Source organism: Flavobacterium sp. FlaQc-30, assembly GCF_044005885.1.
Classification (GTDB): Bacteria; Bacteroidota; Bacteroidia; order Flavobacteriales; family Flavobacteriaceae; genus Flavobacterium.
In genome coordinates this window covers 230,686-692,058 of the sequence record NZ_JBIPCO010000001.1, presented here as the reverse complement: position 1 = coordinate 692,058, position 461,373 = coordinate 230,686, and the positions used below count along the sequence as shown (strand labels likewise).

Here is a 461,373-nt window from a genome sequence, read left to right as displayed (position 1 = left end):
TACTTACATCGTAAACGTATTATCAAAAACAAATTACAACTATAAACTGACCATAAAATCAATTTTTAAAATTCAGGTTTAGAATTAACTCTAAAACTAAAAATGAAAATTTTTAAATTTTAGAAAAACTCCAATTCGATTCTTAAAACGCCAATTTTTGAAATTCTAAAATTTCATACTTGAGCTTTTGATAAAAATAGCAACTTTATAAACAATTGTATGTTAACAACCCGTTAAACTAAGAAAAATTAGGCTAAAAATTAAAATAAAGATCATAAAACAACAAAAAAATAAAAGTTAATTCTTGATATTAAAGAAGTAAAAACGGCTCTTAAAACCAATATATGAAGGTCATTTTTACTTAAATTTACCTATTAAAATTATAAAATCCATAAATAAAATATATAATAATTAAAATCATTTAAAAATAAAAATAACATAATTAAAATTGATATTTAAAAAACAGCAATTTAGAAATTGACAAAACTAAAAAAAGACAAATTATAATTTTCCTTAAAAAAGGCAATCTTCAATTTCAAAAATAATTTCTACTCAAAAAGACGCAAAAAAACATAAAACAAAATCAAAAATTAAAATAAAGACTTCTGTTTTACTATTTTTTAAAATAGGATAATTTACATGGAAGAATTTTAAAAATTGCTTAAAATTAATATATGAAAGTCATTTTTAATTTATAAAACTTATAAAATATCAATTATTAATAGAAAAAATAAATAATAAAAAAAGCGCTCATAAAAAGCGCTTTTTGATAGATTATAATGATATTATTTTTTTACCATCTCGGCAAGAATTTCGATTTCTTTTTCCGATGCATTTTTTGGAGGATTTGAATGCATTTTTGAAATTTGGTCTTCAAACTGATTTCTTAAATTTTCGTTTTCAATTTTTTCTAAATTTAAAAGAGCTCTATATCTAACATAAGTTGATTCACTTCTTAAAGACATAGTATATAATTTTTTAATATCCTCTTCTTCAAAATCCGAAGATTTCCAGTTTGAATATTTCAAAATAAATAGAGCAAACAACAATGAAGCCTTATTATTGTTGATATTCTTTTTTAATGAATTCTGTAAAAGTGAAAAACTTGAAATAGCGGCTATGTTCTCGCCTATTGCATCTCGAATTGCCAAACGTTCAGCTAAATTTTCTAATTTAAAATATTTATTAATATCTTTTAAAGAATTATTAATGCTGTTTTCTTCTTTTTTACCTTTTTCTTCCCAAGCATCTTTCAATCCTACAGTCTTGTTAAACACTAATTTTGAAGCAGTTGAATCTTTATCAACAGTAAAATATCCTAAACGTTGAAACTGAAATTTGTCTTCGTTTTTAGCTGTTGCTAAACTTGGTTCAACAAATCCAGTTACAATTTCTAATGAATTTGGATTCACAAATTCTAAGAAATTTTTCTCTTTATAACTGTCTGGAGCTTCATCTGTAAACAAACGATCGTACAAACGAACTTCTGCTTCAACCGCATGAGGGATAGAAACCCAATGTAGTGTTCCAGACACTTTTCTCTGGCTTGCTTCTGTTCCGCTTCCGCTTAAAGAATCAGTATCATAAGTAACATGAATTTCTGTAATATTACCTTCTGAATCTTTTATAACAGATTCTCCTTTAATAATATATGCATTTTTAAGACGTACTTCTTTTCCTAAAGTCAAACGGAAATATTTAGCTGGAGCTTCTTCTAAAAAGTCTTCTCTTTCAATGTATAATTCACGAGAAAAAGGTACTTTTCTAAATCCTGCATTCTCATCTTCCTGATTATTTTCAGCTTCTAACAACTCCTCTTTTCCTTCAGGATAATTTGTAATTACCACTTTTACCGGATCTAAAACTGCCATTACACGAGGTGCAATTTTGTTCAAATCTTCACGAATACAGAATTCTAAAACGGATACATTTATTAAATTATCACGTTTTGCAATACCAATTGTATTGGCAAAATTACGTAAAGATGCAGCTGTGTAACCTCTTCTTCTTAATCCAGAAATTGTTGACATTCTTGGATCATCCCAACCGTTAACATGCTTTTCTTTAACTAGTTGCTGTAATTTTCTTTTACTAACAACAGTATGTGATAAGTTACGTCTTGCAAATTCTCTTTGCTTCGGACGTAGTTTATTTTCGTCTAAAATTTGATCTAAAAACCAATCGTATAATTCACGGTGAGGCAAAAATTCAAGCGTACAAAATGAATGTGAGATTTCTTCTAAATAATCACTTTGTCCGTGCGCCCAATCGTACATTGGATAAATTTTCCAGGAATCTCCTGTTCTATGATGATGTTTGTGTAAAATTCTATACATAATAGGATCACGCATCAACATATTAGTCGATTTCATGTCAATTTTTGCACGAAGAATATGTGTACCAGCCTCAAATTCACCGTTTTTCATTCTTTCGAATAAATCTAAATTTTCTTCAACAGAACGATTTCTGTACGGACTATCTGTTCCAACTGTAGACGGAGTTCCTTTTTGAATCGCCATATCTTCAGAAGACTGACTATCAACATAGGCTTTATCTTTTTTAATTAATAAAACTGCCCAATCATATAATTGTTGAAAATAGTCAGAAGCATAACGTTCTTCAGCCCATTTGTAGCCCAGCCATTCAACATCTTTTTTTATAGCATCAACAAATTCCTGTTCTTCTTTTTCAGGGTTTGTATCGTCAAAACGTAAATTTACAGGAGACTGATAATCAATTCCTAAACCAAAATTTAATGCAATTGAACTAGCGTGTCCAATGTGTAAATAACCGTTTGGTTCTGGTGGAAAACGAAAATGAAGTTTACTTTGTGAAAGACCTGATTTTAAATCTTCCTCTATGATTTGTTCAATAAAATTGAGTGATTTCTCTTCTGATGCCATTATTTTATACTAATTTTAGCAAAGATAAAAAAAAGGTTTCAGGTTTCAGGTTTAAAGTTATTTAAGTGGCGCAAAACCTGAAACTTTAAACGTGAAACAATAAAAAAATGGGAGTTATAAAACTGAAAAATATCCGTACTTTTTCTTACCACGGATGTTTAATTGAAGAAGGAAAAATAGGATCAGATTATATTGTTGATCTAAAAATTAAGGCAAATTTACAGCAATCGGCGCAAAGTGATCATCTTGCTGACACAGTTGATTATGTTCATTTGAATAAAATTGTTGCTGAAGAAATGGCAATTCGTTCTCATTTATTAGAACATGTAGCTAAAAGAATCATAATTCGTGTATTGGCAGAAATTGAATCAGTAGAAAAAACGACTGTTTGGGTTTCAAAAGTAAATCCTCCTATTGGTGGTGATGTTGAAACAGTTACCATAAAAATGACTGAAAAAAGAAAGTAATTCTTTCTGTATAAAATCTAATTTTTTAAAATAGTTTACATTAAACTTTTGAAATTTAAAGATTTTAGTTACTTTTGCCATCCGTTCAAGTAATGGCGTCGTGGCCGAGCGGCTAGGCTGGGCTCTGCAAAAGCTCCTACTCCGGTTCGAATCCGGACGATGCCTCAAAAAGAGATACAGAAATGTATCTCTTTTTTTTTTATGCCTAAACTTTACACAATATTGTCATTTCGAGGAACGAGAAATCACAATAGGGATTCTACAAAGATTGGCAACATATTGTACAGAATTTCTAGTGTGATTTCTCCTTACGTCGAAATGACAAACTAGACTTAAAAACTTCTAAACGAACATTATAAACATAAAAAAAGCCTCTGAAATTCAGAGGCTTAATTTTATAATTTTGGGTTATTAACAAACTACTTTTCAATATTCTCAAAAGCATTTTTAACCATTTCTTTTTCTTTTGGAAACCATCCCTGAATCATTAAAACAAAACCAAAAACCATCAAAACTACACTAATTCCTTTTTTAATTTTTAGAATATTAGTGGGTGTCATTTTAGATTTTAATTGTTTGGCTAATAGAATTTTAACACAGTCAACTAACAAATAAGTAATAATTACAGAGGCAAAAAAAGTAAACATTCTTGAATTTTGCATTTCTAATTTTGGTCCTACAGAAATAATAACTGCAAGCCAAAAACCAAGAACTCCAATGTTAATAACGTTCAGTAAAAATCCTTTTACAAACAAACTTCCGTAGTTTCTTTTTAAGATATCTCGATCAATTTCTTCATCATTAATTTTCTCTTCTTTCTTCAGTTTTACAAAAGAAATAATACCATAGGAAAGCATAATTATGCCTCCAAAAATAAAAAGTGCGGGCTTGTCTTTTAAACTTGAAATCAGTCTGTAACTTCCTAAATAAGCAATGGCAATAAAAAATATATCACCTAATACTACTCCAAAATCAAATACAATTGCAGCTCTAAATCCTTTTGTAATGCTGGTTTCTAATAAAACAAAAAATACCGGACCTACCATAAAGCTTAGAACAAGTCCCCATGGCAGTCCAGCCAGAATATCATTTATCATCAAAAATTATTTTACTTCTTCAATTTTACCACCAAAAACCGTTTTTTGGTTAATTTGTTTTGGTTTTCCATAAATGTAAATAGAGCCTCCTGCGCTCACTTTTGCATCGACAAGGGTTGATGCATTAACATCTGCTTTTCCGCCCGCAGAAACGCTTACTTTAGTCTGAGAAGTGGCTAATTTACTTGCCAGCAAATAACCGCCTGCTCCAAGACTTGCATCTTGATTGGAAGCTTTACCTGTCAATGTTATTGAACCTCCTGAAACTGAACTTACATTAAGTTTATCAACATCTAAATCAACATTTATTTTTCCGCCTTCTTGAGCACTAACTTTAAAAACAGTTGCTTTTATAGGATCTTTACTTGAAACATAAGCTCCTTCATTTACATCAATAAGCTCTATGCTTCTGTAATACAAAGTAATATCAAGATCATCACCAGATAATAGTTTAGGAAAAGGCATTCTTAATTTTAATAAACCTTTCTTGTTAACAACTTCAACTTCTCCTTCTCTTGCTCCTTTAATGACAATTTTGTTTTCAGAAGATTGAACTAATTTAACACTTAATTTATCAAAAACTTTAACAGAATCGAAATCTCCCAGTTCTTTAGTAACTTGACCAAAAGACATTTGTACAAATAAAATTGCTGCTCCAATAATTAGCTTTCTCATACTTTTATTTTTTTAATTAATATTTATTCAGCTCTTCGTAAAAAATGAAAATCAAGTTGTTTTTTAACTAAATCGGCATTTTTTACTTTAACATAAATTTCGTCTCCTAATTGTAAAATGCTGTTTGAAGTAGCTCCAACTAAAGCATATTGTTTTTCATCAAAAGTATAGTAATCATCTTTTATTTCTCTGATTCTCACCATTCCTTCGCATTTGTTAGAAACGATTTCAACATAAATTCCCCATTCAGTAACACCAGAAATAACTCCAAGGAATTCTTCGTCTTGATGATCCTGCATGTATTTAACCTGCATGTATTTAATACTGTCACGTTCAGCATTTGTAGCTAAACCTTCCATATTTGAACAATGTAAACATTTAGTTTCATAAGTTTCTTCATCTACAGAAGCTCCTCCATCCAAATAATACTGGAGCAAACGGTGTACCATAACGTCAGGATAACGACGAATTGGCGATGTAAAATGGCTGTAATAATCAAATGCTAAACCATAATGACCAATATTATCTGTTGAATATTTGGCTTTACTCATACTTCTAATCGCAAGAGTATCAATTAAGTTTTGTTCTTTTTTACCATTTACTTCTTCCATCAAAGCATTCAATGATTTCGAAATATCGCCTTTGTTACGGAAATCTATTTTATAACCAAACTTAGCAATTACACCTTGCATTGCAATTAATTTGTCTTCGTTTGGCTCATCGTGAATCCTGTAAACAAACGTTTTCTTTTGTTTTCCAATGTATTCAGCTACTTTTCTATTGGCTAAAAGCATAAATTCTTCAATCAAATGATTGGCATCTTTTGAAACTTTAAAGTAAACTCCTTCTGGTTCTCCTTCTGCATCAAGATTAAATTTAACTTCAACTTTATCAAAAGAAATAGCACCATTCTGCATTCTTTTCTTTCTCAAAATCTTTGCTAATTCATCTAATTTTAAAGTTGCTTCTACAATTTCATCTGAAACGACATAAGAATCTCCAGTTATAGAAATATCAACCGGAATAGTATTATCTTTTGTTTCAATGATATATTGCGCTTCTTCATAAGCAAAGCGCTGATCTGAATAAATTACAGTTCTACCAAACCATTGGTTAATAACTTGTGCATTTGGAGAAATTTCAAAAACAGCAGAGAATGTATATTTTTCTTCATTCGGACGAAGTGAACAAGCAAAATTAGACAAAACTTCAGGAAGCATTGGCACTACTCTATCTACTAAATAAACCGAGGTTGCGCGTTGATAAGCTTCATCATCTAAGATTGTTCCTTCTTCTAAATAATACGAAACATCGGCAATGTGAATACCAATTTCATAATTTCCGTTTTCTAACTTTTTGAAAGACAACGCATCATCAAAATCTTTTGCATCTTTTGGATCTATCGTATACGTAAGTGTATCACGCATATCACGACGTTTTGCAATTTCAGATTCCTGAATTGAGGTATCTAGTTTTTGTGCATACACCTCTACTTCTACCGGAAAATCTGCTGGTAAACCGTATTCAGCTAAAATAGCATGAATCTCTGTATTATGTTCTCCAGGTTTTCCTAAAACTCTGATTACAGATCCAAACGGACTATCGGCTCTTTTAGGCCAATCTTCTATTTTTACTAAAACTACATCTCCATTTTCAGCTTCACCTATTTTATCCTTTGGAATAAAAATATCAGTATACATTTTAGGATTTGCAGTCGAAACAAAAGCAAAATTGGGCTGAATATCAATAACTCCAACAAACTCTGTTTTATCTCTTTCTAAAACTTCAATTACTTCACCTTCAGGTCTTTTTCCTTTTCTTCTATTATAAACGTAGACTTTAACTTTGTCTTTATCTAAAGCACGATTTAGATTATTGGTCGGGATAAAAACATCTTCTGCAAAATCAGGACAAATAAAATAAGCCGTTTTTCTGCTGGTCATATCAATTGTTCCTTCGTAATAATCCTGACTGATTGCTTTTATTAAATACTTACCAGGTTCAGATTCTATAATCTTTTTTGAAGCAGCTAGAATTTTCAAATCCTTTATAATTTGATTTCTGCTTTTAGTATCATCAAGTTCGAGCTTTGCTCCTATTTGCTTATAATTGAATGGTTTATTAGGGCTTTGCGATAAAATTTTTATTATTTTTCCAGAGAAATCCTTCTCATTTTTTATCGGCTTTCTAATTTTCTTACTCATATATCTTTTCTTATAAGGCTTAAAATTACAAATAAGATATTAGATAACACTTTTTAAAAATTAGAATTATTAAAAATATAACTTTTCGTACATTTACAAAAAGACCTAAAATGGAAAGCTTTCAAACCATCGCTATATTTAATTATCAGCACGAAACCGTAGTTCTCAAACACTTACTGGAACAAGAAGAAATTCCATATTTTTTTGAAAACGAAATGACACTTTCTGTTGTCCCAATGTACTCGACTGCACTTGGCGGAATCAAACTCAAAGTTCATCCAAACGATTTCGAACAAGTTCAAGAAATTCTAGACAACTTAAACAATCCACTTAAAATCGTTTAAACAGTTTCTTTTTTTTCAAACTAAATTCATTTTTTTTCTTTTTAAACTTTTTTAGTTTTCAACATATATTAAATACAACAAAAAAGATTTTTAAAAATTTAAAAAAATTTGGTTGTTATTATAGTGTGTTAATATGTCGAATAAATTTATTTTTAAAAGTATTGAAATGAAGTTTCTCTTAGTTATTCTGAGTTATCAACATAGTTATTTTAAGCTAAAAGTTTAATTTTTAAGACTTTTTGTATTTTAATTAACAACGGTTGACAACCGAAAATGAATTCATTTTGTAGATAAGTTCATATGTTGATATTTGTTGAAAATGGTATTTTTGATATTGATAACTTTTCCAAAAATTCCCGAAACTTTTCTTGCATTTTAAATTCCAGTTTTGGATTAAGCATTTTTTTGACACGACCAAAAAAAACTTCTAATTTTCTTTTCCAACTTATTAACAAATAATGTTAACTTAAAGTTAATTGAATATCAACGAATTACGAATTGCTATTAACACTTTAAAATTTTAACAAAAAAGCTGTTTATTCTTTATTGATAATGAGATACTTATAGAGTTATTAAAAATGTTAATAAGTGATAAGGTTTTGAGAGTAAGATAGTTGTAAAATAAGGGTTTCAAGGTATGAATTTCAAAAATGGAGCTTACAATTATGATTACTGTTTTTTAAAGTTAATAAGTATAAAATTTGTGAAAATTAGGGAAATTCGTGGCAAACATTTATTAATTGAGTAAATTTGCACAACACAACTTAATAGTATTAAAAATGAAAATTTCGATAGGAAACGACCACGCAGGACCAGAGTATAAAAAAGCAATTGTTGAAATGCTTAAAGCAAAAGGATATGAAGTAACTAATTATGGAACTGATTCTGAGGATTCTGTAGATTATCCTGATTTTGGGCATCCTGTTGCAAATGATGTTTCTGAAGGAAAAGCAGATTTTGGAATTGTTATTTGCGGAAGCGGTAACGGAATTGCAATGACTGTTAATAAACACCCGAAAGTAAGAGCTGGTTTATGCTGGACTAAAGAAATAGCTTATTTAACACGTTTACACAACGATGCTAATATTGTGAGTATTCCAGCAAGATTTACTTCTATTCCGCAAGCTGTAGAAATTGTTGAAACGTTTTTAGCAACTGCTTTTGAAGGTGGAAGACATCAAAATAGAGTAAATAAGATTGCTTGTTCTTAAAACAAAAAAAAAGGTGCTCCGCACTAATATATAATAAACACACCGGATAGATTTTTAAAATTTATCCGGTTTTTTATGTTTTTAAATTACTGTAAATCAATTTTATATGTGTATTTTTTGAGGTTATCAACATTGTTAATATCTATATTTTATTATTTACTATTAGGTAAATCAAAACGGCTTGAAGAATAAAAATGATTGAGAATTTTACAATAAATGACATTTTACTCGTTTTATGTCTAAAGATTAACATTGCTGTTAATAAACCAATTGTTCCGCCAATTGCTTCGAATAAAAAAAGTGTATTTTCGGGAACTCTTTGTTTGTTTTTTCGAGCTTGATATTTATCATATCCAGCGAGAATAAAAACAATGATATTTATAAATAATAATGATATAAAAAAAACTTTCATAGGCATAGTATCATTGACAAAGATATTATTTTGGTACAATATTAAAAATCAAAATAATATAAGTTAAAAATATAAAATCGTAAAAAATGAGTCCAGTACAATTATTTGAACAAAAAAAGATAAGAAGTCATTATGATGCCGAAAATGAAATTTGGTATTTTTCGGTAATTGACGTGATTGAAGTTTTGACTGGGACAGATCGACCTAGAAAATATTGGGGAGATTTAAAAACGAAGCTTTTAAAAGAAGGAAGCCAACTGTCCGATTTTATCGGACAGTTGAAAATGGAAGCTGCGGATGGTAAATTAAGAATTACAGATGTAGCTGACTCAGAACAACTTTTACGTTTAATTCAATCTATTCCTTCTCCAAAAGCAGAACCTTTTAAACAATGGCTCGCGAAAGTTGGTTATGAAAGAATTCAGGAATTATCAGATCCATCTCAAAGTTTAGACCGTGCTCGTGAAAATTGGCAAAATATGGGACGAAGTGAAAAATGGATTCAACAGCGAATGACTGGGCAGGAAACTCGTAATAAATTGACAGATTATTGGAAAGAATCTGGTGTAGAGAAAAAAGATGAATTTGCATTGTTAACAAATATTATTCACCAAGAATGGACTGGGATATCGGTTAAAAAACATAAAGAAGTAAAAGGATTAAAGTCTCAAAATTTGAGAGATCATATGTCTGAAGCAGAGTTAATTTTTACTGCTCTGGCAGAACTTTCTACACGTCAAATCGCAGAAAGTGATGAAGCAAAAGGACTTATAGAAAATGCAAAAGCTAGTAAAAAAGGGGGAGCAATTGCAAAAAATGCCCGAATAGCTTTGGAAGACAAAACGGGTAAAAGTGTAGTTACAGGAGAAAACTTTCTTCCTCCAAGAAAAAAGAGTCTAGAATAAATTTTTAAATATCATATAACAAAAGCCGTTGTAAAATTTGCAAAACACTTGCATCTTTGTGGTTCAAATAAAATAACAATGACTAATATTCAATTCATTGCCAAGTCTGTACAAACAGCAGCAATTAATATTCAAAATACCGTTAAATTATTAGAGGAAGATTGTACGATTCCGTTTATTTCTCGATATAGAAAAGATACAACCGGAAATCTTGACGAAGTTGTAATTGAGCAGATTGCAAAACTTCAAAAAGAATATGAAACGCTTACAAAACGTAAAGAAGCTGTTCTAAAATCAATTGAAGAACAAAAAGCGCTTACACCAGAATTAAAACAAAAAATAGAACAGAGTTTTGATCTGCAGGAAATAGAAGATTTTTATCTTCCATACAAAAAGAAGAAAAAAACAAAAGCTGATGTTGCGCGTGAGTTTGGTTTAGAGCCATTGGCAAAAATAATAATGTCTGAAAATGATGTTGATGTAGATTTTATTTCGACGCAATACATCAATGAAAATGTTGTTAATGAAGAAGCTGCTATGCAAGGCGCACGAGATATCGTTGCAGAATGGATTAACGAAAATATTTACGTTCGTAAACAGCTTCGTAGATTATATCAACGAAAAGCAACTATTGGAACTAAAGTTGTAAAAAAGAAAGCCGAAGAAGAAGGCGCACAAAAATTCAGTCAGTATTTTGATTGGGAAGAACCTTTAACTAAAACACCTTCGCATAGATTATTAGCTATGCTTCGTGCTGAAAATGAAGGTTTTGTTAAAATGAAAATTGATGTTGATATCGATGATGCTTACGATGTTATTGATGAAATTATCATTAAAAAGCAAAACAGTACAACAGCTCATTTGCAATTAGCAATTGAGGACAGTTATAAACGTTTACTAAATCCAGCAATAGGAAATGAAACGTTGCAGGAAGCAAAAGCAAAAGCTGATGCAAATTCAATTCAAGTTTTTGCTAACAATTTAGGACAGCTTTTATTGGCTCCGCCTTTAGGCGAAAAACGAATTCTGGCAATCGATCCTGGTTTTAGAAGTGGTTGTAAAGTAGTTTGTTTGGATGAAAAAGGTGATTTGTTATATAATGAAACCATTTATCCGCACGCGCCTCAAAATGAGGAAACAATGGCAATCAAGAAAATCCGTTCAATGGTAAACGCCTATCAAATAGATGCGATTTCTATTGGTAACGGAACTGCTTCAAGAGAAACGGAATTTTTTATCAAAAAAATCGCGTTTGATAAACCATTGCAGGTTTTTATAGTTTCGGAGGCAGGAGCTTCAGTATATTCAGCATCAAAAATTGCGAGAGAAGAATTTCCTAATTATGATGTAACGGTTCGTGGTTCGGTTTCTATTGGGCGTCGACTTTCAGATCCTTTGGCAGAATTGGTTAAAATTGATCCGAAGGCAATTGGAGTAGGACAATACCAGCACGATGTTGATCAAACGAAATTAAAAGAAGAATTAGATAATACAGTAATTAGATGTGTAAACTCTGTTGGTATTAATATTAATACAGCAAGTAAGCACTTATTAAGTTATGTGAGTGGAATAGGAGAGAAGCTGGCAGAAAACATTGTACAATATCGATCAGAAAATGGTCCTTTTGAAGACAGAAAACAACTGAAAAAAGTGCCACGTTTGGGTGATAAAGCATATCAGCAAGGTGCGGCATTTATTCGAATTTCCAATGCTAAAAATCCATTAGATAATTCTGCGGTACATCCAGAAGCTTATCCAGTTGTTGAAAAGATGGCAAAAGATTTGAAACTTTCGGTAAATGATTTAATTGCAAACAAAGAGAAAACAGCGCTTATTAAGGCCGAAAACTATATTACTCCTGAAATTGGTTTACTTACACTGAAAGACATCATAAAAGAGCTTGAAAAGCCAGGATTAGACCCAAGAAAGTCGGCAAAGGTTTTTGAATTTGATGCGAATGTAAAATCGATTAAAGATTTAAAAACGGGAATGATTTTACCGGGAATTGTGAACAATATTACCAACTTTGGCTGTTTTGTAGATATCGGAATCAAAGAAAGCGGTTTGGTTCATATATCACAATTGAAAGCTGGTTTTGTAAGCGATGTAAACGAAGTTGTAAAATTACATCAGCATGTTGATGTAAAAGTTACTGAGGTCGATGAAGATAGAAAGAGAATTCAGTTGACGATGATTTTATAAAACTCTAAATTGAAATAAAAAAAAATCCCAAGCTACAATTTGTAACTTGGGATTTTTTAATAAGGTTGTAAATGCTTATTTAGTTTCTTCCTCTTCTTTTTTAGCAGGAGGCGTAGTTTGATCGTCTTTAGCAGCGTTCTTAAATTCTTTAATTCCGCTTCCTAAACCTTTCATTAATTCTGGAATTTTTTTACCTCCAAAAAGTAATATCACAATACCTACTATAACAAGGATTTCTGTAAGACCTAATCTTCCCATGATTGTATAATTAATGCCGAAGCAAATTGATTTTCAAATTCTACCGCAAAGGTATATAGAATATACGAACAACAAGGGTTTTTGGTTTAAAATATTTATTACGTACTGCGTTAAATATTTTATAAAATATTAAAATTGCTGTGTTTGCTCATTTTTGTCAGACACCAGCAATATGATTAATTACTATATTTGCTTGTATAATTAACCAAATGACTAAGAAAAAATTCAATTTTAGAAAAAATTTGTTCATCAAAAACCGCTTGGTAATCTTGAATGAAGAAACTTTTGAAGAAATTTTTTCATTTAAACTCAACTTAATGAACGTTTTTGTAACGTTTACTTTAGGCGGTATATTTTTAATATTAGTAACCACTTTTATTATTGCTTTTACACCTTTACGAGAATTTATTCCCGGATATTCTTCATCACAATTAAAAAGAAATGCAACGGAACTTGCTATAAAATCAGATTCATTAGAGAGAGCTTTAAGGAAAAATGAAGCTTACATAAAAGGGATTCAAAAAGTGTTGAAAGGAGAATTAGAATATGCAAAATTCAATAAAGATTCTATATTAGCAGATGTTGATGAACCTTCTGATGTAAATATGAAAACAACCGAAGAAGAAATTAAGCTTAGAGAAGAAGTTGCAAAAATGGAGAAGGAGTCTGTTAATTCTAAAGCTGTTAAAAATAAAAAAGAAAAGAAGTAATACCATTAAAAAATGTCTATTAAATCAGTAGCAGCAAAATTATTTGCCAGCAAAATATATCATAAGACACAGGCTTGGGCCAATAAACCGATAGAAACTCAAAATGAAATATTTAAGAGTTTAATCAGTGATGCAAAAGAAACTGTGTTTGGAAAAGACCATCATTTTAAAAAGATAAAAACAGTTGATGATTTTCAAAAGAATGTTCCTGTTCGAGATTACGAAGATTTAAAATTGTATATCGATAGAGTAAAAGAGGGGGAAGAGAATATTCTTTGGAAAGGAAAACCAATTTATTTTGCAAAAACCTCTGGAACAACCTCTGGCGCAAAATACATTCCGCTTACAAAAGAGTCAATGCCATCTCATATAAAAGCCTCTCGAAATGCGATTTTGCATTATATCTATGAAACGGGAAATGCTGATTTTGTTGATGGAAAAATGATTTTCCTGCAGGGAAGTCCAATTTTGGTTGAAAAATACGGAATTAAATTTGGAAGATTATCAGGAATTGGAGCGCACTTTGTACCAAAATATCTGCAGAAAAATAGAATGCCGTCTTGGGAAACCAATTGTATTGAAGATTGGGATACTAAAGTAAATGCAATTGTAGAGGAAACAATCAATCAAGATATGACCATAATTTCGGGAATTCCGTCTTGGGTACAAATGTATTTTGAGCGTTTAGAAGAAAAAAGCGGTGGTAAGAAAATAGGAGAGTTATTCAAAAATTTCAATTTATTTATTTACGGCGGAGTTAATTATGAGCCTTATCGTGCTAAGTTCGAAAACATGATTGGCCGCAAAGTAGACAGTATCGAATTGTTTCCAGCTTCTGAAGGATTCTTTGCTTATCAAGATTCTCAAAAACAAAAAGGAATGCTTTTGCTTTTGAATTCGGGAATTTTCTACGAGTTTATTAAAGCCGATGAATTCTTTACCGAAAAGCCAAAAAGTTATACAATTGGCGAAGTAGAAATGGGGATTAATTATGCCTTAATAGTTTCTACAAATGCCGGACTTTGGCGCTATAATATTGGCGATACCGTTCAGTTTACCTCTTTGTTTCCGCATAGAGTTATTGTTTCAGGACGTATCAAACATTATATTTCTGCTTTTGGAGAACACGTTATTGCCAATGAAGTCGAAAATGCGATGAAGGAAGCAACTGCAGGAACAAATATTGTAATAAACGAATTTACCGTAGCTCCTCAAATTACGCCATCAAGTGGATTACCGTATCATGAATGGTTTATCGAATTTGAAAATGAACCAGACAATATGGAAACTTTTGCGGAAGCAATTGACGATTCTATGCGAAAACAAAACATTTACTATGATGATTTAATTACTGGAAATGTGTTGCAAAAAGTAGTTATTACCAAAGTGTCGAAAAATGGATTTCAGGAATACATGAAATCGCAGGGGAAATTGGGCGGACAAAATAAAATTCCGAGACTGTCTAATGATAGAAAGATTGCGGATAATTTGAAGTAAGTAAATAATAGTTGTTCTATGAAAAAAAGATTAAATTTAGTAATTCTAATTTCATTTTTTGGATTTGGCAATGCTATTGGACAAATAAAAAAGCATTTTAAGGATGCGCCAAACACTACTGTTTTTACCACCACATTTGTTCTTAAAGAAAAGAAAACTATTACTTATGTTACACATGATGCTGAAGATGGTGCCTGGCAATTTTTTAGTAATGATAAGTTTGAGAGTTTTGAGAAAGTTGCGCAAATTGTTAGTTTGGAACAAATCATAAAAATTGATAAAACTTTATTAGAATTGGCTGATTTGCCTTTAGGATACATAGCTACAAGAAAAAGTCTGAAAGATAAATGGAAAATTGAAAAAGCCGAATAATAATAAGATATTAACTTTAATGGTATTTATAATTACTAATTTCGTTTAATTGAAATACCAAAATAATCTTCTTAATTGAAGATTATTTAAAATAAAAATAGCATGAAAGAAACTAAACATATATCAAGATCAAGAGCTCAGGAATCATCTGCAGCGATAGAAAAAATGTACATTACAATGCGTCACTTATTCAACCGTGGTTTTTATAAACCAATGGGAGTTTCTGGTGATAGTTTAAGAGAATCATTATTGGCTTTACGCCCAGAAATTTATGGGAATATTGCTGAAGAAAAAGTAGAATTAAATGGGCTTTTGTACGTTATAGAACGTTTACCAATAGGAATCGAACAATGCAGATTCATCAATTTAACTTCAGATGAAGGTTATTCTAAATCGCATTTTCAACCCATTGTTCCTCCAAAAAGAAGAAGAAACTGTTATAGAATCGACGAGGAACAAATGAATGTTGAAATCACGCGTGGACGTTCTGATATTTATGATATTCTTACGCATTTGACTTTTATTTTTATCGAATCGCATAAAATTAAAAATAGAGTTCTATTAGACGACGGCGGAGAAGTTTCTCGTGATTGGCTTAAATTGGAGCAAGCTGTAATGCAGACTAAAAAGCTGGTGCAGATTGAAAAAGAAAAAGCGATTTCGCACGTTGCAAACATTTTAGGACGAACTTTTGAAGAGGTTTTAGATATTTATGACGCTTTTGGTTCTGAAAATGCGCCTGATCGTTTCCTGCACGTTATTTACTGGTTAGGAAAATTAGCAATCGAAGAAATTGTTGAAAACAATAAACGAACAATTACTTTCAGTCCTGTTTTACGCGAACGTTTAGGACACCATATTCACGGAGAAATTTGGGCAACAAATATCAAAGAAGTACTAAAAGCAAATGATCTTTTAAAAAGACCAATTCACGTAATTAGTGCAAACATGCACAGTGTAATGAATTCTATTTTTGCGACGCCTTTGTTGAAAACAAAATTTAAAGGAAAAACAGATTTCTTTATTTATGAAGAATTAAGCAACTCAGGCTCAAAAGAAATTAGAGGTCATGTTGAAGAATTAGCTTTGAAAAACGGAATGATTTCACTTCCTGATACTTCGGGAACTAATATTGACGTTCAAATTTTTGATACGGCAAAAATCGACTGGTCAAAAACAGCGTTTTCTGAAGCGAAAATCGACGACGAAAAGCCGGTAATTATTGTAATGGATTATGCTTTTGGCGAGCAGGCTTATGAAACTATCGACGAACTTTTAAAACCATTTAAAAAAGAAACATTACTAAATGTAAAATCAGTTTCTATAATGGGTAAAGCCGGAATTCTTGAAGGCGGAAAAGGCGATATTATGATTCCTACAGCACATATAAATGAAGGAACGGCTGATAATTATTTCTTCGAAAATGAATTAACGGGTGCTATGTTTGAAGGAAACGATATTGCTGTTTTTGAAGGTGCAATGGTTACTGTTTTAGGAACATCTTTGCAAAACAGAGATTTGTTGAAATTTTTCCACGAATCGACTTGGGGTGTAATTGGTCTTGAAATGGAAGGATCTTATTACCAAAAAGCGATACAATCAGCTTCAAAAATTAGAAAAAGTGTACCGCACGATATAAAAGTTCGTTATGCTTATTACGCTTCAGATAATCCATTAGAAACGGGAAGTACTTTAGCTTCTGGCGGACTTGGAACAACAGGGGTAAAACCAACTTATTTAATTACTATTAAAATTTTAGAACAAATTTTCAACGTAAAATAAAAAACGTAAATGAGTACAAAAGTACCCCAAAACAATTCAGATCAGGAAATTGATATTTTTGATTTATCGAAAACAATCAGGAATTTTTTTGATAGAATAAGTGCTTCTATATTTAAATCGATTCAGTTTTTTGTTCGAAACTGGATAATTGTATTGATTTTGGTTGTTCTTGGATTTGGTTTGGGGTGGTTTTTGGATTCAAATAAAAAAACGTTTCAAAATCAGGTTATAGTAACACCTAATTTTGGCAGCGTTGATTACTTATATTCCAAAATAGACTTAATCGAGTCTAAAATTGTTTCTGGAGATACTGTTTTCTTAAAAAAGGTTGTTGGAATTTCGAATCCAAAAGCACTTAAAAAAATTGAAATTAAACCAATCGCCGACGTTTATAAATTTATTGAAGACAAAGAGCAAAACTTTGAACTCATAAAACTAATGGCTGAGGTTGGTGAAGTAAAAAAAGTTTTAGAAGATAATATAACGAGCAAAAATTACACTTTTCATACTATTTCGTTTGTATCAAATAAAGAAACATATGACAAAGAGATAGTCGCACCATTGATGCAGTATTTAAACAGCTCAGAATATTTTAATGCACTTCAAAAAATAGGATACAAAAATCTAGAGCAGCAAATTGCTAAAAATGATACTATCATTGCTCAAATTGACGATGTTTTAAATGGTTTTTCGAGCACGGTTAAAAATGGACCAAAAAACGATAAATTGGTTTATTACAATGAGAATACACAGCTTAATGATCTAATTAAAACGAAGCAAACTTTAATAGTTGATCAAGGAAGAAACAGATTAAAGTTGGTGAACTACGATAAAGCAATAAAAGAAATTAATACTACATTAAATATAAATATTGTAAAGCTTACAAATGGCAATTTTAAAATTCTGCTTCCCGCAGTCTTTATCCTTCTTTTTATTTTTATTCACTTGTTCAAGAAGTTTTACAACAGTCAGCTTTTAAAATCTCAAATTAAATAAAGATGCATTGAAAACGAACAAAATCTTTCAAAGAATTTCGCAAAATGCATTTTTAAAACAAAGTCTTAGTACTTTGTTTTTGAGGATTTTTGGAGTTGTATTACTTTTTGGATTCACCATATTTCTAACCAAATTTTGCAGTCCTAAATTAGTTGGGCAGTATGATTTTGCACGTTCTTTCCTTTTAGCCATCGGAAGCATATGTTTATTAGGTTTCGATCAATCAATTTTATATTTCAAAGGAAGATTGACGGACACGGGAGGACTTGAACAATTGAAAAAAATATACTTTAAAATGGTTGGAATGCTGTTGGCAACTTCAATTGCAGCAATTGTTATTGTTGCCTTAATTAGTAAGGAACTAATAAACAATTACTTTTCCGATAATGAGGTATATTCTATTTTATTAAAAGGCACTGTAACGTTGTTTTTTTATGGAACTTCGACTTTAAATACAGAGATTTTTAGAGCCTTAGATAAATTGTATACGGCTGAATTGTTTAGAAATATTGTCAAATATGTTCCTTTAATTGCAGGCTCTATACTTTTATTTTATTGGAATAAAGAAACCTATTTGGTAGATGTTTTTTTGATTGGATTTGTTTTACTTTCAATCATCAGCTCAGTGTATGTTTATATTTATTTTAGAGAACTTACAGTTACAGAAGGTAACGATACTTTTTCGCATAAAGAAGTATTCTTAAAATCGTACCCAATTGCTATCAGCGGAATGGCAATGTTTCTTTTAATGAGTTTTGATATTATGTTTTTAAAAAAATATCGAAATGACGAAACAGTCGCTTTTTATTCTGTTGGTTTTAAAGTAATGACCATCGTTTCGGTAATAATTTTAACCATTAACATTACTGTTTCAGCAAAAATTGCAGAGTTTTTTGCGAAAGATAATAAAGCAGAATTAAAAAGAATTTTGCGAAATAGTGTTCGTTTAATCTTCGGAATCACATTTCCGGTAATAGTTATAATCAGCCTGTGTTCTGAGCATGTATTGTCTTTTTTTGGGCATCAATATGTTGTTGCAAAAGAAGCTTTCTTAATTTTAATAATTGGTCAAGGAGTCTGTTCTGCATTTGGGTCTGCACCAGTTTATTTGAATATGACGGGAAGGCAGCATATTTTTCAGATTGTTTTAATTGCGGCAGTAGTTATCAACTTTCTATTAAACCGATTTTTAATTCCAGAGTATGGAATGGTTGGTGGAGCGATTGCATTTGTTTCAAGCTCTATTTTCTGGAATAGTGTTGTAGCTATAATTATTTATCGAAAAGATAAAATAGTGATTTTTTTACATTAAGAAATGACAATTTTTATATGAAAATACAAAAAAGCAAAGCAGCATTTTTACTCATCGCTACAGCCAATCTAGCAGTTGCAGCAGTTGCTTTTTTTATTTTGCCTCCTAAGTTTTTTTATGATGCAGCAATTATTGCATACGATAAAGGAAATGAAATAGGATATATTGGGAGTTATCCAGTTTCAATTTTGCTGTATAAAATTTCAGGACTTCGTTACTTACCTTTTCCAATCATTGCTTTAATTCAGTTTCCTGTTTTAATGTACGTTTTGTACAAAATTGGTATTCCAGATCGTTTTGAAAAGCTCAATGTCAAGAACATTCTGGTTTATATGGCATTTTTAATGATTGCCATTTTTGTATCAATGCCGTCAAAAGAGTTTATAACCTTTTTGTATCTCTCTCCAATCGTTTTTATGTGCTTAAATGAGCAATTTTCGTTGAAAAGAACAATTATATACACAGTACTTTTATTGTTGGTTTTCGGCGTATTTTTTCGTCCCTATTATCTTTTAATTCCAGTTATTGGCGGCGGGATGTATTTAGTAAGTTTAGTGAGTTTTAAAAGTAAAACGATAACAACGCTGTTTTATGGATTGTTAATAGCCGTTTTTTTATCTTTTAGTCATGGTGTTTTAAAAGGGAAATACCTTTCAGAAATAAGCCGAGAAGTAGTAAACAATGAGCGTATAGGTTCTGCCGATGCCAATTCTATTATTATTTCTCCCATTAAAACAGATACTTGGTACGGAGAAGCTGTTGGGATATTTTACGGATTTTTTACAGTCAATATTCCAATAAACGGTCTAAAACACCTTTTATCACCACAAATAATTATATTTATAATCTGGCAGTTATTACTGTTTTACATCTTATTAGTTCGGTTTGCAAAATGTTTGGCAGATAGAAAAAAATATTCAAAAGAACTGTTAGTACTGCTTATTATCTTTTCTTTTTTTATTGTACAAGGAGTTTTCGAGCCCGATTTAGGTACCGCTGTACGACATAAAATGGGTGTTTTTCCATTAATTTACTTTGCATTATACTATGAATCTTTCAGAAAAAAACTTCAATAAAATATTTCATGTTTTTTTATGTCTGATTGCAATTGCAATGATATTCAGAAAACCATGTTCACTGCTTATTATTCTATTTAGTGTTTTTAGTCTGATCTATGTAAAAAAACTAAAATTCAGTAAAACAGCTTTGATTTTGGCTGCTTGTATTGCTTCACCGCTTTTGTTAGAATTATTGTTTTTTTGGAATAATGATTCTTTATCCAAAGGATTAAAAGCGGTTGAAAAGAGTACCTCGCTGCTATTATTTCCAATTTTTATAATTGGTCATTATCAGCGTGTAAGATTTTTAAAATTAGCCGAGATCTATAGTATTGCAACAACAATGATGATGCTGTTTTTTTTAACTAGATTTTATGTGGTTTATCCTGACTTGGTCAATAAATATTTAAGCAGAATCGATCTTTGGGAAATGGGTTATAAGTTTGCAGACAGCATTGGTATTCATGCACCGGCTTTAAATATGCATTTGGCTTTTGTTTCTATTTGTGCATTCTATTTTGTGTTTTACAGTTTTCAGAATAAAGAAAAAAGTACTTTTAAAACACTTCGAATCATTGTTTTTTTACTCTCGTTTTTCTTTGTCCTTTTAGTAAATACCAGAATGTCGCTGCTTAATGCTTTGATTGGTTTTTTGGTTGTTTTCATTTTCGAAATAAAATCAAGATTCAGCATAAAAAAAATGATTCTAACAGCAATAACCGTTTTACTTGTATTAGGCAGTATTTTGTTCGTTTTCATACAGAAAAACCCTTATATGAAAGAGAAATACTCTACTATAACTTTTGCTTATATGGATAAAGTGGGAAAATTAGATGAAATTGATCATCCAGAAATTTATGCCTTCAATTCATTAGCAACAAGACTTTCAATTTGGAAATCAGCTTGGGAATTATCCGTTAAAAACCTTCCTTTTGGAGTAGGAGCTTCAGATGGAAAACCTGAATTAAATAAATACTTTAAAGCAACCAATCAGCAGTTTTTAGCTAAATATGAATTTCCAACCCATAACCAGTTTTTAGATTTTTTACTGAAATTTGGAATACTTGGTCCCTTAGTCGCAGCGTTTTATATTTTTGGTATTGGATATTTAGGATTTGATTTGAAAAACGCCATAATAATTTCATTTTTCATCCTGTTTTTTACTTCAAATTTAACCGATGATTTTTTGCTTAGATTTGATGGTATCGCCTTCAGCGGATTTTGGTTTTCTGTGTTTTCAAGTTATTGGCTGCAGCAAAAAGCTATTCTTGGTACAAATCAAAAAGTTGTTTAAAGTTTTTACTTTTATCAAAAAGATCTTTGCATCGAATTAATGCATTTTCTCCAAAAACAGTTCTTGTTTCTGGATCTTTTAAAACGTTAAAATAATTTTCTAATTCATTCATTTCGTCAAAAAGAAATCCAGTTTCATTAGGAACAACAATGTCTTTATTGCCAATAATATAGGTTGCAATTACAGGTTTTTGTAATGCCATTGCTTCTAGCACAGCAATGGGCAGACCTTCCCAAAGAGAAGTCTGCAGATAAATATCAATAGAATTTAATGTTTTAAAAACAGTGTTTTTATCTAAAATCCAGCCCGTGATTTGAATATTTGGTGCTGTAATCAAATGGTTTAGTTCTCCGTCACCAATCCAGATAAAATTAAAATCAGGAAATTGTAAAGCAATCTCATTAAACAATTTAGGATTTCTAGCCGCAGTTATTCTGCCCAATATACCAATGGTTAGTTTTGTGTTTTGATGAGGTAAAAAGTATTTACGAATTTCATTTATAGCAACACCGTTTCTAATAAGTTTTGAAGGACCAATATTTTTAGCAATTTCAAATTCAGTATCACCGCAGGCAACAATTGTTCCTCCAAATAGGTACTGAAAGTTTTTTTCTATAACAGAATAAAACCTTTTTGTACGATTTGAAATGTCAGTTCTTAAAAAAGCATAGCCATGTGGAGAATAAAAAAGTTTTGTTTTTTTGAATAAGAAAAAAGAAGAAAGTCGTCCTAAAACCCCCGCTTTTGAGGAATGAAGATGAATAATATCAGGATTAATTTTTTTAAGTTCTTGAGTAAGTTTGACTATAGATTTTAAGTCTTTAGCAAGAGAAATTTCCCGAACCATATCGAGGTGTATTAAGTTAATACCTTTAGAGAACTCAGCGTTAACTTTTTGAGTACTAACACCATTTCTATTACTGCTGTAAATAATAGTAGTTTCAATGTTTTCGCTTATTTTTTCATCACCAAAGTAAGCTGACAAATCTTTAAAATAAGTATAAACGCCGCCTTCTAGTGCCTCAACAATATGTACAACTTTCAAAACATTTAGAATTTAGAATCGTAAAAATAGAATAAACCTATTTAATATTGGTGTAAAAAATCCAAATCTCTTTTTTAGTAAAAATTTCAGTCAATTTAAAAGGCCGGATATTTTATTACATTTGTGCATATTTGCAGCCATTATCAAAAACAAAAGGTTCAATAAAATCATTATGAAAAGAATACTTATTACCGGAGCAGCGGGTTTTTTAGGATCACATTTGTGCGATCGATTTATCAAAGAAGGCTATTTTGTTATAGGAATGGATAATTTGATTACTGGAGATCTTAAAAACATTGAGCATTTATTCAAATTAGAACATTTTGAATTTTACCATCACGACATTACAAAATTTGTTCATATACCAGGCGATTTAGATTATATTTTACATTTTGCATCGCCGGCAAGTCCAATAGATTATTTAAAAATTCCAATCCAGACCTTAAAAGTGGGTTCTTTAGGGACACATAATTTATTAGGATTGGCGAGAGTTAAAAAAGCTAGAATATTAATCGCTTCAACATCTGAAGTATATGGGGATCCTTTAGTACATCCGCAAACAGAAGAATATTATGGCAACGTAAATACAATTGGACCAAGAGGAGTTTATGACGAAGCCAAACGTTTTCAGGAATCAATAACAATGGCATATCATACTTTTCACGGTGTTGAAACCAGAATTGTACGTATTTTTAATACTTATGGTCCAAGAATGCGATTGAATGACGGGCGTGTAATTCCTGCTTTTATTGGTCAGGCTTTGCGTGGAGAAGATTTAACGATTTTTGGAGATGGTATGCAGACTCGTTCATTTTGTTATGTTGACGATCAAGTAGAAGGTATTTTTAGATTGCTGCATTCTGATTATGTATATCCCGTAAACATTGGAAATCCAGATGAGATTACAATAAAAGATTTTGCAGAAGAAATTATAAAACTTACCGGAACAAATCAAAAAGTAGTTTATCATCCATTACCTATAAACGATCCATTACAGCGTCAGCCAGACACAACTAAAGCTAAAGAATTGCTGGGTTGGGAAGCAAAAGTGAGCCGTTCTGAAGGAATGAAAATTACGTATGATTATTTTAGATCACTTTCTAAAGAAGAACTTTCTAAAGAAGAACACAAGGATTTCTCAGGTTATATAAGATAAACGGTAAACGGAATCATTTTCGAATACAGTAAATTTTGATAAAAAAAGGATATAGGAATTATTTATGATGGCATTTCACACAGGAAGATATTCAAAATATATTAGGCCAATAAGTATTTTAATCGACCTGACAATGATCTCTGTACTCAGTTTTTTCATTTTTTTTAATGAACTGAGCCCATCAAATATTTGGATTTTAATATTTTATCAAATTACTGCTTGGGGAATAGTTGCCTTTTCTGTTAAATTTTATGATGTATATCGTTTTACAACTCCAGTTGCTATTACATCAAAAATAATCAAACAAGGAATTTTATTTCTCTTGACTGTTATTGCATTTTTTCCATTTTCTAGACAAGCCATTTTTAACGAATCAAAGATTTTTTTGTTTATAATTCTGGTTTTGGTAGTGGTAACCGTTTTTAAATTTGCTTGGTTTTTTTATTTAAAAGAATATAGAATAATAACTGGCAACAATTATAGGAATGCTGTTATTATTGGATTTACGCCAGAAGCCATTAGTCTTAAAAATCTTTTTGAAACCAGAAAGGACTATGGATATAGATTTTTGGGATATTTTTCAGATATAAATGCAGATCAGAATATTACTGGAAAATTAGATGCATTAAAGCCATTTGTCATCGAAAATGAAGTCGATGAAATTTACTGTTCTTTAAACGAAGTATCAAATAACAGTTTGAAAGATCTAATTGATTTTGCAGATGAAAATAATAAAACGATAAAGTTTATTCCTGATACAAAGGATATTTTTTCAAAAAATTTAAAGATAGATTACTATGATTTTTTTCCAGTACTGTCATTAAAACAAACGATACTTAATGAGCCTGTAGTAAAATTCATAAAGCGTCTGTTTGATGTTTTATTTTCTCTCATAGTAATCGTTTTTTTATTGTCATGGCTGATTCCATTATTAGCTATTTTAATCAAATTAGAATCAAAAGGACCTGTTTTTTTCAAGCAAGGCAGACCAGGAATAGATGAGAACGAATTTGTATGTTACAAATTACGTTCTATGCACATTAATAAAACAACTGAAAAAGAAGCTTCAAAAGACGATCCTCGTGTAACAAGAATGGGGCGTTTTATGAGAAAAACAAGCATAGACGAATTGCCGCAATTTATAAATGTTCTATTCGGCGATATGTCCGTAGTTGGACCCAGACCTCATTTATGGTCTCAGAATAAAGAATACAGCAGCAAAGTAAAAAAATACATGATTCGCCATTGTGTAAAGCCCGGAATTACTGGTTTAGCACAAGTAAGTGGTTTTAGAGGCGAAATAACGATAGAAAGAGATATGATAAATCGAATAAAGTTTGATGTTTTTTATATTGAAAACTGGTCTTTAATTTTAGATTTAAAAATAATCCTTCAAACTGTTATTAATATTTTTAAAGGCGATCAAAAGGCATATTAATGAATGATTTAGTTTCTATTTTAATGCCAACGTTTAATGCTGAAAAATTCATTAAAGCCGCTATCGAATCAGTTCAAAAGCAAACTTACGAGAACTGGGAAATGATTTTGGTTGATGATGCCTCTACAGATGAAACCGTAAAAATAATTGATGATTTTGCCCAAAAAGACAGCCGAATCAAATTATTCCAACTAGAAACAAATTCAGGAAACGGTTTTGCAAGAAACAAAGCCTTAGAAAAAGCTTCAGGAAAATATATTGCATTTTTAGATGCCGATGATTTATGGCTTTCAACTAAATTAGAAAAGCAAATCCAGTTTTTAAAAGCAAATAATCTACCATTTACATTTAGCTTTTACGATTGTATTGATAACAACGGAAACAATTTAAACAGAAGAGTTCAAACTCCAATACCATTGACTTATAAACAACTGTTTTTTTGCAATTACGTTGGGAATTTAACCGCTATTTACGACGCAGATTTTTTTGGAAAAATCAAACTAGAATCCTCTCAAAAAAGACAGGATTGGCGATTGTGGCTTACCATTTTAAAACAAATAAAAACGGCAGAAGCTGTTCCAGAATCTTTAGCGTTTTATAGAATTAGAAAGGATTCTATTTCTTCATCGAAATTCAAATTGATTAAACACAACTTTGGTGTTTACAGGGAATTTCATGGGTGTAATTTCGTTTTTTCTGTTTTGTTGATGATGAGGTTTTTGTTTACTCAGTTGATAATCAAACCAAAATATATAAGGAAGATTTAAAATTCAACTTGAAGCCACAAATTGCGACTTCAAGTTTCAAGGTCACAAATTGTGACCTTGAAGAATTTCGTTTAGAATTGGAGGTCACAATTTGTGACCTCCAATTTTTTTTCAAGTCTTGTTGCACAAGTTAATCGCAAACTTGAGGTCACAAGTTGTGACATCAAGTTTCTAAGGTCACAATTTGTGACCTTAAAGAGTTATTTTTTATAGCCAATCTTTACTCTTTCAGATTCATTTTCTTTCTTTTCAGTCAATTCATCCAGATAAGAAAATACCAACTCAATATTTTTATCATGATTTTCTAACTTCTTCTGGATCTGTAGAATATCAACCTTAATTTCTGTTGTATCCAAAAGCATTTGTCTCACTTTTGTGAAAATCCTCATAATTTGAATATTGGTTTGGATGGCTTTGTCACTTTTTAAAATACTTGAGAGCATTAGAATACCATGTTCAGTAAAAGCAAAAGGAGAGATTCTCGTTCCTCCCCAACTTGAGGTCACAATTTGTGACCTCAAGTTATTAAATTCATTTTGCGATAACTGAAACATAAAATCTTCTGGAAATCTTGAAATATTTCGTTTAACAGATTGTTTTAGAACTTTTGTTTCTACTCCATATAGTGAAGCTAAATCGCTATCCAACATCACTTTTTGACCGCGGATAAAATATATTTTATTAGAAATTGTTTCTTCAGAAAGTAAAGAATGATCTTCCATAAGTTTTTAATTAGAAAAACAAATGTAAGATTTTATTTATACTTATAAATAGGATTTGAATTGTTTTAGTTTTCCACGATTGGTTCTTTCTAAAACAGTTTTTCTTGTAAAAGTGAAGTTTAAATTAGGTTCTAAATACAAATCAATGGCTTCTTGTATTTTTTGAATTTGTTCTGAAATCAATTCTTTTTCAGCAACATATTCAATTTCAAAAGTATCTAATTTTGTTTGTTTAATGATAAATTCTTTTACGTTTCCATCGTCTTCAATAATGCTTTTGGTTACGTAATAAAAGGTCAAACCGGGCGATTTTTTTCCGCTTGGAAGAATTGCAATATCATTTGTTCTGCCAATAAGTTTTTTAAGAATTGGTTTTTGTGGAGTGCTTTTTTCATCTAAAATCCCAATATCGCCAATTTCATATCTGATAAAAGGATTGGCTTTATTGAATAAAGAAGTGATCACAATTTTTCCTTCTTCCCCGTAAGGGAGAACATTATTATTTTCGTCTAAAATTTCTACAAAAAGTGTTTCGGCATTAATTTGCCATTCGCCTTGCGGACTTTCAGAAGCAATTAAATCCAGTTCAGAAGTGCCATATTCATTGATAATCGGAATTCCGAATTGTTTTTCTAAAAGGATTTTATCTGTCTCAAAAAGCATTTCTGAAGTAACAAAACAAGCTTTTAATGTTGGACAAATCTCTTTTAAAGTAATATTTTTCTGTTCTAGAAATTTAGCAAACAGAACAATTGAACTTGTATAGCCGTTGATGTAATCGAACTTTTTAGATTTGAATTTCTTCAAAAATTTCTCTAGAACATCATCTGATAAATCAAACACCGGGAATCGAACCCGGCGACTCAAAAAATCTTTGAAACGTTCTTTTTGATAGCCAATAAAATCCATCGGAATTCCATAAAAACGTGCTTGATACGAATGATTAAAATCAATGCTAAACCATCCAAAACGCATAATATTTGATGCCCAAGTTAAAGCGTGTGAGTATTTATCTTTGGCAAAAATTAAAGGAGTTCCGCTTGATCCTGATGTTTTGTTGAGGTAAATGTTTTTTTTAGAATAGCCTTTTGAAAGTCTTTCTTGCAGCGGCTTTTGAAGATCCTGTTTATTTAAAATCGGTAAATCTTCCCAATTTTTAAAAGTTTTATCTCCAACTAATGCCGCATAAAAAGAGTTGTTTTTTAAGTGAAAATCAACAATTTCTTTCTTTTTGTTTTCAAGAAATGAAGCAAATTCTTCTTCAGAAAAACAAACAATTTTGTCCAATTCGGCTTTGGTTTTCTTTATCGGAAAACCATTTAACTGAAGAGAAAGATCAAAAAGGCGAATCATTTTTCTTATAATTTTAGTCAAAAGTAATATTTAGCAATTATGAACAGTGAAGAATCAATAAGTTTTTAAGATTTAATTATTTTTTACGTGCAAAAGCAATTATTTTTGCACCACAACTAAATACAACTATACCATGACAATTTTATTATTGGGATCAGGCGGAAGAGAGCATGCTTTTGCGTGGAAAATGATTCAGAGTCCGCTTTGCGAAAAACTTTTTGTTGCACCAGGAAATGCAGGAACAGCTGCAATTGCTACAAATGTTGCAATGTCTCCAACCGATTTTGATGCTATTAAAACATTTGTACTTCAAGAAAAAGTAAGTATGGTTGTTGTAGGTCCAGAAGATCCTTTAGTAAAAGGAATTTATGATTATTTTAAAAACGACGAAAGTTTAAAACATATTCCAGTAATTGGACCATCAAAATTAGGAGCACAGTTAGAAGGAAGTAAAGAATTTGCAAAAGAATTCTTGATGAAACATAACATTCCAACTGCGGCTTACGATAGTTTTACTGCCGAAACGGTTGAAAATGGATGTGCATTCTTAGAAACTTTACAACCTCCGTACGTTCTAAAAGCAGACGGTTTAGCAGCAGGAAAAGGAGTTTTGATTATTCAAGATCTTGAAGAGGCTAAAACGGAATTAAGAAATATGCTTGTTCATTCAAAATTTGGAGCAGCAAGTTCAAAAGTTGTTATCGAAGAATTTTTGGACGGAATTGAATTAAGCTGTTTTGTTTTGACTGACGGTAAAAGCTATAAAATTCTTCCAACGGCAAAAGATTACAAACGAATTGGCGAAGGCGATACAGGACTAAATACAGGCGGAATGGGAGCAGTTTCTCCAGTTCCTTATGTTGATGCTGTTTTAATGGAAAAAATTGAAACTCGTATCGTAAAACCTACTATTGAAGGTTTCCAAAAAGACGGAATCGAATACAAAGGTTTTGTGTTCATTGGTTTAATCAATGTAAAAAACGAACCAATCGTTATTGAATACAACGTAAGAATGGGAGATCCAGAAACTGAAGTTGTGGTTCCGAGATTAAAATCTGATTTGGTTGAATTATTCCAATCTGTTGCTGATCAAAAATTAAACGAATTTACTTTAGAGGTTGATCCAAGAAGTGCTACTACAATTATGGTGGTTTCTGGAGGATATCCTGAAGATTTTGAAAAAGGGAAAGTAATTAGTGGTTTAGAAAATATTACAGATTCTATAGTTTTTCACGCGGGAACAAAATTAGATAACGAAAATGTCGTTACTAATGGAGGACGTGTTTTGACTGTAACATCATATGGAGATGATTTCCAGCAGGCCATAAAAAAATCTTACCAAAACATAGATAAACTAAGCTTTGATAAGATGTATTTTAGAAAAGATATTGGCTTCGATTTGATTTAAAAATAAATTAACCGGCCCTTTTTAATTAAAGGGTTTGGTTTTTATTTTAAAAATGAATGAGCTGTTGTATCTTGGTTTTCTGTTCCGGCATCATCAAAAATGCGTAATTGCTTAATCCAATAAACGATTGCACATGCACAGATGATCATGAAAATCCAGTTAATTGTGTTTGCACCAAACCAAGTAATTAGTTCTAAATGACGTAAAAAGTCAAGTGGAGCAAACAAAATGTTAACGAATAAGTATTGAATTCCTTCGAAAAAAGCTGTCATAATTTATAAAATTATATGTTATTATTGTTTTTAACGCATTGAATTAAAATTCAAAAAAGAATCTTTTTCAACTTGTTGGTTTTTCCTTTTAAACAAGTATTATATTTACAGTCACAAAAGTATAAAATATCCTTATGATAACAAGTGTTTTTAAAAAATCTACGCCATTAAATTATTCATTGGTTGTAATTTTGATACTGGTTTTCTTTTTTATGTTTCAAATTCGAGAAACGTCTTGGATAAATTCATATTTTACGATATTCCAAAAATTGAGTTTATTGTGCTTTATTTTGGCTTCTTTTTTCATGATTAATTTCATTGTTAAAAAGAATGGGCTCAGTAAAGACAATGGGTACGCGATATTTTTCTATCTATTATTTATATTGTTTTTCCCTACTATATTTAATAATCCAGATGTAATTTATGCTAATTTTTTCATCTTATTAGCATTACGAAGATTGATTTCGCTTCAATCTCTTAAAGCATCAAAAGAAAAAATATTCGATGCTTCTTTTTGGATTTTTGTAGCTTCTTTATTTCAATTTTGGTGTGTCTTATTCCTAATTTTGGTTTTTATATCAATAGTTTTTCACGTTTCGAGAGATTATAGAAACTGGGTTTTACCTTTTATTGCACTTTTGGCAGTAGCCTTAGTGTTTACAATGATCTCCTTAATGTTCAATATTGATGCGGTAGATTTTTTTCAAAAACGTGCAGTAATCGATTTTAGAATAGATTATTTCAAGAACAATTATGAAAATGGTGCACTTTCAATATATGTTGCGGTTGCTTTATTCTTTGTTATTTCAATGATTACAACATTGTCAAACAGACCTCAAATTGTTCATGCCTCTTACAAAAAAGTAGTAGCATGTTTCTTTATTGCTGCTCTCGTTTTTATTGTATCGCCAGACAAAAGCAATGATTTATTGCTGTTTAGCATCGCACCGCTAACCATTATGGCAGCAAGTCATATAGAGTATGTACAGCAAAAGCTTAATAATGAAATTGTATTTTATGTACTGATTTTGTGTAGTTTATTTACCTTTTTCTCCCAATTATAATTTACTTCCAAAAGCAAGATCACCAGCATCACCAAGTCCAGGAATAATATAGTTTTTCTCATTTAGTTTTTCGTCTAACGAAGCAACCCATAAATGACAATTTTCAGGAAGGTTTTTTTCTAGATAAGCAATTCCTTCTGGAGCAGCAATAACTACGACAATGTGAATTTCTTCTGGAGTTGCATTTTCAACTAATTTTTCATGAACAGCAACTATTGACTGACCAGTTGCCAGCATTGGATCAAGCAGTAAAACGGTTTTATTATTGATATTTGAAACCGCTTGATATTCAACTCTAATTTCAAATTCATGATCATTATTAGGATGATATCTGCAGGCGGAAACAAAACTGTTTTCGGCATTATCAAAATAATTTAAAAAGCCTGTATGCAGTGGTAATCCAGCTCTTAAAATCGAACATAAAACCAAATCGGCAGCTATTTCTGTTGTGTTTTTTATGCCAAGCGGTGTTTGAATTTCTACATTTTTATAAGTTAGAATTTTACTTAATTCGTACGCCATAATTTCGCCTATTCGTTCTATATTTCGTCGAAAACGCATACTGTCATTTTGAACATTTATATTTCGGATTTGACCTAAAAAATGATTTAAAATGCTGTTATTTTCAGATATATAATGAATTTTCATAGTTAAATTTTAAAATTATAAATTTGGTAAAAATACGAGAACAAAAAATTACTCGTTATTATTCGCACCATAAAAGTATAAAAAGTATCTTTGTAACTCTAACAAATAAAGACATGTTTTCAAAATTAGCATATTCTGTTTTCGAACAAAGCATCAAGGATTATCATCAGTTTGATAATGTAGATCAGCCTATAAATAATCCATATCCAAAGGATAAATTCGAACATTTATTATATCTAAAAAACTGGATTGACACTGTTCAATGGCATTTTGAAGATATTATTCGTGATCCGCAAATTGATCCAGTGGCGGCACTTACTTTAAAAAGAAGAATTGATGCATCTAATCAGGAACGTACTGATATGGTCGAATATATTGATAGTTATTTTTTGCAAAAATACAGCAATGTAAAAGTAAAAGACGGTGCAAAAATAAACTCTGAAAGTCCAGCATGGGCATTTGACAGATTATCGATTTTGGCATTAAAAATTTATCATATGCATGAAGAAGCTACTCGCGCAGAAGCTACACAAGAACATAGAGATAAATGTCAGGAAAAATTAAATGTTCTATTAGAGCAAAGATCAGATTTGTCAACTGCAATTGATGATTTATTGACTGACATCGAAAATGGTGATAAATTCATGAAAGTATACAAACAAATGAAAATGTATAATGATGATGAATTGAATCCTGTTTTATACCAAAATAAAAAATAATTGGCAAAATTGTCCAATAAAATTAAGCATATAGCCGTCATGAGACTATCCGCAATGGGAGATGTCGCCATGACGGTTCCTGTTTTACGCGCTTTTGTAAAACAATATCCAGAGGTAAAATTGACGGTTATTTCGCGTCCTTTTTTTAAACCTTTTTTTTACGGAATTCCTAATTTAAACTTTTTTGCTTTTGATGAAAAAGAAAGACATAAAGGTTTTCTGGGACTTGTACGTTTATTTAAAGATGTAAGTAAATTGAAAGTCGATGCTTTTGCAGATCTTCATAACGTTTTAAGATCTAAGGTTGTAGGCTCGCTTTTCGCTTTAAGCGGAAAAAAAAGAGCAACAGTTGATAAAGGCCGTGAAGGAAAAAAAGAATTGACTAGAGCCGAAAATAAGATCTTTGCACCGTTACCAACAATGTTTGAAAGACACACAAAAGTGTTTGAAGAACTTGGTTTTTCTTTAGATTTATCTAATCCTCAATTTCCAGAAAAGGCAATTTTAAGCGAAGACATTTTAGAAATTATCGGGAACGAGAATCAAAAATTAATTGGTATCGCACCTTTTGCACAATACGATTCTAAGGTTTATCCGTTAGATTTAATGAAAGAAGTTGTGGCAAAATTAGCCGAGAATTCATCCTATAAAATTTTGCTTTTCGGAGGAGGAAAAAAAGAAATCGATATTTTAGATTCAATAGCGCAACCTTTTGAAAATGTAATTAATATGGCTGGAAAAATTAAATTTCAGCAAGAATTACAGTTAATCAGCAATCTTGACGTAATGCTTTCTATGGATTCTGGAAATGCACATATTGCCGCTATGCTGGGCGTAAAAGTAATAACACTTTGGGGAGCAACGCACCCGTATGCAGGATTTTTGCCTTTTAATCAAAGTCTTGAAAATGCTCTAACTGCTGATAGAAATCAATACCCGCAACTGCCAACTTCGGTTTATGGAAATAAAACAGTTGAAGGTTATCAAGATGCGATGAGAAGTATTTCTCCTAATGAAATTGTTGAAAAAATACAGTTAAGCGTATAATCCATTCAAATCATGAAGAAAATATCCAATTGTTTTCTTTTTGTTTCTATTGGCTACAATTACAACAAAATGATTTTCTTTTTCTGTAGACAGTAAAATGTGTTCAAAGTTCTCAGTTGAATTTCTATAGACTTTATGTACCAATTGAGACTCTTTGATTTTATGCGAAAGTACTTTAGCCGTTTTTAATTTACTAACGTAAGGCCAGATGTTAAAAATATTTTGGTCAGATACTTTAATTTCAGTCATTTTCCCAATCATTGTTGAGTTGTACTTTTCTGAGGTAAGTAATTTAGGCCCTTTTTTATTTCGTTGTTTTTTGATTATAAAGTAAATACAAAAAAGAGCTGTTACTACAAAAATTGCGATAAATGATAAACGAAGGAAGTGATGTATTGTCATGATATTTAATGTTTAAATGCGTTGACAAATTGGGTTTAGCGCTGTAAATCTAAACACGACCATGCTAGATTACGAGTGCTTTAATCTTACCTCTAATTTAATAAAAAATCAGCAATATTTTAGTGAAAAATTGGTTTTATTGTAATTTCCTATAACCAGATTTTTTCATCCCGACATCTGCTGTAAATATAATTTTTAAGATTTGAGATAGTTTCCTGATAATTTGGTGCTTCATAGCCAAATCGTTCGTGTTCCATTTGTTCTTTTTCAATACTATTGCATCCTTTTATAACTTCTTTGATCATGTCGAGCATCGCAAGTTCTTTATTATCTGTTTTTTGAAATTTGAGTTCTACAATTTCGTCTTGTAATTCTGAACAATAATCTACAAGCTGAATAACTTCTGGTTCTTCCAAAAGCGACGGATTATTTCTAAATATTTCTCGAATTGATTTCATAACAATTTAAATTCCAGTTTTTAAACTCCAAAACTAATTTTAAACAAAGATGCAAATAAAAAAAAATCCAAATCCCAATTGTAAAGTTGGAATTTGGATTTTTATATTTTAGAATTTAATGTAGACTATACGTCGTCGTAATCAACGTAAATAGTTTCAGATGTTGGATGTGCCTGACAAGTTAAAATTAAACCTTCTGCAATTTCACTATCTGTTAAAATAGAATTTTTTGTCATTTCAGCAGAACCTGCAGTTACACGTCCTAAACAGCTGCTGCAAATACCGCCTTGACAAGAATAAGGAGCATCAACACCTTGTTTTAAAGCCGCATCAAGAATAGTTTGTTTTTGAGACATCTCAAAAGTAACTTCTTCATCATCAACTAAAACAGTAATTTTTGTATGTCCTTCTAATGAAGTTTTGATTTCATTTTCTTTTGTAGAAGCAGTAAAAAGCTCAAACTTAATAGCAGATTCTTTTACGTTTTTCTCTTTTAAAACGTTAGAAACAGTGTTGATCATTTCTTCAGGTCCACACAAGAAAAATTTATCAAATTCTAATTCTTTGTGTTTATTGTTTAAAACAAAATTCACTGCCGATTTATCTATTCGGCCGAATAATGCATTTTCAACTTTTGCCTGGCTGTAAACATAATGCACAAAAAAGCGACCTACGTATTGCAATTGTAAATCATGTAATTCCTGATGAAAAATAGTTTCTTCAGGAGTTTTGTTTCCGTAAACTAATACAAATGAGCTTTTTGGTTCGCTTTTTAAAACTGATTTTAAAATAGATAAAACAGGTGTTATACCGCTTCCTGCCGCAAAAGCCACATAGTTTTTTTGTCTTTCAGCATCAGGTTCAAAGGTAAATTTACCCTCTGGATGACCAACTTCAAGAACATCTCCTGCTTTAAGCTTTGTATTTGCAAATTGTGAGAATAAACCATTTTTAACCGCTTTTACTGCAATTCGTAATTCACCGCTTTCTGGTGCAGAACAAATTGAGTAAGCACGACGAATTTCTTGATTATCAAGTGTTAACTTTAAATTTATGTATTGTCCAGCTATAAATTTATAATCTGGTTTAAGTTCTTCAGGAACATTAAAAAGAACAGCAACAGCGTCGGCAGTTTCGCGTTTTACCTCTTTAATTATTAGTTTTAAGAATGAAGGCATGATTAATTTTTTTTGCAAAAGTAGCAAAGACTAAGTAATTGACACTTACTAAAAATTTTTTTTTAACTTTTTTTGTAACGTTTTCCTACATTTGATCTCTTACTACCAAAATCAAAACCAATTTACAATGATTAAAAAGTTTATTTACCTTGAATGGAAAGCCTTTGCCAGATCTGCATCATTTGGCAAAAATTTGGCAATGAAGATTTTACTGGGGTTTTTAATGATATATTTTTCATTAATTTTTATAGGAGCGGGTGTTGGAGTATTTTATGCTCTTAAAAAAAGGAATCTCGATCCGTTGCAAACCGTCAATAAATTTTTAATTTATTATTTTTTGTTCGATTTAGTTGTTCGATTATTAGTACAGTCTATTCCAGTTTTAAATATTAAACCTTTGCTGGTTTTACCTTTTAAAAAATCAGTTATTGTTCATTTCTCTCTAGGCAAAACAATGCTGTCATTTTTCAATTGGGTTCATGCTCTGTTTTTTATTCCGTTTTCGGTAGTACTGATTTTAAATGGATATGATCTAATCGAAATTATTTTTTGGCATTTAGCCATACTATCTTTAGTATACATCAATAATTTTCTAAGTATTATTTTAAGCAACATCGATAAATTGTTTGTTGTTTTTATTGGAATAATTTTAGTTTTGGCAGGTGCTCAGTATTATAAATTATTTGATATTACGACGTTTACAACACCTGTTTTTCAAGGATTTTATGATATTGACGGACTATTTTTAATCCCGGTTTGGGTATTAGCAGGTCTATATCTTTTTACTTTTAAATATTTCAAGAAGAATTTATATCTAGATGCTGGACTTTCAGTAAAACAGGATATTGCCACAACTGAGAATCTTTCGTGGTTGAATCAATTTGGAACAGTTGGAACATTTCTAAAGAATGATATTAAACTTATTAAAAGAAACAAAAGATCAAAAACAACGATTTTTTTGAGTGTCGTTTTCTTGTTTTACGGATTACTCTTTTTTGGAAACACAAGTCAGCCGCAAGTAATGCAAATTTTTGGCGGAATATTTGTTTCGGGCGGATTTTTATTTGTTTTTGGTCAGTTTGTACCAAGTTGGGATAGTTCTTATTACCAATTGATGATGACACAAAATATTCCGTATCGCGGATATATTACTTCAAAATGGTGGCTGATTGTTATTGCTACTTTTGTTTCAACCGTTTTGGCTTCATTTTATCTTTTTTACGGATGGGAAGTTTATTTAACCATTGTTGTTGGTGCCATTTATAATATTGGTGTAAACTCACATTTAGTGCTTTTAGGAGGAGCATTTACAAAAACACCTATTGATTTAAGTAGTGCTGGCGGGGCTTTTGGAGACAAAAAAGCATTTAATGTAAGTGCTATGCTGCTTTCGCTGCCAAAAGTATTTTTGCCATTACTGCTGTATTGGCTTGGGCTTCATTTTGCTGATAAAACGGTTGCATTAGCTTTGGTTGCCACGGCAGGAGTTTTAGGTTTAGTCTTTAAAGAGAAAGTATTTTCAGTAATTGAAAAGAGATATAAAATAGAAAAGTATAGTACGATAAGTGCTTACAAACAAAAGAATTAACGTAATTAGAAAATGTGCCAATTTGATAATTCGGTAATTTTTATCTGATTGACAATCAAAGAAAAAATAGATTTTTTAATCTAAAATCAACAATCTAAAATCTACAATTAAAATGATACAAGCAAATCAACTTTCAAAAAAATACAACGGAACTACAGTTTTAAATATTAATAATCTTGAAATCCCAAAAGGACAAAGTTTTGGATTAGTAGGGAACAACGGAGCAGGTAAAACAACTTTTTTTAGTCTGCTTTTAGATTTGGTTCAGCCGTCAACAGGATCTATAAAAAGTAATGATATTCAAGTAAATACAAGTGAAAATTGGAAATCATTTACAGGCTCATTTCTCGATGAAAGTTTTTTAATTGGATATTTAACTCCAGAGGAATATTTTTATTTTATTGGTGATTTACGTCGTCAGAATAAAGCTGATGTTGATGCTTTGTTAGCAGAACATGAGGAATTTTTTAACGGAGAAATATTAAATAATAAAAAGTACCTGCGTGATTTATCTAAAGGAAATCAAAAAAAGGTTGGTATTATAGCGACTTTAATTGGTAATCCTGAAGTTGTTATTTTAGATGAGCCTTTTGCAAATTTAGATCCAACTACAGTAAGCCGATTAAAGAAAATTATCAGAGAACTGGCAGATAATCCAAATGTAACTGTTTTGGTTTCAAGTCACGATTTGCAGCATACAGTAGAGGTTTGCGATCGTATTGTGGCGCTTAACAAAGGCGAAATTGTAAAGGATATTCAAACATCAAAAGAAACCCTTCAAGAGCTTGAATCGTTTTTTGCTGTATAAGTTTCTATATTTCAAAAAGAAGCGTATTTTTACAAGTCTTTATACTAAAAATGCTTTTTGGTAGTTTATGCTTTAAAATCAGTTCTATTGAAAAAGAATACTCTTAAATATAGTTTTTTTCTTGTTTTTTTATTCCTTTTGATAGCTTGTTCTACCAAAAATAACAGCTTTGTATCGAGGAATTCACATGCTTTAAGTACAAAATATAACATTTTGTATAATGGTGGAATAGGCCTCGATAAAGGTTTACAATCGATATACGCAAATAATCAGGATAATTTTTGGAAAATACTTCCAATAGAAAAAATGCAGTTTGATGAAAACTTTTCTGATGAAGAAAAAGCAAAAAATCCTGATTTTGAATTAGCAGAAACAAAAGCTACAAAAGCAATTCAGAAGCATTCAATGAATATTGGAGGCCGAGAAAGAAACTCTCAAATAGATGAAGCCTATTTAATGCTTGGAAAAGCCAGATATTACGATCAGCGTTTTATACCGGCTTTAGAAGCATTCAATTATATTTTATACAAATATCCAAACAGCAGTAATATCTATACCGCAAAAATCTGGCGTGAAAAAACCAATATGCGTTTGGGTAATGATGCAATTGTTGTAAAAAATATCAATCTGTTATTAAAAAATACAGATTTAAATAAACAGACTTTTTCAGATGCTAATGCGCTTTTGGCGGAAGCATTTTTAAATTTAGAACAAAGAGACAGCGCAGTAACAAAGCTTAAAATTGCTGAGAAATTTACCAAAATAAATGAAGATCGTGCCAGATATCGTTTTATTTTAGGGCAGATGTATCAAGAGGCTGGCAAAAAAGATAGTGCTATTTATTTTTACGATGGTGTGATTGATATGAATCGTAAAGCCGATCGAAAATATATGATGCATGCTTATGCAAAAAAAGCACAGATGTACGATTACGCAAGCGGTAACGACACTATTTTCTTAAAAACCTACAATAAACTAGTTGCAGATCGTGAAAACAGACCTTATTATGATGTTTTGTTTTATGAAATGGCGGTTTATTATGATAAAAAGAAAGACACTGAAAATGCACTAAAATTTTATAATAAATCATTAGGCAGAAAATCCAAAGATCCATATTTAATGGCATCGGCATATCGAAACATTGGAAATATGTATTTTAAAAATACAGATTATTCAATGGCTGCTAAATATTATGACAGTACATTAACGAAGTTAAATCCAAAAAGCAGAGAGTTTGCTTTTATTGAAAAAAACAGAAAAAACCTTGACAACGTTATTAAGTACGAAGCAATTGCTAAAACTAATGACAGTATAATTAAGGTATACAAACTGCCAGGCGCCGAGAGAACAATTTACTTTGAAAATTATATTACTGAATTAAAAAAGAAAGATGAAGCAAAACGAATTTTAGAAGAAAGAGAGAAAGAGAAGCTGGCAAATATTGATCGAAATACAAATGCATCAAATGCGCCAACAGCGATTAATCCTAATTCATTAGGGAAACCTGTTGATTTTGACGGCGGATTAAAACCTCAAGCAGGAAGTGATGTCGCAAGTACTTTTTATTTCTATAATCCAACCACAGTTGCCTATGGAAAATTGCAGTTTAAGAAATTGTGGGGTAATAGAACAATGGGAGGAAATTGGAGATTGGCAGCCATAAAATCTGCAAATAATGCCGCAATGAATGACACGATAAATAATCTGGAAGATGCAAATGCATTAAAAGATACTGTTGTTGTCGAAAAGTATACTACTGCTTTTTATGAAAATAAGCTTCCTAAATCACAAGCGGCTATTGATAGTATTAGTAAAGACCGCAATTTTGCGTACTACCAATTAGGACTTATATATAAAGAAAAGTTTAATGAATATGCTTTAGCAAGTGATAAACTGGAACAATTATTAAAAAATAATCCAGAAGAAAAATTGATATTGCCGGCAATGTACAATTTGTATAAAATTTATCAAATTACAGATCCAGCAAAAGCACAAGCGATAAAAGCAAACATTATAGCAACATATCCGAACTCGCGATATGCTCAAATTTTAAACAATGTAAAAACAGACGACCTTTCATCACCAGATAAAGAATATCAAAAATGGTTTAAACTCTATCAAGAGGAACAATTTAATCTTGTTTTAGATAATATTGATAATTTAATTAATCAGTATTCAGGAGATGAAATAGTTTCTAAATATGAATTGCTAAAAGCAAATACATTAGGAAAGGTTAACGGATTGGAAGCTTATAAAAAAGGTTTAGAAACAGTTGCAGATAATTATCCAAATAGTGAAGAGGGTAAAAATGCGAGAGAGATTCTAGAAAAACAAGTTCCAGTTTTAGAGCGTCTTAACTTTACAACAGAAGACAATAAAAATTGGAAAATAATCTATCCAATTGCAAGTAATGACAGTAAAACAGCAAAGCATATCGAAGATGTGATTAAAAGCTTTTTAGCTGTTGAAAATTATCAGCGTCTGACAACTTCAGTAGATAAATACAATAAGACTGAAAGTTTTGTTGTTATTCATGGAGTAAAATCTGAGGCTTATGCTAAAGATGTGGCGGGCGTTTTGAGAGACGATAAAAGATTTAAAATCGCTCAACCTGCAGTAATTATATCGAGCGATAATTACAAAGTGGTTCAAATCAAGAAAAATCTCGATGTTTATCTGACCCCAAAAACCCCATAATAATGTTTGATAAAGTAAAAAAAAACGGAACAGAACTTCTAGGAAAAACAAATAGAATTGTTGAAGGAACCTCTATAATAGGAGATATTGTTTCAAAAGCTGATTTTAGGCTTGACGGCGAATTGATTGGAAATTTTACATCCGAAGGAAAATTAGTCATTGGAGCAAGCGGTGTTGTAAAAGGAGAGATCATTTGTAACAACGCAGATATTGAAGGCGAATTTCGTGGAAAAATTAAAGTTCTTGAAATTCTTAATATTAAAGAATCGGCACAAATTCACGGCGAAGTTGCCGTTGGAAAACTTTCTATAGAACCTGGGGCTGAATTTACAGCAACTTGTACCATGATAACTAACAATAAGGAAGTAACTCTAAAAAATGGATAAGGATCCGAATAATAAACAAAATAACAAATGGATTGCACTTATAAATATCCCCTTTCAAATGGGGATAATTATTTTTTTATTTAGTTACTTTGGCATCTGGTTAGACGAAAAGTATTCTAACGGAGGATCGCTTTGGACAATTGTTCTTTCTTTATTCTCTGTTTTTTTAGCACTTTATAATGTCATCAGACAAGTTAAAAATTTAAACAAGTAATGAATAGAACTGTAGATTTCCTAAAGTATTTTATCCCTTTTTCAATTGTGTTGTTTGCTGCTCAGTATTTTATAATGCAGTCTTTATCTGAGAAGTACAATTTTTTCTATGCTGCTTGGAGTATTTATTTGTTCAATATTTTGGCCACTTTTTTAGTCTATCTTTTACTTATTTATATCAATAAAAACTTCTCCACTTATACAGGTTTTACGTTTCTTGGCGCTAGTTTTTTTAGAATGATGGCGGCCGTTGTTTTCCTAATTCCTTTTATAAAGTCAGGCGTTGCAAATCCTATAGTAGATGTAAGCGCGTTTTTTATCCCTTATTTTTTGTTTTTACTTTTTGAGACAGTCTTTACAATTAGGCTTATAAACAAGGGTTAATAGTCTCATTATTAAATATATCGCATTTTGAAACGGAAATTTTAAAAATTATATCGATATATTTTCAGTTTTAAATTAAAAATGTACCTTTGCAAAAAATTTTTGAAACCTAAAATTAGATACAGTTTTAATAATGATAATTTCCAATAAACCAGTTCAGTACTTATTAGTTACCTTATTAGCACTTACTTCGTCGATAAATTTCGCATCAACGCCTGTTGACAGTGTTTCTGCAACACACGAAAATGTCGAATTAGCAGAAGGAAGTCATGCAGAGACAAACGGCCACGGAGAAACTGTTGCTCATAAAGTTGAAGAAGAGTTTAACGCTAGTGAATTAATCAATGCGCATACTGGAGATGCTCACGATTTTCATATTGCTGACTGGGATGGTCATCCAATCTCTTTTAGCCTTCCAGTTATTTTATGGACTGCAAATGGTTTAGAGATTTTTTCATCTGCAAAATTTCACCACGACAATTCAGGAGAACATGTAGTTGATATCAATGGTCAAAAATTTGTTCGTTATAAGGAAATAATTTTTTACGCTGACAAATTTGAAGGATTGTCACAAGATGTAAAAGATAACGGAGCTTTTGCTTTTGATGCAAGACCTTTAGATTTCTCTATTACAAAAAATGTTTTCTCAATGTTAATGTCGGCAATTATTTTGTTTGTTATGTTTTTTGCGGTTGCAAGATCATACAAGAAAAACGACAAAGCACCAACAGGATTGGCTGGATTTTTAGAGCCGCTTGTAACTTTTGTTAGAGACGAAATTGCTATTCCTAATATAGGAACAAAAAAGTATGCTAAATACATGCCGTATCTTTTAACTATCTTTTTCTTTATCTGGATTAATAACCTTATCGGTTTAATTCCATTCTTCCCATTCAGTTCAAACTTAACAGGAAATATTTACTTTACATTTGTAATGGCATTTATCACTTTTGTAGTTACAACTTTAAGCGGAAACAAAAATTATTGGGGACATATTTTTAATACACCAGGAGTTCCTGTGTGGTTAGCTCCAATTATGATTCCTGTAGAAATCATCGGAATGCTTACTAAGCCATTCGCGTTAATGATTCGTTTGTTTGCAAACATTACTGCAGGGCATATTATTATCTTGAGTTTAGTTTCTTTAATCTTCATATTTAAATCAGTTGCAATTGGACCAGTTTCTGGAGCATTTGTACTATTCATGAGTGTATTAGAGATGTTAGTTGCTGCATTACAAGCATATGTATTTACATTGCTTTCAGCATTATTTATTGGTCAGGCTGTTGAAGAGCACGATCACCATTAATCAGAGTTTTTTTAATTATTAACTATATAAATTTATTATTATGATATTAGCTGGAATCGGAGCTGGATTAGCTGTAATTGGTGCAGGTATTGGTATTGGAAAAATTGGTGGTTCTGCAATGGACGCTATTGCTCGTCAGCCAGAAGCTGCTGGAAAAATCCAGACTGCTATGATTATTGCTGCTGCACTTATTGAAGGGGTTGCTCTTTTCGCAGTAGTTGTTGCGTTAATCGCAAAATAATTAAAACTTAAAACTTCCTGCAGCGGTTGGCTTCAGGAAGTTTTTTTAAAAAAAACGACAAACAATTTTTAAACATATAATGTTATGCAATTAACTTCACCGGAAAGTTTAATTTTTTGGACAACAATTATCTTTATTGTTTTCTTTATTCTTTTAGCAAAATTTGCTTGGAAACCAATTTTAGGAGCTGTAAAAAGCCGTGAGGAATCTATCAACAATGCGTTAGCTTCAGCAGAAGCTGCTCGCAGAGAAATGGAAAACTTAACTGCAGATAATGAGCGTATTTTAAAAGAAGCTCGTGCAGAACGTGATGCTATGTTGAAAGAAGCACGTGAAATGAGAGAGCAAATTATTGCTGATTCTAAAAACGATGCACAAGAGCAAGGTCAAAAATTAATTGAGCAAGCTAAAGCGGCTATCGAAAGTGAAAAAAATGCTGCAATGGCAGAATTGAAATCACAAGTTTCAAGTCTATCTTTAAGCATCGCTGAAAAATTATTGAAAGAAGAATTATCTAACAAAGAATCTCAAACTAAATTAGTAGAGAAAATGTTAGGTGACGTAAAGTTAAACTAAGATTATGGCAAGTACAAGAGCAGCAATTCGTTATGCAAAAGCAATTCTAGACTTAGCAAACTCTAAAGGTGTTGCCGAAGCTGTAAATAACGATATGAAATCAATTGCATCAGCGATTGAAAATAATTCAGAATTAAGCGCATTTATTCAAAACCAAACTACAAAAGTTGAAGTTAAAGAAAGTGCTCTTTTAGAGGTTTTTGCAAATGTAAATGGTGTAACTAAAGGTTTATTTCATTTATTATTCGAAAACAAAAGATTTGAAATTCTAGATGCAATTGCAGTAGAATACAATAAATTATTTGACGAAAGCAATGGAGTTGAAACTGCAAAAGTTACAACTGCAATTCCAATGGATGCTGCATTAGAAGCGAAAGTTTTAGCTAAAATTGCAACTTTGTCAGATAAGAAAATTACAATTGAAAATATAGTAGATCCTTCAATTATTGGTGGATTTATTTTAAGAATAGGTGATAATCAATACAATGCATCTGTTGCAAACAGATTGCAAGTATTAAAAAGAGAGTTAAGTAATTAGTTTTATTACACATAAAAGTGTCTAAATTATAAATTAAGATGGCGGAAATCAAACCTGCTGAAATTTCAGCAATATTAAGAAAGCAAGTAGAAGGTTTTGAATCTGGTGCTACGCTGGAGGAAGTAGGAACAGTACTTCAAGTTGGAGATGGTATTGCTCGTGTTTACGGGCTGTCTAATGTTCAATATGGTGAGTTAGTAGAATTTGATAACGGTATGGAAGGTATCGTATTGAATCTTGAAGAAGACAATGTTGGTGTGGTACTTTTAGGACCATCAACAGGAATTAAAGAAGGATCTACTGCAAAAAGAACTCAACGTATTGCTTCTCTTAAAGTAGGTGAGCAAATGGTAGGACGTGTAGTGAACACTCTTGGTTTTCCAATTGACGGAAAAGGACCAATTGGTGGAACATTATATGAAATGCCTTTAGAAAGAAAAGCACCTGGTGTTGTATTTCGTCAGCCAGTAACTGAGCCATTACAAACTGGAGTAAAAGCAGTAGATGCTATGATCCCAGTAGGTCGTGGACAACGTGAGCTTGTAATTGGTGACCGTCAAACAGGTAAATCAACTGTTTGTATCGATACAATCTTAAATCAAAAAGAATTTTACGATGCAGGAAAACCTGTATTCTGTATATATGTTGCAATTGGGCAAAAAGCTTCAACTGTAGCAGGAATCGCAAAAATGTTAGAAGAAAAAGGCGCAATGGCTTATACAGTTATCGTTGCTGCTAATGCTTCTGATCCAGCTCCAATGCAAGTTTATGCTCCTTTCGCAGGTGCTGCAATTGGTGAGTATTTTAGAGATTCAGGTCGTCCAGCACTTATCGTGTATGATGATTTATCTAAGCAAGCTGTTGCTTACCGTGAGGTTTCTCTTTTGTTAAGAAGACCACCGGGACGTGAGGCTTACCCTGGAGACGTTTTCTACTTACACTCTCGTTTATTAGAGCGTGCTTGTAAAGTAATCGCTGATGATGGTATTGCTAAAAGCATGAATGATTTACCAGATTCTATCAAGTCTATCGTAAAAGGTGGTGGTTCATTGACTGCATTGCCAATTATCGAAACTCAGGCTGGTGACGTTTCTGCATATATTCCAACAAACGTAATTTCGATTACAGATGGTCAGATTTTCCTTGATGGAGATTTGTTCAACTCTGGAGTTCGTCCTGCAATTAACGTAGGTATCTCTGTATCTCGTGTTGGAGGTAATGCTCAGATTAAATCAATGAAAAAAGTTTCTGGAACTTTAAAATTAGACCAGGCTCAATTCCGTGAATTAGAAGCTTTCGCTAAATTTGGTTCTGACTTAGATTCAGTTACATTAAACGTAATTGAAAAAGGAAAAAGAAACGTTGAAATCTTGAAACAAGGTCTTAACGATCCTTATACAGTAGAAAATCAAGTAGCTATTATTTACGCTGGTTCTAAAAACTTATTAAGAAACGTTCCTGTAAATAAAGTAAAAGAATTTGAAGCAGATTTCTTAGCTTACTTAAACAGTAAACATAAAGATACGCTTAACGCGTTGAAAGCTGGAAAATTAGATGACAACATTACTGATGTTATCGAAAAAGCAGCAAAAGAAATTTCAGCAAAATATAACTAATTAGATAATTGGTAAATTAGATAATTAGAGAATGTTTTCACATTAATCTAATTATCTAATTTTCAAATTGTCACATTTTCTAATTAATAGATGGCAAATTTAAAGGAAATCCGTAATAGAATTACTTCCGTTTCATCGACGATGCAGATTACATCGGCAATGAAAATGGTTTCTGCTGCAAAGCTTAAGAAGGCACAAGATGCAATCACTGCAATGCGTCCTTATGCCGAGAAGTTAACGGAGTTACTGCAAAATCTTTCGGCTACACTTGAAGGTGAAGTTGGAGGAGATTACACAACACAACGTGAAGTAAAAAAAGTATTGCTTGTAGCTATAACTTCAAATAGAGGTTTATGTGGTGCATTCAATTCAAATATTATTAAAGAAGTTAAAAATCGTACTGATTTTTACGCTGGAAAACAAGTTGATGTTTTTGCTATTGGTAAAAAAGGAAACGATGTTTTAAGCAAAACTCATAAAGTTCACGGTCATCATAACGCAATTTTTGATCATTTAACTTTTGAAAATGTTGCTGGAATTGCTGATAATTTGACTGAAAAATTCGTTTCTGGAGAATATGACAGAATCGAGTTAATCTACAATCAGTTTAAAAATGCTGCGACTCAAATCGTTCAAACAGAACAATTTTTGCCTTTAGCACCTTTAAAATCTGATGTATCAGTTTCTGCTGGAGATTATATTTTCGAACCTTCAAAAGAAGAAATTGTTTTGACTTTGATTCCTAAGTCTTTAAAAACACAATTATACAAAGGTATTCGCGATTCATTTGCTTCAGAACACGGAGCACGTATGACAGCTATGCACAAAGCAACTGACAACGCAACAGAATTAAGAAACCAGTTAAAATTAACGTACAACAAAGCACGTCAAGCTGCGATTACAAACGAAATCTTAGAGATCGTTGGTGGAGCAGAAGCTTTGAACGGATAATTTAATAATGAAATACTAAAAGAGCCGACAATTACTTGTCGGCTCTTTTTTTGTATAATAGTTTTGTATTTTCTAGTTAACTTATAAAATGGTGATTCTCAATTTACCCTAAAAATTGAGAACCATTACCATTTTATAAAATTATTGAACAGATTTATCACCTCTGTCTGCTTTGTCTTTTATGGGAACAAACTAGCTTTATTAGTCCCAATGCTTTGCTTTTTTAGGGTTGCGTTGTAGCTTTTCTCATTCCCTGTACAACAAAGTTATCAAGAAGACTCCTAGAAAAATTACAAAATTTTTTCTCTTTATTATAGATTTAACATGTTTGCTTTTTATCTTCTTATACAGAGAGCAAAAAAAATAAGTATTTTTGAAGTCTATTTTTATATTATGAATTTACAAATACGTGAGCTTACTTCGATAGAAGAGATGTTGGACCAAATCGACACAATGAGATTTTTATACCCAATGATTACGGTAGAAAAGTATAAATCGTTTCTCCTTGAAATGGTGCCTCATAATTATATTCAAATTGGTGTTTTTCAAGATGAAACTTGTGTAGGACTTACGGGCTGTTGGTCTGCCACTAAATTATGGACAGGGAAATATCTTGAGATTGACAATTTTGTTGTAAATCCAGAATACCGCTCTAAAGGAATTGGTAAATTATTAACTGATTTTATTGAACAAAAGGCAAAAGCATTAGGTTGCAGTAGTATAGTTCTGGATGCTTTTACGGGAAATTTTGGCGCTCATCGTTTTTATTATAATCAAGGATACAATCCAAAAGGGTTTCATTTTGTAAAAATCTTAGACGAAAGTAAAATAACGAAATAAAATAATAGTTAAGCTTTTATTGAACCTTCAAAAGCATTATTAAACCAAAGAATTGGTTATTTTTGTTTCACGAACTTTATTACAAACTATTTTGGGATTATATAAAAATCTATTCAAACAAACTGCGATTTATGGACTGGCAACGGTTTTACCCCGAATGCTTAGTTTTTTACTGGTCAGATTATATACAGGTATTTTGCCAACAGCTGAATATGGTGAGGTTTCGATTGTTTTGTCTTGGATGGTTTTCTTTAATGTAGTACTTTCCTACGGAATGGAAACGGCTTTTTTTAGATTTTACAGCGCAGAAGAAGACAAGAAAAATGTAATTGCGACATCTACAATATCAATATTTTGGTCGTCAATAATCTTTTTATTTGCTGCTTTAATATTTAGAAATACCTTGGCAGCTTGGGCAGAAGTTGATGTACAGTATATAACGTATTCTGTTTGGATTTTAGTTTTAGATGCTTTGGTTTTAGTACCATTTTCTAAGTTAAGAGCCAATCAGCGTCCGATGATGTATGCGGCTATTAAAATTGGAAATGTTATCATTAACTTATTGCTGAATATTTTCTTTTTGATTTATTTACCTAAACTGGCGGCTTCAAATCCTAATTCAGTTTGGGATAACTTATATGTAGAAAATTTCCAGATTGCTTATATTTTCATTGCCAATCTGCTGGCAAGTTTAGCCACGTTTGTTGTGCTTTCACCAAATTATATGTCGCTTGGTCGAAAATTTGATCCTGTGCTTTGGAAAAAAATGATGAAATACGGTCTTCCAATTTTGGTTGCCGGTTTAGCATTTGCCGTTAACGAGCATTTTGATAAAATTTTGTTGGGTTATTTATTACCTGAGAATTTAGCAAAATCTGAAGTTGGAGCTTATTCTGCGTGTTATAAATTAGGCTTGTTTATGGTTTTGTTTGCAACAGCTTTTAGATTAGGAATCGAACCGTTCTTTTTTAGCCATGCAAAAAACGCCAATGCCCCTCAAACATATGCAGTTATTACAAAATACTTTGTGATTTTAGGCTCATTGATTTTATTAGGCGTAATTGTTTTTGCTGATGTCTTAAAGTATCTTTTGTTAGATAATAAATCCTATTGGGAAGCTATGAAAGTGGTGCCCTTAATTATTTTGGCAAACTTCTTTTTAGGAATCTACAACAATTTATCAGTCTGGTATAAACTTACAGATAAAACAAAAATTGGAGCTTATATTTCGATAGTTGGCGCAATAGTAACATTAGTTTTAAACTATTTTTTAATTCCAAAATACAGTTATTACGGATCAGCAATTGCTACTATTTCAGCATACGGAAGCATGATGTTAATTTCCTATGTTTTAGGAAATAAATATTACCCGATACCATACGATATGAATAAGATATCTGCTTACTTAGGAATTTCGATTGTGTTCTCGGCAATTTCTTTCTATGGCTTTAGAGAAAATTATTTCGTTGGCATCCCGTTGCTTTTAGGCTTTATGTACTTTGTTTATCATAATGAAAAAGAGACTATTAAAGGAATCATGAAAAAGTAGAAATTACTTTTTTAATTATTTAAAATATAAAATGAAAATACAAATTATCAATAAATCACAGCACGATTTACCTAACTATGAAACTATTGCTTCTGCAGGAATGGATTTGCGTGCTAATTTAACTGAATCAATTACGCTAAAACCTTTAGAAAGAACAATTGTAAAAACAGGACTTTTTATCGAATTACCAATTGGCTGCGAAGCACAGGTAAGACCAAGAAGCGGACTGGCTGCTAAAAAAGGAATTACAGTTTTAAATTCTCCAGGTACGGTTGATGCAGATTATAGAGGAGAAATAGGGGTAATTTTAGTAAATTTATCAAATGAAGAATTTGTAATCGAAAACGGAGAACGAATTGCACAATTAATTATTGCGAAACACGAAAGAGCTGAATGGATCGAAGTCGAAGAACTTTCTGAAACTTCAAGAGGTGAAGGCGGTTTTGGCAGTACAGGAGTAAAATAGTTTTTAGTTTTACATTATAGAATCTAGAAGCACATTAATTTCTAGCACTTTTAAAGTGAAATGAAAAATCTTACTAAAGAATATTCACGGGCTTTATCATAAAAAAAATTAAACCAAATCAATGAAGATTTAAATCTTCACGAAACAAATAAAAACAAAAAATGAAAATAATAGTTCCAATGGCTGGCCGCGGATCGAGACTTAGGCCACATACTTTAACCGTTCCAAAACCATTAATTCCAGTTGCAGGAAAATCAATCGTGCATCGTTTGGTCGAGGATATTGCCAAAATTTTAAAAGAGCCTATCGAAGAAGTCGCTTTTATATTAGGAGATCCTGCTTTTTTTGGAGATGATCTTGTAGCAAGTTTAGAAGATTTGGCAAAAGGGTTAGGAGCAAAAGCATCTATTTATCGTCAAGATTTGCCTTTGGGAACAGGTCACGCTATTATGTGTGCAAAAGAATCTCTTTCTGGTCCTGCAGTTATCGCTTATGCGGATACTTTAATTAGAGCTGATTTTGAATTAGATCCTGAGGCAGATGCTGTAATTTGGGTAAAACAAGTAGAACAGCCAGAAGCATTTGGTGTAGTAAAGTTAAACGCAAATAATGAAATTATAGAATTGGTTGAAAAACCAAAAGAGTTTGTAAGTGACTTAGCGGTTATTGGAATTTACTATTTCAAAGAAGTTAGTGATTTGAAAAATGAATTACAAGGCGTTTTAGATAATAACATTCAAAACGGAGGAGAATATCAAATCAACGACGGTATCAAAGCAATGATGGCCAACGGAAAAGTTTTTAAAACAGGAAGCGTTGACGAATGGATGGATTGCGGAAACAAAGATGTAACCGTTGAAACAAATACCAGAATGTTGGGATTTTTACATAATGATGGTGAACATTTAGTTGACTATGATGTAAAACTAGAAAACTCAACCATCATTCCACCTTGTTATATTGGTGAAAATGTAGTGCTTAAAAACACGACGGTTGGTCCGAACGTTTCAATTGGCAAAGGATGTCACATAACGGATAGTGCAATTAAGAACAGTTTAGTACAGACTTATTCTCAAATAAAAAATGCAAATTTAGACAATGCAATGATTGGAAATCATGTAAGTTATGATGGTAAATTTACCAGCATCAGCATTGGAGATTATTCTGTTTTAGAATAAAAATAAGTTTCAAAAGGTTCTTTTTGGTTTAAAAATGAAAATATAAAAAGAATGAAAAAAGGCGTTTTAATAATTTTATTTATCGTTTTGCTTGGCAATTCAAATGTGGTTTTGGCTCAAACTGAACCAGAAGATATTGCTATGGCAACAGATGATTATCAAGATGCTTTTTATGAATCTTTAAAACAAAAAGGAATTGAAAATTATGATAAAGCAATAGCATCATTAGACAAATGTATCAAACTAAAACCCAATGATGCTGTTGCCTATTTTGAATTAGGGAAAAATTATCTGGCTCTCAAAGATTATAAAAATGCACAGGATGCATTTGAAAAAGCCACACAATTAAACCCAAAAAATAAATGGTATTGGTTAGGAATTTACGATGTAAGTTATGAAACCAAAAATTATCCGCTTGCAATCGAAACGATTCAGAAAATTATGGTTTTTGATGAAGAGTATAAAGACGATTTAATATCGTTGTATATGATCACAAACCAATTTGATAAAGCTTTGACTGCTATTAATGAAATGAACGATAAGTTTGGAAAATCTGAAGATCGTGAAAGATACAAAATACAGATTTTATCGCAGGGAAAATATCAGGATGCTGCTATTACCAATTTAATAGATCAGATTAAGAAAAATCCAAAAGAAGAATCCAATTACGTTAATTTGATTTTTTTATATTCAAAAGCAGAGGAAACAGATAAGGCATTAGATATAGCAAAACAATTATCAAAAGAAATTCCAGATTCAGAATGGGCGCAGGTAAGCTTATTCAAAGTATATCTAGATGCCAATCAGGCAGATAAAGCGATAAAGGCGATGAATATAGTTTTGTCAAGTTCAAAAATTGACTCAAAAATTAAACATCGTACCTTAAATGAATTTTTGATTTATGTTACTAAAAATCCTCAGTATGCACCTGATTTAGAAAAGGCAATTGCATATTTTGATAACGATAAAGAAATTGATGTAGCAAAAGAAATTGGCAAATTTTATCATGGAAAAGGACAATTTGAAAACGCAATTAAGTATTACGAGAAAGATCTAAGAACAAACTCAGAGACAGATCGTGAAACTAATCTGCTTTTACTTGATGCTTATACACAGGCAAAACAATTTGAGCCAATGACAAAAAGAGCGATGAATATGATAGAAGTTTATCCGAGTCAGCCTCAATTTTACTATTATGCAGGACTAGGAAATAATCAGCTGAAACAATTTAAAAACGCAAAAACCGTTTTAGAAATGGGACTTGATTATGTTGTTGATGATAAAAAGCTCGAAGCAAATTTTAATATTCAACTTGGTGAGGCTTACAATGGATTGGGAGATGCTAAGAAAAAAGAGGAATACTTTTTGAAAGCAAATGAGTTATTAAAACAAAAATAATAAGGAGAATAAAATGAAAAAATATATTGTATTAGTATTGATGTCCGTTTTTGTGATTTCATGTAAATCAAAACAGGCAGCAGTACAAAACAACACTGTAGTCGAAACGATTACAAAAAAAGATAAAAAAGCAATAGAGAAGCATTACGAAAACAAACTAGATTTTTCGACTCTCTATATAAAAGCTGCTGCGAAGTATGTAGATGATAAACAAAGTCAAAACGTAACTGCCGAAATAAAAATTGAAAAAGACAAACAGATTTTAGTAAGCGTTCGGTTTTTAGGAATTACAATGGCGAAAGCCTTGATTACCCCAACCGCAGTAAGTTATTACGAAAAAATAAACAGTACTTATTATGAAGGTGATTTTAGCAGTTTGAGTAAATGGCTTGGAACGGAATTAGATTATAACAAAGTACAGAATTTGTTAATTGGAGAAGCTTTTGATGATTTAAGAAAAGGCGAGTATACACAGACAATTGTAGAAAATCTTTTTCGCTTAGAAGATGAAAAGGATGAAAATATAAAAAAGGCATTCTATCTAGATCCTGAGAAATATTTGCTTCAGAAAGAAGAAATCACACAAGCATCTGAAAACAGAAAGTTAGAAATTAATTATTCTGACAGTAAAACTTTTGCCCAAGGAACAATTCCAACAACACTTACAATTAATGCTGTGCAGCCAAAAGGAACAACCAACATTAATTTAAATTATAACAATATTTCGTTTAACGAGGAACTTTCTTTTCCGTATAGCGTACCGAGCGGTTATAAAAAAGTTTTAATTAAGTAAATTTGCAAAAAGAAAAAAGAAACATGCCAAAATTTCTCCTCAGCCTAATTTTTATTTGTGCCACAACTTTTATGTGGGCGCAAGATTCACAGCAAGAAAAACTTGAACAGCGTAAAGCGCAGATTCAGCAAGAAATTAGAGATAATGAAAAAATGCTGCAATCAGTAAAGAAAAAAGAAAAATCGGCTGTAAATGTGTTTTTAATTCAGGCGAATAAAATCAAATTAAAAGAGAAATTAATCAATACTACCGCAAAGCAGGAAAAACTGTTAAGTAATGATATGTATATTAATCAAGTTAAGGTTAATAAATTAAAAAAGGAGCTGGAAGTTTTAAAAGCAGATTATGCTAAGATGATTTTAAAATCGTACAAAAGCCGTTCTGAGCAAAGTAGAGCAATGTTTATTTTGTCTTCAGAAAGTTTTTTACAAGCTTATAAAAGAGCACAATATTTAAAACAATATACTAATTTTAGAAAAAATCAAGGTTTAGAAATCGAGTCTAAAACCGCACAATTAGTTGATTTTAATGCAAGGTTAGACGGGCAGAGACAGGTTAAGAAAAAAATTATTGCTGAGAACGAAAAGGAAAAACAAAGTTTAGAAGTTGAGAAAAAAGAACAGCAAAAATTAGTTAACTCAATTAAAAAAGACAAGAATAAAATTATTGCTGATACAAGAGCGAAACAGCAAGAATCGAGAAGAATCGACGCTAAAATTAAAGAACTTATTCGTGAACAAATTAGATTAGCGAATCAAAGAGCCGAGGAAGAGAGACGTAGAAGAATCGCAGAAGGTAAAGCCAGTGAAGCAGAGAAAGCAGAGGCAGCAGCACCTAAAAGTTATTCATCAGATAGAATTGCATTAACGCCGGAAGGTAAAATTTTGGCTGCCGATTTTAAAGCAAACAGAGGAAAATTACCTTGGCCGGTAGAGAAAGGATTTATATCTCTTGGTTACGGAGATCAACCGCATCCATTGTATCCATCATTGACTGTTCATAATTCAGGAGTAGAGATTACTACTGAACAAGGAGCAAGCGCACGTGCGGTGTTTGAAGGAGTGGTATCCAAAGTGATTGCCTTATCTCCTGTAAACAGAGCCGTTTTTATTCAGCATGGAGATTTCTTTACCGTATATCAAAATTTAAGTTCCGTGTCTGTTGAACAAGGTGATAAAGTAAAAGTGAAACAAGTTATTGGAAAAGTTAGAACTAGTGGAGACACAGGAAAAACAATTATTAAATTCCTGATTCTTCAAAATACATCAAATAACAATCCAGAAGGATGGCTGCAAAATAGGTAGTTTAGCAGTACTATAAAAGGAGCTGATTAAATATTAGCTAAAAGAAAACCTTTTCATTGGCGTAATACCAGTGAAAAGGTTTTTTTATTTGCTTACATTATCAGGGTTTTCAATTAAAACAGTGTTTAAACCAGATTGTATAGCGGAATTTTGAATAAGAAATTCGGTTTTTACAGTTTTGAATCACTTAATCATATTGTTCTAAAAAATATTTAATAACATCAGTCGTAGTTACAATTCCTTTCAGTTCTCCATTGTCTACAACAGGCAGAGCATGAAAATCTTCTTTAGCAAAAACTTCCGCTAGATCTTTAATAATGGTATCAGAAGGAAGAGTTTTTGGTTTCGAAGTCATAACCTGCGAAATGCTGAGCATATCCAAGATCGCTTCATCTACACCTTCTTGTCCATCAAACAAAGCACCAAAAGTCAATCGATTAACATCAGTTCGGCTTATAATACCAACTACCACTTTGCCATTAACAACAGGAATATGTCTAATCGAATTCGATTTTAGTTTTTCTACTACTTTTCTTAAATCGTCATTTTGATTTACAGTCACTACGCTTTTAGTCATAATGTGACTAATTGGTTCTCTTTTTTTCATAATAGATAAGTGTTAAATTCATATCAAATATGTAAAATAATTCTGACAATATTTGTGATATTTATCAGCTTTTAAATCAAAACAAATGATTACCTATAATAGTTAAAATTTGAGGATATTGTGAAAATGAATACTAGAAGTGACCGTTTTTTGAGAAATAGATTTGTAAATTCATTCTTAAGTTAATTCGAAATTGCATCGATTGAAATTAAAAATAGTATTTTTGCACTATGGAAACAAATAGACAGAAAAAAATAGGCAGTGTAATCCAGAAAGATCTGGTTGATATTTTGCAAGGTGAAGTGAGAAAAAACGGAATTAGCAACTTAGTAATTTCAGTATCCAAAGTTAGTGTTACTTCAGATTTATCTGTGGCGACAGTATATTTAAGTATTTTTCCACAAGAAAAAGCCAAAGAAACTTTAGAAGGAATAAAATCAAATACTACCCTAATCAAGCATGATTTATCACAACGCGTTCGTTTGCAATTACGCCGTGTGCCAAATCTAGTTTTCTTTATTGATGACTCTTTAGACTATATTGAAAAAATAGACAATGCTTTGGCAAACAGAGAAAATCCAATTGAAAACCGTGATCTACTAGAAAAAAGAAGAAAATCATAAATTGAATTTCCCCCTTTACATAGCCAAACGATATATTTTCAGCCGAAGTAAAAATAACGCTATCAATATTATCAATCGTATTGCCAGCATGGGAATTGTTGTTGGCACAATGGCTTTGTTTGTGGTATTGTCCGTTTTTAGCGGATTAAAAGTTTTTAGTCTTTCGTTTACAAACGAAATAGATCCCGACTTGAAAATGACAAGTACTTTAGGAAAATCATTTTTTATTTCTAAAGAACAAGAAAATCAACTCAAAAAAATTGAAGGAGTTGCCTCTTATACCAAAATTATCGAAGAACGTGTTTTGTTCTTATTCAAAGATAAACAGCATGTTACCTATTTAAAAGGTGTAGACAGTATTTATCCTGTAGTAAACGATATCAAGAAAAAATTATTTAATGGGCAATGGCTTAGAAGAGATTCTTATCAGGTAGTAATTGGATATAGAATGGCGCAGGATTTCTCGATGGGAATTCTTGATTTTGAAAATCCGTTGCAGATATTTGCACCAAAACCAGGAAAAGGAGCAATCGAAAATCCAAATGAAGCCTTTACAAAAACAGATGTATTGCCTGTTGGAGTTTACTCAATCAGTGAAGATTTAGATTCGAAATATGTATTTGCAGATTTAGGTCTTACTCAGGAATTATTGATGTATAAACCCAATCAGATTTCAGGAATTGAGTTTAAACTGAAACCAAATGCAGATGAAAATGCCATTACAAATCAATTAAAAAAGATCTTCGATAATAAAGTCACCTTAAAAAACAGAGCACAGCTTAACGAGTCTTTATACAGAATGCTCAATACGGAGAATATCGTAGTTTATTTGATTTTTACTCTCGTAATTGTGGTAGCACTTTTTAATTTAGTCGGCGCTTTAATTATGATGATTTTAGAGAAAAAAGGAAATCTAAAAACCCTTTTTAATCTTGGAACAGAAATCAACAGTCTTCGAAAAATATTTTTACTTCAGGGAACGCTGCTAAGTATTTTTGGCGGATTATTGGGTCTCGCTTTAGGTATTATTCTAGTAGTGCTGCAGCAAAAATATGAGCTTATTATGCTTACCGCAACTTTGGCATATCCAGTAGTATTTACAGTAGAAAATGTGCTTATTGTTTTAGGTACAATTGTTTCTCTTGGTTTTGTCGCTTCATTAATTGCCAGCAGCCGAGTAAGCAAAAAGTTGTTGGATTAATATATTTCTCTAAAAAATATTACTTACATTTATTGCTTTAAAAATTTACAGCATATGATTGTTTCTGCCTAATCCTAATTTTATTTTTTTAGAATAATTAGGATACTTACGTTTTACTTTCTTAGTTCAGATTATTACATCTGGGCAAATTTTATCATTTATCCTAAATATCATGACAGAAACAGTTATAAAGAAAAGTTTATTTTCTAAAATTTTCACCACCCTAAAACAAGCCTTACAAGGCGACGAATTCTTTGATTATACCTCTGGAAGCATTAAAAAAGCCGTAATTCTATTAGCCATACCAATGGTTTTAGAAATGATGATGGAATCGGTTTTTGCTTTAGTCGATTTGTATTTTGTTGGTCACTTAGAACACAGCAGTTTTGCAATTCAAACAGTGGGATTAACAGAGTCTGTTTTAACAATTATATATTCTCTAGACATCGGATTAAGTATGGCAGCAACCGCAGTTGTAGCAAGACGTATTGGAGAAAAAGATCCTGTTGCTGCAGCAAAAGCCGGAATGCAGGCTATAATTATTGCATTTGTACTAAGTGTTTTTATGAGCATTTTTGGAATCATCTATGCCAAAGATATTCTTTTATTCATGGGAGCTTCTGTTGAAGCCGCTGAACATGGGTTTAGATACACTCAAATTATGATTGGCTCAAGTTTATGTATTACATTTTTATTCTTGATAAACGGAATTTTTCGCGGTGCTGGTAATGCGGCAATCGCAATGAAAAGCCTTTGGATTGCTAATATTTGTAATATTATTTTATGCCCAATTTTAATTAATGGTTTCGGGTCAATTCCTGCTTTCGGATTAGTTGGTGCGGCGATTGCCACGACTTTAGGAAGAAGCATTGGGGTTTTGTATCAAATTTATCATTTGTTCTATGGAAATGGAGTTTTAAAAATTAAAATCTCTTATTTAATTCCAGATTTCAAGCAGATAAAAGCTTTAGTCAAAATTGCTGCTCCAGGAGTTTTGCAATTTGTAATCGCTTCATGCAGTTGGATTTTCTTGGCACAATTAGTAGCTACAACAGGAGGCGATCATGGTTCTGCAGGTTATCAAACGGCATTGCGAATTATGATGTTTTTTATTCTGCCTGCTTGGGGGTTAAGTAATGCAGCGGCAACTTTGGTCGGACAGAATTTAGGAGCCAAACAAATTGAACGCGCCGAAAAATCAGTTTTTACAACTGCAAAATACAATTTGGTTTTTATGGCTTCTATTACAATTATAACATTAGTTTTTGGACAGTATATTATTTCATTTTTTACCAATGACGAAATAGTAAAAACGGTTGCAGTCGAAGCTTTGCAGATCATGTGTATTGGTTTTGTCTTTTATGGAATTGGAATGGTTTTAATAAATACCTTTAATGGAGCAGGAGATACGTGGACACCAACAGGAATTAATTTCTTCGGATTTTGGCTGTTTCAAATACCATTAGCCTATATACTTGCCAAACATTTTAATATGGGACCAACAGGAGTTTTCATCGCAATTCCAGTTGCTGAAACTGCAATAACATTAGCCGGAATCTTTTTCTATAAAAGAGGAAAGTGGAAAAGAGTTCAGGTTTAAAATTTATTTGTATACTTTTTCTTAAAAAAAGACGTTAAAAATTTAGTAACCAAAAACTATATTATGAAAAATAGAATTAAATTTTCAGCGCTTTTAGGAATTTTAGGATTAGCAGTTATTTTTTCATTTAAACCACTAGAGGAGAAAAAAACAATTGTAATTGATGCCGGTCATGGCGGAAAAGATCTTGGTGCCGACATGTATGGATTTCAAGAGAAATTAATTACGGAAACAATTGCAAAAAAAATTAAAACGTTAAATAAGGATAGTAACCTTGAAATTGTTTTACTTCGAGATAGTGATCGTGAGATGGAATTGAGCGAAAGAGTTTCGATTATCAATAATTTAAAACCAGACTTAGTTGTTTCTCTTCATGTTAGTAAAAGTATGAATATGAGTGTAAACGGAGTAGATGTCTATGTTCCATCAAATGAGACGTTTCATGAAAAATCAAAAGAAAGGGCAGTTATTGTAATTGATAAAATGACTGAAGCTGGAAATCTCAAAAAAAGAAGAGTTTCTGAAGCACCTTTTTATATACTAAAAAATGCTAGCTGTCCTGTAATGACATTACAAATTGGATTTTTATCGAATGAAAAAGATCGCGATTATATTACCAGTGAAAAAGGACAGACAGAAATTGCCCTAAACATTTTAGAAGCTGTAAAGTAAAAATGACTATACATTCAAAAAAAGACCTTCAATATTGAAGGTCTTTTTTATATATCAGATCTTTATCAGAGGTGAAAACTTTGGCAAAGATTATATTTTAAACAAACTCATATCCTGCATAAACCTGCTCAATTTCTTTCATAATTGCGAATAAATCTTCAGGCGCATCAGTCGTAACCAGTTTTTGTTTGAATTCTTTAAAAGAATGAATTCCTTTGAAGTAGTTCGTATAATGACGACGCATTTCTACAATTCCTAAACGTTCGCCTTTCCAATCCATAGACCATTGTAAATGATTTCGAGCGGCTTCAACACGATCAATAACCGTTGGAGCAGGTAAATGTTCGCCCGTTTTAAAATAGTGTTTAATTTCATTAAAAATCCACGGATAACCAATTGCAGCACGGCCAATCATGATACCATCAATTCCGTATTCGTTTTTATATTTTAAAGCCTTTTCAGGATTATCGATATCACCGTTTCCAAAAATAGGCATCGTAATTCTTGGGTTGTTTTTTACACGCGCAATATGCGACCAATCAGAGTGACCTTTGTACATTTGAGCACGAGTTCTGGCATGAATCGTTAAAGCTTGAACACCTATATCCTGAAGCCTTTCTGCAACTTCATCAATATTAATCGAGTTTTCATCCCAGCCCAAACGCGTTTTTACCGTTACAGGTAAATCTGTACTTCTAATAACCGCTTTTGTCAAACGAACCATCAAATCAACATCCTTCAAAACGCCGGCTCCAGCACCTTTACAAACTACTTTTTTTACAGGACAGCCAAAATTAATATCGACTAAATCAGGTTTTACCGTAGAAACAATTTTAGACGAAAGTGCCATTGCTTCCTCATCACCACCAAAAATCTGAATTCCAACAGGACGTTCGTAATCAAAAATATCCAACTTCATTCTACTTTTGATTGCATCACGAATCAATCCTTCTGATGAAATAAATTCCGAGTACATCATGTCAGCGCCGTGCGTTTTGCATAATCTGCGAAACGGCGGATCACTCACATCTTCCATCGGAGCAAGCAGTAAAGGAAATTCGGGTAATTCTATGTTGCCAATCTTGACCATCTTCATAATTTTTTGCAAAATTACAACTTTTAGTTCAATTTGTACCAAATTGAGATTCAAAGGTTCAGAGAAGCAAAGGTTCAAAGGTTTTTTTATCAGGCAATTAGATAAACCTTTGTCCCTCTGAACCTTTGCAACTTTGCACCTTTACTAAGTTCTATAATCAAAAAACCGAATAGGTTTACGGCTCATTGGGTTAAAAACCAAAGGGTTTAAAGTTTCTTTTGAGGCGAATTCTATTTTTGGAGTTACTCTTAATTTGGCTCTAAAATGATCTTTTATTTCCTGCAAAAATTCTGGAGTTTGATTTTTTACAGCAATCTTTATCACGATTTCATCCGTGCCTAAATCGTTTGTCGAAATTTCAATAATATGATTTTCGATATTATCAAAACCACTTAAAACATCGTTCATTGCCGGCGGATAAAGTGTTGTACCTTTGTATTTGATCATTTGTTTTTTTCGTCCTAAAACTGGACCAACACGCAAAGTGTGTCGCCCGCAGGCGCAAGGTTCATTATGAAGCTGTACAATATCGCCCGTTTTAAAACGCAGTAAAGGCATCGCTTCAATACCTAAAGTAGTAAAAGTGAGTTCACCCGTTTCGCCATTTTTTACTGGCAGATTATTTTCGTCCAAAACTTCAACAATGATTAATTCTGGATGATGATGACCGCCTTTTCCGTGTTCACATTCTGTAAAAGCCGTACTCATTTCAGTAGAAGCATAAGTCGAAAATAACTTAATATTCCATTTATCCGTGATTTTTTTAGACAAAGTATTCATCGAAAAATCTTGATCTCTCAGCGATTCTCCAATACAAATAGCGCCTTTTACACTCGAATTATTATAATCGATTCCGTGAATTTCGGCATATTCAATTAACTTCAATAAAAACGAAGGAACCGTTATTAAATAACTCGGATTGTATTTTAAAATCGAATCCCATTGCATTTCAGGAATTCCGGCACCAACACGAATAACGCCTACTTTTAGTTTTCGTAGTCCCAGAAAATAAGCCAAACCAGCCATAAATTTTCTATCGATTGTAGTCATCAACTGTACAACATCGCCTTCAGCAATTCCTGCGCAGGCAAAAGAAATAGCTTCATTATAAGCCAATCGATCTAAATCAGAATCGGTTAAACCAAAAGTTACAGGATCTCCTAAAGTACCAGAAGTAGAGGCGTAGTCGATAATTTTGTTTTGCGGTACACATACAAAATCATCATTGTATTGTTGTAAATCTTCTTTTGTAGTAACAGGCAAAAATTGTAAATCTTCGAGCGTTTTAATTTTTGAAATATCAATATTCTGTCCAGCAAAAAGTCTTTTGTAAAAAGGAGAATTTTGACTGATGTATTCTAAAAGTTCGGTAAGTTTTTTTTCTTGAAAAATTTTAATTTCTTCTAAAGAATCTTTTTCTATTGCTGGAATCATTGTAGTTTTCTTTTGATCTTTTTTAAATATTTTTCAATTTTTTCTTTTTCGGGTGCAGTGGTGATTTCTTTCGTCAAAGCTTTTTCAAAATTAAGCTTTGCCTGATTAAAATCTTTTATTTGGTAAAAGTACAATCCTGGCTTATAATATACAACCCAATAATCAGGGTTTAAGGATTGGTAATTTTGAATAAATGCAGCCGAAATACTTTCTTTTTTTTCAAGCAGAGCATCTATTTTATGATCTTCAATTCTAAATTTTTTATAATTCTCGTAAGCTGTAGTTTCTAGAAAAGGATCTTTGGCAATATTTAAATTTTCTAGTTGAAACGAAACCAAAGTATCTGTTTTTCGATTATTAAAAACAGTATCTAAATTGTAGCAGACAAATTCGCCTAATTGATATGGATTAGCAGAGACCCAGACTAATTTTTCTTTAGGTTTAAAAATAATTCCGTGATGTGCCATAAGCTGATTTAGTGCTTTTTCAGATCCATAACCAAGCGGAATATCTTTTAAACCGTTTTTATTTCGAAGAATTTCAGAAGCAATTTTAGGATTTACTTTTGGATTTTCAGATAAAAGTTCCTGCATTCTTTCAAATCGATATTCAGAATGGCTGTTAGCGATTTGAGCTTGATTTCTTTTATCATATTTAAAAGCGTCACCTTGAAAATGATTTGAGCAAATTAATTCATTGTTGTTTGAAACGTCGTAAACATCCATTTTTTTGGGAGAAACTTCGATTAAAACTGCTTTATTATCATTTGCACTTCCTACCATTATAGATTCAGAAACAAATACTTTTCTTTTTTTGGCAATCGCAACGGCTTCGTCTATAGTTGCGGCGTGCTGTAAAATTTCTCGAGTAAGAATCGAAATTGGTGTTTTGGCAATTAACGGAATTTTCGATTTTGATGCATTAATTGTAATCGTTAAACCTTCTTGGTTCATTCCAGAAACCGCACCAATCATTCCCGGCCAAGTAATCATCATAAATTTATGACCTTCTTTCGGATTTATGAATGCCACGATTTTATTTTCGGCGAAAGCATCATTTACATAAAAATCAAAATTTCGTCCAAGAATTAAACTCCCGTCTTCCGATTTTTCATTCCAAGCAGCAAAAGAAGAACAGCCGACTAAAGCTAAATCTTGAAGAGCATGGCCAATATCGTGTGCAGCGTGTAAATATAAGCCGCGTTGATATTTGGATGCGATATTGTCAAACTCATGCGAAGTATATTCTGAAACACCAAAAATTTCTGTTTGATATTCTTCAGGAACATTCAAATATAATTTTCGATTGTACCATTTTAAAAAATGACGAAGCATTTTCTGTTCAAAATTGGACGGAATTAAATCGGTTATTTTAGAGAAAAAAATCTGTTGTTGTTTTTTTAAAAGTGAATCTGTCAAGGCGCCGGTGTTTAAACCAATTTCAAGCGGATCGCCTTCAGCATACAATTCCCAAAGACCTTGTTTGTTTTTTAAAAGAGAATTTTTTCCTGAAGTAAAAACAGAATCAGAGATTTTTTTGACAATAGGTTTTTGTGCATTATATCCCGAAATTTCGGGTTGATGGTGCATTGATTTTGATGTTCCGCAAGAAACAAGCGATAGTAGAAAACCGATAAATAAAAAAAATGAGATTCGGTTTTTCATGATTCTTTATTCAGATTCTTTGTTAATTTTGGTAACCAAATATTCTTTACCAATAATTTCAGAGCAGGTAGAAACGGCACCAATTGTTACACCCAACACTCCGTGCATGTTTATACTTTGACCCGTAAGATACAAATTATCCAATTTGGTTTTTGCAGGGATTAATGTTTTCATCGGATTATTAGAATCTTTAACATATCCATACATATTTCCATTGTAACCGCCAATATAATCGCGATATGAAAGCGGTGTAGAAGAGTGAATCGATTTGATACAATCTTTAATTCCTGGAAATTTCAGTTCAATTTCATCTAAAAATTTAGCCGTTTTTCTCGCTTTAAATTCCTCATAACTTTCCCCTCGATCACTTTTTTCCGCAGTTGTGTTAAAAGTATCAATCCAAGGAATCATATCTTCATATTTCATGTACGTAATAAACGTCATTCCGTCAGCCCAGATTTCATCTTTTTTTGAAGCATTCATCGAAGCCATAAAACCTTTTGGCCACGAATCATCATCATAATCATGCGCAGTCCAGACCTCACTGCTTTTTTTGAAATGATAGAAATTATGATTGATATACTTAAAAGTTTCAGGTTTAAAAACCAAATACAAACTAAAAGCCGAAATGACACCTTCAAGACTTTGAACTCTATTAACAAACGCTTTTCTAAAGTTTTCTTCGCCAGCCATTTTCAAAGTTGTTTTAGGTTCAATATTTGAAATAAACATGGAGCCGAAAACTTTTGTTCCGTCTTTTAATTCTACAAATTCAACTTTATTGTTTTCGACATGAAATTGAGTCACTTCTTTGTATTTATAAAATTCGCCGCCGTATTTTTTAAGCTGTTTTAAAAGTTGTTTTGTAATTTGGCTTCCGCCGTTAATGCATCGCCACGAACTTTGAATGTATGAATTTACCGAAAGGGCATGAACGTAAAAAGGTGATTTATCCGGAATTCCGGCATATAAAAAATTAGAGCCGGCAAGAACCGCTTTTAACTTTTCATTCTGCGTGCATTCGTCAATCGTTTCTTTTGCGTTTAGCGCAAGTATTTCATTTTCATATTTTCCTTCCCAATTTAAATTGTAAAGCGGAAAAGCGTCGCAGATCGACTTTAGTTTTTCGCAGTATTTATCAATATTGGCTTTTTCTTCAGGAAAAAAGGCAGTCAGCTGTTTGGTGAAATTATCGTATCCCTGCGCATGTGGATATTCGTTTGGATCATCTTCAAAAGAAATCATATCGTAACAATTATCATCTAATTTTTTCAAATTTAGATGCTTCATAATACCGATATAATTAAAATATTTATAGAGATTTTCGCCTTTATCTAAGCCTCCGATATAATGAATTCCCGTATCAAAAATGGTTTTATCACGAACAAAAGTCTGCAGATTTCCGCCGTATTGATTGTTCTTTTCAAGCACACAAACGCTGTAGCCTTCTTTAGCCAAAATTATAGACGAAACCAATCCGCCTAAACCGCTGCCAACAATTACTACATCGTAATGCTCCTTCATTCTATTTTTTCTTTACTACGGTTATATCATTTTCTTCAGCAGTAATTTCAAAACCAGCTGCAATCAATTTTGTTTTTAAATCTGGGCAGTTAATTAAAATTATTGCCGTGCTTAAAATGATTTTTTCAAAAGCAGCAACATAGCTTTCATCAGAAATTAAAAGAATTTCATGTTGATTTTCAAATGCTGATTCTAATGGATCTGAATAAAATATTTTTCTTTTTTTAAGGAAATAATTCGTTTTTGCAACAGCCAATTTTTCTTCATCATTTATAAATGAAAACACCTTACGCTGTGGTTCCTGCAAAGTCAATAAAACATCAAGCTGCCCATAATCATTTGCAAGATGGAGTATTTTAGCTTTAGAATCAATGTATTTATTTAAGTTGTAATAGGTTTCTAAATTTTGACTTAGATCTTTTTTTACACTATTGCCTATTTCAAGTTCTTTATAATCATAGCTGTTAACGAGCATTGATTTAAAATAAGCAGGACCTTCGAGCTGCTGGCGAATTTTGCGATATTCAGCCTTAAAGAAAGAACTGATTTGTTTTGTACGTTCGGCATAATTATTTCCAAAAGAATTATTTTCGGGAGTAATTCGCTCTAAAATTGAAAGGGTAAGCGTACTGCGATGAATTACAAAATCACCTTTTGGAATCGCTTCTGAGGCTCCATGAATTACAACTGGAATAATATCTAAATTAAATTCTTGAGCAAGAAAGAAAGCGCCTTTATGAAATCTTTTTACGACATTGTTTTCAGAACGGGTTCCTTCTGGAAATACCATTAAGGAATAACCTTCTTCAACTTTTTTTCTTAAATGTTCTACACCGCCTTCAAGACCTTCAGAAACGGGATAAAAACCTGCTTTTCTAACTGTTCCGCCAAATATAGGAGAGTTGTAAACCCAGTCGCTTACCAGAAAAATAATTTTTGGACTCAGCATTCCCATTGCAAGAATATCTATAAACGAAGAATGATTTGCAATTATAACAGCTGGCTTATCAAAAGTTTCATTAAAATTATTGATGACTTTTTTGTGGATAAATGGGTTTGAATACAATACAGATTTCATGAATTTTGAAATCACATATCTAAAAGCTTTCATTTTTGTTTTTTTGCTCAGCGGTAAAATCGGCATTATCGTAAAACTGAAAATAGACATTAAAATGCCGCCCATACCATAATAGAAAAACGAAATTACACCATGAATAAAAGTGCGTAATTGAAAAGGAGGATTTCCGTTTTTGGGTCTATTTGACAAAAATAATTTGAACAGTATAGGATAAAAAATAAATGTAATAATTAAAGCTGCAAAAACTCCAATTAAAGAAACGGAAGAAATAGATCGTAATGCTGGATGTTTTGCAAAAATCATCGCACCAATTCCTAAAATAGTGGTAATTACCGCCAGAATAATTGAAGTTCTGTAAATGGCAATTTCATTTTTTCCTGACGAATATTCTTTTTGTAAAGCGCTTGTCATGAAAATACTAAAATCAACACCATGACCAAAAATTAAGGTGCAGACAATCATGCTGAAAATATTCATTTGAATACCAAAAATGCCCATAATTCCAGCCGTAACAATTCCAGTTAAAGCAATTGGAATACAGCTGATAATCACTAATTCGACTCTTCGGAAGAAGAAAAATAAAATCAAAATTACGGCAACAAAAGAATAATTTACAAGCGAATTAAAATCAGTTTTTAAAGTACTGAAAAAGGTTTCATTCATTTGCTGACGATCAATCGCAATGATGTTGTCTTTGGCAGAAGTTGATTTTACAAAAACATCACGTTGTTTTGGGGTAACTTTTACTAAAGTTGAAATCGTATAAAAACCATTTTTTTCGGTTACAAATTCTTTCAGCTGCAATGCTTGAACTTTTAAATAATCTGAAATAGAAATTGGTTTAAAATCAAAGTCTAAATGATCAAAAAAGATCGAGTATGTTGTTGGTTTAAAGCCAAGTTTTGAACCTTCGGAAATCAATTGTGACTTCAAATTTTCTTTTTTCTCAGCGTTCCAAAATGAATTCCATTTTTCAATTTTCTCTTTTTGCGCTTCTTGCGAAAGCACAATACCGCCAATTGAACTAAAATTCAATATTTTGTCTTGTTCTTTTGCTGCAGATAAATCTCCAAAAAGCTTGTTGTTGTTCTGCAATACTTCCTCCATACTTCCTCCATACGAGGCAACATAAATGGTTTTGGAAGTTAAACTTGTGCTTTCTTCCAATTGTTTTTCGGCCGCTTTAATGTCTTTTGGAACAAAATTTAACTGCGATAAATCGTTATTGAAGCCAACATTATTATAAGTAAAACAACAAACGATTGTAATTATAACACACAGACCAATCAGGATTTTATTATTATGAAAGGAGAAATGCGCGAGTTTATCAATCGCATTTTTTTTATGTTCAAAATTGTCTTGTTTTGGATTATACAAATGCGGAATAATCAAAAGCGAGAAAATTCCAGTTGCCATAACGATAACAGCAGCAAAAATTCCGAGATCATTTAAGGCATCCGATTTTACAAAAAGCAAACATAAAAAGGCAACGGCAGTTGTTGAACTGCTCATAATAACAGGCATCGTAATGTCTTTGTACAAGGTTTTTATATCGCTATTGTGTTTGTAATGCGTAAGAATGTGAAGCGAATAATCGATCGTAATTCCCAACAAGATCGATCCAATTCCTAGAGAAATCGCTGAAATTTGTTCTTTTACAAAATATAAAAAGGCAACAGCAAATAAAGCTCCAAAAACGGTTGGAAGAAAAATAATAAGCGGAATTAATATTTTTCTATAAAATAATATCAGAATCAACATTAAGGTAAACATCGCAATTGATGTTGTTAAAACAATATCGCTTTTAATTTGTTTTGCATTGGCAGCCGCAATTAAAGCCGAACCAAAATAACTCACAGAAGTTTTTCCTTTAAATTGCTGATTTAAGTTTTCTTGAATTGATTTAAGTTTTTCGGCAAAAATGGAGTTTTTTTCCGTTTCGCTTGATGAAATATCTGAGGTTATAAAAAGAAGTAATTTCTTTTTATCCTTTGTCATTACAAAACCATTATCGAGTGTAAAATCGTCGCCAATATTTAATTGCTGTAATTTTTTTAAAGCGATGAAAGAAATTCCAAGCGGATCCTGCAGAATAAAATCTTTGGTAATAAATCCAGATGGCGAAATTATTGATTTGTAATTTCCATCAACAGTTGCCGCAATACTGTCTTTTTGCAGTTTGTTTTGAATAGCAGTATAATCGTTGTCATCTAGAAAAAGAGGCAGATTATTGTAAACAAAATCAATGGTTTCCTGAATGTTTTCTTCGTCTATTTTCCCTTGAATTCCAGTAATGTATGGTTTGCAGGATTTAGAAACGCTGTCTGAAAAAACAGCAGCCATTTCTTTTAAATCGTCTTGAGAACCGTTTTTTTCGAGTTTAAAAATAACGGTTGTTTTATCGGCAAAATTTAATTGTTTTAAAACTTTTGCGGTCGCATCGGCTTTGTCGTTTGCTGGAATAAGCTTGCTGATGTCCTCTTCAAACTTAATTTGTGAAGCAAAAAAGCCAAATACTAAAAGCATCAAAACGGCCAAAAGAACCGATAAAGATTTTCGTCGGTTTACAAATAAATGAATGGCGTAGAAGTATTGATGCATAGTTATTTATTATTGTTTTTTTACCACAGATTACATGGATTAAAATGATTTTTTTTCGCCACAAATTTCACGAATTAACACAAATCAATTCGTGAAAATTTGTGAAATTCGTGGCAAACTGACACAGATACTAAAATCATTTTAATCCATGTAATCTGTGGCAAACCTTACTTAATATTCGTTTTGTTCTTAGAACTAAAAGCGCTTAAAAGCAGATAACTTATAAAGCCAGCTGATAGCGCCGAAACGGATGCTAAAATAAGACTTCCTACGATATATTGTGTAGCATTTTTTTGAATATCATCAAACGTGACAGAACTATCTAAAACCAAAGCATTATCTCCTGCTACAAAAAAGCTTCCCATTTTTAAGGAACCATATATGACAAACGGAATGAAAGGCGGGAAACTTACATTTGAAGCTAGATAGGCAATGACTTTGTTTAGCCTGAATAATGCAGCGAAAGTAAAAAGCAACACGGTTTGAAAACCCCAAAATGGTGAGATACCAATAAAAACACCTAAAGCAATTGAGGCTGATTTTATGAAATTAGAATCGTTGCTTTCTAAAATATCTTCAAGAAAGAATTTTTTAAAACCTTTTTTTTTTGCTCTCCTAAAAAAATCTCTCGGTTTAATGTACAAAAGAGCGTTGATGACCAAAACGGTATTTAAAATACTGATTCGGGTAAAATCTCTAAATGGACGAAAATGCGAAACGCGTTCTGCAGGATCATACAAAACTTGTATAGGAATATTTTTAACTACAATTCCTTTCCAAGCGGAGCGAACAATTACTTCAATTTCAAACTCAAATTTATTGGTGTAAAATTGCTTCGGAATTAATTTTAACGGATACAATCTAAAACCTGATTGTGTATCTTCAAGAACAATTCCAGTTTCAAACTTAAACCAGAAATTCGAAAATTTATTTCCAAAACTACTTTTCTTAGGAACATTTTCCTGCGTCATGTTTCGGCTTCCAATTAAAAGCGAATTGGGTTCCTTTTGAATTTCTTCGATAAAAACAGGAATATCAGAAGCAAAATGCTGTCCGTCTGAATCAATCGTAATGGCGTATTCAAAATTTTGTTCGATTGCTTTTCTAAAACCATTACGCAGCGCTCTGCCTTTTCCTAGATTTTTAGGATGATGAATTTGAGTCAGGTGATGATATTGTTTTAGAATTTCGTTTGTTTGGTCAGTCGAACCATCATTAACAATAATGACATTTGAAGTGAAATCTAAAATAGAATCCAGCACTTTTTTCAATGTTTTTTGATTATTGTAAGTGGGTACAATAACACAAAAAGAAGTTGAACTGAGCAGGTCTTGCTGAGATAATATAGGTTTCATTGGGAGTTGTTCTTGAGCTTATTTTACAAACTGCTTCTCCTTGTCAGAGAAACTTTTAGATTGTAAAACAAAGTCTTTTAGATATAGTTTTAAAGCAGTATTTTGCTCTGCATAATGAGCGGTAATAAAAGCTTTATCTTCTTTAATATTTTTTTTGTAGCCGGTAATTCCAGGAACATCTTCCTGAATACTTAAGCGAATCATTCTGATTTCGATATTGTTTGGATCACTTTTTATGGTCGCTTCCAACAATTTGGCACCTTCCTTGAAACGATCCATTTTGTCTCTTAGTTTTTTCTCGAATTTTGAATCTAATAAAATAGACGCCGCTTTGTAAGCCACCAAAATTTTATCATCGTCATTAGAAACTCCAGAAAGTTTCTGTGTAAATTCTTTTGCATTAGTTTCTGATTTTGCAACATCAGAATACATTTTTCGGATAGAAGCCAGATCAGGAGTTCCAACAAAATTGATCCAAAGAAGTAATGATATAAGTAATTTCATAATTATAATTTTTTATACGCATTGCTTAATTTCAGCGCAACGGTATCATTAAAATAAGTGGTGTTTTTCACCTTTACCAAATCATCTTCTGTGACTGTTATATCAAGTTCTAAGCGTAACTCAGGATTTGTCTCAGGATTTATTAATGCCATGAATTTTACATTTGTCAAGGTTTGAATCATCAACGAACTTTTGGTAATAGACTCTGTAAGTTCTTTAATAATTTGAATCATGCAAACGCCTGGCATTATTGGGTTTCCAGGAAAATGACCTTTAAAAACCTCATGATTGGCATTAACTAATATACGAATATTATATTTAGCATCGCCCGTTTTCTCTTCTGAAAGTACTTTATAGAAGTCTTTTAAAACCATAATTTTATTTTTTATTTCACCTCAAAAGAGTACGAAACACCTATTTGAAAATTTACATTAGTATTATAATCACCAAAAAGATAGTGACTATTTGAATTGTTATAATAGTAATCGCTGTCTAAAACGTCTAAAAGTCCTTTTTTAAATCGGAATTCAAAAGCAAGACCTGATGGCATTTTGTAAGCAAGACCTGTTACAAACGAAAGATCATTATATGTTTTTCTAAAAGCTAAATTATCATTTAAAAGAACATCTAAAGCCGGTCCAAATTGTATTTGAAAACCTTGTCCAAATGTAAATTTGTTAATCATAGCAATAGACAAATAACTCATTTGTAAATCCTGATAAACGATTCTTTCTGTTTGTGTATTGGGATCAATAAAATTTCGTGCAACATTATTAGATCCTTGTCTGATGTAATTTATTTCGGGCTGCAGCGCATAACGTTTCGTTAGATTTATTTCTCCAAAACCGCCTGCATAAAAATCAGGTCTGTAATCTGCATGCATTTCTGAAATCGTCGAAAGACTCAAACCTGCTCGTAAACCGGGTTTAAAAGTTGCTTGAGCTTGTATGTTTACAACTGCGAAAAAAAGAAATAGGGCAGCCGCTAGTTTACTTTTATACATTTATTTTACTTTAAAAGTGTAACTAATACCAATTTGAAAAACTTGATTTAAGATAACATCATTATAGTAATAATCGTTATTATCGTAATCAATTCCGTCGTAACCATAAATATCAATTAATCCTTGTTTAATTCTGGCTTCAAATGTTAATCCATTTGGTAATGTATAGCCAACACCGCCAACAATGGCAAGGTCAAAACCTTCGGGATTGCTGTTGATATAATTATCAGAAACTTTTAAATCTAAAGACGGACCGCCCAAAATGTGGAAGCCTTTACCGCCAATGTTAAATTTTGCAACCGCACCAAGTGTTAAATAATTTAGTTCATACTTTTCAGAATAATAACGACCATTTTCAAAGTATCTTCCTTCATCACCTTGTCTAGAATACGTTATTTCAGGCTGTAACGAAAAATATTTATTAAATTTAATGTTCACTAATCCACCAACATAAAAATCTGTTTTAGATTGATTATCATCAATATTGGTTAATGTTGACACATTTAAACCACCTCGTAGCCCCGGACTAACTTTTACTTGTGCTTGAGATAATTGAATTCCGATGCATAAAACGAATGCAATTAAGGTTATTTTTTTCATCATTAGATTAGTTTAGTTTTAGGATTAGTTTAAATTTTTTATTCTGATTTAAAATAATTAAGCTCAATTTTCAATTTAATATTCTGATGAATTATCTGAATATTTTCGGCAAAAATATTGTTTTCTGAATTGAAATACAGCGTAAATTTTTCTTTTGTTTTAGAGGCGTGAACTATCTTTTCTAGTTTTTGATCTTTTTTAGAAACAAAAATGTAATTGTCTCGTTTTTCATCTGCCGATTTATAGATATTATCAGATTCATTTTCAAATTGCTCTTGAATCAAATATTGTTTTTTCAAAAGCAGACGAAAATCTTCTTTCAAAGTATTGATTAATATTTTTCGATCTAATTCAGAAACAATAGAATTGACTTTAAAATCGGTTTCAGAAATTTCGAAATCCATTAATTTATTTCCAAATTCTGTTGTAAAAACAATTCGGTGTGTGGTATCGTTTATTTTTTTGGCAATAAAAATTCCTGATAACTCATTTCCGTAAACGCTTATGTTGGTTTTATAAACATAATCTGTTTTTGAATCTGAAAAATACGGAACTTCATAAGACGTTTTGTCTAGTTTTTTGGGTGCATAGTTTTTTGTGACTGAGCCGCACGAAACTAAAACAATTGCCAGAAAGCAATTAATTAGTAAAAACTGAATCGTCGATTTTTGCATTGATTACTTTATTTTTAAGTACAATTCTAGTATAATCTTCAGATGATTCTAATAATTTTACCTGAACAACAGTTGCTTCTTCTTTGTCAAAAGTGAGCTCGATTTGTTTGATGTATTTTTTCAGCGCAGCATCTTTCGGAACAAATTTTGCCAGATTCTGCCCTTTCAATTTAAAGTACGAAATCGCAAATTCTTTGTCATCAAACATATTACCGCTTACACTTCCCACAATTAATTTATTAATTCGTGCAAAGATTTTGCTGTTGCCAATATCAACTGCACTTTTCTTTCCTTCGTCATTAATCAGGATTTTTCCGTTTTTGAAAGTAATACTGTAGTTGTATGGTTTTTTATACTGCCATTGAAGCAAAGCCGGCTCTTTAAAAACCATTTTTCCCGAAGTTTCAATGTCTTTTGACAAAAAATCTAAATGCTTGTATTGAACAAAATCGGTACTTAAAGTTTTGATTTTTTTGGCTACGACATTTACATCTTCTTTAAATTGTGTAATTTCTGCAGCAGACATTTTTTGCTCTTGAGCAAACAAACCGCCTGAAATAAAAAGAATTAGTAGAGCTATTTTAGTTTTCATATTTTTTAAGATTGTGCTTAATAATTTTGCCACGAATTGCACCAATTTTCACGAATTTTTAATTTAATAAAATCCGTTTAAATCCGCGTCTTCGCGATAGCGAATCTGTTTCATCCGCGTTCAATTTCATAAGCTTTAAGATTCAGTAATTCTTCAATCGAAACTACTTCATAATTATTCTGCTGTAAAAATTGCAAAAACTGTTCCAATACCAAAACAGAATGTGAACCAGTATCGTGCAAAAGTACAATTCCGCCGGGAGAAACCCGTTTTATAATTCGATTCAGAATCAATTCTACATTTGTTGTTCCTCCATCAAACGAACGAATATTCCAGCCAATTGTTTTATGTCCCGTAATTTTTAAGGCTCTTCGAATCGATGGTGTCGTAACTCCGTAGGGCGGACGAAAGAAGTTTATTTTTTTTGAGGTATATTTTTCGAGAAGCGAATCTGTTTTTTCGATTTCCTCTAGTATTTGTTTGGCATTATAAAAATCAAAAAATTTGGAATGAGAGTAAGAGTGATTTCCAACCAAATGACCTTCGATAATAATTTGTTTTACGATTTCAGGATGCGTTTCTACATTTTTACCAATGCAGAAAAAAGTCGCTTTGGCATTGTATTTTTTTAAAAGCGCTAAAACTTCCAAAGTAAATTCACTTGGTCCGTCATCAAAAGTGAGCGCAATTTTTTTCTCTGTTTCTAATGGATTATTGCAGAAAGCTTTTACATGATAATTAGATGAAATTCTCGAAGAACCAAAAGCATTGATTCCGATCCAAAGAAAAATTAGAGCCAAAAAACACCATATATTTATTGCCGTATAGAGATTCAAAAGAAGCAGTAAAAGCAATAAAAAGATAAAAAATATCGAGATGTTTTTATGCGTTATCATTTTGAAAGTAACGTAAAACTATGATTTTTTCCGCTTAATTGATTGTATAATAAAATGGTTTTGTAAGCGGGTTTTGTAACCGAATTTACTTTTATAATTTCTGGAATTTCTTGCGTTTTCAAAATTTTAGAAGCCATCCAAAAAGCAAATGCAGAAGCTGTATCGTATTCGCCGCTCAAATGTTTGTAATACAAAATAGGCGTTTTTGCGAAAGCATTTTCAGCCAGATTGCTGTAATAATTTTCAAAATCGACATTTCCGTCAAAACCTAAAACCAAAGCGTCAATAGCGTCAATTTCTAAATTATTAGATTTTAAAAAAGATTTAATTTCTGTTTCGATTTCGTTTTCTTCCAATGTGTTTACAATAGCAACATCCAGAAGTTCAGCGTAAGTAGTCTCTTTTCTTTCATTTTCCAAAACAAAAAAGCTGGCTCCTTCGCCATAAACGGCACCGCTGGTTGCAGCATTTAAAACATCATAAGGAGCAGAATTATCTGCTTTAATACGTCCGTTTAATTTGAAAAGGGAAGTAGTATATTCTCCGTTTTCATCAACACCGCCTACTAAAATCGAATTGGCTTCGTCTTCTTCGATCTGCATTTTGGCATCCAAAAGTGCCGATTCAAAAGAAACCGCACCATTTACATACGTAAAATTATAACCTTTACATTGCTGTAAAAGCGCAATCTGTGCACCAACAGTATTATGAGTAGATTGAATAAAAGAAGTTGGAGTTAGAAACTCTTCTTTATTATCTAAAATGCTTTTTAAGAATTTTTCAGAATCTTCGATGCAGCCCAAACCAGTTCCGGTTATGATTGCGTCAACATTTTCAACATTAGCATCTTTCATTGCCAAAGCCGAAGCTACGATTCCGTTTTTTACACCTTTTGCCATTCTGCGGCTTGCAGCTGGCGAAATATATTCTTTGTATGCCGGCGAAACAATTGCCAATACATTTTCGTCATGATTTACAACAGCTTCTTCTAAAAAAACAGTATCAAATGTTTTTTGAGTCGAAATACAGCCTACTCCATTTATATATGTTTTTTTCATTTTAGCTTTTTGAAAATATAAGAGTTGAACAATTTCCTCCAAACCCAAAAGAGTTAGATAAAACGTGTTCGATATTTTTATTTTTTAAAGTAGTCTGCGGCGTCAAATCGAATTCCTCCATTTGGGTTTCAAAATTCAAATTCGGATAAACGACATTATTCTGAATAGCCAAAACACTGTAAACAGCTTCAATTGCCGCTGCAGCCGCTAAAGTGTGACCTGTAAATGGTTTTGTTGAACTAAAATCGGGAACATTTTCCTCTTCATAAATTCGGCGTAAAGCTCTTCCTTCGGATAAATCGTTATTTGGAGTAGCAGTTCCGTGAACGTTGATATAATCTATTTCAGAAGGTTTTAAACCCGAAACTTCAAATGCTTTTTTCATTGCTAGAAAAGCGCCGTCTCCGTTTTCTGAAGAAGCCGTTTGGTGAAAAGCGTCATTTGCATTTCCGTAGCCCGAAACTCTTGCCATTACTTTTTTATTTTGTTTAGCAACAATTTCATCCGATTCTAAAACCAAAAAAGCAGCAGCTTCTCCAAGATTTAGCCCTTTCCTGTTATTGTCAAAAGGTTTGTTGTAATCGTCAGATAAAATCATCAGAGTTTTAAATCCGTTGATGGTGAATTTTGCCAAAGCATCAGCACCGCCAACAATTACACGATCTAACTTTCCAGTTTTAATCAATCGTGCACCAAGCATAATTGAATTGGCTGCAGAGGAACAAGCGGTACTTATGGTTGTAACCATTCCTTTTAAACCCAGTTCTTCAGCAATTTTTTCAGCAACATCACCGCCGTCGTGACAGGTAATATATTTAACCAATTCAGGTTTTTCGAAATAATCGTAATAATGTGTCTCTGTCATGTCCATTCCGCCTACACTAGTAGCTGAAATAAGTCCAGTTCTAAATTCATTTATAGCGGTGATTCCAGCATTTTCAACAGCTTGTTTTGCCGCCAAAGTACCAATCATAGCAGTTCTCGAAAAATTATTATAGCTGTTTAATCCCAGTTCGTTTATAAGCTCATCGTTGGTTTTTTTGATTTCACCTACTTTAATAACATCTGCATGAACTGTAGAAATATTTGAGATACGAGAAATCCCGATTTTATTTTCGATTAACGAATGATAATTTTCTTCAACCGAATTTCCGATCGAAGAGATAATTCCCATTCCTGTTATTGCAACACCTTTCATTTTAGACTGACTTAGATTTTTAGACTTGCTTAGATTATTAGAATTTAGACTTGCTTAGATTTTTGGATTTCTAGATAGAGACAGTTTTTTGTCTAAGAAGTCTAAAAATCTAAGTCAGTCTAAAGAAGTCTTATTTAGTTCTGTTAGCGCTGATATAAGCCGCCATAGTTTCGATAGACTGGAAAATTGTTTTTCCTTCTTTCGGATCTACTAATTTAATTCCGTAATCTTTATCTAAAATCACGATCAATTCAAGTGCATCAATTGAGTCCAAACCTAAACCATCTCCAAACAAAGGATCGTTATCAGCAATATCTTCTACTGCGATATCTTCAAGGTTTAGAGTAGTAATAATTTTGTTTTTCAATTCTTCTTTTAATGCTTCCATGATTATTTATTGTATAATGTATTGATAGTTTCGTTTGTATATTTTTCGCTTTCTTCTTTGCTTATAGTGCAGAGAAAAGCTTTGTAATTGTCGTTAAAATATTCTACCCAGCCGCATAAAACTACATCTGCTTTATTCGTATTCAAAAGAATATCCGAATAATTCGACATGAATTCTGTGTTAAAGGCATCAAATATAAAGAAAGAATTCTCACTTTTCAGCTGATGACGGATACTTATTTCGCCCAGACAAATATTTGGCAGTGTATAAACAAAAACCGCTGGACTCGGATAATAGTTTTCTTTGTCTGAAATAGATTCTTGATATTTTACATCCGTATCCAAACTTGACGATTTATTGGCTAAAACCAAAGCAATATTATTTTCCTGCTCGGTTGAGGTAATCGGACTCAAAAGCAATTCTGATCCTAAAAAAGCCAGTTTACTCAAAGCATCCATTTTGAAAAACTTTGGATATTGCATTTCAAAATTACGATACGCTTGTTTGGAGAAATCAGCAAAATCTGTTGGTTCAGTTTTAAATACAGAAGTTCCGTTCAAAACAATTTCGTTGTTTTGGATTGTGATATAGGATTGTATGTAGGTTTTGTTTTGAGTCATTATTATAATTTAAACACGAATTTCACGAATTGGCACAAATTATTTTAGGCTTAAAAATTACACTATTTAATTCGTGAAAATTAGTGTAATTGGTGTTTTATCTTTTCAAAAACCACAGCCGTATTACAACCTCCAAATCCAGAAGCTGTTTTCAAGAAATATTGAATATCAGCTTCTTCATTTTTTTCAATCACATTGATAGCTTCGCTAACCCCAATTTCATCAAAACCTTTTGATTCAAAAAGCATATTTTTATTAGCAGATTCTATTGCAATTACCGTTTCCAATAATCCCGAAGCGCCTAATGTATGACCATAAAATCCTTTTAAACTATTTATAGGAACATTTTGCAAACCTAAACGATTTAAAGCAATAGCTTCCATTTCGTCGTTAAACGGAGTTGCAGTTCCGTGTGCTGAAATATAATCTAATTTGTCGGTTTCAATTTTAGCTTCTTTTAAAGCATTCTGAATACTTCTGAACAAACCTTCACCGGTTCTCGACGGTCCAGAAATATGATTGGCATCGTTTATCGAACTGTCGCCAATTATTTTTATTTTAGCTTTTTTGGCTTCCACCGAAACTAAAACGGCTGCTGTTGCTTCGCCTAAACTTACTCCAGTTCTGTTTTTTGAATACGGTTTGCAAGGCAGATCGCTCATCGCTTGAAAAGCATTAAAACCAGATAAAACAAATTCTGAAACTTCGTCTCCTGCTACAATAAAAATATTGTCGTAAAGTTCAGACTGAATCATTCTTTTGGCAACTGAAACTGCCAGAATTCCAGAAACACAGGCGTTTGAAACCACAATTGGCTGTGTCGTAAATCCGAAGAAATCTGCAACGTTTTTCGCTAAAACATCTAAATGTGCATTATTGAAACTGTCGCTAGTATTGTCTTTTAAAGCCGTAACATTTCCTTTTGTTGTTGAAAGTATAAAGGCAGTTTTTGAATTGAATTCGATTTCTGCGTTTTTGATAATCGGCTCTAAAGCCAAAATCATTATTTTCTCTAAACGAGAATATTTAGTTTCAGTGCTGAATTTTGCAAAAGCACTGTTTATTTTTTCATCAGAAATAATTGAAGCATAAAACGGATTTGGCATTAAAGAAATATCATTGTGAAGTTGAATTCCAGAATCGCCGCGAAGAATCGCCTCAACATTTGATTCGACATCAAAACCTAAAGGTGTGATACAGTTGGTTTCTGTAATGTATATTTCTTTTAACATTTTATGATTTTCAATTTTTAAACTTTCACGCAGATTAATATTGATTTAAGCAGATTTAAAAAGATTTTTTTAATTTGTGCTAATTCGTGAAATTCGTGGCTAAAACTTTACTTTAATAACCCAACTTTCCTTTTCCATTCTTCATAAAAAGGAGGATTTGTCAGCATTAAATTACCTGCTGCATCTAAAAAAACCTGAACGGTTTCGCCAGTGCAGGCTATTTCACCTTTATCATCAATAATTTTAAAACGGTAAATCATTTTAGCGGCTGGCGTGTCTACAACCGTTGTTTCAATTGTTACAACATCGCCGTAGCGCAAAGACAATTTATGTTCGCATTTTGATTTTACAATTGGCGTTGTATAACCCGTTTTTGCAATATCTAAATAAGTTAGTCCGTGTTCGCGACCAAACGCTTCGCGTCCATCTTCAAAATACGTGATATAATTGCCGTGCCAAACGATTCCAAGCGGATCAGTTTCGTTAAAACGAATTCTGATTTCGTGAGAAACGGTTAAATCTGTGGCTTCGTTAAACTGTTCTTTTCTTTTTGTCATAAAATAAGGCAATGGATGTTGTGATAATAAAGAACAAAAATAACAAACTTATTTTTGGAATGATTTCCAGGAATGAAACGCTGCGCAATAAAACATCATAAAAAGCTTCTAATCCCCAATTCATAGGTGATGATTTGGCAATGATCTGCATGATTTTTGGCATAGCAAAAACAGGAACCCAAACTCCGCCAATTGCAGCGAGAATAATAACGCTTGTTGCGCCAAAGGGAGCCGATTGTTCTTGTGTACTGGCAACGGTTCCTAATAAAATTCCGAATCCAATGGCGGCGAAACCTGAAAATAAGGCAACGACACTCATTAATGCTAAATGGCCTTCGATGTTTAAAGAAGGCAATCCGATGGATGGAAATAAAAATACGGCAACAGCAACCATCATATAAAACTGAATCATACAGATGATCGAGTAGGTAATGGTTTTTCCGATTATTACAACCAAATTGGAAACGGGATTGGTTCTTAATCGAACGAAAGTTCCCTGCGATTTTTCTTTTACAATATTAATGGATAACGGAATTACAATAAAAAATATGGCGAAAAGTGTCCACGCTGGAACATTATGCTGTACAGAATTTGGACGAACTTCTTTGTTGTTAATTCTTGGAATTATTTCTTTGAAAGAAATGAAACTTTTTTGCTCAAAGTCGGCATTTCCTCCTAATTGATTCTGAAAAGTGGTGTAAATAGATTTGGTTTCGATTTGCGAAATCATTTTGTCGATCGAACTCATGACCGCGTTTTTGAAACTCATTTGAACCGCTGGATCAAAATACAGTTTTACTTCCTTTTCTTTTATTATTCGTTTAGGTTCGTCGGCTGAAGTACTATCAGTCATGCCTAAACTGCTGACAATTTTTTCTACATTTTGATCTACTTTGGCTTGTAAATCAGAACTTAAATCTTTTGGAATTACAATAGCCAGTTGAAATTTTCCTTTGTAAACATTTTCTCGGGCAATATCTTCGGTAATCGCTTTATTATCGATTTGTGTAACAACGCTGAATAAATCGCTTTTTTCTAAATTGTCAAAAACGGTTTTTGATACAGAACCTTTATCATTATCGACTAAAAGAATCGGAATTTTAGAATCGCTGACTTTTTTAAAAGTACTGTCCTGAATTAATGTAACGGTAATGACCAAAACCAATGGCATTATAAATAGAATAATCAACCCGCCTAAATCTCGTTTAAGGAGTAAAAATTCTTTTACGACTGACATCCAAATTTTATATATCATCTCTCAAGTCTTTACCGGTTAATGAAATAAAAACGTCTTCGAGATTTCGGGCATCTTTTGTCGATTCAATTAAAATTGAAGGTGTGTTTTGCGCATAAATTTGACCTTGGTCTAAAATAGCAATGTTGCTGCAGAAATCTTCGGCTTCAGCCAAATGATGCGAGGTATAAATAATAGTTGTTCCGTTTTGGTTCAACACTTTTAGATATTCTATAATGGCATTTTTAGAATGAACATCAACCCCAACAGTTGGTTCGTCTAGAAATAAAACTTTTGGTTTATGCAGAATTCCTGCAATTAAATTGACACGGCGTTTCATTCCGCCAGAGAAAGTTTCAACTCGTTTATCGGCAAATTTTAATAAACCCAAAAGATCTAAAGTTTCAATTACTTTATCTTTTAAATCAGCACCTTTTAAACCGTACATACTTCCAAAGTAATGAAGATTTTCTCTTGCGGTAAGAGTAGGATATAAGGCATATTCCTGAGGAACAACGCCTATAATTTTTTTAATTTTTGAGGAATGATTGGCATAGTTTAAACCATCAATTATAAAATGTCCCGAAGTTGGTTTTACCAATCCGCATAGCATTGAAATTAAGGTTGTTTTTCCGGCGCCGTTTGGACCTAGTAAACCAAAAATTTCACCTTCATTTATAGCCAGCGAAACGTTGTTCAAAGAATACTGGTCGGCATCTTTGTACTTTTTCGAAAGAGATTCTATTTTAATTATAGATTGCAAAATATTTTAGCTGATGGCTTTTTTTAATTTTTTGAAAAAGATTTCTTCTCTATTGGCAATATCTAGAAGCTCGTCGGCAATAGTATTGTAAGCGTCTTCTTTGGCACTTCTGTTTTTATAAATTCGTGAAGCTTCAACGGCAAAATCTCGCCATGAATCACCAATTTTTGTCATTTCTTTAGAAAGTTCTTTAAGTTCTTCATTGTTTAAAATAACAGAAGCTTCTTGTAAAAATGCGGCATAAATAAAACGGAAACCTCCGCCGCCGGTTCCAATTTCTTCCTGCATACGAACCATTTGTGCCAAATAGTGATTGGCTTTTTTGGTACCGTGTTTTACAGGCCATTTTCTAATTTGCTTAGATACAAATTTGATTCCGCGAACGCCCACAATTGGCATTGGCGCAAGCATATCTCTGCAAGTGTTTTTTATTCCTTTAATGATGGCGCTTTTTAAATCGACTTTACTTGGAATTTGAATTGGATAATACATTTGTCCGCGTGGTGCAAAAGCTCCTTTTGCAAAACGTACTTTATCTAATTCATCGTGCGTTAAAGTGGTCACAGTTTCCATAACAGGATCGCTGATTAAATAGTCTTTATCGGTTTTTCCGTAAACGACTAAATTGTGCGCGTTGAAATGAAAACGGTATTCGTCAGGGAAATAACTTAAATTATAAACGCCGACTTGTAATCCGGTTGGAATATTATTTTTTAAATTTTCATCAAGCGCTTTGTTTGCGTTTACTGTTGATGAAAATTTTTGTCTTTTTATTTTAAGATTTAAACGGGTTGCTACTTTATTAAAAATTTGTCCCGGTAAAGTTCTATAGCTGATTGCTGGTGCGTAATTGACTTTTATAAAAGGTAAATACACAAAAAAAAGTCCTGAACCGATACCAAAAACCATTGGTTCGCTTATGTTGAGTCCGTTGTTTTTTAACAGATTCGATGCTACTCCATTTTCACAGTGAGCAGATTGGTGATGTGTAAAAGTGACTTGCATTAATCTGTTTTAAAGTTTTTTAATTCGGATACTGAAATACTAAAAGCATCAGCATATTTTTTCAAAATAGAATCGCTTAATTTGGCAAAAACCGCAGGTTTAAAATGTCTTTTTACACGCCATTTCCACATTCCCACGTAGCTTGACAAAATGGTAAGATCCATTTTATTGAGTTCCATATAATAAGAAATCGGACTTACTTCGCCAGTTTTAACTTGTTGTTTTGCTTCGGCAATACGTTCGTTTATTTCTTCGATAGAATTTGATAATGCAATTGTTTTGGGTTCCCATCCTGTACTTAAGGTTGTGGTATAATCGCCGTTTTCATCAGTCGCGTATAAAAGCTCTTTAACATTGTTTTTGGTTAAGTTACTTTTATCTTGTGGTACATTTTCTTTTTCCATGACATTTATCGTTTCTATTGGGATTTATTCTGGAACCGAAATTGTTTTTTGAATGAATAAATTAATTTCGCATTCTAAGAGCAGTTGTTCGCCGAGTAAACTTTTGCAGCTCATTGTGCATAAAGTATAATCGTCGCCGGCAAATTTCGAAATTAAATTTGCTCTGGTAATTATAGTGCTGCCTGCTTTTGGCAGTAAATGAATTTTTGCATTTTTTAAAGCGCTGATAAATCCAATTACATTTACGTTTTCATTTTCTGTTCCGTCCTCTTCAAAAAAATATTTTTTCCCTACAATTGCAGAGCAGGTTTGTGCTGTATTTTCGATTAAACCGGCTTCAGTAAAAATAGTATTGGCAACAAAAATATTGTCTTCTTTTATCAAAAAAGTGGTTTCTACAAAGTTGGCATCTATATCCAAAATTAAATCTACCATAAGCATTGGTGCTCGGTGCGGCAGATAATTTTGTATGTCAACTCCAGTATTCAATTTTTATATTATTTGGCTAAAACGGTTTTCATTTGCCCGTTTGCAATTTCTTCATTATTTAATTTGGTAACAATATTCACTAAAGTGATACCTGCAAATTCTTGTAAAATGGTAACTTCAGATTGAATAGAATCGTTAATCTGTGGCAGTTTTTTAATTTCAATTTCTTTAATGGAACCAATATATCCAGTCGGCGCAGTTTCGTTTCTTAAAAAAAACTGATAACCAGTATGCAAGGCAACAGATTGCGCCATGTGCTCAATTAAACCCGCTTCTAGAAAAATATTGTTTTCGGTAAAAATGTTATTGTTCTGAATTGTTAAACCCGAAATCAAAGAAGTTTCGGTATAAGAATACATAGCATCAACCATTACAAAAGGAAACTTTTGAGGCAATAAATTTTCGACCGTTTCTTTTTCTAAAAGTGCTGTTGTTTCCATTAGCAAACTGTTAAATAAGCGTAGGCAAAAGAGAATCTTCCGCTTTCTGGAACTGATAAAAGAATTTTGTCTCCTTTTTTCAAGTTTCCTGAATTCATTAATTCTTCTAAAGCTAAATATATGGAGGCCGAACCTACGTTACCCACTCTAGAAAGATTCATGAACCATTTATCATCATTCATTCCGATACCTCTTTCGTTTAATCCTTTTTTTAATCCTTCAACAAAAAAGTTAGAAGAAACGTGAGGAATAAAATAAGTAATATCGTCAGATTTAATATTGTTTTTATCCATGGCATCTTTCATGCTTTCTGCGCCTTTAGAAAGGATAAATTCGTCCAGTAATTTTACATCTTGTTTGATGGCAAAAACAGATTCGTTCAACCATTGTTCTGGTGCGTAATCGCTCCATGATTTGATTTCGCCGTTTTCTAGTTTATCACCTCCTGCATACATGCATGTTTCTAGTTCGTAAGCATACGAAAAAGCTTCCATCCATTCTATTTTTAGAGAAATCGGACCTCTTGGTTTATTTTCTAATAAAAAAGCGCCGGCACCGTCAGACAGCATCCATCTTAAAAAGTCTTTTTTGAAAGCAATAATGGGCTGCTCTTCCAGACTTTTTAAATTTTCGGCTTCGTGATTGTATTTTTGGGCATTCAGCCAGGTCGAAACTTTTTCTGATCCTGTGCAGATTGCATTTTTTGAATTTCCAGATTTTATAGAAAGAAAACCAAATTTTAATGAATTCATTCCGGCACAGCAAACTCCTGTTGAAGAGTTTAGTTCTACCGATTTGTTTTTTAAGAGACCATGAACCATCGCAGCGTGCGAAGGCAGGAATATATCAGGAGTTGAGGTTCCGCACGAAAGTACTTCTAGATCCTGAGAGGTAAAGTTTTCGTCGAACAACGGTAAAATAGCATTTCGTGTTAATTCGGCATTACTGTGTGTACTTTTTCCTGTTTTATCAACAGCGTAATAACGGCTTGTAATTTTGTTGTTGCGCAAAATAATACGTCTTGCTTTTGAGGCAGTATCGTTGATAAGGCCTAAATAGGCTTCCATTTCATCATTCGAAACAGCGTCGTTTGGCAAATATTTTGCAGCTTTAGTGATATATACTTCAAACATAATCTAATTTAGTATGCTAAACTCCTTGATAATATTGAGTTTCTCTTTTTATGGTTTTTAACTTAAATGGGTAGGAAATAAGGTGCAATATATACACTATTGGCGAGATTAACCAAATCGCAAGGAATAAATAAACATTAAATACTTTTAGAAGCAGTTTTCGGTTTTTTTGATTTTTATAAATGAGGTTTGACCATTTATTAAAAATTTTATTGGCGGTTTTGTCTACGGTCACTAAATAGGGACTGATTTTTACGGCGCCATTTGCGACTAATTTTGGTTGTAGATCATTCAAACTGTTCGTTTTTAGATCTGTAAGTATTATTTCTCCAAACTTTGGAGATTCCTGAATGTCTTTTTCTGAAACTCCTGGAAGCGGAAAAATACCTAAGTACTTTTTCTTAACGCCAGAGAACATCCATTCTACGATTGTAATAACGCTGATTAGGTTTCCAACACGATCTACTAGAGCAACGTTTCCTACTAATTGTGCATTGGCTTCTTTAAGCAGGGTTTTGATTTTTTCCTGCGCCATTATCCACATATTTCGTGAACCGCTGATGGTGATTACGGGTGTATTGTTTAGAATTTTTTTTGCTTCGCCGCTTTTCAAAAAAGAGTTAATAGGAATGGAAGGCGATAAATACCAAACTTGATAGTTTAAAAGCACCAAGTCGAATTTCGTATTTAAAATATCTTCTGGAACTGGTTTTAGAGCGGTTGGAATCTGTAAAAATGATTCTGGAAAGGCATCAAAGAATGAATCCTTATTCCAAGGAAAAGGAAAAGGTTTTTCTAATTGTATTTGGTAAAAAGTTACATCTATTTCCTCTGAATCTAAAAATGGTTTTGCAATGTTTTGTGCAATGCTTTCTAATTGTCCGGATTGAGTATAATAAATAACGAGAACTTTTTTCATTTGGGTTGATTGGCTATGGTTGCGAACAAAAATAGGCAAATTTATTTAAACGAATTTTCTTGTTTAATGTTTCGTTTTATAAGTTTTTTTGGATGTGGATTTATGACGGGGTTTTAATCTCGCAGAACACTTTAAAGCACAGTTTGTCATTTCGACGAAGGAGAAATCTTCGTAAGTAGCTCCGTTCTTATAAGCCAATCTTTTTAGAGCTTCTAGTGGAGATTTGCTTCGCCTGTTCACTTTCGCTCGAGTCTCCTTCGTCGAAATGACAAAAATGAGAAAAAACCTGCGTTATTTTTTACCAATTATGGTAAATCATTCCAAAAATCGAAATAATTAAACCATTGAAGCGGATATTTTTTTAAGATATTTTCTACGCTGGTTACATACTCTTTCAAGAGTGCTTTTTCGTCACGATGTTTAACTGTGGCTTCTCTTGCGTATAAATGATAATGCAGATTTGGTTCTTTCATAACATAAACAAATACAACGGGAACTTTTAATCTCGAAGCGATTAAAAAAGGTCCTGCTGGAAAGCTGGCTTCTTTGCCTAAAATGTTTTCTGGAAGTGATTTTGTTCCTTCAAAGTAGCGATCTCCGGTAAAACAGACTAATTCATTATTGGCTAAAGCAGCATTAATCTCAAAAATATGAGACAAATCGTCTTTGATGATGATGAATTTTACTGTTGGTTTTTGGGTAACGCTGGCTAGATAGTTTTTAATAGCAGAATGTTCTAAGTCTGTTGTGACTAAATTGATTTGAAAATTAAGATCGATGTCACCTAGAAAATGCTCTGCGATTTCAAAATTTCCAACATGAGCGCTAATTAAAACACCGCCTTTTTTTTCGGCTAAAAGTTTTTTCAGCGTTTCGATTCCGTCAAATTCATAGGTGAATTTGTTTCGCATTCCTGCCGAAATGGAAATTTTATCAATGATGGTCTGTCCAAAAGTATAGTAACTTTTGAAAACCATTTTTTTTGATTGGAAATAGGAATAGTTGAGTCTTTCTTTAAAGTAATAAAAAATAGCACGATTGCTTTTTCTTAAAAACAGAAAGTAATAAGAGGCAACAAAATAAAGCAGGACATAAGCAGACTTTATACCCGCTTTTTGTATTAAAAAAACGAATATTCTATAGCCTAAAACAGTTCCTTTTGATTTGCCATCCCATTGACTCATTAAGCTGTTTTGGCTTTTAATTTGGTTTCAATAAGGTCGTAGAAACTTTGAAAATCAGAAATTCCAACAAAATCTGCCTCCACTAGTTTTACACCAAAGTTAGATTCTATCGAAACTACTAAATCAACATAATCCAGACTGTCTAACCCAAGTGTATCTTTTAAATTAGCATTTGGTTCAATGTCGTCATTGTCAACTTCAAATTCATCAACTAAAAAACCATTAATTCTTGCTATAATCTCTTCTTTATTCATTGTTTAATTTAAACTTTTTAACCACCAACGCTGAGTTGGTTCCTCCGAAACCGAAAGAATTGGACAAAAATATGTCAAATTTTTTGTTTAACGTAGTTTTAACTAAATTTAATTTAGAAGCATCTTCATCAGGGTTGTCTAAATTGATGTTTGGCGCAATAAAATCGTGCTGCATCATTATGATAGAATAAATGACTTCACTTGCTCCAGCCATCCAGCATTCGTGACCTGTCATTGATTTTGTAGAACTTACATATGGGTTTTTCTCACCAAAAACTTCAAAGATAGCTTTAGCTTCATTTGCATCTCCAACGGGAGTTGAAGTTGCGTGCGCATTGATATACTCAATATCTGATGCTTTTAGTTTTGCGTCGTCAAGAGCTCTTTGCATTGCTGTGGCAGGTCCTTCGACATTTGGAGTTGAAATATGTCCGCCGTTTGATGAAAAACCGTAACCCGAAACTTCGGCAATAATGTTTGCGCCGCGTGCAATTGCAGATTCGTAACTTTCTAGAATTAAAGTTGCGCCGCCTCCGCTTGGAATTAATCCGTCGCGATCTTTGTCGAAAGGTCTTGAAGCTTTTTCGGGATCATTTTCTCTATTCGAAAAAACGCCTAATCCATCAAAACTGCTCATGGCATATTTATTAATTTCTTGTGCGCCGCCGGTAATAATAATATCTTGAAAACCGCTTTTTATTAAAAAATAAGCAAGTCCGATAGAATGTGAACCGCTCGCACAAGCTGCACTAACAGTTAAATTAATGCCTCGCAGTTTAAAAATCGTTGAAAGATTCATTGTAACAGTAGAATTCATCGATTTAAAAATAGCTCCAGAACCAATTAAAGCGGTATCTTTTTTCTCTCGAACAATATCTGTCGCATCAATAACAGCTTTAGAAACGCTGTCATTTCCGTACATAATTCCAACCTCGCGATTCTCAAAAAAAGCATCGTCAATATTAGCATTTTTCAATGCTTCGATAGTCGCCATATAAGCATATTCGGTTTCTTCACCAATGCTCATACGTTGTCTGCGTGTCAATAAATTTTTTAAATCAGCTTTCGGAACCATTCCTGTTAAGGCTGATTGAAAACCAAACTCTTTTCGGTCAGAATCAAATTGAATACCTGATTTTCCGTTATATAATGATTCCTTCACTTCATCTAAAGAAGTTCCGATACAAGAATAAATTCCCATTCCAGTAATTACAACTCTCTTATTCATCGTCTTTCAAAGTAATTTTTTAAGAATATATCCCTCCGTTTATATTGATAATTTCGCCGGTAATATAACTTGATTTTTTTGAAATCAAAAAGCTTACCAAATCTGCTACTTCTTCAGCCTCGCCAAAACGATTTACAGGAATTAGTTTTAATAATTCTTTCTCGTCCAGTTCGCTCGTCATGTCAGTTCTAATGAATCCCGGCGCAACAGCATTTACGGTAATGTTACGTTTTGCTACTTCTTGTGCCAATGCTTTTGTGGCAGCAACAATTGCACCTTTTGCTGCAGAATAATTGGTTTGTCCTGCTGTTCCTTTTACACCAGAAACCGAAACCATATTTACGATTCGGCCATATTTATTACGCAGCATTTTTTGAATGAAAAACTGCGTTACATTAAAAAATCCGTTTAAACTTGTGTTTACAACACCGTTCCAGTCTTCGGGAGTCATCCACATAAAAAGACCATCTTTTGTAATTCCGGCGTTGTTTACAATAGCCTCTACAATAGCTTCAGGATTAGTTTCCTGCCATTTTGTTAAAACATCTTGTACTTGTTCAAAATTAGCAACATCAAAACCTAAGATTTCTCCTGTTGCTCCTAATTTTTGTATTTCCTGAAGTGTTGCTTCAGCAGCAGTTTTGTTTGAATGGTAATTGATCAGAATATGATAATTAGATTCAACAGCTAATTTTTTACAAATAGCACTTCCAATTCCTCTAGAACCGCCTGTTACTAATACACATTTCATAAGTGAAATTTATTTCTTTTTCTTAGCTGCTGGTTTCGGTGTCGATTTAGCAGCAGGTTTTGTTGTTTTTGTTTCTTGTTTTGGAGCTTCAGCGGGAGCTGCAACTGGCTGAGGTTTTTCTGCAGATTTTGAAAATAGTTCAGCATTTTCAAACCATTGATTGCTTAATACTGTTCCGTCTGGTTTAAGAAAACCCCATTTTCCTTCGTTTTTTACTCTTGCAACGCCATCTATAAAACCTTTATCTTGTTGGGTAAACATGGCAATAATTGCATTTGCAGTAATGCCATATTGGGTTGGAATAATCAGTTTTCCAGATTCATTAATAAATCCCCAATTGCTTTCTTTAACTGGAGCTAAACCATTTGCACTAAAAACTTCGGCATCGTTATAAGTTGGCTCAATTACAAATTCTGCTTTTGGATTAATGTATCCCCATTTTTTTCCAACTAAAACGGGTGCTAAATTTTTAGAAAAAGCTTTTCCTTTATCATATATCGGTAAAATGGTCCAGTTTCCTTTTAAGTCAATGTATCCAATTTTTCCATTCTTTTTAGCAAACGTCAAATCTTGTGTTTCAAAATCCCAAATTTTTTCGGCTCCATCAACTGGAATAAATTTACCAGCGCTTACAAGTCCAAAAGTTTTGTCTTTTCTAGCCCAAGTTGTGTTTTTAAAATAGTTTCCAATTTCGGCGTAAGCCGGCTCAACTACTTCTTTTCCTTCAGCATTTATAATTCCCCAGTTTTTATTCAGTTCCACTCTTGCAAAACCATTTTCAAAAGGTTTGATCTGATCGTATTTTGGTTCTAAAACAATTGCCATTTTATTGTTGATCAGTCCAACTTTATTGTTTTGTCTGAAAAAAGCAACACCATTATTAAAATCGAATAATTTATCTGATGCAGGATTTTTTTGAATTTCCCCTTTTTTATCAATATAAACCCATTGCTTATCTTTTTGCACTATAGCAATTCCGTCGTTAAAATCTTTAGCATCTTTAAAATCAGCCGGAATTACCCATTCTCCTTTTGCATCAATAAAACCCCATTTTCCGCCATTTTCTACTGCGGCCAAACCTTCAGAGAAACTTTTAGCAGATTTGTACTGCGGTTCAATTTTAAAAGATCCGTCTTTAGAGATATATCCAATTTTTGAATTCTTTTTAACTAATGCCAATTCTTGACTATTAACAACTTGAATAAATACGAGCAACAAAAAAATAAATGGTTTTTTCATGATTTTAAGATTCAATATTAATACTGTAAAACAAGTTTTAATTGTTGATCAAATGATCTTTTACTTTTTGAACGAAAGGATACATCACCTGATCTTCTTTAAAAGTAGGAATTATGTTTCGAATTTCATCGTACCATTTTTTAGAAACCGATGAGATTTTATCTTTTTGTTCTAAATAATCAATTGCCTGAACAATGGTAATCATTTCGATAGCCAAAACTTCAAAAGCATTTTCGATCACTTTTGAGGTAATAACAGCTGAGTTGGTTCCCATACTTACAATATCCTGATTATCGTTGTTGTTCGGAATACTGTGCACGTACATTGGGTTGGATAACATTTGACTTTCGGCAGTTGTTGAGGTTGCAGTAAACTGTACACCCTGCATTCCGAAATTAAATCCTAATGTTCCTAAATTTACAAATGGAGGCAGCAATTCGTTGATTTTTGAATTCAATAAATAATTCAATTGACGTTCTGCGAGCATCGTTAATTTTGTAATAACGATTTTCAATTTGTCCATTTCAAGCGAAATATAATCTCCGTGGAAATTTCCTCCGTGGTAAACGTGTTTATTTTTTACGTCGATAATTGGGTTATCGTTTGCCGAGTTAAATTCGTCTTCTAGAATTGAAGCAACGTTATTTATGGTTTCTAAAACCGGCCCAAGAATTTGAGGAACGCATCTTAATGAATAGTATTCCTGTACTTTTTCTTTGAAGATTTCTTCGGTATTTTCACCAGAATATAAATGGTCTTCTCTTTTGCGAATTAAAGTACTGTCTGAAAGATTTTGACGCATTTTCGCCGCCACTTCCTGTTGTCCTTTATGACGTTTTGTTTGGTTTAATTCTTCTGAGAAATGATCGTCATAAGCCTGAACTAGTTCGTTGATCGCGCATGAAGATTTTAATGACCAATCTAATAATTTTTTAGCGTGATATACATTTACAACACCAATTCCGGTCATAACCGAAGTTCCGTTGATTAATGCTAAACCTTCTCTAATTTCTACTTGAATTGGTTTTAAGCCTTCAATTTCAAAAACTTCTGGAGTTGGTCTTCTTTCGCCTTTGTAAAAAACTTCGCCTTCACCAATTAAAACTAAAGCTAAATGTGATAATTGTACTAAGTCACCGCTGGCACCAACACCGCCGTGTTCGAAGATTAATGGCGTAATATCTCTATTAATAAGTTCAGACATTAGGTTGATTACTGACGGATGAACGCCTGAGTTTCCTAATGAAAGTGTATTTAATCGTGCTAGAATTGCTGCTTTTGCACAAATTGGACTTAAAGGTTTTCCGGTTCCAGATGAGTGGCTTCGGATTAAATTATATTGAAGCTGAATTTGATCAGATTCTTTAATTCTATATTGCGCCATTGGACCAAAGCCAGTATTTACGCCGTAAATTACTTTGTTTCCAGAAAATTCTTTTAGGAAATTAAAGCTTTCATTTACTCGGTTTAGAACGACATCGCTGATTGCAACTTTATTATTTCCAAATATAATAGATTCGAATTCTGCTAAACTTAAATATTCATTAATTGTATTCATTAAATCGGTTTTGATTGTGCTAATTTAATTTTATTAATCAAAATAAATGTAGTTATTTTGATGATGGCAAATGTAAGGTAATAATTGATAATATTTTTATTATGACAAAGGAGTTTGTAGATGTTTTAGTGATAGGCGCCGGACCCTCTGGATGCGTATCGGCATCGTATCTTCATAAAAACAATGTTAAGGTAAAAGTTGTTGAAAAACAAAGGTTTCCGAGACTTGTTGTTGGCGAAAGCTTAATTCCTAGAGTAATGGATCATTTTGCTGAGGCAGAATTGCTTGACGCTCTTAATGCAATGAATTTTGAAAAGAAGCTGGGAGCTCGTTTTATAAGAGGTGAAGAAATTTGTGTTTTTGATTTCAGTAAGAAATTTGGAGAAGGCTGGGATTGGACCTGGCAGGTTCCGCGTGCTGATTTTGATAATACAATGGCTCAGGAAGTCATTCGTAAAGGTGTTGATCTGGAATTTGAAACAGAGGTTTTGGAAGTTTCTTTTGAAGGGAAAAATTCTAAAACTATTGTAAAAGATAAGGATGGGAATTTAAAAGAAATTCACGCGAAGTTTATTATCGACTCAAGCGGTTATGGACGTGTTTTACCAAGACTTTTAGATTTGGATACGCCTTCAAAATTAGATCCGCATTCCTCAATATTTACACACGTAAAAGATATTAATAGAGAAGAAGGGGAAGAAGGAACTCAAATTTCATTTGATATTCTAGAAACTCAAGTTTGGTTATGGGTAATTCCGTTTTCTAACGGAAACACGAGTTTAGGAGTTGTTGGCCCAACAGATTTTATCAATTCTCTTTCTGAGAATAAAGATAATGCCGAGGCTTTGAAAAATGCTATTCAGCTATCGGACTTTTATATTAAAAGATTTCAAGGAACTGAATTTTTGTTTGAGCCTGTAAAATTGGAGAATTATTCTAGAGCTGTAAAAAGAATGTACGGCGATGGTTTTGCTTTAACGGGAAACAGTTCAGAATTTTTAGATCCTGTTTTCTCATCAGGTGTAGCTTTTGCAACTGAATCTGGAATGCTGGCGGCAAAATTATATTTGAAAGAAGCACAAGGAACTCCTGTTGATTGGGAAGTTGAGTTTACGCAATATATGAAACGAGGAATTGCAGTTTTCACAACATATGTACAAGAATGGTACACCGGAAATTTGCAGACTTTATTTTTCCATCAGCCGGAAAATCCTGAAGTAAAAGAAAAAATATGCGCTGTTTTGGCGGGTTATGTTTGGAATGAAGAAAATTCGTTTGTCAAGAAACACGATCACGTAATTGCAAATATGGCATATTTACTAAATATGCAAAAAGAACAAAGCTCGGAATAATCTGGTTTTTTCTATTGTTGCACTGTAATAAAAAAGAGGATTCTAAATTTAGAATCCTCTTTTTTATTAAATAGTATTTGTAAAATTTTGTTACCAGAACTTCACATATAATGCTACAATAATCAATAAAGTAATTACGATTAACACAGTAGTTTGTGGTTTAACTTTAAACATTTCAGAATCAATTTCAAATGCTTTAGGGTTTACTTTAGGCCCAGCAAAACTGATTGCAATCATTGCCAGCATTGTAAAGAAGAATGATAATCCCATACAAATATGGAACGGAATTTCGAATGCGCCTTTTCCATTAGAATAAGCAGTATATAATAAGGTTTCATTTCCGAAAAGCATTGGAGCATATTCATTGAATAAAACAGATAATACAAATCCTAAAATTACACCCACAATTGCTGCAGTTCCAGTTGTTCTTTTCCAGAACATTCCAAGGAAGAACATCGCAAAAACTCCAGGGCTGATGAATCCTGTGTATTTTTGAATATAAGTAAATCCGCCAACACCGCCAATTCCTAATATGTCATTCCATGTAAATAATACAGCTAAAAGCATAGCCGCAAAAACAGCATATCTTCCGATATTTACTTGGTGTCTGTCACTCGCATTTTTTTGAATGTATTTTTTATGAACGTCTAAAGTATAGATTGTCGAAATACTATTTACTTTACCAGCTAATGATGCTACGATAGCAGCAGTTAATGCAGCAACAGATAATCCTTTTAAACCTGTTGGGAGGAAAGTTAACATTGCCGAGTAAGCTCCGTCTTTTCCGCCAATCAATTGTGGTAAGCCGCCATTTTGATATAAAACGTAAGCAGCAATTCCAGGTAACATAACGATTAAAGGCATTAATAACTTTAAGAATCCTGCAAACAAAATACCATTACGTGCAGTTTGTAAATCGGCACCTAAAGCTCTTTGCGTGATATATTGGTTACATCCCCAATAGTTAAGGTTGATAATCCAGATACCTGCTAAGTAAGACATTAAACCAGGGAAAGTTAAATATTTATCAATTTCAAGTTGAGATGAAGCAGCAGTAGGTCTTTCAATTATCATTTTGAAATGTTCAGGTGCTTTTTCCATTAATAGATTGAAACCTGCAAGAGCATCTTTTCCAAAACCAAAATGATCAGATACTACAGTCAAAGCAATATAAGTTGTAACTAAACCTCCAATGATTAAAACCGCTACCTGAATTACATCGGTATAAGCAACAACTTTCATTCCTCCTAAAGAGATAATTAATGCAAAAACAGCTAAGCCTATCATAATGGCATGAAGATATTCTCCGCCAGCAAGACCATTAATGGCAACTGCTCCTAAATATAAAATAGAAGTAAGGTTTACAAATACATATAAAAACAACCAGAAAACTGCCATGATTAAAGCCGTCGATTCATTGTAACGTGTTTTTAAGAACTGAGGCATCGTGTAAATCTTATTCTTAAGATATACAGGAATAAACCAAACTGCAACAATAATCAAGGCAATAGCAGCAATCCATTCATAAGCAGCAACCGCAATTCCTAAGAAGAAACCTTCACCGCTCATTCCGATAAATTGTTCAGCCGAAATGTTTGATGCAATTAATGAAGCTCCAATTGCCCACCAAGTAAGTGTTCCTTCGGCAAGGAAATAAGCCTTGGCATCGTGTTCGTTTTTTTCGCGTTTGCGATAAATCGTATATCCATAGATAGATACTACGAGAAAATAGATAATAAATACTGCATAATCTGCAAGAGCGAGGTTCTGGTTCATTGATAATGGTATATTAGATAATTAGTATAGCGATTGTTTTTTGTGGTTTAATTTGTTTAAAAAATGAAAAATGTGTTTTTATTCTGTTATTTTTTTACAAAAAAAAGAACGGAAGCCAAATTTAAAATAAAAAGTTATATATCTACCATTGTAAATGTATTATTTACATTTATAAATAAATTATTATGTTAAATTTTCGATCCAATACTTATTTTATAAGAAAAATTCAGCCAATTTTTATTTATAATGAACGTCTGATTGTTGTCTTAAAATTTCAGCACTTTTTTCTGGTGTAATATCTCTTTGCGATTCTCCCATCATTTCATAGCCGACCATGAATTTTTTTACAGTTGCTGAGCGAAGCAGCGGTGGATAAAAATGCATGTGAAAATGCCATTCTGGATGATCAAAATTATCTGTTGGCGCTTGATGAATTCCTGAAGAATAAGGAAATGATGTGCTGAATAAATTATCGTATTTAATGGTAAGCTGCTTTAAAATTTTGGCATAAGCGGTAACTTCTTCGGCATTAAAATCGGTGATTTTGCTAATTGGATTTTTGCTCACAATCATAGTTTCATAAGGCCAGATTGCCCAAAACGGAACTAATGCAACAAAATGGTCGTTTTCGATTACAATTCGACTGTCAACTCTCAATTCAGCCTTCACATAATCTTCAAGCAGTGTTCTTTGATTTTTGTCGTAATACGCTTTTAAGCTTTTGTGCGTTTTTTCAACCTGAGTAGGCAATGATGACTGCGCCCAGATCTGCCCATGCGGATGCGGGTTGCTGCATCCCATAACGCTTCCTTTATTTTCAAAAATCTGAACGTGGTTAATGTATTTAATACTTCCTAGATCAGCATATTCTTTTTGCCAAGTTTTAATAATGTTTTCAATATCGGCAACTTCCATTTCAGGAAGCGTCAAGTCGTGTCTTGGTGAAAAACAAACCACTCTCGAAATTCCTTGTTCAGGTTCTGCCTTAAAAAAGGTATGCTTAATATCTTCTTCAAAAATGATCTCATCTTGTTTTAAAGCAGCAAAATCATTGTCGAATACAAAACTGTTTTTGTATGCAGGATTACTTACGCCGTTTGCACGAACATTTCCCGGACACAAATAACAAGTTGGGTCGTGTTTAGGAAGTTTCTCAGTCGAAATGGTTTCGTTTTGACCCTGCCAAGGACGTTTCGCTCGATGAGGTGAAACTAAAACCCATTCATTGAGTAAAGGATTAAAACGTCTGTGAGGATCTTCGTTAATGTCAAAATTTTTCATTTTTTCGGTGTGGTATTTAAAGTAATGTTGTTCCGTTTGAGATTTTTACGTCGTAAAATTTTAATTCAATCCCAAATGTATTTAAATAAAGATTTGAAAACTTACTTTTTACCTCATTTTCATGACCTTTTTTAATTAAATTAATGGTGCACCCGCCAAAACCGCCGCCCATTAAGCGAGAACCAATGATAGTATTGTCTGCTTTTGCAGTATCAACAAGCATATCCAATTCGGCACAGCTTACTTCGTATTCCTGAGATAAACCATAATGTGTTTCAAAGAGCAATTGTCCTAATTCTTCTATATTTCCTTTGTCCAGCGCTTCGCAGGCTTTTATAACACGATTAATTTCTTTTACCACATAATGAACTCTTTTAAAAACAGTTTCATCCATTTTGTCTTGAATACTTAAAAGTTGTTCCTCAGTACAATTTCTAAAACTTTTTACCTCAGGAAAATGACTTTTAATTATTGATAATCCCTGCTCACATTCTATTCTGCGGGTATTGTACTCAGATGTAAAAAGAGAATGTTTAACATTACTGTCAAATAAAACCAAAGAATAATCTTTAAAATCAGCATTATGATAATGATAGTCTAATGTATTGCAGTCTAATTGAATAACTTTGTTTTCAAGACCAAGCACACTCGAAAATTGATCCATTATACCGCAGTTAATTCCCACCCAGTGTTCAGCCTTTTGTCCTAATAATGCTATATCTACTTTTTCAATTTTTAAATCGAAAAGCTGTTGAATTCCGAAAATCATTCCACATTCTAAAGCGGCAGATGATGATAATCCCGAACCAACAGGAATATTACTGCTGAAAACACAATTGAAACCTTCAAAGGAAAAGCCATTATCCTGCAATTGTTTAATAACGCCTCGAATATAATTTGTCCAGACAATATCGCTTAATTTTACTTCCTGAGTTAAATCAATTTCAAATTGCTCGTTTAAGTCGATGGCAATTATTTTTGATTTTTTAGAATTGTTTTTTTCCAAAGCAAAGCAAATTACTTTGTCAATTGCTGCAGGTAAAACATAACCATCATTATAGTCAATATGTTCGCCAATAATGTTGATTCTTCCTGGAGAAAGTACTATTTTTTCTGGTTTAGTCCCAAAAGATTTTTCGAAAAAAGCAGTAGTGTTTTGTATTAAAATGTCATTCATTATACTGTAATTAGTTTACCGTTTTTAGTTTAAAATTTCAAATTTATAAACGGTTTCTTGATTATATGTTTCACCTTTTCTTAAAACTGAATTAGGAAAATGCGCTTGGTTGGGAGCATCTGGAAAATTTTGAGTTTCAAAGCAAATCCCGCTCGTTTTATGATAAGCAGTTTCGTTTTTTCCTTTTAAAATGTCAAAACAATTACCGCCTACATATATATGTACACTTGGCTGATCCGTATAAACGTTCATTTTTAAATTGTTTTTTGAACTAAATAAAGATGCTGAGGGATTATTGGTTTTATTGACAACAAAAGAGTTGTCAATCGAAGCCGGGCATTTTTTTTCAGTTCTAAAATCAAATTCATGGTTGCTGAGATCAATAAATTTTCCAGTTGGGATATTCTCTTGATTAGTTTCCAGCATTTTTTCGGCATCAATAAAAACTTTTTGATCCAGAACACTGCCATCGTGACCATCAAGATTAAAATAACTATGATGCGTTAAATTTATAATAGTATCTTCTGTTGAAATTGCTTTATAAGTTAATTTCAGCTCATTATCTTCTGTCAACGTGTAAGTTAAGTCAACTTGTAATTCTCCAGGATAATTTTCATTAAGATCTTCACTTAAAAGACTAAATGTTATCGACGGATTTTCATTAGAAGTTTGATTGGTAACATTCCATATTTTTTTTCCAAAACCAATATTTCCGCCGTGTAAAGAGTTTCCGTTATTGTTTTTTGTTAATTGGTATGTTTTTCCATTTAAAGAAAAAAGTCCATTGTGAATTCGCCCCGCATAACGCCCAACCGTTGTTCCAAAATAAGGAGCGCTTGGTAAATTATAAGATTCTAAATAAGACTTTGGAGAGTCAAATCCCAAAACAACATCAACAATTTTACCTTCAGAAATTGGAATCTGAATGGAACTAATAGTTGCACCGTAATTTAAAGCCTGAACCCTCATTCCGTTTTTATTCGATAATTCGAAAGAACGAATTTTTTCAATATCTGATTCGAAATCAGAAAAATCGGCATTAGAAGTTGCGTTACTATGTGATTTGTTCATTGTTTTCATTAAAATTTTAGAAAAATGAAAGTCAAAAATAAAAACATTCTTTATTTTTGCATACCGGTACCTACCAGTTTTTGTATAAATTTTAAAAGACCTTTATTTTATATGAACATAATTTCGATTCAAAACAACATTGGTCTGCCAAAATATAAGCAGATTATTCTTTCAATAGAAAAAGCAATTGAAGACGAAAAACTGGTTAAAGGAGACAGATTGCCCTCTGTAAATAAAGTTTGTCTGGCATTTTCATTATCCCGAGATACCGTTTTGTTAGGATACGAAGAACTCAAAAAAAGAGGTATTATTTATGCTATTCCCGGAAAAGGATACTACGTTAAGAGTGTAGAAATCACGATTAAGCAGAAGATTTTTTTGTTATTTGATGAATTGAATATTTTCAAAGAAGATATTTATAACTCCTTTTTAAACAATATTGGGAAAAATGTTCAGGTCGATATTTACTTTCATCATTTTAATAATGTTGTTTTTCAGAAACTGATTAATGACAGTGTTGGGAATTATACGAAATACATTTTAATGCCAACAAATTTAAAAGATATAGTTGACTCTATAAAAACCCTACCAGTGGGTGATGTTATTATACTGGATCAGACAAACGCTGACTTAAAATCGTATCCTGCAATTTATCAGAATCATCAAAAGGATATTTTTGAAGGATTAGAGAAGGGAAAAGAACGTTTGGCTAAATATCAGAAATTGATTTTGATTTTTCCAGGTTTCCGAGAGCCAATAGGAATGAAAATGGGTTTTGAAGATTTTTGTGCGGCACATAATTTTGAATCTGAAATTATTGCCGAATTTACAAATAGAAAGATAAATGCAGGAGATTTGTACATTATACCAAATGATCGTGATTTGGTTCGGGTAATAGAAAGCGCGAGAGATCAAAATTTAAAACTCGGAACAGATTTTGGAATTATTTCTTATAATGAAACTCCTTTGAAAAAAGTGGTAGCCAGCGGAATTACTACAATTTCTACTCATTTTGAAGTGATGGGAAAAATTTTGGCAGAAATGGTTTTAAAGGGAAAAAAGGAACAAATCGAAAACAAGTCCTCCTTAATAATGCGAAATTCTTTGTAGTAATTTAGTAAAGAATTTAACATGCAGTTATTCATACTATAGTTAAATCCTTATTTGATTAAAAACTCTCTTATTTATTAATAAAAAAAATAAAGATGATATTTTTTGTTTTTGAAGAATTATTTTGCTTACATTTGCAAATGTAAATTTTACACTTATTAATGTTTTAGCAGTTAGTGTTCATAATAACAGCTAAATACAAAGGTTAAAAGATAATAATTTTGTTTATTTTTTTTAATAGTAGTTTTATTGAAGAAAAAACCCTGAAAATTGTGGAATTTCAGGGTTTTGTTTTTTTATAAATTCAGTACGAAATCATTTAGTAACTTCTCTTCGTATTTTTCTTTATTAAAAGTGTACAAATACGATCCTTTTCTGGACGACTGCATGTCTTTTTCTTCAAGTTTATTTAAAATCTCAAGAGAGTTTATTTTACTAATGAAATTTCTTTTGTCTAACTCCTTACTTAAGATAGCTTCATATAATTCTAAAAGCTGACGCATGGTGAATTTTTCCGGCAGTAATTCAAATCCAATTGGTTTTATCGAAGTTTTATATCGCAGTCTTTTTATTGCATTTTGAACCATTTCATTATGGTCAAAAATTAAATTTGGCGCATCATTTATAGGGAACCATTCAGCATGATAATTTTTAATAAGTTCAGCATTGTGGTTTTCGATATTAATCAAGGCAAAATAAGAGACAGAAATGGTTCTTTCGACAGGATCACGATCAATTTCGCTGTAAGCATACAGCTGTTCCATATAAATATCGTTTAAACCAGTATACGTATTTAATATTCTAATAGCTGCATTATCTAAAACTTCATCACGCTTTAAAAATCCTCCAATCAAGGACCATTTTCCTTTTTCAGGTTCAAAATCTCTTTTGATTAAAAGTATTTTTAGACCTTCACTGTCGAATCCAAAAATAATACAATCTACCGCTAGTAAAACCTTATCAGCAGAGCTATAACTGTTTAGCATATATAATAATTTATTGGTAAAGATATAAACTTCCTAAATTGTTTCATAACTTATTAATGTAACATTTACACTTATGTGAAAATAGTAATAAAATTATGAAGAGGCAATACTTTATTTCGGCATCAGTAAATAGAACAGAATTTTTCTATTTATTATTCTTTTTATTACCAAAATCAGGATCAAAGGTAAAAACATTTTTAAAAGAGAATTCGTATCAAGATGGATATTTTATTTTTAAAAATTCAAACGGTCAAAAAAAGCTGCAAACTCCCTGTATTTATTAGTTTTTTGTCGAATTTATAATTTTTAAACTTTTTACGAAAGCTGAATTAAAGTTAAAAAGCCGTTTGTATAAGATAGTTTTTAAAATCATAATTACGAAATCTATTTTTTGCAACCAGTTGTTTTAGAGTTTTAATTTGTTTTTAAGACTTTTTTTTATTTAAATTTACAAATGTTAAAGAAACACTTATTTGAAATTTGAAGTAAAAAAAAATTAAAACTACAATCATTTTGATTGTAAACAAATAAGAAATAGAAATCAGTTTTTCTGTCTTTTTAAGTTTTGGTTTTAGAATAAAAGTAAGTTAAAAAAGAAAAAAATCAGATAAAATAGAGTTAGTAAAGCAGGTTGTGCTTTGCAGTTTTAGGTTGTAAGATGAGATAATCGCAATAGAATAAATGTTATTTAAACGTTTATTTTGTCTTTTTCTTCTAAAGAGCTGTTTTAGTGCAATATCTGTAAAAAAAGACTGTATCTTTTTTATTAAGTGTTTTTTGTACACTTATAAATATTTATAAGTATATTTGTCACCATTAAAAATTAATTTCGAATGAAAAATTACGTAATAGGATTAGACTATGGAACAGATTCTGTTCGAGCGGTGCTTATAGATGCCGAAAATGGGCAGGAATTAGCATCGAATGTTTCTCATTACAAAAGATGGAAGAATAAGCAATATTGTGACGCGGCTATAAATCAATTTCGTCAGCATCCTTTAGATCACATCGAAGGATTAGAAATTACGATTCAAACGGTTATAAAAGAAAGTAAAGTTGATCCTTCGTTAGTGAAAGGGATTTGTATAGATACGACTGGATCGTCTCCAGTTCCAGTAACAAAAGATGGAATTCCGTTAGCATTGACAAAAGGTTTTGAAGAAAACCCAAATGCGATGATGGTTTTATGGAAAGATCATACTTCGATAAATGAAGCAAACGAAATTAACGAACTGGCAGTAAGCTGGGGCGGAGAAGATGTTACAAAATATGTCGGCGGAATTTATTCATCAGAGTGGTTTTGGGCAAAAATTCTTCACATTGCAAGAAAAGATGAAGCAGTTAGAAATGCAGCACATACTTGGATGGAACACTGCGATTTAATGACGTATTTATTAATTGAAGATAAAGACTTAAAAACTTTTAAAAGAAGCCGTTGCGCCGCAGGACACAAAGCAATGTGGCACACAGACTGGAACGGACTTCCGCCAGTTGAATTCTTAGAAAAATTACATCCTTATTTAGCACAGCTTCGTGGTAATTTATATAATGAAACTTATACATCTGATTTATCAGCAGGAAATTTGAGCAAAGAATGGGCAGATCGTTTAGGGCTTTCGACTGATACAGTTGTGGCCGTTGGAACCTTCGATGCACATTCTGGAGCTGTTGGAGCAAAAATTGGAGAGAATACTTTAGTTCGTGTTATGGGAACTTCAACTTGCGATATTCTGGTTGGTTCATATGACGAAGTAGGAACAAAAACCGTTCGCGGAATCTGTGGACAAGTAGATGGATCTGTAATTCCGGGCTTTATTGGTCTTGAAGCAGGGCAATCTGCTTTTGGAGATTTATTGGCTTGGTACAAAGAACTATTAATGTGGCCGACGGAACATTTATTAGGTGCTACGTCACTTTTAAATGATGCTCAAAAAGAACAATTAAGAGAAGAATTCAGCGATAAATTAATTGTTGAATTAACGAAAGAAGCAGAGAAAATTCCAGTTTCAGAAAGTCTTCCAATTGCCTTAGACTGGATCAACGGAAGAAGAACTCCAGATGCTAATCAGGAATTAAAAAGCGCCATTTCAAACCTTTCTTTAGGAACAAAAGCACCCCATATTTTCAAAGCTTTAGTAAACGCAATTTGTTTTGGAGCGAAGAAAATTGTAGATCGTTTTGAAGAAGAAGGTGTGAAAATCGACAGCGTAATAGGAATTGGCGGTGTTGCTCGTAAATCTCCTTTTATTATGCAGACTTTGGCAAATGTTTTAAACAAGCCAATTAAAATCGCAGCTTCAGATCAAACTCCAGCTTTGGGTGCAGCAATTTACGCAGCCGTTGCAGCAGGAATTTATCCAAACGTAATCGAAGCAAGTCAAAAAATTGGAAGTGATTTTGACGGAGAATATTTCCCTCAATTAGATAAAGTGGCAGCGTATAACAAATTACTTATTGCTTACGATCAATTAAGTGCTTTTGAAGATCCATCTATTAAAATTAAAGAAAATGAGTTCTCAATATAAAGATTTAAAACAAGAATGTTACGAGGCCAATATGCAGTTAAATGCATTGAATTTGGTGGTGTACACTTTTGGAAATGTAAGTGCCGTTGATAGAGAAAATGGTGTTTTTGCTATTAAACCAAGCGGTGTTCCCTACGAAGATTTAAAACCAGAAGATATTGTAATTGTCGATTTTGATAACAATATTATCGAAGGAACCATGCGTCCGTCATCAGATACAAAAACGCATGCTTATTTGTATAAAAATTGGCCGAATATTGGAGGCGTTGCGCATACACATGCGACGTACTCGGTTGCTTGGGCGCAATCGCAACAAGATATTCCAATTTTCGGAACTACGCACGCCGATCATTTAACGGCTGATATTCCGTGTGCTCCGCCAATGGCAGATTCTCTTATTGAAGGAAATTACGAACACAATACCGGAATTCAGATTTTGGATTGTTTCAAAGAAAAAAATCTTTCATACGAAGAAGTAGAAATGGTTTTGATTGGAAATCACGGTCCATTTGCGTGGGGAAAAAATGCAGCAAAAGCGGTTTATAACAGTAAAGTTCTAGAAGTAGTTGCCGAAATGGCGTACCTGACTTTACAAATAAATCCAAACGCACCAAGATTAAAAGATTCATTAATAAAGAAACATTACAACCGCAAACACGGAAAAGATTCGTATTACGGACAATAAATAATTTTAGATTTTAGAATGCAGATTTTAGAACCTGCAAACGATTAAACAATTCAACAAATAAACGATTAAACAGCATGATAGATATATCTCAAAAAGAAGTATGGTTTGTAGTAGGAAGCCAAGAATTATACGGTGAAGAAACACTTAGAAAAGTAGCAGAACATTCTCAGATAATCGCAAAAGGATTAGATGCTTCATCTTCAATTCCAGTAAAAGTGGTTTATAAAGATGTGGTGAAATCACCTTCGCAGATTTTAGATGTTTGTTTGGCTGCAAATTCTGAGAAAAACTGTATTGGAATTATTGCTTGGATGCACACTTTTTCGCCAGCAAAAATGTGGATTGGCGGTTTGAGTATTTTGAAAAAACCATTATGTCATTTACATACACAATACAATGCTGAAATTCCGTGGGGATCTATCGACATGGATTTTATGAACCTGAATCAATCGGCTCACGGAGATCGTGAATTCGGTTTCATTATGTCTAGATTACGTAAAAAGCGTAAAGTTGTAGTTGGACATTGGGAAGATGAAAGAGTTCATAAAAAAATAGGAATTTGGTCAAGAGTTGTTCTTGGATGGGACGAACTTCAGAACTTAAAAGTAGCTCGTATTGGAGACAATATGCGTGAAGTTGCCGTTACAGACGGTGATAAAGTAGAAGCTCAGATTCGTTTCGGAATGTCGGTAAACGGATACGATTCTTCAGATGTGACAAAACATATCGAAAAAATAACAGACAAAGAATTAGCTGATTTATTAGCGGTTTACGAAGAATCATATACTTTGACCGATTCTTTAAAAGAGGGTGGAGCGCAAAGAAGTTCTTTGGTTGAAGCGGCAAAAATTGAATTAGGTTTGAGAGCTTTCCTTGAAGAAGGAGGTTTCGGTGCTTTCACGGATACATTTGAAAATCTTGGAGCTTGGAAACAATTACCAGGAATTGCAACACAAAGATTAATGGCTGATGGTTATGGTTTTGGTGGTGAAGGAGACTGGAAAACGGCTGCAATGGTTAGAGCTTTAAAAGTGATGAATATTGGTTTGGAAGGCGGGACTTCTTTCATGGAAGATTATACATACCATTTTACTCCACAAAAATCATATGTTTTAGGATCGCATATGTTGGAAATTTGTCCATCTATTGCTGATGGAAAACCTTCTTGCGAAGTGCATCCTTTAGGAATTGGCGGTAAAGAAGATCCAGCTCGTTTGGTATTTAATTCGCCAGCTGGAGATGCAATTAATGTTTCTTTGGTAGATATGGGAACTCGTTTCCGTTTAATTGTAAACGAAGTTGAAGCGGTTAAACCATTGGCTGAATTGCCAAAATTACCAGTTGCTAGAGTTTTATGGGATTGTAAACCAAACCTTGATATTGCAGCAACAGCTTGGATTTTAGCAGGTGGAGCTCATCACACCGTTTACAGCCAATCGATAACAACTGAATATATGGAAGATTTTGCAGATATTGCAGGAATCGAATTATTGGTTATTGATGAAAAAACAACTGTTAGAGAGTTTAAAGATAAGATTAATGCGAATGAAGCTTATTTTCATTCGTTTCAGCATGGACTTTAATTAAAGGTGCAAAGGTTCAAAGGGGCAAAGGTTCAGAGGTTTTAATTTTGTCGCTTTTGATTTTTTCATATCTTACATTTCACTTTTTACAATTAAAAATATTATTTATGAATGTATTAAAACGTTGTGTTTTTGGAATAGGTCTGTTAAGTCTGGCTTTAATTTCAGTTCAATGCAAAAGCGATAAAAAAATGGATGCTACAGTTTTAGATCAAAAAGCAGCAGTAACGATTGAAAAATCGGCTTACGGAACAACTGCAAAAGGAGAAAAAATCGACAGTTATAAGTTGAAAAACCAAAACGGAATGGAAGTAGATATTATCACTTTTGGTGGTATTATTACTGATTTGAAAGTTCCCAATAAAGAAGGTGTTTCTGAAAATGTTGTAATTGGATTTAATTCTTTGGCACAATACGAAAAAGAAAATCCGTTTTTTGGAGCTTTAATAGGAAGATATGGAAACCGCATTGCGAAAGGAAAATTTTCTTTGGATGGAAAAGAGTATCAATTGGCTATAAATAATGCGCCAAATGCTTTGCACGGTGGGCCGAATGGTTTTTTTAAAGTAGTTTGGAAAGCAGATGAGGTTAAATCTGGTGAAACAGCTTCTTTAAAATTATCATATTTAAGTAAAGATATGGAAGAAGGTTATCCAGGAAATTTACAAGTTTTTGTGACTTATACATTGACAAATGATAATCAATTAGAAGTTTTGTATGAAGCAACGACAGACAAGAAAACGGTTGTAAACTTAACACAGCATTCGTATTTCAATTTATCTGGAGATTTTTCTAAAACAATCTTAGATCACGAATTGACTTTAAATGCGGATAAAATTGTTCCGGTTGATGCGACTTTAATTCCAACAGGAAAATTAGAGGATGTTGCGAATACACCTTTTGATTTTAGAACACCAAAATTGGTTGGTAAAGACATCGAAGCTAAAAACGAACAATTAGAAAGAGGAAAAGGTTACGATCATTGCTGGGTATTGAACAATCCTGAAAAAGGAAAAACAATCATTGCAAAAGTATATCACGCAGCAAGCGGAAGAGTTTTAGAAATGACTACTGATGAACCTGGAATTCAGTTTTACTCAGGAAATTTCCTTGACGGAACTTTGCCAACACTCGACGGAAAAACATACGGACACAGAACGGGATTATGTTTGGAAACAGAGCATTATCCAGATTCTCCAAATCAGAAAAATTTCCCAACAACGGTTTTAAACCCGGGAGAAAATTATAAAACTAAAACTACTTTTAAATTTTCAGTAAAGAAATAGTTTTGGAATTTGTTAATTAGTTCAGTTCTCTAAAAACCTCGAAAGTATTGCTTTCGAGGTTTTTTTATGAAAGTACCAGTAGAAACAAAGAATTTGCTCATTTTTGTCATTTCGACGAAGGAGAAATCTCCGCGAGTAACTCGCCAAAGATTTGAGAATTCCTTTGTGGAGCTTCTTGTGAAGATTTCTCCTTCGTCGAAATGACAAGATTGTGGATGAAACTTTGCGACTTCGCTTCAGATAACTATTGGGATTTCGAGACTAATTGATCCGAAAAAGAAAAAACTTAATTTAGCAATAAAAAGAAAAATGAAACATCTATTCAATGCAGAATTAAATTGGACTTCAAAAAAAGAAGAAAATCCAACTTCAAAAACTTACAGCAAAAGTCATCAAATAAAAATTGAAGGCAAGCCAGTTTTGGATGTTTCGGCAGCAAAAGCATTCAAAGGAGATCCCGCATTATATAATCCAGAAGATTTATTGTTAAGCAGTTTAGTTTCCTGCCACATGATGTCCTATTTATATGTATGTTCTCAAAGCGGAATAGATGTTCTCGAATATGCAGATAATGCCGAAGCAACGCTTGAAGTTTCTACAGATGGAAGAGGACGTTTTGTTGAGGTTAGATTAAAACCAAAAGTAAAAATTTCAAATCCAAACCAAATAGAATTGGCTTTAGAATTACATTTTAAAGCAAACCAATTGTGTTTTATAGCAAATTCGTGCAACTTCCCTGTTTTGCATGATGCGAGTTGTGAGGTTTGAATCATATAAGTGATGTAAGTTCGTTTAAAAACAGAGCTTAAACGTGAAGTAATATTTTCTTATATGACTTATATGGTTTAAAAAATGCCATAAAAAAACCTCTTCATTGCTGAAGAGGTTTTACGTACCCGGAGCCGGAGTCGAACCGGCACGGTTTCCCACAGGTGTTTGAGACCAGCGCGTCTACCAATTCCGCCATCCGGGCTTAGCAGACGAAAAAACAACTAATAAATCAATTGTTTTAACGCAATAGAATGAAGTCATAAATGGCGTCATTCCTTTAACACGGTGCAAATGTAAAAAATAAATTTAAACCAACTACTAAAAATACTTAAATTTTTCCTTTCAGTGTCCAATAAATTTTATAAATTTGCACCTCGTTAAAACGACGCACACACAACTAACTACACCCGAGGCATTTATGCAGGTTTTGCTTTACCTAAAATGATAAAGTCGAATTGTGCAGAGCGCAGCGGAGCAAAAACAACAAATTATAATGTCGCACCTAGAACCAGAAGCTAAAATTTTTGCTTGTTCACAAAGTGTTTATCTTGCAGAAAAAATTGCAGAACAATACGGAATTCCGTTAGGAAAAGTAACGATGTCAACGTACAGTGATGGAGAATTTCAGCCGTCTTACGAAGAGTCAATTAGAGGATTACGCGTTTTTATCGTGTGCTCAACATTTCCAACTGCTGATAATTTGATGGAATTGTTATTAATGATTGATGCTGCAAAACGCGCATCAGCAAGACACATTACAGCTGTTATGCCTTATTTTGGTTGGGCAAGACAAGATAGAAAAGATAAACCAAGAGTTCCAATTGGAGCTAAGTTAGTAGCTAATTTATTAGATGCTGCAGGAGCGACAAGAGTAATGACAATGGATTTGCATGCAGATCAAATCCAAGGATTTTTTGAAAAACCAGTAGATCATTTATTCGCATCTACTATCTTTTTACCATACGTAGAAAGTTTAAAATTAGAAAACCTAACAATTGCATCTCCAGATATGGGAGGTTCAAAAAGAGCATATGCTTACTCTAAGTTTTTAGAATCAGATGTAGTAATCTGTTACAAACAAAGAAAAGCTGCCAACGTTATCGACACTATGGAATTGATTGGTGAGGTAAAAGGTCGTAACGTAATATTAGTAGACGACATGATTGATACAGGAGGAACTTTAGCAAAAGCTGCAGACCTAATGATCGAAAAAGGAGCGCTAAGTGTTAGAGCAATTTGTACACACGCTATATTATCTGGCAGTGCGTATGAGAAAATTGAAAATTCAAAATTGACAGAATTAATCGTTACAGATTCAATTCCGTTAAAGAAAGAATCAAAGAAAATAAAAGTAGTGAGTTGTGCACCGCTTTTTGCAGAAGTTATGCACATGGTGCACCACAACAATTCCATTAGTGGAAAATTTATAATGTAGAAGCAGTAGGCTGTAGGCTATAAGCCGTAAGCAATGTTACTCATTTTAAAAAGCCTAAAGCCTATGGCCTAAAGCTTACAGCAAATTAGAATATTTATTTAATAACTATATTTTTTTACAATGAAATCGATTACAATTAAAGGATCAGAAAGAGAAAGCGTGGGCAAAGTGTCAACTAAAGCCTTACGTAATGCTGGACAGGTTCCTTGCGTTTTATACGGAGGAAATCAGGCAGTACACTTCTCAGCAGACGTTACAGCATTCAAAAACTTGGTTTACACTCCAAACGCTCACACAGTTGTGATCGAACTTGGAAAAGGAAAATCATTCAATGCAATTTTACAAGACATTCAGGTTCACCCTGTATCTGACAAAATTTTACACATTGACTTCTTTCAATTATTTGATGAGAAAGAAATCACTATGGAAGTTCCAGTAAAAATTGTTGGTACATCTAAAGGTGTTCTTGCAGGTGGTGTTTTACGTTTAAACCAACGTAAATTAAAAGTTAAAGCTTTACCAGCAAATCTTCCTGATTTTGTTGAAGCTGACATCACTCCACTTGAAATGGGTAACAAATTATATGTTACTAAAGTTGGTGCTCCAGAATACAAAATTATGCACCCAGACAACACAGTTGTTGCTCAAGTAAGAATTTCTCGTGCTGCTATGAAAGCTGCTCAAGAAGCTGCAAAAGCTGCAAAAGCTCCTGCAAAAGGAAAGAAAAAATAATTTTTTCAAATCAATACAAAAAGCCTCAATCTTGCGATTGGGGCTTTTTTTTTTAGCTTCTAAGTTTCTAAGATGCTGAGGTACTAAGGTTCTAAGTTTTTTAATATGAGAGAGCTTCGACTTCGCTCAGGATGACATAAGAGTAGCACAAAATAAAATCAGTGTAAGCCTGTTTCATCTGAGTACCATTCTTAGTGACCTTTACGGTTAAATAACCACCAACAGGCAATTATCTAATTGTCACATTCACAAATTATATAATTATCCAATTGCCACATTCTCTAATTAATCTTATTTTTGCATCATGATAAAATGGATAACAAAACTGTTTTCATCAACACAAAAAGAAGAGAACACAGAAGATAATATGAAACCGGAGGTTCACGAACACCAAAAAAACAATATAAAAAGCGTGAGTAAAAAATATTTAATTGTAGGTTTAGGAAATATCGGAGCCGAATACGTAAACACAAGACATAATATTGGATTTAAAGTATTGGACTTTTTAGCTAAAAAAGAAGGTCTTTCATTTGAAACTGTTAAACTTGGAGCGTTGGCAGAATACAAATTTAAAGGAAGAACATTTTTGCTTCTTAAGCCAAATACATACATGAATTTGAGCGGAAAAGCAGTAAAATATTGGATGGATAAAGAAAATATTCCGTTAGAAAATATTTTGGTCATTACTGATGATTTAAATCTGTCATTTGGAACGATTCGAATTAAACCAAAAGGAAGTGACGGAGGTCATAACGGGCTAAAAAACATCAATCTTGTTTTGAATACGCAGCAATATACCCGTTTTAGATTTGGAATCAGCGATCAGTTTAAAAAAGGACAGCAGGTTGATTATGTTTTGGGAGAATGGGATGAAGAAGAAAAAGCAAAATTGACAGAACGTTTAGAGGTTGCATCAGAAATTATAAAATCTTTTGGTACAGCCGGTCTTGAAAACACGATGACAACCTTTAATGGAAAATAAAGATTATCAGATGTTTGACTTGAATAAAATTCAATTTATCAATTAATTAAATTGAATTATAACGAAATACTATTTTCAATTCCAAAGTTAAATGTCTAAATTTGGAATAAATTATTTATAAACCATAAAAATCATAATACCATGGCTTTTGAATTACCACAATTACCTTATGCATATGATGCATTAGAACCACATATTGATGCACGTACAATGGAAATTCACCATTCAAAACATCATAATGCATACACTACAAATCTTAATGCTGCTATCGCAGGAACAGATTTAGAAGGAAAAACAATCGAAAATATCTTAATTAACCTAGATAAAACTAACGCAGCAGTTCGTAACAATGGTGGAGGTTTTTACAACCACAATTTATTCTGGACAGTAATGGCTCCAAATGGAGGCGGATTACCAACAGGTGATTTATTAGCTGCTATCGAAGCTTCTTTTGGAACTTTTGAAGAGTTTAAAGCAAAGTTTGCTAAAGCTGGTGCAACACAATTTGGTTCAGGATGGGCTTGGTTATGTGTACACAAAGGAGGTAAATTAGACGTTTGCGGAACTCCAAACCAAGACAATCCATTAATGCCAGAAGTTGGTTGCGGTGGAACTCCAATTTTAGGAATGGACGTTTGGGAGCACGCTTACTACTTAAACTACCAAAACAGAAGACCAGATTATATTGAGGCTTTCTTCAGTGTAATCAACTGGACAGAAGTTGCTAGAAGATTTGCTTTAGATAAATAAGAAGATAAAGTAAAGAATAAAGAGAAAAGACGGATGACTTAATAGTTATCCGTCTTTTTTTTATCTCTATATTTTTATCTATAATCATTGTTCTATTTTCTAAAAAAATAAAAATAAAAAAGGCGGAATCTCTTCCACCTTTTTTGCCCCAAATCTACCATAAACTTAACCTACTAATGTTATGGTTCAGTAAATGTATGGCAGTTATTATTGTGAAAAAAACTTTCTAGTTGAATGGTAAATATATCCGATAAAAAGATGTAATTACCTGTTTTTTAGGGTTTTAAATATATTTAAATAAAAAAGGCGGAATCTCTTCCGCCTTTTTTGCCCCAAATCTACCATAAACTTAACCTACTAATGTTATGGTTTAGTAAATGTATGGCAGTTATTATTGTGAAAAAAACTTTTTAGTTGAATGGCAAATATATTCGACAAAATGGAATAAAATGCGCAAGGTGAGATATTTGAGTTTACTCCAATAAAAAAGGTGGAATTGCTTCCACCCTTTTTGCCCCAAATCTACCATAAACTTAACCTACTAATGTTATGGTAGTTCAAAAGTATTATAGCTTTTCATTTTTACCAAACAAACAGGATAAACGGCAAAAAAAACCGATGAAATGCACAAATTAACCTTTTGTTAGTATTTTATTAATAAGCTCTTGCATCTTTTCCTTCATAGAAATTCATGAAAGCTCTGTTTACAACTCGATTTCCTCCAGGAGTTGGATAATCTCCTGTAAAGTACCAGTCACCCAGGTTTTTAGGACATGCAATGTGTAAATCTTCTACTTTTTGGAAAATAATTTTAACTTCGGCGTTAATCTCTGGCGAGCTTAACATTTCGGCAATTTTATCTGAAACTTCTTCAGGAGTAAATTGATCGTAAATTGCAGTTACATAATTAACAACATCTTTGTCTTCAAAGTTCTCCTGTGCTTTACATTTAGCATAAACTTCGTCTACGATATGGTATAAGTTTCTTTCTTTTAGTAAAGTCAATGCGGCTCTAAAAGCAACAAGACCTTCTAGTTTTGCCATATCGATTCCGTAACAATCAGGATAACGAATTTGTGGTGCCGATGAAACGATAACTATTCTTTTTGGTTTCAAACGATCCATCATTTTTATGATGCTCATTTTTAAAGTTGTACCACGAACAATACTATCATCAATAATAACCAAATTGTCTTCTGGTTTGATTACACCGTAAGTAACATCATAAACGTGAGCAACTAAATCGTCACGGCTGCTGTCTTCGGTAATAAAGGTTCTAAGTTTAGCATCTTTGATAGCAACTTTTTCCGTACGGATTTTTACTGCTAATAGTTCTTGCAATGTTTCAGCCGTAAGAGTATTTCTGTTTGCTAAAATATAATTGTTTTTTCTCTGATTTAAGAAATCCTGTGCAGCTTCGACTAAACCATAAAATGATGTTTCGGCTGTATTTGGAATATAGGAGAAAACAGTATTGTCTGTATCGCTGTCAATAGCTTTAAGAACGGCTGGCAAAATTAGTTTTCCTAAGTTTTTACGTTCTTGGTAAATTTCAGCATCACTTCCTCTTGAGAAATAAATTCTTTCAAAAGAACACGCTTTTTTAACGGTTGGTTCCAAGATTTGGTTCATGGTAACTTTTCCGTCTTTTTTAATAATTAAAGCATTTCCTGGATCGATTTCTTGTACACTTTCAAAAGGAACATTAAATACAGTTTGAATAACTGGTCGCTCAGAAGCTACAACGACAACTTCATCATCTTGATAGAAGTATGCAGGGCGAACTCCAGCTGGATCTCTAAAAACAAATGCATCACCATGACCTAACAAACCTGCCATTGCATAACCGCCATCTAAGTTTTTAGCTGAACGGGTTAAAATTTTTGCAATATCTAATCTTTCAGCAATTACCGGTGAAGCTTCTCTTTTTGAGTAACCTTCGGCTTTACAATCTTGGTACAATTGCATTACTTCTTTATCTAAAAAGTGACCAATTTTTTCCATTACCGTAACAGTATCCGCCATTTCTTTTGGATGTTGTCCAAGTTCAACTAGATTTTCAAAAAGTTCCTTAACATTTGTCATGTTGAAGTTACCTGCTAAAATCAAATTACGGTGCATCCAGTTACTTTGGCGTAAAAATGGGTGAACACTTTCGATGCTGTTTTTTCCAAAAGTTCCGTAACGAACGTGTCCTAAAAACAATTCGCCAACATATGGAATTTGTGATTTTATTTTATCAACATCGTCACCAATTTCTGGATTCGCTTTTAATTCTTCGCTGATTCTCTCATTGATTTGCTTAAAAACATCTTGTATTGGCTGCGAATGATTTGAACGAACTCTGCTTATGTAGCGTTGTCCAGGCTCAACATCAAGTTTAATGCTTGCAAATCCAGCTCCGTCTTGACCACGGTTGTGCTGTTTTTCCATCATTAAATACATTTTCTGAATTCCGTAAAATGCAGTTCCGTATTTTTCTTTATAATATTCAAGCGGTTTAAGAAGTCTAACTAAGGCTATACCACATTCGTGTTTTAAAGCGTCGCTCATTGTTTTTGTATTTTGTGTTGTTGTAAGTTGTGTGTATTAACGTAATAAAAAAAGCCCCGTTTTATCGAGGCTCTTAGGCATTATATTTCTATGTCAAACTGAGTTAACGACTTAAATTGTTGTAATCGAATCGCTACTTCGGCTTTGCTTAATGTTTCCATCCTTTCAGTTCCAAATTTCTCTACACAAAATGAAGCTAAATTCGAACCGTAAATAATTGCATTTTTCAAGTTGTTAAACGAAATGTTTTCGCTTTGTGCAATGAATCCTGAAAATCCTCCTGCAAAAGTGTCTCCTGCTCCAGTTGGGTCAAAAACATCTTCTAAAGGTAAAGCTGGTGCAAAGAATACTTCTCTGTTGTGGAATAAAAGTGCGCCGTGTTCTCCTTTTTTGATCACCACGTATTTTGGTCCCATATCTTGGATTTTAGCCGCTGCTTTTACTAATGAATATTCACCAGAAAGTTGTCTTGCTTCTTCGTCATTGATTGTAATAACATCTACACGTTTAATAACGTCTAATAATTCTGGAAGAGCGCAATCCATCCAAAAGTTCATAGTATCTAAAACTACTAATTTTGGTTTTTTCTCCATTTGGTCTAAAACACTGCTTTGTACTAACGGATGTAAGTTTCCTAACATCACAACATCAGCATCTTTATAGTCTTGAGGAACTTTTGGCTGAAAATCAGCTAAAACGTTCAACTCCGTTACAAGAGTGTCTCTAGAATTTAAATCGTTGTGATACAATCCGCTCCAGAAAAAGGTTTTACCGCCTTTTACAATTTCGATACCAGAGATATCGATATTTTTTGAAGTTAAAAGATCTAAATGTTCTTGAGGAAAATCGTCGCCAACTACAGAAACTATGGCCGATTGCAAGTTAAAAAAGGATGCTGATAAACCAATGTACGTTGCAGCACCACCTAATATTTTATCTGTTTTTCCGAAAGGAGTTTCAATCGCGTCGAAAGCAACTGTTCCAACAATCAATAATTTATTCATTTTATGAATTTCGAATTAGGGTGCAAAGATACTTCATAAGTTGCAATATTGCAATGGTTTAAGTTCTCAAAATTTTCATAAAAAAATGATAGCGATTTAGAACTTAAAACTATTGGGAATGAGTAAATTATCTAAGGTTCTTTTGAGTGCTCAAAATATCATTTTCAGAATTAAATTGCAATATATATTTTGGAAAAAACGCTGCATATTTTTATTAGATTTGTTTAAACCTCAAATCTCATTTATGAAGAGAATTATAACCTTATCACTGTTGTTTTTTCTTTTGATTTCCTGCGAAAGAAAAGAGCCTAATTTTTCTGAAGAAATGATTGAAAAAATTGCTGGTGAATATGATAAAGATGATAAAATCATTGTAATTAAATTATATTCTCTTTTGGATTTATATATCAAAACAAATGAGAATGAGATTTTTACAACTAATGCAAATTATTTGTTTGAATGTTATAAACGTCATTATTCAAAAAAGTATAAAACTTTTAAAATTTTCTTGGAAGTAATCTTAGATAAAGATTATGTATTTGATAAATCAAATCAAATAATAACACTTTCTCCTTATTATAAATTAAGTCCAAAAATCGAAAAAGAATATTCTACTTTAGGATTTGATAATTTTTTTAGAAAATACTCAAAACAATCATTTAGAAAAGATGAGCTTGAACTTAATACATCTAATCTAAAAACGAATGAATATTTTACAGTTAAATATCTGCTATATATAAACAAATACGATGTAAGTTCCGATTGTCTTGCAGGAAGGGATTATATCAGAAAAAGAGAAGATTCTTTTAAATAAAACTACAACTGATATTTCTTCTCAAAATAATTTTTTAGAAAGTTTGGAATATGTTCTAGTAACTGTCAGCGATAGTGATTTTAGTTATGATTCTTTAATTTATCTAAACTTTTAATCCAATTGATGGCATCTTTCATAGGCTCTTGATTGTCTGAAAATGCTGTGTTGTGGCCTAAGTTTGGAAATAACTTATATTCATAAGGTTTTCCTTTGGATTTTAACACGTTAAGATATTCGATGGATAGTTTCACGGGAACCTGAATGTCTTTGCCTCCGAAAATCCAGAATCCCGGAATTGATAGTTTAGAAAGAACATCGTTAGGATTTGTGTCAACAAACTCATATTTGTCAGGGTCATTGAATACGTGTTTTCTTGCTTCTTCTTCAGAGTGTGTATCCCAAAATTTGTTGTCTCCATTTGTGTAAAATTGGAATCTCAATTGTTCTTTAACGGTTATAAGCGCTCCGCTGAATATGGTCATAAATTTGACTTTCTTGTTTTTCTCTGCGGCCAATGGAATTATCCATCCAGCTTGACTGCCTCCTATTAAACCTATTGCTATTTGATCATTTTGTAAATGCTTGGACAAAGTATTTACAGCGGCACTTGCATCTAAAGACAAAAGATTTAGATTATAGAAATCAACATTGTTAGTCCCAACTTCAGGTCCGGCATATATGCCAGCTGATTCTCCGACGCCGCGTTTATCATATGTTAAAACTGCAATTCCATTGTTGGCTAGATTTGCTGCAAAGTCTATCATTCTTTTTTCTTGCCCTGATCCATGAACAATCACAACGGCAGCCTGTATATTGTTAGGTGTAAAAACAGTTCCCGCAAGTGAAATTCCTTCACTAACAAATTTTATTTCCTTAGTAGTAAAGTTTGGCGGAACTGCTGCTGTGTAATTAGTAACAAATACTAACAACAATAGTAAGATATAATGGGAGTGTGCGTTTGTTGCTCTTAGAAGGGGTTTAAAAAATGACGTTTTATTTTTCATCTTTAAATCTATAGTTGATATTTCTTGTCAAAATAATTTTTTAAAATCCCAACTTGAATTAAAACCATAAAAGGAACTATCAAAACAGCATACAATGTGGTTTTAGAAAGATGAATTCCTGAGAATGCATTTCCAATTTTGTCCGTATATAATTTTCCAATTTCTAGATTATTTTCTGAAACTGAAAAAAGAGATATGTAAATAATCAAAGCAACTATTGCAGCTCCAATGAAAAACCAAACAGGTTTAGAAATTAAGGGTTGGTATGTTTTGATTTTTTTCTCTTCTAATAAATGAACTTCAGCCATTATTTTAGAAGTAAAATCGAATGATGGTGACTGCAGTTTTTCTTCAGCCATCATTTTATCAATAAGTTGTTCTATATTTTTATCGCTCTCTCTCATAACATTCTATTATTTCAGGTTCTAGCTGTTGTCTCAAAATTACGGCTAATTTTTGTCTGCTTCTAAATAGTTTTACTTTCGCATTATTTGCCGATATATTCATGATTTTTCCAATTTCTTCTAAATTTTGATCGTCAAAATAAAATAAAGTCAGAAGAAAATTTTCATCATTGGGTAATAAGTTTAAACATTTCTGAATCGTATGCTTTCGTTCTTTTTCTTCTAAAAGACTTAACGCATTATCCATTGTTTTGATTAAATGCGAAGAAAAATCATCAATCGAAATGTTTAGATCTTCTTTTTTGTTTTTCTTCAATCTGTCCAAACAAGTATTATAGGCAATCTTGTAAATCCAGGTCGAAAATTTAGAATCACCTTTAAATTTATTTAAAGAACTAAAAACCTTAATAAAGGTATCTTGTGCAACTTCTTCCGCTTCTTCTCGATTTTTTACCATTTTGAGCGCCAATGTAAAGATCATATCTTTATAACGATCAACAAGTATGGCAAAAGCTTTTGTCTCGCCATGCAAAATTTTATCGATATAATGTTGATCATTTAGTGTGCTCATATTATATAGGACGACAGTTTGTTTATTTAGGTTACAACATTTTAAAAATAAATTTTAAATATGAAAAGGAAATTCCAATTGCGGTGTTGAACTTTGTCAATCTTTAAAACTTTGACAAAGTTTGTCTTGTGAAAAATATATTCAAAATTAACTGATTATCAGTGATTTTCGGGATTTTGAATTTAATTTTTGAAAGTTTTTACAAAAACGTGTAACCTCAATTTAAAAAGCCTCGTCATATGGGTATATCAATCAATTAAAAACACAAAACATCATGGACGAAAAAATTTTAATTCCAATTAGTCTTTTCTTAATGATCTTCGGGATCGTTTATTTAATCTTTTCAACAAGAAATAGAGAGCGTTTGGCTCTTATAGAAAAAGGGGTAGATGCCAGTATCTTTTTGCAGGGAAAAGGAAGCGGTGTTCCGGTTTGGAAAATTTTTGTGGTAAATTTTGCTTTCTTATTAATAGGCAGCGGTGTTGGAATTTTTCTTGCGTTACTTATAACTACTTATACATCTCTTCAGGACGGAGCAGTTTATCCTTCAATTATTTTTATAATGGCAGGAATTGGGCTTTTGACAGGATTTAAAACAGCAAAAGATTTAGATAAAGAATAAGCAGGAAATTAAGTTAGTAAAAAAAGCATCAATATAATTGATGCTTTTTTTTTTATTCCTTAGAACCTATGGTTTCGTAATAAACATCTACAGAGAGTTTGGGCTGCATTGATGCCATAACAGCCAGTTGATCACAGCGCTCATTTTGAGGATGATTGTTGTGTCCTTTAATCCATTTAAAATCGACTTGGTGTTTTCTGTAAGCAATCAAAAAGCGTTTCCATAAATCAGGATTTTTTCTGCCGGCAAATTTCTTTTTTTCCCAGCCTAAAACCCATTTCTTTTCAACAGAATCTACTACATATTTAGAATCTGAAATTACAAGAACTTTCATGTTTGGTTTTTTTAGTTTTTCAAGGCCTACAATTACTGCTAAAAGCTCCATTCTGTTATTAGTCGTAAGACGAAAACCCTCATAAAACTCTTTTTTGTGCGGTGTTCCTACCAATTCCATCACTACGCCATAACCGCCGTTTCCAGGATTTCCTTTGGCAGCACCATCAGTGTATATATGTACTTCGTGTTGGGTCATTTTAATTTTTGATTAACCATATAAGTACTATAAGTTCATTTAAAAATACGGTCTTATATTTCTTTGTGAATATGACGATAGTTATTTAAGCGTCAGACTTATATATTCTTATATGACTTATATAGTTTAAATATTAGAGTTTGAATCTTCTAGGATAGTCTGAATTATTTCCGGAAAGTGTTTTTGTTCCAATTCGTGAATCTTTTCGGCTACTGTTTCTGGGGTATCCTCTTCAGTTAATGCAACATTTGCTTGAAAAATAATAGCTCCTTCGTCGTAGTTTTCATTTACATAATGAATAGAAATTCCAGTTTCCTTTTCTTTATTATTTACTATTGCTCTATGTATGTGCATTCCATACATTCCTTTACCTCCATAATTTGGTAAAAGTGCAGGGTGAATATTTATTATCTTATTTGGATAGTGCTCAATTATGTTTTCTGGGAATTTCAATAAAAAGCCAGCAAGAATTATCAAATCCGGGTCGATTTTTTGTATTTTTTGTAATACATTTCGTTCTAAAAGTTCGTTTTTTGAGAAGATTTCGACTGGAATTTGATGATTTTTTGCTCTTTCAATAACTTTTGCAGAGGCATTATTGGTAAAAACCGAAACAACTTTTGCAATTTCAGTATTTGCAAAATGTTTTATAATATTTTCTGCATTAGTTCCTGATCCTGAGGCAAAAACGATAATTTTTTTCATAATAGTGCTTATTTTGAGAATGCAAAAAACGGAATAAAAAACGAAAATAAATAGCTTTAAAAGACCTTTCTTGAAATTAATTTTATAAATTAGTGTCACATTTATAAACTAAATAGTTGTTTTAAAATAAAGTTTTTTATTTTTGCCAACAAATTAAATTCTAAAATTAAAGATTATGTCAGACATTGCATCAAGAGTAAAAGCGATTATCGTAGACAAATTAGGTGTTGACGAAAACGAAGTTGTAACAGAAGCAAGCTTCACTAATGATTTGGGAGCTGACTCATTAGACACTGTTGAGCTTATTATGGAATTCGAAAAAGAATTTGATATTCAAATTCCAGACGATCAAGCAGAAAACATTGCTACTGTAGGTCAAGCTATTTCTTATATCGAAGAAGCTAAAAAATAATAATACCGCACCCGAATTCTAAAAATTCCAAACTTGAATTTTCAAATTCCCAAACTTGGGATTTGTTTTTAAAAACTTGGAATTTTTAGAATCGGGTGTTATTATTTTTTTAAAATTTAAATTTCGATTGATTTTCAATCAAAAAGATATATTTATATTGTAATGCCCATGGCTCTTAAGTAACAAAACTGTTAAGAAAGCGTGGGTTTTATTTGTTTAAAGTACAAAATACATATTTATGGCATTAAGGCGAGTTGTTGTAACAGGATTAGGTGCACTTACTCCTATCGGGAATAATATCCAGGAATATTGGAATGCACTTGTGAATGGGGTTAGCGGAGCGGCTCCTATAACATATTATGATACAGAAAAGCATAAAACGAAATTTGCCTGTGAAGTAAAAAACTTCAATATTGAAGATTTTATGGATCGTAAAGAATCTCGAAGATTAGATAAATTTGCTCAATATGCTGTTGCTGCTAGTGACGAGGCTATTAAAGATGCCGGACTTACTGATGATAATATCGACAAACAAAGAGTTGGTGTTATTTGGGGTGCAGGAATTGGCGGTTTAGAGACTTTTCAAGATGAAGTAATTTATTATGCTAAAGGTGACGGAACTCCAAAATTCAATCCGTTTTTTATTCCAAAAATGATTGCCGATATCGCTCCTGCGCATATTTCGATGCGTAATGGGTATATGGGGCCAAATTATACTACTGTTTCTGCATGTGCATCTTCTGCAAATGCATTAATCGATGCTTTTAATTACATTCGTTTAGGAATGTGTGATGTTATTGTATCAGGTGGTTCTGAAGCTGCTGTTACCATTGCTGGTATGGGTGGTTTTAGCTCAATGCACGCTTTGTCTACAAGAAACGAAAGTCCAGAAACAGCTTCAAGACCTTTTGACGCTACTAGAGATGGTTTTGTTTTAGGAGAAGGAGCAGGAGCGTTAGTTCTTGAAGATTACGAACATGCAAAAGCCAGAGGCGCAAAAATTTATTGCGAAATTGGCGGAGGCGGAATGTCATCTGACGCTTATCACTTAACTGCACCGCATCCGGAAGGAATTGGAGTTATTGCAGTTATGAAAAATACTTTAAGAGATGCAGGAATGAATCCAGAAGATGTTGATCATATCAATACTCACGGAACTTCTACTCCATTAGGAGATGTTGCTGAATTAAAAGCGATTAGCGCTGTATTTGGTGAGCATGCAAAAAACATCAATATCAACTCAACGAAATCAATGACAGGACATTTACTTGGTGCTGCTGGAGCTATCGAAGCAATCGCTTCAATTTTAGCAATGCAACATGGTATTGTTCCTCCAACAATTAATCATACTGTGGTTGATGAAAACATTGATCCATCATTGAATCTTACTTTAAACAAACCTCAAAAAAGAGAAGTGAACGTTGCTATGAGTAACACTTTTGGTTTTGGCGGACACAATGCTTGTGTATTGTTTAAAAAATTAGCTGACTAATTTTCGTATATGAATATTATCAAAAAAATATTTTCTAAATCCCGTTCTCTAGAAGACGGGATTTTTTTTGACACTATTCAAAAAATAGTTGGTTTTCAGCCTGTTACAATCGATTTTTATAAGAAAGCGTTTACGCACAGATCTTCAAATAAATTAGACGAATCAGGAAATCCGATTAATTATGAACGTTTAGAATTTCTTGGAGATGCTATGTTAAGTGCCGTAATTGCAGCACATTTATTTAATAAAGCACCAAATGGAGATGAAGGATATTTGACAAAAATGCGTTCGAAAATCGTGAGCAGAGAACACTTGAATGAATTAGGTAAAGATCTGAATTTAGTACAATTTGTTGAAAGTAAAGTGCCTGTACAGCATTTTGGAGAGAACATTCACGGAAACATTTTTGAATCACTTGTCGGTGCTATATATTTGGATAAAGGATATTCGTATTGTGAAAGATTTATTCAAAAAAGAGTAATTACTCCTTATGTTGATATTGCTCGATTAGAAGGAAAAGTAATTAGTTATAAAAGCTTAGTTATTGAATGGTGTCAAAAAGAAAAGAGAATTTTTCACTACGACATTTTTGAAGATAATGGTATTGACGGACAACGCTTGTTTGGTGTCAAATTAAGCATTGATGATAAAGTAATCGCAAGAGCGCGAGCAACTTCAAAAAAGAAAGCAGAAGAGAAAGCTTCCCAAAGAGCTTATTTTGCATTTCAAGAAAAAATTGACAAGAAATGATTACAAAGTCGCTGTAGTTTTCTTAAAGCTAAATCGTTTTCGTTTATAAATTAACAAAAACAAGCGACTCATAAGTATAGATGCTCCGATAGAAGTAGTATATTTACAACTTGATTTTTCATGACATGGCTATTCATAGATTGGATTTAGACGAATTTGACGAAATTGATTATTATTTAATGGCTATTCATACTTCATTAGAAGATTATAGATTGGCTTATTTTATCAATAAAAACCTTCCGATTAACTTAAGTAAGAGCAAAAACGAGATCCATGCTCAAACTAAAGAAGGCGAGGCAAATTTTTCGAGATTTTATTATTATGATTCTGAAAAGGCTGTTTCATGGAATTTGATTCAGAATAAAAATGAGATCATTTCTGTGAGTACAAATGATTTCCAGAATTTGTTTTCTAATGAAACAAGTGAGGTTTCTACGACAATTCATTTACTTCCTGAATTCAAGAAAGTAGATTTTTTCCTGAAAATTGAAAACAGCGAGGAGGCTGTCGATTTTTCAGAAATTCAACAACATTTAAACTCAATAGAAAGTATTGCAGCAGTTTATGCTGTGGATACCAATAAAATAAAATCAAAAAACAATCTAATTTTTTAAAAAAAATGTTAACAAATAAGAAAACCAAAATTGTTGCTACACTTGGGCCTGCATGTAGTACAAGAGAGATTATCAAGGATATGATCGATGCAGGGGTTAATGTGTTTAGAATCAATTTTTCGCATGCTGATTACGAAGGAGTAAAAGAGAAAATTAATATTATTAGAGGACTTAACGAAGAGTTTGGTTATACTACAGCAATCCTTGGAGATTTGCAAGGGCCAAAACTTAGAGTTGGGGTTATGGAAGAAGGAACTGTTGTAAATGATGGTGATGAAATTACTTTTACAACGGCAGAAGATATTGTAGGAAATGCTCAAAAAGCATTCATGAAATATCAAAATTTTCCAAATGATGTAAATGTTGGTGAGCGTATTTTGCTTGACGATGGTAAACTTATTTTTGAAATTGTTTCTACAGATAAAAAAACAGAAGTAGTTGCTAAAGTAATTCAAGGTGGAGAATTAAAATCTAAAAAAGGGGTTAATCTTCCAAACACAAAAATTTCTTTACCAGCTTTAACTGAAAAAGATATCGCCGATGCGATTTTTGCAATTGAGCAAAAGGTAGATTGGATCGCACTTTCATTCGTGAAAACACCACGCGATTTACAAGATTTACAAGAATTAATCGCTAAACATTCAGACGTTAAAATTCCAATTATTGCTAAAATTGAAATGCCGGAAGCTCTTGAGAACATGGATAAAATTGTAGCATATTGCGATGGTTTAATGGTTGCACGTGGAGATTTAGGAGTTGAACTTCCTGCTCACGAAGTACCATTGGTTCAAAAAGATTTGATCCGCAGAGCTAAAACAGCTAGAATTCCTGTTATCGTTGCAACACAAATGATGGAAACAATGATTACAAGTTTAACACCAACAAGAGCAGAAGTAAATGACGTTGCTAACTCAGTAATGGATGGTGCAGATGCTGTAATGTTGTCTGGAGAAACCGCAACAGGGAATTATCCAGTTCAGGTAATTCAAAGAATGACTCAAATTTGTGAGGCAGTAGAAAATTCAGAACTTATTCACGTTCCACAAAATACACCTCAAATCAAAACAAAACGTTTCGTTACTAAAACAGTTTGTCATCAAGCGGCTTTATTAGCAAATGAAATTGAGGCAAAAGCAATTTGTACTTTAACAAATAGTGGTTATACAGCTTTCCAAATTTCGGCTTGGAGACCTTCAACTGCTCACATTTTAGTATTTACTTCAAACAGAAGAATCTTAACACAATTGAATTTATTGTGGGGAGTTAAATCATTCTTTTATGATAATGAAGAAAGCACAGATGATACTGTTACAGATGTAAATCAAATCGCTGTTGAAAAGGGATATGCTTCAAAAGGGGATTATTTGATTAATCTTGCTGCTATGCCAATTAAAGATAAAGGAATGGTAAACACCATGAGAGTTTCTGAAATCGAATAGTTTTTAAAATATACTATATATAATTAAGCCATCATTTTGATGGCTTTTTTTTGGATAAAATTTTCTGATTCGAAGTTTTTTCTTTCATATTAATGTTGCAAAATCGACTACTTAAGCCAAAATTAGTTGCTTTTTTGGCAAAATCGACTTAGAATTTATAGTATTTCAAAGTTATTTAATCTAAAAAAGCATGAAATTTAGACTCTTTTTTTTAGACTGATTTAAAAAAACAACATTCTAACAGCTTCATTATGCACTTTTTTAGAAGTTGCAATCTATAATTTGAAACAAATAGTAGCAGATTAAAACAGTTTTGATGTTGCAAGTTATAAAATGAAACGAAGTAAAACCGTACAAACACAAACATCTCGTGTTTTATTGCATAAATTTGAAATGCTTAATAAAAAGTTAAAAAATTATTGTTGCAAATTCCCCCACTCGCAATAATTTAAAAAACTTGACTTAACTAGTAAACATATTTTTTTCTGATTAATTTTTATAAATAATTTTTGTACGAATTTATTTAATCTTCTTGACAAGCATAATTATTAACGAATTCAATTACCATGAAACAAATCAAGTTTAAAAGTCAATTTAAAAATGCAATGACATTGTTTGCATTTACATGCTTTGCAGCAGCTCAGATGAGTGCGCAAAGCAGTAAAAAGCCCAATATTTTAGTACTTTGGGGTGATGATATTGGGACTACCAATATTAGCGCCTATAGTGACGGATTGATGGGATATACTACGCCAAATATTGATCGTTTGGCAAATGAAGGAATACGTTTCTTGCATTATTACGGAGAACAAAGCTGTACTGCAGGACGTGCTGCTTTTTTAACAGGACAACACGGTCTTAGAACGGGACTTACAAAAGTAGGTTTTCCAGGTGCACCTATGGGTATGAGCCAGTTAGATCCATCAGTTGGAGGAATAATGAAACAGTTAGGATATGTAACAGGACAATTTGGGAAAAATCACGTAGGAGATCGTAATGAAAGTTTACCAACAGTAAATGGTTTCGATGAATTCTTTGGAAATCTGTATCACTTAAATGCTGAAGAAGAGCCAGAATTGCCTGATTATCCTAAAGATCCAGAATATTTGAAAAAATATGGTCCAAGAGGAGTTTTAAAATGTACAGCAACAAATGTTGATGATGCGACTACAGATCCTCGTTTTGGAAGAGTTGGAAAACAAAGAATTGAAGATACAGGACCTCTTACTAAAAAGAGAATGGAAACTGTTGACGATGAAACTTCTGCAGCAGCAATCGATTTTATTAAAAGACAAAATGCAGCAGGAAAGCCATTTTTCTGCTGGTTCAATGCTACTCGTATGCACCTTCGTACACACGTAAGAGCTGAACACAGAGGAAGATACACTCATGGAGATAGTGAATATATTGACGGTATGATCGAGCATGATGAAACTATCGGAAGTATTTTGAAAGCATTAGATGATTTAGGGATTGCAGATAATACTATTGTAGTGTATTCAACAGACAACGGTCCTCATATGAACACATGGCCTGACGGAGCTATGACACCATTCCGTTCAGAAAAAAACACCAACTGGGAGGGAGCTTTCCGTGTACCATGTATTGTTCGCTGGCCAGGACACATTAAACCAGGTACAGTAACAACTGAGTTAATGAGCCATAACGACTGGATACCAACTTTTGCGTCAATAGCAGGAGAGCCAGATATCGTTAATAAACTTTTAAAAGGATATAGCGCAAACGGAAAAAACTATAAAGTACATTTAGATGGTTTTGATCAAAGTAAATTCTTAGAAGGTAAAACACCAAAAAGTGCAAGAGACAAATTCTTTTATACCGATGATGATGGTTTATTAGTAGGTTTGAGAGAAGGAGATTATAAATATGTTTTTGCAGAGCAGCGTTTAGGAGGTACAATGGGAGTTTGGGCAGAGCCTTTTACAAAGCTTAGATTGCAAAAGATATTCAACTTATATCAAGACCCTTTTGAAAGAGCAGATATAACGTCGAATACATTTTGGGATTGGCAAATGAATCATGTGCAGTTAATGTATGGCGCAATACAAGATGTAGTTGTATTCGCAGAAACGTTTAAAGAATATCCTCCAAGATCAATTCCGCCAAGTTTCTCTGCATATACGATTATGGAAGAGGCAATGAAAGATATTAAGGCTCAAAAATACATCGAGAAAAACGTTCTTCCTAAAGTAAAAGAAGAAGCGGAGACTACATCCAAAAAGAAGAAATAAAGTAATAATCTTAAGTAAAGCCTGAGTTATTCTAATAATTTGGGCTTTGCTATTTAATGACTCACATTATGTATAGGAAATTATATCTCGCAGCTCTATTTTTATTTTTGTTTGTTTCTTGTAAAAATAAATCAGAAGAAAATACAACTGCAAATCCAAAAGAGAGTACTGATACTATTGCAACTAGCGGTGATCCATTGCCAAGTTGGAACGACGGAACTTTGAAAAAAGACATTATTGCGTATGTTGAAAAAGTAACTAAAGAAGGAAGCCCAGACTTTATTCCGATAGAAAGTAGAATTGCCACATTTGATAACGACGGAACACTTTGGGCTGAAAAACCATATGTTCAGGAATTATTCGCTTTTTATCGTGTGAAAAAAATGGTTGAAGCTAATCCAGCTTTAGCACAAAAACAGCCTTTTAAGGCCGTAGTAGAAAAAGATAAAACTTTCTTCGAAAAGGGAGGGGATAAGGCTCTTATTGAGTTAGTTGCTGCAACTCATACAGGCATGACCGAAGATGAGTTTGAAGCATCAACAAAAGAGTTTTTTGCTGGTGCCCAATATCCTGGTAAAAATGTTCCGCTAAAACAAATCAGATACCAGCCTCAATTGGAGCTTTTGAATTATTTGCGTGCAAATGGTTTCAAAACTTTCATTGTAACTGGTGGAACGGTTGAAGTTGTGAGAGCAATATCTCAGGATTTTTATGGAATTCCAAAAGATCAAGTAGTTGGAACTTCTTTCAAATATAAATTTGATGATGCTAAAAATGCAGTTTTACGAGAACCAGCTTTAGATCATTTTAATGATAAAGAAGGAAAACCTGTCGGGATACAATTGCACATTGGTCAACGACCTGTTTTTGCCTGCGGAAATGAAGGTGGAGCTGGCGATCTTGCCATGCTTAGATATTCTTCAGGAAATAAATACCCATCTTTTCAATTAATTGTAAATCATAATGATTCTATTAGAGAATACAATTATCAGGAAAAAGATAATTTGTCATTAAATACCGCTGCAAAATACAAGTATCATGTAATAAGCATGAAAGACGATTGGAAAAAAGTTTTTGCAGACAAATAAAATTGGTTTTGGTTGGTTTTTAAAGCGATACAGCTTTTTAATTTAAAAGCTGTATGCTTTGAATGATTAAAAATCTTTTTAAAAGAATACCACTATGAAATCTATAATCTCAAATAACACGACTAAAATAGTATTCGGTGCTATTTTTTTTCTTTCAACTTTAGCAGTATTTTCACAAGAAGAATCAAAAGCCGGATCAAGTGCTCAAGAACTTGCCGATAAAATGGCAAATCCTGTTGCGAGTTTAATTAGTGTTCCGCTGCAAAATAATCTTACTTATGGGATTGGTCCTTATAATGGATCAAAATATCAAATCAATATACAGCCTGTTGTTCCTTTTAAATTAAGTGAGAATCTTAATTTAATTACCCGTTATATTCTTCCTGTTGTAGATCAGCAAGATGTTACGGGAGAAAACACGCATGAATTCGGTTTAAGCGATGCAACAGTCACAGCCTTTTTTGCTCCTAAAACTAAAGGAATTATCTTAGGAGTTGGTCCTGCTTTTTTAGTACCAACCGCCACCGAAAAATTTCTAGGAACAGAAAAATTCGGAATTGGACCGAGCGTTTTAGTAATGCATCAAGGAAAGGGACTTTCTATAGGTTTTTTAGCCAATCAAATTTGGTCTGTAGCAGGAAATGCGGATAGAGCAGATTTCAATCAGTTTTACACACAAATATTTCTAACACATAGTTATAAAAGTGGTGCCAGTTTAGGTTTTACTTCAGAAATTACGCAAAATTGGCAAGGAAATACAACTCTTATTACAGTAAGTCCAAATGTTGGTGCGATTACCAAATTAGGAGGTCAGACCATGCAATTTGCTGTTATGCCTTTAATACCAATTGTCGGCCATTCGGCGATAAGACCAGATTGGGGACTTAGAGCAGTGGTAGCATTTATATTTCCGGGATCTTAAATTTTTTGGTTTTTATTTTTGATTCCTATTTGAATTGAATTTTTATTTATTGTGAGATGTAATAATAAAACTTTGGGATAATCAATACAGATGTGCTTGTATTGAAGTAAAATTTAAATTGTTTTTATGACCGAAAAAGCAGAAGATAACAACGAGAATTTATTTGATCCTTTGGCATCAAAAGCAGAACGCTACGATAAGGGAACGGCGATCAGAAAAGATGTGTCTCGTTCTTCTCATCAAGAATGGTCAGCTTCCGAAGATCGAGAAGATCCTATTGCAATTTTAATAAAAACCAGTATTGGTCGAATTGAAGATTTGTTGCCTATTCGATATCGAAGAATGATTGAATCTCCTTTTGCATTTTATAGAGGTGCGGCCGCAATTATGGCAGCAGATTTAGTTAATACTCCAAGTACAGGAATACATTTACAGCTTTGCGGCGATTGTCATTTAATGAATTTTGGCGGTTTTGCAACTCCAGAACGTAAGTTGGTTTTTGATATTAATGATTTTGATGAAACTTTTCCAGGACCTTGGGAATGGGATGTAAAAAGACTCGCGGCAAGTTTTGCTATAGCCGGAAAATGGAGAAAGTTCTCAAATAAAACCAGTAAAGAATTTGCCTGGCATGTTGCAGACAGTTATAAAAGACACATGCTCGAATACAGTAAATTATCGGCACTTCAAATTTGGTATGCCGATATTGATTTGGCAGAACTTATTGAATTAGGAAAAGATGAAGAACTAAAAGAGTTTCAGCAAAAACGAATAAAAAAAGCAGCTGAATCTACAGCGCATGAAAAAGAGTTTGCAAAAATGACTTATCTAGATGGGGTTAGAGCAAAAATAAAAGATGATCCGCCATTAATTTATCATCCGTCAGGAACAGATCAAAACTATACTTTAAGAGAAGCTAAATTAATTCATAAACGATATGTAGAATCGCTTCCTGAAGATAAACAGATTTTATTAAGCCGATATACAATACATGACTTTGCTATAAAAGTGGTAGGTGTGGGAAGTGTTGGAACACTTTGCGGAATCAGTTTATTAATGTCCGCAACTGGTGAACCTATTTTTTTACAGTTTAAAGAAGCCAGACAAAGTGTTTTGGAGCCCAATGTAAAAATTAAAGGAAAATACAAGCATCAAGGAGAACGAATTGTAATGGGACAAAAGTTAATGCAGTCGGCTTCGGATATGTTTTTAGGATGGACAAATGATGATAGAGGCAGGTTTTTTTATATCCGTCAGCTTCGAGATGCTAAAATAAAACCTGTTATCGAAATAATGAAAGCAGAAAACATGGCTGATTATGCAAAAGCCTGCGGATGGGCGCTTGCAAGAGCTCATGCGAGATCAGGAGATCCGTCAATATTGTCGGGATATATAGGAAACAACGACGAATTTGCGAATGCGATTTCAAAATTTTCGATTGCATATGCCCATCAAAACGAATTGGATTATAATAAATTGGTTGAAGCAGTAAAAGAAGGAAGATTGCCTATTTCGGCAGAAATATAATTTTCGTTAATTAAATAATTGTAAGTATGAGTAAAAAAATTATGTTTTTAATCGGTTTTGCTATTATAACAATTACAACGCAAAGCCAGACAACAAGAATTGATTCTGCGGCAGTTTATATTTTACATAGAACCACAGAATCATTGCAATACATAAAATCATGCAGTTTTAGGTCGATAATGACTTATGATATTTCTAACGAAAGTCTGGGATTAATTAAGCATTCGATAAATGAAAAAGTTTCGATCAAATTTCCAGATAAAATGAAAATTACTTCAACTGGAGATAAAGGAAACAGAAGTTTATGGTATAATGGCAAGAGTTTATATTATTATTCTTTTGATAATAATACTTATGCAACTGCAGCAGCACCAAAATCTGTTATAGAAACGATTGATGAAACCAGCAAAAAATTTGGAATTGAATTTCCTGCTGCCGATTTTTTCTACGAAACATTCTTAGAAGACCTTAAAGCAGAAAAAGGAAATCTAATTTATTTAGGCAAAACTATTATTGATGACAAAGAGTGTTTTCATATTGCAGGTACAGATAAAAACAAAAGCTTTCAATTCTGGATTGGAAGCGATGATTTTTTCCTGCCTGTAAAAATGGTAATAGTTTATATTAATGACAAAGACAAGCCTCAATACGAAGCGGTATATAAGGATTGGGTTGTAAATCCAGATTTTCCTGATTATATGTTTGAGTTTGCAGTTCCGCCAAAGGCAGTAAAAGTTCCCCTTAAGGAAAGAGAGACGAAAAAATAATCATCTAAAATTCTATCATTATGAAATTAGATTTACTAAAACATATAAAAGTATTTGTTGCTGTTGTAGTATTTGTAATAATGCTGATTGTTCCAGAATCTGCAAATGCACAGCGATTTGGTCATTTTACACCTCACGCAGTGATGCCTAGACCCATGCCGATACATCCGCCATCACCACGGCCAATTCCTCCCACACCAAGGCCAATACCTCCAGGGCCGCGTCCAATTCCGCCCGGACCACGACCAATACCTCCGCATCCTTATCCTAGACCATTGCCTCCGCCGCCGTTTCACCCTTATCCGGTGCCATATCCTTACATCTATCATCCGTTTGTTCCTTACTATTGGGGGCCAACATGGTATCCGATTGGTTTTTTTGCAGCCACATTAACAACAGCGGCAATTGTGATTTCGGTTGAGGATAATCAATACAATTATGATGATGGAGTTTATTATGTAAAAGATTCAGGCGGTTACAAAGTCGTTCCAGCACCGTTGGGAGCAACTATTTCTGAATTGCCGAAAGGTTATGTAACTATTAATGTGTCGGGTGTTGACTATTATTACTATGGAGGAACTTATTATACTAAAGACACCTCAAAATATAAAGTAGTAAATGCGCCGGTAGGAGCTATAGTTTCACATTTGCCGGAAGGATCTGAAGAGAAAACAATAGACGGGCAAAAATATATGATTTATAATAATGTTTACTATCAGCCAATTTCAAAAGACGGCCAAGATAGTTATGTAGTCGTACAAGGTAAATAGAAAAGGTTCAATTGCTAATTTAAGTTGTATTAGAAAATGAATGTTTGGCAAAAATAAGTAAGAATATTTTGCAAACAATTATGTTAAATTAAATAAAATAATTTATCTTTGAGAGTGTAAAAATAAGCTGTTTACGAAAAGTTAACATTGGTAACATACAGTTTAAGAGTTATATAGACGTTCATTCTCAGGTTTTTCGGAATTTTAATAATTTGAAGTTAAACTAATTTAATCATTAATTTAAATACCACACTATGAATATTAAAAGAACAAATCTTCGCATAATCCCAATGATAGTATTGGGCTTACTTTATAGCTGCTCCCCAACAGTAAAAGTTACAACCGATTATGATCACGCTGCAAATTTTAGTGAATATAAAACTTTTGCAGTTTATGATTTAAAAACACAACAAGGTCAAGTAAACCAACTAAATATTGACCGAGTTACGAAAGCAATTCGTGCTGAAATGATCTCAAAAGGATTTACTGAAAGTTCAAATCCTGACTTAAAAGTAAATGCTGTTTCAATCTTAAAAAATAAAACCTCAGTTTCTGCTAACACAGATTTTTATGGATATGGCGGAATGTATCGTCCATACGGATATTGGGGAGGCGGTGCAATGATGGGCGGCGCAAACACAACATTTAATAGTTATGATTATGTTGACGGCTCATTAGTCATTGATATAGTTTCTACAAAAACAGACAAACTGGTTTGGCAAGGTATAGGAAATGCCGAAATAGATAATAAACCAGATAATCCAGAAGAATTTATTAATAGTTCTATTAAAAAAATATTAGCAGGATTTCCTCCCGGCTTAGCAAAAAAATAGCTTTGAAATTTATTTTTTATAACAGCTGTACTTTTCGTTTAGGACAAGTACAGCTGTTATGAAAATGTAAACCGTAACCCTTTTTTAAGTATTTAGATACTCAAGAAAAAAGGAAGATATTCATTATATTAAGCTTAAAGCGTATGGCCGATATAGTACTTTCAATTTTCTTTTTTATAGCAGCAATTGTTGGTTTTGCGACCTCTTTTATGGTTCTGTTTTCAAAGAAAAACTACTCAAAAAGTTTTTTCTTAGGATTGTTTTTGTTTAGCCTGACTGTTGTCAGTATTTACAACTTTTATTTATCGGCAAATATTTTTAAAGCCTTTCCAGATTTATTTATGATTACGAAATCATTTATTTTTCTGGCTGCTCCCAGTGCATTTTTATACGTTAGAAGTATATTGTTTCCAGAAATCGTTTTTAAAAAATTTGACTGGCTGCATTTTGTGCCATTTGTTGTTTACTTTTTGCTGACAGTTTTAGTATGGATAGGAAATTATAGTGATAGTAATTTTATTGTTTATGTTTCTGCCAAAGTCAACAGTCCTTTCTCAACCCTGAGTTTAGGCACTTGGTTGATGTATGCTTTTTGTCAGACCATGATGATTTTAAATTATGATTTAGAAAAATTTAAAGGCAATCATCTACATAAAATAAAGACCTTAAAATGGATCAGAATCTATAATTTGATGATCTTGTTTTTATTCTCGACTCTTTTTGTGCATTTCTTTTTGATTAACAAGGCAGGTACTGTCGATTTTTCCTGCTGTGTTTTAATTTCATTGGTTCTTATTTTTACTGTTGGGTGGCTTTATTTTACACCTCATATTTTTTATGATAAAAGTACAGTTGATACTCTTGATTTTGTTGAGGACGGCCTAATTACTGTTGCATCTCGAGAAGTAAAAAACACATTGCCTATTGTAAAAGAGTTAACACCAGAAAAAAAACAAATCTATATAACTAAATTAGAAAGCATATTTGATGCAAAAAAACTCTTTTTGAAAAAGGATCTAGTGATTCGTGATGTAGCTGATGAAACAGGAATTTCAGTTAACAATCTTTCTAATTTAATTAATTCAGAATTTAATCTTCATTTTCAAGACTACATTAATTTAAAAAGAATTGAGTTTTTTAAAGAAAAAATCAATGACTCTGACTGGAAAGGTTTGTCATTAGAAGGAATGGCATGGGCTTCAGGATTTAAATCCCGAACAACTTGTTTTAGAGCTTTTATTAAACATACTGGAAAATCTCCTTCAGAATATTTTAGAGTTATTAGAATTAGCCCTGAAAAGTCACCTTCCTATTTTTTAAAACAGTCTCCAAACTAAAAAGAATTATCTGCCTAGATTGAATTTGAAGTAGTACTAAATTTAAATTAAGAGATTATGACAACGAAATTTAATAGTTACAGACAAATAAAATCGACACTGACATTACTTCTTTTATTTATTTGTTTTTTAGGACATTCGCAATTAAAAGGCGGGCACATACTGGGATCATCAGGATTACAATCTGGAACTCAGGCGCCAGCCAATAATTTGAGTTTATATGTGCCTGGGTATTTTTATGAAGCAGGTTCTTTACGGAATTCTGATGGAGATAAATCAATTGCAAATCCAGATATCAATATGTTTATTACAGGTGTCGGAGCTAATTATGTAAGTGATTTCAAAATTTTAGGAGCTAATTACGGAGCAACAATCTTATTAGCTTTCGCGTCAAACACTATTCAAGGCAGTTATGTCGATTCAAAAAGCCCTTTTGCTTTTACAGATATGCTTGTGCAGCCAATTCAATTAGGCTGGCATAATAAAAGAGCAGATTTTGTTTTTAGTTATCAATTATATCTTCCAACAGGAAAATATGAACTTGGAGCGAGTGATAATAGCGGACTTGGAATGTTTATGAATGAACTTTCGGCAGGAACAACTTTGTTTTTTAATGATAAAAAAACGTTTCATTTTTCAGCTTTAGCGGCTTACGAAATGAATGGTAAAAAGAAAGACACTAATATAAAAACGGGAGATATTTTAAGTATTGAAGGCGGTTTAGGCAAAACATTTTATATGATGAATGCAGAAAAAACTGCTCCCAAAGGAATACTTAATGCGGGATTAATTTATTATTTACAGTATAAAGTATCACATGACGAAATTCCGGCGGGAACTTTGGTGCTTGAACCAAGCAAAGACAGAGTTGGAGCAATAGGTGCCGAGGTGAATTATTTTCATATTGGCTGTAAAACAACAGCGGGGTTACGATGGGTTTCAGAGATTGGTGCCGTAAACAGATTTCAAGGAAATACCTTTTTTCTAACATTGGCTCATGTCTTCAGCTTTGCAAAAGAATAGTTTAAGAAACTAATTGCAGGTTAAATGGTTGATGCTTATTTATAAAATAAATCTTAAATTAATTTAAATGAAAAAAAACTATTCAGATCCCGCGATAAAAAACAGAGTTTTTTTTCAGAAATTAATTTTCATTTTTGCGATATGTCTTTTTTCGTGTCATACAATTATGGGACAAAAACAGCATATAAGTGTAAAAGATTCTCTAGATGGAGCTTTTGATTTAAGCGATTATATAATTTACGCACATGGTTTTATTGTAGTACCAACTGTTATTACCGAACCCGCTTTGGGAGGAATAGGAGGAGCATTAGTGCCAATTTTTCTTAAAAAACGCCCTCCGGTAATTGATGAAAATGGTAAAAAGAGATTTATAAATCCTGATATAACAGGAGGTATTGGTATGTATACTGGAAATAAAAGCTGGATGGCAGGAGCTTTTCGTTCAGCAACTTTAGTTAAACCTAGAATATTATACCGTGTTATGGCAGGTTACGGCGATATGAATTTATCATTTTATGAAAACAATCTGCCAAACGGAAGCGATCAGGAATTTAAACTCAATTTCAGATCCACTATTTTTTATACACAATGGCTAAAGCAGTTTAGAAACGCGAAATGGAGTGCTGGTCCGCAGTATCTTTTTTTAAACTCTAAAATAAATTTACCAGACATAAATATTCCCCCGCCATTTGTTCAGCCCGGAGATATTAAAAGCACAGTAAGTCAGCTTGGAGCAGCCATTCAGTTTGATGGACGTGATAATATATTTACACCAGATAAAGGGATAAGACTACAGTCAGACTTTTTTTGGTCAGATGATGCAATAGGCAGTGATTATGATGCTTGGCGCGTTAATTTATCGGCAATTGGTTATTATCCTTTAACTAAAAAATTAATTGGCGGGCTTAGGATAGAAGGAGAGCAAGCGTTTGGAAGTCCGCCTTTTTATCTTCGTCCTGGTATTAATTTAAGAGGAATTCCTGCCGCTCGATACCAAGGCAAAACCAGCATTGTAACCGAAGGAGAATTACGATGGGATTTGTACCGAAGATGGAGTTTAATGGGATTTGGCGGCGTAGCCAGCGCTTTTAATGATTGGGATAAAGCTTTTGCTAAACCAGTAGTGTATAGTTACGGAACAGGATTTAGATATTTGATAGCCAGAAAGTTTAAGCTTAGAATGGGAGTTGATGTTGCAAGAGGTCCAGAAGATTGGGCCTATTATATTGTTTTTGGCAGTAATTGGTTAAGATAAAAATATATGTAAGAAGTTACTTTTTAAAAATTTAAGACAAAAGCCTCTGTAGACATCTCTATAGAGGCTTTTTGTAATAAATACTTTGATAATAAGAGATATTAAGAAAAAATTAACAGTTGTGTTTCGCACAAATACTTTAATATTTAATTGTTTTGTAACAAAAATATAATACAGGCTACTAATTAGTCAACTATTTAAATCATTGATTATGTATAAAATTACGATGAAATCAGTTTTCGTTGCATCAGCATTTTTGGTTGGTGTGAGCAGCTGTTTTGCACAAGACATTTTGGTAAATTCATTAAAGCTGAATGCAAGTGATAAAAGTAAAGAGAACTTTAAATTCACTGAAGTAATTAACTTAGGTACAACTTCTGTAAAATCTCAAGGATCATCTGGAACTTGCTGGAGTTATTCAACAAACTCATTCTTAGAATCAGAAATGATTCGTTTAGGAAAACAACCAGTAGAGTTGTCACAAATTTTTTCTGCAAGAAATGTTTATGTAGAAAAAGGAGTGAATTATGTTCGTATGCATGGAGCGATTTCTTTAGGTGATGGTGGTGCTTTGCACGATGTAATCAATATGTACAAAAAATACGGAACTGTTCCTAGAGAAGTTTATACAGGATTAAACTACGGTACAGACAAAAATAAATTTGGTGAAATGGGAGCTTTAATCGAAGCAGTTCTTGCAGCGGTAGTTAAAAACCCAAATGGTGAATTAACACCAAACTGGCAAAAAGCGTATGCAGCTGTTATTGATTCTTATTTAGGAAAAGTGCCAGATAATTTTAATTATAAAGGAAAAAATTACACACCACAATCTTTCGCTAAAGAAGTAGTTGGAATTAATCCAGATGAGTATATCGAAATGTCATCATTTACAACATCTCCATATTACCAAAAAACTACTATGATGGTGCCAGACAACTGGTCATTAGATCAGGTTTACAACGTAAAAGTAAACGATATGACAGATGTAATTGATAATGCTTTGAAAAAAGGATATACAGTTGCATGGGCGACAGATGTGAGCGAAAAAAGCTTCAGCTGGAAAAATGGTGTAGCATACGTTGCAACAAAGAAATTTGATGAAATGACGGCCGAAGAAAAAGCAGATATGTTTAATGGACCAAAAGCAGAACCGGAAATCACTCCAGAAATGCGTCAAACAGCATTTGATAACTACACAACTACAGACGACCACGGAATGCATATTATTGGTCTTGCAAAAGATCAAACAGGAAAAGAATATTATATCGTAAAAAATTCTTGGGGAGAAACAAATGATTATAAAGGTTTCTTATTTGTAACTAAGAATTTCGTAAAATATAAAACTACTGCCTTAATGGTAAATAAAGGAGGAATCCCAACTGACATTGCTAAGAAGTTAGGAGTGTAAGTTTAATTCAAATTTTTAGAAAAATAAGAAAGCGCTGTAATAGAATTTGCGGCGCTTTTTTTGTACTATTTTGTTGCTGCTTTTGGGCGTAATTCTGCATTTGAACGTTTTTTGACGTAGTTTGTAGTTATAATAAAGTAAAAAGTTTGTAATGCGGTACCTTTATATAGTATTACGACCCTTTTAATCAAAATCAATTCATCATGAAAACAAATACAGTGCTTTTTAGAGTAATTGTATGCGTTTTTTCTTTTAGTTGTTACGCTCAGTCTATAGAGCAGACTATTGCTCATGCTGGAACTGGAAAAACGCAGTCAAAAGTTGATAGCAAATCAAATGAAGATCTTGTTATTGATTCTTATTTGGTTGTCGAAGTAATAAATATGCCGTTTGGAAAAAGAACAACTAAATATGAAGTCTCGAAGCTTGATATGGTATATACAAACGATCTAGGACCAAATAATACAAGGACTGTTACTCCAATATACAAAAAGGCAAAAGTTAGAAAAACAGAGATGATTTTGCCTTCGAAAGCTATTGTTGATACAATGTCGCAAAAAATTAAACCAATAAAAGTGGAGGTAATTACGCCAGCGTACACAGAGAACTCGGCAAACATAAATATTTTAAACACTTATGCCCATGTTTTAGATAAAGGATACAAATCTGTAGATATGCTTAAAAAAGTGGCTGATAAGTTTTATTTTGAAGATAATTACGAAGAAGCAGCCAAGTACTATTCTAAGCTCATTGATCTTGAGGCAAATTTAGAGGCAGTATTTTATTTTAGATATGCCCAGTCTTTAAAAGCAATAAGTGAAATAGAAAAAGCTGAAGAAATGATGAAGTTGTTTGAAAGCAAAAACGGAAACAGTGAACTAGCTAAAAAATAAAGCATAAAGTATTAAAGCAAAAAAAAGACGATCAATTTGATCGTCTTTTTTTTAAGCTCCCCCTCTTGGGCTCGAACCAAGGACCCTCTGATTAACAGTCAGATGCTCTAACCAACTGAGCTAAGGAGGAATCACCTTAAAGGTAAATTTGTTTGCTAAAAAAAGTTGCTCCCCCTCTTGGGCTCGAACCAAGGACCCTCTGATTAACAGTCAGATGCTCTAACCAACTGAGCTAAGGAGGAAGTTGTTGCTCTTTTTAGCGAGTGCAAATATAATCGATTTTTTAGTTTCTCAAAAATATTTTAACTCTTTTTCTCAATTTTTTTTTCTACTTCATAATTGCCTTGTAAATATCGTTTCCGTTTGCGAACAAAAGCAACGCTATAAGTAGTACGAAGCCAACCATTTGGGCGTTTTCAAGGAATTTATCACTCGGTTTTTTACCACTAATCATTTCGTATAATAAAAACATCACATGACCGCCATCAAGTGCCGGAATTGGCAATAAATTCATTACTCCAAGCATAATTGACAATAAAGCTGTGATTGACCAGAACGTTTCCCAGCTCCAAGAACTTGGAAAAATGTTATAAATAGCCGCAAAACCACCTACTTGTTTGTATGCTTTTGTTTCAGGATTAAAAATCATCTTCAATTGTTTTCCGTAACTTACTAACTGATCCTTTCCTTTTTGTAGACCAACTGGAATAGATTCGAAGAAACCGTATTCTTTTTTACTGATTTTATAATAGCCTAATTTCTCTAATGATTTCATGTCCAAACCACCAGGAAAAATACCTAATTTACTATCATTACCAACTTTTAATGTAATTGGAGTTTCTTTTAGATCACGTAAAATTACAGCGGGAATTTGTTTTCCTTTATTAGCTTCTAAAATTGCTTTTGCCTCGTCAAAATATTTAATTTTTTGACCATCAAGAGAAACAATTATATCTTTTGGTTTTAAATTTTGATTTGGAGAATCGTCAGTTAGTTTTCCAACTGCAAAAGGCGTACGGATCTCAACAAGAAGTCCTTTTTCTGTTTTAGAAAGCTGGTCAATGAAATCGGTAGGCATTGTAAGCGTTTGTTGTTTTCCGTCTCTTTCAATTAAAACATGTTTTGCCATGATGATATTTATGTTCATGTCTTTGTCGAAATTCTCAACTGTTTTTCCATCAATCGAAATAATTTTGTCACCGGTCTTAAAACCGGTTTTAATCATAGCAGGGTTTTCAATTAGAATACCATCTTTTAGATCTGTATTTGCAATATACTTGTCTCCATAAGCGAAAGCCATTCCTATATAGATAATAAATGCCAGGATAAAGTTTACGGTAACACCGCCAAGCATAATAATCAAACGCTGCCAAGCCGGTTTAGAACGAAATTCCCAAGGTTGTGGAGGTAAAGCCATTTGTTCCTTGTCCATACTTTCGTCGATCATACCAGAGATTTTTACGTAACCTCCAAGCGGTAACCATCCGATTCCGTATTCAGTTTCGCCAATTTTCTTTTTTAAAAGCGAATATTTAACATCAAAAAATAAGTAAAATTTTTCGACTCTTGTTTTAAACAATTTTGCAGGGATAAAATGCCCTAATTCATGAAGAATAATAAGTAAAGATAAACTCAATAGAAATTGAGAGAGTTTGATAACTATATCCATTTTTTATTTTTAGTTCGTATTTAACGCACAAAAGTAGCGTTTTCTATTTTAATTTAAGACCGCAAGATAACGTTTAAGGTTTTAAATGTTTGTTAATAAATGTTCTTCTTTTAAATCAAGGAGAATTTATTTGATGTCTTTATAATTAGTATCTCATTTGATAACAATGTTACAAATGTCTTATTGTGATACTTAAAAAACTTATTGAGGTTAGATATTATATTTTTTCAACATATATTCATTTTTCTTAAGAATTGAGTTGATTGATATTGTATGATAAAAAAGATTTCAGATTCTTATAAAACAGTTTATTTAATATTTTTTTATACGATGCATTATGAATTTTATTAAACAAATTGAAAGGATTAAAAAGATACATAAACTAATTAGTTCCGAGAAAACGGGTACTCCAAGTGTTTTTGCCAGAAAATTAAGTTTAAGCAGAAGTCAGCTGTACAATGAGCTAGATGTAATAAAAGAACTGGATGCTCCTATAAGGTATTGTAAAAAACGACAGAGTTTTTATTATGAAACTCCTTTTGAGTTATTATTAAACTACTCGCTTAAAATCATTACGAATGATGAATCAAGAGAAATTTTTGGAGGGACAAACTTCCGTCCAATTTTATTAGACGGAACTATGATAAGTTTGCTATAACAAAGTAATTCTCGAGAAAATGATTTTGTTAAAATTATTAATTAACCTTTTAAAATTTAAAGTTATGAATTTAGAAGAATTGAATTTGGTAGAGTTAAATGCTTTTGAAATGCAAGAAATTGAAGCTGGAGGTTGGCCAAGTATCGGTTGGTGGATGGATGTTGCTTTTGGTTATGGAGGAGGAAGTTCTGGAAGTAGAAGCTTTCGCGAACATTTATTAAATCCACCTGCTATGCTTATTTAAAAATTAAGGAGAGTCTTGATAAATCAGGACTCTTTTCTTTAAAATTTATATTAAAAATAAGACTGTTTATAGGAATATATGCAATTAGAAAAGCAGAAGTTGAATTGAATTTGGTTGAGCTTAGTACTACTTATGAAGTGCAAGAAGTTGAGGGTGAGAGTTGGCCAGTCTTGTGTAGGAGTTTCATGGATTTTTGAGAAAGGTAAGGCATATGGAAAATATTTGGCAAGTTCGTAATAATAAAGTAAATAATATTGAAGCAATTGAATTAAAAGAATTAGTTCGAATTGAGGCAGGATTTGGACCGCTTTGTTATGCAACTGTTGGAATATGGTTATTAGGAGTTGCCTATGGTTATTTTACTAATATATAGTAATTAGATGAAGACTAAAACAAGAACTTACCTCATATTATTATATGCATTAATACTTTGTAATTTAATAGATTGGGACTGAATTAAAACAGTTCCAATCTATTCAAAAAGGTTAAGTTATTAATTTTAAAATTATTATTAAATGAATATTTTAAGTAAGGATTTTTTTGAGAAAGAGCCTAAATTGAAATTGGTTTTTGCTATAATACTGGCGACTGCTATTCTTTTTTTTGTTGGATATACAATAGGAAAGGGATTTTATTATTATACTCATTAATAAAAAATCTGTTAATTTTTGTATCGATTTTAAGCACAAGCAAAATAGATCCTTCTGTTTTCGGAAAAATTTTAGTGTCAGATGTAGAAGGAAGAATTTTTATGACTAAATTATTGTGTCTAAATGGAATGTTACTTTGTAGAAGGTTTTATCGTATTAGATGCACTTGCGCTAGGATATCATTTACTTTAGTGTTTCTGCTATAAACTTGGGACAGCTTGTGTTAAATATGATGTAAAACATAATTTATTAACATTCTAGTTTATGAAAGAAAAAGCAATTATTAAAGCATGTTTCTTGGCATTATTTGTTGCAGTCTTCTGTTATTATTTAGGTACTGAGTGTGCTAAAAAAGATTTAAAATATATTACTGGTAAATAGAATATTAATGTTTTAACAAACACTAAGCTGTATATTGAACATAGCTAAGTGTTTATAATTTTGGAAAAATGGAAAAATTATCATCAGAAAGATTCGCAGTTTTTTTTGTATCGATTTTAATTGCAAGCAATATGGGGTTTTATATTTTAGGAAAAACCATGGCGCAAGAGAATGGAAAAGGAGAATTAGTATCAACACCATTATTAATAGTAATTGCCTTAAGTGTGGTTGTAAGCATTTTTTCAATTTTTAGAAAAAAATAATTTTAATGTAAGTTGTTTATGAAAAAAATCTTTCTTTTTCTTTCGGCACTTGTATATTTTTCTATTATAATAATAATGAGAAAATATCCTGAAAATCATGTTTTATCATTTTTATCTGGTGTATTTGCAGCAACAGGTGTTACTTTTTTTGTGTATGTGATTACTAAAAAAAGTATTTCAAGAAGTAAATAATAATAATTTTTTTTAGAATATTCTCTTTCCAAAAACATAAGAAAGAGAATATTCTTTTTATTTAAAAATGAATTTTAGCTCAGACCCAATAAATACGCTTGAAAACCTTATCGCAAAAAACAAAATAAAAAGTTTTTCAATTTACTTTATTATTCTTTTGGCAATCCTTATTTTTTTAGGATTACTACCATTAATAAAAGTTGATATTAGCAGTCAAAGTCGTGGAATAATCCGCAGTAAAACAGAAAATGTTCCCGTTACAACAATTGTTAGTGGAAAAGTTAATTGGATAGTTTTAAAGAATAATAATTTTGTAAAAAAGGGTGATACACTTTTAAAAATATCTAAAGAAAATCTTGAAAGTGATAAAAGAACTCAGGATACATTATTTAATTCTACTTCTTCCTTGCTAGTAGATATTTCAAATCTTTTACAAAATAAAACTTCGCAATTGCAGACCTCTACAGCACGTGAAGATTTATTCAAATTTCAATCGGGAAAAAATGAGTTGCAAAGTAAAATTTCGCAAGCGCAAATAAATTATGATCGCAATAAAATTCTTTATGATAAGGATATTATTGCTAAGGCAGATTTTGAAAAACTTGAATATGAGTTACGCTTAACTAAACAAGCGTTGCAAAGTTTTATAAGTCAACAAAAATCGACATGGGAAAATCAAAAAAGAGATTTAGAAGATCGTTTGAAGAATCTTAACGGTACAATTTCTAAAATAAATGTAGAATCCAATAATTATGTTGTTCTGGCTCCAATTTCTGGAACTATAGAAAACTTTTCAGGAATTCAAAAAGGCTCTTTTATAAATGCTTCGCAATCTATTGCCAGCATCTCTTCGCCAGATCATCTTATTGTTGAGAGTAATGTTTCTCCAAATGATATTGGTTTGATAAAGAAAAACCAAAAAGTAAAATTTCAGTTAGATGCTTTCAATTATAATCAATGGGGATTGCTAGAAGGAAAAGTTATCGATATTGATCATAATATTACGATGCAGGGTGATCAGGCATTTTTTAAAGTCCGTTGCGCTCTGGATTCACAAACTTTACAATTAAAATCAGGTTATAAAACCGATGTTTCAAAAGGCATGACCTTAACTACAAGATATGTAATTACACGCAGAAGTTTATTCGAATTGTTGTTTGATAAAATTGACGATTGGTTAAACCCAAAACAAATATCAAAAACAAAATAAATGGCTTCAATAAAAATAAAACAACATGACATTAAAGATTGTGGTGCAGCTTGTCTGGCATCTATTGGAAACCATTTTAAAGTTAATCTGCCTATAGCAAGAATACGTCAATACGCCAACACAGATAAACGCGGCACAAATGTGCTGGGGATAATTGAGGCAGCAGAGAAAATGCGTTTTACGGCAAAAGGAGTGAAAGGGGGTTTAGATTCATTAGATAAAATTCCGCTTCCTGCGATTGCTCATATTATTACAAAAGAACAACTGCATCATTATGTAGTCATTTATAAAGTAGAAAAGTCTAAAATCACGGTTATGGATCCGGGTTTTGGCAAAATAGAAGTTTATAGTTTTGAAGAGTTTCAGAAAATATGGTCAGGCGTATTAATTCTGTTTGCTCCAAATGATGATTTTAAAGCAGTAAATGAAAAAACTTCGTCTATAAAACGGTTTTGGAATTTAATTCAGCCGCATAAAACTATTTTAATTCAGGCTTTAGTTGGAGCCATAGTATTTACAGTTTTAGGGTTGGCAATGTCTATTTATATTCAAAAAATTACAGATTACGTATTGGTTGACGGCAATAGAAAATTACTTAATTTACTAAGTATTTCTATGATCGTAATTATCCTGCTGCAAGCTTATATTGGTTCAAAGAAAAGCATTTTTGTAATGAAAACGGGACAGTTAATTGATGCCAGATTAATCTTGGGTTATTATAAACATTTACTGCATTTGCCTCAGCGATTTTTTGATACTATGCAAATAGGAGAAATCACATCTCGAATAAATGATGCTGTAAAAATTCGATCCTTTATAAATGAAACTGCAATTGAAATGATTGTAAATGTTTTTATTGTCATTTTTTCATTTGCATTGATGTTTACGTATTATTGGAAATTAGCTTTGGTCATTATTCTTGTCATTCCATTTTATGCTATAATTTATTTTTTCCTAAATAAATTCAACAAAAAAGTCGAGCGAAACATTATGGAAAACGCTGCTGAATTGCAAACTCAGTTAGTCGAAAGTATTACACATGTTCGAACTGTAAAGGAATTTGGAATAGAAGGATTTTCCAATCTAAAAACTGAAAATAAATTTGTAAAACTTTTGTTTACAACATATAAATCAGGTTTGAATGTTGTTTTTGCTACAAGTTCAACACAATTTTTGGCTTCTGCATTTACAATAGTTTTAATGTGGATAGGTTCTGGTTATGTAATTGACAGGGCTATTACTCCGGGGGAATTATTTTCATTTTATGCTTTAATAGGATATTTTACTTCGCCAGTTGCTTCATTAATTGGGATGAATAAAACGGCACAAAATGCATTAATTGCAGCAGACAGGCTTTTTGAAATTATGGACTTGGAAAGGGAGGAAACCGAAAATAAAATAGAACTGCAAAAGGAGAGTTTGGGCGATATAAAATTCGAAAACGTTTCTTTTCGTTATGGTTCCCGTGCAGAGGTTTTTAAAAATTTCAATGCAGTATTCAAAAAGAATGAAACAACCGCTATAGTTGGCGAAAGCGGCAGTGGTAAAACAACATTAATTTCATTACTTCAAAATCTTTATCCGATAAAAGAAGGGAAAATCTACATTGGAAGTTTTGATACACAATTTATTCATTATCAAAGTTTACGAAAAATGGTTGGCGTTATTCCGCAACAACTGAATTTATTTTCGGGAAATATTATTGAAAATATTGCTTTAGGAGATTCTTTTCCAAATGTTCAAAGGATTTTAGAATTATCGAAACAATTAGGCATTACCGATTTTGTTGAAAAACTGCCAAATGGTTTTGAAACACAAATTGGTGAAAATGGAGCAATGCTTTCTGGAGGACAAAAACAACGAATTGCAATTGCTAGAGCATTGTATAAAAATCCAGAAATTTTATTAATGGATGAAGCAACATCATCATTAGACACTAACTCAGAAAAAATTGTAAAAGATACAATTGACAGCTTCAAAGAACAAGGGAAAACTATAATTGTTATCGCACATCGTTTGAGTACAATTGCAAATGCTGATACAATACTAGTAATGAAAGAAGGGACTATAGTTGAATCTGGAAATCATTTAGATTTATTGAATCAAAAATCAGAGTATTATAATCTGTGGAGAAAACAGAATCTGCTTTAAATGTTTGTTAATAAACAAACATTTCAATTTCTCATTTTAACAAGATGCCGTAACTTTACGTTTTATGATGCTGTCATTTTAATTGGTAGCACAAAACCATTAAAAGTTACAAATATGGCATCACAATTATTTTCTCCTTTAACTATTAAAAGTATAACCTTAAAAAACAGAATTGCGATTTCGCCAATGTGTCAGTATTCTGCTGTTGATGGGTTTGCAAACGATTGGCATTTGGTTCATTTAGGAAGTCGTGCCAGCGGAGGCGCCGGATTAATTATTCAGGAAGCCACAGCAGTTTCGCCAGAAGCTAGAATTTCTCCTGCCGATCTTGGAATTTGGAAAGAGGAACATATTGGCAAACTAAAACAAATTACAGAATTTATTACTTCTCAAAATTCGGTTCCAGGAATTCAATTGGCGCATGCAGGACGAAAAGCAAGTGTTTCGGCTCCGTGGCTTGGCAATAAAAAATTAAATTTCGATCAAGACGGATGGCAGACTGTTGCACCAAGCGCTATTCCGTATCATGATAATGAACCATTTCTTCCAGAAGCTTTAGACCAAAACGGAATTCAAAAAATAATTACTGATTTTAAGACAGCAACAAAAAGAGTAGTTGAAGCTGGATATAAAGTTTTAGAAATTCATGTAGCACACGGATATTTACTGCATCAGTTTTTATCGCCTTTAACAAATGTTAGAACTGATGAATATGGCGGGAGTTTTGAAAATAGAATCCGTTTTACGCTTGAAATTTTAGAAGCTGTTCAAACTGAATGGCCAAAAGATTTTCCTTTAATCGTTAGAATTTCGGCAACAGATTGGGCAGATGGAGGTTGGAATGTTGAAGAGTCTATAAAACTTTCAAAAATTTTAAAAGAAAAAGGAGTGGATTTAATTGATGTTTCATCAGGAGGATTGGTTTCACATCAAAAAATTCCAGTTGGTCCAGGTTATCAAGTTCATTTTGCTGAAAAAGTTAAAAAAGAAGCAAGCATCCTTACAGGTGCTGTAGGCTTAATTACTGAAGCAAAACAAGCCGAAGAAATCCTTAATAAAGATCAAGCCGATTTAATTTTGTTTGCCAGAGCATCATTAAGAAATCCTAATTTGCCTTTAGATTTCGCTGCAGCATTAAACGACGATATTCATTGGCCAAAACAATACGAACGAGCTAAACTATAAATTTATTTAGCCACAGATTACATAGATTGAAAGGATTTTTTTGAGTTTTTTCGCCACAAATTTCACGAATTTGCACAAATCGGTGCGTTTAAAAGCTTAAAATAATTCGTGTAAATTCGCGAAATTAGTGGCAAAAGAAAAACCTTTTTAATCACATTAATCTATGGCAAAAAAACTAAAGCAACATGCAAAAAATTAAAACAGCACTATTATCATACGGAATGTCAGGGAAGGTTTTTCACGCTCCATTTTTAGATATTCACCCCGGTTTTGAATTATTGGGATCTTGGGAAAGAAGTAAAAAACTCATTCAGGCAGATTATCCTGAAGTAAAAAGTTATCCTTCAATCGAGGATTTGTTAGCAGATGATGTCGATTTGGTAATTGTAAACACACCCGTTGGAACTCATTACGAGTATGCAAAAAAAGTGCTTTTAGCGGGCAAACACGCAGTCGTAGAAAAAGCATTTACGACAACTGTAGCCGAAGCCGAAGAACTTGCTGCACTTGCAAAAGAAAAAGGATTAAAACTAGCCGTTTTTCAAAACAGAAGATGGGACAGCGATTTTAAAACCGTTCAAAAAGTAATCCATGATGGTGTTTTAGGAGATTTGGTAGAAGCCGAAATTCATTTCGATAGATACAATCCTTTATTAAGCCCAAAAGCGCATAAAGAAACTGCCAATGATGGTGCTGGAGTTCTAAAAGATTTAGGCCCTCATATTATAGATCAAGCTGTTTGTTTATTTGGTTCTCCAAAGTCGGTTTTTGGAGATATTAGAATTACAAGAGAGAATTCTTTAGTAGACGACTGGATTGATTTATTATTGATTTATGAAGATTTTAGAGTGCGTTTAAAAGCAGGATTTTTTGTTAGAGAAGCTAATCCAGCATATACAATTCATGGAAAAAAAGGGAGTTTTTTAAAACCTCGCGGCGATGTTCAGGAAGATGAATTAAAAATTGGCAAGAAGCCGAATTTAGAAACATGGGGAACTGAATCTGAAGATTTACAAGGAATACTTCATACTGAAATTAACGGAAAAGCAATTCGAGAAAAAGTATCCACTCTTCAAGGAAATTATTTCTCTTTTTTCGATGGTGTTTTTAATTCAATATCAAATGATACAATAGAGCCTGTTACAGCACAAGACGGTGTAAAAGTAATGCAGATTATCGAAGCAGCAATTGCAAGTAATGCCGAGAGAAAAGCGATTAACTTATAAGATTTGATGCATTCAATATGGTTCTTTGAGTTTAGTAAAAATGAATGTTTTTATGTGTTAAAAACAATTTATGGCTTCAACTTATAAAACTACAACGTTATAACTTGTAGAACTAGTAGGGTTTGGCGGTCAATAAAATCTCTTTTTGTACTTTTATACTGTCAAACCTAAAAAAGTATCCATTTTGATAAATTTCAATCCATTACAATTATTCCAGACAAAAGGAAAAATCAAGAAAGTTTTTAGAGAAGCAAAAGCTTCTTACCTGAACCGAATTCGTTTTGCTGTTGGAATGTTTTATTTTGGAATGGGATTAAGTTTTGCAACTTGGGCAAGCAGAATTCCAGATATTAAAACCGCTTTGCACTTAACCGAAGGCGATTTGGGATCTATTCTTTTTGCCTTACCAATGGGACAGTTAATAATCATGCCGTTCTCTGGTAAAATGGTTACTAAATTTGGAAGCCACCGTGTTTTGGTATTCTCTTTAATTATGTATGTTTTATGTTTGGCTAATTTAGGGCTGGCGACATCAGCGCTGCAATTGTCGTTAGGTTTATTTTTGTTTGGACTATTCGGAAACTTGGCAAATATTGCTGTTAATACTCAAGGTGTTTATACCGAAGTTCTTTTTAAAAAAACAATCATGTCGTCGTTTCATGGTATGTGGAGTTTTGCGGGATTTACCGGAGCATTAGTAGGTTTAGGAATGTTAGCCTTAAATTTAACACCTTTACATCATTTTCTTATTGTGGGAGTCGTAGTACTTTTAATGGTCGCTTTCAATTTTAAATTTTTGGTAAAAGCCAAAGAAAAAATTAAACATACTGCCGAAAAGAAAAAGCTGTTTACAAAACCAGACAGCGCATTAATTTGGCTTGGCGTAATTGGATTTTGCAGTATGGCAAGTGAAGGAGTAATGTTTGATTGGAGTGGTGTTTACTTTAAAGATATAGTAAAAGCGCCCGGACCATTAGTTATTTTAGGATATACTTCATTTATGATTATGATGGCAGGAGGAAGATTTTTAGGCGACGGATTAATCAATAAATTTGGTCGTGAACGTGTAATGCAAATTAGCGGAATCTTAATTTCTGCGGGACTTTTTACAGCAGTTTTCCTTCCTTATATTATTCCGTGTACAATTGCCTTTATGGCAGTTGGTTTAGGTGTAGCAACTATTGTTCCCACAGTTTATAGTATGGCTGGAAAAAATCCTACGGTTCCGCCTGGCGAAGCATTAACAATTGTTTCGAGCGTTAGCTTTTTGGGTTTTTTAATGGGGCCGCCAGTTATCGGACATATTGCTCAAAACTTCGGACTTCAGTTTTCTTTTGCTTTTATCGGGATCTTTGGTGTTCTTATTGCCTTCATGGTTTCTAAAATTAGAACAACAGCTTAAATATTTTTGCCTTAAGACAGCACAAATTGATATGTAGACTTTAAATTTTGTAAGAATTTATTTTCTTTTGCAATAATTTATCTATATTTGAACTCTTTGTTGTTTGTATTATCTACAAGACAAAACTCTTTTCCAAAAACCAATTTTATTTTTTGAATAGGATTAATATCCGAAAACAATTTTCAAAGTAAATTGGAATTTTAATGGTAAAAAAATACACTGTCTTTTTTATTTTATGGTCTTTTAATTTTGCTTTTGCACAAGAAACAATCTTTAGAGGTGTTGTTATTGATGCTAAAACGCAGAATCCTCTTGAGAATGTTGTAGTAAGTATTCAGAATTCTTCAATAACAAAACTTACTTCAAAAAGCGGCAAATTTGAACTGCATTCTTCTATAGAAGGAGAACAACTGCTTTTGATTCACAGTCAAGACTGCAAAGACTTACTTCTTAAAATTCACTCAAATTTTGGTCAGATTATATATCTCGGCGTATTAGAGTTAGAAGATATTTATTCAGATGAAGTTCCAGCCGCCTTGATAACTTTATTAGACAGTGATTTATCTGATGATAACAGCTCATCTGAAATGACTTCGGGGCTTTTGCAATCTTCAAAAGATGCTTTTATGCAGGCTTCAGCATTTAATTGGAGTCAGGCAAGATTTAGGATTCGTGGTCTAGACAGCGAAAATGGCACCATGATGCTGAACGGAGTGATAATGAATAAAATCTATGACGGCAGACCGCAATGGAACAATTGGGGCGGATTAAATAATGTGCTTCGCAATCAGGATTTTTCGATTGGAACAGCAGCTTCAAATTATACTTTTGGAGGTATTCTAGGAACGCAGCAGATTTTTACACGAGCTTCTCTTTATCGAAAAGGATCACAGCTTACCTTTTCAGGAAGTAATACAACTTATAGTTTACGAGCAATTGCAACGTATGCTTCAGGAATGAGTGCTTCGGGCTGGGCTTATGTGGTTTCAGGAGGTAAAAGATGGGCGGACGAAGGCTATTTTGAAGGAACAAATTTTGATGCCGATTCTTTTTTTATGAGCGTCGAAAAGAAATTAAGGAATAAGCATTCTCTCAATTTTACAGGATTTTATACGCCAAATTCCCGCGGGAAAAATTCTCCAAATACAACCGAAGTAACAAGTTTAAAGGGTGAAACATACAATTCGTATTGGGGATTTCAGAATGGGAAAAAGCGAAATGCAAGAGCGAAAAAGGTTGAAGAACCTCTTTTTATGCTTAATCATTATTTTAAAATAGATGAAAAAACAAACCTGAATTCCAGTCTTATGTATCAATTTGGAAAAGTTGGAAATAGTACTATTGATTACCAAAATGCAGATAGTCCCGATCCAGTTTATTATAGAAAAATGCCAAGTTATTTTAGTTCACTTTATGCAAAAGATAAAGGAGAGTTTTCAGGTGAATTTACTCCAGATTATGAAAATGCTGCCAAAAGTAAAAACATATTTTTGGCAAATTCCCAAATAGATTGGAATACCATTTATTTGGCAAATCAAAAACTGGGGCAAAATGGTTGTGAACCAGCGCAAAGTCATTATATTTTATATGAAGACAGAACAGATGATAAAACTTTTGCGGCAAATTCTAACCTAAATATCCAGATTACTCCAAATATTGCTTTTGATGGAGGAGTTACGTATCGAAATTTAAAATCGCATAATTTTCAATATTTACTAGATCTTCTTGGCGGTAAATATTTTGAAGATATTGATCCATTTTACAAAGGAGATTTTTCTCAATCTGATTTACAGAACCCAAATAGGCAGGTAAAAGAAGGTGATATTTTTGGTTACAATTATAATTTTTTAGCCAATACAATCGATGCCTTTACACAGTTTAAATTTTCTTATAATAAAACCGAGTTTTATTTGGCACAATCGTATTCAGTGTCTAATTATCAAAGAGAAGGATTGTATCAAAACGGAATTTATGCCACTGCTTCTTTAGGAAAAAGTGAGAAAGTAAATTTTGAGAATTTTGGCTTCAAAGGAGGTTTCACCTATAAAATTTCGGGAAAACAATGGTTGTTTTTTAATGGAGCACATCTTACAAGAGCGCCGTCTCTTCGAAATACATTTTCAAATTCACGTTTAAATAATAATATAGTTAACGGAATAGAAAGTGAAAACATTAGCAGTGCCGAAGCCAATTATGCGTATAGTTCTCCAAAACTTAAAATGCGATTAACGGCTTATTATACTTTAATTAAAAACACGTCAAAAACGTCTTTTTTTTATGCCGAAGGAATTTTTGGTAATGGAGCAGGTTATGATGCAACAGATGCTTTTGTAAGTCAGACTTTAACACATTTAGATAAAAAAAATACTGGAGCAGAGTTGAGTTTTGAATACCAAATCTCATCAACATTAAAAACAACGTTAAGTGCTGCTTACGGTAATTACGTTTACAGCAGTAATCCATATGTATCGATTACAAATGATGCAAATGCAGCAAAAGATGGAGTACAAACTACATTTGACTTTGGCTCCGCCTATCTTAAAAACTACAAACAATCTGGAACACCTCAAAGCGCCTTTTCGGTTGGTTTAGAATATCGTGATCCTAAATTCTGGTGGATTGGAACTAATATAAACTATTTGACAGATAATTATATTGATGTTTCTCCAATTTCTCGAACTTCTCAGTTCTACATTAATCCCGCAAATGGATTTCCTTTTCCCGAAGCAACATCTGAAAGAGGAAATGAATTATTAAAACAAGAAAAGTTTGATCCTGTAAGCCTATTAAATATTAATGGAGGAAAATCTTGGAGGGTTCATAAAAAATATATCGGACTTTTTGCCAGCGTCAATAATGTTTTGAATTCAATGTATAAAACAGGCGGTTTTGAGCAGGCGCGGAATGCAAACTTTAGAGCCTTAAATCAAGATGTATCCAGCGGAACGCCTTCTTTTGGACCAAAATATTACTATGGATACGGCAGAACTTATTTCTTAAATCTCACAATAGGTTTATAAACGAAAATTTATTTATCATGAAAAATATAATTCTAAACTCATTTTTTGCGTCATTGCTGGTATTTGTTTTAGGTTGCAGCACCGAAGTTGAAACCCCAAAACTAGTTTGTACACAGCCTGATTTTACAGTAAATAAAACAGTCGAAAAGGTGTACGAACTTTCAAGCAGTGCGGCAAAGCAATATTTATATGATGATATTATTGAAGCTTATGTAGTATCGAGTGACGAAGGAGGGAACTTTTTTAAAACCATTTCACTGCAAACAAAAGCAACAGCTAACAGTCCTGCAGTGGGATTTAGTGTTCCAGTTGATGTTTCGAACACTTATATTGATTATCGTTTGGGGAACAAAGTTTATGTGAAACTCAAAAATCAATTCACGGATTTGTATTATGGAGGTTTAAGAATAGGAAGTTTATACGTTAGCAATTCAGGAGATCCTGCAATTGGCAGAATTTCTCAGAATGACTTTAAGAATGTATTAAATGCCTCGTGTACTATAATTGATGAAAACCAATTAGTAGAGTCACTTTCTATAGAAGAAGCACTTGTTGACAGTAAATTAAATACATTAGTTGAGTTCAATGATGTAGAATTTACAGAAGCTGCTCTTGATCGACATTATTTTGAAGAATCAAATAATGTGGGAGGATCAACAAACTGGAATCTGCGTGATAAAACGGGAAATCAAATTATATTTAGAACAAGCAGTTATGCAAAATTTGCAGATCATTTTGTACCAGAGGGAAGTGGAAAAGTAAGAGGGATTCTAACCAAATTTGGTTCAGATTATCAATTGATGGTACGATCTGAAAATGATGTTGTAATGAATGGAAAAAGAAATACTCCCTTTTTCTCCGAAGATTTTCAAACAGTTAAAAACAATGTTAATTTTGCACTTCCAGGTTGGAGTAATATTGTAGAAAAAGCAACAAAATTATGGAAAAGTATCGTTTATGCAGGAAATGGCTATGCGGAGTTTAATACGACAAGCACAACAGCTGCAGAAAATATTGCCTGGTTGGTTTCTCCAAAAATTAATTTAACAGGATATAAGAATGCGGTATTGTCTTTTAGAAGTGCGCAACATGATTTAAAAGTGGATTCGCCTCTAAATACACTTGAAGTTTACGTTTCAACGAATTTTGACGGTTCAAATGTAACCAAAGCAAAATGGACGAAACTGGATGCAAAGGTTCCGCTGCTTTCAACTCCTGCGCGCCAGTTTATAAGTTCAGGCGGTATCGATTTATCATCTTATTCAGGAAACATTCATATCGGTTTTAGATATATAGGATCTGGAAAAGATAAAACACTTAATGGTGCTTTTATGGTTGATGATGTAAAGATTTTTGGAGAAAAGTAAAATGGAGTTCAAAATTCAGTTTTAATCTGCTGCAGAGTATTTTGACCTTTTTTAAGTTTTAAAGTGTTAAATTTTAGTAGAATTTTGTATTTTGGTCATCCCAAATCAATACAAAAACAAAATGAAAATCTACTTTATTGCCATCATAATGATGGTATTTCCATTCTTAGCACATAGCCAGGATGATACTCCTGTGAAATTAAAGCAAATAAACATTGTAAAAACAAATTACCAAAACTCAAAAGACGGTGAAATTGTAAACAAGACAGTTGTATTTAAAGACGGTAAACTTCAAACAATTACTACTTCCGATGTTATTCAGCATTTTTTTTATAATAAAAACGGTTTGCTTGATATGACAGTTAAAGACAAAGTGGGCAGCGACTGGAAAGAAGTTATTAATTACACTTATAATGCCGATAATAACATTACTAAATTTGTAAAAAAATATCAAGAAGGACCTGACTATATAACTAAAGTAGTCACTTTTGTATACGAAGGAGCTCGAGTTAAAGTAACTACTAAAAAAAGTACTAATCACCAAAACTTAGTTGATGATATTGAATATATAGTAGAAAACGGAATTATTGTAAGACGTACTTCTCGTGACAGAAACAAGGCAATTATCGGGAAAATCGAATATGTTTACGTAAACGATAATGTATCTAAACATAAAGGATTAGTTGGAGATAAAATTTCTAAATCATTCACTTATGACGATAAAAAATCTGTTGATCAGTTAATCGTTCAAAGCCTTTTTGGTGACAATTATAAAGTAATTGTTCCAATGATTTCTTATCATGAAGATGAATTTAGTTTTGAGTCAATTTCATACAACAACGAAATGAATTTTAGCCCATCGTCTACTGTATTAGTTGCTGTAAGCAGAAAATATAAATACAATAAATTAAATTTTCCGATTTCGTGTTCGCAAATTGAAGAAAACGGAATTGTAAAAACAGAGAAAACCTTTATTTACGAATAAATACGTTTAAAATCATTTTTAAGCCATTTGTAAACAAGTTTTATAAAAGAAAATCCTTTGTAAAACATAGTTTATAAATGGCTTATCTTTTTAAATACAATTTAAAAACCTAATTCTATAATTGTAAGTAGCAGGCAAATCATTAAATTTGCAACTTATTCAAAGCTATGTTAGAAAAAGAAGTTATAAATTTTGAGAGAACTGCCATTGTTGGTATTATAACTCAAAATCAAAGTGAGGAAAAACTTAACGAATATTTGGACGAATTAGAGTTTTTGACTTTTACCGCTGGAGGTGAAGTTATAAAACGTTTTTCGCAAAAAATGGAGCGTCCAAATCCCAAGACATTTGTTGGTACAGGAAAAATAGACGAAATCAATCTTTTTGTAAAAGAAAACAATATATCGACTTTAATTTTTGATGACGAATTATCGCCGTCTCAGCAAAAGAATATTTCAAGAATTATTGATTGTAAAATTCTTGACAGAACCAATTTGATTCTGGATATTTTTGCACAAAGAGCGGAAACTTCGTACGCAAGAACTCAGGTAGAGTTGGCGCAATGCCAATATTTATTACCAAGACTTTCTGGTTTATGGACGCACCTTGAGCGTCAAAAAGGAGGAATTGGAATGCGTGGTCCTGGTGAAACGGAGATTGAAACAGATAGACGTATTGTACGTGATCGAATTTCACTTTTGAAGGATAAGATCAAAACGATCGACAAACAAATGAGTATTCAAAGAAGTAATCGCGGAGCAATGGTTCGTGTGGCTTTAGTTGGATATACAAACGTTGGAAAATCGACTTTGATGAATGCCATTGGTAAAAGTGATGTTTTTGTCGAAAACAAATTGTTCGCAACATTAGATACAACAGTTCGAAAAGTGGTAATTAAAAATTTACCGTTTTTACTTTCTGATACAGTTGGTTTCATCAGAAAATTGCCAACACAATTGGTAGATTCTTTCAAAAGTACACTTGATGAGGTTCGTGAGGCTGATTTACTTTTGCATGTTGTAGATATTTCGCATCCAGATTTTGAAGATCATATCGAATCTGTAAATCAAACTTTGCAAGAAATCAAAAGCAATGATAAACCAACGATTATGGTTTTTAATAAAATCGATGCTTACAAACATTTGACTATCGATGAAGATGATTTGATTACCGAAAGAACTAGAAAACATTACACACTTGAGGAATGGAAACAAACTTGGATGAGTAATGTTGGAGAAAATAACACTTTGTTTATTTCGGCAACACAAAAGCAAAATTTTGAAGAATTTAGAGAAATGGTGTACGAAGCAGTTCGTCAGATTCATATAACGAGATTTCCGTATAACAAATTTTTGTATCCAGATTATAAGGATGCAGTTGAAAAAGAAGAACAAGAATAAGAATAAGTTGAATTCTTATAAACTGTCTTTTATTAAAACATAAAGTTCGCAGAGCTAATCTAAATAGCTTTGCGAACTTTATGTTTTTTGAGATACTTTAGTCAGCGCTCTCTGAGGTAAAATTAAGCGGTTTGCAGTTTAAATTAAAAACCAAAATTAACTCCTAAACCAAATACTTCTCTGGTTTGAAATCCTTGAAAAGCATTGTCATCATAAATCGCTTGGAAAGATAAGTTTGCCGATAGGAATTTATTGATTTTCATAACAATATTCAGAGAGTAATTGATGTCTACATTTTGTGGATCTTCTAAATAATTAGAGTAAAGATTTAAAGTATTTTCGGCAGTTACGTTGGTCATTATTGCTAATTTATAATAAACAGAGGCATAAAAACCTAATTCGTAACGCATGCTTTTGTTAGCATCTACACCAAAATAAGCACCATCAACATATGGTAATCCTGTTGCTTGATCTATTCCAGAAGTATATGCGCTGTCAACAAATGTAAATTTTGAAGTTAATGGAGCGAAGTTTATTTTAAGATTATCGTCTTTTGTCCAGTAAATTCCAGGACCTGTAGTAAGATAACCAGGAGACATAAATTTGGTATTTTCGGTTCTAATTTCTTTTCCATTTGCATCCTGTCCATAAACATAGCCAGTTGTAAATTGCGTTCTGAAATTCAGGAAATAAGAGTAGTACCATTCTCCAAAAGCTCTTTTTCCAACGATAGAATTAAACTCTAGTCGGTCATCTGTCTTTTTTCCGAAATCGGCATTTTTGGTTTGTAAGAGTCCGTAAGAAGCTAAAACTTTATTATCCCAAGTTAAGTCCTCTTTTTTGTAATTAAAATCATAATTGATTCCCAAAGTTCCAGAAAAACTGTCTTCTCCTCCGGCAATCCAATTGTTAAAGCTTGACTGATTAAGCAAAAGAGACACAGTTCCTTTTGCCTTCCAGCCATCTTCTTCAATAGTATCGTTTATTTTTTTTACCGCTTTTTCGGTATTTTGAATTAATTCTTTTTCTGAATTTTGTGCCTGAACAAAAGTAAAGTTCGCTAAAATGAAGAGTAATAACGTCAGCTTTCTCATGGTTATTTAGTTTAAGTGTATTAACAAATATACTAAAAACGCTTAAAAGGTTAAGGCATAATTGATCGAAAAAGCAAGTTATTTCTTAGATTCCTTGTACAAAGGGACTGCAGAGCAAGCTTCACCGTACATTATGCTTCGGGCGAAGGGTTGAAGGTTGTTTGCTGCTAAAATATAAGCTCGCATTGGTACTGGTTTTCTTGAGCAGCCTTTTACAATGACAGGTTTGTTCTTGTAAACCGAATAATCGATTTTACTTAAGATTTCTTCATATAAGCTAGCATCTAAATCTTCGATAGTTCCATTGACTACTTTTTTTGCAAAAGGCGCTAAATGGATGCTTACTAAAATTAAAGCCCAAGCCGGAACGATAGCGTCTGTACTGCAATGCACAGCCACATATTGATCTTGGTATTGTGACCAATCGTGATTTTTAAGGTGTTCTCTAAAGTCTTTTTCTTTCAATAAAAATCCTTCCAAAAGCCATTGCGAAATGTCAATTTGTGTACGGATTCCTTTTGGATAATAATCCTCTAAATCAAAAACTTCTAAAGCACTATTAGCAACTTTATTGATGATTTCTTCCATTCTTTAAGTCTTAAAGTCGAAGGTCGAAAGTCATAAACTCTTTTATTAGACTTTATAACTTTCAACTTTATGACTGTTTTTTAAAGCATTCCTAATTCTAATTTTGCTTCTTCGCTCATTAAATCTTTACTCCAAGGCGGATCGAAAGTAATTTCAACGTCAACATCTTTTATGTTTTCGATCGTTTTTACTTTTTCTTCTACCTCTCTTGGTAAGCTTTCTGCAACCGGACAGTTTGGAGAGGTAAGTGTCATTAAGATTTTTACTTCGTAATCTGTATTTACCATTACATCGTAAATTAATCCTAATTCATAAATATCAACAGGAATCTCAGGATCGTAAATTCCTTTTAAAACTTTTACGATTGATTCTCCTAATTCGTTTGTGTCTATTTCTTGTTCCATTTTGTTATTTGTTTTTTCGCCACGAATTTCACAAATTTCCCGAATTTAAAAATTAGTGTCAATTCGTGAAATTCGTGGCAAAAGAAATTTAATTTTTGTTTTTTGCGTCAAAAGCCAAAGCGTACATTTTGATGTTTTTGATCATCGAAACCAAACCGTTGGCACGTGTTGCTGATAAATGTTCTTTTAATCCAATTTCGTCTATAAAATCAGTATCTGCATTTATGATATCAGATGCTTTTTGATTGGAGAAAGCACGAATTAAAATCGCGATTATTCCTTTTGTCAAAATTGCATCACTATCAGCAGTAAAGACAATTTTGTCATCTTTTTGTTCGCCTTGAAGCCAAACTTTAGACTGACATCCTTTGATTAAATTCTCGTCGGTTTTGTATTCTTCTTTAATTAACGGAAGACTTTTTCCTAGTTCAATGATGTATTCATAACGCTGCATCCAGTCGTCGAACATCGAAAATTCGTCTATTATTTCGTTTTGAATTTCTTTTATTGTCATAATTATTCTTTAGCAAAATCAACCAGTAAATTAACCAGTTTTTCTATTTCCTTTGGAGGAAAACCATTGTCGAAACCTTTTGTTTCGTAGGTCTTTTGATTTTGAGTTACTTTTAAATTTCCAATTGCAGCGCCGTCGTAAAAACGTTTTTCTGTTGGAGCTTTCAAATTTGGAATATTTTCTAAATTTATTTTCGAAAACTCAATTACAATTTGTTTCCATTTTGCATCATTAATTTTCGCTTCTACAGCTTCCTCATTTCTAGCATTGGTAACTGTTGCTGTTTTATTTTGAACAATTATCTTTTTGTAAATTCCTCTTGAAACGGCAGTGTATTCCAATTGTGTTTTGGTCATATCTGCTTTTTTTTGACTAGAACAGCTCGTTCCAATAAAAAGAGTTAAGAGTAATAAAGATAATATTCTCATAAAATAGGTTTTTAGCTCAGCATTGTTTGGGCTTTCTTAACTGCATCAACCATTAGATCAATTTCCTCTTTAGTGTTATAAAAAGAGAAAGAAGCACGAATTGTTCCCGGAATACAGAAGAAATTCATAATTGGCTGCGCACAGTGATGTCCAGTTCTAACCGCAATTCCTAATTTGTCAATGATTGAACCAATATCATAGGGATGAATTCCATCAATATTAAATGAAACCACAGAAGCTTTATTCTTTCCAGTTCCGTAGATTCTCAAACCTTCAATTTCTAGTAGACGTTTTGTAGCGTACTCTAAAAGTTCGTGTTCATATTCCTGAATATTGTCGAAACCTATATTGTTTAAATAATCAATTGCAGTTCCCAAAACAATTCCGCCCGCAATATTTGGAGTTCCAGCTTCAAATTTATGAGGAAGATCTGCGTAAGTAGTTTTTTCGAAAGTCACTTCTTTGATCATCTCGCCGCCGCCCTGATAAGGAGGAAGTTTATTTAACCATTCTTCTTTTCCATATAAAATTCCTGTTCCAGTTGGACCGCACATTTTATGTCCTGAAAAAGCATAAAAATCACAATCTAATTCCTGAACATCTGGTTTTAAATGTGGAACAGCCTGAGCGCCGTCAATTAAAACAGCAGAACCTACAGCGTGTGCCTTATCAATAATATATTTAATTGGGTTAATGATTCCCAGTGCATTCGAAATATGATTTACCGTAACCACTTTTGTTTTTTCAGAAAGTAAAGCATCAAATTCTACGATGATTAATTCTCCATTTTCATTCATCGGAATTACTTTCAAAACAGCTCCCGTTTTTTCACATAACATTTGCCAAGGCACAATATTACTGTGATGTTCCAGTGAAGAAACAATTACTTCGTCGCTAGGTTTCAAGATTGAAGCAAAACCATTTGTAACTAAGTTAATACCGTGTGTAGTTCCCGAAGTAAAAAGCACTTCGTGAGCATGTTTTGCATTTATATGGTCTTTTACTTTTCCACGAGAAATCTCGTAAGCATCAGTAGCTAATTGGCTTAAGGTGTGAACGCCACGGTGAATATTGGCATTAATTTCCTGATAATATTTTACTTCTTCATCAATCACAATTTGTGGTTTTTGCGAAGTAGCTCCGTTGTCGAAATATACTAAAGGTTTTCCGTTTACAGTTTGTGAAAGTATCGGAAAATCAGCTCTTATTTTTTGGATATCTAGCATGTCTTATTTAGAAAAAATCTATTTACAAAAGTACTAAAACTAAATTTGTTTATACAGCAATTCTATAATTTCCTTTTATGGTGCCATTGTTAGATGCTGTAAATGTTGATTCCGTAAAAAATAATTCTGTTTTTTGAATTATCCGAAATAGATTTGTGAATTGAGTTCTGAAATCGTGAGCATAAATTATTTATATTGCAATAAAAATATCTAAATCGTCATGAAAAAGTTTCTCAAAGTATTTCTGCTTGTTTTGGTTCTTGCCTTTTTGTATTTCGGATTTACAACCTATCCGAAACTTGATTTGATTTCTGGTTTCTCGGCAAAAAGTGTCGCGTCAGGACATTTTATCGATAATCGTCCATTGGATCTAATTGAAAAAACAGACAATGATATTGATATGATTGATTTGGCTAAAAATTCAATTGATGATGCTGGAAAATTTGCAGTTTCATCTGTTTATGGATTGAAAGAAAGAAAGGCAATTTACAGAGAAGGTTTGGGAGCTTTATTAATTAATGATGATTTTGATATTTCGAAACCGTACCTGCTTCCAAAAAGAACAAAATTGGTTAATAATCTTCCTTTTCCTTATGGCAATAATGAACCAAAAGATTCTGCTTTCGCAAATGTCGACTATGCAAAATTAAAAAAAGCCGTTGACGATTCTTTTGATAAAGATGGCGGAAAAAAGAAAAGAACACGTGCCGTTGTTGTTTTATATAAAGACAAATTAATTGCCGAAAAATACGATACAGGTTTCAATAAAGACAGTAAAATTTTAGGCTGGTCGATGACAAAAAGTATCACAAGTTCTGCTTTTGGAGTTTTGGCAAAACAAGGGAAAATTGATATTTATAAACCAGCGCCAATCAAAGAATGGCAAAATGACGAACGCAAAAATATTACCGTAAACGATTTGCTTCACATGAATTCTGGTTTAGAATGGGAAGAGAATTACAGCACAATCTGCGATGCTACACAAATGCTTTTTCAATCTGAAGATATGGGAAAAGTACAAATGGATAAACCAGCGAAATATAAACCAAACACACATTGGTATTATTCTTCAGGAACGACAAACTTATTATCGAGAATTTTAAGAAGTCAATTTAAAACACAGCAAGAATATCTTGATTTTTGGTACAGCGCCTTAATCGACAAAATCGGAATGAACTCGATGATTGTAGAGCAAGATATGAGCGGTACTTTTGTTGGTTCTTCTTACGGATGGGCAACGCCAAGAGATTGGTCAAAATTCGGATTATTATACTTGCACAAAGGAAACTGGAACGGCGAACAGATTTTGGATGAAAGCTGGGTTAAATATACAGCAACACCAACCAATACTTCTGATGGAAAATATGGAGCGCAATTTTGGTTAAACGCTGGAGGGAAATTCCCAGATGTTCCTCGTGATATGTTTTATTGCAGTGGGTATCAAGGACAAATGGTGGCGATTATTCCTTCTTTGGATATGGTTATCGTGAGAATGGGAGTGAAGGAAGAAGAACCTGGATTTGATTTTAATGGGTTTTTGAAGGGGATAATTTCTTCTGTAAAAAAGTAATTGTATGAATCCAGTTTTGAAATCAATTCTAATTGGAATTGTAGGGTTTGTTGTTTTGATTTTGTCGTTTTCATTACTAATTAGAATCATTCCTTTTTTTGGCAAATTATTTTTATTCGTAGGATTTGGAATGATTTTATTTGGATTCTTTTCCTTCTTATTTAATGTCTTTAAGAGATAATTTAATGAAAAACGAAATTAAAGTGCCAATTTTTATGATGCTTTCTGGTTGGCTTCTTGGAGGATTTGGATTTACGACAACATTGGGACATCCAATAAGTACAATTTCTTTTTGTCTCGGATTAAGTTTGGCTTTTTTTGGATTTATATTATTTGTTCTTAGAGTGAAAAAATAAAATTTAACCGCAAAGACGCCAAGTAAAAAGCGCAAAGTTCGCAAAGTTTTGTAATAAACCTTTGCGAACTTTGCGTAATTCTTTGCGAACCTTGCGGTTAAACAATACTATAAATCAAATCCTAAATTCACGCCCAATTTCATGGCGATGATTTTAGTAATTCTTTGTTTTAATTCTGGTATTTTGATGCTTTCGATAACGGCATTTGAAAATGCGTACATTAATAAAGCTTTAGCTTCTTTTTGTGGAATTCCACGAGATTGCATGTAGAACATTGCTGTTTCATCCAATTGTCCAACGGTACAACCGTGAGAACATTTTACGTCATCAGCGAAAATCTCTAATTGTGGTTTTGCGTTGATAGTAGCTTTGTCGCTCAATAAAATGTTGTTGCTTTTTTGGAAAGCATTTGTTTTTTGAGCTTCTTTTTCTACCAAAACTTTTCCGTTGAAAACTCCTGTTGAACGATCAGAGAAAATTCCCTTATAATCCTGGAAACTTTCGCAGTTTGGCGTTGCGTGGTTTACCAAAGTATAATGGTCAACGTGTTGTTTGTCATTTAAGATTGAAATTCCGTTTAACGTACTTGTCAATCTTTCTCCAAAGTGATAAAAATTCAAATTGTTACGCGTTAAATTTCCGCCAAAAGAGAAAGTATGTACGTAAGCATGACTTTCCTGTTGTTGCGAAACGTAAGTGTTGTCAATTAAATTGGCTTCACTATTGTCGTTTTGAATCTTATAAAAGTCAACAATTGCACGTTTTTGAGCAAAAATCTCTGTAACCGAATTGGTTAAAACTGGGTTTTCATTCAAGCTTTGGTGACGCTCGATAATTTGAACATGTGAATTTTCTCCCACAATAATCAAATTTCTTGGCTGAACCATTAAAGCTGCTTCGCTTCCAGTTGAGAAATACATAATCTCAATTGGTTTATCAGCAACTTTTTTCTTCGGAATATTGATAAACGCACCTTCCATTGCAAATGCAGTATTCAATGAAGTCAAGCTGTCATCTTTACTTGCAATTTGATTAAAGTAGGTGTCAATAATCATTTTATATTTTGGTTTGGTTAATGCTGATGACATCAAGCAAACATCGATTCCGTCATGCGTTGTAGAAGACAAATGCGAACTAAATACGCCATCGACAAATACTAATTTATAAGTGTCAATTTCATGTAAAAAGTATTTTTTTACCTGACTGAACTCGATTGCATTTTCCTGCTTTGGAAAAACCGAAAAGTCATTTTTTAAGATGGCATTTAGCGATGTATATTTCCAAGCTTCTTCTTTTTTGGTTGGGAAACCTTTATTTTCGAAGTTTTTTAAAGCATTTGTGCGTATGTCATGTAAATCTGAATGTACATCGACACGCTCTTCAAAAGCCATAAAAGACGATACTAATTTTTCTTTTAAATCCATTTTGTGTTTTAGTCTTAAAGTCGAAAGTCGAAAGTCGAAAGACTCTGGATTGTCGACTATTTTTGTGAAAAAATCATAAATTAAGTTGAGTCTGAAAAAGACTTTACAACTTTTGACTTTATGACTTTTGACTCAAATATTTAATGAAACCGCTTAATAATTTCGATATTTCTGTTATCGATTCCAAAAGCATTTTAAATTCTTCTTTTATAATGTATTCTAAATCAAAAGCTAAATATAATTGAGATCTAACTTCTCCTGCTGATGCTTTGGCTACATATAAAAAGTAAATAAACTCTTTGTCTGTATTTCTCTCAAAACCCTCTGCTATATTTGATGATATAGAAAGGGATGCACGTCTTATTTGTCTAACAAAATCAAAGTCTTTTTTGAAATTAGAATTTTCGGTAATCAAATATATTTTCTTATTGAAGATTCGAGATTTTTGCCAAGAATTTATTTCCTCAAAAGATTTAAACTTACTCATGCTTTATTTCAACTTTATGACTTTTGACTTTCGACTTTAAGACTTATTAATTCTCTGCTTTGATCCAATCGTAACCCTTTTCCTCTAGCTCATATGCTAGTTCTTTTCCTCCAGATTTTACAATTCTTCCGTTGTAAAGAACGTGAACGAAATCAGGAACGATATAATCTAACAAACGTTGGTAGTGCGTGATAACGATAATTGCATTTTTCTCGCTTTTTAATTTGTTTACACCATTTGCAACAATTCTTAAAGCATCGATATCAAGACCAGAATCGGTTTCATCAAGGATAGCTAATTTTGGCTCTAACATTGCCATTTGGAAAATTTCGTTTCTTTTTTTCTCTCCTCCAGAAAAACCTTCGTTTAAAGAACGAGATAAAAATTTACGGTCAATTTCTAATAATTCAGATTTCTCACGAATCACTTTCAGCATTTCGTTTGCCGGCATTTCTTCTTGACCGTTTGCTTTACGAGTTTCGTTGATAGCAGTTTTCATAAAGTTAGTTACACTAACTCCAGGAATTTCTACAGGATATTGAAACGAAAGGAAAACTCCTTTGTGTGCTCTTTCTTCTGGAGCTAAATCTGCAAGATCTTCTCCGTCAAGGAAAACTTCTCCGTCAGTAACTTCGTAGTTTTCGTTTCCTGCAATAACAGCAGAAAGTGTACTTTTTCCAGAACCGTTTGGTCCCATGATAGCGTGTACTTCGCCAGCTTTAACTTCTATATTAATTCCTTTCAGGATTTCTTTATCACCAATTGAGGCGTGAAGGTTTTTTATTGATAACATTGTTTTTTATTTTATATAAATGTCAATTCTATTTTTGTTGTTTGGTTTAGGATATTTGCATTAAAATGTGCGTGTCCTAAATATTCCATGCCTAAATAATCGGCAGTTTTTTTAAACGGAATGTAAAAACTTTCTTCGATTTCATTGTCGTGTGAATTTGAGATCACGCCAATTTTTTTTCCTCTAAGTTTTCTTCCAGTTTCTTTTTCAATTCGGATTAAATCTGAAAACCGATCAAAAAAGACCTTCATAATTCCGCTCATATTATACCAATAAATGGGCGTTGCAAAAATGAAAGTATCATGATTTTCGATAATCTTTTTAATCAAAGGCAAAAAATCATCTTCTATATTTTTGCTTTCGTAATCATAATATGAAATATTATAATCACTTAGATTTACTACATCAATATGGTATTCTTTCACAATTTCGTCCACAATTTTTGTTGTGTTGCCGTTTTTTCTGGAAGAACCTAAAATGATGACTTTTTTATTTTCCATCTTCAAATTATCCAACAGAACCTTCTAAAGAAATCTCTAATAATTTTTGCGCTTCAACCGCAAATTCCATTGGAAGTTTATTCAATACATCTTTACTGAAACCGTTTACAATTAAGGCAATCGCTTTTTCAGTCGGGATACCTCTTTGGTTGCAATAAAAAACCTGATCTTCTCCAATTTTACTTGTAGTTGCTTCGTGCTCAATTTTAGCCGATGGATTTTTACTTTCGATATACGGGAAAGTATGTGCTCCACAATTATTCCCCATTAACAATGAGTCACATTGTGAAAAGTTTCTTGCATTCTCTGCTCTTGGAGAGATTTGCACTAAACCACGGTAGCTGTTTTGTGATTTACCAGCCGAAATACCTTTAGAAATAATAGTCGATTTAGTGTTTTTTCCTAAATGGATCATTTTAGTTCCAGTATCCGCTTGTTGGTAATTATTGGTAACAGCAATCGAATAAAATTCTCCTACCGAATTATCTCCTTTTAATACGCAAGATGGATATTTCCAAGTTACAGCAGAACCTGTTTCAACTTGTGTCCAAGAAATTTTAGCATTTGTTTCGCATAAACCTCTTTTGGTTACGAAGTTGTAAACTCCACCTTTTCCTTCTTTGTTTCCAGGAAACCAGTTTTGAACGGTAGAATACTTAATTTCAGCATCATCCAAAGCGATTAATTCAACTACAGCAGCGTGTAATTGGTTTTCATCGCGACTTGGAGCAGTACATCCTTCTAAATAAGAAACATAACTTCCTGCATCAGCAATCACCAAAGTTCTTTCGAATTGTCCTGTTCCTGCCTGATTAATTCTGAAATAAGTTGAAAGTTCCATTGGGCAACGAACACCTTTTGGAATATAACAGAAACTTCCGTCAGAGAAAACTGCTGAGTTTAATGCTGCGTAGAAGTTGTCTTTTTGAGGTACAACCGTTCCTAAATATTTTTTTACTAATTCTGGATGTTCTTTGATAGCTTCAGAAATTGGACAGAAAATAATTCCTTTTTCAGCCAATGTTTTCTTGAAAGTTGTAGCTACCGAAACAGAATCGACAACAATATCCATAGCGACATTGTTCATCATTTTTTGTTCATCAACAGAAATTCCTAACTTTTTGTACATCTCTAAAAGTTCTGGATCAACATCGTCCAAAGTTTTGTTAGGATCTACTTGTTTTGGAGCTGAGTAATAAGAAATCGCCTGAAAATCTGGTTTTTCATAATGAACATTTGCCCATTCTGGCTCAATCATTTCTTTCCATGCGCGGAAAGCCTCGATGCGCCATTCGGTCATCCATTCAGGTTCTTCTTTTTTAAGAGAAATAGCTCTGACGATGTCTTCGTTTAAGCCAATAGGGAAAGTCTCAGATTCTATATTAGTATAAAATCCGTACTCATATTCTTTAGTTTCCAGTTCGATTTTTAAATCGTCTTCGGTGTATTTGCTCATTGTTTTCTTATTGAAAGATTTAAAAATTGAAGGATTTAAATATTAAAATCACTTCCGTAATTTTTAAATCTTTAAATTTTGCAATTATTTAATTTTTAAAGAGAGAATGATTCTCCGCATCCGCAAGTTCTGCTCGCATTTGGATTGTTGAAAACAAATCCTTTTCCGTTTAATCCGCCTGAAAATTCTAGAATTGTTCCGGCTAAATATAGGAATGATTTTTTTTCAACTGCTATTTGTATGTCGTTATCTACGAATACTTTATCATCGTCGCCTTTGATTTTGTCGAATTTTAAATCATAAGACAAACCAGAGCATCCACCACTTTTTACGCCTACTCTTACGTAGTCGTTTGCGGCGTCAAAACCATCATCAGTCATCAAATCGATGATTTTCTTTTTGGCTGTATCAGAAACCTTTATCATTGTTTATGGTATTTGTTTTTAAAAGATCATTTAAAATCGCATCTAAATAGTAATCAAAATATTACATTAAATAAAATGCCAATTTCTCTGTTCAAATGAAATTGTCTGCAAAGATACGACTTAAAAACCTTTTTCCATAGCGGTTCACATTATTATAACAAATGTTAAAATAGATAGAATTTATTTTGCCGAAAACAGGGTGAAAATGTATCTCTTTTTTTTTACAGTGATCTTGTTTGTTGAGCGAAAAGTTTGATGATTTTTGTAAATTTTTGCGATTCTCGTATTTTAATGGCAAATAAAATTAAAAACCGTATTTGTACTTATTATAACTGTCGTTATATTGTTATTTTTGTAATAAATTGTGAGTAATTATGAAAAAACAGTATATGAATAAGTGGGTAAAAGCACTTTTTGCAGTATTTTTTGTTTTTGGAATAGGAGCTACATTCTTTATTTTTAGCAGTGAATTAAAGGAAAGTACCAAAGATAATGCGACTCCTTCGATTAAAAATAATCTTGCAGAGCCAAGCAAGGAATCTACAGCACAAAAAAATATTATAGATTCTTTGAATGTTTTAAAGCAGCAATATGATTTGGCTATTCTAGAAAAGACTTCGTTATCGCAGCAATTGGAGCTTGAACGAAAAAATGTCGAAAATTTGATGGAGATTATTAAAGCTTCAAAAAATCCTTCGATTACTCAGATTCAAATTTATAGAAAACAACTTTTAGATTTAAAAACGACATTAGAATCTAAAGGTTTAGAAATTAAAAGTCTCAAATCTCAAAACCAAAATTTACTTACCGAAATTGAGTCTCAGAATGTTGTGATGTATCAGCAAAAGGCGCAAAATGACACTTTAATTTTGAAACAAAAAAAACTGGAATCGACGATAAAAGACGCTTCAAGGTTATCACTGAATAATTTTAAAGTAGTTGCATTGCGCGAGAAAAACTCTGGAAAAGAGCTAGAAACGGATAAAGCCAAGCATACACAAAAACTTAAAGTGAGCTTTTCTATCAATGGAAATTCGGTAGCTAAAACAGGAAAAAAGATTTTTTATATTCAAGTTTTAGATCAAAAAAACACAGTTTTAGGAGAAGATAAATTAATTGAATTTGGAAATGATAAAGCTTTGGTTTACAGTTTTATTGTAGCAGTAGATTTTCAAGGAAAACCTGTCAATGTTTACGGCATTTTAAATGCTGATGAAAATGATTTTAAAAAAGGAACTTATTTTGTTAACTTTTTTGATAAGCAAGAAATCATTGGAAGTACTTCGATTACTTTAGAATAAAGAGTAGGGAGTTTTTAAATAGAATTTGTAGTATAAAGGAAATTGATTTCCTAGCTTTGTTTTCTTATTAGAAATTTATACTCATGAAACTTTATCCAATAGAATCAGGAAATTTTAAGTTAGACGGCGGTGCGATGTTTGGTGTTGTACCTAAAACAATTTGGAACAAAACCAATCCTGCAGATGATAATAATCTTATCGATATAGCCGCACGTTGTTTGTTGATTGAAGATGGAAATCGTTTGATTTTAATTGATACTGGAATGGGAGATAAACAATCAGAAAAGTTTTTTGGTTATTACTCACTTTGGGGATCTCATTCGATTGATAAATCTTTGGCAAAATATGGTTTCCATAGAGATGATATTACGGATGTTTTTATGACGCATTTGCATTTTGATCATTGCGGAGGAAGTGTTCAGTGGAATTCTGATAAAACTTTTTATGAGCCGGCTTTTAAAAATGCAAAGTTTTGGACAAATGAAAATCATTGGGAATGGGCTACAAAACCAAATGCGCGTGAAAAAGCTTCTTTTCTTTCGGAAAATATTTTACCAATGCAGGAAAGCGGTCAGTTGAATTTTATAAAACGTTCTGAAAGTGATTTTGCATTTTCTGAAGAAATGAATTTTGGGATTTATTACGTTGATGGGCATACCGAAAAACAGATGATTCCGCACATTCAATATCAGGATAAAACTATTGTTTTTTGTGCAGATTTATTGGCTACGGCTGGACATATTCCGTTACCGTACGTAATGGGTTACGATACGCGACCATTATTGACAATGCCTGAAAAATCAAAATTTTTGAATGCCGCTGCTGACAATAATTATTATTTGTTTTTAGAACACGATGCACATAATCAAATTATAACGGTTGAACATACTGAGAAAGGCGTGCGACTGAAAGATGTTTTTACCTGCGAAGAGATTCTTTAAGATAAACTTTAAAATATGAAAAAATCCCGTTTTCAACTGAATGAAAACGGGATTTTTAGTTTAACTAATTGTGATTATTTAAGTGCTAGTTAGTTTTAAATTTCCAAACCTGACCAACAGTTTCACCTCCTTTGTTGTCTTTTACGACAACTTTCCAGAAGTATTCTTTTGAAGCTTCCAATGTAACATCAAATGATGAAGCGCTTGTGTTCTCGGTAACTTTTGCTGTTGGAGGATTAGTTGTTCCAAAATACACATCGTAAGTTAGAATATCACTTGCATCAACATCAGATGCTTTCCATTTTAAAGTAGCCGTTGCTGTACTTAAAGCAGAATTTATTGCTGGCTGAACTAACTCTGGAGCAAATGGTAAATGATTTACAACACCTGTTCCTGCAGTATAAAATTTGAAAGTTGCAGAGTAAGCACTTGATAAACCTTTGCTGTCTGCTGCTTGTACTCTCCAATAATATGCTGTATTTTTCTCTAACGAAAGAGAGGAGCTAACGGTTGAGTTGTTAAGTGTATTAACAATTTGAGTAAATCCGTTATCTTTTGCAACTTGAATTTGGTAGACAATTGGATCTTTTTCAGTATCAGTAGATTGATTCCATTGTAAAGAAACAGTATTGTCTAAACATAATTTACCATCGGTAGGAGATACTAATACTGGAACTGTAGGTGCCGTATTTGTAACTGGAGGAGTAACAGGATCGTCTCCGCCCCCGCCTCCGCATGCAGCAAACAAAAAACTAATGATTGATAGGTATATAAAATTCTTCATTTTTATTTTTTTATAATTTTAATGTATTCTGGAGTTTCGAAATAGATTTTTGCGGCATAAATTCCCGAAGCTTGGTTTTCAAGACTTAACTGCGCTTTTCCATTTTCGATAGAATATGTTTTAGTCGAAACTAATTGACCAGCAAAATTGTACAATTCGATTTTAACTTCTTTTTGACCAGTTGGAATTTCAATTTCAAAACTTCCGGAAGTTGGATTTGGGTAAGCAGATAATGTTCCTAAAAGATCCATTGTGGCTACTTTTTTAGAAAAAATACCTTCGCAAGCTTTAGCAGTTGCTACTTCAATTAAACCACCTTTTTCTAAACTTAAATTAAAGTTAGAATCTGTTGTTTGAAATTGCTGAGTTCCGTCAACAAACACGGTAAAAGGAGCCGTTCCTTCAGTAATTTCTACTGCTACATTTTTAGAAGTTATGCTTGATTTTCCTGCAATGTTTGCGGCTTTTGGAATAGTTACGGTAAAGTTTTGTTCGAAAATCATTTCCGGAATTGTGATCTTGATTTTGTAAGTTCCCGGAGTTAAACTAGTAACTTTTAAACTGTTGTTAGTAAAGTTGTACGATTTGTCATTTATTGTTGCGGCATATGCAAATGAATTTTTACCAACAATACTAATCTCGCCATTATTTTCTCCTGTACAAGATTCTCCTTTAGTTTCAACAGTAAAATTGTTTGAAGGTAAATTTAGTTCTCCTGTACATTCTGTATTGTAAGTTGCAATTGCATCTTTTTTAGAAGGCCAATTTGTAGTTGCATAGTTAACATCATCAACTTGAATACAATATAGTTTTGGGTTTGAAAAAAATGAAACATAATTGTTGTTTAATAATGTATTTTTTCCATTTTTAAGGTTTAAGCTCGTTAATTGATTTGAGTTTACCATCAAACTGGTTAATAGAGGGTTTTTTGATACATCGATTGTTACAATTTTATTCTCGTTAACCTCAAGACCATATAGTAAAACATTATTTGAAACATCAATAGCTGTTAATTGACATTTTTTAGCATTTAAATAAGTTAGCGCTTTATTCTGAGAAACATCTAAAGTTGTTAATTCATTTGAAAAAGCACTTAAACTAGTTAAAGCAGTGTTTTTAGAAGTATTTAAAGTTGTTATTTTATTTCCGTAAACACCTAGTTCTTTTAAGGCTAAATTAGCAGTTATATCAATAGTTGTAATTTGATTTGAGCCAACATCTAATCGAGTTAATACTGTGTTTTTAGATACATTAATAGTTGTTAGTTTGTTGTTGTCAGAAATTAAATTTTGTAAAGTTAAGTTGTTTGAAATATTTAATTCCGTCAATTTATTACTACCGCAATTTAGAGATTCTAAAGCAGTGTTTTTAGTAAGATCTAATGTAGCAACCTGATTACTAGATAAATCTAAAGTTTTTAGTTTTAGGTTTTTAGAAACATCGATTTTAGTAATTGCTCCTTTAGAGCAGTACAGTTTTTCTAATGATTTAAAATCTTCAATACCTTGTAAATCTGTAATTTTATTGGTTGCATCAATTGCATTTAATTCGATAAGATTTTCAATGCTAGAGGTTAGAACTTTTCCATTTTCACCATCTTTATCAATGCCATTTTTGATTAAAAGTTTTTCAAAATTTATATCAGGAATTAGTGTGTATTGATAGTTTGGCGCACAAGCCTCAGATGAATAAATTACTTTTTCGTCTTTTGCGATCCATTTTTCGGTAGAAAAAGCTACGTTATCAACTTGAATGCAAAGTAAATTTGGATTTTTCGTAAAATTTCCAAGAGTCATGTTTTGCATGTTTGCATTATTTCCGTTTTTCAAATTCAAACTATACAAGTTGTTATCAGTACAGTCGAATTCCTTTAGAATAGTGTTTTTTGAAACATCTAAATTTCTTAATTTATTGAAACTAGCACTTAGAGTAATAAGCTTCGTGTTTTTAGAAACATCTAAGTCAGAAATTTCATTATTACTTATGTTTAAATCAATTAATGATAAGTTTGCAGAGACAGAAAAAGTGTTTATTTTATTATGACTAATATTTAGTTTTGCTAACAAAGGTTGTCTTGAGATGTTTATCGTTGTTAATTGGTTGTTATTACATTCCAATGAAGTCAACATAGAAAAATCTTCTATTCCTGTTAAGTCTGTAATATTGCTATTTGCAACATTTAGACTTGTTAGATCGGCAATACTTGTTGTTGCAACTTTTCCGTTTTTCCCGTCTTTATCTATATTAAGTTCAATTAGTTTATCTTCAAATTTAGAGTCAGGTATTAAAGTGTATGGTACAACAAATGGACAAGGATCTGATGAGAAAGTAGCTGTTAAATCTTTTTTAGCTCCCCAATTTGCATTAGAATAGTCAACATTATCAACTTGTATACATTTTAGATCAGGATTTTGAGCAAATCTTACACCATCATTATTGGAAGAAGAAACAGATATTGAGCTATTAGATCCATTTTTAATATTCAGGTTTAATAACTTATTGTTATTAGCAAGTACTTGAGACAGTTTAGGATTTTTTGAAAAATCTAATGTTTTTATTTCGTTGTTATTACACCAAATTTGATTCAATTCTGGATTGTTTGAAACGTTTAATGATGTTAGCATGTTTCCATTTACAAATAAGGTAGATAGTTTTGTGTTTTTAGTAACATTTAAACTAGATAATTTATTAAAGTAGATTTGTACTGATTTTAAATTTATATTGTTTGTAAGGTCAATATTCGAAAGACTATTAAAACTTAGATCTAAAGAAGTTAATGCGATATTTTTTGAAACATTAATATAAGTTAATTTATTAGCAAATAAATTGACACTAGTCAATGCTTGATTTTGTGAAAAATCTACTGTAGTTATATTGTTATTATTAGCTGTTATCTGCTGTAAAGAAGTAAAATCTTGGATACCCGTTAAGTCAGATATGCCTTTTCCTGACAAGCCTAAATTGGTAACTTTAGCAATACTTTCTGTTTTAACTTTTCCATTTTTTCCATCTCTATCAATGTTAAGAAGTATAAGTTGATCTTCAAAACTAGAATCAGGAATAAGGGTATACACATTACAATCTAAACTAAAACTTGCTATTGCATCTTTAGTTACCGTCCAGTTTGCTGTGGCAGCAACATCTGGAACTTGAATACATGTTAGTGAAGGATTGTTAGCTGTATTTAAATTATTTAAAGCAGTGTTTTTAGAAAGGTCCAGTTTCTGTAATAAATTACCAGAAGCATTTAAATTTGTCAAGGCCGTAAAACCTTGTATTCCTGTTAAATTGGTAATTGAACTATTTGATATGTCTAATGCTGTAATGGTGTTAATGCTTGAATTTAGAACAGCTCCGTTTTTTCCGTCATTATCAATTTTAAGTGCTATTAATTTGTCCTCAAAATTTGGATCTGCAATACTGGTGGAAATAGTACAATCTAGTGAAGAAAAATACGTTTCGTCGTCTTTCAATTTAGACCAATTAGTTTTAGAATAATCAACATTATCAACCTGAAGACAAGTCAGGTCTATATTGTTTATGAAAGAAGAAGAATAACCTAAACCTGAGCTTCCGGACATACTTTGGAAATATACGCCCATTTCTTTTGAAAAATTGGAATTATTTCCATTTTTTAGATTCAGACTGTTTAGTTTATTAAAACTACAGTTTAGAAAAACTAAAGATTTATTATCGCTAAGATTCAATGAAGTTATTTGGTTATAACTGCAGTATAAAAATTTTAGTTGTTTGTTTTTACTAACATCTATAGTTGATAATTTATTTGAATTACAAAGCACATACTCTAATGCTGTATTCGCTGATAAATCTAAAGAAGATAGATTACTGCTGCCGCAATCTAGTTGTTTTAGTGCTGTGTTTTTGGCTAAATTAAGTTCTGACAATTTTGCAAGTCCACTAGCATTTAATTCGATAAGATTGATGTTGTTGGAAACATTTAGAGTTGAAAACTTATTATTACCAACGTCCAAATATTGAAGCGATGTGTTTGAGCTTACATCAAAAGTTTCTAGTAAGTTAGAGCTGCAGTCTAAAAAGGTTAAATTGGTATTTTTGTTTAAATCTAAATTTTTTAAACTATTAGCTGAACAATTTAATTTTATTAAAGCGACGTTGCTGCTTAGATTTAATAGCGTAAGTTGTTGATAACTACAGTCTAAAAACATTAAAGCAGTGTTTTTAGAAACATTTAAAGCTTGGATTTTGTTAGAAGAACAATTTAGAGTAGTCAAGTTTGTATTTTCCGAAACATCTAATATTGTCATTAAATTTGAGTGACAGTTCAAATTTTGCAGAGCCTTATTAGTTGATAGATCTATAGAGTTTAGCTTGTTAGCAGATATATTAAGATTTTCTAACAAAGTGTTTTTGGATAAGTTTAGCTCGTTAATATTATTATATTGAGTAGATAAATCTACTAATAAAGTGTTTTGAGACACGTCTAACTTTGTTAAAAGATTGTTGCTGCAATCTAAAGAAGTCAAAGCTTTAAAGTCTTGAATTCCTGTTAAGTCAGTTATTTTGCGTTCGCTTCCTAAATTTAGCGATTTTATGGTGTTGATTTTTGACGTTAATACTTTGCCATCAGTTGCACCAGAGTCAAGTCCTAAATAAATTAATCTTTTTTCAAACTCGATATCAGGAATCTTGGTGTATTGTGCAGGAATATCGGCAATGTCTACAACAGAAACATTATCAACCAAAATTTCAGAATTCAGAGTTCCATAAGTCCAAATATCAACTTCAATACTTTCAGAAACAGTAGGGGTATATTCGAATTCTATTTTTCTCCACTCGGTAGTAGAAAAAGTTACATCTGATTTTTTAATTATTTCCGACTTAAAAGTACTGGGTTTATGATACAAACTAAGATCAATAGAAGAAAATGTTCCTTTTGCAAGTTTGTGATACAAAGTCACCTTATACGTTTTACCTGCAGTTACAGGGAAATATTCGCTATTGATAAAATTAGATGTTCCGCTGGCAATCATCATGTTGGTGCTCGATGTGCCGTTTTGCGCTATACTGCTTTGAGAAGCGAAGCCGCTAAAAAAGCGAAACCAATTGTCTGGCTGCGACGAAGATGTCCAAGTTTCAAAGTTCCCATTCGGAACTAAGTTGGTTTGTGCATAAATAGAAAAATTTGCCAGTAACAGCAATAAGAGTAGTTTTGTTTTCATAGATTTGGTTTACAATTCAGTCGCGCAAGAATAACTATTTTAAACGGACTTTCCTTACGGGAAGACGTAAAGAGAAAAAGTTTTTTTAAATCTAAAGAAAGAGCATACAAACTAGAATATTTTTTCTGAATCAAATTGGGCAAAATCATTTGAAACGAAGTGGGTTAGCATGTGTTTTTATGTTTTCAAAAAATCATAACACAGTGTTAATGGTTAGTTTTTTGTAACAAAAAATCATAATTTAGTCCCATCTTTTAACTATACATTATTTTTAGATACATGAGTCATATAAAACCTCTTAAATTATCTGCTTTTGCATTACTTGTTTTAGCAGGCTGTAGTGCTACTTTGCAAGCGCAAGTTTCAACTTCAAAAGAATTCATTAAAGCGCCATTAACAGTTGTTAAAAAAGCACCAGTCAGCGAGAACGAACTAAAAAGATGGAGTCATCTTGATTTAATCAAAGATTCTATTCCGGGTATGAGTGTTGATAAGGCTTACGCTGAACTATTACAAGGAAAAAAAGGTCAAAAAGTTATTGTAGGAATTGTAGATTCTGGTGTTGATATTGAACACGAAGATTTACAAGGAATGATTTGGACAAACACTAAAGAAATTCCAGGAAACGGAATCGACGATGATAAAAACGGTTTTATCGACGACGTTCACGGATGGAATTTCCTTGGAAACGCTGTTCATGAAAATCTTGAAATGACACGTATCGTTAAAAAAGGCGATGATGGTTCTGCTCAATACAAAGAAGCTTTAGCACAGTATACGGAGAAATATGAAAAAGCTTTAAAAGACAAAGAACAAGTAGACATGTTGTTAGGCTTTCATAATACAATTCAAAAAGAACTTAACAAAACAACATATAAAATAGAGGATCTAAGTACAATTACTTCAGCAAATCCAGATGTTTTGAAAAGTAAAAGGGTCATGACGCAAATATTTACAAATGCAGGTCCAACATTTGATCCAGAAGCTGATTTTGGAGAATATAAAGAGCAAGTTTACGATCAATTAAATTATAATTTGAATAAAGATTATGATGGAAGAAAAATCGTAGGTGATAATCCTGAAGATATCAAAAACAAGTATTACGGAAATAACATTGTTTTTGGTCCAGACAAAGAAAAAGCATTACACGGAACTCACGTAGCGGGAATCGTTGCACAAGTTCGTGGTAATAATTTAGGCGGAGACGGTGTCGCTGCAAATGTTGAAATCTTAACAGTAAGAGCCGTTCCTGATGGAGATGAGTACGATAAAGATATTGCTTTAGCAATTCGTTATGCTGTTGATAATGGTGCAAAAATAATAAACGGAAGTTTTGGTAAAAGCTTCTCTCCGCATAAAAATTGGGTTTACGATGCTATTAAGTACGCAGCGAAAAAAGACGTTTTAATCGTTCATGCGGCAGGTAACGACGGTTACAATATCGATGAAAACAAAAACATCAATTATCCAAACGATTCTCAAGATAACATTAAAGAGTTTGCAGACAACGTAATAACAATTGGAGCAATTAATAAAGAATACGGAGAAACTGTTGTTGCGCCGTTTTCAAATTTCGGAAAAATAAACGTTGACGTTTTTGCTCCGGGTGAAGAAATTTATGCAACAGTTCCAAACAATAAATACAAATATTTACAAGGAACTTCAATGGCGGCTCCAAATGCAGCAGGAGTTGCGGCATTAATTCGTTCGTATTATCCAAAACTAAAAGCATCTCAGGTAAAACATATTTTAATGGACTCTGGAGTTGCACTTCCTTCAAAGATTATTTTAGGTGAAAATCCAAATCCAGATGAAAAACCTGTAGCGGTTTCTTCTGTAGAATCATCAAAAACGGCTAAAATGGTAAACGCCTATAATGCTTTATTGATGGCTGAAAAGATGTCGAAGAAATAAAAAATAAATAAAACCTAATCCAATGGAAGAGCGGCAGCTCTTCCATTTTTATTGTAATTGTCATGCGAAAAATTATTTTACTTTCCTTTCTGAGCCTGGGTTTAAGTCCAGCTTTTGCACAAAACGCTTCATATTGGCAGCAACACGCCGATTATAAAATGGAGGTTTCGATGGATGTTAAAAACTATCAATACAAAGGAAAACAAGAATTGGTTTATACCAATAATTCATCAGATACCTTAAAAAAGGTATTTTATCATTTATTTTTAAATGCTTTTCAACCAGGAAGTGAGATGGATGCTCGTTTGCATTTTATCAAAGATCCAGACGGAAGAATGGTAAACAAAGTAAAAGGAGCTGATGGAAAAGAAGTAAAACAAAGCCGTATTGAAACTTTAAAACCAAATGAAATAGGGTATTTAAAAATCGCAAATTTCAAACAAGATGGTGTTGCAGCACAAACAAGAGTTTCAGGAACTATTATGGAAGTGACTTTGCCTAAACCAATTTTGCCAAATTCTAAAACTACTTTTACTTTAGATTTTGACGGACAAGTTCCGGTGCAGGTTCGTCGTGCAGGAAGAAATAATTCTGAAGGAGTTGAACTTTCAATGTCACAATGGTATCCAAAATTAGCCGAATTTGATTTCGAAGGATGGCACGCAGATCCATACATAGCGAGAGAATTTCACGGAGTTTGGGGTAATTTTGATGTTAAAATTACAATCGACAAAGAGTATACTCTTGGAGCTTCAGGATATTTGCAAGACAAAAATACAATTGGTCACGGTTACGAAGATGCTGGCGTAACAGTTGTTTATCCTAAAAAAACAAAAACACTAACATGGCATTTTATCGCACCAAATGTTCACGATTTTACATGGGCTGCTGATAAAGAATATACTCATGATATTGTAAAAGGACCAAACGATGTCGATTTGCATTTCTTTTACAAAAACAATCCAAAAACAACTGCAAACTGGAAACAGTTAGAGCCATTAATGGTAAAAGTTATGGATTATTATAATCATAGAGTTGGGCAGTATCCGTACAAACAATATTCATTTATTCAAGGCGGCGATGGCGGAATGGAGTATGCAATGTGTACTTTAATGCTTGGAAACGGAACTCTTGAAGGAATTTTAGGAACAGCAACTCACGAATTAGGACATTCATGGTTTCAACATATTTTAGCTTCAAATGAGTCAAAACATCCTTGGATGGACGAAGGTTTTACAACTTACATTGAAGACAGTGCTTTGAACGAATTAAAAGGAGATAAAAAAGAGGTAAATCCTTTTGTAGGAAATTACAAAGCGTATTACAGTTTAGTAAATTCTGGAAAAGAACAACCACAGACAACTCACGGAGATCGTTATGATGAAAATAGACCTTACAGCATTTCATCTTATGTAAAAGGAAGTATCTTTTTATCGCAGTTAGAATATGTAATAGGGAAAGATAATGTTGATGAAACTTTAAAAAGATATTTCAACGATTTCAAATTCAAGCATCCAACTCCAAATGATATTAAAAGAACAGCCGAAAGAGTTTCTGGAGCTGAGTTAGACTGGTATTTAATAGATTGGGCACAAACAACGAATACAATTGATTACGGAATTAAAGAAGTTGCCGATTACGCAGGTAAAACAACAGTTTCATTAGAAAGAATTGGAAGAATGCCAATGCCAATTGATTTGAAAGTAGAATATACTGATGGAACTTCTGAGAATTTCTACATTCCGTTGAGAATGATGAACTTTATCAAACCAAATCCAAATCCAAACGAAAAAAGAACAGTTTTAGAAGATTGGGCTTGGGCACAGCAAAACTATAGTTTTACAATTGACAAAAACAAAACAGCAATCAAAAAAATCACGATCGATCCAAGCGGATTAATGGCTGATGTAAAACAGACAAATAATGTTTTTGAAGTGAAATAATCTTCAAAAAAGAATAAAAAGAAAGTCCCGTTTAATAAGCGGGACTTTTTTCGTTTTAAGGCATAAATTTTTTTGAATAGCCTCCAGCTTTAGCAGGGGAGGCTATTCAATCTTCTTCTTGATTTAGCTCAAATGCTCAATCATATCTTTTGTCATTGATTCAAGATCAAAAGTATGTTTCCAGTTCCAATCTTCTCTTGCAGAACTGTCATCAATACTTGCTGGCCAGCTGTCCGCGATTTTTTGACGGAAGTCAGGATTGTAAGTAATTTCAAAATCAGGAATATGCTTTTTAATTTCAGCCGCAATTTCAGTTGGAGTAAAACTCATAGCGGCTAAATTGTATGACGAATGTATTTTTATTTCTTCAACAGGCGCTTTCATAATGTTGATAGTAGCATCGATAGCGTCATCCATGTACATCATTGGCATTTTAGTTTCTGATGATAAAAAGCATTCGTATTTTTTATCGGCAATAGCCTTATAGAAAATATCAACAGCATAATCAGTAGTTCCGCCGCCCGGAGGAGTAGACCAGCTGATTAAACCAGGATAACGTATACTGCGAACATCAACGCCGTAAATATTATGGTAATATTCACACCATCTTTCACCAGCCTGTTTACTAATTCCGTAAACCGTCGAAGGTTCCATTACGGTATATTGAGGAGTATTTTCTTTTGGAGTTGTAGGGCCAAAAACAGCGATACTTGAAGGCCAGAAAATCTTCTGAATTTTTTTTGCTTTTGCTAAATTCAAAACATGAAAAAGAGAATTCATATTCAAATCCCATGCAAATGCTGGATTTTTTTCAGCAGTTGCTGATAAAAGCGCAGCCATCAAATAAACATCAGTGATTTTATGAACTTCAACAAGATGTTCAATTTGATTAAAATCTAAAGCATTGACTACTTCAAAAGGACCTGAATTAACAACATCCGTATTTAATTTTCGAATATCAGAAGCGATTACATTTTCGGTTCCGTAAAGTTTGCGCAATTTTTGAGTCAGCTCAGTCCCAATTTGACCGCAAGCGCCAATGATTAATATTTTTGGATTCATTTTTAGATGGTTTTTTTTAGAGACACAAATATAACGTTTTCGTAATTACGTACGTTTTTTAGAATCATAATTTATAAATTCAATAACAAAAAAGTTTGTTTGTTGGATAATTCTCTGTTTAAGAAATGTGTCTTTGTGCTTTTTGAGTGTTTTTTTAAAGGCTTTTTTAGGATAATAAATCCTGTAGAAAATGAGTTTATCACTTAAAATCGATGATAAAAAAATAACCTTGATTTATAGAATCTTTAGCAAAAATCAGAATTCGTAATTGTAAATTTACTTTGTAACTTTGCGATCTAACATTTTATGAAATGAAATATAAAATAGCAGTATTTCTGCTTTTGATTTTAGTGCTTCAATCTTGCCAAAACCAAGACGAAAAGCGTCAAGCTGAAAATGCAAAAGAAGCTAAAAAGAATGAAAAAATTTTTAATAACATCAATAAAGCATGGATTTTTATTGACGAGCCAATCAATGAAATTTCGGAACAAAATGTGAGAGCCTGGACAGAATGGCGTGATTTTATGAAAGAGATTGGAGATAAGCCAAGAAAAACTATTGGTGCATTTCAGAAAAAATCTACTGCCATTTCAAAAAAAGCAATGGCTTTAAACAATAATATTCCTGCTGAATTTAATCTGCCTCAAATAAGAAGCCGAATCTCAATTTTAATTACAAAAGTTAGAATGTTGGATTTGTTTATTCATTTGAGTAAAATACCAGATGATAAAGTCGCTTTTTTAATTGGAGAAATTAATAAAGAATTAGTTTCTTTAGAAAGACAAATGGATAAAATTGTTGAGAAAAATAAAATTCCAAAAGAAGAAGGAGAAGAGGATTTTTTAAAAATGTTAGATACGACGCGTGCGATTCCAAGTTCAAACGCACCTCAGTCACCCATACAAAACATAGATCAAAACGCACCAAAAGTTGAGTAAAAACGCCTTATATACTACCTATGACAATTTGCCAAAAGCACAGCAGATTGCCACAAGTTTACTGGAGGGAAATCAGGTAAAAATGAATCTTAGCGGATTGTTAGGATCTGCGGTTTCATTTATAATTCGCTCTGTCTTTAAGAAAACAGAATTGCCTTTTTTGATTGTTTTAGACAACAAAGAAGAAGCTGCTTATTATTTGAATGATTTAGAGCAGATGATTGGCGAGCAAGATGTTTTATTTTATCCCGCTTCATTTCGTCGTCCGTACCATATTGAGGAAACAGATAATGCGAATGTTTTACTTCGTGCTGAGGTTTTAAACCGAATCAATTCTCGAAAAAAACCAGCTGTAATTGTTACATATCCAGAAGCACTTTTTGAAAAAGTAGTTACAAGAAGAGAACTTGATAAAAACACTTTAAAAGTAGCTTTAAACGATAAAATTTCAATTGATTTCATCAATGAAGTTTTGTTTGAATACGAATTTAAAAGAGTCGATTTTATTACAGAACCCGGAGAATTTTCGGTTCGTGGAGGAATTGTAGATGTCTTCTCTTTCTCAAACGATCATCCGTACAGAATAGAGTTTTTTGGAAACGAAGTAGACAGTATCAGAAGTTTTGATGTTGAAACCCAATTGTCTGTAGAAACGCATAAAAAAATCACTATTATCCCGAATGTCGAAAACAAGATTTTTCAGGAAAATCGCGAAAGCTTTTTAGATTATATTGCCGAAAAAACAGTTCTTTTCATTCAAAATACAGACGGACTTTTTAGTCAGTTAGACAAACAATTTGCAAGAGCAGAAGAAGCTTTTGAGAAATTGTCCAAAGAAATAAAACATGCCGAGCCAGAAAAACTATTCTTAAATCAAGCTTCGTTTATTAAGCGAGCTTTAGATTTTTCGATTGTTGAATTGGCTTCAAAGCCAATTTTTAAGATAACTAAAAAGTTCGAATTTCATTTTCAGCCGCAGCCATCTTTCAACAAACAATTTGATTTATTGCTGAACAATCTGAGTGACAATCATTTTAACGGATATAAAAATTATTTATTCTGTTCAAACGAGACACAGGCGAAACGTTTTCATGATATTTTTGAAAGTTTAGACGAAGCTAATTCTGAGAATATTAGAAAGCAATATAATACTATTGTATTGCCTTTATACCAAGGTTTTATTGACGAAGAAAATCAAATAACTGCTTACACAGATCATCAGATTTTTGAGCGTTATCATAAATTCAACATTAAAAACGGCTATTCGAAAAAGCAGAATATTACGTTAAAAGAATTAACGGCACTTTCTGTTGGCGATTATGTTACGCATATTGACCACGGAATCGGAAAATTTGGCGGTTTGCAGAAAATTCAGGTTGAAGGTAAAACGCAGGAAGCCATAAAACTGGTTTATGCCGATAATGATATTGTTTACGTAAGCATTCACTCGCTTCATAAAATTTCTAAATACAACGGAAAAGACGGAACGCCTCCAAAAATCTATAAACTTGGATCGAACGCTTGGAAAGTTTTAAAACAAAAAACCAAAGCGCGAGTTAAGCATATTGCCTTCAATTTAATTCAGTTGTATGCAAAACGAAGATTAGAAAAAGGTTTTCAGTTTGCACCGGATAGTTATTTGCAAAACGAATTAGAAAGTTCGTTTATTTATGAAGACACACCTGATCAAACTAAATCGACGCAAGAAGTAAAAGCCGATATGGAAAGCGATCGCCCAATGGATCGTTTGGTTTGCGGTGACGTAGGTTTCGGAAAAACGGAAGTTGCAATTCGTGCTGCTTTTAAAGCTGTCGATAACAGTAAACAAGTGGCGGTTTTGGTTCCGACCACTATTTTGGCTTATCAGCATTATAGAACTTTTACAGAACGATTAAAAGATATGCCCGTTACAATAGGCTATTTGAATAGATTTAGAACGGCAAAACAAAAGACACAGACGCTAAAAGATTTGGCCGAAGGAAAACTCGATATTGTAATTGGAACACATCAATTAGTAAACAAAAATGTAGTTTTTAAAGATTTAGGTTTATTGATTGTCGATGAGGAACAAAAGTTTGGAGTTAACGTAAAAGATAAACTTAAAACCATCGCTGCCAATGTTGATACGTTGACATTAACAGCAACGCCAATTCCGAGAACACTTCAGTTTTCATTAATGGCAGCGCGTGATTTATCGGTAATTACAACGCCTCCGCCAAATAGATATCCTATTGAAACGAATGTTGTTGGTTTTAATGAAGAAATTATTCGTGATGCAATTTCGTATGAAATTCAGCGAAACGGACAGGTTTTCTTCATCAATAATAGAATTGAAAATATAAAAGAAGTCGCTGGAATGATTCAGCGTTTGGTTCCAAATGCGAGAGTTGGAATTGGTCACGGACAAATGGACGGTGCTAAACTCGAGGAATTGATGTTAGGTTTCATGAACGGTGATTTTGATGTTTTGGTTGCAACTACAATTATCGAAAGTGGATTGGACGTACCAAATGCCAACACGATTTTTATCAATAATGCCAATAATTTTGGTTTATCAGATTTGCACCAAATGCGCGGCCGTGTTGGTCGAAGCAATAAAAAAGCATTCTGTTATTTCATTTGTCCGCCGTATTCATCCATGACCGAAGACGCTAGAAAGCGTATTCAGGCTTTGGAACAGTTCAGCGAATTAGGAAGCGGTTTCAATATTGCGATGAAAGATCTTGAAATTCGTGGAGCTGGAGATTTATTGGGAGGGGAACAAAGCGGTTTCATAAACGAAATTGGTTTTGACACGTACCAAAAAATCATGAACGAAGCCATTGAAGAATTGAAGGAAAACGAATTCAAAGATTTATATCCTGAAGAGAACGATATTGAAACGAAAGAATATGTAAAAGATCTACAAATTGATACGGATTTTGAGTTGTTATTTTCTGATGAATATATCAATAATGTTACCGAACGTTTGAGTTTGTATAACGAATTGGGTTCTGTGAAAAACGAAGAAGAATTAATTGTTTTTCAAAACAAATTAATTGACCGTTTTGGTCCAATGCCTCCGCGTGCGAATGCATTGATGAATAGTATTCGCATCAAATGGATTGCTACTGCAGTAGGAATTGAAAAATTGGTAATGAAAAAAGGTAAAATGATTGGCTATTTTGTTTCTGACCAACAATCAGATTATTATCAATCAAAGCGTTTTCATAAAGTAATAAAGTTTGTGCAAACCCACAGTAATCTTTGTACGATGAAAGAAAAACAAACACCTAACGGCTTACGACTTTTATTGACTTTTGACAATGTAAAATCGACTAAAAGAGCTTTGGAATTGATGGAGATGCTGGGAGAGTAAATGCTGAGAAGTAAAAGCTTAAAATGGCGTATAAAAATCTTATACGCCATTTTTTTAATGAAATAAAAATCTAATTATTATTCAAATTTTACGTAATGTAAACCTTTGTTTCCAGAAACTATAATCTTAGTTTTAGAAAAAGCAATGTCATTAACAACAGAACCAGCAGGCAACTCTAATTCTACTTGCCATGTTGCACCAGAATCTTTTGTAACAAATAATTTATCTCCCGACTGGATATACCATTGTGTGTCAGTTCTAAGAAAGAAAGCTGTTACATTCGTTTTTACAACGTTCCATGTTTGCAGCATATCAGTAGATGCCATTAAAGTATTGTCCGTTTTGTTTATTCCAAATATTCTATTGATGTTTGCAAACTTATAAGTGTTTGGATATATTTTTGAGTCGACTTGTTTAGAAATGGTGTCTTTTACAATCCAGTTGTTGTAACCCGTTTCAGACTGTAGGATTGCATTTTTTAGATTATTTGAACCATATTTTTTTGGATCGTAAAGCACACCCAATTGATAGAATTTGTTATCAGATACAGATTTTCCATAGGCAGAGATTCCTAATCTAGCACTGATACTAGTACCACCAGTACCCACTTTTGCCGCCCAAATAGGAGGGTTATTTTTAATAATTGTTGATCCTTTGTCTGTCGTGTAGATTTGACCGCTTATTGAAGTAGTAAGAATACAGATTTTGCTGTCTAGATAACCTACTTTTAAACCGTTAATAGCTGGACTAAAGGATAGATCAACATTGACTTTTTTGTGTGTTTCAAAAACATTATCAGTAAAAAATGCTGCACCAGTATTTGTTAAAACACCTGTTTTTTCGTCAACCATTTTAAAATCACCGTAATTTCCTGACTGATTGATTCTAACTAGTTCATAGCCTCTAGGTGTTACAGCTAATTTTGCTGCTGCTCCAGAAAAACTTCCATCATTAGATGTAATACTATTTATATACGAGAATATAGTGTTACTGCTTTCAAGAGCGCTGGAGGATTGGATATCTACATTCCCAAGAAGAGTTAATTTATTCCATCCTTTCGCCATAGTAAAAAAACTGATAGGACTACTGTTTAAAGAGTTGATTTGTAGTTTTAAAGTGTTTGTTCCCGTTGTTAAGTCAGTTGGGACTGTTAAAATGATCTTAGTATTTGAAATTTCTTTTGGAGTTATTACTGTATTATTAATAAAGATTTTGGTTGGATAGTCTTTATTGACAAAATTGGTTCCTGTAATTTCTAAATTTTCTCCTGGAATAAGAAATTCAGAAGAAGCAGCTGAAATTGTAATAGGTAACGGTTGCGCTACAACTGGAGGCGGGTTATCTCCGGAATTATCACTTGAGCAGGAAACAAAAAACACTGCGGTTAATAGGGTTGATAATAGGAGTAGTTTTTTTTTCATGGTTTTTTTAGGATTAATTTTCTGATGTAAATAAATGAAATTCCCAAGCAATATCAAAATTCGGGATGTCACTCAGATTTTTTCCTAATAAAAAAGGGCGCATCATCATGCGCCCCTTTTGTGTTTGTATAGTTTTTAATTAGTTTTTTAAGTCTTTAATAACTTTAAAAGCAACGTCAACTTGATCTTCACCAACTAAAATAGTAAATTCATTTGAAGTCGAAATTACCTCGTTTATGATTATTCCTTCCCAAGCCAAACGTTGAAAAATGAAATAATAAATACCAGGAACTACGATGTTTTCTTTTGGTAATTTTACCGTAATAGAAGCCAGATTGTCTAATTTCTGAATTAATTTTTCGCGCATAAAGTGTTTTTCAACTAAATGATTTACACTGCTGCTCACCACAATATTAGTTTCATTTACACCACGAGACGAAGTATAAAAAATATCAGATAAGGCATTAATATCAGAAATTAAATCAGCCTGTTTGTTTAAAACAGTTTCTGAAGCAGCAAAAGTGTAATCTGTCAATTCAGATCTTACAGTAATTTCGCCTATGTTTTTAATGACCTTATTGATCTTATGATTTAATTTAAAATCCAATTCTTCAGTCAGTCGTTTCAACGACATTACAACAGCACCTTGTTTTACTTCCTTACCAAATTCACTTTCTAGTTCCGTCATGATGTTCCGAGAAAGAGATGTTAAATTGATAATTCCAAGCGATAACGCGTTCAATAAAAAGGGTTTTGTTTTAATGTAATTTTCGACGATTGAAGAAACGGTTTTCATAATTTTTTTTCTTTTTTTTTGTAACTTAATTGGGTTGGTTTAGTTAATTTATGTTATAAATCTCTACAAAGATAAATAAAAAAACAATTTGTTAGAATTATAACAATAAAAAATTATGTTAAAAGTGATAAAAAGCATCTGTAAAATGTTCAATTGCAAATGTTTCCTGCGTTTTATGGATCGCGGCGATGTCAAAACGAATGTTTAAATCACCTCCAAAATCCTTTTCCCTATCGTTTATATAGGCATTTACTGCTTTTACTAATAGTTGAATTTTTTTTGGCTTAACAAAATCTTGCGGAGATCCAAAATCTAAGCTTGATCTTGTCTTCACTTCAACAACGGCTAAAATATTTTCTTTTTGGGCAATAATATCTATTTCTGCTTTTTGAAAAGTCCAGTTTCGTTCTAAGATTTTATAGCCATTTTCCTCAAGATATGCAGCAGCCAGATCTTCTCCTATTTTGCCAAGTTCATTGTGTTCTGCCATAGTTTAGTTTTTAGTTTCAAGTTCGAAGTTTCAGGTTTCAAGTTTTTTGCACGCAAAGACGCGAAGTCGCAAAGTTTTAATTATCCTTTGCAACTTCGCGTCTTTGCGAGATTTTAATGTGGTATTTATTAAATATTAAATAGTGCTATTTCTGAAAAGTAACGGTACTTCCAGCTGCATTGACATCAATAGAAATTGTACTTCCCATTATCAAAGCTCTATTGTCCTGAATGTGTCCTGCAGGAAAATTGAAGATTACTGGGATATTATATTTCTTAGTAACGTCGTCAATAATTTCTAATGCATTTTTACCCCATGGCACTTCATTGTCTTTCATTTTGGTCATTCCGCCAATCATAATGCCCTTTAGATTTTCGATGCAGCCATTACGACGTAAATTCATCATCATTCGGTCAATATGGTATAAGTATTCATCTAGATCTTCAATAAATAAAATTTTATCCTTACAATCAATTGCCGATTGCGAACCTAATAAACTGTAAAGAATAGATAAATTACCACCAACCAATTCGCCTGTAGCTTTACCAAAACGATTCATTTTATCTGGACCAATTGTATAAGAAAGCGGTTCACCGAACAAACTGGCTTTCATCGAACTGACTGCTGCCGGAGTTGCGCGAGCTACTGTAACCGGCATAATACCATGTATCGATTTGTAACCCATTGTATTTAAATGATTATGCAAGACAGTAACATCACTAAAGCCAATAACCCATTTTGGATGTTGTTTGAATTTTGTAAAATCTAACAAATCAAGCATTCGAACGGTACCATAACCACCGCGCACGCACCAAATTGCTTTAATATTTGGATTGTCTAATTGTTTTTGAAAATCAGCAGCACGCTGCTCGTCTGTACCCGCAAGCTGATTAAAATCAAGCCCGATTGTTGAGCCTATTACGGCTTCTAAACCCCAGCTGCGCAATAAATCTATAGTTGGTTTTAAATTGTCATCGATGTTTTTTCGGGCTGTTGCCAAAAGTGCGACAGTATCTCCTTTTTGTAAATAAGGTGGTGTTATCATGTTTTGTTGAGATTGACAGGTAAATGATTGTAAAGCAAAAATAAGAAATGCCAGTTTAGTGTAGTTAAAATATTTTAAGATTGTGGGCTGGCTTTTCATAATTCTTCTGCGGTTTTTTAGTTATAGAATTAACAAATATAATAATTATTCAAAATAAAAATATTGAATTTTCTTACATTTTGTTTAAATTGGCACTTTAATTTTTAAAGTTATGCAAATTATTAAACTTCACTTTTTTTTACTTGCCTTTTTTGTAATTTTTATTTCAAAAGCTCAATCAAAAAAATATAATATACATACAGTTGCTTTTTACAATTTTGAAAATCTTTTTGATATTTATGATGATATAAGTACAAATGATGATGAATGGACACCAACTGGCGCTCAACATTGGACAAAAGAAAAGTACGATCAAAAACTAAAAAACCTTTCACGAGTTATTTCAGAAATTGGAACACCAGAAAATTCTAATGCACCTATTTTATTAGGATGCTCCGAAGTTGAAAATAGAGGCGTGCTCGAAGATTTGATAAAGCAAGAAAAGATAGCTGGATTTGATTACGGAATTATTCATTTTGATTCGCCCGACCAACGTGGTATTGATGTTGCGCTTTTGTATCAAAAGAAATATTTTAGACCAACATCGTTTGCTAACATTCCGTTGCTTATCTATAAAAAAAAAGCCGCTATCCAGGAAGATAAAAATGAAGATTTAGGAGATATCGAAACTAAAACGGAAGTTAAAAACAGGATATTCACAAGAGATCAGCTTTTAATTACTGGTTTTCTTGAAGAGGAAGAGATTCATATTATTGTCAATCATTGGCCTTCGAGATCAGGAGGAGAAAAAGCAAGTAGTACATTTCGTGAAGCAGCGGGAAGATTAAATCGTAAGATTATAGATTCATTGCAACAAATAAATCCAAATGCGAAAGTAATTACAATGGGAGATTTAAATGATGGTCCTTTCAATAAAAGTATTAAAACAGCTTTAGGAGCAAAGGCAAAAAAAGCGGAAGTTCGAGAACTTTATATTTTTAATCCATTTGAAGAAATGGCTGAGAAAGGAATGGGAACTTTGGCTTTTAGAGATTCATGGGATATTTTTGATCAAATTATGATGACAGGATCTCTGATAAGTTCAGATTTTTCTACATTCAAATTTTGGAAAGCAGGAATTTTTAATAGACCGTATTTAATTCAAACCTCTGGAAAATATAAAGGATATCCGTTACGGAATACACTAGAAGAAGCAGGTTTTAGTGATCATTTTCCAGTTTATATTTATTTGATTAAAGAAAAATTGTAAAGGCAAACTTTGCAGAGCATCTCTACAATTTCATTATCTTAGCTTCTCATAAAATTTATAAAATGGCCATAGCAAAACCGTTCAATCTTACTAAATGGATTGAAGAAAACAGACAATTATTAAAGCCGCCAGTTGGAAATAAAAACCTTTATGTAGATTCAGGCGACTATATCGTAATGATAGTTGCAGGGCCAAATGCAAGAAAAGACTATCATTATAATGAAACCGAAGAGCTTTTTTATCAATTAGAAGGCAGTATAAAAGTGGTAATTCAAGAAGATGGCGAGCGCAAGGAAATGGAGCTGAATGCTGGCGATATGTATCTTCATCCCGCTAAAATTCCGCATTCTCCAGTTCGTTCCGAAGGTTCAATAGGTTTAGTAATTGAGCGCAAACGTGCAGGAAAAGGATATACTGATGGATTGTTATGGCATTGTGATAACTGCAATCATAAACTATACGAAGTGTTTTTTGAACTGCATAATATAGAGAAAGACTTTCTTCCGCACTTCGAGCATTTTTACAATTCTGAAGAATTAAGAACTTGTGATAAATGCGGCACTGTAATGGAAACCGATCCTAGATTTACGGCAAAAAAATAACGGATTGATATTAAGTATGAAAGCCGACAAATTTTTAAATTTGTCGGCTTTTTTTTGGTGAATTTTCATTCAAAAAAAGTGTTTCATGTTGTTTTTGATGTATATTTGTATCATAAATGATATAAAAACAAATCAATTATGATACTGGAAATTCTTGCTTATAAAAATATTGTTAATGATATTGAAGATTTAATGACAAAATCTCCTTTTAAGAAAAATTACATCATTGAACAAATTGGTATTCCAAGTCCAACATTTTACCGAAAATTAAAAACTCAGACTTTTACTCCCGATGAAATGCTTTCAATTGCAAAAATTCTTTCTCCGGAAGAAAATTTTATGCTTGAGTTGAAAGCAGATATTGCACAAGGGAAATTAGATTATATGAATGGAGATTATATAACTCATGAGGAAATGCTAAAAGAATTAAAAAGTAAAAAACTCATCTAAAATTTCACAGATTTAGAAATCTAATAGGCTTTTGACGATTATTTGAGAAAGTGATTAATATTATGTCATTTTCTTTTATTTCATAATATAATTTAACCTGTTTTGAAATAACTAATTCCCGGCATTCTAGTTCTGCATTGTATTTACCTAATTGAGGATTTTTTTCAAGTAAAGTAATAATATGTAATGTGTCTTTGATGAATTTTTGTGTTATTAGTATGGTCCAATATTGTTCTAAATAATATTGGATATGATAAAAGGTGGAATTTGCTTTTTTTGACCAAACAATTTTCATTACTAAATTTTGATTATTTGGTAAAAATATAAAAATTAACCTACAAACACGTATTGCTTAAAGATTAAATTTTACCCCTTGTTCAGGATAAATAATCTTCACCCCTAAATCATTTTGATTTTTAATTTGCTCTTTTAGTTTCACAATATTCTTAGCAGGCGGTTTCAAATGTGTTATGATAATGTTGAAATCTTTTAGACTTCCTTTTCCTGCTAATCCTTCTAAAACATGAAGTTCTTTCATTAGATAATTGGGCGTTAAATGTCCAAACAAAAATTGATCAGGCTGTTCATTGGGAAAGGAAACTTCAATAAAAATTCCTTTCAATTGTTTGTTTTTAATAAGAGGAGCAACTGCTGTCCATAAATTTTTAAGATTATCACTTTTTTCAACTGCGTCAGGTCCCGTATCACCTAAATATAAAACATATGAATCTCCATTTTTTATTAAAAATGCAGTGCTCTCAAACGGATTGACGTGACTTAACGGAAAAGCTTTTACCGTCATTTGAGTGTTCGTAATCGGCGTTTCAAGGTTGGTTTTTAAAGTCTCAAAATGATATTTTTTCAAAGGAGTTCCAGGGCCTTTATCTCCAAAATTTGCCCAAGTTTGATCATTAAAATAATGATTTTCCATCATTTCCATGCATTTTTCAGTTGCATAAACTGTCTTAGAAGAATCTGCAGGAGAATTTATGATTAAGCCAGAAACGTGATCTAAATGAGCATGTGAAATAAAATAGCCTTTTATATATTTTCGCAAAACTTCACTGGTTGAAACTTTAAAAACTTTATTTTTTATGGCAACTTCAATTCCAGCATTTATGGTTCCTGCATCTAGACAGATAAAGTCGTTTGTATGTAGAGGAGCAAGCAAATAAGCAGAAAGATTTTTTTCGTCAATTCCGCCTTTTACACCCAATGGAACGACTTGAAACGAAGTTTTTTGATCTTTTTGAGAAAAGGCATTTAGTGTAACTAATATAAGGCAGAGTACAAGACGTTTAAAAAGATTCATGTTTTTTATTTTAGAAAAGCAAATTTCATCAAATTTACTGAATAAAGCAGGCTTTGATTCTGTTATTACTATTAAATAGCCTTAAATTTACTCTGATTTTAACTATTCTGATTTATTAGAAAGTAATTTTAAAATAATATCTTTACGTATTAATATAACAATTTTAACTAAAAAAGTTACAATGACAACAATAGCATCACAATTTGGCATAAATGAAGCACTTGAAAAGCTAGGAATAAAACAAGTAAATGAAGGAACTTCTACAGGAATAGAAAATTTTTCATCGGGTGAGATTTTAGATAGTTTTTCTCCTGTTGACGGAAAATTAATTGCGTCTGTAAAGACTTCTACACTTGAAGATTATGAAAAAGTAATGCAATCTGCAACTGAAGCTTTCAAGATATTCCGTTTAATTCCCGCACCACAGCGTGGAGAAATTGTACGTCAGTTTGGGCAAAAATTGCGCGAGAATAAAGAGGCTCTTGGTAAATTGGTTTCATACGAAATGGGAAAATCTTTGCAGGAAGGTTATGGAGAAGTTCAGGAAATGATCGATATCTGTGATTTTGCTGTTGGATTATCACGCCAGTTACACGGATTAACGATGCATTCTGAAAGACCAGGACACCGTATGTACGAACAATATCACTCATTGGGAGTTGTGGGAATTATTTCGGCATTTAATTTTCCAGTTGCAGTTTGGTCGTGGAATACGGCTTTAGCTTGGATTTCTGGTGATGTTTGCGTTTGGAAACCTTCTGAAAAAACACCACTTTGCGGTATTGCGTGCCAAAATATAATCGCTCAGGTTATTAAAGAAAATAATCTTCCAGAAGGTATTTCTTGTTTGATAAATGGCGATTATAAAATAGGAGAGTTGATGACAAAAGATACTCGTATTCCGCTGGTATCAGCAACTGGTTCTACACGAATGGGAAAAATCGTAGCGCAGACTGTTGCTGGTCGTTTAGGGAAATCATTGTTGGAGCTAGGAGGGAACAATGCTATTATTGTAACTCCAGATGCCGATATTAAAATGACAGTTATAGGTGCTGTTTTTGGCGCTGTTGGAACTGCAGGGCAACGTTGCACATCTACTCGAAGATTGATTATCCACGAAAGTATTTATGATAAAGTAAAAGAGGCATTGGTAACGGCTTACAAACAATTGCGAATTGGAAATCCGCTTGACGAAAATAATCATGTTGGACCGCTTATCGATTTACATGCTGTAGAAATGTATGCACTTGCTTTAAATAAAGTAGTTGCTGAAGGTGGAAAAATTCTTGTTGAAGGCGGAGTACTTTCAGGCGAAGGTTACGAAAGCGGCTGTTATGTTAAGCCTGCAATTGCCGAAGCTAAAAACTCATTCGAAATTGTACAGCATGAAACTTTTGCTCCGGTTTTATATTTGATTAAATATTCTGGAGATGTTGATGCTGCAATCGAAATTCAAAATGGTGTTGCACAAGGATTGTCATCAGCAATTATGACTAACAATTTACGCGAAGCCGAAAGATTTTTATCGGTTGTAGGTTCTGACTGCGGAATTGCAAATGTAAATATCGGGACTTCGGGTGCTGAAATTGGCGGTGCTTTTGGCGGTGAAAAGGAAACTGGCGGCGGGCGCGAATCTGGCTCTGATGCTTGGAAAATTTATATGCGTCGTCAAACCAATACAATTAATTATACAACTAGTCTGCCATTGGCGCAAGGAATTAAATTTGATTTGTAAACATAGAAGATTTATTAATAAACCGCTTTTTTCAATATTTGGAAGAAGCGGTTTTTTTGTATTGAATTTGTAGTAATTTATTTAGATTTGTATTTGATATCAATGAGTAATATATAATTCAATAAAATGCCTTTATTTTTTTTAGCAGGACTTACGCCTTTTGGATATGCTTTTATAGGAGTTGCTCTTTTGTCTTTTTTAATAGCTTATTTGTGGCTTAGATCGTCAAAGAGTGAATATAAATTAGGCTGTTTTTCTATCGGAATTGCTGGATTTATTGTTTGGTTTGCTTTAATGTTTCCCACTTTTATCTCATTTAAAATTATCGAAAGTGATAATGACGTAGCAAAAATCGGATTGCTTATTTTTTGGCTTTTTATTTTTGCTTTGATAGGTTATTCATTGTTTGCAAAAAACACAACAAAACTAAAACACATTATTCTTTCGTTTTTTAAATATCTTCTGTATTTAATCTTTATCGGTTTGTTTTTGGTGTTGTTTTTCGGAATGGCATATTATATTTATTTGAGACTTTTTACAACCGAAAAAAATGAAGATCCCATTTGGGTCGCTTTCTTGTGTATCTTTTTTGTTTCTGTATTAAGTGTAATTGGTTTTGGTTTCTTGGTGAGAAATAAAGAAGAGGAGAAAAAGGAAAGATCGACTTTTTATGATTTGGCCGAAGCAAAGTTAAAGCCGCAGTTAGTTATTGAACTCGATTTATCAAAAAATAAACTAAGTAAATTTCCAGAGGAGATTTTACAGTTTAAGAATTTGAAATTCTTAGTTTTAAGTCATAATGAAATTAGTGAAATTCCAAATGATATCAATAAATTGCACAAACTGATTGGTCTTGATTTAAGTCATAATCCAATTTCAGATTTAGAAAGGAATCGCTTAAGAAAACTGCTTTCTAAAGAAGTTGAAATTGTATTTTAAGGAATTCTGTAAAAGAATATCCAAATTATAGCATTGTAAATATGAACGAATTTTTTGCATTTCTTACTCAAAACAAAGCCGATGCTGGAGTGGTTGTTTTTTTAATGCTCTTTAGTATGGGTGTCGCTTTATTTCAAACCGTAATTTTTTCGGGACTTTATAACTTGAAATTTCCTAACTGGTTGTTTTTTGTTTTATGTCCGCTTACAGTTGGTGTGAGTTTTTTAATTGATCCAGGATATCCATTTGCGGTTATATTATTACTGTTTGTCTCTGTTTTTCTATTCGGAATCATCGGAATGATTTATTCAGGAATTAAAAGCAGTAAACAAGAAAAGATTGAAAGAGAAAAATTCAATAGGATTCACAATATTCCAAAAACGAAATTAAGGGATAAACTTCTCGGATTCTTTGTTTTAGTTTGTATTATTGGAGCTTTTTATGGGCTGGCTGTAACTGAGAATTTAAAGCTTCTGTTTTTAATTATTCCTGGATTTATACTTGTTAGTTCAATATTTTTTCCAAGCGGTAAAAGCAAATTTTATAAAATGCAGTCTATTTTGCCAACATCAAAAATAGATGCAATTGCTATGGGTTTAGTAGAAATTGAAGGAGATTTGGAGGAAATCGAACCTATAATTTCTCCTTACTTCAAAAAACCATGCATTGGTTATTCGTATAAAATAGAAAAAGAAAGTCCGAGAGATGATGACGGCAGAACAACATATTCAACTATTTTCAGTGAAGTAAAAACGGGGAAATTTAAAATTAAAGACGAAACGGGTTCTGTTACGGTAGATGGCGAAGGATTAGAATATTATTTTGATAGAATTGACAATCAGTCTGGAGGAAAAACAAGATATACTGAAACCTACCTGAAAAGTGATGATTATATGCTGCTTATAGGTTATGCGGCCTCAGATAATGGCAATGTATTAATAAAAAAAGATAGTGCAGATACTATTTTTGGTATTGCAGTTCCAAGGAGTATTTCATTTAGAAATAAATACAAACCGCTGCTGGATTCTTTTTTAACCGTTCTGTTTTTTATCTCACTTATACTCATCTATATTATTTTAAATTAAAGAAAATATGACTGTTCAAAACATTGCCTTAATTATCGGAATAATTCTAATTATTGTGTTTTTTAATTTTTTTATTAGAATTTATAATAAGCTGGTTATGCTGAAAAATAATAATGAAAAAGCATTTAGAAATATTGATGTTATCCTGATGCAGCGCGCAGAAGAAGTGCCGGAATTGGTGAAAATTGTGTCTAAATTTACAGAACACGAAACCGCAATGCTTACTAATTTGACTAAATTAAGAACAGATTTTTTAAATGCTAAAACGGTCGAAGAAAAGATTGATAATGCCAACGAGTTTTCGAAATCATTAAAAAGCATTTTTTCAGTTTCTGAGAATTATCCAACGCTGTTATCCAACAGTAACTTTTTAGAATTACAAAAAAGAGTTTCTCAAATGGAGGATAAAATCGCTGACCGACGAGAGTTTTTTAATGATAGTGTAAATCTGTATAATGTAGGGATTCAGGAGTTTCCTAATTTTATTTTGGCTAATATAATTGGTTACAAAACACAGACTTTATTTGATGTTACACCAGAAGATAAGAAATATGATGGAGTTCAACTTTAATACTTTTTTTGGTTACGAGAACGAAATTAACAGTCTGAATGACACTGTGCTTATTTATGGTTTTGGAAGTATAATGTTTGGTTTAGTAACTCTAACATTTGCCGCTTTTATAATTAGAAAGCTTGGTTTTGGTGCTGTTAACAGCTATTTTACAAGTCCGCTAATGTTGTCTTTGGGACTTACGATATTAGTTTCTATTTTGCCAACAATTGTATTTTATGTTGTGGCTAATGATATTTCACCAGTAAAAATTTTGTACTGTTGGATTACAATTTTTATAGGAATGTTTCTGTTTGTTATGTTTAATTTAGAAACTATCAAAAGCTTCTTTAGAGAGTTTAATAAAGTAAGCGAGCAAGAAGAGTTTAGAAATAGAAAACGATAAATTATAATTTGAATGAAAATAGTAAAGGCTTCCAAATATTTGGAAGCCTTTACTATTATAAATTATTTTTTAATAATAGTCTGATTATACGAACCATCAGCTGTGTATATTTTAGCTAAATAAGTTCCAGTAGTCAAAGCATTTAAATCGATGCTTTCGCTTCCTTTTTGTACCGTTTTTACAAGAAAACCTGTTATATTATAAATAAGGATTTTTTCAACAGTTAAATTTGGATCTGATAAATACAAAGTGCCAGTTGTTGGGTTTGGGTATAAAATGGCTTGCATGTTTTCAGTCTCTGCAGCTGTTTCGGTTATAGATTCAGTCTGTGCAATTCTAGCCGTTGAGCCGCTATACGCAGTACTCATATAAAAAAGATTTGCCGTGTCTTTTTTCGTAATCGTGTGACTGCCGGCAGCCAGTGAAACCGTTATAATTCCGTTTGAAGCAGTTCTGTCAACATTATCAACTTTTATAACAGCTGACGGTTCAATTAATACAAGTGTTAAAGTACTGGTTTGAGACGTTGTAAAAGAAATATTTGTTGAAGATTCGATTTTTAAACACTGCGTCAATGTTAAGTTGTTGTAAGTTACAGTACCTTTTGTAGTCGAAAGATTTCCAGTTATAGTATAAAAACTGCTTGTTTTACCTGAAGTAGTAAAATTGTGAATTTCATCTCCACTTGGAGTACTTGTCGTTACAGTTATAGTTCCTGAATTAGTAACAGTATTTCCTGTTCCAACAGTTGTTATGGAATAGGATAGAGTCGCAGTAGGTGTTCCTGATATTGTTATAGTTTTAGCGGTTGTATTTTTTACAAAACTAATTCCAGAAGCAGGTAATCCTGTAACAGCAGCATCAGTTGCAGTTCCGCTCCAAGTAAATACAATTGCATTTATTGCCGTTCCGCTGTTAACAGTCTGACTGTTATTATTAGTAGAAGTCAATGTTTGTGTTCCAGCAGGATTAACTGTAATTGTTCCTGAACCCGTTACTGGCGTTCCAGTTCCTGAAGTTGCAATTGAATAAGATACTGTTGCAGTTGGTGTTCCTGAAATTGTTATTGTTTTTGCCGTTGCATTTTTTACAAAACTAATTCCAGAAGCAGGCAATCCTGTAACTGCTGCATCTGTAGCGTCACCGCCCCATGTAAAAACGATACTGCCAATGGCTGTGCCGCTTGTTACTGTTTGATTATTGTTTGTTGTTGAGGTTAGCGTTTGTGCACTTGCAGGAGGATTCCCTTCGCCTTGTACTGCAACTAAAGCGCCGGTATAATTTGTTAATGTTGTTTTTAGCGCTGTAATAACAAGTGACGAAGTATCATCTACACTATTATCAAATACCCATTTTAAATCTCCGCCAGAAACACGTCCTGCATATTGCGTTACTTTTGTTTTTGCCGCTGCAGGTTGATCTGTTACAAGATTTTTTACATATAAAGCAGCGTCAGTATCAAAGTTATTGTACGTATTTGCTCCAGATTTTGATTTTACACTGCTGCTTACTGTTTCGCCTCTTGTAGTTGCCAGATAAGCATCAAAATCTGTAGCAGAGCTTATTTTTCCTGAAATATTATATAAAGGATTTGGATCATTGTAAGCTACAAATCGCATATTATTTGTTCCGTTTGAAGCATCAAAAGTATTGTTAAAAGCTTTGATCGAACCTCCTGCTTCTCCAGAAAATGTTCCCATTGTTCCAGCATTATTCACTTGATTTGCTTCATCCCAAATATCAGATCCTTGCAGCGAAGTCATCATTGGGTGTTTGCTATTACGGTAATAATTTCCCTCTACAAATAGCGACGAACCCAAAGTTGATCCTGCGCCGTATTTTGAAACGCCATCGTAATAATTATTATAAATGTGAGCTGAATAATAACGAACTCGTGGATGGCGAGAATCAGAATGGTCAAACCAGTTGTGGTGATACGTAATGTATAGGCCAGTTGTTGTTCCTTCACTTAAGCCTAGTAAACTTGCTTTTCCATTGTCCCAAAAGTGATTGTATGACAACGTAATATATGTTGAAGATTTATTGTCTAATGCGCCGTCACCTTTTATTTGATCGGCGTCACTTCCCGCATTTCCGTAGAATAAATCGCAGTTATGAACCCAAATATGGTCATTATCCTGCTGCATTCCAACATTATCTCCAGCAGTGCTGTTACAATTCATGAAACCAATATTGTTAACTTCAACATTTGAAGCCGATTTTAGACGAACACCCCATCCATTAGCGACAGCATCTGTTCCTATTCCTTCAAAAGTGATGTAACTTGAAGCATTGTTAGCATTTTCAATTACAACATCTCCGCCTTCCATAACAGTCATATCCGTTATATTACCAATTAATCTAATGATAAATGGGCGAGTGTCTTTTCCTTTTTTGATGGCATATAGAATATTTTGTAAACCAACGCATGGATTTGCGCTGGCGCCCGTAATATTCATCGAAATCGTGTTTTTTGTGTTTTGAGTAATGTATAGAATTACAGCATTATCTTTTGGCGTTCCATCAGCTTTATATCCTCCTGGAACTCTGCCGCTTTCAAATGCAAATCCGTTTCGATCTTGTGCTAATACAGTTAGAGCGCTTGTTGTTGATCCTGAACCTTCGTTACCTGAAATTACAGGTTTAACTTTTACAGTATAGCTTCCTGCTTTCAAACCAGGAATGTCTGCACGAAAATATGTTCCGTAGCTGCGAATCAATTGATCGTCAATTTTTTGGTCAGTAAGACCGTTGCCAGTATAGTAAACATTGTAGGTTTGAGCGCCGCTAACAGGCTGCCATTTTACAAAAGCGGTTTCAAGCCAGCCAGAAGCTTCTGTGATTTGAACTTGCTGTGCCCATATTTGGACGGTAACAAGGAAAACGGTTAAGAAAAGTAGGTTTTTTTTCATAATAGTTTGGGTTAAAAAATTAATAATAGTTATTAAGTGGTTTTAATTATCTCAAACAATAGTAAATTGTAATCGATTGCACAAAAATATATAAATTTTTGATATTCTTATTTTTTTAGTAGTAAAAAAATATATAATCTAAAAATTTTGTAGTTTGGTTTTTTATTATGTAATAAATTGCATTAATTGTAATTTATTGCATAATGTGTAAAATCTTTGTTAAGTCTTATTTTTATTACTTTTTTTTAAACACAAGTACTTCTTGAAATTTTTATGAGGTGTCTTTTTTTTAATTTTTTTGACAAATTTGTTAAAGAGAGAAAAAGATTACTTTTGTGAAGGGAAATATTAATCTAATGGATTGATCAATAAGGAAAAAACTACTTGGGATATTTGTTTTGCTCTTGAGATTAAAATAGAGTATTGTATAAAATGAAGTTGTAAATATATCATTCTATTATTATGCTTTTTGAAATGTATAGGCATAAAAAAAGCCTTTTTGATTATCAAAAAGGCTTTTAGAATATGGTAAAACTAGTATTTAGTCTTTACTAGATAGTTTCGATAGTAATCTTAAAAATTCAACATACAACCAAACCAAAGTAATCATTAGTCCCATTGCGCCAAACCATTCCATATATTTTGGCATTCTTTGCTGCACACCTTTTTCGATTTGATCAAAATCTAAGAATAAGTTTAAAGCAGCAATAACAATTACAAAAACACTAATTCCAATACTCATCATAGAATTTCCATGATGTACAGGAGTCCAGCTTGTAAACATTGAAACTACCCACGAAATTAAATAATAAGTTGCGATTGCTAATGTAGATGCAACAACAACTGATTTGAATTGCTCCGTAACTTTAACAATTCTAAATTTATACAATCCTAAGCAAACTAGAAAGGTTACAAGAGTTGCACCAACTGCATTAACAACGATTCCCGGATATCTTAATTCAAAAATCGCAGATATTCCTCCAATAAATAAACCTTCAAAAAGAGCATATCCAGGAGCTAAGTATGGAGAAGCCTGAGGTTTAAAAGCAGAAATAACAACTAAAATTAATCCAACAATTGCGCCGCCAATTGCAGGCAGCATTGGATTCATTCCGTTAAATGCCATCCACCATGTAATCATAGATGATGCACATAATATTAAAAATAAAATAGCTGTTTTATTAATAGTACCAGACAAAGTCATTTCCTGATTGTAATCAATAATTTTTGCTTCGTGTACTTCTTCAGCTCTTGAAACTGCATTTGATGAAAAACGCTTGTTGCTTAAAAATGGATTTTTTGAATTGAAGGCCATAGTTTTAATACATTTAATTGAACCCAAATATATGGAGTTTTTTCGAGGTGTGGCGGCTTGAGCTAAATTTTTAACATGATTTTCTCTTCTATAAAAAGCAGGTAAAAAAAAAGTCCATCAAAAAAAATATTGATGGACTTGTGTTTATTTTGAAGTAAATTTTAATTCAATAAGTCTAAAACTAATGATGGGAATAATCCTAAAACAATATTTAAAACAATTGACACAACTGCAACTGCATAAATAAGAAATGGTTTTCCTGTACGTTTTTCATTTGGTTCTTTAGAATACATTGCCAAAATAAGTTTGAAATAATATCCAACACTTATAATTGAATTAATTACTGCTACAATAACTAAAGCAATATATCCCGCTTGAATGGTTTGATTGAATAAGAATAATTTTGCGAAGAATCCTGAGAAAATTGGAATACCAGCCATAGATAATAGCGAACCAGTTAAGATTGCAGCCAATAATGGATTTGTTTTTCCAAGTCCGTGAAAGTTCGTAATATCTTCGTTATCCTGATTTTTACAAACGTATAAAATAACACTAAAAGCAGCGATTCCCGCTAAAGCATAAGCTGATGTATAATACAATAAAGTACCAGCTGATGTTGCAATAGATAAGAATGTCATTAACATGAAACCTGCATGTGAAATTCCTGAAAATGCCAGCATACGTTTTACATTAACTTGACGTAATGCCATTATGTTTCCAACGGTCATTGACGCAATTGAAATAATTACAATGATGTTTTCAAATGTTCCTAAAAGTTCTTGATTCTCTAAAGATGGAATTAAATTAAGTCCAGCAACTAATTTGTAAAGAGTTGCAATCGCTACAACTTTTGCCAAAGTACTCATTAAAGCCGTTGTTAAAGCTGGAGAACCTTCGTAAACGTCTGGTGCCCAGAAATGAAATGGAACAGCAGCAATTTTAAAAAACATTCCGATAGTCATTAAAACCATTCCGATTGGAAACCAGATTGGAAGCTCAGCAGATAAAGAACTTTCGTGAATTTCTGTAACATCAAATGTTCCCATTGCTCCGTAAATCAAACAAATTCCAAATAAAATAATTCCAGATGCAAAAGATCCCATTAGGAAATATTTCATACCTGCTTCATTACTTTTAATATTCAAACGATCGCTTGCTGCAAGAACATATAATGCGATAGATAAAATTTCGATTCCAAGGAAAAACATAGCTAAGTTTCCAAAAGAAACCATAGCAACGGCTCCAGCTAATAAAAAGATTTTTATAGCAATGAAATCAGAAATTTTCGATTGATGATTTTCGTAAAAATTATGACTTAATGCTACAAGGAAAATAGTCAGAATAATAAATAATGATGAAAAGGCAGTTGAGAATTTATCTACTGCAATCATATTATTGTAATAACTTGCTGTTGATCCAAATTCGTAAAAGTTAAGTGCTAAAACGCCCAATAAACCTACAATGGTAAACGGAACGATGCCTTTTCTAAAATTTAGAATTTCAAACAATAGGCAAAAAATACCCAATCCTGTAATTGCTATTAATGTATTCATTTTTTTTAATTCGTTATTGTTTTAGAAACCATAAGTTGATTGTTTTGAGAAAAAAGCAGAGCAATTTCTTTCAATAAATTTATGACAGTTTCTCCATTTTCTTTTGTATCGATAAAAACACCATATTCTTTTTTCAAACTTGTAAATGTATAAAGATGCATTGCTGGTGCTCCGTCTGATACAATCATTATTTTAAGACCTTTATCGTCTTTTTTTACCTTCAGTTTATTAAGGTCAATTTTTGATACTGGAATATTATGTGTAAAAGTATTTCGAGTATCTAATTTATTATAATCCCAGATGTAAAGTTTTTCAGTATCAACTGTAAAAACGTTATATCGGTAAATGTTGGGATCTTTTGTATTTAAAATTTCGTTTATTTTATCTAATTTAATTTGAACATCTGTTTTATCCTGGGCAGATACTTTGGCTATAATCAGGAACAGTATTATAAATAATTTATTTTTCATAGAGGCTAAATTACTTATTGATAACGTTTAAAATCGTTTCTAAACTTGGTGTAATCAAATCTGTAATTGGTTTTGGATAAAATCCAAAGAAAATTAATACAGCTATAATTGCTACCATCGAAATTCCTTCGTTTACAGAAACATCTGCAAAAGTTCTTGAATTGGTTTCGCCCAACATTACATTTTGAAACATTTTAAGCATATAGTAAGCTCCTAAAATAATCGTTGTTCCGCCTAAAATAGCAAACCAAATATTAATATGAGATAAACTGTATAATACTGTAAATTCTCCAACAAAGTTAAAAGTAGTTGGCAAAGCAACAGAAGCTAAAACCAAAATTAAAAACATTGAAGTGAATTTTGGAGATTGCGTACGGATTCCTCCTAATTCGCTGATCTCTCTAGTTTCAAATCTTCTGTAGATAATTTCTGCAGCAAAAAATAATCCAACTACAACAAAACCGTGAGCGATCATTTGCATAACAGCACCTCTAAAACCATCAAGAGTTAAAGTGTAAGTTCCTGCAGCAATTAATCCAACGTGAGCAAGAGATGAATATGCTAATAATTTCTTTAAATCTTTTTGTCTTAATGCTACGATAGACCCGTAGATAACTCCAGCAATTCCTAAAGCGATAAAGATGTTCATGTATTCTTTTGCTGCTAGAGGTGCAATTGGCAATTGCCAACGAATTACACTGTACAATCCCATTTTTAGCATAATACCAGATAAAAGCATTGTTCCAACAGTTGGCGCTTTTTGGTACACATTTGCCTGCCATGTGTGGAAAGGAATAATTGGAATTTTGATAGCATAAGCTAAGAAGAATGCCAAGAAAATCCAGAATTGCTCACAAGCTGATAATTCTACTTTGTATAAATCTTCGATTAAGAAGCTGCCTGCTTTTTGGTATAAATAGATAAAAGCAGTTAACATGAATAAAGAGCCGGCAAGTGTGTAAATAAAGAATTTAACCACTGCTTTTCTTCTTTCTTCAGCATCGCCATTACCCCAAATAAGAGCAATAAAGTAAATAGGAATAAGAGCTAATTCCCAGAAAATATAGTATAAAAGACCATCTGCTGCCAAGAAAGTTCCTGTCATTGCAAATGCCATGAATAATATTAGAGCATAAAAAGCCTTTGAATTTTTATATTCATTTCCAAAAGAAGAGAATATAATAATTGGAGTCAAAGCTGTAGTCAATAAAAGCATTGCAATTGCTAATCCATCAGCATTTAAAGCGAATGAAATTTTAGGCTGTGTAATCCAAGCATTGATAAGGCTGATATTTTCACCAGCATTAAAATGGTTTAACAATACAACCGAACAGCCTAAAGCTGCCAAACTAAAGAACAAAGCTACTTTTGAAGCGAGTTTGTCACCTGCAAAATAGGTGATAAATGCACCAACTAAAAGAATAATTAATATAAGAGAAACGTTCATAGTTATAAAATTATTGAGCTAAAAATAAATAAGAAACAATTGCGCAAAGACCTAAAACGAAAGCAAAAAGATATAACCCAATACTTCCTGTCTGCAGTTTTTTACCCTGAAAAGCTAATTCATTTGCTATTTTTCCTAATCCGAAAACAAGTGCTGATAAGCCAGTTTCGATATAATCTCTAAAGAATCTTGATAATCCGTTTATAGAGCGAACAAATATCGCATCGTAAGCTTCATCAACATAATATTTGTTGTATAATACTTTTGTTAAACCTGTAATGTTTTCATCAGTTTCAGGAACATTATCTTGTTTAAAGTATTTTACGTAAGCAATTATAATTCCTAATAATCCGCCTAATACAGCAACACCCATTAAAGTGTATTCTGTTGTCCCTAAATGATGTTCTTCGCCAGCTGCTTTTGTGAAAAGAGGAGCTAAATATTCATTTAACCAGCTGTTTCCAGGTAAACTTATTAGTCCGCCAAAAGTCGCTAGAATTGCTAAAATGATCAATGGAATTGTAATTAAAGAACCACTTTCGTGTAAATGATGTTTTTGCTCTTCAGTTCCTCTAAATTCTTTAAAGAAAGTTAAGAACATTAAACGGAACATATAGAAAGCTGTCATGATTGAAGCTACAGATCCAACAACGTATAATGGAATACTGTGGTGGAAAGCTGTCATTAAAATTTCGTCTTTTGAGAAGAAACCTGAGAAAAATGGAACTCCTGAAATCGCTAATGAAGAAATCAACATAGTCCAGAAAGTGATTGGCATTGCTTTACGCAAACCACCCATTTTACGCATATCCTGCTCACCATGTAAACCGTGAATAACAGAACCTGATCCTAAGAATAAACAAGCTTTAAAGAAAGCGTGTGTGATTACGTGAAAAACAGCTACTTCGTAAGCTCCAAATCCTAATGCTAAAAACATTAATCCTAATTGAGAAACAGTTGAGTAAGCTAATACTTTTTTAATATCTGTTTGAACTAAACCAATTGTAGCAGCAACTAATGAAGTTATTGCTCCAATAATGGCAATTACGTTTTGTACATCTGTTGCAAGATCAAAAACAAAGTTTAACCTTGTTACCATAAAAATACCCGCTGTAACCATCGTAGCAGCGTGAATTAATGCAGAAACTGGAGTTGGTCCAGCCATCGCATCTGGTAACCAAGTGTACAATGGAATTTGTGCAGATTTACCACAAGCTCCAATAAACAAGCATAAAGCCGCTAGAGAAAGTAATGGTAAGTTTAAATCTGTTGTTCCAGCGATTGCAGTTTTTAGAGTGGTATAATCTAAAGTAGAGAACATTGAACCAATGATGAACATACCAATTAAAAGACCTAAATCTCCAATTCTATTCATAATGAAAGCTTTCTTTGCTGCATCGTTGTAATCTTGGTTTTTGTGCCAAAATCCGATTAATAAATAAGAGCAAAGTCCAACACCTTCCCAACCAATAAATAATACTAGTAAGTTGCTTCCAATTACAAGAGTAATCATAAAGAATACGAACAGATTTAAATATGCAAAGAATTTGTGCATATTCTCATCGTCATGCATGTAACTGATAGAGTATAAGTGAATCAAAGATCCAATTCCGGTTACGAAAAGCAGCCAAAGAACTGATAATTGATCTAATAAAAATCCAAGATTGATTTTTATATTACTAATTTGAATCCAATCAAATAAAGTAACTTCAATTGCTTTTCCAGTTGAAGTTATTTGATTAAAAAGAACAAGAGTAACTATAAAAGAAACAGCCACGGCAGCAGTCCCGATAAATCCGGAAACTGTTTTTCCTAAGCTTTTCCCAAAGAAAACATTAATTAAAAATCCTAAAAAAGGAGCTAAAACTAAAACTAAAGCTAAATTGGTATCCATTTCTATTTTATCCTTTTAAATTTTTTAAATTATCGATACTAATTGAGCCAATGTTTCTAAAAATCGAAACAAGAATAGCCAATCCTACTGCAACTTCAGCTGCAGCAACTGCCATCGAAAAGAATACAAAAACTTGTCCTTGTGCATCTTGATGATAAGTTGAAAAAGCCACAAATAAAAGGTTTACTGCATTCAACATGATTTCGATAGACATGAAAACGATAATAGAGTTTCGTCTGTACAATACACCAAAAACACCAATACAAAAAAGTACAACACTTAAAAAGATGTAATTTTCAATACCTATTTGATTTAATATATTACCCATTATTTATTTAATTTTTCTTTTTTAGACAATAATACAGTTCCAATCATCGCAACCAAAAGTAAAATCGAAGCAAATTCAAATGGTACCATATATTCGTTCAACAATATTTTACCCAATACTTTGATAGATTGGAAATCTTCTCCAGTTGAATCATATTCACCAACAATAGGTTTAGAGTTAATGAATATTGCAATTAAAACCACGCAAATCAAACAGAAAGAAACAATAGCTCCCAAACGTGTGATTCTTGGTCGGTGAACTTCTCGCTGTTCGTTTAGGTTCATTAACATAATGGTAAACAGGAACAGAATCATAATTGCTCCAGAATAGACTATTATATGTACAATTGCTAAAAATTGTGAGTTCAATAATAAATAATGACCAGCAATAGAGAAGAAACAAATCACTAAGTAAATCGCTGAGTGAATTGGGTTTCTGCTAAAAATGGTTAAAAAAGCAGTAATTACTGTGATAAACGCTAAGAAACAAAATATAATTTGTACAGTTGTTGCGTGCGCAAAATCAGGAATATGTATCATTAGTTAGCGTTATTAAGTTGTGAATTTTTAATAGCCATTTCTAAAGGCATCACTAATTTGTCTTTTCCAAAAATGAAATCTTCTCTTTCATAATTAGCAGGAACTAATACTTTAGAAGTTGTCAAATAGATAGCATCTTTCGGGCAAGCCTCTTCACACAATCCACAAAAAATACAACGAAGCATATTAATCTCATAGATTTCAGCGTATTTTTCTTCTCTGTATAAATGTTTTTCATCTGCTTTACGTTCTGCAGCCTTCATTGTAATGGCTTCCGCAGGACATGATAAAGCACATAATCCACAAGCTGTACAATTTTCGCGGCCTTGCTCATCACGTTTCAGCATATGCTGACCACGATAAACTGGGCTCATTTCACGAACTTCTTCTGGATAGTGAATCGTAATTTTTTTTCTAAAAAGGTGCTTAAGCGTAATAGCAAGACCTTTTACAATCGCCACAAGATACAATCGTTCCAAAAAAGACATCTCTTTATTAGAGACCACTTTTTTTCTACCCGATAATGATATAGTTTCTATTGACATTTCTTAATCTATGATTTATGATTTTCAATTTGAGATCAATCAAATTTTAAATCTATTTTATTTTTATTTGAAGCCAGTTACGGTTCTTAGAATCCTAAAGCTGCTGCGATATCGTGTCTTAAAATAACAGCACCCGTAATCATAATATTAATAATCGAAAGCGGAATTAAAATTCTCCAGCCTAAGTTCATTAATTGGTCATATCTAAATCTTGGAATCGTCCAACGTACCCACATGTAAAAGAATATGAAGAAACATATTTTTACAAATAATACCGCAATTCCTAAAAGATTAGCTGTGTTTACTCCAACATTTTCTACCATCCATTGCATTCCTGGGTAATTGTAACCTCCAAAGAATAAAACAGAAATAATAGTAGCAGAGATAAACATACTTGCATATTCAGCAAATAAATAGAATCCCATTTTCATGGATGAATATTCTGTATGGTAACCTCCAATTAATTCGTTTTCACATTCTGCTAAGTCAAACGGAGTTCTGTTTGTTTCTGCAAATGAACAAATTAAGAAGATTAAGAATGATAATGGTTGATAAAAAACATTCCAGTTCATTCCTGATTGCTGTAATGAAATCTCTCTTAAACTCATTGTTCCTGTCATCATTAATAATGCGATCATTGATAATCCCATTGCAACTTCATAAGAAACCATTTGAGATGCTGCACGAACAGCTCCCATTAATGAGAATTTATTGTTTGAAGCCCATCCACCAATCATGATACCATAAACTCCAACAGAAAGAACTCCAAAAATGTATAATAAAGCAATATTTACATCGGTTGCCTGAAGATAAATATCTCTTCCAAAAAGATGCAGTTTATCTCCCCACGGAATTACAGCACTTGTCATTAAGGCTGTACTCATGGCAATTGCAGGACCTACAACGAATAAAAATTTGTTTGGCGTGTTTGGGAAAAATTCTTCTTTTGAGAATAATTTCATACCATCGGCAAGCGGCTGTAATAAACCTCCCCAACCTGCACGGTTTGGACCAACACGGTCTTGAAGAAAAGCAGCAACTTTACGTTCAGCCCAAGTAGAGTACATTGCCATAATCATTGTTACCGCAAAAACGACAACAATAACAACACTTTTTTCTATAATAAATGCACTTTCCATTTCTTAAACTTTTTTATCATTAGTAGTTAATGGAATTGCTGCCATACTAATTTTTTTACGGTCAATATCTCTACCTAAAAGAATATTCTTCTCTGTGTCGATTTCAACTTTCTCTAATTTTTGAGTGTAGTTATTTTGGTTGATAACAGAATCTTTTTCAAATTCTCTTGGTCCTTCAATAACCCAGTCATTAACGTTTTTGTGATCAAAACGACAGCTGTTGCAAATGAATTCTTCAACTTCATGATACTCGTCTTTACGACCAGTTACACGCTGAATTTCTCCACCAAACATCCAAACTGTAGTTTTACCGCAGCATCCAGGAGTAGTACATTCTCTGTGTGCGTTATAAGGTTTGTTAAACCAAACTCTTGATTTAAAACGGAAAGTTTTGTCTGTTAAAGCTCCAACTGGACAAACGTCAATCATGTTTCCAGAAAACTCGTTGTCGATTGCTTTCGAAATTCCAGTTGAAATATTAGCGTGGTCACCACGGTCTAATACTCCGTGAACTCTGTTGTCTGTTAATTGATCTGCAACTTGTACACATCTTTGGCATAAAATACAACGGTTCATATGCAGTTGAATATTTGGACCAATATCTTCTGGTTCAAACGTTCTTTTTTCTTCAATAAAACGTGATTTTGGATTTCCGTGCTCAAAACTTAAGTTTTGAAGATCACATTCTCCAGCTTGATCACAAATAGGGCAGTCTAATGGGTGATTGATCAATAAAAATTCTGTTACAGATTTACGCGCTTCGGTAACTCTGGCAGAAGATTTACTGTTTACTTCCATTCCGTCCATACATCCTGTTACGCAAGATGCCATTAATTTTGGCATTGGTCTTGGGTCGGCTTCACTACCTTTAGAAACTTCAACTAAACAACAACGACATTTTCCACCGCTGCCTTTTAATTTTGAGTAATAGCACATGGCTGGCGGTACCAAATCTCCACCAATCATACGTGCAGCCTGCAGGATCGTTGTTCCTGGTTCTACGTCTATACTTTGACCGTCTATGGTTACTTTCATCTCTTTATGATTTGAATGTTGAAAGTCGGAATATTGAAAAGAATTGCTGTCCTTTTTAACATTATGAACTTTATAACTTTCTGCTTTTTATTTTTATACGATTACTTTACCGCCTACTAAATGCTTTACTTGCGAAAAAGGTTCAGCAACAAAGTGATCTCTATTTTTAATTTTTTCTGGGAAACGAACGTGATATTCAAATTCATCTCTAAAGTGACGAATCGCTGCTGCTACTGGCCAAGAAGCGGCGTCACCAAGCGGACAAATTGTGTTTCCTTCAATTTTACTTTGAATGCTCCACAATAATTCGATATCTTCTTCACGGCCTTGACCGTTTTCGATTCTCCATAAGATTTTTTCTAACCATCCTGTTCCTTCACGGCAAGGCGTACATTGTCCGCAAGATTCGTGGTGGTAAAAACGTGCAAAATTCCAAGTATTTCTTACCACACAAGCAGTATCGTTGTAAACAATAAATCCTCCAGAACCTAACATAGATCCAGTAGCAAAACCACCATCACTTAAAGATTCGTAAGTCATTAAACGATCTTCGCCATTTGCTGTTTTGAAAATTAATTCAGCTGGTAAAATTGGCACAGAAGAACCTCCTGGTACAAATGCTTTTAACGGACGGCTTGAAGACATTCCTCCTAAATATTCATCAGAATTCATGAATTCGTCAACACTTAAACCTAATTCAATTTCGTAAACTCCAGGATTTTTGATGTGTCCAGAAGCTGAAATTAATTTAGTTCCTGTAGAACGACCAATTCCAATTTTAGCATAATCGTCACCAGAATTGTTTACAATCCACGGCACAGTTGCAATTGTTTCAACATTGTTTACCACTGTTGGGTTTGCCCAAAGTCCAGAAACCGCTGGGAAAGGTGGTTTAATACGAGGATTTCCTCTTTTACCTTCCAATGATTCGATTAATGCTGTTTCTTCTCCACAGATATATGCTCCAGCTCCACAGTGAACGTGAAGTTCAAGATCATAACCTGTTCCTAATATATTTTTTCCTAACCAACCGGCAGCTTTAGCCTCGGCGATTGCTCTTTCTAAGATTTTGAAAACCCACATATATTCTCCACGAATGTAGATGTATGAAAGGTTAGCGCCCAAAGCATAACTTGAAGTGATCATTCCTTCGATCAATAAGTGTGGAATATATTCCATCAAATAACGATCTTTGAAAGTTCCCGGTTCAGATTCGTCGGCGTTGCAAACTAAGTGTCTTGGTTTTCCTGATTTTTTGTCAATAAAGCTCCATTTCATTCCAGCAGGGAAACCCGCGCCGCCACGACCACGAAGACCTGATTTTTTTACTTCTTCCGTAACTTCATCTGGTGTAAGTGTTTTTAAAGCTTTTTCTACAGAAGCGTAACCACCGTTTTGGCGATATACTTCGTAGGTTTTAATTCCAGGAATATTGATTTTATCTAATAATATTTTTTGTGACATCTTATTTATCGTGTAATATTATTTTATCATCTCTACAATCAGCGATTAACTGATCGATTTTATCTTCTGTCAATTTCTCTTTGTAGAAATCGCCTAACTGCATCATTGGAGCGTATCCGCAAGCACCTAAACATTCTACACCAGCAATAGTAAACATTCCGTCTGGAGTAGTTTCGCCCATTTTAATGCCTAATTTTTCAGAAGTATAATCCATTAAATTTTCGGCACCATTTAAACAACAACAAGAAGTCTGGCAAAATTCAAACATGTACTTTCCAATTGGTTTTTGGTTGAACATGGTATAAAAAGTAACCACTTCATAAACCTCAATTGGTTTTATCTGAAGAATCTCGGCAACTTTGTCTTGCAATTCAATGCTAAGCCAGTTGTTATGCGCATCTTGCACTTCGTGCAAAACAGGCAGTAAAGCCGATTTTTGTTTGCCTTCTGGATAATGACTAATCAATTCATTGATACGAGCGATCAATGCCTCAGTCATATTTATTTCTTGTTTGTAATGTTTACGTTCCATTTTTATTTTAGATTTTAGATTTTAGATTTCAGATTTTTCAATCTTTGTCCTTAATCCGTATTCTGCAATCTTTATTAGTTTTTAGATTTTTCAATCTGAATTCTTCAATTCTATGATAAGTCTAGATTTTCAATCTAAATTATTAGATATGCTATTCAGCAATCTAAAATCTAAAATCTTCAATCTAAAATTTTTTACGCGTCTAATTCTCCTGCAATTACGTTTAAACTCGAAAGGATAACAATTGCATCAGAAAGTAATGAACCTTTGATCATTTCAGGATATGCTTGGTAATAAATAAAACAAGGTCTTCTGAAATGTAATCTATATGGAGTTCTGCTTCCGTCTGTAACTAAATAAAAACCTATCTCTCCGTTTCCTCCTTCAACAGGGTGGTAAATTTCTGCAACTGGAACAGGAACTTCTCCCATTACAATTTTAAAGTGATAGATTAAAGATTCCATATTATGATATACATCTTCTTTTGGAGGAAGATAATAATCAGGAACTTCTGCATGGTATTCGTTTCCAGCCGGCATTTTATCCAAAGCTTGACGAATAATGCTTAAACTTTCCCAAACTTCGGCGTTACGAACACAGAAACGATCGTAAGTATCACCTGATTTTCCAACAGGAACATTAAATTCGAAGTCTTCATAAGAAGAGTAAGGCTGCGCAACACGAACATCATAATCAATTCCGGCTGCACGTAAGTTTGGACCTGTAAATCCGTAAGCCATTGCTTGTTCAGCAGAAATTGCACCTACGTTTACGGTTCTGTCAAGGAAAATTCTGTTTCTTTCGAATAAGTTAACAAACTCTTGCCAAGCAACAGGAAAATCTTTTAAGAAAACGTCTAATTTGCGAAAAGCTTCTGGTGACCAGTCTCTTTCGAAACCACCAATTCTTCCCATATTTGTTGTTAAACGAGCTCCACAAATTTCTTCGTAAATCTCATAAACTTTTTCTCTGAATTGAAAAACGTATAAGAAACCAGTATAAGCACCAGTATCTACTCCTAGAATCGAGTTACAAATTAAGTGATCTGTAATACGAGCAAGCTCCATTACAATAACTCTTAAGTATTGTGCTCTTTTAGGAACTTCAATATTTAGTAATTTCTCTAAAGTCATCCACCATCCCATATTGTTAATAGGAGAGGAGCAATAGTTCATACGATCTGTAAGAGGTGTGATTTGATAGAAAGGACGATTCTCAGCAATTTTCTCAAAAGCTCTGTGGATGTAACCAATAGTTGGTTCAGCCTCTAGAATTCTTTCACCATCCATTAATAGGATATTTTGAAAAATACCGTGAGTCGCAGGATGCGTTGGTCCTAAATTCAGTACCGAAAGCTCGCTTCCGTCTTCGTTTAGTTTGTCCTTAATTATTTTAGCATAACGATGCTCTGGTGGTAATAATAGTTCTGACATTTTATAATGTTGAATTATTTTTTAGCAATTTGTTGTTGTTCTTCCAAAGAATCTGTCGTCTTTATCAGTTCTTCCGCTGTCTTCCATTGGGAATTCTTTTCTCATTGGGAAAGACACCATTTCGTCCATATTCAAAATACGTTTCAATTGCGGGTGACCAATAAAATTGATTCCGAAGAAATCGTATGTTTCTCTTTCCATCCAGTTTGAACTCAAGAAAATATTTGAAACGGTTTTGATCTCTGGTTTTTCACCATTCAAGTAAACTTTGATTCTAATACGTTTGTTTTCGTACCAGTTGTGCAAATGATAAACTACCGCAAATTGACGATCTGCATCGTTGTCTGGATAATGAATGCCGCATAAATCTGTTAAGAAGTGAAAACGTAAGTCAGAATCATTTTTCAGGAAAAGGATCAATGCTGTGATTTTTTCAGGAGTTGTTTCTAATGAAAAAATATCTCTTTCTTGTTGAAAGTTAAAAACACTTGTATCAAATGTTTCTGTAAGTTTATCTTGAATCAGGGTATTTTCTAAAGCCATCTTATGAAATGTTATAGGAAGCTAATAATTCTTGGTATTCCGGAGAGCTTCTGCGTCTAACAGATTCGCTTTTTACCAATTCTTGTAATCTCATTACTCCGTCAACGATTTGTTCTGGTCTTGGAGGACATCCTGGAACGTAAACGTCAACCGGGATTACTTTATCAATTCCTTGCAGAACTGAGTATGTGTCGAAAACACCTCCCGATGAAGCACAAGCTCCAACGGCAATTACCCAGCGAGGTTCAGACATTTGTTCGTAAACTTGTCTTAAAATCGGGGCCATTTTTTTTGAAATTGTCCCCATTACTAATAACATATCTGCTTGGCGAGGAGAGAAACTCACACGCTCAGATCCAAATCGTGCTAAATCGTAATGTGAAGCCATCGTTGCCATAAACTCAATTCCGCAGCATGAAGTTGCAAATGGTAAAGGCCAAAGAGAATTCGCGCGTGCCAAACCTACAACATCATTTAGTTTTGTTGCAAAGAAACCTTCACCAACAACACCTTCAGGTGGCGCAACCATATTTACATTTGAATCGCTCATTTTTATTTTAGATTTCTGATCTTAGATTTTAGATTTTTGGAAATCGTAAAAAGTAAAATCAATTTTTTAAATCAGTATTAAATTCAATTGAGTTTAAATTTTAAATTTTAATTTCAGATGCTTAAATCTAAAATCAGAAACCTAAAATCTAAAATCGGGTTTTATTCCCAGTCTAAAGCTTTCTTTTTGATGATGTAGAAAAAACCAACTAAAAGCAATGACATAAAAACAATCATTTTCAGCATTCCTTCAATACCAAGTTCTTTAAAATTTACTGCCCAAGGATAAAGAAAAATTACCTCTACGTCAAACAATACAAACAGGATGGCAACTAGGAAATATTTTACTGAAAAAGGAATACGTGCATTACCAACAGATTCGATCCCGCACTCGAAGTTTTTATCTTTAACTTCAGAGGTTCTTTTTGGGCCTAATTTTCCAGAAATAATGATTGTTCCTACTACAAAACCAACAGCTAGAATGAACTGCATTAAAATAGGAATGTAACTGTATTGATCAGATTGCATAAGCTTAGCTTTTTTACTTAAAGAATAAGCCACAAAGATAACTTTCAATGACGTAAATCACAAACTAAAGGGGGACATAAGTACGCAATGCAACAACGTTTGGGCGTAATTTTTATTGATTATAAATAAGGTCTTAAAATTTTAATATTTTTTTAAGAAATGAGCAAAAAAAAACGTCTCGATGTGTATCGAGACGTTTTTAAAACCATTCAGAGGCAAAAAAAATAAATTGCTATATTTTTCTTAGATTACTGCTACTTTAGCAGCAACTTTCCCTTTTCTTCCTTCTTCTTCTTCATAGCTTACACGGTCACCTTCGCGTAATTCTTCCGCGTTAATTCCTGAAGCGTGAACGAAGATGTCCTTTCCTGTTTCTTCGTCTGTAATGAACCCATAACCTTTAGATTCATTGAAAAATTTTACTGTACCTGTACGCATTGTAATTGTAATAATAATTTATAATAAAGCAAATGTAATATATAAATTCATACAAAAGACATAAGGGTGTTAAATTTTTGTAAAAATTATTGATTTCCAGTGTTTTTACGTGGTTTATTGCATCAAATTTTATATGAAATGCCATAATTTGAGAATCGTTAATTGTAAGAATATAAAAACGAGCCGATTGTAGGAATTTGAAATTTTAAGAATTTTTATTTTTAAGTATGTTTTTTCTCTTTTTTGAAAAGTAAAAAAGAGAAATATTTAGTGGTTTTAATAAAAATTAAAGTCTTATTTTAATAATCTTAAATTATTTATATTTTGTATAAAGACTAGTTGAACATGATTGAACAACGTAATCAGAGATGTATATTTTTTCTTTTTCGATTATTGCTGTATTTGGGGGGATTATAAACCAAATTGTTTTTTCTTTTGCAATTTCTCGCCCGTCTGTCATTTTGAGAATAAAAAACAATTTATACGTTTTTAATTTATGATCAAAAACCGTCGATTTAGAGTTGTTTTTTAGTTCATATTCAATTTCAATTTCTTTCTTTGTGTTTTTCTCAGAAAAGCAAATAGTTTTAACCTGTAAATTAAAATCTTTTTCCTGATCGTCAGCTTGTTGTTTTTCAAAAGCAATGTTTTTTGCTGGCTGATTTGGTACTGATATGCAATTGCAAAAAGCAAGGCAGGTTAAAAAGGGTATTATTTTTTTCATTACTTAGAGAATAACATTAATATTCTCAATATAGATTGATTGTTATATTGATTTTTAAATTTCACATTGATATTCTCTATTTTTTCTCTGGAAAGCGGCATGTAAAATGAATTTATAATTTCATCAAATTTAATGGTCTCTTTCTCATGAAGATTTTTTAGAATAGTACTTCCCATCAAATTGTTGAAGGTTTTTTTATACTGCTTAAAAAGAGATTGATAAATTTTAGGATGTTCCTTGTATTGGCTGTGTCCTTCAGTGGTAAGTTCGTCTGCCAGAAAACCTAAATAAGGAAGGTCTAAAAGTACTTTATTTTGGCTAATTAAGACCATATTAGTCAAGTCTTGAAGATCTTGCTTTTTACTGCTTCTCCCATAATCAGTAAGAATTCCTGCTTGTTGTATAAAAAGCTTATTTAATTCACGTACAAGTTGTGCTAACTCAGATTCTTTGTTATCAATAGTAGATACTTTTAATCTGTTATATAATACATCTGTTAAATCGTGGATACTATTAGATATTTTCAGGATAGTTTTTTTTTCATCTACATTAAAATTTTTCAAATCGGCAACAAGTAATTCTTTGCTTAAGTCATCGTAGCGTTTTGTTAATTTGAAAAAATAAGCGTCTGTGTTTTTAAAAAATAGGCTTTTATCTTGTTCTTTTTCGTTAAAATCGTTAGTTACACTTACTAAAAAGTCATAGAATTTGGAACACGCCAAAATGTTATAAATAACTTCAATACGATTTTTTTTGATAGCCAATTCTTGTTCTGAAAAGTTGCTGTTAATAAGAAGTTTGCCTTTTTTATTGGTGAAGTAAACAGCATCAAAATTTTGTTTTTTCGAAAAATCATTTTTTTCAAAATCAATAAAAGGTTTGCCTTCAGCATTCAATAAGAAAGCCATATTCTTGATTTTTTTCTCAGGCATTTCGGCTAAATAGCGATAGTTTTTGTTGTAATCAACAAGTAGTGCTTTGTCTTTAAATTCTATAGCTTTTGCATTATCTCCTAAAGCATAGTAACTGGTTGAGATATTTGCCATTAAAGCCCAATAAATTTTTTTGGTTTTTTTATCGTTTACATCATATTTAGAAACTTCACGTTCCCAAAATTTTATTTTTTCCTCAAGGAGATTTTTTATTTTAAGATAGTTCTCATCTGTGTCTTCTAAATTTCTGGTAAATTCAAAAGCATCCACTGATTGGTTTATTTGGTCAAGATTATCGTCTTTGAATTTGTATAGAGGAAGGGTTTCTTCAATTCTGGTAAAATCGATAGTTTCTTTAATTTCTTTGAAAAAATTGTACAAAACATCTTTGTTATAAAGGTCGTAACAATTTTGGTTAATTGTTCCGCTCGAATTTTTAAGAAGTAATTGTATCTGATTGTTTGCAATTTCTTCTGTTTTAATACTGAAGTTGTTGTAAGCACTTACCTCTGAGATAACTTGAGAGGAGTTAAAATCTTTAGTGTAAACAACTTCGTTTTTTCGTTTTATCGTAAAATTTAGCTTTGAAGTGAAGATGATTTGTCCAATATAACTAATGTCATTGCCATTGGTTATTTTTTCAGTTTTAGTATCAAGATACGTGCTGATGGGTTGTATAAATAACAAATAGTCGCTCTGTGTTGGAGCGACTATTTCTAAATTTCTTAAACTAAGATTGCGAATCGCATAGGCAGAGACTTGATTGTCTATTACGCCGCGTTCTGTGGGATCTTCTATGATAACACCTATTTTATTGCTTTCTATTTTTATTTTAGGATATTTCCAATCGTAAAATGAATATAAGACTTGTTTTGGGCTTTGTGCAAAACAGTTTACAACAAAAAGCAATAAAAAGATTTTTTTTATCATTATTTTTTAGAGGTCTAATTTAATTGAAAGCTCTTTTAATTGTGCGTCGTCAATTGCTGCAGGAGCATCAATCATAACATCACGTCCTGAATTATTTTTAGGGAAGGCGATAAAATCTCTAATCGTTTCCTGACCACCTAAAATAGCAACCAATCTATCCAATCCAAAAGCTAAACCTCCATGAGGCGGCGCACCAAACTGAAAAGCATCCATTAAGAAACCAAATTGTGCTTTTGCTTCTTCTTCAGTAAATCCTAAATATTTAAACATTAACTGTTGTGTCGCTTTATCGTGAATACGAATAGAACCTCCTCCAATTTCATTTCCGTTCAAAACCATATCGTAAGCATTTGCACGCACTTTTCCTGGTTCTGTCTCCAATAAAGCCATATCTTCTGGTTTTGGAGATGTAAATGGGTGGTGCATGGCGTGGTAACGACCGCTTTCTTCGTCAAGTTCTAATAATGGGAAATCTACAACCCATAATGGAGCAAATTCTTCGGGTTTACGTAAACCTAAACGAGTTGCTAATTCCATACGAAGTGCAGAAAGCTGAGCACGGGTTTTGTTTGCTGGACCAGAAAGTACAAAAATCATATCTCCAGGATTTGCTTCTGTAGCTTTTGCCCAATTTGCTAAATCGTCCTGATCGTAGAATTTATCTACAGATGATTTATATGTTCCATCTTCGTTGCATTTTACATACACCATTCCTGACGCTCCAACTTGTGGACGTTTTACCCAGTCAATTAATCCGTCGATTTCTTTACGAGTATAATTTCCTGCTCCCGGAACAGCAATTCCCACCACTAATTCAGCTGCATTAAATACAGGGAATTCTTTGTGTTGTGCAAATTCATTTAACTCACCAAACTTCATCCCAAAACGAATGTCTGGTTTGTCATTTCCATATGTTTTCATAGCATAGTCGTAGGTAATTCTTGGGAATTTTTCTACTTCAATGCCTTTAATTTCTTTTAATAAATGTCTTGTCAAACCTTCAAAAACATTCAAAATGTCTTCTTGCTCAACAAATGCCATTTCGCAGTCAATTTGAGTAAACTCCGGCTGACGGTCTGCACGTAAATCTTCGTCACGGAAACATTTTACAATTTGGAAATATTTATCCATTCCACCAACCATCAATAATTGCTTGAAAGTTTGCGGAGATTGTGGCAATGCATAAAATTGTCCTTCATTCATACGGCTTGGAACCACAAAATCTCTTGCTCCTTCTGGAGTCGATTTGATTAAGTAAGGAGTTTCAACTTCGCAGAAATCTAAATCAGATAGATATTTACGAACTTCCATCGCTACTTTATGACGAAATAATAAGCTGTTTTTTACAGGATTTCTTCTGATATCTAAATAACGGTATTTCATTCTGATATCTTCACCACCGTCAGTTTCATCTTCGATAGTAAATGGAGGTGTTAAAGCAGAGTTTAGAATCGTTAATTCAGAAACTAAAATTTCGATTTCACCAGTTGGAATATTTTTGTTTTTAGCTTCACGTTCAATTACAGTTCCTTTTACCTGAATTACAAATTCACGGCCAAGAGTTTTAGCTAATTCAAAAACGGTTTTATCGGTACGACTTTCGTCGAAAATAAGTTGTGTGATTCCATAACGGTCGCGTAGATCGACCCAATTCATAAATCCTTTATCGCGTGATTTTTGAACCCAGCCCGCAAGTGTAACTTCGGTATTAATATTTGAAGCGTTTAATTCGCCGCAATTATGACTTCTATACATGATCTCAATTTTAGATTGCAAAAGTAAACACAAAAAACAAAATAATATAGTAAAGTGATAACTTGATGCTTATAAATTTTAAAAATTTTGTTAATTCTAAAATTTTGATGTGTAATTTCTTTAGATTTGAATCAGTAAAAACAAATATAAATATCTATGAAAAAACTTTTTGTTACTGGTCTGTTGATATTTGGCACTTTAAGTGTTGTTGGGCAATCCAAAAATCAAATAAAATTTACAGCCAAAATTGCGAATAGAAATAGTGACACTCTTGTTATTAGAGGAAAAGATAATTTTAAACAAGTTATTCCGATTAACAAAAAGGAAACTTTTGCAGCTTCCTTTGATGCGCCAAAAGGATTTTATGTGTTTTCAGACGGAACTGAATCGTCAAGGTTATATTTGAAACCAAATTCTGAGGTAAACTTAACCATGAATGCCAAAGAATTTGATGAAACTATTGTTTTCAGCGGTAAAGGTGTTGAGGAGAGTAATTTTTTAGCGCAGCAAGCTTTAAGAAATGAAAAACTAGAGGAAGCCTTCTCTAAAGAACCTGCTGAATTTGCAGCAATATTAGAAGCTAAGAAAAAGACTGATGTTGAAAGTTTAGAGAAAGGAAATTTTGATCCCGAATTTGTTACTGCAATGAAAAGTAATTTTGAACGTTTTAATCAATTCGCAGTTGAGAATTATGAAAGAACGGCAAAAGCAAATAAACTTATCGGTAAGCCTTCTCCAGAGTTTGATTATGAAAATTATAAGGGAGGAAAAACAAAACTATCTGATTTAAAAGGGAAGTATGTTTATATTGATCTTTGGGCTACATGGTGTGCGCCATGCAGAGCCGAAATTCCTTACCTGCAAAAAATTGAAGAGAAATATCATGGAAAAAACATTGAGTTTGTGAGTATTTCTATCGATAAAGCAAAAGACAATGAAAAATGGAAAAAGTTTGTAGCAGATAAAAATCTTGGAGGTGTACAATTGTTTGCTGATAAGGACTGGGAATCTGAATTTGTTGTTAATTATGGTGTAATGGGAATTCCGAGATTTATCTTGATTGATCCAAAAGGAAACATTGTGAGTTCTGATGCTGAAAGACCTTCGTCTCCAGACCTTCAAAAGCAATTAGATTCGTTATTAAACTAATTTAAGGATTAAATTTACATCGTTATCGTAATTTTAGTTTTTGATCAAAATACCAGTAAAACCAGTGCTTGAGCGCTGGTTTTTTTGTTTTAGGTAAAATTCCAATGTTAAGTTTTCATTCAATGTTACCAAATTGTTAAGTAAAAGTTTTTTTAATGTAAACAAATAAGTATATTTGATAAAGATTTCGAAAACATTAATACCTAAAGATATGAAAAAGAGTATAATTTTAGCGGCGCTATTGTTCACTGGAATAGTAGTGGCACAAGAAGCAAAACCAGAATTAGAAGCTGTTGGGAACAAGGTAAAAGCTATTTATTATTATGATAATGGCAATGTTCAACAAGAAGGCTTCTTTAAGGATGGTAAATTAGACGGTGTCTGGGTATCTTATGACGAAAAAGGACATAAAAAAGCCGTTGGAGAATACACAGACGGAGTGAAAACTGGAAAATGGATTTTCTTTAATGAAAACAATTTAAGCGAAGTTGCTTATGTTGACAATAAAGTTAGCTCAGTTAAAAACTTACAGAAAAATGCTTTAGCAAATAGAAACTAATTTTGTTTCTAACAATTTATAAGAAACCGCTTCTAATGAGCGGTTTTTTTATTTTTAGATTTTTTTCTTCTTCCAAACCAAATCACAAAGCCTGTTACGGGGAGCGCGGAAGCAATTAGACTGACGGTAAAAGCAATAATTTTTCCAGGTAAATCTAAGACTTGTCCTGTATGAATGCCATAATTCATTTCGACAACTTTCAGACCTAAGCTTTTGGTATGATATGGATCGCTTTGAATTAATTTTCCATCATAAGGATGAAAGTAATAGTTGCTTTGATGATCGTATCTTAACGTATGCGGATATGCTCCTGTGTTAATGAGGTCTCCTTTTTGCTGCGGAAGCGTTACAAAGAGCATTTCGGCTTTTGGCTGCATTTTTAGGGTTTGAATAAAAGCACGATCTACAGCTGTGATTGAATTAGAGTTAAATTTTGTTGTATCGATTATGGGCGCTTTTGTTTCGACTGCTTTGTCGCCTCCAAAATTAAAGGTTTTGTATATTCCGTCGCCAACCCATTCGTATGTAAATGTTAAACCAGTTATGGCAAGAATAAAAGCGATCAATGCAATGTAAAAACCAGATGTATTGTGCCAGTCATAATTAACACGACGCCATTTTGCAGACCATTTTACGGTAAAACTTCTTTTAATATCGCTTTTTCTTTTTGGCCACCACTGAATTATTCCAGAAATTAATAACAAGATAAAAATAATTGTCGAAACGCCTATAATATGTTTTCCAATATAATCAGGCAGTAATAAATACAAGTGAATATATTCGACAATAATAAAAAAGTCAGTTTTTGGGTTCTCGGTTTTTAGATATTCACCAGTGTATGGATTAAAATAGAGATATAAATTTTCAGTATCAGAATACGTATAAACAATAGCCGAGCGATTTTGTCCGTAGTAAGAAACCATACTCGATTTGTTTTTCGGAACAATTTCTACTGCTTTTTGCTGCAAAACCGATGGCATCAAAAAAGGTTTATTCTGCGGTTCAACAAAACGCCATTCTTTTCGAGTAATGTCTTTTATTTCGTCATGGAAACAAAAAATGCAACCCGTAATACAGACAATAAAAACAATAAGCCCAGAAATTAATCCGAGCCATTTATGTAAAAAACGTATTTGTTTTGTAAATCCCATTTTTTGATTAAAAACGTAAAAGTATACGCAAAATCTATAGGCGACAAATTATTTAAGCTAATTTTTAAACTGTCGCTTTTTTAGGTTTTAAATGATAAGCTGTATAAAGAGTTATGGAAGCTAGAACAATCCAGAAAACATCAATGAAAAAGATTTGAATTTTATTTTCCATAAACGAATTCCAAAACCAATTTCCAGAAACAATTCCGTTTGTAATTGGAATTAAAAATCCTAAAATACTTCCTGAAATAAGGCATGATTTATTGGTAAAAGCATCATTCTTTTTAATGATAAAGAATATTGTAAGCAATAGCCATCCTCCAAAATAGACAAGAAAAAGATTACCCTTAGTTAATGGGTAAAAAACTTTTACCACGATAAAAGCAAGTGCCGTGATTGGGTACATGCTTAAGCAAATGGCCAGATAAATGCGAACAACAGCTGCGTTAAAACGTCTTTTCTTTTCGGGCAGATTATTTTTTTGTCTGGCAACTAGCCAAATCATAACTCCTGAAATAATTACAAAACAAGTTATTATACCTAGAACAAAGCTTACTATTTTTAAGGCATAACCTCCGTAGTCGCCATAATGAACTCGATATAAAACATTTTTTACAACATCAATGTAAGTGGTTTGTGTAACTGGATTTTTTCTGGCAATTTCCTTTCCGTCAGAAATACGGTAAACAACTTTTCCAATTCCAGTAAATTTTTTATGATTTGGTAATTCGCCTTCTACTAAAACGTGCATGTTTGCATCGCCGTAATTTTGAATAAATACTCGTGTAATCTCAAAATCAGACCAGTTGTTTTTTGCTTTAGCAACTAATTTATTGATGTCAAAAGGTGAGGCTAATTTATTGTTATCGAATTTATAATCAGGATCGTTATATTCTAATTCTTTGTATAATTTATCCTGATCGCCTTTGTATAATGCCATTACAGCGGGCGCGACAATTAGAAGTTTAATCATAAAAAATGCACCTGTTACAGCATAAACAAATTGAAACGGAAGTCCAATCATTCCTAATGCTGTATGAGCATCTGTCCATAATGTTTTTAATTTTTCCTTTGGACGGAAAATATAAAAGTTAGAGACAATTTTGTTCCAATGCAGTAGAAGTCCTGTTATGATTGCAAATAAGAAAAACAAAGCTGTAAATCCTGAAAGATAGTATCCAACTGGATAAGGAATCTGTGCCAAGAAATGCAAACGATATAAAAATTCTCCTAAAGAATATGATTCGTCGTAAGTGAATGATTTAAAGTTTTTAGTATCAAGATAAAAGAATGATCCTTCTTTTTGTTTGGCTGGAGCCAAAGTATCTTTGGTACCTTCCATATAAACCGCAACTCTATTTTGAACAGATGGTTTAGATATGGTAATATTTCTTCCGTGTAAAACGTGTTTTTTGTCAAGGTTTTCTAATGCGCTATTGTAGTCTAGTTTAATTTCGCTTGTAACAGCGGTAGATTCACTTCTTTCCCAATTGATGATTTCATCTCTAAAAAAAGAAAAGGACCCTGCAAAAAAGATCACAAAAAGTACAACGCTGATGACAATACCGCTGACAGTATGTGTATGAAAATAGATATTATAGTGACGATTGTTCATGGGTTATTACACTGCTGGATTATAGGTTTGACCAAGATAAATAAGTAGAGAAAAAACTAAGGAAAGTAAAATGTAAATGCCCCAGATTTTCCATCCGCTTTTTGCTAAAAATGCAATAATCATTAAAACAACCCAAAGTATGAATCCGCTAAAAGCCATTGTCATTAATACTTCAGGGCGACTAAACCATGATGCTAATGCTAAATGAAATGTTGTAGAAACAAGATAACCACCAAGTATTGCGGCAGTTATTTTGGCAAAACGCGGCCAAAATGCAGGGGTTAAATATTTTGAGTTTGCTGGCATTGGTTAGTTATGGTTTAATAATAATAAAATTCTAATAGAGCAATAATAATTAGTACAGCTATTAGTGCTTTGCTGTTTACTTTTTTTAATGGTGCAAGAATGATAATCAGACTTCCAATTGTCATTAATTGAATAAAAAACATTAAGGTGCCGCAGCCAAAAGATTGAGTAATAAGCCAAATGGCATAAGCAGTAACTAAAAGAACTAATCCGGTAATTTTGGTTTGCTTTGGATTTTTTTTCATCCATTTTTCAAAACCTAAATCATAAGATAAAACGGCTCTTTTTGAGGTGTAATAAAGTGTATAAAAAGCTAAAAAAACGATAAGACTGGCTATTGTTATCATAATTTCATAGAATTTAAAAAACACCTTTCTCTTTAACCGAAAGGTGTTTTGTTATTTGTTTATTAGAATCTATAAGAGAAACTTGCGATCAAAGCTCTGGCATCTTTTGGATGTACTGTTGACCATCCATCATATATTTCTTTGTTTGTAATGTTGTTTAATTTAAGTGTGATTGTAAATTTTTCAACATTGTAAAACAGCGATGAATTTAAAGCTGTATAGGCTGGTATTGTAAATGTTCCTGCAAGATTTCTGTTCATGATCATGTTATCACCAACATAATTTCCTCCAAAGCCTAAACCAAAACCTCTAAGTAACCCGTTTGTAAATTTGTAACTAGCCCAAAGGTTTGCCAGGTTTCTTGGTCCTGAATCTTCAGATCTGTGACCTACAAAATCCGGATCTCCTTTTGTTAAAACAGCATCATTATAACTGTACCCTAAAACAATATTTAAACCATTAATTGGGTTTGCAACAAACTCTGCTTCAAAACCTTTATTTCTCTGAGCTCCATTTTGATATGAAGTCTGATCGTTTGGCAATTCAGCTGTTGGATCTGCAGGATCTATATAAGGAGTTTCTATTACATAAACTTTATCAGAAACTTGGATGTCATAATAGCTGAAAGTAGCGTATAGTTTGTCTTTAAACAGGTTCAATTTAGTTCCAACTTCAAATTGATTGGCACGCTCAGGATTAAATATAACCGGTGTTGTTACATTCGAAATACGGTTTTGTCCCGGAGCAACATTTACGAATCCATTCATGTAATTAGCAAAAATGGAAACTTTGTCTAAAATTGGCTGATACACTAATCCTAATTTTGGAGAAAAAGCAGTTTGGTTGTATCCTTCATTTTTGGCATTCATGAAACGGTCAGCACGTAAACTTAACATTGCAGAAAATGCAGGTGTAAAGTTGATGACGTCAGAAACGTAAGCGCTATAAACTTCTTGTTTTGTGTTATTGTTATTTCTTGGGCTGTTTGCAATAAGAGCGTCTGATCCTGCTTTTGTTAAATCTCCAGAATCTCCGTTTGTTTGTTTTCCAATAATGTTGTTAAACGTTTGTAAGTCATTTCCAATGTACACAAGACCATTTGCAACATATCCTGAACTGCGATCAGAAGATGTTCTTTTGAAATAATCAAAGCCTACAACGATTCTGTTTCTGAAATTTCCAATTTTGAAATCACCATTAAAGTTCTGCTGGATATCTGTTGTTATATTTTGATTGTCCTGATCTGTAAATTGTCTGCCTAATACAATTCCATCTTTAAGTGATTTGAAAAGAGGGTTGCTTGTACCTTCGTATAAATAAGTATAATTTCCTTGTGATTTTGCTGAACTCGTAGAAAACACAGTTTGAGAACTCCATTGCTTAGAAAGTTTATAATTCATTTGAGCCTGAATATTGTATGAAGGAGTTTTCATTGTTAGTTCATTACTCGTGTAAGAACGTTTATTGTCGTAATTTAACTCTTTAATATTATGAACTCTTAATGGATTCCCTCTATCTAAAAACAACATAGTTGGGTTTGTAGCTTCGCTGCTCATAAATTCAGTGTTTATTAAGAATGATAATCTATCATTTACTTCATAAGATAACGAAGGTGCTATAAAATAAGATTCTTTGAAACCTGCATCCTGAAAACTTTCTTGTTTGCTGTAAGCTGAATTTACTCTGAAGTTTAAAGTCTTTTTATCATTAAGAGGTGTGTTTAAATCTACAACTGCACGGTGTAAACCATAGCTTCCGGTTGTGTAATTTACTTCTCCTCCAAATGTTTTAAAAGGTCTTTTTGTAGTGGTATTAATTAAACCTCCGTAAGAGATCAAACTGCTTCCAAACAAAGTTCCTGATGGTCCTCTGATAATTTCAATTCTGTCAATATTGGCTGGATCTAAACTTCCGTTTGTTAAACCAGGTAAACCATTAACCATTGTTGGCTGAACCGGGAATCCTCTTAAAGAGTAATAAGCGGCTCCGTCTCCGGCACGTCCTGTTGCGGCCCAAAGCGGTGTAATACCAGATGCATTTTTTAAAGCATCATCAAAATTAGTTACAACTTGTTCTTTTAATAATTCTCCTGTAATCGTAGTATATACTTGTGGATTTTCAAGATTTTTAAGAGGTAATCTTGATACCTGTTGGTTATCTTTACGAACAAAACGATTTTTTCTGCCATTTACCACAACTTCAGTTAATTCTTCAGAGTTTGAGGTGATGTTAAAGTTTGCTGTCAGCTCTTCACCTGCATTAACTGTTATTTTTTTCTCTGTTAATGAATATCCAACAGCTGAAACTTTTAAAGTGTATGTTCCTGGTTTTACATTTTTAATTTTATAATTACCGTTTTCATCAGTAATTGTCCCAAATCTGGTTCCTTTTAAAGCAATTGAAATTGCTTCTGCTGAATCGTCGCTGCTTACTGTGATTTTTCCCTTTACAGTTGCTTTTTCTTGGGCTGAGATAGTTACGCTTGCTAGAAGAAAAAAACAAAAGCTCAAAAGAGAAATTGTGAATTTATATTTCATTACTATTTAGAATTGATTTTAATAGCGCAAATTTAAACACTGATAAGCAACTACACAAGTTATTTTTATTTATTCTAAATTAAATCTTTTTTAAAGATTAAAATTTCCATTTCTGTAAAAAATTAACACCATAAGCAAGATTTAAGCTAATAGTAAGAAAAAAAGCCTGTTCAAATGAATGAACAGGCTTTTTGATTTTATTTAAAAATAATGAAATTACAATTCTAAAGCACGTTTAGCATCTCCGTTCATTAATAATTCTAAAGGATTTTCTAATGCTTCTTTCACAGCAACTAAGAAACCAACAGACTCACGACCGTCAATAATTCTGTGGTCATAAGAAAGAGCTACGTACATCATTGGGTGAATCTCCACTTTTCCGTTTACAGCAATCGGACGCTCAATAATATTGTGCATTCCTAAAATTCCTGATTGAGGAGGGTTGATGATTGGAGTAGATAACATACTTCCGAAAACACCACCGTTTGTGATTGTAAAAGTTCCTCCAGTCATATCGTCAACAGTAATTTGACCATCACGAGCTCTTAAAGCTAATCTTTTGATTTCAGCTTCAATTCCACGGAAAGTTAATAGTTCAGCATTACGAACAACAGGAACCATTAAACCTTTTGGTCCAGAAACCGCGATTGAGATGTCAGCAAAATCATAAGCGATTTTGTAGTCACCATCCATCATTGAGTTAACATCTGGGTATAATTGTAAAGCTCTTGTAACTGCTTTTGTAAAGAATGACATGAAACCTAAACCTAAACCGCCATGTTTTGCTTTGAAAGCATCTTTGTATTCATTACGAATTTGGTTGATTGGTGTCATGTTTACTTCGTTGAAAGTAGTAAGCATAGCCGTTTCGTTTTTAGCCGAAACCAATCTTTCTGCTACTTTACGACGTAACATAGATAATTTTGTACGCTCAGTTCCACGGCTTCCTCCAGTTGGAGTTCCCATAGAAGGTACTGCATTTACAGCATCATCTTTAGTAATTCTTCCGCCTTTTCCAGTTCCAGAAACTGTTGCAGGAGCAATGTTTTTTTCGTCTAATATTTTTCTTGCTGCAGGAGATGGAGTTCCAGCTGCATAACTTGTTGCTGCCGGAGCTGCTGCTGGAGCCGGTGCCGCTTTTGGAGCTTCGGCTTTTGGTGCCTCAGCTTTTGGTGCTTCAGCTGCTGGAGCCGCTGATGCGCCGCCTGCAGGTTTTGCTGCATCAGTATCAATTAAACAAACTACAGCGCCTACTGCTACTGTATCACCTTCTTCAGCTTTTAGCGTAATAACTCCGCTCATTTCAGCAGGTAATTCAAGAGTAGCTTTATCTGAATCAACTTCAGCAATAGCTTGATCTTTTTCTACATAATCTCCGTCTTTTACTAACCAAGTTGCAATTTCAACTTCTTTTATTGATTCCCCTGGTGATGGGACTTTCATTTCTAAAATCATCTTTGTTTTTGTTTAAGGTTTGTATTGCTTAAGATTTAGAGAGTTTGGCTGGTCTTTAATTCTTAAACGTTAAACTAATTTTTTATCTGAATAAATTTTTATCGAATACCATTCTAATTGCATCTGCATGACGACGTTTTGCACGTGTGTAACTTCCTGATGCTGGAGCAGAGTATGCTTTTAATGATGCTAATCTCCATTTTACTAGATCAAAGTTCATTAACATAAAGCTGTAAGCTCCCATGTTTTTAGGTTCTTCCTGAGCCCAAACGTAATCATCAGCATTTGGATATTTTGCAATGATTTCTTTGATTTGCTCAACTGGGAAAGGGAATAATTGCTCGATACGAACAACTGCAACATCATTTCTTCCGATGTTTTCTCTTTCTGCAACAATATCATAATAGAATTTACCAGTACAGAAAACTAAAGTTTTTACTTTCTTTTTATCTACTGTATTATCGTCAATTGTTTCTTGGAAACTTCCGCTTGCTAATTCTTCAACTGTTGATACGCATCTTGGATCACGTAATAAACTTTTTGGAGAGAAAACAACTAATGGTTTACGGAAATTCGTTTTCATTTGTCTTCTCAACAAGTGGAAGAAGTTTGCTGGCGTTGTACAATCAGCAACATACATATTATGTCTTGCGCAAAGTTGTAAGTAACGCTCCATTCTTGCAGAAGAGTGTTCAGCACCTTGTCCTTCATATCCGTGAGGTAATAATAAAACAATACCATTTTGGTTGTTCCATTTGTCTTCACCACAAGAAATGTATTGGTCAATCATAATTTGAGCTCCGTTAGAGAAATCTCCAAATTGCGCTTCCCAAATAGTTAATGCTTTTGGATTGGCTAATGCATATCCGTAATCAAAACCAAGAACACCATATTCTGATAAAAGAGAGTTGAATACACCGAATTTTCCTTTTTTGTTTTCAATAGAATTCAATAGGATTACTTCTTCTTCAGAATCTTCAACTTTAACTACAGCATGACGGTGAGAGAAAGTTCCTCTTTCAACATCTTGACCAGAAATACGAACATCAAATCCTTCTGTTAAAAGCGATCCGTAAGCAAGTGCTTCTGCAGTTCCCCAATCAAGAGTATTATTGTCATATCCTGTTTTTCTATCAGTAACAATTTTACTTATTTTATTGATGAACTTTTTGTCTGATGGTAATGTTGAGATTGTATTGATGATTGAATCCAATCCTTTTTTGTCAAAAGTAGTATCTACTTTCTCTAACATTTGTGTATCTGTTACTTGAACAAATCCGTCCCATTCATTTTTCATGAATGGAGTAATGATTGTTAAGTCTTTTTTACGAGAAGCTTCTAAGTTCTCTTCTAAAGCAGATTTGTATTCTTTTTCTAGACCATTTACATAAGAGGCATCGATTACGCCGTCAGACAATAATTTCTCTGCGTAAATGTCTCTTGGGTTTTTATGTTTAGCAATGATTTTATATAATACCGGCTGTGTAAAACGAGGCTCATCACCTTCGTTGTGACCATATTTTCTGTATCCTAATAAATCGATAAATACGTCACGCCCAAACTGCATTCTGTAGTCTAATGCAAAAGATACTGCATGTACAACAGCTTCAGCGTCGTCAGCATTTACGTGTAATACTGGTGATAAAGTTACTTTAGCAACGTCTGTACAGTAAGTAGAGGAACGAGCATCTAAATAGTTTGTTGTAAAACCAACTTGGTTGTTGATTACAATATGGATTGTTCCTCCAGTTTTGTAACCATCAAGCTGAGCCATCTGAATGATTTCATACAAGATTCCTTGTCCTGCGATTGCAGCATCTCCGTGTACAGCGATAGGCAATACTTTAGAGAAATCATCAGCATAATATTTATCTTGTTTAGCTCTTGTGATTCCTTCAATTACAGCTCCAACGGTTTCTAAGTGAGAAGGGTTTGGTGCTAAATTGATGTTGATGTTTTTTCCTGATCTTGTTTTTTTGTCAGCAGTAAGACCTAAGTGGTATTTTACGTCACCATCAAAATATTCTTGATCGTAATCTTTACCGTCAAATTCACCAAAAATATCTTGAGTCGATTTTCCGAAGATGTTTGCCAAAACGTTCAAACGGCCACGGTGAGCCATTCCCATTACGAATTGTTCAACACCTTTTTCAGCAGCTTGCTCGATCAAAGCATCTAAAGCAGGAATGATAGATTCTCCACCTTCTAATGAGAAACGTTTTTGTCCAACATATTTAGTATGAAGGAAGTTCTCGAAAGAAACGGCTTGATTTAATTTATTTAAGATTGTTTTCTTTTCTTCTGTAGAGAAATTAGGCTGATTAACATTTACAGATAATTTATCTTGAATCCATTTTACAACGCCAGGATTTCTGATATACATATACTCAATACCAATATGCTGGCAGTAAATAGCTTGAAGACGATTTACGATGTCCTGCAATGAAGAAGGTGTCATTCCAATTGTTTGTGCAGCATCAAAAACAGTAGAAAGATCAGCAGTTGATAATCCGAAATTTTCGATGTCTAAAGTTGGAGATGAAGTTCTACGATCACGAACAGGGTTTGTTTTTGTAAACAAATGCCCGCGAGTACGGTATCCGTCAATTAATTTTAGTACGTTGAATTCTTTTTGCAGTTTTTCTGAAACCAAACTGCAGTCTGCGTTGCCGCTAGTCACATATTCAACAATCTGTTGAACTGGATTTTCGTCATTATAAACCGTCTGTCCAAAGTCGAAACCTTGAAAAAAACTTCTCCAGCTTGGCTCTACGCTGTCTGGGTTTACTAAATATTGATCGTATAATTGTGCGAAAAACTCTGTATGCGCTGCATTTAAAAATGAAAACCTATCCATAATATTAGTGAATATACTTTTTGTTAAATAGAATGGCAAAAGTACAACAATCGCCTTTATTTAAATCTTTTTTTTACGTACTTTTACGTAAAAATTTGTTAAAAATAGACTTAACTATGAATAAAATTCAATTTTCAATCGATTGCAGATCTTTTTTTGTGATTATAGCAGTCTTGTTTTCCAGTTTTACATTTGCACAGCAGAAGTATGTTATAGACAACAGTAATCATTTTTGGGACAAGGTTCAATTTGGAGGCGGACTTGGTGTTGGAATTGGTTCAGGTTATACCGATATTTCTGTAATGCCAAGTGCAATTTACAATGTCAACCCAATTGTATCGGTTGGTGTAGGATTGCAATTTGGTTATTTATCATCTAAAAATTATTATGATTCATTTGTTTATGGAGGAAGTTTAGTTACACTTGTAAACCCGATTCCAGAAATTCAATTGTCTGCAGAGTTAGAGCAGGTAAGGGTAAATACAGATTATGACTCGACTCCATACAGGCCAAGTTATTCAGATAATTATTGGAATACTGCTTTGTATCTTGGAGCAGGTTATAGAACCGGAAGTGTTACCATTGGTGCGCGATACGATGTTTTGTACGATCCTGATAGAAGTCTTTACGGATCTGGTTTTATGCCTTTCGTGAGGGTTTATTTCTAAGGGGTTAAGGTTCTGAGATGCTAAGATTCTAAGGTTTTAAATGTGGAAATTTGAAGAAGATTATTTTTATAATTACAGTAATTGTGGCTTTGAGCTGTAACAATTCTAAGAAGTCAGATGTTGATAATAAAGAGGAAGTGGTTGCAAAAAAAAAGTTGCGACCTTTTTTTGATTCGGATGAAATCAATCATTATTTTGTGGATTATACTCTTGAAAGCATAATTGATTTTGAGGAAAAAAGTAAAAAATCAAAAAAACATCGGGAGTTTGAAGATTTATTTATGGGATATTTTCCTGATAGTATTCCTAAAAGAGATTTTGAAGAAATTTTGATAAGTCATAATTACAAGAAATCGAATCTTACTATTAGACAGCAAAAGGAAATTGAAAATGTATTCAGTCAAAAAGATTCTCTACAAATGAGTGCTTATGCCTGTGTTCCTGAGTATCGAGATATTTTTATCTTCAAAAAGAAAGAAAAGACAATTGGGATAGCAAAAATCTGTTTTAAATGTGGTCGTTTCCAAATTATCGGGAGTGAAATTGATACCCAGTATTTTGGACTTTTTGAGGAATTAGATAAATTACAAAAGATTGTGCGTTTCAATGATAAAAAAACTTAGAATCTCAGCACCTTAGTACCTCAGAACCTTTACTTATAATAATTCCTAAACCAAACCTTTTGCCATTCTCTTTTTAAGATTAAAAAAGAAACCTGTTCAGCTAGGATTACTAAATCTGAGCCGTCGAGTTTTTTGATTTCGTTTTCAGAAACATCGATGATGTAAAGCAGGTTCAGGTACTCAGCAAATTTGTACTGAATCATTCTGTAGATTTTTTCGTGAAGCTGAATTTTTAGTTCTTCGGGAGAAACACTTAACGGAAAATCGATTCCTTCGTTAGCCAAATTAAAATCTTTATTGATTTGCTCAATCAGGTTTAGATATAAAGATTCCTTTTGGGCCTCTTCAAATAATAAATCGCTATTTAATGGAGTAATATACATTTAAGTAGATTTATTTTTAGATTATTTATTTGCGAATGAAAAACTAAACTTTTCGATCCATTAAATTCTCGCCGAATGTTCTCAAAACATTTTTCTTCTCTGCACTGATTTCCATTTTTTCCAAAGTTTCAAAAGCTTTAAGAGTATACATTTCAATAGTTTCTTGTGTTGCTTTTGAAGCGCCAGATTCGTTAAAAATAGCTTTCGCTTTTTCAATTTTCTCTGAATTATCCTCTAATTGAATGCTGAATAATTTTTGTAGTTCATCCCCTTTTTCAGGTGTCGAGAATTCTAATGCTTTTATATATAAGTATGTCTTTTTGTTCTCAATAATGTCACCGCCAACTTGTTTTCCGAAAGTTTCAGGATCTCCAAAAGCATCTAAATAATCGTCTTGAAGTTGAAAAGCTAAACCTAAATTTAGTCCAAAATCATAAATTAAATCGGCTTCTTTTTCTGAAGTTTTGGCAACAATTGCTCCCATTTTCATCGCTGCAGCTACAAGAACAGCAGTTTTGTATTCGATCATTTTTAAGTATTCTGGAATAGTAACGTTGTTTCTTTCTTCAAAATCAACATCCCATTGCTGTCCTTCGCATACTTCGAGAGCAGTTTTACTGAAAAGTTTGGCTAAGTCTCTAAAAACAGTTGGTTCATATTGTTCAAAATACTGATAAGCTAAAATAAGCATTGCATCGCCCGAAAGAATTCCTGTATTCAAATTCCATTTTTCATGAACTGTTATTTGTCCTCTTCTCAAAGGTGCGTCATCCATGATGTCATCATGAACCAGCGAAAAATTATGAAAAACTTCAACTGCCATTGCAGCCGGAAGCGCCGTTTTATAAGTAGTGTCAAAAACTTCAGAAGCCATTAAAGTCAACACTGGGCGTATGCGTTTCCCGCCAAGTCCTAAAATGTATTCGATAGGTTCATAAAGATTCCCGGGTTCTTTGTGTATGTCTTGTTTTTTTAAGTAATCAATAAAAAAATCCTGGTATTGACTTATATCGTGCATGAAATTCTAATTTATGAGCCTCAAAGATACAATTCATTAATGAATTATTTTGACCTTAAAATTTCAAAAGAGAGTTTCCTTCTAAAATTGTTTGGAAAGGCATTAATTCTGAATAAGTTAAAATTATTTTAAAAAAACACGGAAACTTTTTTGGTGTTTAGAGTTTCCTGTTTATATTTGCACCGTTAATTTGGAAACTTGAAACACTGTAAAAGTTTCCGCAAGAGGTTTGAGGAAGCTATAAACTCAATAAAATCAAATATTTATGAAGACAACATGGACTTTAGATTCGACACAATCAGATGTTTTAATAAAAATGAGACATTCGATAATTGCTTATTTAGGAGGGACAACGAATAAATTTGGCGGTTATGTGAATATCGAAGACAATGAAATTGAAGATGCGTCGGTTGAATTTTCACTGGATATAAATAACAAAAACGAAAGCTTTCAGCAAATAGATACTTATTTACAGCTTCAAGATTTTTTTGATGTAGATGAGCATCCTATCATCAGTTTTAAATCGACTTCATTTCAAAAGGTGAATAATAATATTAACTTTTTTAAAGGCGACTTAACGATAAAAGATGTGACTAAAGTTGTAGAACTTGATGCAGAATTTATTGGCGTTAATACTTATAATGGAGAGCGAAAAGTTGCTTTTGAAATTAAAGGAGATATTAGACGTCAGGATTTTGGACTTGACTATAATTCATTTAATCATAACGGAGGGTTAGCATTAGGTAAAGATATTAAGCTTATTGCAAACTTAGAATTTAGTATATAAATCTTACAGAAAGTATAATTTAATGTAAAATTATTACAAATATAATGGAAACTATTTTTTAGATTTTAGTTTCCTAAGTATATTTGTGATGCAAGTCGGGAAATTAAAATGAAAGAGAAAATTATTTCAAAAGCCAGTGAACTTTTTTTGAAGCTTGGTTTTAAGAGCGTTACGATGGATGATATTGCGGGTGAAATGTGTATTTCGAAAAAAACGATTTACAAGTATTTCTGTAATAAAGAAGTTTTGATTGAAGAGAGTACTTCGACGGTTCATAAACAAGTGCATGGAATAATTGACACTATTGTGGCGAAGAACTTCAACGCGATTCAAGAGAATTTTGAAATTAGAGAGATGTTTCGTGATATGTTTAAAAACAATACAGATACATCACCAATCTATCAGTTAAAGAAACATTACCCAGAAATTTATCAAAATGTATTGTCGTACGAAATCGACCAATGTACACAGTATTTTAGAGAAAATATCGAGAAAGGAATCCGCGAGGGATTATATCGCCCCGATTTAAATATTGACATTTATGTGAAGTTTTATTACACTTTAATTTTTCATATAAACGAAACAACTGTCTCCGAAAGAGAAGCGCAGGAAATAGAATTGGAAGCTTTGGAGTATCATACCAGAGCAATGGCAACAGAAAAAGGAATAGCTGAGTTAGAAAAACAACTCGAAAAAGTTAGAGCATAATCATCAATCTATATAAACATGATTTTTAAATCATCAATCCAAAACAAATTTTAACTTCATATGAAACGAATAGTTCTTATATTTTTGTGTACAATTGGCTTATCGGTCAATGCGCAAGTAACAACTTTAACCTTGAAAGACGCACTTAATTATGCGCTTCAAAATAAAGCCGATGCTAAAAAAGCAAAATTACAGGTTGAAAATAGTGAGTACAAAATTCAGGAAATACGTTCAAGAGCATTACCTCAAATTTCTGCTAACGGAAATTTAACTCATAATCCAATAATTCAAACAACGGTTATTGATGGAGCAGGATTTGGTCAGCCGGGAACTACAATTCAAGCGGCATTTGGTCAAAAATGGACATCAACTGCGGGAGTTTCTTTGACTCAGGCAATTTTTGATCAATCTGTTTTTACAGGATTAAGAGCGGCAAAATCTACTCGCGAATTTTATCAAATAAACGATCAGTTAACAGAAGAACAGGTAATTGAAAGAGTGGCAAACAACTATTATGCTGTATATGTACAAAAAGAAAGATTGGTTTTGTTAGACAGTAACTATGTTAATACTACTAAGGTTCGTGATATTGTAAAAGGGCAGTTTGATAATGGCTTGGCTAAGAAAATTGACTTGGATCGTATTGTTGTAAAAATGTCAAACATCGATACAGAGCGCCAGCAGATTAAAAATCAAATTACATTACAGGAAAATGCTTTGAAGTTTTATATGGGTATGCCTATTGAAACGGTAATCGATATGCCTAAAGAAGAATTTGAAGTGGTGCCTGCATCATTAACTGAGCTACCAAATATTGAAAATAGAACAGAGTACTTGCTTTTGAAAAAACAAGAAGAACTTTTAGTATTCAATAAAAAAGCGGTTGAGGCGGGATATTATCCAACACTTTCGCTGACTGCTGGTTACAATTATATTGGTCAAGGACCTAATATGCCTTGGTTTGCAAAACCTTCAAATGGCGTGTATTGGTCAGATTTCTCCGCAATTGGATTGAATTTGCATGTGCCGATTTTTACAGGTTTTGGAACTCGTGCAAAAGTAAGACAGGCTGATGTAGAAATCAGAACGCTTCAAGAGGATATTAAAGACACTAAACTTTCGCTTGATTTAGATTATAGAAATGCAATGGCTCAAATTGATAACAACCTTGTAACGATCCAAAACCAAAAAGAAAATATGCGCTTAGCGACTGAGATTTTAAGCAATACAAAAAATAATTATCTTCAAGGATTAGCATCATTAACTGATTTGCTGGATGCTGAGAATGCATCTCTTGAAGCTCAAAATAATTTTACAAGAGCAGTTTTAAATTATAAAATTGCCGAAATATCTTTAATCAAATCAAAAGGCGAACTTAAATCTCTTATTAAATAACTAATTACAATGAAGAAAACTATTATAACAATCGTAATCATAATCGCAGCACTGGGGGCGATTGGGTATGTCTTAAATAATAATAAGAAAGAAAATAAAGAAAAAACAGATATTGTTGCAGAAAAAAATGCAGCAGTTTCAGTAAAAGTTTCACCGGTAAAAACAGAAGAAGTTTCATTAGATTTTGTTGCAAACGGAAACTTTCAGCCTATTCAAGAATTAACATTCTCAGCTGAGAAATCTGGAAAAGTAATCAGTGTTTTGGCTAAAGAAGGTGATTATGTACGTGTAGGTCAAACGTTGTTAACCATGAGAGGTGATGTAATCAATGTAAGTGCACAACAAGCACAAGCAGCATATCAAAATGCAAAATCTGATTACAGCCGATACGAAAATGCGTTTAAAACAGGCGGTGTTACTAAACAACAATTAGATCAGGCAAAATTAGCTTTAACAAATGCTGAGTCTAATCTTAAACAAGCAAATATCAATGTTGGAGATACTAAAGTAAAAGCACCAATTAATGGTTTTATTAATAAAAAATACATTGAGCCGGGATCTATCTTAACAGGTATGCCTGCAACTGCATTGTTTGATATTGTAAATGTTTCTAAACTAAAACTTATTGTTACTGTAAACGAAAATCAAGTAACAAGTTTAAAATTAGGAGATCATGTTAATATTACTGCAAGTGTATATCCTGATAAAACTTTTTCTGGAAAAATTACTTTCATTGCTGCAAAAGCTGATGAGTCTTTAAACTTTCCTGTTGAAATCGAAATTACAAACAACACCAACAACGACCTAAAAGCAGGTATGTACGGAACTGCAAATTTTGCATCAAAACAACAAAAACAAAGCATGATGGTTGTACCTAGAAACGCGTTTGTTGGAAGTGTAAGCAGCAACGAAATTTTTGTAGCTGAAAATGGTATTGCAAAACTAAGAAAAGTAACTGCAGGTAGAATTTTGGGTGATAAAGTTGAAGTTATCAATGGTTTATCTGATGGAGAAAAAGTAATCGTTACAGGACAGATTAACTTACAAGACGGAAATACAGTAGAAATTATTAAATAATTATAGGCTTTAAGCCGTAAGCTATAAGCTTTAAGCCCTTTAAAAGCCTAAAGCCATAGCGTACAGCCTACAGCATAAAGCAACAAATATGAAATTAGCCGAAATATCCATAAAACGTCCGTCGTTAGTAATTGTATTGTTTACGATTCTAACACTTGGTGGATTGTTCAGTTACAGCCAGCTAGGCTACGAGCTGATCCCAAAGTTTGAACAAAACGTTATTACCATTTCTACCGTTTATCCTGGAGCTTCTCCAAGTGAGGTTGAAAATACTGTGACCAAGAAAATTGAGGACGCGATCGCATCCTTAGAAAATGTCAAGAAAATTGACTCTAAATCGTACGAAAGTTTATCCATCGTATCGATTACATTAACATCAAACGCAAAAGTCGATTTCTCTTTGAACGATGCACAGCGAAAAATTAATGCGATCATCAGTGATTTACCAGATGATGTTAAAACGCCGGCATTGACCAAATTCTCGCTGAGTGATTTACCAATTATGACGCTTGGTGCTAACGGAAAAATGGACGAAGCTGCGTTTTATGACTTAATTGACAAAAAAATTGCGCCTATTTTATCTCGTGTACAAGGTGTCGCTCAGGTAAATATTATTGGTGGATCAGAGCGTGAAATTCAAGTAAATCTTGATGCAGTAAAAATGCAAGGTTACAACTTGTCAGTTCCACAGGTACAACAAAATATCTTAACGTCAAACTTAGATTTCCCAACAGGAAATATCCAAACTCGTAATCAAAAAATATTAATTCGTTTAGCGGGTAAATATAAAAGTGTTGAAGAATTAAGAAACTTAGTAGTTTCTTCTCAAAACGGAATACAAGTTCGTTTAAGTGACATTGCTGATGTTCAGGATACGCAAAAAATTGCGGAGAAAATATCACGTGTAGATCAAAAAAGTGCAATCGTTTTACAAATCGTAAAACAATCTGATGCAAATGCTGTTGCGGTAAGTGAGCATTTATTAAAAACAATTGCAACTCTTGAAAAAGATTATAAAGAAAATCAACTAAAATTAGAAGTTGCAAAAGACAGTACAGTATTTACACTTGAAGCAGCAGATTCTGTAGTACACGATTTATTGATTGCAGTAGTACTTGTTGCCTTTGTAATGTTGTTCTTCCTGCACAGTATTAGAAACTCATTGATTGTAATGGTATCTATTCCTGCATCGTTAATTGCTACATTTATCGGTATTTATTTAATGGGATATACTTTGAACTTAATGAGTTTATTAGGATTGTCTCTAGTTGTTGGTATTCTGGTCGATGATGCGATTGTGGTATTAGAAAATATCTACAGGCACATGGAAATGGGTAAGAGCAGAATTCGTGCGTCTTATGATGGAACTGCAGAAATTGGTGGTACAGTAACTTCGATTACTTTAGTAATTGTGGTGGTATTCTTGCCAATCGCGATGAGTTCTGGTTTAGTATCTAATATTATTACACAATTCTGTGTTACTGTAATTATCTCAACGATGTTGTCATTGTTGGCTTCATTTACAATTATTCCTTGGTTGTCATCTCGTTTCGGGAAATTAGAGCATATTGAAGGGAAGAATTTATTTGGAAGAATCATTCTTGGTTTCGAAAGTTATTTAACACGATTTACAGACTGGGTTTCTCATTTGTTAACATGGTGTTTAGATCATTATATTAAAACGTTTGCAGTTGTAATTGTGCTTTTCTTAGTTTCAACAGTTGGATTAATGGGCGGAGGTTTCATTGGAGGAGAGTTCTTTGCATCATCTGATAGTGGAGAGTTCTTAGTTCAAATCGAAATGCCAAAAGACGCTTCGTTAGAACAAACCAACTTCATGACTCAAAGAGCAGAAGCATTCCTTAAAAATGAAGAATATGTTCACAGTCAAATTACAACAGTAGGACAAACTTCAGAAGGTTTTGGAGCATCGCAAGCTACAGCTTACAAAGCAGAGATTGACGTAAAAATGATCGATCAAAAAGATCGTAAAGATGATGCCTCAGTTTATGCGGCAAAAATTAAACGTAAGCTTGAAAAAGTATTAGTTGGAGCAAAAGTAAAAACGGTTCCCGTAGGTATTTTAGGAACTGCTGAAGATGCAACATTAGGATTAATTGTAACAGGTCCGTCAACAGAAAGCGCGATGGCATTTGCAAAATTAGCAGAAGCTGAATTACGTAAAATTCCTGGAACAACAGAGATTAAATTGACTGTTGAGGACGGAAACCCTGAAATTAACGTAAAAGTAGACCGTGATAAAATGGCTGCTTTAGGATTAACACTTCAAACAGTTGGTTTAACCATGCAGACTGCTTTTAGCGGAAATACAGATGGTAAATACAGAGCTGGTGAATACGAATACGATATCAACATTAGATATAACGCATTCGACAGAAAAAGTATTACTGATGTAAGTAACTTGATTTTCATAAACAATGCTGGACAGCAAATTAAATTGTCTCAGTTTGCAGATATTACAGAAGGTTCAGGACCTAGTCAGTTAGAGCGTAGAGACAAATCAGCATCTGTAACTGTAAAAGGACAAAACGTTGGAGTTCCTTCAGGAACAATTGTTGGAATATGGCAGGAAAAATTAGATAAGCTGAAAAAACCTGTTGGAGTAAACTATATTTGGGGTGGTGATATGGAGAACCAATCTGAAGGATTTGGTACTTTAGGAATCGCATTATTAGCTGCAATTATCTTAGTTTACCTTGTAATGGTGAGTTTGTATGATAGTTTTGTGCACCCATTCGTAGTATTGTTTGCAATTCCGCTTTCGTTTATTGGAGCGATGCTTGCCTTGGCATTAACAAACAACTCATTGAATATCTTTACCATTTTAGGGATCATCATGTTGATTGGTCTGGTGTGTAAGAATGCGATTATGCTTGTCGATTATACCAATCAGCGTAGAGCAGCTGGAGAATCGATCAGAACAGCGTTGATTCAAGCAAACCACGCTCGTTTACGTCCGATTTTGATGACGACAATTGCGATGGTATTTGGTATGTTTCCAATTGCATTAGCATCTGGAGCTGGAGCTGAGTGGAAAAACGGTTTGGCTTGGGTAATTATCGGAGGATTAATTTCTTCTTTATTCCTAACTTTAATTGTAGTTCCAGTAATTTATAATATTATGGAGAAAATTATTCATAAATTCTCTAAAGGAGAAAAAATCGATTACGAAGCTGAAATGTTTGCAGATTATGTGCCGACAGAATTAAGTGAAGACGGTTTTAATCCGAAACACACCCATTAATTGTTGATTTAATTTAGATTGAAAAAATCCCAAATTCCGAAAGGAGTTTGGGATTTTTTATTTGTTTTTTTGAAGATTGGAATTTTATTTCAAATACACATAATGATTAAAATAATCAATAATCGCTTTACCCTCAAGTAAAACATCAGCGCCGATAATGCCGTGAACTGGTTTTGCTTTGTACGATTCTAACGCTTCATTTACGTGTGAAAGATCAAAAATTACAATGCTGAAATCTTTCTTTTTCCAGCTTCCTAACTGCAAATGATTGTGTGCCGAAATTTGTGTTGCCATTCCAGTTCCACCCGCGCCAGAAGCTTTTGTTTTAGATTTTTTTGCAGCCAGTTCAAAACGTTCAATGCTTTCAAAACCAATACAAGTGTTGGATGCGCCAGTATCTAAAATGAAATTTCCAGATATACCGTTAATCTTCGCTTTTATAGAAAGATGCTGTGTTTTGGTAACTTTGAATTTTATTTTTTTGTATTTCTCTTTTTTGAGAACCTCGTGAAGATTTTCCATTTTCGATACTGATTGAAAACCAAAAATAAGCCAATTACAATCAAAAAGCTAATCACATAATAGATATAATTTCCAGATTTTTCTTCTCCAGAAATAGAACCGTAATACACAAAAGAACTCCAATAATAAGGCGATTTCTTTGCATTCGGAATCGATTTGTCATTTAAATATTCCCGTTTTGCATTTGTATTCGCTTCAAAATACGAAACATTATTTTTGACGTTTTTGTAAAAATCAGCCATAAAAACCGAAGTCGTAAAATCATTTACCTTCCATAAAGAAAACATTAAATTTTGTGCGCCGGCAAACTGAAAACCTCTTGCAACACTCATAGCGCCTTCGGCTTTATACAACTTTCCAATTCCAGTTTCGCACGCACTCAAAACTACTAAATCAGGATTAATATGCAGATTATACAATTCTGAATATAAAATTTCCTGATCGTAAAACTTGATGCTTGCCGGAGTTTCAATATCACCCGAAGAAGCGTGCGTGCTCAAATGTAAAATCGAATAATTTGAAGCATTATTTTTGAAATTGTTAAATGTAGCATCAGCGTTTTCTAAATATTTTCCCTTAAAATTATTTTGAATCGACGCCAATTCTTTCTTCGAATAACGCAATTCAAAAGGTGATTTTTCGAAAACTGGAAAAACACCTAAAACCGTTTTATCTGATTTTAAGACAGGTTTTGAATTCAAATAAATATTAGCCGATGTGTTATAAGCAATTTTGAAATCATTCAGTAAATAATGCATTTTGGCAAAATTTGTTGTGTTTGATTCCTGTGTAATTAGAGCTTCGAACGGAAGAAAATTTAAAATGCCGTCAGGAACTATTATCAGGTTTTGATAAACGGAATTATTTGGCAGTTTTAAAATATCGAATACCTGTTTACCACATTTTTTATAGCCGGAAATGTCATTTGTAATAGCGTTTGCATCATTAAAATAATCTACAAATTGTACAATTTTAGGAATCGATGTATGTGTGGTATTAAGGCGATTTAAGCTAATGGTGTTGTTTTGTAAAGTAAAGAAATATTGATTTTCAAATCCCATAAAATAATAAACCATTACCGCTTGATCTTTTTCTAATTTTGAAAATAATCCTTTTAAATCACATTTTTCAGGAACATAATCAGCACTTTTGAACTGTACTTTTTTCAACGAAATCACTAATTCGTTTTGCTTTTTTATAAAATTATTTATTCTTGAAATATTAGCCGAATTTCCTTTTTGCTGTTCTTTTAAAATAGCATTGTTAAGATTTTGAAGTTCTTGTAAAAGCTGTTTTTCTTCCGTCGAAGCATTTTTAAAATTGGATCGATAACGCTGCAAAATACCCGATTTTGTTCTTTCAGAAAGTTGAAAAGCTTCTTCTAGATATTGCATTTTACTCTCTTTTTTAAACAGTTCATCATAAATCGAAATGCATTTTTCGATACGATTTCGAGATTGCAGCTGCATTAAAATTTTTGAGTTTTCGTATACCAGACTATTCATCAATAAATCTTCGATGTAAAAAGAAAGTTCAAAAGCTTGCAGCGCTTTTTTAGGCTGTTTAAATTTCAATAATTCAGCCTGTAAATCAAGTGCGTCCGCTAAAACAGTTTCGGCATACAATTGATTTTGGTTTGGTAGAATGTTTTTTGAATTGTAATTGGGAATTAAAGTTTTAAAAACCCTTGTAATTTCGTTTGAGCTTTCGTCATATTTTCGCTCATTAAAAAACAATAAAGCCTTTTCATAATAGAGTTTCGCCAATTTTCTAGGCTGCTGATTTGGGGTTTCTAAAAACAGTTTTTCAGCCTTTCGCATATAAGAATCTGCAAGATCAAATCGCTGCCATTGCCTGTTCATCGAAGCCAGATTGCGATAAGAATTCGATAAAGTTTCAGATTGACCTTTTTCCTTTTCGAGATATTTTATTGAAGCTTCAAAAGTTTTTTCAGCTTTTTTAAGAATTTCAGGGCGTATTAAATTCTCTGTAGAACTTAGTAAATAATTATTCCCAAGGTTATTCCACAAAATTCCTTTTTGCAAATTAGATAAGTTTTCTGTTTTTAGAGTATTTTCTAAAAGTTCAATCGCCATAAAAATTTTGCCAGAACCTTGATACACATTCGATAAATTCAAAATGGCAGCAAATTTTTGTTTTTGTGCGTCAGGATAAATTTTAGATGTATTTGCAATAAAATAATATTGTTTTATGGTATTCTCAGCACTATCATAATCGCCCAAAACAGTATATAAATTTCCCAAAGGTTTCAGGCAGAATTCAATTATATCGTAATTGCCAAGTTTGTGTTTTTGAAAAACCTGCCATGCTTTTTCATAACTCGAAACCGCATTTTGCGTCAGCCCAAACAAATTTTCATAATATCCTTTATTGCAGTTTAGAACCACAATTGCCAGTAATTCGTCTTTCGTTTTTGGATTAGGATTTTTCCAAAAAGCAGCTTCAATAGTAGATAAATCTTGTATTGCTTTAACAGAAGGGTGAGCCGTGAAACTGTCGACTGCATTATATATCTTATCCTCCTGATTCTGTCCAAAAACAGTCAGATTTATAAAAAGAAAGAGTAAACCATATAAGCGATACAAGTTCATATTATAAATAGCGTTGATAAAGGTTTGTCTGTTTAAGCGAAGTCGAAGATCTTTTAGTTGTAAAGCCTTCGACTTCGCTCAGGGCGACATTTGTATTAATAAGACAATGCAGGCAAGATGAGTTTACATTACTTATATGGTGAGAAAAAATTAAAACTTCCAAATTCCATAAACTTGAAAGTAATTAAAATTTTGTTCAAAATTAATTACATAACGTGCGCCTAAGCTTGGCCCAATTCTGGCAAAACCCGCCGTTAAATCAAACAATAGCCCAGTATTAAAACCTGAAAAAGAGTTTTTAGCTGTATTCGTTGCTGTTTTCGTATCTATTAAAATCAGTTCCTTTTCGCCTTCAAAAGTTTCTACTTTTACATTTTGATGTTGTTCTGACGAAACATTTATATTAGCCTGAATTCCTGCGCCAATACCAATATAATTATTGATGTTGTAGCGAATTAAAACAGGAACTTCCCAATTGATATTTTTGTTTTCGGTTGTAGTAGTTGTACGCTGCAATTGTCGTACTCCGTTTGCATTGACACGAGTTTCATTTACAATATCGACTGCGCTGTTGTATTGGTTTAAAGCATTTACCCATTCAACCTGCCAGTAAAAGCGATACGACTTAAAAGGCGAAATTGTTGCGCCCACAAAATAACTAGTCGATTTATCTAAATCAGGATAAAAATTATAACCCGCTTTTGCACCAATCGAAATTCCAGGCAGGAATCGAGTAGTAGCGTAGTTAGTGATAATAGGTTCGTTTTTATCAAAAATAATCGAAGTTCTGCTTTTGGTTTTTACTTTATGAAAATCTTCGCCAAATTTCATAGAGTACTTTACAAAACCTTTTGTACTGTCTTTTTCCTTTACATTTTTTTGTTCCGTTCCCGGCAGATAAATATTCTTAAACGTAAAAATAATTTGTTTCTGTTTAATAATCGTATCAAGGCAGCTTACCGTTGGTTCTTCACCTTTTGGACAAATAGGACATTCTGGATACATACTCTCAATCTGGAATGTTTTCTTGTCGAACATATCAGGAATATCAGTTTCTAAACGAATTTTTCTTGCAGGACCTTCGCCATTGTTTTGAAAACGAGTTTTAAAATTTACCCTTTTAAAACGCACTAATCTGTAATTCATAAAACTTCCGTTAGATCCCATTTTGTTTGGATCGTGAGAGGTTACAATTTCCATTTCAAGATTCTTAATCTTATGGTTTTTATAACTTCGATTCGGAACAAAAATACCACGCATTGTAACTGTTGCGCTAGTATCTTTTATCATTTCGGGAGTGGTTTTAAAAGTATAAAAAACATTTCGGGTTTCACCCGGGTCAGCATTATCAAATTCTAAAACCGAAACATTGTGATACGTTTTATGAGCGTCTAAAAGCGAAGCATCAAGATCTTCTTCGGTTGTAGTATTTCGGTATTTTTTAAAATTCAAATTACTTTCGGCAGCAGCCGTAAAATTATTAGAATCATCAAGATCATCGACGGCAGCGACTAAGTTTTCTTTTATTTCACGTTCGCCAGCATAAGTTCTAAAATCACTCAATTCAAAATTATTATGCTTAAACTGTTTCTCGTTATAAAAAAGATACAGTTTACCGCTCGAAACATAATTTTCCAGATTTTGGTAACCTACCACAACTACCATTTCCTGCTCTGGAATTGGATCACAGTTTTTTAAAATTGCAAAACCATTTTGATCAGCGATAGAAGCAATATCTTTAAAATTGTTATCCGTAACATCATTTACAGCCACTTTTTTCGGGCGCGTTGCCGGAGGTTTTCCATTATCATAATTATTCGTTACCGCAAGTCTTGTGGTATATGTTCCCTTCTTTTTGTAAACATGTTTAGGCTCAGCTTCTTTACTGTAGTGACCATCGCCCAGTTCCCATAAATAGGAATAACTTGGTTTTGGCGCACCGGCAATAGGAATTAGCGGCGGCGTTTCGGGCTTAAAAGTAACTGCATTTCCATTTTGGATAAAACCAATAGAAGCTCTTCGGGTTATGGTGTCTTTTACTTTGGTTTGTCCAATCGCGAAAACGGTAAATAAAATAAAGAAAACAGACGTTATTGGTTTCATAACTAGAGAGTTTTTAGTTTTAAAATCGTCAGGGTAAATTTTGAAACAAGATTAAATGTAAAAAAAAGTGATGAGCAAATCATCACTTTCTCTTAAAAAAAGTAATCGTAAGTTACTGGATTGCATTGATCGCCGCTACCAGCTGCGCCTCTGTGCCCACTGTTGTTTCGGCAAGAGTAAAAGTATAAACATCGTTTGCAGCAACAGTTACGCCTTTAATAGCGTAACGCCATTGCCCATTATTTTCAGTTGCAAAAATCACATGGCATTTTAAACCAATCGGGATTTGACCATAATGCTCGCTGAATAATCCTGCAGAAGTATAGGTGTCTAATTTTGCAAGAGCATTTGTTCCTTCACCATCATACGATAAATAAACAGCACTATTTTCATTAGTATAACCTTCAGGAGCTTTTACCAAAAGTGTTGTTTTAGGTCTTGGATCACTGTAAAAACGGTCAACATTTGTCCATCCAAATTTTCCAAAAGTAACGTAATAATTCGCGCCTTCGCCTTGCACGCCGCCTTTACCGCCAGTTCCATCAGCATTTGGTTTTGGTTGTTCCCAAGCCAGTTCTCCGCGCTCATCGATTACGCCGTTCCATAAAGTCATAGCATTATCCAAACCGTTTGTTAAAGCCGTTGGAACAATTAAATTCATGTAGCAGGAAGTTTTTAATTCAACACCGCCTTGAGTAGCTTTAATAAAGAATTCCCCGCCCGAAATCAAAAGATTTTTCTTCCCGTCAGGCATAACTCCCATAGTCGGTTTATTAGAAATCAGCATATTTCCTTTATCAAAAAGTTCGACGTATTCAATATCAACCTGCCCCGTTACAGGATTTCCATTTTTAGTTAGACAATCTCCGTTTAAAGTTAATTTCACCCCTTTTGCAGAAGTCAAAGTTACCACGCCGGTTCCTGCAGTAATAGTAAAGTTTTGAGTATTTTTTTTAAGACCTTTTTCACTGATGCTTTTAAATGCAGCAGCTGTTGGCGGCAAAATAATATTTTGATTATCGCCATCGCTGGTGTCGCAGCTTACAAAAGAAATTAGTAAAAGGAATAAAAGCCCGATTGTTTTAAAATTTGTGTTCATGATTTCTGGTTTTAATGATTATTATATTAGTAGATGTTTGAGGTTTAAAAATTGTTACCCCTGATTTTGATTTTTTTAATTTTAGGCAGACAGACATTTGTCTTCAAATAGATTTCCGTCTTCATCAACCGCGACCAAAATGTTTTTCTTTCGTGAAAGCGTTACGATTAAATAAATCCAGACAAGAGACCAAAGTCCGAAAGTGAGACAGGTAAGAAATAAATGCAAAGCATGTTTAATCACTTTTTTCTCTCTCGATAAAACCACGTAAGGCAGTTTTTCGTTATGCTCTACAATCACAAAACCATTTCGGGTTTTAGCAGAAATCATTTCGTGAAATTGATTCAAAGTTTTTTCAGAAGTAAATTGATACATTTCCATTTTTGCTTAGTTTTTTATCCTTTAAAAAGATATTTGTTCTCTTATATCAACTACGCTAATCAATTGTTACCCTTTTATTTGAAATTCTTTTTTAACTTTATCTGATAAAAAGTTTTTTATGGATAAAAGCAAAGTACATCCGGATCAAAAGTATATTGAAGGACTTGCCTCAAACGATTCGGCAGTAATTCAGACCATCTACAAAAAGTTTGTTCCTAAAGTTGTTATGTTTATAATGAATAATTCTGGCGATAGAGATCAGGCTCAAGATGTGGTTCAGGACGTGTTGATTTTACTTTTTAATCAGGCTAAAGCCAATGCGCTCCAGTTAACCTGTCCGTTTGATGCTTATTTCTTTTTATTGTGTAAAAGAAAATGGCTGAATGAGCTGAAAAAAACATCCAATAAAGGGGTAACAATTAATGAAGATGCGGTATCTATCAATGAATCTGCTTTAGAATTAATTGGGCAAACCGAGGATTTTGACGAGAAACAACAGCTTTTTGATACCATGTTCCAGAAATTGGGAGATAAGTGTCAAGAATTATTAAAGCTCAGTTTTACGATCAAATCAATGGAGGAAGTGGCCGAAAAACTAAACGTAACTTACGGATATGTTCGTAAAAAAAAATCGTTATGCGTGGGTCAGTTAACGCAATGGATTCAGGAAGCAAAAAACTTTAAATCTTTAAAAAATAAGTAGTCATGAACGAAGAGCGTTATATATTATTTGATCAATATCTTCAAGGCGAATTAACGATTGAAGCTAAAAATGATTTTGAAAAACAATTGTTGTCAGATTCAGAATTTGCATCAGAATTTGAGACTTTCAAAAATACACAGCTTCAACTGGCAAATAAGTTTGAATTTGATCAGGAGCGAGAAGCTTTTAAAGAAAATCTGACCAATATTTCAAACAAACACTTCAATAAAAAAACAAAAGTTATAGGTTTAAAACCGTGGTATTTTGCTGTTGCAGCTTCTATTGCTGTTCTATTTGGATTGTTCTTTTTTAATTACAGCCAAAATCCAACTTTTGCAGATTATAATAATCCTGAACAAGCTTTTTTTACGGAAAGAGGAACAGTTGATGCTGCTTTAAAAGAAGCCGAAATGGAGTATAATGCAAAAAGATACAACAAAGCAATTCCGCTTTTTGAAACCGTTCTTCAAAAACAGAAAACAGCCGAAATACAATTTTTCTATGGCGTTTCACTTTTAGAAGAAAGTCATTATGTAAAAGCTGAAACGGTTTTTAATGAACTAAAATTGGGAGCTTCTGCTTATAAAGACAAAGCCGTTTGGTATCTTGCCTTATCCAAATTAAAACAAAAAGATTATAAAGGCTGTAAAGAAATTCTTCAGACTATTTCGCAGGATTATGAAGATTATGATGATGTTCAGGATTTATTGAATGATCTGGATTAAGTTGTAAACGAATAAAGAGAATAGAGATTCGCAAGGAAATAAATACTTTGCGAATTTTTTTTATGCTGTTTTTTGATGTATTAGTGCTGTAAATGAGCTAATAATCAAAAATAAATGAATTTATAGCAGCAGTTTACGTAAAGACGTAATAAAAATTAGAAATTATGCTCTAATTTCGGGTTTCAATATTATGCTATTAACCAATTCTTAAAAGGAATTTCAGAAGGAAAAGACGAGGTTCTAGATCGTGCTTTAGCTTTTATTGAAACAGGAAAATAAATAAAGCATGCCTTCCTGAGCGAAGTCGAAGACCACATAAGCAATTAGAAAAGAATTGGGGGTCTATTTTTTTTGCGGGACTTCGACTTCGCTCAGGGCGATAAGCTTTAATAACATATTAGTAAACCTTTGTAAAAGTTTAAAACTTTCGCAAAGGTTTTTTTAAGTTAGTCTGTTTTTTCAGGAAAGTAAATCTGCCAAATCTGTATGCTGATTTTACACAATTGCTATTCTTTTAATATTGTCGTAATTTTGACAACTTTAAAAATATACAATTGAATTTGAAACCCATTATTACCGATACACACACCCATTTATATTCTGAAGAATTTGATCAGGATCGTGACGCAATGATTCAAAGAGCTATCGATGCCGGAATTACACGCTTTTTTATTCCCGCAATCGACGCCGCTGCGACACAGTCCATGTATGATTTAGAGCAAAATTATCCAGATAATATTTTCCTGATGATGGGTTTGCATCCAACGTATGTAAAAGATAATTATCTAGAAGAACTTGCACACGTAGAAGCTGAATTGTCTAAACGAAAATTTTATGCTGTAGGCGAAATTGGAATCGATTTGTATTGGGATAAAACGCACTTAAAAGAGCAGCAAATTGCTTTTAAAAGACAAATTCAACTGGCAAAACAATACAAATTACCAATCGTAATTCATTGCCGTGAAGCCTTTGATGAAATTTTTGAAGTTTTGGAAGAAGAAAAAGCAACAGATTTATTCGGTATTTTTCATTGTTTTTCTGGAATTTTAGAACAGGCACATCAGGCAATATCTTATAATATGAAGTTAGGAATTGGGGGAGTTGTTACTTTTAAGAACGGAAAAATTGATCAGTTTTTAAATCAAATCGATTTAAAACATATCGTTTTAGAAACAGATTCGCCTTATTTAGCGCCAATTCCGTACAGAGGAAAAAGAAATGAGAGCAGTTATTTAGTAAATGTAATTGCTAAACTTGCCGATATATACGACGTTTCTGAAGAAGAAATTGCCAACATTACAACACAAAATTCAAAAGCCGTTTTTGGTATTTAACCCACACCTTACAATACTTTAATTTTTTTTTTGTTCATTTGCCCACTTAAACAGATAAATAATAATGCAGAGATTTGATGCCATTCGACCGTTCTATGATTCCGAAATAAATGAAGCACTTCATGGTGTAGTCAATCATCCGATGATGAAAGCTATGATGAATTTTACTTTTCCGGATGTGGAAGATGAGGTTTGGAAGGAACAGCTTAAAAAAACACATTCAATTCGTGATTTTCAATGCAATTTTATTTACAATACCATTCAAAAAGTTCTGGAAAGAAGTTCTGAAGGACTTACAACTTCTGGTTTTGAAAAATTAGAAAAAAACGAATCTTATTTGTTTGTCTCCAATCATAGAGATATTCTTTTAGATACAACCTTGCTTAATGTTTGTTTATTTGAGCATGGTTTGGTTATGACCGCATCTGCAATTGGAGATAATTTAGTTAAAAAAGCATTTTTGTCAACCTTGGCAAAATTAAATAGAAACTTTTTGGTTTTAAGAGGTTTAACACCTCGTGAGATGCTTCAAAGTTCTAAATTATTGTCAGAATATATTGGGCACTTACTGCTTCGCGAAAACCGTTCAGTTTGGATCGCACAGCGAGAAGGACGTACCAAAGACGGAAACGATGAGACAAATCCAGGAGTTTTAAAAATGATAGGAATGGGTTCTGATGAAGCCAATTTGATGGATTATTTTAAGAAATTAAAAATTGTTCCCGTTTCTATTTCATACGAATATGACCCAACAGATGTTTTGAAAATGCCGCAATTAATGGCAGAAGCAAACAATGAAGTTTATATTAAAGAAAAAAATGAAGATTTCATGACCATTTTAAGCGGTATCATGGGAACTAAAAAGAGAATACATATTTCTGTAGGCGATGTTTTGGATACTGAAATTGATCAGATCGTTGCAGAAAATGACAATGCAAATAAGCAAATTCAAGCTTTGGCTCAAGTTATAGACGATTCAGTATTGAAAAACTATAAACTATGGCCGACTAATTTTATCGCTTACGATATCTTGAATAAAACCAATACATTTTCTCATTTATACAAAGACAGTGAAAAATCATTGTTTGAGCGTCGTTTAGAAATGCGTATTGGCAGTGATAATCCTGTTACTAGACAAGGTTTTCTTGCCATGTACGCCAATCCGGTTGTCAATAAATTAAAATATGGAGATGTCATCTAAGGCTAAAATACTTCTAATTTATACCGGCGGAACCATCGGTATGAGCAAAGACTTTGAAACAGGAGCGCTTAAAGCCTTTAACTTTGGGAAGTTATTGCAAAAGATTCCTGAAATCAAACAATTAGATTGTGAAATCGAAACGGTTTCTTTTGAAAATCCGATAGATTCCTCTAATATGAACCCTTCTGAATGGACAAAAATTGCAGAAATCATAGAAGAAAATTATGCTTCTTATGACGGATTTGTGGTTCTTCACGGTTCAGATACTATGTCATATTCAGCCTCCGCATTAAGTTTTATGCTCGAGAATTTGGCAAAACCAGTTGTGTTTACAGGTTCTCAATTGCCAATTGGAGATTTGAGAACGGATGCAAAAGAAAACCTGATTACAGCAATTCAAATTGCTTCACTTCTAGAAAACGGAAAACCTGTTATTACAGAAGTGTGCCTATATTTTGAATATAAATTATACAGAGGAAATCGCACCTCAAAAGTAAACGCAGAGCATTTTAGAGCTTTTACAGCACCAAATTACCCTGAATTGGTAGAATCTGGAGTACATTTAAAATTAAACTCACATTTATTTCTTCCTGTAAATAAAAATGCAGATTTGATTGTTCACAAGAACTTAGACAATCATGTAGCGATCATAAAAATGTTTCCGGGAATGAGCGAAACTGTTTTGGCTTCGATCTTGGCAACTCCAGGTTTACGCGGAATTGTACTCGAAACTTACGGCTCCGGAAATGCTCCAACCGAAGATTGGTTTTTAAATTTAATTGAAAAAGCGATTAAATCTGGAATGCACATTGTAAATGTGACACAATGTTCTGGCGGAAGCGTAAATATGGGACAGTACGAAACGAGTACAGCCTTAAAATCGCTTGGAGTTATTTCGGGAAAAGATATTACTACAGAAGCTGCAATAACAAAACTAATGTATTTATTAGGGCATAATATTCCGCAAAACGAATTTAAAAATATCTTTGAAACGGCATTGCGAGGGGAAATTTCTTAAATTAAAATACCATATTTAAAATCCCAAATTCTAAAAATTAAAAGTTAGAATTTGGGATTTTTTTATTGCCTTTTCTTAATTAGTTTGTCATTTCGAGGAACGAGAAATCACACTCGATAATCGACAAAGATTGGTTCTTTCGCATGAGGAATTCCTAGTGTGATTTCTCGTTCCTCGAAATGACAATTTTGTGGTTACTTTGTCTTCAACGGATTAAAATCCGTTGCTGCAAAATGAATCATTCCTTCGGAATTTCATTAAAAGTTCCATAGGAACAAATTGTATTGTAGGGATGGATTTTAATCCATCCTTACGTCGAAATGACAAGATTGTTTACAATTGGAATTCGGATTTTTTCTATTGGAATTTCTTTTCAAAGGATTAAAATTTGGAATTTCGATATTCAACAGGACAAGTCTCTAACTCTTCAGAAGATTTATGTTTTTTGTAATACACATAAACAATTACAGAGATAATACTGATTATGCCCTGAATGGCAACCGTATTTCGAGTTCCTGTAATGTGCGAAACATACCCAATTATCAAACTTCCAACAGGAATCATTCCCTGATAAGCCATTAAATAATAACTGATACTTCTCGAACGCATATTAACGACACTTTGCGTTTGAATGTAAATGTTTATAGATGAGGTTTGTGCCATCATACCTACGCCGCTCAATGCCATACAAATTAAGGCGATAGTTAAACTATTTGAGTAAGCGAGTATGATAATACTGAAACCTAATAATAAGCTCGCAGCGATCATTATTTTGCTCATATTGTCTGATTTTTTCAAATTAGCGAGATAAATTGCTGATATGATGGAGCCAATTCCGGCAGCACTTTCAAACCAGCTGAAAGTTTGTGCATTACCGCTAAAAATATCTTTGGCAAAAACAGGCATCAAAGTATTGAAAGAAATTACAAATAAACTGCTGCAGGTTAACATTAAAAGCATTTTTGCCATTTCAGCTTCTTTTTTGATATAATCAAAACCTTCAATAAAATCTTCGAGCATTTTAAATTTATCAACGGCTTTAATATGAGGCGTGATTTTCATCATCAATAAAGATATTAAAACAGGAATATAGCTTAGAAAATTTCCAATAAAACAAATATCCTCACCATAATTATGCAGTATAATTCCAGCTAAAGCAGGTCCCGCAATTCGGGCAAAATTATTTAAAGTGGAGTTTAAGGCAACCGCATTTGGCAGATCTTCTTTGTTGTCGACAATATCAATCATCATAGTTTGTCTGCAAGTCATATCAAAAGCATTGATAATTCCTTGAAAAAGACTTAAAGCCAGAATAAAATTGATGTTGTAAATTTTTAAGTAAATCAACAAAGCCAGAGCTCCAGCTTGAAGCATTGCTAAAGACTGCAATAAAATCATGGCTTTATGTCTGTCGTATCTGCCAATAATACTTCCTGCCAATGGCGCTAAAAACAAAGACGGAATCATACTTAAGAAAGTGGCCAAGCCTAACAAAAATACAGATCCGGTAATGCTGTAAACCATCCAGCTTACTGCTGTTTTTTGAAGCCAAGTCCCAATAACAGAAACGGATTGTCCGTAAAAGAATAACTTGAAGTTTCTTGATTTTAACGCTTTAAACATAACCTGAAATATTTTTTTACAAAGTTCGGGATTATGATTTCATTAGAAAAATTAATAATTTTACTCATTATGAGTAGTAAAACTTATCAATATGGAAATTTATCAACTCGAATATTTTATTAAAACAGCTGAGGTGTTACATTTTACAAAAGCCGCCGAGTTGTGTTTTGTAACACAATCCGGACTTTCGCAGCAAATAAAAAAACTGGAAGAGGAACTGGGAATGCCCTTATTTAAAAGGATTGGAAAAAAAGTTCAGCTTACAGAAGCCGGTTCTGTTTTTTTAATTCATGCTAGAAAAGTGGTCGAAAATGTCGAAAACGGAAAACAGGCAATTGAAGATTTAAACGAAATGATTGGCGGCGAACTTCGATTAGGCGTAACGTATATTTTTGGACTTTTGATTTTACCTGTTATAAATGCTTTTGCAAAAACGTACCAAAATTTGAAAATTGTAGTTGAATACGGTACAACAGAAGCTTTAGAGCAAAAATTGATCACCAACGAATTAGATTTGGTTTTGGTTATTTCATCGCATGAGATCGAGCTTCCAATTCAGAAAATGCCATTGTTTACTTCAAATATGGTTATGGCGGTTTCTAAGTCACATTCTTTAGCTTCTTTAGATAAAATACCTTTTAAGAAAATTGAAGATGTCCCGCTTATTTTACCCGGAAAAGGATCTAATTCAAGAGAATATGTCGAAGTGTTGTTTAAAAAATACAATATGAAGCCGAAAATCTCGATAGAATTAAATTCAATTCATGCTTTATTGCAAATGGTAGAGAATAGTGATTGGGCGACAATTGTAGCCGAAAAAGCACTAAAAGGCTGGGATAATCTAAGAGCTATTCAGATTACAGGAGTTGTGACCAAGCGAGAATCGTATATGTTAACCATTGGAGGTTACCAGAAAAAAGCAGTAAAATTATTCATGGAAGAATTTAGAAAAAGCATTTAAACTAATCTTGAGTTTTACTTTTGAAACTCGATTTTTTTTGTGTTCTTTGCAGACCAAAATAGAGAGGTGTCCGAGTGGTTTAAGGAGCTAGCCTGGAAAGCTAGTATATGGGTAACTGTATCGAGGGTTCGAATCCCTTCCTCTCTGCAGAATTAGAAAACCCTTGTGAAAGAATTTCACAAGGGTTTATTTTTTGATAGAACCTAAAGTTTAATCTCAAACAAGCTAAAAGAACCTTCTTTATAATGTTCTGGTAATTCGCTTGTCCATTCGATAGTGCTTATTCCTTTGTAGGTGAAACCGCAGCTAGTGTAATATTTATTTATCCTTTCGTTGCCACTGTGTGTATCAAGTCTAATGTATTCTTTACCATTTTCTTTGGCATATTCCTTAGTCCAATCAATGATTTTTTTAACGTACGATTGCCCTCTAAACTTTGGGTTTGTAGCAATACGATGCAAATAAACTGCAGGATCTGCACTGGCTTCTTTCCAAATAATTAAATCGTTAAAAGTTAGTACAAATGTACAAGCAACTTCGTCTCCTTCTTTGATTATAAAATGACGATTTTCGGCAATTTCTTTTTCTATTAATGTTCTTTCAAAACCTCTCCAGCTTTTATTATTTACTGTTTTCTGGTAAGATGTAGCTTCATTGTAAATATCGAAAACAGCATCGATATCTTTATTTGTAGTTTTAAAAAATTCCATTATTGGGCTTTGTTCTGTAAATTTATGAATCTTCAAAGGTAGATCTTTCAATTGCTTTAAGGATTCGAAATCTTTAATTTATGCTTTTTTTATCAGAGTTGAGCCAAACTACATTTTGCTCTGAGTTATGATCTTGACCAATAATATCTTTGTACAATTCTGGTCTTCTAGCTTTTATGTAACGATTTCCTCCTGCATGAATGCATTTTTCTGGAGTAAGCACCGCCGTTGCAAAAGAATCGTCAAAAGTGCGGCATTTTGCCAAAATATCTCCAAAAGGGTCTATAATCATCGAACAGCCGTTTTTTAGTTGGTCATCATCCATGCCAATTGGGTTTGAAAATACAGCATAAATAGCATTGTCATAAGCTCTTGCAGGCAGCCATTTCATTAACCAATCTCGGCCTTTCATTCCGGCAAATTCTAAACGTAAAGAGGTTGGGTCAGCTTCGCGGTTTTTCCAAAGCTGCGGCGCTACAAAACCAGCGCCAGGTCGGGTAGAAGGAGTACACATCGTTACATGAGGCATAAAGATAATATCAGCGCCCAAAAGTTTTGTGGCGCGTACGTTTTCGATAATATTATTGTCGTAACAAATTAAAATACCACATTTCCAGCCTTCAATTTCAAAAAGACAATATTGATCTCCTGCAGTTAAATAAGGATTTATAAATGGATGCAATTTTCGATATTTGGCCACTAAACCATTTTTATCTACGCAGACATAAGCTTTAAAGAGATCGTCGTTTTCGTCTTTTTCAAAGAGTCCCGCTAGAATTACAATGTTGTTGTTTTTGGCAATTTCAATTAATTTCAAAATGCTTTCTCCACTCGGAATCAGTTCTGCCAAGTCTAACATTTGTTCTTTTGATAAGCTTCTTGCAAATGTATATCCGGTTATAGAACATTCGTGAAACGAAATTACGTCACAGCCTTCGGCAGATGCCTTTTGAGAAAGTTTTTCGATTACAGATAAGTTGTAGTTTTTGTCGCCGCTTTTGTTTTCGAATTGTGCTGTGGCTATTTTTAGATTTTTCATATTGTGCACTATTAATTTTAGTCAAAAATAGCGACAGCAATATTTTAGAAATTGTACAAAACCGACATTTTAAAATGACAAAGGCGGGAATCTTTTTATAAGATTGTTGGTCAATTTTCCGCTGTTACATATGTATTCAGTTGGAGTTATTCCGGTATGTTTTTTAAACTCTTTTATTAAATGCGATTGATCTGAAAATCCGGCATCGTAACAAATTGTTGTTAGGTTGGTTTCGTGTTTTTTGTCTTTTAACAGTTTTAGAAAATGATGTAATCTTACCACGTTACCAAATTTCTTCGGATTTAACCCGACGCATTCCTTGAATTTTCTTTCAAGGTGCCTTTCGGTGTAACCCGTATACTCAACTAATTGTTTTAAAGTAAAATGTCCTTTATTGGCAGTAATAAAGTTTAAGGAATGGTTTACTAATAACTGATTTGAAGCCGTTTTGTTGATGATTAACGATTTAAAAAAAGAATTAAGCAGTTCAGCCCTCATTTGATTGTTTTGTTGAAACAAGCTCTCCTGCAGCTTTGCAGCTTTTTTGCCAAAAACATCTTCGACAGGAATAATCGAGTCGTGAAATTCATTGGCAGGAATTCCTAATAGTTGATGAATTCCGTTGGGCTGAAAAACAACAATTATCAACGTAATTTCATTTTCAGAATAAAGATCTTTATAACCGTTAAGTTGTCCGTATAAAAAAGAAGATGGCAGATAATCTTTGACGTCATATTTATTAATTCCAGAAATGAGTTTGCTTTTTACAGAAAATACAAGTCCGGTATTTCCATCTGAAAATAGGCGGAATTTTTGCACAGCAGTTTCGGCATTATCTAAAAAAAGATAATGTTTAATGTAAGGAGAAAGCTCTTTTGATGGTGAAACCTGCATAGTCTTATTTTTAACCTGCTTTTTCAAGACAGTTTAATTTCTTCAAACGGTAATTGTTATAGTAGAAAACAAAATTCCAATAACTTATCTGTTGTTTAAACAGTTTTAGTTATTGGAATTTTTTAAAGAACAGTTACGTTAAATAACTTATTTTTTTAGACCATTTCAGTCTTCATCAGAATTTCTTCCTCGATAGCGTTCCAAAGTCCAATTCGTTTTTCTAAAGCTAAGATTGAAACCTCTTCAACTTCTTTCCATTTTTGTGCGTCATCTTCACATAAATCTGTGATCATCTGCATCGCCATTGGTCCGTGTTCGTCGGCATCAAGTTCAATATGACGTTCGAAATAATAAACAAGTTTGCTTAAATCAGTATCAGGAAAGTTTTTTTGAAAGTTTTTGAGGATTTCGGTAAACATACTCGGAATCAAATCTTCTCTTCCAAAAGTAAAAGCAGCAGCAATTTGATGCGGTTTTCCTTCTTCAATAACTCTAAAAGTAAAATCTAAGAAAGATTTTATTTCAGGATGAACAGAACTTTGTTTTATGGCAACAAAAATATTATGAAGCGAATTTACTTCATTCAAAAATTTAGTAATTTCAGTTGTATCTGCACCACAGTCTTCCATCGCTTCAAGATACATTTCATAGTGACTTTGTCTTCTGCCGTCTATGCTTAAGTCTGTTTCTTCTGCTAAAACAATTTCATTAATTAGATATCTTGTTTCAGGGTTTTTGGTAGCAAACCAAGGCGTTGTTGTACAAGTAAGTTTGGCTTGTAAAGCTTTTAATAAAGACATAAAGTCCCATACAGCAAAAACATGATTTTCTAAGAAAGTATGCAGATCATCAATGCTGTGTATTTTGTTGTATAAAGAATGTTTTAAAAGCTGCTCTTTTTGAGGTTGAATGCTATTGTGTATAGTTTCAATATTCATGTACGAAAATTTTATACAAAGATAAAAAGCTTCCTGGTAAGAAGAAGCCTTTTAAATTGATTTTGTGTATAATTTAATAGTTGTTTATTATTTAAATGCCGAAATTCCAGTTACATCCATTCCAGTTATTAGTAAATGTATGTCGTGAGTTCCTTCATAAGTAATAACACTTTCAAGATTCATCATATGGCGCATAATTGAATATTCGCCGGTAATTCCCATTCCGCCCAGCATTTGTCTGGCTTCGCGAGCAATTTGAATCGCCATATTGACGTTGTTGCGTTTTGCCATCGAAATTTGAGCTGTCGTCGCTTTCCCTTCGTTTCTTAAAACTCCTAAACGCCAAGTTAATAATTGTGCTTTTGTAATTTCGGTAATCATTTCGGCTAGTTTTTTCTGCTGTAATTGTGTTCCTCCAATTGGTTTTCCAAACTGGATTCTTTCTTTAGCATATCTTAAAGCAGTGTCATAACAGTCCATTGCTGCTCCAATTGCTCCCCACGCAATTCCGTATCGAGCAGAATCTAAACAGCCAAGCGGTGCACCTAAACCAGATTTGTTTGGTAAAAGATTTTCTTTCGGCACTTTTACATTATCAAAAATCAATTCTCCAGTTGAAGAGGCGCGAAGTGACCATTTATTATGAGTTTCAGGAGTTGTAAAACCTTCCATACCACGTTCTACAATTAAACCATGAATGCGGCCTTCTTCATTTTTTGCCCAAACAATTGCAATATCAGCAAAAGGTGCATTAGAAATCCACATTTTGGCACCATTTAAAAGATAATGATCACCCATATCTTTAAAATTGGTAATCATGCTTCCGGGATCAGATCCGTGATCTGGTTCAGTTAAACCAAAACATCCTATATATTCACCTGTTGCCAGTTTTGGTAAAAACCTCATTCGCTGCTCTTCATTTCCATACTTCCAAATAGGATACATTACTAATGAAGATTGAACAGATGATGTAGATCTTACTCCAGAATCACCTCGTTCTATTTCCTGCATAATTAAACCATACGAAATTTGGTCTAAACCTGCACCGCCATATTCTACTGGAATATAAGGTCCAAATCCGCCAATTTCTCCCAGTCCTTTTATGATCTGTTTTGGGAATTCTGCTTTTTGAGCAAATTCCTCAATAATAGGGGAAACTTCTCTTTTAACCCATGCACGTGCAGACTCTCTCACTAATTTGTGTTCGTCTGTTAATAAATCATCAAGATTGTAATAATCTGGAGCTTGAAATAAATCTGGTTTCATTTTTGTATAGTTTTACTAAACAAATTTACGCAATATAAATATAACAAAATGAAGTAAAATTGTTATATTTACAAGTATTAGTTATAAAATAATCACAAATAAGGTAAATTATTTTTAGTTTATTGATAATTTATAACCTAATTTTGAGATTCCAAAACATAAAATGAATGAGGCTGATCATCTCTTTTCTACTTCTTTTTGTTCTTAATAATGCATTTGCTCAAGAATCAAATGTAATGAACGAGAAGGAGTATTTATTATTGCAAGAAAAAATTCGACTAAATTTTAATGCAAATGTCGACAGTGCTCTTGTATATGCTTCACAAATGGCAAGATCGAAGAATTATAAACATTTGGCTTTTGCAAATGGATCGATGACCGCTATGTTTCAGCTTAAGGGTGATTCAAAAAAATCTAAGGAAAGTTATAAAGCAGCTTTACAATATTTAGAAAAGATACCGGATTCGAAAGAAAAGACGCAGCTCAAATCTTATATCTATAATTATGGAGGGTTGGCTGAGACCTATCGAGGTAATTATGGGAAAGCGCTGGAAATTTACCAAGAAGGAATGAAGTTGTCTTTACAAATTAATGATGTAAAACAACTGGTTAAGTTCAAGATGAATATTGCTTTAGTAAATGAGGCAGTAGGAAATTATCAATTATCAATTAAAAATGTAAAGCAAATTGATCGCTTTGTTGACGCAAATGAAAGTGTTTTTACTAAAGATCAATTTTTAAATCTTAAAAGTAATCTCAATCGGAGTTTGGCGAGTTCCTATGAAAGCTACTTTATGAAAAATTCAAGTAAAAGACATTTGCTTGATTCTGCCGAATATTACTACAAAAAAACCATAAATTATTCTCAAAATTTTGCTTCTAATAAAATAGTAGCAAAACTAAGTTTAGGGAATGTCTATAATTGGAAAGGCGATTATAAAAATGCCGAAAAAACATATTATGATGTCGTCTTTCTATCCAGTCAAAATAATCAGAAAGATATATTGTGTGTTGCCAATTATAATTTAGGCGATATTTATTTTACAACTAAAAAGTACGATAAAGCATTGGTTTTTTTCAAAAAATGTGATTCGATTTCTGCAATTACGAATGCTAATGCTATCGATTATTTAAAATCGAATTATTACCAAGCAAAAATTTACAATATTCAAAATAAACCAGAACTTGCTTATAAGCACTCAAGGATTTATTTGGATAATTATGAGAAGTTTGAGGAAAAGTTAAGTGCTGAAGCTTTAGAAGTTAACTATAAACAAGGTGTGCACAATCTTACTGACGAGATGGTTACTATTGAAGAAAGGTATAAAAATGAAGTTCTGATAAATAGAGGTCTTAAGGTTTTTTATGTATTAGTATTTGTAAGTGTGGTATTCTTGTTAATTAAAAATATTAGAGATAAAAATAAGGCACATAAAAAAATGAATGCTTTAATTGAAGAATTTAAGGCAAATATCGAGAAGAAAAACAACAACGAATTAGTTGAGTCGCAGCCAGAAATACAAGAAGAAGTTCTAGAATTGGAAGAAGCACAACTCAAAAAAGAAAACATTCCTTTAAGTATTGACGAAGCTAAAGAAAACAAAATTGTTGAAAAATTATTGGCTCTCGAGAGTAAATTAGAGTACTTAAATGCCGATTTTACATTGCCTTATGTAGCTAAGAAAATAAAAACAAATACAACTTATTTGTCTTATGTAGTTAATAAACGATTTGGTAAATCATTTGGAGAGTATTCGAACGAGTTGAAAATTAATTATGTAATTAACGAAATGATTACCAATCATATGTATCGAAAGTATTCTACACAGGCTATCGCAGAAAGTGTTGGTTTTAAAAATGCTGTTTCTTTTGCTAAATCGTTTCGCAAAAGAACTGGAGTATCTCCAGCTCAGTTTGCGAATAATATTTAGTGAGATAGTTACTCAAAGTAACATTTCTACGAATCAAATTTTAATTAGCACCTCCTAAGCCTCCTTTTCCAGGATCAACAGGAGTTGGAGGAGTTTCATCCGTATTATTATCGTCTCCTCCTCGTACCATTTGTTGTTGTTGTTTTGATAATTCTTTTCCTTGAAAATCTTCGAATTTTAATTTTTGATTTGACATGATTTGATATTTTTAGTGTTGTGGGTTTTAAAAGTGTAGTATTCTTGTTTTGAATAAAGGTGTGTTTTAAGAGAAACTTTTAGTTTACTCCTCCTAATCCTCCTTTTCCAGGATCAACTGGCGGCGGCGGCGGAGTTATATCTATATCATTATCATCACCTCCTCTTACCGTTTTTTGTTGGTTTCTAGATAATTTTTCTCCTTGAAAATCTTCGAATTTTAATTTTTGATTTGACATGTTTTAGTGTTTTTAGTGTTGTGGGTTTTTAAAACAGGGGTAGGTTTTAATCAAGATTTGGAGTTTTTTTAAGATTTTTTTTAATTGGTACCTCCCAATCCTCCTTTTCCAGGGTCGATAGAGGATGGTGTAATTCCTCCTCCTTTTACTATTTTTTGTTGTTTTTCAGATAATTTTTCTCCTTTAAAATCGTCTAGTTTTTGTTTCAGATTTGACATGATTTGGTGTTTTTAGGGTTGCTAATTTTTTAATAAATGCAGTAGGCCTTCTGTCAAGATTTGGAGTTTTTGGGTATTTTTTTTAGTTGAATGAATAGCTCAAAAATTGTTTTTGCAGATCATTTGAAAGATTTTAAGGGCGGCAAATCTTCTTTTTTGAACCTTGATTTTTTACAATTTTTAGATGTTTTTTTTACTCAGAAATCTTTAAAATTTAGTTTGTGATTTGTTGCGTTTTTGCATTTTATGTTTTCTGATTTGTCAAAACTAGATAAAATGAGAAACCCTTGATCGAAATTAGGGTTTTGAGGTTTTTGAATGGTTATTTTGATTTGTAACGACCTGATTTGTAGCAATTTGAACACCTTATTGTACTAGTTATAATTTATAAATTGTATGTAGTATAATTGATAAAATGTGTGCTTTTAGGATTATTTTTTGAATAAAAACAGCAATATTTGTACTGTAATTATGATTTAAACCAGTCCAAAGGATGTTAAAACTTATTCAAAAATTTCTTCAAATAAACAGATACTCAGAAGTGAAAAATGAGTTTAAGGATTTGTTTCTTTCTCATCCTAATTATCCAAGTTTATTTGCCATAACAGATTCTTTCGATTTACTGTCAATCGAGAATGCTGCAGTAAGAGTTTCTAAAGAGCAGATCGTTGATTTGCCTTCAAATTTTTTGGCTTATTTTAAAGATGAATTAACATTGGTTGAGCGAGCAAAAAACTTTGTTCGAATTAGTACTATTAAAAAAGGAGTTCAGAAAATATCATATGATAAATTTCTTTTAGATTGGAACGGAGTAATTGTAGCAATCGAACCTAATAATGTTGTTGCAAGAGAAAATTTAAAAGTTGAATTGAGCGGATTAAAATACTTCTTGCCATTTTTTCTTTTAGCAGGGTTGTCGTTCTTTTATAATACATATACTTTTTATAGCATCATATTTTTACTAACCTCGGCTTTGGGATTAATTGTTAGTATTTTGATCGTTCAGGAAAAACTGGGTTTTAAAAATGGTGTTATTTCAAAGTTCTGTAATCTAAGTGCAAATTCATCATGCAGCTCAGTATTAAATTTTGATGAACATTATAGTGACAAATGGATTAGTTTTTCTGATCTCCCGCTGCTTTTCTTTGGAGCATCATTTATAGCAATTTTAGTGCAGCCTTTAAGTTCATCTGTTTTTGTGGGATTCTTGAGTTTATTAGCAATTCCTGTGATCGTATCATCTATATGGATTCAAAAATTTGAACTTCAAAAATGGTGTGTAATGTGTTTAATGGTTTCGTTTTTAATTTTTACTCAAAGTTTAATTTGGTTTTCTTCAGACTTGTTCACTTTGAATTTTAGTTTCGAGACGATTTTTCCATTTCTTTTTTCTTTAGTTCTTCTTGTGCCAATTTGGTTTGTTATAAAATCAATTGCTAAAGACGTTCTTAATAATGAAAACACTTTAAAAGAGCTAAAGAAGTTTAAAAGAAATTATTCATTACTTGATTTCCTGTCTAAAAAAGTTTCTTATACAAATGGACTTGAAGATTTGCGAGGATTAAATTTTGGAAATAGAAGTGCCGCTGTAAAACTTACTGTAATCGTAAGTCCAAGTTGTGTACACTGTCATAAAACATTTCAAGAAGCTTTTGACTTAGTATTGAAATTTCCGGATAAAATATTTTTGAACGTATTATTTAATGTTAATCCTGAAAATGTTGATAATCCATATAAAGTTGTTGTCGAAAGGCTTTTGTCAATAAACAGATCAACTCCAGGAAAAACAGTCGAAGCAATTTCAGATTGGCATATTAAAAAAATGAGTCTGAAAAAATGGTTGAAAAAATGGAATGTTGATTCAGTGAGTATGGTTGTTAAACAAGAAATAAATAAGCAGTATGAATGGTGTTCTAAAAATAACTTTAATTATACTCCAGTGAAAATTGTAAATGAGAGCTTGTTTCCAAACGAATATGAGCTAAATGAATTGAAGTACTTTTTAAATGATTTTGCAGAACCGAAAGAAGCTGTTCTTGAAAAAACAGCTTAGTTTCAAATAGAATAAGAATAGAGTTACCCCCAAACCGAATAAATCAAGAGTTATGTTAAAAAACATCTTAAATCTGGAAGGATCGCAAGAGATAACCGCCAGTGAACAAAAAACAATAGTAGGTACAAACGTTAAAGAAACTAGTCCAAAATGTGACACATGGTATAGTAGATCAGGTTTGACCTTTGAAGATTGTGCAGAGTATTACTCGTTAGATTTGAATTACGCTAGTGTAAATTAAGATTATGCAATTGTAAAAAGATTCGAAAATAAATTCAAATAGTAATGTTAAAGAAAATTTTAAATCTGAAACATGCTCAGCATATTAGTAAAAGTGAGCAGAAAACAATAAAAGGCGGTATTCCAGAATGCTGGGTATATGCAATAGAAGCCGGATGTGTGTTGATACCAAGCGGCGGGACATGTCCAATAAATATGGAAGCTGGTATTTGCGATACTAATCGTTTATGCTGCTAATTTTTTGAAATTATTTAAAGTTATATACATACAGCCTTTTTTAAAATTTAGTCATGTTTTTTTTAATTTGTAGGCGCTCGATCGTGGAACATTGAGCAAATATCCCCACATTGATGATTGGTGTCGGGATTCTCAGGAAAAGTGGTCACTCGATTGGTTTTATTTGGTTAGGCTGATCAAGTGCCATCTCCTAGAGAAAGAATGGTTTTAGTAAGATATAGTGGTAATAGAAATAGTTCTTCCTTTTTTTATAGTAAAACAAAGTATAGTCGAATTGCTATAATAAAGTGATATATAATCAGAGGTGTTAGAATAATTGAAGTATTAACAATAAAACAAAAAACTATGTTAAAAAACATTTTAAACCAAAAAGACACTTTTTTGCTAAGTGCAGCTGAGCAAAAAAATATAAAAGGAGGAGGCCCAATTAATCCTCCATCAAATTGTCGTTGTCCTTGTCCTGGTACAGGCAGTAATTCTTGTTTTTCATATTGCCCTGATGGAACAATCCCAGCACTGAATGAAGGTAGTACAGGGAATTGTAAGTTTCCATTTGAATAAAAACATTCGGAGCATTTTTTAGTTAATAATACTATTCAAAACCAGTAAAAAGTTGTAGTGTATTTATAAGTATTTAGAACCATAATTGCATATACTTTGATATTGGATGAGAGTTTATAAAAATTTTGCTTTTGGTTAATTTTTGAAACTTATATAAAGTAATATAGAAACAGCCTTTTTTAAAATTTAGTCATGTTTTTTTTAATTTGTAGGCGCTCGATCGTGGAACATTGAGCAAATATCCCCACATTGATGATTGATGTCGGGATTCTCAGGAAAAGTGGTCACTGGGTTAGTTTTATTTGGTTAGGGCTGATCAAGTGCCATCTCCTAGAGAAATGATGCTGCAAGCAGTATTTTATATTTATGGGAGGACTAGTTCTCTCTTTTTTTTGTCATAGAATTTAATAGTAATAAAAATACTACAATGTTTTTAAGTTAAACAGACAGAGGCTTCGACTGTCTTAAAATGATTGAAGTATTAACAAATCAAAAAAACAAATCATGAAAAAATTAAAAGATTTAATTGGTATTGAAGTTTTAGGAGTTAATGAAAAGAAAAACATTATGGGCGGAGGACCTGGGATAGAGGCCTGTTATTGTCCAGGAACAAATATTTTTGCAGGTATTATACGTCCAGGCGATGGTGAAACTTGTGCTTCGGTTATTGAGGACGGTTGTCCGCTAGACAGCTAACCATAAAATATATTTAAAGTAAAGAAAGCTTTGTTGTTTTTTAACAAAGCTTTCTTGCTTTTTTATAGATTAGTAGAAAACCAATTATAAAAGGTGAAATTTAGTTGATTAATTAAAGACTGATTTATATTTTAAGATTTTTTGTATAATATTGTTATGAATAAACCCAAATAGCAGAGTTGAAAAAATTCACCAGTTACAAACAAGCAGATTTTAAAGATTGCGGGCCAACATGTTTAAAGATTATAGCCAAACATTATGGTAAAACAATTAATATTCAGGAGCTGCGCGATGCAAGCGAAACGACTCGTGAGGGAAGTAATTTGCTTTTTTTGAGTGATGCTGCAGAAAAAATTGGTTTTAGAACTTTAGGCGTAAAATTAAGTGCAGAACGACTTGAAGAAGCGCCGCTTCCGTGCATTTTACATTGGAACAAAAACCATTATGTAGTACTTTACAAAATAAAAAAAGGGATTTATTATATATCAGATCCTGCTTTTGGTTTAATTGAATATAATAAAGAGGATTTTCTTAAATTTTGGATTGGAAACAACGCCGATGATTCGACTCAAGAAGGTATTGCTTTATTGATTGAGGCCACACCAAAATTTTTCCAATCTGAATTTGATAAGGAAGATGGTAAAGGAATTGGCTTTGGATTACTTTCGCAATATGTACTTCGCTATAAATCATTTTTGATTCAATTGTCTATAGGTTTATTAGCAAGCAGTTTGCTGCAGCTTATTTTTCCATTCCTAACGCAAAGTATTGTCGATATTGGAATACAGAATCAGAATATTCATTTCGTTTATCTAATTCTTTTTGCGCAGTTATTTCTATTTGCAGGAAGAACAGGTTTAGAACTTATCAGGAGTTGGATTTTACTGCATCTTTCAACCCGTATTAATATTTCACTTATTTCAGATTTCTTTATTAAACTAATGAATCTGCCCATTTCATTTTTTGATGTGCGAATGACGGGTGATATTATGCAGCGTATAAATGACCATCGCCGAATTGAGAAAATCCTAACCACATCTTCATTAAACGTCTTGTTTTCTGTTATAAATATGTTTGTAATGGGAGCCGTTTTGGCCTATTTCAATCTAAAGATATTCTTAGTCTTTTTTGTTGGAAGTCTTCTTTATTTTGGATGGATAACCTTGTTTTTAAAACGAAGAGAAATTTTAGATTATAAACGTTTTGCCGAGGTTTCTCAGGAGCAAAGCAAAGTGATGGAACTTATAAACGGAATGCAGGAAATTAAACTCCACAATGCCGAAAAACAAAAACGCTGGGGCTGGGAGTATGTGCAGGCTAGATTGTTTAGAGTTTCGATAAAAGGGTTGGTTTTAGAGCAAACACAAACAATTGGCTCCTCGGTCATCAACGAATTAAAGAATATTTTTATCATCTTTCTATCGGCAAAATTAGTCATCGACGGTTCAATTACATTGGGGATGATGCTGGCAATCAGTTCTATTGTAGGTAGTTTAAATGGGCCGGTAACACAGCTTATTGAATTTGTTAGAGAACTGCAGGATGCAAAAATATCATTGGCAAGATTGTCTGAAATTCATGAAAAAGAAGATGAAACACAGCAGGAAGTTCATCAAACAAATGATGTTCCATTTGATGCTCCAATCGAAATCAAGAATATTTCGTACCGCTATTTAGGCTCTGATATTCCTGTTTTAGATAACTTAAGTCTTGTGATTCCGCCAAATAAAATAACTGCTATAGTGGGCGTCAGCGGAAGCGGTAAAACTACTTTGATGAAGTTGCTGCTTAAGTTTTATGAGCCTGAAAAAGGAGAGATTACTATTGGAAATGCACAGCTGAAAAATATTTCTCAAAAAGCATGGCGTTCTAATATTGGCGCAGTCATGCAGGAAGGCTTTATTTTTAGTGATACCATTGCCAATAATATTGCTTTTGGAGTTGATGTAATTAATAAAGAACGATTGGTTTATGCGGCTGATGTGGCAAATATTAAAGAGTACATCAGCGAATTGCCGCTTGGTTATAATACAAAAATTGGAGCAGAAGGGGTAGGGATGAGTACTGGACAAAAACAAAGGCTATTAATTGCAAGAGCCGTTTATAAAGACCCCGAAATTTTATTTTTTGATGAAGCAACATCAGCTTTGGATGCAAATAATGAGAAGGAAATAATGAGAAAGCTAGGTTTGTTTTTTGAAAATAAAACTGTAGTCGTAATTGCGCATCGGTTAAGTACGGTTATGAATGCAGATCAGATTGTAGTTTTGGATAAAGGAAAAATTATAGAAATAGGATCTCATACCTCTTTGGTAGAACAAAAAGGAAATTATTTTGAATTGGTTAAAAATCAATTGCAGTTAGGAAATTAATTATGGCAGAAGAACATAACACATTCGAATTAAGAAGCGAAGAAGTTCAAGACATTCTCACCAAAGTACCGCATTGGATGATTCGATGGGGAACGGTTTTGATATTTGTAATTATAGTGCTTCTCTTTTTTGTTTCCTGGTTTATAAAATATCCAGATGTTGTAAATACCGAAATTGTAATTACAACCAATATTCCGCCAGAAAAAATAGTTTCAAAGTCCTCAGGAAGGATTGAAGCTATTTTGGTAAAAGATAAAACAATTGTTTCTAAGAATACAACATTGGCAATAATTGAAAACACAGCCAATTATAAAGATGTTTTTTTACTAAAAAGCATAACGGACAGTTACAACATTAATGATCCTAAAAAAGAATTCCCATTTGCACAATTAAAAAACACACAATTGGGTGAAATTGAAAGTGCTTACGCAGTTTTTCAAAAAGATTATCAAGCGCAGGAATTAAATCATGATTTACAGCCATTTGCAATTGAAAACAGAGCGCAAGTTTCTGAGAAAATTCAAATAAAAGAACGATTAGATATTCTGCAGCAGCAAAAATTGATTAACGAAAGCGAACTTCAGCTTCAAAAAAATGAAGTTGCCCGTTTCGAAGTCCTTTTTACAAAAGGTATTATTTCGGCTCAGGAAATGGAAGCAAAGAAATTGAGTTTCCTGCAAGCACAGAAGAATTATCGAAGCCTTTTAGCTTCGATTTCACAATTAAAGTCCTCTTTGATTGATAACACAAAATCAAGTCAGAATTCGCAGATAAACAGCACCAAAGAGGAAGTGAATTTAGGGCGAAACATGGCGCAGTCATTTTATCAGCTTAAAAAAGTGATTAAGGATTGGGAACTAACCTATACACTAAAATCGTCAATCAGCGGAACGGTTACTTTTTTACAAGTTTGGACAGAAAATCAAACGATAAATGCGGGAGATAATGTTTTTTCGATTATTCCTGATGCTAAAAATGGCTTTATAGGAAAAGTAAAAGCTCCTGCTTTAAATTCAGGGAAGATAAAAGTTGGACAGCGAGTAAATATTCGTTTAGCTAATTTTCCAGATAGAGAATTTGGTGTTCTGAAAGGTAAAATCCGTAATATTTCGTTGGTGCCCGATAAAGATGGAAATATATTGCTAGATGTTGAACTGCCAAACGGATTAGAAACATCCTATAAAAAGCAAATCGTATTTCAGCAGGAAATGAAAGGAAGCGCTGAAATTGTAACAGAGGATCTTCGATTAATCGAAAGGATTTTATATCAGTTCAAAAGTATATTTGAGCAGGTTTAGAATTTCAAATAAAAATCTTTTGTAAGTTCAATATATTCTGGAGTATAAACGTGGCGATCAATTTCGATAACTAATTCATCAATTTCGATTTCAGAATTTTCATTTCGACTAAAAGCCAATAAACTACGTTTTACAGCTGAAGCGGGAGTTCCTTTTACTCGAGTAATTTTCAGGGGATATAATTCAGATTCTTTTGCTAAGGCGATAATTTTTTCTTCTTCTTTAAAAGGAAGGATTAAAGCAAATATTCCGTTTTCTGATAATAATAAATCGGCTGCTTCAACAAGTTCTTCAAAAGGCATTGCATCTTGAAAGCGTGCTAAATCGCGTTGTTCATTTTCTGTTTTATAATCTTCGGCATAAAAAGGCGGATTGGAAACAATTAAATCATATTCGTCTTCCGGTTCTTCTATAAATTCATCTAAACCAGCATGAAAACAAAATAAACGATCGCCCCAAGGAGAATTTTCGAAATTTTCTACCGCTTGTTCATAAGCTTCTTCATCAATTTCAAGAGCATCAATTTGTTCCGCATTTGTTCTCTGCGCAAGCATTAAAGCTATAATTCCAGTTCCTGCACCAACGTCTAAAATACTAAATGGATTGTGATTTATTGGAGCCCAAGAGCCCAATAAAACGCCATCAGTGCCTACTTTCATTGCACAACGATCTTGATTAATAGAGAATTGCTTGAACTGAAACATTGTGATTTATATTTTATGAAAAAGGTTTTTAATAGAAAGTTTAGTTTTCGATTAAACAATTAACCGATTAAACAAATCAACTTTTACAAGTACATTTCTACCAATCCTTCTGGAAGGTTCATGATTACTTTTTTATTCTCACGATCAATTTTTACCAAGAAATGATCAATCATTGGAACTAAAATTTCTACATTGCCATTTAAAACTTCAAAAAGCGGCTGTGCAGAAGAATCATTAATAGAAGTAATTTTTCCAAAAACACCTAAACGCTGATCTTCGATTTCAAAACCAATTACTTCGTGAAAATAGAATTTGTTGCCAGAAAGTTTAGGCAGCATAGTTAAAGGAAGATAAACAGCATTTCCAACTAAGGCATCTGCATCTTCTTCGGTATTTACATCTTCAAAACGAACTCTAAGAAAGTCGTTTTTGTGTAAAGAACTTGTTTCAATAAAAAAAGGAACCAAGTGTTTGTTATGTTCAACAAACACTGATTCCAGATTTTCGTATAACTCAGGTTCGTCTGTGTCTAAATAGATCAGAACTTCACCTTTGAAACTAAATTTTTTAGCGATTTTACCTAAATAAAAACATTCTTCTTTACGCATTATCGCTAAGTAAAATTATGCTTCAGTTGTTTCGTTATTCTCTTCAGCAGCAGGAGCTTCTTCAGTAGATGCTTCTACTTCAGCAACTTCTTCAACTGCAGGAGTTGCAGCAGCGATAGCGTCAGCTTCAGCCTGAGCCGCAGCAGCTAAACGTTTAGCGTTAACTTCTTTTTCAGCTTTTAAAGCTTTAGCTTTAACATCAGCTTGCGCTTTTGATAAACCGTCTTTTTTAGCATCAACTTTTCCAGCTTTAGCCTCTAACCAAGCAGCTAATTTAGCATCAGCTTGTTCTTGAGTTAAAGCACCTTTACGAATACCTCCATCAAGGTGGTGTTTCAATAAAGCACCTTTGTAAGAAAGAATAGCTCTAGCAGTATCAGTTGGTTGTGCACCATTGTGTAACCATTTAACTGCGCTGTCAAGGTTTAACTCAACAGTTGCTGGGTTAGTGTTTGGATTGTAAGTACCGATTTTCTCTAAGTATTTACCATCTCTTTTTGAGCGTGCATCTGCAGCTACAACCCAGTAAAAAGGTTTTCCTTTTTTACCGTGTCTTTGTAATCTAATTTTTACTGACATAATCTTATTGATTAAATTTTGAGGTACTCGACCTCTGTTAATTAAGGGCGCAAAGATATAATTTTTTTATCAATAATACGTTTCAAAAAGTATTAAATGCATTTCCATTCCAATTTTATTGTTTTTTTGCCTTTTTCGATCTTATTATTGAGGCAATTATCACTTAATGCGGTATTTTTGCACCAAATTGACTTAGATATGAAAAAATACTTTTATTTTTTATCGCTTTTTTTTATTGTCGCATCTTGTACAGAAGATGTAAAGTTCAATAATCCTGCTTTTCAAGGCTTAAAAGAAAATGTTTTTTGGAGAGCTCAAAGTTATAAAGCACATTTAGGTGAAAACGGCAGTATAGTGGTAGAAGGTTCTTTAGGATATGAAAAGGTTATTTTGCAAATGGCTTCGACTGCAGAGCAAACTTTTGCTTTGGGTAATGATGAATTTTCTAAGGCATCATACGAAAATAAGCTGTCTACAGAATTGTCTGCATTTTCAACAGGTACAGATAAAGGCAGCGGACAAATAGTTGTTACTGATTATGATAACGTAAACCATACAATTTCTGGAACGTTTAAATTTACTGCAGAAAACAATGATGAAACTAATATTGAAAAGCCCAAGATTAACTTTAAAGAAGGAGTCTTTTATAAAGTGCCAATTGAAGTGAGTGCTATAGAAAATAAGTTGTAGTTTTTTTCTCAGACATAGATTTTATAGAGGAATTATTAAAATCAAAATAAAAACATAAATAAACTAATATATAGTAGATTACAGAAAAATAAGACTACATTTGCTACATTATTATAAATAAGTACATATGAACATTTTTGTTGGAAGCCTTCCATTCAGTATTGAGGAAGCAGATTTAAGAGAGTCTTTCGAGGCTTATGGAGCAGTTGATTCAGTTAAAATTATCACTGATAAATTTACTGGAAGAAGCAAAGGTTTTGGTTTTGTTGAGATGCCAAACGATGCTGAAGCTCAAAAAGCAATTGATGAGTTGAACGGTGCTACTGTTCAAGGTCGTACAATTGTTGTAAATAAATCTGAACCAAAACCTGAAGGTGAAAGAAGAAGCTTCAATAACAACCGTGGAGGTGATTCTCGCGGAGGTTACGGAAACAACCGTGGTGGAAACGACCGTGGTGGTAACAGAGGAGGATATTAATATTTTTTTCTAAATATATAAAAGGGATCAACGAAAGTTGATCCCTTTTTTTTATGTGGTAATTTTTCTGTAGAGGCGCACTGCAGTGCATCTAACATACCGAGGAGACGCACTGCAGTGCGCCTCTACGATAAACATAATTATACATTCGCAGCTAACCAGTCACCAACTTCTTTAGTGCCGTATGCTTTGCCACCATCGGCTAAATCTTCAGTAACTATTCCTGCTTCTAAAGCTTTGTTTACAGCGTCTCTCATTGCTTTTCCTTCTTCCATCAATCCGAAGTTTTCGAACATCATAGCGGCAGATAAAATAGTAGCCATTGGGTTAGCGATGTTCAATCCAGTTGCTTGCGGATAAGAACCGTGAATTGGTTCAAACAAAGATACTTCAGCTCCCATAGAAGCAGAAGGCATTAAGCCCATTGAACCTGAAATTACAGAAGCTTCATCTGTTAAAATATCTCCAAATAAGTTTTCTGTAATTAATACATCATAAGAGTTTGGCCATTGAACCAAACGCATTGCTACAGCATCAACAAATTCGTAGCTAACTTCAACCTCTGGATACTCTTTTTCCATTGCCTGAACTGTTTCTCTCCATAAGCGTGAAGTTTCTAAAACGTTTGCTTTGTCAACGCAGCATAATTTTTTAGAACGTGTCATCGCTAATTCGAAACCTTTTTTAGCTAAACGCTGAACTTCTGCTCTTGTGTAAACACAGTTGTCGTAAGCGGTATCTCCGTTATCTTTTCTTCCTTTTTCTCCAAAGTAAATTCCGCCAGTTAATTCTCTTAAGAAAACTAAGTCAGTTCCTTCGATTCTTTCTCTTTTTAATGGAGATTTATCTAATAATGAAGGGAACGTAAAAGTTGGTCTTACGTTTGCGAACAAACCTAATGCTTTACGCATTTTTAACAAACCTTGTTCTGGTCGTACTGGAGCAGAAGGATCGTTATCATATTTAGGATGGCCAATTGCTCCAAAAAGAACGGCATCAGCATTTTTACAAACTTCGTGTGTTGAATCTGGATAAGGTTCGCCTACAGCATCAATTGCGGCAGCACCGGTTAAAGCTGGTTTCCAAGTGATTTCATGTCCAAATTTTTGTGCAATAGCATCAGATACTTTTACAGCTTCATTTATTACTTCTGGTCCGATTCCGTCTCCGGCTAAAAGGGCTATGTTTAATTTCATTCTATATGTGTTATTTAAGGTTCATAGTGGCAAAGGCTCAAAGGTTCAAAGGTTTGGAACAAGATTTTAAAACCTCTGTTCCTTTGCGCCTCTGAACCTTTGTACCTCTAATCGGCAATTACATTCAGCATTTTTTGCGTTGCGATGATCGCCGCAACAGTTTGATCAGAATCTAATCCGCGGGTTTTAAATTCTTTTTCGTTGTTTGTCCACGTAATAATGGTTTCGCACAACGCATCAGAACTACTTCCTGGTGGGATTCTAACTGCGTAATCAATTAATTTTGGAAGCGTTAATTTTTTGCTTTTGTAAATCTTAGACAAAGCATTCATAAAAGCGTCAAACTGACCATCTCCCTGCGCATTTTCTTCGATGATTTCATCGCCAAATTTTAAACACAAAGTCGTAGACGGACGCATTCCTTTTGAGTGTACTAATATATAGGACTCAATTTTTATTTTTTCTTCGTAAGTATGACTATCCAAAACATCTGAAATAATGTATGGAAGATCTTCCTTAGTTACAGTTTCTTTTTTATCGCCCAATTCGATAATTCTTTGGGTAACCAATTTCAAATCTTCGTTGTTTAGTTTTAAACCTAATTCCTGAAGGTTTTTTTCGATATTGGCTTTTCCAGAAGTTTTTCCGAGAGCGTATTTTCTTTTTCTTCCGAAGCGCTCCGGAAGCAAATCATTAAAATATAAATTGTTTTTATTATCGCCATCAGCATGAATTCCAGCTGTTTGTGTAAAAACATTATCCCCAACGATTGGTTTGTTAGCCGGGATTCTATATCCTGTAAAAGTTTCCACCAATTTACTTACAGAATATAAAGAAGTTTCTTTGATGTTTATGCTTACTTCTGGCAAATAATCGTTTATAACGGCAACAGTGCTTTCAAGCGGTGCATTTCCTGCTCGTTCTCCCATTCCGTTTACCGTTACATGAAGTCCGTTTATGCCGGCTTTTATAGCTTCCATAACATTGGCAACACTTAAATCGTAATCGTTATGCGCATGAAAATCGAAATGAACATCAGGATATTTTGTTCTGATTTTAGAAATAAATTCAAAAGCCAAGGACGGAATTAAAACGCCTAAAGTATCAGGAAGTAGAATTCTTTTTACTGGCTGCGTCGACAAGAAATCCAGAAATTGAAAAACATATTCAGGAGAATTTCGCATTCCGTTGCTCCAATCTTCTAAGTAAACGTTCGTTTCAATATCATTTTCTTTCGCTAAAGCGATAATTTGTGCAATTTCAGAAAAATGCTGTTCAGGTGTTTTCTTTAGTTGATGTGTTAAGTGATTCATTGAGCCTTTGGTCAATAAATTCTGCACTTTGGCACCGGCTTTTTTCATCCATTCAATCGAAACGCCTCCATCAACAAACGACAGTACTTCAATTCTGTTAATATATCCTCTTTCTTCAGCCCAGGAAGTAATGCCTTTTACAGCTTGAAATTCTCCTTCACTTACACGTGCCGAAGCAATTTCGATTCTATCAATATTTAATTCCTCCAACAACAATTGTGCAATGGTTAGTTTTTCTGCAGCAGAAAAAGATACTCCCGAGGTTTGTTCGCCATCACGGAGTGTTGTATCCATTATTTCAATTTTTCTTTTTTCCATTATTATATTGTTAGCTTTTTAATGATAAGCTGATAGTTTGTATTTTATTTTTTTGTTATCAGAATCAAACCTGTTGACCAGCACATTTTTGTAAGTTGAATGTCATTTCTTTTTTCTAAATCTTGAATAAGAATTTCGACATTTTTATCATGATTTTTTGGCCAGTTTTTTTGCGGTAACATATCATCGATTAAATAAATTCCTCCTGGTTTCAATAGTTGCAAAGTTTCTTCTAGAACAGCATATTTGCCGGGCCAGGCATCAGCAAAAATTAAATCAAACTTTTCTCCGTTGTAATTTAAAATCCATTTTTCGGCATCATCGCAAACAAAAGAAACGTTTGATTTTTGAAAATACTTTTTGGCAACATTTTGATATTCTGCCAAATTATCAATGGAAATTAAGTTTGAATTTTCGTTCATTCCTTCAATCATCCATGCAAGCGATAATCCTGTTCCAGTTCCTAATTCTAAAAAGTGACCGTCTTTTTTGGATGCAATTAATGTTCTTAGAAAGCTTCCTGTTTGTAAATCTGACGGCATTGAAAACGAAATTTTTTCAGAATCAATCTTGATTTCTGAATAGAATTTAGGTAAAACAATGTTGTTGTCGTTCATTCTGAGCTTAGTATCGATTCAAAAAATAGTTAAAAAGCAGTTACTAAGGTCAACCTTGGCTGAGCTTGAGTAACTGCTTTTTGGGTTGGTTGTTTTTTGGTTGTTGGTTAGTAAGGAAGTTTATCGGCAAAAGCCACGATATCTTCTTTGATATTTTGTAAATAATCAATGTCATCAAAGCCATTAATCATGTTGTTCTTTTTGTATCCGTTGATCGCAAAAGATTCTTGTTGTCCTGTAGACAATAAAGTAATTGTCTGTTCTGGAAGATTTATTTCTAATTCTGTTTTTGGATCAGCTTCAATCGCTTTGAAAATAGTTTCAGCAAATTCAGGGCTAACCTGAACTGGCAGAACACCAATATTTAAGCAGTTTCCTTTGAAGATATCTGCAAAGAAACTTGAAACTACAGCTCTAAAACCGTAATCGTAAACTGCCCAAGCAGCGTGTTCTCTTGAGGATCCAGAACCAAAGTTTTTTCCTCCAACAAGGATTTTTCCAGAATAAGTAGAATCGTTTAAAACGAAATCTGCTTTTGGAGTATCATCACCGTTATATCTCCAGTCTCTAAAAAGGTTGTCTCCAAAACCTTCACGTTTTGTAGCTTTTAAGAAACGAGCCGGGATGATTTGATCTGTATCTACGTTCTCAATTGGCAGCGGCACTGCACTGCTGGTAAGTATATTAAATTTATCGTATGCCATTTTTTTTGCTTTAGGCTGTAGGCTGTAAGCTTTAGGCTTTTCCTACAGTGTATTAATTTTTTTTTGCTTTAGGCTATAAGCTGTAAGCCTTTTTAAGTTGCTGTAAAAAGCTTAAAGCCTATTGCTTAAAGCTTACAGCAGGAATTAGAATAATTCCCTCGGATCTGTTAGTTTTCCTGTAACAGCAGCTGCCGCAGCCATAATTGGACTTGCAAGAAGTGTTCTTGAACCAGGACCTTGACGACCTTCAAAGTTTCTGTTTGAAGTACTTACTGCATATTTTCCAGCAGGAACTTTATCATCGTTCATTGCTAAACAAGCAGAACAACCCGGTTGACGTAATACGAAACCAGCTTCGGTTAAAATATCCAAGATACCTTCTTCTTTAATTTGAGCTTCAACAACGTGAGAACCTGGAACTAACCAAGCGGTAACATTGTCTGCTTTTTTTCTTCCTTTTACAATTTCGGCGAAAGCTCTAAAATCTTCAATACGTCCATTTGTACAGCTTCCTAAGAAAACATAATCAATAGGTTTTCCAATCATCACATCATCTTCATGGAAACCCATATAAGCTAAAGATTTTTTGTAAGTTTCCTCACCGCCTTCAACTTCTTTTGCACTTGGGATATGTTTTGAAATACCAATTCCCATTCCAGGGTTAGTACCATAAGTAATCATTGGTTCAATGTCTGAAGCCTTGATGTTTAACTCAGCATCAAATACAGCATCAGCATCAGTTTTTAAAGTTTTCCAGTATTCAACAGCTTTTGTCCAAGCTTCACCTTTTGGAGCGTATAATCTTCCTTCAAGGAAATCGAAAGTAGTTTGATCAGGAGCGATCATTCCGCCTCGAGCACCCATTTCGATACTTAGATTACAAACTGTCATACGACCTTCCATAGTCATGTTTTCAAAAACATCACCAGCGTATTCAACAAAATAACCTGTACCTCCAGAAGTAGTTAATTGAGCAATAATATAAAGTGCAACGTCTTTTGGACCAACACCTTTGCTTAATTGACCATTTACGTTAATACGCATTTTCTTTGGTTTAGGCTGCATAATGCATTGTGTAGAAAGCACCATCTCAACCTCAGAAGTTCCAATACCAAAAGCAATAGCACCAAAGGCACCGTGAGTAGATGTATGCGAATCACCACAAACAATAGTAGCACCTGGCAAAGTTATTCCGTTTTCAGGACCAACTACGTGTACAATTCCATTTTTTTGGTGACCTAATCCCCAGTGTGAAATTCCGTATTCGTTTGCATTGTCTTCAAGAGCTTGAAGCTGATTAGCAGAAAGCGGATCTTGAACTGGTAAATGTTGGTTTATGGTTGGTGTATTGTGATCTGCAGTTGCAAAAGTACGTTGCGGGTATAAAACGTTAACGCCTCTTGATTTTAATCCTAAAAAAGCAACAGGACTCGTAACTTCATGAATGAAATGGCGGTCAATAAAAAACACATCTGGTCCATCTTCAATTTTACGCACTACATGTGAATCCCATACTTTGTCAAATAATGTCTTACTCATTTTTATTTTTTTTAAATGTAATTTCTATAACTACAGCATTTTCCTGTTCATTATAATAGCAAAACAAAAGTAAAAAAAGATACAAAGGCGTCAATTTCAATATTTCATTATATACGATACCCAAACTAAAATACAAATTGCGAAATGGCTTTTTTTGTCTTCAATTTTTGTCTAAAAATGTATAAGGAATTGATTTTGTTTTTCTTTTTTTGCTTAAATCCTACTTAATTGTTTTTTGTTTTGATAGTTTGCAAATTTATTTCAAAATAGCTGTGAAAAAGAGTATTTTGTTTGAAAATATGTAACAAATTGAGTAAAAATAGTAATAATTACCAGTTTTGGTTTCTTTTTTTTGTTTTTGAAATCAGACGTTTAAACACTTTTGCAGGCATTTAGAATTAGATTTTAGAAACGTTTTTAATGTCTTTTTTTAGATAAAATAATACGACATCCAAGAAGTGTATTTTTTTGTTTTTTAGAATGAAATTAAATGAAAATTAGAATATCATAATTGGTAAATTGATTGATTATGACAACTAGCTGACAATTACTTTCAAAAAGAACTTCTAATATTAAAACCTCTAATTTTAAATAAATATGCCATGAATTTAAATCAATTCGCTTACACATTAGGAGTTTTAGGAACAGTAATTATTTTAATCTGGGTAGGTCTTTTCAAATTTACTGTCGTCGAAGCCGAAGCAATAAAAGGTTTAGTCGAGAATCATTTTGCAATGAGCTGGATGTATAAAGTTATGTCAGTACAGCAGGTTTCTAATTTTATCGGAATTTTTGAAGTTCTTACTGGGCTGGGATTACTTGCTTCTTTATTTGTTAAGAGAATCGGCCTTTATGCAGGATGTGCTTCTGCTATTATATTTGTTACAACATTGAGTTTTTTAATTACAACTCCCGGTATTTTTAAAAGTCTAGAAGGTTTTCCTATAACTGATTTTTTTATTTTAAAAGATATTCCATATTTGGCGATTTCGTTAATGGTTTGTGTAAAAGGGAAGGAATAAAATAAGTGCTTTTCTTAACAAATTCACTAGCTGAATTGTTTAAAAAAAGACTAAATTTGAATTTCCTCTATTCTATATTTTACTATTTTGTATAGCGCATATAATCAATGTTTTATGTGTTGTGAAAGTTGGATTTTGGAACTTTAATTTTGCCTTTTTAAACTTATGTATTTAATATTCGATACCGAAACTACTGGATTACCAAAACGCTGGGATGCTCCAATAACTGATTCTGATAACTGGCCTCGCTGTATTCAGATCGCATGGCAGCTTCATGATGAAATGGGACAGCTTATTGAACATCAGGATTATTTGGTAAAACCAGATGGATTTAATATTCCGTATGATGCTGAGCGTATTCACGGAATCTCAACTGAATTGGCGGAAGCTGATGGAATCACGCTGGCAGAAGTTTTGGAGAAATTTAATATTGCTTTAAGTAAAACTAAATTTATTGTTGGTCAGAATTTAGGTTTCGATGTTAATATTATGGGAGCTGAATTCCATAGAATGGGTGTAGATTCGCCAATGAGCACAATGCCGGTTCTAGATACTTGTACAGAAGTTACGGCTTCATTATTGCAGCTTCCCGGAGGTCGTGGAGGAAGATTTAAATTGCCAACATTAACAGAGTTACACAGTTATTTATTTGATAAACCTTTTGCAGAAGCGCACAACGCAACTGCCGACGTTGAGGCAACGACTCGCTGTTTCTTGGAGTTAATTAGAAGAGAGGTTTTTACTAAAGAAGAACTTGATGTTCCAAAGGAATATTTCAAAGAATTTCAAGCTAGAAATCCGCAAGAGTTTCCATTAATTGGTTTAAAACACATCAATTTAAAAGCGGCTTCTGATAAAATCAGAGAGCAATTAAAAGCTTTAGAATCTGTTGGTAAAGAACCTGCAGTTTCGCATTCTGACAGAGAAGATTTTAAAGCAGCAAAATATTCGCATTTACACAATCATACACAGTTTTCGGTTCTTCAATCAACGATCGGAATTGGGAATATTGTTGCAACTACTGCTAAAAACGGAATGCCGGCTGTTGCCATGACGGATACTGGAAACATGATGGGCGCATTTCACTTTGTGAGCGCCGTTATGAACCACAACAAAGCAGCATCTGGAAAAAATAAAGCTTTGGTTGAAGCTGGAGAAGAACCTACGGAAACGGAGATTAAACCAATTGTGGGCTGTGAATTTAATGTTTGTGAAAACCATTTAGATAAAAGTAAAAAAGACAACGGAAACCAGATTGTATTGTTAGCCAAAAACAAAAATGGATATCACAATTTGGCTAAAATGTCATCCATTGCTTTTACGAACGGATTTTACTATGTTCCTAGGATTGATCGCGCGATTGTCGAAAAATACAAAGAAGATATTATGGTTTTGTCTGGAAATTTATACGGAGAAATTCCGAGTAAAATTCTGAACATTGGTGAAAACCAAGCTGAAGAAGCGTTAATTTGGTGGAAGGAACAATTTGGAGATGATTTTTACCTAGAATTGATGCGCCATAATCAGGAAGATGAAAATCGCGTAAACAAAACTCTGATTGAATTTTCGCAAAAGCATAATGTAAAGCTAATTGCAACCAATAATACTTATTATTTAAATAAAGAAGATGCCAATGCACACGATATTTTACTTTGTGTAAAAGACGGTGAGAAGCAGGCAACGCCAATAGGTCGTGGTCGTGGTTATCGCTACGGACTTCCAAATCAGGAATACTATTACAAGTCCGAAGAAGAGATGAAAAAACTCTTTGCCGATTTGCCGGAAGCCATTATTAACATTCAGGAAATTGTCGATAAAGTAGAAGGATATTCACTTTATCGTGATGTATTGCTTCCTAAATTTGATATTCCACAAGAATTTGTTGTTGAAGAAGATGAAGCTGATGGAGGTGTTCGTGGTGAAAATAAATACCTGCGACACCTTACAATGGAAGGAGCCAAAAGAAGATATGGTGAAATTACAGAATCAATTCAAGAACGTCTCGATTTTGAGTTATTAACGATTTCGAATTCAGGTTATCCTGGTTATTTCCTGATTGTACAGGATTTCATTGCCGAAGCTAGAAATATGGACGTTTCTGTAGGGCCCGGTCGTGGATCTGCAGCGGGTTCTGCCGTTGCCTATTGCCTCGGAATTACGAATATTGACCCCATTAAATACGATTTACTTTTTGAGCGTTTTCTAAATCCTGATCGTATATCGATGCCCGATATTGATATCGATTTTGATGACGAGGGTCGTGGACGTGTAATGGATTATGTAATCAACAAATACGGTCAAAAACAGGTAGCACAGATTATCACGTATGGTAAAATGGCAACCAAATCAGCAATTCGTGATACGGCTCGTGTACTGGATTTACCTTTATTCGAAGCCGATAGAATCGCCAAACTGATTCCAGGAATGATGCCAGGAAAATGGAATCTGGCGCGTTTCCTTTCTGAATCAGAGGATGATGTTAAAAAAGCATTAAAAGGCGCTGATGAATTTGAACTTGTAAAGGAATTAATCGCCATTGCCAATGAAGATGATTTGGCAGGAGAAACCATTCAGCAGGCAAAAATCCTTGAAGGGTCGATGCGAAATACAGGAATTCACGCCTGCGGGGTAATTATTACGCCGTCGGATATTACGAATTATGTGCCTGTTACGACCGCCAAAGATTCTGATTTATATGTAACTCAGTTTGATAACTCGGTTGCCGAAAGTGCAGGACTGCTAAAAATGGACTTTTTGGGTCTGAAGACCCTTACGCTGATAAAAGATACCGTAAAACTAGTAAAATATAGAACAGGAATTGATCTAGATCCTGATACTTTTCCGATTGATGATGAAGAAACGTATGCACTTTTCCAAAGAGGTGAAACGGTTGGAATCTTCCAATACGAGTCACCCGGAATGCAGAAATACATGAAAGATCTGAAGCCAACGGTTTTTGGAGATTTAATTGCGATGAATGCCTTGTATCGTCCAGGACCAATTGAATATATTCCGTCTTTCGTTCGAAGAAAAAATGGCGAAGAAGAAATCAAATACGATTTAGATGCTTGCGAAGAATACCTAGGAGAAACCTACGGAATTACTGTTTACCAAGAGCAGGTAATGCTTTTGTCTCAATCTTTAGCTGGATTTTCAAAAGGTGATGCCGATGTCTTGCGTAAGGCAATGGGTAAAAAGCAAATTGAAGTACTAGATAAAATGAAGCCAAAATTCGTTGAACAAGCTGCGGCAAAAGGTCACGATGCCAAAATTTTGGAGAAAATCTGGAAAGACTGGGAAGCCTTTGCGAGTTACGCCTTCAACAAATCGCACTCGACTTGTTATGCTTGGATTGCCTATCAAACAGCCTATTTGAAAGCACATTATCCTGCAGAATATATGGCGGCGGTACTTTCGAATAATATGAACGATATCAAACAAGTTTCGTTTTTCATGGAAGAATGTAAACGTATGGGATTACAAGTTTTGGGACCAGACGTAAATGAATCGTATTATAAATTTACGGTAAACGATGATTATGCAGTTCGTTTTGGAATGGGAGCGATTAAAGGTGTTGGTTCTGGAGCGGTTGAAACGATTGTAGAAAACAGAAAAGACGGAAGATATAAATCGATTTTTGATTTGGCGCAGCGAATTGATTTGCGTGCTGCCAATAAAAAAGCGATTGAAAACTTAGTGCTTGCCGGAGGTTTCGACTCTTTTGAAGGAACAACCAGAGCACAATATTTTCATGATGATGGCGACGGAATTACGTTTTATGAAAAAGCAATTCGATATGGATCAAAGTTTCAGGAAAATGAAAATTCATCACAAGTAAGTTTGTTTGGAGAAGCAAGCGAAGTGCAGATTGCAGAGCCAATTATTCCTGCATGTGAAGATTGGAGTACAATGGAAAAACTGGCAAAAGAAAAAGAAGTTGTTGGGATTTATATTTCCGGACATCCGCTTGATGATTTTAGATTTGAAATGAAGTATTTCTGTAATTCTCGACTAGAATCACTGAAAAGCATGAATGAATTTGTGGGTAAAAATTTAAACTTTGCCGGAATTATTAATAACGTTCAGCACCGTGTGGCAAAAAACGGAAAAGGCTGGGCAGTGTTTAACTTAGAAGGTTATGATGAAAGTTATGAGTTTAAGATTTTTGGAGAAGAATATCTTAAATTTCGACATTTCCTGATACAGAATAATTTTGCCTTTCTAAAAATACTAATAAAAGATGGTTGGGTAAACCATGATACGGGTAAAAAATCAGATCCAAGAATGCAGTTTGTCGAAATCAGACAATTGCAGGATATTATGGAGGCTTTTGCTAAAAAATTGATTGTTTTACTAAACATTCAAGATCTTCAAACTGAATTTATTCATAGATTAAGTCATTTATTTAATGAAAATAAAGGCGAAAATTCGGTGACTTTTGAGATTATGGAATTGGAAAAAATTAAACGACTTGTTGAGGTAGAAACTCCTGCTGATTTTGAAGAAAGCGATGATGCTGTTTTTGAAGATGGAAATGAAGATGCAGCGCAAGAAACCAAGATTCAGGAAGTAAATGAAATTGAAGAAATAAAAGTTGTTACCAAATTAACAATGCCAAGCCGAAGATTAAAGATTAGGATTTCTGCTGAGTTGCTTCAGGAATTAGAGAAATTACAGGTAAATTTTAAGCTGAACTAAATTTTAACAGTTAAAATTTAGAATAATGCATTTTTTTAGTGTTAAAATTATGCATGCATAATAGTTTTTTAGTAATATTGCTCCAAATTACAACGATTTCGTTCCAAGTCTAACAATGCAAATTATAAGAATATGTTAAAAAATTCTATGTTTGTATAAATTAATTAAATCAGAATTATGAAAAAGAACCTATTTTTATTAGGATTATTAGTTTGTTCTATGGCCACAATTGCGCAAACTGAAAAAGCAGACAAACCAGAAAGCTGGTATTTTAAATTGGGTGGATCATATTTCAACCAAACTGCTTCAACTGAGTTTCCAACAGTTGGAGGACATGATGCAATGAATAGAACTTATGTAGGAGGAAAATTAGTTTCTGAAAAAAGTATTACAGGTTCTTTTGGTCAAGGATTTAGAACTGGTATTACTGCTGGATATAGATTTAATACTCGTTTAGGAGTTGAGTTAGGAGCAAATTATTACACTAGTAATGATAAAACAATGGCGCAAACTACATCAGATATGCCAATTACGCCAAGCGGTGTATATAACTTTAAATCAGTAGGTCAAATTACTGCATTTGATATTGCTCCAGCTTTAGTGTTGTTTTTAGGAGAGCACAAAGGATTTGAGCCGTATACTAAAGTAGGTGTTTTAGTTCCAGTTCATGGAGATTTAGAAATTACTACAGATGCACGTGCTCCAATCGCTTTTAATCCAACTACAGGAGCACCAGTTGCTTTTGGAGATGTTCATAGTGTTGATAAAGTAAAACCAAATCCAACTATTGGATTTACAGCAGCTTTAGGAACTTCATACAAATTAGGAAAACATATTTCTGCTTTTGCTGAATTAGAATATAGAAACTTTACTGTACACGGTAAAACAAAAGAAACAACTGAATTTACAGTGAATGGTAATGATGCTTTAGCTACTAGATCAACAGCTCAAATTCATACAAATTATAGAGATGGTTTAGATGTTAATTCTAACAACGCTGCAACAAATCCAAACGGAGTTAATAAAGATAAACCAATGGATGAGTTAAGCTCTTATGTTGGAATCTCAGGCTTAGGTTTGACTTTAGGTCTTAAATACAGCCTATAATTTATAGAAGTTTTTTAGTTTTTAGAAAAGAGGATATTCTTAATGAATATCCTCTTTTTTTGTTTTTTTGTCATTTCGACTGAAAGGAGAAATCACACTAGAAACTATACAAAGATTGGCGACTCTCTCTGTAGATTCCCGCGTGTGATTTCTCCTTTCAGTCGAAATGACAAGATTGTGTATATAGTACTAGTTTTTCGACTTCGCTCTCAGCGATAATTTTAAGATTTAGAGTTTCTAAACTCCTTCAAAACTTCATCAATAACCCAAGTCGTTCTTGATGCTGAAGTTCCTTTTGAAGGAGAAGATCCTTCTTTGCCTAAAAGTTCAGTAATTACCGTTTCTATAAGCGGCTGTTGAATATGAAGCGGATTTTCGATTGCAATACTTTCTTTTTCTCCATTTGCATATTGAATATGAATTGGGTCATTTCCAAAAGTCGAAAACGAGATTTTTCCTTTATCACCAACAATTTCGGTATTATCGTAACGTTCAAAACTGGTAAAATTCCATAAACCCGTTCCGTGAATACCATTTTCAAATAAAAATGACATCGAAACAGAGTCTTCGGCTGGATATGCTTTTAATTGCGAAGTAGCATGTCCGCGAACAGATTTTATAGGGCCTAAAACATAATCTAGAAAATCTAAAGTATGACAAGCTAAATCAACAAAAATTCCGCCGCCAGAAATATGAGGTAAAACCGTCCACGGAAGATTGATTTCATCATCATAACGTGCTTCAAAAGGATGATATAAAACACAGTTTACATGTCTTATAGTTCCTATTTTTCCTTTGTCAATTAATTCTTTTATTTTTAAAAATCGAGGTAAACTTCTTCTATAATAAGCAACAAACAAAGGCACGTTATGTTCTTTGCAAACGCTGATCATTTCATTACACTCTTCAAAAGTCAAAGCCATAGGTTTTTCAACATAGACAGGTTTTCCAGCTTTGGCGCATAAAATGGTATATTCTTTATGAGATGATGGAGGAGTAGCAATATAAACCGCATCAACTTCGGGATCATTTATTAAATCAACGGCATTCGAATACCATTTCGGAACATTATGACGTTTGGCATAATCTTCGGCAAGTGCAGCATCTCTTCGCATTACGGCAACTAAAGTTGAATTTGGAGCTTTCTGAAAAGCAGGTCCGCTTTTTACTTCGGTTACATTACCGCAGCCTATAATTCCCCATTTTATAATTTTCATCTTTGGATATTTTGGTTTTTCAAATTTAAAAAAGGTTTGCCACGAATTGCACTAATTTTCACTAATTTATTTTTCCTGCTGATTCATAGTGAAAAAAAAATCTGCCTATCTGCTAAATCTGCGTGAGAAAAATATCGAACAAAAAAGTTAGCCGCGAATTCATGAATTAATTTCACGCAGATTTTGCAGATTTAAGCAGATATGCGCAGATTTTTTTAATCTAATTATATCTGCAAAATCTGCGGGAAACAAATTAATAAAGCCACAGATTAAAAAGATTTCCACAGATTTTAAATCCCGCAAATTCTTTTAATCAGTGGCAAAAAAATAAGCCACGATTTACACATCCGCCACAATTAAAATTCGTGGAAATTAGTGTAATTCGTGGCTAAAAAAATTAAGTTTTTAAAGTCTTACTTTTTCGGCAAAGCTTTAAAGCCCATATTGTAAAGTGTGAAAGCCTGAATGTCTACATTCTCCTGGATTGTAGCCGCAACAGATTTTCCTGCTCCGTGTCCTGCTTTTACATCAATTCTAATTAAAACTGGATTGTTTCCTGTTTGTTTATCTTGCAGTTCAGCAGCAAATTTAAAACTGTGAGCAGGAACCACACGATCGTCATGATCACCAGTAGTTACCATAGTTGCAGGATATTGAACTCCTTTTTTAACGCTTTGAACTGGAGAATATCCTTTAAGGTATTCAAACATTTCTTTACTGTCTTGAGCCGTTCCATAATCATATGCCCAACCAGCTCCAGCAGTAAAAGTATGGTAACGTAACATATCCATTACACCAACTGCAGGTAAAGCTACTTTCATTAAATCAGGACGCTGAGTCATAGTTGCTCCAACTAATAATCCTCCGTTAGAACCTCCGCGAATAGCTAAATAATCTGATGAAGTATATTTTTGAGCAATTAGATATTCAGCAGCAGCGATAAAATCATCAAATACATTTTGTTTTTGAAGTTTCGTTCCTGCATCGTGCCATTTTTTACCATATTCGCCTCCTCCTCTTAAGTTGGCAACTGCGTAAACACCTCCATTTTCCATCCAAACCGCATTTGCAATACTGAAACTTGGAGTTAAACTAATATTGAATCCACCATAACCATAAAGAATCGTTGGGTTTTTACCGTCTAATTTTGTTCCTTTTTTATAAGTAATAATCATCGGGATTTTTGTGCCGTCTTTTGAAGTATAAAATACTTGTTTAGACTCATAATCTTCACTTTTGAAATCAACTTTTGGTTTTTGATAAATTTCTGATTTACCAGATTTTGGTTCAAAAGAAAAAATACTTCCCGGAGTTGTATAATTTGTAAAGCTGTAGTATAAAATTTTCTCTTCCTTTTTTGCACCAAATCCTCCAGCAGTCCCAACCGCAGGAAGTTTGATTTCGCGAATTAATTTACCATTGTAATCGTATTGTAAAACTAACGAAACTGCATCTTTTGTATAATTAGCAAAAAAGTATCCGCCTCCTGTAGATGGCGATAAAACATTTTCTGTTTCTTTGATAAAATCTTTCCAGTTTTCAGGTTTTGGATTACTAAAATCTACAGTAACCACACGTCCGTTTGGAGCTTTATAATCAGTGTGAATAAATAATTTACTTCCTTCATTTTCGATAATATTATTATCAGTGTTGAAGTTGTCTACAATGGTTACAATTGGACTGTTTGGCGTTTTTAAATCTTTAATATAAAGTTCATTTCCATAAGTAGAATTTGCTGCTGTAATTACTAAAAAACGATTGTCTTCAGTTACATAACCTCCTACATATCTTCTTTTTTGATCTGCACCAAAAATTACTTTATCTTCTTTTTGAGAAGTTCCTAATTTGTGGAAATATAATTTATGCTGATCTGTTTTTGCAGACAATTCACTCCCTTTTGGTTTGTCATAACTTGAATAATAGAAACCTTCGTTTCCAAGCCATGAAATACCGCTGAATTTTACGTCAACCAAAGTATCTTCAAGAACTTTTTTAGATACGGCATCAATAATAATAACTTTTCTCCAGTCGCTTCCGCCTTCAGAAATTGAATAAGCAGTTTTGCTTCCATCTTTAGAGAAATCTAATCCGCCAAGCGAAGTCGTACCGTCTTTAGAAAATGTGTTTGGATCTAAGAAAACTTCCTCTTTACCATTCTGATCTTTTCTGTAAACCACAGATTGATTTTGAAGACCGTTATTTTTTGAATAATAAGTAAACTTTCCTTCTTTGTATGGAGCACCGATTTTTTCGTAATTCCAAAGTTTTTCCATTCGTTTTTTAAGTTCGTCACGAAACGGAATTTTATCTAGATATGCATAAGTAACTTCGTTTTGAGCTTTAACCCAAGCGCCCGTTTCAGCAGATTTATCATCTTCAAGCCAACGATACGGATCGCTTACTTTTGTGTCAAAATAGACATCAACAGTTTCTCCTTTTTTGGTTTCTGGATATTGAATTTTATTTTGAGCAAATGAAATTCCTGCAGTTGTGATTGCCATCAATAAAAATGTTTTTTTCATAGTTAGTTTTTATCTGTTGTAACAAAAATAGCACTTTTTGTTGTGAAAAATGAATGGAAAAAGTTAAACCATATTAGTCATCTAAACTCATTTTAATTAAGTGCTTAGCTTATATTTACTTATATGACTGATATGGTTTAAAAATGTTACAGATTAAAGTTAATGCCTAGAACAATGTTTCTTCCAATGTTTGGAATGCCGTCTGTTTTTAGTCTTGAAAGATGTGCAATATATTTTTTGTCAAATAAATTGTTTCCGTTTAAGTTCACATCAAAGGCAGTTTTTCCAAGTTTAACAGTTCCTCCAAAACCCAGATTTACCAGAGTATACCCTTTTGAAGCTGTTTCAAAACCGCTTACATTATCTTGATTAAAAGTCGAAGAAACATTCAAAGAAGCAAAACCTTCACTCAGCCAATCTTTAATTTTAAACTCAGTTCTAAGCGTATTGTTCCAGTTGTTGGCAGGAATTAAAGGTAGATAATCATTGTTGTCTTTTTTACCCATTACAGTTTCAAAACTCGTTTCAAAATGTAACCAGTCTAATGGATGCGGGTGAAAATGCAGTCCAGCCTCACCACCATATAATTTTGCATTATCCTGAACGTAAGCAAAAACATCATTCTCATCGCGAATTTCTCCTGTTGGAGATGTATAAATATAATTGTTTACGTGATTGTAAAAACCATTTACAAAAAACTCAAAATGTGTGTTTTTGTATTCCAGATTCAAATCAGTTTGAATATTTTGTTCCGTTTTCAAATCAGCATTTCCAATTTCATAACGATTCGTTCCTTCGTGAACACCATTTGAAGTTAATTCCGCTAAGTTTGGCGCTCTAAATCCGCTGGCAACATTTAATCTCAAAGTTAATGGTTCAGCTAATTTTGTTTTATATCCCAACGAAGCATTAAAGCTGTCAAAAGAGCGATCTAAAGCTTTAAAATAACCTTCTTCACCTTCTTCACCGTGTGCAATAGAAGTAATATTTCTATTGTCAAAACGCAGACCAGCTTGTAAAACGCTGTTTTTCCATTCGTAATTTGCAGTTCCAAAAACTCCAAAATCATTCGTCGTTGCATCAGGAATTAAATATTCCTCACCAGAATTTTTATTCGTTTGGTGCATTCCCTGAACACCCAAAATAGTTTCGATTTTTCCGAATTTAGGAAAATGATATTTAGCGTTGTAATTAAAAGTATTCAATTTCATATGAAGAGAAGCGTCGTTGCTGTCTTCAAATTCACTTCGGTCATTGGCAATATAGCCCAAATCAACATCTAACTTTGAGTTTTCAAAAAAGATAACATTGTTCAAACTCAATAAATGATTAAAAATTCCTTGTCTAGGAAATTGTGTGTCTTTACTTGAAGATTGTTCTGCGATTCCATCTTCTGGAATTCCAATGTCAAGTTTGTTGTAATTGTATCTCAAAACACTTGAGAAAGTCGAATTGCTGTAGCCGATTCCAGTTTTAAAATCAGTTTCATTATAACGAGAATTCGTCACGCGATCACCGCCAGAAATTTTATAATCAGAATGGGTGTTGTAACTTCCGCGTGCTAGAAATTTCCAATTGTCAGTAGATGTTTTTAATCCAATAGAAGAATTGCTTCCTTGTGTATTGGTGAAATATTTTTGACTGAAATTAGCTTTAAAATCTCCAGCATCAGCAAATTTTTCAGGATTAAAATATAAAACACCTCCCAAAGCATCAGAACCATAAAGCAAAGAAGCAGGTCCTTTGATAACTTCGACACTTTCGATTCCGGCATCATTCAAGCCTAAACCATGTTCGTCGCCAAACTGCTGATTTTCGATACGAACGCCTTGCGAATAAACTAAAACACGATTACCGCTTAATCCTCGAATTACTGGTTTTCCAATAGAAGTTCCCGTCGAAATTTGAGAAACTCCCGGAATTGTTGCTAAACCTTCTATTAAAGTTGAGGTTCCTTTTTGCTGTAAAGTTTTGATGCTTTCATGCTCAATTTTCATTACGTTTTGCGATTGCAGTTTGTTGAAAGGAGTAGAAACTACAACTTCATCCATTTCTAAGATAGATTCTGCAAGACTCACATCTAATGTGTTTTGCTTTACCAATTTGGCAATTGTTTTATTTTGGGTAGCAAATCCAACAAACGAAAAAGCAAGGCGTAAACCTCCGTTTGGCAGATTGTTTAATTCGTATTTTCCGTTTGCATCAGTAGTTGTTCCTTTATGTAATTCTGGTGCGTAAACAGAAACGCCCGGCATAGGCTGATTTTGAGTATCAGTTACAATACCTGAAACTGAATTTTGGGCAGACAGCAAGCCCGAAAACCCTAAAATAAGGGCAATTATTATTTTTTTCATTTGAAATTATGCTATAGTTAATTGTTTTTTCTTTTAAATAAAAACTAAAACTACAATGCAGCATTCTGATCCTAATTAATAAAATAGGATTAGGAAACTCAATGTTATTTTGAATCTTGATTAAAAAAAATGTAAAGATTATTTCGAGTATTCGAAATTTAAGAAACTATAAAAGCAGGAGGTCCTCGTAATAAATACGAAGGTTTTGAAATTGAAAAAATCTTTTCTGTAAGAGGAAAGAAATACGGTGTTTCAGTGCCAAAAGTGTGAAACTGAAAAGAAATACTTTCTGGAACAATATAGCCTCCAAACGCAAAATTACAAACAAAACAAAGATCATAATTATGGTGCTGGTGCGTTATTTCTCCGTTTGGATCATTGTAATCATGATGGCATTGTTTTTCTGAAAGCTGTTTTACGATATGCTCATAACTGTGCACAGACTGAAACAATATCGAAAACAATATTGTGACAGCAAACGAGAAACTTAATATGAGCTGCTTTCTTTTCATGCAAGACAAAGGTATAAAAGACCAGTGAAAAAATGGTTTATTTTTTTGATTCTGCTCTTGATTTGTTGAAAATACTGCAAAGAATGGGTTTATTCGTCGTGAAAAAGAGAATTATTACTTTCAAATCACATCATGAAGTGGCATTGTGTTATATTTGTAAGTGAAATAAATGCAGCTTTTTGAACGTTTATTTAAGAACCCTTTTAAAACCACAATACAATATGCGATTACTTTTTAGCTGTTTGTTTTTAACTTCATTTTTCAGTGTTTTTGCTCAAAATGAAGTGAAGCCAGAAGTAAAACCCGAAGTTAAAATTGATTCATTGTATCGTGAAGATCAGTTTTATTTTTCGGTAACGTATAATATGTTTACAGATATACCTCAAAGATTCAAGCAAAATAAATTTTCTTTAGGACTTTCTGGAGGTTTTTTGCGTGATATGCCCATTAATAAATCGAGAACATTTGCAATTGCAGCTGGTTTAGGATTCAGTTATCAAAACTATTATCAAAATTTAGGTATTTCTAGAGACGGATCTGGAGCTATAGTTTATAACGTTACTGATTATGGCGAAATAGTGTCAAATCGATATAAGCAATATTCTGTAGATCTTCCTATAGAATTTAGATGGCGTAATTCTACTTTTGAAAGCACTAAGTTTTGGCGGGTTTATACAGGGATAAAATTAAGTTATGTGTTTTCAACTACTTCAAATTTGAATGCTGGAGAGGAAACGTATAAAATAAAAAATAACGCTTCAATTAATACATTTCAATACGGACCATATATTTCGGCAGGTTATAATACCTGGAACCTTTATGTGTACTATGGATTAAGCCCTTTGTTTAATTCAGCTACAACACTTACAGGAGAGAAAGTTAATTTAAAAACCCTGAATGCCGGACTGATTTTTTACATTTTATAACCACAGAAATAAAAACAGTACTTGCGGTAAAACGCCTATAAGTAATCCTGCAAGAAGTTCCTTTGGAGTATGAGCATTCATTTCTAATCGTGAAGAAGCAACAATCCCCGTCATTAAAATTAAAAAAGCACTCCAATACGGATTTTGCGTCTGCAGATGAATGTTTAATCCCATAGCAAAAATCGTGAAACCGCTTATTGCCGCAACGTGAAGACTTGGTTTAAATTTGAAAAGCGAACAAACGAGCGCTAAAATGGTTGTAAATAAGGCACCCAGAAAAAAGAAATGAAGTTCAGGATAACGAGTAATAACAATACTTCTTTTGACCAATAAAATATACAAAAAAGATTGTAAAACTAAGGGAACAAGCCTTTGAGAAGTCTCTGGAAGCATTAATGATTTTACATGTCCTGTTGAGCGCAGCAACAAGAAAAATAAAACAGGAACAATAATCGTAATCACCAAAATTTGAAATAATACAAAGTACTTTTCTTGAGTTGTAAAAACATCATCTTTGCAAAAAAGATATAACAATGTAGTGTACATTGGAATAAATATAGGATGAAGTATGTAAGAGAATAGTGGAAGTACTTTTTTCAAAACGCTTTATTTTGTGGTGTTGAACAAATATAATGAAATAATGTTTTTTGCAACGAATATTTAGTTTCTCTAGCCACGAATTATTTATATTCTAAATGTTTAAATAATAGCCACAGATTAAAAGGTTCTCACAGATTAGATCATTTAAATCTGTTTAATCTGTGACAAAAAAACAAACAATAATTCGCGGAAATTTGTGTAATTCGTGGCAAACTCTTTTTTGCATCTAAAAATGAATTCATGTAATTCGTGGCAAACCTTTTTTTAAATTTGACAAAAAGAAATTTTCTAAATGAGCATAAATTTAAAAAGCCTTATTTCGGTTTTAAATGCCGAATGGACAGGTTCAGATACTGATATTTTTGTTGATCATATTTCGATCGACAGCCGTTCTCTGCAAAATGGTGCAAAAACATTGTTTTTTGCTCTTTCTGGAGTCAATAATGATGCTCATCTTTATATTTCTGAACTTATTGAAAAAGGAGTTCAGAATTTTGTTGTGCAGCATATTCCAGAAAATGTAAAAGGAAAAGCCAATTTTTTAGTAGTTAGAAATACGCTCAAAGCATTTCATGAATTTGCCGCTTATTATAGAAATCTGTTCGATTTTCCCGTAATCGGATTAACGGGCAGCAATGGTAAAACGATTGTCAAGGAATGGCTTAATTTTTTGCTTAGTCCTGATTTTAATATTATTCGAAGCCCTAAAAGTTACAATTCTCAAGTAGGAGTTCCGTTGTCTGTTATTGCAATAAACGAAAAACATAATTTAGGCATTTTTGAAGCCGGAATTTCTACTGTAAAAGAAATGGCCAATTTAGAACAAATCATTAAGCCTAATATTGGAGTTTTAACCAATATAGGATCTGCTCATGATGAAGGTTTTCAAAATACAGAGCAAAAAATCAATGAGAAATTAGTACTGTTTAAAAATACACCAGTAATTGTTTATCAAAAAAATCAATTGGTAGACAAATGTCTAACTGCATTTTCTGCCGAAAATCCTTTAAAAGATAGAAAGCTGTTCTCGTGGAGTTTTACAGATCAAAGTGCTGCTGTTTTTATTCTAAAAAAAGAAACAAAAAACGATACAACAACCATTCAATATCAATACAATAATGAGAGTTTCAATCTCGAAATTCCATTTAGTGATTCCGCTTCTGTCGAAAATGCGATTTCTTGTTTACTAGTAATGCTTTACTTTAAATATGATTTTGCCGTTATTCAAAATCGTGTACAAATGTTGTATCCGGTTCAAATGCGTTTAGAAGTAAAAAACGGAATTAATAATTGCAGTATTATTGACGATAGTTACAGCTCAGACTTTCAGTCGCTTAAAATTGCTTTAGATTTTTTAGAAAGTCAGAAAAAAAAGAACGCCTCTAAAACCGTTATTTTGTCGGATATTTTTCAAAGCGGATTTTCAAATGAAGAATTATACTCAAAAGTAGCGCAGCTTATTGCTGATAATAAAATAAACCGTGTTATAGGTATTGGACCTACGATTTCTTCTTTTGCGGCTAAGTTTCCAAACAGCAGTATGTTTTTAAATACAGCATCATTTATCGAAGCCGTAGATGATTTAAATTTTAGTAACGAAACCATTTTAATAAAAGGAGCAAGATCATTTCAATTCGAAGAAATTGTTTCTCTGCTTGAAGAAAAAACACACGAAACAGTTCTCGAAATCAACTTAGATTCGATAAATCATAACTTAAATTACTATAAATCTAAATTGGCCAATGATGTAAAAATCATGGTCATGGTAAAAGCATTTGGTTATGGAAACGGAGGTTTAGAAATTGCAAAACTGCTAGAACATCATAACACAGATTATTTAGGAGTGGCTTTTGCCGATGAAGGAATTTCACTGAAAAATGGCGGAATAAAATTGCCAATTATGGTTTTAAACCCAGAATCGACCAGTTTTCCTTCGATAATTCAATACCAATTAGAACCTGAAATTTATAGTATAAAAGGACTAAATGCCTTTTTGAAAATAGCTAGAGAAAAGAATCTAAAAGATTATCCTATTCATATAAAATTGGATACAGGAATGCATCGTTTAGGTTTTGAGGATAATACAATCGAAGAACTGATTTCAACTTTACAAGGAAATTCAACAGTGCGCGTTCAAAGTATTTTATCGCATTTAGCAACAAGTGATGATCCAAGCCACTTTGAATTTGTGGAAGAACAAATAAGTTTGTTCGAAAAATTATCTTCAAGATTAATGTCTGAATTAAATATAAGTCCAATTCGCCATATTTTGAATACATCTGGAATTAGTAATTTTCCAAATGCACAATATAATATGGTGCGTTTAGGAATTGGATTATATGGTGTTTCCAATGATCCGGCAGAACAGAAATATCTAGAAAATGTTGGAACATTAAAATCGATTATATCTCAAGTACGTACCATTCCAAGCGGAGACAGCGTAGGTTATGGCCGTAGATTTATGGCAAAGAAAGAAACGAAAATTGCTACAATACCAATAGGTTACGCTGACGGAATTTCTAGATTATGGGGAAATCAAGTTGGTTTTGTAACCATTAAAAATCAAAAAGCGTATATAGTAGGAAGCGTTTGCATGGATATGTTAATGGTAGATGTAAGTCATATTGAATGTAAAGAAGGAGATTCAGTTATTATTTTCGGCGAAAGCCCTACCGTTGTTGAAATGGCAGAAGCATTAAAAACGATTCCTTACGAAATTATAACGAGCATCTCGCAGCGCGTAAAAAGAGTATTTTTCAGGTAGAATATTTGTTAAAATTATTATATTTGATATTGAGTTTAATTTTAAAAATAGATACTATGGGATTTTTCGCAGATTTTAAGGCTTCTTTATTGAAAGGTGATGTGCTTAGTTTAGCTACTGCGGTAGTTATTGGGGGAGCATTTGGTAAAATTGTCGGCTCTGCTGTAGACGATATTATTATGCCTATAGTTGGTCTACTGACTGGAGGAATCGATTTCACTCAAAAATTTATTACACTTGATGGTAATAGTTATACAAATTTAGCTGCGGCAAAAGCGGCTGGTGCTGCTGTAATTACCTATGGTAATTTAGTTCAGGCAATCATTAATTTTGTAATTATTTCATTCTTTGTATTTGTTGTTTTAAGAGCTGCTGATAAAGTTAAGAAAAAAGAAGAGGTTGCGGCTGTACCTGCAGGACCAACTCAAGAAGAGTTACTTACGCAAATTAGAGATTTGCTTAAAAAATAATTCCGCTGCACTATGTCTAACTAAACCGTTCCTTAATTGGGCGGTTTTTTTTATGAAATGTTTGTTTTGTAACATTTTGTTATTTTTTGTGAAGCATATTGTTTTCGTTTTTATTATAACTATTTTTGCAGAGTAAATTTGATTAATTGATATTAAAAATATAAAAATGAGAATAGCGGTTGTAGGTGCTACCGGAATGGTTGGCGAAGTAATGCTTAAAGTTTTAGCAGAAAGAAATTTTCCTGTTACAGAATTAATTCCTGTTGCTTCTGAAAGATCAGTAGGAAAAGAAATTGATTATAAAGGAACAAAATATAAAGTTGTAGGAATGCAGACCGCCGTAGATATGAAAGCAGATATTGCTGTTTTTTCTGCAGGTGGAGATACATCATTAGAGTGGGCTCCAAAATTTGCTGCTGCTGGAACTACGGTAATCGACAACTCATCAGCATGGAGAATGGATCCTACTAAAAAATTAGTAGTTCCAGAAATCAATGCTTCTACATTAACTAAAGAAGATAAAATTATTGCAAATCCAAACTGTTCGACTATTCAAATGGTATTAGCATTGGCGCCTTTGCATAAAAAGTACAATATTAAAAGAGTTATCGTTTCTACTTACCAATCAATCACTGGAACTGGTGTAAAAGCGGTAAAACAATTAGAAAACGAATACGCAGGAATTCAAGGTGATATGGCTTACAAATATCCAATTCACAGAAATGCAATTCCACATTGCGATAGTTTTGAAGAAAACGGATACACTAAAGAAGAAATGAAATTAGTTCGCGAAACTCAAAAAATTCTTGGTGATAATACTATTAGAGTTACAGCTACTGCAGTTCGTGTGCCAGTTGTAGGCGGACATAGTGAAGCAGTAAATGTTGAGTTTACTAATGATTTTGACGTAAACGAAGTTCGTGAAATTTTACATAATACAGACGGAGTAACAGTACAAGATAATTTAGATACATTTACTTATCCAATGCCTTTATACGCAGAAGGTAAAAATGATGTATTTGTTGGAAGAATTCGTCGTGACGAAAGCCAGACAAACACGTTAAATATGTGGATCGTTGCTGATAACTTAAGAAAAGGTGCTGCAACAAACACGATTCAAATTGCTGAATATTTAATTCAAGCAGGTTTGGTTTAATTAGAGATTAAATAAAATTGTTATAAAGAGAAAGCCGTAATTGCAGTAATGTAATTACGGTTTTTTTGTATCAATAAATTCAGTTTCGAAGCAAAAAAGATATACTTTTAAGCTCTTAATAAATGCAATACAAATGAATTTCGATAACTATAAGATTATTCCAAATTATAAGACCAATAAAACAGATTTGTTTCTAGCTTCTGAAGAAGAAATTTTGGCCTGTGAAAAAACATTAAACATTGCTTTTGATGAAGATTATAAAGAGTATGTATTAGTTTTCGGAAGCGGAATTCTCGGCGGAACATACGTGCGAATATTTCTTCCAGAAACGATAATATTAACTTTAGAAGAATGGAGAAACCGTATAACGGAATATTGGTTTTGGGATGAAGGCAAAGAAGTGATGACAAAAGATCAGGTGCTGAGTTCTGTTAGAATAGGAGATACTTTTGACGGAGACGAAATTATTCTTTATAAAGGCGAATATTTTGTTTTACCACGCTACAGCGAAATGATCTATAAAGCCGGAAATACACTCGAAGAAATAATTACTTGGTTGTGTTCGTCAGGAATTTTGACAGAAGCATTTTCTGAAAGAGAGTTTGAACCCTTTGATCCAAGTGATTTAGAAAACAATTAAAAAAAAATCCAAATTCACAAAGGGCTAACCTTTTGGAATTTGGATTTTTAAAATATTTGGATTTTATTTTTTAGTATTCTGGAGCTAATTCTAACTCTAAACCTTCTAATTCTGTAGTAATTGGAATCTGACAACCTAAACGGCTGTTAGATTTAACATAAAATGCTTCCGAAAGCATGGCTTCTTCTTCATCTCCCATTTCTGGTAATGCAACATCATTTAGAACATAACATTGGCAGGAAGCACACATTGCCATTCCTCCGCAAGTTCCTTCAACAGGAAGTTCATATGCTTTGCATAACTCCATTATGTTCATCGCCATATCAGTTGGAGCTTGTAATTCGTGTATAACTCCTTCTCGATCTTTAATCTTTATTAATACATCCATTTTAATTGTTTGGAATTTTATGTTAGGATTTTATAACGTGAAAAAATCCTCTGTTTAAATTAACTTGTTGGTTTTGTACTAAAAGCATACTCTTTTCGAGAACCTTCCTTAAGGCGCATTTTTACACCTAGAATGTTATCGTTTTTTTCAAGAATGCTAACAATTGCAATCACAGAATAATAATCTTTATCAGATTGAAAGATTAATGTTCCTTCATAAGTTGAGTTTAAAACACCTTGTTTATCGGTTACAGCCGAGATTTTTCTTGGATGCGAAAATGATGCTGAACTATAAGTTGTTTTACTCGAAAATTTGCCTTTACCATCTACAAAATCATACAAAAAATCAAAATTACCAACTCGTAAACTTCCAGGTTCCTCATTTGGATTGATAGAGAATACAATTTGTCCGGCGTAGTTGAAATCCGACCACTCTTCTGCTTCATTTACCCAAGCTTTGTCTGCAACAACAGTTTTGTTTTGAGCATAATTTGCAGAAACAAAAAACAACAACGCTAATAGAATGTAAAATTTTCTCATAAGTTTAAGATTTAGGGTTATGTCACAAATTTAAGTTAAAAATGTAACAATTACTTAACTAAAACTCTTAAAACTTTACATTGTTTTTTGTTAAATCATTAAAAAACGTGTGTGTTTTTGCTGTTTTGTTGGTGTTTTGCTATTTTAATGGCTTACAATGTTATTATTCTTGTTAATTTTAATTATACAAAAAGCACGATTGTTAACACTATGGTTACATTATATTTACTACAGTTTCAATCTGCGGTGCATATTTTTTGATCGTAGTTTCTACACCCGCTTTTAGGGTCATTTGATTTACACTGCAGCTTATGCAGGCACCTTCAAGACGAACTTTAACATGTTTATCATCATCAATAGAGATAAGCGAAATATCTCCGCCATCAGATTTTAAAAATGGCCTGATTTCGTCTAAAGCCAATAAAACATTATTTGTTAATTCTTCTGTTGTCATAATTTTATCAATTAGAAAATGTGTCAATTAGAAAATTAGATAATTTGCAGATCGCATAATGATTATCTAATTATCCAACTATCTCAATTATCTTATTATTAATTTTTCTTTACTGCAGAACAACCTGCCATTGTTGTAATTTTAATTGCTTCAGTAGCAGGAAGACTTTCGTTTCTGTTTACTACCTCTTGTACAACATTTCTAGTTATTTCTTCAAAAATAGTTTCAATTGGCGATGCAGTTTGTAATGCCGCTGGGCGTCCAAAATCTCCTGCTTCACGAATAGATTGTACAATTGGAACTTCGCCTAAGAATGGAACATTTAAATCTTCAGCAAGGTTTTTTGCTCCTTCCTGACCAAAAATATAGTATTTGTTATTAGGTAATTCTTCAGGTGTAAAATAAGCCATGTTTTCAATAATTCCTAAAACAGGTACATTTATGTTATCCTGCATGAACATCGAAACTCCTTTTTTAGCATCTGCAAGAGCAACAGCTTGCGGAGTACTTACTACAACAGCTCCAGTAATTGGTAAAGACTGCATGATTGAAAGGTGAATATCTCCAGTTCCCGGAGGTAAATCTAGAAGCATAAAATCTAATTCTCCCCAATCAGCATCAAAAATCATTTGATTTAAAGCTTTTGCTGCCATTGGGCCTCTCCAAATTACAGCTTGACTTGGTGCAGTAAAAAATCCAATAGAAAGCATTTTGATTTCATAGCTTTCAATTGGTTTCATTTTTGATTTTCCGTCAACTGTTATCGAAATAGGTTTTTCGTTTTCAACATCAAACATAATTGGCATCGAAGGACCGTAAACATCGGCATCTAAAACACCAACTTTAAAACCCATTTTTGCAAGCGTAACAGCAAGATTTGCGGTTACAGTCGATTTTCCAACACCTCCTTTTCCAGAAGCAACGGCAATAATATTTTTAATTCCTGGAATAGCACGACCTTTAATTTCGACTTTCTCAGGAGTTTCTACTTTAATATTTACTTTAATTTTTGCATCAGCAGATATCAATTCGTGAATTGTTTTTTTAATATCGTCTTCAGCTCTTTTCTTGATATGCATTGCAGGCGTATGCAATACTAAATCTACAACAACTTCATCGCCAAAAGTTAGTACGTTTGAAACGGCACCGCTTTCAACCATATTTTTTCCTTCTCCAGCTATAGTGATTGTTTCTAAAGCTTTAAGAATTTCTTTTCTATCTAATTTCATTTTAATGTGCTATTTTGTATGGAAAGAAATCGATTTCAAATTTCTATATTTATGTAAACTGATTTCAGACTGCAAAGATAACAGATTATGTTCGGATTCAAACCCTTTTAAATTGTATTTATTGATATTGAGATTGGTCAAAATGATCAAAAATATATTTTCTAAGGCATTAAAATTCTAGAATGCTATTTATAAACTCTATTTTTTAAGGATAATGACGTCTGTAAATTCGTATAAAAATTCCTGTATTTAATCGCCGAATTGTCAATAATCTTAATTAAATTTGGGTACCCAAAATCGCAGGCTTCCAAATTTAACAAAAATGCAGGAAAATTTACTTTCGAGTATTTCTGAGTTTTTGATGTTTTTTAAAATAGATTTTATAAAAATTTAAAATTTAAACAGATGCGAAACTTTACCCTCTTTTCCGCAATTATAACTATTAGTTTTTTTGTGTTTTCCGTAGATTCTGTAAATGCTAAGACGAATGTGGGAGATGAAAAATCACCATTTGAAAATGTTTTTAAAATTAGTAAAGACAATAATTCAGGAACAATAAACGCTGAATCTATAAGTGATTTTTTTAAGAAATATCCTAAACTGAAAAAGTATCAAAAAGATGTTGAAGATCTCTATAAAAAAAGAGACTACAAGATGATTTGGCATGATGATAAAAGCGTGAGCGAATTTGGAGCTTTATTATACAATAAAGTAAAGCTTTTAAGTGAACAAGGTGTAAAAGCGACTATGCCGTATATGCCATTAATCGATGACGTTTTTAATGAAAATGTTACCGAAGATCTTTCGCCTACAGATACAGAACTTTTATTATCTAATATGTATGTTTTTTATGCCAGTAATGTGTACTCTGGCGTTGATCCGCAGACTTTAAAAAAAATAGGCTGGTATCTGCCTGCAAAATCAATTTCTTACAATAGAATTTTAGATTCTTTAATGGGAGATCCAGATAGATTAAATAAAGATGAAAATCTTTTGTTTAGTCAGTATTACAAACTTCAAAGCGTTTTGAAAAGATATCGCAACATTGAAAAAAATAATCTTTGGAAAAAAATTGATATTGATGCGGCGACTTACAAAGATTTAAAACCATTTGACAGCGGTACAGTTGTTAAACAAATTAGAGAGCGTTTGTTTGTAGTTGGCGATTTAGCCCGAGATTCAAAAAGCAGTTTGTATGATGAAGAAATGATGGCGGGTGTTTTAAAGTATAAAAAGAGATACGGTCTAAAATTGAATTATGCTTTTACAAAAGATCATATCGATCAAATGAATGAACCAATTGCGAACCGAATCAGAACGATTATGCTGAACATGGAAAGATGCAGATGGATTCCAACTGATTTAGCAAAAGCAAGTGAATATGTAATGGTAAATATTCCGTCGTTTAGATTGATTTATGTGAAAAACGGAAAATATGATTTAGTTTCGGATGTTTTTGTGGGAACGCGAATGACCGAAACGGTAATTTTTAGCGGTAATATTGATAGAATTGTATTTAGTCCCTATTGGTATGTGCCGGCAAGCATCATAAAGAATGAGTTGAAACTAAAAATGGCGGAAGATAAAAATTATCTCGCTGATCATAATATGGAATGGAATGGCGGTAATGTGAGACAAAAACCAGGTCCTAAAAACTCGCTGGGGTTGGTTAAGTTCATGTTTCCAAACCCAAATGATATTTACCTGCATGATACGCCGGCAAAAAGTTTGTTTGAGTTTGAAAAACGTATTTTTAGTCATGGATGTATAAATGTAAAAGAAGCCAAAGAACTTGCTTTACATATGTTGAAAGATGATCCTGACTGGCCTGTTGATAAAATCAATAGTGCAATGAGCGGTGAAAAAGAAACACCTTGTATGCTGAAAAAGAAAATTCCAATTTATATAGGTTATTTTACCGCGTGGGTAACGGATGATGGCGAAATTGGTTTTTATCCAGATGTGTACGATAGAGATAAGAGTTTGGATAAGTTATTGTATTCTAACGATGCCGTTTTACAGTAAAAAAATGTATTCCCAAATACTAAAAAAAAAACACCCTTCAGATCTAGATCTGAAGGGTGTTTTTAAAAAAAATGGTCTACAAGATTATTCGTATTTTAAATATTTCAAAACATCTATTTTGGTTACCTGATAGGCTTTTGCCAAAACAATTGTTAATGTCAGCGTCAGCAATGAAACAAGTGCAATGCTAAACGGAATTGGAGAGATATTGATTCTAAAAGCAAAATCTTCAAGCCATTTTTGCAGTAAAATGTAAGCTGGAATAATTCCGATTACAAATCCCATTAAACAATAAATAAAATATTGTTTTGACAGCTCTTTCAATAAAACATCAGTTTCTGCACCAAGCGTTTTTCTAATCGCAATTTCTTTCAATCTTCTCTCCATCGAAAATGATGCCAAAGCAAACAATCCGAAGATGGCAATTATAATTACAACAAGATTTAGGATAAAAAATAGATCTTTTTGTTTAACTTGTTCTTCATACGTTTTAGCAAATCCTTTGTTTACAAATTCATAATCAAACGGATAGTCAGGATTTATATTTGCCTCCCAATAAGTTTTTAATTTATCCAATGTTTCGCTTAAATTATTTGGAGAAACTTTTACATAGACATTTTGAAAGTTATTCCACTTTAAAGTTTTTGTGTTTATAAAAATCATTGGAGGTACCTTGTTTTGTAATCCTGTAATATGAAAATCTTTTACAACACCAACGATCTTGAACTTTAGAGTTCCTTGTCCATTCGACCAGCCTGAGGTGATAACAGTATTTATAGGATTCTTAAGTCCTAAGTCTTTTACCAAGGTTTCATTAACAAGCCAGTTGCTGATTGTGTCTGAAGCAAATTTTGGAGATAAATTTCGCCCTTGAACAATTTTAATTTTCATCATTTCTAAAAAACCAAAATCCATTTCAACATTTCGAGGCTGTACAAAAATACCATTGTGCGTAAAACCAGAACTCGAATTAGTGCTGTTTCCAAAAGTACCTGCAAAAGTAGAAACTTCTTGAACTCCTGATATTTTAAGTATTTCTTGCTTTGTAGTGGCATATTTCTGGCCTTTTGTTTCATAATTTTGATAATTGAAAGGAATTCGAAGTATTTGATCGCCTTTAAAACCAAGGTCTTTATTCATCATAAAATCAACTTGAGAATTTACAATTAAAGCCCCAATAATAAAAAACGTTGCAATGCCAAATTGAAAAATAAGCATCGAATTTCGAATCCAGATTCCATTTTTACTTCTTGAAAAATTACCTTTCAGCACTTTTAAAGTTTCAAAATTTGAGATATAAACAGCAGGAAAAATACCAGCAAGAATGAGTACTAATCCAAAAATAAAAAGAAGCTGCAAGTAAAATTCACCGCCATTCATAGTCAAATTTTTTCTTAAAAAAGAGTTGTAATACGGAAGAGATAGTTCTACAATTGCCAAGGCAAATAAAATAGAAAGCGTTACAATTATTGCTGTTTCAAATATAAACTGTGCAATAATCTGTTTTTTTGAAGCTCCCACGATTTTGCGAACACCAACTTCTTTAGCGCGTTTTATGGCAGATGCTGTTGCCAGATTTATATAATTTACCAATGATAAAACCAATATTAAAATCGACAAACCAGCCATAATATAAATAAGCTGTAAGTTTCCTTTTCCTTCAGGAGAAGCAGATCCTGACGTTTTGGTACCATGTAAGCGCAAAGTTTTCAGCTGATCAAGAATATTCTTTATCTCGCCATTTTCTTTAACAAATTGCTCAGGAGTTTGACCTACTTTTTTTGCCTCTTTTAAAATTATATTTACATAATTTACATTACGCATTTTTTTTAAAACGACATTAATATCAACGTTCTTTTTGGTCTTAATCATTAAACCATAGCTGAAATTTCCCCAGCTGTTAAGGTCATATTCACGAACAATACCGCTAAAAACATAGTTTGGTTCAATAGAAGATGGAGTTACAATGCGATAAACAGATTTTACGATATAGGCTTGGTCATTGTATGTAATAGGTTTTCCGATAGGATCTTCGTCTTTAAAAAGAAGTTTAGCTTGTCCTTCAGAAATAGCAACACTATTTTTTTCCTTTAGAATATTTTTTTTAGCACCTTTTACAATTGGAAAAGGGAAAAAATCGAAAAAATTATTATCAGATACCGTTATTTTTTTATCAATTATTTTTTTATTCTGATATTTTAAAACAGCCTCATCATACCAGTCGTTTAAGAAACAAATTTGTTCAATTTCAGGAATTGTAGCCTTACAGGTTTGCCCAAAAGGAATTGTATTTGTTCCCCAGATATCACCAGTTGATCCTATTTTATTTAGAACTTTATATACATTTTCTTTTTCAGGATTCCATTGATCGTATGCGTGCTCATTATTCCAATATAAAATGGCAAAAATTACGCTGGCAATTCCGATGCTCAATCCTAAAACATTTAAAAACGAAAACAGTTTGTTTTGTTTTAAATGATAAATAAATATTTTAAACCAATTAAAAATCATGGTATCTATTTTATAGTTATGTTAGTTATTTTTTGGTAAAAGGCAGAATCAGCCTTTTAAAGAAGTGTAAAAATTTTGCATACAAATCCCACCAGGACTACGATTGCAGTTATAACAAAGTTTATCATCTTGAATTTATTTAGCGTCCATAAAAACATCCACATTTCTCTGATTTAACTTTTCAGAGAATATAACACCATCTTTCATATGAATTGTTCTTTGCGAAAAAGAAGCATCATAATCAGAGTGGGTAACCATCAAAATTGTAGCACCTTTAGCATGCAAATCAGTTAAAAGTTCCATAACCTCATTACCATTTTTACTGTCCAAATTTCCCGTAGGCTCATCCGCCAAAATAATTTTCGGATCATTTACTAAAGCTCTAGCAACTGCAACCCTTTGCTGCTGTCCGCCCGAAAGCTGCTGCGGAAAATGTTTTAAACGATGTGAGATATTAAGTTTTTCTGCAATTGCTTCAATTTTTTGTTTTCTATCAGCTGCTTTTACGTTGTTGTAAAGCAACGGCAGTTCAATATTATCATAAACAGAAAGTTCATCGATTAAGTTGAAATTTTGAAAAATGAATCCAATATTTTCCTTACGAACTTGTGCTCTTCCTTTTTCTTTTAAACCAATCATTTCCTGATCTAACAATTTATAACTGCCGCCGTCAGCACTGTCTAGAAGTCCGATAATATTTAACAAAGTCGATTTTCCACAGCCCGAAGGTCCCATAATGGTTAAAAAATCTCCTTTTTTAATTACTACATTTATACCGCTTAAAGCAGCAGTTTCAACGTCTTCGGTTCTAAATACTTTGGTTAAATTTTGTATTGTTATCATATCCTTTTGGTGTTAAATGTTTTTAAAAATGTTTTTTGATTGATGATTGAAACTTCTATAATTATTTTAATTGTAAGTGATTAATAGCAAAAATGACAAGATTGAATTTACTTTGATTGAATCGACAATTCCTCAATATCCTTGTAATCTGTATACGATGAGGTAATCACAGATTCTCCTTCGTTTAGCCCGCTCAAGACTTCATAATAAGAAGGATTTTCTCTGCCTAGTTTTATATTTCTTCTTTCCGCTTTATTTCCTTTTACGACAAAGATCCATTTGCCAGCAGTCTCTTGATTAAAAGCTCCTTTAGGAATTACCATTGTTTTGTTTTTTTCAGACAAAATTAGTTTTACACCAAAGCTTAAACCATCTTGCAAGGCAATATTTTCTTTAGATGTAAAAGCCAATTCAGCACTAAAATGTCCGCTTTTTACTTCTGGAATTACTTTAGTTACCAGAACTTCAAGAGTTTTTCCTTTAAATTCGACCTGACCTTTTAAACCTTCTCTAATTTTTTCAAGATAAAACTCGTCGATTTCGGCCGTCAGTTTATACCCTTTTTTCGAGTCAATTTTTCCAATGCTTGCTCCAGCCTGAAATGTTTTTCCTAAAACAGGTTCAAACGAAGTCAATCGACCAGTTTCTGGAGCAGTAATCAAGAAATTCTTTTTGTTGTTTCTTAAAATATCCAAACTTTTTTCCATCGTTTGAATCGAGCGGTTAATTTGAGAAATCTGCAATTGATTAGATTGTTTTTCTTTTTGAATACTCTGCTGAATTGTTTTTTTTCTTTCTTGTTGAAAACGTAAGCTTTCTTTAAAAGTATTCCAGTCATTCTTAGAAATAACTTCCTTTTCAAACAACTTAGAATTCATGTCATACAGTCTTTTTGCATCATTGTAATCATGTTCGATCAAAACTAAATCTTTAGTCAAATTCAATTCCTGATTTCTAATGTTCAATTTTCCCGTATTCAAATTATTAATCTGCTCAATAATTGCAGTTTCCTGCGTTAAGTAATTAAGTTCAGTATTTGGGTTGTATAAGCGAGCCAGCGATTGTCCTTTTGTAACCATTGCGCCATTCTCGACAAAAATCTCTTTTACAGATCCTCCTTCAGTAACATTTACAAGCATTACATTTAAAGGTTCAACCTTTGCCTGAAAAACAACAAAATCTTCAAAAAAAGCTTTTTCCACTTTTTGAATCGAAAGTTCTTCTGCTTTTACATTTAAACTTCTTTTTGAATTGAAAGAAAAAAAGACAATTGTGCCCAAAGCTAAAAAAACTGCAATTGCTATTGTCAGATGTCTAAATTTTCTATTTTTACGAGGAATTACCGTGTCCATTTTTTAAATAATTTACTGATAATCAATAGGTAAATACTGTGCCATAAAATTTATTATTTGTAAAGCATTGATTTTAAAGAAGCTTAAAAAAGTCATCCCAAAAGCGAGTGTTCGATAATGAACAGTTGACCGTTCAAAATCGGACAAAAAAATACAGCATGAGAAAAAAGCAAGCCCAAATATTAATTGTTGACGATCAGGAGGAAATTCTTTTTTCGGCCAAAATGATTCTGAAAAAACATTTTGAAACGATTTTTACAACAAATAGTCCAAAGAAAATCTTTTCGATTTTGAACGAAAATGAAATTAATGTTGTTTTGCTCGACATGAATTATAGAATTGGTTTTGAAGACGGCCGTGAAGGAATTCATTGGCTTAAAGAAATCAAAACATTTTCGCCGCAAACAGTTGTAATTTTAATGACTGCTTTTGGTAAAATTGATACAGCAGTTGAAGGCATTAAAATTGGTGCTTTTGATTATGTTTTAAAACCCTGGCATAACGAAAAACTGCTGGAAATTATTGATAAAGCGGTTTCGGAGAGCAGAAAAAACAGTAAAAAACCAATCGTAGAAAAAACCGAAAAACGTTATTTTATTGGTACTTCTCAAAAAATAAAACAAGCCTATTCTATTGCCGAAAAAGTAGCCAGAACAGATGTAAATGTCTTGGTTTTGGGCGAAAACGGAACAGGAAAATATGTTTTTGCCGAGTATATTCATCAAAATTCAGAACGTAAAAAAGAAGCCTTTGTTCACGTTGATTTAGGTTCTTTGAGTGATAATTTGTTCGAAAGTGAACTTTTCGGATACGCAAAAGGCGCTTTTACAGATGCAAAAACAGACACTGCCGGCAGATTTGAAATGGCACAAAATGGTACTATTTTTTTAGATGAAATAGGAAATATTCCGCTTCATTTGCAATCAAAACTATTACATGTGCTTCAGACCAAAACCGTTACACGTTTAGGTGAAAGTAAAGCAAGACCTTTAAATGTAAGAATTATTTCGGCTACAAATAATGATATTAAAGCAGAAGTAAAAAATAAAACTTTTAGAGAAGATTTACTGTATCGCATTAATACTATGGAAATAAATCTGCCGTCCCTTCGTGAACGTAAAGAAGATATTGTGCCGATGGCACATTTCGTTTTAGATCAGATTGCGGCAAAATACAATCAAGAAAACTGGCATTTTGAAGAAAATGCTGCTCTGTATTTAGAGAAATATCCATGGAAAGGAAATGTTCGTGAAATGGAAAATAAAATTGAGCGCGCTTTAATTTTAGCTGATAACAATACCATTTCGGTACATGATCTGGATATTTTAGATTTTGAAGAAACTCTAGAAAATGATGAAAATCCATTGTCTGAAATGGAGAAAACGGCTATCGAAAAAGCCCTTTTTAAACATCACGGAAATATCAGTAAAACAGCCGAAGAACTTGGATTATCAAGAGCGGCATTGTATAGAAGAATTGAAAAATATGATTTAAAGAATTAAGAGTAAAGAGTAAAGAGTGAAGAGCGAAAATTGAGATTTTTTATTTTGTAAATCTGTGTGAAACTAAAATTTAAAGCTAAAATCATTTTAATCCTTTTAATCTGTGGCAGGAAAAAACAATAAATCAATGAAGAACTGGAAATTTCATAATGCTTTTTTTATACGAGTTTTGTTCGTAATGATGCTCTTTTTCTTTTGTTTTTTTCTAATCTATAAAATGTTTTATTTCAATGCGATTTTAGTTGGTTCTTTTGCTTTGATAATGCTTGCCGAAATGTATTTTTATGTAAAAAGTAAATTGCAGTTTTATGACAGAACATTGCTTTCGATTTTGCAGGATGATTTTTCTACGAACTTTCCTGAAGAGAATAAAAAAGACAATTTTAAAAGTTTGTATGCTTTGTATGAAGCTCTAAAATCAAGGCATCAGGAACAAACTTCAAAAGAACTTATTTATCAGTCCTTATTAAATAACATTGATACTGCGGCTGTAATTCTCGAAAAAGAAGATGAAGATTGGAAGATTTTTTTAATGAACGACTGTTTTTCTCGTTTGTTTAAAGTTCCAAAAGTCAGTCATTGGAAATATCTTAAAAATTATCTGCCATCGCTTTGTTATGAAATTGAGAAAAAGGAATTCAGCGAATTAAAATCGGCAGTTTCTATTAAAATTGAAGATCAAGATTTGCAGACTTTTATACTGCAGACTTCGAGAACTCAAACGTATAAAAAAGAATATTTTATTATTTTATTAGATAGCATTCAGCGTGTTATAGAGAAAAAAGAAAAAGAAGCGTGGATTAATTTAATGAAAATTATTTCGCATGAATTAATGAATTCTTTGACACCTATTCGTGCACTTTCGCAAAATTTACTTCAAATTGTAGATCAGGAAAAACTGGAAGAAGATGATTTTGAAGATATAAAAAGCAGCATTTCGACCATTATAAACAGAAGTGATCATTTGCAGGATTTTGTCGAAAGTTACCGCAAGCTAGCCATGCTGCCAACTCCAGTAAAAGAAATGACGCAGATTAATGCTCTTTTCGACGATTGTCTGCGGGTAATGAATCCTGTTTTGAAAAGCGAAAACATTAAGCTGATAAATGAAATTAATAGTTCACGTTCTATTTTGATTGATAAAAATCAGATGGAACAGGTAATCATAAATTTGATAACGAATAGTATTTATGCCCTGAAAGGAAAAAGAGAAAAGCAATTATTTTTGTCGAGTTACACTGAAAATAATCGCTTTTTTATCATAATTTCTGATAACGGAAAGGGAATTGATCCAGAAATTCAAGACAAAATATTTCTTCCTTTTTTCACTACCAGAAAAGACGGTGCAGGAATTGGGTTAACACTTTCAAAAAATATTATTGAAGCTCACGGCGGATATTTAAGCTATCAGACAGACGAAGATAAAACAAGCTTTGTGATTTGTTTGATTTGAGAAGAATGAACCATATAAGTGATGTAAGTTCATATTAAGCATTGCGTATAAATCTCTCGCAAAGTCGCTAAGCTGCGGAGGTTTAGAAGCAAAGTTATATGCGCATTTTTGTCATCCCGAGGAACGAGGGATCTTCGTTAGCGGCTCGACAAAGATTGAAAACCTTGCTTGCGGAGTTTCTTGCAGAGATCCCTCGTTCCTCGGGATGACAAGATTGTGGTTATAGTTGGTATGAAATGAGAAATTAAAATTCCATTTCAGGAGTCCAAAAATGTTTTTCGAAATCTACAATTTGATTGTTTACTACTTTTATTCCTTCGTTTTCTAAAAGCTGCTGCATTAAATTTGTTCCGTCAAAATGATGTTTTCCTGTCAAAAGTCCTTTTTGGTTAACGACTCTGTGTGCAGGAACATCATCCATATTATGGCAGGCGTTCATGGCCCAGCCAACCATTCGCGCAGAGCGAGCAGTTCCTAAAGCTTTTGCAATTGCACCATAAGAAGTTACTTTTCCAAACGGAATTTGTCTGGCGATTACATAAACTCTTTCGAAAAAATTTTCCTCAGCCATAAATTAAGTTTTTTTTGCTACTGATTAAAAGGAGTAAATAGATTTATCTGTCTGATCTGCAAAATCTGCGAGAAAAATATTTAACCACAAGGTAAAAAAAATCCTTTTAATCTGTGGCTGTAAAATTATCCGAAATAATAGTTCAAAATATTAAAAAGTGTTGCAATGGCAACTAAACCCGTAATGCTTCCAATAATCGTGTTCATGTTTCGCATTAAGTAATCTGTTTTCTTTTCAATTCTTCCAAAGAATGCAATATAGCTGTACAAAACAGCAAACGAACCTAAAACAGAACCTAAAACAAAAGTAAAAATAGTATTGTTTTCGAAGGCAAAAAGATGGTAAGAAGCCAGCGTTACGCTCACTAAAACATAATAAGGAATAGGGAAGAAGTTTAAACCAGAAAGAAGCATTCCTAGAAAGAAACGGCTTTTTTTACTGCTTTTTTTAATCTTCGATTTCTTTTTGCTTTGAGGTTCTTTGGCAATAAATAGAAAATAAATAGTTAAGATTGAAAAAATAACAAAACCAACTTCACGCAGTAAAGTCACAACATCTGGGCGATTATCTATAACACGCGCAAATAAAACAGCAACGTAAACCTGAAAAAAAATAACTAAAACAGCACCAATTACAAACCATAAGGCGTTCTTTTTTCCTTCTTTCAAGTTTATTTTAGCAGCCGTCATATTGATTAAACCCGGCGGAATAATCCCAATTGCAGCAGCAATAAAACCTGAAAGTAATGGAGTGAATAATGCCATTCAGTTGTTTTAGTAGGTTAAAAAAGAGGTTTTAAAATTAAATTAGTCTTTAATTTTGAAACGAATATACGTAATTGCCTTGTTAATTTCTAAATATTGTTTTTCATAAAAAGTCTGAAAAGCAGTAACTTCTTCAGGGCTTCCCTCATTTTTGTACACATTGTGATTTGCATACAAAACTTCGTGTCCTTCACCATGAAGTAATCCAAGTGTATAACCGTGCATAAATTCACTGTCGGTTTTAAGATTCACGACACCGTCTTTTTTAAGGATTTTTTTGTAAAGTTTCAAGAACTCAGAATTCGTCATTCTGTGTTTTGTTCTTTTGTATTTGATTTGCGGATCTGGAAAAGTAATCCAGATTTCGTCAACTTCATTTTCTGCAAAAATATGATTGATTAATTCGATTTGAGTTCGAATAAATGCCACATTATGAAGACCAGTTTCAACAGCAGTTTTTGCACCACGCCAAAAACGAGCACCTTTAATGTCGATACCAATAAAATTTTTGTTAGGATATTTTTCAGCTAATCCAACAGAGTATTCACCTTTCCCGCATCCCAATTCTAAAACTAAAGGATTATCATTTTTAAAGAAATCAGAATTCCATTTTCCTCTTAAAGGCATTAAGTTGCCTACAACTTCTTCTCTAGTTGGTTGAAAAACGTTTTGAAATGTTTCGTTTTCTCTGAATCTTTTTAGTTTATTTTTACTTCCCACTTTACAAAAATTTTCCGCAAAATTAAGGAATATAAACGAATGAAAATAGCGTAATTAGGTTTAAAAGTTTTCCGCCACGAATTCACGAATTATTTTAAAAAGAAAATTCGTGAATTCGTGGCGAAAAAAAAATATTTTTACCCGTAATGAGGTTCAGTAATTGGCTGTGCTTTCGGATCAAGAGATTCATCGTGTTGTGATAAATCCAATCCCATATGTTCTGATTCCTCAGAAACTCTTAATGGAATAATAAAATTGGTTACTTTAAACAAGAAATAAGCTCCGAAGAAAGTAAATATAGAAACCAAAACAAGCGCCATCATGTGGTGTGCAAATACATTCCAGCCTCCGTGCAGCAAGCTTGCATCTTTACCATGAGCAAAAATTGCAGTTAGAATCATTCCCATAATTCCGCCGACACCGTGACAGGCAAAAACGTCAAGCGTATCATCGAATTTTTTCGAAAAACGGCAATTTACAGCAGAGTTTGAAACTAAAGCAGTCACAAAACCAAAAAACATACTTTCAGGAACCGATACAAATCCTGCGGCAGGTGTTATCGCAACAAGACCTACAACTGCACCAATACAGGCGCCAAGTGCTGAAACTTTTCTTCCGTTCATTCGGTCAAAGAAAATCCAAGTTAACATCGCTGCGGCAGATGAAGTTGTTGTAGTTGCAAAAGCCATAGCAGCAGTTCCGTTTGCAGCAAGTGCAGAACCAGCGTTGAAGCCAAACCATCCAAACCATAACATTCCGGTTCCTAGTAATACAAACGGAATATTAGTTGGTATATGCTGACTATTTTTTCTTTTTCCTAAAACAATAACACCAGCAAGTGCCGCAAAACCAGAACTCATATGAACAACAGTTCCGCCGGCAAAATCTTTTACGCCAAAATAACTTCCTAAAATACCTGTAGGATACCAAACAGAGTGGCATAAAGGCGCGTAAATGAAAATAGTAAATAAGCTGATGAAAAGTAAATAGGAGATAAAACGAACACGCTCTGCAAATGAACCCGTAATAATAGCAGGAGCAATAATGGCAAATTTCATTTGAAACAAGGCAAAAAGCATAAACGGAATTGTATTGGCTAATTGTTTATGAGGCAAAACGCCCACATAATCCATAAAAGCAAAAGTAGTCGGGTTGCCAAAGAAACTGTAAAAATGATCTCCAGAACTAAAACCAACAGGATCTCCAAAAGCTAAACTAAAAGCAACAACAACCCATAAAAGTGTTACAACTCCTAAACAGATAAAACTTTGAAGCATCGTAGAAATAACATTTTTCTTGCCCACCATTCCGCCATAAAAAAAAGACAATCCAGGTGTCATGATTAAAACTAAACAGCAAGAGGTAAGCATCCAGGCAACATCGGCAGGTACAATATGTTCTGTAGTGCCAAATTCAGATAAAACATAACTGTTTTCAGTAACAGTTGGCCAAAATGCACCCGTAATGCAAATAATACTTATAATAATAAAGGAAATGATCCAGCGTTTCTCTATTTTCATTTTTCAAATACTTTATTGAACCCTATTTTTTTTGGGGTCAAAGTTAAAAAAAAATAAATATTTAGATTTTGAGGGCTGTTAAAATAGTGGTTGTGTTTTAATTTTAGTTGATTTTGTAAAATTTGAGTTCTTTTTTTAAGACTACTTTATTTTGACGTTCTAAATTATGCCCTAAATTGTCAATTGTATTATAATTAATTTGATTTATGAAGCTGTAAAGCGCTATAAAAGTTATGTTTATAAGAATAAAGTCAAAAAATGTTTATTTTTTTTGAAGCTTTGCGATCAAAGCATCTTCAATTGGCGCTTTTATTTTAATTACAGCATTAACATCATCGTTTGGAATTGTCATTGACAAAACATAATGTTGAATTTTCCATTCTTTTCCCACTTTAACCAAAACACCAGAACCGCGGCAGATTTTCATTTGTGTGTTCAGCAATTCGTCAAACCAAGCTGTTTTTCCAGTTTTATCAAAAAAGATATGGCGTTCTAAAGCTGTAAAACTCCAAGTTTTTCCTTTGTCAAAATAAGGTTTTGCCCAAACTTTAAAATCCTTTTTAGTCCAGTTTTCAGTCGCATCAGTTCCAATAAAAATAGCATCGTCTGCCATTAAGTTAAAATAGTCTTCAAATTTTACATCGCCGGCAGCTTTGTGCCAAGCATCAATTGTTTGATTGATTTTATCTTTGTCTGAGGTTTGAGCATTTGCAAAAGCAGCAACGAATAAAAGTAATAAGAATGTTTTTTTCATGTGAGATACTATTTTAGTTTAAAGGTATTAATTTTTTAAACTATAAATAAGCAATATAAAAAACTTTGCGCTTTGGCGAGATTAATCTGCAAATAAGCTTCAAGTAAAACTTAAATTATCTTAGATTCCTTTAAGGTTTAGTTTTAAAAAAACGAGTATATTTGAGTGCTTTAAACACATTAGATATGAATCCGAAAATCTTTATAAGTTCATTTGTTATTACTTCTTTACTTCTGGTTTCTTGTAAAAAAGAATTAGAACCGCAGGAGAGCACACCAACTTCTGAATTAGTAAAATTAGGTTTGGCAAAAGACACTGCAAAAACGAAGTCAGTGGTAGAACAGCAACAGCAAATGCCTGCTGCAAACCCAAATACTGTTTTGAGTGAGACAAAAGGATTAAATCCTGCTCACGGAAAACCAGGGCATCGTTGTGATATTGCAGTTGGAGCTCCGTTAAATTCTGCTCCTTCGCAACAGGCACAAACAACGCAGACGGCTCAAACGGTACAAGTAAATCCGAATCAAAAAAATGTAGTTACAACTACAGTTGCTACGCCTGCAAAAGTGGCAAAAGGAATGAATCCGCCACACGGACAACCTGGACATAGATGCGACATTGCAGTTGGAGCACCCTTAAATTCGCCAGTTGCAAAAACTACTACTGCTGCGGCTTCAACTCCGCAAAGCGGAACAGCGACACAAAATTTTACGGTAACGCCGCCGCCGGCAGCAAATCCAGTTCCAGCTTTGTTAAGTACAGAAACTACTCAAAAGGTTGCCGAAGGAATGAATCCGGCACACGGACAACCAGGACATCGCTGTGATATTGCAGTGGGAGCACCTTTACCAAAATCATAAAAAAAGCGGAATACAATTGTATTCCGCTTTTTGTTTTAAATCATATGTACTATTCAATTTCAAAAATCGCCTGAATTTCTACAACCGAATTTATAGGCAGTGAAACTGCACCAATTGTAGCTCTGGCATGTTTTCCTTTTTCTCCAAAAACCAAAGCGGTTAAATTTGAAGCCGAATTCATAATTCCAGCATGTTGTGTATATTCAGGAGTAGTATTAAAAAATCCTGTTAACTGCACACATTGTTTTACTTTATTCAAATCGCCTCCGCAAGCTTCTTTTAAAACCGCAATTACATTCAGCATTGTTTGATATGTTGCTTCTTTCGCTTGCTCATCAGTAACATTTGCACCAACTTTACCCGGATTTAAAATTTTTCCCTCTTTTAAGGCAACTTGATTAATGTATACTTTATGATTCGAAATCGTATACGGAACATAATTTCCAACTGGTTTAGGAGCTTCAGGAAGCACAATGTTGTTGTCTTTTAATGTTTTGTTGATATCAGTTTTAATTTCTGCTGAAGTTGTTTTTACAGTTTTGATATTTTCTGTGTTTTTCAATCCAGATGCGGCTCTTGCTAAAGCTTTTCCTTGTTCTTTAGCTAAATTTAATTCGCTTAAAGAAGGTCTTGTTCCAGTTGATCCCGTTAATGCAGTGGCTCCAAAAGGCGTATTTCCTTGCGGAACAGTTTTGTCTAAACCAGCTGTTCCCATAATTCCAGTAGGAACAATTATCATTCCGTGAGAAGCAAGGATATTCCAGAAAGATAAAATTGCAGCTTCTTTTCCTGCGCCAGATCCTGCAGACATAAATACAGTTGATGGTTTTCCTTCTAAAGCTCTTGAAGTCCAAAGCGGAATACTTTGGCTGAAAAAGTAATTCATATCGGCACTGATAGTAGCAAAATGAACAGGACTTCCAAATGCGATTCCGTCATAATTAGCCAATTCATCAATAACGGCGATTGGCAGTTTTTCTACATCAGAATTTAGTTTTTCTTTTGGATTTATGGACGGAACTCTTTTTATAATTGCTTTTGTATTTGGATATTCCTGAATTCCTTCAGCAATCGCTTTAGCCATTTTATAAGTGCCTCCGTTTTGCGAATAAATTAAAACCAGAATATTTGTTTCGGGGGTTTTTACTTGTGCATTGGCGCCAAAGCCTATAAAAACTGCGATTAATAATGCGAGTAATTGCTTTTTCATGAATGTGTTTTTAATAATTATGGTATAAAATCCCAATTATGCACTTGTTTACAAGTTTTATTTTTGGGACTGCAAATTTACTTCTTACAATATCGAAAAACGTTATTATTATCTTAATTGTCTTATCAAAGGGGGACTAATCTTAAGTCCCGGAGGGACGAAATAGTTATAGAAAATAAAAGGACACCAAAAAAAGAACCCCAGCGGGGTGATATATTGAGTATTGTCAGTAAAAATAATATGTCGTTCCGCTGGAGCTGGATTTTTATAACGGATATCAAATTAGCTATAAATATATTGCTCCTCTGGAGCTTTAAATTTAGCAGTTGATTTTATTGATTTCTTTTATTCTCATAGCTTTTGAGATTGGTAGAGGAAATAATCTTTTCAAATGCATTCTGTAGCATGCTGTGTGTGTTTAAATGCTTCAATTCAAAAAAAATAGCTGATAATTTTCTAACTTCGGGAAAACAAATTTTCTATTTTATGAAAAAAGCAATTGTATATGGCGCGAGCGGACTAGTTGGATCGTACATTCTAGAAAACTTATTGAAGGATGATGCTTATGAACAAGTTGTAATAGTTGTTCGAAAAGATTTAAATATCCAGCATCCCAAATTAAAAACGCTTATGGCTGATTTTAATTCGTTAGCCAATGTAGTGCAAGGCATTGAAATAGATGAAGTTTTTATTTCGCTTGGCACAACGCAGAAAAAAACACCAGATAAAAAAGTGTACTATCAAATAGATCATGATTATCCAGTTTTGGCAGCAAAACTTGCTAAAGAAAACGGAGCAAAATCAGTTTTCTTGGTTTCTGCAATTGGTGCAAATGTAAATTCATCTGTTTTTTATGTAAAAACAAAAGGCGAGGCAGAGCAAGATATTATTAATTTAAATTTTGATCACACTTATATTTTTCGTCCTTCGATGATTTTAGGAGATCGAAAAGAAAACCGACCACTGGAAAAAATCTTTAAAGCAGTTTTTAAAGTCATCAATCCGTTATTTGTTGGAAAACTAAGTGCTTATAAAGGAATTGAAGCCAGAGATATTGCAAAAGCAATGGTTAAGAGCGCGGCGAAGTTTAACGAACCAGTTAATATACTGCATTGGAAAGAAATGAACGCTTTATTAAACACATAGAAACATAGCTTTGTTACTTAAAAAAGATATTTCACTTGTTTAATACAATAAACAGCTATGCGAAAGAAACATGTTTCTTTTTGTCTCCTTTTCGAACCATAAATCTATGTTTCTATGTGTTTAATGTTTTTATTTTACGCAACAGGTTTACGATAAAAAAAATGGCATTATCTTGATTTGAGATAATGCCATTTTTGTATGTGATGTTTATATTAATGTGCCTTCAATTTTTCGAAAGTAGTAGTCAATGATTTTTTTGCTTTAGTTAAAGCGCCGCTAAAAGCTTTTTCGAGTGTATCGGCATGTTCTGTTACGGTAATAGGCTGTAATTTTACAGGACGAACTTCGATTACACATTTTTTATCGTTTACACTAAATTTTTCTCCATTTTCATCTCCAAAATGTACTTCAATGCGGGTAATTTTATCTTCAAAACGAGCTAAACCTTTTTCTAATTCTTCAGAAAAATAAGCTGCTAATCTTTCGTGTCCTTCGATGTTCTTGTCGGTATTGATTTGAATTTTCATATCGGTTTATATTTAATGATTGTTTCTCAAAGCTATCTTTTTTAGCGCAAAAAGCCAAAGAGATTAGTAAAATATTATGAAAAAAATATACGATTTATCGTCTTGTTTGTCATTCCGAAGAATGAGGAATCTTCGCAAGTAACTCCGCAGCAGTAAACAAGCTAAAATGTAAGATAATTACTTTATCAGCTCAGATTTTTTGATACCTTTGCGGTTCCTAAAATGCAAAAAAATATGATTACGAAAAAACTTCTTGCCCGTGTGGTATGGTGGCGGTATTGGAAACAACCGCAACGCTCTTTTTGCAGCGTAGGACACCTAAGCTATACGGGTTTTATATTTCCTAAAATGCAAAAATATGAGTACAAACACCCTTTCAAAAGAAACCGAATTGCGGTTAGCCAATTTTTTCAACCAAACAGTTGATCCTAAAAGTCTGGCAAAAGCAATCCGACAAATCAATTATTTAATTGCTTTAAGCATAATTCGGGATTGTGAAACATTCGAAACCGAGAAAATAAACCTCGAAAAAGGTTATTATTGGCTCAATGAATTAGCCAAGATTTTAAATCCTTATTTTGAGGTTGAGAATTAAGAAAATGAAAAAGCCACTGATGAAGTGGCTTTTTTTTTGGAATTTGTATAAATAGCTCGTTGATTTTCGTATTTTACATGCTGTGATTCTTTTTTCTAATGGGGTTGTTTAGTTTTTGTTGCAGGATTTTTTAATATACGTGTTTTAGGAACATTATTTTGGATTGTGGAACCCTACAAAGAATTGCTTAAACTGTAATATCTATTACTTCATTGATTTTGTATAAATTACCTAAATTTTTAGAAACTATTCTAAATTGACTTCTTTTTTTTATTAAGGGTTTTGTTGACATATTCTCTAACTTAATTCCTGGGTCATAATAGATATTTCCATTTGCCATTTCTTTTAAAAACATTAAAAAATCTGTACCTGTTCCTAGAATTATGTTGTTACCATATTTGTAATTTCTGCCGCTAGAATTTTCTGATAATGATGGGACATAACATGCTTGATTGTGTTTTCTGTTCCAATGTAATAGCATTGATGAAAAACTCCATGAAGCAGTCTCATTGTTGTCTGCGTCCATTAAAGCAATTCGGCCATTTGAATTTCTTATTTTTTCTTCACTTTTATCATAACCTATTAATTTTAAAGTTAGGTTTGTACGAGGATGAAGTATGTCAGATTTGTGTACGCCTCCAAAGTTTAATCTGTCAGGTTTTCCACTAACATCCGGATACCCATATTTTCTTAAAAAAGCTTCTGCGCCAGCTAATTTATAAAAGCCGTCAGTAGGTTCAGGTGTCATTAATGTTATTACTTTTGAATTAATTCTTGCAAAATTATTAACTCCAAATTGTTTTACCTCCCATCCTAGATAATCAGGTTCGGAATATCCGTTTGGGGTTATTCCTAATTCCGCTTCTAGCGTATAACCTCCACAATTAGGCGATTCGCAAGGGAGTGTTTTTCCAAAAGCATTCAAGCGTTTAGATTTAATCCAGCCTAAATTATGAATTCTCAATAATTCGGAAATCAGTTTTTGTCTATTATTTTGAAAAATTGGGAGTTCAATTACTTTGAATATACCATAATTATTTAGTGAAGATAAGTTGTTCAGTTCATTAGAAATTTCAGAATCAGGAGCAGTTACATAGCCTAAAATTTCACCAAGGTCGGAAACTCCTAAAAAAAGTAATCTATCTTGAAGTCGCTGCGTCATTAAATTTGAAGGGGCGTTTTTACTTCCAAGTAGAAAACCTGAAAATCTCACTTCGGGATATTTTGGATACAAAATAAGTTGTGATTTTGGGGCTGGTGTTGTTGTACCATCTTCCAGAATCCATGAAAATTTTATTTTAGCCTTAAATCTTTCTTTTTTCCAGTCACCAGCAGTCTCAGTAGTAATTTCAGAAATAGGTAAAATATTTAATATTTCAAAGTTACCGCCAAAATATACTTGATTTTTAGAGTTATCATTGGGAGCTAGATTTTTTACATAAATCTTGTTGCATCCATTTGCCGAAAAGATCGCTTTAAGATTTTTTAGATTCATTGATTTGAATTAATTCTTTTAATATGTTTTTTCCAACTGCTTGCATTAAAGGGGATACCACTGAATTTCCGAATTGTTTGTAAGCTTGATTATCAGATACGGGAATGATAAAACTATCAGGAAATCCTTGAAGTCTTGCACACTCTCTAGGGACTAATCGTCTAGGATTCTTACCTTTTTGAGGAATTAGTATTTCTGCGCCATCTTTATAGTATCGGGCACTCATAGTTCTTGAAATTCCATTTAAATCGGCTAATCCAAATCCAAATCCATTTCCTTTAGCTTTATGTTTTTTAGCATATTCTTGTAAATAGTTCCAAAGTTTATCTGATAAAGTATATTTGGGATCGACTTCAGGTAAAAGAATATCTTTTAGTGCAAATTTTGTATCACTCATTTCTGGAAATTTGAACGTCTCTTTTTCTTTAAAATATTCGTTATCAAATCCAACAATAATAATTCTTTCCCTATGTTGGGGAACAAAATGTTTACCATCTAAAACTTTAAAATAAATAGTATAGTTTAGTTCTCTTAATGTATTTTGAATAACTTTAAAAGTATTCCCTTTATCATGAGATACGAGATTTTTTACATTTTCTAACATAAAAGTTTTAGGTCTTTTATGTTTAAGAATTCGTGCTATATCAAAAAAAAGAGTTCCTTGGGTTTCATCTAGAAAACCATGTTTTCTGCCTAAAGCATTCTTTTTTGAAACTCCTGCAATTGAAAATGGTTGACAAGGAAAACCTGCTAGTAAAATATCATGATCGGGAATTTCAGTTTCATCTATTTGAGTTATATCCCCAAATGGTACTTTTCCAAAATTTGCTTCATAAGTTTTTTTTGAATAACTATCCCATTCACTAGTAAATACACATTTTCCTCCTAAATTTTGATAGGCAAGTCTTATTCCTCCAATACCTGCAAATAAATCTATAAATTTAAATTTAGGTTCTTCGGGTGAAGGAAAAGGGATATCCCATTTTATAGGTAAGTAGTATTGAAAGTTTGGTTCTTCTAAAATGTTTAATTTTTCGTGTAAATTTGTAAGATACTCTGTGGCGTCACTTTTAAAATATTCTGAAACTCCATTTTTATGATTTTGAAAATAATGAGTTAATTTGGCTAATCCATTATCTGTTTTCTTGTCAACGTCAATTTTAAGTTTTTGTCTGATTTCTGAGTATTTTTTTGCTTTCTTCATTTTTTAAAATCCTTATCATTAAAAAAAGCTCCAAAATCAGAATCTAGAGCTGTTATTATTTTTTCTATTATTTCTATGGAAACATTTCGTTGACCCTTTTCAATATCTGAAATATAGTTTCTGTCAACGTTAGAAATATTGGCTAAATACTCAATTGAGTATCCTTTTTGTTCTCGAAGTTCTTTGACTTTGAATCCGAATTTTTCTTTGATATTCATAATTTATAAAAGTAGGTTCGTGCGTACAATTGACCCGAGTACAATTGGCCTCATTGTTAAATAGTTTTCAACTTGATTATTAACGTTTAGTTTTCTTTTTTTTTGTAAAAAAAAACGCTAGTCAGAAATGACTAGCGTTAACTTATGTTTTTTAAGATGGAGAATTTATTTATCCTTCTTCCCCCACTTAATTTTCATTTTTCCATTATCATCAAGAGCGATTAAATGCAGGACAATTCCGCGTTCACGAACAGCATCGCGCTCGGCTTTGCTGGCGAGTTTGGCGTCGTTTTTAGAGTTTCTAAGCGGGATTGTTAAAGCGAGATTGGTTCCTCGTCCAAAAGAGTAAATTCCGTCAACATCAATGTTTAGTACGCTGGAACTTATTGTTAAATTGTTTACGTCTACTTGTTCGCCGCGCATATTAAGATGACCAGACAAATCGCTGAAAGTGATATTCTCGACATCACGAAAAGGAAAAGCAAATTTACCAACTTTTACAATTGGCTGAAAATTTACCAAAGCACCTTGATTAACATTAAAATCGAGTTTTCCGTGCATCGAATTGGTGATTAATTCTCCGTGACTATTAATAAAACCATTTACATTGGCAGTGCTTGTAAGGCGTCCTTTAATGTTATTTGGACTGAAAGATTTGATTCCGAAATTGTTAAACGATTTTAGAAAACTTGCAATATCAACTCGATTAACCTGTGCGTTTGAGCTAAAAGCGTAATTGTTTCCGCTTGGTTTTATTTCGCTGTTAAAAGTTATACTGCCGCCCGAAGTTTGCAGCGAGCCATTTTTTATAAGCAGTCTCGAATCGATCATTTGTATACGTGCCGTTGTATTCGTGGCAGTTAGTTTATTGTAATTTATTTTGTCCGCTTTAATATCAATAACAACGGCGCATTTCTCGATTACAGTTCGCAAATGGTTTGAGATCGTTGGTTTTTTATTTTTAACAGCTGTTTTGCTTTTTTGAGAAGCAGTTAAAACGCCCAGAAATTGTTTAAGATCAATATTTGGGCAATAAATGTTCCAGTTTACAACCATTTTTTCGGGCGCATCATAGTATAGATTCAAGAAATTATCAATTTTACCATCGATAATAATAGAATTTTTATTGTGTTTGTAAGTGATTTTTTTAATGAGTAAAGCTTGTTCAGTAAAATCAAGCTGCACGTTTACTTTTTCGGCATGAATTTTTTTCGGAATAAAATCAAACGAAGTGTTTTCGACATTTACACTCCCAATAAATTTAGGTTTGTTGATGTATAAATCGACAATGTCAAACTGAAAGTTCAGATTAGCTTTGGCATGACCTTCAGAAAAATGAATCCATTTGTCATTGCTTACTTCATTTAGTTTTTCGACATCAAAATCAGAATTTACAGTTCCAGTTGCAATAGGTTTTTCAAGATTATTGATGGATAATTGTGGAATTGAAAGCGGAATGTTTTGATATTCTCCAGAAAATCGAGTTAAAATTACAGCTGAATTCGGATCATTAAAACCTTCCTTCGGCTTGAAATTATTGGTAAAAATTCCTTTAAAATTACATTTCTTAATTTGTCCGTCAGGAATCGTGAGCTCATTGTTTTTGCACATTGCCTGCACCACTATTTTAGGATCGTCATGAACATTTAAATCTCCTTTTAGATCACAGTTTACAGCAATGGGCTCTTTTAAATCAAATCGGTTAAGTTTAGAACTGATATTTGCCGATAATAAATTTGATGCATTACTCCATAAAATATGAGTGTCGATATTGATTCCAAAAAGAGAATTGGTTTTTCCGATATTAAAATATGCCACAATATCAAACGAATCTGTGCCTATTTTTAAGCTTTTGGTTACAATGTCAATTTTCTGTTTGTTTGCAGAATACGATACATTCAAAGTCCCTTTTAGTTCCTTTTGTTTGGCAAAACTTCCATGCACGGTATTAAAAGCAAGACTGTTTATTTGAGTGTCTAAAAACAAATCAGTACTCCAATCGTCTCCATCGTAATTTACTTTAGAGTTTAAATTGTGAACATCAAAATCAAACAATTTATTTCCGAGTTGGTTATTTATGGTAACACGAACATTGCTGAGGTCGACTTGATCAATTGTAGTTTCAGTTTCAGATTTCTTTTGCTGATCTTTTTTCTTTTTTGGTTTAAAAATGTCTGAATTTGTATATCCGTCTTTCGTTTTATAAATGTAAATATCAGCATCGTTAATGAGGATTTTATGAATATTAACTTCATGATGCAATAAGCTCCAGATATTTAGTCGGGCTTCAATTTCTTTGGCTTTTAATAAAGTATGATGATGAGTATTCCATTTTTTGTCTTTGAGCTCGATATCATTTAAGGCTAAAGTGAAATTAGGAAAACCAGTTAAAAATTTATAGTGAAAGTCGCCAATATGAAAGTCGCCATTTATATTTTCGTTGATTTTGGCGTTTACTTTGGCAATAATTTCGGTTTTATTTCTGTTGAAATAGATCGATAATCCTCCGCAGGCAATTAAAAGCAATGCTATAAGTCCCAAAATAAAATAACCAAAGCGCTTAGCATATTTTTTAAAACCAACCGATTGAAAAAAGTTTTTTATTTGTTGCAAAGTTTCTCTCATCTGGATAAATTTTTCTGGATCATTAAAGATAAGCTAAAAAAGAATGTTATTCTTAAAAAGATTACAGTAAGCTAATTGTAAGTTTAAATTGATAAAATAAGAGTTTAATTACTGATATAATTAAAGACAATACATTTATAATGAAAACTAATTTACGAATGATGTTTCATTTGTTTTAAATTTTTAAATTTGTACTCTAGTTTGAAACATAACAATTCAGACGATAATTTTAAAAGATAAGAAATTATGGCATTAGCAATAACAGATGCTACTTTTGATGAAGTAGTTTTAAAATCAGATAAACCAGTAATGGTAGATTTTTGGGCAGCATGGTGTGGTCCTTGTAGAATGGTTGGTCCAATCATTGACCAATTAAGCGATGAGTACGCAGGAAAAGTAGTTGTTGGTAAAGTAGATGTAGATGCAAACCAAGAATTCGCTGCAAAATATGGTGTGCGTAACATACCAACCGTTTTGGTGTTTCATAACGGTGAAGTAGTAGGAAAACAAGTAGGAGTAGCTCCTAAACAAACCTACGCAGATAGTTTAGACGCTTTGTTGTAATCGTAAGATTATGATTTATATAAAAGAGGTTTGGCGAAAGTCAAACCTTTTTTATTTGAGTTTTTTTGCTGCGAATTTCACTAATTTCCATAAATTAAATTTTTTGCTTGAGTTTTCATTACTCCCGATAACTATCGCGAGTGGCAAACATTTTAAATTAATTCGTGGAAATTAGTGAAATTCGTGGCAAACATTTTTTATTTTTAACGAATCTTATATTCCTTTAAAAATGAAAAATCTATACACCTTTCTTTGCTTTGTTATGTTGATTCCAAGTTGTTTTTCGCAATCAAAAGAAAAAGAAAGTGCAATTTTAGAAAGTGGTGTTTCAGAACAATTGGCACAATTTCGTAAAAAACAAATTTCGGATGTTCAGTATAATTTGTCTTTTGAGATTCCCAATCAAAAAGAAGAAAATATAAATGCTCATTTGATTGTAAATTTAAATTTGACTGATCTAAGTCAGCCCTTGCTTTTAGATTTTAAAGAAAAAACGTTAAACATAAAATCAGTTGCCGTAAACGGAAAAAGCATGGCAATTGTTCACGAAAAAGGACATATTGTAATTTCTCCCTTAGCTTTAATTATGGGAAAAAATACAATCTTGATATCCTTCATTGCAGGTAATTTATCGTTGAATAGAAATGATGATTTTCTCTATACTCTATTAGTTCCAGATCGTGCAAGTACTTTGTTTCCGTGTTTTGATCAGCCAGACATAAAAGCGACTTATAAATTGAGTCTTACTGTACCAAAAGATTGGTCGGTTTTGGCTGGAGCCGATGTAAAAGAGAAATTAGAAAAAGGCGATTTTACTTTGTACACTTTTGGAGAATCAGATAAAATGAGTACCTATTTGTTTTCTTTTGTTGCCGGAAAATTCAAAAGTACCACGCAAAAACCAGGTTTAGAAATGACAATGCTGTATCGCGAAAACAGTCAGGAAAAATTTCGCGTAAGCGCCGATACTATTTTTAATTTGCATCAACAATCTTTAAATTTTTTAGAAAAATACACCAATTATAAATTCCCTTTTCAAAAGTTAGACTTTGCTTCAATTCCCGTTTTTCAGTATGGCGGAATGGAACATGTTGGCGCAATTCAATATCGAGAGTCAACTTTATTTCTGGACAACAGCGCAACCGACAGCGAGAAATTAAACCGAGCGAAACTCATCGCACACGAAACCTCGCATATGTGGTTTGGCGATTTGGTAACCATGAAATGGTTTGACGATGTTTGGATGAAAGAGGTTTTTGCCAACTTCATGGCAGATAAAATCATGAATCCTATTTTTCCGAAAGTCAATCATAATTTACAGTTTTTCACAGCCCATTATGCCACCGCTTACGCAGAAGATCGATCTTTGGGAACACATCCGATAAAGCAGCATTTGGCGAATTTAAAAAATGCAGGTTCGCTTTATGGTGCTATTATTTACAACAAAGCACCAATTATGATGCGCCAGTTAGAAGTTTCGATGGGAAAGGAAGCTTTTCAGAAAGGAATCCAAAAATACATTCAAAAATACGCTAATGACAATGCCGATTGGAATAATCTAGTAGAAATTCTGGATGCCGAGACGCCTCTTGATATGAAAAAATGGAGCGAAGTTTGGGTAAACAAATCTGGAAGAGCCATTTTTACAGATAAGATTGAATACGACTCTAAAAACAGAATCAAGAAATTTGAAATCCAACAACAAGCAGAAGATAAATCCGATAATGTTTGGCCGCAAATTTTTCAGATTGGTTTTGTTTATGCAGATAATGTAAAAGTTTTAACAGCGAATATTAAAGAGCAAAATCTGATTTTAAAAGAAGCAGCTGGACTTGAAAAACCACTTTCTATTGTTTACAATTATAATGGTTTTGGATACGGTGTTTTTCCGCTTGACGAGAATAATTTAAAGTATATCGCAACGCTGAAAGATGAGGTTGCAAGAGCATCAAGTTATAGTAATCTTTATGAAAACACATTGATTGGAAATATCTCGCCAGACAAAGCTTATGATTGCTTTTTAAAAGGGATTCAGACAGAAGAAAATGAATTGGTTTTGAGAATTGCCTCAAACAATTTGAATACTATTTATTGGAGATTATTTACCGAAAAACAACAAAATAAAGTTCAGAAACAACTTGAAACAGTTTTGAATGAACGTTTGCAGGCGAATTTATCGGCAAATATTAAAAAGACTTTATTCGGATTGTTCAGTTCGATTGCCTATTCAGATTCGGCGAAAGCTAAATTATATCAGATTTGGAATAAGGAAATTGTAATTCCTGGTTTAAAATTAAATGAAGATGATTTTACCAATATGGCAATGAACTTGGCAATTTTCAAACATGAAAAAGCCGATGAAATCTTAGAAAAAACAAGAACAACAATCTCAAATCCTGATAAACAAAAGCGTTTTGCGTTTCTGCTTCCATCATTGTCAAAAGACGAATCAGTTCGAAATGCCTTTATGGAATCTTTAAAAGACGATTCAAACCGTGAAAAGGAGTCTTGGGTTTCGGCTGGTTTGAGTAATATTCACCATCCGCTTCGTCAGGAAAGTGCGCAAAAGTATATTAGATTTTCATTAGATTTAGTCGATGAAATTCAGCGCACGGGCGATATTTTCTTTCCGAAAGACTGGCTTGATAATACCGTTGGGAGATATTCGTCTAAATTTGCTTTTGATGAAGTACAGCGATTCTTAAAAGAAAATCCTAATTTTAGTCCGATCTTGAAGCGTAAATTATTTATGGCGACAGATTTGCTTTATAAAGCTCAAAATATTAAAAAAGAAACCGAATGAAAATCGAATCGGAAATAGAGAAAGTCTCCAGTTTTCAACATCTTGAAATGCTGGCGAATCAGGTTGTGGAAGGTTTTATATCTGGAATGCACAAGAGCCCGTTTCATGGATTTTCGGCTGAATTTGCTGAACATAAAGTGTATAATGCAGGCGAAAGCACTAAGCATATCGATTGGAAATTGTTTGCTAAAACAGATCGTTTATACACAAAACGTTTTGAGGAAGAAACTAATTTACGCTGTCATTTAATTGTCGATAATTCGTCGTCGATGCATTATCCAGAATTAAAATCAGATCAGCCATTTTATGAAAAAAAGATTGGTTTTGCAGTTTTGGCGTCGGCGGTTTTAATGAATATTTTAAAGAAACAGCGCGATGCTGTTGGTTTAAGCGTTTTCTCTGATAAATACGAATATTATGCTCCAGAAAAAGGAAGCGATCGTCATCATAGAATGCTTTTAAACAAACTGGAAGAATTATTGGTTCAGCCAAAAGTCAAAAAAACGACCGATACAATTACCTATTTGCATCAAATAGCAGAGAAAATGCATCGCCGTTCGATGATCATTTTGTTTACAGATATGTTTCAGACCGAAGATGACGAAAAGCTTTTTAATGCTTTGCAGCATCTAAAGCATAATAAACATAAAGTAGTTTTGTTTCATGTTGTTGATAATGAAACGGAGTTAAAATTTGATTTTGACAACGCGCCAAGAAAGTTTATCGACTTAGAATCAGGAGAAGAGGTTTCTATTTTTGCTGATAATGTTAAAATTGAATATGAAAAAAGGGTAGAAGCTTATTTTAAAAACTTGGCTTTAACCTGCGCGAAGAACCAAATTAAGTACGTTCCGGTGAATGTTGGCGATAATTTTGAAAAAATATTGACAACATATTTGGTTGAAAAACAAAACTTTGGATAAATATTTAAAAATTTATTTCATTTTTTTTACAAAAACACTTGCAGAAATGAAATTCTGTACTATCTTTGCAACCGCAATAACGCAGAGGTTTGGTAGTTCAGTTGGTTAGAATACATGCCTGTCACGCATGGGGTCGCGGGTTCGAGTCCCGTCCAGACCGCAATATTGGGAAAAGCCTTTCTTAACGGAAAGGCTTTTTTGCCCAAATACGGTATCTAAGATTAGTTGTGTTGTTTTGCTACGACTTTGTAACTCGTAGCTGGTTTAGTAGTTAGACCAATGAAAAGCTTTCCACTTTTGTGGATGGCTTTTTTGATTTAAGACACTTTTGGTTTTTTGTTTTTTAACCGCAAAGAACGCTAAGATTTACGCAAAGTCCGCAAAGTTTTTTTAAGCTTTGCGGATTTTGTATTTTATTGTAATTCTAATTTTATCATACAGTTTGTCATTTCGACGAAGGAGAAATCTCCGCAAGTAACTCTACAAAGGTTTTTCATTCATTATATTAGAATATAGCCCGTGGTTTCAACCACGGGAACACAATGTGTATAAATACGTCTCCCGTGGTTAAAACCACGAGCTATGTTTAAAAACGAGATAAATAATACTACATGAAAAGCTTTTGTCAAAGTTTCAAACTTTGACAAAGGTCGAAAGATTAAAGAACTTTGCGCTCTTCCCGGTTAAAAAGAAAGAAAGTTCTTCTTTTTTGTTTTAAAAGTGAGATTTTAAAATATTGGAATTAAGCTAATTAAAAATTTCTCGATTTTTATTCCTAAAAACCCTTGCAGAAACGAAATTCTGTTGTATTTTTGCACTCGCAATAACGCAGGGTTTGGTAGTTCAGTTGGTTAGAATACATGCCTGTCACGCATGGGGTCGCGGGTTCGAGTCCCGTCCAGACCGCCTAAGTTGTTAAAAGCCTTTCTTAATAGAAAGGCTTTTTTGTTTTTAGGTTTAACCGCAAAGTTTTGTATTGATCGGTTTGATTTGTCATTTCGACCGAAGGGAGAAATCGCACGAGAAATTCCGTAAAGTATATCTTCCAATCTTTGGCGACCAACTAGTGTGATTTCTCCCTTCGGTCGAAATGACAAACGTTGTGGTTATCACAATTTATTTCTTCTTATCTTTAATATCACAAAATTCTCCGTATTAAGTTTCAATGGAACATTCTGGTCAGAAATTAGATAAATATTACATCAAGAAAGTAGATGCCGATAAAAAAAGCATTTACTGTCACCACGATTTGATGGGCGAATTGTTTGTGCCGCCGCATCGACACGTTAAAGCACAATTGCTGTATGCTGAAGGCGATGTTGTTTTTGTAACGACTGAGACCAAAACCTATTTTTTACCCGCAAGACATTTTATCTGGATTCCGAGTGGAGTGGAGCACAGCATCGAGCCAAAATCTGAAAGTGTTACGATGCGAAATTTGTATTTTCCAGTAGAAAAAGACGAAGATGATTTTTATAAAGTAGAAGGAATTTATCCAGTCAATAATTTACTGCTGCAAATGATGCTTTTTACCAATCGATGGAATGGTGATCTTAAAAAAGGAACTCCGAATTTTGCTATTGCCAAAGCGATAAAAGCAATTCTTCCGCAAATTTGCACTAATAATTTACCTTTAGAATTGCCACAGCCAAAAGATAAACGACTTAGTAAAATTCTGCGTTATATCGAGAATAATCTAGGTGAGACGATTCTGTTTGCCGATGTTGCCCATGAATTTGGTTACAGCGAACGCTCTTTGTATCGCTTGTTTCAAAAAGATCTTAATATGTCTTTTATTCAATATTATACCATTCGCCGAATTTTAAAAGCAATCGAACTTTTGTTAGAAAGAAAACTTTCGGTAAAAGAGGTAGCCGAAGAAGTTGGTTATAATAGTGTTCCAACGTTCAGTAACACATTCTTCAAGATTTTAGGACAAAGACCTTCCGATTACTTGAACGGCGAGGAGATTTTGGAGAGAAAATGATTTATTTTTTTCTCTCGCAGATTTGGTAGATTGCGCGGATTTTCACTTCAACATATTAATTATCTGTACAATCTGCCAAATCTGCGAGAGAATTTGAAAAATAATCACAATTCAAATTTGTTTTGTAATAAATTGTTTTCCAGTGTTTTAATATAACGTTTTCGGAAAATTCGATTTTAACATTTGTCCGAAATGAATATGTTCTTGGCTTTTTAGAATTATCAGTCAACGGAAAAATGAAGGAACTTTGCAGCATAAAATATTTATTTATTCATGTTCCTTAAAACAACAAATTCTACAGACGACTGTTTTCCCAGAATCCTGCTGTTATTCTTAATTGTATTAACATTCAATGGCTTACAAGCGCAGGAAGTTCATTCGGTTTCATTACAAGAAGCTTTGAAACTGGCTAGAGAAAACAACAAAAAAATCCTTAGATCTCAATTGGAGGTCACGCTCTCAGAGCAAAACATCAAAGAAAGAAAAGAACTTCGACTGCCCGATGTACAGCTAAACGGCATGTATTCGAGAATTACGAATATTACTGAATTCAAAGGAAGCGGTTTCTTGAACGGTAAAGAAGTAACAAAGGCAATCCCTGAAATTTATGAGGTCAATTCGACTTTTAAAATGCCAATTTATGCTGGAAATAAGATTAATAATGCCATAAAAATTGCGAATCAGGAAAACGAAATAGCCAAAATAAAAACTGAAAAGGCAGAAAATGACATCGAACTGGAAGTTGTAGCCAACTATCTGGCGATTTATAAAATGATGGAACTTCAAAAGATTTTTGAAGAAAACATCAAAGAAGAAAAAAGCCGATTGAAAGAAGTACAATCACTTCAAAAACATGGAACGGTTACGAAAAACGAAGTTATTCGTGCCGAATTACAGCTTTCAGATCGCGAATTGAATGCGTTAACTAACTCCAAAAACATTAAAATCGCACTTCACGATCTGAAAACTTTAATTCAGATTCCTGAAAACGAGGAAATAGCAATTGACACAACATCAAGTTTAGACGAAATGAGCGGTTTAGATCCGTACGATTATTATATGACTAAAGCGTTGCAAAACGAAGAAATGCGTATTGCGAGCCAGGAATTAAATATCAGTAAAACCGAACTGAAACTGGTTAAAGGAAATTATCTGCCAAGCGTTCATTTCTTTGGGAATTATGGTTTTTATTATCCTAACTATAAATTCTTTCCGCCAAATCCGTATTTGTATACTTTGGGACAAGTAGGAATTGAAGCGACTTTTGATCTTTCGTCTTTGTATAAAAACAAAACGAAAATGGAGCAGGCGAATACCAAAATCAGATGGCAGGAAATGCAGTCAGAAATTGTGAAAGAAGAAATTCAGGACAAGCTGTATAAAGAACATACACAATATCAAGAAATCCTTGAAAAATTTGTGGTGGTCGACAAAGCTTTGGATTTAGCCAATGAAAATTACCGAATCGTAAAAGTGAAATACTTAAACCAATTAGTTTTAATAACCGAAATGGTCGATGCTGATAATGCGTTACTTCAGGCGAAATACAACAAAATTTCTACTCATTTAGATGCGGTTTTAAAACATTATGAGCTGCTTCATACGGCTGGGATTATGCCTCAGAGTTAGATAGTTTTAGACTTGATAGAAGAAAGAGGCAAGAGAATAGAGTAAAGATATAGATTTTCAGTTCCGGAAGAACGATTCATATTGTAGCGCCGGATTTTAATCTGGGGGAGAATAATTAAAGATATAAAGTTTATGGTTAAGATAAAAAATGAAACTAGAAGAAACAGAACGTTTCATATATTAATAACAATTATTGCGTGTACGCTTGTGGTAAGCGGGGTTATTTTAGGAATTTGGTTTTATGTGTTCAACAGAAATCACGAAGAAACCAATGATGCGCAGGTCGAACAATACGTAACGCCAATTATGTCGCGTATTACAGGTTATGTGCAGGAAGTTCGTTTTAACGAAAATCAGTTTGTGCATAAAGGTGATACTTTGGTTGTGATTGACAATCGCGAATACAAATCAAAATTGAATGTGGCTCTTGCCGATGTTCAAAACGCGCAGCAAAATAGTGTTGTGGCGCAGAAAAATGCAGTTACAACAGCAAGTGCAACGGCTATTAACGAATCGCAGTTAGAAGGCGCAAAATCGAATCTTTGGAAAACAAAACTGGAATACGAAAGATATAAAGCTTTGGTAAAAGACGAAGCGGCAACTTCTCAGCAATTAGAAAAAGTTAAAGCAGATTACGAATCGGCGCAGGCGCATTTTCAGGAAATGAAAAACAGAATCCATTCTGCGACTTTAAGTACTTCTGTTGCTGAAGCAAATGTTCCAACAACGCAAACCAATATTGCTTCCAAACAAGCTGTGGCTGATAATGCTGCGTTATTTCTTTCGTACACTGTAATTACAGCGCCTTATGACGGCTGGGTTGGAAAACGAACGTTACAGCCAGGACAATTAGTAAAAGAAGGTCAGTCTTTATTATCAATTGTAAGCAAAGAAAAATGGATTACAGCCAATTTTAAAGAAACACAATTGCAATATTTAACTGTTGGGCAGGATGTTGAAATAAAAGCCGATGCCGTAAGCGACAAAACATTTATTGGTACAATTGCTTCTTTATCTCCAGCGAGTGGGGCAAGATTTTCATTGCTTCCTCCAGATAATGCAACAGGAAACTTCGTAAAAATCGAGCAAAGAATTCCTGTTAGAATTCAGTTAAAAAACACCGACAAACAGGCTGATTTTTTAAGAGCGGGAATGAATATTACTGTGATCGCAGCGCACTAAAATGGAAGATAAAAGTATTTTTAAATCTTGGGTTCCAAAATGGGCAATCATTATTATTTTGTTTGTCTGCCTTTTACATTCTATGATTTTATTGGGAGTTTATACTTCAAACGTAACGTATGCAGCAAGTTTTCTGGACATTGAGCCCGAAGATTTGCAGTTTGCGATGTGCGTTACGTACGGAACTTTGCTCGCGACGATTTTGATAGAAAGTAGGTTTTCGAGTTTTTTTCCTGCAAAAAACTACCTGATGGCGGTTTATTCCTTAATTGGGATTACAATTGTTTCGTCGGCATATATTACCAATTTTTATCTTTTTTTAATGCTGAGAATCGCTGAGGGAATCCTGATGGCGCTTCCGGTAATTACAATAAGACAATTGTTGATTGAGCAGTTTAATTCTAAAAATGCCATTATTATTGGGTTTTCGTTTTATTACGGTTCGCTGTTATTGTCAACGCCTTTTATTATGAATATTGCAGTTTGGTTTCTGGATCATTACGATTGGAAATACATGCTCTATGTTTCGGGCGGATTACAGGTTTTGAATGTCTTTTTAATCTTAGTTACTTTTCGTGGGCACCGAATCACAAAGAAAATTCCGTTGTATCAAATCGATTGGATGAGTTATTTTTTGGTTTTAACTGCCATTCTTTGCGGTGCTTACTTTTTTGTTTATGCCGAGAAAAAATATTGGTTTGATTCCTCTCAAATGGTTCTAACCTTGATGATTGCTTTAATCACGGGAGGTTTATTCATCTTTAAAGAGCTTTTGGTAAAAAGACCCACTTTTGATTTTGAAGTTTTTAAATACGCCAATTTGCGAATCGGGTTTTTATTGTTTTTCCTTTTCTATATCAGTAGAGCAACGCTGAGTCTTTGTCATTCGGCAATGTTTTCGATTTGGAATTGGGATCCATCGCGCGTTGCGGGCGTGCAATACATTAACGGATTAGGAAATGTAATCGGCTTGATTTTAGCTGCTTTTTTCCTGATGAAATCGGTTTCTACCAAAATCATTTTTATGATTGGTTTTACTTTAATTGCCATCTTTCATTTTTGGTTTACGTTTCTGTTTGTACCTGATGTAGCTTTGTCTGATATTATTATTCCGTATGTTTTACAAGGAATTGGAGTTGGGTTTTTATTCGTTCCTTTAATCTTGTTTACAACTTCTTCGGTTCCGGCAAAAATGGCGGTTTCTTCTGGAATTGTTGGGGTTTCAGGTCGTTTTTGGGGAAGCACGATTGGTTTTTGCGTGATGCAGAATGCGGTTGTGTTTTTAAATAAAAAACACTTTTTAAAACTAAGTCAGTTTGTAACGGGTGAAAATCCCGAAGCTCAACAAACCATCGCTTCAACAGCGCAGAGCTTTATGGCAAAAGGATATTCGGCAGATAATGCAAATACTTTGGCTTTGAAGAAAGTTTTCGGAACAGTTGCTAAGCAAGCCACTTTATTGGCCGATATGGAAATTTATACCATTGTAGGTTATGGTTTAGTAGTTTTGATTATTCTAATTGCGTGCAATCAGCATTTGAGACAGACAATGACTTTGGTTAAAAGTAAAATTTGGATTGGTTAGAGAATTAATCTCGCAAAGTCGCAGAGGCGCAAAGATTTTTATTTTTAAAGCCACAGATTAAGAGGATTTAAAAGGATTTTTTTTCACGCAGATTCCGCAGATTTTAGCAGATTTAATTTTATAATTATCTGCGTTTATCTGCTTAAATCTTTTTAAAAATCTGCGTGAAACAAAAAATTTTGCGCCTCTGCGACTTCGCGAGATTCAAAAAAAAACCTTAGCGAATCTCTGCGGAAAATCTCTGCGCAACTCTGCGGAAATAATTATCTTGCAACCGTTAAAAAAACAAAAAATATAAAATGAAACAGCAATGTGTAATTTTTGATATGGATGGCGTGATTTCGCACACCAATCCATATCATGTGAAGGCTTTTGAGGCGTTTTTCGATAAATATAATGTTCCTTATACCAATGAAGAATTTGAAGAACATATGTACGGAAAACACAATAGTTATATCATGTCGCATTTTTTCAAGCGTCCAATTGCAGGAGAAGAACTGATAAAACTTGAAGACGAAAAAGAAGGAATGTTTCGTGAAATTTATAAAGACAAAGTCGATACGATTCCGCATTATTTGGATTTTTTAAGCGAATTAAAATCTCGCGGATTTAAAACAGCCGTTGCAACATCGGCGCCGCGCGCAAATCTGGATTTGATTGCAAACGCTTTGAAAATCTCAGACAAAATGGATTCGATGATGTCGAGTGAAGATGTTACACATCATAAACCAAATCCCGAAGTATATTTAGAATCCGCAAAACGTGTTGGTGTTTCTCCGTCTGATTGTGTGGTTTTCGAAGATTCTTTTTCGGGTATTACAGCAGGACTAAATGCAGGAATGAAAGTAGTTGGCGTTTTGAGTACGCATACAAAAGAGCAGCTTCCTGTGTGTAATTTTTATATTAATGATTATAGTGAGATTAATGTCGATAAGGTTTTAGAATTATTAAATAGCTAAAATTTTTGAATCCTATAAGAAATATAAGTTCATTTTAATAGAACAGACCTTTATCAAAGTTTTAAACTTTGATAAAGGTTTTTTAGTATTGTAGCCACAAAGTTTTGTCATTTCGACGTAAGGAGAAATCACACTCGCATATCGACAAAGATTGGCGCTTTACTTTGCGGAGTTTCTAGTGCGATTTCTCCTTACGTCGAAATGACAAGCTAGACCTGAAAATAAATATAAGCGATATGAATTGCCTCCTACTTTAGCTGGAGGTTTTTTTATGTTTAAAGAGGAAAAACGGCTTTAGCGAATGTATTTTTCTATCTCATCCAGCCTTCAATTTTGTAATTTTTAGAAAATAGTTTTCTTTCTTTTTCTCCATTGTCAGGTTTAAACCAAACTTCAAACCTTGCGGCGTATGGCTTTCCCCAATCTCCTTCGTAAATTGTGAAGTCACCAACTGTGCCAAATTTTTTTATATTGTTAGAAGGATTGGAAATTTTAATAGAACTTCTTTTTTTTAGTTCCTTAACGGAAAGACTTTCATTTTGGGTAATTTCAAAAGCTTTCAAATAAATGATTCCGTTTTCGATTTTACCAATCCAAAAATCATATTCATAAAGCCCAGGCTGAAACGAATTGTAAAGCTGAAATTCTGTTTTTGTCACAACTTTATTTGTTATGCTATCAGGTCTTTGCGATTCAAAATTTGCATGATAGTCCAGATCAATAGGATTATTAATTGGTATGTTTTTCGGAATTGTTAAATTGTCCGCCCAAGTATCAGGAGTATTTTGTTCTATAAAAAATAGAATGATCATGTAAAATGAAAATGCAACAATTGTTCCGCCCAATAAAAAGAATGTTCCAATGCTTTTCAGCCATTTCTTTTGAAGTAATTGATAAAATGCGAAAATTAGTAGAAACAACAGTCCTAATCCGAATACCGTGAAACAAATATTTTCAAAGATTGGGTTTTTAAAAAAATTAGAAACGATTAAAAGGAAAATAGAAATTATCCAAAGTAAAATTGGTTTTCGCCAATCATTAAAAAAGTCTGAAAAATATTTTTTTATAATCATCTTTTTAATGAATGTTTCTATTTAAAAGGAAAATCAAGTAATTCTTTAAGATCAATATCTAAAGCATTTGCAATTCGTATAAGGGTTCTTATACCTGTATTTATTTCAGCTCTTTCAATTCTGCCGATCTGATTTTTTGGAATATCACAATCATCAGCTAAAGCTTGCTGTGATAAGCCTTTTTTTTCACGAAGTTGCCTAATGTGAATGCCAAGATTTGCAATAAAAGTTTCTTCTGAAATATTCATATTTCAAAAGTCATAACAATTATTTTTTAATAAGACACAAATTTGTGTTCAAAATCATTATATTTGACTTAAAAAATAAGATAATGATTACAGAAATACTTTCGAAAGAAGTTGAAAATAGATTAAAAGATTTTTTTACTGATATTATCGATCCAAAAGATATGGCAAAATCGATACGACAAGTAAATTATGCACTTTCGTTATGTTCCATGCGAGGATGCGAAACATTAGAATCTGAGTTGTCTAATATCGATGATAATTTTTATTGGCTTAATAAATTAGCTGAAGTTTTAGATCCTTATTTGGATGTGGAGTAAACAAATGATTTAAAACAGAAAGTTATCACAAAGTATTGTCATTTCGAGGAACGAGAAATCGCACTCGGATATGTACAAAGATTAGGGATTTTCTTTGCGGAGTTTCTAGTGCGATTTCTCCTTACGTCGAAATGACAAAACTATACGGATTTTTAGGATTATTTATAAGTTCAAAATCATTTCTCAGCGGCAATTACTAGTGCGTTACCGTCGATGATTACATTTCCGTCAGGGAATTTTTCATTTACTAAAGTAAAAACTTCTTGTTTTATTTTTTCTCTCATTTCATCATCGGCATTGCTGAGCGCGGCAACAAAAGGCGCGGCAATTTCTGTGATCAGATTCCAGTAGACCTCTGATGTACCGCAGTTTAATTTGCCAGTAAGTTCTGTTTCAGAAGTGTTTTTAAATCCTGCTTGTTGGAAAATATCGGTCAGTAAACCGCTTTTCGAACAACGAAACATTCCCGGAGCTTCGGGCGGAGGAGGAGTGAGCTGCATGTTTTTGTTAATCGTTCCACCAACAGCAGTGACCCAGAAATTTTTCTCTGGTCCGCTCCAGACGGCAGTTGCGATTTTGCCTCCGGGTTTCAGAACCCGATACATTTCTTTGGCAGCTAAAAGCATATCAGGAAAAAACATAAAACCCATTCGGCAGCTTATTGCGTCGAAAGTATTGTCGTAAAAAGGAAGTTCGGTGACATCGCAAGCTTTAAATTCGACATTTGTAATTCCTTTTTTAAAAGCGTTTTCGCGGGCAATGGTAAGCATATCGTCAGCGAGATCGGTAATAATGACTTTTCCGTCCGAAAGCATCGCAGCAATGCTCAAACCCGGTTCGCCAGTTCCAGCCGCGACATCTAAAATTACGTTTGATCCTTTTGGGTTTATCGAACGAATAATTTCATCAGCAAAAGGCCTCATAAAATCCAGAATTTCATGATCCCATTTTTTCCAGCCTGGAGAAAATTTGTTCCAAGATGCTTTCTGTTGTTCCCGTATTTCTTGAAGTTGTGGTTCCATTTTGTTTATTGTTAGGTTGTTGAAAACGAATTTTATAACCGAAACAAAATTTGGGGAATTTGTTCTGCAATAGGCAAAGAGAAGAGTTTGTTGGCAGATTTTTTTGGATTGGCAAAGATACGGAAGAAATCTTTTTGTTGGATTGGTTTTGGTGTTAATTATTTGATTGTTAGTGTTTTGATTGTTTTTTATTCGTCAGAATGAATTTTTACAAAGTTTGTCATTTCGACGTAAGGAGAAATCGCACTAGAAACTCCGTAAAGAAAATCGCCAATCTTTGTAGATATACAAGTGTGATTTCTCCTTACGTCGAAATGACAAGATTGCGGTTACTTTATCTTCAACGGATTAATCCCGATAGCTATCGTGACGGCGCTGCAAAATGAATCATTCTTCTAGAATTTTTAAGTGTTCCATAGGAACAAAATGTATTGTAGGGATGGATTTTAATCCATCTTTGCGGTTAGAATTGCCACAAAGTTTGTCATTTCGATGTAAGGAGAAATCCTCGCAAGAAACTCCGTGACGGAAAGTCAATCTTTGTCGAGCTTCTCGTGGAGATTTCTCCTTACGTCGAAATGGCAAATATTTGGTTTAATATGTGTTTTAAGTGAAAGGATAAATGTTAAATGATTATTGGATAAAAATAATTACCCTTTTATGGGAAGCCGTAAAATATTTGATTTATGCCAAATTATATTTGAACATTATTAAATAAAACAATATGAAAAAACTACTTTTAATTTTTTTACTGTTTAATGCTTTTGCTTTTGGACAAAAAAAGATAGATATTAAATTATCTATGAAAAACTCAATTTTGAAATATAATAGAGAGCATTTAAAAGATCCTTCTAGTTACCAGTTAATATCTTTAACTATTTTATCAACTGAAACTATTGCAGATATGAGCGCAAAATTGTTAGAAGAATTACCTGTAGTCTTAAATTCAATAAATGAAGAAATTGAGAAAAATAATTCGGTGATACTTCTTCGTCGAGAAAAAATAAGAGAATTTAAAGAAATAGGAGGGAAAGAAGTTGAAATCGAAGATTGTCTAGAAACTATCAGAGTTTATGAAGCAGATAATAGTAGACAAAATGATCAAAAAAAAGAATGGGAGTTAATTCATGAAAAAACTGAAAAAGATTTAGGGAATAAACGAATTGCTTATTATTATGTTGAACATAAATATAGAGCTAAAAATAGTTATGGCGGATTGGATATTCAAATAGACATAATAAAATTTGATACTTCGTTTAATATCAAAGAAGTAGAATAAAACGCAAAAGATAATAAGAAGAGCAAAAACAAAAAAGCTTCTGAAAATTTTCAGAAGCTTTTTTAGTGCGGATAATAGGACTCGAACCTACACGCCTTGCGGCACCAGATCCTAAGTCTGGCATGTCTACCAATTTCACCATATCCGCGTAATTGTGGGTGCAAAGATAAGCATACTTTCGAATATTCAAAGAAAAATTTCAAAAAAATTATTAATTCTCTTTTTTGTACTTTTGGATTTCTATAAAAATAATTTAAATGGAAAATATTAAGTCCTACGTTCAACAACATAAAGATCGGTTTATCAACGAATTGATCGAATTATTAAAGATTCCGTCGGTTAGTGCTGACACCGCATACTCACAAGATGTTATTGATACAGCAGAGGCTGTAAAAGAAAGTTTATCAAAAGCAGGCTGCGATTTTGTCGAAACTTGCGACACTCCGGGTTACCCAATTATCTACGGAGAGAAAATTATAGATCCAAATCTTCCAACGGTTTTAGTTTACGGACACTATGATGTTCAGCCGCCAGATCCATTAGAATTATGGACTTCACCGCCCTTTGAGCCAGTTATTAAAACTACAGATATTCACCCTGATGGTGCAATTTTCGCACGTGGCGCATGTGACGACAAAGGTCAGATGTACATGCACGTAAAAGCGCTTGAATTGATGGTACAAAGCAATACGTTGCCTTGTAACGTAAAATTCATGATTGAAGGTGAAGAAGAAGTAGGTTCGGCAAGTTTAGCTTGGTTTGTAGAACGCAATCAAGAAAAACTGAAAAACGACGTTATCTTGATTTCTGATACGGGAATGATTTCAAACCAACAGCCATCGATCACGACTGGTTTAAGAGGTTTGAGTTATGTTGAGGTTGAAGTTACTGGTCCAAACCGCGATTTACATTCAGGTTTATACGGTGGAGCAGTAGCAAATCCAATTAATGTTTTGGCAAAAATGATCGCTTCGCTTCATGACGAAGACAATCATATTACGATTCCAGGATTCTACGATAAAGTTCAGGAATTATCTGCAGAAGAAAGAGCTGAAATGGCAAAAGCGCCTTTTAGTTTAGAAAAATATAAAAAAGCTTTAGACTTAAATGATGTTTACGGCGAGAAAGGTTATGTAACGAATGAGCGCAACTCAATTCGCCCAACATTAGACGTAAACGGAATCTGGGGCGGTTATACTGGCGAAGGTGCTAAAACGGTTATTGCGAGTAAAGCTTTTGCTAAAATCTCAATGCGTTTGGTTCCAAATCAGGATTGGGAAGAGATTACAGAATTGTTTACAAAACATTTTACGAGCATTGCACCAGCTGGAGTTACAGTAAAAGTGTCGCCGCATCATGGAGGTCAAGGTTACGTAACACCAATTGACAGCATTGGATATCAAGCTGCAAATAAAGCGTATACTGAAACGTTTGGGGTTCCTGCAATTCCGGTTCGTTCAGGAGGAAGTATTCCAATTGTGGCTTTGTTTGAGAAAGAATTAAAAAGCAAAACGATTTTGATGGGATTTGGTTTGGATTCTGATGCAATTCACTCACCAAATGAGCATTTCGGAATCTTTAATTACTTGAAAGGAATTGAGACTATTCCGTTGTTTTACAAATATTTTGTGGAATTAAGTAAATAAGAGTTTTGCCGCGAAGACACTAAGACTCGAAGTTTTTTTAAGATTTACTTTGTAAAAGTTTTAAATTTTGAAAAAGTTGAATGTTATAAATATAGAATCCGTTCAGAAATGAGCGGATTTTTTTTTTTTTTTTGAAAAGTTCAAAGGTTTTTTCAATTGCCTTCAGCTAAAGCTGGAGGCAATTTATTTAGGAGTATTCTCTGTTTCTTGGAATTTTATTTTCAGAATTTTTGTCAAAGTTTTAAGCTTTGGCAAAGAAGGAAAAGACCTTTGTTCCTTTGAATCTCGGCCTCTTTGAGCCTAAAACCTTAGTCCCTTAGTAACTTAGAATCTCAGAACCTTTTTTTTAAAAAAACTTGCATATTAAAAATTTAACTCTACATTTGTAGAGCAATGTCTATAAGTGTAGAATTTAAATAATATGAAAAACCTATTTTTAGTATTCTTTTGCGGACTGATTCTTTTGGGTTGCAAGCCCAAAGCAATTAATCAGAAGATTGACAAGAAAAAAGAAGGCGTTTGGATAGATGATTATACACTGGATAATGTTAGATATAAATCGTATGAGTATTACAAACACGATGTGCCGGTAAAAAAATGGAAATCATATATAGGCGGAAAAATTTATAAAACGGAGAAGTATAAAAATGGATTTTGTATTTTAAGGGTCTATTATGAGAATGGAAAATTAGAATCAAAAGGAAAAACAAAATTAGAGTTTGATGGAGCCTTGGCGCATTGGTTTTATTTTGGAGAATGGAAATTCTATTCGGATAATGGAAAATTAAAAGAAATTAGAAACTATGATAACGGCAAATTAATATCTGAACAAAAAATAAAATAAATCACTAATCAATTTTGATCTATGAAAATAATAATTGCTTTCTTTTTTATTACGCTGAATATTGGTCTGATACAATCTCAGACTTATAGAGATTTTGTAGCAAAAGGAGCTTCTTGTTATAATGTAAAAGAGTATAAGAACGCCGTTTCTTATTATGAAAAAGCATTTAAAATTGAACATAAATCATCTTCAGATTTGTACAATGCAGCTTGTGCGGCGGCTTTAAATAATGATGATAAAAAAGCTTTTAAGTGGCTGGATTTGGCAATTGATAATGGATATGAAAAAATTGCACACATTAAAATAGATAATGATTTGAAATCGCTGCATGATAAGAAAGAATGGGAGCAGACAATTGCTAAACTTCAGAAAAAAATAGATATTTTAAGCGTCAATTATGATAAACCGCTTCAACAGGAACTTTTGGATATTTATACGGAAGATCAAGGTATTCGAGGAGAATTTATGAAAGTTTATAAAGACCCTTCGTCTGATAAAAGAAAAATTGACAGTATTGGTAAAATAATGAACAAAAAAGACAGTATTAATCTGGTAAAGGTTATGAAGATACTGGATGAAAAAGGCTGGATTGGAAAGGACAAAATAGGAGCACAGGCAAATCAAACCTTGTTTTTGGTTATTCAGCATTCTGATTTAAAATATCAGCAAAAGTATTTACCAATGATGAGAGAAGCTGTGAAAAAAGGCAACGCAAGCCAAGCGAACTTAGCATATTTGGAAGATAGAGTTGCTTTAAGAGAAGGTAAACATCAAATTTATGGAAGTCAGTCAGCAAAAAATAAAAAGACAAATCAATGGTATATATCGCCTTTGATAGATCCTGATAATGTAGATAAAAGACGCGCTGAAGTGGGACTTGGTCCTATTGCTGATTACGCGGCAAAAATGAATATCGATTGGAATCTTGAGGCTTATAAGAAGGAATTACCTGAATTGGAAAAACTTGAAAATATTAAACAATGACACAATTATCAAACTCAGAAGAACAATTAATGGAGCATCTTTGGAAGCTTGAAAAAGCTTTTATGAAAGATTTGCTCGAAGCGTATCAGGAACCAAAACCGGCAACGACAACCGTTGCAACACTCCTGAAACGTATGATTGATAAAAAATTTGTTGCATATAACGAATTTGGAAACTCTAGAGAATATTATCCTCTGGTTAAAAAAACTGATTATTTCTCAAAACATGTAAAAGGATTGATTAATAATTTCTTTAATAATTCGGCCTCGCAATTTGCTTCGTTTTTTACAACCGAAACAAATTTATCAGCTTCTGAACTGGAAGATCTTAGAAAAATAATTGATTCAGAAATTCAAAAAAAGAAAAAATGACAGCCTTTCTTATAAAATCGACAATAGCGTTGTGTGTGCTTCTTGGAGCTTACCATCTGTTTTTAGAAAAAGAAAAATTTCATAAGTTTAATAGGTTTTTCTTAATTTTTAGTCTTCTAATTTCTTTTGTATTGCCTTTTATTACAATTGAAATTATACAAGAAGTGGCAAGTACAGCAAATAAAAGTATAGTAGTTCCTGGGCAGATTACAGCAAGTGTCGTAAAAGAGGCGACTCCTTTTTACTTGATTTTCGGCTGGGTTTTATATGGGATAGTGGCTGTTGTTTTGTTTTTTAGATTTACGGTCAACTTGTATAAATTGATAAAAAAATCAAAAGCAGGTGTAAAAATAAAACATCAAAAAGCAACATTGGTTTTGCTGCAAGAGCAGACGCTGCCCTATACTTTTTTGAACACCATTTTTATAAATGAAGCGGAATATCAAAACAATAAAATAGAAACAGAATTATTTACGCACGAATTAATTCATGTTAATCAGAAACATTCTCTTGATATTTTACTAATTGAAATAATTAAGAATGTTTTTTGGTTCAACCCAATTTTTATCTTCTATAAAAAAGCAATACAACTCAATCATGAATTTCTTGCTGATGAAAAAGTTGTACAATCACATAACAATGTTTCGTTTTACCAGAACTTATTACTGTCTAAAGCGAATCAAAATCCGGTATATTACTTGGCCAGTAATTTGAACTATTCTGTAACTAAAAAAAGATTAATTATGATGACAACCACGACATCTTCTTCAAGGGGATTCTTTAAAAAGACAATTCTTTTACCATTATTTACTGGGCTTGTGTATTTTTTATGTACTAAGACTGTAGCGCAAGAAGTAAAAGCAAATAATGAAACCGCATCAAAAAAGGGTTCTTATGCAACGTACTATGATAAGACAACTTTTAAAATTAAAAATGATAAAGGAGTTGTTGTGACGGAGAAAAAATACAAAGAGCTTACTCCTGCAGAAAAAAAAGCGGTGCCAAATGTACTTGAGGGATTAAAATTTCCTCCAACTAAAGAGGAAATGGATACAAGGATCGAAAAAGGAGGTCCGGATACTGTAGAAATTGATTTGTATGACCCAAAAAATCAAAAAGTAAAAAAAGAGGAAGGTACTGTTTATAAAACAGTTGATTTAAGTGAGGATCCAACTTATCCAGGAGGAATGGAGGCGTTTTATAAGTTTGTTGGACAGAATTATAAAACACCTGTGACGCCTGCAGATGTAAAGTTGAAAGGCAGAGTTTACATTACTTTTGTAGTAGGTAAAGATGGAGCTTTGACTGATTTTAAATTATTAAGAGATATTGGATACGGATCGGGTGATGAGGCAATTAGAGTGCTTAAGCTTTCTCAGAACTGGATACCGGGTAAAGTTAACGGTGAGCCAGTTGCTACGATGTACAGTTTACCAATTACAATTCAAGCTGAAAAATAGTTTTTTTTTGAGGTGCAAAGGTTCAAAGTTACAGAGGTGCAAAGGCGCTGAAGTAAAAAAAACCTTTGTCACTTTGTACCTCTGAACCTTTGTCCCTTTAAAAACAAAAAATCCGCTTTCAGAAATATCTGGAAGCGGATAAAATAAACTAAAAAAAAATTCTAAAAAATTCTAAAAAAAAACAACTTATATCAGATTTAAAATAAATCTGGATTATATCCAAAATAAGGCATAGTTTGTTCGTTAAAAATAACTCCATGCTCTTCTAATTCATTTAAAATAGGCGAATAAACTTCTTTTTTAATAGGAAGTTGAACCCCTGGGGTTGTGATTTTTCCGTTCAAAATCAGTAAAGTTGCCATTGCAACAGGAAGTCCAACTGTTTTTGCCATTGCAGTATAAGTTTGATCGTCGCCAATACAGACCATTTTCGAATCGATTTGCTCTTTTTTGCCGTTTAGCTCGTATCCAAATTTATGATACATGACAATCATGTCTTTATCTTCTGGTTTCAGAGCCCAGCTGTCCGTTAGTATTTTTTCCAAAATTTGAGCGGGAGTAGCATTTGGCAGGTTTACTTTTTTGTCTGGATTAAATAAATCCAATTCTAAAAGTTTATCCCACATAATATCGTCTTGATCAATTTTTAAAATCAATCGCGTTTTAATTTCCACAGAATCCGTTGGGTGATATGGAAGAAAAGAGTTCACAAATTGTCGGTAACTCATATTTTCAGAATCTTCCATAATATAGCTGTCGTCTGTCATGCCAAGCTGTACGAACATATTCCATGCTTTAGAAAAACCTACTCTTCTTATTGTTCCTCTGTATAAGGTTAGAATATCATCTAAGCCATATATAGATCTATATTTAAGAGAATCTCGATTAGAATAAGCTTCAAATTTCCCGTAATCTTCTACTTCTAGAAACTCAGTTCTGCGAAATAAAGCACTGTACGGGATATATTTATAAGTTCCTTCTTGAATAAATTTTGCTGCGCCGCCTTGTCCAGCCAAAACAACATTTCGAGGCGCCCAGGTAAATTTGTAATTCCATAAATTATTATCGCATTCAGGGGCGACCAAACCTCCGCAAAATGATTCGAAAAGAAGCATATTACCTCCTTTTGATCTAATTTCGTCAATAACTTTCATGGCGCTCATGTGATCGATTCCGGGATCAAGACCAATTTCGTTCATGAAAACTAAGTTGTTCTTTTTTACCTCTTCATCAAGAGCCTGCATAGCATCGCTTACGTAAGAAGCAGTAACTAAATGTTTTTTAAATTGAAGACAGTCTTTTGCTATTTCAATGTGTAAATGTGCCGGAAGCATTGAAATTACAATCGATGCTTTTTCAATGGCAGCTTGTCTTTCGTTTGTATTAAAAATATTTAAAGCAATTGGAGTTGCGTTAGGATGATTTTGTGTTTTCTTTTCGGCTAAAGCCAAAGATAAATCGGCCACAACAAGATGAAGGTTTTCACTTTCAGATTTTGAAAGTAAATAGCGAATTAAAGAAGATGCTGATCTTCCTGCTCCAATTATTAAAATACTTCTCATAACTTAATTATTTAACACAAACATATTAAAATGTTATAAATACAACAAATATAATTTTAAAAATGATATTTTTTTTATTCGCAATGAAACTTATAAATGCAATTAATAATTGAAATATCTTTAAAAGTAAAATGAAAATTGGATAGGAAGAGGTATTTTTGTGTAAATATTAAAAGTTTATAAAAATGAAAAGAAAAATAGTTTTAACAGGCGCTTTTATTGGAATGATTGCCATTATTTTTGGAGCTTTTGGAGCACATTTATTAAAGAAATATTTGTCGATTGAAGAACTAAATACTTTTGAAGTTGGTGTTCGTTATCAAATGTATCATGCGCTTTTTTTACTTTTTCTTTCAACAAGAAAGGAAATTGCCGAAAAAACTGTTAAAACAATCTATAATCTGGTAGTTGCAGGGGTAATTCTATTTAGCGGATCTATCTATTTATTAGCAACAAAAAGCCTGACGGTTTTTGACTTTAAAATTATTGTATTCGCAACACCTTTGGGTGGTTTCTTATTAATTCTTGGTTGGTTGGTGTTATTTCTTGCTATTTTGAGGAAAAAATCATAAAATCTCGAATAAAAAATTCTATCTAAAATTAAATCTTTAATTTTGTCTCATAAATAACATATAATGTTACTTGTGTGAATTTTTATTGCTTTTTGTCAGCATCGATAAAAAATATAACAATTTACAAACTTGAGATTAATGTCTTAAGTATCAAGTAAAATTATATTTGTGCACCAAAAAAATAACACACACAACATTAAATTTTATGGACAATAACACACTTTTTGCGCAATCGATTTCGTTAAAAGATTTAGGGATAGAAAATGCAACGGTTCGGTACCAGTTAACTGCAGATGAACTGCATGCTATAACTGTGCAGTCAGGACAAGGTGTTGAAGCCTCTACAGGTGCTTTGGCAATCAACACAGGTGAGTTTACAGGACGTTCTCCACAAGATCGTTTTATTGTAAAAGACAGTATAACTGAGGATAAAGTTTGGTGGGGAAATGTAAATATCCCTTTTTCGCCAGAAGCTTTTGATAAGTTATATAATAAGGTAACAAAGTTTTTATCAAACAAAGAAGTATTTGTTCGCGATTCTTACGTTTGTTCTGATAAAAATTACAGACTAAATGTTAGAGTAGTTACAGAAACTGCTTGGTCAAACTTGTTTTGCTATAACATGTTTCTAAGACTTGAAGAGTCTGAATTAGCAAACTTTACTCCAGAATGGACTGTAGTTTGTGCACCAAGTTTTATGGCAGATCCTGCTGTAGACGGAACACGTCAGTCTAATTTTGCTATTTTAGATTTTACTAAAAAAGTAGCACTTATTGGAGGAACAGGTTATACAGGAGAAATGAAAAAAGGAATTTTTTCAGCTTTAAATTTCATTCTTCCAGTTTTCAAAAATACACTTCCAATGCATTGCAGCGCCAATGTTGGTAAAGATGGCGATACTGCTATTTTCTTTGGTTTATCTGGAACAGGAAAAACAACTTTATCTGCAGATCCAGAACGTAAGTTAATTGGAGATGATGAACATGGATGGACTGCTGAAAATACGGTTTTCAATTTTGAAGGCGGTTGTTATGCTAAAGTAATCAACTTATCTGAAGAAAATGAACCAGACATTTTTAGAGCAATCAAAAAAGGAGCGCTTTTAGAAAATGTAGTTTTCAAACCGGGAACAAACGAGGTAGATTTTGATGATGTTTCAATTACTCAAAACACTCGTGTAAGTTACCCAATAACACATATTGACAATATTCAACCGGGATCTATTGGACATAATCCTAAAAATATATTTTTCCTTACAGCAGATTCATTTGGAATTTTGCCTCCAATTTCTCGATTAACTCCAGGACAGGCGGCTTACCATTTTATCTCTGGATATACTGCAAAAGTAGCAGGAACCGAAGCTGGAGTTACAGAACCACAGCCTAATTTCTCTGCTTGTTTTGGAGCGCCTTTCATGCCTTTACATCCAACAAAATATGCTGAAATGTTAAGCAAAAAAATGAAAGATGCTGATGTAAAAGTTTGGTTGATTAATACAGGTTGGACTGGCGGAGCTTACGGAACAGGAAGCCGTATGAAACTTAAATTTACACGTGCCATGATTACCGCTGCGTTAAACGGAGAATTGGATAATGTAGCGTTTAAAAATCATGACGTATTTGGAATTGAAATTCCTCAAGATTGTCCAAACGTTCCAGTTGAAATTTTAAATCCCAGAAATACTTGGGATGACAAAGATTTATACGATAAAAAAGCGTTGGAATTAGCTCAAAAATTCAAAGCTAATTTTGCAAAATTTGAAGAATTTGCCAATGCTGAAATCTTAGCAGGCGCACCGATTATAGAATAAGAATAAGGGGGATTTTTTTAATTCAAATTAAAAAAGCTGTTCGTTACGAACAGCTTTTTTTGTTTCAAGTTTCAAGTTTCAAGTTTCAAGTTTCAAGTTTCAAGTTTCAAGTTTCAAGTTTCAAGTTTCAAGTTTCAAGTTTCAAGTTTCGGGTTGAACGTGGAATCTGAAACTTGAAACAAAAAAACACTTATTTCTTCCCTTCGTCAATACGTTTTTGGATTAAATCCCAAGTGTAGTAATGAAAAGTCATTCCGTTGCTCATCGCTACGAAAAGTCCGTTTTTGTATTTTGGACCTAAGTTTACACTTGTAACATCGGCTCCATCACATTCGATTGTTGAGGTTGGAACTTCTGCCAATAAAGGATGATTGTTTGGATTTCCGTTTGCACCTTCTCTCGGATAAACCATAAAAGAATTTGCTTGTTGATTAGATACTAAAATATAACCTGTAGAATCTGTTTTTTTGTAGATTGCAATTCCTTCATGATCTGCTTTGAAATCTTTTTGACCAAAAAAAGCTAATTCTTTATTGTCATTTAAAGCAGGATCAGCTTTGTATTTTCTAATTCCAACTTGTTCGTCGCAATAGTAAACAAAACCTAACTCGTTATCAACCGCAATAGCTTCGATTTCTTTTTTCCCGCTGTACGTTCCAAATTTGCGAACCACTTTTGCCGCAGCAGATTTTCCGTTTCCAGAAAGTTCATATTGCCATAAATAACTTCCAGATGGTCCTGTTTTTCTTCCCACAATAGCAAAAATCTTTTGATCGCTTGGTCGGGTGTATAATGAAACTCCCATAGGATCACGCAAAGATTCACCTTCAAAAACTTCGATTCCGCCATTATCAATAGGTTCTAAATCCGGCAAACTGAAAATTCTAATTTTGTTGCTTTCACGTTCTGTTGTAACTGCAATATCTACTTTTTTTCCGTCGATGATTAATCCATAAGCGATATCAACATTATTTGGACGTTTTAGAGTAATTGATTTTTTAAGGATTTTTCCATTCAAATCAAAAGCATATAAAGCTCCATCAGAATCTTTATCTGTTCCCACAATAACACTTTTTGAAGCATCAGTTGGGTGAATCCATATCGAAGGATCATCAGTATCATGAGGCAAGGCTTCGGTAACAGTTGTTGGTTTTACTGCATTTGGTTGAATTGGAGCTAATTTGTCGTCTTTACAAGCAGTAAAGGCAAGGCTTATAAGTAAGAAAGCAAGTATCGATTTATTTTTCATTTTGGTATTTTATTTTAAATGAATTAGACAGAACCGCTAAGTCCTGTCTAATTTAGTAGTTTTTATAATTGATTTTACAAGTCTAGTTTCAATCCAAAATTGTAACGAGCTTGGTAATATTCAGCTTGTTTAGTGTGAGCAGAAACTCCTTGATAGTAACGCAAAGGCTGATTTGTTAAATTGTTTGCCTCAGCAAAAACACGAAGCTGTTTTGTAATTTTGAAAGAAGCATTTGCATCCAAGAAAAACTGTTTGTCATAGTAACTGTCTTTGTAAGATTCTGAACCTAATTCATCTAAATAATCAGAAGTAAAGTTGGTTGAAATTCTAGCAGAGAAACGTTTGTTTTCCCAAGACAAAGATCCGTTAAACATATGAGGAGTTGTTCCAGGAAGACTAATGTTGTTTCTTTCGTTTCCATCTTCATCAGAAATTCCTTTTGCTTTAGATTTAGTGTACGTATAGTTTAAATAGATACCAAAACCTTTTAAGAATTTACCTGGTAAGAAATCTAACTGACGTTGAAAAGCAACTTCAAAACCGTAAACATCAACTTTATCACCATTTCTAGATTGTAAAAATGACCAGTTTTCGCCAGCAGGAATTGGGTTTATCTGATTTGGAAAATCAGCAGCAAATTTTACGCTGTCGTATTGATTGTCGCTGTAGTTATAGATAAAATCATTTAATCTTTTGTAGAAAACACCTCCAGAAATCAAACCAACTGATTTGAAATAATTCTCGGCCATGAAATCATAATTGTAAGAGTAAGTAGCATCAAGATCAGGATTTCCTGCCGTGATTTCTTTATCAGCAGCAATATTGTTTACATAAGGTGCCAGTGCATAGTAGTTTGGTCTTGCCAGCGCCGTTGTTGCAGCCGCTCTTAAAACTAAATCTTTAGTAGCATTATATTGGAATGAAATACTTGGTAATAAATTAGTGTAAGAGTTTGTAGTGTTGATTTGGCTTTCTAATTCCTCTTCGTCTAAAACTCTGTTTCCTGTATAATCAATGTGAGTGTTTTCAACACGGAAACCTAAAACCATAGAAAGTTTATCGTTAAAGTCTTGATCCCATCTCACATATGCAGCGGTAATTCTTTCTTTAGCATTATAGTTTACAGCTAAATATTCAGCCGGATCAGTTTCTTTGTCAAATAATGATGCATTGTTTAAATCCAAACTTCCTAAGAAATCTTTAGAAGCAAAAGTTCCCGGTACATACTTACTTCCTGGATTAAAGTTTTTTCCATCAAAATAACTAGTTGGAACTTCAGATAATAATTCCATTCCGTCATTGATTGGTTCGTAAGAATAGAAATTATTGTTTCTTTCTTTTTCCTTCAAACGTAGTCTAAGTCCAGTTCTAAGTCTTCCTTTTTCTCCTGCAATTACTGAGAAAGGAAACCGGATATTTACTTTAGCTCCAAATTCACTTTCGCTTGTTTCATCTGTGTTTTCTGTAACAGAATCAAATTTGAATTTATCTGTAGATTCTCCAACAGTTGTCAATAAAGGAAATCTTGGATCAGATAAATCTTCCATCATTTCTAAACCTTTTTGACGGTATTCGATATAACGTTCTTGCGGACGATATTCTCTAGCTTTTGCATAGTTTGCTGACCAATCTAAATCTAATTTTGAGTTAATCAAGTGTTCACCTCTAATAGAATAGTTTTGTACACGCTGATCTTCTAATCTTCTGTTTTTATTTCGGTTATTGTCAACACCACCTTTTGTCTGACGTTTTACACGACCTTCAAAACCAGTAATTTTTTCACCATTATAAATAGGTTCAATATCATCATAAGTAGTTCTGAAACGGTTTTCTCTATCGTCTCTCCAGTTGTAAATAGCATTCGCAAAAATGGTATTGTTTTCGTCAAATTTATAATCTAAAGCAACAGATCCGCTGCGGCGAATACGCTGTACATCGTATTTTCTAATCTCAGAAGCTTGAAGATATTCATTTCCGAAATCATCCTTTACCCATTCGTTTTCGATATTATCAGAACCATAATCAACATTGTTGTACGATCCGCTGAAAACAGCACCAAGTTTGTTGTCTAAAAAGCGATTTCCATAAACAAAACCTGCTGTATAAGAAGCGTGTTCACGAATTGGTAAATAACCTCCAGCTAAAGTTGCCGAGATTCTTTCTCCATTTGGAGTTGCTCTTGTAATCAAATTTACAGAACCTCCAATTGCATCAGCATCCATATCTGAAGTCAAAGTTTTGTTAACCTCAATAGTCGAGATCATATCAGACGGAATCAAGTCCATTTGTACATTTCTATTGTCTCCTTCTGCAGACGGAATTCGGTCACCATTTAAAGTAACTGAGTTTAAAGATGGAGCAAGTCCTCTAATGATAATGTTACGAGCCTCACCTTGATCATTTTGCATTGTAATACCTGGAACACGTTTTAAAGCGTCACCAACATTGGCGTCAGGAAAACGTCCCACTTGATCAGATGAAATTACGTTTCCGATATTTTTATTGTTTTTTTGTTGATTCAAAGCTTTAGCCTGACCTTTTAAAATGTCGCCTACTACAACTTCATTAAGTTCAGTTCCTGAAGTTTTAAGAGCAAAATCAAGTACATTATTTTTGCCTTGCTCAACAGTGATTTCTTTTGTTATTGCCGTGTAACCAATATATTTTACTTCAACTTTATAAGTACCAGCATTAATGTTTAATAATTCAAAACGACCGTTGTAATCTGAAACAGTGTATTTATTTTCACCTGTTATTTGAATCATTGCACCTGGCAGAGGAAGTTTGTCGTCTATATCTAATACTTTTCCTGATATTATTGCTTTTTGAGCAAACCCAGAAAAGGTCAAAAATAAAAACGTTAGTAATAAGTAGAATTTTTTCATTGTTTTTTAGTTTGATTTTGGTTGCGAAACTAGAACCTAAGTATTACTAAAAGCCTTTAAAAAAATTAACAAAAGGTTATAATTAATCAAATATGGCTGAAAATTATTAATGTTAAAATAACATTTATTACACAGAGTCTTTGTTCCAAGTAAAAAGAAATCAAGTATTTATCTCAGATTTGAATTTTTGGCGTTAAATTTGCCTTATCACACGAGCCCGAAGGGCGAACTGACGAAGTAATCATCAATCAAAAATCATCAATCATGTTAAAACAATTTTTCATCTTATGTTCTGGAGCCGACAGAGATTTACTCGAAGGCTGCTCTGAAGGCGAACAAACCAAATATGTTGGTATTGGCGCCACCGTTTTTTTTACTGCTGTAATGGCGTTTTTAGCCAGCGCATATGCACTTTTCACTGTTTTTGACTCTATTTATCCAGCTCTGATTTTTGGATTTGTATGGAGTTTGTTAATCTTCAATTTAGATCGTTTTATTGTCTCTACAATTAAGAAGAGAGATCGTTTTTTTGACGAATTTCTGCAGGCAACACCTAGAATTATGCTGGCAATTATTATTGCGATCGTAATTTCGAAACCATTAGAGATTAAAATTTTCGAAAAAGAAATAAATACGGTTTTGTTGAAGGAAAAAAACGAAATGGAATTGGCCAATAAAAAACAAATTGGAACCTATTTCAAATCAGATTTAGATAAAAACAAAGGAGAGATCGCTGCTCTAAAAGCTGATATTGCAAAAAAGGAGAAAGAAGTTAATGCTTTATATTCAACTTATATTACAGAAGCGGAAGGAACTGCTGGAACTAAAAAACTGGGAAAAGGACCTGTTTATAAAGAAAAACGCGAAAAACACGATGCCGCGTTAAAGGAATACGAAACTCTTAAAGCAGCAAACGAAGCAAAAATTGCAGAGAAAGAAAAGGCAGGCGTACAGCTTCAGGCTGATTTAGACAAAAAAGTTTCGCAGACACAACCTATCATAGAAGGTTTTGACGGATTAATGGCGCGTATAAATGCGTTGAATAAGCTGCCGTGGTTACCGTCGTTTTTTATAATGTTATTGTTTTTGGCAATTGAAACATCGCCGATTATAGCCAAATTACTGGCGCCAAAAGGCGAATTCGATTTCAAACAAGAAGAAGCTGAAACAGCTATGAAAGCGACTTTGGCTCAAAATAAATACCAACGTGATTTATTAGTTAAAACGAGTGCAGAAATGCATGATAAAGTTTATGCTGATATTGCCGAAGATAAAGGACTCTTTGATTTACAGCGAAAAAACGCAAAAGAACTACTGGAACTGCAGTCGCATAAATTTGTAGAAAAACAGAAAGCTACACTTTAGTCAGAAAGTTAGAAAGTCGAAGGTCTGAAAGTCGGAGTAGAAACTTAAAAAAGTAAAAGCCAGAAATAGAGATTCTATTTCTGGCTTTTTTATTTGAGACAAAGTCAAAAGACTTTAAGACTTACATATAACTTAAAATCTCTTTTTTGAAAGTATCGTATTCACCTTGCATGATTAAACCATTATCAAGAAGTTTTTTGTAATTCTGTAATTTGTCAAAAAGCTCTTCTTTAGATAAATCAGCTAATTTGCGTTCGCCGGCAGGCTGACTTGGTTGAGTTGGAAGCGGTTCGAATGTTTCAGTATAAGTTGGTGCCGCTGGTAAAATTTCAGCAAAACTCGTTACTTCTTCCGTTTCAACTTCTTCAACCTCTTCAACTTCATCGATTTCTTCTTCGTATTCTGGCTCAACAATTTCTTCAACTGGTGTTGCCGTTACAACTGGATTTTTTAAAATATCTAATTGCTCTTTAGCATAAGTGAAAATCTTTCTAGCCTGAATTTTCGGAATATAATCTATAGAAGCTTGAATATCTGTTTTAGTAGAAAAAGAAAATTCTGAACCCAAAATATTTTCTTTTACAAAAGTACCAACGATTTCATCCCAAGTATAATCTGTAAAATCCATCGAAAGACCTAAGTTTTTAGGCTTACAAATAATAATACGTTTGTTTGTTAATACTATGCTATCAGGAAAAACAGTAATTGCAGGTTTTTTTTGAACGGCTATATATCCAACTTCTTCACCTTTCATCAATAAATCTGTAAGTTTTGAAGTGATTTTTTCAATCGCTTTTGGATCTTGTTCTTCGTTCAGAAATTTTTTAAATTGTTCTTTCATATTTTTATAAGTTGCTAAGTTACACAGTAACTGAGTTGCTAAGTTTTTTTCTTACCGTGCAAATGTAATGCCTAATTTTCTAATTGCTCCGCCAGTTCGGTAAAAAAATTACCTCGGGTCGATAATTTCGTTCTGAATTTTCTTTGTCAAACTTTTGAAAACCAATTCGTACGAATGATCAATTAATTCCTTTACGAATTTAATGGGTAAATTTCCATTTAAAGCAACCGTATTCCAGTGCACTTTACTCATATGGAATCCGGGGTGTATTTCATCGTATTCGGCTCTAAGTTCCTGTGCACGTTCAGGATCACATTTTAAATTCACCGATTGTTCGTTTTTCTCCCATTGTGATAGAGAAGATAAAGCAAACATTTTTCCTCCCACTTTAAAAACCAAAGTATCTTCATCAAAAGGAAAATGTTCACTTACACCTTTTTTTGAAAGACAATATTCATAAAACGTTTCTAAATTCATAATTTCTTATTTACCAATTTCACCTAAATGTGTGTATTTAAATCCTTTTTCATGTTTCAATCCATAACCAAATATTCGATCCATTGCCGAATGTGAAAATAAAATAATTCCAGCTAATTGAATACTTTCAATGCTGAAATAACATCCTAAACCATAAATTAAAAGTGCAATTCCTTTATGATGAAAAAGATTGTACAGAAATGCACCAGTTTTATTCCCCAAAGCATATCCAATCATAGATAGATCTGGAGCTAGAATTAAAACTAAAAACCACCACCATTCATAACTTAACCGGTTAAAAAGAAAAATTCCGAAAATAAATAAAGCCGCTTCTTCGAGTTTTAAGACTGTTTTCATTTGATTATTTTTTCCATCATTTTTTCAGGATGATTCAGTTTTGTAAATCCAAATTTCTCGTATAAAAAATGAGCATCGCTAGTTGCTAATCGCCAAAGCTTGACATTTTGAAGCTGCGGTTCGTTTATCATTGTTTCAATTAAAATCGAAGAATATCCTTTTCCACGGTGTTCTTCTGTAATAAAAACGTCCATTACATAAGCAAAAACAATATAATCGGTAATCACGCGCGCAAAACCAATTTGTTTGTCGTTTAAATAGATTCCAAAACAAAATGAAGCATCGATTGTAGTCTGCACTTCTTCAATAGTTCTCGGTGCCGCCCAATAAATAGCTGCCAAAAAGTTTTGAATAAACGCAATGTCAAGTTTTGTTTTATCTGTTGAAACAGTAATCATAGTTTATTGTTTTTTGCCACAAATTGTACAAATTTTCACGAATTTCTTTTTATTCTGCCACAGATTAAAGTATTAAAATGATTCAATCTGTGTAAATCTTCTAATCTGTGGCAAAAAAGTTTAATTAGTGTAAATTTGTGTAATTCGTGGCAAATTTTTAAATTTTATATAAAATTGGTTTTGATGGACTTGCGTCATTTTCAAACGAAGCGATTTGAAGATTTAGTATATAATCACCATCTTCAATTTCATCTGGAACATAAATCATTTCAGTAATTGTAGCATTCAGACGTGCATCAGAATTTAGATTATGCGTGTCTTTTACGTTCCAAAATGCTTTGTGAGCCAATAATTTTCCTTCGTCATGTTCTTTGTCAACGCTTGGTAAATCGATCAATAAATGCTGAATTTCGCTTTCGCGGATAAATACTGCAGCTTCTTCAGACAAATAAGGCGGATTTGTATTCGAATATTTTCTTGATTTCTTTTCCTTTTGATTTGGAAGTGTTCTAATAATTAAAGCCTCACTTGTCACATTGAGCGAAGTCGAAATGTGTTCTTTCGTAATCACATAATCATCTCCAATTTTATCAGGTTCAATCGTAATCAATTTAGCAAAAAAGAAAAACTGTTTCAGTGATTGATTAATACTGTAAAAATCATTCGTAATATGTCCTAAACATTCCGTGTGCGTTCCATGCCCATGCGGATTGAAGAAAATGTTATTAAAATTCGTAGATGATTTTCCTTCAGAAACTTTTCCAATCCAGTCTCCAAAAATAACAGGTTCAATAACTGGTTTTTCGATATACCAAGCAATCGGGTTTTCGTCTGTATTGGTCAATGGAATCGATATATCAATAGGTTTTGATAAGTCGATTTGATATTTATTGTCTAAAAGTGCAAGCATAATGGAACACGGATTTTACGGATATTCTAACGCAGATTTTACGGATTTATCAGCGTTGCTTGCATCCGTTTTATCAGCGTTCAATTTTTATTCTTCCAAATTTAAATAAAATAAATCTGAAGCAATTCCATCCGTTAAAAATTTTCCTTTTGGAGTTGGTTTTAAAATGTTGTTTTCAATAGAAAGTAAATCGTCATCTAAAAATTTCTGAGACTGTTTTTTGAGATAATTCAAATATTCCAAACCAAATTCCTTTTCAATACGATCTAAAGAAACGCCCCAAATGGTTCGTAATCCCGTCATTATATATTCGTTATAACGATCTGAAATGGTCAAAATTTCCGTTTCTATTGGAAGTTCATTGTTTTGAATAGCTTTTAAATACAATGAATTATTGGCAATATTCCAGCCTCTTTTTTCGCCGTCATAACTGTGTGCCGAAGGTCCGATTCCGATATATTTTTTCCCCAGCCAGTAAGCCGAATTGTTTTTGGAGAAGTAATTCTCTTTTCCAAAATTGGATAATTCGTAATGAATAAACCCATTTTTCTGGAGCGTATCCACCAAAATCATAAAATGATTCGAAGCCGCTTCGTCTTGCGGTTCAGCAATTTTACCAGTTTGAATTAATTTGCTTAAGGCCGTTTTTGGTTCAACCGTTAAAGCGTAGCTTGAAATATGTGGAATACCAAAACTTAAAGCTGTTTCAATATTTTGTTTCCACATTTCGTCAGTCATTCCCGGAATGCCGTAAATCAAATCAAGCGATATATTATCAAAATACTTCGTTGCTTCTTCCAAACATTTTTTGGCTTCCGCCGAATTATGAGCGCGATTCATCATCTTCAAATCTTCTTCATAAAAAGACTGAATCCCGATGCTTAATCTATTTATAGGGCTTTTAGATAATTCTAGAATTCGTTCAGCAGACAGGTCATCTGGATTAGCTTCAAGTGTAATTTCTGGATTTTCGACAACTTTATAGTTTTTATAAACTTCAGAAATTAAAAAGTTTATTTCGTCATTTGATAAAACTGAAGGAGTTCCTCCGCCGAAATAGATGGTTTCAATTTCGTTGTCACTTCGAGCGGAGTCGAGAAGCTCATTTTTGCGCATGGCAATTTCTTTAGCCAAAGCCAAAACCATCTCGTCTTTCTTTTTCATCGAAGTAGAAAAATGAAAGTCGCAGTAATGACAAGCCTGTTTGCAGAAAGGAATATGTATGTAGATACCGCTCATTTTTTAGTGTTCAGTGTTCAGGATTTAGTGTTCAGATTTTAGTGATCAGTGGTCAGGTTTTTGGTGTTCAGTTTTTTACCAATTTACAAACTGAACACCAAAAACCTGACCACTGATTACTCTTTCCTGACTCCAAACTTCTCTGGGTTTAAAAGCATATAGTTTAATAATTTACCTATTTCAATACTTTCAGATAAAAGTTCATTATAGTATTCGTTTGAAATATATTTACAAGCAAAAGCAAATTCAAGCCAAACTTGTGTCTCAGAATTTTCGCCATCAGAATCGGTTAATTTACTGTAAAAATGTTTTGGATAAATGCGTTTTCTGTAAGCTTCGGCAATAGTAACTGGAACACTTCTAGATGAGCGTCTTATCTGATCGGTTAATGAAAAGGTTTCTTCTTTTGGAAACTGTTTTGTAATATTGAATATCTTCATTGCTAAAGAAAAAGACTTTTTGTAAGCTAATAAATCTTGAAATCTCATCATTTTTTTATTCACAACGATTTTTCTGTGGGGAAATTACCAACAAAATAATAATTATTTTCGATCTAATAATTGAATACTAAGAACTGATCACTAAAAATCTGACCACTGATCACTATTTTTTCACTCGTTCCTCATTTTGTTTCACAAAAGCGTCCCAACCTGAATAACTTTTCCCAGCAACGACTTTTCCTGAATTAAAGAAATGACAAACTGCAGCTGCCAAACCATCTGTTGAATCTAGGTTTTTAGGTAATTCTTTTAGACCTAAAAGCTGTTGAAGCATTTTGGCAACCTGTTCTTTACTGGCATTTCCGTTTCCAGTAATCGCCATTTTTATTTTTTTTGGTTCGTATTCAGTAATAGGAATATCTCTCGAAAGTCCTGCTGCCATTGCAACGCCTTGTGCACGTCCTAGTTTTAACATCGATTGAACGTTTTTGCCAAAGAAAGGCGCTTCAATTGCAATTTCGTCTGGATGATGCGTTTCGATTAATTCTATAGTACGTTCAAAAATAATTTTTAGTTTTTGGTAATGATTGTCGTATTTGGACAATTGCAATTCGTTTAATTGCAAAAACTCCATTTTTTTATTGATAACTTTTATCAGTCCAAAACCCATAATTGTGGTTCCAGGGTCAATACCTAATATGATGCGTTCTTTTGTCAAGTGTTTTTTGTTTCAAGTTTCAAGTTTCAAGTTTTTTGAAAATCAAAACGATTCATTTTCTCATTTTCAAATTGCCACATTTCCAAATTGATTACTTTTGCGGCATGATTTCAATTCCTCACAAAGCTAAGCAATTCCTTGTTCTTCTAGTCAAACTTTTGATTGTAGGCGGTGCATTTTATTTTATTTACAATCAGCTGGCTAACAATGACAAATTAGACTGGAATAAGTTTATTGTTTTGTTCAAAAAAAATCAGTCGGTTTTAGGGGTTTCGTTTATTTTGCTTTTGAGCGTTTTGAATCGTTATTTTGAAATTTTAAAATGGCAGAATCTGGCTAAAGTAATTCATGAAATCTCTGTTTACGAATCTACAAAACAGGTTTTGGCCGCTTTAACCGCAGGAATTTTTACACCAAATGGAGTAGGAGAGTACGCTGGAAAAGCATTGTATTATCCGAAATCTGATGCAAAAAAAGTAGTTTTCTTGAACTTAATCTGCAATGGAATCCAAATGATTTTAACGATCATTTTTGGGATTTTCGGATTGCTGTATTTCAATGCACAATTTAATGTAATAACGACAAAAACGGTTTTAATTTTGTTTGGAGGGTTTTTACTGATTTTGGTTATTTTATTTTCGATAAAAAAAATAAAAGTAAAAGGATATTCAATTGAAAAACTGATTCATAAAATCAATGAAATTCCAAAGTCAATTCACCAAAAAAACATCTTTTTGGGTATTTGTCGTTATTTGGTTTTTTCACATCAATACTACTTTTTGTTTTTAGGTTTTGATGTCGATTTGCCTTATTTAACTCTGATGGCAGCGATTACGTCAGTTTATTTTCTGGCTTCTTCATTGCCAACATTTCAATTTTTAGATTTTGCTGTGAAAGGAAGTGTTGCTATTTACTTCTTCGGAATCCTGGGCGTAAATGAGTGGATTGTAATTTTTATAAGCACGTTAATGTGGTTTCTAAACGTTGTTTTGCCAGTAGTTTTGGGAAGTTACTTTGTATTGAATTTTAAAACTAAAACAGCAGAATGATTTTTGCGTTATTCGCGATAGCAGCAATTTATATTTTTAGCATTAGTTTACTTGTTTATGGTTTTTTTGAAGTAAAGCAATATCAAAAAACAGATTTAAGTGCAAAAACAAACTTTACGATTATAGTTCCGTTTCGAAATGAGAAAGAAAATCTTCCGCATCTTCTACAGAGTTTTTCAAATCTAAATTATCCAAAAGATTTATTCGAAGTAATTTTAGTCGATGATTCTTCAAATGAAAAGTTTCAAGTTTCACATTTTACATTTCACATTTTACAAATAGAAAATATCCGAATTTCAAATTCTCCCAAAAAAGACGCGATTACAACTGCAATGCAGCATGTAAAAAAGGATTGGGTTATTACAACAGATGCGGATTGTATGGTGCCTGAAAACTGGCTTTTAACTTTTGATAATTATATTCAGGAGAATAAAGTTTCAATGCTTGCAGGAGCTGTAACTTACGAATGCGAAAATTCGTTTCTAGACCATTTTCAACAGCTAGATTTAACCAGTTTACAAGGCGCAACTATTGGAAGTTTTGGTTTGAATAAAGGTTTTATGTGTAATGGAGCTAATTTTGCCTACACAAAATCAATATTTGAAAAGCTGAACGGATTTGAAGGAAATGATAAAATTGCCAGCGGAGATGATGTTTTTTTGCTTCAAAAAGCGATTGAAAAATTCCCAGACGAGGTTCATTATTTAAAGGCTAAAGAAGCGATTGTAAGTACAAAACCAACTGAAACTTGGAAATCTTTGTTTTATCAAAGAGTACGCTGGGCTGCCAAAACAAGTTCTTATAAAAGTAATTTTGGGAAGCTTTTAGGTTTAATTGTTTTCTTTGGAAATTTGAGTTTTGTAATTGTTTTTTTCTATTTCCTATTAGGGTTTTGGTCTTATTCCGTATTTGTTTTACTTGCGTTTTTTAAGTTTTCAGTAGATTTCGTACTGCTTTATGCAACCAATAAGTTTTTATCAAAGAATAGAATAAAAAGTCTTTTGTTAAGCAGTTTGTTATATCCTTTTTTTAGTTCAACAGTAGCTTTGTACAGCTTATTTGGATCTTATGAATGGAAAGATCGACGATTTAGAAGCTAAAACTTATTTTAAGAAAACTATTTCTCGTCTTTTGCTTTAAGAATAACAGGTAAAATAAATTGTGTTTTTACTGGAATACCGCGTTTTATAGCAGGATTTATTTTTGGGAAATTAACTAAACGTGCGTGAAGAATACTGTCAATTTTTATAGTATCATAAGCAACAGAATCTTTAGGAAACTGAGGTTCAAATTTCATAACAGCATTTGGAAAAATGGTTACTTTTACCTCAATAGTATCGAGTTCAGGATACATTATGGATAAGCTGTCGACATTTAATTTTTCTTGAATTAGAGTTGACATAACATCAAAAAAACACTTTTGGCGCTGTTTTTTATCGGTGATTTTTTCACAGTCAGCCACCGTTGGATATTCATCAACTTCTTTCCAGTTTATAGATTTTAATTCTTTTTGAAGCAATTCTTTTTCAGACGGAACCTGCTTCTCAAAATATTGACAAGAATTAAAAAAAAGAATAATTAAAAGAAGGAAAAAATGTTTCAAGATTATGACGTTGTATTGAACAATGAAAAATAGGGTGTAAAAATACGATTATTTTTTTTGAGAAGCTTTGTATTGAAGATAATCTTCATAGCGCTCTGAAAGCCATTGTTCTTTGTTTTGTTCTGCAACTTGCTTTTGGTCAGGATATAAGTGAGCAAGGCGATCAGAAAAAGCGGCAATTCTAACGGTGTAATTGTAAAATTCTGTTTTACTCAGAACAATATTAGGATCGTTTTTTCGATTAAAAAATTCGAAGAAAAGCGTATCAAATTCTTTCATTGAGAAATTTTGAACTTTTTTCTTATTACTTTTATAAATGCTGTCCTGAAGAAATTGATCTTCAGGTGAAAGTTTTTTTGTTTGCGCGCATAAATTTATGCTGATGAAAAAAAACAGAATTAAAAAAACAATAAATTGTGAGAGACGATTCATTTACTAATTTCGCTGCAAGTTTGTAAGCACAAAATTACAAAAAAAATATATGGATTTATTATTGTTGACGCTTGGTTTTATATGTATCATCATTGGTATTTTTGGAAGTTTTTTACCTGTTTTGCCCGGTTTGTCAAGTTGTTGGGTTGGTCTGCTTTTATTGTATTTAACAAAAGCTGTTGAGAATAATTATTGGGTATTAGGAATTACATTGCTGCTGACCGTAATTATTACAGTTTTAGATTATATAATTCCTGCTAAGGGAACGAAAAAATTTGGAGGCAGTTCTTACGGAGTTTGGGGAACTAATATTGGACTGGTGGTTGGAATTCTTGCACCTATTCCGTTTGGTGTCATTATTGGTCCTTTTGTTGGTGCTTTAGTAGGAGAAATGCTTTATGATTCTAAAAATCATCAACGTGCTTTTAAAGCAGCTACGGGTTCACTTCTTGGCTTTTTAGCTTCTAGTTTTATAAACTTTATGTTTTGTATGATTTATCTAGGTATTTTCATAACGATAGTTTGGCAGAATCGTTCATTATTGTTTTAAATGTTAAAATTTATTTAAGCTTTTTCTTATTTTTTGATTTTTCTTGATTATTTTCTTAAAATTTTATTTTTTAGCTTGCTTCTCAAGGCTTTATGTTTATTGAGACTTGCGCTATTTTTTATAAATGCGTATAAATGTCATCGGTAAAATTTTAACTAATTTTTTGGATATGTTAGAATATTTTATATTTTTATCACGATAAACGATAAAAAGCCTCACTTTGTCGATTATTTTGAATGACTTTAAATAATTATTTTAATAAGTTAATAGTATGACCCCTAACCTACAAATTGAACTTAGACGTTTTATTTCTTCTAATGTTGTTTCAAAGCTTAACAAATTTTATTTTGAAAATGATGCACTTTTAATAAAAGGAATTGATGTTTCAATAGGTACAGTTTTAATGGGGCTGTACAATAAAGCCGAAGAATCTGGTTTTTATAAAGATATTGTATCGCTTATTGAAGATGATTCGACTTTTTATCAAGAAGTAGATTTTAATTCAGGGAGAATATTATCAGTAGATGACTGTTACCGTATAGAAGGAAATGTTTTGTTGAAAGAAATTTTTACGAATAAAAAGGGAAGAATTTCTGAAATGATATCGAATGAAGTTGGTATTAAAAGCGAAACAGCCCGAGAAATTCTTAATTTTTCAGCTCTTTTAGTTATCTCGTATCTTAAAAATAATCTGCAATTACTGGATAGTTTAAAATTACTATTAGAAGAACAAAAAAGAGATATCTTAAACAGTATTCAGCCGGGAATAAAAATAATTCTAGGATTTTCATGTTATGAAAACGTTGAAGATAAAAACCAAAATATTGGAAGATCTATTTTTACACTTTTTGGGCATAACTTTTTTGCATTCTAAAAAAAAATCCCGTCTTACAAAGTAAAACAGGATTTGATATTTTTAAACCATTTTGAAAATGTATTAAGCATTTTTCAAATTGATAACTTCTTGGTCTGTTAAGAAACGCCAGTTTCCTCTTGGCAGATTCTTTTTAGTTAAACCGGCAAAAGATACGCGGTCTATACGAAGCACATCATAATCAAAATGTTCAAAAATGGCACGAACCACTTTTACATTTGATGAGCGTAATTTAAGACCCACTTCGCTTTTTGCTTCTTTTTCGATGTAGCTTATTTCTTCAACAAAAACACGGTGTCCGTCAAGAACTAAACCTTTGCTGATTTTTTCTAAATCTTCAAATTTTAGATTTTTATCTAAAGAAACCTGATAGATTTTTGACGATTTCTGACTTGGTAAAGTAAATTTACGAATCATATCAGTATCGTTTGTAAACAACAGTAATCCTGTTGTGTTTTTGTCCATTCTTCCTACAGGTGCAATTTTTGCAGTTGTAGAACCACGAACAAGTTCTAGAACGTTACGATATTCCTGCCCTTCATCAAGTGCAGTTGTAAAGTTTTTAGGTTTATTTAATAAAATGTATTCCTTTTTTTCAGGAGTTAAAGTAACACCGTCAAAGTTTACAACATCATTTAATTTTACTAAATAACCCATTTCTGTAACTGGAACGCCGTTTACTTTAACGTTTCCAGACTGAATATATATATCAGCATCACGACGAGAGCAAACTCCTGAGTTTGAGATATATTTATTCAAACGAATCTCATCAGAGGCTTTCTGTCTTTTTGGTGCCTGATTTTGTTTCTTAATTTTTTGCTCCGCAGCTTCTTGTGCCGCTTTAACTTCAGGCTTCACTTTTTTCGGCCCTTGAGCACGTTTCGCCATAGGAGGTTTTGGCTTGCTAGAGTTTGATCTTGAGCTGTTTGGTCTAGATCCGCCTCTTTTATTATTGCCTTCCTTATTGTTCATAAATTCTGTAATTTGTGCAAAGATAGTTTTTTCTGCCCAATTAATCTTAAGTTCTATGTTCTTAGATTAATAGCAATAAAATTTTAGTTGATTTAAAGCATAATAAGCAGCTTTTTTTAGCTAAAATTTCCTGTTTTCCGTTCTGCATATTTTATTTTTTGAATTGGAAAATAAATAGATTTCCATTTTAAACCTGTTTGAACCAACTTTTAGTAATTAGAGATCAATTCACGTCCGTGCCACAAAACACTTGGATTGATCAAAACGATGCAAAAAACTCCCGAAACGATCAAGAATTTTAAAACATTATGCAGCAGTAAAAATTGTTCTTTAGAGTTTGATTTCCACAGATAAAGCAGGAAAAACAATAAAACAATAAAACAGGTGTAAAAGTAAATATCCATATAGCCAACATCATAAATATTGACTAGAATATAAACCGGAATTACCGTTAAAAACGTCAAAATGGTAATGATCTGTTTAGATACCCTTTCGTTATAAATAATCGGAATTGTGTGGTAATTATTAGCTAAATCTCCTTTTAGATTTTCTAAGTCTTTTATCATTTCTCTAATCAAAAGCAGTAAAAATAAGAACATTGCGTGCGCCGAAATTACCGCAAAATGACTTCTGTGATTTTCAATTTCTTCAAATGAAATCGAATTGTAGAAATACAATAAAATGGCAAAAAAAGGAATAACAGCCATAAATGCAGCAGTTAAATTGCCTATAATGGGGTATCTTTTTATTTTATGAGAGTAAAACCAGATTATAAAAATATAAGCAGAAAAAAATAAAAAAGCCCGCCAAGAAACTATAAAAGCCATTAAGGCAGCTAAAAAATTTAAACTAAAATAGACTGATAATTTGGTTTTTTGACTAACCAATCGATCCAGCATTGATTTGTTGGGTCTGTTTATTAAGTCTTTTTGACTGTCGTAAAAATTATTAATAATATAACCTGAGGCGATTGTTACGGCAGATGCAAAGACTATTAGGAATAAATTGAAATCAAGCAGAATGTCGAGTGCTCTTTTTTCTGGTGCTAAAATAAAAATTGCTGATAAATACTGTGCCAGAATAATAATTGGAATGTTGTAACCGCGAACGACAGAGAACAAACTTACAATTTTCATTAATAAAAGTTTGTGTTGTCTGCTTAACATGAGTTATAGGGGGATTGATTAGATTTAGGGGAAGTTAAAAGTTATTTTTTGATTCTGAAATTTAGAGTTTGTTTTTTAACAATTCTTTAGAGCCATAACCTAATTTTCGAATGCAGGCTAGCGCTTGTTTTTGTGTAATTTGGATGTCTGTAATGTCTTTTTTTTCAACAAAAACTACTGATCCGCTCCACGGATTTGGTGCATCTGGAATAAAAACTGTAAATTGATTTTCATTTATCTGCTCTATTAAAAAAGCAAATTGCAAACCAGCATCGGTAGGAACTAGAATTACTTTTAAGTCTTCATTAGATTCAAATCCTAAAATATTTTCATTCATGCTTTTCATAAATGAATAACCTGGAACGAAGCTCAAAATACCATCTTCTAATTTCTGAATCAGCTTTTTAGCATTTGCCGTTTTTGCTAATACTCCGGCAATAAAACAAATAAGAATTATAATCAGTATTCCAATAAGCTCTTGAATGGCGATTCCTAAAACATTTACTCTTGGTAAGTTGTTTACCAGCGGAAGTGTGGTTTTTTGAATAATACCATATCCTTTTTCTAATACAATAAGTAATACAACTAAAGGCACTAAAAATAGAATTCCTCCTAAAAAAGTTGCTTTGATAATTTTTAAAATACTTTTCATATTCAGTAACTTTTTTAGGATTAAATATTAGGAAAGTGTATTCAAATAATTATGCTTTTTAAGAAAATTAAACTTAAAATTGGTAAACTACTTCTAGCTTATAATCTTTTAAAGATGCTTTTGCACGTTCTAAATCTTCAGTAAAACCAAGAATATAGCCTCCGCCGCCAGAACCACAAAGTTTTAAGTAGTAATCGTTTGTGTCAATTCCGTTTTGCCAAATTCCGTGAAATTGCTCAGGAATCATTGGTTTAAAGTTATTTAAAACCACTTTAGAAAGCTTTTTAGTATTGGTAAACAATGATTTCATGTCTCCATGTAAAAAGTTTTCTACGCAAGCATCGGTATATTTTACAAATTGGTTTTTAAGCATCGCACGGAAACCTTTGTCTTTTAAGTTTTCCATAAAAATGCTTACCATTGGAGCAGTTTCGCCAACAATTCCAGAGTCTAATAAAAACACTGCGCCTTTTCCGTCAAAACTTTGAGTTGGAATTCCCGTTGCTTCAATGTTATCTTTAGAATTAATTAAAATTGGAATGCTCAAATAACTGTTTAATGGATCTAAACCAGAACTTTTTCCGTGGAAAAAACTCTCCATTTGAGAAAATATGTTTTTTAACTGCAATAGCTTTTCGCGAGTTAAATTCTCTAAAACGGTGATTTTGTTTGTAGCATATTTATCATAAATAGCTGCTACTAGTGCGCCGCTGCTTCCAACACCATAACCTTGCGGGATACTAGAATCGAAGTACATTCCGGTTTCGACATCATTTTTTAAAGTGTCTAAATCAAAAGTAACCAATTCAGGCTGCTGTACATGCAAAACTTCAAGGTAAGAGGCAAAGCTTGTTAAACTTCTGTTTGATGCAATAGCTTCAGCCGAAGGTTCTTCAGACTTTTTTAATGCACCGTTGTAAAAATTATAAGGAATAGAAAGTCCTTTAGAGTCGCGGATAATTCCGTATTCTCCAAAGAGTAATATTTTTGAGTAAAATAAGGGTCCTTTCATGATTTATTTTATGTCTTTCTTAAAAAATTCAACTAAAGATACGGAAAATTATAATGCAATAGTTCCTTCTCCAATTTTGTCGCAAATGTACTGACGATTCTGACAAAATACAACTAATTTGTCCTGAATAAATTGTAATACTTTTTCGGTAACGTTTTCGGGATAAAGTACATGCACATTTGCTCCCGCATCAAGCGTAAAACATACCGGAATCTGAGTTTCGTTTCTGAATTTCCAAATTGCATTTATGATTTGCAGTGTATTTGGTTTCATTAAGATAAAATACGGCATCGATGTCATCATCATGGCGTGTAAAGTCAAAGCTTCACTTTCGACAACTTTAATGAATTCGTCTAAATTTCCACTTTCAAAAATCGAAATTAACTGATCTAAGTTTTCATGAGCTTGAGCAAAACGTCTTTCAGCATAAGGATGATTATGCATTAAATCGTGACCCACTGTACTTGAGACTTGTTTCTCGCCTTTATCAACCAATAAAATTGTGTCTTGATAATTCGTGAAATTCTCATGAATTGTGTACGGAAATTCAACTCCAAATAAATCAGAGCTTCCTTCAATATTGGCTTGATTTCCCCAAACAACTACTTTTCCTTTTACACTTCGGCACGCACTTCCTGATCCTAAACGAGCCAAAAATGAAGCTTTTTGATAAAAATAATCATCTGTCATTTCAGGGTTTAGTAATTTTTCTAAACTCATAAAATTCATTGCCAGCGCCGCCATTCCTGATGCCGAAGAGGCAATTCCAGAACTGTGCGGAAATGTATTTTGGGTATCAATCGTAAAATGATAGTCTTTCAAAAATGGCAGGTAAACTTCAACTCTTTCTAGAAATTTCTGAATTTTTGGTTTGAAATCTTCTTTTGGTTTTCCTTCAAAAAGTAAATCAAAAGAAAAACTATTTGTCTCGCTGAGCGGAGTCGAAGCGTCTTTTTTCGAAAAAGCCAATTTGGTAATTGTTTTGCAATTATTCAAAGTAAAACTAACCGAAGGATTTGCCGGAATCTGATTGTCTTTTTTTCCCCAATATTTTACTAATGCAATATTGCTGGGAGCGCTCCACTCAAAGTTTCCGTTTTCGATTGTTGAAGTATATGGATTTGGAATAAAATCAGCTGCTGTAAACATGAATTATAAAATTTTGGCAAAGATAGTTTTTAAATTTTTTCACCATATAAGTAATATAAGAAAATATAAATCGGCTTTGCTAAAATGAACTTATGTTACTTATATGGTTTAAACTTTTCTTTTGACTATTTTTGAATACAAAATTTAATGAAATGAATAAATACGTAAAAATTGCAATAGCTTTATTGGTTTGTTTAGCAGTGGGATATTCTGCCAGTACAGTAACTAGACCGAGTGTTGAAAGCTGGTATCCAACAATTGTAAAACCAGTTTTTAACCCGCCAAATTGGATTTTCATGCCTGTTTGGACTTTACTTTATATTTTTATGGCAATTGCAGCGGGATTAGTTTGGGATAAAATAAAGGAACAAACCGAAAAGGTAAAAACAGCACTTCTTTTCTTTTTGATTCAATTAACGCTTAATGCGATTTGGTCGTATTTATTCTTCGGATTAAAAAATCCGCTTTTGGCTTTAATCGAAATTGTTCTTTTATGGCTGATGATTTACGAAACGTATTTAAAATTTATTAAAATCAATAAAATTTCGGGTTATTTATTAATTCCTTATCTGGCTTGGGTTGGATTTGCAACGATTTTGAATGCTAGTATTTGGTGGCTGAATAAATAATTTTTTTGTTTCAAGTTTATTAAATGATTCAACTTACTCAAGTTTTTTAAATTCTTCATTTTTAGTGTAAAGAAAATCCATAACAGCTAAAATATTTGGATTTTCCAGAAGCGTTTTCGATTTCGGATCTGAGTCGCAAAAATCAATAAAAAGCTCTTTTTCTTGAGGTTTTATTTTTAAATTTTTTATAAAGAAATCTGAAGGACAAACAGCGACAACCAGTTTCTTAAAACGGTCGTCGGCAACTTCAATTGTTTTTTTCTGCTTACCTTTTAAAGGGAATGAAACTCGAAGCGCTTCTCTAATTGAATTATCACTAACTCCTGTATTCCAGAATAAATCTTTGGCATTTTTACTAATTAATACATCTGCAACATCATCAGCACTAATCTTAACTTTATCAAATTCGACCTTATTTATTACAACTTCATTCAATTCTTCAGGTTTCAGAATCATGTTAACGAGGAGATTGTTGCTCTCAATATCTTTGGTGGTGATTTTTAATCTAGTAAAGAAGTAATCTTTCGAATAGAAAATTAAACTGTCCTGCATTTTTACCAAAATCGAGAATTCTCCTAATTCATTTGTTCTTGTACTAGTTTGTGTTGTTTTATTAATGACTTCAACATCTTTCAGAGTTAGATTTTGAGAAAGCACTTTTCCGTGAAGCACTTTTTCGGTTTGAGCAATACTAAGTTGATAAGTGAAAAAAGAAATTGTGGTAAGTAATTTTAGTTTCATTTAAAGAATTTTTAGTTTTTAATTGCGGAATTTAATTTTCTAAATTCTTCATTTTTTGCATTCAAAAAATCTGTTACAGAAAGGATATTAGGATTTTCTGAAATTATTTTAGATTGAGGATCAGCATCACAAAACTGTAGAAACAATTCTTTTTCTTCTGGCTTTAGTTTTAAATCCTTGTCAAAAAAATCGGGATTTATAGTGTTTCTAATTAGTTGAACAAATTCTATTTTTTTGATTTTTGGTTTAGGTTTTTCATTTTCTTTTTTTAATAGGTAGTAAACTTGCTTGCCCAAATAAATGAAATCGATGTCAAGTGGACCTCCTTTTACCTCATAAAAACCTTGAATTTTTAATCCTTCTTTCGGTTTGTGCGAATTTAGTTTAATTTGCAATATTTCTTCCTTACTCAGTTTAATTGAGGTAGTTTTTTTGTCTAAAATAACCACTTCATCCAATTCTTCCGCTTTTGGAATCATATCTATGATAAGATTATTGGTTTCGATTTCCTTTGCGGTAATTTTCAACCGTGCGAATAGATAATCTTTAGAGAAGAATAGTAAGCTGTCTTTTGCTTTTACTAGAATTGAAAATTCTCCACGTTCATTTGTTCTTGTACTAGTTTGAGCTGTTTTATTTATTACTTCAACTTTATTGAGAGGTGAATTATTAGAAATAACTTTTCCGTGAAGTAGTTTTTCGGTTTGTGAAATACTAAGCTGATACGTGAAAAAGGAAATTGTGGTAAGTAATTTTAGTTTCATCAAACTTTAGTTTTTAATTTCGGTTTTCAGCTTTTTAAATTCTTCATTTTTTGCATTCAAAAAATCTGTTATAGAAAGGATATTAGGATTTTCTGAAATTATTTTAGATTGAGAATCAGCATCACAAAACTGTAGAAACAATTCTTTTTCTTCTGGCTTTAGTTTTAAATCTTTGTCAAAAAAATCGGGATTTATAGTGTTTCTAATTAGTTGAACAAATTCTATTTTTTTGATTTTTGGTTTAGGTTTTTCATCTTCTTTTTTTAGTAGGTAGTAAATTTGCTTGCCGAGATAGACGAAATCGGGAGCATAGGGGTTGGGCCCAAAATCGTGATAACCTTCTATCTTTAATCCTGGCTTCGGTTTGTGGGAATTTAGTTTAATTTGCAATATTTCTTCCTTACTCAGTTTAATTGAGGTAGTTTTTTTGTCTAAAATCACCACTTCGTTCAATTCTTCCGCTTTCGGAATCATATCTATGATAAGATTATTGGTTTCGATTTCCTTTGCGGTAATTTTCAACCGTGCGAATAGATAATCTTTAGAGAAGAATAGTAAGCTGTCTTTTGCTTTTACTAGAATTGAAAATTCTCCACGTTCATTTGTTCTTGTACTAGTTTGAGCTGTTTTATTTATTACTTCAACTTTATTGAGAGGTGAATTATTAGAAATAACTTTTCCGTGAAGCACTTTTTCGGTTTGTGAAATACTAAGCTGATACGTGAAAAAAGAAATTGTGGTAAGTAATTTTACTCTCATATAGAATTAATTAGTTGAGAGTAAAATTATTAGAATAGTCTTAACGAAAACTTGTGAAATCTGTAAATTCTTGTTAATAATGTGGTTTAAGTTTTCGAACGAAACTTTCTAACTCTCCATTGTTTTTTAAAATAGGGCCATGTCCAAAACAAAGTATTTTAGGTTTTAAAGCGGCTAATTTTAAAGCGGATTTTCTATTCGTTTCTTTATCAGAGGTAAATAACTGCGGCGGTTCGTGTAAGCCGACTTTAGTTGTCAAAAGGTTCATATTTGTCATTACATCACCCACAATTAAAACGCCATCATTTTCTCTAAAAAAGGATAAATGTCCGCTGGAATGCCCTGGAGTTTCAATAACTGTGAATCCGCCAATTTGATCGCCTTCTTTTAAGGTTTGGGAAACGGGATATCCTTTTCCTGCCCAAAAGCGTTTTTGAAACTTAGAAATAATATGATTCGGATTTGGATATTCAAAAATTACATTTCCATTTTCTGCGGCAGTTTTTTCAGGTTTACTGCAGAAAAGAGGAATGTTTAGTGTCTCACAGATTATTTTAGTGCTTCCCTGATGATCGGCGTGAGCATGAGTTAAAACGTGCTTTGTTATTGATTTGTCTTTTAAGGCTTTTAAAATTATTCCGCTTGAACTTCGAATTCCGGCATCGATTAAAATATCTTCGATAACATAACAGTTGATAGCACTTCTTGGAAACAAACGAATTTGGTAAACGTCTTTGGCAATATTTTTCATTTTCTTGAATTTTAATATTGACAAAGATTTGAATTCCGTTTTTTAATCCACTTGATAAATGTTAAGAAATATCCTGACGGATTCTGCTCAGCGATTCAGGAGTAATGCCAAGAAAGGAAGCGATATAAATTAAAGGAGTTCGTTGAATTATTTTGGCTGGAGCCGAAGTTAAAAAAGTCTCGTATTTTTCTTTTGCCGGTATCATCTGCAATTTTAAAACGCGATCAGCCATGCAGAGGTAATTTTGTTCGGCAAGAATTCTTCCAACGCGTTCCCAATTTGGAATTTCTGAATATAAAAACTGCATTTTTTCAAATGTAATAGAAAGCACTTCACAATCTTCAATACATTGAATATTTTCAAAAGAAACAGATTGATTTATAAAACTGGAATAAGAAGCGATAAAACCTTGGTCAGTGCTTAAATACGTGGTAATTTCTTTTCCGTCTTTCAGATAATAAACTCGTGCTAAACCGTCAATAATAAAATAGATTTTATTGCTAATTTTTTCCATTGAGGAAAGAAATTCTTTGGCCTTAAAACTTTCATATTCAAAACAAGAATCGATTTTTTCGATTTCATTTTCAGAAAACGAAGCGATCGATAGTATTTGTTTTTGTAATGAAGAGTTCATGATTTATAATATCTCGATTAATTCCGAAGCATTATTAATAACCAATTTTGCGCCGCTGGTTTTCAATTCTTCTTCGGTTCTGTAGCCCCATGAAACACCAACAGGGAACATATTAGCATTTACTGCCGTTTGCATATCAATATCTGAGTCGCCAACGAAAAGAATTTCTTCGGGTTTTAAATTCCATCTTTTGCTTATTTCTATAGCCTCAAACGGATTTGGCTTTTTTAATGCTTCTGTGCTTAAACCAACTGCAGTATCAAAATGATTTGAAAATATCTCTGATGCTATTTTCTTCGTCAATTCATCGGCTTTGTTAGAAAAAACTGCCATTTTGATATTTTCTGAAGTCAGGTTTTCTAACAATTCTATAATACCTTCATAAGGTTTTGTTTTCACTGTACACATTTCGCGATATTCGTTGATCATGCATTCAAAACAAATTTCAATCTGTTCGTCTGAATTATTTGTTGATGGAAGTGCTTTGCTTACAAGATTTCGCAATCCACTTCCTATAAAATATTGATACGTTTCGTAAGTATGAGTTGGGAAATTTAGACCTTGAAGTACTTTATTCATCGCATCTGAAATATCGTGTAATGAGTCTACTAACGTTCCGTCTAAATCAAAAATAATTCCTTTATATTTCATTCTAATTAAATATTTTGAGCCAAAATAAACCCGCTTGTCCAGGCATTCTGAAAATTAAATCCGCCTGTAATAGCGTCGATATTTACAATTTCACCAGCAAAATAAAGGTTTTCGTGAATTTTACTTTCCATGGTTTTGAAATTGATTTCTTTTAAATCGATTCCGCCAGCGGTTACGAATTCTTCTTTAAAAGTACTTTTTCCGTTAACTTTAAATTCGGCTTTTGTTAATTGTGAAATCAAATTCTGCAATTGATTTTTAGATAAATCTGCCCATTTTGTTTCAACTTCAATTCCTGATGCCAAAACCAAACTTTCCCATAAACGGTTTGGAAAGTCAAAAGGAGATTTCTTAGAAACGGCTTTTTTAGCATGTTCCTGTTTTAAATCTTTGAGGATTTTTTCGGCATCTTCAAAATCAACATCATTTAACCAATTGACAAAAATGGTAAACTGATAATTTTTATCGTGTAAAATACGCGCTCCCCAAGCCGAAAGTTTTAGAATTGCTGGACCGCTCATTCCCCAATGCGTGATTAATAAAGGTCCTGTCGATTCGAGTTTTGTATCTTTTACGTTTACGGTAACTTGTGCCGCAACGCCAGGCAATTCTTTAATTCGGGAATCTTTTATGTTGAAAGTAAATAGGGAAGGGACGGGGCTTACAATTGCATGTCCGTGTTGTTGAAGCATTTCCCAGATTTTAGGATTGCTTCCTGTTGCCATTACTAATTTTTCTGCAGCATAATTATCAGTTTGTGTATCAATTTTCCAATGATTTTCTTTTTTGAAAATAGATTGTACACTTTGACCAGTTAGCACTTTTATGCCTAATTTTTCAGTTGCTTTTAAGAAGCAATCAATTATAGTTTGAGAAGAATTAGAAACAGGAAACATTCTGCCGTCTTCTTCAATTTTTAATTCTACGCCATGTTTTTCGAACCATTCGATTGTATCGCCAGAACAAAATTGATGAAAAGGGCCTCGAAGTTCTTTTTCTCCACGAGGATAAAATTTAACCAATTCGTTGGGCTCAAAACAAGCGTGCGTCACATTGCATCGCCCGCCGCCAGAAACACGGACTTTAGAAAGAACTTCCTTTCCTCTTTCTAAAATGGCAATTTTCAGTTTCGGATTTTTCTCTGCAATATTAATCGCAGTAAAAAAACCTGCAGCGCCTCCGCCAACGATGATTATGTCGAAATTTTTGATCATATTTTTTTGGTTGCCACGAATTTCTCGAAGTGGCACTAATTTTTTTTATTTGCCACAGATTACACAGATTAAAAGGATTTTTTCTTTTCGCCACGAATTTGCTTTGCCTATTCGCTATCGCTCGAGTCACAAATCTCGACGAATTATTTTATCCTATTTAAATTTGTGAAAATTTGTGTAATTCGTGGCAAACAAATCTGTGCTAATCCTTCAATCTGTGGCTATTTTTTACTTTTATATTTTGTCTGGATTATCAGAGATAATTCCGTTTACGTTATAATTTTTTACTTTTTGAATATCTTCTTCGCTGTTTACTGTCCACGGTAAAACAAGAAATCCTTTTTCCTGCATTTGATGAACATTTTCTGTATTCAATAAATTAAAATCAGGATGAATGGCTTTTGCTTTGATTTTTTCGGCGAAGGCCAAAGCTTTACTTAAATCTTCTTCTGTTAAAACACCAATTTGGATATTTGGATTTAGGTTTGAAGTTTCCTGCAGCATATTCCAATCAAAACTTGAAACGATGAAATTATTGTAATTCCAGTTTTTTTCTGAAATGTATTCCTCAATTAATGCAACAACTTTAGGTGCAGTTCCTAACCCTTTTAATTCGATATTGATCAGACATTTTTTGTCGACCAAATCAAAAACTTCATTTAAAGTTGGGATTTGATATTTCCCATCAATCAGAAATGATTTTAATTCAGCTAAAGAATAATTATTAACTAAACCTTTTCCGTTAGTGGTTCTGTCAATGGTTTCATCATGAATTACTATAATATGTCCGTCAGCGCTTAGATGAACATCAAGTTCAATTCCGTCTGAATTTAAGTCTAAGGCTTTTTGGAAAGCTTGTAAAGTATTTTCAGGTTCGTAGGCTTTGGCGCCTCGATGTGCGATCTTGAGCATCTGTTGTGAGTTTAACCGCAAAGGTCGCAAAGTTTTACGCAAAGGTCGCAAGGATTATAAAAAAAGTTAGCCACAGATTATTAGGATTAAAATGATTTGTTTTTTCGCCACGACTCGAGCGATAGCGAACTGGCGTAGCAATTCCACGAATTTTCACAAATTTAAATATGATAAAATAATTCGTGGAATTTGTGGCAGATAAATCTGGTGTTAATCCTTATAATCTGTGGCAGATTAATCTTTGCGATTAAATTAATTCTAGTAAAACAATATCAAAATCATTGTCGATAATGACTTTTTCGTCAATTACTTCAACTTCTTTATTTGAGTAAGTATCTCTTAATTTAGTTCCGTTTGGGAAGATATCGCCAACAGGCAGTTCTTTTCTTCCTTTTGGTAAATCTACACCCATAACCACTTTATCGGTAAAAGCACCTTTTGTAAAAATTCTGGAGAAAGTATAAGGATAGGGATTAATCAGTTTGTGAACGCCTGCACCAACAGCAGGATGGTTTCGTCTAAACTGTCCTAATTTCTGCCAATGTAAAAGTGTTTTTTGTGTTTCGGGATTGTTCTGAATATCATCCCAATTCATGTTCGAACGTAAAGTTGCATCGCCTTGAGTTCCTTCAACAACTAAAGATCTTGCTGATTCGTCTCCATAATAAACTTGGGACATTCCTGGTGAGAGTAATAATTTAGTTCCTGCTTCGATGCTTTTTGTTCGGTTCGCATCAAAAGGTTGTCCGTCGTCGTGAGAAGACATATAATTAAGGACAGAACATCCTTTTAAGTTATTGTTTAAAGCATTGGAATATTTAGAAAATAAACCTTCATAATCGTTTTGGGTTGCATTCCATTTGAACTCAAAGTTGATCATGCTGTTGAAACCATTCTGAAAATAATTAACTTTTCGATCTCCAAAATCATAATCCTGCCCGCCGCTTATTCCGTAACCGTAAACTTCAGCGATTGTATAAAACGGATTTTGATCTAAAACTTCTTTTGGATGGTTTTTCTTCCATGTTTCGAATGCATAATCACATTCTTTTTTAAAATCCGCCCAGACATTTTCATCTGTATGTTTTACTGTATCTCCACGATAGCCGTCAACTCCAAATTCTAGAATGTAATCGGTAAGCCATTTTATAATGTAATATTTTGGTGTTTTTGGATAACCTGTTCTTTTAAAGAATTCATTTAATGATGTAATTTCTTTTTCGTAACGGCCTTCTTTTTTCCATTTTTCGATTAATAAAGGAGGCAATTCAACTTCCTGTACACTTTCAGTTCTTACATCTGGAAGATTGTCCACCAAAGTACACATGGTTGTGTTTTCGAACGATTTGTAATCGCAGACAACGCCTGTTCTTACCCAATCAGACGGCCAAACAGGATCTTCTGGAGTTACCGGCCCCGTGTGATTAATTACTACGTCAAGAATGATTCTGATGCCTTTTTCGTGTGCTTTTTTTACCAGTTTAGCCAAGTCTTCTTTGGTTCCGAAGTTTGGATCGAGAGCTGTCCAATCTTTTGCCCAATAGCCATGATAGCCGTAACTAAGACCCGTTCCTTCATCAACGCCATCGTGGATTTGTTCAACAATCGGCGTAAGCCAAATGGCATTTATTCCTAGTTTTTCAAAATATCCTGATTCGATTTTTTTGGTAATTCCGATGATGTCACCGCCTTCAAATCCACGTAGTTTTCCGGGAGTTTTGGTTCGGTTAAAATTGACATCGTTTGAAGTGTCTCCGTTATAAAAACGATCTGTAAGTAAAAAATAAACATTTGCTCCTTCCCAAACGAAAGGTGTTTTTGAAGTATTATTCATTGTAACTGATTTTGAGCCAGAACAACCCGTAATTATGAATACTAAAGATAAAAAAAGGAAAGTGTATTTTTTCATTATTTGGGAAATTTTAAACATGTTGAAAAAAATAGCCACAGATTAAAAAGATTTAAAGGATTTTTTTCTTTTGCCACGAATTTTGCGAATTCCACTAATTCAAATATGATAAATAAATTCGTGGAAATTCGTGTAATTTGTGGCAGACAAAATCTGTGTTAATCTGTGTAATCTGTGGCTAAAAACCTTTGCGGACTTTGCGGTTAAGCTTTATTCCAATTCTAAAACCAAAGCTGATTTTGGCTCTAAAGTAATTTCAGTAGCTAAATCGAATGTTTTTCCTGTGATAACATCTTTTCCAGATTTAAAGTTTTTGATGCTTTCTTTAAAGCGGTTTGTTTTTACAACCTGCTCTTTTGCATTGTTATTGAAAACTACCATTACGGTTTTGTTGTCAGTATATCTGAAATAAACATATGTATTATTTTCCGGAATATAATGCGTCATTTTTCCGAAATGAACTGCTTCGTTTGTTTTTCTCCAGTTGAATAATTTTGAAGAAAAATCAAAGTAAGATGCTTGTTGAGTCGTTCTTCCTTCTTTTGTAAAAGCATTGTTTTTGTCGCCAGCCCATCCGCCTGGAAAATCCTGACGAATATCAGCATCTCCACCTTTACCTTTATCACCGCCCATTCCAATTTCTGAACCGTAATAGATTTGCGGAATTCCACGAACAGTAGCCAATAATGTCATCGTCAATTTGTATTTTGGTAAATCATATTTAAAATTATGATTTAAACGGTCTGTGTCATGATTTTCAGCAAAAACTAAGATGTTATTGGTGTTTGGATATAAAAAATCCATTGCAAAATTGTTGTAGAATTTAATCAATCCGCTGTCCCAGTTTGGTTCATCTTCACTGAAGGCAGAAGTAATCTGACTTTGAAGCGTAAAATCCATTACACTTGGAAGATTCGAATTGTAGTTTTCAATAGCTCCAATTTTGCTGTCTTTTTGCCAAAAAGCTAAATTTGCCTGATTATGCATCCAGATTTCACCCACAATATTAAAATTCGGATATTCATCTGTTATTGATTTTGCCCATTCTGCCATGGCAGTTTTATCAGAGTAATTATAAGTATCCACTCTAAATCCGTCAAGATTTGCAAATTCAATCCACCAAATAGCATTTTGAGTTAAGTATTTTGCAACCAAAGGATTTCTAAGATTCAAGTCTGGCATTGAAGGAACGAACCATCCATCAACACAAACTTCCTGATCTATTTTTGAAGCATGAATATCTGTAATTACTTCGCGTCTGTGATGTGTTTGTGTGAAAGTTTCGAATTGGTTGAACCAAGTTTTAGTTGGAATATCTTTCATCATCCAATGCGTAATTCCCCAGTGATTCGTCACATAATCCATAACCAGTTTCATGTTCTTTTTGTGCATTTCTGCCGATAAACGAGCATAATCGTCGTTTGTTCCGTAACGTGGGTCTATTTTATAAACGTCTGATTGTCCGTACGTATGATACGAATGTTGTTTGTCGTTGTCTTCACATAAAGGTGTACTCCAAATTGTCGTTGCGCCAAGAGAAGAAATATAATCTAAGTTTTTGATAATTCCTTCGATATCTCCACCATGGCGTCCGCTTGGATCTTGGCGATTTCCTTTTTCAGTTAAAGAAGCGCCGCTGTCGTTTTTAGGATTTCCGTTAGCAAAACGATCAGGCATGATTAAGTAAATCAAATCCGATGCGTCGTAACTTTTTCTGTCTGCCGAATTGGCTCTTCTTTCTTTAAGCGAATATTTCTGCGTAAAAGCGACTTTGTTTTTGTTTTTGAAAGAGAAAATTAATTCAGAAGCTTTTACATCTTTCGTATCAATAGTTACGAAAAGGTAGTTTGGATTTTCTGTTTTTTCTACATTTTTAATCACAACATTATTAGAAACAGAAGCTTCATATTGTGCTATATTTTTTCCGTAGAACATAATCTGCAATTCCGGATTTTTCATTCCAGCGTACCAAAATGGTGGTTCTACTTTTTGGATTTGCGCTTTCGCGGAAGCAGAAAACAAGAGAATTAATAAGAATGTTTTATAAAATATTTGATTGATCTCAAATGTTTTTTTTTGGTTGTTCATGTTTTTCTAGATTATTAGAAATTACTTTTTATTTATTTGTTTGGCATTTTCTTTTAGAATTTTGGCAATTGAATCTAAATCAATTCTGATGCTATCTACAACGGTCTTGCATAACAATTCATAATTTCTTTTTATTTCATTTACTTGAAGAAGTGTTCTTCCAGGTTCAAGTTTAGGGAATTCAGGTGATTTCGAATTACTTATTTTAATTAGTAAGGAATCAATTTTTTCATTTTCTTCAAAATAGATTTTATACTTGTTAAGAATTCCAATTATCTCACCAGTAGTTTTGTGTTGCTCAGCTCTATTAGCTTTCCAGTCTATTATTGCTTGTTCTGATTGAGATATAACAGCTTGTTTTTCAAATTCACTTGTGAAAATATGTAATGTTGCAATATAGTACATAGAAGAGCCGTAACTCTCTAAAAAGTTCTTATAAAAATTAATTAATACAGTGCTTTTTTCAGCAAACAAAGAGGAAATTTCGACTGCTATTTTTTTTCTTTCCGCTTTTTTTTGAATATTATTTTGTATTTGTAATGCTATAATAGCAATTGAAGCTCCTAATAATCCAATTAATACTTGCCATAATGGATTGTCATTAGTAAAAAAAGTTGATTGACTTTCTTGAAAACAGCATTGGCTCATAATTTATATAATTTTAATTTAATATTTATTTAAAGAGATCAATTTATAAAAAAAAAGACAAGTAATCTTGGGGGAGAGTTACTTGCCTTTTAAAGAATTATTTTGTTTCAATAATGCTTATTGCATAACCTCCGCCAGGAGCAGATAATTGAGATAATTTTGATTTATTTGTTACAGCAATTTTCTTGATTGTATAAGCCTGCGGATTAGTTTTGTAATGCGCATCTTTTGCATCAGCATAAATAGTTGCTGTGTATTTTTTTCCTTTTTCAAGGAAACTAAAATCAATGTTTGATGTACGTGGTGTTTCTCCGTTTACGTTTCCTACGAACCAATTATTTGTTCCTTTTGCTTTACGGGCAACAGTAATAAAATCTCCCGGTTCAGCTTCAATATATTTACTATCTGACCAATCTACTGCCACTTCTTTGATGAATTGGAATGCATCTGGAAAACGGTTGTAGTTTTCTGGAGTATCAGCGGCCATTTGTAACGGGCTGTACATAGTAACGTATAATGCCAATTGGTTTGCGATTGTACTGTTTACATGCGATTTGTTATCAGGATTCATTTTGCTGATATCCATTTCGAAGATTCCAGGAGTATAATCCATTGGACCTCCAATTAAACGTGTAAATGGTAAAACGGTAACGTGATTTGGTTTAGAACCTCCAAAAGCTTGGTATTCTGTTCCTCTTGCTGCTTCGTTTCCAATTAAGTTTGGATATGTTCTCGCAATTCCTGTAGGACGAACTGCTTCGTGAGCGTTTACCATAATTTTATAATCTGCTGCTTTTTCGATAGCGTATTGATAATGGTTTACAATCCATTGGCTGTAGTGGTTTTCACCTCTTGGCAAGATATCACCTACGTAACCGCTTTTTACAGCATCGTATCCGTTGTCTTTCATGAATTTGTACGCTGCATCCATATGACGCTCATAGTTACGAACAGATCCTGAAGTTTCGTGGTGCATAATGATTTTTACACCTTTTGATTTTGCATATTCGTGAAGCCCTTTTACGTCGAAATCTGGGTAAGGAGTTAAGAAATCAAAAACATAATCTTTTGAGTGACCAAACCAGTCTTCCCAACCTTCGTTCCATCCTTCAACTAAAACTGCGTCGAAACCATTTGCAGCAGCGAAATCAATGTATTTTTTTACGTTAGCATTGTTTGCACCGTGCGTTCCACTTGGTTTTGCTTTTGAAAAATCAGAAATTCCTAATTGAACTGTAGGGAAATCATTTGTGTAGGACCAAGAACTTTTTCCTGTAATCATTTCCCACCAAACACCAACATATTTTACTGGTTTGATCCAAGAAGTATCATCAATTTTTGATGGATCGTTTAAGTTTAAAGTCATTTTTGAAGACAAGATTTCTCTTGCATCATCGCTCACCATAATCGTTCTCCAAGGCGAGTGGCTTGGTGCTTGCATGTAACCTTTGTCACCTTTTGCATCTGGAGTTAGCCAAGATTCGAAAACCAAGTTTTTATCATCTAAATTCAAGTGCATACAAGAATAGTTGATCAAAGCAGCTTCGTGTAAGTTAATGTAGATTCCGTCAGCCGTTTTTAACATCAAAGAAGTCTGAACTCCTGTTGGGGAAAAAGATCTTTGAGAAACGTTTGCGGTATATGCTTTTTGAGATAAACCTCTAATTTCAGACAACTTCGATTTTGTATAATCGTATTCCTGAGTGTCATAATCTCCTGGAATCCAGAAAGCAGTATGATCGCCAGTCATTGCAAATTGCGATCTTTCTTCTTTGATTACAAAGTAAGTAAGATTCTTTTGCGCTGGAAATTCATAACGGAATCCAAGTCCGTCTTCAAATAAACGGAAACGGATAATGATTTGTCTGTCTGTACTTTTTTGGTTTAACGTTACAGCCAATTCATTATAATGATTTCTGATGTGATCTACTTCTCCCCAAACTGGTTTCCAAGTTTCATCAAAAGTTGAAGTTTTAGTATCCACAACTGTAAAGTCGTTCAACAAAGATTTTTTGTCATCTTTAAGTTCAAGACCTAATTTACTGGTTTTTACAACTTCTTTATTTTTGTATTTTAAATTGTACGTTGGAGTTCCGTCGTTTTGAAGAGAAAATTCCATTACGAACTTTCCTTCGGGTGATTTTAATTGTTGTGCTTCTGCGATCGAGCTAAAAGCAAACAAAATTAAACTTGCGAAAAATAAGTTTTTCATGTTTTTTGAGTTTTTAATTGTATTGTAATTTAATTTATTTGTACAAATTTACTTGCAATTACAGGTTTTCCGTTAACGATAATTGTTAAATCTTGATCGCCGTCTACAGTAAAAGTTGTTTCGTTGTGATTTACAGCTACTTTTAAAATTTGGTTTCTGAAATTAATTTTAAAAGAATAACCATTCCATTCTTTTGGGATTTTTGGAGAGAAATGAAGCTGATCATTTTTCACTCTCATTCCGCCAAAACCTTCTACAATACTCATCCAAGTTCCGGCCATTGATGTGATGTGACAACCTTCTTCCACTTCTTTATTATAATCGTCCAAATCCAAACGAGAAGTTCTTAAATAAAATGTGTATGCCATATCCATTTTATCTAATGCTGCAGCCTGAATCGAGTGTACGCAAGGCGAAAGCGAACTTTCGTGAACCGTAAATGATTCATAGAATTCAAAATTGCGTTTTAATTCTTCTTTCGAAAAATGATCTTCGAAGAAATAAAAACCTTGTAAAACGTCAGCTTGTTTGATGTATGGCGAACGTAAAACGCGATCCCAAGACCATTTTTGGTTGATTGGACGCTGTGATTTATCTAAATCTTTTACTGGAACTAAATCTTTGTCTAAGAAACCATCTTGCTGTAAGTATATTCCAAGTTCTTTTGAAATTGGGAAATACATATCATCAGCCACTTTTTTCCATTTCTGAATTTCATTCGCCGAAAGGCTAACTTTATCTAAAATGCGTTTGTGATCTGCAGGATATTCTGAGGCCACTTTTTCGATTTGTTCTGCAGCAAAATCAATACACCATTTTGCAATATAATTGGTGTAGAAATTATTGTTGATGTTGTTTTCATATTCGTTTGGACCCGTAACTCCCAAAATCACATATTGATTTTTATCTTTTGAGAAAGAAGCTCTTTGGTGCCAGAAACGCGCAATTCCGATTAAAACTTCTAAACCTTTTTCCGGAATATAAGAGTAATCTCCTGTGTAACGGTTATAATTGTAAATCGCAAAAGCAATCGCACCGTTTCTATGAATTTCTTCGTGTGTGATTTCCCATTCGTTGTGACACTCTTCACCATTCATGGTTACCATTGGATACAATGCAGCGCCGTTTTTAAAACCTAAATTGTCTTTAGCATTTTCAATCGCCTTGTCTAATTGATTGTAACGGTACGTCAATAAGTTTCTCGCAACCTGTTGATCTTTTGTAGCCATGTAAAACGGAATACAATATGCTTCAGTGTCCCAATAAGTCGATCCGCCGTATTTTTCTCCAGTGAAACCTTTTGGACCAATATTCAAACGAGAATCTTTTCCTGAATAGGTTTGGTTTAATTGAAAGATATTGAAACGAATTCCCTGTTGTGCTTTTACATCGCCTTCAATTGTAATATCTGACATTTCCCAGATTTTTGCCCAAGCTTCAATTTGATTTTGAAGTAAAGCATCATATCCTAAAGCAACAGCAGATTTAATTACTTTTTCGGCTGCAGCCAAAGTATTTTCGTGGTTTAAAGAAACCGTATAACCCCCAATTTTTTGAATTGATGAGGTTTGTCCTTTTGCTATAATAGTTCCGTAAGTGTATTGAACTTTATCTGCCGTTGAATCGATTGTAGATGGCGAAACATTGATGTTTTCTCCGTTTGCCAAAATCGTATTGTGCATGAAAGTTGTAACTTTAAAATGCGTTTTAAATGTTTGAGCCGTTACAAAAGCTTCGTTTGTGCCTTTTTTAACTTCAAGCGGTTCCCAGAATTTTTCTTCCCAGTTGGCATCTTCATTGGTTACGCCAGCATCAACATAAGGTTTGTAAACGATTTTTGCATCTTTATTTAAAGGTGTAATATCGTATTTAATGATTCCGGTTTCGTCTAAATCTAATGAAAGAAAACGACGTACGTTTACAGCGATTTCAGTTCCGTTTTTAAGAACAGCTTCAAAAGAACGATTGTACCAACCTTCTTTCATATTCAATTCTCTGCGGAAGTTTCTAACTTCGGTACACGTGTTTAAATCAAGATTTTCTTCGTTGATTTCAATGTCAATTCCTATCCAGTTTGGAGCGTTAAGTACTTTGGCAAAATATTTCGGATATCCATTTTTCCACCAGCCCACTTTTGTTTTGTCTGGATAATAAATACCAGCAATATAACTTCCTTGGAAAGTCTCGCCTGAGTATGTTTCTTCAAAATTGGCGCGTTGTCCCATAGCACCATTTCCGATACTAAAGAGACTTTCAGACGATTTGACTCTTTCGGCATCAAATCCTTCTTCAATGATCGACCAATTGTCTGGTTTTATATAATCTTGATTCATTTTTCTTTAAATTAGAAAATACGGCAATTTGATAATTTGATAATTGCCTAGGTTTTTTAATAACTTTTTTACATTCATTTGGGTAATTGTTGCATTAGAATATTTGTCGTACGATTAATTATCTCATTGACACATTTTCTAATTATCCAATTAACTTTTCAATAAAGCTTGTTTCGATTTGGGTAAAATCCTTAAAAATATGATCAGCTTCATGCAAAATTGTTTCCTCACCAATTCCCACGCTTACCATTTCGCCTATGTTCGCTGCCTGAATTCCTGCAACAGAATCTTCAAATACGATTGAGTCTTTTGGATCAATGTTTAATAATTGAGCCGCTTTTAAGAAAACTTCAGGGTCTGGTTTTGCATTGCTGACATCATTTCCGTCAACAATAACATCGAAGTAAGATAGAATACCTGTTTTTTCTAAAATTGGTCTTGCATTTTTACTGGCAGAACCTAATGCAATTCCTTGGTTTTTATCTTTTAATAGTTTTAGAATTTTTAAAACTCCAGGAAGAATCTCGCTTTCGTCCATGTCTACTAAATAAGATAGATAATCTTCGTTTTTTTGAATCAGCCATTTGTCTTTATCTTCTTGCGAAGCCTGAACATTTCCTAATCCAAGTATAATGTCAAGAGAGCGAACTCGGCTTACGCCTTTTAAAAGTTCGTTGTCTTCATGTGTAAAATTTATGTTTAATGCTTTGGCAATTTTCTGCCAAGCCAAAAAGTGGTATTTAGCGGTATCAACGATTACTCCGTCAAGATCGAATATGAAGGCTTTTTTGTTCATTTTAAAGGAAATTCTTCTTTATGATTTTAAAATAGTGTCGTCTACATCTTTTACTTTGTAGACTAAAAGAGCGGCAATTAAAAAACTTACTCCGCTTGTGATTAAGGCATAAATGGCATCGCCATTGTAAAGGTATTTTACAATTGGACCACCAATTAATGCGTTTACGATTTGTGGGATAACAACAAAAAAGTTGAAGATTCCCATGTAAACTCCCATCTTTTTTGGAGCAATAGATCCTGCAAGAATCGCATAAGGCATTGCTAGAATACTCGCCCAGGCAACTCCAATTAAAATCATTGGCAATACAACCCAGTCTTCATTTGGCATAAAATAAATAGAAATTAAACCTATTCCTCCAATGATTAATGATACAGCGTGAGTTGATTTTCGCCCGATTTTTTTAGCGATATACGGTAAGCAAAACAAAGCGACAAGAGCAGAAACGAAGTTGTAAACTCCAAATAGAATTCCGACCCAGTCACCAGCGTCTTGATATTGCTGGCTAGACGTATCGTCTAATGGTAATCCGTAGATGTGATGGGCGATTGCAGGAGTTGTAAAAACCCACATTCCGAATAATCCAAACCAAGAGAAAAACTGCACCCAGCTCAGCTGACGCATTGTGGTTGGCATTTTTGCAAAATCAGTAAAAATATCGGTAAGTTTTGATTTTTCCTCAGAATCAGAAATTACGTCATTTTGTGGATCTTCAAATTTGGCTAATTCTTCGGGCGAATATTCTTTGGTTGTGAATAAGGTTACTAAGATGGAACCAATTAAAACTGCGGCGCCAATAATAAATGACAAAGTAAGGTTTAATGGAACGCTTCCTGAAACTGTACTGTTTGGAATATGAAACCATTTTGTTAAAACATAAGGCAATGCTGAACCAATTACCGCTCCAAAACCAATCAATGAAGTTTGAATACTGAATCCTGCAGTACGTTGATCTGTTCTTAAATTATCGCCAACCAAAGCACGAAACGGCTCCATAGCAATGTTGAAAGAGGCATCCATAATCATTAACATTCCGGCTCCAACCCATAAAGCGGGCAAAACGGATATGAAAATATTAGCCTGCGGCATTAAAATTAATCCTACCGAAGCTAAAATTGCACCTACTAAAAAGAAAGGTTTTCGTCTGCCGAATTTACCCCAAGTTTTATCGCTGTAATGACCAATAACAGGCTGTACTATTAATCCCATAAGGGGAGCAATAATCCAGAACCATGATAGTTCATGTACATCGGCACCGAAAATTTGAAGAATTCTGCTGGCATTTGCATTTTGAAGTGCAAACCCCATTTGTATTCCTAAGAAACCGAAACTCATGTTCCAAATTTCCCAGAAACTTAATTTACGCTTTTCCATTATCGTAATTAAAGAATTAATTAGACGATAAGCGCTTTGCTTATCAAAACTTACTGTTTTTTTCGAAGTAAAAGTAAAAGCTTTGAGCAGGCGTAAAAGTATTAATTATTTTTTTAAATATGCTAACAAAAAAGCCATAAATATTTTTTATGGCTTTAGAAAAGGTTGATTTTAAGAATTTTAGTCAGTAGATTCTCGTTCTATTAAATGTGTTTCTATAACTTCTGTAGTGTAATTTTCGTTTTCTTCGTCGTCATCATCATGTTCGGCTTCGAGTCTTTCGATCAGCATTTTAGCTGCTTTATTTCCCATTTTTTCTCCGCTTTGACTTACTGTTGTAATACTTGGAGTAGAGTATTTTGAAATAATTCCGTCTGTAAAAGCGATTACCGCTAAATCTTCAGGAATTTTTAATCCCATTTTAGAAGCGGTTTTAATAATAGTTACGGCAAAAAGTTCGTTTACCGCAAAAACAGCATCAAAAGCTCTGTCGTGCAAAAGCTGACTGATGGTAATTTCGCAAGTATCTACATCTTCAATTTTTATGATTAAATCTTCATTGAATGGTATTCCGTTATCGCGAAGTGCTTTTTCGTATCCATCGGTTCTTAGTTTTCCAACACTTACATAATCTACTGTAGTTACTAATGCAATCTTTTTTCGACCGTTATCAATTAAGCTTTGCACCGCTTCGTAGGCAGCCGCTTTATCATCAATAATAACTTTATCACATAAAATATCGTTAGTAACGCGGTCAAACATTACTACGGGCATTCCTTGATTGATAACTTCAGTAATATGGTGAAAATCGCCTTTGAACTGTGTTTCTTTAGACAGTGACATGATAAAACCGTCGATACTTCCGTTGGCTAACATTTCCATATTTAGTACCTCTTTATCAAAAGAATCATCAGATAAACAGATCACAACACTATAACCGTGTTCGTTGGCAACCTGCTCAATTCCGTTGATAACAGTCGAGAAAAAATGATGTACAATTTCCGGAATGATAATACCAATACTTTTGGTTTTTCGATTTTTTAAACTAAGGGCAATATTGTTGGGTTTATAGTTGTAAAACTTTGCAAATGCCTGCACTTTTAAGCGTGTTTCTTCACCTATTTCAAGACTGTTTCTTAGTGATTTTGAGACAGTTGAAATGGATACGTCAAGTTCCTTTGCAATTTGTTTTAGTGTTATTTTGCGTTTCATAGTACTTATTTGAAAAAAATCTAATTGACAATAAAGGTGAATAATATTTTTGGGATTGACAATTTTTGACTTAAAAGATTACAAAAAATAGAAAGTTTTCAACACTACCACGTTTTCGTAAACCAATTAAAAATGCCTCTTGTTGAGCGTGTTAATTAATTCATAATTTTGAAATTCGAAGTAAAATTAAAAACTTAACTAACAATCAAAAACTCAAACTAATTTAAACAAAAAGTATGAAAACAATTTACAAAAAGTTGTTATTTTTATTCCTATTGTTGCCATTTACGGTGCTAGCTCAAAGCACTTTAAGTGGGACTGTTGTCGATAAAGCAACAGGTCAGCCAATACCAGGAGTAAACGTAAATGTACAAGGTGCTCCGAATGGTGCATCAACAGGATTTGATGGGAATTACCAGCTGTCAAATGTTAAAAACGGAAGTAAAATCGTTGTTTCTTTCATTGGATACAAAACAGAAACACTTGATTACACCGGACAAAAAATTTTAAACGTTTCTTTAGAAGAAGATACTAATCAGCTAAAAGAAGTTGTGGTACAAGTAGGTTACGGTACTGTTAAGAAAAAAGACGCAACAGGATCTGTTTCTCAAATTTCGGCTAAAGAATTTAATAAAGGAATTAACGTTACTCCAGAGAGTTTGATCAGTGGTCGTATTGCTGGTGTAAATGTTATTACAGGAGGTGCTCCGGGGGCTAAAGCGGATATTAGAATTCGTGGAGGATCTTCGTTAAGCGCATCAAATGAGCCATTAATTGTAGTTGATGGACTTCCTATGAGTAATGCTGTTCCTAGCGGATCAACAAGTATTTTGTCTACAATTGATCCAAATGATATCGAATCTTTTACGGTATTAAAAGATGCTTCTGCAGCTGCAATTTACGGTTCTAGAGCTGCAAATGGTGTAATTGTAATTACTACTAAAAAAGGAACAAAAGGCGGTGTAAAAGTTAACTTTAATTCTCAAGTAGGTATTAATACTGTTGCTAATACAGTAGATGTTTTAAGTGCTGATCAATATCGTGCTTTAGTAAATGAAAAAGGGACTGCTGCTCAAAAAGCTTTGTTAGGTACAGCAAATACGGATTGGCAAAAAGAAATCTTCCGTACTGCTTTAACAACAAACAACAATATATCTGTAAGCGGTTCATTGTTTAATAAATTGCCAGTACGTTTATCTGTTGGAAATGTAGATACTCCTGGAATCTTAAGAAATACTTCTTTTGAAAGAACAACGACATCGATATCGTTAAACCCAGTTTTATTTGACAATCACTTAAAAATTGATGTTACTGGAAACTTAGCTTTTGGAAAAAATCAATTTCAAGATGAAGGTCCGGTAATCAGCAGTGCTATTATATTTGATCCAACTCAGTCAGTTTACCAAGCAGGTTCTCGTTACGGAGGTTATTTTGAATGGTTGGAAGCAAATGGAAATGTACCATTGTTGCCAGCAAGAAACCCTGTTGCAAGATTGAATCAAGATGAGCGTAGAGCAACTTCTACTAGAAAATGGGGGAATATTAGATTAGATTATAAATTTCATTTCTTCGAAGATTTAAGAATTGTTGCTGAGGCAGGTATCGATAAATTTGATAGTAATGGGTATACAAGAGTGAGTACTGAAAGTATTACAGGATTCCAGCCTACTACATTTGATAAAGGTAACTGGACTAATTTAGGAGGATATACAGGTTATACAGACAGTCGTCAGAATAAAAACTTAAATACTTACTTTAATTATACTAAAGATTTAGGCAAATTTAAAATTGATGCTACAGCTGGATATAACTACCAATTGTTTCAACGTGAGGGATATAACTCTGGCGATGTTATGAGACCAAATCCGCCTGCGGATGTTACTACAGATCCAGACATTAACTTACAATCGTATTTTGGACGTTTGAATTTAGGTTACGACAGCAGATATTTATTAACAGTAAATTACAGAAGAGACGGAACTTCACGTTTTTCTAAAGAAAACAGATGGGGTAATTTTGCCGGAGGTGCTTTTGCATGGAACGTGGCTGAGGAAGAATTCTTAAAAGACAACTCGACTTTATCAAGTTTAAAATTAAGAGTTGGTTACGGAACTACAGGTCAGCAAGATATTCCGCCTGCATACGATTATTTGCAGCGTGTAACATTAGGAACGCTTAATACACAATATCTTTTTAATGGCGTTATCTACAGAGCAGCAAAACCTGAAGGATATAACAAAGATATCAAATGGGAAGATTTAGCAGAGATGAACGTAGGGGTTGATTTTGGTTTTCTTAATGATAGATTAACAGGTACTCTTAATTATTTTGATAAAAAATCTAGTGATCTTTTAGCTGAGATTCCAGTTCCAGATGGAGCAAATATCAGAAATCAAGGATATAGTAATATTGGTAGTGTAAGAACAAAAGGGGTTGAGTTTAATCTTCAATCTGACATTATTAAAAATGATAAATTAACATGGAATGTTGCTGTTAATGCGACTTACATTGATCAAAAAATCTCTGATTTAGGAACTACTGTTCCAGGATTTCAAGGATATATTACAGGTGATGTTATTGCTGGTGGTACAGGAAATCAAGTGTTGATACATTCTGAAGGATTTGCTCCAAATTCATTCTTTGTTTTCGAACAATTATATGATGCAAATAAACGTCCAATTCAAGGTGCGTATGCAGACAGAAATGGCGATGGTGCTATTACCGATGCAGATCGTTATAAATTTCATAAACCAACTGCAGATTACACTTTTGGATTATTCTCTACTTTAAATTACAAACAGTTCGATTTTACAATGAACTGGAGAGCCAGCGTAGGAAATTACATTTTCGATAACGTAAGTTCTGATAAAGGATATTTACAAGCTGGTTTAAGAAGAGATTCTGATTTAGCCAACATAACTACAGATTATTTCAATACTGGGTTTACTACAGAAAGTAATTCTAATGGAACGCAGCGTAATTACTCTGATTATTTTGTAAAAGATGCTTCTTTTATCAAGTTAGATAATATTGTACTAGGATATACTTTTGATAAAAAGTTATTAAAAGCGGCAACATTGAGATTTACTGCTGGGGTGCAAAATGTTTTTGTTCTTACGAAATACAATGGTTTAGATCCTGAAAAATTCAACGGAATTGACAATAACGTTTATCCAAGAGCTAGAACATTCTTGTTTGGAGTAAACGCGAATTTCTAATAGTACATTGAAAAATAAAATTTTAAAAATAAACAAAATGAAAATATCATTTAAATATATATCTTATTTTCTCCTATTCATATTAGGATTAAGTATGACGCTTACTTCATGTACGGGAGATTTGGACGTGAAGCCAACAGATGATGATGAGTTTCTTTCTGACGACTTTTTTAAAGATCCGGCATCATATAAGCAAGTATTGGCAAAATTATATGCAGGTTTGTATGTAGGAGGAAATGACGGTGACGCCTCTCCTGATATTTCAGGACTTGGTGGTGATTTTAGCAGTTATTTACGATTGATGTTTGTTACCCAGGAGTTTCCAACAGATGAAGCTATTATAGCTTGGTCAGATGATGGTTTACCTGCGATAAATGGACAAAAATGGAGCCCTAGTAATCAGTTCTTGTACGGAATTTTTTCGAGAGCTTTTTATGAAATCAGTGTTGCCAATGAGTTTTTAAGACAAACTACAGAGGAGAAATTAACTGCAAGAGGTGTTGATGCTAATTTGAAAGCAGAAATTATAAAATTTAGAGCTGAGGCTCGTTTTTTAAGAGCGTTCTCTTATGTTAATTTGATAGATTTGTTTGGTAATGTGCCAATTACTACTGAGAATGATCCTGTTGGTTTCTTTTATCCAGAACAAAAAACAAGAGCTGAAGTTTTCGCTTTTGTAGAGGCTGAATTAAAAGATATGGATAAGACTTTAGCAGCTTCTGGAGCTAATGAATATGGAAGAGTAGATAAAATAGCAGCTAAATTTTTATTGGCACAGATTTATTTAAACTCTAAAGTATATACAGGAACTGAAAGAAATAATGATGCAGCTACTGTATGTAATGAAATAATTACAGGTTCTACTTACCGTTTTGCAGATGTACCATATCGTTATTTATTCTCTGCTGACAATAACAGAAATGGAGCTCAAACAGAGTTTATCTTTCCTATTGTTGGAGATGGTAATGCTATCAGAGCAATTGGGGGTGGTATGAGTTTTATTATTCATGCGTCTATCGGAGGAAGTATGGTATCAGCTAATCAAGGTATGGACGGAGGCTGGTCTGGAACAAGAGCAAGACCAGAATTTGTTAAATTGTTTCCTGACGCAACTGCAACTGCTGATCAAAGAGGTACTTTTTATACTAACGGTCAAACTCTAGATATTGCTGATTATGGAGTATTTACTAATGGATATGCAGTTACAAAATTTATCAATGTAAATTCTGATGGTACTGCTGCGCAAAGAAATGATATGCCAGATACAGATTTTCCAATGTACAGATTGTCAGATGTGTATTTAATGTATGCTGAGGCAACACTTAGAGGAGCATCAACAGGTAATACTGCAAAAGCTTTAGAATATGTAAATAAAATTAGAGTTAGAGCAAAAGCAGGGGTTATTACAACTTCTGATTTAACTCTGGACTTTCTTCTAGATGAGAGAGCAAGAGAATTGTTTTGGGAATGTCACAGAAGAACAGATTTGATTCGTTTTGGAAAATTTACAGGAGCATCTAAAATCTGGCAGTGGAAAGGCGGCGTTAAAAATGGAAGCGGAACAGATTCATTTAGAGATCTAATGCCTATTCCGTCTCGAACTATTCAGGCGAACCCAACTTTAAAACAAAATCCAGGATACTAACTAACCTTATAAAAAATAAATAAAATGAAAAATATACATAAAATTTTAATCGCATTCATTGGTGTTTTAGCGGTGTCATGTAATTCAGATGATGTAGAAAACAGACCAGTAATACAGCCAGTTACGGCTCCAGTTTTATTAAGTCCTCAGAACGATTTTAATATTGTTCTTACAAAGGAAAAAGAAAAAGAAGTTGCAACAACTGTAATATGGAATGACGCTAAGTATGATGGTACTGCAACGGTTGTAAATTATACAATCGAAATTGCAAAAGCAGGAACTAAATTTGCGGCTCCTATTGCAGTAACTACAACTACAGCTCGTTTTAAAGCTTTAACAGTAGCCGAATTAAACTCTGCTTTAGTTAATGGAGGTTTTGTTGAAAAAGAGGAAAATAATGTTGATATCCGTATTAAATCTACGGTTGGTACTGGTGCAGAAGCGCAATATTCTAATTTCTATACTATTAAAGCTACTCCATATCACGTGCCGTTGGCAAGTTCACATTGGTTAGTTGGAGCAGCTACTCCAGGTGGATGGTCATGGGATGGTGATGCTGAAACAGAATTCCCTTTAGTAGTTGGGAAAACAAATGTTTACCAAGTAAAAGTTGTTCTTAAAAGCGGAGAAGCATTTAGAGAGTTTTTATCAAATGACTTTACAAGTGGTGGAAACTGGGGCGCTAGTAACAGCCGTAACTTCCCTTACTATTCTGGATTAGGTTATACAATAGATTCAGAATTAGTAAATGCTGGTGATGGTGACAGCAACTTTAAATACACTGGACCAACTGGACTAAGAACTTTGACAATTGACAATGGTGCAAAAACTATAACAGTAGATTAGTTCTAGCATGAATAATTAAAGGGCTATCTGTAAAAGGTAGCCCTTTTTTAATCTAACTAACCATTAACCGCAAATATGAAAAAAACTTTACTATTAATTTTTCTATTGTTATCTACGGTAATTTTTGGACAGGTGCAAACTATAACCTATTCCATAAATCCGCCGACTTTTGAAGATACGACCTCTATTACAATTACAATAAATGGAAATAGTGTAAATGAATCAGCTTGGTCAGTAACAGGAAATGCACTATATCTTTGGTCATGGTCTTACGATGTAAATGATGCGAATCAACAAGATTCGCCTTCTAATGGATCTTGGACCGCTTCGGCCGAAGCTGGTAAATTTACTTATAATGCAGGAACAGATACTTATACAAAAACATTTACGCCGTCTGCCTATTTTAATAGAAACGGAATCGGAAAATTTGGTTTTCTAGTTAAAGCTAAGGATGGTACTGGATCTAAACAGTCACAAGATATTTTAGTTGAGGTTGGTTCCTTTCAGGTAACATTGACTTCTCCTGTAGAGAACAGTAATACCGTTGTTGTAAATGGAGGAAGTTTAAATATTGCAGCGACAAATACAAATGGAACGGCGAGTTATACATTAAATTCAAATGGAGTAGTAATAAATTCTAATTCTAGTTCATCTAGTTATTCGTTTAATCATACAAACATTATAAGCAATCAAAGTTATGAATTGAGTGTTACTCAGGCATCAACAACGGTAGTTAAAAAATTTACTGCGATTGTTGATCCTAATACCGTTTCTGAAGCTATGCCTGCAGGTTTGGCAGATGGAATTAATTACAATGCTGATGTTACAAAAGCAACTTTGGTATTAGATGCTCCTTTAAAAGATTTTGTTTACGTTTCAGGAAGTTTTAACAACTGGCAGCCCACATCAGCGTATGCCATGAAAAAAGATCCTGTTTCAGGTAAATTTTGGTTAGAATTGACAGGATTGGTTTCAGGACAAAATAATACGTATCAATATTGGGTTGTTGATAAAACTCCTTTAGCCAATTCACCTTCAATGGTAAAAACGGCTGATCCTTACTCAACTTTAGTATTGTCACCGTATGATGATTCTTCAATTCCTGCAGCTTCTTATCCAAATATGCCCGTTTATCCAACAGGACAGAGTTTTGAAGTTACAGTACTTAAAACAGGGCAGGCACCTTACAATTGGCAGGTTACTAATTTTACAAAACCAGAAAAAGACAAGCTAGTTGTTTACGAAGTGTTAGTTCGCGATTTTGACGCCGCTCGAAGCTATCAAAGTTTAATAGATAAGATTGATTATTTTAAAACACTTAAAATAAATGCAATAGAATTGATGCCGATAATGGAATTTGAAGGCAATGAAAGCTGGGGTTACAATACTTCGTTTCATATGGCTTTGGATAAATTCTATGGCACTTCAGATAAATTAAAAGAACTTATCGATTTATGTCATCAAAACGGAATTGCTGTAATTCTAGATGTGGCTTTAAATCATGCCTTTGGACGTAATCCGATGGTGAGAATGTGGATGAATGATCCTGATGGAGATGGTTTTGGTTCGCCTACGACTGAAAATCCGTATTTTAATACCGTTGCAAAACATACTTTTAGTGTAGGAGAAGATTTTAATCATCAATCTGCAAAAACACAATATTATGTAGAGCGTGTAATTAAACAATGGATCGAAGAATATAAAATTGATGGTTTCCGTTGGGATTTAACCAAGGGATTTACTCAAGCCTGTACAGCATCAGATCAAACTTGTACTAATAATTATCAGCAGGATAGAGTTGATATATTAAAGAAATATGCAGATTATTCGTGGAGTTTGGATCCTACTCATTATACTATTTTCGAACATTTAGGATCTGATACAGAGGAAAAAGAATGGGCAAATTATAGAGTAAATGATCCCGTTAGTAAAGGCGTGATGATGTGGGGAAAAATGACAGATCAATACAGTCAATTGGCAATGGGATATGCATCAAACAGTACTATTTCAAGAATGACAAGTTCAAGTCGTGGTTTTACAGCAAACAGATTAATGGGATATGCAGAAAGCCATGATGAAGAACGTTTAATGTATAGAAATTTGCAATATGGAGCTTCGGGCGGTACTTATGATGTAAAAACGTTAAACACAGCATTATCAAGAATGTCTGCAATTGGAGCCGTTTCCTTATTGATTCCAGGGCCAAAAATGATTTGGCATTTTGGAGAGTTAGGCTGGGACAGCTCAATTTTTACTTGTAATAATAATACAGTAAATACAGATACAGATGCTGCTTCTGGCGATTGTAAATTAGATACAAAACCACAGCCTCAATGGACAAATAATTGGTTAGGAAATACCAATCGAAATAAAATTTATTACGACTGGGCAAAAATAATTAATCTTAAAATAACCGAGCCTGTATTTTTAGGAACTGCAACAGTTGCCAGTGCTAATTCACTTTCGGTCAACATAAAAATTACAAACAACGCTTTGGCGGCTAATCAGTTAAAAGACGTATTGATTTTGGCGAATTTTGATGTGACAGCGCAAAATGTACCAACAGGTTTTCAATATACTGGAACATGGTATAATTTAATGGATAACACCACAATAAATGTTTCTGATGTTAATGCTTTAATAAATATTCCCGCTGGAGAATTTAGAATTTATGGAAATAAAGTTGCGAATTTAGCTATAGCCGATTTCGAAAAAGGTGCAACAGTCAATTTATATCCAAATCCAGTTTCGGATTACTTTACATTAAACATATCGGCAGCAAAAGTGCAGGTTTATAATACATCAGGACAATTAGTAAAAAGCTTTAATATAAACGGGAAAACAGATTTTCAGTACGAAGTAAGTGATTTAGAAGCGGGATTGTACATTGTAAAAGCAATAGATGAGAATAAGAAAACTCAGGTAATGAAATTTATAAAAAAATAGTGTTTAGTTGATTTCTTATAATGCGTTTGAACTCAATTAAAACAACAGTAAGTTTTGGTTTGGTTAGTAGTGAAAAGGGCTTTTCTAGTAATAGAAGGCCCTTTTTTTTATAGATGATTATTATGCTTTCTTTTTATCGTTGTATTCTCCAATTAAAGCAAAGTAACCAAAGGTGCCAAGACCTAAAACAATTAACGGCGTAAGAATAAAAAGAATAATAATGCCAAAGACCAAATCGTCTTGTTTGTCTGAGAGCAATTTGGGCAAGCCAAATTCAAACACACAGAAATAGGCGGCAGCAATGGAAAGTACAATCCATAAAACACCTAAAATTTGTTTAATCGCATTCATAATAGTGGTTTATTAAAGGTGGTTAGTTTTGTTTTTGTTGTCAATATAAATCATTCCAATTACAAAGCATATAGAAGCAATGATAATTGGATACCAAAGTCCGTCGAGATAAAAATCACTTTTTCCTGCCGCTTTTGAATGAGTTACAAAATAAGTTGAAATTGCAGGAAGCAGACCTCCAAAAATTCCGTTTCCTACATGGTAAGGAAGAGACATCGAAGTGTATCTAATTTTAGTAGGGAACATTTCAACTAAAAAGGCAGCAATTGGACCGTAAACCATAGTGACAAATAAAACCTGAATGAAAACCAGAAAAATCAAAGTCCATTCGTCGCTTGAATTGATATTGATCGAAATACTGCTTTGAGATTCTTTTTTATCAGCAAAATCAGTTTTCTTTTCAATATAAGTGGTTCCGTCTGTATACGTTTTAGAAATTATTGTTATGGTATTATTCTCGGCTGTTGTTTCAGTGTTTTGTGTTGTTTTTTCTGTGATTTCGGTTTTATAACTTACATCGGTAGTGCTGTACATCATTTTGTAAATTGGTCTGTAGAATAAAATGGCCAAAAGCATTCCTGTCATCATAATGTATTTTCTCCCAACTTTGTCACTCAGCCATCCAAAGACAATAAAAAATGGTGTTCCTATTAATAAAGCGATTCCCAATAATCCATCCACTTGTGATGAATCTATGTTCATAACCGTTTTCATGAAACTCATAGCATAGAACTGCCCAGTATACCAAACAACACCTTGTCCCATTGTCGCACCAAATAATGCCAGCAAAACAAATTTTAAATTGTATCGATTCCCAAAACTTTCTTTTAACGGATTCGCGCTTGTTGTTCCTTCTTTTTTAGCTTTAGCAAAAACGGGAGATTCGTCCATGTTTTTTCTAATTAAATAAGAAACACCAACCATTGCAATAGAAACCCAAAAAGGAACGCGCCATCCCCATGAATCAAAAGCCTCGCTCGAAAGTACATTTTTAGTGGCTAGAATTACCATTAATGAAATGAACAAACCAACAGTTGCAGTTGTTTGAATCCAGGAAGTCCAATATCCTTTTTGATTTGCCGGCGCATGTTCTGCAACATAAGTAGCTGCGCCGCCATATTCTCCTCCAAGTGCTAATCCTTGCAGTAGACGCAAAATTAAAACTAATAAAGGAGCTAGAAAGCCAATTGTTTCATAACTCGGAATACAGCCTATTAAAAAGGTAGAACCGCCCATTAATAATAAAGTAGCCATGAAAGTATATTTTCGACCAATAATGTCACCAAGTCTGCCAAAAAACAAAGCCCCAAAAGGGCGAACAACAAATCCCGCAGCAAAAGTGGCTAAAGTCGATAAAAATGCTGCAGTAGGATTATCGCTTGGGAAAAATTTAGTTGAAATTACAACGGCTAAACTTCCGAAAATGTAAAAGTCATACCATTCAATCATTGTTCCCATGGAAGAGGCAGAAATTACTTTCCAAATGCCTTTAGTAGAAGTTTTGCTCATAAAACTGCTTTGAAATCTTATTAGTAAATGAAAGATAAAATTATAGTTTTACGAATATAGAAGATATTTTTTTATTCACTTAATACTTTTTTAACAAAAAATAATTATTTGTTGACATTTAGTGTTAATGTAATTTCGTTCAGTTTAAAGATAGGGAAATGTATTTATATTTGAAGTGTATTTTTTTTATCATACTTATTATATGAAGAAGATTTTTGGGTTATCTCTCTGTTTGATTTTTGCGGTTTGCCAAAGTCAGGAAAGAAAAGTTTCTAATGAAAAGAAATGCCAAGCAGTCTTAACGCCTTCGGAAACTCTTCAGTGGGAGTATATTAATTTTATGAAAGATTCTATCTTTTATAAAAGTCAATTTGCAAATTTTGCGAAAATAAAAAATGGAGTCTTACTTTATAGATGGCAAGAAGGAAGCGGAAGTAATAATTTTTTCACAGTTGATTTTGATGAAGACTTTAATGCTTCAATAAGAACAAAAGAGTTTGTCAAGAAAGTTGATTTTTCTACAGCGGATAAAAAAAAGATGAAGTTTATTTCAGAAATTTTAGAAAAAGAGAGTTACTATCAACGATGTCTAAAAGATCATGGTCATAGTCCTTTATATGTATTGATTGTAAGATATAATAATGAAGTAAAGGCTCAGTATTATTCTCCAATGACTAATCTATATGAAATAGAAACGTCAGATACGAACATCAATTTGATTAAGGAAATTTTTAGTATAATGGATCGAAATTATTATAAAAGTATAACGCTAAAAAAGGCAATGAAAAAACGTAAGGATTCTTAAATCTTAGTTTTTTATGTCTGTAGTGCTTTTGCTTAAAAAAAACAGAAAAGGATTAAAAACAAAAAACCCACTCATTGAGTGGGTTTCGTGGTACCTCCAGGGATCGAACCAGGGACACATGGATTTTCAGTCCATTGCTCTACCATCTGAGCTAAGGTACCGTGCTGTGCACATTGCGGGTGCAAAGATAGAATCATTTTTCGTTTATCCAAAACATTTTAAAAAAAAAATCAATTCGTATCTTCGCAGAAACAAAAAGGAAATATGATTTTAACTGTTGATGTTGGAAATACTCGAATTAAAGCAGCTGTTTTTGAGGGAACTGCTGTTTTGGAGAGTTTTGTTTTTGAGAAAAATGAGCTCGAAAAAAAAATTAAAAAAATTTTAGGCAGCTATCAAAAATGCTCAGATTTAGTAGTTGCCTCAGTAGGCAATGTCGAAAAACAATCCTTTTTGATTTTTGAAAAGCAGTTAAAGGTTCATTTTTTTACTCACGAAGATAAATTTCCTTTCTATAATAAATATGCAACACCAAAAACTTTAGGAATAGATAGGATGATTTTGGCAGCAGGAGCAACTTTGCAGTTTCCTAAACAAAACAGATTAGTGGTTGATGCCGGCACTTGCATAACCTACGATTTCATCGACGAAAATGATAATTATTTGGGCGGAGCGATTTCTCCGGGACTTCGTCTTCGTTACGAATCTTTGCATAATTATACAGCCAGACTGCCTTTGCTGAGTTTCGAAGAACCAGATCAATATATAGGAAACACCACAATGCAGGCGATTCATTCAGGAGTTGTGAACGGCTTCGTCTATGAGATTGATGGTTTTATCGATGAATATCGCCGAAACTTTTCAAATTTTATAATAATTTTAACGGGAGGAGATGCAGAATTTTTGGCTAAACGATTAAAAAATACCATATTTGCCAATTCAAATTTCCTTTTGGAGAGTTTGAACCAAACATTTCAATATAAAATCAACAATGATTAAAAAAATTATAATAAGCGCTTGTTTGCTTATATCGTTCGTTTCATTCGCTCAACAAGGTACTGCTTCTCCATATTCTTTTTATGGAATTGGTGATACTAGATTTAAAGGAACTCAGGAATTTAGGTCTATGGCAGGAGTTGCAGTTGAACAGGATAGTATTCACTTGAATATTGAAAATCCTGCGAGTTATGCGAGTTTGCTGCAAACAACATTTACAGTTGGGGGATCGTTTGGAACTTCTACTCTAAAAACAGATACAGAATCGGCAAAAGCACAAAGAGCCACTTTTGATTATTTGGCGATTGGAATTCCAATGGGAAAATTTGGAGCTTCATTTGGTTTAGTTCCGTTATCATCAGTTGGATATAAAATTTTAAATGACAATACAGCCACTCCTGGAGCGACAAGTACTCAGCTTAGCGGTAAAGGAGGTGTAAATAAAGCTTATTTTGGTTTAGGGTATAAAATTAGACGAAATTGGAATATTGGTGCTGATATGCAGTATAATTTCGGAACCATCAAAACAACAAGCGTAGAAGCTATATCAGGTGTGCAAAATTCAACTACAGAGTTAAATACTTCTGAATTGTCTGGTGTGAATTTTAATATTGGTACTATGTATCAGACAAAGATTTATAAAAAAGTTTCGTTGTTTACGAGTTTGAATTACACATTTGCAAGTACATTAAGATCTAATAATACTAGAGAAATTACAGTAAGCGGTGATCCAGATCCTTATGTTTATAATCCAGATGCAGAAGATTTAAAACTGCCAAACAAGTTAACTATTGGAGCTGGTATTGGTGAGGCTAGAAAATGGTTAGTAGGTACTACAATGGCTTTTCAAGGAAATGGAGAATTTGCAAATTATTACAACGCAAACCCAAAAGTTCGTTACGAAAAATATGCTAAATATGCTGTTGGGGGTTATTTTATTCCAAACTATACTTCATTCACAAGTTACTTGAGCAGAATTACTTACCGTGCCGGATTGAAATATGAAAAATTAGGTTTAATAGTTAATAATGAGTCAATAAATGATATTGGGATGACTTTAGGTGCTGGAATTCCAATTCCGGGATATTTTTCAAATGTAAATATTGGAGTTGAATTTGGTAAAAGAGGAACAACGTCAGCGGGATTGATTCAAGAAAACTATGTTAACTTCAGTGCGAGTTTCTCATTTAATGATAAATGGTTTGTGAAGAGTAAATTTAATTAAGCATAACCTAATGTTTTTTTAAGCTCATTACAATTTACTACATTTGGCAAATGATTTTACCAAAAAAATATATTGTTTCTGTTGTTGTATTTGCTGTCGTAACACTTTTTTTTGGTTGCGAAAGTAATTTTAAAGAAGTTCAAAAAATTAACTTCTCAGAGTTTGTTCCGGCAAGTGATGCTGATACGGTAAATATTAAATATACTGACTCAGGACGGATAACAGGAGTTTTGATAAGTTCAAAAATGTTAGATTATTCTAACCTTGATTTTCCGTTTACAGAATTTCCAAAAGGAATAGATGTTACTTTATATGATAAGAAACAAAAGCGTACTTTTATAAAGTCAAATTATGCTGTTTCCTATAAATTTACCAGTATAATTGATTTACAAGGAAAAGTGCGAATAACTTCTGAAGAAGGTCAGGTTTTAGAAACCGAGCAGCTGTATTTTGACCAGAAAAATGAATGGTTTTATACCGAAAGAAAATTCAAACTTACAGATGCTAAGGGAGTTTCTTACGGGCAGGGAATTGATTTTAGTAAAGATTTTAAAGTGATTAATTCGCAGCGAATAAGCGGCGAAATTGAATCAAATGAATAAATATAATTATGGGTTATTTAAAATATACACAATACGTTTACATCCTTTTTGCTGTTTTTTTTATTTATGACGGTGTGACAAAATTAAACGAAGGAAACGAAAGTTATCCAATGAGTTTAATTATTGCCGGAATGGCGGTGTTTATGTTTTTCTTTAGAAGAAGATTTGTCAAGAAATTTGACGATCGTAACAAAAAACAATAAAAATGGAAATTAGTATTATAATATTATGTTTAATACTATCAGCCTTTTTCTCTGGAATGGAAATAGCTTTTATTTCCTCAAACAAAATTTATCTTGGTATTGAGAAAAAACAAGATAATTTCTTGTCGCAAATTCTAACAAAACTTACAGAAAATCCATCAAAGTTTATTGCTTCGATGCTTATTGGAAACAATATAGCATTAGTAATTTATGGCTTCTATATGGGAGATTTAATTATTGGCTGTATTGTTGGTTTTGGTTTTCAATTTTCGGCTCTTTCAACAGTTTTGCTTCAAACTTTAATTTCGACTTTTGTAGTTTTAATTACAGCAGAATTTCTTCCAAAAGTTTTTTTTCAAATTTATGCCAATACATTAATTAAAGTTTTTGCTGTTCCAGCCTACTTTTTTTATCGATTGTTTTATTATTTGTCGACCTTCTTTATCTGGATTTCTGACTTTGTTTTAAGGAAATTTTTTAAAACAGAAGGAGATCAAGTTCAATTGTATTTTAGCAAAGTTGAACTGGGTAATTATATCACAGAGCAAATGAGTTCAGTAGAAGATGATGAAGAAGTTGACTCCGAGATTCAGATTTTTCAAAATGCGTTAGAATTTTCAGGTGTAAAAGCACGTGATATTATGACCCCGAGAACAGAAATAGTTGATATAGATTTGTTTGACAGTATCAAAGATCTTAAAGAGCTGTTTATCGAAACAGGATACTCGAAAATTGTTGTAAGTCAAAATTCGCTTGATGATATTGTAGGTTATGTTCATTCATTTGATTTGTTTAAAAAGCCAAAAACAATAAAATCAGTTTTGATGACTGTGGAGTACGTTCCGGAAACAATATTGATAAAGGACGCACTAAATATTTTGATAAAAAAGCGAAAAAATGTAGCCGTTGTTCTTGATGAATATGGCGGGACTTCTGGTATTATTACTATTGAAGATATTGTCGAGGAGCTTTTTGGAGAAATAGAAGATGAGCACGATTTAGACGAAGAATTGATTGAGCAGGAATTGGGTGAAGGAAAATATTTGTTTTCAACAAGATTAGATGTCGAGTATTTAAACGAAACCTATAAACTTATGATTCCCGAAGAAGATTCGTACGGAACATTAGGAGGTTTTATTGTAAATCATACCAAAGAAATCCCTCAAAAGGGAGATGAAATTGTAATCGACAAGTATCATTTTGTGATAGAACAAGCTTCAAACAAGAAAATCGAGTTGGTCAAAATGACAATAAAAGAGTGATTTTTTTAGTAATTGAAAAAAATTGTGTAAAATAAAACCCTAGTTGTATTGTTATTAACTAGATAATTGTATTTTCGCAAACTGAATATAAAATTAACGATAATTAAAAATGGCAGTTTTAGCAAAAATTAGACAGCGTTCCGCTTTATTGATAGGAGTTATTGCACTTGCATTATTTGCATTTATAATACAAGATCTATTTACTAGAGGAACATTTGGTCAAAGTTCAAAAGATGTAGGAAGCATCGATGGAAAAGATATTTCATTTGAAGACTTTAGAGTTAAAGTTAGTAATGTTGAAAAAAGTGGTCAAGGAATTACTTCCACTGAAGCTGCAAATAGAGTTTGGGATCAAGAGGTTTCAATCGCATTATTATCAACTCAGTTTGATAAATTAGGATTGAGAGTTGGTGAAAAACACTTACTTGAAGTTTTAAAATCAGATCCAAATATTGGTAAAAACCCAATGTTTTTGAATGCAGCAGGAATGTTTGATGTAGTAAAATTTAAAGACTACTTTAAAGCAAACCCTGAAGCGGCTCAATTTATTTCTGAAAAAGAAAAAGATGCTGAGTTAAACGCAAAATTTCAAATTTACAATACTTTAGTAAAATCTGGACTTTACACAACTGCTAGTGAAGGAAAGTTGAAATATGAAATGGAAGCAAACAAAGTAAACTTTGCTTATGCTGCTGCTTTATATTCGTCTATAAAAGATAGTGAAGTGAAAATTTCTGATGATGAAATCGTAGCTTACATGAAGAAAAACGAGAAAAAATTCAAAGCTGATGCTACTCGTGAAATTCAATACGTTTTAGTTGAAGATAAAGCTTCAAAAGAAGACGAAGCTGAAATTAAAGCTAAATTAACAGCTTTATTAAACGGAAGAGTTGAGTATAATGCAAAAACTGGTAAAAACGATACATTGCCAGGTTTCAAAAATGCAACAAACATTGCAGAATTTGTAAACTCAAATTCTGATGTTCCTTACGATTCTACTTATGTTGCTAAAAACAATCTTCCAGCAGTAGATGCTGATAAATTATTCAGCTTACCAGCGGGGTCTATTTACGGTCCTTATGTTTACGGAAGATATTATGCTATTTCTAAATCATTAGGATTTAAAGCTGGTGTTAATGCAAAAGCTAGTCATATTTTAATTGGTTACGAAGGATCTCAAACTCCAAGTCCAAAAGAAAAAAGAACAAAAGAAGAAGCAAAAGCTAAAGCTGAAGAAATTTTAGCTCAAGTTCAAGCTAATCCAGATAGTTTTATGATGCTTGCTTTTACAAGCTCTGATGATTCATCTGCACAGCAAGGTGGTGATTTAGGATATTTTGGTCAAGGTCAAATGGTAAAACCATTCAATGATTTTGTATTCAATAACGGAATTGGAAAAGTTGGTTTAGTAGAAACTCAATTCGGTTTCCATATTATCAAAATTACAGATAAACAAGACGGTATTCGTTTAGCTACAATTGCACAAAAAATTGAGCCATCTGAAGTTACTTCTGATAAAGTATTTACATTAGCAACGAAATTTGAAATGGATGCTGCTAATAAAGATTTTGCTGCTACAGCAAAAGAATTAGGTTTAAAAGTTGCTGCGCCGGTTACTGCAAAAGCAATGGATGAAGCATTTGGTCCGTTAGGAAATCAAAGAAACATCATTAGATGGGCATTTGACAAAGAAACAAGTACAGGAGATGTAAAACGTTTTGAAATAGCTAATATTGGTCACGTAATTGCACAATACAAAAGCGAAAACAAATCAGGTTTAGTTTCTGTTACTATGGCAAGACCTTATGTTGAGCCAATCTTGAAAAACAAGAAAAAAGCTGAAATGTTGAAAGCTAAAATGACAGGTTCAAGTATTGAAGCTATCGCTAAAAGTGCTGGTGTAGCTGTACAACAAGCTGCTAATGTTACTTTAGAGAATCCAGTTTTACCTGGAGGAGTTGGGCAAGAGCCTAAAGTTGTAGGTAATGCATTTGCTTTAGCAGCTAATAAAATTTCTGCTCCAATCGAAGGAAACACTGGAGTTTATGTAGTGAAAAACATAAGCACAGTTAAAGCTCCGGCTCTTCCAAATCATGCAGAGTATATTGCTAAAGTAAAAGCTCAAAGCGCATCTGATGCAGGAAGAATTTTACCAGCATTAAAAAACAATGCTAAAATCGAAGATAACAGATTACAATTTAACTACTAATATTTAGTAATTAAATTAAAAATATAAAACCCGAAGTGTTCTACTGGATACTTCGGGTTTTTTCGTTTACTAGTATTTTAAATGTGGAAAAGGAGAAAGAGAATATAGTTTTGATTTTTATCAAAAAACGTTTCAAAAAGAGAGTTCTCTCTTTAGCAAATTAGTATAATAGAATAAAACAGAATCTAAAAAAGCGTCACATAGTATGTGAAGAGCAAATTGATTTAGTTTGTGTTAATTGTCTCTATTCTTGTAGAATCATTTCATCATAAGAAAGAATAGTTTCGTATCCTTTTGATGAAAAATAGGCTTTAGGATTTTCTTCAGAAACAGCCATTACAAAATCTCCTCCCCAAGCACCAAGACTTTTTATAGTGCCATTAAAGTCAGGAAAAGCAACTTCTTTAATAGTTTCAATTTCAAGAATATTACTTAAGTGGATTTCGTGTTTTTCTAATGCATATTCAAACTCCTTTAAAGTCTTAGCGTTCAAGATTGCCTTAGTAATTTTATTGTTTTCAGCAACGCTTTTGGTTAGATTTTGATCTTTATGCCTGTTATAAGCATGTATCGCTGCTTTGCTGTTTTGCTTTTTATTTAGATAAACAAAGAAAATGTTTTTTGTAAAATCAGGTTTAAAAGAAACAGGTTCTACATTGTTGTTTTCTATTTTGTAGAGAATCGGCGTATTATTTTGAGCACAGGCAATATCGTAACCACTTCCTCCAAAACTGTTTTTAAGTAGTGTAAAAGCATTAACTTTTGTCCATTGAGCAATGTTGTTAATTAGGGTAGAAGATGTTCCTAATCCCCAATTTTTTTGAAAAGTAAGATGCGTGCTAATTTTGTACCCATTAGATTGCGTAATGAAATCTGAATTTAACAAAAAAGCCTCATGAAGAATATCAATTAAAGTTGTTCTTACAGTTTCGATTTCTGAATCAGCGTTGGTTATAATTTCCTCAAATGTAAAAGTGTCTTCAAACCAAATTTTTTGATCGTAGTCGTAGCTTTTCCATTCAATAATTTTATTATCTCTATTTTCTACAACTAAATTTTGACCAAATTTTGTTGGCAGTGCAAATGCATCCGCACCATCTAGAACTAAGTATTCTCCAGAAATGAGTAATTTTCCGTTGCTGTAAAAGGTTGTTGACATACTTTGTCTTTATTATGTAAATTCCAATACTTTAAAATGCTGCGCCTGTTCGCTTTCGCTCGAGTCCAAATTCCAATTTTAGGATTTGGAATTTGCTTAAAAGCTTTAAATATTGGAATTTTTAATTCGGTTATTTTCTTAAGTTTTCAATAAATTCAACTACAGCACTATGAGAAACGGCAGTTTTCTTGAAATGTGATTTGATTAAATGACGTTCTTCGCTTGTAGCTTCAAATTGATTGATGATGTTGTTCAGGTGCATTTTCATGTGTCCTTCCTGAATTCCAGTTGTAGTTAAAGAACGCAATGCAGCGAAATTTTGCGCTAAACCTGCAACGGCAGTAATTTCCATTAATTCTCTCGCTGAAGGTTTTTGAAGAATTTCTAAACACAATTTTACCAAAGGATGCAGCGAAGTTAGACCTCCTACTGTTCCTAAAGCTAAAGGTATTTCTAGCCAGAAAGTAAAAATTCCGTTTTCAATTTTAGCATGCGATAAACTTGAATACTGCCCATTTTTTGATGCATAAGCATGAACTCCAGCTTCAATAGCTCTAAAGTCATTTCCAGTCGCTAAAACCACAGCGTCTACACCATTCATAATTCCTTTATTATGTGTGACTGCCCTAAAAGGTTCAACTTCGGCAATTTGAACAGCTTGCACAAAACGTTCTGCAAATTCCAGCGGATTTTGGATGTGTTTTTCGGCTAAATCTTCAATAGGGCACGAAACTTCGGCTCTTACAACGCAATTTGGAACATAATTAGATAAAATGCTCATTATTACTTTCAAGCTTTCTTCATCAGAAAATAAAGCAGAATCTTGAAATTCTTCTTTTAAAGTTGATGCAAATTGTTCTAAACAAGAGTTTATGAAATTTGCGCCCATACTGTCTTTTGTTTCGAAAGTGGCGTGAAGTTGAAAATAATTTTCAAGTAAACTTCTTTTGTCCTTTAACTGGATATCTAATATTCCTCCGCCACGCTGCTGCATATTTTTTGTAATGCTTTGTGTGTCAGAGAAGAATTTTGATTTTATTTCTTGAAAGAAAGTTTGAAGTTTTTCAACATCTCCATTATAGGTAAAATGAACCTGACCTATTTTTTCAGTATCAATAATTGTTGTTTTAAAACCTCCACGTGTCGACCAGAACTTCGCGGCTTTTGATGCTGCAGCAACAACTGAACTTTCTTCAATTGCCATTGGGATGGTTTTGTATTTTCCGTTTATTAAAAAGTTCGGAGCAACTCCAAGTGGAATATATAAATTTGAAATCGTGTTTTCTATAAATTCGTCATGCAATTGTTGGAGCTTTTCGTCTGAATTCCAGTAATTTCTTATAATATTTAGTGCCTCTTCAGGCGTTGAAAAATATTCATTTGCAATCCAGTTTATTTTTTCCTTTTTGGATAATTTAGAAAATCCGGCAACAGCGTTGTTCATTCTCAGTATATTAAATAATATTGTTGTGGCAAAGATACTATTTTAAGAGTTTTGTTTGCAATGTATTTCAAACTTGAAAATACGCAATCGTTATTTTTTTTAACATTTAACACTTAAAATGTGTATTATGTTTATTTTTTTTACTAAAATTGGGCTCTTTTTATATTTAAAATAATTCTGATGAATACAAGTAAAATTACTGTTGTGCTTTTGTTAATAGTTGCGACAGTTTTTGGGCAGCAAAAGATAACGGTTGAAAACATCTACGGCGGGGCATTTCGGGCAAAAGGAATGGATGCATTGCAATCTTTAAAAAACACAAACCAATATACGGTTTTAAATGTTGACCAAGCCAGTAGGAGTATGCAGATCGATTTATATGACTTTGCAACTCTAAAAAAAGTATCAAACTTAATAGATACTAAAAACCATAAAGCACTTTCAGACGGAATTGACAGCTATACTTTCGATGCTTCAGAAAAAAAGATTTTAATTGCCTGCAATTCTAAAAAAATCTTCCGTCACTCTTTTACAGCAGATTATTTTTTATATGATATTGCTTCTAAATCACTAACAAAACTTGTCGATTTTCAAATTCAAGAGCCAACTTTTTCTCCTGATGGAACTAAGATTGCTTATGCAAAAGAAAATAATTTATACGTTTACGACTTAGCGTCAAAAAAATCTACTGCAGTAACTACCGATGGAAAGAAAAATGCAATTATAAATGGTATTACTGACTGGGTTTATGAAGAAGAATTTGCTTTCGTACGTGCTTTTGATTGGAGTAAAGACAGTAAAAAAATAGCTTATATTCGTTTTGACGAAAGTCAGGTTCCTGAGTTTTCGATGTCGATTTTTCACAAAGATTTATATCCAACGATTGAAACGTTTAAATATCCTAAAGCTGGAGAAAAAAATTCAGTAGTTTCATTACATATTTATGATGCTGCGGGAAATACTTCTAAAAAAGTTGATTTAGGAAATTACAATGACTTTTATATTGCAAGATTGCAGTGGACAAATGATAACAATACATTATCAGCTCAGGTTTTAAATCGTCATCAAAGTAATCTTGATTTGTTATTTGTTGATGGAACGACAGCTGCCGCAAAAGTGGTTTTAAATGAAAAAGACAAAGCTTATGTAGATGTTACGGATAACTTAACATTCTTAAAAGATAATAGTTTTATCTGGACAAGCGAAAAAGACGGTTTCAATCATATCTATCTTCATGATAAAACTGGAAAACTTAAAAATCAGGTTACAAAAGGAAACTGGGAAGTAGTTTCATACTACGGTTTCGACGAAAAAACAAAAACTATTTTCTACCAATCTACAGAAAATGGTTCTATCAATAGAGATGTTTACAGAATTGGTTTAGACGGAAAAAGCAAAACTCGTTTAACTTTTAAAGTTGGAACAAGTGCAGCGACATTTAGCCCTAATTTCCAATTTTTTATTAATACTTATTCTAGCGCTTCTCAACCAACAACTTATACTTTAAATGAGGCTAAAGCTGGAAAGGAAATTCAAGTAATAGAAAACAATCAAGCGCTTGCAGATAAATTGAAGGCATATAATCTTCCTGCAAAAGAATTTTTTGTTTTAAAAACAGCTAAAGGAAACGAATTGAACGCATGGATCATGAAGCCAAAAGATTTTGATGCTTCAAAAAAATATCCTGTTTTCATGTATCAATATTCTGGTCCAGGATCGCAGCAAGTAAATAACGATTGGAACAACTCTGATGATTATTGGTTTGCTTCTTTAACACAACAAGGATACATTGTAGCTTGTGTTGATGGTAGAGGAACTGGTTTTAAAGGTGCCGATTTCAAAAAAGTGACTCAAAAAGAATTAGGAAAATACGAAGTTGAAGATCAAATTGATGCGGCAAAAGTAATTGGAGCTTATCCTTATGTTGATGCTTCAAGAATTGGAATCTTCGGATGGAGTTATGGCGGATTTATGGCTTCGAACTGTATTTTTCAAGGAAATGATGTGTTTAAAATGGCAATTGCTGTTGCGCCGGTTACAAACTGGAGATTTTATGACAGCGTTTACACAGAAAGATACATGCAGACTCCACAGGAAAATGCGAGCGGGTACGATCAAAACTCTCCAATAAACCACGTTGATAAATTAAAAGGGAAGTTTTTATTGATTCACGGATCTGCTGATGACAACGTTCATGTTCAAAATTCAATGCAAATGATGGAAGCGTTAATTCAAGCAAATAAACAGTTTGATTCTCAGATTTATCCTGACAAAAACCATGGTATTTATGGCGGGAAAACCAGAATTCAGCTTTATAATAAAATGACTAACTTTATCAAAGAAAATTTATAATCTAAAAATATATTAACCTAAAATAATAATGAATAATATGGGAGAAACTCAAGTAAAAACTGCGCATCCAAAAGGTCTTTGGGTATTATTTGGAACAGAGATGTGGGAGCGATTCAATTTTTATGGAATGCGAGCTATTTTAACGTTATTCATGGTAAACGCTTTAATGCTAGGGGAGTCAAATGCCTCAATTATTTATGGCGGCTTTTTAGCACTATGTTATTTAACTCCGCTTTTAGGTGGATTTATTGCTGATAAATATTTAGGAAACCGAGCATGCATTATATTAGGAGGATCATTAATGGCTATAGGGCAATTTTCTTTGTTCTATAGTGCTACAATTTATGATACTACTTTAGGTCTTTCAAAAACTGTTTTTTGGTTGGGCTTGTTTGTTATTATATTTGGTAATGGTTTTTTTAAGCCTAATATCTCTTCTATGGTTGGAAGTTTGTATCCACCGCAAGAAAAAACAAAATTAGATTCAGCATTTACTATTTTTTACATGGGAATTAATATTGGGGCATTATTGAGTCAATATTTTGTTCCATTGATTGCAGATGTTAAAGTAAATGGAGTTCAAGACCCTACCGTTTTTAAATGGGGTTATTTGATGGCTGGTATAGCAATGGTTTTAGGAACTATAATTTTTATTTTTCTTAAAGATAAACATGTAATTTCTCCAGATGGAAGTCCAATAGGTACAAAGCCAAATAGAAATAACACTACAGGAGAGGTGTTAGATCAAGCTAAATTCGCAGGTAAATCCATTGCATTTGTTACAGCTTTATTTTTTGTTTTGTTTTTTATTTTTAGATACCTATTAGTTGGTGAATTTGGATTTACCAATTTTGAGATTGGGACTCTTGTAAAAGGAATAATATATCCAATTATATATGGTGCAGGAATTTCATTGGCTGTTTTAATTTTGTTAGACTCGACTCTTACTAAAGTTGAAACGCAAAGAATTTTAGTGATTTATATTATTTCATTTTTTATTATTTTCTTTTGGGCAGCATTTGAACAAGCAGGTTCTTCTTTAACATTTATTGCTTCAAATCAAACTGATAGAAACATAATGTTTGGTTGGGAAATGCCGGCTTCTATGGTTCAAATATTTAATGGGATTTGTATCGTTTTATTAGCAGTGCCATTTAGTATTCTATGGGATAAATTGAGAGCTTCTAATAGAGAGCCTATTTCACCTATGAAACAAGCGTTAGGTTTGGCAATTATTTCATTAAGTTATTTTATTATTGCGCATAATGTAAAAGATATTGGAAACACTGGACTACTAGCTATTAAGTGGCTGATTTTGTTATATTTTATTCAATCATGTGCAGAGTTATGTCTATCGCCTATAGGACTTTCGTTAGTTGGTAAACTTGCTCCTAGACGATTTGCATCATTATTATATGGGGTTTTCTTTATTTCAAATGCGGCAGGTTATGCGTTAGCCGGGACATTAGGAGCATTGATTCCTGCAACTGGAGATAAGTTCAATAAAGCAAAAGAATTGGGAATAGATTTACAGGCTGTTTTAGATAAAACAGTTGTACCTACAGCAGAACAATTACAATTATTGGATAAAAATCAAATTATGAATCATAATCCTGTTTTTGCAGGATTCGAAATCCATAATTTATACGAGTTTTTTATGGTGTTTGTTGTTCTTACTGGAATCGCGGCAATTATATTATTTGCTTTGACTCCATTTTTAAAGAAAATGATGCACGGTGTTAGATAAATAATTGTAATAATATATAAAAAATTACCTACAGGTTTAGGCTTGTAGGTAATTTTAATTTTAAAGAGTTTGTAAATATGTGGAATAAGCACCCAAAAGCACTGCCTTATTTGTTTTTATCTGAAATGTGGGAACGTTTCGGTTATTATTTAATGATTGGAATTTTTACTTTATATCTTAAAGATGTAGAAAGTGGTTTTGCCATGACCGAGAAAGAAGCTTCTGATTTATACGGAACCTTTATCGCATTAGTTTTTCTTACTCCTTTTATTGGCGGCTTAGTGGCTGATCGATATTTAGGATATAAAAAGTCTATTGTTTTTGGTGGAATTTTAATGGGTATTGGTTACTTCTTAATGGGAGTACATGATATTACGGTACTTTATATAGCTATGACTTTGGTAATTATTGGGAACGGTTTTTTCAAGCCCAATATTTCTACATTGTTAGGAAGTTTTTATACCAATGAAGAATATAAGGATAAAAAGGACGAAGGCTACAATATTTTCTATATGGGAATAAATGTTGGGGCTTTTATTTGTAATTTCTTTGGTGCCGCTTTGCAGATTCTTTTAGGCTGGCATTGGGCTTTTATGGCTGCAGGTGTTGGAATGTTTATAGGTGTAATTGTATTTTTATTAGGAACTAAACATTACGTAGGACACGATCAGAAAAAAGGTGTGCAAGAAGGCGATATGCCATTTTATAAAATAATACTTTTTATTTTATTGCCGTCATTTGTTTTTGGGGCAATAGGCTGGTTGATAAAAGGAGTTGCATCAGATACTAATTTGAATAGTGCAATCTTTGGTTCAGACAGTACAGATGCCTTTATCTTTGCTTGTATTCCAATCGTTTTGTTTTACGGATCGCTTTATGTTAGAGCCAAAGCAGAAGACAAACGTTCAATAGGAGCTTTATTGGCTATTTTTGGCGTAGTGATTTTATTTTGGGGTGTTTTTAAACTTAATGGTTCAGCACTTACAACTTGGGCAGATCGTTATACAGATCGAGAAGTAACTGGAACAGCTGGTCAGGTTGTTGGTAAAATCAAATTAGCAAAAGAAGTAGAGTATAAAAAAGAATCAACAGAGCTTTATGATGACCAGTTTCGTTTACAAAAAGTAAATGGAGTTGTTCAAAAAGAAGAGAATTATCCATTGTATTTTAGAAATGTCGCTCCAGAAAAACTGCCTGCCGAAGGTAGTAAAGTGCATCTTTGGGCTACAAACTTAAGTCAGTCTATTAATCCAGGCTGGGTAATCATATTGACACCTTTGGTTGTTGCATTTTTCTCTTTTTTAAGAGCGAGAAAAAAAGAACCTTCAACACCTACAAAAATTGCTTTTGGATTGTTAATTTCGGCCTTGTCTGTTTTGGTTATGATAGCAGCTGTAAAAATTGGCGGCAACGGAACAGAGAAAGTCAGCGTTTGGTGGTTAGTGGCAAATTACGGTATCATCACAATTGGGGAGCTGTTTTTAAGCCCTATGGGATTATCTGTAGTTTCTAAATTAAGTCCAGTTAATATTACTTCATTAATGATGGGAGGTTGGTTTTTATCAACTTCAATAGGAAATAAGTTGAGTGGTGTTTTGGCGAGTATGTGGGATACCTATGATAATAAAGTCAACTTTTTTTGGGTTAATTTTGCGTTGCTGATGTTTGCGACTGTGCTGATGTTTGCTTTAGTAAAACAGCTTAACAAGGTGATGAAAGAAAGAGGAATCAATTAATTATAAATATATAAATGGAACAGAAGATTACTTTAGAGGAAATTCAAAATTTTAAAGGCAATTATCCAAAGCAATTGTGGTACTTGTTTTTTGTCGAAATGTGGGAGCGTTTTTGCTTTTACGGAATGCGAGGGGTTCTTGTTATTTTTATGGTAGATCAGCTTTTTTTGAAAGAAGATCACGCTAGTTTACAATACGGTGCAATTCAGGCTTTTGTGTACGCATTTACTTTTATTGGAGGTATTTTTGCTGATAAGGTTTTAGGGTTTAAAAAATCATTGTTTTTTGGAGGAATCGTTATGATTCTTGGAAATCTTTTGATCGCTGTTTCACCTCATGATTTCTTTTACTATGGTATTGCATTTTCTATTATTGGAACAGGTTTTTTTAAACCAAACGTTTCATCAATGGTAGGAGAGTTGTATCACGAAAGTGACGGACGTAGAGATGCTGGTTACGGAATGTTTTATGCCGGAATCAATGTAGGAGGTCTTTTTGGAGGTGCTTTATGTGTTTATTTAGGAAAATATTATTCTTGGCAATTATGCTTTTTGTCAGCCGCAATAGTAATGTTTTTAGGTTTAATAACATTTTTGTTTACTAAGAAATATTTAGGGCCAATTGGAGATTCTCCACTATTAAATCTAGAGCCGGGTAAAAGACGAATTCGCGAAATAGCAGTATACGCTTTATCAATTTTAAGTTTACCGTTTATTTTTATAATGGTAAAAAATACTGATTATACAGATTATTTCATGTATACAATTGGTATTGTTGCGGTTTTGTATTTTGTATATGAATTGTTTAAACTTGGAGATGTAAAAATGCAAAAGAAACTCTTTGCAGCTTTCTTATTTGTATTTTTCTATTTCTTGTTTAATTCGATTTACGAACAAAGTGGTGGTTCATTATCGCTTTTTGCAAAAGATAACTTGAATAATAAATTGTTGTTTTTTAATATTGACCCAAATGTTGTCAATAATAGTTCAAATACCTTTTTTGTAGTTGTTTTAAGTCCTATTATTGGGCTGTTGTGGATTTGGTTAGGGAAACGAAAAATAGAGCCAAATACATTAATTAAATTTGGAATCGGATTTTTATTTCTAGCGGCCTCTTTCTATATATTCTATCTTACCAGATTTTTTGCTGATTCAAAAGGTATAGCGTCATTAAACGTGTTTACTTTAGCTTATTTAGTAACAACAATTGGTGAACTTTGTTTAGGGCCTATTGGAATGTCGATTATTACAAAATTGTCTCCAAAAAGATTGTTTGGAATGATGATGGGATTGTGGTTTTTGGCTAGTGCTTTTGGACAGCTGGCTGCAGGAAAATTAGGTGCCGAGATTTCAAGATCAAATACTGGAGATACTTTAGTCTCTAAATTGCAGTCTTACACAGAGGGTTACTATCAATTGGCAATTTATTCGCTAATTGCGGGAGTTATTTTGATTGCTATTTCTCCAATAATTAGAAAATTAATGCAAGAAGTTAAATAGTTAATTTTTATTGACTTTTTGATTAAATTTGTCAAAAAATAAAAGAACATGAAAAAGATATTCTTAATAACATTGTTTTTGATTGGTGCATTTGCAACTCAAGCCCAAGAGCTAAAGTGGTATACAGATGTTAAAGAAGCAATTACTGTAAGTAATAAAGAGAAGAAACCAATGTTGATGTTCTTTACCGGCAGTGATTGGTGCGGATGGTGTATTCGTTTGCAGAATGAAGTATTGAAAACGGTTGAATTTAAGAAATGGGCAGTTGATAATGTTGTTTTGGTAGAACTTGACTATCCAAGAAGCGTTCCTCAAACACCTGAGTTAAAAAGTCAGAACAACGAATTACAGCAGGCTTTTGGAATTCAAGGATTTCCTACCGTGTTTTTTACTAGTGCAGAATCTAAAGACGGAAAAATTAATTTTAAAGGTCTTGGAAAAACAGGTTATGTTGCGGGCGGACCTTCGGCTTGGTTAACTGTGGCAGAAGAGATCGTTCATCCTAAAAAGTCATAAAAAGAGAAAATAGATTGCTATAAATATAAACTCCTTACAGTAATGTAAGGAGTTTTTTTATGCATAAGAAAAAGATCTTCATTTAGGCAGTAATTAGTGGTTTGATGTTTAAACATCGGTTAAAAAACATATAATGTATTTTTTGTGTTTATTAAATTTGGATAATTAAAATATTATGTTAATTTCGTCACGCTTAACTAACCAAAAAACCAATCTACTATGACTAAAAAATTACTTATCCTACTATTTTTTTTAGGTTCATTTTTTATGCAGGCGCAAAATCTGGCTTGGCGGACAAACATGACAGATGCCATTGCAATCAGCAATGAACAAAAAAAACCAATGTTAATTTTATTCACTGGTGCAGGTGTACCAGAAAATTTACAAAATGAGATTTTTAAAACCCCAGATTTTGCTGTGTGGTCTCGAGATAATGTAGTTTTGGTAAAACTAGACCTGTCAGATTCTTCAGCTTCAGCTACAGATAAAGAGCAAAATATTAAACTTAAAAATGCTTTTGGCGTTGAAGATCTTCCCGAAGTTTGCTATGCAATAGCTTCAATAAGAAAAAATAAAACAACTTTTAGTGCTTTAGGTAAAATTGCTTACAAGCCCGGCGGTGCAAAAGCATGGATCGCTGAATCTAATAATATTTTGCACCCAAGTGAATAGTGAATTTAATTAAGTTTTCTTAGTTTAATTTGTAGAATCCCTTTTCGGCAGTAGCATGAAAAGGGATATTTTTTTTAGCACAGCTTGCCTCCCATGTTTTTTGAATTTTGTATGAATTAGAAGCATCAGCCACAATGATTTTGGGATGAAGATGTGCTAAAACTCGATCAAGATTTATTTTTGGAGATTGTGTTAGAATTAGAATATCGGGTTGTAATTTATCAACGTAAATTCCCGTGCTGTCTATAATGAGAATTTTTTTACCATTAAAAAATAGTGTGTTTTTGATTTTTTTTGGTTCACTCAAAGTCCCAAAATTTCCCACTAAATAAGAATTAAGAATAAAGTTTCTTGTATTAGGTTTTAAAATAGTATCGGCAGCATAAAATGTAATATTTTTTCCTGCCCTTGTGGTTATCAGCGTACTTTTCTTTACGTTGTAAACAATTAATTCATGTTGACCTGCGATTTCTTTTTTAGTATAAATTAAAGACAACTGCAGTAAAATTATAGATAGTACAAATGCGGTAAAATGATTAAAAGTTCTGTTTTTTGACCAAATAATACAGCTGATAATTAGAAAATAAAGAGAAAATAGATAATAGGAGTTAAAGCTTATATTTTGAAAAACAAATGATTCAAACGATGCAACATAATGAATTGTTTGGTTTAAAAGATAAATGCTTTTTTCAAAGATTTCAATAAGAAATATTGGCGGACTTATAAAAATGGCAATTATCATAACGATTATTCCAGCAATCATTATAAAAGATAAAATGGGAAGAATAACAATGTTGGATACAAAAAATAAACCAGGAAATTGATGAAAATAATAAAGACATAGAGGCAGAGTGCCAATTTGAGCAGCAAAAGAAACGGTTAATGCATCCCAAATATAAATTGATACTTTGTTTTTAGGAGTCCATATTTTTTTTAGTTCTGGTTGAAGCCAAACAATAAACAACAACGCTAGATAACTCAATTGAAAGCCAACATCAAACAAAAAATAAGGTTCAAATAGTAATATAAGTAAAATTGAAACAAGGAGAGTATGATAAATATTTCCGCTTCGACGCAAATGATTTCCAATTGCAACAAAAGAAAACATGACAACCGAACGCAGCACAGAAGGCGATAAACCAGAAATTATGGCAAAACCAGCTAATGATATTAATATTGAAATTAATTTAATCGCAGAACCTTTACGAGTATTAGGAATTGGTTTTAAAACAAAAGCAATAAACAGCATTATAAAACCAACGTGTAATCCAGAAACAGAAAGAACATGTGTCGCTCCAGAATATTGATAATCTTTAATTATATCTGATGAAATTTCTTGCTGCTGGCCTAATATTAATGCAAGTGCAACATTCATTTCGTCTTTATTAAAATGTGCACTTTCAAGATTTTTTAGAATAGTCGAATGTAAGCGTCCGCAATAATACCAAATGTCTTTTTTGATGGTTTTACTTATTATAATTTCTGATTTTTCACAATACAATTGCGCATATATTTGTTTGTCTGATAAGTATTTAGAATAGTCGAATTGATTTGGGTTTTTATTAGAAGGAGTTCGCTGTAAAGTGGCTTTTACTCTAAGTATGTTTCCTATAATCATAGGATTGTGCAAGCTGTCTTTTTGAATATTTACTATTATTTTACCAGAATAAACGTTATTGTCAATTTCTTTTATGAGCCCAATGTAGCGATCGCTGTAATTGTTACTTTTGAGTTTTTCGCGAAGTATAAAAGTTATGAAATGTGGTTTTTCGAATGCAGTTTTTGAGTGCGTATAATTCGACTTGTCAAAAGAATCAGTGTGAAAAATCAATACACATATTCCTGTAGATAATGAGATTAGACAAGTGCTTAATCCAAAGTAAGAGTTTGCTTTTGTATTGTTTTTTACTAGAAAATAAAGCAGAAAAAATAAAATCGTGCTAGAAAGAAGAAATGTACAAGCAGTTGAGATAGAAGGCTGACAATAATAAGAGATTATTACGCCTAAAATAAAGCATAACGTAATTTTAACTAAAGGAAAATCTAATACTTTCATGGTTTAAAAGTATTAAATTTACGTAAGAAAAAGAATATAAATTAATTAAAATTACTCAATTACTCGATTGATTTGTGCAAAGGAATTTTGATAATAAGGTTCTTTGGTAGACGAAATTATGACACCTTTTGAGGTGGAAGAATGTACAAACTTTATTTCATTCGAGTTGACTTCAACAATTAGTCCTACATGATTAATTTGCCTGCTTCTGTTGGTTTTAAAAAATATTAAATCGCCTTTTTGAGCATCATTAAATTTTATGACTATTCCAATTTTAGCCTGCTCAAAAGAACTTCTTGGAAGCTTTATATGTTCAGATTCGAATGTAGTAAAAACTAATCCAGAGCAGTCAAAACCGCTTTTTGTTGTTCCTCCAGCTTTGTATTTAACACCAATATTATCCGTTGCTGTTTCAATCAAATTATTTACAACATATCTATTTTCTCGTTTCGATTCTTTTTTGCTTACAGCAGTAGAGGCTGATTTACAAGAAGCAAGCAGCACAGTTAAAAGAAGGAAAAGGAGTATTTTTTTCAAAATAAAAAATTTAAGCTTTTAAATCCGCAACAATAAGTTTAGCTGTTTTTTTACTGGCACCAACTCCGCCAAGTTTTTCTTCTAAAATATCATAGTTTTTAAGCAATTTGGTACGATAAGAAGGTTCAAGTAATTTGTTTAATTCTTCTTTTATGCGTTTTGTATTGCATTCGCTTTGAATTAATTCAGTTACAACCTCTTGATCCATAATTAAATTAACAAGAGAAATGTATTTTAAAGTAATAATGCGTTTTGCAATTTGGTAAGAGATAGAACTTCCTTTGTAACAAACCACTTCTGGAACTTTAAAAAGAGCTGTTTCTAAAGTAGCAGTTCCCGAAGTTACTAAAGCAGCTGTAGAGGAACGTAATAAATCATATGTTTTATTTGAAACAAATGCGATGTTTTTATTCTTTATAAACTGTTGGTAAAACTCAAAATCCTGACTCGGCGCACCAGCAATAACAAATTCATAATCTTGAAAATCGTCAACAACACTCAGCATTACACTCAGCATTTTTGTTATTTCTTGTTTACGGCTTCCTGGTAAAACGGCAATAATTGGTTTTTCACCCAAATTATTTTCTGTTCTAAAAGCAATTTCATTAAAAGAAGGTTGATTCTGAATGGCGTCAATCAATGGATGTCCTACAAAATCAACAGGAAAATGATGTTTGTCCTCGTAAAAACTTTTTTCAAAAGGTAAAATCACAAACATTTTATCAATATCATGTTTTATAGCATTGATACGGTTTTCTTTCCAAGCCCAAATTTGAGGAGAAATGTAATAATGTGTTTTGTAATTAAGTGCTTTAGCCCATTTTGCAATACGCATATTAAAACCCGGATAATCGATAAAAATTAAAACATCAGGCTGAAATTCAGTAATGTCTTTTTTACAGATTTTAATATTATTTAATATGGTTTTTAGGTTAAAAATAACTTCAACAAATCCCATAAAAGCTAATTCGCGATAATGTTTTACTAATGTTCCGCCGGCCTTTTGCATTAAATCACCACCCCAAAATCTAATGTCAGCTTGAGGATCTTCCTCATACAATGCTTTCATTAAATTTGAACCGTGTAAATCTCCAGAAGCTTCACCAGCTATTATGTAGTATTTCATGTTGACCAATTTTTATTGCTGCGCAAAGATAGGTTTTTAAATAATTAGAGTTGAAATTGCTAAAACAATCACCGCCAAAATTACACCTCTTGCCATCATTTCTTTGTTTCTGTTTAAAAGAATTAGAAAAACCGCAAGATCTAAAGTGGTGCCAATCGTAATTACTTTTCCTAAATAACCTTGCTGTTTAATAGTTTGAATTCCTGTCGAAAGATCAAGTGATGTAAAGGTTTTAATGAATAAAAGACTGCCAAGAATAGAAGTCAAGATTCCGATAATAAATCCAATTATAATATCTTTTTTACTCATTTAAATTCCAAGTATTAAGCGGCTGCATCGAATGATGAGCGGTTAAGTCAAATTGTACCGGAACAACCGAAATATATCCATTTTCCAGCGCCCATTCATCTGTATCTTCGCCTTTATCTTCATTTACAAATTTACCTGTAAGCCAGTAATAATCCTTTCCAAAAGGAGTTTGTCTTTTGTCAAATTTTTGAGAATAAAAAGCTTTTGCCTGACGACAGATTTTTATTCCCTTAATTTCTTTTTGACTTAGTTTTGGAAAATTTACATTTAAAACCACACCTTCAGGCAGTTTGTTAGACAGAGTTTCTAAAGTTATTTTCTTCACAAAAGCTTTAACAGGTTCAAAATCGGCATTCCAGTCAAAATCCAAAAGAGAAAAACCAATTGCTTGAATCCCTTCAATTCCAGCTTCAACAGCTGCGCTCATAGTTCCAGAATAAATCACATTAATAGACGAGTTAGATCCGTGATTGATTCCTGAAACGCATAAATCCGGTTTTCTTTTTAAAATTTCGTTTACCGCTAGTTTTACACAATCAACAGGCGTTCCAGAACAGCTGTATTCTGTAATTGTATCTTCATCTTTAGAAATTTTGTCTAAAAACAAAGTGTTATTTATAGTAATAGCGTGTCCCATGGCGCTCTGTGGTTTATCTGGAGCAACAACAACAACATCGCCAATTGTTTCCATAACACTTATCAAAGCTCTTATTCCTGGTGCAAGAATTCCGTCGTCGTTTGTTACTAATATTAAAGGTTTTTGAGTACTCATGCTGTGATTTGTATTTTTAATTTATCAAAATTAAAGCTTATTAAAACAAATGTAGTAACAGATTTTGGTAGAATACTAACAAATAAATAAAAATTGTAAACTAAATTCGGGAAGACTTTTGCGCATCAAACATTTTTATATCTTTAACAAAAAATTATAGTGAACTTGGCATGTTGGCATAGTTTTTACCGTAACTTAGATTAAAAAATTTGATGAATGCTATTATTAAGTTTATGAAAAGAAATTATAAAATCCTTATAGCCGTATTATGCTTGTCTCTGACCTTGTTTGCTTTTAAAATAAATGCAGACAAATCTGGCGATCCGGATCCAAATAGAGATAAAACACTTCTAGAATTACTAGCGTTTGTTATTGAAAAAGGACATTACAGCCCGGCTGAAATAAATGACGAATTTTCTAAGGGTATTTTTAAAGATTATATCGAAGCATTAGATCCTTCTAAAAGGTTTTTTCTTCAATCAGATATTGATGAGTTTAAGCAGTATGAATTAATGCTTGACGATCAGTTTTTGAATAAAGATTTGACGTTTTTTAATTTGACGTACACAAGGCTGATGAAAAGAATGGAAGAGAGTAAAAAACGTTACAAAACGATTTTAGCGCAGCCATTTAATTATAACACTGACGAGACTTTTAATTCAGATTATGAGCATCTTCCTTATGCAAAAAACTTAACAGAGATCAATGAAAGATGGAGAAAACAAATTAAGTTATCTACACTTTCATCGCTTGTTACAAAACAGAAAATTGAAGAGGAAAAAAAGAAAAAAGATCCAGCTTACAAAGAAAAAACATTTGACGCTTTAGAGAAAGAAACTCGTGACAGCTCATTAAAATCTTTAGATGATAACTTTAGTGTTATTAAAGATTTGAATAAAGATTATTGGTTTTCAGTCTATTTGAATTCAATTATGGCTCGTTTTGATCCGCATACAAGTTATTTTGCACCAGAAGAAAAAGATCGTTTTGATGTAAATATTAGTGGAAAATTAGAAGGAATTGGAGCAAGATTAACTAAGAAAAATGATTTTACACAAATCGATGAATTAATTTCGGGCGGACCAGCTTGGAAAGGAAAACAACTTGAAGCAGGAGATTTGATCTTGAAAGTTGCTCAAGGAAATGAAGAGCCGGTAGATGTAGTTGGAATGCGTCTTGATGATGTTGTGAAAAAAATTAAAGGACACAAAGGAACTGAAGTAAAACTAACGGTTAAAAAAGTAGACGGAAGTATTAAGGTTATTTCGATTATTAGAGATGTTGTCGAAATCGAAGAAACGTATGCAAAATCTAGTATTGTTGAAAAAGACGGACTAAAATACGGGGTTATTTATCTTCCTAAATTTTATATCGATTTTGAAAACAAAGACGGTCGTGATGCAGGAAAAGATATTGCTCTTGAAGTAGAAAGATTGAAAAAAGAAAACATAAACGGAATCGTTCTTGACGTTCGTGATGATGGCGGTGGATCTCTTTCTACAGTTGTTGATATTGCTGGTTTATTTATTGAAGAAGGACCAATTGTTCAGGTAAAATCTGCAGGAAAAAAGAAAGAAGTTTTATACGATAAAGATAAAAAAATAGAGTGGGACGGACCATTAGTAATTATGGTAAACAGTTTCTCTGCATCGGCTTCTGAAATTTTGGCTGCGGCAATTCAAGATTACAAACGTGGTGTTATCATCGGAAGTAAACAAACTTATGGTAAAGGAACAGTTCAAAATGTACTTGATTTGAATCAGTTTGTTCGTAACGCAAATTACGGAGACTTAGGAGCGTTGAAAATTACAGGTCAAAAATTCTATAGAATTAACGGAGGTTCTACACAGTTAGAAGGCGTTCACAGTGATGTTGTTATGCCAGATCGTTATGCTTACCTGAAAATGGGAGAACGTGATATTGACAATGCTATGCCATGGGATAAAATAGATCCAGCGGATTACAGCACTTGGACTTCTAATGAGAACTTTACTAAAGCAATTCAGAATAGCAAAAACAGAATTTCACAAAGTCCTCAATTTAAATTGATTGAAGATAATGCGAAATGGATTGATGTTAAAAATAAAGAGAACACGTACAGCTTGAATATTAAGAGTTTTAAAGAAACTCAAGAACAAGTTGAAAATGAAGGAAAAAAATACAAACCAATTTCTGATTATAAAAACAACTTAGTTTTCAAATCATTGCCTTATGAAGAAGCTGAAATGAGCACTGATGCAACTTTGAAAGAGAAAAGAGATGTTTGGCATCAAGCTTTGTCTAAAGATGTTTATGTTGAAGAAGCTTTGAATGTTTTAGATGATTTGCAATCACCAAAGGGTTATGTAAAAAATACAGTTTCTCCAAAGATGAAAAAGGATAAATTGGTAAAATCTTAGTTCTCGATAGAATTAATTTGTTATTAAAAAAACGCTCCATAGATTTAAATATTTATGGAGCGTTTTTTGTAAGTTTATTTCAAAAATAACGACTGCACTACAATGAAGAATTATATTATTTTAGGTTTATTGGGGATTACATTATTTGGGTGTAAAAAGGAAAATATTGACGAAAAGGAAACGGTTCTGAAACAAACTTCTTTTGTTCCAGTTCAAAATGTAACTGATTCTTTGTATACGGCAGTTTATTTGCCAACATCGACAACCAGTCAAATTGTAAAGCATAAATATTATACGTTATCTTATAATGAAAAATTTGAGCAGGCAGAGTGGGTCGCGTATGAATTAAAAAAAGAGTATTTGAAAAATGCAGATTATAAACGCCCTTATTTTATAGAAGATCCAAAAGTTACTACCGGTTCTGCAGACTGGAGAAATTATAAAAAATCAGGTTACGACAAAGGTCATCTTTGCCCGGCAGGAGATATGGAATTTAGTGAAGAAGCTTATAATGATACTTTTTATACATCGAATATTTCTCCTCAAAAACATGATTTCAATAGTGGAATTTGGAATAGACTAGAGCAAAAGACACGTTACTGGGCAGGAAAATACAATGATATTTATGTGGTCACTGGCGGAATTTTGAAAGATTCGGATAAAAAAATAGGAACAGAGAAAGTTTCTGTTCCTAAATATTTTTATAAAATTGTCTTAGCTAAATCAGGGAAAGAACATAAAGCGATTGCTTTTTTGGTTCCTAATGAAGACAGTGATAAGTCAATTTATGATTTTGAAGTTCCTATTGAAACTTTAGAAAAAATGACTGGCATTGACTTTTTTCCGAATTTGAAAAACTTAAAAAGCAGTAAGGATTTTTAATTAAATAATGTCCTGTTATAAATTAATATAGAATACAAATAAGAATGCAATTTTTTAGAATGAAGAAGCAAATGATTTTTGTTGGTTTAATGATCGTTTTTATCATAAACCAAGGCTATAGCCAAACATTATTGAATAAAAAAAATATAGAAAATACACTTAATGAAGCCTTTAATAAATTTAAAGATTTAAAAGAAGGAAAAAATGCAGACTATATTAAAGAGCTGGCCAATGTAGATCCCAATATTTTTGGTATTGCACTTGTTACTGCAGACGGAGCGGTATACACAAAAGGTGATATAACCTCAATGGTTTCAATTCAAAGTATATCGAAAGTATTTACTATGGCAAAAGTAATTGAACAAGAAGGACCTCAGTTTTTGGAAGACAAAATAGGTGTAAATGCGACTGGGCTGCCATTTAATTCTATTGTTGCGGTAGAAATGAATAAAGGGCAGAAAATTAATCCTCTTGTAAATCCTGGAGCTATTGCGGCCACAAGTCTTATTAGAGGTAATGATTCTATAGCAAAATGGAAAGAAATTCAGAAAATTCAGAGTGATTTTGCAGGAAGGCAACTCTCTATAAATCGTCCTGTTTATATAAGTGAGGCTGGTGATAATTTACGAAATCAAGCTATTGCACATTTGTTATTGGCTTATAACAGAATATATTTTGATCCAGTACAAGCAACAGATATTTATACGAAACAATGTGCATTGAATGTAAATGTAAAGGATCTTGCAACAATGGCAGCCACATTGTCAAATGGAGGTGTTAATCCTATTACAAAGAATAAGGTGGTTAGCCAAGCGACCGTGATGTATACCTTACCTGTAATGGCAACTGCGGGTCTTTATGATAATTCTGGAATTTGGTTATTTAATTCTGGGCTTCCGGCAAAGAGCGGCGTTGGAGGAGGGATGCTAGCAGTGTGTCCTGGTAAATTTGGAATAGCTGTTATTTCGCCGCCATTAGATAACTCTGGAAATAGTTTGAAAGCTCAGAAAGTGATTCAGTATGTTGTAGAAAAACTTAAAGCAAATCCTTATTGGGTTGATCCTAAGTAGGTATCGAGTAAAAAAAAGAAAAGTCCAAAATTATTTTTGGACTTTTCTTTTTTTGTTTTTGAAATTTAAAAAGTAGTAAGGACTTTTAAATCGGCAATTGTCTGAGTTGGATTTTCGGCTTTAAAAACAAAGCTTCCTGCTACTAAAACATCTGCGCCTGCCTCTACTAATTGTTTTGCATTTTTGTTCGTTACACCGCCGTCAATTTCAATAATTGTCGAAGCATTTTTGCGTGTAATTAAAGCTTTAAGCTTTCTTACTTTATCATACGTGTTTTCGATAAACGATTGACCTCCAAAACCAGGATTAACACTCATGATGCAAACTAAGTCAATATCGTTAATTACATCTTCTAGTAAATCAATATTAGTATGCGGATTGATGGCAACTCCTGCTTTCATTCCCTCTGCTTTAATTGCTTGAAGTGTTCTGTGTAAATGTGTACAGGCTTCGTAATGCACGCTTAGAATATTAGCTCCTAAATCAGCAAAAGTTTTAATGTAGCGATCTGGATCAATAATCATTAAATGCACATCGATTGTTTTTTTTGCGTGTTTTGAAATGGCTTCTAAAACAGGCATTCCAAAAGAAATATTTGGAACAAAAACGCCATCCATAATATCAATATGAAACCAATCTGCTTGGCTGTTGTTTATCATTTCGATATCACGTTGTAGATTAGCAAAATCCGCTGCAAGGACAGAAGGAGCAATAAGTGTATTTTTCATTGTAGTGTGTTGTTTTTTTGCAAAGATAATTTTTTTAACCGCAAAGAGCGCAAAGAATTACGCACGGTGCATTAAGTTTTTTTTTCACGCAGATTTAGCAGATCTGATTAAATTATTCGCAATAAATTCAGCAAAATGAATCTGGTAAATCTGCAAGATCTGTGAGAAGATTTTTAATCATTTTAATCTGTGAAATCTGGGGCTAAAATCTTGCGAAAGTTGGACTTAAAAAACAAGTAAAATAAAAAACTCCGGTAATCAGCCGGAGTTTCAATCATCAATCAAAAAACGAACAGTCAATCAAACTGTTGTTTGCTTTAATACCAATATACGAAATTTTGAAACAAATTCCAAACTCCAATAATTTTTGGAATTTGGAATTATTTATATATTGGAGTTTTGGGTGATTACCCAAGATAAGTTTTAAGAATTTTACTTCTTGAAGTATGTTTTAATCTACGGATTGCTTTTTCTTTAATCTGACGAACACGCTCACGAGTTAGGTCGAAAGTTTCTCCAATTTCTTCTAAAGTCATTGGGTGTTGATCGCCAAGACCAAAATACAAACGAACAACATCAGCTTCTCTTGGAGTTAATGTTTCTAATGAACGCTCAATTTCAGTACGTAATGATTCGTGAATTAATTCTCTGTCAGGGTTTGGAGATTCTCCAGAACGTAAAACGTCGTAAAGATTAGAATCTTCACCTTCAACAAGAGGTGCATCCATTGATAAGTGACGACCAGAGTTTTTCATAGACTCTTTTACGTCATTTACTGTCATGTCAAGTTCTTTTGCAATTTCTTCAGCAGAAGGCGGACGCTCGTTAGATTGCTCTAATAACGCATACATTTTGTTGATTTTATTGATAGAACCAATTTTGTTTAATGGTAAACGAACGATACGAGATTGTTCTGCCAATGCTTGAAGAATCGATTGACGAATCCACCATACAGCGTAAGATATAAATTTAAAACCACGAGTTTCATCAAAACGTTGAGCCGCTTTAATAAGACCTAAGTTTCCTTCATTAATTAAATCAGGAAGAGTTAATCCTTGATTTTGATATTGTTTAGCAACCGATACAACGAAACGCAGGTTGGCTTTTGTTAATTTTTCTAATGCTCTTTGATCACCTGCTTTAATTCTTTGTGCTAATTCTACCTCTTCATCAGCGGTAATTAGGTCAACTTTTCCGATTTCTTGTAGATATTTATCTAACGATGCAGTTTCACGATTGGTTACCTGCTTGGTGATTTTAAGTTGTCTCATGTTATTTGTGTCCTCAATTTTTAAGTGTACAAATGGTTATACGTGAGAAGATGCAAAAAGGTTACAATTAAATGAAAATAATTTTATTTTTTTTAGCAATTTGGTCAAAAAAAAAATCGGTTCAAGAATTGAACCGATTTTGATATTTATTTTACTGTAATGTTTTTTGTAATATATACGGGCTTTCCTTCGTCTGTAAAACCTTCTAAAACAACTTCAAAGTCACCTTTAAGGTCTGAAGTGTAGAAAGATAAAGTTTCTTCTTTTTCATCTAAAGATAAAGTTGGCTCCCAAAGTAATTGGTACCTATAATCTGGAATTCGTTTTAGATTATTTCCCGCACTATAATCAGGGTTATAATAAATTTTTGCAGGATTTGGTCTTTGCACTTCAGTTGGTTTCATGTATTTTTTGACAAAATTTATAGCAAAGTCACTGTTTTTGGTTTCAAAACTTATTAAGCCTCCGTATAATTTTGGACCATAAGCATAAGGTTCATTAATAAGGCTTACTTTGTCTACATTTCCCATATTATAATCAAATAAATCACTTGAATCTTGTATAAGAAGTCCATCGACGATAATTAAAGGGGGTCCGTAAGCAGTTAGATCTTTATGACCATTTCGTACAAACAATTGATTTTTATCGTTAACACGTCTGTAATAAAGTTCTAATATGATTTCTACAACATTCTCCTTTAGGGTTGGGAAGCGAGTATAGTCATCAAGAACATATGTTTTTTCGATGCTGTTAAAAAACGGACTGATAACTGCTTCTTGTATCAAGCTGTCTTTTTTCGTTTGATAATAGGCGTTTTGAATCTGACTTGCAGTAGAGCGCTCTTCAATATCTTTTTTAAGATCTTCAGTTAGATTGAGTTTTGATGAAAATTGCAGTCCTGAAGTATCAAGTTTTGGTAATGGATCTAAAAGCACGGTGAAATCTGAAGGGTTTTCATCGAGAACCTGAATAATCGCATTTGAGAAATTTGGAAATTGATCTAATAAAAAAGTGAATTTCCCCTTAGAGTCTGTTTTAACTATTTTTAAAACATATTCTTTTCCAGGAAGCGAAATCGACAGTGATTTATTATTTAAATCTTGATTGGTTTTTGATACAATTGAACCAGTAATTAATTCTGCTCGAAGTTCTGGAATAAATAAAAACGAACTAGGAGAATAATCGCTGTAATTTTGAGCTGTTTTTTTTACAAACTCTTGTGGAGTTGTTTGTTTTAAAGCAGGAATTTGATCTTTCTTTCGAACAGAAATAGAGTAATTTCCTTTTTGGGTTATTTCAGTAAGTGATTTTACTTTAATGCTCGCTTTATCTCTTGTGTAATAACTGTTTTTATCTAGTTCAAAATCGATTCTTTTTTCATTATCAAGATTTGAATCTGTTGAGATATTAGTTGATGATACACTGTTCTTTAGTGTATTGTCAAAAGTTACATTAGCATTAGGTTCTTGAGTTTGAAATGGATTTATGATGAATAAATCTATTTCATATGTTTGAGATTTCGGATTGTTTAACATCCATTTTGTATAGGCAATTAACTTATAATTTCCTGTTTTTAATGTTGTTGGTATAAAATAATCCCCTGTTCCAATTCCTTTGTCAAGATAAACTTTGTTTTTTTGAAATGATTGTTTTTCATTATCAACAAGTTCAATATAAGCTATTTTGCTTATTAAACTTGGTTTGTTATTGATAGGGTTCAAACAATATAATTTGTAGAACAAAGTTTCTCCGGTTAAAAAAGTTGTTGTGTTCGAATGAAGAAAAATAGTTTCTTGTGATGATTTGGTTACTGTATTATTTTTGTTTTGCTGCGCAGAGACAAATAAGCTGTTTGCAATCAAAAGTGTTAAAACCAATAATTGTTTAATTCTTTCCAAAATGTATGTCTGGTTATAGATTAATAGTTGTTTCATAGATGATAAAAAAGAATTATTCTATCCAAAAAGTTGGAACCATGTTAGATGAAAAAGTAGTGCAGTCACCACAAGGTGCTTTTACCAAAAAGTATTTACTTTCATGATCCCATGAAAACAGAGTTCTGCCTTTGCTTCGAAGGGAGGAACGTAAAATTTGGCCTGTACAAGGAAGGTCTCCTGGGCAATCGATGTATTCTTTTAGATCACAATCTTCTATATAGTAAGGAGGTAAGTTATCATTCGGAAATAAATCTTTATAGTTGAAGTAAATTCGATCCGAAGAAACGGCCGAAACTTCAAAAAATCCAATTACTTTCTCATTAGGATTTTCTACAGATTTCATATTACCGTAAAAGAATCCAGGCTGTTTTGGCGAAAGAATACTTTCAGATGTAGATAATTCTCTCAATGTTTTATAAAAAGTATAAGCTGCTAAACTTTGAACATACTGTTTTACGAAGATGCTATAACGATGTGAGATGATATAATTTTGATCGCTGATAAAACGAACAGGATAGTGTACACGATCTTCGCTTGAGGTGCTGGTGTTATTAAGAAGAATAGCATCAGAAGTTTTAGAAGAATAACATGTTTTAGCTTCTTTGACTCTATTGGTTACTACAATGACTTCTCTTTCTGGAGTAGTAGGAGTTCCTGGGATTACGTTAATGTTTGCTTCTTGATAATACCACATAGGTGCTATGATTTTGTACGTTTCAGTATATTCATATCTATAGTATTTTGAAGTATTGGCAGGATCGTAACTATTTACATTTATTTGAACTCCACGCTGTCCATCAACAGTTTCGACAGTTGCAGTCATATTGTCAATTTTAGTTTCTGTAGTTAGAAGCTGTTCATCCGAAGTGTAATTTTTTCCTTCCCTTGTTTTAATGTTTAGTTTGTACTTTGTTCCAGGCATTGCTTTAAACGGTGTAAGCGAAACATAGAGACTGTCGTTTTCTTTAAACTGATACTCATTGCCTTTATCATCTGTGATAAAAACATTAGCTCCTTTCTCAAATCTAGGACCGGTTTCTTCTAATTGATAAACTTGAGAAACTCTTATAGTTTGATTTTTAAGTTCGTTTGTGATTGTTCCTTCAACAACTAGAGCGCTTTCAAAATCGGTAGTTTTAAAAGCATATTGTTCTGTACAGCTTGTTATGGCAAGCGATAGAAGAAGAAAAACGGAGATTTTTATTTTAAAATATTTCATAATTATTAAAACTTGAAATTATAAGTAATACTAGGAATTGGAACAGAGAATATTGAAGTTTTATAGGCTTTAATTTGTCCTTTATCCGTTACGAAAAATACTGAATAAGGGTTGTTTCTGCCTAAAACATTATAAACTGAGATGTTCCAGAAGCTATGGGTTAATTTTTTTATTTTATGATTTCCTTCAATGTTTAAACCTACATCTAATCTGTAATAATCTGGAATTCTAAATTTATTACGATCGCTGTAAACGGTATATTGTGCATTTCCATAATCATACTTTCCAACAGGATACGTTATTGGTCTTCCGGTTTGATAGATGAAGTTACTTGAAAAACTATAACGTTTTGTGATTCTATAGTTTAAAACCGCACTAAAATCATGGGGTTTGTCAAAATTAGATGCGAAGAATTTACCGTCATTTACTTTCTCTTCATTAAATTGAGAATTTAGTCTAATTAATGATCTAGAGTATGTATATCCAAGCCATCCGTTAAGTCTTCCTACTTGTTTTTTTAATAATACTTCGATTCCATAGGCTTTACCATCTCCTTGAAGAAGTTCGGTTTCTATATTATGATTTAATAACAAATCAGCACCTACTTTATAGTCTAATATGTTTCTTGATTTCTTAAAGTAACCTTCTACACTTAATTCTAACTCGTCATTTTTTAGATTCTTATAAAGACCTAGCGAAAATTGCTGAGCACTTTCTGGCTTTACATTTAAATCTGAAAGCTTCCAAATATCTGTTGGAGATTGTGTAGTGTTGTTTGATAAAAGATGGATGTATTGATACGTTTTGTCATAACTGGCTCTAACAGAAAAATCGTCTGTTATAAAATAGCGCGCAGCAACTCTAGGTTCAAATCCGCCATATCTTTTAATTACTTCGTTATTGCCAAATGTTTTAGTTTCTACTACAGTAGCATCACTTATAGGAAGATTTTCGTCATAAACCCTTTGAGTAGATTTTCCTAATGCAGCAAATGACGAGTATCTTAGACCAAAATCGACTAAGAATTTATCTGTAACTTTAAAATTATCACCAACATAAATAGCAGATTCTAAACCTCTTTCTTTGTCTATTTCAATAGGAACTAGGATAGATTCAGGATTTTTAGGGTTTAAATATCCAGGATTAATGCCGTAAAGTTTAGTTGAAATTCCGTAACTAATTTTATGCTTTTCGCTGTATAAGTAAATCATTTTTAAAGCGGCCTGCGTATCATTGATTTTATAGCCAAAATCAAAAGCATTTACACCGTCAGGCTGATAATCTATATTAAAGCGATACTCACTATTGGTAAAGAGAAGTGATCCTTTGTTTTTCTCATTAAAAGTGTGATTCCATTTTAAAGTTGCTAGTCGATTGCTGTATTTGTACAGAGAGTCTGATGAAACACTAAATTTATCGTGGCTGTAATAAGCTGTAGCCTCTATGTCATTATTGGCGTTTATTTTATGATTATATTTCAAAATGAAGTCATAGAATGATGCCTGACTATTTTTTAATTTTTCATCATCCAGACTTTTTAGAATCCAGTTAGAATAACTGGCTCTTCCTCCAGCAACAAGGCTTGATTTGCCTTTTACAACTGGTGTAGAAATCATTACATTGCTTGTTGCAGGACCAATTCCAGCTTCACCTTCAAATTTATTGAAATTTCCAGTTTTTGAGGTTATGTCAAAAACAGATGATAGTCTGCCTCCAAACTCAGCAGGAATACTTCCCTTATAAATATCTACTTTTTTTGTTGTGTAAGGATTTAATGCTGTAAAGAAGCCGAAAAAGTGAGATGGATTATATAAAACGGCATTATCTAATAAAAATAGATTTTGATCTTCTTTTCCTCCTCTTACATTATATCCAGAAGAACCTTCTCCAGATGTTTTGATTCCCGGCAGTGTCAATGCTACTTTTAGGATGTCACGTTCGCCAAGAACTAATGGAACATTTTTAATTCCTTCAGCATCAATAGTTGTAACTCCTGTAATTGCCGCTTTTGCATTTTTACTTTTATTGGTATTAATTAAAACTTCGTCGAGCTGATTTACGTTGTCAACAACCATAAAATTAAGGGTACCGTCATTGTAAACCATTATTTTTTTAGACACTTTATCGTAAGCAAAAGTTTCTGTTTCAACTGTGCTGATACCTGGCGGCACTTGCAGTTTATAATGTCCGTCGTTATCCGTAATAGTTGAAAATTCGGTATTTGGAATTTTTACTACAATATTTGCAATTCCGCCTTTATTTTTACCGCCCCTAACGTATCCTGAAAGAATATAACTTTTCTTTTTTTGGTTTTTTACTTCTTTACCAATAAGTATAATATCCTTAATGTTCTTGTTAGGATTACGAGAATTTGTTTTTTTTACCGAGTCAAATTGCTGATAAAAAACAGGAGCAAGAGCTAATCCGTTTTCATCTCTCTCTAGCGGAATTCCAAAGTAATCGTCTGCCAGCTCATTATATATGATGCTGTTATTGGTTAATATGACTTTATTTTCGGCAACAAAAAAGTTAATGTTAGTGTTTTGAAAAACATCTTCAAGTATTTCGGCTATACGGACTTCTTTATACTGTTTTGTAATAGAAGTGCTGTCAGATTCTAACCATTTTTCGTCGTAGTAAAATTTAAAATATGAGGTTTGTTCAATATTTTGAATTGCAGTTTTAATGTTAGCGTTTTTAAGTTCAACAGAAACTTTATCACTAATGACTTGTGATTGTATATTGTATTGAAAGGCTAATAAAAAGAATAGGAGAGTAATTTTTTTCATTTAGTTAGAACTTTTTTTTAAAAAAAAATTATTGATTTGTTTCGTTAGATTTTCCATGTATTGAGTTTTATCTAATCGTGCTAACTTTCTATTGGCGTTGTAGTAATTATTAATTTCTTTTTTAATAGAAGGAAAGATTCTTTTTATATCTTTTTGTGAGTCAGCTTTGTAGAAAAAACCATTGTATTTTAAGAGATAATTTATTTTCTCAATAAAATTGTAATAGACTCCATCTGTCTGAAAAACTTCTATTTTTTCTTTATGATATTTAATGAAAAGTGAAACATCATTGCCAACATATTTTTCTTCGTAAATACCTTTTACAATATTTGGAAATTCAATGCTTTCAGATCTTAGATTGACAAATTTTTTATTATTGATGTAAAAAAAATCAACTTTGTCCTTAACAATATTCATAGCTAAGTTATCTGTTTGTTCTTTATGCTTGAAAATTACCTCGTCTTTAAGGATATCGTATTTAAGATAAGAGTTGGAATAAATTTCTTTTTCAAAGCTTATATCGCCGACGGTGAATTCGTCGAGATAATATCTGTGTTTGTTTGCAATTGGACGAAGCGGCTCACTGTGCAAAACTCCGTTATTAATATTTAAGTTGTCTTTTCCAACGGCATTGTCAAAATAATCATACAATGATGATTGGTCATTGGACTGACAATAGGAATAAGAGGTCGTGAGTAATGTGCTTAATATCAGTAGATAAAAAGCCTTTTTTTGATGATTTTTCAAAGGATTTTGTGGTTTTGATGATTTGTTTTTGATTGGAGCCAAATATATCAAAAAAAATATGTTAACCTTTTAGAATTTCTGTTAAATTGTGATAATTTATTTACTTTTTGTGATTTTGCAGAATATTATAACAATTTTTTTAAGACATACGACATAAATAAAAACCCTAATCAAGCTAATGAATAGGGTTTTTGGCATTAATGAATTGAGGGCAAATATTATCGTTTAAAGGAATTTATTCGTAAGAATCATCCGTACTGTCTAGGATTTCATCAAATATCTTTTTTAATGATTTTAAATAAAGAGGAAACGAAAGTGCCAGCAATACATATTCTATTCTTAAAACAGTTATGTCGTCTAGTATTCGGTATAAGCATGGAATAATAATGACTAAAGAAACTGCGACCCCAATCCAAGGATTATTTATTATCTTTTTTATGGTTGGCAAAAGTTTCATTTCGGTTTTCTGATTTAATGTGATTCTCATCTACTTTTTTATTAGTTTCTTGATGTAAAAGTAATTTCGATTTCAAATTCATATCTTAAAAATGTCATGAAAGCCGTTTTTCTTGTCATGAAAAGTACAGTACTTGCTTTCGAAGGAATAATAGGGAGTAAAAACGAAAAAATCCTCTTGAAATAAAGAGGATTTTGGAGAGGTATATTTATTTTAGAGTTTTCAATTATGATAAAACGTTCATCTTTTTTATGAAATCTTTATAGGTGTCACTCAAGGTTATTTTGTGATTTCCTTTTAAAATAATCAAATTATCGGCAAGAATGATTTCTTCTATTTTTTCTGAATTTACAATTGTGTTGCGATGCGTTTTTATGAATTTGTTTTTATCTAATAAATCACTGATTTTGGTAAGCGAAATCAGGATTACAAATTTCTCCTTTTCAGTTATAATATTACAATAACGTTCTTCAACCTCTATATAGAGAATATCAGTTAAAGCAACTTTTTTCAAAGTGTTCTTTTTCTTGATAAACAAAAAGTCGTTACTGATTACTGTGTCTTGTTCTTCGCTCAAAAAAACATTCGTTTGTTCGTAAAACTTTTCAACAGCCATTTCTATAGCATATAGAATTTCCAGCTCATTAAAAGGTTTCATTAAAAAACTAAAAGGTTTTGTGAGTTTAGCTCTTTCAAAAATCTGTCGGTCTTGAGAGCTTGTTAAAAACACAAATGGCTTTGATGCATTTGGAATTATATTAATTGATTCTGCAAAAGTAATTCCGTCTGGTTTTCCGTCTAGAAAAACATCAATCACAATAATGTCAACTGTTTTTTCGTAAAAAAGCTGTAGAGCATCTGTAAAATTTCTTGCCACTCCTGCAATTGTATAATTATTTTCAAGGAGTACTTTTATTAAAGCATCACTTTGTTCCGGAGTGTCTTCTATAATTAAAACATTAATATTATCCATACTATTTTGCTTTAGGTAATCTCATTATCATTTTAGTTCCTTTGTTGATTTCGCTTTCAATAAAAAATGTACCGTCATTTTTTTTGATCATTTGTTTACATAATTGTAAACCTAATCCAGTTCCAATAATTTCGGAGTTCTCTTTTTTTGATAATAAGTCAGTATCTTGAAGTAATTCATCAATGCTGTTTTGACTCATTCCAATTCCAGTGTCCTCAATTATAATCTCGCAAAAATCGGAATCTATTTCTTTAGTATAAAATTTAATTTGACCATTTTGATTGCTAAACTTAATGGCATTGTCTAGTAAGTTTCTGAATACAATTTTTAATGAGTCAAGATCTACAAATAAGAAGATGCTTTTTGAAACCAAATTTTCAAATGTTATTCCTTTGTCTAAAAGTAAAGGTTTGTAGTTGTATTCGATTTGTTGAATTATAGAGTATAAATGAACAGATTCTTTATGAAAGTACAATTGTTTGGTTTGCAATAATGCCCAGTGTAATAAATTATCTAATAAACTGTAAGTGCCGTTTGCGATGCTGCTGTTCTGGATAATTAATTGATTTAATTCGTCGTAATTTTTAGTCTCTAATGTCGCAGATAATTTAGAATTACTGGTTTTTAATGCATTTACAGATGAACGCAAGTCGTGACTGACGATTGAGAATAGTTGATCCTTAGCCGCGTTTAATTCATCAAGTTTGTTTTTTTGTAATAAAATGATTTTGCTGTTTTTTACTTTTTGGGCATAGAGATAAACTCCTCCGGTTATAATTAACAGAAGGCCAATTGCAGAGAAAAACAAACCATTACGCTGTGAGTTTTTTAGTTTGTTTTCGATCTCGAGTACTTTTATTTGTTTTTGTTTTTGAGTGACAGCGAATTTCTTTTCAAAATCAGCTATTGCCCAAATTTTACTTTGATTATTGAGGGAATCTTTCCATCGTTCAGATTCTTTTCTGTACTCTAAAGCTTTTTTAAAATTGCCTCTGTTTTCTTCTACAGTTGCCATATTGAATGCAGCGTTTTCCTTTTTGTCAAAGTCTTTTGTTTTTTTAGAAAGTAAATACGCTTTTTCAAAATACGGAATAGCCTCTTTGTCTTTGTATTGGGAATAATATAAATTAGCAATATTTTGATACAATAATATGAGTGAGATTGTGTCGTTTTCTTTCTCTTTTATTTCTTTACTTTTTAGTAAATAATTTTCGCTTTTTGTGAACTCATTTAGGTGCAAATAGCAAACTCCAATATTTTCATAAACAACACTTATTTTGTAATCTTGATTGTTATTTTTGGTTGAGTTTTTTTCGACTTCTGTAAAATAGCTAATTGCTTTTTTAAATTCTTTGAGTTCTAATGCGACTTCACCTAAAGTTTTATTTACTAACGGATAAAATGAGAATTTTTTTGAAACTAAACTCATTTCTGTTTTTGATTCCTTAAACAGTTTTAATTCTCTAAAGGAACATCCTCTTAAAAAATGACAGTAATCAGCGAGCTCTCGATTTTTTCCAGAGCTGAGCTGTTTCATGGAATAGACTAGAGTAGAATCCCATTTTTTGCTAGAAAAAAAATGTTGCGCTTTATAGAAATTTATATCTTCTTTAAAATGTGTAGTGTTTTTTTTAAGCGCTTCGCTAAACGAAGAGATATTGGTTTGTGCTTTGGCAGAGTATGAGATGAAAAATAAACACAGAACTGAAAGAGTAATAGTTTTAAGTTTGTGCATTTTACAATATTTTAGTTGATATTATTAAAATATGGCGAGCAAATAAATTGCTGCGCCATATTGTTTTAATTTATGGTTTTAACTGCCAACTCCTGTTTTTGTTCCTCGCGAAGTTTCAGGATCAATGTCTTTTAAGTATGAAACTACCTCTGTAATATTGGTTACAGTATCTGAGGTATAATCTAATTCAACGTACCAAACGTCGCAGCTTTCTGGTGTTTCTTCAGAGAAATCGTAATCAAAATAAACTTGTAGAGCATCTTCAATTTCAGTAGGTTCTTCTACAGTTGGATTGTTTGGGTCTAGAGAATTGATGTATAATGTAGCTCTAATTTTTAAGGTAGGCACTCCATTTGGTTCATATAATTTTACTGAAACTAAAGGAGGAACTGGATAAGTAACATTTTTGGGATCTAAAAAAATAAAATCTTGAGAATTAATTCTGGTGTTCTGTATTACATTATAGGCCATAATTATGGTTTTAGGATTAATTATTTGTTATTGGTAGGTTAAAGATATTTTTTTTCTTTTAATAAAGTGAGGAAAAAGAGGTGTTTTTTAGTTTGTTTTTGTTTTTTGCTCATTAAAATATTTATGAGCATGACTTTTTTATTGAAAAGGCAATTATGAAACTGGATTAGTTATGGGATAAAAAACGAAAAACCCCAATTCAACTAAATGAATCGGGGTTTTCTATGAATAAACCTTTAGTAAACTAAGATCTGATTACTCTTTTTTCTCCTCACGTGGAGGTCTTGGAACAAGCGCTTTTTTAGACACTTTTTCTTTTTTAGTTTTAGGGTCAACTCCTAAGTATTTTACTTGGAAAACATCTCCCATTTTAACTACATCAGCAACGTTTTCGGTACGTTCCCAAGCTAGTTCAGATACGTGAAGCAATACTTCATTTCCTGGTGCAGCAGTATATTCTACTACAGCTCCAAAATCAAGCATTTTGATTACTTTAACTTCGTAAGCTTCTCCCATTTGAGGTTTGAAAGTGATAGATTGGATTTTTGCCAATACCGCTTCAATTCCAGCAGGATCTGTACCTAAGATTTCGATAACACCTTGCTCGTCAACTTCGTTGATTACAATAGTTGTTCCTGTAGCTTTTTGTAATTCTTGAATTACTTTTCCACCAGGACCAATTAAAGCTCCAATAAAGTTTCCAGGAATAGTTCTGGTAATGATTTTTGGTGCGTGAGCTTTTACGTCAGTTCTTGGTGCAGCAATAGTTTCAGTTAATTTTCCTAAGATATGTAAACGTCCATCACGAGCTTGAGCTAAAGCTTGCTCCATAATGTCATAACGTAAACCATCAATTTTGATGTCCATTTGACAAGCTGTAATACCGTCAGCAGTTCCAGTTACTTTAAAGTCCATATCTCCTAAGTGATCTTCATCTCCTAAAATATCAGACAATACAGCAAATTTCTCTCCATCAGTAATTAATCCCATAGCAATACCAGAAACTGGTTTTACCATTTGAACTCCAGCATCCATCAAAGCCATTGTTCCGGCACAAACTGTTGCCATAGAAGAAGAACCGTTAGATTCTAAAACCTCAGAAACAACACGAATTGTATAAGGACAATCAGCAGGAATCATATTTTTTAATGCTCTTTGAGCTAAGTTACCGTGACCAACTTCTCTTCGTGAAGTTCCTCTTAGTGGTTTTGCTTCACCAGTTGAGAAAGGAGGGAAGTTATAGTGTAAGTAGAATTTCTCTTCACCTTGTTCAGATGGAGAATCGATTTGGTTTGCTTCTCTAGAAGTTCCTAAAGTTACTGTAGCCAAAGCTTGAGTTTCTCCACGTGTAAATAAAGAGGATCCGTGAACTCTTGGTAAATAATCAGTTTCACACCAGATTGGTCTGATATCTGTAGTTTTTCTACCATCTAAACGAACGCCTAATTCTAATACTACATTACGAACAGCTTCTTTGTTTGTTTTGTAGAAATATTTTGAAACTAAATCGCCATCAGCAGCTAATTCTTCTTCAGTAAATAAAGCTTTTACTTCTTCTTTTACTTCAGCAAATGCAGCACCTCTTTCGTGTTTAGCTGAACCAACTTTTGCAATTGCATAGATTTTATCGTATGCTGCAGCTTTTACTTTTTTGTGAATTTCTTCGTTTTCTTTCTCACCTTCGTAAGTACGAATTTCTTTTTTACCAAAAGCTTCTTGTAAACGGTATTGAGCTTGAATTTGAACTTTAATAGCTTCGTGAGCAAATTTAATAGCTTCGATCATTTCAGCTTCTGAAATTTCTTTCATCTCACCTTCAACCATTGCTACAGAATCCATAGAAGCTCCGATCATCATGTCGATGTCTGATTTTTCTAATTCTTCTCTGCTTGGGTTGATAACTAATTTTCCGTCAATACGTGCAACACGTACTTCAGAAATTAAATTGTAAAATGGAATATCTGAAACTGCTAATGCTGCAGAAGCAGCTAAACCAGCTAATGCATCTGGCATAACAGTTTCGTCATGAGACATTAATTGAATCATAACTTGAGTTTCAGCATGGTAATCGTCTGGGAAAAGTGGACGCAAAACACGGTCAACTAATCTCATTGTCAATACTTCGCTGTCGCTTGGACGAGCTTCTCTTTTAAAGAAACCTCCTGGGAAACGACCTGCTGCTGCAAATTTTTCGCGGTAATCTACCGTTAATGGTAAAAAATCAACGCCAGGGTTTGATGTGCGAGCTGAAACTGCTGTTGCAAGAATCATCGTGTCGCCCATTCTTACTACTACCGAACCGTCAGCTTGTTTTGCTAAACGACCCGTCTCGATTGTGATGCTTCTGCCATCACCTAAATCGATCTTTTCTACAAATAATTGTGGAATCATAATTTTTCCTTATTGGTTATACAATGGGTTTTAGTTGTGTTGTAGTTGTTGTTGTGTGTAGTTGTTGTTTCTAAAACCCAATGAAAAACCAAACTTTTTTTCTTATAAATGCTTGTAATTAAATACAATTCTGTAAAAAACAAAAAGAGGCACTCTCGCACCTCTTTTCTATATTGATTATTTTCTGATATTCAATACTTTGATAATCTCACGATATCTGTTGATCTCTTTCTTTTTCAAGTAGTCCAACAAAGCTCTTCTTTTACCTACTAATAGTACAAGAGAACGCTCAGTGTTGTAATCGTGACGATTTTTTTTCAAGTGTTCAGTTAAGTGTGAAATTCTGTAAGTGAACAATGCAATTTGACCTTCTGCGCTTCCAGTGTTTGTTGCACCACCGTGTTGTGCGAAAATCTCTTCTTTCTTTTCTTTAGTTAAATACATTCCAATATTATTTAATGATTTTTATGTATGTCAATACAACTTTTGTAAGACGGGTGCAAAATTAGATTAAAAAAAGAAAAAAATCAAGCAAAAACAAAAGAATCTATAAAAGATTTCTCTTTCGAAGTTTTTGAGTAGTTAATCTTGATAATTACTTATTATTGTTTAATAATACTTAATCATATTTGTTCTTCCTGTTGATTGTATAGTTATTGGTAATGAGTATAAAACATCTGCAGGGATCCCTCTCATTTTTCCAGGAATCCATTTGCCATAACTAATGATTGTTTTAATAGCTTCTTCTCCGGTGCCGTAACCAACATCTCTTAATATTCTTAATTTGGTTGGATTTCCATCTTCATTTATTACAAAAGTAATGTATACTTTTCCTTTAAGTCCTTCTACTTTGGGTGTTTGATAATGTTTTCCAATAAACTTATAAAAGTGATCCATTCCTTTCGCTGGAATAGGTTTTTCAAGTACTGTTTTATATGTGAATTTGTTACTATTTTCATCGGTACTTGTTCCTGAAATAAAAATTCCTTCATTATAGGATTCTATAAAACTATATTTTTTTTTAAGATTTTTTCCTTCCCAGAGACCATGTTTTTCTCCATTTTTTATTTCTCCTTTTTCATAGAAATAATTATCTGTTTGTTCAATCTGACCATTTCCATTTATAACGGTCTGTTCTTTTTGTGGATTCCAGAAGTTGTTAGTTTTAACTTCGGTAATTTCGTCTTTTCCTTTTTTTACGTTAAAGTATTCCAATTCTGATTTTATCTCCCCATTTTCATACCAATTGAACTCGCGTCCTGTTTTTTTATTATCCGAATAATTAACAGTTGACTGTTTTTTGCCATTTTCGTAATAAGAAATGTATTGTCCATTTCTTTTTATGATATCTTTATTTAATGTGGTGCCTATAGATTTTATAGCTGTTGATTTGTAGTATTCTTTGAAAACATAGCTTTCTTTGCTTGAGAAATAATCTTCAACAAGTCTAGTATATTTATAATTGTCTGGTGTGCCTTCCGCCCAAGTTGAGTCCAGATAAATTAATTTACTAACAGGAGCAGAGGTTTGAGAGAATAGTTTAATTGAAATTAAAAGGAAAAACAATAATAGACGTAAAGCTGATTTCATAGTTTGGTTATGATAATAGGTACACTAAAGTAATATTTTTAATACAATTTAGCGACTTCTTGATTTACAAATTCTAAAAATCTTTCGTCAGCCTCGGTAAATGGATCAATTACGTGACTGTCAATGTCGATTTGTCCAATATTAATTCCATTTACAAACAACGGAACAACAATTTCAGATTTTACCGTAAAACTACACGCAATATAATTATCCTGTGCTTTTACATCAGGTACAACAAAATTGGCATTACTTTCGGCTACTTGTCCGCAGATTCCTTTTCCAAAAGGAATTACAGTGTGGTCAGTTTCAGCTCCTACATATGGACCTAAATGCAGTGTTTTGTTTTCGTGATTTGCAAAATAAAAGCCTACCCAGTTGTAGTATTCTACATTTTCATTTAATAATTGGCAGATTGCTAGTAGTTTTTCATCTCTAACAAGTTTGTTGTCATATACTATAGCGCTTATTTTTGGTTGTAATTCTTGAAAAGTCATAATTTGAAAATTTTATACAAAAGTATTTAAAGCTGAACTCAAAAAAGATATAAATTTGAAAAAAAAATCTGTTGAAAAAATATTTAATTCAGTTCAAGCCTTTTCTAGTTTTTTTGAGCACTTTTTTTTCGGTATATATTCTATTGACATTATTGTACAAAGTATATTTGAATGAGTTTAAAACTTATGAAGTTGACGGAATTACCAGTTTTGTTGGCCGAAATGTTGAACAATTATTACGAGGGTTTAGCTATAATGCTAAAGTTTTGAAAAATTCTTCAGGTTCTTGGTTGGAAGTTTTTTTAAATAATGAAGATGTAGTTCGTATTATTGAAGGTTGTAATGCCGTAAGTATTATGATTCTTTTTATTTCCTTTATAATTGCATTTTCAGGAAAATTTAAGGCTACAGTGCTTTATACTTTGTTTGGAGTTGTATTAATTTACATTTTGAATGTTTTGCGAATTGCAGTATTGACTGTTTTGTTGTTTTATTTTTCTCAGTACGCTCATTTTTTACACGGAGTTCTCTTTCCGTTGATTATATATAGTTCTGTTTTTATCTTATGGTTTGTTTGGGTCAACAAATTTTCTAAGTATGCTAAATAGATTTAAAGAACATCAATCTAAAATATTGGCTGCTGTTGTTATAGTGATATGTTTTGTGCTGATAAGAGCTTTTGAAACATCGTTGTTTTATGATCCTTTTTTGCAGTATTTTGAGTCTGATTTTAGCAGCGCTCCATTGCCTGATGTTGATGCTTTTAAACTTTTTTACAATCTTTTGTTTCGTTTTGCTTTAAATACAGTTTTATCTCTAGTGCTTATTTATATACTGTTTAAGGATCTAGAAATTCTAAAATTTACAACCTATTTGTATTTGTTTTTTTTCTTGATGCTTTTCTCGATGTTCTTTATAACTATCGAGTATTTTCAAGACTGCAGTTGGGTTTTATTTTATGTGCGAAGATTTATTATTCAGCCATTGTTAGTATTATTATTTATTCCTGCATTTTACTATCAGCTTCAAGATTTGAAAAAATAACATTTTATTAAGTTTTTAATCTGAGACTTTTTGGATACTTTTGCAGTATGAATTTAAAAAAGTGCACAGTATTGTTTTTAGCGTTCTTGTTGTTGGTTTCCAACGCAGGCTTTGCTTTTGATGTGCATTATTGTGGAGGAGAAGTAGCTTCAGTATCTTTAAATACTACAGCTTCTGCAGCGCCGCAAAAGAAATGTTGTGAAACGAAAGAAGAAAAATCATCTTGCTGTAAAGATAAAGTTGTTCATTTTGAGAAAAAATCTGACAACGCAACTTTCAAAGTCTTCTTTTTTCAACTTATAGCTCCAGCTATAATTCAAGAGTATGACCCAGTCGTATTTTTGTCTATTCCAAATTTCAAAAGCAATCAGATTACTTCTTATTATTCTGATGCGAATGCACCCCCTTTATTTAAATTATACAATCAATATATTTTTTATTCCTGATTTTAATATTTAGAATCAAGCCTTTGCGGCTTGTTACGTGCTGTTTTGTTGTTTCGTATTGAAACTAAAACAGAAATTTCTAAATAATATTAAAATCTTTTTTTATGCAAAAAAATATCACGCTTTTTGTGATGTTGTTGCTTTCTGTTTCTGCTTTTGCGCAGGAAAATCTTGAGGAAGTAAAAATTACAAAAAAGCAAAAAGGACTTAAAAAGTCTTATACCCTTACCGCAAATACATCATTAATAACTAGTAAAGAACTTTTAAAAGCGGCTTGTTGTAATCTGGCAGAAAGTTTTGAAACTAACCCTTCAATTGATGTTAATTTTTCGGATGCTTTAACTGGAACTAAACAGATAAAAATGCTGGGCTTAACAAGTCCTTATTTGCTGATTACTGAGGAAAATGTTCCATCAGTTCGTGGTGCTTCTCAAGCTTACGGATTGTCTTTTACTCCAGGAACATGGATAGAAAGTGTTCAAATTACAAAAGGAGCAGGAAGCGTTGTAAATGGTTTTGAAAGTATTTCGGGACAAATAAATACCGAGCTTTTAAAACCGTTAAATGACGATCCTTTCTTTTTAAACTTTTACGGATCTACAGATGCGCGTTTTGAATTAAATACTCATTTTAATAAAAAAATATCTGATAAATGGGCAACAAGTTTGTTTGTTCATGGAAATGCCCGTGTAGCTAAAAATGATATGAATAACGATGGGTTTTTAGATAATCCGTTGGGAAAACAAATCAATGTTTTAAACCGTTATCAATATTTTAATCCAGAGAGCGGCTTCGTTAGTTTTATCAATTTTAGATACATGAATGATAAAAAACAAACTGGCGAATTGGATTTTGATAAGGATACAGATCGTGGTACAAAAAATCATTGGGGATCAGAAATCAACACAGAGCGTTTTGATGTTTCTACAAAGGTTGGATATGTTTTTAAAGATATGCCTTATCAAAGTATTGGTTTTCAAAATGCCTTCAATACTCATAATCAAAACTCTTACTTTGGCTTAAATCAATACAATATTAAGCAGAATAGTTTTTATTCTAACTTAATTTTTAACTCGATTATCAGCAATACAATGCATAAGTTTGCAACGGGTCTAAATTTTACATACGATCAATATCAGGAGTTTGTAAATGTAAATGATTACAGTCGTATCGATAATTCTGTTGGAGCGTTCTTTGAGTATACTTATGATAATACAGATAATTTTAGTTTGGTTTTAGGAGGAAGGGTCGATAATCATAACCGACTTGGTTTTTTCGTAACGCCAAGATTGCATATGAGATATAATCCTTGGAAGAATGGAGTAGTTCGTTTTTCTGCTGGTAGAGGGAAACGTTCAGCTAATATTTTTGCGGAGAATCAGCAGCTTTTTGCAAGTTCAAGAACATTCTCGATTTTAGATAACGGAGGAAAAATCTACGGTTTAAATCCTGAAATTGCTTGGAATTACGGTGTTAGTTTCTCGCAAAAATTCCGTCTTTTCAATAAAAATGCAGAAGCAGGATTTGATATCTATCGTACTGACTTTAAGAATCAGGCAGTTGTTGACTTAATGCAGAGCCCGCAAGAAGTTTTGTTTTATGATTTAAAAGGAAGTTCATTTGCAAACAGTCTTCAGGTTGAGTTTAATTATGAGTTGATTCATAATTTAAATTTAAGAACGGCATATAAATATTATGACATCCAAACAGATTATTTGAGAGGAACATTTCAGCGTCCCCTTCAAGCCAAACATCGTTTCTTAGGGAATCTTGAATACGAAACTAATTTAAATAATAATAAGCAATGGAAATTCGATTACACTTTCAATTGGTCGGGTAAACAGCAATTACCTTATACAGCATCAAATCCAACTGCAGATCAATTTCCTAATTACTCGCCTTCTTATGCAGTGATGAATGTTCAGGTAACAAGAGTTTTTTCTCCTGTATTTGAAGTGTATGTAGGTGGAGAAAACATTGGTAATTACAAACAGGAAAAAGCCATTCTTGGAGCCAATGATCCTTTTGGACCAAATTTTGATGCTTCTATTGCATATGCGCCAATTTTTGGGCAAATGTATTATGCAGGATTACGTTTTAGAATAAAATAAAATTTAATATAAAAATAAATTAAAAATGAGAAATATCGTATTAATTGCAATGATGGTTTTTTTAGGTTTTTCAGCTCAAGCGCAATCTAAAAAGAATAAAAATTTAAAATACAAAACGGAGGTAAACGGCAGTTGTGAACTTTGTAAAAAACGAATTGAAAAAGCGGCTTATAATGTTCCAGGTGTAAAAATGGCTACATGGGATATTGGTTCGCATGAGCTTGCAGTAATTTTAAATGAAGAGAAATCATCAACAGCAGACTTAAATGCAGCTATCGCAAAGGTTGGGCATGACACGAAAGAGGTAAAAGCAACTGATGCAGATTATGAGGCTTTGCATTCTTGTTGCAAGTATGTAAGAGAATAGCAGAATCTTTTAAGAGCCCAAGTAAATCTTGGGCTTTTAATAGTTAATTTATCTTTAAAATATGGCATTTAATTGTGGTTAAAACAATTTATTGTTAATTTCACGAACTTATAAGTATAACCAAATTCTTTTTATGAATAATTTTGATTGGACGCAGTTAATAAACCCTGAATTTTATATAACGTTAAATATTGGAGGTTTTGAAATTGGGTTATTTATTGTTCTGTTTATAGTTTATGCTGAAACAGGACTTTTTGCAGGCTTTTTTCTGCCAGGAGATAGTTTACTTTTTTTAGCAGGTATTTACAGCCGTGATTTAATTCAAAATGTGGCATATATTCCAGGCGATTTTTTAAATGTATTTTTGCTTGCATTGGGAGTTGCTGTAATGGGAGTTTTGGGTAATATGACAGGCTATTGGTTTGGTGCCAAAAGCGGTTACTATTTATTTAAAAAAGAAGATTCATTTTGGTTTAAAAAGAAATACTTGCTGCAGTCAAAAGATTTCTTTGAAAAATATGGTGGTAAAGCAATTATTTATGCTCGTTTCCTGCCAATTTTTAGAACTTTCGCGCCAATTGTAGCCGGGATAGTTTCTATGGATAAAAAGAAATTTATGTTTTACAATATTTTAAGTTCTTTCTTATGGTCGTTTATCTTGATTTTTGCAGGACATTATTTATACGGTGTCTTCTTGAAACAAGGAATTGATTTAAAACACCATATTGAATACATTATCATTATTATTGTTATCATTTCTACTTTCCCTGTTTTGGTTAAACTTTTAAAGAAAAGACCAGCTGAGAAAATCTAAAGAAAAATATATAATACAAAAAGTCCGAAGCTTAAACTTCGGACTTTTTTTATGCCTGTTATTAAAGTATGAGAACAGTTCTATATACATTATTCTAGGAATGTCATAAGCTAAATGTAGAAAGCTCTAAAATCTGTTATTATTTATTGCTTTGATTTCACACGAAAAAATATTGATGTTGTATTATATCCTAAAGACTGAAACCTCTTAGTATAAGATGGAGATATAAAAAAACTACAGCTCAGTTTTAAATCTGAGTTGTAGTTTTATATTAAAATTTTGTTATTCGATGCGGTATATAGCTCTGTAATTGGAATTAGCTGTTGGAGTTTTAATCTACCATTCATTTACCTTATTGGCATCCATCTTCAAGAAAATAAATAATAAAATCGTGAATCCCCATAAACCAGAACCTCCATAAGAGAAGAAGGGTAATGGAACTCCAATGGTTGGAAATATACCAATAACCATAGCAATGTTTACAAAGAAATGGGTGAATAAAATTCCCGCAACACAATAGCCATAAACACGGCTGAATTTGGTTTTTTGCCTTTCAGCTAAATAAATTACTCTCAAAAATAAACCCACAAAAAGTAAAATAACGACCAAAGAACCTGCAAATCCCCATTCTTCACCTACAGTTGTAAAAATGTAATCGGTATGCTGTTCAGGAACGAATCCTCCTTTAGTTTGAGTTCCTTCTAAAAAGCCTTTTCCAATCCATCCTCCAGATCCAATTGCAATTTCAGATTGGTTAGTGTTATAACCAATACCTTTCATGTCTACAGTTTTCCCTAAAAGAATATTGAAACGGTCTCTATGGTGTTGTTTAAAGACGTTATCGAATACATAATCAACAGAAAGAACAAAACCTGAAATTACGACTAATAAGATTGCACTCAATATGATATTTCGATCTACTGCCCGTCCTTTAAAATGGATAATGATAAGAACTCCTAAAGCGATTAAAATAACAGCGTAGGGTTCTAAAACGAGCGTTAATACAAATAAAAGAATAGTGATAAAACCTGTCCACACGTACCAAGAAGGCAATCCTTCTCTAAACAAAACAAGGATAAAGACGCTATATATTAATGCACTTCCTGGATCGGGTTGAGGCAGAATCAGCATTACAGGTAAAAAAACTATTGCTAGTGCCTGCAGCTGTCTATTGGTTTCTTTAAGGTTAATTTGTGTGTCGCTCAAATATTTAGCTAATGCTAATGACGTAGCTGCCTTTGCAAACTCAGATGGCTGTAAAGTAAAGCTTCCGATGGCATACCAGCATCTTTGTCCTGCAATAGTTTTTCCAAACAGAAATAAGCCTGCCAATGACAATAAGGATACACCAAATATTATACTGGCATATTTTTCGTAAAATTTTCCATCAACAAAAAGCACAACAAAAATTAAAGGAATAGTACATCCAATAAAGATTAATTGCTTCTGGTAAGTCCCATCAGTTGATAATAGTGATGACGAATAAATATTCAGCCACCCTAATATTACCAATGCAATATAGATAAAGACACTTATCCAGTCGATGTTATTTTTTACACTTTGATTTTTCATTTGAAATAATCTTTCTTAGTTCTTTTTAGTAGTGTCTATTGTTGTTTTTTTAGCCTCTGTTTTTGGAGCTGTCGCTTTCGGCGCAATAATTTTAGCTTTTAAAAGAGAATCTTTTGGTGTAGATTCGATTGCGCTGGCTTCGTTCATTCCTCCAAGTTTAGCATATTCGCTCGCCAAACTTTTATTTAAAACACGAATCTCTAAATCAGTTCTCGTTATTTTTTTTCTTAAATATTTTTCTATCATTAAACTCGCAATTGGACCTGCTACGGTAGCTCCAAAACCTCCATTTTCAATCATAATCGCAATCGCAATTTTGGGATTGTCTTTTGGTGCAAATGCCACAAAAATAGAGTGGTCTTTAAGCTGTGTTCTCTTGCCGTTAATTTTAGCAAAGTTTTCTGCTGTACCCGTTTTTCCACAAATATCAATTCCTTCAACTCTTAAAGCATGTGCCGTACCTTTATTGTATACGTCAAACAAACCGCTTATAACTGGCGGAAAGTACTTTTGGTCAATTGAAGTAGTGTGTTTGGTTGTAAATTTTGAATCAATTTTTTCACCCTCAATTTTTTTAATGATATGAGGCGTGTAATAGTATCCTTGATTTGCAACAGTTGCCATCATATTAGCAAGCTGAATAGGTGTCATTAAAACCTCTCCCTGACCAATTGCATTCGATACAATTGTTGTGCTTCTCCAGCCTCCGTTAGGATAGATTCTTTTATAAGTTTTAGAGTTTGGGATATTACCTCTTTTTCCAGTTGGTAAATCATATCCCATAAATTGACCTAAACCAAAACTTCTCATATGATCACTCCAAACATCTACTGCTTTGCCTGGATTTGCATATTTGTTAATCGTTAACATATATGCTTGGGCAAAATAAGTGTTGCAAGAGTTGTAGATACCGTTATGTAATTGATGAGGTCCAAATCCGTGACATTTCATAAAGCGGCCGCGTCCATAACTAAATCCATGATGACACATAAAAGTAGTTTGCTCGTTGACAACACCTTCTTGCAGAGCCACTAAACCTGTTAAAATTTTAAAAGGAGAACCAGGAGGATACTCGGCTAAAAGTCCTCTGTCGTACAACGGTTTTGCAATCGAATCATGATACAAAAGAGTATAGTTTTTAGAACGTTGTCTTCCAACTAAAATACCTGGGTCATACGATGGAGCGGTTACTAATGCTAAAATTTCACCAGATTTTGGTTCGATAGCAACAATTCCACCTCTTTTATTAATCATTAACTCTTCGCCATACTTTTGAAGTTCAGCGTCGATTGTTAAATTGATATCTTCACCAGCAACAGCGATCGTGTCGTATTTACCTTCTTTATAAGAGCCAATTTCACGATTGTATTTATCTTTCTGAATGTATTTTACGCCTTTTATACCACGTAAAATTTCCTCATAACTTTCTTCAACTCCTTGTTTTCCAATTAAATCACCACTGTTGTAATAGGGGTTCTTTGCAATTTGTCGCTCGTTTACCTGCGTTATGAAACCAAAAATATTAGCGCCATAATCTACTTCGTAATCACGAAGTGAACGTTTCTGAAAATAAAAGCCTTCAAATTTTCTGATTTTTTCCTGAAAAGCAGCAAATTCATTTTTATTTAATTGAGATAAAAATACAGACGGTAATCGTGGACTGTAAACTTTTGCTTTAGCAACTCTTTTTTCGTAATCTTCGGGAGTAATATTTAGTAATGCGCAAAACTCTGGAATATTAAGATTCTCTTTAATATCTCTAGGAATTACCATGATATCGTAAGAAGCCTGATTGGCAACCAGTAATTTGCCATTTCGGTCATAGATGTATCCTCTTTCTGGATAATCGTAGACTTTTTTAATGGCATTATTTTCTGATTTCAATTTAAACGAATCATCAATGATCTGCAGATAAAATATCCGCATTACTAGCAAAGATGCTGCAATAATAATTAAAGAGGGCAGCAGAACTTTTCTCATCGTTTATTGGGCTTAATAAGATAAATTATTATAATTGAAGTGATTATTGTAAAAATGGTGCTGAACAAGGTTCGCAGTAAAATGTCTAGTATAAATTTAAATTGAAAAGCTTCTAATGTAAATAGTATAATATGATGCAATAAAACAGATACTAGAATAAATGAAAACCTTTCGGGTGTTAAAGATTCATTTAGTTTAATGGTTTGATATTCATAACTTAAACCAAATGAAAATTTAAAGATGTAAGGCCTGTAATAGGCTAGAATTACACAAGCTGTTGCGTGAATTCCGCCAGAATTACAAAACATATCCATTATCAATCCTAATAAAAAGCTAGAGATAATTAATCCCGCTCTATTACTGTTTACAGGATATAAGATAATATACAAGATATATGGGAAGGGACTTATGTACCCTAAAAAATTCATATTATTGAAAATAACAACCTGAATTGCTAGTAACATAATAAAACGAAGAATATTGACTAATAAAGCGCTATTCATCTTTTTCCTTGTTTTTGTTTTCTAAATTAATAAGTTCTTCTCTGTCCTTACTTTTGATAATATAAACGTGTCCTAGATTTGTCATATCGTTAAATAGTTTAACGTTTATAACATAGTAACTTGTATTCTTTTTAATATAAATTTTATCTACAGTTCCAATGTTTATGCCTTCAGGGAAAATTACTGATTGTCCGCCTGTAACAATGGTGTCGCCTTTTCTAATAGAAGCTAATCTTGGAACATCTTCAAGTTGAACAAAACCAGTGCTTTTTCCATCCCAAGTTAAAGAACCAAAGTGATTTGATTTTTTGATTTTAGCATTAATCTGAGATTTCATGTTCAAAATGCTCACAACAGTCGAATATCTTGGCGATGTATTATCTACAACTCCAATAATTCCTAAACTGTTAATTACTCCCATATCTTGTTTAACTCCATCGTTTGCTCCAGAGTTTAAGGTGATATAGTTTTCGTGAGTATTATAAGAGTTGTGAATTACTTTTGACACAATAATATCTGCAGGTTTTACTCCTTTTATACTATCGGCCAAAGGTATTTTGGTAGTATCCTCTTTGTTGAATAAAAGACTTTTTAGTCTTGCATTTTCAAGTACAAGTTCATCATTTTCAGATCTTAAATTCAAATATTCGTTGATGTGATTAATTCTTTCGTAAACGCCTCCGCTTAAAAAATTTGCGGAACTGATTACTCTGCTTCTGTGATAGGAGTGTGACTGAATTGTGAGCGTCAACGAAATACCTAAAAGCAGCAAAAACAGCAATCGATTACTGTTTCTTAAAATGAAATTAAAAATTTGCTGCATTTCTTGTTTGGTTATTTTGTTTCAGGATATGCTTTTGGTTTCAAATTTTATTAGAGTCAAATAGTGAAATTTGACTCTAATAAAAGTAAATTGATTACTATTTTGAATCTTATTTGATTAAGATACTTTTAAATTTTGCAATGTTTTTAAGTGCCATTCCAGTTCCACGAACAACAGCTCTTAAAGGATCTTCGGCAATATAAACAGGTAAATCTGTTTTTTGAGAAATACGTTTGTCAAGACCTCTTAACATAGATCCTCCACCAGCTAAATAAATACCTGTATTGTAAATATCAGCAGCTAATTCAGGAGGTGTTTGAGATAATGTTTCCATTACAGCATCTTCAATTCGTTGAATCGATTTGTCTAATGCTTTTGCGATTTCGCGGTAAGAAACATCTACTTGTTTTGGTTTTCCCGTAAGTAAATCTCTACCTTGAACAGACATATCTTCTGGCGGGCCATCTAGATCTTCGATAGCAGCTCCAATTTGAATTTTTATTTTTTCAGCAGTACTTTCACCTACAAAAAGGTTGTGTTGTGTACGCATATAATAAACGATATCATTTGTGAAAACGTCACCTGCAATTTTTACAGATTTATCGCAAACAATTCCGCCTAAAGCGATAACAGCAATTTCTGTTGTACCACCTCCAATATCGACAATCATGTTTCCTTTTGGCTGCATAATATCAATGCCAATACCAATTGCAGCAGCCATAGGCTCGTGAATTAAGTAAACTTCTTTTCCGTTTACTCTTTCACAAGATTCTTTTACCGCTCTCATTTCAACCTCAGTAATACCAGAAGGAATACAAACCACCATACGTAAAGCTGGAGTAAACATTCTTTTTTTCAATGCAGGAATGCTTTTAATGAACATATTGATCATTTTTTCCGAAGCATCAAAATCAGCAATTACACCATCTTTTAAAGGCCTTATGGTCTTGATGTTTTCATGCGTTTTACCTTGCATCATGTTGGCTTCTTTACCAACAGCAATGATTTTGCCTGATACTCTATCACGTGCAACTATAGATGGACTATCAATAACGACTTTATCATTATGTATGATTAAAGTGTTTGCGGTACCAAGGTCTATCGCAATATCCTCGGTCATGAAATCAAAAAATCCCATAAGTTTTTTAGGGGTTTAAAATGTTATAAATTATTTATCGAACAAAGTTAAACAAATTAATGTTTAAAATGACGAGTTCCTGTAAATACCATTGCAACATTATTTTCATTGCAATAATTTATACTTAATTCGTCTTTTATTGAGCCTCCTGGCTGAATTACAGCAGTTATTCCTGCTTTTTTGGCTAATTCTACACAATCCGGAAATGGAAAAAATGCATCACTTGCCATCGAAGCGCCGGTTAAATCAAATCCAAATGCTTTTGCTTTGTCAACAGCCTGCATTAAAGCATCAACTCTTGACGTTTGACCTGTACCAGATGAAATTAAAGTTCCGTTTTTTGCAAAGACAATTGTATTTGATTTTGTGTTCTTGCAAATTTTTGATGCAAAAATCAAATCTTCTATCTCTTGAGCAGTAGGTTCTGTAATTGTAACGGTTTTTAAATGCTCTTTATTATCTGTAATATTATTTCTGTCCTGAATTAACAAACCATTAAGACATGTTCTTACTTGTCTTGAAGGTAATTCAACTTCATTTTGGACTAAAATAATTCTGTTTTTCTTTTCTTGCAAAACAGTAATTGCTTCATCATCATAAGCTGGAGCAATAACTACCTCGCAGAATAATTTGTTGATTTCTTGTGCAGTTTCCAAATCAATCTTAGTGTTTGAAATCAAAACTCCTCCAAATGCAGAAGTTGGGTCGCAAGCTAAAGCTGCTAAATAAGCTTCGCTGATTGTTTTTCTTGAAGCTAAACCACAAGCATTATTATGTTTTAGAATCGCAAATGTTGGCCCGTCATTTTTGAATTCAGCAATTAAATTTACTGCAGCATCAACATCAAGTAAGTTGTTGTATGATAATTCTTTTCCGTGAACTTTATTGAACATCGCATCAAAATCACCAAAGAAAAAACCTTTTTGATGTGGGTTTTCACCATATCTTAAAACTTGACCATTGTCAATGCTTTCTTTGTAGATCGTTTCGTCTGTATTGAAATAATTAAAAATAGCTCCATCATAATGAGAAGATACGTGAAAAGCTTTTGTAGCTAACAATCTTCTGTTTTCAAGAGTTGTAGAACCATTTTGTTCTGTAATCATATCTAAAAGCAAACTGTATTCATTAACAGAAGCAACAATGACAGTATCTTTGAAGTTTTTTGCACCAGCGCGAATCAATGAAATTCCGCCAATATCAATTTTCTCGATAATATCTTGCTCGCTTGCACCAGAAGCAACAGTTTTTTCAAAAGGATACAAATCAACAATTACTAAATCAATCTGAGGAATATCAAATTCCTTCATTTGTTGAACATCACTTTCATTATCTTGACGGTTCAAGATTCCTCCAAAAATTTTTGGGTGTAAAGTTTTAACTCGCCCTCCAAGAATTTCAGGGAAAGAAGTAATATCTTCAACAGGAACTACTGGAATACCAAGATTTTTGATAAAATCTTCAGTTCCTCCAGTCGAGTAAAGTGTAACATTTTGTTCGTGTAATTTTCTAACGATTGGTTCTAATCCATCTTTAGAAAAAACAGAAATTAATGCCGATTGTATTTTTTTAGTTGTGCTCATTGTGTAGTTATAATTTTTGAGACTGCAAAAGTAGTTTTTTTATATATTATTTTAAAGAAAATTAATGTAACATTATGCTAAAAAAATCTACTGATGAGTAAGTTAACTTTTATTAGGTTTTTGTTTTTAAATTATTGAATTTTACTTTGTTGAAAAATACTACTATATGCTTCTTTATCTAAGATTATTAAAAGAAAGTTTAAGCTTTGCTATAAGCGCTTTGCGAAATAATAAACTGCGAACTTTATTGTCGCTTTTAGGTGTTACCATTGGTATTTTTTCAATTATCGCTGTTTTAGCTGCTGTTGATTCTTTGGATAGAAAAATTTCAAAAGATTTGAGCAGTTTAGATAAAAATACGATTTATTTAATGAAATACTGTTTTGGACCTTCCGAAATTCCGCAATGGAAGAGAGAGCAGTTCCCAAATGTGAAGTATGATGAATATATTGCTTTAAAAAACTCACTTAATAATACAGATCAGGTTGCTTATCAGCTTTTTGTAAATCATGAAAGTTTAAAATACGATTCAAAAACTGTCAGTGATGTGAATATTGTTCCGTCGTCAAGCGAAATGGTCGATATTGACGGATTGAGTTTTGATAAAGGAAGGTTTTATAATGAATCTGAATCGAATTCAGGAACTGCAGTAATAGTTTTAGGATATGATATTGCCGAGGGGCTTTTTGGAAGCAGTGATCCTATTGGTAAAAATATACGACTTTATGGCCAGCGTTTTACTGTAATTGGTGTAATCGAAAAACAAGGTGCTGGTTTTTTTGGAGACAGCAACGATACTTCGGTTTATCTGCCGGCTAATTTTTTGCGTAGAATGTATGGTGACAGCGATGCAATGACACCTGTAATTGTATTGAAACCAGAAAAAGGTGTCGATATGGATGCTTATAAAGCTGAAGTTGCACAAAAACTTCGAGCAACTAGAGGAATGAAAGCAGGAGAGATTGATAATTTTTTTGTAAATGTTCTTTCTGGTTTTACAAATTTTATCGATGGAATTCTAGGACAGATGAATGTTGTAGGCTGGATTATCAGCGGATTTTCTCTTTTAGTTGGTGGTTTCGGAATTGCGAATATTATGTTTGTTTCAGTAAAAGAAAGAACGAATTTAATTGGGATTCAAAAATCATTAGGAGCAAAAAACAGATTTATATTATTTCAGTTTTTGTTTGAAGCAATAATTCTTTCAGTAATTGGCGGAATTATTGGTTTATTGATGGTTTGGGGAATTGCGCTTATTTTGACAAAAGTTCTAGATTTTGAATTTGTTTTGAGCTTTGGGAACATTATGTTAGGAACAACTTTAGCGGCGCTTATTGGATTAATTTCGGGAATTCTTCCGGCAATTTCAGCTGCAAATTTAGATCCAGTTGAAGCAATTCGTACGGGGATGTAGGTTTTTTCTAAGGTTCAAAGGTTCAGAGAAGCAAAGGAGTAGAGGTTTTTTCTGCTTTAAAACTTTGTGCTATTCTTAAAAGCATAATAGATTTTTTAAATTCTTTATGGTATATTTTGACTGCGTGATATAAAAAAAATCCCAAGAAGCAATTTCTTGGGATTTTTTTCTATTTTAAGTAGTTTTAAAACTATCTAATAGTATTATTTTGAATCAAATCGATATATAAGTTGATCTTATCTTTCAATTCTTTTCTAGGCGTGATAAAGTCTAAGAAACCGTGCTCTAATAAGAACTCAGCAGTTTGGAAACCTTCTGGTAAATCTTTTCCTGTAGTGTCACGTACAACACGCGGTCCAGCAAAACCAATCAAAGCACCTGGCTCAGAGATATTGATGTCTCCTAACATAGCGTAAGATGCTGTTGTTCCTCCTGTTGTTGGGTCTGTACAAAGTGAGATATAAGGTAATTTTGCTTCTGCTAATTGAGCTAGTTTTACAGAAGTTTTTGCTAATTGCATTAAAGAATAAGCAGCTTCCATCATACGAGCCCCGCCAGATTTAGAAATCATTACAAAAGGCAGTTTGTTTTTGATTGCGTGATCAATACCTCTTGCGATTTTTTCACCTACAACAGCTCCCATAGATCCACCAATAAAAGCGAAATCCATACAGCAAATTACAAGTTCTTTTCCTTTAGATTTTCCTACTCCCGTACGTACAGCGTCTTTAAGATGAGTTTTTTCCATTACATCTTTTAATCTTTCCGCATATTTTTTTGTATCAACAAAATGCAAAGGATCTTTTGATGTCATGTTTTTGTCTAACTCAACAAACTCGTTGTTGTCGAATAAAATTTCAAAATAGATTGCGCTTCCAATTCGAACATGAAAATCATCTTCAGGACTTACGAATAAGTTTCTTGCTAATTCGTCAGCATCAATAATTTTTCCAGTAGGAGATTTGTACCACAATCCTTTCGGAACGTCCATTTTGTCTTCTGTCGCGGTCGTAATTCCTTTTTCTTGTCTTTTAAACCAAGCCATTTCTTTAGTATTCAGTGTTCAGTAATAAAAATTTCAGTGTTCAGTGGTATTCAGTTTTAAGTACTCAGATGTTGAATACTTAAAACTGTAAACTGAATACTTTTTTATAACGTGTTTACGTTATTCAAGTCAGCAAAAGCTTGTTCAAGTCTTGCGTTGAATGTTACTTCGCTCTCACGAACCCATTTTCTTGGGTCATAATATTTTTTGTTAGGAACATCAGCACCTTCTGGGTTACCAATTTGAGTTTTTAAATACTCAATATTGTTTACCATATAATCACGAATTCCTTCAGTATAAGCAAACTGTAAATCAGTATCGATGTTCATTTTGATAACTCCGTATCCAATAGCTTCTCTAATTTCTTCAAGTGTAGAACCTGAACCTCCGTGGAAAACGAAATCTACTGGATTGTGACCAGTTTTGAATTTGTCTTGAACGAAATCTTGAGAATTTTTTAAGATTTTTGGAGTTAATTTTACGTTTCCTGGTTTGTATACACCGTGAACGTTTCCAAAAGCAGCAGCAATTGTAAATTTAGGACTTACTTTAGATAATTCTTCGTAAGCGTAAGCTACCTCTTCTGGTTGAGTATATAATTTTGA

414 protein-coding genes, 9 tRNA genes and 1 pseudogene (1 of these 424 only partly in view) are annotated in these 461,373 nt (G+C 32.9%); 194 read left to right on the top strand and 230 right to left on the bottom strand.

The window, feature by feature from the left end; genetic code table 11:
• Nucleotides 1-785 precede the first annotated feature (785 nt).
• Nucleotides 786-2,903 (bottom strand): glutamine--tRNA ligase/YqeY domain fusion protein, encoded by a 2,118-nt coding sequence (locus tag ACHRV0_RS03055; RefSeq protein WP_395439861.1) that lies wholly within the window; start codon nt 2,901-2,903, stop codon nt 786-788.
• A gap of 107 nt (nt 2,904-3,010) precedes the next feature.
• Between ACHRV0_RS03055 and folB the strand changes: the two genes are divergently transcribed.
• Together folB and ACHRV0_RS03045 are read left to right on the top strand one after the other, a co-directional pair.
• The gene (folB, locus tag ACHRV0_RS03050) at nt 3,011-3,370 is read left to right on the top strand and encodes a dihydroneopterin aldolase (protein WP_089053520.1); all 360 of its coding nucleotides are present in this window, start codon (nt 3,011-3,013) and stop codon (nt 3,368-3,370) included.
• A gap of 94 nt (nt 3,371-3,464) precedes the next feature.
• Nucleotides 3,465-3,535, top strand: a tRNA-Cys gene (locus tag ACHRV0_RS03045).
• Between the two features lie 254 nt (nt 3,536-3,789).
• Here the strand turns inward: ACHRV0_RS03045 and ACHRV0_RS03040 are convergent.
• Genes ACHRV0_RS03040 through rnr form a run of 3 tightly spaced genes read right to left on the bottom strand, consistent with a single transcriptional unit; the run spans nt 3,790 to nt 7,346 of the window.
• Complete coding sequence (locus tag ACHRV0_RS03040) at nt 3,790-4,467, bottom strand: LysE family translocator (protein WP_370431315.1); 678 nt, start codon at nt 4,465-4,467, stop codon at nt 3,790-3,792.
• Between the two features lie 6 nt (nt 4,468-4,473).
• Nucleotides 4,474-5,142 (bottom strand): head GIN domain-containing protein, encoded by a 669-nt coding sequence (locus tag ACHRV0_RS03035; RefSeq protein WP_395439860.1) that lies wholly within the window; start codon nt 5,140-5,142, stop codon nt 4,474-4,476.
• 23 nt (nt 5,143-5,165) lie between these two features.
• A complete protein-coding gene (gene rnr, locus ACHRV0_RS03030; RefSeq protein WP_129026051.1) occupies nt 5,166-7,346 on the bottom strand; it encodes a ribonuclease R in 2,181 nt (726 codons plus the stop codon).
• Between the two features lie 110 nt (nt 7,347-7,456).
• Between rnr and ACHRV0_RS03025 the strand changes: the two genes are divergently transcribed.
• Together ACHRV0_RS03025 and rpiB are read left to right on the top strand one after the other, a co-directional pair.
• Nucleotides 7,457-7,690, top strand: a complete 234-nt coding sequence (locus tag ACHRV0_RS03025; RefSeq protein WP_129026049.1) for a DUF2007 domain-containing protein — start codon at nt 7,457-7,459, stop codon at nt 7,688-7,690.
• A gap of 779 nt (nt 7,691-8,469) precedes the next feature.
• Nucleotides 8,470-8,901 (top strand): ribose 5-phosphate isomerase B, encoded by a 432-nt coding sequence (rpiB, locus tag ACHRV0_RS03020; protein ID WP_089053525.1) that lies wholly within the window; start codon nt 8,470-8,472, stop codon nt 8,899-8,901.
• 142 nt (nt 8,902-9,043) lie between these two features.
• On the opposite strand, the gene ACHRV0_RS03015 is transcribed toward rpiB, so the two are convergent.
• Nucleotides 9,044-9,313, bottom strand: a complete 270-nt coding sequence (locus ACHRV0_RS03015; protein WP_395439859.1) for a DUF1294 domain-containing protein — start codon at nt 9,311-9,313, stop codon at nt 9,044-9,046.
• 86 nt (nt 9,314-9,399) lie between these two features.
• On the opposite strand from ACHRV0_RS03015, the gene ACHRV0_RS03010 reads away from it, so the two are divergent.
• Complete coding sequence (locus tag ACHRV0_RS03010) at nt 9,400-10,218, top strand: BRO family protein (RefSeq protein ID WP_395439858.1); 819 nt, start codon at nt 9,400-9,402, stop codon at nt 10,216-10,218.
• Nucleotides 10,219-10,296: 78 nt separating this feature from the next.
• Nucleotides 10,297-12,420: a Tex family protein gene (locus tag ACHRV0_RS03005; RefSeq protein ID WP_089053527.1), complete on the top strand. Its 2,124-nt coding sequence runs from the start codon at nt 10,297-10,299 to the stop codon at nt 12,418-12,420.
• A 75-nt stretch (nt 12,421-12,495) separates the two neighbouring features.
• On the opposite strand, the gene ACHRV0_RS03000 is transcribed toward ACHRV0_RS03005, so the two are convergent.
• Nucleotides 12,496-12,678, bottom strand: a complete 183-nt coding sequence (locus ACHRV0_RS03000) for a twin-arginine translocase TatA/TatE family subunit (RefSeq protein ID WP_089059705.1) — start codon at nt 12,676-12,678, stop codon at nt 12,496-12,498.
• A 209-nt stretch (nt 12,679-12,887) separates the two neighbouring features.
• On the opposite strand from ACHRV0_RS03000, the gene ACHRV0_RS02995 reads away from it, so the two are divergent.
• The 8 genes from ACHRV0_RS02995 to ACHRV0_RS02960 all read left to right on the top strand — a co-directional run bounded on the left by ACHRV0_RS02995 (nt 12,888) and on the right by ACHRV0_RS02960 (nt 21,699).
• Nucleotides 12,888-13,388: a peptidase gene (locus ACHRV0_RS02995; protein WP_395439857.1), complete on the top strand. Its 501-nt coding sequence runs from the start codon at nt 12,888-12,890 to the stop codon at nt 13,386-13,388.
• A gap of 12 nt (nt 13,389-13,400) precedes the next feature.
• Complete coding sequence (locus ACHRV0_RS02990) at nt 13,401-14,885, top strand: GH3 auxin-responsive promoter family protein (protein ID WP_395439856.1); 1,485 nt, start codon at nt 13,401-13,403, stop codon at nt 14,883-14,885.
• 18 nt (nt 14,886-14,903) lie between these two features.
• Nucleotides 14,904-15,257: a DUF2185 domain-containing protein gene (locus ACHRV0_RS02985; protein WP_129023338.1), complete on the top strand. Its 354-nt coding sequence runs from the start codon at nt 14,904-14,906 to the stop codon at nt 15,255-15,257.
• A 102-nt stretch (nt 15,258-15,359) separates the two neighbouring features.
• On the top strand, nt 15,360-17,039 hold the full coding sequence (locus ACHRV0_RS02980; protein ID WP_395439855.1) for a DUF6909 family protein: 1,680 nt from the start codon (nt 15,360-15,362) through the stop codon (nt 17,037-17,039).
• A 9-nt stretch (nt 17,040-17,048) separates the two neighbouring features.
• The gene (locus ACHRV0_RS02975) at nt 17,049-18,035 is read left to right on the top strand and encodes a hypothetical protein (RefSeq protein ID WP_395439854.1); all 987 of its coding nucleotides are present in this window, start codon (nt 17,049-17,051) and stop codon (nt 18,033-18,035) included.
• A gap of 7 nt (nt 18,036-18,042) precedes the next feature.
• Nucleotides 18,043-19,347, top strand: a complete 1,305-nt coding sequence (locus ACHRV0_RS02970) for an MATE family efflux transporter (protein ID WP_395439853.1) — start codon at nt 18,043-18,045, stop codon at nt 19,345-19,347.
• Between the two features lie 17 nt (nt 19,348-19,364).
• Nucleotides 19,365-20,423 (top strand): hypothetical protein, encoded by a 1,059-nt coding sequence (locus tag ACHRV0_RS02965; protein ID WP_395439852.1) that lies wholly within the window; start codon nt 19,365-19,367, stop codon nt 20,421-20,423.
• Between the two features lie 37 nt (nt 20,424-20,460).
• Nucleotides 20,461-21,699, top strand: coding sequence for an O-antigen ligase family protein (locus tag ACHRV0_RS02960; protein WP_395439851.1), 1,239 nt, complete (start codon nt 20,461-20,463; stop codon nt 21,697-21,699).
• On the opposite strand, the gene ACHRV0_RS02955 is transcribed toward ACHRV0_RS02960, so the two are convergent.
• The gene (locus tag ACHRV0_RS02955) at nt 21,668-22,744 is read right to left on the bottom strand and encodes a glycosyltransferase (protein WP_395439850.1); all 1,077 of its coding nucleotides are present in this window, start codon (nt 22,742-22,744) and stop codon (nt 21,668-21,670) included. The genes ACHRV0_RS02960 and ACHRV0_RS02955 overlap by 32 nt on opposite strands.
• 172 nt (nt 22,745-22,916) lie before the next feature.
• On the opposite strand from ACHRV0_RS02955, the gene ACHRV0_RS02950 reads away from it, so the two are divergent.
• The 3 genes from ACHRV0_RS02950 (at nt 22,917) to ACHRV0_RS02940 (ending at nt 26,105) form a co-directional block, all read left to right on the top strand.
• A complete protein-coding gene (locus tag ACHRV0_RS02950; RefSeq protein WP_089053537.1) occupies nt 22,917-23,900 on the top strand; it encodes a UDP-glucuronic acid decarboxylase family protein in 984 nt (327 codons plus the stop codon).
• A gap of 64 nt (nt 23,901-23,964) precedes the next feature.
• Nucleotides 23,965-25,338 (top strand): undecaprenyl-phosphate glucose phosphotransferase, encoded by a 1,374-nt coding sequence (locus ACHRV0_RS02945; RefSeq protein ID WP_395439849.1) that lies wholly within the window; start codon nt 23,965-23,967, stop codon nt 25,336-25,338.
• Nucleotides 25,338-26,105, top strand: a complete 768-nt coding sequence (locus ACHRV0_RS02940; RefSeq protein WP_395439848.1) for a glycosyltransferase family 2 protein — start codon at nt 25,338-25,340, stop codon at nt 26,103-26,105. Before ACHRV0_RS02945 ends, ACHRV0_RS02940 begins: the two co-directional genes overlap by 1 nt.
• A gap of 200 nt (nt 26,106-26,305) precedes the next feature.
• Here the strand turns inward: ACHRV0_RS02940 and ACHRV0_RS02935 are convergent, their stop codons facing one another.
• Together ACHRV0_RS02935 and ACHRV0_RS02930 are read right to left on the bottom strand one after the other, a co-directional pair.
• Entirely contained in the window at nt 26,306-26,827 is a 522-nt protein-coding gene (locus ACHRV0_RS02935; protein WP_395439847.1) for an ORF6N domain-containing protein, read from the bottom strand.
• Nucleotides 26,828-26,869: 42 nt separating this feature from the next.
• Nucleotides 26,870-28,180 (bottom strand): phenylacetate--CoA ligase family protein, encoded by a 1,311-nt coding sequence (locus ACHRV0_RS02930; protein WP_395439846.1) that lies wholly within the window; start codon nt 28,178-28,180, stop codon nt 26,870-26,872.
• Nucleotides 28,181-28,313: 133 nt separating this feature from the next.
• Here ACHRV0_RS02930 and purD point away from each other — a divergent pair, with 133 nt between their 5' ends.
• Nucleotides 28,314-29,588, top strand: coding sequence for a phosphoribosylamine--glycine ligase (gene purD, locus ACHRV0_RS02925; RefSeq protein WP_395439845.1), 1,275 nt, complete (start codon nt 28,314-28,316; stop codon nt 29,586-29,588).
• A gap of 41 nt (nt 29,589-29,629) precedes the next feature.
• Here purD and ACHRV0_RS02920 read toward each other — a convergent pair whose 3' ends face one another.
• Nucleotides 29,630-29,860, bottom strand: a complete 231-nt coding sequence (locus tag ACHRV0_RS02920; protein ID WP_041519835.1) for a hypothetical protein — start codon at nt 29,858-29,860, stop codon at nt 29,630-29,632.
• 134 nt (nt 29,861-29,994) lie between these two features.
• On the opposite strand from ACHRV0_RS02920, the gene ACHRV0_RS02915 reads away from it, so the two are divergent.
• Nucleotides 29,995-30,924, top strand: a complete 930-nt coding sequence (locus ACHRV0_RS02915) for a DUF6427 family protein (protein WP_395439844.1) — start codon at nt 29,995-29,997, stop codon at nt 30,922-30,924.
• On the opposite strand, the gene upp is transcribed toward ACHRV0_RS02915, so the two are convergent.
• On the bottom strand, nt 30,919-31,572 hold the full coding sequence (gene upp, locus ACHRV0_RS02910; protein WP_395439843.1) for a uracil phosphoribosyltransferase: 654 nt from the start codon (nt 31,570-31,572) through the stop codon (nt 30,919-30,921). The genes ACHRV0_RS02915 and upp overlap by 6 nt on opposite strands.
• A 113-nt stretch (nt 31,573-31,685) precedes the next feature.
• Between upp and ACHRV0_RS02905 the strand changes: the two genes are divergently transcribed.
• Together ACHRV0_RS02905 and ACHRV0_RS02900 are read left to right on the top strand one after the other, a co-directional pair.
• Nucleotides 31,686-32,291, top strand: coding sequence for a DUF4254 domain-containing protein (locus tag ACHRV0_RS02905; protein ID WP_129023326.1), 606 nt, complete (start codon nt 31,686-31,688; stop codon nt 32,289-32,291).
• 39 nt (nt 32,292-32,330) lie between these two features.
• Complete coding sequence (locus ACHRV0_RS02900) at nt 32,331-33,338, top strand: glycosyltransferase family 9 protein (RefSeq protein WP_395439842.1); 1,008 nt, start codon at nt 32,331-32,333, stop codon at nt 33,336-33,338.
• On the opposite strand, the gene ACHRV0_RS02895 is transcribed toward ACHRV0_RS02900, so the two are convergent.
• From ACHRV0_RS02895 to ACHRV0_RS02885, 3 genes are all read right to left on the bottom strand, one after another.
• A complete protein-coding gene (locus ACHRV0_RS02895) occupies nt 33,327-33,740 on the bottom strand; it encodes a hypothetical protein (RefSeq protein WP_129023324.1) in 414 nt (137 codons plus the stop codon). The genes ACHRV0_RS02900 and ACHRV0_RS02895 overlap by 12 nt on opposite strands.
• Before the next feature lie 149 nt (nt 33,741-33,889).
• Nucleotides 33,890-34,198, bottom strand: coding sequence for a hypothetical protein (locus ACHRV0_RS02890; protein WP_395439841.1), 309 nt, complete (start codon nt 34,196-34,198; stop codon nt 33,890-33,892).
• A 125-nt stretch (nt 34,199-34,323) separates the two neighbouring features.
• On the bottom strand, nt 34,324-35,376 hold the full coding sequence (locus ACHRV0_RS02885) for a 2Fe-2S iron-sulfur cluster-binding protein (protein ID WP_395439840.1): 1,053 nt from the start codon (nt 35,374-35,376) through the stop codon (nt 34,324-34,326).
• Between the two features lie 127 nt (nt 35,377-35,503).
• Here ACHRV0_RS02885 and ACHRV0_RS02880 point away from each other — a divergent pair, with 127 nt between their 5' ends.
• The 18 genes from ACHRV0_RS02880 to ACHRV0_RS02795 all read left to right on the top strand — a co-directional run bounded on the left by ACHRV0_RS02880 (nt 35,504) and on the right by ACHRV0_RS02795 (nt 54,211).
• On the top strand, nt 35,504-36,964 hold the full coding sequence (locus ACHRV0_RS02880) for a DUF5687 family protein (RefSeq protein ID WP_395439839.1): 1,461 nt from the start codon (nt 35,504-35,506) through the stop codon (nt 36,962-36,964).
• Between the two features lie 112 nt (nt 36,965-37,076).
• Nucleotides 37,077-37,772, top strand: a complete 696-nt coding sequence (locus ACHRV0_RS02875; protein WP_395439838.1) for an ABC transporter ATP-binding protein — start codon at nt 37,077-37,079, stop codon at nt 37,770-37,772.
• Between the two features lie 87 nt (nt 37,773-37,859).
• Entirely contained in the window at nt 37,860-40,469 is a 2,610-nt protein-coding gene (locus tag ACHRV0_RS02870) for a tetratricopeptide repeat protein (protein WP_395439837.1), read from the top strand.
• Between the two features lie 2 nt (nt 40,470-40,471).
• Complete coding sequence (locus ACHRV0_RS02865; protein ID WP_129023319.1) at nt 40,472-40,855, top strand: polymer-forming cytoskeletal protein; 384 nt, start codon at nt 40,472-40,474, stop codon at nt 40,853-40,855.
• Complete coding sequence (locus tag ACHRV0_RS02860; RefSeq protein ID WP_129023318.1) at nt 40,848-41,069, top strand: AtpZ/AtpI family protein; 222 nt, start codon at nt 40,848-40,850, stop codon at nt 41,067-41,069. Before ACHRV0_RS02865 ends, ACHRV0_RS02860 begins: the two co-directional genes overlap by 8 nt.
• A 516-nt stretch (nt 41,070-41,585) precedes the next feature.
• Nucleotides 41,586-42,761: a F0F1 ATP synthase subunit A gene (gene atpB, locus ACHRV0_RS02855; RefSeq protein ID WP_395439836.1), complete on the top strand. Its 1,176-nt coding sequence runs from the start codon at nt 41,586-41,588 to the stop codon at nt 42,759-42,761.
• A gap of 40 nt (nt 42,762-42,801) precedes the next feature.
• Entirely contained in the window at nt 42,802-43,002 is a 201-nt protein-coding gene (atpE, locus tag ACHRV0_RS02850; RefSeq protein ID WP_111422948.1) for an ATP synthase F0 subunit C, read from the top strand.
• 84 nt (nt 43,003-43,086) lie between these two features.
• Complete coding sequence (locus ACHRV0_RS02845; RefSeq protein ID WP_089053556.1) at nt 43,087-43,578, top strand: F0F1 ATP synthase subunit B; 492 nt, start codon at nt 43,087-43,089, stop codon at nt 43,576-43,578.
• A gap of 4 nt (nt 43,579-43,582) precedes the next feature.
• Nucleotides 43,583-44,116, top strand: coding sequence for an ATP synthase F1 subunit delta (gene atpH / locus ACHRV0_RS02840; RefSeq protein WP_089053557.1), 534 nt, complete (start codon nt 43,583-43,585; stop codon nt 44,114-44,116).
• Between the two features lie 38 nt (nt 44,117-44,154).
• A complete protein-coding gene (gene atpA / locus ACHRV0_RS02835; RefSeq protein ID WP_129023315.1) occupies nt 44,155-45,732 on the top strand; it encodes a F0F1 ATP synthase subunit alpha in 1,578 nt (525 codons plus the stop codon).
• 90 nt (nt 45,733-45,822) lie between these two features.
• Nucleotides 45,823-46,683, top strand: coding sequence for an ATP synthase F1 subunit gamma (gene atpG, locus ACHRV0_RS02830; protein ID WP_129023314.1), 861 nt, complete (start codon nt 45,823-45,825; stop codon nt 46,681-46,683).
• A 393-nt stretch (nt 46,684-47,076) separates the two neighbouring features.
• Nucleotides 47,077-47,523: a GNAT family N-acetyltransferase gene (locus tag ACHRV0_RS02825; RefSeq protein ID WP_395439835.1), complete on the top strand. Its 447-nt coding sequence runs from the start codon at nt 47,077-47,079 to the stop codon at nt 47,521-47,523.
• 91 nt (nt 47,524-47,614) lie between these two features.
• Nucleotides 47,615-49,072, top strand: a complete 1,458-nt coding sequence (locus ACHRV0_RS02820) for a lipopolysaccharide biosynthesis protein (RefSeq protein WP_129023312.1) — start codon at nt 47,615-47,617, stop codon at nt 49,070-49,072.
• 31 nt (nt 49,073-49,103) lie between these two features.
• On the top strand, nt 49,104-49,538 hold the full coding sequence (gene dut, locus ACHRV0_RS02815) for a dUTP diphosphatase (RefSeq protein ID WP_129023311.1): 435 nt from the start codon (nt 49,104-49,106) through the stop codon (nt 49,536-49,538).
• A gap of 161 nt (nt 49,539-49,699) precedes the next feature.
• Nucleotides 49,700-50,716 carry a sugar phosphate nucleotidyltransferase gene (locus ACHRV0_RS02810; protein ID WP_395439834.1) on the top strand — a complete coding sequence of 339 codons (1,017 nt, stop codon included), beginning with the start codon at nt 49,700-49,702 and terminating at the stop codon, nt 50,714-50,716.
• A gap of 51 nt (nt 50,717-50,767) precedes the next feature.
• Nucleotides 50,768-52,114: a lipopolysaccharide assembly protein LapB gene (locus ACHRV0_RS02805; protein ID WP_129023309.1), complete on the top strand. Its 1,347-nt coding sequence runs from the start codon at nt 50,768-50,770 to the stop codon at nt 52,112-52,114.
• A gap of 13 nt (nt 52,115-52,127) precedes the next feature.
• Nucleotides 52,128-52,907: a DUF4292 domain-containing protein gene (locus ACHRV0_RS02800; protein ID WP_089053562.1), complete on the top strand. Its 780-nt coding sequence runs from the start codon at nt 52,128-52,130 to the stop codon at nt 52,905-52,907.
• Nucleotides 52,908-52,930: 23 nt separating this feature from the next.
• Nucleotides 52,931-54,211 carry a murein hydrolase activator EnvC family protein gene (locus tag ACHRV0_RS02795; RefSeq protein ID WP_395439833.1) on the top strand — a complete coding sequence of 427 codons (1,281 nt, stop codon included), beginning with the start codon at nt 52,931-52,933 and terminating at the stop codon, nt 54,209-54,211.
• Nucleotides 54,212-54,398: 187 nt separating this feature from the next.
• Here the strand turns inward: ACHRV0_RS02795 and ACHRV0_RS02790 are convergent, their stop codons facing one another.
• Nucleotides 54,399-54,818 (bottom strand): CBS domain-containing protein, encoded by a 420-nt coding sequence (locus ACHRV0_RS02790; RefSeq protein WP_089053564.1) that lies wholly within the window; start codon nt 54,816-54,818, stop codon nt 54,399-54,401.
• Between the two features lie 230 nt (nt 54,819-55,048).
• Between ACHRV0_RS02790 and rbfA the strand changes: the two genes are divergently transcribed.
• The 4 genes from rbfA to ACHRV0_RS02770 all read left to right on the top strand — a co-directional run bounded on the left by rbfA (nt 55,049) and on the right by ACHRV0_RS02770 (nt 58,914).
• On the top strand, nt 55,049-55,441 hold the full coding sequence (gene rbfA / locus ACHRV0_RS02785) for a 30S ribosome-binding factor RbfA (protein WP_089053565.1): 393 nt from the start codon (nt 55,049-55,051) through the stop codon (nt 55,439-55,441).
• A 1-nt stretch (nt 55,442) separates the two neighbouring features.
• Nucleotides 55,443-56,642, top strand: a complete 1,200-nt coding sequence (locus ACHRV0_RS02780) for an ABC transporter permease (protein ID WP_395439832.1) — start codon at nt 55,443-55,445, stop codon at nt 56,640-56,642.
• Between the two features lie 172 nt (nt 56,643-56,814).
• A complete protein-coding gene (locus tag ACHRV0_RS02775; RefSeq protein WP_395439831.1) occupies nt 56,815-58,242 on the top strand; it encodes an MATE family efflux transporter in 1,428 nt (475 codons plus the stop codon).
• A 63-nt stretch (nt 58,243-58,305) separates the two neighbouring features.
• The gene (locus tag ACHRV0_RS02770; protein WP_395439830.1) at nt 58,306-58,914 is read left to right on the top strand and encodes an N-acetylmuramoyl-L-alanine amidase; all 609 of its coding nucleotides are present in this window, start codon (nt 58,306-58,308) and stop codon (nt 58,912-58,914) included.
• A gap of 97 nt (nt 58,915-59,011) precedes the next feature.
• Here the strand turns inward: ACHRV0_RS02770 and dusB are convergent, their stop codons facing one another.
• The 33 genes from dusB to hutH all read right to left on the bottom strand — a co-directional run bounded on the left by dusB (nt 59,012) and on the right by hutH (nt 91,589).
• Nucleotides 59,012-60,004 (bottom strand): tRNA dihydrouridine synthase DusB, encoded by a 993-nt coding sequence (gene dusB, locus ACHRV0_RS02765; protein WP_089058965.1) that lies wholly within the window; start codon nt 60,002-60,004, stop codon nt 59,012-59,014.
• A 150-nt stretch (nt 60,005-60,154) separates the two neighbouring features.
• On the bottom strand, nt 60,155-61,444 hold the full coding sequence (locus ACHRV0_RS02760) for a phenylacetate--CoA ligase family protein (protein ID WP_395439829.1): 1,290 nt from the start codon (nt 61,442-61,444) through the stop codon (nt 60,155-60,157).
• Complete coding sequence (locus ACHRV0_RS02755) at nt 61,441-63,108, bottom strand: C45 family autoproteolytic acyltransferase/hydolase (RefSeq protein ID WP_395439828.1); 1,668 nt, start codon at nt 63,106-63,108, stop codon at nt 61,441-61,443. The genes ACHRV0_RS02760 and ACHRV0_RS02755 overlap by 4 nt, the downstream gene beginning before the upstream one ends.
• 6 nt (nt 63,109-63,114) lie before the next feature.
• Entirely contained in the window at nt 63,115-64,632 is a 1,518-nt protein-coding gene (locus tag ACHRV0_RS02750) for a phytoene desaturase family protein (RefSeq protein WP_395439827.1), read from the bottom strand.
• Between the two features lies 1 nt (nt 64,633).
• Nucleotides 64,634-68,311: a 1-acyl-sn-glycerol-3-phosphate acyltransferase gene (locus ACHRV0_RS02745; RefSeq protein WP_395439826.1), complete on the bottom strand. Its 3,678-nt coding sequence runs from the start codon at nt 68,309-68,311 to the stop codon at nt 64,634-64,636.
• Between the two features lie 167 nt (nt 68,312-68,478).
• The gene (locus ACHRV0_RS02740; RefSeq protein ID WP_395439825.1) at nt 68,479-69,666 is read right to left on the bottom strand and encodes a DUF2062 domain-containing protein; all 1,188 of its coding nucleotides are present in this window, start codon (nt 69,664-69,666) and stop codon (nt 68,479-68,481) included.
• Nucleotides 69,667-69,684: 18 nt separating this feature from the next.
• Entirely contained in the window at nt 69,685-70,170 is a 486-nt protein-coding gene (locus tag ACHRV0_RS02735; protein ID WP_089053575.1) for a hypothetical protein, read from the bottom strand.
• Between the two features lie 2 nt (nt 70,171-70,172).
• Nucleotides 70,173-70,544, bottom strand: coding sequence for a 3-hydroxyacyl-ACP dehydratase (locus ACHRV0_RS02730; protein ID WP_089053576.1), 372 nt, complete (start codon nt 70,542-70,544; stop codon nt 70,173-70,175).
• Nucleotides 70,545-70,555: 11 nt separating this feature from the next.
• Nucleotides 70,556-71,173, bottom strand: coding sequence for an outer membrane beta-barrel protein (locus ACHRV0_RS02725; RefSeq protein WP_395439824.1), 618 nt, complete (start codon nt 71,171-71,173; stop codon nt 70,556-70,558).
• On the bottom strand, nt 71,174-71,773 hold the full coding sequence (locus ACHRV0_RS02720; protein ID WP_129023299.1) for a porin family protein: 600 nt from the start codon (nt 71,771-71,773) through the stop codon (nt 71,174-71,176). It abuts the gene before it with no gap.
• A 38-nt stretch (nt 71,774-71,811) separates the two neighbouring features.
• Complete coding sequence (locus ACHRV0_RS02715) at nt 71,812-72,447, bottom strand: hypothetical protein (RefSeq protein WP_395439823.1); 636 nt, start codon at nt 72,445-72,447, stop codon at nt 71,812-71,814.
• On the bottom strand, nt 72,413-73,039 hold the full coding sequence (locus tag ACHRV0_RS02710; protein ID WP_395439822.1) for an outer membrane lipoprotein carrier protein LolA: 627 nt from the start codon (nt 73,037-73,039) through the stop codon (nt 72,413-72,415). The genes ACHRV0_RS02715 and ACHRV0_RS02710 overlap by 35 nt, the downstream gene beginning before the upstream one ends.
• 110 nt (nt 73,040-73,149) lie before the next feature.
• A complete protein-coding gene (locus ACHRV0_RS02705; RefSeq protein WP_395439821.1) occupies nt 73,150-73,839 on the bottom strand; it encodes a polysaccharide deacetylase family protein in 690 nt (229 codons plus the stop codon).
• A gap of 92 nt (nt 73,840-73,931) precedes the next feature.
• Entirely contained in the window at nt 73,932-74,993 is a 1,062-nt protein-coding gene (locus tag ACHRV0_RS02700) for a beta-ketoacyl synthase N-terminal-like domain-containing protein (protein ID WP_395439820.1), read from the bottom strand.
• A gap of 1 nt (nt 74,994) precedes the next feature.
• The gene (locus ACHRV0_RS02695; protein WP_395439819.1) at nt 74,995-76,191 is read right to left on the bottom strand and encodes a beta-ketoacyl-[acyl-carrier-protein] synthase family protein; all 1,197 of its coding nucleotides are present in this window, start codon (nt 76,189-76,191) and stop codon (nt 74,995-74,997) included.
• A gap of 130 nt (nt 76,192-76,321) precedes the next feature.
• Nucleotides 76,322-76,579, bottom strand: coding sequence for a phosphopantetheine-binding protein (locus ACHRV0_RS02690; protein ID WP_068841663.1), 258 nt, complete (start codon nt 76,577-76,579; stop codon nt 76,322-76,324).
• Nucleotides 76,580-76,581: 2 nt separating this feature from the next.
• The gene (locus ACHRV0_RS02685; protein ID WP_395439818.1) at nt 76,582-77,199 is read right to left on the bottom strand and encodes a 3-oxoacyl-ACP synthase; all 618 of its coding nucleotides are present in this window, start codon (nt 77,197-77,199) and stop codon (nt 76,582-76,584) included.
• A gap of 80 nt (nt 77,200-77,279) precedes the next feature.
• Entirely contained in the window at nt 77,280-78,431 is a 1,152-nt protein-coding gene (locus ACHRV0_RS02680; RefSeq protein ID WP_395439817.1) for a beta-ketoacyl-[acyl-carrier-protein] synthase family protein, read from the bottom strand.
• 107 nt (nt 78,432-78,538) lie between these two features.
• Nucleotides 78,539-78,988: an acyl-CoA thioesterase gene (locus ACHRV0_RS02675; RefSeq protein ID WP_395439816.1), complete on the bottom strand. Its 450-nt coding sequence runs from the start codon at nt 78,986-78,988 to the stop codon at nt 78,539-78,541.
• Nucleotides 78,963-80,243, bottom strand: a complete 1,281-nt coding sequence (locus ACHRV0_RS02670; protein WP_395439815.1) for an ABC transporter permease — start codon at nt 80,241-80,243, stop codon at nt 78,963-78,965. Before ACHRV0_RS02670 ends, ACHRV0_RS02675 begins: the two co-directional genes overlap by 26 nt.
• Nucleotides 80,233-80,985, bottom strand: coding sequence for an ABC transporter ATP-binding protein (locus ACHRV0_RS02665; RefSeq protein WP_395439814.1), 753 nt, complete (start codon nt 80,983-80,985; stop codon nt 80,233-80,235). The genes ACHRV0_RS02670 and ACHRV0_RS02665 overlap by 11 nt, the downstream gene beginning before the upstream one ends.
• Nucleotides 80,986-80,991: 6 nt before the next feature.
• On the bottom strand, nt 80,992-81,990 hold the full coding sequence (locus ACHRV0_RS02660) for a BtrH N-terminal domain-containing protein (protein ID WP_395439813.1): 999 nt from the start codon (nt 81,988-81,990) through the stop codon (nt 80,992-80,994).
• On the bottom strand, nt 81,990-82,394 hold the full coding sequence (locus ACHRV0_RS02655; protein ID WP_395439812.1) for a hypothetical protein: 405 nt from the start codon (nt 82,392-82,394) through the stop codon (nt 81,990-81,992). Before ACHRV0_RS02655 ends, ACHRV0_RS02660 begins: the two co-directional genes overlap by 1 nt.
• Before the next feature lie 24 nt (nt 82,395-82,418).
• Complete coding sequence (locus ACHRV0_RS02650; protein WP_241686482.1) at nt 82,419-82,883, bottom strand: ABC transporter permease; 465 nt, start codon at nt 82,881-82,883, stop codon at nt 82,419-82,421.
• Nucleotides 82,884-82,891: 8 nt separating this feature from the next.
• On the bottom strand, nt 82,892-83,323 hold the full coding sequence (locus ACHRV0_RS02645) for a hypothetical protein (protein ID WP_395439811.1): 432 nt from the start codon (nt 83,321-83,323) through the stop codon (nt 82,892-82,894).
• Nucleotides 83,323-84,456 carry a beta-ketoacyl-ACP synthase III gene (locus tag ACHRV0_RS02640; RefSeq protein WP_129023287.1) on the bottom strand — a complete coding sequence of 378 codons (1,134 nt, stop codon included), beginning with the start codon at nt 84,454-84,456 and terminating at the stop codon, nt 83,323-83,325. The genes ACHRV0_RS02645 and ACHRV0_RS02640 overlap by 1 nt, the downstream gene beginning before the upstream one ends.
• Nucleotides 84,457-84,472: 16 nt before the next feature.
• Nucleotides 84,473-85,375, bottom strand: coding sequence for a dialkylrecorsinol condensing enzyme DarA (locus ACHRV0_RS02635; protein WP_395439810.1), 903 nt, complete (start codon nt 85,373-85,375; stop codon nt 84,473-84,475).
• Between the two features lie 305 nt (nt 85,376-85,680).
• The gene (locus tag ACHRV0_RS02630; protein WP_395439809.1) at nt 85,681-86,559 is read right to left on the bottom strand and encodes a lipid A biosynthesis acyltransferase; all 879 of its coding nucleotides are present in this window, start codon (nt 86,557-86,559) and stop codon (nt 85,681-85,683) included.
• Entirely contained in the window at nt 86,559-86,813 is a 255-nt protein-coding gene (locus ACHRV0_RS02625; protein ID WP_089058892.1) for an acyl carrier protein, read from the bottom strand. Before ACHRV0_RS02625 ends, ACHRV0_RS02630 begins: the two co-directional genes overlap by 1 nt.
• Complete coding sequence (locus tag ACHRV0_RS02620; RefSeq protein ID WP_129023284.1) at nt 86,806-88,041, bottom strand: beta-ketoacyl synthase; 1,236 nt, start codon at nt 88,039-88,041, stop codon at nt 86,806-86,808. Before ACHRV0_RS02620 ends, ACHRV0_RS02625 begins: the two co-directional genes overlap by 8 nt.
• Nucleotides 88,042-88,060: 19 nt before the next feature.
• Nucleotides 88,061-88,792 (bottom strand): 3-oxoacyl-ACP reductase FabG, encoded by a 732-nt coding sequence (gene fabG, locus ACHRV0_RS02615; RefSeq protein WP_129023283.1) that lies wholly within the window; start codon nt 88,790-88,792, stop codon nt 88,061-88,063.
• Nucleotides 88,793-88,801: 9 nt separating this feature from the next.
• On the bottom strand, nt 88,802-90,031 hold the full coding sequence (locus tag ACHRV0_RS02610) for a WG repeat-containing protein (protein WP_129023282.1): 1,230 nt from the start codon (nt 90,029-90,031) through the stop codon (nt 88,802-88,804).
• A gap of 37 nt (nt 90,032-90,068) precedes the next feature.
• A complete protein-coding gene (gene hutH / locus ACHRV0_RS02605) occupies nt 90,069-91,589 on the bottom strand; it encodes a histidine ammonia-lyase (protein WP_089053599.1) in 1,521 nt (506 codons plus the stop codon).
• A gap of 101 nt (nt 91,590-91,690) precedes the next feature.
• Between hutH and ACHRV0_RS02600 the strand changes: the two genes are divergently transcribed.
• Complete coding sequence (locus tag ACHRV0_RS02600; RefSeq protein ID WP_395439808.1) at nt 91,691-92,941, top strand: NAD(P)/FAD-dependent oxidoreductase; 1,251 nt, start codon at nt 91,691-91,693, stop codon at nt 92,939-92,941.
• 90 nt (nt 92,942-93,031) lie between these two features.
• Here the strand turns inward: ACHRV0_RS02600 and ACHRV0_RS02595 are convergent, their stop codons facing one another.
• The 4 genes from ACHRV0_RS02595 to ACHRV0_RS02580 form a co-directional block, all read right to left on the bottom strand.
• Nucleotides 93,032-94,717, bottom strand: a complete 1,686-nt coding sequence (locus ACHRV0_RS02595) for a sodium/sugar symporter (RefSeq protein WP_395410161.1) — start codon at nt 94,715-94,717, stop codon at nt 93,032-93,034.
• Nucleotides 94,718-94,954: 237 nt separating this feature from the next.
• Nucleotides 94,955-95,998: a UDP-glucose--hexose-1-phosphate uridylyltransferase gene (locus ACHRV0_RS02590; protein WP_395439807.1), complete on the bottom strand. Its 1,044-nt coding sequence runs from the start codon at nt 95,996-95,998 to the stop codon at nt 94,955-94,957.
• A 16-nt stretch (nt 95,999-96,014) separates the two neighbouring features.
• On the bottom strand, nt 96,015-97,175 hold the full coding sequence (galK, locus tag ACHRV0_RS02585) for a galactokinase (protein WP_395439806.1): 1,161 nt from the start codon (nt 97,173-97,175) through the stop codon (nt 96,015-96,017).
• Between the two features lie 24 nt (nt 97,176-97,199).
• Nucleotides 97,200-98,246 carry an aldose epimerase family protein gene (locus tag ACHRV0_RS02580; RefSeq protein ID WP_395439805.1) on the bottom strand — a complete coding sequence of 349 codons (1,047 nt, stop codon included), beginning with the start codon at nt 98,244-98,246 and terminating at the stop codon, nt 97,200-97,202.
• A gap of 111 nt (nt 98,247-98,357) precedes the next feature.
• On the opposite strand from ACHRV0_RS02580, the gene ACHRV0_RS02575 reads away from it, so the two are divergent.
• On the top strand, nt 98,358-99,356 hold the full coding sequence (locus ACHRV0_RS02575; protein ID WP_395439804.1) for a GntR family transcriptional regulator: 999 nt from the start codon (nt 98,358-98,360) through the stop codon (nt 99,354-99,356).
• A gap of 296 nt (nt 99,357-99,652) precedes the next feature.
• Here the strand turns inward: ACHRV0_RS02575 and ACHRV0_RS02570 are convergent, their stop codons facing one another.
• The gene (locus tag ACHRV0_RS02570) at nt 99,653-100,342 is read right to left on the bottom strand and encodes an NUDIX domain-containing protein (RefSeq protein ID WP_089053606.1); all 690 of its coding nucleotides are present in this window, start codon (nt 100,340-100,342) and stop codon (nt 99,653-99,655) included.
• A gap of 833 nt (nt 100,343-101,175) precedes the next feature.
• Between ACHRV0_RS02570 and ACHRV0_RS02565 the strand changes: the two genes are divergently transcribed.
• The 5 genes from ACHRV0_RS02565 (at nt 101,176) to ACHRV0_RS02545 (ending at nt 107,192) form a co-directional block, all read left to right on the top strand.
• Nucleotides 101,176-102,867 (top strand): ribulokinase, encoded by a 1,692-nt coding sequence (locus tag ACHRV0_RS02565; RefSeq protein WP_395439803.1) that lies wholly within the window; start codon nt 101,176-101,178, stop codon nt 102,865-102,867.
• A complete protein-coding gene (locus ACHRV0_RS02560; protein ID WP_129026011.1) occupies nt 102,851-103,552 on the top strand; it encodes an L-ribulose-5-phosphate 4-epimerase in 702 nt (233 codons plus the stop codon). Before ACHRV0_RS02565 ends, ACHRV0_RS02560 begins: the two co-directional genes overlap by 17 nt.
• A 77-nt stretch (nt 103,553-103,629) precedes the next feature.
• Nucleotides 103,630-105,138, top strand: a complete 1,509-nt coding sequence (gene araA, locus ACHRV0_RS02555) for an L-arabinose isomerase (RefSeq protein ID WP_129026009.1) — start codon at nt 103,630-103,632, stop codon at nt 105,136-105,138.
• Nucleotides 105,139-105,245: 107 nt separating this feature from the next.
• Nucleotides 105,246-106,424 carry an aldose epimerase family protein gene (locus tag ACHRV0_RS02550; protein ID WP_395439802.1) on the top strand — a complete coding sequence of 393 codons (1,179 nt, stop codon included), beginning with the start codon at nt 105,246-105,248 and terminating at the stop codon, nt 106,422-106,424.
• A gap of 309 nt (nt 106,425-106,733) precedes the next feature.
• The gene (locus tag ACHRV0_RS02545; protein WP_395439801.1) at nt 106,734-107,192 is read left to right on the top strand and encodes an OsmC family protein; all 459 of its coding nucleotides are present in this window, start codon (nt 106,734-106,736) and stop codon (nt 107,190-107,192) included.
• Nucleotides 107,193-107,317: 125 nt separating this feature from the next.
• On the opposite strand, the gene ACHRV0_RS02540 is transcribed toward ACHRV0_RS02545, so the two are convergent.
• A tRNA-Leu gene (locus ACHRV0_RS02540) sits at nt 107,318-107,397 on the bottom strand.
• Nucleotides 107,398-107,688: 291 nt separating this feature from the next.
• On the opposite strand from ACHRV0_RS02540, the gene ACHRV0_RS02535 reads away from it, so the two are divergent.
• From ACHRV0_RS02535 to ACHRV0_RS02520, 4 genes are all read left to right on the top strand, one after another.
• Nucleotides 107,689-108,630, top strand: coding sequence for a ribose-phosphate pyrophosphokinase (locus tag ACHRV0_RS02535; protein WP_089053799.1), 942 nt, complete (start codon nt 107,689-107,691; stop codon nt 108,628-108,630).
• Between the two features lie 120 nt (nt 108,631-108,750).
• Complete coding sequence (locus ACHRV0_RS02530; protein WP_089053611.1) at nt 108,751-109,362, top strand: 50S ribosomal protein L25/general stress protein Ctc; 612 nt, start codon at nt 108,751-108,753, stop codon at nt 109,360-109,362.
• Nucleotides 109,363-109,666: 304 nt separating this feature from the next.
• Nucleotides 109,667-110,344, top strand: coding sequence for an aminoacyl-tRNA hydrolase (pth, locus tag ACHRV0_RS02525; protein WP_395439800.1), 678 nt, complete (start codon nt 109,667-109,669; stop codon nt 110,342-110,344).
• A 141-nt stretch (nt 110,345-110,485) separates the two neighbouring features.
• Nucleotides 110,486-111,094 (top strand): superoxide dismutase, encoded by a 609-nt coding sequence (locus tag ACHRV0_RS02520; RefSeq protein ID WP_129023512.1) that lies wholly within the window; start codon nt 110,486-110,488, stop codon nt 111,092-111,094.
• A gap of 654 nt (nt 111,095-111,748) precedes the next feature.
• On the opposite strand, the gene ACHRV0_RS02515 is transcribed toward ACHRV0_RS02520, so the two are convergent.
• A complete protein-coding gene (locus ACHRV0_RS02515) occupies nt 111,749-113,647 on the bottom strand; it encodes an amidophosphoribosyltransferase (RefSeq protein ID WP_395439799.1) in 1,899 nt (632 codons plus the stop codon).
• An 80-nt stretch (nt 113,648-113,727) separates the two neighbouring features.
• Nucleotides 113,728-114,651: a PfkB family carbohydrate kinase gene (locus ACHRV0_RS02510; RefSeq protein WP_395439798.1), complete on the bottom strand. Its 924-nt coding sequence runs from the start codon at nt 114,649-114,651 to the stop codon at nt 113,728-113,730.
• Between the two features lie 244 nt (nt 114,652-114,895).
• On the opposite strand from ACHRV0_RS02510, the gene ACHRV0_RS02505 reads away from it, so the two are divergent.
• Nucleotides 114,896-115,465: a hypothetical protein gene (locus ACHRV0_RS02505; RefSeq protein WP_395439797.1), complete on the top strand. Its 570-nt coding sequence runs from the start codon at nt 114,896-114,898 to the stop codon at nt 115,463-115,465.
• A gap of 80 nt (nt 115,466-115,545) precedes the next feature.
• On the opposite strand, the gene ACHRV0_RS02500 is transcribed toward ACHRV0_RS02505, so the two are convergent.
• The 3 genes from ACHRV0_RS02500 to ACHRV0_RS02490 are packed head-to-tail and all read right to left on the bottom strand — an operon-like array spanning nt 115,546 to nt 117,444.
• Entirely contained in the window at nt 115,546-116,469 is a 924-nt protein-coding gene (locus ACHRV0_RS02500) for an alpha/beta hydrolase family protein (protein WP_395439796.1), read from the bottom strand.
• Between the two features lie 8 nt (nt 116,470-116,477).
• Nucleotides 116,478-116,873 carry a hypothetical protein gene (locus ACHRV0_RS02495; RefSeq protein ID WP_395439795.1) on the bottom strand — a complete coding sequence of 132 codons (396 nt, stop codon included), beginning with the start codon at nt 116,871-116,873 and terminating at the stop codon, nt 116,478-116,480.
• Nucleotides 116,857-117,444, bottom strand: a complete 588-nt coding sequence (locus ACHRV0_RS02490; RefSeq protein WP_395439794.1) for an RNA polymerase sigma factor — start codon at nt 117,442-117,444, stop codon at nt 116,857-116,859. The genes ACHRV0_RS02495 and ACHRV0_RS02490 overlap by 17 nt, the downstream gene beginning before the upstream one ends.
• 274 nt (nt 117,445-117,718) lie before the next feature.
• On the opposite strand from ACHRV0_RS02490, the gene ACHRV0_RS02485 reads away from it, so the two are divergent.
• Nucleotides 117,719-118,066 (top strand): DUF6249 domain-containing protein, encoded by a 348-nt coding sequence (locus tag ACHRV0_RS02485; protein ID WP_089053620.1) that lies wholly within the window; start codon nt 117,719-117,721, stop codon nt 118,064-118,066.
• A 52-nt stretch (nt 118,067-118,118) separates the two neighbouring features.
• Here the strand turns inward: ACHRV0_RS02485 and rnhA are convergent, their stop codons facing one another.
• Together rnhA and purN are read right to left on the bottom strand one after the other, a co-directional pair.
• Entirely contained in the window at nt 118,119-118,598 is a 480-nt protein-coding gene (rnhA, locus tag ACHRV0_RS02480) for a ribonuclease HI (RefSeq protein WP_129023505.1), read from the bottom strand.
• Between the two features lie 126 nt (nt 118,599-118,724).
• Entirely contained in the window at nt 118,725-119,303 is a 579-nt protein-coding gene (purN, locus tag ACHRV0_RS02475) for a phosphoribosylglycinamide formyltransferase (protein WP_129023504.1), read from the bottom strand.
• A 175-nt stretch (nt 119,304-119,478) separates the two neighbouring features.
• On the opposite strand from purN, the gene ACHRV0_RS02470 reads away from it, so the two are divergent.
• The 17 genes from ACHRV0_RS02470 to ACHRV0_RS02390 all read left to right on the top strand — a co-directional run bounded on the left by ACHRV0_RS02470 (nt 119,479) and on the right by ACHRV0_RS02390 (nt 138,085).
• The gene (locus tag ACHRV0_RS02470; RefSeq protein ID WP_007137004.1) at nt 119,479-119,715 is read left to right on the top strand and encodes an acyl carrier protein; all 237 of its coding nucleotides are present in this window, start codon (nt 119,479-119,481) and stop codon (nt 119,713-119,715) included.
• A gap of 238 nt (nt 119,716-119,953) precedes the next feature.
• A complete protein-coding gene (gene fabF / locus ACHRV0_RS02465; protein ID WP_129023503.1) occupies nt 119,954-121,207 on the top strand; it encodes a beta-ketoacyl-ACP synthase II in 1,254 nt (417 codons plus the stop codon).
• A gap of 9 nt (nt 121,208-121,216) precedes the next feature.
• Nucleotides 121,217-121,957: a ribonuclease III gene (gene rnc / locus ACHRV0_RS02460; RefSeq protein ID WP_089053624.1), complete on the top strand. Its 741-nt coding sequence runs from the start codon at nt 121,217-121,219 to the stop codon at nt 121,955-121,957.
• 125 nt (nt 121,958-122,082) lie between these two features.
• Nucleotides 122,083-122,571, top strand: coding sequence for an IPExxxVDY family protein (locus tag ACHRV0_RS02455; protein WP_089053625.1), 489 nt, complete (start codon nt 122,083-122,085; stop codon nt 122,569-122,571).
• 5 nt (nt 122,572-122,576) lie between these two features.
• Complete coding sequence (pyk, locus tag ACHRV0_RS02450) at nt 122,577-124,010, top strand: pyruvate kinase (RefSeq protein ID WP_129023502.1); 1,434 nt, start codon at nt 122,577-122,579, stop codon at nt 124,008-124,010.
• A gap of 566 nt (nt 124,011-124,576) precedes the next feature.
• Nucleotides 124,577-126,262, top strand: coding sequence for an arylsulfatase (locus ACHRV0_RS02445; protein ID WP_129023501.1), 1,686 nt, complete (start codon nt 124,577-124,579; stop codon nt 126,260-126,262).
• A 68-nt stretch (nt 126,263-126,330) separates the two neighbouring features.
• On the top strand, nt 126,331-127,350 hold the full coding sequence (locus tag ACHRV0_RS02440) for an HAD family hydrolase (RefSeq protein ID WP_395439793.1): 1,020 nt from the start codon (nt 126,331-126,333) through the stop codon (nt 127,348-127,350).
• Between the two features lie 94 nt (nt 127,351-127,444).
• Nucleotides 127,445-128,272, top strand: coding sequence for a hypothetical protein (locus ACHRV0_RS02435; RefSeq protein ID WP_395439792.1), 828 nt, complete (start codon nt 127,445-127,447; stop codon nt 128,270-128,272).
• A gap of 126 nt (nt 128,273-128,398) precedes the next feature.
• Nucleotides 128,399-129,799: a DUF2252 domain-containing protein gene (locus ACHRV0_RS02430; protein ID WP_395439791.1), complete on the top strand. Its 1,401-nt coding sequence runs from the start codon at nt 128,399-128,401 to the stop codon at nt 129,797-129,799.
• A gap of 26 nt (nt 129,800-129,825) precedes the next feature.
• Complete coding sequence (locus ACHRV0_RS02425; protein ID WP_395439790.1) at nt 129,826-130,566, top strand: DUF2092 domain-containing protein; 741 nt, start codon at nt 129,826-129,828, stop codon at nt 130,564-130,566.
• A 20-nt stretch (nt 130,567-130,586) separates the two neighbouring features.
• A complete protein-coding gene (locus ACHRV0_RS02420) occupies nt 130,587-131,336 on the top strand; it encodes a DUF6515 family protein (RefSeq protein ID WP_395439789.1) in 750 nt (249 codons plus the stop codon).
• Between the two features lie 254 nt (nt 131,337-131,590).
• Complete coding sequence (locus ACHRV0_RS02415) at nt 131,591-132,169, top strand: DUF4136 domain-containing protein (protein ID WP_089053634.1); 579 nt, start codon at nt 131,591-131,593, stop codon at nt 132,167-132,169.
• Nucleotides 132,170-132,312: 143 nt separating this feature from the next.
• Nucleotides 132,313-133,506: a helix-turn-helix domain-containing protein gene (locus tag ACHRV0_RS02410; protein ID WP_395439788.1), complete on the top strand. Its 1,194-nt coding sequence runs from the start codon at nt 132,313-132,315 to the stop codon at nt 133,504-133,506.
• Nucleotides 133,507-133,563: 57 nt separating this feature from the next.
• Nucleotides 133,564-134,529 (top strand): transporter, encoded by a 966-nt coding sequence (locus ACHRV0_RS02405; RefSeq protein ID WP_395439787.1) that lies wholly within the window; start codon nt 133,564-133,566, stop codon nt 134,527-134,529.
• A gap of 67 nt (nt 134,530-134,596) precedes the next feature.
• Nucleotides 134,597-135,784: a BamA/TamA family outer membrane protein gene (locus ACHRV0_RS02400; RefSeq protein WP_395439786.1), complete on the top strand. Its 1,188-nt coding sequence runs from the start codon at nt 134,597-134,599 to the stop codon at nt 135,782-135,784.
• 211 nt (nt 135,785-135,995) lie between these two features.
• Nucleotides 135,996-137,192 carry an aminopeptidase C gene (locus tag ACHRV0_RS02395; protein ID WP_395439785.1) on the top strand — a complete coding sequence of 399 codons (1,197 nt, stop codon included), beginning with the start codon at nt 135,996-135,998 and terminating at the stop codon, nt 137,190-137,192.
• A 203-nt stretch (nt 137,193-137,395) separates the two neighbouring features.
• Nucleotides 137,396-138,085, top strand: coding sequence for a tol-pal system YbgF family protein (locus tag ACHRV0_RS02390; RefSeq protein ID WP_129023493.1), 690 nt, complete (start codon nt 137,396-137,398; stop codon nt 138,083-138,085).
• A 56-nt stretch (nt 138,086-138,141) separates the two neighbouring features.
• On the opposite strand, the gene ACHRV0_RS02385 is transcribed toward ACHRV0_RS02390, so the two are convergent.
• The 3 genes from ACHRV0_RS02385 to rseP all read right to left on the bottom strand — a co-directional run bounded on the left by ACHRV0_RS02385 (nt 138,142) and on the right by rseP (nt 139,754).
• Nucleotides 138,142-138,215, bottom strand: a tRNA-Asn gene (locus ACHRV0_RS02385).
• A gap of 38 nt (nt 138,216-138,253) precedes the next feature.
• Nucleotides 138,254-138,327: transfer RNA gene (locus ACHRV0_RS02380), tRNA-Asn, on the bottom strand.
• A gap of 86 nt (nt 138,328-138,413) precedes the next feature.
• Entirely contained in the window at nt 138,414-139,754 is a 1,341-nt protein-coding gene (rseP, locus tag ACHRV0_RS02375; RefSeq protein ID WP_395439784.1) for an RIP metalloprotease RseP, read from the bottom strand.
• Between the two features lie 337 nt (nt 139,755-140,091).
• On the opposite strand from rseP, the gene ACHRV0_RS02370 reads away from it, so the two are divergent.
• The 14 genes from ACHRV0_RS02370 (at nt 140,092) to hflX (ending at nt 156,088) form a co-directional block, all read left to right on the top strand.
• On the top strand, nt 140,092-140,412 hold the full coding sequence (locus tag ACHRV0_RS02370; protein ID WP_395439783.1) for a hypothetical protein: 321 nt from the start codon (nt 140,092-140,094) through the stop codon (nt 140,410-140,412).
• A gap of 64 nt (nt 140,413-140,476) precedes the next feature.
• Nucleotides 140,477-140,656, top strand: coding sequence for a hypothetical protein (locus ACHRV0_RS02365; protein WP_395439782.1), 180 nt, complete (start codon nt 140,477-140,479; stop codon nt 140,654-140,656).
• A gap of 211 nt (nt 140,657-140,867) precedes the next feature.
• On the top strand, nt 140,868-141,029 hold the full coding sequence (locus ACHRV0_RS02360) for a hypothetical protein (RefSeq protein WP_395439781.1): 162 nt from the start codon (nt 140,868-140,870) through the stop codon (nt 141,027-141,029).
• Nucleotides 141,030-141,755: 726 nt separating this feature from the next.
• Nucleotides 141,756-141,950, top strand: coding sequence for a hypothetical protein (locus ACHRV0_RS02355; RefSeq protein ID WP_395439780.1), 195 nt, complete (start codon nt 141,756-141,758; stop codon nt 141,948-141,950).
• Nucleotides 141,951-141,968: 18 nt separating this feature from the next.
• Complete coding sequence (locus tag ACHRV0_RS02350) at nt 141,969-142,142, top strand: hypothetical protein (RefSeq protein ID WP_395439779.1); 174 nt, start codon at nt 141,969-141,971, stop codon at nt 142,140-142,142.
• A gap of 67 nt (nt 142,143-142,209) precedes the next feature.
• The gene (locus ACHRV0_RS02345; protein ID WP_395439778.1) at nt 142,210-143,352 is read left to right on the top strand and encodes an HlyD family secretion protein; all 1,143 of its coding nucleotides are present in this window, start codon (nt 142,210-142,212) and stop codon (nt 143,350-143,352) included.
• Entirely contained in the window at nt 143,353-145,503 is a 2,151-nt protein-coding gene (locus tag ACHRV0_RS02340; protein ID WP_395439777.1) for a peptidase domain-containing ABC transporter, read from the top strand.
• Between the two features lie 114 nt (nt 145,504-145,617).
• Nucleotides 145,618-146,688, top strand: coding sequence for an NADH:flavin oxidoreductase/NADH oxidase (locus ACHRV0_RS02335; RefSeq protein WP_395439776.1), 1,071 nt, complete (start codon nt 145,618-145,620; stop codon nt 146,686-146,688).
• A gap of 185 nt (nt 146,689-146,873) precedes the next feature.
• Nucleotides 146,874-147,914, top strand: a complete 1,041-nt coding sequence (locus ACHRV0_RS02330) for a Gfo/Idh/MocA family oxidoreductase (RefSeq protein WP_395439775.1) — start codon at nt 146,874-146,876, stop codon at nt 147,912-147,914.
• Between the two features lie 184 nt (nt 147,915-148,098).
• Nucleotides 148,099-149,316 (top strand): MFS transporter, encoded by a 1,218-nt coding sequence (locus ACHRV0_RS02325; protein ID WP_129023482.1) that lies wholly within the window; start codon nt 148,099-148,101, stop codon nt 149,314-149,316.
• A gap of 203 nt (nt 149,317-149,519) precedes the next feature.
• Complete coding sequence (locus ACHRV0_RS02320; RefSeq protein WP_395439774.1) at nt 149,520-152,336, top strand: TonB-dependent receptor; 2,817 nt, start codon at nt 149,520-149,522, stop codon at nt 152,334-152,336.
• Between the two features lie 17 nt (nt 152,337-152,353).
• Nucleotides 152,354-153,703: a DUF5689 domain-containing protein gene (locus tag ACHRV0_RS02315; protein ID WP_395439773.1), complete on the top strand. Its 1,350-nt coding sequence runs from the start codon at nt 152,354-152,356 to the stop codon at nt 153,701-153,703.
• A gap of 121 nt (nt 153,704-153,824) precedes the next feature.
• On the top strand, nt 153,825-154,688 hold the full coding sequence (locus ACHRV0_RS02310; protein ID WP_129023479.1) for a hypothetical protein: 864 nt from the start codon (nt 153,825-153,827) through the stop codon (nt 154,686-154,688).
• Nucleotides 154,689-154,855: 167 nt separating this feature from the next.
• Entirely contained in the window at nt 154,856-156,088 is a 1,233-nt protein-coding gene (gene hflX / locus ACHRV0_RS02305) for a GTPase HflX (RefSeq protein WP_395439772.1), read from the top strand.
• Between the two features lie 143 nt (nt 156,089-156,231).
• Here the strand turns inward: hflX and ACHRV0_RS02300 are convergent, their stop codons facing one another.
• From ACHRV0_RS02300 to ACHRV0_RS02275, 6 genes are all read right to left on the bottom strand, one after another.
• Nucleotides 156,232-157,182, bottom strand: coding sequence for a DUF3078 domain-containing protein (locus ACHRV0_RS02300; protein ID WP_370431410.1), 951 nt, complete (start codon nt 157,180-157,182; stop codon nt 156,232-156,234).
• 78 nt (nt 157,183-157,260) lie between these two features.
• Nucleotides 157,261-157,770 carry a DUF2480 family protein gene (locus ACHRV0_RS02295; protein ID WP_129023476.1) on the bottom strand — a complete coding sequence of 170 codons (510 nt, stop codon included), beginning with the start codon at nt 157,768-157,770 and terminating at the stop codon, nt 157,261-157,263.
• Between the two features lie 80 nt (nt 157,771-157,850).
• A complete protein-coding gene (locus ACHRV0_RS02290) occupies nt 157,851-158,174 on the bottom strand; it encodes an SUF system Fe-S cluster assembly protein (RefSeq protein WP_017494560.1) in 324 nt (107 codons plus the stop codon).
• A gap of 88 nt (nt 158,175-158,262) precedes the next feature.
• The gene (locus tag ACHRV0_RS02285) at nt 158,263-158,688 is read right to left on the bottom strand and encodes a SufE family protein (protein WP_129023475.1); all 426 of its coding nucleotides are present in this window, start codon (nt 158,686-158,688) and stop codon (nt 158,263-158,265) included.
• 2 nt (nt 158,689-158,690) lie between these two features.
• A complete protein-coding gene (locus tag ACHRV0_RS02280; protein ID WP_129023474.1) occupies nt 158,691-159,116 on the bottom strand; it encodes a hypothetical protein in 426 nt (141 codons plus the stop codon).
• An 11-nt stretch (nt 159,117-159,127) separates the two neighbouring features.
• Entirely contained in the window at nt 159,128-160,342 is a 1,215-nt protein-coding gene (locus ACHRV0_RS02275; protein WP_395439771.1) for an aminotransferase class V-fold PLP-dependent enzyme, read from the bottom strand.
• Nucleotides 160,343-160,562: 220 nt separating this feature from the next.
• On the opposite strand from ACHRV0_RS02275, the gene ACHRV0_RS02270 reads away from it, so the two are divergent.
• The gene (locus ACHRV0_RS02270; RefSeq protein WP_395439770.1) at nt 160,563-161,912 is read left to right on the top strand and encodes a serine hydrolase domain-containing protein; all 1,350 of its coding nucleotides are present in this window, start codon (nt 160,563-160,565) and stop codon (nt 161,910-161,912) included.
• A gap of 185 nt (nt 161,913-162,097) precedes the next feature.
• Nucleotides 162,098-162,268, top strand: coding sequence for a hypothetical protein (locus tag ACHRV0_RS02265; RefSeq protein ID WP_164975008.1), 171 nt, complete (start codon nt 162,098-162,100; stop codon nt 162,266-162,268).
• Between the two features lie 107 nt (nt 162,269-162,375).
• On the opposite strand, the gene sufD is transcribed toward ACHRV0_RS02265, so the two are convergent.
• The 6 genes from sufD to ACHRV0_RS02235 form a co-directional block, all read right to left on the bottom strand.
• Nucleotides 162,376-163,692: a Fe-S cluster assembly protein SufD gene (gene sufD, locus ACHRV0_RS02260; RefSeq protein WP_395439769.1), complete on the bottom strand. Its 1,317-nt coding sequence runs from the start codon at nt 163,690-163,692 to the stop codon at nt 162,376-162,378.
• Between the two features lie 118 nt (nt 163,693-163,810).
• Nucleotides 163,811-164,179, bottom strand: a complete 369-nt coding sequence (locus ACHRV0_RS02255; protein ID WP_395439768.1) for a four helix bundle protein — start codon at nt 164,177-164,179, stop codon at nt 163,811-163,813.
• A 46-nt stretch (nt 164,180-164,225) separates the two neighbouring features.
• Nucleotides 164,226-164,972, bottom strand: a complete 747-nt coding sequence (gene sufC, locus ACHRV0_RS02250) for a Fe-S cluster assembly ATPase SufC (RefSeq protein ID WP_017494567.1) — start codon at nt 164,970-164,972, stop codon at nt 164,226-164,228.
• An 11-nt stretch (nt 164,973-164,983) separates the two neighbouring features.
• A complete protein-coding gene (locus ACHRV0_RS02245; RefSeq protein WP_129023470.1) occupies nt 164,984-165,472 on the bottom strand; it encodes a flavodoxin family protein in 489 nt (162 codons plus the stop codon).
• Between the two features lie 7 nt (nt 165,473-165,479).
• On the bottom strand, nt 165,480-166,928 hold the full coding sequence (gene sufB / locus ACHRV0_RS02240; protein ID WP_129023469.1) for a Fe-S cluster assembly protein SufB: 1,449 nt from the start codon (nt 166,926-166,928) through the stop codon (nt 165,480-165,482).
• A 95-nt stretch (nt 166,929-167,023) separates the two neighbouring features.
• Entirely contained in the window at nt 167,024-167,353 is a 330-nt protein-coding gene (locus tag ACHRV0_RS02235; RefSeq protein WP_395439767.1) for a HesB/IscA family protein, read from the bottom strand.
• A gap of 374 nt (nt 167,354-167,727) precedes the next feature.
• Between ACHRV0_RS02235 and ACHRV0_RS02230 the strand changes: the two genes are divergently transcribed.
• Entirely contained in the window at nt 167,728-168,654 is a 927-nt protein-coding gene (locus ACHRV0_RS02230) for a hypothetical protein (protein WP_129023468.1), read from the top strand.
• 83 nt (nt 168,655-168,737) lie between these two features.
• A complete protein-coding gene (locus ACHRV0_RS02225) occupies nt 168,738-169,595 on the top strand; it encodes an MBL fold metallo-hydrolase (RefSeq protein WP_129023467.1) in 858 nt (285 codons plus the stop codon).
• Between the two features lie 85 nt (nt 169,596-169,680).
• Here the strand turns inward: ACHRV0_RS02225 and ACHRV0_RS02220 are convergent, their stop codons facing one another.
• Both ACHRV0_RS02220 and ACHRV0_RS02215 read right to left on the bottom strand, forming a co-directional pair.
• Nucleotides 169,681-170,379 carry a hypothetical protein gene (locus ACHRV0_RS02220; RefSeq protein ID WP_395439766.1) on the bottom strand — a complete coding sequence of 233 codons (699 nt, stop codon included), beginning with the start codon at nt 170,377-170,379 and terminating at the stop codon, nt 169,681-169,683.
• A gap of 2 nt (nt 170,380-170,381) precedes the next feature.
• On the bottom strand, nt 170,382-175,580 hold the full coding sequence (locus ACHRV0_RS02215; protein WP_395439765.1) for a T9SS type A sorting domain-containing protein: 5,199 nt from the start codon (nt 175,578-175,580) through the stop codon (nt 170,382-170,384).
• A gap of 279 nt (nt 175,581-175,859) precedes the next feature.
• On the opposite strand from ACHRV0_RS02215, the gene ACHRV0_RS02210 reads away from it, so the two are divergent.
• Together ACHRV0_RS02210 and ACHRV0_RS02205 are read left to right on the top strand one after the other, a co-directional pair.
• Entirely contained in the window at nt 175,860-177,494 is a 1,635-nt protein-coding gene (locus ACHRV0_RS02210) for a S8 family peptidase (RefSeq protein WP_129023464.1), read from the top strand.
• A 62-nt stretch (nt 177,495-177,556) separates the two neighbouring features.
• On the top strand, nt 177,557-179,437 hold the full coding sequence (locus ACHRV0_RS02205; RefSeq protein ID WP_395439764.1) for a M1 family metallopeptidase: 1,881 nt from the start codon (nt 177,557-177,559) through the stop codon (nt 179,435-179,437).
• A gap of 123 nt (nt 179,438-179,560) precedes the next feature.
• On the opposite strand, the gene ACHRV0_RS02200 is transcribed toward ACHRV0_RS02205, so the two are convergent.
• Nucleotides 179,561-180,499 carry an L-threonine 3-dehydrogenase gene (locus ACHRV0_RS02200; RefSeq protein ID WP_089053669.1) on the bottom strand — a complete coding sequence of 313 codons (939 nt, stop codon included), beginning with the start codon at nt 180,497-180,499 and terminating at the stop codon, nt 179,561-179,563.
• A 311-nt stretch (nt 180,500-180,810) separates the two neighbouring features.
• On the opposite strand from ACHRV0_RS02200, the gene ACHRV0_RS02195 reads away from it, so the two are divergent.
• Together ACHRV0_RS02195 and mfd are read left to right on the top strand one after the other, a co-directional pair.
• Nucleotides 180,811-181,437: a hypothetical protein gene (locus ACHRV0_RS02195; RefSeq protein WP_395439763.1), complete on the top strand. Its 627-nt coding sequence runs from the start codon at nt 180,811-180,813 to the stop codon at nt 181,435-181,437.
• Entirely contained in the window at nt 181,430-184,795 is a 3,366-nt protein-coding gene (mfd, locus tag ACHRV0_RS02190; protein ID WP_395439762.1) for a transcription-repair coupling factor, read from the top strand. Before ACHRV0_RS02195 ends, mfd begins: the two co-directional genes overlap by 8 nt.
• Before the next feature lie 77 nt (nt 184,796-184,872).
• On the opposite strand, the gene ACHRV0_RS02185 is transcribed toward mfd, so the two are convergent.
• The 4 genes from ACHRV0_RS02185 to ACHRV0_RS02170 form a co-directional block, all read right to left on the bottom strand.
• The gene (locus tag ACHRV0_RS02185) at nt 184,873-186,216 is read right to left on the bottom strand and encodes an IPT/TIG domain-containing protein (RefSeq protein ID WP_395439761.1); all 1,344 of its coding nucleotides are present in this window, start codon (nt 186,214-186,216) and stop codon (nt 184,873-184,875) included.
• A gap of 139 nt (nt 186,217-186,355) precedes the next feature.
• Entirely contained in the window at nt 186,356-187,012 is a 657-nt protein-coding gene (locus tag ACHRV0_RS02180) for a hypothetical protein (protein ID WP_008466087.1), read from the bottom strand.
• Between the two features lie 118 nt (nt 187,013-187,130).
• Entirely contained in the window at nt 187,131-187,502 is a 372-nt protein-coding gene (locus ACHRV0_RS02175) for a YraN family protein (RefSeq protein WP_395439760.1), read from the bottom strand.
• Between the two features lie 145 nt (nt 187,503-187,647).
• Nucleotides 187,648-188,547: an LD-carboxypeptidase gene (locus tag ACHRV0_RS02170; protein ID WP_395439759.1), complete on the bottom strand. Its 900-nt coding sequence runs from the start codon at nt 188,545-188,547 to the stop codon at nt 187,648-187,650.
• 211 nt (nt 188,548-188,758) lie between these two features.
• On the opposite strand from ACHRV0_RS02170, the gene ACHRV0_RS02165 reads away from it, so the two are divergent.
• The 3 genes from ACHRV0_RS02165 (at nt 188,759) to ACHRV0_RS02155 (ending at nt 190,908) form a co-directional block, all read left to right on the top strand.
• A complete protein-coding gene (locus ACHRV0_RS02165) occupies nt 188,759-189,856 on the top strand; it encodes an endonuclease/exonuclease/phosphatase family protein (protein ID WP_395439758.1) in 1,098 nt (365 codons plus the stop codon).
• A gap of 62 nt (nt 189,857-189,918) precedes the next feature.
• A complete protein-coding gene (locus ACHRV0_RS02160; RefSeq protein WP_129023455.1) occupies nt 189,919-190,458 on the top strand; it encodes a 3-hydroxyanthranilate 3,4-dioxygenase in 540 nt (179 codons plus the stop codon).
• A 138-nt stretch (nt 190,459-190,596) separates the two neighbouring features.
• Nucleotides 190,597-190,908, top strand: a complete 312-nt coding sequence (locus tag ACHRV0_RS02155; protein ID WP_395439757.1) for a hypothetical protein — start codon at nt 190,597-190,599, stop codon at nt 190,906-190,908.
• Nucleotides 190,909-190,912: 4 nt separating this feature from the next.
• Here the strand turns inward: ACHRV0_RS02155 and ACHRV0_RS02150 are convergent, their stop codons facing one another.
• Entirely contained in the window at nt 190,913-191,203 is a 291-nt protein-coding gene (locus ACHRV0_RS02150; protein ID WP_395439756.1) for a type II toxin-antitoxin system RelE/ParE family toxin, read from the bottom strand.
• A gap of 57 nt (nt 191,204-191,260) precedes the next feature.
• Complete coding sequence (locus tag ACHRV0_RS02145) at nt 191,261-192,220, bottom strand: MBL fold metallo-hydrolase (RefSeq protein ID WP_395439755.1); 960 nt, start codon at nt 192,218-192,220, stop codon at nt 191,261-191,263.
• Nucleotides 192,221-192,401: 181 nt separating this feature from the next.
• Here ACHRV0_RS02145 and ACHRV0_RS02140 point away from each other — a divergent pair, with 181 nt between their 5' ends.
• From ACHRV0_RS02140 to ACHRV0_RS02120, 5 genes are all read left to right on the top strand, one after another.
• Nucleotides 192,402-193,955: an aldehyde dehydrogenase family protein gene (locus tag ACHRV0_RS02140; protein WP_395439754.1), complete on the top strand. Its 1,554-nt coding sequence runs from the start codon at nt 192,402-192,404 to the stop codon at nt 193,953-193,955.
• A 126-nt stretch (nt 193,956-194,081) separates the two neighbouring features.
• Nucleotides 194,082-194,894: a leucine-rich repeat domain-containing protein gene (locus tag ACHRV0_RS02135; protein WP_395439753.1), complete on the top strand. Its 813-nt coding sequence runs from the start codon at nt 194,082-194,084 to the stop codon at nt 194,892-194,894.
• A 41-nt stretch (nt 194,895-194,935) separates the two neighbouring features.
• Nucleotides 194,936-195,979 (top strand): hypothetical protein, encoded by a 1,044-nt coding sequence (locus ACHRV0_RS02130; protein ID WP_395439752.1) that lies wholly within the window; start codon nt 194,936-194,938, stop codon nt 195,977-195,979.
• Nucleotides 195,980-195,986: 7 nt separating this feature from the next.
• Entirely contained in the window at nt 195,987-196,550 is a 564-nt protein-coding gene (locus ACHRV0_RS02125; RefSeq protein WP_129026037.1) for a LemA family protein, read from the top strand.
• Entirely contained in the window at nt 196,531-196,935 is a 405-nt protein-coding gene (locus ACHRV0_RS02120; RefSeq protein ID WP_395439751.1) for a hypothetical protein, read from the top strand. Before ACHRV0_RS02125 ends, ACHRV0_RS02120 begins: the two co-directional genes overlap by 20 nt.
• A 62-nt stretch (nt 196,936-196,997) precedes the next feature.
• On the opposite strand, the gene ACHRV0_RS02115 is transcribed toward ACHRV0_RS02120, so the two are convergent.
• From ACHRV0_RS02115 to aspS, 21 genes are all read right to left on the bottom strand, one after another.
• Entirely contained in the window at nt 196,998-199,847 is a 2,850-nt protein-coding gene (locus ACHRV0_RS02115) for a T9SS type A sorting domain-containing protein (protein ID WP_395439750.1), read from the bottom strand.
• A 541-nt stretch (nt 199,848-200,388) separates the two neighbouring features.
• Nucleotides 200,389-201,162, bottom strand: coding sequence for a Bax inhibitor-1/YccA family protein (locus ACHRV0_RS02110; protein ID WP_395439749.1), 774 nt, complete (start codon nt 201,160-201,162; stop codon nt 200,389-200,391).
• 161 nt (nt 201,163-201,323) lie between these two features.
• Nucleotides 201,324-202,715: an NADH-quinone oxidoreductase subunit N gene (locus tag ACHRV0_RS02105; protein WP_395439748.1), complete on the bottom strand. Its 1,392-nt coding sequence runs from the start codon at nt 202,713-202,715 to the stop codon at nt 201,324-201,326.
• Between the two features lie 5 nt (nt 202,716-202,720).
• Nucleotides 202,721-203,185, bottom strand: a complete 465-nt coding sequence (locus ACHRV0_RS02100; RefSeq protein ID WP_395439747.1) for a hypothetical protein — start codon at nt 203,183-203,185, stop codon at nt 202,721-202,723.
• 10 nt (nt 203,186-203,195) lie between these two features.
• Entirely contained in the window at nt 203,196-204,632 is a 1,437-nt protein-coding gene (locus ACHRV0_RS02095) for a NuoM family protein (protein ID WP_395439746.1), read from the bottom strand.
• A gap of 10 nt (nt 204,633-204,642) precedes the next feature.
• Nucleotides 204,643-206,526 carry an NADH-quinone oxidoreductase subunit L gene (gene nuoL / locus ACHRV0_RS02090; RefSeq protein ID WP_395439745.1) on the bottom strand — a complete coding sequence of 628 codons (1,884 nt, stop codon included), beginning with the start codon at nt 206,524-206,526 and terminating at the stop codon, nt 204,643-204,645.
• A gap of 7 nt (nt 206,527-206,533) precedes the next feature.
• Complete coding sequence (gene nuoK / locus ACHRV0_RS02085) at nt 206,534-206,854, bottom strand: NADH-quinone oxidoreductase subunit NuoK (protein WP_012023318.1); 321 nt, start codon at nt 206,852-206,854, stop codon at nt 206,534-206,536.
• A complete protein-coding gene (locus ACHRV0_RS02080; protein ID WP_089053686.1) occupies nt 206,854-207,393 on the bottom strand; it encodes an NADH-quinone oxidoreductase subunit J in 540 nt (179 codons plus the stop codon). The genes nuoK and ACHRV0_RS02080 overlap by 1 nt, the downstream gene beginning before the upstream one ends.
• Nucleotides 207,393-207,938 (bottom strand): NADH-quinone oxidoreductase subunit I, encoded by a 546-nt coding sequence (locus ACHRV0_RS02075; RefSeq protein WP_129026023.1) that lies wholly within the window; start codon nt 207,936-207,938, stop codon nt 207,393-207,395. Before ACHRV0_RS02075 ends, ACHRV0_RS02080 begins: the two co-directional genes overlap by 1 nt.
• 86 nt (nt 207,939-208,024) lie before the next feature.
• Entirely contained in the window at nt 208,025-209,077 is a 1,053-nt protein-coding gene (nuoH, locus tag ACHRV0_RS02070) for an NADH-quinone oxidoreductase subunit NuoH (protein WP_089059745.1), read from the bottom strand.
• 3 nt (nt 209,078-209,080) lie between these two features.
• Nucleotides 209,081-210,112, bottom strand: coding sequence for a 2Fe-2S iron-sulfur cluster-binding protein (locus tag ACHRV0_RS02065; protein WP_099717756.1), 1,032 nt, complete (start codon nt 210,110-210,112; stop codon nt 209,081-209,083).
• 93 nt (nt 210,113-210,205) lie between these two features.
• Entirely contained in the window at nt 210,206-211,576 is a 1,371-nt protein-coding gene (gene nuoF / locus ACHRV0_RS02060; protein ID WP_395439744.1) for an NADH-quinone oxidoreductase subunit NuoF, read from the bottom strand.
• Nucleotide 211,577: 1 nt separating this feature from the next.
• Nucleotides 211,578-212,108, bottom strand: coding sequence for an NAD(P)H-dependent oxidoreductase subunit E (locus ACHRV0_RS02055; protein ID WP_129026019.1), 531 nt, complete (start codon nt 212,106-212,108; stop codon nt 211,578-211,580).
• Nucleotides 212,109-212,302: 194 nt separating this feature from the next.
• Nucleotides 212,303-213,541: an NADH-quinone oxidoreductase subunit D gene (locus ACHRV0_RS02050; RefSeq protein ID WP_129026017.1), complete on the bottom strand. Its 1,239-nt coding sequence runs from the start codon at nt 213,539-213,541 to the stop codon at nt 212,303-212,305.
• A 21-nt stretch (nt 213,542-213,562) separates the two neighbouring features.
• The gene (locus ACHRV0_RS02045) at nt 213,563-214,084 is read right to left on the bottom strand and encodes an NADH-quinone oxidoreductase subunit C (protein ID WP_129026015.1); all 522 of its coding nucleotides are present in this window, start codon (nt 214,082-214,084) and stop codon (nt 213,563-213,565) included.
• Between the two features lies 1 nt (nt 214,085).
• The gene (locus tag ACHRV0_RS02040; protein WP_057121621.1) at nt 214,086-214,634 is read right to left on the bottom strand and encodes an NADH-quinone oxidoreductase subunit B; all 549 of its coding nucleotides are present in this window, start codon (nt 214,632-214,634) and stop codon (nt 214,086-214,088) included.
• 161 nt (nt 214,635-214,795) lie between these two features.
• Entirely contained in the window at nt 214,796-215,161 is a 366-nt protein-coding gene (locus ACHRV0_RS02035) for an NADH-quinone oxidoreductase subunit A (RefSeq protein ID WP_089053801.1), read from the bottom strand.
• A 243-nt stretch (nt 215,162-215,404) separates the two neighbouring features.
• Nucleotides 215,405-215,599 (bottom strand): cold-shock protein, encoded by a 195-nt coding sequence (locus ACHRV0_RS02030; protein WP_007137066.1) that lies wholly within the window; start codon nt 215,597-215,599, stop codon nt 215,405-215,407.
• Between the two features lie 313 nt (nt 215,600-215,912).
• Complete coding sequence (locus ACHRV0_RS02025; protein WP_395439743.1) at nt 215,913-216,323, bottom strand: hypothetical protein; 411 nt, start codon at nt 216,321-216,323, stop codon at nt 215,913-215,915.
• The gene (locus ACHRV0_RS02020; RefSeq protein WP_395439742.1) at nt 216,323-218,185 is read right to left on the bottom strand and encodes a hypothetical protein; all 1,863 of its coding nucleotides are present in this window, start codon (nt 218,183-218,185) and stop codon (nt 216,323-216,325) included. Before ACHRV0_RS02020 ends, ACHRV0_RS02025 begins: the two co-directional genes overlap by 1 nt.
• Before the next feature lie 6 nt (nt 218,186-218,191).
• A complete protein-coding gene (aspS, locus tag ACHRV0_RS02015) occupies nt 218,192-219,940 on the bottom strand; it encodes an aspartate--tRNA ligase (RefSeq protein ID WP_395439741.1) in 1,749 nt (582 codons plus the stop codon).
• 156 nt (nt 219,941-220,096) lie between these two features.
• Between aspS and ACHRV0_RS02010 the strand changes: the two genes are divergently transcribed.
• Both ACHRV0_RS02010 and ACHRV0_RS02005 read left to right on the top strand, forming a co-directional pair.
• Complete coding sequence (locus ACHRV0_RS02010; protein WP_129022543.1) at nt 220,097-221,089, top strand: TlpA disulfide reductase family protein; 993 nt, start codon at nt 220,097-220,099, stop codon at nt 221,087-221,089.
• 211 nt (nt 221,090-221,300) lie between these two features.
• The gene (locus ACHRV0_RS02005) at nt 221,301-221,648 is read left to right on the top strand and encodes a toxin-antitoxin system YwqK family antitoxin (RefSeq protein WP_129022544.1); all 348 of its coding nucleotides are present in this window, start codon (nt 221,301-221,303) and stop codon (nt 221,646-221,648) included.
• Between the two features lie 32 nt (nt 221,649-221,680).
• Here the strand turns inward: ACHRV0_RS02005 and ACHRV0_RS02000 are convergent, their stop codons facing one another.
• The 7 genes from ACHRV0_RS02000 to ACHRV0_RS01970 all read right to left on the bottom strand — a co-directional run bounded on the left by ACHRV0_RS02000 (nt 221,681) and on the right by ACHRV0_RS01970 (nt 231,916).
• Nucleotides 221,681-222,799 carry a PepSY-associated TM helix domain-containing protein gene (locus tag ACHRV0_RS02000; RefSeq protein WP_395439740.1) on the bottom strand — a complete coding sequence of 373 codons (1,119 nt, stop codon included), beginning with the start codon at nt 222,797-222,799 and terminating at the stop codon, nt 221,681-221,683.
• A 64-nt stretch (nt 222,800-222,863) separates the two neighbouring features.
• Nucleotides 222,864-224,414: a PepSY-associated TM helix domain-containing protein gene (locus tag ACHRV0_RS01995; RefSeq protein WP_395439739.1), complete on the bottom strand. Its 1,551-nt coding sequence runs from the start codon at nt 224,412-224,414 to the stop codon at nt 222,864-222,866.
• A gap of 6 nt (nt 224,415-224,420) precedes the next feature.
• Nucleotides 224,421-224,720: a hypothetical protein gene (locus ACHRV0_RS01990; RefSeq protein ID WP_395439738.1), complete on the bottom strand. Its 300-nt coding sequence runs from the start codon at nt 224,718-224,720 to the stop codon at nt 224,421-224,423.
• A gap of 14 nt (nt 224,721-224,734) precedes the next feature.
• Nucleotides 224,735-225,067 (bottom strand): hypothetical protein, encoded by a 333-nt coding sequence (locus ACHRV0_RS01985; protein WP_129022548.1) that lies wholly within the window; start codon nt 225,065-225,067, stop codon nt 224,735-224,737.
• A 62-nt stretch (nt 225,068-225,129) separates the two neighbouring features.
• On the bottom strand, nt 225,130-227,604 hold the full coding sequence (locus ACHRV0_RS01980; protein WP_395439737.1) for a TonB-dependent siderophore receptor: 2,475 nt from the start codon (nt 227,602-227,604) through the stop codon (nt 225,130-225,132).
• 216 nt (nt 227,605-227,820) lie between these two features.
• On the bottom strand, nt 227,821-229,059 hold the full coding sequence (gene odhB / locus ACHRV0_RS01975; protein ID WP_129052816.1) for a 2-oxoglutarate dehydrogenase complex dihydrolipoyllysine-residue succinyltransferase: 1,239 nt from the start codon (nt 229,057-229,059) through the stop codon (nt 227,821-227,823).
• Between the two features lie 82 nt (nt 229,060-229,141).
• Nucleotides 229,142-231,916, bottom strand: coding sequence for a 2-oxoglutarate dehydrogenase E1 component (locus ACHRV0_RS01970; RefSeq protein ID WP_395439736.1), 2,775 nt, complete (start codon nt 231,914-231,916; stop codon nt 229,142-229,144).
• Nucleotides 231,917-232,032: 116 nt separating this feature from the next.
• Here ACHRV0_RS01970 and ACHRV0_RS01965 point away from each other — a divergent pair, with 116 nt between their 5' ends.
• The gene (locus tag ACHRV0_RS01965) at nt 232,033-232,584 is read left to right on the top strand and encodes a hypothetical protein (protein ID WP_129022552.1); all 552 of its coding nucleotides are present in this window, start codon (nt 232,033-232,035) and stop codon (nt 232,582-232,584) included.
• Nucleotides 232,585-232,634: 50 nt separating this feature from the next.
• Nucleotides 232,635-233,207, top strand: coding sequence for a hypothetical protein (locus ACHRV0_RS01960; protein ID WP_129022553.1), 573 nt, complete (start codon nt 232,635-232,637; stop codon nt 233,205-233,207).
• Between the two features lie 29 nt (nt 233,208-233,236).
• Here ACHRV0_RS01960 and ACHRV0_RS01955 read toward each other — a convergent pair whose 3' ends face one another.
• Together ACHRV0_RS01955 and ACHRV0_RS01950 are read right to left on the bottom strand one after the other, a co-directional pair.
• Nucleotides 233,237-233,590 (bottom strand): hypothetical protein, encoded by a 354-nt coding sequence (locus ACHRV0_RS01955; protein ID WP_129022554.1) that lies wholly within the window; start codon nt 233,588-233,590, stop codon nt 233,237-233,239.
• Between the two features lie 43 nt (nt 233,591-233,633).
• Complete coding sequence (locus ACHRV0_RS01950; protein WP_129022555.1) at nt 233,634-234,608, bottom strand: polyprenyl synthetase family protein; 975 nt, start codon at nt 234,606-234,608, stop codon at nt 233,634-233,636.
• Between the two features lie 265 nt (nt 234,609-234,873).
• On the opposite strand from ACHRV0_RS01950, the gene ACHRV0_RS01945 reads away from it, so the two are divergent.
• The 5 genes from ACHRV0_RS01945 to ACHRV0_RS01925 all read left to right on the top strand — a co-directional run bounded on the left by ACHRV0_RS01945 (nt 234,874) and on the right by ACHRV0_RS01925 (nt 241,840).
• Nucleotides 234,874-235,395: a YceI family protein gene (locus ACHRV0_RS01945; protein ID WP_089053712.1), complete on the top strand. Its 522-nt coding sequence runs from the start codon at nt 234,874-234,876 to the stop codon at nt 235,393-235,395.
• A 108-nt stretch (nt 235,396-235,503) separates the two neighbouring features.
• Complete coding sequence (locus tag ACHRV0_RS01940) at nt 235,504-236,103, top strand: TetR/AcrR family transcriptional regulator (protein WP_129022556.1); 600 nt, start codon at nt 235,504-235,506, stop codon at nt 236,101-236,103.
• 60 nt (nt 236,104-236,163) lie between these two features.
• The gene (locus ACHRV0_RS01935; protein ID WP_129022557.1) at nt 236,164-237,498 is read left to right on the top strand and encodes a TolC family protein; all 1,335 of its coding nucleotides are present in this window, start codon (nt 236,164-236,166) and stop codon (nt 237,496-237,498) included.
• Between the two features lie 9 nt (nt 237,499-237,507).
• On the top strand, nt 237,508-238,575 hold the full coding sequence (locus ACHRV0_RS01930) for an efflux RND transporter periplasmic adaptor subunit (RefSeq protein WP_089053715.1): 1,068 nt from the start codon (nt 237,508-237,510) through the stop codon (nt 238,573-238,575).
• 88 nt (nt 238,576-238,663) lie between these two features.
• Nucleotides 238,664-241,840: an efflux RND transporter permease subunit gene (locus ACHRV0_RS01925; protein WP_129022558.1), complete on the top strand. Its 3,177-nt coding sequence runs from the start codon at nt 238,664-238,666 to the stop codon at nt 241,838-241,840.
• Between the two features lie 84 nt (nt 241,841-241,924).
• Here ACHRV0_RS01925 and ACHRV0_RS01920 read toward each other — a convergent pair whose 3' ends face one another.
• The 5 genes from ACHRV0_RS01920 to ACHRV0_RS01900 form a co-directional block, all read right to left on the bottom strand.
• Entirely contained in the window at nt 241,925-242,362 is a 438-nt protein-coding gene (locus ACHRV0_RS01920) for a retropepsin-like aspartic protease (protein ID WP_089059546.1), read from the bottom strand.
• Nucleotides 242,314-244,974: a CHAT domain-containing protein gene (locus ACHRV0_RS01915; RefSeq protein ID WP_395439735.1), complete on the bottom strand. Its 2,661-nt coding sequence runs from the start codon at nt 244,972-244,974 to the stop codon at nt 242,314-242,316. The genes ACHRV0_RS01920 and ACHRV0_RS01915 overlap by 49 nt, the downstream gene beginning before the upstream one ends.
• A gap of 150 nt (nt 244,975-245,124) precedes the next feature.
• Entirely contained in the window at nt 245,125-247,077 is a 1,953-nt protein-coding gene (locus ACHRV0_RS01910; RefSeq protein ID WP_395439734.1) for a PKD domain-containing protein, read from the bottom strand.
• Nucleotides 247,078-247,189: 112 nt separating this feature from the next.
• Complete coding sequence (locus ACHRV0_RS01905; RefSeq protein ID WP_395439733.1) at nt 247,190-248,176, bottom strand: hypothetical protein; 987 nt, start codon at nt 248,174-248,176, stop codon at nt 247,190-247,192.
• A gap of 81 nt (nt 248,177-248,257) precedes the next feature.
• Entirely contained in the window at nt 248,258-248,557 is a 300-nt protein-coding gene (locus ACHRV0_RS01900; protein WP_395439732.1) for a hypothetical protein, read from the bottom strand.
• Between the two features lie 118 nt (nt 248,558-248,675).
• Between ACHRV0_RS01900 and ACHRV0_RS01895 the strand changes: the two genes are divergently transcribed.
• From ACHRV0_RS01895 to ACHRV0_RS01875, 5 genes are all read left to right on the top strand, one after another.
• The gene (locus tag ACHRV0_RS01895; protein WP_395409903.1) at nt 248,676-249,260 is read left to right on the top strand and encodes an RNA polymerase sigma factor; all 585 of its coding nucleotides are present in this window, start codon (nt 248,676-248,678) and stop codon (nt 249,258-249,260) included.
• A gap of 2 nt (nt 249,261-249,262) precedes the next feature.
• Complete coding sequence (locus ACHRV0_RS01890) at nt 249,263-249,985, top strand: tol-pal system YbgF family protein (protein ID WP_395439731.1); 723 nt, start codon at nt 249,263-249,265, stop codon at nt 249,983-249,985.
• Between the two features lie 554 nt (nt 249,986-250,539).
• A complete protein-coding gene (locus ACHRV0_RS01885; RefSeq protein WP_395439730.1) occupies nt 250,540-251,319 on the top strand; it encodes a TatD family hydrolase in 780 nt (259 codons plus the stop codon).
• A gap of 64 nt (nt 251,320-251,383) precedes the next feature.
• Nucleotides 251,384-252,520 (top strand): 1-acyl-sn-glycerol-3-phosphate acyltransferase, encoded by a 1,137-nt coding sequence (locus tag ACHRV0_RS01880; RefSeq protein ID WP_129022568.1) that lies wholly within the window; start codon nt 251,384-251,386, stop codon nt 252,518-252,520.
• Nucleotides 252,510-253,538, top strand: a complete 1,029-nt coding sequence (locus ACHRV0_RS01875; protein WP_395439729.1) for an asparaginase — start codon at nt 252,510-252,512, stop codon at nt 253,536-253,538. Before ACHRV0_RS01880 ends, ACHRV0_RS01875 begins: the two co-directional genes overlap by 11 nt.
• A gap of 381 nt (nt 253,539-253,919) precedes the next feature.
• Here the strand turns inward: ACHRV0_RS01875 and ACHRV0_RS01870 are convergent, their stop codons facing one another.
• Entirely contained in the window at nt 253,920-255,161 is a 1,242-nt protein-coding gene (locus tag ACHRV0_RS01870; RefSeq protein ID WP_395439728.1) for an MFS transporter, read from the bottom strand.
• A 91-nt stretch (nt 255,162-255,252) separates the two neighbouring features.
• Here ACHRV0_RS01870 and ACHRV0_RS01865 point away from each other — a divergent pair, with 91 nt between their 5' ends.
• Nucleotides 255,253-256,122 (top strand): LysR substrate-binding domain-containing protein, encoded by an 870-nt coding sequence (locus ACHRV0_RS01865; RefSeq protein WP_395439727.1) that lies wholly within the window; start codon nt 255,253-255,255, stop codon nt 256,120-256,122.
• Nucleotides 256,123-256,182: 60 nt separating this feature from the next.
• A tRNA-Ser gene (locus tag ACHRV0_RS01860) sits at nt 256,183-256,269 on the top strand.
• 56 nt (nt 256,270-256,325) lie between these two features.
• On the opposite strand, the gene ACHRV0_RS01855 is transcribed toward ACHRV0_RS01860, so the two are convergent.
• From ACHRV0_RS01855 to ACHRV0_RS01835, 5 genes are all read right to left on the bottom strand, one after another.
• The gene (locus tag ACHRV0_RS01855) at nt 256,326-256,832 is read right to left on the bottom strand and encodes a GNAT family N-acetyltransferase (protein ID WP_395439726.1); all 507 of its coding nucleotides are present in this window, start codon (nt 256,830-256,832) and stop codon (nt 256,326-256,328) included.
• Nucleotides 256,833-256,905: 73 nt separating this feature from the next.
• A complete protein-coding gene (locus ACHRV0_RS01850; protein WP_395439725.1) occupies nt 256,906-257,871 on the bottom strand; it encodes a nitrilase family protein in 966 nt (321 codons plus the stop codon).
• Between the two features lie 69 nt (nt 257,872-257,940).
• Nucleotides 257,941-258,765 (bottom strand): DUF6597 domain-containing transcriptional factor, encoded by an 825-nt coding sequence (locus ACHRV0_RS01845; RefSeq protein ID WP_395439724.1) that lies wholly within the window; start codon nt 258,763-258,765, stop codon nt 257,941-257,943.
• A 155-nt stretch (nt 258,766-258,920) separates the two neighbouring features.
• Nucleotides 258,921-259,703, bottom strand: a complete 783-nt coding sequence (locus ACHRV0_RS01840) for a DUF3050 domain-containing protein (RefSeq protein ID WP_089053730.1) — start codon at nt 259,701-259,703, stop codon at nt 258,921-258,923.
• An 87-nt stretch (nt 259,704-259,790) separates the two neighbouring features.
• Nucleotides 259,791-260,969 (bottom strand): acyl-CoA dehydrogenase family protein, encoded by a 1,179-nt coding sequence (locus ACHRV0_RS01835; protein ID WP_089053731.1) that lies wholly within the window; start codon nt 260,967-260,969, stop codon nt 259,791-259,793.
• A gap of 167 nt (nt 260,970-261,136) precedes the next feature.
• On the opposite strand from ACHRV0_RS01835, the gene ACHRV0_RS01830 reads away from it, so the two are divergent.
• On the top strand, nt 261,137-262,900 hold the full coding sequence (locus tag ACHRV0_RS01830; protein ID WP_129022575.1) for an AraC family transcriptional regulator: 1,764 nt from the start codon (nt 261,137-261,139) through the stop codon (nt 262,898-262,900).
• Between the two features lie 40 nt (nt 262,901-262,940).
• Here ACHRV0_RS01830 and ACHRV0_RS01825 read toward each other — a convergent pair whose 3' ends face one another.
• From ACHRV0_RS01825 to ACHRV0_RS01815, 3 genes are all read right to left on the bottom strand, one after another.
• Nucleotides 262,941-263,096 carry an rSAM-modified peptide gene (locus tag ACHRV0_RS01825; protein WP_089053733.1) on the bottom strand — a complete coding sequence of 52 codons (156 nt, stop codon included), beginning with the start codon at nt 263,094-263,096 and terminating at the stop codon, nt 262,941-262,943.
• Nucleotides 263,097-263,175: 79 nt separating this feature from the next.
• Nucleotides 263,176-263,334, bottom strand: a complete 159-nt coding sequence (locus ACHRV0_RS01820; protein ID WP_395439723.1) for an rSAM-modified peptide — start codon at nt 263,332-263,334, stop codon at nt 263,176-263,178.
• 80 nt (nt 263,335-263,414) lie between these two features.
• Nucleotides 263,415-263,552 (bottom strand): rSAM-modified peptide, encoded by a 138-nt coding sequence (locus tag ACHRV0_RS01815; protein WP_129022576.1) that lies wholly within the window; start codon nt 263,550-263,552, stop codon nt 263,415-263,417.
• 493 nt (nt 263,553-264,045) lie between these two features.
• Here ACHRV0_RS01815 and ACHRV0_RS01810 point away from each other — a divergent pair, with 493 nt between their 5' ends.
• The 6 genes from ACHRV0_RS01810 (at nt 264,046) to ACHRV0_RS01785 (ending at nt 271,009) form a co-directional block, all read left to right on the top strand.
• The gene (locus tag ACHRV0_RS01810) at nt 264,046-265,605 is read left to right on the top strand and encodes a vitamin K epoxide reductase family protein (RefSeq protein ID WP_395439722.1); all 1,560 of its coding nucleotides are present in this window, start codon (nt 264,046-264,048) and stop codon (nt 265,603-265,605) included.
• Nucleotides 265,606-265,890: 285 nt separating this feature from the next.
• Nucleotides 265,891-266,082, top strand: a complete 192-nt coding sequence (locus ACHRV0_RS01805; protein WP_395439721.1) for a hypothetical protein — start codon at nt 265,891-265,893, stop codon at nt 266,080-266,082.
• A gap of 345 nt (nt 266,083-266,427) precedes the next feature.
• Nucleotides 266,428-266,643: a hypothetical protein gene (locus ACHRV0_RS01800; RefSeq protein ID WP_395439720.1), complete on the top strand. Its 216-nt coding sequence runs from the start codon at nt 266,428-266,430 to the stop codon at nt 266,641-266,643.
• 504 nt (nt 266,644-267,147) lie between these two features.
• Nucleotides 267,148-267,339, top strand: a complete 192-nt coding sequence (locus tag ACHRV0_RS01795) for a hypothetical protein (protein WP_123872341.1) — start codon at nt 267,148-267,150, stop codon at nt 267,337-267,339.
• A gap of 179 nt (nt 267,340-267,518) precedes the next feature.
• A complete protein-coding gene (locus ACHRV0_RS01790; protein ID WP_395439719.1) occupies nt 267,519-269,711 on the top strand; it encodes a peptidase domain-containing ABC transporter in 2,193 nt (730 codons plus the stop codon).
• A 2-nt stretch (nt 269,712-269,713) separates the two neighbouring features.
• Nucleotides 269,714-271,009, top strand: a complete 1,296-nt coding sequence (locus ACHRV0_RS01785; protein WP_395439718.1) for an HlyD family secretion protein — start codon at nt 269,714-269,716, stop codon at nt 271,007-271,009.
• Here the strand turns inward: ACHRV0_RS01785 and ACHRV0_RS01780 are convergent.
• The 3 genes from ACHRV0_RS01780 to ACHRV0_RS01770 all read right to left on the bottom strand — a co-directional run bounded on the left by ACHRV0_RS01780 (nt 271,006) and on the right by ACHRV0_RS01770 (nt 272,900).
• Nucleotides 271,006-271,713, bottom strand: coding sequence for a tRNA1(Val) (adenine(37)-N6)-methyltransferase (locus ACHRV0_RS01780; protein ID WP_395439717.1), 708 nt, complete (start codon nt 271,711-271,713; stop codon nt 271,006-271,008). The two genes, ACHRV0_RS01785 and ACHRV0_RS01780, sit on opposite strands and share 4 nt — an antisense overlap.
• Nucleotides 271,714-271,796: 83 nt before the next feature.
• Entirely contained in the window at nt 271,797-272,321 is a 525-nt protein-coding gene (gene rimM, locus ACHRV0_RS01775) for a ribosome maturation factor RimM (protein ID WP_129022580.1), read from the bottom strand.
• Nucleotides 272,322-272,336: 15 nt separating this feature from the next.
• On the bottom strand, nt 272,337-272,900 hold the full coding sequence (locus ACHRV0_RS01770; protein WP_129022581.1) for a 30S ribosomal protein S16: 564 nt from the start codon (nt 272,898-272,900) through the stop codon (nt 272,337-272,339).
• A 198-nt stretch (nt 272,901-273,098) separates the two neighbouring features.
• Between ACHRV0_RS01770 and ACHRV0_RS01765 the strand changes: the two genes are divergently transcribed.
• Both ACHRV0_RS01765 and ACHRV0_RS01760 read left to right on the top strand, forming a co-directional pair.
• Entirely contained in the window at nt 273,099-273,590 is a 492-nt protein-coding gene (locus ACHRV0_RS01765; RefSeq protein WP_395439716.1) for a DUF6252 family protein, read from the top strand.
• Nucleotides 273,591-273,717: 127 nt separating this feature from the next.
• Entirely contained in the window at nt 273,718-274,068 is a 351-nt protein-coding gene (locus tag ACHRV0_RS01760) for an RNA-binding protein (protein WP_089053747.1), read from the top strand.
• Between the two features lie 140 nt (nt 274,069-274,208).
• Here ACHRV0_RS01760 and leuB read toward each other — a convergent pair whose 3' ends face one another.
• From leuB to leuC, 5 genes are all read right to left on the bottom strand, one after another.
• Nucleotides 274,209-275,264: a 3-isopropylmalate dehydrogenase gene (gene leuB / locus ACHRV0_RS01755; RefSeq protein WP_395439715.1), complete on the bottom strand. Its 1,056-nt coding sequence runs from the start codon at nt 275,262-275,264 to the stop codon at nt 274,209-274,211.
• A gap of 107 nt (nt 275,265-275,371) precedes the next feature.
• Nucleotides 275,372-276,895 (bottom strand): alpha-isopropylmalate synthase regulatory domain-containing protein, encoded by a 1,524-nt coding sequence (locus tag ACHRV0_RS01750; protein WP_395439714.1) that lies wholly within the window; start codon nt 276,893-276,895, stop codon nt 275,372-275,374.
• Between the two features lie 44 nt (nt 276,896-276,939).
• Nucleotides 276,940-277,512, bottom strand: a complete 573-nt coding sequence (locus tag ACHRV0_RS01745; protein ID WP_395439713.1) for an O-methyltransferase — start codon at nt 277,510-277,512, stop codon at nt 276,940-276,942.
• A 107-nt stretch (nt 277,513-277,619) separates the two neighbouring features.
• Nucleotides 277,620-278,216 carry a 3-isopropylmalate dehydratase small subunit gene (gene leuD / locus ACHRV0_RS01740; protein ID WP_395439712.1) on the bottom strand — a complete coding sequence of 199 codons (597 nt, stop codon included), beginning with the start codon at nt 278,214-278,216 and terminating at the stop codon, nt 277,620-277,622.
• A 144-nt stretch (nt 278,217-278,360) separates the two neighbouring features.
• Nucleotides 278,361-279,755: a 3-isopropylmalate dehydratase large subunit gene (gene leuC, locus ACHRV0_RS01735; protein ID WP_129022587.1), complete on the bottom strand. Its 1,395-nt coding sequence runs from the start codon at nt 279,753-279,755 to the stop codon at nt 278,361-278,363.
• Nucleotides 279,756-280,357: 602 nt separating this feature from the next.
• Between leuC and ACHRV0_RS01730 the strand changes: the two genes are divergently transcribed.
• The 3 genes from ACHRV0_RS01730 to ACHRV0_RS01720 all read left to right on the top strand — a co-directional run bounded on the left by ACHRV0_RS01730 (nt 280,358) and on the right by ACHRV0_RS01720 (nt 286,582).
• Nucleotides 280,358-280,777 carry a DUF417 family protein gene (locus tag ACHRV0_RS01730; RefSeq protein ID WP_395439711.1) on the top strand — a complete coding sequence of 140 codons (420 nt, stop codon included), beginning with the start codon at nt 280,358-280,360 and terminating at the stop codon, nt 280,775-280,777.
• 165 nt (nt 280,778-280,942) lie between these two features.
• Nucleotides 280,943-285,475, top strand: coding sequence for a DNA polymerase III subunit alpha (dnaE, locus tag ACHRV0_RS01725; protein WP_395439710.1), 4,533 nt, complete (start codon nt 280,943-280,945; stop codon nt 285,473-285,475).
• Between the two features lie 177 nt (nt 285,476-285,652).
• Nucleotides 285,653-286,582, top strand: coding sequence for an outer membrane beta-barrel protein (locus ACHRV0_RS01720; RefSeq protein ID WP_089053755.1), 930 nt, complete (start codon nt 285,653-285,655; stop codon nt 286,580-286,582).
• A gap of 221 nt (nt 286,583-286,803) precedes the next feature.
• On the opposite strand, the gene ACHRV0_RS01715 is transcribed toward ACHRV0_RS01720, so the two are convergent.
• From ACHRV0_RS01715 to ACHRV0_RS01700, 4 genes are all read right to left on the bottom strand, one after another.
• Nucleotides 286,804-287,799, bottom strand: a complete 996-nt coding sequence (locus ACHRV0_RS01715) for a Gfo/Idh/MocA family protein (RefSeq protein WP_395439709.1) — start codon at nt 287,797-287,799, stop codon at nt 286,804-286,806.
• 413 nt (nt 287,800-288,212) lie between these two features.
• Complete coding sequence (locus tag ACHRV0_RS01710) at nt 288,213-290,321, bottom strand: prolyl oligopeptidase family protein (protein WP_089053757.1); 2,109 nt, start codon at nt 290,319-290,321, stop codon at nt 288,213-288,215.
• A 146-nt stretch (nt 290,322-290,467) separates the two neighbouring features.
• Nucleotides 290,468-292,675: a TonB-dependent receptor gene (locus ACHRV0_RS01705; protein WP_129022592.1), complete on the bottom strand. Its 2,208-nt coding sequence runs from the start codon at nt 292,673-292,675 to the stop codon at nt 290,468-290,470.
• 158 nt (nt 292,676-292,833) lie between these two features.
• Complete coding sequence (locus tag ACHRV0_RS01700) at nt 292,834-293,187, bottom strand: hypothetical protein (RefSeq protein WP_164974987.1); 354 nt, start codon at nt 293,185-293,187, stop codon at nt 292,834-292,836.
• A gap of 221 nt (nt 293,188-293,408) precedes the next feature.
• Here ACHRV0_RS01700 and ACHRV0_RS01695 point away from each other — a divergent pair, with 221 nt between their 5' ends.
• Complete coding sequence (locus ACHRV0_RS01695; protein ID WP_129022594.1) at nt 293,409-294,113, top strand: porin family protein; 705 nt, start codon at nt 293,409-293,411, stop codon at nt 294,111-294,113.
• On the opposite strand, the gene ACHRV0_RS01690 is transcribed toward ACHRV0_RS01695, so the two are convergent.
• Nucleotides 294,108-294,713, bottom strand: a complete 606-nt coding sequence (locus ACHRV0_RS01690) for a hypothetical protein (protein ID WP_241686436.1) — start codon at nt 294,711-294,713, stop codon at nt 294,108-294,110. The genes ACHRV0_RS01695 and ACHRV0_RS01690 overlap by 6 nt on opposite strands.
• A gap of 292 nt (nt 294,714-295,005) precedes the next feature.
• Between ACHRV0_RS01690 and ACHRV0_RS01685 the strand changes: the two genes are divergently transcribed.
• The 4 genes from ACHRV0_RS01685 to ACHRV0_RS01670 all read left to right on the top strand — a co-directional run bounded on the left by ACHRV0_RS01685 (nt 295,006) and on the right by ACHRV0_RS01670 (nt 299,743).
• Entirely contained in the window at nt 295,006-297,477 is a 2,472-nt protein-coding gene (locus ACHRV0_RS01685; protein ID WP_395439708.1) for a bifunctional UDP-N-acetylmuramoyl-tripeptide:D-alanyl-D-alanine ligase/alanine racemase, read from the top strand.
• Between the two features lie 56 nt (nt 297,478-297,533).
• A complete protein-coding gene (gene mscL, locus ACHRV0_RS01680; protein ID WP_395439707.1) occupies nt 297,534-297,947 on the top strand; it encodes a large conductance mechanosensitive channel protein MscL in 414 nt (137 codons plus the stop codon).
• Between the two features lie 166 nt (nt 297,948-298,113).
• Nucleotides 298,114-299,103: an aspartate-semialdehyde dehydrogenase gene (locus ACHRV0_RS01675; RefSeq protein ID WP_395439706.1), complete on the top strand. Its 990-nt coding sequence runs from the start codon at nt 298,114-298,116 to the stop codon at nt 299,101-299,103.
• 133 nt (nt 299,104-299,236) lie between these two features.
• Entirely contained in the window at nt 299,237-299,743 is a 507-nt protein-coding gene (locus tag ACHRV0_RS01670) for an SMI1/KNR4 family protein (protein ID WP_395439705.1), read from the top strand.
• 70 nt (nt 299,744-299,813) lie between these two features.
• Here ACHRV0_RS01670 and ACHRV0_RS01665 read toward each other — a convergent pair whose 3' ends face one another.
• From ACHRV0_RS01665 to ACHRV0_RS01650, 4 genes are all read right to left on the bottom strand, one after another.
• The gene (locus ACHRV0_RS01665) at nt 299,814-300,131 is read right to left on the bottom strand and encodes a 2Fe-2S iron-sulfur cluster-binding protein (protein WP_026982672.1); all 318 of its coding nucleotides are present in this window, start codon (nt 300,129-300,131) and stop codon (nt 299,814-299,816) included.
• Nucleotides 300,132-300,190: 59 nt separating this feature from the next.
• Entirely contained in the window at nt 300,191-300,670 is a 480-nt protein-coding gene (locus ACHRV0_RS01660; RefSeq protein ID WP_129022597.1) for a hypothetical protein, read from the bottom strand.
• Nucleotides 300,671-300,884: 214 nt separating this feature from the next.
• On the bottom strand, nt 300,885-301,124 hold the full coding sequence (locus tag ACHRV0_RS01655; RefSeq protein WP_053469915.1) for a NifU family protein: 240 nt from the start codon (nt 301,122-301,124) through the stop codon (nt 300,885-300,887).
• A 98-nt stretch (nt 301,125-301,222) separates the two neighbouring features.
• A complete protein-coding gene (locus tag ACHRV0_RS01650; protein WP_089059495.1) occupies nt 301,223-302,353 on the bottom strand; it encodes an Mrp/NBP35 family ATP-binding protein in 1,131 nt (376 codons plus the stop codon).
• Nucleotides 302,354-302,758: 405 nt separating this feature from the next.
• Here ACHRV0_RS01650 and ACHRV0_RS01645 point away from each other — a divergent pair, with 405 nt between their 5' ends.
• The gene (locus ACHRV0_RS01645; protein WP_395439704.1) at nt 302,759-304,378 is read left to right on the top strand and encodes a murein L,D-transpeptidase; all 1,620 of its coding nucleotides are present in this window, start codon (nt 302,759-302,761) and stop codon (nt 304,376-304,378) included.
• Between the two features lie 84 nt (nt 304,379-304,462).
• Here the strand turns inward: ACHRV0_RS01645 and ACHRV0_RS01640 are convergent, their stop codons facing one another.
• The 3 genes from ACHRV0_RS01640 to ACHRV0_RS01630 form a co-directional block, all read right to left on the bottom strand.
• Complete coding sequence (locus ACHRV0_RS01640; protein ID WP_395439703.1) at nt 304,463-306,889, bottom strand: FtsX-like permease family protein; 2,427 nt, start codon at nt 306,887-306,889, stop codon at nt 304,463-304,465.
• Nucleotides 306,890-307,024: 135 nt separating this feature from the next.
• Complete coding sequence (locus tag ACHRV0_RS01635) at nt 307,025-307,732, bottom strand: ABC transporter ATP-binding protein (protein ID WP_129022599.1); 708 nt, start codon at nt 307,730-307,732, stop codon at nt 307,025-307,027.
• A gap of 107 nt (nt 307,733-307,839) precedes the next feature.
• Nucleotides 307,840-309,084 carry an efflux RND transporter periplasmic adaptor subunit gene (locus ACHRV0_RS01630; protein ID WP_129022600.1) on the bottom strand — a complete coding sequence of 415 codons (1,245 nt, stop codon included), beginning with the start codon at nt 309,082-309,084 and terminating at the stop codon, nt 307,840-307,842.
• Between the two features lie 158 nt (nt 309,085-309,242).
• Here ACHRV0_RS01630 and ACHRV0_RS01625 point away from each other — a divergent pair, with 158 nt between their 5' ends.
• Entirely contained in the window at nt 309,243-310,586 is a 1,344-nt protein-coding gene (locus tag ACHRV0_RS01625) for a sigma-54-dependent transcriptional regulator (RefSeq protein WP_395439702.1), read from the top strand.
• 127 nt (nt 310,587-310,713) lie between these two features.
• Entirely contained in the window at nt 310,714-312,039 is a 1,326-nt protein-coding gene (locus tag ACHRV0_RS01620; protein WP_395439701.1) for a sensor histidine kinase, read from the top strand.
• Nucleotides 312,040-312,283: 244 nt separating this feature from the next.
• On the opposite strand, the gene ACHRV0_RS01615 is transcribed toward ACHRV0_RS01620, so the two are convergent.
• From ACHRV0_RS01615 to ACHRV0_RS01595, 5 genes are all read right to left on the bottom strand, one after another.
• Complete coding sequence (locus ACHRV0_RS01615) at nt 312,284-312,610, bottom strand: MGMT family protein (protein ID WP_129022603.1); 327 nt, start codon at nt 312,608-312,610, stop codon at nt 312,284-312,286.
• Between the two features lie 125 nt (nt 312,611-312,735).
• Nucleotides 312,736-313,374, bottom strand: a complete 639-nt coding sequence (locus tag ACHRV0_RS01610) for a LysE family transporter (protein WP_129052868.1) — start codon at nt 313,372-313,374, stop codon at nt 312,736-312,738.
• 42 nt (nt 313,375-313,416) lie between these two features.
• Nucleotides 313,417-314,094: a tRNA (guanosine(46)-N7)-methyltransferase TrmB gene (trmB, locus tag ACHRV0_RS01605; RefSeq protein ID WP_089053773.1), complete on the bottom strand. Its 678-nt coding sequence runs from the start codon at nt 314,092-314,094 to the stop codon at nt 313,417-313,419.
• A gap of 137 nt (nt 314,095-314,231) precedes the next feature.
• Nucleotides 314,232-315,614, bottom strand: coding sequence for an ammonium transporter (locus ACHRV0_RS01600; RefSeq protein WP_129052869.1), 1,383 nt, complete (start codon nt 315,612-315,614; stop codon nt 314,232-314,234).
• A gap of 262 nt (nt 315,615-315,876) precedes the next feature.
• Nucleotides 315,877-316,368, bottom strand: coding sequence for a nuclear transport factor 2 family protein (locus ACHRV0_RS01595; protein ID WP_395439700.1), 492 nt, complete (start codon nt 316,366-316,368; stop codon nt 315,877-315,879).
• A 185-nt stretch (nt 316,369-316,553) separates the two neighbouring features.
• On the opposite strand from ACHRV0_RS01595, the gene ACHRV0_RS01590 reads away from it, so the two are divergent.
• Nucleotides 316,554-317,228, top strand: a complete 675-nt coding sequence (locus tag ACHRV0_RS01590) for a hypothetical protein (protein ID WP_395439699.1) — start codon at nt 316,554-316,556, stop codon at nt 317,226-317,228.
• A 49-nt stretch (nt 317,229-317,277) separates the two neighbouring features.
• Here the strand turns inward: ACHRV0_RS01590 and wrbA are convergent, their stop codons facing one another.
• Nucleotides 317,278-318,438 carry an NAD(P)H:quinone oxidoreductase gene (gene wrbA / locus ACHRV0_RS01585; protein WP_395439698.1) on the bottom strand — a complete coding sequence of 387 codons (1,161 nt, stop codon included), beginning with the start codon at nt 318,436-318,438 and terminating at the stop codon, nt 317,278-317,280.
• A gap of 486 nt (nt 318,439-318,924) precedes the next feature.
• Here wrbA and ACHRV0_RS01580 point away from each other — a divergent pair, with 486 nt between their 5' ends.
• Complete coding sequence (locus ACHRV0_RS01580; protein ID WP_395439697.1) at nt 318,925-319,584, top strand: NAD(P)H-binding protein; 660 nt, start codon at nt 318,925-318,927, stop codon at nt 319,582-319,584.
• Between the two features lie 212 nt (nt 319,585-319,796).
• Here ACHRV0_RS01580 and ACHRV0_RS01575 read toward each other — a convergent pair whose 3' ends face one another.
• Entirely contained in the window at nt 319,797-320,111 is a 315-nt protein-coding gene (locus tag ACHRV0_RS01575; RefSeq protein WP_129022609.1) for an HPF/RaiA family ribosome-associated protein, read from the bottom strand.
• A 358-nt stretch (nt 320,112-320,469) separates the two neighbouring features.
• Here ACHRV0_RS01575 and ACHRV0_RS01570 point away from each other — a divergent pair, with 358 nt between their 5' ends.
• On the top strand, nt 320,470-320,706 hold the full coding sequence (locus ACHRV0_RS01570) for a hypothetical protein (RefSeq protein WP_395439696.1): 237 nt from the start codon (nt 320,470-320,472) through the stop codon (nt 320,704-320,706).
• Between the two features lie 187 nt (nt 320,707-320,893).
• On the opposite strand, the gene ACHRV0_RS01565 is transcribed toward ACHRV0_RS01570, so the two are convergent.
• From ACHRV0_RS01565 to ACHRV0_RS01550, 4 genes are all read right to left on the bottom strand, one after another.
• A complete protein-coding gene (locus ACHRV0_RS01565) occupies nt 320,894-322,201 on the bottom strand; it encodes an MvaI/BcnI family restriction endonuclease (protein ID WP_395439695.1) in 1,308 nt (435 codons plus the stop codon).
• A complete protein-coding gene (gene dcm / locus ACHRV0_RS01560; protein WP_395439694.1) occupies nt 322,182-323,405 on the bottom strand; it encodes a DNA (cytosine-5-)-methyltransferase in 1,224 nt (407 codons plus the stop codon). The genes ACHRV0_RS01565 and dcm overlap by 20 nt, the downstream gene beginning before the upstream one ends.
• Nucleotides 323,402-323,623, bottom strand: a complete 222-nt coding sequence (locus ACHRV0_RS01555; protein WP_395439693.1) for a helix-turn-helix domain-containing protein — start codon at nt 323,621-323,623, stop codon at nt 323,402-323,404. Before ACHRV0_RS01555 ends, dcm begins: the two co-directional genes overlap by 4 nt.
• Nucleotides 323,624-323,788: 165 nt before the next feature.
• Nucleotides 323,789-326,248, bottom strand: coding sequence for an AsmA-like C-terminal region-containing protein (locus ACHRV0_RS01550; RefSeq protein ID WP_395439692.1), 2,460 nt, complete (start codon nt 326,246-326,248; stop codon nt 323,789-323,791).
• Nucleotides 326,249-326,494: 246 nt separating this feature from the next.
• Here ACHRV0_RS01550 and trxA point away from each other — a divergent pair, with 246 nt between their 5' ends.
• The 10 genes and pseudogenes from trxA to ACHRV0_RS01500 form a co-directional block, all read left to right on the top strand.
• Entirely contained in the window at nt 326,495-326,812 is a 318-nt protein-coding gene (gene trxA, locus ACHRV0_RS01545; RefSeq protein WP_012023423.1) for a thioredoxin, read from the top strand.
• A 229-nt stretch (nt 326,813-327,041) separates the two neighbouring features.
• Complete coding sequence (locus ACHRV0_RS01540) at nt 327,042-329,615, top strand: M1 family aminopeptidase (protein WP_395439691.1); 2,574 nt, start codon at nt 327,042-327,044, stop codon at nt 329,613-329,615.
• Nucleotides 329,612-330,538, top strand: coding sequence for a DUF58 domain-containing protein (locus ACHRV0_RS01535; RefSeq protein ID WP_089053783.1), 927 nt, complete (start codon nt 329,612-329,614; stop codon nt 330,536-330,538). The genes ACHRV0_RS01540 and ACHRV0_RS01535 overlap by 4 nt, the downstream gene beginning before the upstream one ends.
• 86 nt (nt 330,539-330,624) lie before the next feature.
• Nucleotides 330,625-330,698 (top strand) — tRNA-Asp (locus ACHRV0_RS01530).
• Nucleotides 330,699-331,370: 672 nt separating this feature from the next.
• Nucleotides 331,371-331,444 (top strand) — tRNA-Asp (locus ACHRV0_RS01525).
• Nucleotides 331,445-331,703: 259 nt separating this feature from the next.
• Nucleotides 331,704-332,525 (top strand): AraC family transcriptional regulator, encoded by an 822-nt coding sequence (locus ACHRV0_RS01520; RefSeq protein ID WP_395439690.1) that lies wholly within the window; start codon nt 331,704-331,706, stop codon nt 332,523-332,525.
• A 273-nt stretch (nt 332,526-332,798) separates the two neighbouring features.
• A complete protein-coding gene (locus ACHRV0_RS01515) occupies nt 332,799-334,154 on the top strand; it encodes a TolC family protein (RefSeq protein ID WP_395439689.1) in 1,356 nt (451 codons plus the stop codon).
• A 132-nt stretch (nt 334,155-334,286) separates the two neighbouring features.
• Complete coding sequence (locus ACHRV0_RS01510; RefSeq protein WP_395439688.1) at nt 334,287-335,336, top strand: HlyD family secretion protein; 1,050 nt, start codon at nt 334,287-334,289, stop codon at nt 335,334-335,336.
• 1 nt (nt 335,337) lies between these two features.
• Entirely contained in the window at nt 335,338-336,921 is a 1,584-nt protein-coding gene (locus tag ACHRV0_RS01505; RefSeq protein WP_395439687.1) for an MFS transporter, read from the top strand.
• A 299-nt stretch (nt 336,922-337,220) separates the two neighbouring features.
• Nucleotides 337,221-337,748 (top strand): annotated as a pseudogene (locus tag ACHRV0_RS01500) (HAD family hydrolase); the annotation flags it as partial.
• Nucleotides 337,749-338,191: 443 nt separating this feature from the next.
• On the opposite strand, the gene ACHRV0_RS01495 reads toward ACHRV0_RS01500, so the two are convergent.
• Nucleotides 338,192-338,953 (bottom strand): hypothetical protein, encoded by a 762-nt coding sequence (locus ACHRV0_RS01495; protein WP_395439686.1) that lies wholly within the window; start codon nt 338,951-338,953, stop codon nt 338,192-338,194.
• Between the two features lie 17 nt (nt 338,954-338,970).
• Nucleotides 338,971-339,201: a helix-turn-helix domain-containing protein gene (locus ACHRV0_RS01490; protein WP_395439685.1), complete on the bottom strand. Its 231-nt coding sequence runs from the start codon at nt 339,199-339,201 to the stop codon at nt 338,971-338,973.
• An 83-nt stretch (nt 339,202-339,284) separates the two neighbouring features.
• Here ACHRV0_RS01490 and ACHRV0_RS01485 point away from each other — a divergent pair, with 83 nt between their 5' ends.
• A complete protein-coding gene (locus tag ACHRV0_RS01485) occupies nt 339,285-339,518 on the top strand; it encodes a hypothetical protein (RefSeq protein ID WP_395439684.1) in 234 nt (77 codons plus the stop codon).
• A 176-nt stretch (nt 339,519-339,694) separates the two neighbouring features.
• On the opposite strand, the gene ACHRV0_RS01480 is transcribed toward ACHRV0_RS01485, so the two are convergent.
• Nucleotides 339,695-340,540, bottom strand: coding sequence for a class I SAM-dependent methyltransferase (locus ACHRV0_RS01480; protein ID WP_395439683.1), 846 nt, complete (start codon nt 340,538-340,540; stop codon nt 339,695-339,697).
• A 724-nt stretch (nt 340,541-341,264) separates the two neighbouring features.
• Here ACHRV0_RS01480 and ACHRV0_RS01475 point away from each other — a divergent pair.
• On the top strand, nt 341,265-341,819 hold the full coding sequence (locus ACHRV0_RS01475) for a hypothetical protein (RefSeq protein WP_395439682.1): 555 nt from the start codon (nt 341,265-341,267) through the stop codon (nt 341,817-341,819).
• Nucleotides 341,820-341,885: 66 nt separating this feature from the next.
• On the opposite strand, the gene ACHRV0_RS01470 is transcribed toward ACHRV0_RS01475, so the two are convergent.
• Nucleotides 341,886-341,967 (bottom strand) — tRNA-Leu (locus ACHRV0_RS01470).
• Nucleotides 341,968-342,076: 109 nt separating this feature from the next.
• Between ACHRV0_RS01470 and ACHRV0_RS01465 the strand changes: the two genes are divergently transcribed.
• The 5 genes from ACHRV0_RS01465 (at nt 342,077) to ACHRV0_RS01445 (ending at nt 347,124) form a co-directional block, all read left to right on the top strand.
• The gene (locus ACHRV0_RS01465; protein WP_395439681.1) at nt 342,077-343,465 is read left to right on the top strand and encodes a dipeptidase; all 1,389 of its coding nucleotides are present in this window, start codon (nt 342,077-342,079) and stop codon (nt 343,463-343,465) included.
• Between the two features lie 421 nt (nt 343,466-343,886).
• Nucleotides 343,887-344,309 carry a hypothetical protein gene (locus tag ACHRV0_RS01460; protein ID WP_129022622.1) on the top strand — a complete coding sequence of 141 codons (423 nt, stop codon included), beginning with the start codon at nt 343,887-343,889 and terminating at the stop codon, nt 344,307-344,309.
• A 21-nt stretch (nt 344,310-344,330) separates the two neighbouring features.
• Entirely contained in the window at nt 344,331-345,293 is a 963-nt protein-coding gene (locus ACHRV0_RS01455; RefSeq protein ID WP_395439680.1) for a DUF6624 domain-containing protein, read from the top strand.
• A complete protein-coding gene (locus ACHRV0_RS01450) occupies nt 345,290-345,664 on the top strand; it encodes a BlaI/MecI/CopY family transcriptional regulator (protein ID WP_129022624.1) in 375 nt (124 codons plus the stop codon). The genes ACHRV0_RS01455 and ACHRV0_RS01450 overlap by 4 nt, the downstream gene beginning before the upstream one ends.
• Nucleotides 345,661-347,124, top strand: a complete 1,464-nt coding sequence (locus ACHRV0_RS01445; RefSeq protein ID WP_395439679.1) for a M56 family metallopeptidase — start codon at nt 345,661-345,663, stop codon at nt 347,122-347,124. The genes ACHRV0_RS01450 and ACHRV0_RS01445 overlap by 4 nt, the downstream gene beginning before the upstream one ends.
• A gap of 197 nt (nt 347,125-347,321) precedes the next feature.
• Here the strand turns inward: ACHRV0_RS01445 and ACHRV0_RS01440 are convergent, their stop codons facing one another.
• Nucleotides 347,322-348,686: a saccharopine dehydrogenase family protein gene (locus ACHRV0_RS01440; RefSeq protein WP_395439678.1), complete on the bottom strand. Its 1,365-nt coding sequence runs from the start codon at nt 348,684-348,686 to the stop codon at nt 347,322-347,324.
• Between the two features lie 185 nt (nt 348,687-348,871).
• On the opposite strand from ACHRV0_RS01440, the gene ACHRV0_RS01435 reads away from it, so the two are divergent.
• Together ACHRV0_RS01435 and pckA are read left to right on the top strand one after the other, a co-directional pair.
• A complete protein-coding gene (locus ACHRV0_RS01435; RefSeq protein ID WP_089052459.1) occupies nt 348,872-349,258 on the top strand; it encodes a DUF423 domain-containing protein in 387 nt (128 codons plus the stop codon).
• Nucleotides 349,259-349,463: 205 nt separating this feature from the next.
• Nucleotides 349,464-351,068, top strand: a complete 1,605-nt coding sequence (pckA, locus tag ACHRV0_RS01430) for a phosphoenolpyruvate carboxykinase (ATP) (protein WP_395439677.1) — start codon at nt 349,464-349,466, stop codon at nt 351,066-351,068.
• Nucleotides 351,069-351,258: 190 nt separating this feature from the next.
• Here pckA and ACHRV0_RS01425 read toward each other — a convergent pair whose 3' ends face one another.
• Nucleotides 351,259-352,317: a phytase gene (locus ACHRV0_RS01425; RefSeq protein ID WP_395439676.1), complete on the bottom strand. Its 1,059-nt coding sequence runs from the start codon at nt 352,315-352,317 to the stop codon at nt 351,259-351,261.
• A 74-nt stretch (nt 352,318-352,391) separates the two neighbouring features.
• Nucleotides 352,392-355,202 (bottom strand): TonB-dependent receptor, encoded by a 2,811-nt coding sequence (locus tag ACHRV0_RS01420; RefSeq protein ID WP_395439675.1) that lies wholly within the window; start codon nt 355,200-355,202, stop codon nt 352,392-352,394.
• Nucleotides 355,203-355,466: 264 nt separating this feature from the next.
• Between ACHRV0_RS01420 and ACHRV0_RS01415 the strand changes: the two genes are divergently transcribed.
• Entirely contained in the window at nt 355,467-356,567 is a 1,101-nt protein-coding gene (locus ACHRV0_RS01415) for a DUF4407 domain-containing protein (RefSeq protein WP_129022630.1), read from the top strand.
• A 121-nt stretch (nt 356,568-356,688) separates the two neighbouring features.
• Here ACHRV0_RS01415 and ACHRV0_RS01410 read toward each other — a convergent pair whose 3' ends face one another.
• The 8 genes from ACHRV0_RS01410 to ruvC all read right to left on the bottom strand — a co-directional run bounded on the left by ACHRV0_RS01410 (nt 356,689) and on the right by ruvC (nt 361,947).
• Nucleotides 356,689-357,408: a PH domain-containing protein gene (locus tag ACHRV0_RS01410; protein ID WP_395439674.1), complete on the bottom strand. Its 720-nt coding sequence runs from the start codon at nt 357,406-357,408 to the stop codon at nt 356,689-356,691.
• A gap of 108 nt (nt 357,409-357,516) precedes the next feature.
• A complete protein-coding gene (locus tag ACHRV0_RS01405; RefSeq protein ID WP_395439673.1) occupies nt 357,517-357,885 on the bottom strand; it encodes an MmcQ/YjbR family DNA-binding protein in 369 nt (122 codons plus the stop codon).
• Between the two features lie 6 nt (nt 357,886-357,891).
• Nucleotides 357,892-358,242, bottom strand: coding sequence for a DUF4260 domain-containing protein (locus ACHRV0_RS01400; RefSeq protein WP_395439672.1), 351 nt, complete (start codon nt 358,240-358,242; stop codon nt 357,892-357,894).
• Complete coding sequence (locus ACHRV0_RS01395) at nt 358,239-358,640, bottom strand: GNAT family N-acetyltransferase (RefSeq protein ID WP_395439671.1); 402 nt, start codon at nt 358,638-358,640, stop codon at nt 358,239-358,241. Before ACHRV0_RS01395 ends, ACHRV0_RS01400 begins: the two co-directional genes overlap by 4 nt.
• A 157-nt stretch (nt 358,641-358,797) precedes the next feature.
• Nucleotides 358,798-359,550, bottom strand: a complete 753-nt coding sequence (locus ACHRV0_RS01390) for a cyclase family protein (RefSeq protein ID WP_395439670.1) — start codon at nt 359,548-359,550, stop codon at nt 358,798-358,800.
• Nucleotides 359,551-359,637: 87 nt separating this feature from the next.
• Nucleotides 359,638-360,789, bottom strand: coding sequence for a radical SAM family heme chaperone HemW (gene hemW / locus ACHRV0_RS01385; RefSeq protein ID WP_395439669.1), 1,152 nt, complete (start codon nt 360,787-360,789; stop codon nt 359,638-359,640).
• A gap of 116 nt (nt 360,790-360,905) precedes the next feature.
• The gene (locus ACHRV0_RS01380; RefSeq protein WP_395440131.1) at nt 360,906-361,277 is read right to left on the bottom strand and encodes a four helix bundle protein; all 372 of its coding nucleotides are present in this window, start codon (nt 361,275-361,277) and stop codon (nt 360,906-360,908) included.
• 115 nt (nt 361,278-361,392) lie between these two features.
• Nucleotides 361,393-361,947, bottom strand: coding sequence for a crossover junction endodeoxyribonuclease RuvC (gene ruvC, locus ACHRV0_RS01375; RefSeq protein WP_089052719.1), 555 nt, complete (start codon nt 361,945-361,947; stop codon nt 361,393-361,395).
• A gap of 104 nt (nt 361,948-362,051) precedes the next feature.
• Here ruvC and ACHRV0_RS01370 point away from each other — a divergent pair, with 104 nt between their 5' ends.
• Entirely contained in the window at nt 362,052-362,996 is a 945-nt protein-coding gene (locus tag ACHRV0_RS01370) for a hypothetical protein (protein WP_395439668.1), read from the top strand.
• On the top strand, nt 362,993-364,096 hold the full coding sequence (locus ACHRV0_RS01365) for a glycosyltransferase (RefSeq protein ID WP_395439667.1): 1,104 nt from the start codon (nt 362,993-362,995) through the stop codon (nt 364,094-364,096). Before ACHRV0_RS01370 ends, ACHRV0_RS01365 begins: the two co-directional genes overlap by 4 nt.
• A 17-nt stretch (nt 364,097-364,113) precedes the next feature.
• Here the strand turns inward: ACHRV0_RS01365 and ACHRV0_RS01360 are convergent, their stop codons facing one another.
• Nucleotides 364,114-364,599 carry a hypothetical protein gene (locus ACHRV0_RS01360; protein WP_089052473.1) on the bottom strand — a complete coding sequence of 162 codons (486 nt, stop codon included), beginning with the start codon at nt 364,597-364,599 and terminating at the stop codon, nt 364,114-364,116.
• Nucleotides 364,600-364,647: 48 nt separating this feature from the next.
• On the bottom strand, nt 364,648-364,878 hold the full coding sequence (locus ACHRV0_RS01355) for a hypothetical protein (protein ID WP_129022639.1): 231 nt from the start codon (nt 364,876-364,878) through the stop codon (nt 364,648-364,650).
• Between the two features lie 202 nt (nt 364,879-365,080).
• Between ACHRV0_RS01355 and ACHRV0_RS01350 the strand changes: the two genes are divergently transcribed.
• Nucleotides 365,081-365,581, top strand: coding sequence for a DUF456 domain-containing protein (locus ACHRV0_RS01350; protein WP_129052899.1), 501 nt, complete (start codon nt 365,081-365,083; stop codon nt 365,579-365,581).
• Nucleotides 365,582-365,852: 271 nt separating this feature from the next.
• Nucleotides 365,853-366,455 (top strand): DUF937 domain-containing protein, encoded by a 603-nt coding sequence (locus ACHRV0_RS01345; RefSeq protein ID WP_395439666.1) that lies wholly within the window; start codon nt 365,853-365,855, stop codon nt 366,453-366,455.
• 63 nt (nt 366,456-366,518) lie between these two features.
• Here ACHRV0_RS01345 and ACHRV0_RS01340 read toward each other — a convergent pair whose 3' ends face one another.
• The 5 genes from ACHRV0_RS01340 to ACHRV0_RS01320 all read right to left on the bottom strand — a co-directional run bounded on the left by ACHRV0_RS01340 (nt 366,519) and on the right by ACHRV0_RS01320 (nt 371,406).
• On the bottom strand, nt 366,519-367,427 hold the full coding sequence (locus tag ACHRV0_RS01340; RefSeq protein WP_089052477.1) for a pseudouridine synthase: 909 nt from the start codon (nt 367,425-367,427) through the stop codon (nt 366,519-366,521).
• Between the two features lie 209 nt (nt 367,428-367,636).
• Nucleotides 367,637-368,593, bottom strand: coding sequence for a geranylgeranylglycerol-phosphate geranylgeranyltransferase (locus ACHRV0_RS01335; RefSeq protein WP_395439665.1), 957 nt, complete (start codon nt 368,591-368,593; stop codon nt 367,637-367,639).
• A 61-nt stretch (nt 368,594-368,654) separates the two neighbouring features.
• A complete protein-coding gene (locus tag ACHRV0_RS01330) occupies nt 368,655-369,245 on the bottom strand; it encodes a DUF502 domain-containing protein (protein ID WP_129023876.1) in 591 nt (196 codons plus the stop codon).
• A gap of 73 nt (nt 369,246-369,318) precedes the next feature.
• Nucleotides 369,319-370,257 carry a mevalonate kinase gene (locus ACHRV0_RS01325; protein WP_395439664.1) on the bottom strand — a complete coding sequence of 313 codons (939 nt, stop codon included), beginning with the start codon at nt 370,255-370,257 and terminating at the stop codon, nt 369,319-369,321.
• Between the two features lie 48 nt (nt 370,258-370,305).
• Nucleotides 370,306-371,406 (bottom strand): diphosphomevalonate/mevalonate 3,5-bisphosphate decarboxylase family protein, encoded by a 1,101-nt coding sequence (locus ACHRV0_RS01320; RefSeq protein ID WP_395439663.1) that lies wholly within the window; start codon nt 371,404-371,406, stop codon nt 370,306-370,308.
• A 152-nt stretch (nt 371,407-371,558) separates the two neighbouring features.
• On the opposite strand from ACHRV0_RS01320, the gene ACHRV0_RS01315 reads away from it, so the two are divergent.
• Nucleotides 371,559-372,035 (top strand): TspO/MBR family protein, encoded by a 477-nt coding sequence (locus tag ACHRV0_RS01315; protein WP_395439662.1) that lies wholly within the window; start codon nt 371,559-371,561, stop codon nt 372,033-372,035.
• A 33-nt stretch (nt 372,036-372,068) separates the two neighbouring features.
• Here the strand turns inward: ACHRV0_RS01315 and ACHRV0_RS01310 are convergent, their stop codons facing one another.
• From ACHRV0_RS01310 to ACHRV0_RS01235, 16 genes are all read right to left on the bottom strand, one after another.
• A complete protein-coding gene (locus ACHRV0_RS01310; protein ID WP_395439661.1) occupies nt 372,069-372,776 on the bottom strand; it encodes a hypothetical protein in 708 nt (235 codons plus the stop codon).
• A gap of 11 nt (nt 372,777-372,787) precedes the next feature.
• Nucleotides 372,788-373,540 (bottom strand): carboxypeptidase-like regulatory domain-containing protein, encoded by a 753-nt coding sequence (locus tag ACHRV0_RS01305; protein WP_395439660.1) that lies wholly within the window; start codon nt 373,538-373,540, stop codon nt 372,788-372,790.
• Between the two features lie 6 nt (nt 373,541-373,546).
• A complete protein-coding gene (locus tag ACHRV0_RS01300) occupies nt 373,547-374,299 on the bottom strand; it encodes a carboxypeptidase-like regulatory domain-containing protein (protein WP_395439659.1) in 753 nt (250 codons plus the stop codon).
• 73 nt (nt 374,300-374,372) lie between these two features.
• Complete coding sequence (locus ACHRV0_RS01295) at nt 374,373-375,050, bottom strand: MBL fold metallo-hydrolase (protein ID WP_395439658.1); 678 nt, start codon at nt 375,048-375,050, stop codon at nt 374,373-374,375.
• Nucleotides 375,051-375,111: 61 nt separating this feature from the next.
• Nucleotides 375,112-375,684, bottom strand: coding sequence for a Crp/Fnr family transcriptional regulator (locus ACHRV0_RS01290; protein WP_395439657.1), 573 nt, complete (start codon nt 375,682-375,684; stop codon nt 375,112-375,114).
• Between the two features lie 3 nt (nt 375,685-375,687).
• On the bottom strand, nt 375,688-376,335 hold the full coding sequence (locus tag ACHRV0_RS01285; RefSeq protein WP_395439656.1) for an HAD family hydrolase: 648 nt from the start codon (nt 376,333-376,335) through the stop codon (nt 375,688-375,690).
• Between the two features lie 5 nt (nt 376,336-376,340).
• Nucleotides 376,341-377,549: an NAD(P)/FAD-dependent oxidoreductase gene (locus ACHRV0_RS01280; RefSeq protein ID WP_395439655.1), complete on the bottom strand. Its 1,209-nt coding sequence runs from the start codon at nt 377,547-377,549 to the stop codon at nt 376,341-376,343.
• Between the two features lie 234 nt (nt 377,550-377,783).
• A complete protein-coding gene (locus ACHRV0_RS01275; RefSeq protein ID WP_395439654.1) occupies nt 377,784-378,461 on the bottom strand; it encodes a glycerophosphodiester phosphodiesterase in 678 nt (225 codons plus the stop codon).
• A 247-nt stretch (nt 378,462-378,708) separates the two neighbouring features.
• The gene (locus tag ACHRV0_RS01270) at nt 378,709-380,370 is read right to left on the bottom strand and encodes an alpha-amylase family glycosyl hydrolase (protein WP_395439653.1); all 1,662 of its coding nucleotides are present in this window, start codon (nt 380,368-380,370) and stop codon (nt 378,709-378,711) included.
• 210 nt (nt 380,371-380,580) lie between these two features.
• Entirely contained in the window at nt 380,581-382,458 is a 1,878-nt protein-coding gene (locus tag ACHRV0_RS01265; protein WP_395439652.1) for a glycoside hydrolase family 13 protein, read from the bottom strand.
• 21 nt (nt 382,459-382,479) lie between these two features.
• Nucleotides 382,480-383,106, bottom strand: a complete 627-nt coding sequence (locus ACHRV0_RS01260) for a hypothetical protein (RefSeq protein ID WP_395439651.1) — start codon at nt 383,104-383,106, stop codon at nt 382,480-382,482.
• A 97-nt stretch (nt 383,107-383,203) separates the two neighbouring features.
• Entirely contained in the window at nt 383,204-385,318 is a 2,115-nt protein-coding gene (locus ACHRV0_RS01255; RefSeq protein WP_395439650.1) for a glycoside hydrolase family 97 protein, read from the bottom strand.
• 29 nt (nt 385,319-385,347) lie between these two features.
• On the bottom strand, nt 385,348-387,651 hold the full coding sequence (locus tag ACHRV0_RS01250; protein ID WP_395439649.1) for a glycoside hydrolase family 65 protein: 2,304 nt from the start codon (nt 387,649-387,651) through the stop codon (nt 385,348-385,350).
• A 142-nt stretch (nt 387,652-387,793) separates the two neighbouring features.
• The gene (pgmB, locus tag ACHRV0_RS01245; protein WP_395439648.1) at nt 387,794-388,447 is read right to left on the bottom strand and encodes a beta-phosphoglucomutase; all 654 of its coding nucleotides are present in this window, start codon (nt 388,445-388,447) and stop codon (nt 387,794-387,796) included.
• Nucleotides 388,448-388,465: 18 nt separating this feature from the next.
• Nucleotides 388,466-389,821: an MFS transporter gene (locus ACHRV0_RS01240; RefSeq protein WP_395439647.1), complete on the bottom strand. Its 1,356-nt coding sequence runs from the start codon at nt 389,819-389,821 to the stop codon at nt 388,466-388,468.
• Between the two features lie 180 nt (nt 389,822-390,001).
• Nucleotides 390,002-391,033, bottom strand: coding sequence for a LacI family DNA-binding transcriptional regulator (locus tag ACHRV0_RS01235; protein ID WP_089052497.1), 1,032 nt, complete (start codon nt 391,031-391,033; stop codon nt 390,002-390,004).
• 236 nt (nt 391,034-391,269) lie between these two features.
• Here ACHRV0_RS01235 and ACHRV0_RS01230 point away from each other — a divergent pair, with 236 nt between their 5' ends.
• The 4 genes from ACHRV0_RS01230 (at nt 391,270) to ACHRV0_RS01215 (ending at nt 399,688) form a co-directional block, all read left to right on the top strand.
• On the top strand, nt 391,270-394,251 hold the full coding sequence (locus ACHRV0_RS01230; RefSeq protein WP_395439646.1) for a SusC/RagA family TonB-linked outer membrane protein: 2,982 nt from the start codon (nt 391,270-391,272) through the stop codon (nt 394,249-394,251).
• 37 nt (nt 394,252-394,288) lie between these two features.
• Nucleotides 394,289-395,896 (top strand): RagB/SusD family nutrient uptake outer membrane protein, encoded by a 1,608-nt coding sequence (locus tag ACHRV0_RS01225; RefSeq protein WP_129023894.1) that lies wholly within the window; start codon nt 394,289-394,291, stop codon nt 395,894-395,896.
• A gap of 24 nt (nt 395,897-395,920) precedes the next feature.
• Nucleotides 395,921-396,742, top strand: coding sequence for a SusE domain-containing protein (locus tag ACHRV0_RS01220; protein ID WP_395439645.1), 822 nt, complete (start codon nt 395,921-395,923; stop codon nt 396,740-396,742).
• Between the two features lie 75 nt (nt 396,743-396,817).
• On the top strand, nt 396,818-399,688 hold the full coding sequence (locus ACHRV0_RS01215; RefSeq protein WP_395439644.1) for an alpha-amylase family glycosyl hydrolase: 2,871 nt from the start codon (nt 396,818-396,820) through the stop codon (nt 399,686-399,688).
• A gap of 120 nt (nt 399,689-399,808) precedes the next feature.
• Here ACHRV0_RS01215 and ACHRV0_RS01210 read toward each other — a convergent pair whose 3' ends face one another.
• Together ACHRV0_RS01210 and ACHRV0_RS01205 are read right to left on the bottom strand one after the other, a co-directional pair.
• Nucleotides 399,809-400,039, bottom strand: coding sequence for a DUF6814 family protein (locus tag ACHRV0_RS01210; protein WP_089057386.1), 231 nt, complete (start codon nt 400,037-400,039; stop codon nt 399,809-399,811).
• 12 nt (nt 400,040-400,051) lie between these two features.
• Complete coding sequence (locus ACHRV0_RS01205) at nt 400,052-401,548, bottom strand: MFS transporter (protein ID WP_395439643.1); 1,497 nt, start codon at nt 401,546-401,548, stop codon at nt 400,052-400,054.
• Nucleotides 401,549-401,750: 202 nt separating this feature from the next.
• Between ACHRV0_RS01205 and ACHRV0_RS01200 the strand changes: the two genes are divergently transcribed.
• The gene (locus tag ACHRV0_RS01200; protein ID WP_395439642.1) at nt 401,751-402,353 is read left to right on the top strand and encodes a hypothetical protein; all 603 of its coding nucleotides are present in this window, start codon (nt 401,751-401,753) and stop codon (nt 402,351-402,353) included.
• A gap of 88 nt (nt 402,354-402,441) precedes the next feature.
• On the opposite strand, the gene ACHRV0_RS01195 is transcribed toward ACHRV0_RS01200, so the two are convergent.
• Nucleotides 402,442-402,514 (bottom strand) — tRNA-Phe (locus ACHRV0_RS01195).
• A gap of 103 nt (nt 402,515-402,617) precedes the next feature.
• On the opposite strand from ACHRV0_RS01195, the gene ACHRV0_RS01190 reads away from it, so the two are divergent.
• From ACHRV0_RS01190 to ACHRV0_RS01165, 6 genes are all read left to right on the top strand, one after another.
• On the top strand, nt 402,618-403,352 hold the full coding sequence (locus tag ACHRV0_RS01190; protein ID WP_129023899.1) for a type III pantothenate kinase: 735 nt from the start codon (nt 402,618-402,620) through the stop codon (nt 403,350-403,352).
• The gene (locus ACHRV0_RS01185) at nt 403,345-404,574 is read left to right on the top strand and encodes a hypothetical protein (RefSeq protein WP_129023900.1); all 1,230 of its coding nucleotides are present in this window, start codon (nt 403,345-403,347) and stop codon (nt 404,572-404,574) included. The genes ACHRV0_RS01190 and ACHRV0_RS01185 overlap by 8 nt, the downstream gene beginning before the upstream one ends.
• Before the next feature lie 50 nt (nt 404,575-404,624).
• The gene (lptC, locus tag ACHRV0_RS01180; RefSeq protein WP_395439641.1) at nt 404,625-405,176 is read left to right on the top strand and encodes an LPS export ABC transporter periplasmic protein LptC; all 552 of its coding nucleotides are present in this window, start codon (nt 404,625-404,627) and stop codon (nt 405,174-405,176) included.
• Between the two features lie 8 nt (nt 405,177-405,184).
• Nucleotides 405,185-405,379, top strand: a complete 195-nt coding sequence (locus ACHRV0_RS01175) for a hypothetical protein (protein WP_089052507.1) — start codon at nt 405,185-405,187, stop codon at nt 405,377-405,379.
• Between the two features lie 2 nt (nt 405,380-405,381).
• Nucleotides 405,382-406,641, top strand: coding sequence for a hemolysin family protein (locus ACHRV0_RS01170; RefSeq protein WP_129023902.1), 1,260 nt, complete (start codon nt 405,382-405,384; stop codon nt 406,639-406,641).
• Between the two features lie 109 nt (nt 406,642-406,750).
• Nucleotides 406,751-408,850, top strand: coding sequence for a peptidylprolyl isomerase (locus tag ACHRV0_RS01165; protein WP_129023903.1), 2,100 nt, complete (start codon nt 406,751-406,753; stop codon nt 408,848-408,850).
• Nucleotides 408,851-409,094: 244 nt separating this feature from the next.
• Here ACHRV0_RS01165 and ACHRV0_RS01160 read toward each other — a convergent pair whose 3' ends face one another.
• Nucleotides 409,095-410,009 (bottom strand): GYDIA family GHMP kinase, encoded by a 915-nt coding sequence (locus tag ACHRV0_RS01160; RefSeq protein WP_395439640.1) that lies wholly within the window; start codon nt 410,007-410,009, stop codon nt 409,095-409,097.
• A 130-nt stretch (nt 410,010-410,139) separates the two neighbouring features.
• Nucleotides 410,140-411,453, bottom strand: coding sequence for a hydroxymethylglutaryl-CoA reductase, degradative (locus ACHRV0_RS01155; RefSeq protein ID WP_395439639.1), 1,314 nt, complete (start codon nt 411,451-411,453; stop codon nt 410,140-410,142).
• Between the two features lie 180 nt (nt 411,454-411,633).
• Here ACHRV0_RS01155 and ACHRV0_RS01150 point away from each other — a divergent pair, with 180 nt between their 5' ends.
• The 6 genes from ACHRV0_RS01150 (at nt 411,634) to ACHRV0_RS01125 (ending at nt 419,975) form a co-directional block, all read left to right on the top strand.
• Nucleotides 411,634-413,805 carry a S9 family peptidase gene (locus ACHRV0_RS01150; protein ID WP_395439638.1) on the top strand — a complete coding sequence of 724 codons (2,172 nt, stop codon included), beginning with the start codon at nt 411,634-411,636 and terminating at the stop codon, nt 413,803-413,805.
• A gap of 37 nt (nt 413,806-413,842) precedes the next feature.
• Nucleotides 413,843-415,552 (top strand): peptide MFS transporter, encoded by a 1,710-nt coding sequence (locus tag ACHRV0_RS01145; RefSeq protein ID WP_129023918.1) that lies wholly within the window; start codon nt 413,843-413,845, stop codon nt 415,550-415,552.
• A 77-nt stretch (nt 415,553-415,629) separates the two neighbouring features.
• On the top strand, nt 415,630-417,288 hold the full coding sequence (locus ACHRV0_RS01140) for a peptide MFS transporter (RefSeq protein WP_395439637.1): 1,659 nt from the start codon (nt 415,630-415,632) through the stop codon (nt 417,286-417,288).
• Between the two features lie 14 nt (nt 417,289-417,302).
• Nucleotides 417,303-418,787 carry a peptide MFS transporter gene (locus tag ACHRV0_RS01135; protein ID WP_089052515.1) on the top strand — a complete coding sequence of 495 codons (1,485 nt, stop codon included), beginning with the start codon at nt 417,303-417,305 and terminating at the stop codon, nt 418,785-418,787.
• 48 nt (nt 418,788-418,835) lie between these two features.
• Nucleotides 418,836-419,303 (top strand): thioredoxin family protein, encoded by a 468-nt coding sequence (locus ACHRV0_RS01130; protein ID WP_395439636.1) that lies wholly within the window; start codon nt 418,836-418,838, stop codon nt 419,301-419,303.
• Between the two features lie 219 nt (nt 419,304-419,522).
• Complete coding sequence (locus ACHRV0_RS01125) at nt 419,523-419,975, top strand: hypothetical protein (RefSeq protein ID WP_089052517.1); 453 nt, start codon at nt 419,523-419,525, stop codon at nt 419,973-419,975.
• Nucleotides 419,976-419,994: 19 nt separating this feature from the next.
• Here ACHRV0_RS01125 and ACHRV0_RS01120 read toward each other — a convergent pair whose 3' ends face one another.
• From ACHRV0_RS01120 to surE, 5 genes are read right to left on the bottom strand one after another with little or no spacing between them, the layout of a single operon-like run.
• Nucleotides 419,995-422,031 (bottom strand): ComEC/Rec2 family competence protein, encoded by a 2,037-nt coding sequence (locus ACHRV0_RS01120; protein WP_395439635.1) that lies wholly within the window; start codon nt 422,029-422,031, stop codon nt 419,995-419,997.
• Between the two features lie 51 nt (nt 422,032-422,082).
• Entirely contained in the window at nt 422,083-422,568 is a 486-nt protein-coding gene (locus ACHRV0_RS01115; RefSeq protein WP_129023909.1) for a C40 family peptidase, read from the bottom strand.
• Between the two features lie 10 nt (nt 422,569-422,578).
• Nucleotides 422,579-423,694 carry a lipid-A-disaccharide synthase gene (gene lpxB / locus ACHRV0_RS01110; protein ID WP_089052520.1) on the bottom strand — a complete coding sequence of 372 codons (1,116 nt, stop codon included), beginning with the start codon at nt 423,692-423,694 and terminating at the stop codon, nt 422,579-422,581.
• A gap of 36 nt (nt 423,695-423,730) precedes the next feature.
• Nucleotides 423,731-424,003, bottom strand: a complete 273-nt coding sequence (locus ACHRV0_RS01105; RefSeq protein WP_129023910.1) for a hypothetical protein — start codon at nt 424,001-424,003, stop codon at nt 423,731-423,733.
• Complete coding sequence (gene surE / locus ACHRV0_RS01100) at nt 423,996-424,775, bottom strand: 5'/3'-nucleotidase SurE (protein ID WP_395439634.1); 780 nt, start codon at nt 424,773-424,775, stop codon at nt 423,996-423,998. The genes ACHRV0_RS01105 and surE overlap by 8 nt, the downstream gene beginning before the upstream one ends.
• Nucleotides 424,776-424,987: 212 nt before the next feature.
• On the opposite strand from surE, the gene ACHRV0_RS01095 reads away from it, so the two are divergent.
• From ACHRV0_RS01095 to glsA, 3 genes are all read left to right on the top strand, one after another.
• Nucleotides 424,988-427,174: a carboxy terminal-processing peptidase gene (locus ACHRV0_RS01095; RefSeq protein WP_395439633.1), complete on the top strand. Its 2,187-nt coding sequence runs from the start codon at nt 424,988-424,990 to the stop codon at nt 427,172-427,174.
• 102 nt (nt 427,175-427,276) lie between these two features.
• Complete coding sequence (locus ACHRV0_RS01090; protein ID WP_129023912.1) at nt 427,277-428,056, top strand: DNA/RNA non-specific endonuclease; 780 nt, start codon at nt 427,277-427,279, stop codon at nt 428,054-428,056.
• A gap of 59 nt (nt 428,057-428,115) precedes the next feature.
• Nucleotides 428,116-429,126 (top strand): glutaminase A, encoded by a 1,011-nt coding sequence (glsA, locus tag ACHRV0_RS01085; RefSeq protein ID WP_206733601.1) that lies wholly within the window; start codon nt 428,116-428,118, stop codon nt 429,124-429,126.
• Between the two features lie 65 nt (nt 429,127-429,191).
• Here the strand turns inward: glsA and rpe are convergent, their stop codons facing one another.
• From rpe to ACHRV0_RS01015, 14 genes are all read right to left on the bottom strand, one after another.
• On the bottom strand, nt 429,192-429,854 hold the full coding sequence (gene rpe, locus ACHRV0_RS01080) for a ribulose-phosphate 3-epimerase (protein ID WP_129023914.1): 663 nt from the start codon (nt 429,852-429,854) through the stop codon (nt 429,192-429,194).
• A gap of 407 nt (nt 429,855-430,261) precedes the next feature.
• Nucleotides 430,262-431,125 carry an RNA polymerase sigma factor RpoD/SigA gene (locus tag ACHRV0_RS01075; protein WP_007804760.1) on the bottom strand — a complete coding sequence of 288 codons (864 nt, stop codon included), beginning with the start codon at nt 431,123-431,125 and terminating at the stop codon, nt 430,262-430,264.
• A 146-nt stretch (nt 431,126-431,271) separates the two neighbouring features.
• Nucleotides 431,272-433,059: a hypothetical protein gene (locus tag ACHRV0_RS01070; RefSeq protein WP_395439632.1), complete on the bottom strand. Its 1,788-nt coding sequence runs from the start codon at nt 433,057-433,059 to the stop codon at nt 431,272-431,274.
• Between the two features lie 16 nt (nt 433,060-433,075).
• Nucleotides 433,076-434,281 (bottom strand): DUF4249 domain-containing protein, encoded by a 1,206-nt coding sequence (locus tag ACHRV0_RS01065; protein WP_129023916.1) that lies wholly within the window; start codon nt 434,279-434,281, stop codon nt 433,076-433,078.
• A gap of 5 nt (nt 434,282-434,286) precedes the next feature.
• Nucleotides 434,287-437,070 (bottom strand): TonB-dependent receptor domain-containing protein, encoded by a 2,784-nt coding sequence (locus tag ACHRV0_RS01060; RefSeq protein ID WP_395439631.1) that lies wholly within the window; start codon nt 437,068-437,070, stop codon nt 434,287-434,289.
• Nucleotides 437,071-437,817 carry a hypothetical protein gene (locus ACHRV0_RS01055; protein ID WP_129023917.1) on the bottom strand — a complete coding sequence of 249 codons (747 nt, stop codon included), beginning with the start codon at nt 437,815-437,817 and terminating at the stop codon, nt 437,071-437,073.
• Between the two features lie 235 nt (nt 437,818-438,052).
• Complete coding sequence (locus ACHRV0_RS01050) at nt 438,053-438,304, bottom strand: hypothetical protein (RefSeq protein WP_089052531.1); 252 nt, start codon at nt 438,302-438,304, stop codon at nt 438,053-438,055.
• A gap of 196 nt (nt 438,305-438,500) precedes the next feature.
• A complete protein-coding gene (locus ACHRV0_RS01045) occupies nt 438,501-439,247 on the bottom strand; it encodes a LytTR family DNA-binding domain-containing protein (protein WP_129023057.1) in 747 nt (248 codons plus the stop codon).
• Between the two features lies 1 nt (nt 439,248).
• The gene (locus ACHRV0_RS01040) at nt 439,249-440,982 is read right to left on the bottom strand and encodes an ATP-binding protein (RefSeq protein WP_395439630.1); all 1,734 of its coding nucleotides are present in this window, start codon (nt 440,980-440,982) and stop codon (nt 439,249-439,251) included.
• A gap of 78 nt (nt 440,983-441,060) precedes the next feature.
• The gene (locus ACHRV0_RS01035; RefSeq protein WP_089052534.1) at nt 441,061-441,453 is read right to left on the bottom strand and encodes a hypothetical protein; all 393 of its coding nucleotides are present in this window, start codon (nt 441,451-441,453) and stop codon (nt 441,061-441,063) included.
• A 255-nt stretch (nt 441,454-441,708) separates the two neighbouring features.
• On the bottom strand, nt 441,709-443,844 hold the full coding sequence (locus tag ACHRV0_RS01030; protein ID WP_395439629.1) for a polyribonucleotide nucleotidyltransferase: 2,136 nt from the start codon (nt 443,842-443,844) through the stop codon (nt 441,709-441,711).
• Between the two features lie 177 nt (nt 443,845-444,021).
• Complete coding sequence (rpsO, locus tag ACHRV0_RS01025) at nt 444,022-444,288, bottom strand: 30S ribosomal protein S15 (protein ID WP_007804772.1); 267 nt, start codon at nt 444,286-444,288, stop codon at nt 444,022-444,024.
• A 165-nt stretch (nt 444,289-444,453) separates the two neighbouring features.
• Nucleotides 444,454-445,434, bottom strand: a complete 981-nt coding sequence (locus ACHRV0_RS01020; RefSeq protein WP_395439628.1) for an energy transducer TonB — start codon at nt 445,432-445,434, stop codon at nt 444,454-444,456.
• Between the two features lie 38 nt (nt 445,435-445,472).
• A complete protein-coding gene (locus tag ACHRV0_RS01015) occupies nt 445,473-445,928 on the bottom strand; it encodes a GAF domain-containing protein (protein WP_395439627.1) in 456 nt (151 codons plus the stop codon).
• A gap of 71 nt (nt 445,929-445,999) precedes the next feature.
• Here ACHRV0_RS01015 and xrtF point away from each other — a divergent pair, with 71 nt between their 5' ends.
• The 6 genes from xrtF to ACHRV0_RS00985 all read left to right on the top strand — a co-directional run bounded on the left by xrtF (nt 446,000) and on the right by ACHRV0_RS00985 (nt 450,710).
• The gene (gene xrtF / locus ACHRV0_RS01010; protein ID WP_129023063.1) at nt 446,000-446,536 is read left to right on the top strand and encodes an exosortase family protein XrtF; all 537 of its coding nucleotides are present in this window, start codon (nt 446,000-446,002) and stop codon (nt 446,534-446,536) included.
• Complete coding sequence (locus tag ACHRV0_RS01005; protein ID WP_129023064.1) at nt 446,526-446,972, top strand: exosortase F system-associated protein; 447 nt, start codon at nt 446,526-446,528, stop codon at nt 446,970-446,972. The genes xrtF and ACHRV0_RS01005 overlap by 11 nt, the downstream gene beginning before the upstream one ends.
• 47 nt (nt 446,973-447,019) lie before the next feature.
• The gene (locus ACHRV0_RS01000; RefSeq protein WP_395439626.1) at nt 447,020-447,418 is read left to right on the top strand and encodes an HYC_CC_PP family protein; all 399 of its coding nucleotides are present in this window, start codon (nt 447,020-447,022) and stop codon (nt 447,416-447,418) included.
• A 104-nt stretch (nt 447,419-447,522) separates the two neighbouring features.
• On the top strand, nt 447,523-449,529 hold the full coding sequence (locus ACHRV0_RS00995; protein WP_129052948.1) for a TonB-dependent siderophore receptor: 2,007 nt from the start codon (nt 447,523-447,525) through the stop codon (nt 449,527-449,529).
• Between the two features lie 25 nt (nt 449,530-449,554).
• Nucleotides 449,555-449,896 (top strand): heavy-metal-associated domain-containing protein, encoded by a 342-nt coding sequence (locus ACHRV0_RS00990; protein ID WP_129052949.1) that lies wholly within the window; start codon nt 449,555-449,557, stop codon nt 449,894-449,896.
• A gap of 133 nt (nt 449,897-450,029) precedes the next feature.
• Nucleotides 450,030-450,710: a DedA family protein gene (locus ACHRV0_RS00985; protein ID WP_129023068.1), complete on the top strand. Its 681-nt coding sequence runs from the start codon at nt 450,030-450,032 to the stop codon at nt 450,708-450,710.
• Between the two features lie 336 nt (nt 450,711-451,046).
• Here the strand turns inward: ACHRV0_RS00985 and rodA are convergent, their stop codons facing one another.
• The 6 genes from rodA to purH form a co-directional block, all read right to left on the bottom strand.
• Entirely contained in the window at nt 451,047-452,282 is a 1,236-nt protein-coding gene (rodA, locus tag ACHRV0_RS00980) for a rod shape-determining protein RodA (RefSeq protein ID WP_089052544.1), read from the bottom strand.
• A gap of 15 nt (nt 452,283-452,297) precedes the next feature.
• The gene (gene mrdA, locus ACHRV0_RS00975; RefSeq protein ID WP_395439625.1) at nt 452,298-454,262 is read right to left on the bottom strand and encodes a penicillin-binding protein 2; all 1,965 of its coding nucleotides are present in this window, start codon (nt 454,260-454,262) and stop codon (nt 452,298-452,300) included.
• Entirely contained in the window at nt 454,259-454,765 is a 507-nt protein-coding gene (locus tag ACHRV0_RS00970; RefSeq protein WP_089052546.1) for a rod shape-determining protein MreD, read from the bottom strand. Before ACHRV0_RS00970 ends, mrdA begins: the two co-directional genes overlap by 4 nt.
• Nucleotides 454,758-455,588 carry a rod shape-determining protein MreC gene (mreC, locus tag ACHRV0_RS00965; RefSeq protein WP_089057432.1) on the bottom strand — a complete coding sequence of 277 codons (831 nt, stop codon included), beginning with the start codon at nt 455,586-455,588 and terminating at the stop codon, nt 454,758-454,760. Before mreC ends, ACHRV0_RS00970 begins: the two co-directional genes overlap by 8 nt.
• 109 nt (nt 455,589-455,697) lie before the next feature.
• Nucleotides 455,698-456,726: a rod shape-determining protein gene (locus tag ACHRV0_RS00960; RefSeq protein WP_008466528.1), complete on the bottom strand. Its 1,029-nt coding sequence runs from the start codon at nt 456,724-456,726 to the stop codon at nt 455,698-455,700.
• A 56-nt stretch (nt 456,727-456,782) separates the two neighbouring features.
• Nucleotides 456,783-458,309 (bottom strand): bifunctional phosphoribosylaminoimidazolecarboxamide formyltransferase/IMP cyclohydrolase, encoded by a 1,527-nt coding sequence (purH, locus tag ACHRV0_RS00955; protein WP_395439624.1) that lies wholly within the window; start codon nt 458,307-458,309, stop codon nt 456,783-456,785.
• Between the two features lie 166 nt (nt 458,310-458,475).
• Here purH and ACHRV0_RS00950 point away from each other — a divergent pair, with 166 nt between their 5' ends.
• Complete coding sequence (locus ACHRV0_RS00950) at nt 458,476-459,723, top strand: ABC transporter permease (RefSeq protein WP_395439623.1); 1,248 nt, start codon at nt 458,476-458,478, stop codon at nt 459,721-459,723.
• A gap of 190 nt (nt 459,724-459,913) precedes the next feature.
• Here ACHRV0_RS00950 and accD read toward each other — a convergent pair whose 3' ends face one another.
• Nucleotides 459,914-460,768, bottom strand: a complete 855-nt coding sequence (gene accD, locus ACHRV0_RS00945) for an acetyl-CoA carboxylase, carboxyltransferase subunit beta (protein WP_089052550.1) — start codon at nt 460,766-460,768, stop codon at nt 459,914-459,916.
• 104 nt (nt 460,769-460,872) lie between these two features.
• Nucleotides 460,873-461,373: the final stretch of a class II fructose-bisphosphate aldolase gene (gene fbaA / locus ACHRV0_RS00940; RefSeq protein WP_089052551.1), read on the bottom strand. Its footprint extends 567 nt past the window's final position; the window shows 501 of its 1,068 coding nt (coding positions 568-1,068); its start codon lies beyond the right edge, outside the window; it ends in the stop codon at nt 460,873-460,875.

Coding starts and splice junctions, on each gene's coding strand:
- ACHRV0_RS01335 (WP_395439665.1), bottom strand. CDS start 368,593: ATGTTAAGCAGACAACACAAACTTTTATTAATGAAAATTGTAAGTTTG.
- ACHRV0_RS02115 (WP_395439750.1), bottom strand. CDS start 199,847: ATGAAAAAAAACCTACTTTTCTTAACCGTTTTCCTTGTTACCGTCCAA.
- nuoL (WP_395439745.1), bottom strand. CDS start 206,526: ATGGATACCAATTTAGCTTTAGTTTTAGTTTTAGCTCCTTTTTTAGGA.
- nuoK (WP_012023318.1), bottom strand. CDS start 206,854: ATGGGTAATATATTAAATCAAATAGGTATTGAAAATTACATCTTTTTA.
- ACHRV0_RS01870 (WP_395439728.1), bottom strand. CDS start 255,161: ATGTTTAAAGCGTTAAAATCAAGAAACTTCAAGTTATTCTTTTACGGA.
- ACHRV0_RS02430 (WP_395439791.1), top strand. CDS start 128,399: ATGACCGAAAAAGCAGAAGATAACAACGAGAATTTATTTGATCCTTTG.
- ACHRV0_RS02915 (WP_395439844.1), top strand. CDS start 29,995: ATGATAACAAGTGTTTTTAAAAAATCTACGCCATTAAATTATTCATTG.
- ACHRV0_RS02575 (WP_395439804.1), top strand. CDS start 98,358: ATGAACATAATTTCGATTCAAAACAACATTGGTCTGCCAAAATATAAG.
- ACHRV0_RS02035 (WP_089053801.1), bottom strand. CDS start 215,161: ATGCAATCTGATCAATACAGTTACATTCCTATTTTAATGCAGTTCATT.
- ACHRV0_RS01830 (WP_129022575.1), top strand. CDS start 261,137: ATGAGGCTGATCATCTCTTTTCTACTTCTTTTTGTTCTTAATAATGCA.
- ACHRV0_RS02625 (WP_089058892.1), bottom strand. CDS start 86,813: ATGAATAAAGAAGAGATTATAGCAAGAATTAATGGTTTTTTAGTTGAT.
- ACHRV0_RS02890 (WP_395439841.1), bottom strand. CDS start 34,198: ATGAAATCAATTCGAGAAATATTTAGAAATAATCCGTCGCTTTTGGAA.
- ACHRV0_RS02020 (WP_395439742.1), bottom strand. CDS start 218,185: ATGATAAAAAAAATCTTTTTATTGCTTTTTGTTGTAAACTGTTTTGCA.
- galK (WP_395439806.1), bottom strand. CDS start 97,175: ATGAATGACATTTTAATACAAAACACTACTGCTTTTTTCGAAAAATCT.
- ACHRV0_RS01415 (WP_129022630.1), top strand. CDS start 355,467: ATGTTAAAACAATTTTTCATCTTATGTTCTGGAGCCGACAGAGATTTA.
- ACHRV0_RS02470 (WP_007137004.1), top strand. CDS start 119,479: ATGTCAGACATTGCATCAAGAGTAAAAGCGATTATCGTAGACAAATTA.
- ACHRV0_RS01665 (WP_026982672.1), bottom strand. CDS start 300,131: ATGGATGTATTAATAAAGATTAAAGATCGAGAAGGAGTTATACACGAA.
- ACHRV0_RS02965 (WP_395439852.1), top strand. CDS start 19,365: ATGAAAATACAAAAAAGCAAAGCAGCATTTTTACTCATCGCTACAGCC.
- ACHRV0_RS01305 (WP_395439660.1), bottom strand. CDS start 373,540: ATGAAACTAAAATTACTTACCACAATTTCCTTTTTCACGTATCAGCTT.
- ACHRV0_RS01260 (WP_395439651.1), bottom strand. CDS start 383,106: ATGAGCCAATGCTGTTTTCAAGAAAGTCAATCAACTTTTTTTACTAAT.
- ACHRV0_RS00995 (WP_129052948.1), top strand. CDS start 447,523: ATGCAAAAAAATATCACGCTTTTTGTGATGTTGTTGCTTTCTGTTTCT.
- ACHRV0_RS02425 (WP_395439790.1), top strand. CDS start 129,826: ATGAGTAAAAAAATTATGTTTTTAATCGGTTTTGCTATTATAACAATT.
- fabG (WP_129023283.1), bottom strand. CDS start 88,792: ATGAAATGTGTATTAGTAACAGGCGGTTCTAGAGGAATTGGAAGTGCT.
- aspS (WP_395439741.1), bottom strand. CDS start 219,940: ATGTATAGAAGTCATAATTGCGGCGAATTAAACGCTTCAAATATTAAT.
- rbfA (WP_089053565.1), top strand. CDS start 55,049: ATGGAAACAAATAGACAGAAAAAAATAGGCAGTGTAATCCAGAAAGAT.
- ACHRV0_RS01445 (WP_395439679.1), top strand. CDS start 345,661: ATGACAGCCTTTCTTATAAAATCGACAATAGCGTTGTGTGTGCTTCTT.
- ACHRV0_RS02110 (WP_395439749.1), bottom strand. CDS start 201,162: ATGGCCTTCAATTCAAAAAATCCATTTTTAAGCAACAAGCGTTTTTCA.
- ACHRV0_RS01370 (WP_395439668.1), top strand. CDS start 362,052: ATGATTTCAATTCCTCACAAAGCTAAGCAATTCCTTGTTCTTCTAGTC.
- upp (WP_395439843.1), bottom strand. CDS start 31,572: ATGAAAATTCATTATATATCTGAAAATAACAGCATTTTAAATCATTTT.
- ACHRV0_RS01935 (WP_129022557.1), top strand. CDS start 236,164: ATGAAACGAATAGTTCTTATATTTTTGTGTACAATTGGCTTATCGGTC.
- ACHRV0_RS01475 (WP_395439682.1), top strand. CDS start 341,265: ATGAAAAAACTACTTTTAATTTTTTTACTGTTTAATGCTTTTGCTTTT.
- ACHRV0_RS02600 (WP_395439808.1), top strand. CDS start 91,691: ATGACAAAGGAGTTTGTAGATGTTTTAGTGATAGGCGCCGGACCCTCT.
- ACHRV0_RS02340 (WP_395439777.1), top strand. CDS start 143,353: ATGGCTTCAATAAAAATAAAACAACATGACATTAAAGATTGTGGTGCA.
- ACHRV0_RS02670 (WP_395439815.1), bottom strand. CDS start 80,243: ATGATATATAAAATTTGGATGTCAGTCGTAAAAGAATTTTTACTCCTT.
- ACHRV0_RS02405 (WP_395439787.1), top strand. CDS start 133,564: ATGACAACGAAATTTAATAGTTACAGACAAATAAAATCGACACTGACA.
- ACHRV0_RS02800 (WP_089053562.1), top strand. CDS start 52,128: ATGAAAAAATATATTGTATTAGTATTGATGTCCGTTTTTGTGATTTCA.
- ACHRV0_RS01835 (WP_089053731.1), bottom strand. CDS start 260,969: ATGAAACCAGATTTATTTCAAGCTCCAGATTATTACAATCTTGATGAT.
- ACHRV0_RS01065 (WP_129023916.1), bottom strand. CDS start 434,281: ATGAAATATTTTAAAATAAAAATCTCCGTTTTTCTTCTTCTATCGCTT.
- ACHRV0_RS02860 (WP_129023318.1), top strand. CDS start 40,848: ATGGATAAGGATCCGAATAATAAACAAAATAACAAATGGATTGCACTT.
- ACHRV0_RS01770 (WP_129022581.1), bottom strand. CDS start 272,900: ATGTCAGTAAAAATTAGATTACAAAGACACGGTAAAAAAGGAAAACCT.
- ACHRV0_RS02335 (WP_395439776.1), top strand. CDS start 145,618: ATGGCATCACAATTATTTTCTCCTTTAACTATTAAAAGTATAACCTTA.
- ACHRV0_RS01220 (WP_395439645.1), top strand. CDS start 395,921: ATGAAAAATATACATAAAATTTTAATCGCATTCATTGGTGTTTTAGCG.
- ACHRV0_RS02490 (WP_395439794.1), bottom strand. CDS start 117,444: ATGAGCACACTAAATGATCAACATTATATCGATAAAATTTTGCATGGC.
- ACHRV0_RS02345 (WP_395439778.1), top strand. CDS start 142,210: ATGAATTTTAGCTCAGACCCAATAAATACGCTTGAAAACCTTATCGCA.
- ACHRV0_RS02980 (WP_395439855.1), top strand. CDS start 15,360: ATGAAAGAAACTAAACATATATCAAGATCAAGAGCTCAGGAATCATCT.
- ACHRV0_RS02395 (WP_395439785.1), top strand. CDS start 135,996: ATGTATAAAATTACGATGAAATCAGTTTTCGTTGCATCAGCATTTTTG.
- ACHRV0_RS01700 (WP_164974987.1), bottom strand. CDS start 293,187: ATGAAAAGAAAGCAGCTCATATTAAGTTTCTCGTTTGCTGTCACAATA.
- ACHRV0_RS02295 (WP_129023476.1), bottom strand. CDS start 157,770: ATGGAAGAAATCATCAATAAAGTTGCTAATAGTGCTTTAGAAGTTTTT.
- ACHRV0_RS01810 (WP_395439722.1), top strand. CDS start 264,046: ATGTTAAAACTTATTCAAAAATTTCTTCAAATAAACAGATACTCAGAA.
- ACHRV0_RS02095 (WP_395439746.1), bottom strand. CDS start 204,632: ATGAACGTTTCTCTTATATTAATTATTCTTTTAGTTGGTGCATTTATC.
- ACHRV0_RS02715 (WP_395439823.1), bottom strand. CDS start 72,447: ATGCAAAAATCGACGATTCAGTTTTTACTAATTAATTGCTTTCTGGCA.
- ACHRV0_RS01785 (WP_395439718.1), top strand. CDS start 269,714: ATGGCAGAAGAACATAACACATTCGAATTAAGAAGCGAAGAAGTTCAA.
- wrbA (WP_395439698.1), bottom strand. CDS start 318,438: ATGAAAAAGCAATTACTCGCATTATTAATCGCAGTTTTTATAGGCTTT.
- ACHRV0_RS01570 (WP_395439696.1), top strand. CDS start 320,470: ATGAGTACAAACACCCTTTCAAAAGAAACCGAATTGCGGTTAGCCAAT.
- ACHRV0_RS02590 (WP_395439807.1), bottom strand. CDS start 95,998: ATGAAAAATTTTGACATTAACGAAGATCCTCACAGACGTTTTAATCCT.
- ACHRV0_RS02710 (WP_395439822.1), bottom strand. CDS start 73,039: ATGAAAACTAAAATAGCTCTACTAATTCTTTTTATTTCAGGCGGTTTG.
- ACHRV0_RS02985 (WP_129023338.1), top strand. CDS start 14,904: ATGAAAAAAAGATTAAATTTAGTAATTCTAATTTCATTTTTTGGATTT.
- ACHRV0_RS01035 (WP_089052534.1), bottom strand. CDS start 441,453: ATGGCCTATAATGTAATACAGAACACCAGAATTAATTCTCAAGATTTT.
- ACHRV0_RS01980 (WP_395439737.1), bottom strand. CDS start 227,604: ATGAAATATAAATTCACAATTTCTCTTTTGAGCTTTTGTTTTTTTCTT.
- ACHRV0_RS01270 (WP_395439653.1), bottom strand. CDS start 380,370: ATGAAAAAATACACTTTCCTTTTTTTATCTTTAGTATTCATAATTACG.
- ACHRV0_RS02990 (WP_395439856.1), top strand. CDS start 13,401: ATGTCTATTAAATCAGTAGCAGCAAAATTATTTGCCAGCAAAATATAT.
- ACHRV0_RS00950 (WP_395439623.1), top strand. CDS start 458,476: ATGCTTCTTTATCTAAGATTATTAAAAGAAAGTTTAAGCTTTGCTATA.
- ACHRV0_RS02935 (WP_395439847.1), bottom strand. CDS start 26,827: ATGGAAGATCATTCTTTACTTTCTGAAGAAACAATTTCTAATAAAATA.
- ACHRV0_RS01030 (WP_395439629.1), bottom strand. CDS start 443,844: ATGATTCCACAATTATTTGTAGAAAAGATCGATTTAGGTGATGGCAGA.
- ACHRV0_RS02195 (WP_395439763.1), top strand. CDS start 180,811: ATGAAATATAAAATAGCAGTATTTCTGCTTTTGATTTTAGTGCTTCAA.
- ACHRV0_RS01330 (WP_129023876.1), bottom strand. CDS start 369,245: ATGAAAAGTATTTTAAAAATTATCAAAGCAACTTTTTTAGGAGGAATT.
- purH (WP_395439624.1), bottom strand. CDS start 458,309: ATGAGCACAACTAAAAAAATACAATCGGCATTAATTTCTGTTTTTTCT.
- dusB (WP_089058965.1), bottom strand. CDS start 60,004: ATGGTCAAGATTGGCAACATAGAATTACCCGAATTTCCTTTACTGCTT.
- ACHRV0_RS01255 (WP_395439650.1), bottom strand. CDS start 385,318: ATGAAAAACTTATTTTTCGCAAGTTTAATTTTGTTTGCTTTTAGCTCG.
- accD (WP_089052550.1), bottom strand. CDS start 460,768: ATGGCTTGGTTTAAAAGACAAGAAAAAGGAATTACGACCGCGACAGAA.
- ACHRV0_RS01045 (WP_129023057.1), bottom strand. CDS start 439,247: ATGGATAATATTAATGTTTTAATTATAGAAGACACTCCGGAACAAAGT.
- ACHRV0_RS01780 (WP_395439717.1), bottom strand. CDS start 271,713: ATGTTTCAGTTCAAGCAATTCTCTATTAATCAAGATCGTTGTGCAATG.
- ACHRV0_RS02975 (WP_395439854.1), top strand. CDS start 17,049: ATGAGTACAAAAGTACCCCAAAACAATTCAGATCAGGAAATTGATATT.
- ACHRV0_RS01945 (WP_089053712.1), top strand. CDS start 234,874: ATGAAGACAACATGGACTTTAGATTCGACACAATCAGATGTTTTAATA.
- ACHRV0_RS02750 (WP_395439827.1), bottom strand. CDS start 64,632: ATGAAGGAGCATTACGATGTAGTAATTGTTGGCAGCGGTTTAGGCGGA.
- ACHRV0_RS01450 (WP_129022624.1), top strand. CDS start 345,290: ATGACACAATTATCAAACTCAGAAGAACAATTAATGGAGCATCTTTGG.
- mrdA (WP_395439625.1), bottom strand. CDS start 454,262: ATGAGAAAAGTTCTGCTGCCCTCTTTAATTATTATTGCAGCATCTTTG.
- ACHRV0_RS02865 (WP_129023319.1), top strand. CDS start 40,472: ATGTTTGATAAAGTAAAAAAAAACGGAACAGAACTTCTAGGAAAAACA.
- ACHRV0_RS01320 (WP_395439663.1), bottom strand. CDS start 371,406: ATGTTTACAGCAGCTGATTTTATTCCAAATCCATATACTTCAACAATC.
- ACHRV0_RS01955 (WP_129022554.1), bottom strand. CDS start 233,590: ATGTATATTACTCCATTAAATAGCGATTTATTATTTGAAGAGGCCCAA.
- ACHRV0_RS01075 (WP_007804760.1), bottom strand. CDS start 431,125: ATGAGACAACTTAAAATCACCAAGCAGGTAACCAATCGTGAAACTGCA.
- ACHRV0_RS01000 (WP_395439626.1), top strand. CDS start 447,020: ATGAATTTAAAAAAGTGCACAGTATTGTTTTTAGCGTTCTTGTTGTTG.
- ACHRV0_RS01720 (WP_089053755.1), top strand. CDS start 285,653: ATGAAAAAGAACCTATTTTTATTAGGATTATTAGTTTGTTCTATGGCC.
- rseP (WP_395439784.1), bottom strand. CDS start 139,754: ATGGATATAGTTATCAAACTCTCTCAATTTCTATTGAGTTTATCTTTA.
- ACHRV0_RS01565 (WP_395439695.1), bottom strand. CDS start 322,201: ATGAATCTAAAAAATCTTAAAGCGATCTTTTCGGCAAATGGATGCAAC.
- ACHRV0_RS02810 (WP_395439834.1), top strand. CDS start 49,700: ATGAAAATAATAGTTCCAATGGCTGGCCGCGGATCGAGACTTAGGCCA.
- ACHRV0_RS02105 (WP_395439748.1), bottom strand. CDS start 202,715: ATGAATACATTAATAGCAATTACAGGATTGGGTATTTTTTGCCTATTG.
- ACHRV0_RS01805 (WP_395439721.1), top strand. CDS start 265,891: ATGTTAAAGAAAATTTTAAATCTGAAACATGCTCAGCATATTAGTAAA.
- ACHRV0_RS01685 (WP_395439708.1), top strand. CDS start 295,006: ATGAGCATAAATTTAAAAAGCCTTATTTCGGTTTTAAATGCCGAATGG.
- ACHRV0_RS02795 (WP_395439833.1), top strand. CDS start 52,931: ATGCCAAAATTTCTCCTCAGCCTAATTTTTATTTGTGCCACAACTTTT.
- ACHRV0_RS01625 (WP_395439702.1), top strand. CDS start 309,243: ATGAGAAAAAAGCAAGCCCAAATATTAATTGTTGACGATCAGGAGGAA.
- ACHRV0_RS02930 (WP_395439846.1), bottom strand. CDS start 28,180: ATGATTCGCCTTTTTGATCTTTCTCTTCAGTTAAATGGTTTTCCGATA.
- ACHRV0_RS02945 (WP_395439849.1), top strand. CDS start 23,965: ATGATGGCATTTCACACAGGAAGATATTCAAAATATATTAGGCCAATA.
- ACHRV0_RS00985 (WP_129023068.1), top strand. CDS start 450,030: ATGAATAATTTTGATTGGACGCAGTTAATAAACCCTGAATTTTATATA.
- ACHRV0_RS01050 (WP_089052531.1), bottom strand. CDS start 438,304: ATGAGAATCACATTAAATCAGAAAACCGAAATGAAACTTTTGCCAACC.
- ACHRV0_RS01040 (WP_395439630.1), bottom strand. CDS start 440,982: ATGCACAAACTTAAAACTATTACTCTTTCAGTTCTGTGTTTATTTTTC.
- ACHRV0_RS02280 (WP_129023474.1), bottom strand. CDS start 159,116: ATGAGAATATTATCTTTATTACTCTTAACTCTTTTTATTGGAACGAGC.
- ACHRV0_RS01715 (WP_395439709.1), bottom strand. CDS start 287,799: ATGAAAATTATAAAATGGGGAATTATAGGCTGCGGTAATGTAACCGAA.
- ACHRV0_RS02230 (WP_129023468.1), top strand. CDS start 167,728: ATGAAAAAACAGTATATGAATAAGTGGGTAAAAGCACTTTTTGCAGTA.
- ACHRV0_RS02845 (WP_089053556.1), top strand. CDS start 43,087: ATGCAATTAACTTCACCGGAAAGTTTAATTTTTTGGACAACAATTATC.
- ACHRV0_RS01215 (WP_395439644.1), top strand. CDS start 396,818: ATGAAAAAAACTTTACTATTAATTTTTCTATTGTTATCTACGGTAATT.
- ACHRV0_RS02350 (WP_395439779.1), top strand. CDS start 141,969: ATGAAAAAAATCTTTCTTTTTCTTTCGGCACTTGTATATTTTTCTATT.
- ACHRV0_RS01535 (WP_089053783.1), top strand. CDS start 329,612: ATGAAAATCGAATCGGAAATAGAGAAAGTCTCCAGTTTTCAACATCTT.
- sufD (WP_395439769.1), bottom strand. CDS start 163,692: ATGGATTTAAAAGAAAAATTAGTATCGTCTTTTATGGCTTTTGAAGAG.
- ACHRV0_RS01165 (WP_129023903.1), top strand. CDS start 406,751: ATGGCAGTTTTAGCAAAAATTAGACAGCGTTCCGCTTTATTGATAGGA.
- dcm (WP_395439694.1), bottom strand. CDS start 323,405: ATGAAGAAAGCAAAAAAATACTCAGAAATCAGACAAAAACTTAAAATT.
- ACHRV0_RS02285 (WP_129023475.1), bottom strand. CDS start 158,688: ATGACAATAAAAGAAATTCAAAACGAAATAATAGACGAATTTTCGATG.
- rpsO (WP_007804772.1), bottom strand. CDS start 444,288: ATGTATTTAACTAAAGAAAAGAAAGAAGAGATTTTCGCACAACACGGT.
- ACHRV0_RS01675 (WP_395439706.1), top strand. CDS start 298,114: ATGAGAATAGCGGTTGTAGGTGCTACCGGAATGGTTGGCGAAGTAATG.
- ACHRV0_RS01705 (WP_129022592.1), bottom strand. CDS start 292,675: ATGAAAAAAATAATAATTGCCCTTATTTTAGGGTTTTCGGGCTTGCTG.
- ACHRV0_RS01600 (WP_129052869.1), bottom strand. CDS start 315,614: ATGAAAATAGAGAAACGCTGGATCATTTCCTTTATTATTATAAGTATT.
- ACHRV0_RS01455 (WP_395439680.1), top strand. CDS start 344,331: ATGAAAATAATAATTGCTTTCTTTTTTATTACGCTGAATATTGGTCTG.
- ACHRV0_RS02535 (WP_089053799.1), top strand. CDS start 107,689: ATGTCGCACCTAGAACCAGAAGCTAAAATTTTTGCTTGTTCACAAAGT.
- leuD (WP_395439712.1), bottom strand. CDS start 278,216: ATGGCATACGATAAATTTAATATACTTACCAGCAGTGCAGTGCCGCTG.
- ACHRV0_RS02315 (WP_395439773.1), top strand. CDS start 152,354: ATGAAAAATATAATTCTAAACTCATTTTTTGCGTCATTGCTGGTATTT.
- ACHRV0_RS02690 (WP_068841663.1), bottom strand. CDS start 76,579: ATGGAAGCATTAAAAGAAGAATTGAAAAACAAAATTATTACTACTCTA.
- ACHRV0_RS01905 (WP_395439733.1), bottom strand. CDS start 248,176: ATGAACACAAATTTTAAAACAATCGGGCTTTTATTCCTTTTACTAATT.
- ACHRV0_RS02080 (WP_089053686.1), bottom strand. CDS start 207,393: ATGATACATATTCCTGATTTTGCGCACGCAACAACTGTACAAATTATA.
- ACHRV0_RS01340 (WP_089052477.1), bottom strand. CDS start 367,427: ATGAACAATAAGGAAGGCAATAATAAAAGAGGCGGATCTAGACCAAAC.
- ACHRV0_RS01745 (WP_395439713.1), bottom strand. CDS start 277,512: ATGAACGACAACAACATTGTTTTACCTAAATTCTATTCAGAAATCAAG.
- ACHRV0_RS02570 (WP_089053606.1), bottom strand. CDS start 100,342: ATGCTAAACAGTTATAGCTCTGCTGATAAGGTTTTACTAGCGGTAGAT.
- sufB (WP_129023469.1), bottom strand. CDS start 166,928: ATGAGCAAATACACCGAAGACGATTTAAAAATCGAACTGGAAACTAAA.
- ACHRV0_RS01645 (WP_395439704.1), top strand. CDS start 302,759: ATGCGAAACTTTACCCTCTTTTCCGCAATTATAACTATTAGTTTTTTT.
- ACHRV0_RS01825 (WP_089053733.1), bottom strand. CDS start 263,096: ATGTCAAATCAAAAATTAAAATTCGAAGATTTTCAAGGAAAAGAATTA.
- ACHRV0_RS02160 (WP_129023455.1), top strand. CDS start 189,919: ATGGCCATAGCAAAACCGTTCAATCTTACTAAATGGATTGAAGAAAAC.
- ACHRV0_RS02630 (WP_395439809.1), bottom strand. CDS start 86,559: ATGAGTCAATGGGATGGCAAATCAAAAGGAACTGTTTTAGGCTATAGA.
- ACHRV0_RS01150 (WP_395439638.1), top strand. CDS start 411,634: ATGAATACAAGTAAAATTACTGTTGTGCTTTTGTTAATAGTTGCGACA.
- ACHRV0_RS02515 (WP_395439799.1), bottom strand. CDS start 113,647: ATGAGCGACGCTTTAAAACACGAATGTGGTATAGCCTTAGTTAGACTT.
- ACHRV0_RS00970 (WP_089052546.1), bottom strand. CDS start 454,765: ATGAATAGCGCTTTATTAGTCAATATTCTTCGTTTTATTATGTTACTA.
- ACHRV0_RS01660 (WP_129022597.1), bottom strand. CDS start 300,670: ATGAGAAAATTTTACATTCTATTAGCGTTGTTGTTTTTTGTTTCTGCA.
- ACHRV0_RS01240 (WP_395439647.1), bottom strand. CDS start 389,821: ATGGAAAAGCGTAAATTAAGTTTCTGGGAAATTTGGAACATGAGTTTC.
- leuB (WP_395439715.1), bottom strand. CDS start 275,264: ATGAAATTAAACATAGCCCTTTTAGCCGGAGACGGAATCGGACCAGAA.
- ACHRV0_RS01480 (WP_395439683.1), bottom strand. CDS start 340,540: ATGGAACCACAACTTCAAGAAATACGGGAACAACAGAAAGCATCTTGG.
- ACHRV0_RS02320 (WP_395439774.1), top strand. CDS start 149,520: ATGGTAAAAAAATACACTGTCTTTTTTATTTTATGGTCTTTTAATTTT.
- araA (WP_129026009.1), top strand. CDS start 103,630: ATGATAGATATATCTCAAAAAGAAGTATGGTTTGTAGTAGGAAGCCAA.
- ACHRV0_RS01460 (WP_129022622.1), top strand. CDS start 343,887: ATGAAAAACCTATTTTTAGTATTCTTTTGCGGACTGATTCTTTTGGGT.
- ACHRV0_RS01595 (WP_395439700.1), bottom strand. CDS start 316,368: ATGAAAAAAACATTCTTATTACTTTTATTCGTTGCTGCTTTTGCAAAT.
- ACHRV0_RS01105 (WP_129023910.1), bottom strand. CDS start 424,003: ATGAGTAAAAAAGATATTATAATTGGATTTATTATCGGAATCTTGACT.
- ACHRV0_RS02720 (WP_129023299.1), bottom strand. CDS start 71,773: ATGAAAAAAATAACCTTAATTGCATTCGTTTTATGCATCGGAATTCAA.
- ACHRV0_RS02685 (WP_395439818.1), bottom strand. CDS start 77,199: ATGACTCAAAACAAAACCTACATACAATCCTATATCACAATCCAAAAC.
- ACHRV0_RS03015 (WP_395439859.1), bottom strand. CDS start 9,313: ATGAAAGTTTTTTTTATATCATTATTATTTATAAATATCATTGTTTTT.
- ACHRV0_RS02530 (WP_089053611.1), top strand. CDS start 108,751: ATGAAATCGATTACAATTAAAGGATCAGAAAGAGAAAGCGTGGGCAAA.
- ACHRV0_RS02700 (WP_395439820.1), bottom strand. CDS start 74,993: ATGAAAAAAACATATATAAATGGAGTAGGCTGTATTTCGACTCAAAAA.
- ACHRV0_RS03025 (WP_129026049.1), top strand. CDS start 7,457: ATGGAAAGCTTTCAAACCATCGCTATATTTAATTATCAGCACGAAACC.
- ACHRV0_RS01400 (WP_395439672.1), bottom strand. CDS start 358,242: ATGAAAACAGTCTTAAAACTCGAAGAAGCGGCTTTATTTATTTTCGGA.
- ACHRV0_RS02275 (WP_395439771.1), bottom strand. CDS start 160,342: ATGCTAGATATCCAAAAAATAAGAGCTGATTTTCCGATACTTTCACAA.
- ACHRV0_RS02485 (WP_089053620.1), top strand. CDS start 117,719: ATGGACGAAAAAATTTTAATTCCAATTAGTCTTTTCTTAATGATCTTC.
- hflX (WP_395439772.1), top strand. CDS start 154,856: ATGTTAGAAAAAGAAGTTATAAATTTTGAGAGAACTGCCATTGTTGGT.
- ACHRV0_RS01750 (WP_395439714.1), bottom strand. CDS start 276,895: ATGGAAAAAAGAAAAATTGAAATAATGGATACAACACTCCGTGATGGC.
- ACHRV0_RS01125 (WP_089052517.1), top strand. CDS start 419,523: ATGACTAAAAAATTACTTATCCTACTATTTTTTTTAGGTTCATTTTTT.
- ACHRV0_RS01985 (WP_129022548.1), bottom strand. CDS start 225,067: ATGATAACAATAGCCAGTCTTATCGTTTTTTTAGCTTTTTATACACTT.
- ACHRV0_RS02510 (WP_395439798.1), bottom strand. CDS start 114,651: ATGAATAAATTATTGATTGTTGGAACAGTTGCTTTCGACGCGATTGAA.
- ACHRV0_RS02620 (WP_129023284.1), bottom strand. CDS start 88,041: ATGAATAAGAGAGTTGTAATTACTGGAATGGGAATTTATTCTTGTATC.
- purD (WP_395439845.1), top strand. CDS start 28,314: ATGACAATTTTATTATTGGGATCAGGCGGAAGAGAGCATGCTTTTGCG.
- ACHRV0_RS02445 (WP_129023501.1), top strand. CDS start 124,577: ATGAAACAAATCAAGTTTAAAAGTCAATTTAAAAATGCAATGACATTG.
- ACHRV0_RS01710 (WP_089053757.1), bottom strand. CDS start 290,321: ATGAAAAAAACATTTTTATTGATGGCAATCACAACTGCAGGAATTTCA.
- ACHRV0_RS01345 (WP_395439666.1), top strand. CDS start 365,853: ATGACCCCTAACCTACAAATTGAACTTAGACGTTTTATTTCTTCTAAT.
- ACHRV0_RS01160 (WP_395439640.1), bottom strand. CDS start 410,009: ATGTCAACAACCTTTTACAGCAACGGAAAATTACTCATTTCTGGAGAA.
- ACHRV0_RS01890 (WP_395439731.1), top strand. CDS start 249,263: ATGAACGAAGAGCGTTATATATTATTTGATCAATATCTTCAAGGCGAA.
- ACHRV0_RS01555 (WP_395439693.1), bottom strand. CDS start 323,623: ATGAATATCAAAGAAAAATTCGGATTCAAAGTCAAAGAACTTCGAGAA.
- ACHRV0_RS01210 (WP_089057386.1), bottom strand. CDS start 400,039: ATGAATGCGATTAAACAAATTTTAGGTGTTTTATGGATTGTACTTTCC.
- ACHRV0_RS02025 (WP_395439743.1), bottom strand. CDS start 216,323: ATGAAAAAAATAATACCCTTTTTAACCTGCCTTGCTTTTTGCAATTGC.
- rnhA (WP_129023505.1), bottom strand. CDS start 118,598: ATGACCCAACACGAAGTACATATATACACTGATGGTGCTGCCAAAGGA.
- ACHRV0_RS02165 (WP_395439758.1), top strand. CDS start 188,759: ATGCAAATTATTAAACTTCACTTTTTTTTACTTGCCTTTTTTGTAATT.
- ACHRV0_RS02220 (WP_395439766.1), bottom strand. CDS start 170,379: ATGAAGAATTTTATATACCTATCAATCATTAGTTTTTTGTTTGCTGCA.
- ACHRV0_RS01170 (WP_129023902.1), top strand. CDS start 405,382: ATGGAAATTAGTATTATAATATTATGTTTAATACTATCAGCCTTTTTC.
- ACHRV0_RS02185 (WP_395439761.1), bottom strand. CDS start 186,216: ATGAAAAAAAAACTACTCCTATTATCAACCCTATTAACCGCAGTGTTT.
- ACHRV0_RS02365 (WP_395439782.1), top strand. CDS start 140,477: ATGAATTTAGAAGAATTGAATTTGGTAGAGTTAAATGCTTTTGAAATG.
- hutH (WP_089053599.1), bottom strand. CDS start 91,589: ATGAATACAATTAATGAATATTTAAGTTTAGCAGAATTCGAATCTATT.
- ACHRV0_RS01015 (WP_395439627.1), bottom strand. CDS start 445,928: ATGACTTTTCAAGAATTACAACCAAAAATAAGCGCTATAGTATATGAC.
- ACHRV0_RS01485 (WP_395439684.1), top strand. CDS start 339,285: ATGATTACAGAAATACTTTCGAAAGAAGTTGAAAATAGATTAAAAGAT.
- atpE (WP_111422948.1), top strand. CDS start 42,802: ATGATATTAGCTGGAATCGGAGCTGGATTAGCTGTAATTGGTGCAGGT.
- ACHRV0_RS01300 (WP_395439659.1), bottom strand. CDS start 374,299: ATGAGAGTAAAATTACTTACCACAATTTCTTTTTTCACGTATCAGCTT.
- ACHRV0_RS01130 (WP_395439636.1), top strand. CDS start 418,836: ATGAAAAAGATATTCTTAATAACATTGTTTTTGATTGGTGCATTTGCA.
- ACHRV0_RS02545 (WP_395439801.1), top strand. CDS start 106,734: ATGAAACATCTATTCAATGCAGAATTAAATTGGACTTCAAAAAAAGAA.
- ACHRV0_RS01250 (WP_395439649.1), bottom strand. CDS start 387,651: ATGAATCAAGATTATATAAAACCAGACAATTGGTCGATCATTGAAGAA.
- surE (WP_395439634.1), bottom strand. CDS start 424,775: ATGAGTACTCAAAAACCTTTAATATTAGTAACAAACGACGACGGAATT.
- ACHRV0_RS02760 (WP_395439829.1), bottom strand. CDS start 61,444: ATGATTCCAGCAATAGAAAAAGATTCTTTAGAAGAAATTAAAATTTTT.
- ACHRV0_RS02180 (WP_008466087.1), bottom strand. CDS start 187,012: ATGAAAACCGTTTCTTCAATCGTCGAAAATTACATTAAAACAAAACCC.
- odhB (WP_129052816.1), bottom strand. CDS start 229,059: ATGATTTTAGAAATGAAAGTCCCATCACCAGGGGAATCAATAAAAGAA.
- rodA (WP_089052544.1), bottom strand. CDS start 452,282: ATGAAAAATCAAAGTGTAAAAAATAACATCGACTGGATAAGTGTCTTT.
- ACHRV0_RS02155 (WP_395439757.1), top strand. CDS start 190,597: ATGATACTGGAAATTCTTGCTTATAAAAATATTGTTAATGATATTGAA.
- lpxB (WP_089052520.1), bottom strand. CDS start 423,694: ATGAAATACTACATAATAGCTGGTGAAGCTTCTGGAGATTTACACGGT.
- atpH (WP_089053557.1), top strand. CDS start 43,583: ATGGCAAGTACAAGAGCAGCAATTCGTTATGCAAAAGCAATTCTAGAC.
- ACHRV0_RS02675 (WP_395439816.1), bottom strand. CDS start 78,988: ATGACAAAAAGAAAAGAACAGTTTAACGAAGCCACAGATTTAACCGTT.
- ACHRV0_RS02370 (WP_395439783.1), top strand. CDS start 140,092: ATGAATTTTATTAAACAAATTGAAAGGATTAAAAAGATACATAAACTA.
- ACHRV0_RS01350 (WP_129052899.1), top strand. CDS start 365,081: ATGGATTTATTATTGTTGACGCTTGGTTTTATATGTATCATCATTGGT.
- ACHRV0_RS01840 (WP_089053730.1), bottom strand. CDS start 259,703: ATGAATATTGAAACTATACACAATAGCATTCAACCTCAAAAAGAGCAG.
- ACHRV0_RS02920 (WP_041519835.1), bottom strand. CDS start 29,860: ATGACAGCTTTTTTCGAAGGAATTCAATACTTATTCGTTAACATTTTG.
- ACHRV0_RS01135 (WP_089052515.1), top strand. CDS start 417,303: ATGGAACAGAAGATTACTTTAGAGGAAATTCAAAATTTTAAAGGCAAT.
- ACHRV0_RS02255 (WP_395439768.1), bottom strand. CDS start 164,179: ATGAGTAAGTTTAAATCTTTTGAGGAAATAAATTCTTGGCAAAAATCT.
- ACHRV0_RS01440 (WP_395439678.1), bottom strand. CDS start 348,686: ATGAGAAGTATTTTAATAATTGGAGCAGGAAGATCAGCATCTTCTTTA.
- ACHRV0_RS02550 (WP_395439802.1), top strand. CDS start 105,246: ATGAATGTATTAAAACGTTGTGTTTTTGGAATAGGTCTGTTAAGTCTG.
- ACHRV0_RS02730 (WP_089053576.1), bottom strand. CDS start 70,544: ATGGTTTTAAAAGACTTCTATAAAGTACTTTCAGAAGAGAAAACGGGC.
- ACHRV0_RS01120 (WP_395439635.1), bottom strand. CDS start 422,031: ATGAAAGTATTAGATTTTCCTTTAGTTAAAATTACGTTATGCTTTATT.
- pyk (WP_129023502.1), top strand. CDS start 122,577: ATGTTAACAAATAAGAAAACCAAAATTGTTGCTACACTTGGGCCTGCA.
- leuC (WP_129022587.1), bottom strand. CDS start 279,755: ATGAGTAAGACATTATTTGACAAAGTATGGGATTCACATGTAGTGCGT.
- ACHRV0_RS01575 (WP_129022609.1), bottom strand. CDS start 320,111: ATGAAAATTCAAATCAATACCGACAAGAACATCGAAGGACACGAAAGA.
- ACHRV0_RS03055 (WP_395439861.1), bottom strand. CDS start 2,903: ATGGCATCAGAAGAGAAATCACTCAATTTTATTGAACAAATCATAGAG.
- ACHRV0_RS02660 (WP_395439813.1), bottom strand. CDS start 81,990: ATGCAAGTCACTTTTACACATCACCAATCTGCTCACTGTGAAAATGGA.
- ACHRV0_RS01865 (WP_395439727.1), top strand. CDS start 255,253: ATGGAAATTTATCAACTCGAATATTTTATTAAAACAGCTGAGGTGTTA.
- ACHRV0_RS03035 (WP_395439860.1), bottom strand. CDS start 5,142: ATGAGAAAGCTAATTATTGGAGCAGCAATTTTATTTGTACAAATGTCT.
- ACHRV0_RS01550 (WP_395439692.1), bottom strand. CDS start 326,248: ATGAGAGAAACTTTGCAACAAATAAAAAACTTTTTTCAATCGGTTGGT.
- ACHRV0_RS02210 (WP_129023464.1), top strand. CDS start 175,860: ATGAGTCATATAAAACCTCTTAAATTATCTGCTTTTGCATTACTTGTT.
- ACHRV0_RS01845 (WP_395439724.1), bottom strand. CDS start 258,765: ATGCAGGTTTCACCATCAAAAGAGCTTTCTCCTTACATTAAACATTAT.
- ACHRV0_RS02270 (WP_395439770.1), top strand. CDS start 160,563: ATGAAAAAGTTTCTCAAAGTATTTCTGCTTGTTTTGGTTCTTGCCTTT.
- ACHRV0_RS01580 (WP_395439697.1), top strand. CDS start 318,925: ATGAAAAAAGCAATTGTATATGGCGCGAGCGGACTAGTTGGATCGTAC.
- ACHRV0_RS01225 (WP_129023894.1), top strand. CDS start 394,289: ATGAAAATATCATTTAAATATATATCTTATTTTCTCCTATTCATATTA.
- ACHRV0_RS03040 (WP_370431315.1), bottom strand. CDS start 4,467: ATGATAAATGATATTCTGGCTGGACTGCCATGGGGACTTGTTCTAAGC.
- ACHRV0_RS02390 (WP_129023493.1), top strand. CDS start 137,396: ATGAAAACAAATACAGTGCTTTTTAGAGTAATTGTATGCGTTTTTTCT.
- ACHRV0_RS01820 (WP_395439723.1), bottom strand. CDS start 263,334: ATGTCAAATCAAAAATTAAAATTCGAAGATTTTCAAGGAGAAAAATTA.
- ACHRV0_RS01510 (WP_395439688.1), top strand. CDS start 334,287: ATGGTTAAGATAAAAAATGAAACTAGAAGAAACAGAACGTTTCATATA.
- ACHRV0_RS01315 (WP_395439662.1), top strand. CDS start 371,559: ATGAATAAATACGTAAAAATTGCAATAGCTTTATTGGTTTGTTTAGCA.
- ACHRV0_RS02205 (WP_395439764.1), top strand. CDS start 177,557: ATGCGAAAAATTATTTTACTTTCCTTTCTGAGCCTGGGTTTAAGTCCA.
- ACHRV0_RS02045 (WP_129026015.1), bottom strand. CDS start 214,084: ATGGCTTTAGAAAATACCCTGATTCAAGATAAACTTACAGAAACATTT.
- ACHRV0_RS01940 (WP_129022556.1), top strand. CDS start 235,504: ATGAAAGAGAAAATTATTTCAAAAGCCAGTGAACTTTTTTTGAAGCTT.
- dnaE (WP_395439710.1), top strand. CDS start 280,943: ATGTATTTAATATTCGATACCGAAACTACTGGATTACCAAAACGCTGG.
- glsA (WP_206733601.1), top strand. CDS start 428,116: ATGAAGAAGCAAATGATTTTTGTTGGTTTAATGATCGTTTTTATCATA.
- ACHRV0_RS01185 (WP_129023900.1), top strand. CDS start 403,345: ATGATTAAAAAAATTATAATAAGCGCTTGTTTGCTTATATCGTTCGTT.
- ACHRV0_RS02245 (WP_129023470.1), bottom strand. CDS start 165,472: ATGGAAAATAAAAAAGTCATCATTTTAGGTTCTTCCAGAAAAAACGGC.
- pth (WP_395439800.1), top strand. CDS start 109,667: ATGATAAAATGGATAACAAAACTGTTTTCATCAACACAAAAAGAAGAG.
- ACHRV0_RS02360 (WP_395439781.1), top strand. CDS start 140,868: ATGGAAAATATTTGGCAAGTTCGTAATAATAAAGTAAATAATATTGAA.
- trxA (WP_012023423.1), top strand. CDS start 326,495: ATGGCATTAGCAATAACAGATGCTACTTTTGATGAAGTAGTTTTAAAA.
- ACHRV0_RS01695 (WP_129022594.1), top strand. CDS start 293,409: ATGCGATTACTTTTTAGCTGTTTGTTTTTAACTTCATTTTTCAGTGTT.
- ACHRV0_RS02125 (WP_129026037.1), top strand. CDS start 195,987: ATGACTGTTCAAAACATTGCCTTAATTATCGGAATAATTCTAATTATT.
- ACHRV0_RS01390 (WP_395439670.1), bottom strand. CDS start 359,550: ATGCTTGCACTTTTAGACAATAAATATCAAATCGACTTATCAAAACCT.
- ACHRV0_RS01060 (WP_395439631.1), bottom strand. CDS start 437,070: ATGAAAAAAATTACTCTCCTATTCTTTTTATTAGCCTTTCAATACAAT.
- dut (WP_129023311.1), top strand. CDS start 49,104: ATGAAAATACAAATTATCAATAAATCACAGCACGATTTACCTAACTAT.
- ACHRV0_RS01395 (WP_395439671.1), bottom strand. CDS start 358,640: ATGATTACTGTTTCAACAGATAAAACAAAACTTGACATTGCGTTTATT.
- ACHRV0_RS01950 (WP_129022555.1), bottom strand. CDS start 234,608: ATGCACGATATAAGTCAATACCAGGATTTTTTTATTGATTACTTAAAA.
- ACHRV0_RS02005 (WP_129022544.1), top strand. CDS start 221,301: ATGAAAAAGAGTATAATTTTAGCGGCGCTATTGTTCACTGGAATAGTA.
- ACHRV0_RS02000 (WP_395439740.1), bottom strand. CDS start 222,799: ATGGGATTTACAAAACAAATACGTTTTTTACATAAATGGCTCGGATTA.
- ACHRV0_RS02290 (WP_017494560.1), bottom strand. CDS start 158,174: ATGGAACAAGAAATAGACACAAACGAATTAGGAGAATCAATCGTAAAA.
- ACHRV0_RS03010 (WP_395439858.1), top strand. CDS start 9,400: ATGAGTCCAGTACAATTATTTGAACAAAAAAAGATAAGAAGTCATTAT.
- ACHRV0_RS01200 (WP_395439642.1), top strand. CDS start 401,751: ATGAAGAAGATTTTTGGGTTATCTCTCTGTTTGATTTTTGCGGTTTGC.
- ACHRV0_RS01915 (WP_395439735.1), bottom strand. CDS start 244,974: ATGAACTTGTATCGCTTATATGGTTTACTCTTTCTTTTTATAAATCTG.
- ACHRV0_RS01020 (WP_395439628.1), bottom strand. CDS start 445,434: ATGAAATCAGCTTTACGTCTATTATTGTTTTTCCTTTTAATTTCAATT.
- ACHRV0_RS01650 (WP_089059495.1), bottom strand. CDS start 302,353: ATGAAATTAGATAGAAAAGAAATTCTTAAAGCTTTAGAAACAATCACT.
- ACHRV0_RS01910 (WP_395439734.1), bottom strand. CDS start 247,077: ATGAAACCAATAACGTCTGTTTTCTTTATTTTATTTACCGTTTTCGCG.
- ACHRV0_RS00960 (WP_008466528.1), bottom strand. CDS start 456,726: ATGGGATTTTTTGATTTCATGACCGAGGATATTGCGATAGACCTTGGT.
- ACHRV0_RS01520 (WP_395439690.1), top strand. CDS start 331,704: ATGGAACATTCTGGTCAGAAATTAGATAAATATTACATCAAGAAAGTA.
- mreC (WP_089057432.1), bottom strand. CDS start 455,588: ATGCAGCAAATTTTTAATTTCATTTTAAGAAACAGTAATCGATTGCTG.
- ACHRV0_RS02790 (WP_089053564.1), bottom strand. CDS start 54,818: ATGAAAAAAAGAGAACCAATTAGTCACATTATGACTAAAAGCGTAGTG.
- nuoH (WP_089059745.1), bottom strand. CDS start 209,077: ATGGAAAGTGCATTTATTATAGAAAAAAGTGTTGTTATTGTTGTCGTT.
- ACHRV0_RS01420 (WP_395439675.1), bottom strand. CDS start 355,202: ATGAAAAAATTCTACTTATTACTAACGTTTTTATTTTTGACCTTTTCT.
- ACHRV0_RS02150 (WP_395439756.1), bottom strand. CDS start 191,203: ATGAAAATTGTTTGGTCAAAAAAAGCAAATTCCACCTTTTATCATATC.
- ACHRV0_RS02900 (WP_395439842.1), top strand. CDS start 32,331: ATGAGACTATCCGCAATGGGAGATGTCGCCATGACGGTTCCTGTTTTA.
- ACHRV0_RS01155 (WP_395439639.1), bottom strand. CDS start 411,453: ATGAACAACGCTGTTGCCGGATTTTCTAAATTATCCAAAAAGGAAAAA.
- ACHRV0_RS01765 (WP_395439716.1), top strand. CDS start 273,099: ATGAAAAAATACTTTTATTTTTTATCGCTTTTTTTTATTGTCGCATCT.
- ACHRV0_RS01515 (WP_395439689.1), top strand. CDS start 332,799: ATGTTCCTTAAAACAACAAATTCTACAGACGACTGTTTTCCCAGAATC.
- ACHRV0_RS01615 (WP_129022603.1), bottom strand. CDS start 312,610: ATGGCTGAGGAAAATTTTTTCGAAAGAGTTTATGTAATCGCCAGACAA.
- hemW (WP_395439669.1), bottom strand. CDS start 360,789: ATGAGCGGTATCTACATACATATTCCTTTCTGCAAACAGGCTTGTCAT.
- ACHRV0_RS02495 (WP_395439795.1), bottom strand. CDS start 116,873: ATGAGAGAGAGCGATAAAAATATAGAACAACTTATTGATAAAATGATG.
- ACHRV0_RS02805 (WP_129023309.1), top strand. CDS start 50,768: ATGAAAAAAGGCGTTTTAATAATTTTATTTATCGTTTTGCTTGGCAAT.
- purN (WP_129023504.1), bottom strand. CDS start 119,303: ATGAAAAAAATTATCGTTTTTGCCTCAGGATCAGGAACTAATGCAGAA.
- ACHRV0_RS02680 (WP_395439817.1), bottom strand. CDS start 78,431: ATGTTAAAAGAAATATACATTACAGAAACCAACTGTATCACACCTTTA.
- ACHRV0_RS02075 (WP_129026023.1), bottom strand. CDS start 207,938: ATGTCAATAGAAACTATATCATTATCGGGTAGAAAAAAAGTGGTCTCT.
- atpB (WP_395439836.1), top strand. CDS start 41,586: ATGATAATTTCCAATAAACCAGTTCAGTACTTATTAGTTACCTTATTA.
- ACHRV0_RS02735 (WP_089053575.1), bottom strand. CDS start 70,170: ATGAAATTACTTATATCATTACTTCTTTGGATCAATTTTGTTGGAACT.
- rpe (WP_129023914.1), bottom strand. CDS start 429,854: ATGAAAAATACACTTATTGCTCCTTCTGTCCTTGCAGCGGATTTTGCT.
- ACHRV0_RS01505 (WP_395439687.1), top strand. CDS start 335,338: ATGGAAGATAAAAGTATTTTTAAATCTTGGGTTCCAAAATGGGCAATC.
- ACHRV0_RS01760 (WP_089053747.1), top strand. CDS start 273,718: ATGAACATTTTTGTTGGAAGCCTTCCATTCAGTATTGAGGAAGCAGAT.
- ACHRV0_RS01640 (WP_395439703.1), bottom strand. CDS start 306,889: ATGATTTTTAATTGGTTTAAAATATTTATTTATCATTTAAAACAAAAC.
- ACHRV0_RS02560 (WP_129026011.1), top strand. CDS start 102,851: ATGAGTTCTCAATATAAAGATTTAAAACAAGAATGTTACGAGGCCAAT.
- ACHRV0_RS02755 (WP_395439828.1), bottom strand. CDS start 63,108: ATGAAAAACCGAATCTCATTTTTTTTATTTATCGGTTTTCTACTATCG.
- ACHRV0_RS01965 (WP_129022552.1), top strand. CDS start 232,033: ATGAATAAAATTCAATTTTCAATCGATTGCAGATCTTTTTTTGTGATT.
- ACHRV0_RS01465 (WP_395439681.1), top strand. CDS start 342,077: ATGGAAAATATTAAGTCCTACGTTCAACAACATAAAGATCGGTTTATC.
- ACHRV0_RS02885 (WP_395439840.1), bottom strand. CDS start 35,376: ATGCCTTCATTCTTAAAACTAATAATTAAAGAGGTAAAACGCGAAACT.
- atpA (WP_129023315.1), top strand. CDS start 44,155: ATGGCGGAAATCAAACCTGCTGAAATTTCAGCAATATTAAGAAAGCAA.
- ACHRV0_RS01190 (WP_129023899.1), top strand. CDS start 402,618: ATGATTTTAACTGTTGATGTTGGAAATACTCGAATTAAAGCAGCTGTT.
- ACHRV0_RS02565 (WP_395439803.1), top strand. CDS start 101,176: ATGAAAAATTACGTAATAGGATTAGACTATGGAACAGATTCTGTTCGA.
- nuoF (WP_395439744.1), bottom strand. CDS start 211,576: ATGTCACAAAAAATATTATTAGATAAAATCAATATTCCTGGAATTAAA.
- ACHRV0_RS02725 (WP_395439824.1), bottom strand. CDS start 71,173: ATGTATAAAAGTAAACTAGCGGCTGCCCTATTTCTTTTTTTCGCAGTT.
- ACHRV0_RS01410 (WP_395439674.1), bottom strand. CDS start 357,408: ATGAAAGAACAATTTAAAAAATTTCTGAACGAAGAACAAGATCCAAAA.
- ACHRV0_RS02100 (WP_395439747.1), bottom strand. CDS start 203,185: ATGAAAAATAAATTATTTATAATACTGTTCCTGATTATAGCCAAAGTA.
- ACHRV0_RS01815 (WP_129022576.1), bottom strand. CDS start 263,552: ATGTCAAATCTGAAACAAAAACTAGACGATTTTAAAGGAGAAAAATTA.
- ACHRV0_RS01145 (WP_129023918.1), top strand. CDS start 413,843: ATGGGAGAAACTCAAGTAAAAACTGCGCATCCAAAAGGTCTTTGGGTA.
- ACHRV0_RS02170 (WP_395439759.1), bottom strand. CDS start 188,547: ATGATAACACCACCTTATTTACAAAAAGGAGATACTGTCGCACTTTTG.
- mscL (WP_395439707.1), top strand. CDS start 297,534: ATGGGATTTTTCGCAGATTTTAAGGCTTCTTTATTGAAAGGTGATGTG.
- ACHRV0_RS01005 (WP_129023064.1), top strand. CDS start 446,526: ATGCTAAATAGATTTAAAGAACATCAATCTAAAATATTGGCTGCTGTT.
- ACHRV0_RS01540 (WP_395439691.1), top strand. CDS start 327,042: ATGAAAAATCTATACACCTTTCTTTGCTTTGTTATGTTGATTCCAAGT.
- ACHRV0_RS01850 (WP_395439725.1), bottom strand. CDS start 257,871: ATGAAAAATCTAAAAATAGCCACAGCACAATTCGAAAACAAAAGCGGC.
- ACHRV0_RS01275 (WP_395439654.1), bottom strand. CDS start 378,461: ATGCTCAAGATCGCACATCGAGGCGCCAAAGCCTACGAACCTGAAAAT.
- ACHRV0_RS01230 (WP_395439646.1), top strand. CDS start 391,270: ATGAAAACAATTTACAAAAAGTTGTTATTTTTATTCCTATTGTTGCCA.
- ACHRV0_RS02640 (WP_129023287.1), bottom strand. CDS start 84,456: ATGTTTGAAGTATATATCACTAAAGCTGCAAAATATTTGCCAAACGAC.
- ACHRV0_RS01970 (WP_395439736.1), bottom strand. CDS start 231,916: ATGGATAGGTTTTCATTTTTAAATGCAGCGCATACAGAGTTTTTCGCA.
- ACHRV0_RS02235 (WP_395439767.1), bottom strand. CDS start 167,353: ATGATAAAGGTTTCTGATACAGCCAAAAAGAAAATCATCGATTTGATG.
- rimM (WP_129022580.1), bottom strand. CDS start 272,321: ATGCGTAAAGAAGAATGTTTTTATTTAGGTAAAATCGCTAAAAAATTT.
- pgmB (WP_395439648.1), bottom strand. CDS start 388,447: ATGAACAAAAAAGCCTTCATATTCGATCTTGACGGAGTAATCGTTGAT.
- ACHRV0_RS02745 (WP_395439826.1), bottom strand. CDS start 68,311: ATGCATCAATACTTCTACGCCATTCATTTATTTGTAAACCGACGAAAA.
- ACHRV0_RS02265 (WP_164975008.1), top strand. CDS start 162,098: ATGAAAAACGAAATTAAAGTGCCAATTTTTATGATGCTTTCTGGTTGG.
- ACHRV0_RS02645 (WP_395439811.1), bottom strand. CDS start 83,323: ATGGAAACAACAGCACTTTTAGAAAAAGAAACGGTCGAAAATTTATTG.
- pckA (WP_395439677.1), top strand. CDS start 349,464: ATGGACAATAACACACTTTTTGCGCAATCGATTTCGTTAAAAGATTTA.
- ACHRV0_RS02775 (WP_395439831.1), top strand. CDS start 56,815: ATGACAGAAACAGTTATAAAGAAAAGTTTATTTTCTAAAATTTTCACC.
- ACHRV0_RS02580 (WP_395439805.1), bottom strand. CDS start 98,246: ATGAACAAATCACATAGTAACGCAACTTCTAATGCCGATTTTTCTGAT.
- ACHRV0_RS02960 (WP_395439851.1), top strand. CDS start 20,461: ATGATATTCAGAAAACCATGTTCACTGCTTATTATTCTATTTAGTGTT.
- ACHRV0_RS01920 (WP_089059546.1), bottom strand. CDS start 242,362: ATGGAAAATCTTCACGAGGTTCTCAAAAAAGAGAAATACAAAAAAATA.
- ACHRV0_RS01620 (WP_395439701.1), top strand. CDS start 310,714: ATGAAGAACTGGAAATTTCATAATGCTTTTTTTATACGAGTTTTGTTC.
- ACHRV0_RS01070 (WP_395439632.1), bottom strand. CDS start 433,059: ATGAAACAACTATTAATCTATAACCAGACATACATTTTGGAAAGAATT.
- ACHRV0_RS01490 (WP_395439685.1), bottom strand. CDS start 339,201: ATGAATATTTCAGAAGAAACTTTTATTGCAAATCTTGGCATTCACATT.
- ACHRV0_RS02895 (WP_129023324.1), bottom strand. CDS start 33,740: ATGACAATACATCACTTCCTTCGTTTATCATTTATCGCAATTTTTGTA.
- ACHRV0_RS01380 (WP_395440131.1), bottom strand. CDS start 361,277: ATGAGATTTCAAGATTTATTAGCTTACAAAAAGTCTTTTTCTTTAGCA.
- ACHRV0_RS02610 (WP_129023282.1), bottom strand. CDS start 90,031: ATGAAAAAACCATTTATTTTTTTGTTGCTCGTATTTATTCAAGTTGTT.
- ACHRV0_RS02825 (WP_395439835.1), top strand. CDS start 47,077: ATGAATTTACAAATACGTGAGCTTACTTCGATAGAAGAGATGTTGGAC.
- ACHRV0_RS01930 (WP_089053715.1), top strand. CDS start 237,508: ATGAAGAAAACTATTATAACAATCGTAATCATAATCGCAGCACTGGGG.
- ACHRV0_RS01610 (WP_129052868.1), bottom strand. CDS start 313,374: ATGGCATTATTCACTCCATTACTTTCAGGTTTTATTGCTGCTGCAATT.
- ACHRV0_RS02010 (WP_129022543.1), top strand. CDS start 220,097: ATGAAAAAACTTTTTGTTACTGGTCTGTTGATATTTGGCACTTTAAGT.
- ACHRV0_RS02300 (WP_370431410.1), bottom strand. CDS start 157,182: ATGAGAAAGCTGACGTTATTACTCTTCATTTTAGCGAACTTTACTTTT.
- ACHRV0_RS01425 (WP_395439676.1), bottom strand. CDS start 352,317: ATGAAAAATAAATCGATACTTGCTTTCTTACTTATAAGCCTTGCCTTT.
- ACHRV0_RS01290 (WP_395439657.1), bottom strand. CDS start 375,684: ATGAACTCTTCATTACAAAAACAAATACTATCGATCGCTTCGTTTTCT.
- ACHRV0_RS02120 (WP_395439751.1), top strand. CDS start 196,531: ATGATGGAGTTCAACTTTAATACTTTTTTTGGTTACGAGAACGAAATT.
- ACHRV0_RS01355 (WP_129022639.1), bottom strand. CDS start 364,878: ATGAAAGAATTTGATACGCTTTTCTTCGAATTTTTTAATCGAAAAAAC.
- ACHRV0_RS01285 (WP_395439656.1), bottom strand. CDS start 376,335: ATGAAATATAAAGGAATTATTTTTGATTTAGACGGAACGTTAGTAGAC.
- rpiB (WP_089053525.1), top strand. CDS start 8,470: ATGAAAATTTCGATAGGAAACGACCACGCAGGACCAGAGTATAAAAAA.
- ACHRV0_RS02505 (WP_395439797.1), top strand. CDS start 114,896: ATGAAGAGAATTATAACCTTATCACTGTTGTTTTTTCTTTTGATTTCC.
- ACHRV0_RS02225 (WP_129023467.1), top strand. CDS start 168,738: ATGAAACTTTATCCAATAGAATCAGGAAATTTTAAGTTAGACGGCGGT.
- ACHRV0_RS01265 (WP_395439652.1), bottom strand. CDS start 382,458: ATGAACAACCAAAAAAAAACATTTGAGATCAATCAAATATTTTATAAA.
- ACHRV0_RS02435 (WP_395439792.1), top strand. CDS start 127,445: ATGAAATCTATAATCTCAAATAACACGACTAAAATAGTATTCGGTGCT.
- ACHRV0_RS02635 (WP_395439810.1), bottom strand. CDS start 85,375: ATGAAAAAAGTTCTCGTTATTTATTATACTCAATCCGGACAATTAGAA.
- ACHRV0_RS02420 (WP_395439789.1), top strand. CDS start 130,587: ATGAAATTAGATTTACTAAAACATATAAAAGTATTTGTTGCTGTTGTA.
- rnc (WP_089053624.1), top strand. CDS start 121,217: ATGAATATTATCAAAAAAATATTTTCTAAATCCCGTTCTCTAGAAGAC.
- ACHRV0_RS02880 (WP_395439839.1), top strand. CDS start 35,504: ATGATTAAAAAGTTTATTTACCTTGAATGGAAAGCCTTTGCCAGATCT.
- ACHRV0_RS02055 (WP_129026019.1), bottom strand. CDS start 212,108: ATGGAACGTAAACATTACAAACAAGAAATAAATATGACTGAGGCATTG.
- ACHRV0_RS03005 (WP_089053527.1), top strand. CDS start 10,297: ATGACTAATATTCAATTCATTGCCAAGTCTGTACAAACAGCAGCAATT.
- ACHRV0_RS02695 (WP_395439819.1), bottom strand. CDS start 76,191: ATGAAAGGTGTTGCAATAACAGGAATGGGAATTATCTCTTCGATCGGA.
- ACHRV0_RS02950 (WP_089053537.1), top strand. CDS start 22,917: ATGAAAAGAATACTTATTACCGGAGCAGCGGGTTTTTTAGGATCACAT.
- ACHRV0_RS01590 (WP_395439699.1), top strand. CDS start 316,554: ATGAATCCGAAAATCTTTATAAGTTCATTTGTTATTACTTCTTTACTT.
- ACHRV0_RS02520 (WP_129023512.1), top strand. CDS start 110,486: ATGGCTTTTGAATTACCACAATTACCTTATGCATATGATGCATTAGAA.
- ACHRV0_RS02995 (WP_395439857.1), top strand. CDS start 12,888: ATGACTAAGAAAAAATTCAATTTTAGAAAAAATTTGTTCATCAAAAAC.
- ACHRV0_RS01365 (WP_395439667.1), top strand. CDS start 362,993: ATGATTTTTGCGTTATTCGCGATAGCAGCAATTTATATTTTTAGCATT.
- ACHRV0_RS01730 (WP_395439711.1), top strand. CDS start 280,358: ATGAATTTAAATCAATTCGCTTACACATTAGGAGTTTTAGGAACAGTA.
- ACHRV0_RS01495 (WP_395439686.1), bottom strand. CDS start 338,953: ATGATTATAAAAAAATATTTTTCAGACTTTTTTAATGATTGGCGAAAA.
- ACHRV0_RS02330 (WP_395439775.1), top strand. CDS start 146,874: ATGCAAAAAATTAAAACAGCACTATTATCATACGGAATGTCAGGGAAG.
- ACHRV0_RS01310 (WP_395439661.1), bottom strand. CDS start 372,776: ATGAAACTAAAATTACTTACCACAATTTCTTTTTTCACTTATCAACTT.
- ACHRV0_RS02355 (WP_395439780.1), top strand. CDS start 141,756: ATGGAAAAATTATCATCAGAAAGATTCGCAGTTTTTTTTGTATCGATT.
- ACHRV0_RS01995 (WP_395439739.1), bottom strand. CDS start 224,414: ATGAACAATCGTCACTATAATATCTATTTTCATACACATACTGTCAGC.
- ACHRV0_RS01175 (WP_089052507.1), top strand. CDS start 405,185: ATGGGTTATTTAAAATATACACAATACGTTTACATCCTTTTTGCTGTT.
- folB (WP_089053520.1), top strand. CDS start 3,011: ATGGGAGTTATAAAACTGAAAAATATCCGTACTTTTTCTTACCACGGA.
- ACHRV0_RS01295 (WP_395439658.1), bottom strand. CDS start 375,050: ATGAAAAATATTGCCAAAGACGTTTACCAAATTCGTTTGTTTCCAAGA.
- ACHRV0_RS02500 (WP_395439796.1), bottom strand. CDS start 116,469: ATGAAAAATAAAACGTCATTTTTTAAACCCCTTCTAAGAGCAACAAAC.
- atpG (WP_129023314.1), top strand. CDS start 45,823: ATGGCAAATTTAAAGGAAATCCGTAATAGAATTACTTCCGTTTCATCG.
- ACHRV0_RS02040 (WP_057121621.1), bottom strand. CDS start 214,634: ATGAGCGATTCAAATGTAAATATGGTTGCGCCACCTGAAGGTGTTGTT.
- lptC (WP_395439641.1), top strand. CDS start 404,625: ATGATTTTACCAAAAAAATATATTGTTTCTGTTGTTGTATTTGCTGTC.
- ACHRV0_RS02130 (WP_395439752.1), top strand. CDS start 194,936: ATGAACGAATTTTTTGCATTTCTTACTCAAAACAAAGCCGATGCTGGA.
- ACHRV0_RS01800 (WP_395439720.1), top strand. CDS start 266,428: ATGTTAAAAAACATTTTAAACCAAAAAGACACTTTTTTGCTAAGTGCA.
- ACHRV0_RS02050 (WP_129026017.1), bottom strand. CDS start 213,541: ATGTCAGAACTATTATTACCACCAGAGCATCGTTATGCTAAAATAATT.
- ACHRV0_RS01630 (WP_129022600.1), bottom strand. CDS start 309,084: ATGGACACGGTAATTCCTCGTAAAAATAGAAAATTTAGACATCTGACA.
- ACHRV0_RS02030 (WP_007137066.1), bottom strand. CDS start 215,599: ATGCGTACAGGTACAGTAAAATTTTTCAATGAATCTAAAGGTTATGGG.
- ACHRV0_RS02140 (WP_395439754.1), top strand. CDS start 192,402: ATGACAACAATAGCATCACAATTTGGCATAAATGAAGCACTTGAAAAG.
- ACHRV0_RS02770 (WP_395439830.1), top strand. CDS start 58,306: ATGAAAAATAGAATTAAATTTTCAGCGCTTTTAGGAATTTTAGGATTA.
- ACHRV0_RS01900 (WP_395439732.1), bottom strand. CDS start 248,557: ATGGAAATGTATCAATTTACTTCTGAAAAAACTTTGAATCAATTTCAC.
- ACHRV0_RS02145 (WP_395439755.1), bottom strand. CDS start 192,220: ATGAATCTTTTTAAACGTCTTGTACTCTGCCTTATATTAGTTACACTA.
- ACHRV0_RS01205 (WP_395439643.1), bottom strand. CDS start 401,548: ATGAGCAAAACTTCTACTAAAGGCATTTGGAAAGTAATTTCTGCCTCT.
- ACHRV0_RS02440 (WP_395439793.1), top strand. CDS start 126,331: ATGTATAGGAAATTATATCTCGCAGCTCTATTTTTATTTTTGTTTGTT.
- ACHRV0_RS01670 (WP_395439705.1), top strand. CDS start 299,237: ATGAATTTCGATAACTATAAGATTATTCCAAATTATAAGACCAATAAA.
- ACHRV0_RS02135 (WP_395439753.1), top strand. CDS start 194,082: ATGCCTTTATTTTTTTTAGCAGGACTTACGCCTTTTGGATATGCTTTT.
- ACHRV0_RS02940 (WP_395439848.1), top strand. CDS start 25,338: ATGAATGATTTAGTTTCTATTTTAATGCCAACGTTTAATGCTGAAAAA.
- ACHRV0_RS01925 (WP_129022558.1), top strand. CDS start 238,664: ATGAAATTAGCCGAAATATCCATAAAACGTCCGTCGTTAGTAATTGTA.
- ACHRV0_RS02410 (WP_395439788.1), top strand. CDS start 132,313: ATGGCCGATATAGTACTTTCAATTTTCTTTTTTATAGCAGCAATTGTT.
- ACHRV0_RS01875 (WP_395439729.1), top strand. CDS start 252,510: ATGTCATCTAAGGCTAAAATACTTCTAATTTATACCGGCGGAACCATC.
- ACHRV0_RS02415 (WP_089053634.1), top strand. CDS start 131,591: ATGAATATTAAAAGAACAAATCTTCGCATAATCCCAATGATAGTATTG.
- ACHRV0_RS01655 (WP_053469915.1), bottom strand. CDS start 301,124: ATGACAACAGAAGAATTAACAAATAATGTTTTATTGGCTTTAGACGAA.
- ACHRV0_RS01095 (WP_395439633.1), top strand. CDS start 424,988: ATGAATGCTATTATTAAGTTTATGAAAAGAAATTATAAAATCCTTATA.
- ACHRV0_RS01435 (WP_089052459.1), top strand. CDS start 348,872: ATGAAAAGAAAAATAGTTTTAACAGGCGCTTTTATTGGAATGATTGCC.
- ACHRV0_RS01990 (WP_395439738.1), bottom strand. CDS start 224,720: ATGCCAGCAAACTCAAAATATTTAACCCCTGCATTTTGGCCGCGTTTT.
- ACHRV0_RS02175 (WP_395439760.1), bottom strand. CDS start 187,502: ATGGCAGAACACAATGAACTTGGCAAAATAGGAGAAGATCTGGCTGCT.
- ACHRV0_RS01280 (WP_395439655.1), bottom strand. CDS start 377,549: ATGATCAAAAATTTCGACATAATCATCGTTGGCGGAGGCGCTGCAGGT.
- ACHRV0_RS01635 (WP_129022599.1), bottom strand. CDS start 307,732: ATGATAACAATACAAAATTTAACCAAAGTATTTAGAACCGAAGACGTT.
- ACHRV0_RS02200 (WP_089053669.1), bottom strand. CDS start 180,499: ATGAATCCAAAAATATTAATCATTGGCGCTTGCGGTCAAATTGGGACT.
- ACHRV0_RS02875 (WP_395439838.1), top strand. CDS start 37,077: ATGATACAAGCAAATCAACTTTCAAAAAAATACAACGGAACTACAGTT.
- ACHRV0_RS02595 (WP_395410161.1), bottom strand. CDS start 94,717: ATGAACCAGAACCTCGCTCTTGCAGATTATGCAGTATTTATTATCTAT.
- sufC (WP_017494567.1), bottom strand. CDS start 164,972: ATGTTATCAATAAAAAACCTTCACGCCTCAATTGGTGATAAAGAAATC.
- ACHRV0_RS01855 (WP_395439726.1), bottom strand. CDS start 256,832: ATGGAATTTTTTAAAACTACAAATAAAGATATCGATGCTGTTTTCGAT.
- ACHRV0_RS01090 (WP_129023912.1), top strand. CDS start 427,277: ATGAAGAATTATATTATTTTAGGTTTATTGGGGATTACATTATTTGGG.
- ACHRV0_RS01880 (WP_129022568.1), top strand. CDS start 251,384: ATGCAGAGATTTGATGCCATTCGACCGTTCTATGATTCCGAAATAAAT.
- ACHRV0_RS02455 (WP_089053625.1), top strand. CDS start 122,083: ATGGCTATTCATAGATTGGATTTAGACGAATTTGACGAAATTGATTAT.
- ACHRV0_RS02655 (WP_395439812.1), bottom strand. CDS start 82,394: ATGGAAAAAGAAAATGTACCACAAGATAAAAGTAACTTAACCAAAAAC.
- ACHRV0_RS00990 (WP_129052949.1), top strand. CDS start 449,555: ATGAGAAATATCGTATTAATTGCAATGATGGTTTTTTTAGGTTTTTCA.
- ACHRV0_RS03000 (WP_089059705.1), bottom strand. CDS start 12,678: ATGGGAAGATTAGGTCTTACAGAAATCCTTGTTATAGTAGGTATTGTG.
- ACHRV0_RS01140 (WP_395439637.1), top strand. CDS start 415,630: ATGTGGAATAAGCACCCAAAAGCACTGCCTTATTTGTTTTTATCTGAA.
- ACHRV0_RS01795 (WP_123872341.1), top strand. CDS start 267,148: ATGAAAAAATTAAAAGATTTAATTGGTATTGAAGTTTTAGGAGTTAAT.
- fabF (WP_129023503.1), top strand. CDS start 119,954: ATGGCATTAAGGCGAGTTGTTGTAACAGGATTAGGTGCACTTACTCCT.
- ACHRV0_RS01325 (WP_395439664.1), bottom strand. CDS start 370,257: ATGAAAGGACCCTTATTTTACTCAAAAATATTACTCTTTGGAGAATAC.
- ACHRV0_RS01235 (WP_089052497.1), bottom strand. CDS start 391,033: ATGAAACGCAAAATAACACTAAAACAAATTGCAAAGGAACTTGACGTA.
- ACHRV0_RS01405 (WP_395439673.1), bottom strand. CDS start 357,885: ATGAATTTAGAAACGTTTTATGAATATTGTCTTTCAAAAAAAGGTGTA.
- rnr (WP_129026051.1), bottom strand. CDS start 7,346: ATGAGTAAGAAAATTAGAAAGCCGATAAAAAATGAGAAGGATTTCTCT.
- ACHRV0_RS02740 (WP_395439825.1), bottom strand. CDS start 69,666: ATGAAACCTATATTATCTCAGCAAGACCTGCTCAGTTCAACTTCTTTT.
- ACHRV0_RS02215 (WP_395439765.1), bottom strand. CDS start 175,580: ATGAAAACAAAACTACTCTTATTGCTGTTACTGGCAAATTTTTCTATT.
- ACHRV0_RS01895 (WP_395409903.1), top strand. CDS start 248,676: ATGGATAAAAGCAAAGTACATCCGGATCAAAAGTATATTGAAGGACTT.
- ACHRV0_RS02905 (WP_129023326.1), top strand. CDS start 31,686: ATGTTTTCAAAATTAGCATATTCTGTTTTCGAACAAAGCATCAAGGAT.
- ACHRV0_RS02065 (WP_099717756.1), bottom strand. CDS start 210,112: ATGAAAGTAACCATAGACGGTCAAAGTATAGACGTAGAACCAGGAACA.
- ACHRV0_RS02310 (WP_129023479.1), top strand. CDS start 153,825: ATGAAAATCTACTTTATTGCCATCATAATGATGGTATTTCCATTCTTA.
- ACHRV0_RS02400 (WP_395439786.1), top strand. CDS start 134,597: ATGAAAAAAAACTATTCAGATCCCGCGATAAAAAACAGAGTTTTTTTT.